Raw genomic sequence first — 451,433 nt, 5'->3', positions numbered from 1 at the left:
CACCAGTTTTCAGGCGATTTCCCTGACGGTGTTGATGCCGCTGCGGTATCAGACGGTGACCGGCTCGGGGGCGGACAGCGCCGCGCTGCACCTGCTGCCACTGGCCTTCGGACTGCCAGTGGGGGCTTATTTTGCCGGGCGCATGACCTCGGTGACCGGGCGCTATAAGCCAATGATTCTGAGCGGCGCGTTGCTGAGCCCGTTCGCGATTCTGGGCATGGCCTATAGTGCGCCGCAGGCGGTCGGGATGACGGCGATGTTCATGTTGCTGTGTGGGATTGCGGCGGGGATGCAGTTCCCGACGTCGTTGGTGGGGACGCAGAATTCGGTCGAGCAGCGCGATATTGGCGTGGCGACCAGCACCACCAACCTGTTCCGTTCCCTTGGCGGGGCCGTAGGCGTGGCCTGCATGTCGGCCTTGTTGCTGGCGCTGTTGCAGGATTCGAGCTTTGCGCATTTGGCCAGCGGCGCGCTGGTGGCCGAAGGCAGTTCCGGCAACGTCTTGCTGGACGGCTTGAACGCCGCGCCCGGCCCGGCGCAGGATGCGCTGCGCGGGGAGTTGGCGGTGACGTTCCGGCATTTGCTGATGGTGAGTGCGGCGGTGTCGTTGCTGGGGTTGGCGGCCGCGATTGCGATGCCTAACCGAGTGCTGCGTGGGCGTGAAGACAAGGCCAAGTAACTGACCCGATGAAGATCAAATTGTAGGAGCTGGCTTGCCTGCGAAAGCGGTGTATCAGTGCCGGCTATGCAAACTGACCCACCGCTTTCGCAGGCAAGCCAGCTCCCACAGTGGATTGCATTCCAAGCCTGATCAGGGGCTGTAATACCCAACCGCCACCATGAAGTGCCCGGCCTTGCGCACATACGCGTGTTTGTTCTCGACCCTGTCGGTCACCGGGTTTTTCCAGCGGTACTTGTACTCACCCTGATCCTGCTCGGCCATCAGCTTCAAAATCGGCTCGCCCACCGGCTTGCCGTCCGGGTCCCTGATCTTGGCAAAATCGGTGTCCACCAGCCGCAGGTTGGTGCCGTGGGCCACATAGCGCCCGGTATTCAGGTCGACCACGAACACATACAGGTCATCCTGCAGGAAGTCGCCCTGCAACGAATTGATCGCCTTGAGCGTGCCGGCTTCATCCTTGACCAGTGCCTTTACCGCCTTGTCGCGCAAGCCGCGAGCCTGCTCTGGCGTGGCGCGTGGCAGGTAATAGCCGACGGCCAGAATCCGCTCGCCGATGCGCTGATAAAACACATGTTTGTGTTCAACCTTGCCGTCGTTCCAGTTCTGCCAGCGATAATCGGCCTGCTGGATGCCTTGGCCTTCGGGCACCGCCAGCGCTTGTTTGAACGAGGCTTGCAAGTCAGGCCCGAGCAACTCGGACACATCGCGGCCGATCAAGGCCGAGGACGGCCCGCCACTGGCCAGCAACACGCCTTGGGTGTCGACCACAAACACATAACGGTCATGGTCGACAAACTCCCCTTGGCGACTGAACGCGGCAAACGCCTTGTCGCCATTGCTCTGGTAATAGGCCAAGGCCTTGGTCAGCAGCGCCTTGGCGGCCTGGGCGTCCTCCTCCTGAGTGGCCGCGTGCACCTGGCTGCAACACCACAGCAGCAGCCAGGTGATTCGGAGCAGTCCCTTCATTACTCATCCCTCGTTATTGTTTGATGTGAGCACAGCGTAGACCGCTGCGGCTCAGGGCGCCGCCAGCCATTGATTGACGATGGCGTCGTATGCCCCGGTGGCGACGCTTAAGTGCAACCACTGGTCGACATAGCTTTTCCACGCCACGTCATCGCGGGGCAGCAGGAAGGCCTTTTCGCTGTATTGCATCTGCTGCTGCGGGTTGACCGCGCACAGTCCGGGCTTGAGCTTTTGCTGGAAGCGCGCCTCGCTGGCGTCGGTGATCATCACGTCCGCCTTGCCCGCCAGCAACTCGTCGAAGATGGTCACGTTGTCATGCAGGCGGATCTGCGCCTGGCCCAGGTGAGCGCGGGCAAACACTTCGTTGGTGCCGCCGGCCGGCTCGATCACCCGCACCTGCGGCTGGTTGATCTGCTCGACGCTCTGGTAGCGCTGCACGTCGGCGCATCGCACCAGCGGGATTTTGCCGTCCACACCCAGTGCCTGGCTGAAGAAGGCCTTTTTCTGGCGCTCCAGCGACACCGAAATACCGCCCACGGCGATGTCACAGCGTTGAGCCAGGAAGTCCGGCATCAGGGTTTTCCAGGTGGTCGGCACCCACGTGATCGTCGCATTCAGGCTTTTGGCCAGCGACTCGGCCATGGCAATGTCGATGCCTTCATAACGGCCATCGGCGCGCAGCGACGTGTAAGGCTTGTAGTCGCCGGTGGTGCAGACGGTGAGCGTGCCGCGCTGCACCACCTCATCGAGGCGCGAGGGCGCGGCATCGGCCAGGGCGGTGGTTGCCAAACCCGCCAATACACACAGGGCCAGGGGAGCTTTCATGCGGTCGAGTCCTTGGGGCAAGATCGGGGCGGCCATTATTTCCAGGAGCGCACCGAGGTAGCAAGCGGCGCGATTGTTTAGCCAAGCTGCAACCAAACTCCGTCAACCCTGAATTTAAACCCTCTGTGCAGGCGTGTGACGCTGCCGGGCATCTACCTCACTGTGAATCCCGCATGGACGGTTCCCCCGACACTCATCCCGCGACATTGCCTGGCGCTTTAGTGCCCCGCTGTACCGCGGTTGTCGAGGCCCTTCCTTCCGAGCTGGCCTTCTGGGCCTTGTTCCACTGCCGACACGCACGCCCACCGGATACCGCTCTCCTACGTTGACCTCTCTCATAGACCCAGCGCCCCTGCGCGCGGTGCCTATGTTCCTGCCTGACGCAAACGTATGAGACTTGCCATGAGTGATTTCGCCTGCCTGCACGAAGCCCGATCTTTCCTTGAACAGCACCCGGACATCGAGATGTTCGAGCTGTTTATCCTCGACAACAACGGCGTGCCGCGCGGCAAATGGCTGCACCGCGATGAGCTGCTGGCGGTGTACGAAAGTGGCCGGCCGTTGCCCAGCACCATCCTCGGCCTGACGATTAATGGCGACGACGTGGAAAACTCCGGGCTGGTGTGGGAGGTCGGGGATATCGATTGCCGCGCCTATCCGATCAGCGCGAGCTTGCAGCGCATGCCGTGGCGCCTGATTCCCACGGCCGCCGTGCAAGTGAGCATGCACCCCACCGAGGGCATGCCCGCCACCGTGGCCGACCCGCGGCATTTGCTCGCCAAGGTCATCGACGGGCTGAAAGCCGACGGTTACTACCCGGTGATGGCGGCGGAGCTGGAGTTTTACCTGCTCGACCAGACACCCGACAGCAATGGCCGCCCACAACCGGCGCGGGATGTGGACGGCAATCGCCCGCGCTCGACCCAGGTGTACGGCCTGCGCGAGCTGGAGCAGATCGAGCCGTTCCTCGCCGATCTTTATAGTGCGTGCAAACTGCAAGGCATCCCGGCGCGCACGGCAATCTCCGAATACGCCCCGGGCCAGGTCGAAATCACCCTGGAACATCGCGCCGATGCGTTGCAGGCCATGGACGAAGCCGTGCGCTACAAGCGCCTGGTCAAGGGCGTGGCGCATAAACACGGGATGACCGCCTGCTTCATGGCCAAGCCGTTCGACGACCTCGCGGGCACCGGCATGCACATGCACGTCAGCCTGGCGGATGCACACGGCAACAACCTGTTCGCCAGTGAGGCTGCCGACGGCACGCCGCTGCTGCGTCAGGCTGTGGGTGGCATGCTCAGCACCTTGCTTGATTCGTTGCTGATGTTCTGCCCCAACGCCAACTCCTATCGCCGCTTCCAGACCAACAGCTACGCACCGCTGGCCGCCACCTGGGGCGTGGACAACCGCACCGTGAGCCTGCGTGTGCCCGGCGGGCCGGCCAATTCCCGACACATCGAGCACCGCATCTGCGGCGCTGACGCCAACCCTTACCTGGCGGCCGCCGCAATCCTGGCGGGTATCCATCGCGGCATCCGCGAGCAACGCGATCCCGGCGCCCCGGTGGAAGGCAATGGCTATGCGCAAGCCAAACAATTGCTGCCCACCGACTGGCTCACCACCTTGCGTGCGCTTGAAGGGTCAAGCTGGGCGCGGGATGCGTTCGGCAGTGAGTTCCTGGGTGTGTACCTGGCGGTCAAGCGTGCCGAATATCGCCAGTTTATGGGCGAGGTAGGCGAGCAGGACTGGCGCTGGTATCTGCACCAGGCGTAATCCACTGTGGGAGCCGGGCTTGCCCGCGACAGCGGTGTGTCAGCCAGTGATGGGTTGCCTGGCCCACCGCCATCGTAGCCTCGCTGAAGCTCGACAACTCCCACAATGGATCTTGGGTGTTTGGTGGGCGTGACGGCTTCGACCTTTTTTTCACGTTGCAGTGGGTAAGCTGCGGTTCAAGGTCGTTCACTACCGTTCCACACACATGAGCCTGTGATGCCGTCACAACCACCTTCCGCCATCGAAATTGAATTCACCGAGCGCTGTGACCGCGAGCATGCCAGGGTCTGCGGCGACACACGCCCGCCGCGCCTGCGCCAGCGCGTAGCGGCGTGGCGTGATGAGCGGTTGGTGTGCCAGGCATTGAAAGTGGCCGGCGAGCCGGGGCTGATCCTCGACCTGGCCTGCGGTTCCGGCCGGTTCTGGCCGGTGTTGGCAGAACACATCAACCGCGTGATTCTGGCCTCTGACAATTCCCAGGCGATGCTCGACCATGCGCGCACTCATCACCCGGCAGCGCTGCTCAAGCGCGTCAAAACATTCCAGGGGTCGGCGTTTTCCATCGGCTTGTCGGCCAATGCGGTGGACTGCATTTTCTGTATGGAACTGTTTCGCCATGTACCCAGCAGTGAAGGGCGTTTGGCGCTGCTGCGCGAGTTCCATCGGGTCAGCCGCGACACCGTGATCGTTTCCGTGAACGCACACACACCTGTCGAGGGCGAGTTTCGCCAGGCCGGTTTCAAAATACTTAACCATCAGGAGTTCCTGCCGGGCTCCAAGCTGTGGCGGGTTTACGTACTGCGTAAGAGAAGCTAACTCCCGTCCGTCGGACTATTCTTCCTGTCTTGTCGGAGTTTTCATGAAGGCGTGTGCACTGCGGATGCTCGCAAGCGTCTTTCGCGATATATACTGCGCGCCATTCTTCAAGGGAGAGCCGTGTGGCCATCGATATTCACTGGATCTGCGACAACGATAGCCTCGGCCAGCATTGCGCCGAATGGCAGCAGTTGCCATTCGTCGCCCTCGACACCGAATTCATGCGGGTCGATACCTTTTATCCCATTGCCGGGCTGATCCAGATCGGCGATGGCGTACGCGCTTACCTGATCGACCCTCTGACCATCGACAATTGGCAACCCTTGGCCGCCTTGCTGGAAAACCCGGCGGTGATCAAGGTGGTGCACGCCTGCAGCGAAGACCTGGAAGTGTTGCTGCGCCTGACCGGCAGCCTGCCGGTGCCGTTGTTCGACACCCAATTGGCGGCGGCTTACCTGAACCTCGGTTTCTCCATGGGCTATTCGCGCCTGGTGCAGGCCGTGCTGGATATCGAGTTGCCCAAGGGCGAAACGCGCTCGGACTGGCTGCAGCGGCCGTTGTCCGAGACCCAAGTGAGCTACGCCGCCGAAGACGCGGTGCACTTGGCCGAGGTCTACATCCGCCTGCGTCCGCAGCTCTCAGACGACAAATACGCCTGGGTGCTGGAGGACGGCGCCGAGTTGGTCGCCAACCTGCGCCGCGAAGTCGACCCGTACGAGGTGTACCGCGACGCCAAGCTGGCGTGGAAGCTGTCCCGCGCCCAGCTCGCCGTGCTGCGTGAACTGTGCGCCTGGCGCGAGCAGCAGGCCCGTGCCCGCGACCTGCCGCGCAACCGCATTATCCGCGAGCACTCGTTGTGGCCCCTGGCCAAATCCCAGCCGGACAACCTTGCCGCGCTGGGCAAAATCGAAGACATGCACCCGCGCACCGTACGTCAGGACGGCCAGTTTCTGCTGGACCTGATCAAGCGCGCCGGCAGCGTGCCCATGGACCAATGGCCGCCGGCGGTTGCCGAGCCGCTGCCGGTGGACGCCGCCACGCTGATCAAGCATCTGCGGGCCTTGGGCCAGGCCGAAGCCGAACGCCTGGACATGGCGCCGGAACTCATGCTGCGCAAGAAAACCCTCGAAGCCCTGGTCAAAAGTGGCTACCCCGATGGGCCTTATAAATTGCCAGACTCGCTGCGTGGCTGGCGCCGCGAGTTGATGGGCCAGGCGCTGCTCGACAGCCTGGCCACTGCCGGAGAACAGCCTTGAAACGTATTTGCTCCATCTACCGCAGCTTGAAAAAAGACGGGATGTACCTCTACGTGCTCAAAAGCGACGCGTTGGAGCGTGTGCCCGAACCGTTGATGGCGGCCTTCGGCAAGGCCCATCTTGCGTTCGAGATGATTCTGACGCCGGAGCGCAAGCTGTCCCGCGAGGACATCACCGTGGTCCTGGAAAACCTCGACAAGCAGGGCTACCACCTGCAAATGCCACCGGCCGAGGATGAGTACATCGAACACTTGCCCGAAGAGCTGCTGCGCCGCAACGACCCGATGTGATCGGTCAGTGCCCCAACCCGGGCACCTTCTTCAATGCAAACGTATTCGTTGGCGGTGGCCGTAAGGATGCGGGCGGCCGTCTGCAGTGTTTTTGAAAGGTTTGAACCATGCGTGTTCTGATTGCTGAACAGGATTACCCGCTCTACGCCAAGCTGCTGAGCGAAGCGGCACCGGACCTTGAGGTGCTGACCAGCGGCGACTCGGCCGAACTGTCGCGCCTGGCCGCCGATTGCCCGGTATGGCTTGGCCAGCCGGATCTGCTCGCCACCCTGTTGCGCCAAGGCCACCAGCCGCAATGGCTGCAATCGACCTGGGCGGGCATCACGCCGCTGCTGGCCGATGGCTTGCCACGCGACTATCGCCTGACCCGTGCGGTAGGCATTTTTGGCCAGGTCATGGCCGAGTTTGTGCTCACCTACATGCTCGGCCACGAGCGCGAAGTGCTCGCGCGCCTGGTCAGCCAGGTTGAGCGCAAGTGGGACAACCGCATGGGCCAGAGCCTGGCCGGGCGCAAGGCGTTGATCGTCGGCACCGGCGATATCGGCCAGAGCGTTGCCGATTTTCTGCTGCCGTTTGGCGTCAAGCTCTACGGCATCGCCAGCACCGCGCGTGAGCAGGCGCCGTTTATCGAAGTGGCCGGGCTGGATCAACTGGGCCGTCTGGTGGGCGAGGTGGATTACGTGATCAACCTGCTGCCCAACACGCCAAACACGCATGATTTGTACGATGCGGCGTTGTTCAAGCAATTCAAGCCGACCGGCTTGTTTATCAACGTTGGTCGCGGCGTGGCCGTGGTTGATGCTGACCTTGTCGAGGCGCTGAAAGAAGGGCACCTGGCCGGCGCGGTGATCGACGTGTGCCGCCAGGAACCGCTGCCGCAACGCCATCCGTTCTGGACCGCGTGGGGGCTGCTGCTGACCGGGCACAGCTCGGCGCCAACCTCGCCGGGGATGATGGTGGAGTTGTTTGTGCAGAACCTGCGGGCGTATCAAGCCAAGCAAGCGTTACGCGCAGAAGTAAGCTTCGAACGCGGTTACTGATGTGGCAGCGGGCTTGCTTGCGATAGCGGTGTGTCAGAAGGATGCCGTGACTGACCTTGCGCTATCGCGGGCAAGCCCGCTCCCACAGGGGATATAGCAAGGCTTACAGGCTGAAGTCGCCTTCGGACACCAGCTCGCTCAACGGCTTGCGTGGGCTTGGCGCTTCACGGCCCTGCAGGTACTCCGGCAGGCTCGACTTGTCGCCCAGCTTGCCCACGGCCACCGCCGCGTGCAGCGCGTAGCCTTCAGGAATCTTCAGTTCTTTGCGGGTCAATTCCTGATCGAAACCGGCCATGCCGTGGGTGTGCCAGCCGCTCAGGCTGGCTTGCAACGCCAGGTGGCCCCAGGCCGAACCGGTGTCGAAGGTGTGCCACAGCGCCGGGGTTTCTTCGCTGGCGCCGGGGGCGGTGAAGTCGGTTTTTGACGCGATGATCACCAAGGCCGACGCATGCTGCGCCCAGGCACGATTGAATTCATTCAGCAGGCCCAGGAAGCGTTCCCAATCCGGCGTGTCACGGCGCGCGTAGAGAAAACGCCAAGGTTGCGAGTTGTAGGCCGATGGCGCCCAGCGCGCGGCTTCGAAAAAGCTCAGCAGGGTGTCTTTCGGGATGCTCTCGCCGGTAAAGGCGCGAGGCGACCAGCGTTCGGTAAATTGGGTGTGGATCGGGTAGTCGGCAACGCGTGTCATGGGCAGTTCCTGAGGTGCGATTCGGCGTTCAAAGCTACTGCGCGCTTACTGCACTGACAAGTGTTGTTACACCGCCAGTCGCAAGCGCTTGGCCCCAGAGGCCTTGGGCACTAGACTGGCGGCCTTTTCACCGACCGATACTGATGTAGAGCCATGGCCGCTAAAGTCGAACCTTTCTGGATACGCAAAACCCTTGAACACCTCGACCAGGAGGAGTGGGAGTCGTTGTGCGACGGCTGTGGCCTGTGCTGCCTGCAAAAGCTTGAGGACGAGGAGGACAACAGCGTTTATTACACGCGCATTGCCTGCAAACTGCTCGACCTGAACACCTGCCAGTGCACCGATTACCCCAACCGCCGCGCTTCGGTGCCCGACTGCATCCAGCTCACGCCAGGCCAGGCCGACCAGTTCAAGTGGCTGCCGCCAACCTGCGGCTATCGCCTGGTCAGCGAGCGCAAGGACCTGCCACTGTGGCACCACCTGGTCTGCGGCGACCGCGATGCGGTGCACCACGAACGCATATCCCAGTCCGGTCGCATGCTCGCCGAAGGCAGCGTGCCCGAAGACGACTGGGAGGATTACCTGATCTTCCGCGCAGGCTGAAAAAGGAGTGTGTATGACGGTGGCAACCAAGCTGGCGGCTTCTTTTGTGTTGCTGGCGCTGAGCCTGCCCGCGTGGTGCGCGAAGAAAGTCGACCTCGACTATCACGTCAAACTGCTGCCCCAGAGTGATCAAGCCGAGGTGCGTGTGAGCCTGTCCCAAGGCTCGGCGGTGCGCAGCCTGAATTTCGACCTGGGCCGCGACGGTGATTACAGCGACTTCAAGGCCGATGGCCAGTGGACGGTCACCGGCAACCGGGGCCTGTGGCAACCCAGCGCCGACAAGGCCAGCCTGAGCTACCGGGTACGCCTGACCCACGCGCGCAAACCTGGCGTGTATGAAGCGCGGATGACGCCGAGTTGGGCGTTGTTCCGAGGCGAAGACCTGGTGCCGGCTGCACGGCTCGACCAGCAGGACGGCGTCGAGCTGGTCTCGCGCCTGGCGTTCGAGTTGCCGGCAGGCTGGAAAAGCGTCGAAACCGCCTGGCCGCGCATCGGCAAGTACAAATTCCGCATCGACAACGTTTCCCGCCTGTTCGATCGGCCTACTGGCTGGATGCTCGCCGGCACCCTCGGCAGCCGTCGTGTGCGCCTGGGCGAAACCGAGGTCACCGTAGCCTCGCCCAAAGGCCAGGCCATGCGCCGCATGGACGTGCTGACGCTACTGACCTTCGTCTGGCCTCAAGTGGAGGCCGCGTTTCCGCGTCACCCGGCCAAGCTGCTGGTGGTGGGCGCCAGCGACCCGATGCGCCGTGGCGTGTTTGCGTCGCGCGACTCGGTCTACCTCAACAGCCGCACCCCGCTGGTCAGCGAGAACGGCAGCAGCGCGTTGATCCGTGAGGTGGTGCAGGCGATCGGGCGCTTCAATGATCACGACACCAGTGACTGGATCAGCGAAGGGCTTGGCGAGTATTACGCCATCGAGCTGTTGCGCCGCGCGGGCGGGATCACCGATGAGCGGTATGCCGCGATTCAGGCGCGCTTGAGCAAAGAGGGCAAGGACGTGACCACGCTGCGTGGCGAGCACGTCAACGGCGCGACCGTCGCGCGGGCGGTGGTGGTGTTGCAGGAGCTGGACCGCGAGATTCGCGTGAAGACCCACAACAAGCGCTCGCTGGATGACCTTGCACAGGCGGTGATGCGCGCGAACAGCATTACGACGGCGGAGTTTGTGCAGTTGGCCGACAGTGTGATCGGCGAGTCGTCGGTGGTGTTGGATAGCAAATTATTGCGCTGAGCTAAGGCCATACACAAAGCCAAAATGTGGGAGCGGGCTTGCCCGCGATTACGGTGGATCAGTCAGCACACCTGTCGACTGATACACCGCCTTCGCGGGCAAGCCCGCTCCCACATTTAGCTCTCCAATAGGTTGGAGAGGGGCGTCAGCCGGTGGTTTTGGTGGCTTTTTCGGCCGCCACTTCGGCTTTAGTCTTCAGGTTTTTCAGCTCTTCGCCCGCGCGCTCGATTTTGGTACGCACGCTGTTCATTTCCTGGCGGCCCTGTTCCAGCTTGTCTTTGAGCGAGCTGCGCCCGGTCACGCCGCGCACCAGCGCCACGCCACCAATCGCCACCTGGATGAGCCCGAAGATCCCGCCACGGCGCAGGCCTTTGCCAACCATCATCACGCCGCCGGCCACCGAGCCAATGCGCTCCCAGCCGTGCACGTTTTGAGGCGGTTGGGTTTCAAGCGGCGTGTGTTCGATGATAGGTCGCAGGATTTTGCTGTCGCTCATGATCTGTCTCCAACAAGGCAAGTGATATGTAGCTGACTGCTTGCAGGCGCCGGATGTTCCCAAAAAATCAGTACTTGGGGCCCGAGCGGGTGTTGTTGCCCTTGGCCATGCGATCGTAGAGCACCACGTTGACAGTGGCGGCGAGGTTCATGCAGCCGGTGGTCGGGATGTACACCACGTCTTCACACCAGTCGCGAATCTCTTTGTCCAGCGAGCCGTCTTCGGGGCCGAAGATATACAACGCGCGATCAGGATGGGTGTATTCGGGCAGCGGGCGGGCGCCTTCGACCAGCTCCACTGCGACCGGGATGCAACCCAGCGGCAGGATTTTTTTCAGGTCGTCGATGCCGATCAGCGGAATGTCGTGATGGACCTTCTTGGTGTCGGTGATGAAATCCCGGGCGCGCTCGTAACGCACGCCGGTGTAGAACACCGAGGCCACGCCGTAGCAGCCGGCGGCACGCATCACCGAACCGACGTTTTCGGGGGATTTGGGGTTATACAGACCGATGCAGCTGTAGCGTTTATTGCCCACGGGGAAGGGTGCCTTGGAGAAAAACGGCGATTATACGGCTTGGGCTGTTGGGTTGCTTGGGCGATCGCTATCGCGGGCAAGCCCGGCTCCCACAGGGGAATGCGTTCCAAATGTGGGAGCGGGCTTGCCCGCGAAGAGGCCATAACAGGCAACGACGAACCTCAGTCGTCTTTTTTCATCAACCCGGCCAACGCCGCAAACGGGTTGTGCGTGGCCTTGGCAATCGTCGGGCTGCTGGTGGAGCCTTCGCCGAAGTACTGCTGGTCGGTGTAGCGCGAGTGTTCGTTGTCGTGGCAGTACAGGCACAGCAACTCCCAGTTGGAACCGTCCTGGGGGTTGTCATCATGGTTGTGGTTGCGATGGTGCACGGTCAGTTCGCTCAAGCGCTTGCCGGCAAATTCACGCGCGCAGCGGCCACACACGTGCGGGTACATCTTCAAGGCTTTGTCGCGATAGCCCATTTCCCGGTCACGCTGGGCATCGGCGAGGATGCGGTCCAGCTTGGCGGTGTGGGAGGGCGGGTTGGTCGAGCTCATCATGGCTCCTGGCTATTTGGGGGTTCACGGATAGCGTTGATTCTAGCCGCTTGCGGGGTAAATGACTGCTGGCTTTTTCAGCTGCGGTACAGCCTTGCAGTGGCAATCGTTTGTAGTATCGGCTCACTTCATTCTCAAGGATCTGACACCAATGCGTTTATACACATGGACCGCAGCACTGCTACTCAGCGTCCTGGCGGCCCAAGCCCAGGCATTTTCCACGCCCAAGCCTGGCCAGATCATCGAGGTGGCCCTTGAACAATTGCACCCGACCCAGGCCGTCGTGGGCTTTGACCAGATTTACTACAGCCTGGGCCTGTTTGCCGACAAGCCGGCCAAGGTCTTCGACGAATACTGCGAAACCAACGGCCAGGGCGCGGCCGACAAGGTGCCCAAAAAGGCCGACCTGCACCAACCCGCCAGCTTCAGTTGCAAGGACCCGGTGGGCACGCATCCCGATGACATGAAAACAGTCGTGGTCGGCCCTGGTGGCCAGTTGTACCTGACCGACGGTCACCACAGCTTCACCACCTTGTGGGAAGTCCAAGGCGGCGGCCCGCAGCTGAACATGTGGGTCAAGGTGACCGATGATTTCAGCAACAGCCCCGACATGGCCACCTTCTGGCAGCGTATGCAAGCAGCGCGCAAGGTCTGGCTCAAGGGCGATCACGGCCAACCGCTGTCACCGAAGCAATTGCCGGCGCACCTGGGCTTCAAGAACCTGCAGGACGACACCTTCCGCAGCCTGGTGTATTTCACCCGCAAGGCCGCCTACGGCAAGCCGGACGATGGCGCCGTCGCGCCGGAATTCCTGGAGTTTTACTGGGGCAATTGGCTGCGCACGCAGATCGACCTGGGTGCTTTCAACCTGAACAAGAAGGGCGGTTACAAGGACGCGATTGAAGCCGTCGCCCAGCGCATGGTCGGCTTGGCGCCGGGTTCACAGGTAGGCGATAGCGGCTTCACGGCCCATCAGTTGGGCGGCATGGCCTCGTTGGATCAAGCCGAGTTGAAGAAGACTGTCGAGAAAAAAGTGCCGTATGTGATCGATTACCGCAAATCCCGAAGCTGACTCAGGACAAAAATGTGGGAGCGGGCTTGCTCGCGAAGGCGGTGGTTCAGTGACTGATGCAGTGACTGATACTCCGCTTTCGCGAGCAAGCCCGCTCCCACATTAGATTTGTGGTGTTTTGGGGGATGTTGCTCAGCCCTTGAGTTTTTCGGCGATCCAAATAGTGTGCCGGGTGCCTTTGTTGCCATGGGCAAACACCTGCACTTCCTCAGCCTTGAAACCTGCCTTGCGCAGTTTGTCGCTGAACAGCTTGTCGGCACTGGCCGACCACACGGCCAGTACGCCCTTGGGGCGCAGGGCTTTGGCGCAGGCAGCCAGGCCGCCAGCCGAGTAGAGCCAGCTGTTGGCCTTTTGCGTAAGGCCTTCGGGGCCGTTGTCGACATCCAGCATGATCGCGTCAAAGCCTTGAGGCTCGGCCTGCAGCACCTTGGCCACGTCTTCCATGCGGATCACGGTGCGTGGGTCGAGCAGCGGGCGACCGGATTTTTCACCCAGGGGCCCACGGTTCCATTCCACGACGCCGGGCACCAGTTCGGCAACCACCACTTCGGCCGTCTTGCCCAGATGTTTGAGCGCCGACGCCAGGGTAAAGCCCATGCCCAGACCGCCGATCAGCACCCGCGAACCCGGGCGCCCGGCGACTTTGCGGCAGGGAATTTCCGCCAGCGCGTCTTCGGAGCCGTGCATGCGCGTGTTCATCAGCTGGCCGCCGTCACCGCCCTGGATCTTGATGACAAAATCCTCGCCGTATTCGAACAGGCACAAGGCACCGCCGTTATCGGGGATCGGGGTGGTGTCGAGCAGAACGAAACGTTTCATTGAAATCTCATTGGGAAGGGCATTCTTGCGCGGTTGGGAGTAGCCTTACGACATTCCGGTCAGGCCATGGAGCCATCGATGAAGTGCAGCATTCTAACGGTCATTGTGCTTGGCGCGCTCACATTGGGTGCGGCCCAGGCCCAGGAGGTGCAAACCGTTCCGGTCGCACCCGCGCCAACGCCCGGTGCGCCGGGTACACCGACACCAACGTTGTACCCGCAAGTCACACCGCCTGTGGCGCCCAAAGCCACCGCCAACGGTTCACCCGCGCTGGTGCCGATTGTGTTGCCAACGCCGCCCAAGGACCAGAGCGTCCCTGGCCTGCTGCAAAATGACAGCAAGCCGAAGACGCCCGGCGGTTAAAACGGTTGCGAGAGCAATTGCCCGTCGGCCATGCGCAGGCGTTTGGACAAGGCGATCGCAATCGCGCGGATGATCTTGGCCGCGACCCTGGGCGCTTCGTTGAGCATTTTTTCCAGGGAATCCTTGCCCAGGTTCAGCAGCACGCAATCACTGGCCGCCAGGCAACTGGCAGAGCGCCGCTCGCCATCGAGCACCGCCATTTCGCCAAACGCCCGCCCACTGCGCAGGGTGGCGATGGTCAGGCGCTGGCCTTCATGGTTGGTTTTCTGCACGGCCACCTGGCCGCTGTGGATGATGCACATGAACGAGCCGGCATCGCCTTCAACGAAGATCACTTCGCCCTGGGCGATGCTGCTGATGTTGAAGTAGCCGGCGGCGACGTGGAAATCTTCCGGCAGCAAAGGGTCGAACAGCCCGCAGTCCATGAGCATGTCGCGGATTTCATTGTTCAATAAAGTTGGTTGAGGCATAGCTGCAATCTTGGTCCATCAATCAAGTAGGCGGTCTGTGTGTTCAGACAGGACCGCCGTCCTAAGTTCCTTAAATCAAGCCCAGCGCCTTGAACACAAATGCGTATTCGAGCGCTACATCACGTAATCCCTGGTAACGCCCGCTCATGCCACCATGGCCGGCGCCCAGTTCGGTCTTGAGCAGCAGCAGGTTGTCGTCCGTCTTGGTGTCGCGCAGCTTGGCCACCCACTTGGCCGCCTCCCAGTACTGCACGCGGCTGTCGTTGTAGCCGGCGATCACCAGCAGGGCCGGGTAGGCCTGGGCGCTGACGTTCTCGTACGGCGCGTAGGCCTTGATGCGCTCGTACACCTCTGGTTCTTCGGGGTTGCCCCACTCGTCGTATTCGGTGATGGTCAGCGGCAGTTCCGGGTCGAGCATGGTATTGAGCACATCGACGAACGGCACTTCGGCAATCGCCGCCTGGAACAGCTCCGGGCGTTGATTGAGCACCGCGCCGATCAACAGGCCGCCGGCACTGCCGCCGCTGATGGCCAGTTGTTTGGAGGTGGTCAGGCCCTCGGCGATCAAGTGCTCGGCGCAGGCGATAAAGTCGCTGAAGGTGTTCTGCTTGTGTGCCTGCTTGCCGTTGCGGTACCAGGCTTCACCCAGTTCGCCGCCGCCGCGTACGTGCGCGATGGCAAACGCCACGCCACGGTCCAGCAGGCTTAGGCGCGCGTGCGAGAACCAGGGGTCGAGGCTGTGGCCGTAGGCGCCGTAGCCGTAGAGGTACAGCGGCACCGGTTTGCCCAGCTGGTCGCGTTTGACCACCAGGCTGATCGGCACCTGGGTGCCATCGGCAGACGTGGCCCACAGGCGTTGGCTGACGTAGTCATCGGCGTTGAACACGCCGAGTACCGGCGTTTCCTTGAGCACAGCTTGCGCGCCGCTCGCCAATTCCAGCTGGCGCACCTGGGCCGGACGGTTCAGCGCTTCATAGCGCAGACGGATCTTGTCGCTCGGGAATTCCAGGCTGTTTTGCACATAAAGGCTGTAGGCGGCGTCGGGCAATTCGACGCGATAGGCTGGTACGTCCTGAGGGTGCACTTCGATCACTGGCAGGCCGCCGATGCGCAGGCTCAAGGTCATCGCGCCGGCATTGAGGCTCACGCCGTCGAGCATCACCTCGTCGCTGTGCGGGATCAGGTTTTGCCATTGATCTTCGGTGGGCACGCTGCCGGTGTCGGCGGCGACGAACAGCGCGTAGTTGATACCGTCGCGGTTGCTGCGGATAAACCAGGTCCACTCGCCGTCGCGCTGGCCGTGGTCGACATCGTATTCGTGGTCTTCGACCCGTGGCGCCAGGCAAGTGAAGTCGAGGTGCGGCTGGTTGGCGTCCAGCGCCCAGATTTCACTGGTGGTCTTGCTGCCCAGGGCCAGCAGCAACTGGCGCTCGGAACTGGAGCGGTAGCAATTCAGGAAGAAACGTCCGTCGGGCTCGTGGAACACTTCCTGCGCCGCCGTGCCATCCAGGCGGTAGCGGTACAGTTTGTGTGGGCGATGGGTGTCGTCCAGTTCGCCGAAGAACAGGGTCAGGCTGTCATTGGCCCAGGTCATGCTGCCGTCGCAGTCCTGAAACTCCAGTTCGCTGACTTTGCCGTTAGCCAGTTCCTTCACGTACAGGGTGTAAATCTCTTCACCGCTGGTGTCCAGGCTGTAGGCCAGGCGCTGGTGGTCGGGGCTGATGCTGAACGCGCCCAGCGAGAAAAAGCCGCCGTTGGCGAGTACGTTGGGGTCGAGCAGCAGTTCTTCGCTGCTGTCGTCCACTGTGTTGCTGTCATCTGCCGGGCGGCGGCAGCGGTAGTGGCGGGCGTATTCGTCACCGGCGGTGGTGCGCGTGTAATACAGGTACGGGCCCCACGGCGAGGGCAGGGACAGGTCGGTTTCGAGAATGCGGCCCTTGATCTCGTCGAACAGGGTCTCGCGCAGCACCTGCTGATCGGCGAGTTGCGCCTCCTGCCAGGCGTTTTCGGCTTTGAGGTAATCGAGGACTTCAGCCGTGTCACGCGCTTGCAGCCAGGCGTACGGGTCCTGGCCTTCGGCCTTGCGGGCAATCGGGGCGGCAGTGATGTGGGTCGATGAAGGCATGGATCGCTCTCTGTCTGGCGGATGGTGGCAGGCATTGCAGCCGAGACACGCAAAAGCCGTTATCATAGCCGCCTGTTTGCCTACCTTGCCATGGACACCATGACCGAGAACGACTATCTGACCGCTTGGGGCCTTTACGCCTTCGCCGCTTTGGGCTGCCTGTTGGTGTGGTGGCGCATGACCCGCTGGATCTGGCGCTGGCTGCGCGAGCCGCTGCAGTTGCTGATTGCGGTGCTGCTGTTCAGCCCGACCATCGTCGATCCGGTCAAGACCCAGTTCGCGCCGGCCGTGGCGATCACGGCCCTGGACCTGGTGCTGCATGTCGGCAATAACGCCTGGCGGGCTATTTCCGATCTGTTCATGTACACGATGATCGCGTTTGGCGTGTATATCGTGTTTGTGCTGATCCGCTGGCCCATCGAGCGCGCCGCCAACGCCCGGCGTGAGCGCAAGGCCGCTGTCGATGCCGCCCTGGCCGCCGAGACGGTTGACGAGGACGACGAGCCGTTCAGTCGCCCGGCGCCTGCCAGCGGAATGCGCGTCGAACCGCGCCTTTGACGTCGTCCGCCCTGCTGCGAGAGCCCTGGCATGTGTGAATTATTGGGCATGAGTGCCAACGTACCCACCGACATCGTGTTCAGCTTTACCGGGCTGATGCAGCGGGGCGGGCGTACCGGCCCCCACCGCGACGGTTGGGGCATCGCGTTCTACGAAGGCCGTGGCCTGCGCCTGTTTCAGGACCCGGCCGCCAGCAGTGAGTCGGAAGTCGCGCTGCTGGTGCAGCGCTATCCGATCAAAAGTGAAGTGGTGATTGGCCATATCCGCCAGGCCAACGTGGGCAAGGTGAGCCTGGCCAATACCCACCCGTTCGTGCGCGAGCTGTGGGGCCGCAACTGGTGTTTTGCCCATAACGGCCAGCTGGCGGACTTCAACCCGCGCGCCACCTTCTACCGGCCGGTGGGCGATACCGACAGCGAAGCCGCGTTCTGCGACCTGCTCAACCGTGTGCGCGAAGCCTTCCCCGAGCCGGTGGACATCGAACAAGTGCTGCCGGACCTGATTGCCGCCTGCGCCGAGTACCGCAGCAAAGGCGTGTTCAACTGCCTGCTCAGCGACGGTGACTGGCTGTTTTGCTACTGCTCGACCAAGCTGGCGCAGATTACGCGGCGCGCACCGTTTGGCCCGGCGCGCTTGAAAGATGTCGACGTGATCGTCGATTTTCAGGCCGAAACCACGCCAAATGACGTGGTCACTGTGATCGCCACCGAGCCGTTGACCGATAACGAAAACTGGACCCGCTACGAACCGGGCCAATGGAGCCTGTGGCGACGCGGTGAATGCGTCAGCCAGGGCATTACCGAGTAAGGATATCGACCATGCTGCTCAGTTATCTGCGGTTGGTGCTGTTTGCCATTGGCTTGTTGGTCGGTGTGCAGGTGCCGGGTTTCATCAACGACTACGCCAAGCGCGTCGAGGCCCACCTGATCGAGGCCCAGACCGGCCTCAGCGGGTTTGAAAGCACCGCACGGCAGTTCTTCAACGGTGATTTGCAGGCGTTGGTGGCGCATTACCGCGCCAGCGATGACCCGGTGTTCCAGAGCGACGCCAACAGCCTGGGCACCCTGCTGGATCGCCAGGTGGCGTTGGACAAGCAATTCCAGGCCATGCAAGGCCCGTGGTACATCCGCGCCCTGCAGGTGGCGGTGGCGGCGGACCCGGCGATTCGCCTGGAAACCTGGAATGGCTACAGCTATCAGATCCTGCTGACGCCGGAGGCGATGGGCTGGGGCCTGGGCGGGGCGATGCTGTTGTCGTTCGGCATTGAATGCCTGTTCCGCTTGATTGACTGGGTGGTGTTGGGCGGCAAGCGCCTGCGCCAGAGCCGGCCGATTGAAGAGCGAGACCTGAAAGGCCTCTAAAATCCCAACTCGGTCAACTGTGGGAGCTGGCTTGCCTGCGATAGCGGTGTATCAGGGGCAGATGTGCAAGCTGACCCACCGCTATCGCAGGCAAGCCAGCTCCCACAGGTTTAATCCGGTTTCGTCAGAACCATATTCGCTTCGCCGACCTCTTCGGCATAGCGGGCCACCACCTTCTGGCACAGCCCGACAATCTCCTCAACCAGCTCAACACCCACCCGCCACGACACCACCACCTGCAAATTCGGCAGCTTCTGCCCCATCGGCAGCATCACCAACTCCCCGCGCGCCAGTTCCTCGCTGACCAGCACCGGCGGCAGTGCGCCAATCCCGAAGCCATCGCGCAGCAGGCGGGTAATCGCCGACACCGAATTCACGCAGTTCATGCGCGGCGCGGCGACGCCGTTGGCCTGCATCAGGCTCAGCACGTCCTGGTGCGGGTGGGAGTTTTTCGAGTAGGTGATGATGCGCTCCTGGGCCAGTTCGGCGAGGGAGGCGTAGTCGCGGTTGTAGAGGGAATGGCTGGCGACGATCCAGGCCATCGGGTGGCTGGCCAGTTCCAGGCTGCGCACGGTTTCCAGGCGCAGCAGGTCGGTTTGCAGAATCAGGTCGAGAAAGCCTTTTTGCAGCTGATCGCTGAGGTTCAATGCGGTATCGGCGACCAATTCGATTTCCACCAACGGAAAGTGGTCCATCAATTCGGCCACCAAGGGGCTGAGCCAGGTGTGAATCACCGTGTCCATCGCGCCGATGCGAATCCGCCCGACCTTGCTGCTGGTGGTTTCCAGTGACTGCTTCAAGCCCTGCATGGTCACCATCATCTGCTCGGCGTAATCGAGCACCTTCAAGCCTTCCGGGGTCAGGCTCACGCCGCGTGAGTCGCGTAGAAACAGCTTCACACCCAACTCGCTCTCGAGCACGGCAATACGGCTTGAAATCGAGGCCTGGGTAGTGAACAACTTCTCGGCGGTCAGGCGAAAGCTCTTGAGCTTGGCCACCCAGACGAAGGTTTCGAGGAACTTCAAATTCATGGGATCAACTTTTCTTATGCATGGATCGGTTTTTATTAGTTGGACGCCGCACCGGGCAAACGCCAAAAATCGAGCTATTCCACGATAAGCGTCGTTGGGGTGTGAGGACAAGTTGCCAGTTCTGTACGAAAAATCCCACACTACAAAAAATACAACGCCTGAAAAACAACGCCTGGAGGAGCACCCACCGTGAGCCGTCTGCTATTGAATTGCGACATCGGCGAAAGCTTTGGCAACTGGACCATGGGTCTGGACGCCGAGGTCATGCCGTTCATTGATTGTGCCAACGTGGCGTGTGGCTTTCATGCCGGTGACCCGAGCATCATGCGCAAGACCGTCAGCCTGGCCTTCAAGCACGGCGTGCAAGTGGGGGCGCACCCGGCGTATCAGGACCTGCAAGGTTTCGGTCGCCGCTCCATGGCCTACACACCGCAGGAAATCCAGGACCTGCTGCACTACCAGATCGGCGCCCTCGACGGCATCTGCCGTGCGCAAGGCGGGCGGGTCAGCTACGTCAAACCCCATGGCGCGATGTACAACGACATGATGGCCAACCCTGCGCAATTGCGCGCAGTGATCCAGGCCGTGGCCGCGTATGGCGACCTGCCGCTGATGCTGCTGGCCACCCGCGACAACAGCGCGGCCCAGGCCCTGGGCGATGAGTACGGGGTGACGCTTTGGTTCGAGGCCTTCGCCGACCGTGCCTACGACCACAAAGGGCATCTGGTCTCGCGTCAGTTGCCGGGCGCCGTGCACCATGACTCCGAAACCATCGTGCAGCAGGCCCTGACGATTTCCCGTGGCGACGCCCTGACCGCCAGCGATGGCAGCGCCATGGTGTTGCAGGCCAACACCTTGTGTGTGCACGGCGACAACGCCAGTTCGGTGGCCGCCGTGAAGCGTATCCGCGAGGCGCTGAAGCCAGCATGAAGCCACGCATTGAAGTGGTGGCGATCGACTGCCTGATGGTGCGTCTGTTTGATGTGATTGCCGAAGCCAACATGCCGTGGATGCTCGCTGCCACTCAACGCCTGCGCGAAGGTTTTGGCCCCGCGTTGGTGGACCTGGTGCCGTCCTACACCACGCTGATGGTGCATTACGATCTCACTGCGTTGAGCCCGGCGCAGGCGAGGGAGTTGATCGGCCAGGCGCTGGCCGACCTGCAGCCTCAGGCCCAGGGCAGCGGCCAGTGTCACGTGTTGCCAGTGTGGTACGACCTGAGTGTCGGCCCGGAACTGAGCTTGCTCAGCCAGCGCAGCGGTCTGTCGGTTGAGGACGTGATCCGCCGCCACAGCGCCCATGAATACCAGGTGTTCGCCCTCGGCTTTGCCCCCGGTTTTGCGTTTATGGGGTTGGTGGACGAAATCCTCGCGACGCCGCGCCTGAATACCCCGCGAAAGCGCGTGGCGGCTGGCAGCGTCGGCATTGCCGAGCGGCAAACCGCCGCGTACCCGGTGGTCTCGCCCGGTGGGTGGAACCTGATCGGTCGCACCCCGGCCAAGCTGTTCGACCGCGAACGCGACGGTTACAGCCTGATGCAGCCCGGCGATACGGTGCGTTTCGAGGCGGTCGGTCACGCCGAATTTATCAACCTGGGTGGCGATGACACGCCGTTGGAGGCGCAGGCATGAGCCGCTTGTTGATCGAGGCCAGCACGCCGCTGTGCCTGTTGCAGGATGCCGGTCGCTTTGGCGTGCGGCACCTGGGCGTGACCCAGGGTGGCGCGCTGGACTGGGTGTCGATGTCCTGGGCCAATTGGCTGCTGGGCAACGCGCTGGATGCGCCGGTGGTGGAAATCACCTTGGGCGGGTTCACCGTGCAGGCCGAGGCGTATTGCTTGCTGGCATTGGCCGGCGCGGATCTGGGCGCGTACATCGATGAGCGTGCGATCAGCCCGGGACGCAGCTTTATCCTGCAAAAGGGTCAGCGTTTGCGCTTTACCCAGCCGTTCAATGGCGCGCGGGCCTACCTGGCGGCGCCAAGCGGCTTTGATGCGCCGCAGGTGCTGGGCAGTTGCGCCACGGTGGTGCGAGAGGAATTGGGCGGGCTTGACGGTTTCGGCAAGGCATTGGTCGAAGGCGGGCGGTTGATGTATTCCGGAACGGGCGGTGCGATGAAGGTGTTGAGTAGCGCGGATTTGCAACCCGCTGCACCACTGGACGTGATTGTCGGCGCACAAATTGGTCAATTCAGCGGCCAGAGTTTGTTCGATGCCTTTAATACCGAATGGGCGCTGGACAGCCGCGCCGACCGCATGGGCATGCGCCTGCTGGGCACGCCGTTGCAGTATCAGGGGCCGTCGTTGATCTCCGAAGGGATTCCGTTGGGGGCCATCCAGGTGCCGCCGGATGGGCAGCCGATTGTGTTGCTCAATGATCGGCAGACCATTGGCGGCTACCCGCGTTTAGGCGCGTTGACGCCCTTGGCGCTGGCGCGGCTGGCGCAGTGTTTGCCGGGGGAGAAGGTGCGCTTGGCGCCGGTGGTGCAGGAGACGGCGCATCGCCAGCATGTGGACTTTTTGCAGCGCTTCAGCGAAGGCTAACAATGTAGGAGGGGGCTTGCCCCCGATAGCGGTCTTTGAGTGCCAGTTGCATTGACTGAGGCGCTGCTATCGGGGGCAAGCCCCCTCCCACATTGGATTTATGGTGCATGTGAGTTACTTGGAGAGAAACCGCATCCCTTCTTCCAGGCCCCGCAGCGTCAGCGGGTACATCTGATCTTCCACCAACTCCCGCACAATCCCCGTCGACGCCGTATACCCCCACGTGTCTTTCGGGTACGGGTTAATCCAGATCAGCTTCTTGTACTTGGCCATGAAGCGCTGCATCCACACGTACCCAGGCTCCTCATTCCAGTGCTCGACGCTGCCGCCGGCCTGGGTGATTTCATACGGCGCCATCGACGCATCGCCGATAAAAATCACTTTGTAATCGGCGCCGTATTTATGCAGCAAGTCCTGGGTGGAGGTGCGTTCGGAGGTGCGCCGCTGGTTGTTCTTCCACACCGACTCGTACACGAAATTATGGAAGTAGAAGTACTCCAGGTGCTTGAACTCGGTCTTGCACGCGGAGAACAGCTCTTCGCAGATCTTCACGTGGGCGTCCATTGAGCCGCCGATGTCGAACAGCAACAGCAGTTTGATGGTGTTGCGCCGCTCCGGGCGCATCTGGATATTCAGCAGCCCGGCATCGCGGGCGGTGTGGTCGATGGTGCCGTCGATGTCCAGCTCTTCGGCCGCACCCTGGCGCGCAAACTTGCGCAGGCGGCGCAGGGCGATCTTGATGTTGCGCGTGCCCAGCTCCACCTGATCGTCGAGGTTCTTGTACTCGCGCTGGTCCCAGACTTTTACCGCCTTGCCCTGGCGCTTGCCGGCGTCACCCACACGGATGCCTTCCGGGTTGTAGCCGCCGGAGCCGAACGGGCTGGTGCCGCCGGTGCCGATCCACTTGTTGCCGCCGGCATGGCGCTCTTTCTGTTCTTCCAGGCGTTTCTTGAATTCTTCGATGAGCTTGTCCAGGCCACCGAGGGACTGGATCTGCGCACGCTCTTCATCGCTCAACGAGCGTTCGAATTCCTTGCGCAGCCACTCTTCGGGAATCAGCGCCTGCAGGTGGTCGTCGAGCTTTTCCAGGCCGTTGAAATAGGCACCGAACGCGCGGTCGAACTTGTCGAAATGCCGTTCGTCCTTGACCAGAATCGCCCTGGCCAAGTAGTAAAACTCGTCCATGTCGGCGAAGACCACACGCTGTTTCAGCGCATTGATCAGGTCGAGCAGCTCGCGCACCGACACCGGCACCTTGGCGGCACGCATCTCATTGAACAGGTTGAGCAACATTATCGATTACCGCGACGGCTCATGAAGGCCAGACGTTCCAGCAACTGCACGTCTTGCTCGTTTTTCACCAGGGCACCGGCCAACGGCGGGATGGCTTTGGTGGGGTCGCGTTCGCGCAACACGGCTTCGCCGATGTTGTCGGCCATCAGCAGCTTGAGCCAGTCGACCAGTTCGGAGGTGGACGGCTTTTTCTTCAGGCCTGGCACCTTGCGCACGTCGAAGAACACGTCCAGCGCTTCGCTGACCAGGTCTTTCTTGATGTCGGGGTAGTGCACATCGACGATCTTTTGCAGGGTGGAGCGGTCGGGAAAGGCAATGTAATGGAAGAAGCAGCGGCGCAGGAACGCGTCCGGCAGCTCTTTCTCGTTGTTGGAGGTAATGATGATGATCGGGCGTTTCTTGGCCTTGATGGTCTCGTCAATTTCGTAGACGTAGAACTCCATCTTGTCGAGTTCTTGCAGCAGGTCGTTGGGGAACTCGATGTCGGCCTTGTCGATTTCATCGATCAGCAGAATCACCCGCTCCTCGGACTCGAAGGCTTCCCAGAGCTTGCCCTTCTTCAGGTAGTTGCGCACATCGTGGACCTTGTCCACGCCCAGTTGCGAGTCGCGCAGGCGGCTGACCGCGTCGTACTCGTAGAGGCCCTGATGTGCCTTGGTGGTGGATTTGATGTGCCAGGTGATCAGCTTGGCGCCAAAGGATTCGGCCAGTTGCTCGGCAAGCATAGTCTTGCCGGTGCCGGGCTCGCCCTTGACCAGCAACGGCCGTTCCAGGGTGATGGCGGCGTTGACGGCCAGTTTCAGGTCATCGGTAGCCACATAGGCCTGGGTGCCTTCGAACTTCATCGGTCATTCCTCGAATTCATCAATGCCCGGACTATACCGCGCGGCCCCGGCGACTGTGAACGCAGACGGGTTATTCAGTCTCTGAATGGCCGGTCACACGCGACCCTTGGCGGCTTTCTCCAACGCGTACGCCCGCGCGTCCGCTTTGTCCCTGAGCTTGCTGCCGCCCCACAGGGCCAGCGCAGCCAAAACCAGTGTGCCGATGCCGGCGAGGATCATCATGCCGGCGAGAGGGCCGCCGTGCATGGCGAACCCCACTATTTTCACGAAGCCTGAATAGGCCAAGAGGTAGCCAAGAATTGTCAGTATCCAGCCTGTGATGCGCATGCTCAGTGTCCTTACTCGTTGTTGTCATTGATCCGTCGGCACGCTAACCGATAGCCCGTTTCCCGGCAGGGCGTAGGACTCAGTTTGCACTGGGCTTGGGTTGTTCATACCGGGCATTGAATGCCTGGATAAAACCATTACGCAAAATCGCCAAAAATGCCGAGAACGCGCTGATATTTTGCTGGTGCACGCTGCCGCTGAGTTCCACGCGGGTGGCAAACTGGTTTTTGTTCTGGTTCTTTAATACGGTCTCGCTGGCGCCGACCACGGCTTCCCAGATCGAGCGGAAGATATTCTTGTCCTTGTTTTCGACATCCTGTTTCCAGTCGAACACCTCTACGTCACGCAGCAGCGGCTTGATATAACCGCTCAGTTGGCCTTTTTCGGCCTGGGCTTCGACCACCACATCGCCCGTGCCGGCCTTGAAGTCGAACTTGCCGTACGCCGACGCGAAGTCATTCAGGCGTTTGAGTTGAATATCTTTGGCGCGAAAGCGGAATTCGAAGTCTTCGAAGTTGCTCAGCGGGTCGAAAGCAGCGGTGGCTTCCAGTGGTGCCTGGCCGAGCAATTGCGCCTTGCCTTCAAAGGTGGCGTCCCGCTTGCCTTTGATGTCCACCACATTGGTCAGGTTGTAGAAGCTGGCGTTGACCTGGGTGGCGTAGATATTCACCGCGGGCTTGGAATTGAAGTTGTGGAAGGCAATCTTGCCGTCCTGAATGCGGACTTCGTTAAGGGTGATCGGCAACAATTTGCCCAACTGTTCACGCCAGTCGGTGCCTTTACCGGTCTGCGATGCCTGTTGGTTGCCACCGTCGACGAAGTTCAGCTCGGGCTGGAAGAACTGCACCTCGGCCACCACCGCATGGTCGTACCACAACGAATGCCAGCTCACCGACACGTCGATCACCGGCGCTTTGACGAACGGAACCGGCACTTTGCCGTCGACTTTGACGATCTGCAGGCCGTTGATTTTATAGGCCCCGCGCCACAGCGCCACGTCCACATCCGTGACCTGGCCGCGGTAGTCACCCATGTCCGCGAGCTTGTCGTTCAGGTAGTTGCGCACCAGATAGGGCAGGGCGAGGTCCAGGGCAATCAGTACTACCACCAGTATGGCGACGATCCATAGCAGCCCACTGTAGCGACGTTTCATGTGCAGGTTCTCCAACGTTATAGGCGATGGACCGCGCGCACCGGCGCAACGTTCCTCTGACTGGACGCCCACCAGCCCGAGGCATACCCTTGTGGCCTTGTTGAAATTGCCTTAAGGACCCGTCATGAGCCGTATCTTTGCAGACAACGCGCACTCCATCGGTAACACGCCCCTGGTGCAGATCAACCGCATCGCTCCACGTGGCGTGACCATCCTGGCCAAGATCGAGGGGCGTAACCCGGGTTATTCGGTGAAGTGCCGCATTGGCGCGAACATGGTCTGGGACGCCGAAAGCACCGGCAAACTCAAGCCGGGCATGACCATTGTAGAACCGACTTCCGGCAACACCGGCATCGGCCTGGCATTTGTCGCCGCCGCCCGTGGCTATAAGCTGCTGCTGACCATGCCGGCGTCGATGAGCATCGAGCGGCGTAAAGTGCTCAAGGCGCTTGGCGCCGAGCTGGTGTTGACCGAGCCGGCCAAAGGCATGAAAGGCGCGATCGACAAGGCTGGCGAGATCGTCGCCAGCGACCCGGCCACCTACTTCATGCCGGCGCAGTTCGAAAACCCGGCCAACCCGGCGATCCACGAAAAAACCACCGGCCCGGAAATCTGGAACGACACCGATGGTGCCGTGGACGTGCTGGTGGCGGGCGTCGGCACCGGCGGCACCATCACTGGCGTGTCGCGTTATATCAAGAACACGGCGGGCAAGCCGATTCTGTCGGTGGCGGTCGAGCCGATCGTTTCGCCGGTGATCACCCAGGCGTTGGCCGGTGAAGAGATCAAGCCGAGCCCGCACAAGATCCAGGGCATCGGCGCCGGGTTTGTGCCGAAAAACCTCGATCTGTCGATGGTGGACCGCGTAGAGCTGGTGACCGACGAGGAATCCAAGGCCATGGCGCTGCGCCTGATGCAGGAAGAGGGGATTTTGTGCGGTATTTCCTGTGGCGCCGCAATGGCCGTGGCCGTGCGTCTGGCCGAGAAACCGGAAATGCAGGGCAAGACCATCGTGGTGATCCTGCCCGACTCCGGTGAGCGCTACCTGTCGAGCATGTTGTTCAGCGATTTGTTCACCGACCAGGAAACCCAGGCCTGATCGGTTCTCGGTGGCAAGAAGGCTTGTTGTGGCTTGCAGGCTGTCGTGGCGAGCGGGCTTGTTGTGGCGAGCGGGCTTGCCCCGCGTTGGGCTGCGAAGCAGCCCCCAAAACCTGACGCCGCGGTTTATCAGTTGCACCGCGGCGTCTGAAGTGGGAGCGCTGCGCGCTCCAACGCGGGGCAAGCCCGCTCGCCACAACAAGCCTTCTCGCCACAACCAGCCCGCTCGCCACGACAGCCTGCAAGCCACAACCAGCCCGCAGGCCACGACAACCCCGCCAGCCACAAGGCCCCCAGGGTGTTGATTTATGTCAGCCGGTCGGCCTGGGCCTTCTGCATAATGGCCCAAGTGTTTATCATGGCCGGCTGCTACGTCTGGTTTCCCGTCGACGGGAGGCTGTTGGCCAGGCGCTTATTTCCAGGAGTTGCTGCATGACCTTTTCTTTGGCCGCCAAACTGTCGGTGTTGCTGTTGTTTATCGGCAGCACGCTGTATGTGCACCTGCGTGGCAAGGCGCGTTTGCCGATGTTGCGTCAGTTCGTCAACCATTCGGCGCTGTTCGCACCCTATAACGCCCTGATGTACCTGTTCTCGGCCGTGCCGTCCAAACCGTACTTGGACCGCAGCAAGTTCCCGGAGTTGGATGTGCTCAAGGACAATTGGGAAGTGATCCGCGAAGAGGCCATGCACCTGTTCGACGAGGGTTACATCCGCGCCGCCGAAAAGAACAACGACGCCGGTTTCGGTTCGTTCTTCAAGAAGGGCTGGAAGCGTTTCTACCTCAAGTGGTACGACAAACCGCTGCCATCGGCCGAGGCGCTGTGCCCGAAAACCGTGGCCCTGGTCAGCAGCATCCCCAACGTCAAGGGCGCGATGTTCGCGCTGTTGCCGGGCGGCAGTCACCTCAACCCGCACCGCGACCCGTTTGCCGGTTCGCTGCGCTATCACCTCGGGTTGTCCACGCCAAACTCCGACGATTGCCGCATCTTCGTCGATGGTCAGGTCTATGCCTGGCGCGACGGTGAGGACGTGATGTTCGACGAAACCTACGTGCATTGGGTGAAGAACGAAACCGACCAGACCCGCGTGATCCTGTTCTGCGACATCGAACGCCCGCTGAGCAATCGCCTCATGACCCGCGTCAACCGCTGGGTCAGCATGCAGTTGGGCCGCGCAACCGCGCCGCAGAATCTGGATGATGAACGTGTTGGCGGGATCAACCAGGCGTATGCCTGGAGCAAGACCTTCAGCGACAAGTTCAGCGGCGTGGTCAAGCAATGGAAACGCAAGCACCCCAAGGCCTACCGCATTGCGCGGCCGGTGCTGGCGGTGGTGGTGCTGGTGCTGCTGTGGAAGTGGTTGTTCAGCTGATTTGAAAGGTTAAACACAGGTTGATATGTGGGAGGGGGCTTGCCCCCGATAGCGGTGTGTCAGGTTGAGTACCTATACCTGATCCACCGCCATCGGGGGCAAGCCCCCTCCCACATTGGTTTTGCAGTGTTGCTTAAGAGGCGATCAACTGGCGCAGCACATAGTGCAAGATGCCGCCCGCCTTGAAGTATTCCACTTCATTGAGGGTGTCGATCCGGCACAGCACCTCGACCTTCTCGCTGCTGCCATCCTCGCGCGTAATCACCAACGTCAGGTTCATGCGCGGCTCAATCTCGGCATGGGTCAGCCCAAGAATGTCGATCTTCTCCTTGCCGGTGAGTTTGAGCGCCTTGCGGTTCTGATCCAGCTTGAACTGCAACGGCAGCACGCCCATGCCCACCAGGTTGGAACGGTGAATCCGCTCGAAGCTCTCGGCGATCACCGCCTTGACTCCCAGCAGGTTGGTGCCCTTGGCTGCCCAGTCGCGGCTGGAGCCGGTGCCGTATTCCTGGCCGGCGATCACCACCAGCGGTGTGCCCGACGCCTGGTATTTCATGGCCGCATCGTAGATCGGCATCTTCTCGCCGGTGGGGATGTACAGCGTGTTGCCGCCTTCTTCGCCGCCGAGCATTTCGTTGCGGATACGGATATTGGCAAACGTGCCGCGCATCATTACTTCATGGTTGCCCCGGCGTGAGCCGTAGGAGTTGAAGTCACGCGGTTCCACGCCCTGCTCGCGCAGGTAGCGCCCGGCGGGGCTGTCGGCCTTGATGTTGCCAGCAGGGGAGATGTGGTCGGTGGTTACCGAATCGCCCAGCAAGGCCAGTACATTGGCGCCTTTGACGTCCTCGATGACCGGCAGTGGCCCGGCGATGTCGTCGAAGAACGGTGGGTGCTGGATGTACGTAGAGTCTTTCTGCCATACGTAAGTCGCCGCTTGCGGCACTTCAATCGCTTGCCACTGCTCATCGCCGGCAAACACCTCGGCATATTCCTTGTGGAACATGCCGGTGCTGACTTGGGCCACGGCGTCGGCGATTTCCTGGCTGCTTGGCCAGATGTCTTTCAGGTACACCGGCTGGCCGTCTTTGCCTTCGCCCAGCGGCTCGCGGCTGATGTCGATGCGCACCGTGCCGGCCAACGCATAGGCGACCACCAGGGGCGGCGAGGCCAGCCAGTTGGTTTTCACCAGGGGGTGTACGCGGCCCTCGAAGTTACGGTTGCCGGACAGCACCGAGGCGACGGCGAGGTCGGCTTTCTGGATAGCTTTCTCGATCGGTTCAGGCAATGGCCCCGAGTTACCGATGCACGTGGTGCAGCCGTAACCCACAAGGTCGAAGCCCAGTTGGTCAAGGTATTGGGTGAGGCCCGCTGCCTTGTAATAGTCGGTGACCACTTTGGAGCCAGGCGCCAGCGAGGTTTTTACCCAGGGTTTGCTGGTCAGGCCTTTTTCCACGGCTTTTTTTGCCACCAGGCCTGCGGCCATCATCACGCTGGGGTTGGACGTGTTGGTGCACGAGGTAATCGCGGCAATCACCACGGCGCCGTTTTTCAGGCGATAGGTGTGGCCGTCGTACTCATAGTCGGTTTCGCCCACCAAGTCGGCGTTGCCCACGGCGACACCGCCGCCGCCTTCGCTTTCCAGGCGGCCTTCTTCTTTGCTGGTTGGTTTGAATTGCAGGTCGAGGAAATCGCTGAAGGCCTGGCCCACATTCGGCAGCGACACACGGTCCTGCGGGCGTTTCGGCCCGGCGAGGCTGGCTTTGACGCTGCCCATGTCCAGCGCCAGGGTGTCGGTGAACACCGGCTCCTGGCCGGCGTTGCGCCACAGGCCCTGGGCCTTGGTGTAGGCCTCCACCAGCTTGACGGTTTCGGCAGGGCGGCCGGACAGGCGCAGGTAGTCCAGCGTCACTTCATCCACCGGGAAAAAGCCGCACGTGGCGCCGTATTCCGGCGCCATGTTGGCAATAGTGGCGCGGTCGGCCAGCGGCAGGTCGGCCAAGCCGTCGCCGTAGAACTCGACGAACTTACCCACCACGCCTTTTTTACGCAGCATCTGGGTCACGGTCAGCACCAGGTCGGTGGCGGTGATGCCTTCCTTGAGTTTGCCGGTGAGCTTGAAGCCGATCACTTCCGGAATCAGCATCGACACCGGCTGGCCGAGCATCGCCGCTTCTGCTTCGATGCCGCCCACGCCCCAGCCGAGTACGCCCAGGCCGTTGATCATGGTGGTGTGCGAGTCGGTGCCTACCAGCGTGTCCGGGAAGGCGTAAGTGCGGCCGTCTTCGTCCTTGGTCCACACGGTGCGGCCCAGGTATTCAAGGTTGACCTGGTGGCAGATGCCGGTGCCCGGTGGCACCACGCTGAAGTTGTCAAAGGCGCTTTGGCCCCAACGCAGGAAGGCGTAGCGTTCGCCGTTGCGCTGCATTTCGATGTCGACGTTTTGCTCAAACGCGCTGGTACTGCCGAATTTGTCGACCATCACAGAGTGGTCGATGACCAGGTCCACGGGGGAGAGCGGGTTGATGCGCTGCGGGTCGCCACCGGCCTTGGCCACGGCGGCGCGCATGGCGGCCAGGTCGACCACGGCGGGCACGCCGGTAAAGTCTTGCATCAGCACGCGGGCCGGGCGGTATTGGATTTCGCGGTCGGACTGGCGCTCTTTGAGCCAGGCGGCGATGGCCTTGAGGTCGGTGCCGGTGACGGTTTTGCCGTCTTCCCAGCGCAGCAGGTTTTCCAGCAGAACCTTGAGGGACATCGGCAGCTTATCCAGGTCACCCAGGCTCTTGGCGGCTTCGGGCAAGCTGAAGTAGTGGTAAGTCTTGTCGTCGATTTGCAGGGTTTTAAGGGTTCTCAGGCTATCAAGGGATGACATTACATGACTCCTTATGGTCCGCACGGCTACGGACCTGACGGGACGAACAGAGCTTTCAACTTAGCCCTGTTTTCATTAGCAGGCTAATAACTGGACTCTATCGTTAAGTCCAAGGTTCCGAACTCGGCTATCATGCGCGCGTTTTCATGACAGGTAGTGCGATAGCGCAATGCCGGTTGATTCACCAGGAGAGTTGATGAACACCCTTTTTATGCACTGCCGGCCGGGTTTTGAAGGCGAAGTCTGTTCCGAGATCGCGGAACACGCCGCGCGCCTAAACGTTTCCGGCTATGCCAAGACCAAGACCGGCAGCGCCTGCGCCGAATTTGTCTGCACCGTCGAGGACGGCGCCCAGCGCCTGATGCACGGCCAGCGCTTTGCCGAGCTGATCTTCCCGAGGCAGTGGGCGCGCGGGGTGTTCATCGACCTGCCGGAAACCGACCGTATCAGCGTGATCCTCGCGCACCTGCAAGGCTTCCCGGTGTGCGGCAGCCTGTGGCTGGAGATGGTCGACACCAACGACGGCAAGGAACTGTCGAACTTCTGCAAGAAATTCGAAGTGCACCTGCGCAAAGCCTTGTTGAATGCCGGCAAGCTGGTCGATGAACCGAGCAAGCCGCGCCTGCTGCTGACCTTCAAGAGCGGCCGCGAAGTGTTCATGGGCCTGGCCGAGTCGAACAACTCGGCGATGTGGCCGATGGGCATCCCGCGCCTCAAGTTCCCGCGTGAGGCGCCCAGCCGCTCCACCCTGAAGCTGGAAGAGGCCTGGCACCACTTTATCCCCCGCGACCAGTGGGATGAGCGCCTGCACAGCGACATGACCGGCGTCGACCTCGGCGCAGCGCCTGGCGGCTGGACCTGGCAATTGGTCAACCGTGGCATGTTGGTTACGGCCATCGACAACGGCCCAATGGCCGAAAGCCTGATGGACACCGGCCTGGTTCAGCACCTGATGGCCGACGGCTTTACCTTTGTGCCCAAGCAGCCGGTGGACTGGATGGTCTGCGATATCGTCGAGAAGCCGGCGCGTAACGCGGCCCTGCTGGAAACCTGGATTGGCGAAGGCTATTGCCGTGAGGCGGTGGTGAACCTGAAATTGCCGATGAAGCAGCGTTACGCCGAGGTGAAGCGTTTGCTGGAACGCATTGAAGACGGCTTCAAGGCGCGTGGTATTCGTGTTGAGATCGGCTGCAAGCAGCTGTACCACGACCGTGAGGAAGTGACCTGCCACTTGCGTCGGCTGGTGGATGTGAAGAAGCAGAAGTCCCGCTGACACCTTGAGGTAACCACAAGACCAATGTGGGAGCGGGCTTGCTCGCGAAAGCGGTATAACAGTCGAAATTTATGTTGAATGTGCCCGCGTCTTCGCGAGCAAGCCCGCTCCCACCTGTTGAGCGGCGCCCGTTTCAGGAGTGATGTATGAATCAGCCCCTCGATTTGCCGGCAGACGCCGTGCTCGACGCCACCGGCCTCAACTGCCCCGAGCCGGTGATGATGTTGCACCAGCACATCCGCGACTTGCCGCCCGGCGGCTTGCTCAAGGTGATCGCGACCGACCCGTCGACCCGCCGCGATATTCCCAAGTTCTGCGTGTTCCTTGACCACGAACTGGTGGATCAGCAGGAACAGGCCGGTACGTACTTGTACTGGATTCGCAAGAAGGCCGATTAAACCAGGCGAATCCGCCGGCGCGCGCTGCGTGTCAGGCGGATCACCAGCATCGCCGCGGCGCAGCTCAAGCCCACGATCAGTCCCTGCCACAGGCCGCTGGGGCCACTGGCGGCGCCCAGCCAATCGGTCAGCCCCAGCGCGTAACCCACCGGCAGCCCCACGCCCCAATACGCGAACAAGGTCAGCACCATGGTCACCCGTGTGTCCTGATAACCCCGCAGCGCGCCGGCGGCCGTGACCTGGATCGCGTCCGAAAACTGGAACAGCGCCGCAAACACGATCAGCATCGACGCCACGTGGATCACCGACGGGTCAGGCGTATAGATCGTGGCAATCTGCTCGCGAAACAGCAGCATCAGGCTGCAGGACAGGCACGCGTAGGTCAGTGCCGTGCCCATGCCGACCCCAGCGGCAAAACGCGCTTCACGCGGCTCACCACGGCCAAGGGCCTGGCCGACACGCACGGTAACGGCCATGCTCAGCGAGTAAGGGATCATGAACACCAGCGAACTGAAGTTCAGCGCGATCTGGTGCCCGGCCACTACGCTGGCGCCCAGGCTGCCGATCAGCAGGGCGATCACCGCAAAGATGCTCGATTCGGCAAACACCGCAATGCCAATCGGCAGGCCGATGCTCAGCACACGCTTGATCACCGACCATTTTGGCCAGTCGAAACGTTTGAACAACTCGCTGCTCTGATAGGCCGGTGCCCAGCGGGTCCAGGCGGCCAGCCCGAGCATCATCACCCACATCACGATTGCCGTGGCCCAGCCGCAACCCACGCCGCCCATGGCCGGCACGCCGAAGTGGCCATAAATGAACACGTAGTTCAGCGGAATATTCAGCGCCAGCCCGCACAGGCCCATGACCATGCTCGGCCGCGTGCGACCCAGGCCGTCGCTGAAGCAGCGCAGCACGTAATACAGGGCGATGGCCGGCATGCCGGAGGCGATGCCGTGCAAGTAGGCCATGCACGGTTTGATCAGCTCGGGGTCGACATTCATCGCATGCAGGATCGGCTCGGCGCTGACCAGCATCAGCAGCGCGGTGAGCCCGACCACCACGGCCAGCCACAACGATTGACGCACCAGCGGGCCGATCTCGGAGTAGTGGCCGGCACCGAAGCGCTGGGCGACCTTGGGCGTGGTGGCCAGCAAAGTGCCGGTCATCAGCAGATACACCGGAATCCAGATCGAGTTGCCCAGGGCCACGGCTGCCAGGTCTCGCGGGCTCACGCGCCCGGCCATCACCGCGTCGACGAAGCCCATGGCGGTGGTCGCGAGTTGGCCGATCATGATCGGCAGGGCCAGGGTCAGCAGGCTGCGCACCTCGCGGCTGACGCGGGCGGGGCGGGAGAGGGCGGTGGTGGCAGTGTTCACGTGCGAGTGTCCAGTAAAAGTGTTGCAAAGGACGGCGCAGTCTACGCGCTGACGCACCGGTCAGGAAAAAACCTGTGTTAGCGATTTGTAAGCAATCCCAGAGCCGGCACATAACCCCTGTGGGAGTCGGGCTTGCCCGCGATAGCATCAGCTCGATGCAGCGGTTGGGCCGAGGTGTCTGCATCGCAGGCAAGCCAGCTCCCACACCAGTCTGGCTCCCACATAAGCACTGCCCACCTGGCATCTGCGGTGTTACGCAAGTCGCATCCCTGTACACTGCTGGTCCGCGAAAGGAGCCTGCCATGCTGATTGTTGCCGACGAAAATATCCCGCTGCTCGATGCATTCTTCGAAGGGTTTGGCGAGATTCGCCGGGTGCCCGGCCGGTCCATCGACCGCGCCACGGTCGAGCAGGCCGACGTGCTGCTGGTGCGCTCGGTGACCAACGTCAACCGCGCGTTGCTGGAAGGCACACAGGTACGGTTTGTCGGCACCTGCACCATCGGCACCGACCATCTGGACCTCGATTACTTCAAGCAGGCCGGCATCACTTGGTCCAGCGCGCCGGGCTGCAATGCGCGTGGCGTGGTGGACTATGTGCTGGGCAGCCTGCAGACCCTGGCCGAAATCGAAGGCGTCGACCTCAATCAGCGCACCTATGGCGTTGTCGGTGCCGGTGAAGTCGGCGGGCGGCTGGTCAAGGTGCTCAAGGGCCTGGGCTGGAACGTGCTGGTGTGCGACCCGCCGCGTCAGATCGCTGAAGACGGCGATTACGTCAGCCTCGAACAGATCATCCAGCAGTGCGACGTCATCAGTCTGCACACACCACTGAGCAAATCCGGCAACGGCTCCACCTGGCATTTGTTTGACCGCGAGCGCCTCAACCGCCTCAAGCCTGGCGCCTGGCTGATCAACGCCAGCCGTGGCCCGGTGGTGGATAACGCGGCCCTGCGCGAAGTGTTGCTGGAGCGTGAGGACCTGCAAGCGGTGTTGGACGTGTGGGAAGGCGAGCCCGAAGTGGATGTCGATTTGGCTGACCTGTGTGTGCTGGCAACCCCACATATCGCCGGTTACAGCCTCGACGGCAAGCAGCGCGGCACTGCACAGATTTATCAGGCGTTCTGCGCCCATCTGGGCCAGGCGCCGAGCATCCAGCTAAGTGATCTGCTGCCGCAGCCGTGGCTGGCCGAGGTGCACTTGAACGCTTCGACCGACCCGGCCTGGGCGTTGGCGACCTTGTGCCGCAGCGTGTACGACCCGCGCCGTGATGACGCGGATTTGCGCCGTAGCCTCGTAGGCTCTGTGGACGAACAGCGCAAGGCGTTCGACCTGCTGCGCAAGCATTACCCGCAGCGCCGTGAGATTGACGGCTTGAAGGTGCGAATCAATGGCGACTCTGCCGCGCTGTCGGCGATCGTCACCGCCCTTGGCGCCGAACTGCTCTGACGCGCGGCATAAAAAACCCGGCCACAGGGGCCGGGTTTGAAAGAGCTCGGGCGTATCAGCCTTGCTGCGCAGGCTTGACCAGGCGCTGTTCCAGTTCGCGGCACGCTTGCTGGATCATCTCTTCGGTAATCTGCACTTCGCGGCCTTGAGCGTCGATCACGGAGCAAGGCAGATGCTGCGGTTGGCGGATCACTTCAATCTTGGCATCGCTGCTGTTTTGCAAGGTCATGGCCTGTCTCCTCATCAGGTTGTGTACCTACTGTGTTTCTTACATTAAGCCCCCCGCGTGACCAAGCTATTACAACTCCTTACAAAGTCACCGGTTCGAACAACCAGTCCACCAGAAAGCGATACAAATTTCCAGCGGGGGGTTAGACCGATAACCTCTAGGGATCAGCATCGGCGGGCATAATTAAGCTGACTCATTGTTATTTACTCAAGTTCCCCCAATGTTGTGGTGTAGATACTTATCTCCCCTGCGCAGGTGATGCCCTCCATGTTCTCAGTCCGTCAACGCCGTGCGATCCGCTTGGCCAGCCGCTTTATCGCGCCCTACCGTTGGCAGGCGCTGGGTGCCTTGCTGGCGCTGATCGTCACGGCAGGCATCACCTTGTCCATGGGGCAGGGCATTCGCCTGCTGGTCGACCAGGGCTTCATGACGCAGTCGCCGCACCTGCTCAACCAGTCCATCGGTCTGTTCATGATTCTGGTGCTGGGCCTGGCCGTGGGTACGTTTGCGCGGTTTTACCTGGTGTCGTGGATCGGTGAACGGGTGGTGGCGGATATTCGCCGGCAGGTGTTCAACCATTTGATCTACCTGCACCCCGGCTTTTACGAAAACAATCGCAGCTCGGAAATCCAGTCGCGGTTGACCACCGACACCACCTTGCTGCAATCGGTGATCGGCTCCTCGCTGTCGCTGTTCCTGCGCAATGCCCTGATGGTCATCGGCGGCATCGTGCTGCTGTTTGTCACCAACCCCAAGCTCACCAGTATCGTGGTGATCGCGCTGCCACTGGTGCTGGCGCCGATCCTGATTTTCGGCCGGCGTGTGCGCAGCCTCTCGCGCCTGAGCCAGGACCGCATTGCTGACGTCGGCAGTTATGTGTCCGAGACCCTCGGCCAGATCAAGACCGTGCAGGCCTACAACCATCAGGTCCAGGACGAGCAGCGTTTTGCCGTTACCGTGGAAGAGGCCTTTGCCACCGCGCGCAAACGTATCGTGCAACGCGCCTGGCTGATTACGCTGGTGATCATGCTGGTGCTCGGCGCCGTTGGCGTGATGCTGTGGGTCGGCGGGATGGACGTGATTGGCGGCCGTATTTCCGGCGGTGAGCTGGCCGCGTTCGTGTTTTACAGCCTGATCGTGGGCAGTGCGGTCGGCACCTTGAGCGAAGTGCTTGGCGAACTGCAACGCGCCGCCGGTGCTGCCGAGCGGATTGGCGAGTTGTTGCAGTCGATCAACGAAATCCAGGCCCCCGCTGATGGCACCGTACAGTTACCGGAGCGCGTCAGCGGCCGCATGGAACTGCAAGACTTGCGCTTTTCCTACCCGTCGCGCCCGGACAGCTACGCCATCGACGGTTTGAGCCTGACCATCCATCCCGGCGAAACCCTGGCACTGGTCGGCCCATCCGGCGCCGGTAAGTCCACGATCTTCGACCTGCTGCTGCGTTTCTATGACCCCCAGCACGGCCGCATCCTGCTCGAAGGCCACGCGCTGACCGCGCTCGACCCGATGGACCTGCGCCGCCACTTCGCATTGGTGTCGCAAAGCCCGGCGCTGTTTTTCGGCAGCGTCGAAGAAAACATCCGCTACGGCAACCCGTGCGCCACCACCGCGCAGGTCGAGGCCGCGGCGCGCATCGCCCATGCCCACGACTTCATCCTGCAAATGCCCCAGGGCTATCAGACCCACCTTGGCGACGGCGGCATGGGCCTCTCCGGCGGCCAGCGCCAACGCCTGGCCATCGCCCGTGCGTTGTTGGTGGACGCGCCGATCCTGCTGCTGGACGAAGCCACCAGCGCACTGGATGCCCAGAGCGAGCATTTGATTCAGCAGGCGTTGCCGCAACTGATGCAGGGCCGCACCACCTTGGTGATTGCGCATCGGTTGGCAACGGTGAAAAACGCCGACCGCATTGCAGTGATGGACCAGGGCAAGCTGGTGGCAGTGGGCACGCATCAGCAGCTGATCGCGAGCAATCCGCTGTATGCGCGGTTGGCGGCGTTGCAGTTCAATGAGGGTGATGAGGTCGCGAAAAGCGAGGGCTAGCCGGGCTGCATTGCGCTGTTCCTGTGGCGAGCGGGCTTGTTGTGGCGAGCGGGCTTGCCCCGCGTTGGGCTGCGTAGCAGCCCCAAAACCTGTGTACTCGGTTTGAGCGGTTATACCGAGGCGCCTGAATGGGAGCGCTTCGCACTCCAGCGCAGGGCAAGCCTGCTCGCCACATCAAGCTTGCTCACCACAACGGGCCTGCTGGCTACATTTACCCTGCTGGCCACACCAAGCCCCTGCACCAGTAAACCCGCCACAGGCTCTTTGTCAGTCAGCCTTACTGATCATCAAAATACCGCTCATGCCAATCCACCAGCGGCTGCGGTGAGTTGAGTTTTTGCCCGTAGATCACCGAATAAGACAGCACGTTCTGCACGTACTGGCGGGTTTCGTCGAACGGGATGCTTTCCACCCACACATCAAAACTCAGGTGATCAGCACCACGCAGCCATTGGCGTACGCGCCCTGGGCCGGCGTTGTAGGCGGCGGAGGCAAGCACGCGGTTGCCGTTGAACTGGCTGTGCACCTGGCTCAGGTAGGCGGCGCCAAGCTGGATGTTTTTGTCCGGGTCCAGCACCTGGGCCGGGGAGGCCAGCGGGATGCTGAACTTGCGCGCGGTTTCCTTGGCGGTGCCGGGCATCAGTTGCATCAGGCCGCTGGCGCCGACGCCGGAGCGTGCGTCGTCCATAAAGGCACTTTCCTGGCGGGTGATGGCAAACACCCAGCTGGAATGCAGGCCACGCACCTTGGCTTCGCGCACCAGGGTGTCACGGTGGGCCATCGGGAAGCGGATATCCAGGTCATCCCAGTACTGGGCCTGGCTGATGGTGCGGATCGCCGGGAAGTACCACTTCATGTCGTAGGCCAGCTTGGCCTGGGCGACCATTTCATCGCGGTTGAAGTGGCGGCTCACGTGGTACCACTCGCGGCGGCCATCGACAATCTGGCCACGTGCATAGAACTCCAGCGCGCGGCGTACACCGGGCGTGTTACGGACCTTGTTGACCAGCGCCTGGCTCATCACCAGCGGCTTGTTTTTCAGCTGATACGGCGCTTTGGAGCGGTCGGCGGCGAGGAAACCGTAGAAATCCCGTTCCTGCGCGAGGTTTTTGTAGAGCACCAGCGGCTGCGGGTTTTTCGGCTCGGCCAGCTCCAGGCTGCGCGCTTGCCAGTAACGCCAGCGGTTGGTGGTCGCCAGGTCTTGTGGGAGTTTGCGGGTCAACTGGTAGGCATCTTCCCAGCGTGCCAGACGCAGCAGCAGGCGCAGGCGCCATTCGGAGACGGTGTTATCACGCAGCTCCGGGTCGTATTTGGTCATCACGTCCAGCGCGCGCGGGTCGTAGCGGCGTGCCAGGGTCAAGCCGATTTCGCGGGCGATCGACACTTTTTCGTCACGGGAGAAGTGCATGCTGCTGGCGTAGCCGTCGAGCAGCGCCATGGCCTTGTCCGGGTCCTGGCGTGCCAGGCGGCGCAGGCCCAGGCCGACGGCGTCAGACATGGCCTCGTTGGCCGGCAGGAAGCGCGACGGGTCGCTGAGCATGTCCGGCTTTTGCGCCACGTCGACCATCAGTCGGCCTTGGGCGCCGAGGGTCGGCAGGGTTTTCACCAGGCTGTTGGCCAGCGCGTAGTTGCGGGCTTCGGCGGCAAGCTTGGCGCGGTCCCAGATTTTCTGTTCAGTGAGTTGGCCATCGGCGGCCCACTGGCCGAACGTGGCATCACACGCGGCGGGTTGGGATTTGCCGGTCAGCCAGAGTTTTTCGGTGGTCTTGTAGCCTTCGGCTTTCAAGTTATGGGTGAGCTGGTACTGACCATGCAGGCAGTCCAGTTCGACGAAATTGAGTTTGGCGTCGTAGTACTTTTCAAACGTCTGCCAGTCGCCACGATCGGCCAGCCAGCGCAACCAGCGCAGCTTCATCCAGTTGGCCTGGGGCAGGTCGCCGTTTTTTGCGAGAAACTGTTCGATTTCCTCGTTGCTCGCGGTTTTCAGGCGCGCGGTCAGCTCGTCATAGGCCAGGTACGGCGTGAGCGGGTAGTCGGCCAGGGCCTGGCTGTATTGCATGTACGACCCGCTGTCGCCTTTGGCGAGGGCGCGTTTGGCTTCATCGTAATATTGACGTTGGGTGGTGAGGTCCACGGCCTGGGCGGATTGAACGGCGGTGGCGGAAAGAAGCAGACAAGATAAAAAGTTGAAAAGGCGACTGCGCATGAGACGTCCGTGCAGAGAAATCACGACTAGCACCGGCACCGCCGACACTGATTGCCCCTAGCTTAGCCTTTTGCCAGCGACCGGCGAAAGCTTTGCCGGCCGGCTGGCTGAAGTTCATCGTAAATGTCCTGCAGAACGTGTCGCCAGCGAAAATGCCGGCCGCATCCCACCTTCAAGTCAGGTAGAATGCGCGCCCAGTTTTTGGAGAAGCGTATGACCCTGCTCAAATTCAGCGATGTGTCCCTTGCTTTCGGCGCTATGCCGTTGTTGGACAAGGTGTCCTGGCAGATCGCCCGTGGTGAGCGGGTGTGCATCATCGGCCGCAACGGCACCGGCAAGTCCAGCATGATGAAGCTGGTTAAAGGCGATCAGAAGCCCGATGACGGCTCTGTTTGGCGTGCCCCGGGCCTGAAGATCGGCGAATTGCCGCAAGAATTGCCGGTGGCCGACGGACGGACAGTGTTCGACGTGGTTGCCGAAGGCCTGGACGGCGTCGGCGAGTTGCTCGCGCAATACCACCACCTGGCACAGAACTGCGTCACCGAAGAGGACCTGGACAAGCTGATGCATGTCCAGCAAGACCTCGAAGCCCGTGACGGCTGGCGCTTGCAGCAACTGGTCGACAGCACCCTGAGCCGCCTGCAACTGCCGGCCGACAAGACCCTCGCCGAGTTGTCCGGCGGCTGGCGTCGTCGCGTGCTGCTGGCTCAGGCGCTGGTGTCCGAGCCGGATTTGTTGCTGCTCGACGAACCAACCAACCACTTGGACATCGGCGCAATCGCCTGGCTGGAAGAAGCCCTCAAGGATTTCCAGGGCGCCGTGCTGTTCATCACGCACGACCGTTCCTTCCTGCAGAACCTGGCCACGCGCATCCTCGAACTGGACCGTGGCGGCCTGATCGATTGGAACGGCGACTACGCCAGCTTCCTGGTGCACAAAGAGGCCACGCTGGCCGCTGAAGAAACCGCCAACGCGCTTTTCGACAAAAAGCTGGCCCAGGAAGAAGTCTGGATTCGCCAGGGCATCAAGGCCCGTCGCACCCGTAACGAAGGCCGTGTACGCGCCTTGAAAGCTCTGCGCGTTGAGCGCAGCGAGCGCCGTGAACGCACCGGCAAGGCCAATATCCAGCTGGATACCGCCGACAAGTCGGGCAAGCAGGTGATGGTCCTGGAAAACGTCAGCTTCCATCACCCGGACGGCCCGTTCCTGATCAAAGACTTCTCGATGGTCCTGCAGCGCGGCGACCGTATCGGCCTGCTGGGCGCCAACGGCACCGGCAAGACCACCTTGCTCAAGCTGATGCTCAATGGTCTGCAACCGACCAGCGGCACGGTGGAAGAGGGCACGCGCATCGACGTGGCCTACTTCGACCAGTTGCGCCATCAGTTGGACCTGGAAAAAACCGTGATCGACAACGTCGCCGAAGGTCGCGACTTTATCGACATCGACGGCCAGAGCCGCCACGTGCTGAGCTACCTGGGCGACTTCCTGTTCAGTCCGCAACGCGCACGTACGCCGGTGAAAGCCTTGTCCGGTGGTGAGCGTGCGCGCCTGCTGCTGGCCAAGCTGTTCAGCAAGCCGGCCAACCTGCTGGTGCTCGACGAACCGACCAACGACCTCGACGTGGAAACCCTCGAACTGCTGGAAGAGGTCTTGCTGACCTTCAACGGCACCGTGCTGATGGTCAGCCACGACCGGGCATTCCTCGACAACGTGGTCACCAGCACGCTGGTCTTCGAAGGTGAAGGCAAGGTGCGTGAATACGTCGGTGGTTACCAGGACTGGCTGCGTCAGGGCGGCTCGCCGCGCCTGCTGGGCGTGACCGAGAGCAAGTCCGGCAAGGCCGACCTGACCTCCGCTGTCGTTGCGCCAGTGGCTGCCGCTGCTGCTCCGGCCCAGGACGCTGCACCGTCGACCAAGAAGAAGCTCAGCTACAAGCTGCAACGTGAGCTGGAAGCCTTGCCGGGCGATATCGACGCCAAGGAACAGCAGATTGCCGCAGTAGAAGCAGAAATGGCTGAGGCAGGTTTCTACCTGCGTCCGGCGGCGGAAACCGCCAAGGTCATTGCGTCCCTGGAAACGTTGAACCAGGAGCTGGAAGTGTTGGTTGAGCGTTGGGCCGAGCTGGATGCCTGAGTGATTCAAGCGCACTAAAAAGCCCGGCGCCCATTTGTATGAACGCCGGGCTTTTTATATGGAGTGCGATTAAAAATGTGGCACGGCTTGTGTGGGAGTCGGGCTTGCCCGCGATGCAGGCACCGCGGTGCGTCAGTTGGCCTGCGGTGATGCTATCGCAGGCAAGGCAGCTCCCACATCAGCCCGCTCCCACAGTTGTTTGGCGCCGTTCTTAAGTATTTTTTACCAGTTTTACCGCCAGCACATCACACGGCGCGCCGTGCAGTACGTCATTGGCGGTCGAGCCCAGCAGCAACGCCAGGCCATGACGGCCGTGGCTGCCGACCACGATCAGGTCGCAGCCCTGTTCCTTGGCCAGGTGGTGGATTTCCTGACGAGGCTGGCCGTAGGTGAGGTGGGAGTTTTCCTTGGTCACTTCCGGGTACTTGAGGATCAACCGGTCCAGGCGCTCTTTGGCCTGGTCAAACTGTTGTTGCTGCAACTGGGAAAGGTCCATGGGCACGTCGCCACCAAACGCCATGGCCATAGGCTCGACGATATGCACGAGTGACAGCTTGGCGCCGTTGGCGATTGCTGAAGCCTGCGCGCGCTTGATCACTGGGTCGCACTCTTCGGTCAGGTCGACAGCGACCAGGATATGTTTGTAGGAGTGTTCGTTGGACATGGCGCGTTCCTCCAGGGGACTGCAATAAGTTCAGTATGGCTGCTTTCAAGCGGATGGGGTTGCGTCAGGTCAAATCCGCTCATCTAGAAATTCGGGAGTACACATATGACGGTCTGGATAGTGGTGTCAATCCTTCTCGTGGTACTGAGCCCTCTGGCATGGTTGCGCCCCTCGCGCCATCAGAGCGGGCGCATGGCCCTGCGGATGGAGGCGCGCCGCATCGGCCTGGCCATGCAATTGGCGCCGCAGGACTGGCCGTACTGGCTCAAGCACGAGCCGCCAAGCCCTTGCGCGCAGTACTGCCGACCGCGCCGCGCAAGTGCGCCGGCCCTTTGGTGTTACTGGCAGCTGGAGCCCGGGGTTTGGGTCAATCAGTGGCGCGAAGTGTGCGTCGATGAGACGTTGTTGGCGCACTTTGCGACCCTGCCGGATAACGTCTACAAGGTCGAGGCGGACAAGCAGATGATCGCCCTGTACTGGGGCGAGAAGGGCGAGGCGAGTGTGTTGAAGGACATTGATGCGCTGCTCAAGGCCCTGGCTTGATGCCTGTCGGATAAAACCCAGGCAATAAAAAGCCCGACATCATCATCGGGCTGGAGTTGGCCAGGCAGGCCGGTAAATCTGTGATGCATGCGTCGGATGTTCATCCAGGCGCATTAAGGTTGTCGCTAGCCTAGCGGCATATCCTGTTCTGTACAGTCTTTTCCTACAAAATTTCCATTATTGATTTCGTGAATAGTTGAATATTGGCCAGGCGTAAGCCGTGGGCCTGGGTTCTGAACTGACTGGAAAGTCGCGTTTTTCCTAGCCTTTCGAGCGATTGACAATTGCCCGGAATTGGATGAAGGTGACGTACCCAAATCAAACGGGCGTATGAATTGAGCGTTTGTCTGTCAGACCGCTCATACAGAACCCCGACTAGCGCGTTGGCGGGTGTGCCTGGCGGATTGGCATGAGCATTGACCCAATAATCAATGTCCAACCAGAGGCCAGCGTCCAATGTGTACTGTTCAGCTTCCATATCGTGGAGATCAGTTGATGATTTACGAAGGTAAAGCCATCACGGTTAAGGCTCTTGAAAGTGGCATCGTCGAATTGAAATTCGACCTCAAGGGTGAGTCCGTCAACAAGTTCAACCGTCTAACCCTGAATGAATTGCGTCAGGCCGTAGACACCATCAAAGCAGATGCTTCGGTCAAGGGCGTGATCGTCTCCAGCGGCAAGGACGTGTTTATCGTCGGCGCTGACATCACCGAATTCGTCGACAACTTCAAGCTGCCCGATGCCGAGCTGGTGGCTGGCAACCTCAAAGCCAACAAGATTTTCAGCGATTTCGAAGACCTCAACGTGCCAACCGTCGCCGCGATCAATGGCATCGCGTTGGGCGGCGGTCTGGAAATGTGCCTGGCCGCAGACTTCCGTGTCATGTCGGCGACCGCCAAAATCGGTCTGCCTGAAGTCAAACTGGGCATCTACCCAGGTTTTGGCGGCACCGTGCGCCTGCCGCGCATCATCGGTGCCGACAACGCCATCGAGTGGATTGCCGCCGGCAAGGAAAACAAAGCCGAAGACGCGCTGAAAGTCGGTGCCGTCGATGCTGTGGTTGCCCCGGACAAACTGGCCGAAGCTGCACTGAACCTGATCAAAGGCGCCATCAGCGGCGAATTTGACTACAAGGCCAAGCGTCAGCCAAAGCTCGAAAAACTCAAGCTCAACGCCATCGAACAAATGATGTCGTTCGAAACCGCCAAAGGTTTCGTGGCAGGCCAGGCCGGCCCGAACTACCCGGCGCCGGTTGAAGCGATCAAGACCATCCAGAAGGCCGCGAACTTCGGTCGCGACAAAGCCCTGGAAGTGGAAGCTGCAGGCTTCGTCAAACTGGCGAAAACCTCGGCTGCCCAGAGCCTTATCGGCCTGTTCCTGAATGATCAGGAGCTGAAGAAAAAGGCCAAGGCCTACGACGAAATCGCCAAAGACGTGAAACAGGCTGCCGTACTCGGCGCCGGTATCATGGGCGGCGGTATCGCCTATCAGTCGGCCTCCAAAGGCACGCCGATCCTGATGAAAGACATCAACGAACACGGCATCGAGCAAGGCTTGGCGGAAGCCGCCAAGCTGCTGGTGGGCCGCGTTGATAAAGGTCGCATGACCGCAGCGAAGATGGCTGAAGTGCTTAACGGCATTCGTCCTACGCTGTCCTACGGCGATTTCGGCCACGTCGACCTGGTGGTCGAAGCGGTTGTCGAGAACCCGAAGGTCAAGCAAGCCGTACTGGCCGAAGTAGAAGCCCAGGTTAAAGAAGACACCATTCTGGCCTCGAACACTTCGACCATTTCCATCAGCTTGTTGGCCAAGGCCCTCAAGCGTCCGGAAAACTTCGTCGGCATGCACTTCTTCAACCCGGTGCACATGATGCCGCTGGTGGAAGTGATCCGTGGCGAGAAGTCCAGCGAGCTGGCGATTGCTACTACCGTTGCCTACGCCAAGAAAATGGGCAAGAACCCGATCGTCGTTAACGACTGCCCGGGCTTTTTGGTCAACCGCGTGCTGTTCCCGTACTTCGGCGGTTTCGCCAAGCTGGTCAGCGCCGGTGTGGACTTTGTGCGTATCGACAAGGTCATGGAAAAATTCGGCTGGCCAATGGGCCCGGCGTACCTGATGGACGTGGTCGGCATCGACACCGGCCACCACGGTCGTGACGTCATGGCCGAAGGCTTCCCGGACCGCATGAAAGACGACCGCCGTTCGGCGATCGACGCGCTCTACGAAGCCAAGCGCCTGGGCCAGAAGAACGGCAAGGGCTTCTACGCCTACGAGGCCGACAAGAAGGGCAAACAGAAGAAAGTGGCCGACCCTTCGGTGCACGAAGTACTCGCGCCGGTCATCTACGAGCAGCGTGAGGTGTCCGATGAGGACATCATCAACTGGATGATGATCGCCCTGTGCCTGGAAACCGTGCGTTGCCTGGAAGACGGCATCGTTGAAACCGCCGCCGAAGCCGATATGGGCCTGGTGTACGGTATTGGCTTCCCTCCATTCCGTGGTGGTGCGCTGCGTTACATCGATTCGATCGGTGTGGCCGAGTTCGTTGCCCTGGCTGACAAATACGCTGATCTGGGCCCGCTGTACCACCCGACCGCGAAGCTGCGTGAAATGGCCAAAAATGGCCAGAGCTTCTTCGGTTAAGCGCCCAGACGACTAGAGCGAGAATATTTATGAGCTTGAATCCAAGAGACGTGGTGATTGTCGACTTCGGTCGCACACCGATGGGCCGCTCCAAGGGCGGCATGCACCGCAACACCCGCGCCGAAGACATGTCGGCGCACCTGATCAGCAAGTTGCTGGAACGTAACGTCAAGGTTGACCCGAACGAAGTCGAAGACGTGATCTGGGGCTGCGTCAACCAGACCCTGGAGCAGGGCTGGAACATCGCGCGCATGGCGTCGTTGATGACCCAGATCCCGCACACCGCCGCTGGCCAGACCGTCAGCCGCCTGTGTGGCTCATCGATGAGCGCGCTGCACACCGCTGCCCAAGCGATCATGACCGGTAACGGCGATGTGTTCGTGGTCGGCGGCGTGGAGCACATGGGCCACGTCAGCATGATGCACGGCGTCGACCCTAACCCGCACATGTCGCTGTACGCGGCAAAAGCCTCGGGCATGATGGGCCTCACCGCAGAAATGCTCGGCAAAATGCACGGCATTACCCGCGAAGCCCAGGACGCGTTCGGCCTGCGCTCCCACCAGCTCGCCCACAAGGCGACGGTGGAAGGCAAGTTCAAGGATGAAATCATCCCGATGAACGGCTATGACGAAAACGGTTTCCTGAAACTGTTCGACTACGACGAAACCATTCGTCCGGACACCACCCTGGAGAGCCTGGCGGCCTTGAAACCTGCCTTCAATCCAAAGGGCGGCACCGTGACAGCCGGTACTTCGTCGCAAATCACCGACGGTGCTTCGTGCATGATCGTGATGTCGGCGCAGCGTGCCCAGGACCTGGGTATCCAGCCGATGGCCGTGATCCGTTCGATGGCCGTGGCGGGTGTGGACCCGGCAATCATGGGCTATGGTCCAGTACCGGCCACACAAAAAGCCTTGAAGCGCGCGGGCCTGACCATCTCCGATATCGACTTCTTCGAGCTCAACGAAGCTTTCGCCGCACAGGCCCTGCCAGTGCTGAAAGATTTGAAAGTACTCGACAAGATGAACGAGAAGGTTAACCTGCACGGCGGTGCGATTGCCCTGGGCCACCCATTCGGTTGCTCCGGTGCACGTATTTCCGGCACTTTGCTTAACGTGATGAAGCAAAATGGCGGCAACCTTGGGGTTGCAACCATGTGCATTGGTCTCGGCCAAGGCATTTCCACCGTCTTCGAACGCGTCTAAGCGTTGGGTTGACGGAAGCCGGGGCCCAGTGCCCCGGTTTTTGTTTTTTGGAATTTTTAATATTTTTTTTCAACAAATTTTACAAGAGGGCCAGAGCATGAAAGTCGAACCAGGGCTCTACCAACATTATAAGGGGCCGCAGTACCGCGTTTTTAACGTGGCGCGGCACTCCGAGACCGAAGAGGAAGTGGTGTTTTACCAAGCACTGTATGGCGATTACGGCTTTTGGGTGCGCCCATTGAGCATGTTCCTGGAGACCGTCGAAGTTGACGGCGAGCAGGTCCCGCGCTTTGCTTTGGTCCAGGCCGAACCCAGTCTTTTTTCAGGGCAATAACGGCAGGTCGCGCAGAATGCTGCGCTTGACCTCACCTTGTTGCCACTATATATAGCGTTGCCGCGACAGGCGCCAACTGCCTTTCACTTCTCGAATTCAGGAATTTTCCGATCCATGGGCAAATCGCTGGTCATTGTGGAATCCCCGGCTAAGGCCAAGACCATCAACAAGTACTTGGGCAACGAGTACGTGGTGAAGTCGAGTATCGGCCATATCCGAGACCTGCCCACCAGCGGTTCGGCTAGCGCCAGCAAGGAGCCTGCCGCCAAGCGCGGCAAGGCGGCTGCGGGCGAAGGTCCGGTGCTCACGCCTAAAGAGAAAGCGCGCAAGCAGCTGGTCTCGCGCATGGGTGTAGACCCGGAACATGGCTGGAAGGCCAAGTACGAGATCCTTCCCGGCAAGGAAAAGGTTATCGAAGAGCTGCGCCGGCTCGCCAAGGATGCTGACACCATCTATCTCGCAACCGACTTGGACCGCGAAGGGGAAGCCATTGCCTGGCACCTGCGCGAAGCCATCGGCGGTGATGACAGCCGCTACAAGCGTGTGGTGTTCAACGAAATCACCAAAAAAGCCATCCAGGAAGCCTTCTCCAAGCCGGGCGAACTGGACATCGACCGTGTAAACGCCCAGCAGGCCCGTCGTTTCCTCGACCGCGTCGTGGGCTACATGGTCTCGCCACTGCTGTGGGCCAAGATCGCCCGTGGCCTGTCGGCCGGTCGTGTGCAATCGGTGGCGGTAAAGCTGGTGGTGGAGCGTGAGCGCGAGATTCGTGCGTTCAACCCCGAAGAATACTGGGAAGTCCACGCTGACCTCGGCACCGCCAAGGGCGCCAACGTGCGCTTTGAAGTGGCCCGCGAGAAAGGCGAGGCCTTCAAGCCGCTGAACGAAGCCCAGGCCATGGCCGCGCTGGAGAAGCTCAAGGCTTCCAGCTACAGCATTGTCAAGCGTGAAGACAAGCCGACCAGCAGCAAGCCGTCGGCGCCGTTCATCACGTCCACCCTGCAACAGGCCGCGAGTAACCGCCTGGGCTTTGGTGTGAAGAAAACCATGATGATGGCTCAGCGTCTGTATGAAGCTGGCTACATCACGTATATGCGTACCGACTCCACCAACCTGTCGCAAGACGCGGTGGCGATGGCGCGTACTTATATTGAAACCGAATTCGGCAAGAAGTACCTGCCGGAGAAGCCGAACGTCTACAGCAGCAAGGAAGGCGCACAGGAGGCTCACGAAGCGATTCGTCCTTCCGATGCCAATACCGAGCCAAGCAAGCTGACCGGCATGGAGCGCGACGCTGAGCGCCTTTACGAGCTGATCTGGCGCCAGTTCCTGGCCTGCCAGATGCTGCCGGCGCAATACCTGTCCACCACCGTCAGTGTCGGTGCGGGCGACTTCGAGCTGCGTGCCAAGGGCCGTATCCTCAAGTTCGACGGCTACACCCGCGTAATGCCGCAAATCGCCAAGCCAGGCGATGACGATGTGCTGCCGGACATGGCCCAGGGCGACACGTTGAAGCTGATCAAGCTCGACCCGTCCCAGCACTTCACCAAGCCGCCGGCGCGTTATTCGGAAGCCAGCCTGGTAAAAGAGATGGAGAAACGCGGTATCGGTCGTCCTTCGACTTACGCGGCAATCATTTCGACCATCCAGGACCGTGGCTATGTCGCGCTGCACAACCGTCGCTTCTACTCGGAAAAGATGGGCGACATCGTTACCGAGCGCCTGTCCGAAAGCTTCTCCAACCTGATGGACTACGGCTTCACCGCCGGCATGGAAGAGAACCTCGATGACGTGGCCCAGGGCGAACGCGACTGGAAAAACGTACTGGATGAGTTCTACGGCGACTTCAAGAAGAAGCTCGAAGTAGCCGAAAGCCCTGAAAGTGGCATGCGTGCCAACCAGCCGGTGATGACCGACATCCCGTGCCTGACCTGCGGCCGTCCGATGCAGATTCGTACCGCGTCTACCGGCGTGTTCCTCGGTTGCTCGGGCTACAGCCTGCCGCCGAAAGAGCGCTGCAAGGCCACCGTCAACCTGGTGCCGGGCGATGAAATCGCTGCTGACGACGAGGGTGAATCCGAGTCGCTGGTATTGCGTGGCAAGCACCGCTGCCCGATCTGCAGCACGGCAATGGATGCCTACCTGCTCGATGAGAAGCACAAGTTGCACATCTGCGGTAACAACCCTGACTGCGACGGCTACGAGATCGAAGAGGGCAGCTACCGCATCAAGGGCTACGAAGGCCCGAGCCTGGAATGCGACAAGTGCGGCAGTGAGATGCAGCTCAAGACCGGCCGTTTCGGCAAGTTCTTCGGTTGCACCAACCCGACGTGCAAGAACACTCGCAAACTGCTGAAAAGCGGTGACGCGGCGCCGCCGAAGATGGACCCGGTGAAGATGCCTGAACTCAAATGCGAGAAGGTCAACGACACCTACATCCTGCGTGACGGCGCCTCGGGCTTGTTCCTGGCCGCCAGCCAGTTCCCGAAAAACCGCGAGACCCGTGCGCCGCTGGTGCTGGAAATCGTGCCGCACAAGGACGAGATCGATCCCAAGTACCACTTCCTGTGTGAAGCGCCGAAGAAGGATCCCGACGGTCGCCCGGCCGTGATCCGCTACAGCCGCAAAACCAAGGAGCAGTACGTGCAGACCGAAGTGGACGGCAAGCCTACGGGCTGGAAAGCGTTCTACGACGGCGGCAAGTGGAAGGTCGAGGACAAGCGCCAGGGCGCTTGATCGACTACGTTGCGAAATACAGAGGCCGCCTGCATAGGCGGCCTTTTTTTGCGCTTGCAGGAGTCTCGGCTGATCCGTGACACTGTTGAGCCAGCATCCGGCTTATTTCGTTGTGGAGACTGCCGTTATGGCCAACGAACTCTATACCCGTACCAATCAGAAAATTTACTTCGCGGGTTTGTCCCTGGAAGCCCTTGGTCGTGCCGAGGAAGGGAAGGAGATGAATGCCATCGCGCTGGTGCAGGCGGGACGCGAGGCTGCATTGTTCCATCTCTACGGCGCTCTGTTGGGGTTGTGCCATGAAATCGCCGGGTTCTACCGTTTGCCCCAGGCCGGTTCGCCGCGTGCAGAACTGATCATGAACCGCGAAGTGCTGGACAGCATGGCCATTCCTGAGCTGGCCGGGCTGGTGGAAATGGCCCAAAGCCCCGACAGCTGGGTCGCCCGCTTGCTCAAGGCGCATGCCGACATGTTCCAGCCGCCACGCGTGCCGCATGTGCCCAAGGGGGACGTGACGCAGCCGCTGATCGTCGCTGTTGCGGTGGAGGAGGATGAGCCCAAGCCGTTGAGCCGCGAAGAACTGGAGAGCTGGCGCCAAGAGCTGAAGAAGATGGCGTTGCGGTTTCGCGAAGGTTTGAACGAGTGCTAAGAAGCCGTCACTGACTGAGTGCGATCAAAAATGTGGGAGCGGGCTTGCTAGCGAAAGCGGTCTATCAGCCGGCCTATGCATCAACTGACAGATTGCTTTCGCGAGCAAGCCCGCTCCCACAGTTGAACCGAGTTGCACAGAAAGTCCAGCACGAGGCTCAATGAGCACCATTCATCAAGCCGTAGAGAAACCTGTTCAGATCCTCTGCGAGGCTGGGTGGATGACTGATATAATCCCGGCCTTTCGTGGAGAACAGACTTTTATGCCAACGTCCTTTCTGGAAATTGTTGAATTGCCTGACGGCCGAATCGAGCTGCGTCGGGCTGAGGACGAGGGTTCTCTGGTTATCTTGGATTTTTCCGAAGACGCAAAAGCATTCCTGCAAGGCCAGCACGTGGAAGTGGCGAAAGCCATGTTGAGCGTCGGTGTGCAGATGGCGGGTCGCCTGGCAGAAGGCGAACCGGAGAAGGACGACGGGCCGCGGGTTCTGCACTGAGTTTTGCAGTTAAGTGCACTTTTCGTTGTAGGCGGGCTTGTTGTAGTGAGCAGGCCTATGCAGCAAGCAGGCCTCTGAGGTGAGTGGGCTCGCTGTTGTGGGCGGGCTTGCTGTGGTAAGCGGGCTTGTCGTGGCGAGCGGGCTTGCCCCGCGTTGGGGCGCGAAGCGGCCCTGATGGATTAACGCGGTATATCAGGTATTCCACGGTGCTTGGTTTTGGGGCTGCTTCGCAGCCCAACGCGGGGCAAGCCCGCTCGCCACAACAAGCCCGCTCGCTACATCAGTCCGTTTTGCCACAGAAGCCCGCTCGGCACAGATACCTGTCTGTCACCTACGCAATCAGCCAGTTCCCTGTTACCCCAATCGAATATTCAAGCTCTGCGCATCGCCCGTCCGTGCAGCGCTGATCAGTTGGTGCTTGGCCGCAGTGTTCAACGGGTTCAACCAACTCACCACCGTATGGCTACGGCCCAGACGCAAGGCTTCGCAGGTCAACTGTTGAGCGCTTTGCGCGCCGCGCGGTTGCAGCAGCAGGATACGCTCACGGTTGAGGCCGGCGTCTCGCAGCCAGGCCTGGGTCAGGCTGGCAGGTGGAGCGATCAGCGTCAGCCAGCGTGCATCCTGCTCCTCGCTCAATTCACGAAGGATCGGTGCCAGCAGGCTCAGGCAGCTTCCAGCTGCACCGCGCAACGACAATTCACTGAACGCCTCAGGTTCGGAGCCCCACGGGGCCTCGACCGTTTCCTTGAGGATAGGCGCAAGGGGTTGAGCCATGAAGGCCTCGAACAGCGACAGTTGTGTGTGTTGTGGGGTGTGCACGAGCTGCATGGTGCCTCCTTTAGCGGCGAATGACGCCGACGCTCAAGCCTTCGATCACCAGATCCTGATCTTTCAGGTTCACTTCAATCGGGGCGAACTCAGGGTTTTCGGCCATCAGCCAGACCTTGCTGCCTTCGCGCTTGAAGCGTTTGACGGTGACTTCATCGCCGATACGCGCAACGACGATCTGGCCATTACGGGCTTCACGGGTGGTGTGGACGGCCAGCAGATCGCCGTCGAAAATGCCCACGTCCTTCATACTCATGCCGTGTACACGCAACAGGTAGTCGGCGCGCGGATGGAAGAAGGTCGGGTTGATGTTGCAGGATTCCTCGACGTGCTGTTGCGCCAGAATCGGCGCACCGGCGGCGACGCGGCCAATGATCGGCAGGGTCGATTCGTCGGCCTTGGCTTCAAAGCCAGGGATGCGAATACCGCGAGAAGCTCCTGGGGTCATCTCGATCGCGCCTTTGCGAGCGAGGGCCTTGAGGTGTTCTTCAGCAGCGTTTGGGGACTTGAACCCCAGCTCCAGCGCAATTTCTGCTCGTGTCGGCGGATAGCCGTTGTCATCGAGGCAGCGCTTGATAAAAGCCAGAATCTCAGCTTGGCGTGGCGTCAGTTTTAGCATGTTGATCGCTCTGTCTTTTTATACAGTGACTGGGATTATATACAGTGAACTGCGCTTGGCAATCATCCTTTTTGAGCACACCGCTGGACGGTCATTCGTCACCCGTCCTACAAGGCAGAAACAGCGCTGCCTACAGACCAGGAAGGATGTGATTAAATAGCGGTTAAATAGATGACTGCCCGGCCGGAAAACGGACTCGCAGGCTTGACAAGACACACCCTGAAACGTATGTTTCAAACAAGTGTTTGTCAGGCGGAGTAGCCATGGCCCAGTCGGAAACCGTTGAACGCATTCTCGATGCTGCCGAGCAATTGTTCGCGGAAAAAGGATTTGCTGAAACTTCATTGCGGCTGATCACCAGCAAGGCTGGGGTTAACCTTGCCGCAGTGAATTACCATTTCGGCTCAAAGAAAGCCCTGATCCAGGCGGTGTTTTCGCGCTTTCTGGGGCCGTTCTGCGCCAGCCTCGACCGTGAGCTGGAGCGCCGCCAGACCAAGCCTGATAACAAGCCGAGCCTGGAAGACCTGCTGGAAATTCTGGTTGAGCAAGCGCTGGTGGTTCAACCACGCAGCGGCAATGACCTGTCGATCTTCATGCGTTTGCTCGGCCTGGCGTTCAGCCAGAGCCAGGGCCACTTGCGGCGTTATCTGGAAGACATGTACGGCAAGGTGTTCCGTCGCTACATGTTGCTGGTCAACGAAGCCGCGCCGCGTATTCCGCCGATCGAACTGTTCTGGCGCGTGCACTTCATGCTCGGTGCTGCCGCGTTCAGCATGTCCGGGATCAAAGCCTTGCGCGCAATTGCCGAGACCGATTTCGGTGTGAACACCTCCATCGAACAAGTGATGCGCCTGATGGTGCCGTTCCTTGCCGCCGGCATGCGCGCCGAAACCGGTGTGACCGACCAGGCCATGGCGGCCGCGCAGTTGCGCCCACGCAGCAAATCCACGCCAGCCGTCGCCAAGGCGTGATTGCCCCGGGTGTGCGCGGCCGCTTGCATCCGCTAAGCTAGCCGCCATGCCGATTTCAGCTATTTACTCGCAACCCGTTGTGCTCACTGCGCTTATCGCGCCAGGTGAGGGCAACGGGTTGTGTGCGTTATTTAAGGAAGGTTTATGACTGCTGCCCTGCAAGGTTCTTTGATGGTTGATGTGGCCGGTACCTGGCTGACGGCCGAGGATCGTCACCTGTTGCGTCAGCCGGAAGTGGGCGGCCTGATCATTTTCGCGCGCAACATCGAGCACCCACGTCAGGTGCGCGAGTTGAGCGCGTCGATCCGTGCCGTGCGTCCCGACCTGCTGCTGGCCGTCGACCAGGAAGGCGGGCGCGTGCAGCGCCTGCGCCAGGGCTTTGTGCGTCTGCCGGCCATGCGCTTGTTGGCGGATAAGCCGAATGCCGAATACCTGGCCGAGCAGTGCGGCTGGATCATGGCCACTGAAGTGCTTGCGGTTGGCCTTGACCTGAGCTTCGCCCCGGTACTGGACCTGGATTACCAGCGCAGCGCCGTGGTCGGCACCCGCTCGTTTGAAGGCGACCCCGAGCGCGCCGCCGTGCTTGCCGGTGCCTTCATTCGCGGCATGAACAGCGCGGGCATGGCCGCCACCGGTAAACACTTCCCGGGTCACGGCTGGGCTGAGGCCGATTCCCACGTCGCCATTCCCAATGACGAGCGTAGCCTGGAACAGATTCGCGCAAATGACCTGGTGCCTTTCGCACGGCTGAGCAAGCAATTGGCCGCCGTCATGCCCGCACACGTCATCTATCCTCAGGTGGATGCCCAGCCGGCTGGTTTCTCGCGGCGCTGGCTGCAGGACATTCTGCGTGGCGAGTTGCAGTTTGATGGGGTGATTTTCAGTGATGACCTGTCCATGGCCGGGGCGCATGTGGTCGGTGATGCGGCCAGCCGGATCGAAGCGGCGCTGACCGCCGGTTGCGACATGGGCTTGGTGTGCAACGATCGTGCGGCCGCCGAGCTGGCGCTGACGGCGGCGCAGCGCATGAAGGTTACGCCTTCGGCGCGGATTGCGCGGATGCGTGGGCAGGCGATTGCTTCGACGGACTATAAGCAGGACCCGCGTTGGCTGGCGGCACTTACCGCGTTGCGGGATGCTCAGTTGATCGGCTGAAAACTGTGGTGCGCCTATCGCAGGCAATCCAGCTCCTACACTTGAATGTATTCACACATCAAAATGTGGGAGCGGGCTTGCCCGCGATAGCAATCTGAAGGTCAGCGCTTCTCTTGCTTATTGGGCAGCGGCGCAAACAACGCCTCGATGTCCTCGTTGCCCAACTGCCAATCTCCCGTCGTACGCCCATCCAGCACACCCGCTGCCAGGTCGGACTTTTCCTTTTGCAGGTGCTGGATTTTCTCCTCCACCGTGCCCCGCGCAATCATTTTATAGACGAACACCGGCTTCTCTTGACCGATGCGATACGCGCGGTCAGTCGCCTGGTTCTCTGTGGCCGGGTTCCACCACGGGTCATAGTGGATCACCGTATCGGCTTCTGTCAGGTTCAAGCCCACACCGCCAGCCTTCAAGCTGATCAGAAAAATTTGCAACTTGCCGCTCTGGAAGTCCTTCACCGGTGTGCGGCGGTCGCGGGTCTGGCCGGTCAGCAGTGCGTAGGCCACGCCGCGCTTTTTCAGCTCGACTTCGATCAGGCTCAGCATCGAAGTGAACTGCGAGAACAGCAGAATCCGGCGTCCTTCGGCAAACAGCTCTTCGAGCATTTCCATCAGGCTGTCGAGCTTGCCCGAGCTGCTGCCGCGCGCGGGCAGGGCGGCGTCGTTGACCAGGCGCAGGTCGCAGCACACCTGGCGCAACTTGAGCAGCGCTTCAAGAATAATGATCTGGCTACGCGCCACGCCCTTGCGGGTGATTTCGTCGCGCACCTTCTTGTCCATGGCCAGGCGCATGGTTTCGTACACATCACGCTGGGCTTCGTTGAGATCGACCCAGTGGATGATCTCGGTCTTGGGCGGCAATTCCGTGGCCACCTGTTCCTTCGTACGGCGCAGCAGGAAGGGTTTGATCCGACCGTTGAGGTGCTGCAGTCGTACATCACTGGCGCGCTTTTCAATGGGCACGCGGTAATCGCGGTTGAAGCTTTTTACGTCGCCCAGCCAGCCCGGCAGCAGGAAGTGGAACAGCGACCACAGCTCACCCAAGTGGTTTTCCAGCGGTGTGCCACTCAGGCACAGGCGCTGACGCGCATTGAGCTCGCGCGCGGCCTGAGCGGCCTTGCTGTTGGGGTTCTTGATGTACTGGGCTTCGTCGAGGATCAGCACGTGCAAGGGCAGGGCGGCGAGTTGCTCGATGTCTTTGGGCAGCAGCGCATAAGTCGTCAGCAGCAAGTCGTAGTCCTGCAGGTTGGCGAAGTGCTTTTTGCGTGTCGCGCCATACAGCGCCACTACCTTGAGTTGCGGCGTAAAGTGCGCGGCTTCGTCGAGCCAGTTCGGGATCAGGCTGGTAGGCATCACCACCATGCACGGCCGATCCAGGCGCCCGGCGATTTTTTCACTGAGGATATGTGCCAGGGTCTGTAGGGTTTTGCCCAGGCCCATGTCATCCGCAAGAATCCCGCCCACGTCGAGTTGGCGCAGCGACTGCATCCAACTCAAGCCTTCGAGTTGATACGGGCGCAGTGTCGCGTTCAAGCCTTCGGGCGCCACACAGGTGAAGTCCTTGATGTCGCGCAGGCGCTGGGCGAAATTGCGGATCTTCTCGCCGCCTTCCCATTGCAGCGGCAGGTCTTCCAGCGGGTTGAGGCGAATCGCATCGGCCTTGGCCAGGCGCAAGGTGGTGGTGCCCGATTCCTGCAGGTAAAACTCGCCAAGGGTGGCCAGCACCGGTTTCAAGCGGCCGTAGGGCAGCGCCACTTGCAGCGGCCCGTGGCCGTTGGGCAGGCCGGGGATGTTCACCAGGATCAGCTCGTCATCGCGGCGCCGGGCGAGCTTTTCCGGGTTGAGGATCTCGGTGTGCGAGCGCATCAGGTTCAACAGAATCGGCAGCAGGCTCAGGCGCTCGCCGTTGACGATGATGCCCAGCTCCAGGTCAAACCAATCGCGTTCCGGGCCTTCATCGACGGTGGCGTACCAGTCATCGACGGCGCTCAAGTCGAAACCGAAATCCTCATCGATCTGCAACTCCCAGCCCTCGGCGCGCAAGGTCGGCGAGGCGTTGAGGGTGAAGTTCAGCCAGGCGCTGTCGTTAACCATCTCGAACAATTCGCCGGCGCTTTCCGGCAATGCCTTACTCTGGCGCGTGGCGATCTTGAAGCCGAGCAGGCGCAGTTGCTCGCGGTACGGCTGCTCCAGCTCCGGATGGCGCTTGATGCGCAGGCTCTGGGTTTCCTGGCGCACCACGATGTCGGCATTTTTTTGCCCGCTGACATAGTTGCCCAGGTAGTTGAACGACAACGCCGCACGGTGCTGGATGTAACGCTGCATTTTGCCATTGCGCGGTTCAAACGCGCTGAACTCGACACTCGCCAGCCACAGGCGCGGCACCGGTCGCACATCCTCCATCACCACCTGCGGCAGCACCACGCGGTTATCCAGCACGGCCTGAAGTTTTTCCAGCAGCTCGGCATCTTGCGCAGCCGCCGGGTAAGCCAGGGTTTCCTGGACCTTGAGCAGCACCGCCGCGATATGTTTGCAGTTGGTGTGCACCGGGCACGTGCAGCGGCTGTCCACCAGAATCAGCATGCCTTTGGCCGATTCGCGCAGCGAGATGGTCTGCCGGTAAACGTTGCCGCCCGAGCCTTCGCAGCTGGCAACAATGGTGCTGTCGCCGGACTCGACGATGCGCACGCGGTTTTCCAGGGCGTAGCGGCGCCCGCGCTCAAGGCTTTGCTCTTTAAAGCGATTGGCCCACGACGGGGCCAGGGGTTTGGTCAGTGACGATGTCAGGGGCATGGCGCTGGATCAGTCCTGAGCGTCGGGCGGTGGTGCGCTGGGTGGTTTGGCGGTCAGCGAGGTGATCTTGATCAGCAGGGCCAAGTGGCCGCCGTCCAGGTAGTTGAGCTGGTTGTTCTTGGTGCGCACGCCTTGCTGGCTCAAGTGTTCGCTGGCGATGACGCTGCCGTTGGCGTCGAACTGGTTGATCCAGAAGTCTGCGTCGATATCGGTAAAGCGCCCCAGTTGCAGGTTCAGCGTGCCTTCGATGGGAAACTGGCCAAACTGCTCCTGGCCATCGCTGATGGCCAGCTTCACCGGCTGCTCGCCCAGGTTCTGGTCCCAGGCCCGGTGCAGCAGCACTGTGTAACCGGTGTCGGCACTGAGCTTGTCGACGATGTTGCCCAGCCGCGGCGGGCTGATTTTGTCCGCCGGCAGCCGTGGTGCCCCGGCGTCCCAGTTTTCCGGCGCCGCGCGGCTATTGATCACCGGCTCGGCGTTCTGGCGCACCAGAATCATCTCCACCAGATAGGGGCTGTCGGCAAACGCCGAAGGAGCAACGACCACCAACAACAAGCTCAAAATGCGGAACAGGCGCATTGGGGCGTCCTTCAAGCAGATTTCGGGATGAGGCGCTCAAACAGCGCCTCTAATGTATTAAAGCGTTCTTCGGCACGTTCCATCGGCACCATGAACTTGAACAGCGTAGCCCCTTCGAACTTGTAGCGGTTGGGCTGGCCCTGAATCAGCTTGATCAGCACCAGTGGGTCCACCGGCGTTTGCGCTTCGAACTCGATACGCCCGCCTTGCGGCCCGGCGTCGACCTTCTTGATGCCCAGTTGCTCAGCCTGCAATTTGAGCAGGGTCAGGCGCACCAGGTTTTTGGTCGGCTCCGGCAACAGGCCGAAGCGGTCGATCATCTCCACCTGCAGGTCCTTGAGACCTTCTTCGTCGGTGGCCGAGGCAATGCGCTTGTACAGAATCAGCCGCGCATGCACATCGGGCAGGTAGTCTTCGGGAATCAACGCCGGCAGGCGCAGGTTAATTTCCGGGCCGCCACCCAAGGGCTGATCGAGGTTCGGTTGTTCACCCTTGCGGATGGCTTTCACCGCGCGCTCGAGCATCTCCATATACAGGGTGAAGCCCACGGCCTGGATCTGCCCGCTCTGGCCGTCGCCGAGCAGTTCGCCGGCGCCACGGATTTCCAGGTCGTTGGTGGCCAGCACAAAACCGGCACCGAGGTCCTGGGTGTTGGCGATCGCCTCCAGGCGCTTCTCGGCGTCGGAGGTAATCTGCTGGCGCGGCGGCGTCAGCAAGTAGGCATAGGCCTGGTGGTGACTGCGCCCGACGCGGCCGCGCAACTGGTGCAGCTGCGCCAGGCCGAACTTGTCGGCGCGCTCGATGATGATGGTGTTGGCGCTCGGCACGTCGATACCGGTCTCGATGATGGTCGAGGCGATCAGCACGTTGAAGCGCTTGTGGTAGAAGTCGCTCATCACCTGTTCGAGTTCGCGTTCGCGCATCTGCCCGTGGCCAATCGCGATGCGGGCTTCGGGCACCAGTTCGGCGAGGTCGGCGGCGCATTTCTCGATGGTCTTGACGTCATTGTGCAGGTAGTACACCTGGCCGCCGCGCAGCAGTTCACGCAACAGCGCTTCCTTGACCGTGCTTTTGTTCTGTTCCATCACGAAGGTGCGCACCGACAGGCGACGTGCCGGCGGCGTGGCGATGATCGACAGGTCACGCATGCCCGACACGGCCATGTTCAGCGTGCGCGGAATCGGCGTGGCGGTGAGGGTGAGGATGTCGACTTCGCTGCGCAGGTTCTTCAGTTGTTCTTTCTGACGCACACCGAAGCGGTGCTCTTCGTCGATGATCACCAAACCAAGGTTTTTGATCTTTACATCGTCCGACAGCAGCTTGTGGGTGCCGATCACGATATCGATCTTGCCTTCGGCCAAGTCGGCGACGGCGGCATTCACTTCCTTGGCGGACTTGAAGCGGCTCATCACCTCCACGCTCACCGGCCAGTCGGCAAAGCGGTCGCGAAAGCTGTTGTAGTGTTGTTGGGCGAGCAGGGTGGTCGGCACCAGAATCGCCACCTGCTTGCCGCCATGCACGGCAATAAAGGCGGCGCGCATGGCCACTTCGGTTTTGCCGAAGCCCACGTCGCCGCACACCAGGCGGTCCATCGGCTTGGGCGCGAGCATGTCGGCGCGCACGGCTTCGATGGTGGTTTGCTGGTCCGGGGTTTCTTCAAACGCAAAGCCGGCGCTGAAGGTGGCGTAGTCAGCTTTCGGGTCGGCGAAGGCATAACCTTCGCGGGCTGCGCGGCGTGCATAGATGTCGAGCAATTCGGCGGCGACGTCGCGCACCTGTTCGGCGGCTTTGCGCTTGGCTTTCTGCCAGGTCTCGGAGCCCAGGCGGTGCAACGGCGCCAGGGCGTCGTCGCTGCCGGTGTAGCGCGCGATCAGGTGCAGGCTGGCCACCGGCACGTAAAGCTTGGCGCCCTCGGCGTATTCCATGGTGAGGAATTCGGCGGCCTGGTTGTCGATCTCCAGGGTTTGCAGCCCGAGGTAGCGGCCCACGCCGTGGTCGATATGCACCACCGGTGCGCCTTCGCGCAGCTCGGTCAGGTTCTTGATCACTGCGTCGTTGTTGATGTCGGCGCGTTTTTCACGGCGGCGGCGCTGCATCACGCGCTGGCCGAACAGCGGGCTCTCGGCGATCAGCGCCAAGGCTGGGTCATCCAGCAACAAACCTTCATCCAGCGGCGCGATGGTGATCGCCAGGCGGTCTTTGCTCTTAACAAAGTCCGGCCAGCTGTCGACGGTTTTCGGGCGCAGCTTCAGGCGTTCCAGCAGTTCCAGCAGCACTTCGCGACGGCCGGCGGATTCGGCGGTAAACAGCACGCGGCCGGGGAAGTCGCCGAGGAAGTTGGATAATGCTTCCAGTGGCTGCGTGGCTTTGGCCTGGATCGCCAGGTCCGGCAGCATGCTCGCCGGGAAGCGCTCGCGGCCGCTGCCGGCGTCCACGTCCTGTTGGCTGGCGACGACGCGCGGCCAGTTTTTCAAGCGGGCGAAGCAGTCTTCCACCGGCAGAAACAGCTCGGCTGGCGGCAATAAAGGCCGTGATGGATCGACGCGGCGCTCTTCATAGCGATTGCGCACATCGTTCCAGAAGTTTTCCGCCGCCTGCTCAATGCCTGGCAGCGAGAACACTTGAGTGTCCTGGGGCAGGTAGTCGAACAGGGTGGAGGTTTCGTCAAAGAACAGCGGCAGGTAATACTCGATACCGGCCGGTGTAATCCCGCTGCTCAGGTCCTGAAAGATCGGGCAGCGGCGGAAGTCCACGTCGAAACGTTCGCGAAAGCGGGCCTTGAAGCGTGTGACGGCGTCTTTTTGCAGCGGGAATTCCCGCGCCGGCAGCAGCTTGATCGACTCGACTTTATCAATCGAGCGCTGGTTCTCCGGGTCGAAGGTGCGCAGTGTCTCGATTTCGTCGTCGAACAGGTCGATGCGGTACGGCAGCTTGCTGCCCATCGGGAACAGGTCGATCAGCGCGCCGCGCACGGCGAACTCGCCGTGTTCGTACACCGTGTCGACGCAGCGGTAGCCGCTGGCTTCCAGGCGCGTGCGCATCTGTTCCACGTCGAGCTTCTGGCCGATATCCAGCACCAGGCTGCTGCCCAGCAGGAACTTGGTCGGCGCCAGGCGATGCAGGGCCGTGGTGATCGGCACCACCAGCACGCCGTGGGCCAGTTCCGGCAAGCGGTACAGGCTGGCGATGCGCTGGGAAATGATGTCCTGGTGCGGCGAAAACAGGTCGTAAGGCAGGGTTTCCCAGTCGGGAAAGTGCAGCACCGGCAAATCGGGGGCGAAGAAGCTCAGCTCCTGCTCCAGTCGCTCGGCGCTTTGGCTGTCGGCGGTGAGCAGCAGGGTAAAGCGCTTGGCTGCGCTGGCAGCCTCGGCGATGGCCAGGCTCAGGGCGGCACCGGGCAGGTTGCCCCAGTGCTGTTTACCTGCCGCAGCAGGGAGAATCGGTAGACGCAGAACGGGCACGGAAGGTTGAGCTCCAAGCGTTGCGACAAAGTCGGTAATTGTAACGGCCCGAGGTGCCGCCTGTCAGTTGCTGACTGAGCCTATTACGGTTTGCAGGAAATGTAGTGGCTAAGACAAACAATGGTGGGTTTTGACTCAATATGTAGTGCCAAAAAGTGCGGATGTTTCGGAGGGTTACGGACAAGTTGGCGGCGCGGCGCCATTGGTGGCCTTCTGGAACCCGCGTATTTACTGGGCTGTAGCGGGGTGGTGTTTTTTTGCAAGCGCTTTTTGTTGTGGTTGGCGCATTGCTCAACGGCCGGTCGGACGACATAATGTAGCCCCTTTTTTCTGCCCCTACATGTGGAAGGTTCCCGTGACTCAGAAGCCCGACCAGTGTCTTGGTGAATGGATCGACCGTGAAGCACTCGCTGAAGCGATGATTCCGCTTATCGGTCAGCTGTACCGCAATAACAATGTGGTGAGCTCGATCTATGGCCGCAGCCTGATCAACCAATCAGTCATCGCGATTCTCAAGGCGCATCGCTTTGCTCGCCATCGTTCCGCCGACGACAGCGAACTCTCCGTCCACGAAACATTCCCTCTGCTTAAAGCCATGAGCGAGCTCAAGCTCGGCGCGGCCTCGGTAGACCTGGGCAAGTTGGCTTACAAATTCCGCAAAGAAGGCGCTGGCCGTACCGCCGAGCAGTTCGTGCGTGAAGAAATGGCCGATGTGGTTGGCCAGCAAAACGCCGCTGCCCGCAAAGGCACCGACGTTGTGCTGTACGGCTTTGGCCGTATCGGCCGCCTGCTGGCGCGCATCCTGATCGAAAAAACCGGTGGCGGCGACGGCCTGCGCCTGCGCGCTATCGTTGTGCGCAAAGGCGCCGAGAACGACCTGACCAAACGCGCCAGCCTCCTGCGCCGCGACTCGGTACACGGTCCGTTCAACGGCACCATCGTCATCGACGAAGAAAACAACATCATCACCGCCAACGGTAACCTGATCCAGGTGATCTACGCGAAGAACCCGTCTGAGGTGGATTACACCCAGTACGGCATCAAGGACGCCCTGCTGGTAGACAACACCGGCGTATGGCGTGATGCCGAGGGCCTGGGCCAACACCTGGCCTGCCCGGGTATCGACCGCGTTGTGCTGACGGCGCCTGGCAAAGGCAAGCTGAAGAACATCGTTCACGGTATCAACCACGGTGAAATCACCGCTGACGACAAGATCGTGTCGGCCGCTTCCTGCACCACCAACGCCATCGTGCCGGTGCTGAAGGCTGTGAATGACAAGTTCGGCATCGTTAACGGTCACGTTGAAACCGTTCACTCGTACACCAACGACCAGAACCTGATCGACAACTTCCACAAAGGCGATCGCCGTGGCCGTAGCGCCGCGTTGAACATGGTCATCACCGAGACCGGTGCTGCCACCGCTGCTGCCAAGGCCCTGCCTGAGCTGGCCGGCAAGCTGACCGGTAACGCGATCCGCGTGCCGACGCCGAACGTGTCGATGGCCATTCTCAACCTGAACCTTGAGAAAGCCGCTACCCGTGAAGAAATGAACGAGTACCTGCGCTACATGGCGCTGCACTCGGACCTGCATAAGCAGATCGACTTCGTTAATTCGCAGGAAGTGGTGTCGACCGACTTCGTGGGCTCGCGCCACGCCGGTGTGGTGGATGCCGAGGCGACCATCACCCAGGACAACCGCGTTGTACTGTACGTCTGGTACGACAACGAGTTCGGTTACAGCTGCCAAGTGGTTCGCGTGATGGAAGACATGGCTGGGGTTAACCCGCCTGCGTTCCCGCGCTAAGCATTAGCGGTCAATGAAAAAGCCCCGACTGGTTCGGGGCTTTTTTATGGCTGCTGTTTTTGTGGTGAATGTTCGGGCCTCATCGCGGGCGAGCCCGGCTCCCACAGTGTTGACGTGTGAATACAGTTAACGGTGGGAGCTGGCTTGCCTGCGATAGCGGTCTATCAGGCGCCGCCAACCACCGAGGCCTGCGCAGTGCGCAGTTCATGCCGATTGCCCTTGAACAGTATCAATGTAGCGATCAAGCCGAGTATCGCCGCACCACTGAGCCAGATCCCAGGCGCGGCCTTGTTATCCAGCACATGAATCAAATAAGTGCAGGCCGCCGGAGTAAACCCACCAAAGGTCGCCGTCGCCAGGCTGTAGGCCAGGGAAAACCCGGTAGTGCGCACTTCCACCGGCATGATCTCGGTAAGCGCCACCACCATCGCACCGTTGTACGAGCCATACAGGAACGACAACCACAGCAGCACGATCAGCAGATGGCTGAAGCTCGGATTGGCCACCAGCCACGACAACGCCGGATACGCGGTAAGAATCGCCAGAATCGTCGCGCCCAGCAGCAGGGGTTTGCGTCCGATCTTGTCGGACATCGCGCCCATCACCGGCAGCCAGATGAAATTGGAGATGCCCACGCACACGGTCACCAGCAACGCGTCGAAGTCCGACAGGTGCAGCTCGGCCTTGCCGAAAGTCGGGGTGTAGGCGGTGATCAGGTAGAACGACACGGTGGTCATCACCACCAGCGCCATGCCGGCGATGACGATGCCGAAGTTCTGACCGATCGAGCGCACGATTTCCTGCAGGGTAGGGCGGTGTTTACGTGCCTGGAACTCAGGGGTTTCTTCCAGCGAGCGGCGAATCACGAAGATCACCGGCACGATCAGGCAGCCGATCAGGAACGGCACGCGCCAGCCCCAGTCGCCCATCTCCTGCGGGCTGAGCCAGTGGTTCAGGCCCACGCCGAGCAACCCGGCGAACACCACCGCGGCTTGCTGGCTGGCGGACTGCCAACTGACGAAGAAGCCTTTGCGCCCGGGTGTGGCGATTTCCGCCAGGTACACCGACACACCGCCCAGCTCGACGCCGGCGGAGAAACCTTGCAGCAAGCGACCAAACAGCACCAGCAACGGCGCCGCCACGCCCAGGGTGGCATAGCCAGGGACGCAAGCGATGAGGACGGTGCCGGCGGCCATCATGGCCAGGGTGATGACCAGGCCTTTCTTACGGCCGTGGCGGTCGATGTAGGCGCCGAGGAAGATCGCGCCCAAAGGCCGCATCAGGAAGCCGGCGCCGAAGGTCGCCAGGGACAGCATCAGCGAGGCGAAGGCGCTGTCGGTGGGAAAGAAGGTTTTGGCAATGGCCGTGGCGTAGAAGCCGTAGACCATGAAGTCGAACATCTCGAGGAAGTTGCCGCTGACAACGCGAAAAATCGCCCTGCCTTTGCCCGTGGTAGTGGACATGTCATGCACTCATTTTGGCTATCTTATTAGTGATCCCTGGTCATCACTCGTCCTTGCTGCGCTTTTGTAACCATATGTGTATTAGCCACTACCGGCAATAGAAACCGATAGCAAGCTGACTAAATGCGCAGGTGTCTTGGCGGGTAAAAATCACTGTGGGAGCTGGCAAGCCAGCTCCCACAGGATTTTGTGTTGATCAGTTGAGGAGGGAGTTGCGCAAGCTGTCGGACAAGCCCTTCGGCGCCAGCCAAATGCCGAGATAGGCTTTTGCCAATTCCTCATCGCGGCTGCTGAACACCACCTTGTCGTTGATCTCCAGATTCAACCCACGGCCAGGTCGAACGTCGAGGGCATACCGATCGCCACTGCGGATATCGCGGAAGCTCGCGTGCAGCCGATCCAGTTCGGGCTTCAAGCGGGCGAGGGTGGCGCTGCTGTGCTGGCGCTCCAGGGTCGTGGTGGCCGCCTTGATCACGTCGCTACGGTCGATGTCGCGAAAGTAATACAGCGCCAGGCGCAGATTCTTTTGCTGATCCCAGGCGGCTCTCGCACTGGTATCGGCGGGGGCATACACCGCTGCCGCATACACATCCGCCCAGAGATACACCAGCACCGCCTGGTTTTTCAGGACCAGGTCATGAGATTGCGCAGCAAAACCGGCCTGCTTTAGACGCTCCGCCTCACTGGCCTGCACTGCCACGCAGAAAATCAGCAATAAACAGAAAACGACATGCCGCATAATGGCTCTTCCTGCAAACGGTGCGTGTCAGCAGTCTAATTGCAATTTGCGGGTTCTGTAGTTAAGGCAAGACTGGCCTACGACGCGACCAAGGGTTAATGTTCGCGGCGTTGAGCCTTCTATAGACTGTGCCCCGGCTCACACACTTGAGCCAAATTGTCCTTCATGCCCGCTGGCCGCGGCATGATTTAGCCAGGCGTCCAACCGTACGCCTGGCCTGTTCTGAGGAGTACGCATGGCTGTCTACAACTACGACGTGGTGGTACTGGGTTCCGGCCCGGCTGGAGAAGGTGCGGCGATGAACGCCGCCAAAGCTGGGCGCAAGGTGGCGATGGTCGATAGCCGTCGCCAGGTCGGCGGTAACTGCACCCACCTGGGTACCATCCCGTCCAAGGCCTTGCGTCACTCGGTGCGCCAGATCATGCAGTTCAACACCAACCCGATGTTCCGGGCCATTGGTGAGCCGCGCTGGTTCTCGTTCCCGGACGTATTGAAAAGCGCCGAAAAAGTTATCTCCAAGCAAGTCGCGTCGCGCACCGGCTACTACGCCCGTAACCGCGTCGACCTGTTCTTCGGCACCGGCAGTTTTGCCGACGAGCAGACCGTCGAAGTGGTCTGCGCCAACGGCGTGGTCGAGAAGCTGGTGGCCAAGCACATCATCATCGCCACCGGTTCGCGCCCGTATCGCCCGGCCGATATCGATTTCCACCACCCGCGTATCTACGATAGCGACACCATCCTGAGCCTGGGCCACACCCCGCGCAAATTGATCATCTACGGCGCCGGCGTGATCGGCTGTGAATACGCCTCGATCTTCAGCGGCCTGGGTGTATTGGTGGAGCTGGTGGATAACCGCGACCAGTTGCTGAGCTTCCTCGACTCGGAAATTTCCCAGGCGTTGAGCTACCACTTCAGCAACAACAACATCACCGTGCGCCACAACGAAGAGTACGAGCGGGTCGAAGGCCTGGACAACGGTGTGATCCTGCACCTCAAGTCCGGCAAGAAGATCAAGGCCGACGCCTTGCTGTGGTGCAACGGCCGTACCGGCAACACCGACAAGCTGGGCATGGAAAACATCGGCGTGAAGGTCAACAGCCGTGGCCAGATCGAAGTCGACGAGAACTACCGCACCTGCGTGACCAACATCTATGGCGCCGGTGACGTGATCGGCTGGCCAAGCCTGGCCAGTGCCGCGCATGACCAGGGCCGTTCAGCGGCCGGCAGCATTGTCGACAACGGCAGCTGGCGCTATGTGAACGACGTGCCAACCGGTATCTACACGATTCCGGAGATCAGCTCGATCGGCAAGAACGAGCACGAACTGACCAAGGCCAAGGTGCCTTACGAAGTCGGCAAGGCGTTCTTCAAGAGCATGGCGCGTGCGCAGATCGCCGGTGAGCCGCAAGGCATGCTCAAGATCCTGTTCCACCGCGAGACCCTGGAAGTCCTCGGCGTGCATTGCTTCGGCTACCAGGCCTCGGAGATCGTGCACATCGGCCAGGCCATCATGAACCAGCCGGGTGAGCAAAATACCCTCAAGTACTTTGTGAACACCACGTTCAACTACCCGACCATGGCCGAAGCCTATCGGGTAGCGGCCTACGACGGCCTCAACCGGCTTTTTTGAGCGGCTCCGGCCGGTGGCCTGAGCCGGCCGGGGAGACCGATTTCAGTAATTCTCGAGGGTGGCAGTGGCCAAACCGGGAAAGTCTGTAATCAGGCTATCTACGCCGAAGTCAGCGAGCCTGCGCATCAGCGCCGGTTCGTTGACCGTCCACACGGACACGTGCAGACCCTGGCGCTGGGCTTTTTCCAGACGCTCGGGGGTGCACAACGTCCAGTTCAATGCCAGGTATTCACAGCCGTAGTTTTGCGCGACCTTCAGCGGGTCGAGCCAGGCGTATTCGGCGACCAGGCCGCGTGACAGGTCCGGGGTAAGCTCCACGGCCGCTTTCAAGACTTCCCGCGAACTTGAGGTCACGGTGACCTTGTCCATCAGGCCATGACGCACAGCCATCTCACGAATTGCCAGTACGGTCGTCGCGGCGCGGGTGCGCGAAGCGCTTTTGACTTCCAGCTGCCAGTGATCGAAGTCGCATTTTTCGAACAGCTCTTCAAGGCGTGGGATCGGGCAGGGGCTGACCCAGCCCGGGCCGCCTTTGCGCGCGTCCATCTTCACAAGGTCGGCTGCCGAATACTCGACGACTTTGCCGCGCCGGTCGGTGGTGCGTTTGAGGGTCGGGTCGTGGATGACCATCAACTCGCCGTCCATGGACAGGTGCAAATCCAGTTCGCAGCGGCGTACGCCGTGCTTGAGGCACTCCTGAAAGCTGGTCAGGGTGTTTTCCGGTGCTTCGCCTTTGGCACCGCGGTGGCCATAAATCAGGGTCACAGTTGCTCCTTTGCGCCAGATAGCCCGGCGGGGTCATACGAGATTCAGGTGTCTTGGGCGTCGCTTTGTTCCCGCGCCAGGCGTCGTTCCTGGGCTTGTTTCTGCAGGATATAGCGCGCCAGCAATTGGCGTTGGGCATCGGTCATCGATTCGAATTCCGTGCCCACGTCAAAGCCGTCGCCCTTGGCGTCGCAATGCGTCACGCGGGCACGCAGCAGCAAGCCGAGCGCCTGGGGCATCAATACCAGCTTGACCGCCAGGTGCGTGTCGGGCGCCAGCGGCGTTGGGTGCTGGAAGTCGATACCGCCTTCGGAAAGGATCACCGGCTGCGGCGCGCCCACCTCATCGAGCAGGCCGCGCGCCATGATCTGGCTGAGCAGGTCCACGCGTTTGTTCTGGACTTTGAGGAAGGCGGCCAGGCTGCGATCTTTCTCGCTGATCTGGCGCAGCAGGTGCTGGGCTTCGAATTCGCTGAGGTGCAATTCGCTGAGCAGGTTGAACAGCGGCGAATCATCCAGCAACACTTCCTTGCTCGCCGCTTCGGGGGCAGAGAGGGTGCTGATTTGAAGTGCGATCATGTCGTCGATACGGTAGTATTCGCGGCGTTCTTCTTCATCTAATGTCGACATGGCGAACCCAAAGTAGCGGTAATGGTCTGAGTGTAAAGCTGCTTACCTGACCCCGCCACCGGGACGTCTTCTTTTCCTCCGAACAAGCCCCGACATGTTCAGACCTCTCTTCGTATTTATTGGCACGCGTTATACCCGTGCAAAGCGTCGCAATCATTTTGTGTCGTTCATTTCCCTGACCTCGATGATCGGGCTCGCCTTGGGCGTGGTCGTGATGATCGTGGTGCTGTCGGTGATGAACGGCTTCGATCATGAGATGCGCACCCGCGTGCTGGGCATGGTGCCCCACGCGACCATCGAGGGCGATTCGCCCATCAGCGACTGGCCAAGCCTTGCCGACAAGGTCAAGCAGAACCCCAAGGTGGTGGCCGTTGCGCCGTTTACCCAGATGCAGGGGCTGCTGACCAACGACGGCAAGGTGCAGAAGATCCTGCTCAATGGCATCGACCCGGCCCAGGAACGTAACGTGTCGATCATCGACAAGTTCATGTTGCAGGGCAAACTCGACGACCTGGCGCCCGGCAGCTTCGGCATCGTGATCGGCGACAAGGCGGCCGCCAAGCTCGGCGTGGGCGTCGGCGATAAGCTGACGTTTGTTGCTCCGGAAGTGACCGTGACCCCGGCCGGCATGTTCCCGCGCATGAAGCGCTTCACTGTGGTCGGCACCTTCCACGTCGGTGCCGGCGAGATCGATGGCTACCTCGGCCTGACCAACCTCACCGACCTGGCGCGCCTGCATCGCTGGAAGCCGGATCAGGTGCAGGGCCTGCGCCTCAAATTCAACGATCTGTTCGACGCCCCGCGCGGCGCCTGGGAAATCGCCCAGCATCTGGGTGAATCCCAGTATTACGCCCGCGACTGGACCCGCACCCACGGCAACCTCTACCAGGCCATCCGCATGGAAAAAGCCATGATCGGCCTGCTGTTGCTGCTGATCGTCGCTGTGGCCGCGTTCAACATCATTTCCACGCTGGTGATGGTGGTGAACGACAAGAAAGGCGACATCGCCATCCTGCGTACCCTGGGCGCCACGCCGGGGCAGATCATGGCGATCTTCATGGTGCAGGGCACCGTGATCGGCGTGGTCGGCACCTTGATCGGCACCGCGGTCGGCATCCTGGCCGCGCTGAACGTCAGCGCCGCCATCGCCGCGCTGGAAAAAGTCATCGGTCACAAGTTTCTCAACGCCGACGTTTACTTCATCGACTACTTGCCGTCCCAGGTTCAGGCCCAGGACGTGTTGATGGTAGGCGGCGCCGCGTTGGTATTGAGCTTCCTTGCCACCCTGTATCCAGCCTGGCGCGCGGCACGTACCCAGCCAGCACAGGCCTTACGTTATGAGTGAATCGGGCATGAGTGAAAAAGCAATCCTGAGCTGCCGCAACCTGGGCAAATCCTACGAGGAAGGTCCGGAATCGGTGGTGGTGTTGTCCAACCTGCAACTTGAGCTGCACCCGGGCGAACGCGTGGCGATCGTCGGCAGTTCCGGCTCCGGCAAAAGTACCTTGCTCAACCTGTTGGGCGGCCTGGATACGCCGTCCCAGGGCAGCGTGTGGCTGGCTGGCGAAGAGCTGTCGGCCCTGGGTGAGAAGGCGCGTGGCCAACTGCGTAACCGCTCGTTGGGTTTTGTGTACCAGTTCCACCACCTGCTGCCGGAATTCACCGCGCTGGAAAACGTGTGCATGCCGCTGCTGATCGGCAAGACCGCGATCCCGGAAGCGCGCCAGCGCGCCAAGGCGTTGCTGGAGCGCGTCGGCCTCGGTCATCGCCTGGAGCACAAGCCGGCCGAGTTGTCCGGTGGCGAGCGCCAGCGTGTAGCGATTGCCCGTGCCCTGGTCAACAACCCAGGCCTGGTGATGCTCGATGAGCCAACCGGCAACCTCGACTCCCACACTGCCCAGGGCATCAAGGATTTGATGCTCGAACTGAGCACCCAGATGCGCACCGCGTTCCTGGTGGTGACCCATGACATGAGCATGGCCCGCCAGATGGACCGCGTGCTGCACCTGCAGGAAGGTCACTTGGTCGCCATCTGACCCGTTTCAAGCCCGGCGCCTGGCGCTGGGCTTTTTCATTTTTTTAAACGGTGCCCGCGAATGTTCAGACCGTTATCGATTTTCATCGGCACGCGCTATACCCGCGCCAAGCGCCGCAACCGTTTTGTTTCGTTTATCTCGATGACCTCGATGATCGGCCTCGCCCTGGGCGTGTTGGCGATGATCGTGGTGTTGTCGGTGATGAACGGCTTCCAGCGCGAAATGAGCTCACGCATCCTCGGCATGGTGCCCCACGCGACCATCGTCGGCGTGAACCCGATTGATGACTGGCAGCCGGTGGCCGCCGCCGCCATGAAGAACCCGCAAGTGACTGCCGCCGTACCATTCACGCAGATGGACGGGATGTTCTCCTACAAGGGCGCGATGCAGCCGATCGAGATCAGCGGCGTAGACCCGGCCCAGGAAGGCAAAGTTTCGATCGTGGCCCAGCACATCGTGCGCGGCAAACTGGACGACCTGAAGGCCGGCGAGTTCGGTGTGGTCATCGGCGACATCACTGCACGGCGCTTCCGCCTGAACGTGGGTGACAAGCTGACCCTGATCGTGCCCGAAATCAGCACGGCACCGGGTGGCATCACCCCACGCATGCAGCGGCTCAACGTGGTCGGTATCTTCAAGGTCGGCGCCGAGCTGGATGGCTCCATGGCCCTGATCAACATGGCCGACGCCGCCGAAATCCAGCATTGGCAGCCTAACCAGGTGCAAAGCGTGCGCCTGGCGGTGAAAGACCTGTACGCGGCACCGAAGGTCTCGGCGGACATCGCCGCCAGCCTCGGCGCGGCCTACAAGCCGGATGACTGGACCCACACCCAAGGCAGCCTGTTCAGCGCGATGAAGATGGAAAAGACCATGATCGGCCTGTTGCTGCTGATGATCGTCGCCGTCGCCGCGTTCAACATCATCGCCACCTTGATCATGGTGGTGAACGACAAGGGCGCCGACATCGCGATCTTGCGCACCATTGGCGCCACGCCACGGCAGATCATGGCGATCTTCATGGTGCAGGGCACCGTGATCGGCATCGTCGGCACCTTGATCGGCGGCGTGCTGGGCGTGATTGCAGCGCTCAACGTGAGCGAACTGGTGGGTTGGCTGGAGCGCGTGACCGGGCAACATATCTTCAGTTCGGACGTGTATTTCGTCAGCAACCTGCCTTCGGAACTGCAGGGTGGGGATGTACTGCTGATTTGCACGGCCGGGTTCGTGTTGAGCTTTTTGGCGACGATTTACCCGGCGTATCGGGCGGCGAAGATTGAGCCGGCGCATGCGCTCAGGTATTCGTAAGGGCTGAGACCGCTATCGCAGGCAAGCCAGCTCCCACATTTGAATGTATTCACACATCAAAAATGTGGGAGTCGGGCTTGCCCGCGATGGGGCCGGAGCAGCTTGCATCAATCCCCCTTGGGCAACTCAATCACAAACCGCGTCCACCCAGCTTCAGACTCACAATAAATCCTCCCCCCATGCGCCCGCACAATCGACTGGGTAATCGCCAGCCCCAGCCCCGCATGCTCACTGCTGCCTTCACGGCGCGCCGGGTCCGCCCGATAAAACCGATCAAACAACCGCGGTAACAACGCCGCCGGAATACCTTCGCCCATATTCTCCACGGTCAGCGTCACACCCCGCGCGGTTTCAGCCATCCGCACCCGCACCTCGCCACCGGCCGGGGTAAACCTGAGCGCGTTATCGAGCAAATTCGACAACGCCCGGCGCAACATGCCGCGATCACCCGCCGTATACGCCGTGCCCTCGCGCACCAGGCTGACGTGCGCGTCCTCGGCCAGCAACGCGAAGAACTCGATCAACGCTTCCACTTCATCGCCCAGCACCAAGGCCTCGCGCTTGGGCATGAGCAAGCCGTGGTCGGCCTTGGCCAGGTACAACATGTCATTCACCAGCTGGGCCATCCACTGCAACTCTTCCAGGTTGCTGTGCAGCGCCTCGCGGTAGTCCTCCAGCGGGCGCGGCTGGGTGAGGATGACTTGGGTGTGGGTGAGCAGGTTGGAGAGGGGCGTGCGCAGTTCGTGGGCGATATCGGCGGAGAAGGCCGAGAGGCGTTGGAAGGCGTCGTCCAGGCGCCCGAGCATGGCGTTGAAGGCCTGGGCCAGTTCAGCCAACTCCACCGGCATGTGCTGTTGCGGCAGGCGTTGGGTCAGCGAGTGCGCCGACACGCTGGCGGCCACTTCGCCCATGCGCCTTAGCGGCCGCAACCCGCTGCGCGCAGCCCAGGCGCCGAGCAGCGCGGTGGCCAGGGCCGAGAGGCCGACGGTCAGCCAGATCAGGTGCTGCATGCGTTGCAGGAAGTGCTGGTGATGGGTGATGTCGAGCATCAGCGTCAATTGCGGCGAGCCGGGTTGGCCGGCGACCAGCGGCGCGTTGTACACGCGATACTCAGTCCCGGCATTTTGCAGGCTGTGCAAGCCCGGCGCTTCAGGCAGGCTGATGCCGGGCGCGCCGTCAAACCAGCGCTGGCCTTGGGCAGTAACGCGCAGCGCCAGTTCGGGTTGGCGATTGAGCTCGGCGCGCAGTTGCGCCTCGCGTTGCGCAAATAATTGTGGCGAGTCGACCCCCTGCAAAGTGCTGCGCAGCGCCACCAGCTGGCTGTCGAGTTGTTGCTGGTCCAGCTCGATAAAGTGCGCCTCACTGGCGTGGTTGAACAGCACGCCGGCGAGCAACGAAACCACGGCGGTGCACGCCGCAAACAGCAGCGCCAGACGGCTGGCCAGGGACAGGCGCTTGATCAATTGCACCGCTCCTCCAGCACATACCCCATGCCGCGCACGGTGTGGATCAGTTTGTTGGGGAAGTGGTCGTCGACTTTCAGGCGCAAACGGCGGATCGCCACTTCGATGATGTTGGTGTCGCTGTCGAAGTTCATGTCCCACACCTGCGAGGCGATCAGCGACTTGGGCAGTACTTCGCCCTGGCGGCGCAGCAGCAGTTCCAGCAGGGAAAACTCCTTGGCGGTGAGGTCGATGCGCTGGCCGTCGCGTTCGACGCGGCGGCGGATCAGGTCCAGGCGCAGGTCGGCCAGTTGCAGCGCGGTTTCCTGTGGCGCGCTGCTGCCACGGCGTAACAGGCTGCGCACGCGGGCCAGCAGTTCGGAAAAGGCGAAAGGCTTGACCAGGTAATCGTCGGCGCCCAGTTCCAGGCCGTGCACGCGGTCTTCCACGGCATCGCGGGCAGTGAGGAAAAGCACCGGAATGTCCAGGCCGGCGCTGCGTACCGCTTGCAGAATTTGCCAGCCGTCGCGGCCCGGCAGCATCACGTCGAGGATCAGCAAGTCGTAATCACCGGTCAGTGCCAAGTGTTGCCCGGTGGTGCCGTCGGCCACCAGCTCGGTGGTAAAGCCCGCCTCGCTCAGGCCCTGGCGCAGGTAATGGCCGGTTTTCGGTTGGTCTTCGACGATCAGCAGTTTCATGGGCGACTCTTGGCAGCGGTGAGCAACGGGTTTTATACCGTGGGTGCCAGGGCAGGGGCGCAACCTGACAAAGTTGTAATTTAGCAGTCAGCTGGCTGGCAGCGGCGCCATCTTAGAGTGCTGACAGAGCTGTTCACACACTTTTGGAGAATCGAGATGGCACTGCGTACACCTCTGATATTGGCGGGTTGCCTGTTGGCATTGAGTTTTGATGCGCTGGCGGACACGGCCCACACCTTTGCGTTCGGCCAGCCGGCAGCCGCCGATAAAGCCACGCGCACGGTGGAAGTGGTGCTGCAGGACATTTCCTTTTCGCCCAAGGCGTTGGACGTAAAAGCCGGTGAGACCGTGCGCTTTGTGCTGGTGAACAAAGGCCAATTGCTTCACGAATTCAACCTGGGCGACGCGGCGATGCACGCCGAACACCAGAAAGAAATGCTCAAGATGCAAGCCAGCGGCATGCTCACCGCCACTGGCATGGGCAAGATGGACCACAGCGCGATGGGGCACGGCGATATGGCGGGCATGCAGCATGACGATCCCAACAGCGTGCTGGTCGAGCCGGGCAAGACCGCTGAGCTGACCTGGACCTTCACTAAGGCCACGGGCCTGGAGTTTGCCTGCAATATTCCGGGGCATTATCAGGCGGGCATGGTCGGCACGCTGACCGTTGAGTGAGGCGATTCTTAAGGGCGGGAGCAAAGGCTGGTAGACTGGCGCGGTTTATTTAGCCAGGTTTCCGCCATGCATCCCGCAGCCGAACATTCGCCGCTGGGCAAGTCCAGTGAATACATCTCCACTTACACCCCATCGTTGCTGTTCCCGATCCCTCGCGCCGCCAAATGGGCCGAGCTGGGCCTGAGCGCCGACACCCTGCCTTACAAGGGTGTGGATTTCTGGAACTGCTTCGAGCTGTCCTGGCTGCTGCCGTCGGGCAAGCCGGTGGTGGCCATCGGTGAGTTCAGCATCCCGGCCGACTCGCCGAACATCATCGAGTCCAAGTCTTTCAAGCTGTACCTCAATTCGCTGAACCAGACCGCGTTTGCCGACACGGCAAGCCTGGAAGCGACACTGCGCACCGACCTCAGCGCTGCCGCTGGCAAGCCGGTCAGCGTGCGCATCCGCAGCCTGGCCGAGGTTGAAGCCGAGGGCGTGCAAGCCCTGCCGGGCGTGTGCATTGACGACCTCGACATCAGCGTCAGCAACTACGAACACCCGCGCCCGGAACTGCTGCGTTGCGATGACTCGCGCATCGTCGAGGAGAGCGTGCACAGCCACCTGCTCAAATCCAACTGCCCGGTCACCAGCCAGCCGGATTGGGGCAGTGTGGTGGTCGAGTACCGTGGCCACGCGTTGGATCACGCCAGCCTGCTGGAATATATCGTCAGCTTTCGCCAGCACTCGGACTTCCATGAGCAATGTGTGGAGCGGATCTTTCTCGACCTGCAGCGCTTGCTCAAGCCGCAGAAGCTGACCGTGTATGCGCGCTATGTGCGCCGCGGCGGGTTGGATATCAACCCGTATCGCAGCACTGAGGCTGTGCAGTTCCAGAACCTGCGCCTGGCCCGCCAGTAGCCTTCACGCAAAACAAATGTGGGAGCGGGCTTGCCTGCGATAGCGGTCTTTCAGTCATACATCTGGCGACTGATACACCGTCATCGCAGGCAAGCCAGCTCCCACATTTTGGTTGTGTGTTCGGCTTGGGCTCGGGTTAGATCCCGATATTGCCCAAGGTCACCACAATATTGCGCAAGGTCCCGGCAATGCCCGGGTGGTCCAGCTCGAAGCGTTCCACCGCCAGGTTCACGCCATCGGCAATGCTGGGGTCCTGAATCGCGCCTTCCAAAGGCTCTTGAACTTCAAGTTCGGCAATCAATGCTTCGAGTTCGTCGCGTTTCTCCGCCGACATCAGCGGGTCGCTATTCAATTGCTCGCGCAATTCTCTGACTTGGTCTTTCAGCTGTTCGCGGGCAGGCATGGCGTTCTTCCTTTTATCGATAGGCACTGGCATAGACCGCGGCACGCCGGGAAAGGTCTACGGGCTGACCAGTAGATTAATCCACCGGCGCCGACCGTGCATGATCTCGATCAGGGCTTCTCGCCTTTGAGCTGGCGCAGGCTGATGTCCGCCAGGCAGGTGCCGAGCTCGCCGAGGTGATCGATCACCGAGTGCACGCCCAAGCCATACAGTGCCACCGTGGCCTTGCCGCGCTTGTGCTCGCGTTGCTGCTCGGTCAGCGCCTGCCATTGTTCGGGCGCCAGGCCGCACAGCGAGCCGCAGGATGCCAGGCCAATGGTCCACAACCCGGCATTCAGGCCCGATTGCAGCAGGCGCGGTTCGCCGCTGACCAGCACGCAGCCTTCAAGGCGTTCGATGTTCAATTCCATCAAGGCCTGCCAGCACGCATGCGGCGCCGGCCAGCGAATCGAGGAGGGCGATGCTGCTTTGAGCCAATCAGGCAGCACGGCGGCCAGAGGGGTGGTTACCGCGGCAGGGAGTTCATCCAGCCAGGCGCAGGGCACGCCCTGGTCTTTGAGGCTGCGCAGAATCTTCAGCGCGCCAGGTGTGGCGTGAGAGTCGGGGCAAGGGCTATCGGTGCGCGCCTGGGAACCAAAATCCACCAGGCAGCCACTAAGGCCAAACAGTACGGCAGTCAAGGCGGGTGCGCTGGCGACGGCAATCTCGGCGTGAGGCATTTTCAACATCCCTGAAATAGCTGTGACGCTATCGAGGCTGGATGACAAGCGCGTGACATCGGCCGTAATTGTAGGAAATTTGTGCATTTCCTATGAGAGCGATCCTACTGGATGCCTTATTCGACACTTCCGTCATATACTGACGGCCTTATTCAGGGCATAGCGCCCATGACAGACCATTCAAGGAGCAAAAGCTATGCGCTGGAGCCACTATTTCGCTCAGCTATCTGTGTGTGCCACTGTTCTTTTGGCCCCGTTCGCCGCTAACGCTGCGTCGGAAGACGATCCATGGGAAGCCGTTAACCGTCCGATCTTCACCTTCAACGACACCGTTGACACTTACGCGCTCAAGCCATTGGCCCAGGGCTATCAGTTTGTCACCCCGCAATTCGTCCAGACCGGCATTCATAACTTTTTCCGCAACATCGGTGATGTCGGCAACTTTGCCAACGACGTTTTCCAGCTCAAGCCACACGCGGCCGGTGTCGACACCGCCCGTTTGCTGATGAACACCACCTTTGGCGTGTTGGGCTTTATTGATGTCGGCACCAAAATGGGGCTGCAACGCAACGACGAAGACTTCGGCCAGACCCTCGGTTACTGGGGCGTCGGCAGCGGTCCTTACGTGATGCTGCCGCTGCTCGGCCCAAGCACCTTGCGTGATGCGCCGTCCAAGTACGTCGACAGCTACACCCAACCGTATCGCTACATGAACGACATCGGCTGGCGTAACAGCACCTTCGGCCTGAACATCGTCGATACCCGTGCCAGCCTGCTCGACAGCGAGAAGCTGATCACCGGTGACAAGTACACGTTCATCCGTAACGCTTACCTGCAAAACCGCGAGTTCAAGGTTAAAGACGGCAAGGTCGTCGACGATTTTTAAGCCGTGACGTTTTGAAATGAAAAAGGCGACCCGAGTGGTCGCCTTTTTTGTGCGCAGCTTTTAGTGCATTTTCAGGATCTTGAGGCCCAGGTGCTGGCGCTCGCCCTCGTTTTTGGCCCACACCACTTCGGTATCTGCCTCCAGGCCCGCGAGGGCGGCGTGCTCTGAGTCAATGCGCACGGTCAGCCGGTCGCCCACCTGAAACTGGCGGGGTGCCTCAACCTGCATGCCGGAGCTGGAAAGGTCCACGCAGACCCCGGCAATCTCCTGCCCAGCGTGGATCAGCGATACATCGGCATCCACTCGCATGCGGATGAAATCGCGTTTTTCGGCGTAGTCGCGCTCGTGTTCGCTCACGGGTTCCATCCTTACTTTGTGTTGTGGTCGTGGGTGTTCTTATAACTCCCGGTGATTTGCGGTGTAAAGACGCCCGGCGACCATCGGCATGAGCTTGAAACCCCTGACGGATGGGAGTACCGTCTGCGCCTTAGAAGGGCACCTCTGCTTTACCGTTGTGCATGGGCAAAATCCCAATGCTTTGTAGGACAGAGTGGCTAGAAAGCGAATCCAGTACGTGAGCCCGGCCATTGCCGAGCCGCCTACGCCAACCTAATTCTGGCGCCGTTTGCCCACATGCAAAAAACCAGTGCCACGCTGCTGATAATCGATGACGACGAAGTAGTGCGCGCGAGCCTCGCGGCCTATTTGGAAGACAGTGGCTTCAGCGTCCTGCAGGCCAGCAATGGCCAACAGGGTCTCCAGGTATTCGAGCGCGACAAGCCCGACCTTGTGATCTGCGACCTGCGCATGCCCCAGATGGGCGGCCTCGAGCTGATTCGCCAGGTGACTGAGCTCGCCCCGCAGACGCCGGTGATTGTCGTGTCCGGTGCCGGCGTGATGAACGATGCCGTCGAGGCCCTGCGCCTGGGCGCCGCCGATTACCTGATCAAGCCCCTGGAAGACCTGGCCGTGCTGGAGCACTCGGTGCGCCGCGCACTCGACCGTGCCCGCCTGCTGCTGGAAAACCAGCGCTACCGCGAAAAGCTCGAAACCGCCAACCGCGAACTCGAAGCCAGCCTCAACCTGCTTCAGGAAGACCAGAACGCCGGTCGCCAGGTGCAGATGAACATGCTGCCGGTGAGCCCCTGGACCATTGATGAGTTCAAGTTTGCACACCAGATCATCCCGTCGTTGTACCTGTCGGGTGATTTTGTCGATTATTTCCGTGTGGATGAGCGGCGTGTGGCGTTCTACCTGGCCGACGTTTCCGGCCACGGTGCATCCTCAGCTTTTGTCACCGTGTTGTTGAAGTTCATGACCACACGGCTGTTGTTCGAATCCAAGCGCAATGGCACCTTGCCGGAGTTCACCCCCTCCGAGGTGCTGGGCCACATCAACCGAGGCCTGATCAGCTGCAAGCTGGGCAAGCACGTGACGATGGTCGGCGGCGTTATAGATGAAGAAACCGGTCTTTTGACTTACAGCATCGGCGGTCACCTGCCGATGCCGGTTTTATACACTCCAGACAGTGTGCGTTACCTGGAAGGCCGTGGTCTGCCGGTGGGCTTGTTCAATGAAGCCACCTACGAAGACCACATCCTGGAACTGCCGCCGACCTTCAGCCTGACGCTGATGTCCGACGGCATCCTGGACCTTCTTCCAGAGCCTACACTCAAAGAGAAAGAAGCCGCCTTGCCCCAAAAGGTCAAGTCGGCGGGCGGCAGCCTGGATGGCCTGCGGCAGGTTTTTGGATTGGCCACGCTAGGGGAGATGCCGGATGATATCGCCCTATTGGTGTTGAGCAGGAATCTTTGATGAGTACCGGAAGAATCCAATTCGCCGAGCAAGACGGGACCTTCGTCCTGAAGTTTGTCGGTGAAGTGCGCCTGACCTTGTGTTCGGCGCTGGATGCAACGATTGAGCGGATTTTCACAGCCCTGAATTTCTCGGCGATCGTGATCGATCTGACCGAAACCCGCAGCATCGACAGCACCACCCTGGGCCTGCTGGCCAAGTTGTCCATTCTGTCTCGGCAGAAGGTCGGCCTGTTGCCGACTGTGGTCACCACCCACGAAGACATCACCCGGCTGCTGCAGTCCATGGGCTTCGACCAGGTGTTCAACATCGTTGACCGCCCGATCCCGTGCCCGGAATGCCTGACCGACCTGCCATCGCAAGACCAGTCCGAAGAAGTGGTACGGGTCAAGGTGCTCGAAGCGCACAAGATCCTGATGGGCCTGAACGAGTCCAACCGCGAAGCCTTCCACGACCTCGTGAACGCCCTGGAACGCCACTAGGCTCCCTGTTGAAACCCAATCCAAATGTGGGAGCGGGCTTGCTCGCGAAAGCGGTGTGTCAGTCAGTAAATTTTTAGCTGACCGACCGCATTCGCGAGCAAGCCCGCTCCCACAGTTGAGCTGCGCTTGGCTTGGGACCAGCGAAAGGCACAAAAAAGGGCGGCACCCGCGAGGGTGCCGCCCTTTTTGCTGCCGCCGCTTTTACAGCTTGGCAGTCAACAGCGCCTCAAGCTTCTCCTGATCCCGAGCAAACTGACGAATCCCCTCCGCCAGCTTCTCAGTCGCCATCGCATCCTCGTTGGACTCCCAACGGAACTGCGCTTCAGTCAGGTGCACGCGCGCTTCACCGGCATGGCCTGGCGCCAACTTGCGCTCCAGCTTGCCTTCATCGGCCGCCAGCTTCTCCAGCAGATCCGGGCTGATGGTCAGACGATCACAGCCGGCCAGCTCTTCAATCTGGCTCAGGTTACGGAAGCTCGCACCCATCACCACGGTCTTGTAGCCATTGGCCTTGTAGTAGTTGTAGATGCGCGTCACCGACTGCACGCCCGGATCATCGGAACCGGTATAGTCGTTGCCGTTGGCCTTCTTGTACCAATCGTAGATACGGCCCACGAACGGCGAAATCAGGAACACCCCAGCCTCGGCACAGGCCACGGCCTGGGCAAACGAGAACAGCAGCGTCAGGTTGGTTTGAATGCCTTCTTTTTCCAGCTTCTCCGCCGCGCGGATGCCTTCCCAGGTGGAGGCGATCTTGATCAGCACACGGTCACGGCTGACGCCGGCCTTGTCGTACAGGTCGATCAGACGGTGCGCACGCTTGAGAATGGCGGCTTCATCGAACGACAGACGCGCATCCACCTCAGTGGAAATACGGCCCGGCACGACTTTCAGAATCTCTTGACCTACCGCCACCGCAAAACGGTCGCTGGCCAGGCCCACGTCGCCGTTGCAGTCCTTCACGCACTCATCCAGCAGCTTGGCATAGCCGGCGATCGACGCGGCCTTGAGCAGCAGGGAAGGGTTGGTAGTGGCGTCTTGCGGCTTGAGCTTGGCGAGGGTGGAAAAGTCGCCGGTATCGGCTACAACGGTGGTGAATTGCTTGAGTTGTTCCAGCTTGGAAGTCATGGGCGTGCTCTGTCCTGTGGGTCTGATGACATTACCCGAGCGCCGGCAGGCGCTCAAGGGCGCAAATGCGTTCGATCGTTTGCGAGGGCAACAACCTGAAAACAGCCGTTTGAATCACCGGCCGTACTGCTAACTAGGAGACCAAAACCGCCGACAGGTTCAACCCAACTGCCCTACGGACAACGCGGCCCTGTGGAAGCCGCCTCCCTGTGGAGAACAAGCTTGGTGTGGAGAGCAGGCTCCCTGTGGCGAGCAGGCTTGCCCTGCGTTGGGGCGCGCAGCGGCCCCAGTAAGGCTGATGCGACTTTTCAGTTAAAACACATTCATAGGTTTAGGGCCGCTTCGCACCCCAACGCAGGGCAAGCCTGCTCGCCACAACAGCCCAGTCACCAAACATCCCCCTGACACCCATCACCCAAAACTGTGGGAGCGGGCTTGCTCGCGAAAGCGGAGTGCCAGCCACCAAATAAACCCACTAACACCCATCCCGCTAAATCACCGCCCCTCCAACAACTCCCCAGCCTGATCCAACAACGCCAGCGGATCACTCGCCTTATGAATATCCACCGACAACAACTGCCGAAACTTACGCGCCCCAGGGAAACCCGTCCCCAACCCCAACACATGCCGAGTGATGTGATGCATCACCCCACCACTGGCCAAATGCTCCGCAATATAAGGCCGCAACTGCGCCAACGCTTCCGCCCGACTAATCACCGGCGCCTCACTGCCAAACAACCGCTGATCCACCTCCGCCAACAAATACGGATTGTGATAGGCCTCCCGCCCCAACATCACCCCATCAAACACCTGCAAATGTTCCTGGCACTGCTCCAGCGTCTTAATCCCGCCGTTGAGATTAATCTCCAACTCCGGAAAATCCTGCTTCAACTGCGCCGCCACGTCATAGCGCAACGGCGGAATATCGCGATTCTCCTTCGGCGACAACCCCTCCAGAATCGCAATCCGCGCATGCACCGTAAAACTGGTGCACCCGGCATCCCTCACCGTCCCAACGAAATCACACAACTCGGCATAACTGTCGCGCCCATTGATTCCGATCCGATGCTTCACCGTCACCGGAATCGACACCGCATCCCGCATCGCCTTCACGCAATCCGCCACCAAAGCCGGGTGCGCCATCAGGATCGCGCCGATCATATTGTTCTGCACCCGATCACTCGGGCAGCCGACGTTCAAGTTCACTTCGTCGTAACCGGCAGCCTCAGCCATACGCGCGCAGGCAGCCAGGTCAGCGGGGACACTGCCGCCCAGCTGCAGCGCGAGTGGATGCTCGGCTTCGTTGTGGCGCAGAAAGCGGTCGTGGTCGCCGTGCAGGATCGCGCCGGTGGTGACCATCTCGGTGTAGAGCAGGGCGTGCTTGGAGAGCAGGCGCAGGAAGTACCGGCAGTGGCGATCGGTCCAATCCATCATGGGGGCGACGGAGAAGCGGCGGGAGAGGGATTGAGGGGCAGCTGTGATTAAGGACATTGGGGAATCTGAATGGGTGAGGCAGAGGCGGGAAGTTTATCAGGATTGGGGCTGGGATCGGGTGAGGTTGGCGGCTAAACCGTAAAGGGCGTTGAATCTTCCGCCAGCTTCAGTGGTACCCAGCCATAGCAGCCTCAATGATTGTATTTAATCGGGATCTTAAATCGCTGGTCGCTGGGTTGGTTCGATAGGCCACCTTAGGAACGCTAAGTAAATCTGTCCCCTTTCTTGTTGATGTGCTTGAGTGATTCCGGGCCTCTGGGGCGGGCTGGCAAACGCGAATGAACGCCGCTTTGGCCGATTGGTTCAAGACGCACACACCAGATGAGTTGAAGACTTAGTCGCCGAAGATCACTCTTAAGCCAATTAGCTGTCGATAGGCGGCTTTTTACTGCTTGGTGATTAGCTCTGTTTAGGCAATGATATAAATAAACTCGTTCCCTTTTTCATGTGTGCGCCATTCATAATAGATGATGCAAATTATACTAAATTTATCTTGTTTTAAAATTTTCACTTCGTATAGTTCTGATTCCCTTCGCCCCTTTATTGACGATTCCATTGTTCTCTAATTTTACAAATGCGTCGTTGATAAAACCTTGCCATTGAGGGCGCGAAAAAACTTCTAGCTCTTTATTCCATTCGTACGTTTTTTTTGAAACTTCACCAACTTTGAATTCTATGCGATTATTCCTATAGCCGATGGTGAGTTCTCTGATTACCAGTGCCATAGCCACTCTGCCTTCAAGACTTAATTGAGTAAAAGCCGTTACTAGTTCGTTTTGAGTTGTCTCATACCTACTTTTGTGAAGAGCGCCAATCGCATATATTTGGGAAGGCAGGGACTTAATAACCTCTGCTGGATATTTTTCTCTCATGATAAATATGTTTATTGTTTCAATTATTTGGTGTTCGAAATCTGAATTTCGTTCATTATCAACGTTCATGCAGGCGTTGCATGTGCTGGAAGTTAAAACTCCAATTGTATGGGGTGTTAATTCTGAACATGTGTCACAGTGTTTTAACTCTAGGTGTTGTGGGTGAGTGTTTTTTTCTGCACCTATCAGGATAATTGTGTTTCTTGAATCTGGTGCCCATGTGTAGATGTTTGGCGTATTTGAATGGATGAAAAAGGCTTCTAGCAATAACCTCGTGGGTTCGCATGTTTGAACGGGCAATATATAAGCGTGCCAGATTTCTGACCAGGCCATGAAGAAAATATCATTTTGTGGTGTGACTTCAGAAGCGGGTTGGCTCTCAATTAATGTCTGTATTAGCGATTTAGAGGCTTCTGATTCGATTTGGTCTTTTTTTTCTAAGTAAAGTATTTTTCCTAGGTTTTCATATTTGCCTTTTTTTACATCGTGTGCATCTAGAATCACGATGCAACGTGATGTGGCACGTGAGTAAGCACAAAAGAATTCCGTGTTTGACATGTCAGTAGCTGCTAATATGACGACGACAGGACTCTCCAATCCTCTAAAACGTCCTATAGATTCTACTTTCACACCCTGAGGCACTATGCTTTGGTGAACAGCCATGTTAGACGGTGTCAGCACAATCACGTGTTGAGGTAATAACCCCTGAGATAGGATTTGATCAATTATTTGACGTAATGTGTTTTTTTGGTTGCCAGTGATTATCTCTGTAAGAGTGTCTTCGTCGCTTTGTCTTGAGTTTGTGATGGAGTGAGTTGGTTGTTGGAAGGTTTTTAAGCGCTCACAGACGCGCTTTGGCATCCGAAGGCTTTCGGTAAGAAAAAATGCTTGTTGCTGAAGATAACTTTCTATCTCAATTAGGCTCACGGGCTTCTCATACGGAAACGCTTGAGCCGCATCACACATTACAATGATCTTTTTAGTAGAAAAATGTTCAATAAATATTTCCCAAAACTCTTTGCGGATTACTTGGCCTTCGTCAATAATAAGAGTTGAATACTCACTTATAAAGCCCTGTTTACAAGCTTTTTTTAGGCTTGTTGCTGCTTGTTTTTCAAACCACTCTGATGTGAAGTCTGCTTTTTCGCCATTGTATGAAGAGGCTTTTGAACAAAGTGAGTATATTGTTGTTGCTTGAGTGTTGGTATGCTGTACTAACTCTTTTGACAGTTTTTGAGCCAGAAGTGAGTTAAACGTAATGCATAGTACGGACTTTCCTGCAGTAGAAAGTCTGCGAGCGGTTTCTACTGCTATAACTGTTTTTCCCGTGCCTGGCCAACCACTAATTATAAATCTATCATTTTTCAGCGCCCACTCTATACACTCTTGCTGTTCGGGCGTCAGTCGAAGCCACAGTTTATTGTCACTGTTTATTCTTGAGTGCCAGCAAGGAGCGTAGCTTGCAGTTGGAATTAACATTCCAATGATGGTTTCAATGGTTGACTTGTTGATAGGAGTAGATTGTAGGTTTTTTTTAAAGTAGCTCATAATTGAGCATATTTTTTCGTTAACTCGGTCTAAGTCATTAATGTCTAGTATTAACTTGATGGGGGATGGATGGTAGTTGTCCACCACACTAGGAGGTAGCTCTAAAGTGTTCATTTCTGAACCAGGGAAAAAGTAAGCACGTCCTATTTGAATTCGTACGCCGTTGTTTCTTAACCATTCTTGAATGGCAAATATACCACGGTTTAACTGCGCTACCGGATCGATGCTTGTATTGCTGTAGTAAAAACCCGATGAGTTATGTCCGAGTATTCCACCTTTTACCTCAAGCGCAAGAACTCCGAGGTCAGGGTGCAATATGAGAAAGTCAATTTCTCCAACGGGGCTTTTGTTGTTGTGTAACTCATGTATGAATGAAGATAACCATGGAATGCTATGGATAATTTGGAAGTCATTATCTAACTGTTCTTTAAGTAGCCGGTAAATAATCGGTTCTGCCACGTGGCTGTCATTGTATTTTGGTCCGTGAGGGGGATGCATTATTGCCATGTGATTGTCCGTATCAATAAAATACAATGTTAAGTATGTGTGCTTTCGACTATTACGTAGGTATTATAATTTACACTAAACCCTTTCGATGTATCAGTTGCTTTTTTTGAATCGTAATCGCTCGACTCTCGTCACTGACCAGTTCGCTTGAGGAGTGATTCTATGGGGATAAGTTTTTATCGTCCAGTCAGAAGTTTTGTTATTAGCAATTGTAAATCGGATAGCTACGCTGGATTTCTGAGCTTCCGCGTATGTCCAACCCCATCATTCCCTCGATAGGCGGCAAACGCCGCTTGGCGACTACCTCGTCTCCCTACTCCGCCTCACAATACTACGGAAGAATCCGTGTCAGGCACTGAGGAATCCCTGAGTTGAATCGGCAGGTGGTCGCGAGATGTGCCTGGGAGTGAATCGTTTTGCTCCGGGTATCGTTGTCTGACTCCGGTATCCTTCGATATCCTTGCTGAATGCCTCCGGTTTGAAAGGGTCAGCTAGTTGAAAACAAACGTTTTATCCAGCTTTGATTTCTTACTAACTCGCTCCAAGGAAGCGTTGGACGTTTTTCAGGAGGGACATCAACCTGCCTGCCCTCGCGCTGAGGCAGGCTTTTAGGCCGATTAGCGCATTTCAAAGGTTGTCACGCAGGCTGGTTAGTTTGGACGATCGGAATATACCAAAGCGATAGATTGGCTCGGTCCACTTTCCGGCCAATGAATTCGTTCGACTGGCTGATCACATCAAAAACAACCAATCTAGTACGTTTGGCAAACCAGCACGATTCGATAAACAATATACCTTAATGATTGAATTTCATAATGTGAGCGTAAATTTTTGTGCATAACACTTTAACTGACTCAGGTAATACCCAGTCTATTGAATTCATCACTTCAATAGCTTCTCGGCAAAATTTAACTTTGTCATTTATAGTTCCGCTTTCGTCAGCAAAAACACGACGAGTGGATTTTCCGCTACCTTTTAAACCAAGGCATTTATCTAAGTGATAACCTATGCCATGCTTGGATGCTGATATGGAGCTGCGCAAAATTTTACTTATATCATCAACTTCAAGTCCTGCCGTGGTTTTACTCTTTTTACGCTTGAATATTGTTCTGGAAGCTTCCTCTATAATATTTAGCGGTAGTAAATTCTCTATCTCTTTGCTCGGCAATAAGTGAAATCGCTCTTTCAGTTCATTGTTCAATATTTCGGTTCGATCGCCTTTGCCTAAAATATCTCCGTCAGCAATGAGAAATGCTGCCGCGCAAAGTTTTGAAGCGTTTAACCGGTCGGTGGTTTCACTATCATCAAAGCCCCAGTGGCCAAGTGTTCCACCTTGGTACTCGACGAACGCGTAATGAAAATTTTCTAATAATCCCTCAAGTCTTACCTTGAAAACTGAATCGGTTAAATCTTCCAAATACTTCTTCATAAACACTTTCAGATAAAGCCTATCAGTTATTCCCTCAACCCAAATAGTAGAGTTCGCCAAATAAACCGACGAGGCTAATACACCAAGTTCAGCTAACAGATCTCTATCTCTCGTACACTCTTGAATCTGAAAGGCGGGACCATCCTCACCCTCACCTTTAGAAACCTTGTGTACAACCACATCTTTAATATTTTCAGCTAGGTCAAGCAAATGGTTCGAGTGGGTCGTAGCCAAATATTGATGGCCAGTATGATTTAGCAAAAAAAGCGCCAGCTTTCTCAAAAGACCAGGATGTAGACATGCCTCTGGCTCTTCAATAAAAAATACAGAGGGGTCTTGTTCTAGGTATGCCGCAGAGGTAATTATAATTACCTGCTGCAGGCCATCACCTAGATCGTATATAGAGAATTGATCGTCAGTTCCAATTTTAACTGCAACTGTGTCTTTGTTGTATTGAGGGATTAATGTTATTTCTCTTCCGCCAAAAAACTCGTTTCCTAATATTCGCTCGTATTCTCTAATAAGTTCGCGCTCTTCAGGCTGTCCCAATAAAAAACGCGCTAACAAATTATATAAATCATACCCAGTTACTATTTTTAGTGATTCTTTTTTATGTGTGGAGAAATAATCCTTGTATGTGCGTTCTAAGTAAAGATCTGAACTATCTCCCAGTGGCCTCATTCCTCGGAGTATAGGGATGTAGTATCTTTTTGTTTCTGTGGCCCTATTACTCATTTTAGTGATGTTGTTAAGTTTATTGACAGGAAATTGCATTTGAACTATACGTTGAATCTCATAAAAAGCGCTTAAATCTAATCCGCCGCTAAAAAATAAGTTGGTTTTGGCGGCTTGGTTGATTAAGCTTGAAAGGCTCTCAATGATGGACTTTATATCTTCGCTTTTTTTACATTCTCCAGCGTAAATCTCCATGAGCTTTGAACAGTTCAAGTCAACAATTTGTTTTCCTTTTGAAATTATTTTGAAAATATCACCAAGCTCAACGCAAGCATCTTGAAAGTCGCTACCAAGACCGAAACTTAGATTTTTATCTTGAGTTGAGAATAATGTTCGAAGAAGCCTGCTTTTTCCGCTGTTATTTGGTCCGATAAGAAGGTTTAGCTTCTGAAGTCTCAGGTATTTTTCATTATCTGTGTCCGTGTCATATCCTTTGATGTCACTCGACCAAATTTTATTTATAAGCATTATTGTCGCTCGCAGGGGTGGTTGATAGTGAGCTTTCAAGTTTTAATGTTGTCGCGGGTTTGGACGTCATAAGATAGTTCAATAAGATTAATAAGGTTAGTAGGTTTGCTCGAGGTCAGTAAATTGCCTTTCGGTTTAGGCGCTCCATACTCACGGCTAGCCTTAAGCTCCTGTGAGAGAGCGAAGCCGCAGCAGAAGTTAATGCTACCATTAATACTTTCTATCGATCTCAGGCGCTTCAAGGCCTGCTTCATAAAACCGGTATTCGCCAATTGGACCCAGGGCAATGCGGGCATCGTCGAAGTCTTGTCGTTCAACCTGGAGCGTCTGTTTCATGATATCTACCTCTAAGGTCAACTGATTTTCGTAGATTTTTTCAAGGACGATTGAGAGGGAGTATTCGCTGGCCATGGCTTCGATTCCGTTCGGAAAAGTTGGAAGCATAGCAGCGTATCCGGAAGGGCCATCTCAGGTCGCGCGGGGAAAGGGGTTATTTTAGTAAGGCGGTGCGGGGAAGGGGAGCCCCTAGCCTAGTGCTTCTATATAAATAGCGTTACTGTCACCTGCTTCGACTGACTCAGGCATGGATCTTAAGTATGGGGGAGGTGTGTTCCGTGCCGTTTACCACTTCGAACGGGGAGGTTGTAGTGTATGGAATATGCTTAGGGTTGAGCGCTTTTTCAAGCCACTCAACCCGCATTACTGCTCCAGCGCCTAGCACGCATCGCCGCCACCTGGTCATCGGTGGCGAAGTTGCCTTGGTCGGCTTCTTTTACTGCCAGTTCGATCTGGGCGTTTAGCGTTTTTTCGTGCTCGATGTAGTCGCGAAGAACGTCCATAGGCAGGTAGCTAGCAGTCTGGTCGTTAGTTTTGGCCAGGTCGGCGAGAGAGTTCGACAGATCTTCCGGTAGGTTTAGGGAGATTCCAGTCATGGCGCCCTCGATGGTGGGTGGTTGTTTGGCATGTTACACCGTAGAGCATCAGCTGGGATCGGCAGGTCGTCGTAAGCTGTACCTGAAGGTGATTCGTTCGCGTTGTCTCTCCGACGTTACCGCCGGAGTATCGTTGTCTTACCCCGATATTCCTAGCGGCACAGTTGTCGTTTACTAGGGGGCTTCCGTATTGTCCAAATACTCTTTGTACTCTTCTGCCTTCTTTATAAGGTTAAGTGTGTGAAATTTTTCGCTTGAAATTACGGGGTACGTAGAAGCTACCAACTTTATTAATTCAATATGTTTTTTGTTTTTTGTGGCTTCTATGACGAAGTCGAGTATTTTGATGGTTTCAGCATCAAGATGGTTTTTCTTTTCTTCAGTTTTCTCTAAAGTTGTTTGTTTTTTTCCGCTCTCAGTAAGTGTGGTGGTTATTTTGATGCTTTTTTCTTTTTCTGACTCTTTCAATATTAATGGGTTGTAGGGGCCGTTAAGGTTAAAGAACCACTCTATATTGGTTATTTGTTTTTTGTTCGTGATTGACTCTTTCCAGTCGGCTAGGTAGATTGTTTTAATTAACCTGGAAAGTGAAATTTTTTTAGAGGGCTCGTATTTTTCTATTATGTAGTTGATTATTTCAATTAGGGAGTTTTTCATATTAGAATCCTGCCTTCTTGGCGATCTCGAGACTAACCATGTGAGGCCTAAGCGCGTCTAAAAGATTGGCGATTGTCCTTGACTCATTTTTTCCGAAATCTGCATCAATTGTTTTTATATTTGGTAAGTCGCTATTGGTAGATTCAAAAACTATGATAGCCACAGAGGTGCTTTTGCTGTTCTTTATTCGAACGCAATGTAGTGAGCGGCTTTTCATGCCTATAGCGCGAAGCGTAGCGTCTGAAATTTTTCCGGTGTGGGCGTTTGCCGCGACCCAACTTTCTAGATCGAGGAGTGGATCCGGAAGGGCGGTTACAGTGGCATTTCCTAGCGTCCAAGCATGTCCAATTAAGCCTGATTCCTTAGCGTACATTTTCTTGGGGAACTCCGTGTGCTTCTCGTTATCAGAGTGTCTACCAACGCATCGGAAATGGTCAAGTTCTAATACGTATAAACTGATTCGTTCTGTGACGCCATATTTTAATTTTCTATAGGTTGAGTAGATGAATTTACTGAACAAATCGGTGCAGTCAATTATTTTGCTGTCGTGTTGACGTCTAAGAATTTCTATTTCATGTGCTAGTCTTTTGTTTTGACGCTTTAAAATTATGTCGCTTATGCTGTTAGAGCAAAGAACCCATGTCGCCATGACTATTGCAGATACGGCTAGGGTGAGCGTAATGCTATTTACGCTAAAACTTTCGATTATTATTGCTCTTACCGGCGCCGGGGTCAGTCGACGCACAGATGCTTTTATGTCGTCATTCAGTGCTAAATAACTGAATATTATTGAGCTTAGTATAGTTGGAATAAGGTTGTACTTGCTTATTTGCAAAACCTTATTGCTTATTGCTGTGCCTATTTTGTGCTTTGATCTGTTTAGAAATCTATTTGCATGTACAAGCCATTTCTCTATGTTCTTATCAGCTTCAATGTCCATAGGGGTTAGTAGGGGGCTATTTTTTATTTTGGGTTCCATGTCGATAGACATACATCAAATCCATTGAGAGTACATGGCTCTAATGATATCAATGTGATATCAATAAATAAAGTCTGGAAAATTTTAGGTCAGGCCTCGTTTTTCTAGGAAGTTTCCCACACTTTTCTCAGCTTGCCCCTCAGACCTCCCCTAGCTAACCTCCCCCAGCCGCTGACAATCCAGCGGCCGGATGTGGAAGTCCGACCAAGCTGAAGGCGTTCAATCGCCCATAAACACCTACCGACGTTTTTTTACGTCTGTATGATTGCTTATGGCGGCTGTGCGCGGGGCACTTCGGTGCGCCGGGTCCTTTAGCCCTGGTCTTCCACACCTGCGTACAGCTGCCACCCTCATGTGGAAGTGAGTTTGGTAGTTCCTGGAATTCTAAAGGAGCTTCGCCATGTACAAGGTCACACCCAATCCGCCACATGCCCCAAACGCTGAACCCACTGACGCCAAGCTTCATGCTGCCGCTCAGCGTGCTATCCATCATTACCTGCCGCCATCCGACGACACTGCCGCCGCTGACCATCCAACCACCAACCTATTCCACGTCAGCCCCAACATCGACACCGAAACCCTCCTAGCCAACGCCTCCGAAAACCTCGACTCCGCCAACCAAATGGCCGCCACCCTGGCCTTCGACCTCGAAGACCCGCACCGCGCCATCCTCCTCGGCATCCAACAACTCATCGACCTAAGCGCTCTACTCGTCGCCCGAGCCCAAGACCAAGTCGCGCTTGCCGCCATTGCCTGACCCCCAACCCCGCCGCCTCACCCCAAGGCGGCAACCTGAACCCATGCTGTCACCCAGCAAAGTTTCATAATTCCCCGCACCGTTGAGGACTACGCTCCCACTTAAGAGACGCCCCTTGCACCTCCAGCCCACAGGGAACTGAAAACATGATCTCGAACCTGGTTAAAGTCGCGCTAATTGCTGGCACGTTGCTGTTGGGCGCTTGTTCGACGGGGTCGTCGGGCGGGAGTGGTGACCCTTGTTTCTCTGGCGGATGCCAGGCGTTTGGGGACCATAGCCCGAGCAAGGCGGCCAAGATGAATTTTGGCGGCAGTGGGCTGGGGAGTAGTTATGGGGAGTATGGGGCGGGGTTGTTGCATGATGATTGAGGGGGTGGTGGGGCAGTCAGAGGTGTGTTGACTGGCCCACCGCTATCGGGGGCAAGCCCCCTCCCACCTTTAGAATGCCCACCTTAGGGGTGTGTTGGTCTGGGACGTGTCAGTGGCCGCCTTTCATGCGGCGGGCGATGAGGTAGATGCCCAGGCCGACGAGTGCGGTGGCGGCGCCGATGTAGCCGGTACTGGTCCAGCCATAACCCGCCGTAATTGCCATCCCGCCAAACCACGGCCCCAGCGCGTTCGCCAGGTTGAACGCTGCGTGGTTAGACGCCGCTGCCAAGCTCGGCGCTTCGTGGGCAATGTCCATCAAGCGAATCTGCAGCGGCGCGGCCATGGCAATCATGGTGCCGACCAAACCGATGCCCAGCAGTACGCTCCACAGCGCACTGGCGGCGAAGGTGAAGAAGATCAGCACGGCCATCGACCACACCATAATCCAGCCCACGGCGCGAAATTGCAGACGGTCGAACAGCTTGCCGCCGGCGATGTTGCCGATGATGCCGCCCACGCCAAACGCGGCGAGGCCGAAGGGGATCCATTGGGGCGAAACTTTGGTCACTTCGAGCATAGTCGGGGCGAGGTAGCTGAACACGCAGAACATGCCGGCAAAGCCAATCGCGCCGATGGACAGGGCCATCCACACCTGGGGTTTGGTGAAGGCGCGCAGTTCTTTGCGCGGGTCGCTGCGTGGTTCGTCGCGGCGGTCCGGCACGAATTGCCAGACCAGCGCGATGGTGCACAGGGCGATGGCGCTGACCAGGGCGAACGCCGAGCGCCAGCCCAGGTGTTGGCCCAGGAAGGTGGCGATGGGGTTGCCGAGCAGCATGGCCAGGGTGAGGCCCATCATCACGCGGGCCACGGCGCCGGCGCGTTTGTCGTTGGGCACCATGCTCGAGGCGACGACAGCGGCGATGCCGAAGTAGGCGCCGTGGGGCAGGCCGCTGATAAAGCGGAAGGCCACCAGCGAGCCGAAGGTCGGGGTGAAGGCGGTGGCGAGGTTGCCCAGCGCGTACAGGCCCATCAGCAATAAGAGCATGTGTTTGCGCAGCAATTTGGCGCCGAGGATGGCCAGCAGTGGCGCGCCGACCATGACGCCAAGGGCGTAGGCGCTGATGGCGTGGCCGACTTGGGGTTCGCTCAAATTCAAATTGTGGGCGATGTCGGGCATCAACCCCATGATGGCGAATTCGCCGGTGCCGATCGCGAAGGCGCCCACGGCCATGGCAGCTTCCATTTTGGCGGCGCTGCGCGCGGGCAGTACGTGCCCGGGTGTTTGCTGGATAGTCATGGGTAACTCTGTTTGGAAGGATTGCACGAAGGACAGCCGCCGATGCTACGCAAGCAGCGGCGAAGGTGTCTAGAACAGCCGTTTGCAGCAGAGTTCAGTTTCATCTAGCCACCTGTGACGCCACGTCGCGCCTGCCTGGCTTGACAGCGGCGCGTTAAAAGCCGCGATTTAGAGCTGTCAATTGGCCAAACGGCGCATAAACGCGCTTTGGCGTGATATTCTGCGCGCCGTCTTGGTCTGGTCTTTCCCGGCACGTACACCCGTATACGTCCCGGCGATTGGCTGTCGCCCAGGTAGCTGAAGCCAATAATGATAAAAAGTCAGCGCAGAAGGGACATAAACAGTGAGGTCGATACGTCGGCCTTGTGTGCCCACCCTGCGGCTCTCTCGTGAATGTGCAAACCCCGCGGCGCGCTGCCTGGCGCGGCGTGATAAAGGGTTGCCCATGCTCAGGGGCGGTAGGGCGGATGGCGTTTTATCATAGGTGCTACTGATGTTTAAAAAAGTAAACACTGCCCTGCTGGGGCTGGCTTTGTCGATGGGGATCACCTCCGTTCACGCGGAAGAGGCAAAGAAAGTCGATGTGCTGCTGATCGGCGGCGGCATCATGAGTGCGACCCTGGGTGTATGGCTCAACGAGCTGCAGCCGGACTGGTCGATGGAGATGGTCGAGCGCCTGGATGGCGTGGCCGAAGAAAGCTCCAACGGCTGGAACAACGCCGGTACCGGTCACTCGGCCCTGGCTGAGCTGAACTACACCCCGGAAAACAAGGACGGCACCGTTGAGATCCCGAAAGCGGTCGAGATCAACGAAGCGTTCCAGATCTCCCGTCAGTTCTGGTCCTGGCAGGTCCAGCAGGGCGTGTTGAAGAACCCACGTTCGTTCATCAACTCCACACCGCACATGAGCTTCGTGTGGGGCGATGACAACATCAAGTTCCTGAAAAAACGCTACGAAGCCCTGCAAGCGAGCCCGCTGTTCGCTGGCATGCAGTACTCCGAAGACCCGGCGCAAATCGCCAAGTGGGTTCCGCTGATGATGGAAGGGCGTGACCCGAACCAGAAAATCGCGGCCACCTGGACCCCGATCGGCACCGACGTGAACTTCGGCGAGATCACCCGCCAGTTCGTTGCCCACCTGCAAACCACCCCTAAGTTCGACCTGAAACTGTCGAGCGAAGTGCAGGACATCACCAAAAACGCCGACGGTTCGTGGCGTGTGAGCTACAAAAACCTGAAAGACGGCACCAAGACTGAAACCGACGCCAAGTTCGTGTTCATCGGCGCCGGCGGCGGTGCCCTGCACCTGCTGCAGAAGTCGGGCATTCCTGAAGCCAAGGAATACGCGGGCTTCCCGGTGGGCGGTTCGTTCCTGGTGACCGATAACCCAACGATTGCCGAGCAGCACCTGGCCAAGGCCTACGGTAAGGCTTCGGTTGGCGCGCCACCGATGTCGGTTCCGCACCTGGACACCCGCGTGCTGGATGGCAAGCGTGTGATTCTGTTTGGCCCATTCGCAACCTTCTCGACCAAGTTCCTGAAAGAAGGCTCGTACCTGGACCTGCTGACCAGCACCACCACCCACAACATCTGGCCAATGACCAAAGTCGGTATTCGTGAATACCCACTGGTCGAGTACCTTGCCGGCCAACTGATGCTGTCGGATGACGACCGCTACAACGCCCTGAAAGAGTACTTCCCGAACGCCAAGAAAGAAGACTGGCGCCTGTGGCAAGCCGGTCAGCGCGTGCAGATCATCAAGCGTGACGAAGAGCAGGGCGGCGTCCTGAAACTCGGTACCGAAGTGGTCAGCTCCGCCGACAACACCATCGCAGGCCTGTTGGGTGCATCGCCAGGCGCGTCGACCGCGGCTCCGATCATGCTGACCGTGCTGCAAAAAGTGTTCAAGGACAAGGTCGCGACCCCTGAGTGGCAGGCCAAACTGCACCAGATCGTGCCGAGCTACGGCACCAAGCTGAATGACAGCCCTGAGGCTGTTGCGAAGGAGTGGGCTTACACTGCCGGCATCCTGCAACTGACCCCACCGCCTGCGATTCCGCAGTTGAACGCGCCAAAGGCGACCGAAGCCACCGAGGCTGCCAAGCCTGCGGCTGAGCCGAGCAAGCCGGCGTCTGACCTGGCGCTGTAAGCCAAAGGTCAAACCGCTGTAAGAAGCCCGCTGAACCGGTCACGGTCAGCGGGCTTTTTTGTGCGCGCGTGTTCAGGCGCGCACGCGTTCGACCGGCGGCAGTTCCACCGTGCGTTCGGCAGCTGCCAGCGCCGCAGTTAAACCCGCTTGGTCCAGCGGCACGCAGTACGCAGGTTTTGCCCGCTCAAAACGCCAGCTTTCATCCAGCCCTCCTGCGTCTACGGCGTCGAAACCGAGCTCGTCGAGCAGCTTGATTACTTGCGCCTTCGCTGCGGCGTCATCGGCGGCCACCGGCAGTGCACGGCGGGCGGGCGCGCCGTGGGGGCGGGCGTCTTGCGTCAGGTCGAGGGCAAAAATCGCATTGAACACCTTGACCACGTTGGAATGCGGTAGATGCTCGGCCAGCAGCCGGCTGGTGGTGGTTTCAAAACGGTCCAGCACGGCGATATGCCCGTCGCGGTTGGGGTAGTAATTGTTGGCGTCCAGCACCGTTTTGCCTTCCAGCCATTGCGCGGGCACGCTGCGGTAGTGTTCAAACGGAATGGCCACCAGCACGACGTCGCCAAACCGGGCGGCATCCTCGGCACTGCCCACCTCAACGCCGAGTAGGCCACTGAGCACGCTGCTCATGGTCTGCGGGCCACGGGAGTTGCTTAACATCACCTCATGCCCGGCGGCCAGCGCCAGCTGTGCCACGGCTCGCCCGATGAAACCTGCTCCAATCACGCCGATCTTCATGGTCTTGCTCCTTGTAAGTCATCGAGCAGTTATGATGATTGGCAACTAGCTGGCGATAAATGAGCGTTTTGGCGTGGGTGTTGTTACTGGGAGTAGGGAATGATGGACCGTCTTTCAAGCATGCATGCCTTTGTGATGGCCGCCGAGTTGGGCTCCTACGCCCGCGCCGCCGAGCGCTTGAACATGTCCGCGCAAATGGTTGCCAAGCATGTTGCCGCCCTGGAGCAACGCCTCGGCGCGCGCTTGCTTAACCGCACCACGCGTCGGCAAAGCCTGACCGAGCTGGGGCACGCGTACTACGAACGTTGCAAACATATCCTGACGGAGGCTGAGGCTGCCGATTCGCTCGCCCAGATCATGAATGACACGCCGCGCGGCAAGCTGAGAGTCACCGCCCCGGTCACCTTCGGTTCCTACAGCCTGATGCCGCTGATTACCGCGTTTTTGCGTGACAACCCGGACGTAGAAATTGACCTGCACCTCACGGATCGTTTCGTTGACTTGGTGGAGGAAGGCTATGAGGCGGCGTTCCGTATCGGCCCTTTGGCCACCACCGGTTTAACGGCCCGGCCCTTGGCACCTTATCGCTTGGTGGTGTGCGCGGCGCCGGCGTATCTGGCGGTGCGAGGGACGCCACAGTGCCCGGCAGACCTGGCGCAACATGAATGCCTGGGCTACGCCTTTTGGTCACGCCCGGCGGACCGTGAATGGGTCTTCTACCAAGGCGCAACGCCCTACACGGTGCAGGTCGCCAGCCGCCTTCAAATCAACGAAAGCCGGGCGTTGATGTCGGCGGCACTCGATGGCTTCGGCATCGTGCTGGGCGCCGAAGACTTCCTGCACCCGGCCTTGGCCCGGGGCGAGTTGGTGCGGGTACTGCCGGCATTTGAGGCGCCCAGCCGCCCCATGCACTTGGTTTACACCGCCAACCGGCAGCGCACTGCCAAGTTGCGGCGGTTTGTCGAGACGGTGCTGGCGCGCTTCGGCCAGGCGTGAGGGCTCAAATGTGGAAGCCCTGTTTTACCTGCGCATACAGATGCAGGGCCAGTGCATTGCTGCTGTCGCACAGCAGGTACAGATGATGCACCGGCAGTGGGGGTAACTCGAACCCTGCAATCTTTTGCGTCAGCCCGCTGCCCATGCGGCTTTCTTCGATCAACCCCACCGCCACGCCGCTGCGGATACAGGCCTCGACCGCCGTGGAATTGGGGCTCTCCAGCAATACCCGGTGGTAAATCCCGTGATCCTTCAGCGCCTGCAACGCCGCCGCACGGTACGGGCAGCCGGCAACCGGCACGGTGATCGGCAGCGCCGCATTCGGCGCGCAACTGAAGCTCTCGGCCGCCACCCACAGCGGCTGCACCGGCCCCAGGCGTTCGCCCTGGGCCAGCGGTTGTGCGCTGACGGTGATGGCCAGGTCGAGCTGGTTGGCCATAAACATATTCAGCAGCTCACCGCTGGTGCGCGCTTCGATTTCCAGTTCCAGCAAGGGGTTGTCGGCGATCAAGCGCGGCAAAAACGCCTGCATGAACGCCGGCGCATAGGTATCGGGAATGCCCAGACGAATCTTGCCCTGCATGCGCTGTGGCATCAGGGCGATCAGCAGGCGGTCATGGCTCTTGAGAAACTCGGTGGTTTCGCCGAGCAGCTTCTGGCCATACAGGGTCAGCTCCACGCCCTGGTTGTTGCGGCTGAACAGGCGCTGGCCGATTTGCTCCTCAAGCTTTTGAATTTGTGTGGTCACGGTCGACGCGCTGCGGTGCACATGCTCGGCCGCCTCGTTGAAGCGCCGAAAGCGCGCCACGGCGTGAAAAGTGCGTAACAAGTCGATGTTCAGTTGCTTGGCCATGATTCCACGATTACGAATTTGTGGTGCAAGTAATTCAAATATACAGAAGCATGCGCGGCCCTTAGCCTTTCAGTCAACGTGCACTGACGGGAGGCCTCATGACGCGATCAACCTTGAAACGGCTGCTGTTGCAGGTGGCATTCGTGCTGTCCTGGAGCTCCGGCTACATCGGCGCCAAGTTGGGTACGCAAGGCAGCGGGGCATTCAACCTGCTGTTTTGGCGCTTCCTGCTGGTGTCGGTGTGCCTGGGGCTGTTTTTGAACGTGAAGCTGTTGAAGGTGACCTGGGCTCAGATTCGTCACTACGCCGTGATCGGCTTTCTGTCGCAGTTCCTCTACCTGAGTTGCCTGTATGTGGCGATCCAAAATGGTTTGCCGCCCGGCATTGCGGCCATCATCGCGGCGCTGCAGCCATTGATGACGGCGGCATTGTCGACCGGCAGCGCTGCCGAGCGCAGCGGTGGCTGGCAGTGGATCGGGTTGATGATCAGCTTTATCGGCGTCTCCATCGTGATTGCCGGGCAGTACAGCAGTGGCGGGCAGAGCGCCGGCTTTGTCATGTACTTGTTGCCACTGGCCGCAGCGCTGGGGCTGACGCTGGCGACCTTGTATGAGCGCCGTACCGCGCAGCGCCAGCACGCGGGGTTGGTGTTGCCGCTGTTCATCCAGTCGCTGCTGACGCTGATCGGCTTTTCCGGCGCCGTGCTCTATACCGGCACCTTCAGTGTTCCTCATGACTCGGAGGTGTTGATCTCAATCGTCTGGCTGACGGTGTTTTCCACATTCGTCGCCTATTTGAGCTTGTGGATGTTGTTGCGGGTAATGACAGCGACCCACGTGGCAGCGCTGGTCTATCTGGAGCCACCGGTCACCCTGGTGTGGGCGGCGTTGATGTTTGGCGATGCGATCCAGGGCTCAACCTACGCCGGTATTGCGGTGGTGGTGACGGGGTTGGTGCTGGTGCGTCTGAAACAACCGACCGTCGCCTGTGCTTCCTGAGGTCTGCAGGTTCAGCAAGCCGACAGACATCACCTGTTAAAAAGAACCCATAGCCAAGCAGGAGCGCGGCTGAAACATGGGGGCATTTTTTATTGGTGCAGGTGCTGGGCGTACGCGCCCGAGGGTTTTGTATGTTGCTACGTTATGCGGCATTGGCGGCGGTTGTCGTCGCAGCGTCCGGGTGTGTGCAAGAACGTGTGGTGCATGAGCGCGGGCCGGTACAGCGTGAGTATGTCGAAGTGGTCGCGCCGCAACCGCCGCCGGTTCAAGTGATCGAGGTGGAACCTGCGCCGCGCTACGGTTATGTCTGGTCACGCGGCTACTGGCGCTGGGCTGGCGGGCGATACGTCGCGGTGCACGGCCATTGGGAGCAAGTGCGCGAAGGCTATCGTTATGTGCATCCGCACTGGGTGCAGCGCAATGACGGTTACCACTGGCAGGGCGGTGGCTGGGTTCGCTGAACCCTGGCCGAACGCCTGGCCGCAGGCGTGAGCGGGTTCGCGCCTGCAAAAAACCGCTAGGTCGGCTTTTGGGTGCCCAGCAGCCGAACCTCCCGCAGCAACGCGGCACCGAGCTGATCGGTGCCCAATTCCTTGTAGCCCACGGCCTTGATCTCGCCGTTTTCTTCGGCCTGGATGATGATCACCGGCGTTTCCTTGCCCGTAGCTTCGTCCACATGCAGGGCGTACTGGGGAATATCCAGCTTGATCGGCGTGCCCGCCGCCTTGCCTTGTACATTGATCAGGAACGCCGCGCAGCCAGTGTCGACATCCACACTGGTGGCGGGCCGGCCGCTGACGAAGCAGGTTTTCGGCAGGTCGGGCCAGGCGATGGTGTCGGCCAGGGTAAAGGTCGGCGTCAGGGCCAAGGCTGCGAGCAAAAGCGTGCGCACGTTGGGTGTCTCTCGATCAAGGGTAGGGGCGGTTTTTACCAAAGCCCGCAATTCGCTGCAACGCTGCCGGTCAGGCCAAGCGCTTCATCCCGGTGGCCTTGGCCGCGTTGACGTCAAAGGTGGCGGTGTATTCACAGCCTGCCGCATGGGCACAGCGCTCTATCAGGTAGTCGGCGAACTCGGCTTTGCCCGCCGTGAATCGTCGCAGTGCCTGCCAGATGATCTCGGCATGTTCGACGGTCAATTCACGCGTACGCAGCAGCGTTTCCAGAACCGTCACCACATCACTCTTGGCCGATTGGTAGCAGCTTTGTAACACCCATACCAGTTCCACCACGCACACCAGGCTGACGAAACCCGGCGAAAGCGTGGTGAGCGATTCGATCAGCTCGGACGCCTTGGGGGACTGAACGGGATCATCCTGGGTGACATAACGCACCAGCACATTGGTATCCAGGCCGATCATTGCGCTTTTGCTCCCTGCGCAGCGATGGCGCGGTTCATATCGTCAATCGACACGGCTTGGGCGGGCTTGCGGATCAACCCTTTGAGGTCGTGAACGGTTTTGCTCGCGGCAATGATGGAAAACTTGCCGTCTTCCGTTTCGACAAACTCAACCCGGTCGCCGGTTTCCAGACCCAGTGCGGTCCTGACTTGGACCGGGATGGTGATTTGCCCTTTTGAAGTCAGTGTGGCGGTCGCCATAGTGAAGATCTCCATCGTAATGTTCCTTACCCTAAGGTAAGGATTGATGTAGGACAAGATCCGTTGGTCCATAGGTCGCTCGCTGGTAGACGTGGGTGGGAACAGGTAAAACCCTAGCTCGAAGTTTTCACGTTCACACGCTTTTCAGAGACCCTAAGAGATACAAGCTATGACCGACCGCCACCGCATCATCCCGCCCGCCATGCAACCCATCGTAGAGCGCGCGGGCTACGTGCCTGCCGTAAAAGTTGGCAACACTTTGTATTGCGCAGGCCAGGTCGGCCGCACGCCGGAATTGGCCGTGATAGCAGACCCCGAGGCGCAATTTATCGCCGCTTGGGAGAACCTGCGGCAGGTATTGGAGGAGGGCGGCTGCCGTTTTGAAGACGTGGTCGACATGACCACCTATCACGTTGATATGAGCCAGCACATGGCGGTTTTTCGCGAGGTGAAAAACCGCCTGTTCCCACGCGGGCATTGCGCCTGGACGACCATTGGCGTGTCAGAACTGGCGCATCCCGGGTTACTGGTGGAAATCAAATGTGTGGCGGTACAGCGCTAATTCATTGCACCACGCGATAACACGGTACATACGCGGCACCGCCCGGCAGCTTCATGCGGTGCTGGGCGACAAACGCCTGTAGCAGCTCGTCCAGCGGTTTCATGATGGCCGGGTCGCCGTGGATTTCGTACGGGCCGTGCTGCTCGATCAGGCGAATGCCCTTGTCCTTGACGTTACCGGCCACGATCCCCGAGAACGCGCGGCGCAGGTTGGCGGCCAGTTCGTGGGGCGGCAGGGCGTGGCTCAGTTGCAGGCCAGCCATGTTTTCGTGGGTCGGGTCGAACGGGCGCTGGAAGCCTTCGTCGATCTTCAGCAGCCAGTTGAAGTGGAACGCGTCATTGCGCTCGCGGCGGAACTGCTTCACGGCCTTGAGCCCGGCCGTCATTTGGCGTGCCACTTCGGCCGGGTCGTCGATGATGATCTGGTAGTGCGCCTGCGCCGCTTCGCCGAGGGTGGCACCGACGAAGGCATGCAGTTGTTGCAGGTACGGCGCCGCGTGTTTCGGCCCGGTGAGGATGACCGGGAACGGCACGTCGCGGTTGTCCGGGTGCATCAGGATGCCCAGCAGGTACAGGAACTCTTCAGCCGTACCGGCGCCGCCCGGGAAGATGATGATGCCGTGGCCGACGCGCACGAAGGCTTCCAGGCGTTTTTCGATGTCCGGCAGAATCACCAGCTCGTTAACGATCGGGTTTGGCGCTTCGGCAGCGATGATGCCCGGCTCGGTCAGGCCCAGGTAGCGGCCGCCGGTGATGCGCTGTTTGGCGTGGGAAATGGTCGCGCCTTTCATCGGACCTTTCATCACGCCGGGGCCGCAACCGGTGCATACGTCGAGGCTGCGCAGGCCCAGTTCGTGGCCGACTTTCTTGGTGTATTTGTATTCTTCGGTATTGATCGAGTGGCCGCCCCAGCACACCACGATTTTCGGCTCGACACCCGGACGCAACGTACGGGCGTTGCGCAGCAGGTGGAACACGTAGTCGGTGATGCCCTGGGAATTGCTCAGGTCGATGCGTTGACTGTCCAGCTCGTTCTCGGTGTAGACGATGTCGCGCAGGGCGCTGAACAGCATTTCGCGGGTGCTGGCGATCATTTCACCATCGACGAAGGCGTCGGCCGGCGCATTCAACAGTTCCAGGCGTACGCCGCGATCCTGTTGATGGATACGCACTTCAAAGTCTTTGTAGGCGTCGAGGATGGTCTTGGCGTTGTCGATGTGCGCGCCAGTGTTAAGGATGGCCAAAGCGCACTGGCGGAACAACGTGTAGATGCTGCCGGTACCGGCTTCGCTCAGTTGCTGGACTTCACGCTGGGACAGGGTTTCGAGGCTGCCCTTGGGGCTGACGGAGGCATTGATGACTTGACGTTGGGGCATTCTGATTCCTTGAAAGCACAGCCACCGCACCCGCCAGGGGTGGCGATGGCTGGAGAATGGTGAGCGCCGAACTCGGTCGCACGAGACGCACAGTTTGGCAGGCATGAGGCCGTGCGCAAACTCCGTCCAGCACCATCATGCCGCAGAACTTACTGAATCAGCTTCCAGTTTTTGTAGAAAACCCGACGCAGGGTAAACACCAGCCCGGCAAAGCCCGAGATCACGGCGTTGAGCACGGAGGGCAGCAAGGTCGGCCGCACGATATCGATGAACAGGCAGTAACGCTTTGCGTCGTTCTTGTTGAAGGACGCGTGCATCAGCGTGTCATCGAAGATAAACAGCGGGTCGTCGTGCCAATAATGCTTGTGTTTGCCCACCTGGATGTAAACACCCTCGTGGTGCGGCGCCGGCGCCATGTTGTAGAGCACTCGGAACATCATGCGCAGCGGGCCGAAGTGGAACGACGTCGAGCGGTTTTCGTTGAACACCGACACCCCGATGGTCTTCACGAACGGCAGTTTTTTGCGCAGCTGCGGGATGTCCAGTGTGGTTTCGATCGGGCGGCCGTACCATTGGAAAAACAACATGCCGCGCTTTTTCTCGGCCATGCGTTCGTCCAGGTAACCGATGATTTCGTCCTTGTGGGCCATGGCGTCGTCGATTACCTGTTGCAGGTCTTCACGCCAGGCGGGCGGCAGGTCGTTCATGGTGTAGACGTGGCGGTTGCGCAGGCTGAAGAGGTCGAACAGGGTATTGAACGGCGCCAATATCCAGGTGTTGCGGCCGTTGCCAACGAAGTATTTCTTGATCGTGTCGCGGTCGTACAGGCCGTTGCGCAGGAAGTCATAAATGCCGCAGAACAGCACCAGCAACAGAAATACCAGGCTGGTGCGCGGGAAGCAGTACATGAACAACAGAACGCCCAGCACCCAGGCGGCTGAGACCAGCTTTTTTTGAACAGCACTTTTACTCATGAAGCGTGGCTCCGAACCTGAAACAAAGCGAAACAATGTTGCCATGATAGTGGGTTCCGGCGGCGCTGGGCGTTTTAAATATTGCGAAATTGTGAAGGCCTGGCACAGTTTTTAACCCGCGCGCTGGTGTATCCGGCCTTTTGTGGATTGGATTTTGTAAACAGAAGATTTGCGACTATCGTGACGCTTCGGTTTTTTGGACGTCATAGACCGGTACGATTAAGTTGAATGGCCACCATTGGCCTTCGGCACCTTGGAAGAGGCAGAAATTTTATGATCATCAAACCGCGGGTTCGTGGCTTTATCTGTGTGACCGCTCACCCTGTTGGCTGTGAAGCGAACGTCAAAGAGCAGATCGACTACGTCACCCAGCATGGCGTCATCGAAGGCGGCCCGAAGAAGGTGCTGGTCCTCGGCGCCTCCACCGGTTACGGCCTGGCCGCGCGCATCAGTGCTGCGTTTGGCTGCGGCGCCGATACCTTGGGTGTGTTTTTTGAGAAAGAAGGCGAAGAAGGCAAGCTGAGCTCCGCCGGCTGGTACAACAGCGCAGCGTTCGAGAAGTTTGCCGTTGAAAAAGGCCTGTACGCCAAGAGCATCAACGGCGACGCGTTCTCCGACGAGATCAAGCGCCTGACCATCGAAACCATCAAGAAAGACCTCGGCAAAATCGACCTGGTGGTGTACAGCCTGGCCGCGCCACGCCGTACCGACCCGCAAGGCGTGGTGCACACCTCCACCCTCAAGCCGATCGGCAAGGCCGTGACCCTGCGCGGTATCAACACCGACAAAGGCGTTGTGGTCGATACCACGCTTGAGCCTGCGACCCAGGAAGAAATCGACGGCACCGTGAAAGTCATGGGCGGCGAAGACTGGCAGCTGTGGATCGACGCGCTGCGTGACGCCGACGTGCTGGCTGAAGGCGCCAAGACCACCGCCTTCACCTACCTCGGTGAAAAGCTGACCCAGGACATTTACTGGAACGGCTCCATCGGCGAAGCCAAGAAAGACCTCGACAAGAAAGTCCTGACCCTGCGCGACAACCTCGCCGCACTCAAGGGCGACGCCCGTGTGTCGGTGCTCAAGGCTGTGGTTACCCAGGCCAGTTCGGCGATCCCGATCATGCCGCTGTACCTGTCGCTGCTGTTCAAAGTGATGAAAGAGCAGGGCACCCACGAAGGCTGCATCGAGCAGGTCTACGGCCTGTTCAAGGACAGCCTGTACGGCAAAGAGCCGAAGCTGGATGCCGACGGCCGCCTGCGTGCCGACCTGGCTGAGCTGGAGCCCAAAGTCCAGGACGCCGTGGCGGCGCTGTGGAACCAGGTGACTGACGAAAACGTTAACGAAATCAGCGACTTTGCCGGTTACAAGGCTGAGTTCCTGCGTTTGTTCGGTTTTGAAATCGACGGCGTGGACTACGACGCTGACGTAAACCCGACCGTGAAGATCAAAGGCCTGATCCAGGCCTAAAACACGGTCAAAAAAGGTGGGAGCGGGCTTGCTCGCGAATGCGGTATGTCAGTATCAAATACAGTGGCTGACACACCGCTTTCGCGAGCAAGCCCGCTCCCACATTGCTTTTTGTGAATTCAAAACCCTCCTGCAAGCCATCGCGCTCCCGCCACTGCCCTTAATCTGCCAGACTCCTACGGCTATCAAGCCACGCTAACGGAGGATCTGATGACGATTCGTGCAGTAGTTTTTGATTTCGGCGGTGTCCTGTTCGACTGGAACCCGCACCACCTGTACCGCCAGCTGATTGCCGACGATCACGAGCGGCAACACTTTCTCGACACCATTTGCACTCAAGCCTGGAACACCGAGCAGGACGCCGGTCGCAGCCTGGCCGAAGGCACTCGCCACCTGATCGAGCAGTACCCGGAACACAAACCCTTGATCCAGGCCTATTACGACCGTTGGCACGAGATGCTGCGCGGCGCGTTGCCCGAAGGTGTGGCGATTCTCGAGGCGTTGCATCAAGCCGATATGCCGCTGTTCGGGCTGACCAACTGGTCGGCTGAAACCTTTCCCTATGCGCGGGCCAATTACCCGTTCCTGCAGTATTTCCGCGACATTGTGGTCTCCGGCGAGTTGAAGCAAATCAAGCCGGACGCGGCGATTTATCACGCGAGCCTCGGCCAGGTGCGCGCCCATTTGCCGGATATTCAACCGGGCGAAGTAGTGTTTATCGACGACGTGGCGGGCAATGTCGAGGCCGCCGTGGCCCTCGGTTGGCAAGGCATCCACCACGTGTCGGCCGAGCGCACGGCGGCGCGCCTGCGGGCGTTGGGCGTGGGCTTCTAGCGCGCCCACTTTTCCATGGCGAAATCCACAAAGGCGCGCAGCTTGGGCAGGCGGTAGCGATCCTGTCTGTAAAGCAGGTGCATGGGGCGGCAGGGCAGCCTGTAGGCGGTTAACAAGGCTACCAACTTGCCGCTCTCCAGGTCCGGTTGCACCAGGGCGTCGGCCAGCATGATGATGCCCATGCCGTTTACGGCCGCCTGGCGCAGGCCCTGCGAGCTGTTGATGGTCAATGACCCGGACACCGGCACCTCCACCTCGCCTTCCTCGCCGGTCAGGCGCCACAGTTTGTCGGAGTCGCGCCAGTTGTCGGTCGCCGGGTAGGCGAACGCCAGGCAGTCATGGTGCTGCAGGTCATTGGGTGTCTGCGGCGTGCCGCGGCGTGCCAGGTAATCCGGCGAAGCGCAGAGGGTGAGGGTGTAGGCCTGCATGGGCCGGGCGATCAGGCTGGAGGTTTCCAGCTCGCCAAGACGGATTGCTACGTCGAAGCCGCTGTCGACCAGGTCCATCCGCTCGTTGCTGAGCACCACGTAGAGGTTGATCAGCGGGTAGCGTTGGGAAAATTCGCTCAGGGCGGGCGTCAGGCGTTCGGTGCCGAATACCGGTGGCGCGGTGATGCGCAGGTTGCCTTTGGGCGTTTCGCTGTGGGCCTGCTCTGCCAACACTTCAGAGTCGGCTACCAGCCCCAGCACCTCCAGGCAGCGCTGGTAATACTGCCCGCCAAATTCGGTGAGGCTTTGCTTGCGCGTGGTGCGCTTGAGCAAGCTGACACCCAGGCGCTGCTCCAGGGCGCGCAAATGATTGCCGACCATGGTGGTCGACATCCCGCACTCCTGCGCGGCAGCCGTCATGCTGCCGGTCTCGACCACTTTGACGTACACCGACATTGCCTGGAACAGATCCATTATCAAGCTCTGGTTTAAAGTCATTACAGGAATGTGCAGTTTATCCAGCTCGGATGGCTAACGATACTGGTGCCATCACCATGATGCACTGGAGCTTGCCACCATGACCGCCGCCTGCCTGATGACCACCTATCAACCCTTGGCCCTGAGCTTCACCCGTGGCCTGGGCACGCGCCTGTGGGACCAGCAGGGCCGTGAATACCTCGACGCGGTGGCTGGTGTGGCGGTGACCAATGTTGGGCATTCCCACCCTCGGCTGGTGACGGCGATCAGTGAACAGGCGGGCCTGTTGCTGCACACCTCCAACCTCTACAGCATTGATTGGCAGCAACGGCTGGCCCAGCGCCTGGCACAGTTGTCTGGCCTTGACCGTGCGTTCTTCAACAACTCCGGCGCCGAAGCCAACGAAACAGCGCTGAAACTCGCACGGCTGCATGGCTGGAAAAAGGGCATCGAAGAGCCGCTGGTGGTCGTGATGGAGAATGCGTTTCACGGGCGCACCCTCGGCACCATGGCGGCCAGCGACGGGCCATCGGTGCGCCTGGGGTTTCAGCGCTTGCCGGGGGATTTTCTCAAGGTCGGGTTTGGCGACCTGGCGGCGCTGGAAGCCATCACGCAACACTTCGGCCCGCGCATTGCCGCGGTGCTGCTGGAACCGATCCAGGGCGAAAGTGGCGTGCTGCCAGCGCCGCCTGGCTACTTGAAAGCCCTGCGTGAGCATTGCACGCGCCACGGTTGGCTGATGATGCTCGATGAGATCCAGACCGGCATCGGCCGCACCGGCGCCTGGTTTGCGTTCCAGCATGAAGGCATCGTGCCGGACGTGATGACGCTGGCCAAAGGCCTTGGCAATGGCGTGCCCATCGGCGCCTGCCTGGCCCGGTCCGCGGTGGCCCGGCTGTTCACACCCGGCAGCCACGGCAGCACATTCGGCGGCAACCCGCTGGCCTGCCGCGTGGGCTGCACGGTGCTGGACATTATTGAAGAGCAAGGCTTGCTGCAGAACGCCGCGCAACAGGGCGAGCGGCTGTTGGCGCGGCTGCGTGTGGAGTTAAGCGAGCACCCGCAGGTGCTGGCGATTCGCGGGCAAGGCCTGATGGTCGGGATCGAACTGGCACAGCCTTATCGCGATCTGGCCTACCGCGCAGCGCACGAGCATGGACTTTTGATCAATGTGACGCGCGGCAAGATCATCCGCCTGCTGCCGCCGCTGACGCTGGAGGCCAAGGAGGTGGAGATGATCGTAAGGGCCATCGCCCGCCTGCTGGATTGAACCCCGATCAAAATGTGGGAGCTGGCTGGCCTGCGATAGCATCACCCCGGTCTGACATTAAGACCGAGGCGCTTGCATCGCAGGCCAGCCAGCTCCCACACAAGTCCATATCGAATCGGTGTGACTTTCACAGATCTGGGCCATTGAGCCACTCCTGATTCATGGTTTCGGTATCGCCTAGGTACTCCAGCAACCAACTCATCGCCGGCGACAATTTGCTCTGCGCCCAGGCCACGCACGACGGGCTGGCCGGGAACGGCCGGCGCAATTGCAGCGCGACCAGCTCGCCGCGTTCGATCCACGGCAACACCTGATGCGCCGGCGCCATGCCGACGCACAGGCCATCGCGCAGGCAATCAAGCGCCGAGGACCAGTTGGGCACCACCAGCCGGCGTTGGTTATCCAGGGTCCAGGTATCGCGCTTGGGCAGGTTGCGCGAGGTGTCGGTCATGCACAGCGACGCGAACGGCCGCAGTTGATCGTCACTGAGCAAGCCGTCCAGCGCCGCCAGCGGATGCTTGGCGCTGACCACACACAGCCAGTTCAGCAGGCCCATGTCGCGAAAGGTGAAGTGGCTGGCCACCGGCACCGCACTGGTGGCGCCGATCACAATGTCGGTGCGTTCATCGGCCAGGGCATCCCATACGCCGTTGTACACCTCGTACTCCAACAGCAATTCCACCTCGGGAAACTGCCGATAGAAGTCCAGCACCAGCTGCCGACAGCGCTGGGGTTTGACGATGGAATCCACCGCAACCTTCAATTGGCCGCTCCAGCCATTCGCCACCTGCTGGCACAAACGCCGTGTACCGAGCATTTTTTTCATCACGCCGCGGGCTTCGTCTATAAATAGACGGCCGGCCGGGGTCAGCTCCACGTCACGATGGCGACGCACAAACAGCGGCACCGCCAGCCATTCCTCAAGCTGACGCACCGTGTAGCTGATGGCCGAAGGCACGCGGTGCAGTTCCTGGGCGGCCGCACTGAAGCTGCCGTGGCGCGCCACGGCATCCACCACATCCAGCGAGTATTCGGACCACATGATGGTTGCCTTCAAAATATTTGATAGAGGTGTCCAATTATTATCGCTTCACACCCACACTGTCAGCTTCATAATGGGCGCCAGTCAGCAAATAGTTTGATGGCAAGATCAGCAAGGCTTCAATGAAAAATTCTTTTGGTTTCACGTGGTACCTGGCGGGGCTGAGCATGCTCGGTTATCTCGCCATGGATATGTACTTGCCGGCGTTCGGCGCCATGGGCGAGCAGTTGCACATCAGTGCGGGCGCCGTGGGCGCCAGCTTGAGTATTTTCCTCGCCGGTTTTGCGGTGGGGCAGTTGTTGTGGGGGCCGTTGTCCGACCGCCTCGGGCGCAAGCCGGTACTGCTGGCGGGCCTGAGCCTGTTTGTAGCGGGTTGCCTGGGCATGTTCTGGGTCGAGACCGCGCCGCAACTGCTGGCGTTGCGTTTTATGCAGGCGATCGGCGTGTGTTCTGCGGCGGTGAGCTGGCAGGCACTGGTGATCGACCGATACCCGGCCGACAAGGCGCATCGCGTGTTCGCCAGCATCATGCCGCTGATGTCGCTGTCACCGGCCCTGGCGCCGTTGCTGGGCGCCATGGTGTTGAATCACTTCGGCTGGCAGGCGATCTTCGGTGTACTGCTGGGCGTGTCGCTGCTGTTGCTGCTGCCGACGTTGTTCCTGCGCAAAATGCCGAAACGTCGGACAGAGGAGGGCGAGCCTTCGCGCCTCGGTTATGGGAAGTTGCTGACCTCTCGCGTGTTCACCGGCAACGTGATGATCTTTGCTGCCTGCTCGGCCAGTTTCTTTGCCTGGCTGACGGCCTCGCCCTTCATCCTGGGCAACATGGGTTACAGCCCGAATGACATCGGCCTGAGCTACGTGCTGCCGACCTTGGCGTTCCTGATTGGTGGTTACAGCTGCCGCAGCGCCTTGCAGCGCTATCAGGGCAAAACCCTGCTGCCCTGGTTGCTGGTGGCTTATTGCATCAGCATGGTGGCGTTGTACCTGGTTGCCACGTTGACCGTGCCCACCCTGACCACTTTGCTGATTCCGTTCTGCCTGATGGCGCTGGTCAACGGCGCCAGTTACCCGATCGTGGTGGCGAATGCGCTGATGCCGTTTGCGGAAAATTCCGGCAAGGCAGCGGCACTGCAAAACACCTTGCAACTGGGGCTGTGCTTTCTCAGCAGCCTGCTGGTGTCGTCGATGATTGACCAGCCGCTGTTGATTACGGTGATTGTGATGCTGGCGACTGCGCCGTTGGCGGTGTTGGGTTATTGGCTGGCGCGGCCGAAGACGGACGATTCGGAGCTGGCAAACGCCTAAAGCTGAAATGGGATCAAAAATGTGGGAGCTGGCTTGCCTGCGACAGCATCGGCATCGGTGATGCTGAAGTACCGAGGTGTCTGCATCGCAGGCAAGCCAGCTCCCACAGTTGATTGGGTTTCTTCAGTGGCTAGAAGGTGACTTCCATATTCAGCGTCGGCGTAGACGTCCGAGTACCCCGGCCGCCGTCCACGCCGAATTTGTTGTGCCAGTACTCGTAACCCACGCCGAGATACAGGTTCGGCTTCACACTTTTACCCGGCCGTACCGCGACCATCAGCGCGGTGCGCATCAGCGTTTCTGGCGCGGTGTCGCGGCCATGGTAGTCCTCGCCTTTCTCCCCGACGTAATTGATAAAACCCTGGAATTTCGCCGCATGGTTGGCGATGTCGAACGGGCGCATCCACGTCAGGTTGAGCATGTAGGTGTCGTCAAACGTATGGTTTGACTCCTGCGCGCCGGGGATGCCGGTGTGGTTCTTTTCCTTGTAGTACATCAGGCTCAGGTCCAACACACCGACCGTGTTGAACTTCAACGTCGGGCCAATCACCACTGCGCGCTTTTTGGCTGAGGCGACGTTGTTGTTGCGGTTGGCATCAAAGCCCAGCGTCAGCGCGTAATCCTTGATCAGCCCGGTGCCGAGCGGCACATCAAACACCCGCGAGGCATACAGTTGATGCCGGTAAACGGCATAGACCTCACTGCCGCCATGGTCGGTGCCCTTGCGCGGGTCGTGGCTGTCGGACAGGAACACATCCAGGTTCAGGTAGTTGCTGCCGTATTGGTAGCCACTGGCGTGGGTGAAGCTGTAGATGCGTTTGCTGAAGTCATCGGGGTTATTCGGATTGGTGAAGTGTTGGCCGTAGCGAAATCCTACGCTGTTGTTCATCCATTCCACCGCGACGGCCTCCCCACCGCCGAGAAGGGTCAATGCAACGGTTGCACCCTGTAATGCCTTTTTCATTGTTTTAGGTCCTTTGGCGTTCTGGCTCATGACGGCCGGATTGTTTTTGTAACGCCGATGGAGGGTATCTTGTTCGATTGATTGTATACAACTCTATGGACATGTAGTCCAAACATTGCATACAGTGTTCGCACAACAAAAACAGAGAACCCCTCACCATGACTATCCCGAAGGCGTCACCGCAGCGGCCAGAAGATGAGAATCTTGGCGCCGCCGCCAACATGGCTTACGGCCTGCAGCATGTGCTCACCATGTACGGCGGCATCGTTGCCGTGCCGTTGATCGTCGGCCAGGCGGCCGGTTTGTCGCCGGCGGATATCGGCCTGTTGATCGCCGCGTCGCTGTTTGCCGGTGGCCTGGCCACGCTGTTGCAGACCCTCGGCCTGCCGTTTTTCGGCTGCCAACTGCCGCTGGTGCAGGGCGTGTCCTTTGCCGGTGTGGCAACCATGGTGGCGATAGTCGGCAGTGATGGCGCCGGCGGAATACCGGCGATTCTCGGCGCGGTGATGGCCGCGTCGTTTATCGGCTTGCTGATCACGCCGGTGTTCTCACGGATCACCAAGTTTTTTCCGCCGTTGGTCACCGGCATTGTGATCACCACCATTGGCCTCACGCTGATGCCGGTGGCGGCACGCTGGGCCATGGGCGGCAACAGCCGCGCGGCGGACTTCGGCAGCATGGCCAATATCGGCCTCGCGGCGTTGACCCTGGTGCTGGTGTTGCTGCTGAGCAAGATCGGCAGCGCGACAATTTCGCGGCTGTCGATTCTGTTGGCGATGGTGATCGGCACGGTGATCGCGGTGTTTCTGGGCATGGCGGATTTCTCCGGTGTGGCCCAGGGGCCAATGTTCGGTTTCCCCACGCCGTTCCATTTCGGCATGCCGACCTTTCAGGTGGCGGCAATCATTTCCATGTGCATCGTGGTGATGGTCACCCTGGTGGAAACCTCGGCGGACATCCTCGCGGTGGGCGAGATCATCGACACCAAGGTCGATTCCAAGCGCCTGGGTAATGGCTTGCGCGCCGACATGCTGTCGAGCATGTTCGCGCCGATCTTCGGTTCATTCACCCAAAGCGCATTCGCCCAGAACGTCGGCCTGGTGGCGGTGACCGGGGTGAAGAGCCGCTTTGTGGTGGCCACGGGCGGGGTGTTTCTGGTGGTGCTGGGGCTGTTGCCGTTTATGGGCCGGGTGATCGCGGCCGTGCCGACATCGGTGCTCGGCGGCGCCGGGATCGTGCTGTTCGGCACTGTGGCGGCGAGTGGTATTCGCACGCTGTCCAAGGTGGATTACCGCAACAACATGAACCTGATCATCGTGGCCACGTCTATCGGCTTCGGCATGATCCCCATCGCCGCGCCGAACTTCTATGACCACTTCCCAAGCTGGTTCGCGACCATTTTCCACTCGGGCATCAGTTCGTCGGCGATCATGGCGATCCTGTTGAACCTGGCGTTCAACCATTTCACCGCGGGTAACTCAGACCAGCAGTCGGTGTTCGTGGCGGGGACTGAGCGCAGTTTGTGCTTCCACGATGTGGCGGCATTGCGCGACGGGGATTACTTCAGCGGCGGCAAGTTGTTTGATGCCGACGGGAGAGAGATTCCGCTGGTGCCGGATGCGCCCAGGAAGGCCGTAAAGCCTGAAACCACCGCAGTCTGAAAATGTGGGAGCGGGCTTGCTCGCGAATGCCGTGGATCAGTCGAACCCTTCATTGACTGACACCCCGCATTCGCGAGCAAGCCCGCTCCCACAGCGGAAGTTAGCCCGCCTTGAGGACGTTGTGCGGCACTGAGCACACCTCATCCAGAAACTTGACCACGGTCCCCATGCACGCCTGGCGCTCTTCCACGTGGGGCATGTGGCTGGAATCTTCAAACAGCGCCCAGCGCACGTTCGCGATCTCATCCAGGAACGGCTTGACCACCAGCGGCGTCGCCTCGTCGTGTCGGCCGGAAATCACCAGGGTCGGCACATTGATCGCCGACAGGCGGCCAATCACATTCCAGTCCTTGAGGCTGCCAATCACATGAAACTCGGTCGGGCCGCTCATGGCGTGGTACACCGTCGGGTCGGCGTCCACCGCCGCGAAGGTGCGGGCCACTTCTTCCGGCCACGGGATGACGCGGCACACGTGGTGGTCGTAAAAAATCCGTGAGGCGGCGAGGTATTCCGGGTCCTGGTAGGTGCCGGCCTGCTCGTGTTTGAGCAGGGTTTCATGCACGCCTTCAGGCAGCAGTTTGCGCAGGCGGTTGGCCTCGCTGACCCACGTGCGCATGCAGGTGGGCGAGTTGGCCGGGATAAATGCGCGCAAGCCCTTGGGCTGCAGAATCGCGTGCTCGCTGCCGAGCATGCCGCCCCAGGATTGCCCGAGGATCGCGTAGTTGTCGCTGATCTGCAGGTGGTCCAGCAGGTTGTTCAGCTCTTCAAGGAACAGGCCAATGGTCCAGAACGACGGGTCTTTGTCCGGCAAGTGGGTCGAGCGTCCATTGCCCAGTTGGTCGTAGTGAATCACCGCATGGCCGCTGGCAGCCACGTCTTTAAAGGCGTCGACATAGTCATGGGTGCAGCCGGGGCCGCCGTGGATGATCACCAACGGTGTACGGCCGGTGGTCAGGTCGCCAGTGACGCGGTACCAGGTCTGGTAGGCGCCGAATGCCGCATAACCTTCGCGCACTTTCTCGATGAAGTCCATTTCGTACCCTGCTCTGAAAAAAAAGGATCAGGGATACGATAGTCCGCACGTGAAGTTTAAGTAACTAGCAAAACAGCTAGGTTTTGCCCACGGGTCAGTCTTCCAGCAAGCGGTAATGCGTGGCGCGAACCACCGCCTGCACGCGGTTCTTGGCCCCCAACTTGTGCATCGCCGAGGCCAGGTGCAGGGTGACCACCGCCAGCGAGCGGCTCAACTGGGTGGCGATTTCGGCAGCCGTCAGGCCGTCGGCAGCCCATTTCAGGCATTCACGCTCGCGTTTGGTCAGGTGAATATGCGGGTAAGTGCGCAGCTCTTTACTGAACAGCGGGTAGGCCGCTTCCTGCAGGGCATGGGTAATCAGGCTGAAGTCCGCCAGGGTCTGCTGCGCATCCTTCAACACTGTACTGGCCTTGCCGGTGCGCAAGCCGGTGAGTGACGCGAAACCGCCGCGAGGCAGGTGGATCGGCACGCTGACGCCGCAGGTCAGTTGGCGTTCATGCAGGTAAGAGGACACGGGAGCGTGGCAGGGGTCGATGATTTTTTGCAGCGCGGTCTGGGCTTTTGCCTCGTAGGACCATACGAACGGGGACACCGTGCTCAGGGCCAGGTGTTGCACCGGGTCGATCTGGTAAAACCCTTCGCTGCACCATAACGCATGCCAGTCGGGCGGCGTGTTGCGCAGCTCCAGCACCGAAGGCGTGATCAGCGAGCCGTCCTGGTCGATGGGCACCGGCGTGTAGTCGTACACCAGCGCGTCGAAGCCCAGCTGCTGGGCAAGGATAAAGGTATTGTCCATCTGCTCATCCAGGCTCCTGCCCGGCATCAGACGATTATTGAAGGCAGTCAGCCTGGTCAGCATCCGTTCTGCTCCCGAATTCATTTGAATCTCGACTTGCGGCAAGTAGAATGCCACGCCCCGGCGAAGGACTGCCAGGCCAAACCTATAAGAAATACTAGGTTATGGACGCACGGCATCCTCGGTAGTGTTGGCCTGATTAACGGCCGCTACCTGCCAGGCCGATACAACACAAGGAATGTATGCATGTGGCGTGAAATTGCCCCCGACCAGCAGTACAACGTGCAAGTCGACGGCCATAACCTCGTGGTCTACAGCTTTGGCGCTGGCGATGAGGTGCTCTTGTGTCTCAATGGCGGCCCGGGCCTGCCATGTGACTACTTGCGCGACGCCCATGGCTGGCTCAAAGAGCATAACCTGCGAGTGGTTGCATTCGACCAGCTTGGCACTGGCGCATCAGCCAGACCGACTGATGTTTCCTTGTGGGAAATCAGCCGTTATGTCGAAGAAGTCGAAACCGTGCGCCAGGCCCTCGACCTGGGCCGCGTGCACCTGCTCGGGCATTCCTGGGGCGGCTGGCTGGGCATCGAGTACGCCATCCATTACCCCGATGCGCTGAAAAGCCTGATCCTCGAAAATACCGTCGGCGACATTCCGCACCTGTCCCAGGAACTCGAACGCCTGCGCGGCGCCCTCGGCAGCGAAACCGTGGCCATGATGCAGCGTCATGAAGCCATGGGCACTCTGGACCACCCGCAGTACCAGGCCGCCATCACCTTGCTTAATTACCGCCACGTCTGCCGCCTGGACGAATGGCCGGAGCCGGTCAAACGCTCGCTCGGCGACTGGAACATGGGCTCGTACGAAACCATGCAAGGCCCCAACGAATTCCTCTATATCGGCAACCTCAAGGACTGGAACCGCATCCCCGAGATGGCCGAGTTCAAGATGCCGATCCTGATCACCACCGGCCAGCACGATGAGCTCACGCCCGCCTGTGCCCATCGCATGAAGCTGGCCGCCAGGCATGCCGAGTTGCACGTGTTCCCCAACAGCAGCCACATGCCTTTTTATGAGGAGCCTCACGCGTACTTCCCGGTGCTGCTGGACTTCCTCGCGCGTCACCGGGGCTGACGGATGAACCTGGCGCGCTACCGTTTTGTGCTGTCCCGGCCGCTGCAATTGCTGCCGGTGCTGTTTGGCATCAGCCTGATCACCTTCGTGCTGGTGCGCTCGATCCCGGGCGACCCGGCCCGGGCCTTGCTCGGCTCGCGCAGTACGCCGGATGCCTTGCTGAAAATCCGCGCCCAATACGGCCTGGATCAGCCGTTGTGGCTGCAATACTTCTACTTCCTCAAGAACCTGCTCAAGGGCGACCTCGGCCAATCGCTGCTGTACAAAGTCGATGCCTTGAAGCTGATCGTCACCCGCATCGAGCCGACCCTGGTGCTGGTGCTTGGTAGCGTGCTGCTGGCGCTGTTGATTGCGCTGCCGCTGGCGACATGGGCGGCGCGCAATAAAGGCGGCTGGGCGGACAACCTGATCCGCGTGTTCACCACTGTCGGCCTGGGCATGCCGGCGTTCTGGCTGGGCTTGATGTTGATTCTGTTGCTGAGTGTGAAGTGGGGCCTGTTCCCGGTGTCTGGCTACGGCCGCACCTGGCTGGACAAGGCCCACCATATGCTGCTGCCGTGCTTGACCATCGCCCTGGCGCTGTCGGCGGTGCTGGTGCGCAACCTGCGCGCGAGCATGCTGATGGAATTGCAGGCCGATCACGTCACCGCCGCGCGGGCGCGTGGGCTGTCGGAGGCCGCCGTGTTCCGTCGGCATGTGTTGCCCAATTCGCTGGTGCCGGCGGTCAACCTGCTGGCGGTGAACATCGGCTGGCTGATCAGCGGCACGGTGGTGATCGAGAGCCTGTTCGCCATTCCCGGTATCGGCCAATTGCTGGTACGCGGGATTTTCACCCGTGACTACATGGTGGTGCAGGGCGTGGCCATGGTGCTGGCCTGTGCGACGGTTGTGGTCAACTTCGTCGCCGACGTGGTGACGGTGGCCCTCGACCCACGGGTGAACATGCAATGAGCAGCCGCCCACTGATCGCCCCGTGGCGTTTGCGCCTGCGTTTTGGGTTTCGCAATGGCCGGCTGACGGCGGCGTGGGGCCTGCTGATCCTGCTGGTGTGGTTGGCCCTGGCGCTGTTTGCCCCGTGGGTCGCACCCTTTGACCCGATTGCGCAGAACACTGACATCAGTTTGCTCGGGCCTAGCCTGGCGCACCCGTTCGGCACGGATAACTACGGCCGGGACATCCTTTCGCGGGTGATCTGGGGCGCGCGCATCGACCTGCAACTGGCCATTGTCGGGGTGATTTTCCCGTTCATGATCGGCACCTTCGTCGGCGCGGTTTCCGGCTACATCGGCGGGCGTTTCGACAGCTTCTGCATGCGCGTGATCGACGTGATCCTGGCATTTCCGTTTCTTGTGCTGATGCTGGCGATCATGGCGATTCTCGGCCCTGGCTTGAAAAGCTTTTATATCGCCATGGCGCTGGTGGGCTGGGTGTCGTATGCGCGGCTGATCCGCTCGCAGATCCTGGTGCTCAAGGAAAGCGAGTTTGCGCTGGCCGCCAAAAGCCTGGGCTTTGGCCATGGGCGCATTCTGTTCCGGCATTTGCTGCCCAATGCCATGTTCGGTTCGATAGTGTTTTCCATGTCTGACGCCGTGCTGGTGCTGCTCAATGGCGCCGCCGTGAGTTACCTGGGCCTGGGCGTGCAACCGCCGACCGCCGAGTGGGGCACGATGGTGGCCGAAGGGCAGGCGTTTATCACCACGGCCTGGTGGATTTGCACCTTTCCGGGCCTGGCCATCGTCACGCTGGCCATGGGCTTCAGCCTGCTCGCCGATGGCGTGGCGCAAGTGTTGGGGGACCGCGCATGAGCCTGCTGCAAGTGCGTGACCTCAGCGTGATCGCCAACAATGCCGGGCGCGATGTCACCTTGGTCGACCGCGTGTCCTTTGACTTGGCCGAGGGTGAAATCCTCGGCCTGGTGGGCGAGAGTGGCTCGGGCAAGACCCTGACCTGTCGCGGGTTGATGCGCCTGCTGCCATCGCCCAAATTGCGCGTGCAAGGCGCTGCTGTGCGCCTGGCCGGGCAGGATCTTTTGACGCTGGACGATGCCGGCATGCGCGCCGTGCGCGGCGGGCAACTGGGCATGATCTTCCAGAACCCCAGCAGCCACCTGGACCCGTTGATGCGCATCGGCGAGCAGATCGCCGAGGGCATTCGCCTGCACCAGGGCGCGTCGAAAAAAGACGCGCGACTGCAAGCCATCGACGTGCTGCGCCAGGTCGGCATTCCCGATCCCAAGGCGCGGGTCGACAACTACCCCCACGAGTTTTCCGGTGGCATGCGTCAGCGCGCGATGATCGCTGTGGCGCTGGGCTGCAACCCGAAAGTGCTGATTGCCGACGAGCCGACTACCGCCCTTGATGTCACCGTGCAGGCGCAGATCCTGCGCCTGTTACTGGAGCTGCGCGACCAGCGCGGCCTGTCGATCATCATGATCACCCACGACCTCGGTGTGGTGGCGCAAACCTGTGATTCCATCGCGGTGATGTACGCCGGGCGCCTGTGCGAGCACGGCAGCAAGTACGAGTTGCTGGCCAACCCGCAACACCCGTACACCGCCGGCCTGATTGATTGCCAGCCCGCCCACAGCAGTGGGCACGCGTTGCTGCGCACGATTCCCGGCCAGCCGCCGTTGCTGGACGCATTGCCGCAAGGGTGTCGCTTCAACCCGCGCTGCGCGCAGGCGGGCGCCTTGTGCACGCAGTTGTTGCCGGAAGGCGCGCGGGTGGCGTGTCACTATCCTTTGGGAGACCGATCATGAGCCTGTTGCAGATCAAGGACCTTGAGGTGCGTTTCGCAGCGTCCGGTACCGGTGTGTTCGGCCTTAATAAACAGTGGGTGAGGGCGGTCAATGGTGTCTCGCTGAACCTGGCCGCCGGTGAAACCCTGGGCCTGGTGGGCGAGTCCGGCAGCGGCAAGAGCACGCTCGGCCGGGCGATTCTGCACCTCAACCCGATCAGCGCTGGCCAGGTGCTGTTCGATGGCGTCGACATGGCCCACGGCAGCGCTATTGATATCGCCCGCCTGCGCCATGAAACCGCGATGATCTTCCAGGACCCGTACGCCGCGCTGAACCCGCGCCACACCATCGGCGAAACCCTTGCCGAAGTGTTGCGCGTGCAGCGCAAAGTCGCGCCGCAGCAGATACCGGCCCGCGTGAATGAACTGCTCGATCTGGTCGGCCTGCGCCCCGAATTGGCCAGCCGCAAACCCGGCTCTTTAAGCGGCGGCCAGTGCCAGCGTGTGGGTATCGCGCGGGCGCTGGCGGTGGAGCCGCGCTTGATCATCGCCGATGAATGCGTGGCGGCGCTGGATGTGTCGATCCAGGGCCAGATTATCAACCTGTTGCTGGAACTGCAGCAGCGCATGAACCTGGCGATCCTGTTTATCGCCCATGACCTGGCCATCGTGCGGCGCCTGTGCGACCGCGTGGCGGTGATGTACTTGGGCAAAATCGTCGAGGAAGGCCCGGTGGAAGCGGTGTTTACCGCACCGCGCCATCCGTACACGGCGGCGTTGATCGAGGCGATCCCCGAGATCGATCCGCACCGGCCGTTGCCTGCAGAACCTTTGCCCGGTGAGCCGCCGAGCCCGCTGAATTTGCCCACAGGCTGTGCCTTTCACCCGCGTTGCCGGTACGCCCGAACAATGTGTTCCGTGGTGTTGCCGCCGACGCATTTCCTGCACGAGCATCGATACAGTTGCGTGCTTGAAGCGCCATTAACCCTTTCTGCCGTCCTAAACAAGGAGTTATGACATGCAATCCCGCCATTTGAAGTTGCTCGCCGCTGCTACGTTGACCGCGTGGTCCCTTACTGCCGGCCTGGCCCAGGCCGCCGGTGTGCTGACCATCGGCTGCCGTGAAGACAGCACCACGTTCGACCCGATCAAAAGCGCGCAAAACCGCGACACCTGGGTGTTTGCCAACGTCTACGACACGCTGGTGCGCGTGGATAACCTGGGCACCAAGATGGAGCCGGGCCTGGCAGAAAGCTGGGACATTTCCAAGGACGGCCTGACCTACACCTTCAAGCTGCGCGAGGCGAAGTTTTCCGACGGCTCGCCGATCACCGCCGACGACGCAGCGTTCAGCCTGTTGCGTATCCGCGACAACAAGGCCTCGCTGTGGAGCGACCCGTTCAGCCTGATCAACACCGCCAAGGCGTCGGACGCCCACACCCTGGTGGTCACCCTGAAAACTCCGGCTGTGGCCTTTCTCTCGCAATTGGCGTCGCCGACGGTGTCGATCCTGTCGGAAAAAGCCATGACCAAGATGGGCGAAGACGCTTACTCGGAAAACCCGGTGACGTCCGGCGCGTTTACCGTGGACGAGTGGCGCAAGGGCGACCGGGTGATTTTGAAGAAGAACCCGAACTTCTGGCAGGCCAACAACGTGAGCCTGGATGGCGTTGAGTGGGTGTCGGTGACCGACGACAACACGCGCATGCGCATGGTGCAGAACAACGAGCTCGACACGGCGATCTTCGTACCGTTCTCCCGCGTGGAAGAGCTGAAAAAAGACAAGAACGTGGTGATCCACTCCGACCCGTCGACCCGCGAAGACCACTTGCTGATCAACCACGCCCACGGCTTGCTGGCCAAACCGCAAGTGCGCGAGGCGCTGGACATGGCCATCGACAAACAATCGCTGGTCAAGACCGCCACTTACGGTCAGGGCACCGTGGCCTATTCCTACATTCCGAAAGGCTCGCTGTACCACTACGCCAACAACCTGCAACGTCCGTATGACCCGACCGCCGCCAAGAAGCTGTTGGAAGAGGCCGGGGCCAAGGACTTGAAGCTCAACTACGTGGTCAACGCCGGCAACGAAGCCGACGAGCAGATTGCGGTGATCATCAAGGACCAGTTGGCCAAGGTCGGCGTGACCGCCAACCTGCAGAAAGTCGACCCGACCCAAAGCTGGCAGATGCTGGTGGACGGTGAGTACGATATTTCGGTGATGTACTGGACCAACGACATCCTCGACCCGGACCAGAAAACCACCTTCGTGCTCGGCCACGACACCAACCAGAACTACATGACCCGCTACAAGAACGACAAGGTCAAGGCTCTGGTGGCGGCCGCGCGGATCGAGGCTGATCCGGTCAAGCGTGAGCAGATGTACGTCGAGTTGCAGAAGCTGGCGAAACAGGATGTGAACTGGATCGACCTGTACTACAGCCCGTACATCAACATCTCACGCAAGAATGTGAGCAACTTCCTGCAGAACCCGCTGGGGCGTTTCACCCTGGAAGAAGTGGTGAAAAACTAAACTTCTAAACCCAACGCGGGGCGAAACCTGTGGCGAGCGGGCTTGCCCCGCGTTGGGCTGCGAAGCAGCCCCCGTAGAGCCAGCGCGGTCTAACACAGCGATCGTGGTGGCAGGTTTTGGGGCCGCTTCGCAGCCCAGCGCGGGGCAAGCCCGCTCGCCACAACAGCCACTTCCACAGGTTGGTTCGTGGCAGGTCAGCGGTTATTGCGCATCAAACGCCTGCCCATTAATGCCCGCACTGTCCGGCCCCATCAGGTACAGGTACACCGGCATGATCTCTTCCGGCGCCGGCCTTTCCATCGGGTTTTCCCCTGGGTATGCCTGAGCGCGCATGCTGGTGCGCGTGCCGCCTGGGTTGATGCTGTTGGAACGCACCGACGCGACATCCTCCAGCTCATCGGCCAGGGTTTGCATCAAGCCTTCAGTCGCGAACTTCGACACGCCGTACGCGCCCCAGTAGGCACGGCCCTTGCGCCCGACCCTGCTGGAGGTGAACACCACCGACGCATCCTGGGACAGTTTGAGCAGCGGCAGCAACGTGCTGGTCAGCATGAACATCGCGTTGACGTTGACGTGCATCACCCGCATGAAATTCTCACCGGACAGCTGCTCGATCGGCGTGCGCGGGCCGATGATCGAGGCATTGTGCAGCAGGCCGTCGAGGCGGCCGAACGCCTTTTCGATCATCGCGGCCAGCTCATCGTATTGATGGGGCAGGGCGGTTTCGAGGTTGAACGGGATCACCACCGGTTGCGGTTGGCCTGCCGCTTCGATTTCGTCATACACCTGAGCCAGGTTGGCTTCGGTCTTGCCCAGCAACAGCACGGTAGCGCCATGGGCGGCGTAGGTTTTTGCCGCCGCCGCGCCAATCCCGCGACCGGCGCCGGTCACCAGGATCACCCGGCCTTTGAGCAGTTCTGGACGTGCGCAGTAATCAAACATAAATAGCCTCGACAGAATTCAAGATATTGCAGCTCTTGAAGTGGAATCCATTTCAGGTGGGAGCTGGCTTGCCTGCGATAGCAGAGTGCCTGTCTCCAGATGTGCTGGCTGGCAGACCGCTATCGCAGGCAAGCCAGCTCCCACATTGATCTCAGTGTTGGCGAGATCGTCCAACAATCAGCAACTGCACAGTGCGTTATCCAGCACCTTGCGCAGTTCCAGCGGGTGGTCCACCACGACATCGGCGCCCCAGTTGCGGGGGTTGTCGTCCGGGTGGATGTAGCCGAACGTGACCGCTGCGGTACGGGTGCCAGCATCGCGGCCGGACTCGATATCGCGCAGGTCATCGCCCACGAACAGCACGCTGGCCGGGTCCAGGTCGAGCATCTTGCACGCCAGGATCAGCGGCTCCGGGTCCGGCTTGCTGTTTTTCACGTGGTCCGGGCAGATCAGCAGCGCCGACCGCTCGGCCAGGCCCAGCTGCTGCATGATCGGTTCGGCAAAGCGCAGCGGCTTGTTGGTGACCACGCCCCAGACCAGGTTGGATTTTTCGATGTCCTGCAGCAGTTCTTCCATGCCGTCGAAGAGCTTGCTGTGGATCGCGCAGCCCTTGAGGTAGCGCTCCAGAAACTCCAGGCGCAACGCTTCAAAGCCTGGGGATTCCGGGTCCATCGAGAAGGTCACGGCAACCATCGCCCGCGCGCCGCCGGAGATTTCATCGCGAATGTGCTGGTCGTTGATCGGCGCCAGGCCGCGGTCGGCGCGCATCGCCTGGCAGATCGCGATGAAGTCCGGCGCGGTGTCCAGCAATGTACCGTCCATATCGAAGAGAACCGCTCGCAACTTCACAGGCTTACTCCTCGCGCAGGGTCTGGATCATGTAGTTGACGTCAACGTCGTTGGCCAGCTTGTAGTGCTTGGTCAGCGGGTTGTAGGTCAGGCCGATGATGTCTTTGACGGTCAGCCCGGCCTGGCGGCTCCAGGCGCCCAGCTCGGAAGGGCGGATGAATTTCTTGAAGTCGTGGGTGCCGCGCGGCAGCAACTTCATGATGTATTCGGCGCCGATGATCGCGAACAGGTAGGCCTTGGGGTTGCGGTTGATGGTGGAGAAGAACACCTGGCCGCCTGGCTTGACCATGCGGAAACAGGCGCGAATCACCGAGGAGGGGTCTGGCACGTGCTCGAGCATCTCAAGGCAGGTGACCACGTCGAACTGCTCGGGCATTTCCTCGGCCAGGGCTTCGGCGGTGATCTGGCGGTATTCCACGCTTACGCCGGATTCCAGCTGGTGCAGTTGCGCGACGGCCAGCGGGGCTTCGCCCATGTCGATGCCTATCACGGTGGCGCCACGCTGGGCCATCGCTTCGCTGAGGATGCCGCCGCCGCAACCGACGTCGAGTACCTTTTTGCCGGCCAGGTTGACGCGTTCGTCAATCCAGTTGACCCGCAGCGGGTTGATGTCGTGCAGGGGTTTGAACTCGCTTTCGCGGTCCCACCAGCGGTGAGCCAGGGCTTCGAATTTGGCGATTTCGGCGTGGTCGACGTTGCTCATGGTGAATCCTCTAAATCTGATAAATCGGTTTGCAGGTGTTCAAGCGTAGGTGCAAACCCTGCGTTATTCGCTGTGCCCGCTGATGCGTTGGCCCCAGGCAATGGCCGTGGAGGTCAACTGTTGTTCATCCATGCGGGTCAATTGCCGGTCGTCGAGCAACTGCTTGCCGGCGACCCAAAGGTGTTTCACGCAATCGCGTCCGGTGGCATAGATAAGCTGTGAGACCGGATCGTAGATCGGTTGTTGCGCCAGCCCCGAAAGATCAAAGGCCACGATGTCGGCAGCCTTGCCGACCTCCAGTGAGCCAATCTCGCTTTCCAGGCCCATGGCGCGCGCGCCGTTGAGCGTGGCCATGCGCAGGGCGCGATGGGCGTCCAGGGCGGTGGCCGAACCGGCGACGGCCTTGGCCAGCATGGCGGCGGTACGGGTTTCGCCGAGCAGGTCGAGGTCATTGTTGCTGGCGGCGCCGTCGGTGCCGATCGCCACGTTGACGCCAGCCTGCCACAGACGCTCCACCGGGCAAAAGCCGCTGGCCAGTTTCAGGTTCGATTCCGGGCAATGGATGACGCTGGTGTTGCTTTCTACCAGCAAAGCCAGGTCGTCCTCGCTGATTTGGGTCATATGAACGGCCTGGAAGCGCGGGCCGAGCAGGCCGAGACGGCCCAGGCGCGCGAGTGGGCGTTCGCCGGTCTGCTCGACGGCCTGCTGCACTTCGAAGGCGGTTTCGTGCACGTGCATGTGGATCGAGGCGTCCAGCTCTTCGGCAATTATCCGGATCTTTTCCAGGTTTTCATCGCACACGGTGTACGGCGCGTGGGGCCCGAAGGTGATCCGGATGCGCGGATGGTGCTTGAGGTCGCCGAACAGCTCGATGCCCTGGCGAATCGCCTCGTCGGCCGTGCTGGCGCCGGGAATCGGGAAGTCGAGGATCGGAATCGCGATCTGCGCGCGCATGCCGCTGTTGTGCACGCAGTCGCTGGCGACCTTGGGGTAGAAGTACATGTCGCAGAAGCAGGTGATGCCGCCCTTGAGCTGCTCGGCGATGGCCAGGTCGGTGCCGTCGCGCACGAAGGCTTCATCGACCCACTTGGCTTCGGCGGGCCAGATGTGTTTTTCCAGCCAGGTCATCAACGGTAAATCGTCGGCCAGCCCGCGAAACAGGCTCATCGCCGCATGGCCGTGGGCGTTGATCAAGCCCGGGCTGAGCAGCATGCCCGGCAGCTCGCGCACCTCGGTGGCGGCCAGCTTCAATGCCGCGGCCCGTGGCCCGATAAAAGCGATGCGACCATCGCGGATGCCCAGGCCATGTTCCTTGAGCACCACGCCGGCAGGTTCGACAGGTACCAGCCAGGTCGGCAGCAGCAATAAGTCGAGCGGGGCGGCAGTGGAGGTCATCGCAGGCTTCTTCCCGGGCAGCTATAAAAGAAGGGCGAAGTATACCCGAGCGTCCTGGCTGGCGGATCGCTATAATCGGCGGCTTTTGTTCATGAGTGCGGGGTAAGGGATGCGCGACCGACTGTTAGCAGCGGAGAAAGTGAAAGCCATCGAATGGCGTGATGGCGCGCTGCACCTGCTCGATCAGCGTGCCTTGCCGTCTCGGGAAACCTGGGTTGCCTGCACCTCTGTGGCTGAAGTGGCCGATGCCATACGCACGATGGTGGTGCGCGGCGCGCCGGCCATTGGTATCAGCGCCGCCTATGGCCTGGTGCTCGCCGCGCGTGAACGCATCGCTGAAGGCGGCGACTGGCAGGCCGCGTGGGAAGAAGACTACGCGCTGTTGGCTGATAGCCGCCCGACAGCCGCGAACCTGTTCTGGGCCTTGAAGCGCATGCGCGATCGCCTGGACCGCATCAAGAAGCACACCGACCCGGTGGCGGCGCTGGAGGCGGAAGCGATTGCGATCCATGAAAGCGACCGGGAGGCCAATGTGGTCATGGCCCAGTTGGGCCTCGAACGGATTCGCAAGCACCAGGGCAACGCCCAGGCGATCCTGACCCACGGCAATGCCGGCGCACTGGCCACAGGCGGCGTCGGCACGGCCCTCGGGGTGGTTCGCGCCGCGTTTCTGGAGGGGTTGGTCGAGCATGTCTATGTCAACGAGACGCGCCCTTGGCTGCAAGGTTCGCGGCTGACGGCGTGGGAGCTGGCAGGCGAGGGTATTGCGGCGACGGTGAATGCTGACTCGGCTGGCGCGCATATCCTCAAGACCAAGGGCGTGACCTGGGTGATCGTAGGCGCCGACTGCATTGCCGCCAACGGTGATGTGATCGGCACGATCGGTACGTATCAGTTGGCCGTGTGCGCGATGCACCATGGCGTGCGCTTTATGGTGGTGGCGCCAAGCTCGACACTCGATTTGATGATGGCCACGGGTGAAGACGTCGCCCTGGAGGAGCGTGATCCCGGTGAGTTGCTGGAGGTCATGGGGCAGCGGTTGGATGTGGCTGCTTTGAATCCCGTGTTCGACGTGACCCCGGCTGATCTGATTGATGTGATCGTGACCGAAAAAGGCATCGTCGAGCGCCCGGACGCCGCCAAGCTGGCCAAGTTGATGTGCCGTAAGCGCCTGCATTGAGGGTGTTGGTGACTGTCAGGCTGCTATCGGAGCAAGCCCCCTCCCACATTTTGACTGTGTTCACTCTTCGAGTGTGGGAGGGGGCTTGCCCCCGATTGGCCTTATAAGTCAATAAAACCCTTGGATCTGCCCTCAAAAAACAGCACCACCCTACCTCTGAGCCCCTCTCGTCGCCCTCAGGCCCGTCATCCGTCAACTAACTATGCTCCATGCGCATCTGGGGGATAGGTGCGTGGCGGCGATTGTGATAACATCCGGCGGTTTCCAGGGCTGCCTCAAGGGGCTGCCCATAACGTGCAGATCCGTGTCATAACTCGTTGATTTGTCGTAAGTCGTTGTCAGGCACTCTGCCGGCAGCGGCGAGCTTCGTTCGTCCCATAGGATGTGACGAGGTTTCACCCGAAAAAGGAATCAGGCTTCTCATGGGCGAACTGGCCAAAGAAATCCTCCCGGTCAATATCGAAGACGAGCTGAAACAGTCCTACCTCGACTACGCGATGAGCGTAATTGTCGGTCGAGCACTGCCTGATGCGCGCGATGGCTTGAAGCCCGTGCACCGGCGTGTGCTGTTCGCGATGAGCGAGCTGGGTAACGACTGGAACAAGCCGTACAAGAAATCTGCCCGTGTTGTCGGTGACGTGATCGGTAAGTATCACCCTCACGGCGACACTGCGGTGTACGACACCATCGTTCGGATGGCGCAGCCGTTTTCCCTGCGCTACCTGCTGGTAGACGGCCAGGGCAACTTCGGTTCGGTCGACGGCGACAACGCTGCGGCCATGCGATACACCGAAGTGCGCATGACCAAGCTGGCGCACGAGCTGCTGGCCGACCTGCACAAAGAAACCGTGGACTGGGTGCCGAACTACGACGGCACCGAAATGATCCCGGCCGTCATGCCGACCAAGATCCCCAACCTGCTGGTCAACGGCTCCAGCGGTATCGCCGTCGGCATGGCGACCAACATCCCGCCACACAACCTCGGTGAAGTCATCGACGGTTGCCTGGCGCTTATCGACAACCCTGAGCTGACCGTCGATGAGCTGATGCAATACATCCCCGGTCCGGACTTCCCGACCGCCGCGATCATCAACGGTCGTGCCGGCATCATCGAAGCCTACCGCACCGGTCGCGGCCGCATTTACATGCGCGCCCGCTCGATCATCGAAGACATCGACAAGGTCGGTGGCCGTCAGCAGATCGTCATCACCGAACTGCCTTACCAGTTGAACAAGGCGCGTCTGATCGAGAAGATCGCCGAGCTGGTTAAAGAGAAGAAGCTGGAAGGCATCACCGAGCTGCGCGACGAGTCCGACAAAGACGGTATGCGCGTGGTGATCGAGCTGCGTCGTGGCGAAGTGCCTGAGGTGATCCTCAACAACCTCTACGCCCAGACCCAGCTGCAAAGCGTGTTTGGCATCAACGTGGTTGCACTGATCGACGGCCGTCCGCGCATCCTGAACCTCAAGGATCTGCTGGAAGCCTTCGTGCGTCACCGCCGCGAAGTGGTTACCCGCCGTACCGTGTTCGAACTGCGTAAAGCGCGCGAACGTGGTCACATCCTGGAAGGCCAGGCCGTTGCCCTGTCGAACATCGACCCGGTCATCGCCCTGATCAAGGCTTCGCCGACGCCGTCGGAAGCTAAAGAAGCGCTGATCAAGATGCCGTGGGAATCCAGCGCCGTTGTGGCGATGGTTGAGCGTGCCGGCGCCGATTCGTGCCGCCCCGAGACCCTCGACCCGCAATACGGTCTGCGTGACGGCAAGTACTTCCTGTCGCCGGAACAGGCCCAGGCCATTCTGGAACTGCGCCTGCACCGCCTGACCGGTCTGGAGCACGAGAAGCTGCTGGCCGAGTACCAGGAAATCCTCAACCAGATCGGCGAGTTGATCCGCATCCTCAGCAGCGCCGTGCGCCTGATGGAAGTGATCCGCGAAGAACTGGAAGTGATCCGCGCCGAATACGGCGATGTACGTCGCACCGAAATCCTTGATGCGCGCCTCGACCTGACCCTGGGTGACATGATCCCGGAAGAAGAGCGCGTGGTGACCATCTCCCACGGTGGCTATGCCAAAACCCAGCCGTTGGCTGCGTACCAGGCCCAGCGTCGTGGTGGTAAAGGCAAATCGGCTACCGGCGTGAAGGATGAGGACTACATTGCTCACCTGCTGGTCGCCAACAGCCACACCACGCTGCTGCTGTTCTCCAGCAAAGGCAAAGTGTACTGGCTGAAAACCTACGAAATCCCGGAAGCCTCGCGTGCCGCCCGTGGTCGCCCGTTGGTCAACCTGCTGCCGCTGGACAGTGATGAATACATCACCACCATGCTGCCGGTCGAGGAATACACCGAAGGTCACTTCATCTTCATGGCTACCGCCAAAGGCACCGTGAAGAAGACCCCGCTGGAATCCTTCAGCCGTCAGCGCAGCGTGGGCCTGATCGCCCTGGAGCTGGACGAAGGCGACGTGCTGATCTCCGCTGCCATCACCGACGGCGAGCGTGAAGTCATGCTGTTCTCCGACGGCGGCAAAGTAACGCGCTTCAAGGAATCCGACGTGCGTGCCATGGGCCGTACTGCCCGCGGTGTGCGCGGTATGCGTCTGCCAGAAGGGCAGAAGCTGATTTCGATGCTGATTCCGGAAGAAGGCAGCCAGATCCTCACCGCTTCGGCGCGTGGTTATGGCAAGCGCACGGCGATCACCGAGTTCCCGGAGTACAAGCGTGGCGGCCAGGGCGTTATCGCCATGGTCAGCAACGATCGCAACGGCCGTCTGGTCGGCGCGGTCCAGGTGCTCGATGGCGAGGAAATCATGCTGATTTCCGACCAGGGCACCCTGGTGCGTACCCGTGTGGCCGAAGTGTCGAGCCTGGGCCGTAACACCCAGGGTGTGACCCTGATCAAGCTGGCCAAGGATGAAAAACTGGTCGGCCTGGAGCGTGTGCAGGAACCGTCGGAAGTTGAAGGCGAAGAGCTGGAAGAAGGTGAAGAGTTCGACGGCGAGGTGATCGCAGCTGGCGATGACAACGTCGACGAGCCAACCCTCGATGCTGCCGCAGACGAAGAAGAACCGCAGGAATAAGCGGACACACAGGGGGCGGATGAAGATTCGCCCCCTTGTTGTTTGTCCGAACGGAAATATCGACAGCTGTGGAGATCGAGTGTGGGAGCGGGCTTGCTCGCGAAAGCGGACTGACATTCACCAGAGATGTCGCCTGTTGGATCGCTTTCGCGAGCAAGCCCGCTCCCACATTGGATTGGGTGTCGGCTGATATGTTTGTGTGACTACCACCAGATCAGAGTGAGATTGGATGTGAGCAAGAGAGCCTATAACTTCTGTGCCGGTCCCGCGGCGCTTCCTGAAGCAGTCCTGCAGCGCGCGCAGGGTGAACTCCTCGACTGGCATGGAAAAGGCCTCTCCGTGATGGAAATGAGCCATCGCAGCGATGAGTTCGTGTCCATTGCCACCAAGGCCGAGCAGGATCTGCGCGACTTGCTGCACATCCCCTCCCACTACAAGGTGCTGTTCCTGCAAGGCGGCGCCAGCCAGCAGTTTGCTCAACTGCCGCTGAACCTGCTGCCCGAAGATGGCACGGCCGACTATATCGACACCGGTATCTGGGGCCAGAAGGCCATTGAAGAGGCCTCGCGTTACGGTCACGTCAACGTGGCGGGCACTGCCAAGCCTTACGACTACTTCGCCATCCCTGGTCAGAACGAGTGGAAGCTCTCGAAAGACGCGGCCTATGTTCACTACGTAGCGAACGAAACCATCGGCGGCCTGGAGTTCGACTGGGTGCCGGAAGTGGGCGATGTGCCATTGGTGTGCGACATGTCCTCGGACATCCTCTCGCGTCCGATCGATGTGTCCAAGTACGGCATGATCTATGCCGGGGCGCAGAAGAACATCGGCCCGAGCGGCATCCTGGTCAACATCATCCGTGAAGACCTGCTGGGTCGCGCTCGTTCGGTGTGCCCGACCATGCTCAACTACAAGGTCGCGGCCGATAACGGCTCGATGTATAACACGCCGCCGGCGTTCGCCTGGTACCTGTCTGGCCTGGTGTTCGAGTGGCTCAAAGAGCAGGGCGGTGTCGCCGCCATGGGCAAGCTCAACGAAGAGAAGAAGCGCACCCTGTACGACTTCATCGACGCCAGCGGCCTGTACAGCAACCCGATCAACCTGACCGACCGCTCGTGGATGAACGTGCCGTTCCGTCTGGCTGATGATCGCCTGGACAAGCCATTCCTGGCCGGCGCCGACGAGCGCGGCCTGCTGAACCTCAAGGGCCACCGTTCGGTCGGTGGCATGCGCGCCTCCATCTACAACGCTGTCGACATCAACGCGATCCACGCGCTGGTTGCCTACATGGCAGAGTTCGAAAAGGAACACGGCTAATGTCTGAGCAAGAACTCAAGGCCCTGCGTGTACGCATTGACAGCCTGGACGAGAAAGTCCTGGAGCTGATCAGTGAGCGCGCGCGGTGCGCCCAGGAAGTGGCACGGGTAAAAATGGCATCCCTGGCTGAGGGCGAAGTACCGGTTTTCTACCGGCCTGAGCGTGAAGCGCAGGTGCTCAAGCGCGTGATGGAGCGCAACAAGGGGCCATTGGGCAACGAAGAAATGGCGCGGTTGTTCCGTGAAATCATGTCCTCGTGCCTGGCGCTGGAGCAGCCGCTCAAAGTGGCTTACCTCGGCCCTGAAGGCACCTTCACCCAAGCGGCGGCCATGAAACATTTCGGCCACGCGGTGATCAGCAAGCCAATGGCGGCGATTGACGAAGTGTTCCGTGAAGTGGCGGCCGGTGCGGTGAACTTTGGCGTGGTGCCGGTGGAAAACTCCACCGAAGGCGCGGTCAACCACACGCTGGACAGCTTCCTTGAGCACGACATGGTGATTTGCGGCGAAGTCGAGCTGCGTATCCACCACCACCTGCTGGTGGGCGAGAGCACCAAGACCGACAGCATTAGCCGCATCTACTCCCACGCCCAGTCCCTGGCCCAGTGCCGCAAGTGGCTGGACGCGCATTACCCGAATGTCGAGCGCGTGGCGGTGTCCAGCAATGCCGAAGCGGCCAAGCGGGTCAAGGGTGAGTGGAATTCGGCAGCAATCGCTGGCGATATGGCAGCGGGCCTGTATGGCCTGACGCGCCTGGCCGAGAAAATCGAGGACCGCCCGGACAACTCCACGCGCTTCTTGATGATTGGCAGCCAGGAAGTGCCGCCGACCGGCGACGACAAGACTTCGATCATTGTCTCCATGAGCAACAAGCCCGGCGCGCTGCATGAGCTGCTGGTGCCGTTCCACGACAACGGGATTGACCTGACGCGAATCGAGACACGTCCTTCGCGCAGCGGTAAATGGACTTATGTGTTCTTTATCGACTTCATCGGCCATCACCGCGACCCACTGGTCAAGGGCGTGCTGGAGAAAATCAGTCAGGAAGCCGTGGCACTCAAGGTGCTGGGCTCTTACCCGAAAGCGGTTTTGTGAGGCTTTAACATGAGTGGCAACTTCCTCGCCCTGGCTCAGCCGGGCGTGCAACAACTGTCGCCTTACGTTCCAGGCAAGCCTGTGGACGAGCTGGCGCGTGAGTTGAACCTGGATCCGTCGAAGATCGTCAAGCTGGCCAGTAACGAAAACCCGCTGGGCCCGAGCCCCAAGGTATTGGCGGCGATTCGTGACGAGTTGGCTGAGCTGACCCGCTACCCGGACGGGAATGGTTTTGCCCTCAAGTCTCTGCTGGCGCAAAACTGCCGGGTCGAGTTGAACCAGGTGACCCTGGGCAACGGCTCCAACGATATTCTTGAGCTGGTCGGCCGTGCTTACCTGGCGCCTGGACTGAATGCGGTATTCAGCGAGCACGCGTTTGCCGTCTACCCGATCGTCACTCAGGCAGTCGGCGCCGACGCGCGCGTTATTCCGGCCAAGGACTGGGGTCACGACCTGCCGGCCATGCTGGCGGCCATCGACGCCCAGACCCGCGTGGTGTTTATTGCCAACCCGAATAACCCGACCGGCACCTGGTTCGATGCGCAAGCGTTGAGCGACTTCCTGCAAGACGTGCCGGAGCACGTGCTGGTGGTGCTGGACGAGGCCTACATCGAGTACGCAGAAGGCAGCGACCTGCCGGATGGTCTGGATTTTCTCGCGGCGTACCCGAACCTGCTGGTGTCGCGCACCTTCTCCAAGGCTTACGGCCTGGCGTCGTTGCGGGTTGGCTACGGCTTGTCGACGGCGGTGGTGGCCGACGTGCTGAACCGCGTGCGCCAACCGTTCAACGTCAACAGCCTTGCCTTGGCGGCGGCGTGTGCGGCGGTGAAAGATGCCGAGTACCTGGAAGAGGGTCGTCGCATCAACGAAAGCGGCATGCTGCAACTGCAGGAAGGCTTCCGTGAGTTGGGCTTGGGCTGGATTCCGTCCAAGGGCAACTTCATTTGCGTCGATCTTGCTCAAGTCGCCGCCCCGGTTTTCCAGGGGCTGCTGCGCGAAGGCGTGATCGTGCGCCCGGTGGCCAACTACGGCATGCCGAACCACCTGCGTATCACCATCGGTTTGCCGGCGGAAAACAGCCGCTTCCTGGAGGCATTGGCCAAGGTTCTGGCTCGTGGTTGATGTCACTGCATTGCAACCCGCTGTGCCTATGATCGGTCGCCTGGTGGTGGTGGGTCTGGGATTGATCGGCGGCTCGTTTGCCAAAGGTCTGCGTGAAAGCGGACTGTGCGGCGAAGTGGTCGGTGTGGACCTGGACCCGCAATCGCGCAAGTTGGCGGTTGAGTTGGGCGTGGTGGATCGCTGTGAAGCAGACTTGGCGCTGGCTTGCCAGGGTGCGGACGTGATCCAGCTCGCGGTGCCGATTCTGGCGATGGAGAAGCTGCTGGCCTTGCTGGCCGGCATGGACTTGGGGCAGGCAATTCTCACGGATGTCGGCAGTGCCAAGGGCAATGTGGTGCGCGCGGCGCAACGGGCGTTTGGCGGCATGCCTGCGCGTTTTGTGCCGGGCCACCCGATTGCCGGTTCCGAGCAGAGTGGTGTCGAGGCGTCCAATGCGCAGTTGTTCCGTCGTCATAAAGTGATCCTGACGCCGCTTGAGCAAACCGACCCGGCAGCCTTGGCTGTGGTCGATCGCCTGTGGCGTGAACTGGGTGCGGATGTCGAGCACATGCAGGTCGAGCGTCACGACGAAGTGCTGGCGGCGACCAGCCATTTGCCGCATTTGCTGGCTTTTGGCTTGGTGGATTCGCTGGCTAAACGTAACGAGAATCTCGATATTTTCCGCTACGCCGCTGGTGGTTTCCGCGATTTCACGCGTATTGCCGGCAGTGATCCAGTGATGTGGCATGACATCTTCCTTGCCAATCGCGAGGCGGTGCTGCGCACCCTGGACACCTTCCGCAGCGACCTCGACGCCTTGCGCGACGCGGTGGATGCGGGGGACGGCCATCAATTACTGGGCGTGTTCACCCGTGCGCGGGTGGCGCGTGAGCACTTCAGCAAAATTCTGGCGCGCCGGGCCTATATGGAAACTGCTGTGAACGCCGATGAGCAGACCTTCCTCGCCAACCCGGGTGGCCGCCTGAGCGGACAGATTCGGATGCCGGGCGACAAGTCGATCTCCCATCGCTCGATCATGCTCGGCTCACTGGCTGATGGCGTGACAGAGGTTGAAGGTTTCCTTGAGGGCGAAGATGCCCTGGCGACCTTGCAGGCGTTTCGCGACATGGGCGTGGTGATTGAAGGGCCGCACCATGGGCGCGTGACCATCCATGGGGTTGGCCTGCATGGCTTGAAGCCGGCGCCGGGGCCGATCTACCTGGGCAACTCCGGAACGTCGATGCGGCTGTTGTCCGGCTTGCTGGCGGCGCAGCGCTTCGACAGTGTGTTGACCGGCGATGCTTCGCTGTCCAAGCGCCCGATGAGCCGCGTGGCCAAGCCACTGCGCGAAATGGGCGCGGTGATTGAAACCGGGCCGGAAGGGCGTCCGCCGTTGACCATTCGCGGAGGTCAGGCATTAAAAGGCCTGACCTATACGCTGCCAATGGCCAGCGCGCAGGTTAAATCCTGCCTGTTGCTGGCGGGCTTGTATGCCGAGGGCAAAACCTCGGTGACCGAGCCTGCACCGACCCGTGACCACACCGAACGAATGCTGCGCGGCTTCGGTTATCCGGTGCAGGTGCAGGGCGCTACGGCGTCGGTTGAGTCGGGCCATGCGTTGACCTCCACGCATATTGAGGTGCCGGGGGACATTTCTTCTTCTGCATTCTTTCTGGTCGCGGCGTCGATTGCCGAGGGTTCCGAGCTGTTGCTGGAGCATGTGGGGATCAATCCGACACGGACCGGTGTGATCGATATCCTGCGGCTGATGGGTGCGGACATCACGCTGGAAAACCTGCGTGAGGTCGGCGGTGAACCAGTCGCCGATTTGCGCGTGCGTGCTGCTGCGCTGAATGGCATCGAGATTCCTGAGGCGTTGGTGCCGCTGGCGATTGATGAGTTTCCGGTGTTGTTCATCGCGGCGGCCTGCGCTCAGGGCCGTACCGTGTTGCGCGGCGCTGCAGAGCTGCGCGTGAAGGAATCCGACCGTATCCAGGTAATGGCCGACGGTCTGCTGGCGTTGGGCGTGAAGTGTGAACCGACACCCGATGGGATTATCATTGACGGTGGCCTGATAGGCGGCGGCGAGGTGCATTCCCATGGCGATCACCGGATTGCTATGGCCTTTAGTGTGGCGTCCCTGCGGGCGACAGCGCCGATTCGTATCCGTGACTGTGCCAATGTGGCTACATCTTTTCCGAACTTTCTTACACTGTGTGCCCATGTCGGCATTCGTGTTGCCCAAGAGGCTCAATTGTGAATATCAAAGCACCGGTGATTACCATCGACGGGCCAAGCGGCTCGGGCAAAGGCACGATTGCCGGCATTCTGGCCAAGCGCCTGGGCTGGTGCCTGCTGGATTCCGGCGCGCTGTACCGTTTGCTGGCCTTTGCCGCGCGTAACCACGGCGTCGACCTGACCAACGAAGAATCCTTGAAGCTGCTGGCGGCGCATCTTGATGTGCAGTTCGTCGGCGCGACGGAAGGTCATCCGCAACGCATCATCCTCGAAGGCGACGATGTGACCGATGATCTGCGTAACGAACAAGTTGGCTCCTGGGCCTCCCAGGTTGCCGCGCTGCCGGCCGTGCGGGACGCGCTGCTGCAGCGCCAGCGGGCGTTTCAGGAACCGCCGGGCCTGGTCGCGGATGGTCGCGACATGGGCACCGTGGTGTTTCCAGACGCGCCGTTGAAGATTTTCCTGACCGCCAGCGCCGAAGAGCGGGCGCGCCGCCGTTACTTGCAGTTGAAGGGCAAAGTCGATGGTGTTAGTCTGTCGAGTCTGCTAGATGAGATCCGTGCACGCGATGAGCGTGATACCCAGCGTGCGGTAGCCCCGCTCAAGCCGGCGGCTGACGCCATACAGCTGGATTCCACGGAGTTATCCATCGAGCAGGTGCTGGAACGCATCTTGAGTGAAATCGCCATTCGCGATATCACCGGGTGACCAAGAAGGCTGCAGGGGACCAGTCATAGTCCTGCGGTGCTTCTTTTAATTGAAACTGACCCACACCGTCTGGGGTGTGGAGATGGGCGTATTCTTCGCCCTTATCAACAGGAATTAAAATGAGCGAAAGCTTTGCGGAACTCTTTGAAGAAAGCCTAAAAACCCTGAACCTTCAGGCAGGCTCCATCATCACCGGTGTTATCGTTGATATCGATTACCAAGCTCGCTGGGTAACCGTTCACGCTGGTCTGAAGTCTGAAGCTCTGATCCCGCTGGAACAGTTCTACAACGATGCTGGTGACCTGACTATCAATGTCGGTGACGAAGTTCACGTTGCTCTGGACTCGGTTGAAGACGGTTTCGGTGAAACCAAGCTGTCCCGTGAAAAAGCCAAGCGCGCTGAATGCTGGATTGTTCTCGAAGCAGCCTTCGCAGCTGAAGAAGTGGTCAAGGGCGTTATCAACGGTAAGGTTAAAGGCGGCTTCACTGTCGACGTTAACGGCATCCGTGCGTTCCTGCCAGGTTCTTTGGTCGACGTTCGTCCAGTGCGCGACACCACGCACCTGGAAGGCAAAGAACTCGAATTCAAGGTCATCAAACTCGACCAGAAGCGCAACAACGTTGTCGTTTCCCGTCGCAGCGTCCTGGAAGCAGAGAACTCCGCCGAGCGTGAAGCTCTGCTGGAATCCCTGCAGGAAGGCCAACAAGTCAAAGGTATCGTCAAGAACCTCACCGATTACGGCGCATTCGTCGATCTGGGTGGCGTCGATGGCCTGCTGCACATTACCGACATGGCTTGGAAGCGTATCAAGCATCCTTCTGAAATCGTCAACGTTGGCGACGAGATCGATGTCAAGGTTCTGAAGTACGATCGTGAGCGTAACCGCGTTTCCCTGGGCTTGAAGCAGCTGGGCGAAGATCCATGGGTTGCTATCAAAGCTCGTTACCCAGAAAGCACTCGCGTAACCGCGCGTGTTACCAACCTGACCGACTACGGCTGCTTCGCAGAGCTGGAAGAAGGCGTGGAAGGCCTGGTACACGTTTCCGAAATGGACTGGACCAACAAAAACATCCACCCTTCGAAAGTCGTACAAGTCGGCGACGAAGTGGAAGTTATGGTTCTGGACATCGACGAAGAGCGTCGTCGTATCTCCCTGGGCATCAAGCAGTGCAAATCTAACCCATGGGAAGATTTCTCTGGCCAGTTCAACAAGGGCGATAAAATCTCCGGCACCATCAAGTCGATCACCGATTTCGGTATCTTCATTGGTCTGGACGGCGGCATCGACGGCCTGGTTCACCTGTCCGACATCTCCTGGAACGAAGTTGGCGAAGAAGCTGTTCGTCGTTTCAAGAAGGGCGACGAGCTGGACACCGTTATCCTGTCGGTTGACCCAGAGCGCGAGCGCATCTCCCTGGGTATCAAGCAACTGGAAAGCGATCCGTTCTCCGAGTACGTTCAAGAGAACGACAAAGGCGCAATCGTTAAAGGCACTGTGAAAGAAGTTGACGCTAAAGGCGCCATCATCACTCTGGCCGACGATATCGAAGCGACTCTGAAAGCCTCCGAAATCAGCCGTGACCGCGTTGAAGACGCACGTAACGTTCTGAAAGAAGGCCAGGAAGTAGAAGCCAAGATCATCAGCGTTGACCGCAAGAGCCGTGTAATCCAGCTCTCCATCAAGTCGAAAGACGAGATCGAAGAGAAAGAAGCCATTCAGAGCCTGCGCGACAAGCCAGCCTCTTCTGAGCCTTCTGCTGGTCCTACCACTCTGGGCGACCTGCTGCGTGCACAGATGGAAAAACAGAACTAAGTTCTGTCAGACCATAGAAAAAGGGCGACTTCGGTCGCCCTTTTTTGTGCCTGAAATTCGTTGAATCAATACCGAGAACCAAGGTGCGCAGCACAGTGTCAGAACTGGCTATAGTTTTATTAAAAGCACGGTTGTCAGCGATGTTGTTTCAATAAGGATTTCGATGAACAAGTTTATTTTAATTTTCGCTGCAGTCATGCTTGCCGGCTGCTCTACCACCAGCGCCAAAACTCACGTCAAGCGCGGTGTCAGTGGTATCGAGGTCGACTGCTCGGGCCTTGGTGGCAATTGGAGCAAGTGCGAGAAGCGCGCTGCCCGCGAATGCAAGATGCAAGGCTATAAGGTCATCACCCGATCCAGCGATGCCAAGGACGAAGAGGGCGACTATCCGTTCGGCTGGAATCCCGCTGGCGCAGTAACTCGCACTATGCTGGTGATCTGTAATTGAGGCTCAAAGGCGCATGTTGCGGGTGTCCGCCTGTGCAGCAGATAAGTTGTCTAGTGGGCTGTTCAAATTCATCAAGTCATGCTAAAACCTTTGAAGCGCTTTTCCTAGCTGCTTGAAAAAGAAGGGAAAAATATGACGAAGTCGGAGTTGATCGAACGAATTGTCACCCATCAAGGGCTGCTTTCATCCAAGGATGTAGAGCTGGCTATCAAGACTATGCTTGAGCAAATGTCCCAATGTTTGGCTACTGGGGATCGGATTGAGATCCGTGGATTTGGCAGTTTCTCCTTGCATTACCGCGCACCGCGCGTCGGCCGTAACCCAAAAACCGGGCAGTCGGTCAGCCTTGATGGCAAGTTTGTACCTCACTTCAAGCCTGGAAAGGAATTGCGGGACCGGGTGAACGAAGACGAGGAAGAAGGCGTCTGACTGTTTTTGGGCAGGAGATGGTTATGCGAGGAATCAAGCGCGTGTTTTTGTTGCTGACAGTACTGGCAGCTGTACTGATAGTTTTAGGGTTTGTGCTGGAAAATCAGCAGGGCGTGTCTCTCTCGTTCTCGGGGTTGGCGACTGCGCAGATGCCGGTGTCGGTATTTGTGGTAGTTGCTTTGATTGTGGGGTTGCTGATTGGGCCTTTGCTAAGCGTCTTGTTTCGTGGGCGACGTGTTAAGTCGAGGCATGCTACCCATAATTGAGCGGTTAGGCCTCTCACTTTGCAGTGATCGGTTGGAGTGCTCCGGACACCGTTTGTCAGATAATTTCTTCGTGGCCCGTCCGCCAAGTTGTGCGCAGTTTTGTGAATCTTTGGATTTTCGTGCCGTAAAATCTACGGTGGTATTGGTGCCATATCGGTGATGCTCCATTTTTCTCTCTTCACCCCCCTGCACAGACACCTCCAGGGAACGCTTTGCTAGCATTTTAAGAAATGGCCTACAGACATTTAGAAGCTTGAAATATGTTTTGGAGGTGGCAAAATGGAATCTGTGCCTCGATAACAGGCATTTTTTGCACTCAAGACTCAGAAGCGACGCTGGGTTCTGATGAGTATCTAATTAAAATAAAACACACAATGTAGTATGCATAACGAGCCCGCAGTTTCTCCTTGACGGCAGGTTTTTGTTGTGATTAGTAGCTTCTGCTCCCCCCAGTAAGATCCTCTGACGCCATAGATTTAATAGAGCTATTAAAAGTCGTCTACCTTCAAAAAAAGCTTCTGCTTCTAGTGAGTTTAACGGTTGCGTTGATTGCACGGGTCTACGCGTTTATGGCAACCCCCCAGTACAAGGTCAGCGTGGTGCTGCGCCCTGAAGCCATCAATGAACTGGATGCGCTGAATCGCTCCGAAGCTTACCAATTACCGGCCGACGCGCTGCGCAAGGGTGGGCGAGGCGCTGGAGTCGTACGATACTCGCCTGGCTTTCTTCAAAGCCAATCAGAAGCTGTTCGCAAGCTTCGTTCGCCCTGTAGAAACACTGGAGCTGAGTTTCGAATCGTTCAACCGCAATTCGATTCAGTTGCCGTTGCCCGATCCGGATAAAAAAATTTACCGGGTGCTTATATCAAGCTCGAAATGATTTATCCCAAGGGTATTGACCGGGTTGCTATCCTGAATGGTCGGGTCGACTACGCCATCGGCACTACGCGTGAACAAATCAGTGCTGGCGTGAATGTCATCGTCCAAAACCGGCTCAGTGAGCTCAAAGGAAAAATTGACTCGGCTCGCTCGAACTACAATGTCGAGAAAGAAGCCAAAACCGGTTCGTTACGTGAGGTCGATGCTTTAAAACGTGCACAGTTGCAGGATGAGCTGAGTGCCTTGAGTGCGCAATTGAAAGTGCTACGCAGTGATCGTATCTTTCAACTGAATGAAGCGATAGGAATTGCCGGATCCTTGGGTATGCGAAAACCTGCTACGTTGTTTTCATTCGCTGAGCCCGCCAATACCCGTGCCGGCAGCGTGATTCGCAACGAAGTGAACAACCAGCAAACACCCCTTTGTTTTATGGGTGGGAGGCACTTAAGGCTGAGCTTGCCGCGCTGGGGCAGCGCAAGTCGGATGACTTCGCGGATCCTCGCGTCGCGCAGATCGCGAAGGAGTTTCAATTGCTGGCTACCAACCGCGAAATTGAAGTGCTGAACGCGCGGAAAAAATGAGGATGTTTTCCTCGCGGGTGTTCAACCGGTACGTGCAGAGATGACCCGGTTGAGTCATTTGAATGCTGATATGTCGACCCTCAAGTTGGTCGCTATCGATCAGCAGGCCCTTGAGCCGTTGGCGCCAGCTATACCAAATCGCCTACTCATAGTGGTTCTTGGTTTGATCGGCGAGGCTGTATAGGCTGTTTCATTGCGCTCATCAGGCATCAGGCTCTCGTCTGCGGCGCTTCTGCAGCGGATAGCGCTTCGACCGCTCCCGCTCGTGCGCTTATCGATGCTAAGTCAATCAGTGGTGCTCAACCCATGCTGTCCAGAAGTAGCTGAGCAGCATGGGGTGCTTGATCGAACTGTCTTTATGTTCGGATGGCTTTCATCGCCCTCGATCCTCAGAGCACCGCTGTCTGGCGTGTGCTCATTTTTCTGCGAAAGGTTGGGTAACCCTGATTCTTGAATTTATGCCCGCAGCCATAAGCGACGCTGAATCTTTCAGCTTTCGAATTGGTTTTGACGCGGTTATGGTGCTCCGAGAAAGATTTCTATACATGGTGAAAAAACTCGTCGCGGACCTTTACTGCTCGAGAGGGCGCAGGTGTTAGGATTGGCTGCGTTGATCGGGCGGTATCATCTCAAGGCTGAAGATGGTCGCTTGGGGCATCCGTCGATGGGTATGGCGCGCGTTGATAGGACGCGGAACTGCTTCATAGGCGCATAAATCTTTTGCCATGGCATTTCGGTGCCGTGTTTGAACCAACGTTCCGCGTTGAGCTCTACCAAGAGTTCGAGTGCCGAACGGAGTTTCGAAAAGTATCGAATCAAAAAACTAGAACGATATTTTTTTGTGTGAAGGAACACGTCGAGATCAGTGTTGATACAGGCTATCGTACGTAGTTTGGCGCACGTGAGGGATTCGGCGAACGTCTGTCGAACTCATAAGAGCAAAAAAGCCGTTTTTATGCGTGTGCATTTTTTGAGCCTCAGGCAAACGCGTCAAGACGGTGGGTATTTCAGGCCCTTCGAAGGGAGCTGTGTTAACGACCAAGCGAGGCAAGATTAAGCTGATCGCGAAGAGTCATCACGATACAGTGTTCCTCCTGGTTCGTTATTTTTCCAAAGTCAAGTGCGAAAGCGTAATGACGAATGAGCGCTTCTAGCGCTGTTTGAGTTTAAGGAGAGTGTTTTGAAAATATTAGTGACCGGTGGCGCTGGTTTCATTGGTTCGGCGGTTGTCCGCCATATCATTGCAAATACCAAGGATTCGGTGGTCAATCTCGATAAATTGACCTATGCCGGCAATCTGGAGTCACTGGGAGAAAGCGCCACGAGTAGCCGATATAGCTTTGAGCGCGTTGATATTTGCGATGCCGACCAACTCAAGCGGGTTTTTGAAGAACATCGCCCGGATGCCGTCATGCACCTTGCGGCGGAGTCCCATGTTGACCGTTCGATCAGTGGCCCTTCGGATTTTATTCAGACCAATATCGTAGGGACCTACACGCTCCTGGAGGCGGCACGTCATTACTGGATGGGGCTTGATCCTGAGGCCAAACAGCGCTTTCGCTTCCATCATATCTCTACTGATGAGGTATACGGTGACCTTGATGGTCCGGAAGACCTGTTTACCGAGCAGACGTCCTACCAGCCCAGCTCGCCTTATTCAGCGAGCAAAGCAAGTTCCGACCACTTGGTGCGGGCCTGGGCGCGAACCTATGGTTTACCGGCAATCGTAACGAACTGCTCGAATAACTACGGTCCCTGCCACTTCCCTGAAAAGCTGATACCCCTGGTTATCTTGAATGCACTCGAAGGCAAGCCCCTGCCTATTTATGGTAAGGGTAACCAAGTTCGTGACTGGTTGTACGTGGTAGATCATGCCCACGCTCTTTACAAAGTGGTAACTGAGGGCGAAATCGGCGAGACCTACAATATTGGCGGTCACAATGAGAAGAAGAATCTCGAGGTGGTACACACCGTTTGTACCTTGCTGGATGAGCTTTGCCCTGAATCGCCGCATCGTCCGCACGAGCAACTGATCACCTACGTTCAGGATCGTCCAGGACATGACCAGCGCTATGCGATTGACGCCAGCAAAATTCAGCGTGAGCTGGGATGGAAGCCCGAAGAGACATTCGATTCGGGTATTCGCAAAACGGTTGAGTGGTATCTGCACAACCAAGGTTGGGTAGAGAACGTGAAAAGTGGTAACTACCAGCAGTGGATCGAAAAAAACTACACCGAGCGTAAAGCCTGACATGAAAATTTTGCTGCTAGGTAAAAATGGCCAGGTGGGTTGGGAGCTTCAACGTTCGCTTGCGATGTTGGGCACTGTCGTCGCGCTCGATCGCAATCTAAGCAATGGTCTGTGCGGCGACCTTGCCAACGTCCAATCCTTGCGCGCCACGATCCAGCAAGTAGCTCCGGACATAATCGTCAATGCAGCCGCTTATACTGCAGTGGACAAGGCTGAGTCCGATAAGGATCTGGCGTTGCTAATCAATGCGACGGCGGTGGCGGCAATCGCTGAAGAGGCGAACAAGCTCGGATGCTGGTTTGTGCATTTTTCCACGGATTATGTATTTGACGGCCAAGGCGACGCGCCTTGGCAGGAGAACGACCCTGTTTCTCCAGTCAATTATTATGGCACTACCAAACTGATGGGCGAGCAGGCGATTGTGGCGTCAGGCTGCAAGTACCTTATTTTTCGTACAAGCTGGGTTTACGGCGTAAGAGGCAATAACTTTGCCAAGACGATGTTGCGACTCACTGCGGATCGCGACGAACTTAACGTCATTGCGGACCAGATAGGCGCGCCTACTGGTGCAGATCTTATCGCCGATGTATGCGCAGTCGCTGTCAGGCAAGCAATGGTAGATCCGTCGGTAGCTGGCGTTTATCATGTGGCTGCCGCTGGGTTTACCTCTTGGCACGAGTACGCCCAGTTGGTTATTGATTACGGCAGATCTCTGGCGCTGCCGATGCAGGTACAGGTTGTAAACCCTATTCCAACATCGCAGTTCCCAACGCCTGCCCGTCGACCATTGAATTCACGGCTCAATACCGAGAAACTGCGTCAGACTTTTTCCATCCACCTGCCTGAATGGCGCGGTGGTGTGACTCGGATGTTAAAGGAAGTTTTAGAGAAATGACGGTTATTAAACGCAAAGGCATCATCCTGGCAGGCGGTTCTGGTACGCGCTTGCACCCCTTGACGTTGGGCGTGTCCAAACAGATGTTGCCCATCTTTGACAAGCCGATGATTTTCTACCCGCTGTCCGTGCTGATGCTAGCTGGGATGCGCGAAATCCTGATTATCTCTACTCCAGAAGACCTGCCGTGCTTCAAAAAATTGCTGGGCGACGGTAGCCAATACGGTATCGAACTCACCTATGCAGAACAGCCGAGCCCCGACGGATTAGCGCAAGCTTTCATCATCGGCGAAGAGTTTATTGGTGATGATCCGTGCTGCCTGATCTTGGGCGACAACATTTTCTATGGCCAGCATTTCTCTGATAATCTTCGCTCTGCGATGTCTCAAAACTCCGGCGCGACTGTGTTTGGTTATCATGTTTCGGACCCTGAGCGTTTTGGGGTAGTCGAATTTGACCACACTGGCCGTGCGCTCAGCATCGAGGAGAAGCCAGCTCTGCCTAAGTCAAACTATGCAGTGACAGGTTTGTATTTCTACGATAACCGTGTTGTTGAAGTCGCAAAGAACATCAAGCCTTCGCCGCGTGGTGAACTCGAGATTACAGATGTAAACAAGGCTTACCTGGACGACAAGTCATTAACGGTGGAAATGTTAGGTCGAGGTTTCGCCTGGCTTGACACAGGTACTCACGAATCGTTACTTGAAGCGAGCCACTTTGTTCATACCATTGAGCACCGCCAGGGGCTTAAAGTAGCTTGCCTTGAAGAAATCGCCTTTAACAGTGGTTGGATTTCGGCAAAGCAACTAAGTGAGCAAGCTGAAAAGCTCAAGAAAACCGGCTACGGGCAGTATCTGCAGAAGCTACTCAAAGAGGCTTCTGATAAATGAAACTGATCCAGACCTCGATCCCGGACGTCGTCATAATTGAACCGGCTGTTTACGCAGATGCGCGTGGCTGGTTCATGGAAAGTTTCAACCAAGCAAAATTTCATGCGGCGCTGCAGGATCTTGGTTTGTCTGTCCCGAATGCATTCATTCAAGACAATCACTCCTATTCCGCTAAAGGGGTGTTGCGTGGCCTGCATTTTCAGCGTGCACCCCACGCACAGGGAAAACTGGTCCGGGTTGTGAGGGGCTCAGTCTATGATGTTGCCGTCGATATCCGTCCCGGTTCAGCCACCTATCTGCAATGGGTTGGCGTTGAACTAAACACTGATAACAACCGCATGCTGTGGATTCCGGAAGGGTTTGCGCACGGGTTTGTTTCGTTAGAAGACAATACGCACTTCTTGTACAAAACGACGGATTATTACGATAAACAATCGGAGGGTGCACTTCATTGGAGCGATCCTCAACTTTCCATTGAATGGCCGGGATTTGAAGATTACATTATCAGTGATAAAGATAATGAAGCCCCAGGCGTTGAAAGCCTGTCGGTAGTTGTGGGATGAGTTTAATTAACTTTTTAGATGTTAAGAAGTTGGGTGATCATCGCGGTCACCTTATAGCGCTTGAAAACAACAGAAGTATCCCTTTCGCTATAAAGCGTGTCTATTACCTGACCGATACGCAGGTGGACGTGCCTCGTGGATTTCACGCGCATAAAGAGCTAACTCAAGTCGCGGTCTGTGTGTCAGGACGTTGCCTGATGAAAATGGACGACGGAGTAAATAAAGAAGAAGTTTGGTTGGACGCCTCTGACAAGGCGATTGTCATCGATAAAATGATTTGGCACGAAATGCATGAGTTTAGTGCAGATTGTGTGTTGTTAGTGTTAGCCGATGATTATTACGACGAGCAAGACTACATTCGGAATTACGACGCGTTTTTGGAGCTGACAAAACATGCCTAAAATACATCCACTCGCCGATGTGAAAAGCACACGCCTCGGAAAAGACACTCGAGTGTGGCAGTTTGCAGTGATTTTCGACGGCGCGGTCATTGGTGAAAACTGCAACGTTTGTGCGCATACACTGATAGAAAACGGTGTATCGGTAGGCAACAACGTCACCATTAAGTCGGGCGTATTTCTCTGGGAAGGGACGGTTATTGCTGATGATGTTTTCATCGGACCTAACGCCACATTTACGAATGACGCTATGCCTCGTTCCAAAGTCTACCCGGAGATTTTTTCAGGGATCATTATCAAACGAGGTGCCAGCATCGGTGCCAACGCGACGATCTTGCCAGGCGTGACGATTGGTGAGGACGCAATGGTCGGTGCGGGCGCTGTAGTCGTGTCCGACATTCCTGATCGTGCAGTCGTTGTTGGTAATCCAGCTAAAGTTATTAGGTACTTGACCAAATGATAAGTTTTCTCGATTTGAAATCAATCAATCACCTGTGCCGCCAGGAACTGGTTGATGCGTGCACCCGAGTAATCGATTCCGGTTGGTACATCGGTGGGAGCGAACTGCAGCAGTTTGAACAGCGCTATGCTGAGTATTGCGGAACTAAGCATTGCATTGGCGTCGCCAACGGGCTTGACGCTCTGGTGCTGGTCATCCGCGCCTGGAAGGAATTGGGCTACTTGTGCGAAGGAGATGAAATTCTGGTTCCTTCAAATACCTATATCGCGAGTATTCTCGCCATATCGGAGAATGGGCTGACACCCGTTCTGGTAGAGCCAGATCCAGCAACGTTTAATATATGCCCCCTTAACGCTGAGGCTGCAATTACTAGCAGAACCAAAGCTATTCTGCCGGTGCATTTATATGGTCGTCTTGCGGACATGCCAGCCATCATGGCGCTCGCTGAACGATCTGGCCTGCTCGTGCTGGAAGACTCTGCTCAATCCCATGGGGCCAGCGTTGATGGAAGGAAAGCTGGTAACTGGGGCCATGCTTCCGGTTTCAGCTTCTATCCCGGAAAAAATCTTGGTGCGCTTGGCGATGCAGGTGCAATTACTACAAACGATGACGTACTGGCGTCGACGCTGAGGGCTTTACGTAATTACGGCTCTCACGAAAAGTACAAGAATCTGTACCGTGGAATGAATAGCCGACTGGACGAGATTCAGGCGGCTTGTTTGTGTGTAAAGCTAAAATATCTGGACGATCAAACGGCTCACCGCCGTCAGATTGCCGACTTGTATACCAGGACCATTAACAACCCTGCCATTGTTTTGCCTGAGTCCGAAGGTTTCGAGCCTTCGCAGAATACACGTCATGTATGGCATGTTTACACTGTTCTTTGTGAGCAAAGAGCTGCGCTCCAAGATCACTTTTTGCGAGCGGGCATTCAAACGTTGATTCACTATCCTATTCCTCCACATCACCAGCAGGCCTATGCTGAATTAGCGGGGTGCTCTTTTCCGGTCTCAGAAAAAATACACAGTCAGATCTTGAGCTTGCCTATCGGCCCAACGATGTCACTGAGCGATGCTGAAGCGGTCGTTCAGGCATGCAACAGCTTTGTGGCTAAAGAAACTAAATGAACCTCGTTAAGACCAGCTTTTTTAATGGGATAGCTGTTGTCGTTAAGATGTTGACCCTTTTGGGAATCAATAAGATCTTGGCGCTGTATGTTGGGCCGTCAGGTTATGCAGCATTGGGGCAACTACAGAACGCTCTTACAATGATAATAACGCTCTCCAGTGGTGCTGTTAATACTGGTGTTACCAAATACACAGCTGAATACGCTGAAGAGCCGAGCAAGCAGCACGCGGTTTGGAAGACTTCAACCGCTTTGGCGGTTGTAGGCTCTCTGACTGTGGGCATTGCGGTAGCGGTGTTTAGCCATAGGTTGTCGTTGTATTTTTTTAAAAAAGAAGAATATGCCAGTGTATTTTTGTGGGTCGCTTTATCTTTAGTTTTTTTTACATTAAATGCTTTATTGATGGCTATAATCAATGGGAAAAAAGATGTAAAGACATTAGTCATCGCTAACATTGCCGGCAGCGTCTTGTCTTTGATAGTTACGGGGTTACTCACCTGGTTTTTAGGGCTCTATGGGGCGTTGGTTTCTCTCGGTATCTATCAGGCGCTGGCGTTCGTTACGACTGTTTTCCTATGCAGGCATGCAGACTGGTTTCGCGTCGAATATTTTTTTGGACGGTTCGATAAACGCGTCGCTGTTGATTTAAGTAAGTATGCTGCAATGGCGTTGACGACTGCTGTGTGTCTTCCAATCGCTCAAATATTGATCCGGGACCATTTAACAAACGAGTTCGGCATCGAGTACGCTGGTTATTGGGAAGCGATGTGGCGGCTAAGTAGCGCCTATCTCTTGCTGGTGACAACGACGCTAGGCGTTTACTATCTGCCTCGTCTTTCAGAGCTTTTCGGCTATAATGCGATTCTGAAAGAAGTAATTGACGGTTATAAAATTGTGCTTCCTGTTGCCATATTAGGCTGCGCAGCTGTGTATTTTTTACGCGATTTTGTTATTTCTGTTTTGTTTAGCAAGCAATTTTTACCCATGAGGGATCTCTTCGCTTTTCAGCTCATTGGTGATGTGATGAAAGTGGGAAGCTGGATACTTGCTTATGTCATGCTCGGCAAGGCTATGTATAAGTTATATATCGTCACGGAGGTGCTGTTTTCCATGTCATGGTACTTCTTGGTTTTGCTGTTCACACGGTGGCATGGGTTTGATGGAGTGGTTGAAGCCTATGCATTCAATTATTTCCTTTATTGGATTATTATGGCTGTTTGTGTGATGTACGCACTGAGTACCCATTCCAAGGGTCAAACTGACCCGTCGATGAAGAGCGCCCAATGAAAATTTTAATCCCGATGCTCGCGTTTTCAAGCGCCGGTGGGATGAGGGTATTGTCGAGACTGTCTAGCGAGTTAATAGAGAGCGGCCACCAAGTCGATTTTTTAGGTCCGCATTTCATTAACAAGCCTTACTATCCGACGCTCGCTAATGTCAGAGTTTTTAAGAATGTTTTTAATCGGATACCGGTGCTGCGGGGGATTTTTAACCTCATAGGCATGTTCCTGTTTGTTCTAAGGCATCGGAAAGAATATGACGTTTTTCTGGCGAATTATAATTTAACTGCCTTCCCGGTCGCGCTGGGTGCCCTGGGTACAGGTAAAGGTTTTTACTATATTCAGGCTTATGAGCCCAGCTTTTATGACAGGAAAAGTTTTATAGGTTTTTTTGGCTATCTCATGGCGTCGGCTTCGTATTTCTTACCGCTCCGGCGAATTGTTAATGGCGAAATTTACCAAAGCTATAAGCTGTTAAAAGCAAAATGCGTTGTTGAACCTGGGATTGATTTAGACGTATTCAAATTTTCTCCGAGGCCGTTTCCGTCCGGAGAAATAGTTGTAGGATGCATAGGTCGGGGCCTGGCTTGGAAGGGGACGTATGAGATTGTGCAGGCCGTAAAAATTGTCAGAGCAACCACCGGTAAGAATTTGATCTTAAAAGTGGCTTTCGAGCTTCCTAAAACGGTTGATTTGAATAGTTACGACTTTATTGAAATGAGTGCGCCTCATGGTGATGAGCACTTGGCGGCGTTTTATAGAAGCGTTGACTTGTTTATCGCCACCGGGCTTCTGCAGGACAATGCCTTTCACTATCCGTGTTTAGAGTCTCTGGCGTCAGGTTGTATAGTCGTCTCAAATTACGGGCCGGCCACTGAAAGTAATTCACTGTATGTGTACCGGGTAACGATTGAGAAGATAGTTTCTCAGATACTGCAGTATCTTCAATTGGACGAGCAAGCGTTAGCCACTATGCGGGCTAATGCAGAACAAGACGTGAAAGCCTATGAATGGTCGGCGATAGCAAGAAAAATGCTTGATTCATTTGCTTCTCTACGTTAACTATTTCTTAAGAATATTAATATGAATGCTTCCGTTGCCGCAGTAGTAGTGCTTTTTAAACCTGATTTGGTCGTACTGGACAGATTGTTGCTCAGTATTCACGAGCAAGTTCAGCGTGTGTATATTATTGATAATACACCCGCATCAGGTATTGATGATTACGCGGGCAGGTTTGATGATGAAAAATTGTTTTATAAAGCCCTTGAGGATAACTACGGTATAGCTCGTGCACATAATGTCGGTGCCCAACTGGCTGAACAAGCGGGCTATTCACATGTTTTGCTGCTCGATCAAGACAGCGAATTGCTACCCGGCACCGTCGACACACTGTTGGCCGAGGAGACGAAGTTGCTTGATATGGGCGTTAAAGTTGGTGCAATAGGACCTGTTTTTGTGGATGAAAAAACAGGTGACGCTGCGCCGATACTCAGGCCGTCTTTTTTTGGCACTAAGAAGATTGATATCGATTTAAACTCGACACTGCCGGTGCTCAGTAATTACATCATCGCTTCCGGTTCCTTAATTCGCACGAGTGTTTTTAACGTCGTGGGGTTGATGCAGGAAAGTTTGTTCATTGATTGGGTGGATATAGAGTGGGGCGAGAGAGCCTCCTTAGCTGGTTATGGCTCGTACTTGACGCCACTTGTTACAATGCGTCACAGTATTGGTGATGAGTTTGTAACACTTTTAGGGAAAAGAATTACTCTGCATAGTGATTTTAGAAACTACTTTATTGTGCGCAACGCTGCTTATCTCGCTATGTGGAGTAACACGCGTATTCAGACGCGTTTTGAGTTCGCGCGCAAGGTCCCTTATTATATTGTTTGCTATACGTTGTGTTCCAGGAGGAAGTTTTATTCTGCAAAATTGTTGTGCCAAGCTTTGTATGATGGCATCGCGCGTAACATGTTCAAAGGTAGGTTTTGATGTTGTACTTTTTAGTTTTTTTTACTGCGTTATCCTGCGGATTTTTTTCGTTGGTGCGCGACCAAAAAAACATAGTAATACTTTCACGCCCTTTGTTTGCTGTTTTATTTTTATTTCTATTTCTTTTTGCAGGCCTGCGCGCGCCTGATATGGCGCCTGACTATTTAAATTATATTAGCTGGCTCTATCGGGTCGGTACGTCGCCTGAGTCAATCTTTGAAGAATTCAAAGATCCAGGGTTTTTACTGACGTTCAGCTTTATTCATTGGCTGGGTCTGCCAGATTATGTGTTTTTTTCTTTTGTTTCATTGATTTCGCTATATGCCAAATCGATTTTCTCAAACATAGCGTTGCGTGGTTGTTTTTCTTATCTGCTTTTCTTTATGATTTTTTCTCGATTCTATATCGTTCAAGATATGGTTCAGGTGCGTGTGGGCGTTGCGATAGCACTCGCCTCCTGTGGCATGATGTTTTTTTACACAGGACAGAAAACCAAGGGCCTGATTTATTATTTTTTAGCGCTTAGCTTTCACCTTTCGGTCATCACATTTCTTCCTTGTTTCGCCCTCGTTATGCTTGGCTTTAGATTTGTCGGACGCGTTAGCATTGTTGTGCTGTTGGGCTTAGCTTTTGCGTTGAGTACTCTCATTTCAGGATTTGCTGATCGTTTGAGTGGGTTCAGTCGCCTGGCGCCTTATATTAACGGCGAGTACCATACGAGCGCACTGTCATTATTTTCGTTCTATTTTATTACGCGTATGACATTGGTTACAGGGATTTTGATTGTACTGTATCAACGACTCACAGAAGCTGAGCGTTTTATTTTAAGTCTGTCGGCCATCGGTTTGGCCCTGCAGATTTCCCTCTCATGGAACGATTCTTTTTCATTGAGAGCTGCCGAGATTTTTGGCTTTTTTGATATGGCTTGCTTCGTTATGTTGATGCGATTATTTGACTATCGAAGCAGGTTTCTCTATGGGTTAATGCTGGTTGGGATGGCCGCCGTTTTCTACGTTTCATCTTTGAAGATGGTCGAAGATTATCGCTCGGTCTTTTCTTGATTTTATTCAGGTATAGTTGTGGAACCTAAGTTTCTTGTTCTTCTCGCTGCTTATAATGGTATGCAATGGATCTCCGATCAGGTCCATTCAATACTCAATCAGCACGGTGTTTCGGTGACATTGCTCATCAGCGTCGACAGCTCAAGTGATGGGACTGAGGAGTGGGTCAGTGCGTTGTCTGAGCGTAATCCGAATGTCATTATCCTTGAGCACGGGAAAAAGTTCGGGGGCGCTGCACCTAATTTTTTTAGGCTGATCAACGATGCGCCACTCAACGACTGTAATTACTTTTCCTTTGCCGATCAAGACGATATCTGGCTGCCCAACAAGTTGATTGAGGCTGTTGGAGCCATGTCTTTGGCGGGTGCTCAGGGTTATTCAAGTAACGTCACGGCATTTTGGCCTGATGGCAAAGAAACACTTATCGTTAAGTCTCAACCCCAAGTGCAGTTCGATCATCTGTTCGAAGCCGCTGGCCCAGGGTGTACGTACGTGTTCTCAAAAGAATTATTTGCCGATCTACAGCAGCATATTGCTGATCGGTTTTCGGCTGTGCAGAAAGTGACCCTTCACGATTGGTACTGCTATGCCTTTAGTCGTACTCACGGGTATCAGTGGATCATAGACGCTCACTCATATATGCGTTATCGGCAACATGGTAACAACCAGGTTGGAGTGAACAGCGGTTTAAAAGCTTTCAAAGCTCGACTGTCACAAGTTTTCAATGGATGGTGGCTGAATCAGGCAGCTTTGATTTCGAGGTTGACGGGTGTTGAAAATACGCCATTCGTCCAGCAGTGGATTAGTTTGCGTCGGTTCGGCCTAATTCGTTTAGCCTTCTCCGGTTATAAGTGTCGTAGACGTTTTCGCGATAAAATCGTATTCACAGCATTGTGCGCTGTATTGGCAATTTTGAGACAGAAGAAATGACCAACCTATTGGTTACCGGTGGCAGTGGTTTTGTAGGACGACGTTTAATTGAGACGTTGATAAGCGTTGCGGATTATCAGGTAAGTGCGATAGTTCGTCGCATGCCCGCGCAGCCCGCCCAAGATGTTACTTATCACCACGTGCCCGATTTCTCCGTTATCGATACTGATCTCGACGCGCTGAGAGGCGCTGAGGTCGTGATCCATCTCGCGTCACGTGTCCACGTCATGAACGATACAGAGGCTGATCCTCTGGCTGCTTTTCGTCTGGTTAATGTCGGGCACACGCTCAATCTGGCGCGCAGCGCAGCAATGGCTGGGGCTAAGCGTTTCATTTTCGTCAGTTCGGTAAAAGTGAATGGGGAGGGCACCGTACCTGGTCATCCATACCGGGAAACTGATGTGCCAGCGCCCGTTGATCCGTATGGCATTTCCAAAATGGAGGCCGAAGCAGGCTTACGTCTGATCGCTGCCGAGACAGGCCTGGAAGTTGTCATTATTCGCCCAGTACTCGTTTATGGTCCGGGCGTGACCGCCAATTTCGAAAGCATGATGAAGTGGTTGCAAAGGGGTGTACCGTTGCCATTCGGAGCGATACGGAATCAGCGCAGTCTGGTGGCCTTGGATAATCTGGTGGACTTTATCCTCACGTGCGTGAATCACCCCGCCGCTTGCAATCAGACATTTTTGGTGAGTGATGGTGAGGATGTTTCTACTACGCAACTATTACAAAAACTCGCAAATGTTTTGAACAGTCCCGCACGCCTGCTGTCTGTGCCTGAAGGGGTGCTGAAAGCAGGCGCTAAGCTATTGGGTAAGGCTGCACTTTCTCAACGGCTGTGTGGTTCTCTGCAAGTCGACATTACCAAAGCTCGCTGCTTGTTGGAGTGGAGCCCGTTGATCACTGTGGATCAAGGGTTACGTAAGACAGCAGAACATTTTCTGAACGAGCAAACTAAATGAAGTACTGGTATATTTTTCCGATAGTTGCGTTTTTATCTTTAGCGTTGACGGCGCTGTTGCGACGCTATGCATTGCATCGAAGCATTATGGACATCCCCAACGAACGGAGTTCCCATTCAATTCCTACTCCGCGTGGCGGCGGGGTTGCAATTGTCGTGATGTTTTTGATTTCGTTAGTGTTGCTCGGATGCCTGCAATTACAACCTTATGCCTGGTTAACTGGGTTGCTCGGCGCCGGGAGTTTGGTCGCGGTGATCGGTTTTATGGACGACCATGGGCATATCGCGGCGCGATGGCGGTTGTTAGGTCATTTCGCAGCGGCGCTATGGGCACTGTTTTGGCTCGGTGGATTACCCCCCCTCAGTCTTTCAGGATTCGTTATAGACTTGGGTTGGGTAGGTCATGTGCTGGCAGTGTTTTATCTTGTATGGATGCTCAACCTTTATAATTTCATGGACGGTATCGACGGCCTAGCCAGCGTTGAAGCAATCACTGCCTGTTTAGGCATGTGCGTCATTTACTTTCTTTTCGGCGCTGGTGATCTGATTTGGGCACCGGCGATACTCGCAATGGCGGTAGCCGGATTCCTTTTTTGGAATTTACCTCCGGCTAAAATATTCATGGGTGACGCAGGTAGCGGTTTCCTGGGGATCACGTTGGGTATTTTGTCGCTACAAGCTGCGCGGGCTGAGCCGGGCTTTATCTGGGCTTGGCTGATTATCCTCGGCGTGTTTATTTGCGATGCGACCTTTACGTTGGTTCGCAGATTGCTTCGAGGGGATAAGGTGTATGAGGCCCACCGAAGCCACGGCTACCAGTTCGCATCGCGTAAGTTTGCTGGTCATTTACCCGTTACTGTCGCTGTGCTGTGTATCAATATTTTTTGGTTATTGCCCATTGCTTTTTTAGTCATGAAATTCCCAGCGCAAGGGTTTTTGGGATTGGTAGTTGCTTATATGCCGCTTATTTTTCTCGCCGTTAAATTTAACGCGGGTGCAGTTGAACAATCTAACTTAAAATAAATGGACAATTTTGGTCTTCACAGTGTGCCGAGGGCATACGATGCGCGTCTCAGGACGTTCAGGGGCAGCTAGTAAAGAACGGCGGGGATTTTATGGATAAAGTTAGATTGTTTCTATTGGCGCTGTCGCGCCGGCAAAAACGTTTCATTCAGGTTGGAACGGACGTCGTGTTGGTCTGGCTTTCGTTGTGGGCGGCGTTTCTCGTTCGCCTTGGCATCGACGAAATGATAAATCCTGTCAGCAGACATCTCTGGCTATTCCTCGCCGCCCCGCTGGTGGCCATCCCTCTGTTCATTCGTTTCGGGATGTACCGAGCGGTGATGCGTTATTTTGGCAACGACGCATTAATAGCAATCATCAAGGCCGTCAGCCTGTCAGCGCTTATCCTTGGTGTGGTTGTGTATTGGTACAGCAATCATGAAAATGTGGTCCCGCGCTCGATCATTTTCAACTATTGGTGGCTCAGCCTGATCATGATTGGTGGGCTGCGCCTGGCGATGCGCCAGTATTTCTTGGGTGACTGGTTTGCAGCGGTTCAACACGTACCATTCACTAGCAGGGATAACGGGTTACCCAGGGTTGCCATCTATGGTGCGGGGGCTGCAGGTAATCAGCTAGTTGCTGCGCTGCGCATGGGCCGAGTAATGCGCCCTGTGGCATTCATTGATGATGATAACGGAATCTCTGGCCGCGTTATCTCCGGGTTGCAGGTCTATAAGCCCAAGCGTATTCAGCAGATGATTGAGGAAACGGGGGCGCAAGAAATTCTACTGGCCATTCCCTCCTCGAACCGAGGTCGCCGCCGGGAAATTCTCGGGTTCCTTGAAGGGTTCCCTCTTCATGTACGAAGCGTCCCCGGATTCATGGACTTGGCCAGTGGACGGGTCAAAGTAGATGATATTCAGGAAGTTGACATCGCCGACTTATTGGGGCGGGATGCAGTACCTGTTCAGGCTGAGCTGCTGGAGCACTGTATCAAGGGGCAAAGCGTCTTGGTAACAGGGGCGGGCGGTTCCATTGGCTCTGAGCTCTGCCGGCAGATTCTCGCTCTGCAGCCGACCACGTTGTTGTTGTTTGAGCACAGTGAATTCAACCTCTACAGCATTCTTTCGGAACTTGAGCAACGTATTACTCGAGAATCGCTATTGGTTAAGGTGTTGCCGATCCTGGGCTCTGTACGTAATGAGTCAAAACTGCTGGACGTGATGAAAACCTGGCACGTTGACACTGTCTATCATGCGGCGGCTTACAAGCATGTGCCTATGGTTGAACACAATATTGCAGAGGGCGTGTTGAACAACGTTCTCGGCACGCTGAACACTGCGCAGGCAGCGCTTCAGGCAGGAGTGTCGAATTTTGTACTGATTTCCACAGACAAAGCCGTGCGGCCGACCAATGTGATGGGCAGCACCAAACGTCTGGCTGAGCTCACCCTGCAAGCTTTAAGCCTTGAGCTGGCACCCGTATTATTCGGTGATAAGTCTAACGTCTCTCGGGTTAACAAAACGCGCTTTACCATGGTGCGTTTCGGTAATGTGCTGGGCTCTTCCGGCTCGGTGATCCCGCTCTTTCACAAACAGATCAAGTCTGGGGGACCGCTAACGGTTACTCATCCGAAAATCACCCGCTACTTCATGACGATCCCCGAAGCGGCTCAACTGGTCATCCAGGCAGGCTCTATGGGGTTGGGGGGGGATGTGTTTGTTCTGGACATGGGCGAGCCGGTAAAAATCGTCGAGCTGGCTGAAAAGATGATTCACTTATCGGGCTTGAGCGTTCGTTCGGAAAAAAATCCGCACGGTGATATTGCTATCGAGTTCTCCGGTTTACGCCCTGGTGAGAAGCTTTATGAAGAGTTGCTAATTGGTGACGACGTTCTTGCTACTCGGCACCCGATGATCATGAGTGCTAATGAAGATCACCTTTCTTGGGATGTGCTCAAGCTCAAGCTGACCGAGTTGCTCGCAGCCGTGGAACAGGACGATTACACGCGCGTCCGACAACTCCTGCGCGACACCGTCAGCGGCTATTCCCCGGATGGCGAAATCGTCGACTGGATCTACCAACAGCGCCGTCTCGACCCTTAATTAAACACCTTGTAACTCAAGCGTTTTTGACGAATTACCAACACCATCTAAGGTTGAAGAGCAGCTTCGGAAAAGCTGCTTCTCTTAGCAATGTCATGGAGCGTCAAAATGCAAAACACCTATTTCACCTCGCTGATCTTCGCTTTCCTCACCACTCTCTCTGTCACCGCCATCGCAGCCCCTTCCGCTAAGCCTGAAGTGACAGCCCCCATCACCGCCCAAATGGCAGCAGCCGAGCAATCCGCCAAGGTCAACTTGAATGCTGCCGACGCTGAGACCTTGCGCCGTGACCTCTTCGGCATTGGTTCGGCTAAGGCGAAGGCGATTGTCGCTTACCGTGAAACTAATGGTCCCTTTACGGCAGTGGATGAGTTGCTGGAGGTAAAGGGTATCGGCAAGGCGCTGCTGGAAAAGAATCGCGATAGGGTGGTAATCAACTAAGTCAATAAAGGAAGCTGAATATTGATCCCAACGCTGTTCACATAGGGTTTGTTGGCTAATCTTCAAGCTGCTGAAAAATCCGGAGTCTGATGAGGGCTCCGGTTTTTTTATGCACGCGTCTCCTTCCTTCAGTACGCGACGCTATCATTCATCAAGACCTGCTACTCCTTGGCACGAAACGTGATTATCTCTCCATAAAAGATTGTTCAACAATCACGAGGTAGCAATGTATCCCCTCAGTCTTCAGCCGACCAGGTTGCCTTGGAGTTGCGTGCCGACATTATCGGCGGGCGGCTGTTGCCTAGGATGGCGTTGGTCGAGGGCGAGTTGGTGAAGGCCTATAACACATCGCGCAATACGATTCGCAAAACATTGCACCGTTTGGGGCAAGAAGGGTTGACCCGCTACTTGCGTAATAAGGGGGTGATGGTTCGCCGATTGGAGCGTGAGGAAGTGCGCGATTTGTTCGTCGTTCGGCGCACTCTTGAGTTGGAGGCTCTCGCCCAGAGCGGTTCGCTCACCGGGCATCAGTCCGAGCGCATGCAGAACGCCATCGATGTCACCACCTTGGCCCGTGAGCGTGAGGATTGGCGCGCGGTGGCCATCCACAGCCTGGTGTTCCATCAGCAGATTGTCGGGCTGATGCGCAGCCCTTTGTTCGATGAGTTTTTCGCCCAGGTTATCGCGCAGCTGCGCCTAGTGTTTTGTGCAGCGCCCGATGAGCAACGTTTTCAGTCTCCTTGGCCCGAGCGCGATCGCGAGACTTACCAACTCCTACTAAACAATGATAAGCCGGCAGCGGGGAGGCAATGAGCCTGTATCTCGATGATTCGGAACGCCTGTCGTTGGCCTTGTTTGATCACCCCTGATGGAGGATTGCCCCATGTATAAAGACTATCCGGCCGCGTACCAGGTCAGTAAAGGTTCTGCGCTGCAGGTTGATATCGCGTTCTATGAGCGCATTCGTGATCGTGCGGACCAACGCACATTGATCGAGCAGTTCGAAGTGCCGATTCGCACGGGCAGGGCGTGGAAGGTGCCGGCCGGGCATGTGTTCCGGGTTACCACGCCGGTTGGGCCACAAGTGGGTGACTTCAACGTGTGGAATGCCAACGATCCTCGCGAACGTCTTTGGGCCGCACGCACCCGCCAGTTACAAGGCGCACATGTCAGCACTCATGATCGACTGTGGTCGAACCTGCCGTTTCTGCGGCCGCTGGTGACCATCACCGATGACAGCCTGGCGAGTTATGGCATCGATGAGCATGGCGGGCGCCTGCACGACTTGCTTGGCACGCGCTGCGATCCGTATGTGAATCGCATGCTCACCGGCGAAGACTTTCATCACCATTGCCACTCAAACCTGACACGCGCGGTGCTGCCCCACGGTCTGACGGAATTCGACGTGCATGACGTGTTGAATATTTTCCAGTGCACCGGCCTCAATCACGATGACATGTACTTCATGAAAGCCTGCCCGGCGCAGAAGGGCGACTACCTGGAGTTTTTTGCCGAGATTGATTTGCTCTGCGCGCTGTCGACGTGCCCGGGCGGGGATTTGTCGCTGCCGATGTGGGGGCCTGACGCGCAGGATCCGTTGACGGTGTGTCGCCCTTTGGGTGTGGAGATTTATCGTCTGGAGGAGGAGTTGCTCAATGGCTGGAGCCAGCCCGAACGTGCGGCCTATAAAGGCCAGCACGGGTTGCATATCGCCAAGGCGGCGTGGGAGTAGCGCCAGGTTCAGCGGTCCTGGGCGTCCTTTGAGTCTGCCTGGGCGTTGCGCTCGGCCACGCGTTTGCGTTGTTCGTCGGTGAGTTCCACCTTGTTGGCGCTGTCACGCAGCATCAATAAACCACCGACGATCGAACCGATCGCGACCACTAAAATCAACCAGGCATACCACGGCATAGGGCTCTCCTTGAGGCAGCAAACCGTGGGGAAATTTCCCACGGTAATAGCTGCTTTGAGTCACGGGCTTTCTTAGTAGTTCATTGTAGGCCCGTTCTGCCCCAGTAGCCTCACAGCCCCGTCAACATCGCATCGGCCGGTGCGTCGGCGCGGTCCTGCGCGGTCAGTTGGAAGTACACAAAACCCACCACCATGAAGCCCAGGAAAATCAGCCCGATCAGCGCGTTGAACCAGGCCATGGCCACCAGGCAGACCACCGCCAGCACCAGCGCTATGCCGGGCACGATCGGATAGCCCGGCGCACGAAAGGTGCGCTCCAGCAGCGGCTCGGTCTTACGCAGTTTGAACAGGCTGAGCATGCTCATGATGTACATCACGATGGCACCGAACACCGCCATGGTGATCATCGCGGCGGTCAGCGTCATGCCGCCCAGGTTGATCAGGCCGTCGCTGTAGATGGCGGCGATGCCGACCACACCGCCGGCAATGATTGCCCGGTGCGGCGTCTGAAAACGCGACAGTTTGGCGAGGAAAGAGGGCAGGTAGCCGGCGCGCGCGAGGGCGAAGAACTGGCGCGAGTAGCCGAGGATGATGCCGTGAAAACTCGCCACCAGTCCGAACAGACCGATCCACACCAACATGTGCAGCCAGCCGGAGCTGTCGCCCACCACGGTTTTCATCGCTTGCGGCAACGGGTCATTGATATTCGACAGCGTGCGCCAGTCGCCCACGCCGCCGGCAAAGAACATCACGCCCATGGCCAGCACCACCAGCGTCAGGATCCCGCTGATGTAGGCTTTTGGGATGGTGCGCTTGGGATCCTTCGCTTCCTCGGCAGCCATCGCTGCACCCTCGATGGCAAGGAAGAACCAGATGGCGAAAGGAATGGCCGCAAACATCCCGGCTATCGCCGGCGCGCCGAAGGTGTCGGACCCGGCCCAGCCATTGAGGGCGAAGTTGCTGAAGCTGAACGCCGGCGCTACCACGCCCATGAACACCAACAGTTCGGCGACGGCGAGCACGCACACCACCAGCTCGAAGGTGGCCGCGAGTTTCACCCCGAGAATATTCAGGCCCATGAAGACGATATAGGCACCGACGGCCGCGTGTTTGGGGTCGAGTGCCGGAAACTGCACATTCAGATAAGCGCCGATGGCCAAGGCTATCGCAGGCGGGGCAAAGACAAACTCGATCAACGTTGCCAGGCCGGCGATCAAGCCGCCTTTCTCACCAAAGGCGCGACGGCTGTAGGCAAATGGGCCACCCGCGTGAGGAATCGCCGTAGTCAGTTCGGTGAAGCTGAATATAAAGCAGGTGTACATGGCGGCGACCATCAGCGAGGTCACCAGAAAGCCCAGCGTGCCTGCGACGCCCCAGCCGTAGCTCCAGCCGAAGTACTCGCCGGAAATCACCAAGCCGACGGCAATGCCCCACAGATGCAGGGTGCCCAAGGTGGGTTTGAGTTGTGTGTTCATCGTGTTGCGCTCCCTGAACGGTTTGGAATATTTCAGGGTGTTGCAGCGGCCATGCCAGTGCGCCATTCATTGTCGTAAAGACGCCGAACTGTCGTCGAGGAGACGGTTTGGCGTTTGAAATCTTCTGTCATTGCACCAGTTGAGTGCAGGGGCGTTTGAGCTGCCGTCATCGCGGGCAAGCCCGGCTCCCACAGGGGATTGCGGTTACCTGTGGGAGCCGGGCTTGCCCGCGATGAGGCCCCAACAGCCACCACCGACCTCTGTAAACCCCGCATAAATCCACTCTTTACGCCGTCTTTACGCCCGGCCCCCAGCGTCGCTCTCGTTCCTTTACGCCACTCCTGCGGACAATTGCCTCACACGCGGCAATCGCCGCAAAACGGAGAGACTTCCATGAGCGTTCTGGACGGGGTGTCACTGCTATTGGCCGTGGCGCTGTTCATTTATCTGCTGGTTGCGCTGTTACGCGCGGATCGGAACTAGGAGCAGGCTATGCACAGTTATGACTATTGGCTGATCATCGCCTTCTTTGCCGTGGTGCTGGTGCCGGCACCGTTCCTGGGAAGGTTCTATTACAAGGTGATGGAAGGCCAGCGCACCTGGCTCACGCCGGTGCTCGGCCCGGTTGAGCGCGCGTGTTATCGCCTGTCTGGCGTGGACGAACACCAGGAACAGAGCTGGCAGAAGTACACGCTGGCGCTATTGGCGTTCAATCTGGCCGGTTTCGTGTTGCTGTTCGCTGTGCTGTTGTTCCAGGAATATCTGCCACTCAACCCGCAGAAATTGCCAGGTCAGGAATGGACGCTGGCCTTCAACACCGCGGTCAGTTTCATGACCAACACCAATTGGCAGAACTACAGCGGTGAAGCCTCCCTGAGCTACCTCAGCCAGATGATCGGCCTCACCGTGCAGAACTTCGTCAGCGCCGCCACCGGCCTGGCTGTGCTGGTCGCGCTGTGCCGTGGTATCGGGCGTAAGTCCACCAAGACCCTGGGCAATTTCTGGGTCGACATGACCCGCGCTACCCTCTACGGCTTGTTGCCGTTGTGCCTGGTATTCGCGCTGTTCCTGGTGTGGCAGGGCGTGCCGCAAACCTTCGCGCACTACGTGAATGCCGTGACGATGCAGGGCGTGGACCAGGTGATCCCACTCGGCCCGGCAGCCAGCCAGATTGCGATCAAGCAACTGGGCACCAATGGCGGCGGCTTCTTTGGCGTCAACTCGGCGCACCCGTTTGAGGACCCGACGGCCTGGGCCAACCTGTTCGAGCTGTCGGCAATCATCCTGATCCCGGTGGCGTTGGTGTTCACCTTCGGTCACTACGTGAAAGACCTGCGTCAGAGCCGCGCGATTCTCGGCTGCATGCTGGCGCTGTTCCTGATCGGCGGCGCGACGTCGCTGTGGGCCGAGTACCAACCCAACCCGACCCTGAACAACCCGGCCGTTGAGCAAACCGCACCGCTGGAAGGCAAAGAAGCGCGCTTCGGCACCACCGGCACGGTGTTGTGGTCGGTCACCACCACGGCGGCGTCCAACGGTTCGGTCAACGGCATGCACGACAGCCTCAACCCGCTGAGCGGCATGGTGGCGCTGGTCAACATGATGGTCGGTGAAGTGATCTTCGGCGGCGTCGGTGCCGGTATGTACGGCATGTTGCTCAACGTGTTGATCGCGGTGTTCCTCGCCGGCTTGATGATCGGCCGCACCCCGGAATACCTGGGCAAGAAGCTGCAGGCCAAGGAAGTGCAATTGCTGGTGGTGACCTTGCTGGTGATGCCGGTGGGCACGCTGGTACTGGGCGCCATTGCCGCCAGCCTGCCAGGCCCGGCAGGTGCCATCAGCAACCCTGGGCCGCACGGTTTCAGCCAGTTGTTGTACGCCTACACCTCGGCCAGTGCCAACAACGGTTCGGCGTTCGGCGGCTTCAGTGGCAACACCGCGTTCCACAACCTGATGTTGGGCCTGGGTATGTTGATCGGCCGCTTCGGCTACATCCTCCCGGTACTGGCTCTGGCTGGCAGCCTGGCAATGAAAAAGACCGCTCCGATTGGCCAGAACAGCTTCCCCACGCATGGCCCGCTGTTCGTGACCCTGTTGACCGTGACCATTTTGCTGGTGGGCGGCCTGACTTTCCTGCCGACACTGGCACTGGGCCCAATCGCTGAACACCTGAGCATGGGCTTCTAAGAGGGGATATGAAAATGAATATGCCTGCAAAAAACGCCGCCCCTGTGACAACTCAGGAGTCGCCAAAAACCGCCATCTCTGCGCTATGGCGCCCGGCGCTGGGCCAGGCGTTCGTCAAGCTGGACCCGCGCCAGCTGCAACGTTCGCCGGTGATGCTGGTGGTCGAACTGACCGCCATCCTCACCACCGTGTTGTGCTTTGTGCCCGATACCAACGTGCCGACGTTCGTCGCCGTGCAGATCGCCGTGTGGCTGTGGTTCACCGTGCTGTTCGCCAACTTCGCCGAGGCCTTGGCCGAAGGTCGCGGCAAGGCCCGCGCCGACAGTCTCAAGGCTGGCAGTGAAGGCCTCAGCGCACGCCGCAAGGAGGCTGACGGCAGCTTCAAGGTCGTGCCGGCCACCAGCCTGCGCAAAGGCGACGTCGTGCGCGTCGCCGCCGGAGAAATGATCCCCGGTGACGGCGAGGTCATCGAAGGCATCGCGGCAGTCAACGAAGCGGCGATCACCGGCGAATCCGCACCGGTGATCCGTGAGTCCGGCGGCGACCGTTCGGCCGTCACCGGCAACACGCGGCTGGTGTCGGACTGGTTGCTGATCCGCATCACCGTCAACGCGGGCGAGTCCACGCTGGACCGCATGATCGCCCTGGTGGAAGGCGCCAAACGCCAGAAAACCCCCAACGAAGTCGCGCTGGATATCCTGCTGATCGGCCTGACCCTGATCTTCCTGCTGGTGGTGGTCACCCTGCAGCCGTTCGCGCACTTCGCCAATGGCAGCTTGCCGCTCGTGTTCCTGGTCGCACTGTTGGTGACGCTGATTCCTACGACCATCGGCGGCTTGTTGTCGGCCATCGGTATCGCCGGCATGGACCGTCTGGTGCGCCTCAATGTGATCGCCAAATCCGGGCGCGCGGTGGAAGCGGCGGGTGACGTGCATGTGTTGCTGCTGGATAAAACCGGCACCATCACCTTTGGTAACCGTCGCTGCGCGGCGGTGATCGCCGCGCCTGGCGTCAGTGGTCGGGATTTGGCCGAGGGTGCGCTGCTCGCATCGCTGGCAGACGACACCGCAGAGGGCAAATCCATCGTCGAATACCTGCGCACCTTGCACCCGCAGGCTGAGCCGACCCTGGACCAACTGACCTCGGTGCCCTTCAGTGCGGAAACGCGTTTGTCCGGTGTCGACTACGAAGGCCGTGTGTTCCGCAAGGGCGCGGTGGATTCGCTGCTGGCGTTTATCGGCCAACAACGCCGCGACCTGCAACCGGCACTGTCGCGGGAAATCGACAAGATCGCCCAAAGCGGCGGCACACCCTTGCTGGTGTGCGCCGACGGCAAATTGCTCGGTGCGATCCACCTCAAGGACGTGGTCAAGCCTGGCATCCGCGAACGGTTTGCCGAGCTGCGCAAACTGGGAATTCGCACCGTGATGGTGACGGGCGATAACCCGCTGACCGCTGCGGCGATTGCTGCCGAAGCCGGCGTGGACGATGTGCTGGCCGAAGCCACGCCGGAGAAAAAACTCGCGCGCATTCGCCACGAACAGAACGACGGTCGTCTGGTTGCCATGTGTGGCGACGGTGCCAACGACGCCCCGGCACTGGCCCAGGCCGACGTCGGCATGGCGATGAACGACGGTACCCAGGCGGCTCGCGAAGCGGCCAACATGGTCGACCTCGACAGCGACCCGACCAAGCTGCTGGACGTGGTGCAGATCGGCAAGGAATTGCTGGTGACCCGCGGCGCGCTGACCACGTTTTCCATCGCCAACGACGTGGCCAAGTACTTCGCAATCCTGCCGGCGCTGTTCGCCTCGATCTACCCGCAATTGGGCGTGCTCAACGTGATGCACTTGCAGAGCCCGCAGAGCGCGATTCTCTCGGCCATTGTGTTTAACGCGTTGATCATTGTGGTGCTGATCCCGCTGGCGCTGCGCGGTGTGCGCGTGCAGGCGGCGAGCGCGGCGGCGTTGCTGCGTCGCAACCTGCTGATCTACGGGCTGGGCGGGATCGTGGTGCCGTTCGTGGGCATCAAGGCGATCGACATGCTGCTGACCGCGCTGCACCTGGTTTGACCCGATTCCTGTGGGCGCCACGTCGGCGCCCACAGGTTGCAATGACTCACGTGAGGAATCTGAAATGTCCACCATGATCCGCCCGGCCTTGAGCCTGCTGGTACTCATGACCCTGATCACCGGCGTCGCCTACCCATTGGTGGTGACCGGTGTCGCGCAAGTCGCTTTTCCTGACCAGGCCAACGGCAGTCTGGTGCGCGATGCCGACGGCAAAGTGCGCGGTTCCAGCCTGATCGCCCAGGATTTTACCGGCGATCAGTGGTTCCATCCGCGCCCGTCGGCCGGCGCATTTGCGACGGTTTCCAGCAGCGCGAGTAACCTGGGCCCAAGCAACCCGGCGTTGGCCACGCGCGTCTTCGATGATGCCAATAAACAACTGGTGCCAGGCCAGGGGCCGGTGCCGTTGGCCTCGCTGACTACCTCTGGCAGCGGTCTTGATCCACACTTGCCTCCACCGGCGATTGCCTATCAACTGGCGCGGGTGGCAGCCGCACGAAATGTGCCGGTGGCAACCCTGCAGCGCTTGCTGGATGAGCACATCGAAAGCCCGCTGGTGGGGCCGCCGGTGGTGAACGTGTTGGCGCTGAACATGGCGCTGGAAAAGTTGTAAGCGTGGTGCCGCCATCGTGGGCAAGCCCGGCCCCCACAGGTGAATGCATTCCAACTGTGGGGGCGGGCTTGCCCGCGATGGCGGCCTGAAGGACTCCAAATAAACACCTGAAGGAACCGCAACGCATGAGCGACTCCGGCCGCGCCGACGCCCTGTTAGCCGATCTGCCCCGGGACGGCCGTGGCCGGCTCAAAGTTTTTCTCGGCGCCGCGCCGGGCGTGGGCAAGACCTACGCCATGCTCCAGGCCGCCCACACCCAGCTGCGCCAGGGCGTGCGGCTGATCGCCGGGGTGGTCGAAACCCACGGCCGCGCCGAGACCGAGGCCTTGCTCAGCGGCTTGCCGCAGCAACCGTTGGTGCGCACCGAATACCGCGGCGTGATGCTCGAAGAAATGGACCTGGACGGCCTGCTCGCCGCCAAGCCCAAGCTGGTGCTGGTCGACGAACTGGCCCACAGCAACGCCCCCGGCAGCCGGCATGAAAAACGCTGGCAGGACATTCAGGAACTGCTCGCCGCCGGCATCAACGTGTTCACCACGGTCAACGTCCAGCACCTGGAAAGCCTCAACGATCAAGTGCGCGGGATCACCGGCGTGCAAGTGCGCGAAACCCTGCCGGACTGGGTGCTGCAAGAGGCAGACGAGTTGCTGCTGATCGACCTGCCATCGCGCGAACTGCTGGAGCGTCTGCGCGAGGGCAAGGTGTACGTGCCGGAGCAGGCCCGTGCGGCCATCGACGCGTTTTTCACCCAGACCAACCTGATGGCCCTGCGCGAACTGGCGATGCAGACCGCCGCCGCCCACGTCGATGACGACCTGGCCCAGGGCTATCGGCAACTGGGCCAGGCTGCGCCGGCGGTGCGCGGCCGCTTGTTGGTGGGCGTGGATGGCGATGCGCAGGCCGAACGCCTGGTGCGTCATGCCAGCCGCGTCGCTCAACGCCGACATTTGCCCTGGAGCCTGGTGCATATCGACAACGGCCGCGCGCGCGATGAGCAAGCGCGCCTGCGCCTGCAAAACGCCCAGCAACTGGCCGAGCGCCTTGGCGGCGAAGTGGTGTTGCTGCGGGCGGGCGAGGTGGCGAAGACGCTGATCCAGCATGCCGCCGAACGCCGCGCGAGCCTGCTGCTGGTCGGGCAGTCGCGCATGCGTTGGCGGCGTCGGTTGTTCGGCGGTGGGCTGGCGGCGCGCTTGCTGCGCAATGCGCGCGGTCTGGAAATCAACGTCCTCGACAGCGACGACGTGCCCGCACCGCCGCGACTGCCGGATGTGCGCGGGTTGGTGTGGTTCGATTATGGCCTGGCAGTCGTCGCGACGATCGTGGCGGCGGCGCTGGCTTGGGCTGTGGCCAGCGTGTTGCCGCTGCCGAATATCTCGCTGGTGTTTCTCGCGGCGGTATTGCTGGTGGGCGTGCGCAGCAGCCTGGGGCCGTCGCTGGTGTGTGCGGCGCTGTCGTTTCTGACCTACGATTTTCTGTTTATTCCGCCGAATTTCTCCTTCGCCATCCAGCGTGAAGAGGACGTGTTGACGCTGCTGTTCTTTCTGCTGATGGCGGCACTGACCGGCAACCTGGCCGCGCGTCAGCGTCGGCAACTGCAGGCCTTGCGCGATACTCAGGAAGAGACCAGCGAACTGCTCGACCTGTCGCGCAAACTCACCGCCGCCACTGATCGCCAGGCGGTGATCAGTGCGGCGGCCCATCATCTGGAAGGCTGGAGCGATCTGGAGCTTTGCCTGGTCAATCGGGACGCGCATGGCGATTGGCAGGTCGAGACCGGTTCACCGCTGAACCTCACAGAAGCCGAACGCGCCGCCGCCGATTGGGCCTGGCAGCACGATCAGCCGGCCGGCATGGGCACCGGCACGTTGCCGTTCGGGCGCTGGTGGTGGTGGCCGCTGTCGGGCGAGGAGGGGCCGCTGGGGTTGCTTGGCGTGAGCCCCAAACCGGGCCTGGAGCTGAGCGGGCAGCGTCGTCGCCTGCTCACCGCATTGAGCCAGCCGCTGGCCCAGGCCTTGGCGCGGGCGCAATTGGCGCAGGAACTCGAATCCGCGCGTCTGCATGGCGAAACCGAGCAACTGCGCAGCGCCTTGCTGGCCTCTGTGTCCCACGACCTGCGTACGCCGTTGACGTCCATGCGCGGCAGCATCGACAGCCTGTTGGCGCTCGGCGAGGCGATTCCTCTGGAGGATCGCCGCGAATTGCTTGAGGGCACCCGCGATGAAGCCGAGCGCCTGGACCGCTATATCCAGAACTTGCTGGACATGACGCGCCTGGGCCACGGTGCGCTGAAACTGGCGCGTGATTGGGTTTCGCCCGGCGATATCGTCGGCAGCGCCCTTGGCCGTTTGCGCGCGGTGCTGGCGCCGCTGCAGGTCAAGACCGACGTGCCGGCCGAGTTGCCGTTGCTGTATGTGCACGCCGCCTTGATCGAACAGGCGCTGGTCAACGTGCTGGAAAACGCCGCGCGTTTCTCACCCGCCCAAGGCCGTTTGGAGGTGAGCGCGGGCGTGGCGGATGACCAATTGTTTTTTGCGGTGGCCGATGAAGGGCCGGGGATTCCCGAAGACGAGCGCGCGAAGATTTTCGATATGTTCTACACCGCCGCCCGCGGTGATCGCGGCGGGCAGGGCACGGGCCTGGGCCTGGCAATTTGCCAGGGCATGGTTGGCGCACACGGTGGGCGTATCAGCGTCGCCGAGGGCATTGAAGGGCGGGGCACGTGCATCACCTTGTTCCTGCCGTTGCCGACTCAGCCTGGCCTGGAACGCGAGGCTTGAGCTACCCTCTTTTTTCCACGGATTTTGATTGGACACCATGAGCCAGACCGCGACGATTTTAGTCATTGATGACGAACCGCAGATTCGCAAATTCCTGCGCATCAGCCTGGCCTCCCAGGGCTACAAGGTGATCGAGGCCGGCACCGGTAACGAGGGCCTGGCCCAAGCGGCATTGAGCAAACCGGATTTGCTGGTGCTCGACCTCGGCCTGCCCGACATGGACGGCCAACACGTGCTGCGCGAGTTTCGCGAGTGGTCGACGGTGCCGGTGCTGGTGCTGTCGGTGCGCGCCAGTGAAGTGCAGAAGGTCGAGGCCCTGGATGGCGGCGCGAATGATTACGTGACCAAGCCTTTTGGCATCCAGGAATTTCTCGCCCGCGTGCGCGCATTACTGCGCCAGGCCCCGGCGGGGGAGGCTCAGGAAGCGGCCTTGAGTTTTGGTCCGCTGACGGTGGACCTGGCCTATCGCCGCGTGCTGCTGGACGGTGCCGAAGTGGCGCTGACCCGCAAGGAGTACGCGGTACTGGCGCAACTGGCGCGGCATCCGGGGCGGGTAATTACCCAGCAACAACTGCTCAAGGATATCTGGGGGCCGACCCACACTGAAGACAGTCACTACCTGCGCATTGTGGTGGGGCATTTGCGGCAGAAGTTGGCGGATGACCCGACTCAGCCGAGGTTTATCGTGACCGAGGCGGGGGTGGGGTATCGGTTGTTGAATGCCTGAGTTTGGCGGCGCCCGCGCAGGCCTCATCGCAGGCAAGCCAGCTCCCACCATTGAATGTGTTCACAGATCAGAATGTGGGAGCGGGCTTGCCCGCGATAGGGCCATCAGCCACAGCACACATTTCAGCCCTGCTCACTCTCATACTTGTCCAACGTATCCCTGGCAATTTCCCGCCCCAAAGCGATCAACTCCGGCGCTTTGTAAAACTCGAAAAACCGGCACACGCGCTTTGGCACGTTGATCAGCACATCCGGCGGGTAACCGGCGATCTTGTACTGCGCCAGCGATGTCTGCATCACCTCGAAACTCTGGTTGATCAGGTCCAGCAGGGACGCCGGGCCGACGTTGTCGATGATGAACGAACCGGTCGCCGACTTTGGCGCCCCGGCTTTCTCCGGCGCCGCCGCGGGTTGCTGGGATTCTGGTTCGGCCGATTCCAGCCATGGGTTGATCTCAGCTGTCTGAGCGTGCAAAGCCTCCTGCTCAAGCTTCATTAACTGTTCAGCTTGTTTGCGGCGAAACGGCAGGTGTGAACCCAACGACTTGGCCAAGCTGTTGAAGCGACTCTTGAACGCCGGCGGACGCTGGATCACGGGCAGTTGGTAATGTTTTTGGTTGGTGGCGTTGAGGTTGACCGCGATGATCAAGTCGCAGTGGCTCGACACCACCGGCACGATCGGCAGTGGGTTGAGCAGGCCGCCGTCCACCAGCATACGGTTGCCCTGCATCACGGGTGTGAACAGGCTTGGAATCGCCGCGGAGGCGCGCATGGCCTGGTGCAGGCAACCTTCCTGAAACCAGATTTCCTGCTGGTTGGTCAGGTCGGTCGCTACGGCGGTGTAGGGAATGCGCAGTTCTTCGATGTTGATCTCGCCGACGATCTTGCGGATCTGGCCGAAGACTTTTTCGCCACGAATCGCACCCAGGCGGAAGCTTACGTCGACCAGGCGCAGTACATCGAGGTAGTCGAGGCTTTCGATCCAGTTGCGGTACTCGTCAAGCTTGCCGGCTGCATAGATCCCACCCACCACGGCGCCCATGGAGCAACCGGCGATACAGGCAATGTCGTAGCCGCGCCGTTCGATCTCCTCGATCACGCCGATATGGGCATAACCGCGGGCTCCACCGGAGCCCAGCACCAAGGCAACACGTTTCTTCATGGTCCATGTCCTTCACAAAGCAGGTGCCCACAATGCACCCATTGAGGGGCCAGCTTCAATCTTCGCCGGGGGCTGTAATATTTTTCCAGGATCAGCGCAGTGCTCGGGTATGCTCTGACGATAGGCGCTCTGATTTCAGGCTGCGAACAAGGCACTTTTCCTTGTAGGCAACGTCTACACCCTACGACTGTTTTTCTTTATTTGAGGTGTCATCGATGAAAGCCTGGATGTGTGTGCCTGTGATTGTGTTGGCCCTGGCCGGCTGTGCCGGGAAAACCGCATACCGCGACAGCTGTGGCACGCAACTGGATGCCGCGTGGCATGAGCTGGACCTGGCCAAGGCTGAAGGTTTTGCCGGCACCGTGAGCTACTCCAAGGCATTGTCCTTGTTGACTGGCGCCAAGACCCAGCAGCAATTCGAAGCGTTTGAAGGCTGCTCCAACAAGGCCGAAAAGGCGCGGTTCTATATTCGTGAGTCGCGCGCCGGACGTTAATTTCTAGCGTCAAACAGGATTCTCATCGTCAAGGGAGGAAGGCATGTCAGCTTTGGTCGATCAGTTAGTCGCTCAGGTCATTGGCCTGGAAGTAGGGTTACTGAGCTGCCAGGCTCGCCTCGCCGCCGTCACCGACGATGAAGCCCTGCATGACCTGCGCACCACCGTGCGGCGCCTGCGCAGTTTGTTGCGCCCGTTGCGCGGGTTGCCGGGAGTCGAACAACTCGAATTGGCCGCCAGCACAGTCGGCCAAATGACTACGCCGCTACGCGACCGCGAGGTCCTGGCGGCGTATCTGCATCAGCACGGCTATCACCAGGCCGCTGAACGGCGCCTGCGCCTGCAACCCGACGCCTATCGCCAGGTGGCGCAGAGCCCGGAAGTGGCGCACCTGTTGCAAATTCTCGATGCGTTCCCACGCTTTATCCGGGCTTCGCAGCATCAGAAACTGCTCAAGGGCCTGCGCCCGCGCATCGAGAAGCGCTTGGGCAAGCAATGGCACAAACTCGGTGATGCCCTCAAAGACCCAACCCATGATCGCCACCGCCTGCGGTTGCTGATCAAGCGTGTGCGCTACGCCGCCGAGGCCTACCCCGAACTGGACAAACTGCCTGCCAAAGCCATGTCGCGCCTCAAACAAGCCCAAGGCGCTCTGGGCGATTGGCACGACTGCTGGCAATGGCTGGCGCAGGCCGGGCACCAAGCGGATTTGCAACCGTGCGTGCCGGTCTGGCATCGCACCATGAGCAAGGCAGAAGGCCAGGCGGATCGGGTGCTGGACAAACTCAGCGCGGATTGTTTCTAGGTCGGTCCGGTTTTTGGCCGGAATGGGCGCTGTACCTCACCGGCTCGATGGTTAAGATCCCTCATCTGTTTTCTTGATGTGAGGTCGCCATGCGCTTTAGTGATTTGCTCGACGCAGCCCGTAACAACCCGTTGGACGTGACCATCCCCGCCGAATGGGCTCAGGGCCGCGCGACCTTTGGTGGCCTGGTTGCAGCGTTGCAGTACGAAGCCCTGCGCGCCCAAGTGCCGGCAGATCGACCCCTGCGATCTTTGGCCATCACCTTTGTCGGCCCCGTTGCGCCGGATGTGCCGGCCAGTTATCAAGTCGAAGTGTTGCGCGAAGGCAAGGCCGTCAGCCAGTTGCTTGGCCGCGTGGTGCAAAACGGTGAAGTGGCGACGCTGGTGCAGGCCAGCTTTGGCGCGCCGCGTGAGTCAGTGATAGATGTCGCAAGCGAGGCGCCGCCTAGGTTCAAACACTGGGATGAATGCCAGGAGCTGCCCTACATCAAGGGCGTGACACCCGAGTTCATGCGCCACTTGGCGATGCGCTGGAGCGTCGGTGGGTTGCCGTTCACCGGTAACAAATCGCGCGACATGGGCGGTTGGGTGCGCCTGCGCGGTGATGTAAAGGAAGAGCCGCTGACCGAGTCGCACATCCTCGCCCTGGTCGACGCATGGCCCCCGGCCTTGCTTCCGCACCTGACCCAGCCGGCGCCGGGCAGCACGCTGACCTGGACCATTGAATTTATCCAGCCGCTGCAAGACCTGACCACCCTCGACTGGTGCCAGTACTCCGTCAACATCGAACATGCCCGCGACGGCTACGGCCATGCCGCGGCCGCGCTCTGGAGCCCGGCCGGCGAGTTGATCGCCATCAGCCGCCAGACCGTGGTGGTTTTCGCCTGAACCTCAGAACCGCTGGCTGCCTTGCGCTTCCAGTTTGCGACCGTGGCGCTGAAGCGCCACGCCTGCCAACACGCCGATAACGCCGACGGCAAAACTGGCCAGGCTCAGGCTGAACACGCCGGATGCCATCAGCAGAAAACCGATGATCAGCAGGGGTACGGCAATTAATTGCAGCCCCAGGTTGGTCGGGTGCTGATGAGTTTCTGGGTGAATGCGCCATTGCCAGGCGGGGAAGTTAGGATGACGTTTGCCCATGATGGTGAATCCTCTGTCCGTTGAAACAACTTGAACAAAGTTTAGATCGCGGGCGGGCGGGGCGGCGAATCAAGGCTGGCTATGGGGGCTATAGCCAACCTTGTTTGGTTTACAACTTCAACTGCCCAATCGCCTTGCTCAATTCCCCGGCCAACGTCGCCAGCTCATTGCTGGTGGTCGCTGAATCCACGGTCTGCTGCACCGTGTTTTCGGTCACATCACGAATGCTCACCACGGCGCGGTTCATCTCTTCGGCGACATGGCTTTGCTGTTCGGCCGCCACGGCGATCTGGGTGTTGCTTTCGCGCATCTGCGCCACGGCGCCGGTGATTTCGGCGAGAGCCGCGCCGGCTTCCTGGGCTTGCTGTACGCAGTCGTCGGCCTTGAACGAGCTTTCCTGCATGAAGTCCACCGCGTCGCGGGTGCCGGCCTGCAGCGCCGAGACCATGTGGGTGATTTCGTCGGTGGAGCTTTGCACGCGTTTGGCCAGGTTGCGCACTTCGTCGGCGACCACGGCGAAACCACGGCCCATTTCGCCGGCGCGGGCGGCCTCGATGGCGGCGTTGAGGGCGAGCAGGTTGGTCTGTTCGGCGATGCTGTGGATCACGCCGACCACGCCGTTGATTTTCTGGCTGTCCTCGGCGAGCTTCTGAATCATCTCGGCAGTCTGTTGCACGCCGGTGGAAAGCCCGGCAATCGAACGCTGTACCCGGCTGACCACTTCCTGGCCGCTGCCGGCGAGGGTGTCGGCGGTTTGGGACAGGTCGCGAGTGGCGCCGGCGTGCTGGGCGATGTGGTAGACGGTGGCGGTCATCTCATTGATCGCGGTAGCGGCCTGATCGGTTTCGCTTTGCTGGCCGAGCATGCCGTGTTGCACCTCGTTCATGCTGCTGGCCAGGCGCGCGGCGCCATCGTCCAATTGCTGCGCGGTGTGTGCCACGGTGCTGACCACCCGCTGGTAGCCGGCTTGCATGGCGTTGAAGGCGCTGGCCATCTGGCCGACTTCGTCCTTGCAGGCCAGGGGTACGCGGGCCGACAGGTCGCCGGTTTTTTCGACGTGCAGCATCACGTCCTTGAGGGTGTTGAGTTGGCTGAGCAAAAAGCGGATCAGCAGTTGCGAGGCACCGAGCATCGCCAGCATCAGGATCAACACCGCCACCGCGTAGTTGGCGAAGCGTTCGCCGAACACTTGGCTCAGGCTGCGTCCGTAGGCCAGCACGGCGACCTGCTGGCCGTCGGCACGCGCGATCACGTCGGCACCGATCAGCGGGTTTTCACCGAATAACGGCATGTGATTGAGCTCGACCCAACCGCTGGCGTTGCCCAGGGCTGACAGATCCTGATCGGCCAGCTGTGGGACTTGTCCACGGGTAAACGTCAGCCAATGCTCGCCCTTGGGCAATGGCTTGTCGGCGGGCCAGGCACTCAGCAACCGCGCCTGCGCCTGTGCCGAAGCCTGGGAGGCATCGCTGCGCGCCTGTTGCTCGAGTTGCACGGCGTAGAGCACGAGCAACAAGGTGGTGATGAAGGCGACCGCGTTGACGGCCCAGAATTTGTATTTCAGCGAGATATTGCTAAGCCAGGCACCCATGGAAGGTTTTCTCTGATAGCGGAAACAGCATTGGCAAGGTGCCATTATTGTGCCGCTACTCAGGAAGCCGGTTTTGACATGGGTCAATGCGCCGCATTAATCCACTTGAGGCAAACCAAAAAACGCCCGCGAACAGGCGGTGCTGTGTGCAGCCAAGTCTTCCAGGGTTTCGTTGCGGTGCAGGGCGACTTCGCGCAGTACTTCCGGCAAGTAGGCCGGTTCATTGCGGCCGTTTTTCGGCTTGGGCCGCAGCGTGCGCGGCAGCAGGTAGGGCGCGTCGCTTTCCAGCATCAGACGGCCACGTGGGATTTCCCTGACCAGCGGGTGCAGGTGCGTCCCACGGCGTTCGTCGCAGATCCAGCCGGTGATGCCGATATGCAAGTCGAGGTCGAGGTAGCTGAACAGCGCCGATTGTTCGCCGGTGAAGCAATGCACCACGGCGGCGCTCAGGTGGTCGCGGTAATCCTTGAGGATCTCCAGCAAGCGCTGGTTGGCGTCGCGCTCGTGAAGAAACACTGGCAGTTTCAGCTCGACGGCCAGTGCCAGGTGTTCTTCGAGGACTTTTTCCTGTTGTGGGCGCGGGGAAAAATCGCGGTTGAAATCCAACCCGCATTCGCCCACTGCACGCACGCGGCTTTCGCTGAGCAAACCCCGCAATTGCCGCGCGCTGTCGCCGTTCCAATCGCTGGCGGAGTGGGGATGAATGCCGGCGGTGCTGAACAGGCGCTGGCCGCTGTCATCGAGTTTTATGCAAAGCTCCAAAGCCTGCTCGCTGCCTTCGACACTGGTGCCGGTGAGCACCAATTGCTGCACGCCGGCGGCATAGGCACGGTCGAGAACGGCCTGGTGCCTCTCGTCGAAACTGGGGTTGGTCAGGTTGACGCCGATATCAATGAGTTGCATGGTGCTATCTCCGCCTGCGGCCGGAAAGCATATCAGAGCTGTAGATTTATAAGAAAAACGAAGAACTACAACAAGTTATAGCTGTCTTTGAACGTCGCAAGTGACATTGTGGTCGGTCGTACGCCTTCCTCCATGCCACCGTTGCGCGCCTTGCCAGCGCATAAAGCGCTCTGTTTCTGACCTCCAGCCCTTCGCCTTTCGCGAGGGTGCTGGCCAGTATTCTTTCCGGAGAGCGGATGATCCGACCCTCGGCGTTGCTTGTGTTGTGCCTGACGTTACTGCTGCCCATGGCGGCGGTCGCACGTCTGGATGGGCCGCTGGAAGTGACCAAGCCCGGCAAGGTACGCGACCTGGCGCAGATTCGCTCCAGTCGCACGCTGCGTGTGCTGGTCAACCAGAGCCGTAACAGTTCCGGTGAGGTTCAGGGCCAGGCCATCGGTGTTGAGTACCATCGCCTGCGCGCCTTCGAGCAATACCTGAACGGCCACGCCCGTGACGGGGAAGAAATCACTCTCAAAATTATCCCGAAAGCCAAGGACCAACTGCTCGGCGCGTTGGCCCGTGGTGAAGGCGACCTGGTGGCTCCCGGTGAATTGCTTGATGTGAAGGCTGCGCACAAGATCAGCACCAGCGACCCGATTGCCAGTGATGTACCGTTGTGGCTGGTTGGCGTGAAGGGCGAGCGACGCTTTACCAAGCTGGAGCAGTTGTCCGGGCGCACGCTGGCCCTGACTACCGGCAGTGCAGCGGCGGATGCGATCAATCAGGTCAACCAGCAACTGGCCCTGCACAAGCGACCGCCGGTGAAGGTGGAATGGGTCGATCCGACCTTGGCGGTGGAAGATGTATTGGAGATGGTCCAGGCCGGGATCTTCCACCTCACCATTGTCGAGAAACCCATTGCCGAACGCTGGTCGAAAATCCTGCCCAAGCTGCGCTTTGATCGGCAAGTGGCAATCAGCGAGCCGGGCGATGAGTACTGGTTTGTGCGCCAGGATGCCTCAATGCTGCGGGCCAGTATTGACCGTTTCCTCAAGACCTACCGAACCCCGGCCGACCAGGACGTGGCATTCCAGCGTATCTACCGACGCCTTTATCAAGTGCGCAATCCACTGGCTCGCGCCGACCGTCAGCGCCTGGAGAAACTGCGCCCGGTGCTGCAAAAGCATGCGCGAGAGCAGGGCATGGACTGGCTGAACCTGGCGGCGCTGGCGTTCAAGGAGTCGGCGCTGGACCCCGGCGCGCGCAACGGTGGCGGCCCGACCGGGCTGATGCAGATCACGCCTTCGGCGGCGCAGCGAGTGGGCGTCAACAATATCGAGAGTCTGGACAGTAATGTGCAAGCGGGCGCCCGGTATCTGGCGATGATCCGTCGCAAGTTTTTTGCCAGCCCCAAGCTTAACGAGCGCGAGCGTATGGCCTTCGTGCTGGCGGCTTACAACATGGGGCCGGAGCGGGTGCAAGGCATGCGGGCCGAGGCTCGGCGCCGCGGTCTGAACCCCAACCAATGGTTCTTCCAGGTCGAGCGTATTGCCATGGAGCAAGTGGGCATGGCTGGCGTCAGCTATGTTAATAGCGTGAACAAGTACTACTTGGCGTTTGATCGGGAGCGGGAGTCTCTGGAACCGTCAACGCCAAAACTTGCCTCGCGTAAATAATCGGATTTATAGATGATTATTAAGCGATTTTTGCGCTTTTATCATTGCCTTATCCGATTAATATAGCGGCCAACCCACCCCTACCTGGAAAAGGATTAGCACCATGAGCCCACTGATCAACCGTATCCTGTCTACCCGCGCTGGTTATGGCCTGACCATCCTGCGAATTTTTGTCGGCATCATCTTCGCTGCCCATGGTTCGCAAAAACTCTTTGGCTGGTTTGGTGGCTACGGCCTGGCGGGCACTGCGCAGTATATGGAAAGCCTTGGGCTGACTCCGGGCACCTTGATGGCGGTATTGTCGGGCGGCACGGAATTCTTCGCCGGCCTGGCGTTGATCATCGGTTTGCTGGCGCGCCCGGCGGCCTTGGGCCTGACCTTCCTGTCGCTGGTGGCAATCTTCTCGGTGCATATTCATAACGGGTTGTTCATGGCCAACAACGGTTATGAATTTGCCCTCGCCTTGCTCGGCGGCTCTTTGGCGGTGCTGCTGGAAGGGGCGGGCAAATTGTCTGCCGACCGCGCCATTGCCCGCTGATACTCAGATAAAACCCGGAAAAAGCCCGCCCTGTGCGGGCTTTTTCGTTGCTCGGGATTCTTGACACTGCCCCACCGGCTTCTCTAGGATGCTGCTCATGCGCCGATTTAAACAGCTAATTGCGGGGCGCCACTGGGCTCGATACAGCCCGACAGAAGCACGCACTCATCGAGAGGCAGGCTTCGAAATACCGCTAAAGCGCTGGTTCGGTGTTGCCTCTCACCTGCCCGCAGACTTTTGAGGCAGAGACACGACACGATGAATGCACTTCGCCCCCTCATACGCCTGGCCCCGATCACCGCGGACCTGACGCAACGCAATCCGAAAATCCTCCTGGGTGGTAAGCACCAGCCTACGCTGCTGCGTTACCTCGATGGCTGGCCGCGTCGCACCGGGAGACCTTCGGCGTTCCTGATCCAGTTTGTGGAAGATGGCGACTCCCTGGCCCGCTTTGCCGCCAACAGTTTCGACCTTGCAGTGATTCAGGCGCCCAGCGCCGCTGATGCCGATGAAGTCATCCGTCAGCTGACGCGCATTGCCCGCCAGGGACTGATCGCTCGTCGTTGAGTGCTTAAAGCAGGTTGGCGGTCACGGCTGATCGACGTCGCCGGTTGTAAAACGACACTGTCCACGCGATAAAGCACAACAGCAGCGGTACGGCGCTGATCAGCAGCAGTTTCAGGGTTAGCTCCACTTGATGCACCGCTGCGTAAGCCTCGACCTTGAGCGCCTGTAACTCCATGGGCAGTCGCAGGCGTTCCTTGTTCAGTGCTTGCAACTGGGTATTGGTATTCACCGCTTGGGTGCCGAAGCCGGTGTCCGGCGGTTTCAAGCGTTGCCATTCGTGCTCGGTTCGCTCAAGCCGTCGTTCAAGTTCCCCTGCCTTTTGGGCGTAGGCCTGTGCAGCGGCTTCGCGCCTGTCTGAAAGCGGGGTGGGTGATTGGCTGGCCATTGCACGGGGCCGAATGTTCGCGAGAACATCAGGAACTGTCAGGTTATCCAGGGTATTCAAGACAAACGTAACGTTGCCGTTGGCGGCTGAGCTGATGACAGAGTCCATGAGTAAATCAGTGTCGGCGACCACCACCACCTGAATGTCTGCAGCCTTTTGCAAACCAGCGGGCTGCCCGTCGACACCGTCTGGAAATGCCGAATAGGCGGGGCCGCTGAGGCGAGCCGCTATCACCTGGCGTTGGCCGACAGCAGACGGTTGATCGATTTGTGAGTCGAGTGCGCTGGCTGATGCAAAGCGCGCAGCGTCCAATAGCGCAGACTGCGTGGAGCTTTGCAGCAGCGGGGTGAGCAGCGTGCGGCTTTTCCTGAGGCGAGAAAGTGCGCCACTGCTCGAGACAATCACCGTATTCAGTTTCCACGCGCTGACGTCGTCCGCCGTCATCGCCTGGCGTGGCAGGCTCAATCTGGCCGGATGGAAGACGGTCGGCTCGCCAGCGCCGGAAGACGCGGACGACGCAAAGAGATTATCCACCAGCAGCTTGTCCGTCGGCATCTGCAGGCCCCACGCGGCAAGCAGGCCGTCCAGCGTGGAGTTTGCCGGCGCGGCGTCTGCCGCGCTCTCGCTCAGAGGGTCGAGAAAGATCATCAACTTTCCGCCCCTCAGTACAAACTGTTCGATCGCGTACAGGGTTCGCTCGGGCAGTGCACGCGGGTGGACGACCATCAGTGTCCCGATCGATTCAGGCACCTGTGGAATGTTCGATGCCAGGCTTTCGAGGGTGAAGTGCTGACGCATTTTCGTCAGTAACTGCCCGGCGGACTCGTTCAACGCCAGCCCTGTCAGCACGCCAACAGTGGGTGGCGCTGGGTGCCCCAGTGTGTAGATCAAGTGGCTTATTTCATATTCGAGCACCGGCTGGTCATCCAGGCTGAATGCGTCGATACGTTGTGCGGCCTGGCCTGCACGCACGCCTATCAGACCGAGAAACCCGTGGGTGTCGTCCAGCCCGAACAGGCCCGCTTTATAGGCCTCTTCTGAATAAGGCGCCGGATCAATAACGTGCAAGTTAATCCTGCCCTTGGCGGCTTTTTCGAACTCTTCAAGCAAGTCTTCCACACGCTCGCCATAGCGTTTCAACGCATGGCTTTTTCGCGGGTCATGGCGTGAGTTGAAGTAATACAAATCCACGGGGGCCTCAAGTGAGGCGAGCAGATGCCGTGCCTGCGGCGACAACGTATGGATTTTGTGTTGTGAAAAGTCCCAACGGATATCGGGAAGGTTGTTTACCCAGACCAGATTAAAGGCCAGAAAGAGTAATGATATGACCGTAAGTGTCATACCCGTGCGAATAGCGGATCGCATGCGGTGCTTTCCTTCTCAACGGGCTTTGTAATTGAGTGTGACTGCTGTTGCCGCAAGAAAGGCAAGGATCACGCTGACGAAGTACAGGCAGTCATGGAGTGTCAGTTTGCCGTTGTCCAGAGCGCCAAAGCGTAAGATCGGGTCAAGCGCGATCAAACTGTCTACCACCCAAATAGGCGCCTGGTGCTCAAGGGCATCCAGTGCTGAAGAAAGCATGCTGACGGTAAGCAGCAAACCGAGCGTTAGTAGGAAAATAACGATGCGCCGGTGGGTCAGCGCGCAGATAAAGCATCCCACCGATAGATAACTTCCCGCGAGCAACCCGCTTGCCAGAAATTGTGACGTGATAACGGCGTTGTCCGCGGCGCCCAGGTAGTTGGCGATAACCACCAGAGGAAAGGTCAGGGCCAAGGCAATGCCACACACGACCCATGCGGCCAGAAATTTTCCCAGCACGCGCTCGATGGTCGTGATGGGCAGCGTTTTCATCATGTCGCGCATGCCAGGGTGATGTTCGTCCGACCACAGCTGCGTTGACAAGGTTGGAATCAGCAGCAGGTAGAGCCAAGGGTGTAGCTGGAAAAACACTTGTAAGTCAGCACCAGCTTCTTCGAGCCACGGGCTCGCATTCAGCCCCAGTGCCGCGCACAGCAGCACAAACGCGGCAACACTCAAGTACGTGCCTGGCGTACGGGCATAGCTGACGAGTTGACGCTTGAAAATCACCGGCAGCAGTTTCACAGAGATACCTCATGACTCAAATGGCGAACGACTTCGTTCAGGCGCCCTGTTTCCAGTTTCAATGACGTTATGTTCCAGCCGCGGTTGGCGATCAGTGCGTTGATAGGGGGATAGATGCTGTGCCCAGGCAGGGCCAGAACGGTCACGGTGCCGGGTGTATGCCGGTCTTCTTCTATGCCTGCGACGCCGGGCAAGACGGCCAGTGCGAGTAAATCCAGAGGGGTTTCTGCGGCCAGGGTGACTGCCCGGTAGTATCGGGATTTGCGCTGAAACTCGGACAGCGGCGTGTCAGCCACCAACTGGCCGCGCGCGATAACCAGCGCCCGCGTGCAAAGGCTGGCCAGTTCGTCGCAATGACGCGAGGCGATAATCACCGCCATTTCTTCGGTCAGGGACTGGACCAGTGTTCTGAATTTGAGCCGTTGATTCGGCGCCAGTCCGTCGCTCGGTTCATCCAGCAGAAGCAGGCTGGGTGTATGCAGGATGGCTTGGGCGATGGCTACCTTGCGCTTCAAACCTACGCAAAGCGCACTGATAGGAACGTTGAGCACACGCGACAACTCCAGGCGCATGGCCGCTCGATCCACCCTGCTGCGTTTTTCAGCCCCGCTGAACCCTCGCACGTCGGCAATGAAATTGAGAAAGCCTTTAACGGACATCGTCTGATGGCTGAGCCCGGCCTGGAGTTGATAACCGAGGACTTTGCGTGCTTGAAGTGGATGGGTCTGGGTGTTGAACCCATGGACGGTGATGGACCCGGAGGAGGGGTTAGCGATGCCGGAGATCAAGTTCAGCAAGGTTGTTTTGCCGGCGCCGTCTTCCCCGAACAGACCGATACACTCCTGGCGCTGAGCAAACAATGAGAAATTGTTGATTACATTACTTTTGCCCAAGTGCTTAGTCAGGCTGCTTATCTCGAGCATGTTGTTACCGATTAAGTTTGGCTGAGCGAAGGAGAACGTGCGTGTTGTGGATGGATGAACTTTAAAAAGGTTACGGTTAATCAATGCGCTTGGGAACGCGCGGGCGAAGTTATAAGAAAACTCCTACGTCAAGCCGGATAACTTACTGAAACAATTGCGCTGTTTCGAGAATGGTTAACGGTCGGATTTTTTTATCTGGCGTTTATGTAAGGTTTACTCTTTTGTAACGAGACCTGATTATCATGATGCTTCTACGTACCCTTGTTCTTGAACGCAGTGGCCAGGACGCCCCGGTTAACGGTGCGCTGCTCTGCGGGTTTGCTGTTGCCCAGATCGACTGCAACTTTCTCGTCTATAGCCTTGATGAAGAGACTGAGCCGGGCAACTCCAGGGTTTATATCGCCGCGTTGCGTAAAAAACTCGACCGGCATTTTCTGGGCAGTATCGAGTCCAAAGAAGACCTGCAAGTGGCCATGCAAGTCTTCAAGCAAATCCTGATGGCCGCGGCAGCCTCCGGCACTAAAGCCAGCGCAGTGAACGACAGTTCGATTGCATTCCATTTTATTGATTTGAAAGGCTGCAAATTACCGCCCGCCAGGCCCGAGGATCATCATTCGATGATCATCAAGAAGGCATTGGTAATGAAGGTGATTACCCTGGGCATGTCTGCGCCTGTCTTGCCTGCGATCGAAAGTGCTTCCTTGATCGTGCCGTCCATTCGCTTCTCATCACAAATGATCCCGCCCGCCAGAACTTCAAACCCACCCATGCCCGTCGAGCCGCCGGTGCTTGAGCCTGTGGTTGCTGAGGCGTTGGATATTCCCGTCGCAACTGCACAGAAGGTAGCGCTGGCAGAGCCCGTTGCACAGCCGGCTCAATTGACACCCAGTGAACCCGCGCCATTGCAGCGCCCCGTTGAAATGGAACATGCATTGATGCCTGAACTGGACAGTACGCTGACCAATCTTGCCAAGGTCGCCCAGGACCTGACGCAACAAAAAAACGCGGTCATTGAGCGAGAAAAAGTGCTTGAGCAATGGCAGGCGCGGCTGCAACAAAAGCAGGGCGAACTGGATGAAAAGGATCGTCAGTTGGAGCAGCACGCGACGCAACTCCAGGAGCAGCAAGCATACGTCAGCCAAAAAGCCCAGAAGCTGGCGCTGGCGATGTCGCAGGTGTCGGGTATGCGACAACGTTTGCAGGGTGTGCTGCTTGAGTTGGATCAAACCCTGGAAGGCTAGAGTGAAGCAATGTGCTTGCCGATCTGGCTACTTTTCATAGTTCATTTATCATCACCCCCGCCAGTCGACGCCAAGGCATGATGCTGTGGCGTTTCGGCACCATTGGACATTGTCTGGGGATGCAAGCGTTTGAGTACCAAGCTGATTACCAAAGAAGGTCATGAGGCGCTAAAAAAAGAGCTGGATTATCTGTGGCGTGAAAAACGTCCGGACACCACGCGTAAAGTGACCTGGGCAGCGTCTCTGGGGGATCGCAGCGAAAACGCGGACTACCAGTACAACAAGAAGCTGCTGCGCGAAATTGACCGGCGGGTGCGTTATTTGCGCAAGCGGCTGGAAGATATGCGCGTGGTGGAATACATGCCTGAGCAGGAAGGCAAGGTGTTCTTCGGCGCCTGGGTTGATATCGAAAACGAGCAGGGCGAGACCAAGCGTTTTCGTATCGTTGGCTATGACGAGATTTATGAGCGCATGGACTACATCTCCATCGACTCACCGATGGCCCGGGCGTTGCTCCGTAAGGAGGTCGACGATGAGGCCATTGTGCAAACCCCGACCGGCGAGGTGTGCTGGTGGATTACCGGTATCGAGTATGTGAAATAAACGCTGCTGGCCCGTACTCCGAATAGCGTACGGGCCATCAATGTTTCAACCTTCGCGCAATACCGTCAGTGGGCTGGCATTTAACGCACGGCGCGTGCCGAATACGCCGGCACCGCCGATCAGCACGGCACCGATCACCGGCAGCAGCAACAGCCACGGGTGAGGGTGCCAGGCCAGGTCGAACGCGTAGCGGTACAACACCCATGTCACCAATTCCGTACCCAGCGCTGCCAGCAGGCCGCTGACTGCGCCGAGCAAGCCGAACTCGATGCGGCGTGCCTTGACCAGCAACTTGCGCTCTGCACCCAGTGCACGCAGCAGCGCCCCCTGGCGAATGCGCTCATCCAGGGTGGCCTGCAAGCCGGAAAACAGCACCGCCATGCCGGCCGCCAGTACAAACAACAGTACGTATTCCACCGCCAGGGTCACTTGGGCGAGGATGCTGCGCAACTGCTCCAGCAAGGCCTCGACCTGCAGGATAGTGACGGCCGGGAACGCCCGGGACAGGTCAACGATCTGCTGATCATGGCCTGGCGCCAGGTAGAAGCTGGTCAAGTAGGTCGCGGGCAGGTCCTTCAAGGTGCCCGGTTGGAAGATCATGAAGAAGTTGGGCTGGAAGTTATCCCAGTTGATGGTCCGCAGGCTGGTGACGCGCGCTTCACGATTTTCTCCGCCGACGGTAAAGATCAGATGATCGTTGAGTTTGAGCTTCAGGCTTGCAGCGACCTTGGCTTCCACCGAAACCCCGGGGACTTCATCGCCCGGTTGCTGAGACCACCAGGAGCCGGCTGTCAGCACATTGCCCGGTGGCAGGTCGGCGGCCCAGGTCAGGCTCAAGTCACGCTGCACCGCTCGGTCGCCGCTCGAGTCTTTGCTGACAATTTCCTGCACCGCTTCGCCATTGATGCTGATCAGCCGGCCCGGCACCACGGGGTACAACGGCGCCGATTGTGCCTGTACCTCCAGGAGTCGGGCGCTGAAGGCGTCCTTGTCGGCCGGCAGGATGTTCAGGGCGAAATAGTTGGGGGCATCCTTGGGCAACTGGTTTTGCCAGGTGTCCAGTAACTCGCCACGCAGCAGGGCGATCAAGCCCATGGACAGCAGGATAAGGCCAAACGCCAGCGACTGCCCGGCCGCCGCCAACGGATGACGCAGCAACTGTCCCAGGCCCAGACGCCAGGGCAGCGTGGCGCGAGCCAACAAGCGCCGCAAGCTTTGCAGCAACAGCAGCAGCAAGCCGCCGAGGATCAGCGCAGCCACTACACCGCCGCCCAGCAAGGCGAAGGTCAGCACCAGGTCGAGGCTAAGGCGCCACATAATCAGGCCGAGCGCCAACAGCGCCGCGCCATACACCATCCAGGTACTGGACGGGATCGGCAGCAGGTCACGGCGCAATACCCGCAGCGGTGGTACACGCCCCAGTGCCGCCAGGGGCGGCAAGGCGAAGCCGGCGAGGGCGACCAGCCCGGTGCCGATGCCTGCGACCGCCGGCAGCAGCCCGCCGGGCGGCACGTCCGCCGGCAGCAGGTCGTGCAGGAAATAGAACAGGCCAAACTGCGCCAGCCAGCCAAGCAGGGCGCCGGCCAGGCTTGCCGCCACGCCCAGCACGCTCAGTTGCAGGGTGAACAGCAACATCGCTTCGCGGCGCGACAGCCCAAGACAGCGCAACAGTGCGCTGGCATCGAAACGTCGACTGGCGAAGCGGTTGGCCGACAATGCCACCGCCACGCCGGCCAGCAAGACCGCCACCAGGCTGGCCATGTTCAGGTAGCGCTCGGCCTTGCCCAGCGCGCCGCCGATCTGCTGGTTGCCGTCTCGCGAATCCTGCAGGCGCTGGTTGGCGGCGAGGCCCGGCTTGACCAGGTCGCGATAGGTTTGCAGTGCCGTGCTGCCTTGAGGCGCGCGCCACAGTTCACGGTAACTCACGCGGCTGCCGGGCTGCACCACGCCGGTGGCATCGAGGTCGGCAAGGTTGATCATGACGCGGGGTGTAAGGCTGTAGAAGTTACCGGCGCGGTCTGGCTCGTAGGTCAGTATGCGCGTCAGTCGCAGGGTCTTCATGCCGACATCGATGCTGTCGCCGACTTTCAGGTCCAGCGCCGTCAGCAGCCTTGCTTCCACCCAGGCCTCACCGGGCTTGGGGCCACCGCCAGGAGTTTCAGTGCCGAACGGTTCTGCCGCACTTTTGAGCTCGCCACGCAGCGGGTACTGCTCGTTGACCGCCTTGATGCTGGAAAGCTGAATGCCATTATCCGTGGCGATGACGCTGGAAAACTCAACGATGCGGGCATGATCCAGGCCCAGTTCAATCCCGGACTTGATTTGTTCGGGACGGGCTGGCGAGCTGCCTTCAAGCACCAGGTCGGCGCCGAGGAACTCGGTGGCACGCAACAGCATGGCGCCATTGAGACGCGCACCGAAGTAACCGATGGCAGTGCTGGCCGCCACGGCTACCACCAGCGCGAAGAACAATACGCGCAACTCGCCGGCGCGGGCATCGCGCAGCAATTGACGCATGGCAAGGCTGAACAGGCGCAACAGCGGCAAACGGGCCATCAAGGCTCCAGGGGCGCGACCATCAGGCCGGCTTCAAGGCGGATCAGGCGTCGGCAACGGTGGGCCAGGCGCTCGTCGTGGGTGACGAGTACCAGGGTCGTGCCGCTTTCTTTATTAAGTTCGAACAGCAGGTCGCTGATGCGTTCGCCGGTGTGGCTGTCGAGGTTGCCGGTGGGTTCGTCAGCAAACAGCACATCCGGTTCGGCGGCGAAGGCTCGGGCGATGGCAACCCGTTGTTGCTCGCCACCGGAAAGCTGGCGTGGCGAGTGGGTCAGCCGCTGGCCCAGGCCGACGCGCTCGAGCAGGTGTTTGGCGCGCTCGCGGGCGTCCTTGCGGCCGTCCAGTTCCAGCGGCAGCATGACGTTTTCCAGGGCATTGAGACTGTCGAGCAGCTGGAATGACTGGAAGACGAAGCCGACGTGCTCGGCGCGGATGCGTGCGCGTTGGTCTTCATCCAGGGAGCTCAAGGCTTGGCCTGCCAGTGTGACTTCGCCACTGCTGGGCAGATCGAGGCCGGCCAACAGGCCCAGGAGGGTGGATTTGCCGGAGCCGGAGCTGCCGACGATAGCCAGGCTATCGCCCTTGTTCAGTTCCAGGCTAAGTTCGTGCAGGATAGTCAGTTCACCTTCCGCGCTGGGAACCACTTTGCTAAGGTTTCGCGCGGTGAGAATGCTTGCGCCCATGGAGAATCCGATGCGAATGTGGTTTTTGAGTGCTGGCCTGGCCTTGATGTGCATGGCCCAGAACGCAGCGGCGGGTACAGTCCTGATCGTTGGCGATAGTATCAGTGCCGGTTTCGGCCTGGATACCAGCAAAGGGTGGGTGGCCTTGCTGCAGCAGCGGCTCAAGCAGGAAGGTTTTGACGACAAAGTGGTCAATGCGTCCATCAGCGGCGACACCAGCGCAGGTGGCCTCGCGCGGCTGCCGGCGGCGCTTGCAGAGCATAAGCCGGACCTGGTGATTCTCGAGCTGGGCGGTAACGACGGCCTGCGCGGTCAGCCGCCAGCGCAATTGAAACAAAATCTTGCGTCGATGATTGACCAGTCCAAGGCCGGCGGCGCCAAGGTGCTGCTGCTGGGCATGCAACTGCCGCCCAACTACGGTCCCAAATACACCACGGCGTTTGCCGAAGTGTATGGCGCCTTGGCCAAGGAAAAAAGTATCCCGCTGGTGCCGTTTTTCCTTGAAGGTGTGGGCGGCCATCCGGAGTTGATGCAGGCCGATCAGCTGCACCCGGCGGTCGGTGCCCAGGGCAAGTTGCTGGAAAATGTCTGGCCAACGCTAAAACCGCTGCTATGACGCTTTTATACCGGCAGGCTTTCGGCTAAGGTGGCGCCCCCCCGATCTGGAGCCCCCGATGTCGCGCCCTGCCTGGTCCCTGTTCAATTACCAACTGATCGAGCCTGACGAGCAGCTGGACCTGTTCGCCTGCCAGGAAGTTCGGGTGCATCTGGTCGCGCGGCAATTGGAGCTGGGCGGCTCGATCGATCGCACGCTTTGCGGGACTTTATTGCCCGCACAACCGCGTTGGTCATCTGTCGACCGCTCGATCTTTCAAGACCAGCGACTGTGCCCCCTGTGCCGAGCCATCCTCGAATCGCAGAAGCGTGGCACACCGCCGATCTGGCCGGAGCTGCGTTTCGAGCTGTAAAGGCTTGCGCACGGTCGCAGGCCCTCTGCCTTCCCCTCTGACACCCGTGTACAATCAGTTTTTTCCTACCCGTCGTTCTGCGAAGGATTTTCCGGATGTTGTCGCGCCTTTCCGTCGTTTCCTGCTGCCTGTCCCTCGCTGCGCTCTGTGCAGCCGGTTCGGCATCAGCGCTGCAGTTGCCCTTGCCGCCGCCAGGTGAAGACATTGTCGGTCAGGTTCAGGTGATCAAGGCCAAGTACGAAGACACCTTCGCCGACCTTGGCACCACCTACGACCTGGGTTATTCGGAAATGGTCGCGGCCAACCCTGGCGTCGACGCCTGGTTGCCGGGGGCCGGTACCGAGATCGTGCTGCCGACGCGTTTCATCCTGCCGCCGGGTCCTCGCGAAGGCATTGTGATCAACCTGGCGGAATACCGGCTTTACTATTACCCCAAGGGCCAGAATGTGGTTTACACGTTCCCCTTGGGCATCGGCCGTGAAGGCTGGGGTTCGCCGGTCGCGCACACCACCATCACTGGCAAGATCCCCAACCCGACTTGGACGCCGCCCGCGTCGATCAAGGCCGAGCACGCTGCCAATGGTGACCCGCTGCCTAACGTGGTGCCTGCCGGACCGGACAACCCACTGGGCCCGTTCAAGTTCACCTTGGGCACGCCGGGTTACTTGATTCACGGCTCCAACATGAAATTTGGTATCGGCACGCGTACAAGCCACGGCTGCTTCCGCATGTTCAACAACAATGTGCTGGAGATGGCCGACATGGTGCCGGTCGGCACATCGGTGCGCATCATCAATGATGCCTACAAGTTCGGCAGCAGTGGCGGCAAGGTCTACCTTGAGGCGCATACACCGCTGAACGATGACGGCACGCCGTCCGTGGTCGACAAGCACACGGCGGTCATCAATGCTTTGCTCAAGCGCGAAGACCTGGCCAATAACCTGCGGGTGAACTGGGATCAGGTGCGCGATGTGGTGGCGGCCGAAGACGGTCTGCCAACGGAGATTGGTGTACCAGGCGCCACTGCGCCGGTGGCGTCCAGCACGCCGGTCGATCTGCAGCAGTAAGCCTGCTCGATCCCTGGCCCGCCTCAGCCTTGCGCTGCGGCGGGCTTTTTATTGCGCGGGCTTCAGGGCCGAATCCCGGGCAATAAAAAGCCGACCCAAGAATGGATCGGCTTGATAACAACCCCGAAGGATTATTACTTGCGGCTTGCTTTTTCAAGCATGCGCAGAGCGCGCTCGTTAGCTTCGTCAGCAGTCTGTTGTGCTTTTTGAGCAGCAGCCAGAGCTTCATCAGCTTTACGGTAGGCTTCGTCTGCACGAGCCTGGGAGCGAGCTGCTGCGTCTTCAGTTGCAGTCAGACGAGCTTCGGTTTCTTTGGAGACGCTGCTGCAACCGGTAGCCAGAACTGCGGCCAGAGCCAGAGCAGAGAATTTCAGAACGTTGTTCATCGTGTTCCCCTTCAAGGACTTTCTATTAAATGGCTACTTTCTCAGAGTGAGCGGATAGCCGGCGTACATACTACTCATTACTTGTAGTAAGTAAACTGACGTAGCGCAAGAAGCAAAAAAAATTCTTGCGCCGAATCTGTTTTGGCTAATCTTCAGGAGGTTTGTATAAAAACCCTCCAGATTTTTTCATTTCCCTGGGAACTCGATCCAGGCTGAGAGGTCCGGCCCGCATGTGCCGGGTCCGGTAAACAGGTAAAGATTTATATATCGAGGTTGACACTTTTTTTCAGTGGGCCGTTACCGCCTCGCGCATCTTTTGCGTATGTAGAGGTGACTTTAAGAGCGGCAGTTCGTCTCAAGATTCAACTGCCGGCAATGTTCAGGCTATCGATCACTGATTGATCGAGGCCCTTTCTGTAACCGCCAGCGGCAAGGGATGACGAGTGCGCCTTGAGCTATTGCAGCATTGGTGACTACTATTCCCTACGTGCTGGTTGTGAGCGCTATAGGTTTTCTCGTTGTCGAAACCGGCACGGGGTGGCGTAGATGTTCCTTCGCCGGAAAAACATCGGTAAGGTAGGGGTCAAAATCCAAGACCCGCGAGGAGTAGTGATGAGCGAGGCGTTGTCCATCCACCATGACCAGGCAGGTCATCAGTTCGAGACCAATGTGGACGGTCATCGTGCCTATCTGACCTATATGGACCTCGGTAAACAGACCCTGGATATCTATCGCACCTTCGTGCCCAACGCGTTGCGGGGCCGTGGCATTGCTGCGGCGTTGACCGAAGAAGCGTTGAAGTTCGCCGAAGAGGCCGGCTACACGGTGATCCCCTCGTGCTCTTATGTAGAGCGCTACATGGAGCGCCACCAGCGCCATGCCGCGAAGCTGTAACTGAGCGACCGCACCACGAAAAACGCCGGGCTAAGCCCGGCGTTTTTGTGTGCGCGATTCAGCGGTTCAAGTGCGTTTGCGTTTCGGCAATACGTCCTTGAGCTTGGCGTGCATGCTGCGCAGGGTGGTTTCGGTGGCGGACCAGTCGATGCACGCATCGGTGATCGACACGCCGTACTGCAAGTCGGCCAGGTCTTTTGGAATGGCCTGGCAACCCCAGTTCAGATGGCTCTCGACCATCAGGCCGATAATCGACTGGTTGCCTTCGAGGATCTGGTTGGCGACGTTTTCCATTACCAGTGGCTGCAGGGCCGGGTCCTTGTTGGAGTTGGCGTGGCTGCAGTCGACCATGATGTTCGGCTTGATGTTGGCCTTGTTCAGCGCCTGCTCGCACAGCGCAACGCTGACCGAATCATAGTTGGGTTTGCCGTTGCCGCCGCGCAAGACCACGTGACCATAGGCGTTGCCCTTGGTGGTGACGATGGACACGCCACCTTCCTGGTTGATACCCAGGAAGCGGTGCGGGCTGGACACCGATTGCAGCGCGTTGATCGCGACGGTCAGGCCGCCATCGGTGCCGTTTTTGAAACCCACGGCCGAAGACAGGCCGGACGCCATTTCGCGGTGAGTCTGGGATTCGGTGGTGCGCGCGCCGATGGCCGACCAGCTGATCAGGTCCTGCAGGTACTGCGGGGAGATCGGGTCGAGGGCTTCGGTGGCGGTGGGCAGGCCCATTTCGGCCAGGTCCAGCAGCAATTGACGACCGATGTGCAAGCCGTCCTGAATCTTGAACGAGTCGTCCAGGTACGGGTCGTTGATCAAACCTTTCCAGCCGACGGTAGTGCGCGGTTTCTCGAAGTAGACGCGCATCACCAGGTACAAGGTGTCGGACACTTCAGCCGCGAGCACTTTGAGGCGCTCGGCGTATTCGTGGGCAGCCTTGAGGTCGTGGATCGAGCAAGGGCCGATCACCACAAAGAGGCGGTGGTCGGTGCCGTCGAGAATGTCACGGATGACTTCGCGGCCCTTGGTGACGGTCTGCAGGGCAGCGTCGCTCAAAGGGATTTCGCGCTTGAGCTGATCGGGCGTGATCAGGGTCTCGTTGGATTCGACGTTAAGGTCATTGATCGGTAAATCAGCCATCGTGTTACTCGTCAGGGTCACGGGTGCCGGCCGCCAGCCATCCCCGTGCGGCGGAGCACAGCATGATTTGAATGCAGGGGGGAGGAACCTTAGCGCGTAACACGGGCCCGCGACAATGGGCAAAACCGGCTTTAATCCAGCGCCGGCGCCACAAAAGTCTCGCGGGAGAACTCACCGGCATGGCGCGAGACCCACTCGCGAGCCATGGCTTCGAGTTGCGCAGGCGTCGGCTCGGCGTCTTCATGCAAGCGGCAGTAGCGTTCGATCTGGCACACTTGCTCGCCCATTCGCGCACCGAACAAGGCGTGCTCATCGGTAAAAGAGATGCCGATGCGATAGCCTTTTTCAAGCTTGCGACACCAGGCAACATAGCCCGGATAACGGGCGCTGGCGCCCAGGGAGGGGATGCGCAGATCAACCGCCGTACCCTGGCGCCAGGCACGCGGGCAATTGCAGGCGACGCCGCCCAGGCCGATAGTGTGCAGGCGTTGGCGGGGAATGGCAGGAGCGGGGCGTTGGATTAACTCGACAGCGACATCATCAGGGTGAGGTAAAAAACGACCCATGTACACGGACTCCGAGCACCGTCCAGTTGACGGCGGTGGCAGCAGTATAGTGAAGGAACTGGAATTGACCGACCTGGATATTGACCAGCAACTGCTGGGATTGCCAGGTATTTCGCTGGTGGTATTTACCAGTGTCGGTTGTTCCAGTTGCCGCTGGGCACGCCAGCAGCTGCCCGGCTGGCGTTTGCCGGTCGACCGCGTGTGCTGGGTGGATGCCGGGCACAACGGCGGTGCGGTCGAGCGCTACCAGATCTTTCATTTGCCCGCGTTGTTCCTCGTGTGCGAGGGTCAATTTCTTGGGCAGTTGCACACCCGTCTTGCACTGGCCGACCTCATCGAGGCAGTGAATCAAGCACTTACCCGCACACCAGAGGATTTGCCATGACCGCAGTTGCATCCCCGTCGCCACGCATTGGCATTATCGGCACCGGTGCTATCGGTGGGTTCTACGGCGTGATGCTGGCGCGTGCCGGGTTCGACGTGCACTTCCTGTTGCGCAGCGAATACGCGGCGGTCAGCGAGCACGGCCTGCACCTCAACAGTACGCTGCATGGCAAGTTGCACCTGCACCCGGTGCAGGCCTACGCCCGCGCTGCGGACATGCCGGCGTGCGACTGGCTGCTGGTGGGCACCAAATCCACCGGTAACGTGGACCTCGCGCCGACCATTGCCCAGGTCGCCGCCCCGGACGCCAAGGTGGTGCTGTTGCAAAACGGCCTCGACGTCGAGGACAGCCTGCGCGAACACCTGCCGCCGTCGCTGCACTTGCTGGGTGGCCTGTGCTACATCGGCGTGCACCGCTCTGCGCCGGGCGTCGTCGAGCATCAGGCCTTGGGCCGGGTCAATCTTGGTTACCACAGCGGCACAGCGGCCAACGATGAATCGCGCCAGCAGGCGATTGTCGAAGAGGGCGCCGCGCTGTTTCACCAGGCCGGTATCGAGTCCCAGGCCATGGCCAACGTGCACCTGGCCCGCTGGCATAAGCTGGTGTGGAATGTGCCGTATAACGGCCTCTCCGTGTTGCTGGGCACTGGCACCACCGCGTTGATGGCTGATGAATCGAGCCGCGAGTTGATCCAGGCATTGATGGCTGAAGTGGTCAAAGGCGCGCACGCCTGCGGCCATGAAATCCCTGCCAGTTACGCCGAGCAGATGTTCGCCATGACCGAAACCATGGACGACTACCTGCCCAGCATGTATCACGACCATGTGCACAAACGTCCGCTGGAACTGGCGGCGATCTACGCCCGGCCATTGGCCGCGGCAAAAGCGGCGGGTTGCGAATTGCCACGCATGCAGGCGCTTTACCAGGCCTTGAGTTTTATTGATCGGCACAACCGCTGATTCGGGGGAAACACCATGGCGAAGGGATTGGGCGACAAACTGGTGCTGGCGATTTCGTCGCGTGCACTGTTCGACCTGAGCGACAGTCACAAGGTCTACTTGGCCGAAGGGGTAGAGGCTTACCGCAAGTACCAGATCGAGCACGAGGAAGAAACCCTCGAGCCCGGCGACGCCTTCCCTTTGGTCAAGAAGCTCTTGAGCCTTAACGCCAGCCTGGGCCGGGCCCGCGTCGAAGTGGTGCTGGTGTCGCGCAACAGTGCCGACACCGGCTTGCGCGTGTTCAATTCGATCCAGCATTACGGCCTGGATATCTCCCGTGCCGCGTTCGTCGGCGGGCGCAGTCCCTATCCTTACCTGGCCGCATTTGGCTGCCACCTGTTTCTGTCGACCCATGCCGAAGATGTGCGCAGTGCACTGGATGCCGGGTTTGCCGCGGCGACGATTCTGTCGGGCGGCCCGCATCGGGCCTCGAGTGAGGAATTGCGGATTGCGTTCGACGGTGATGCGGTGCTGTTTTCCGATGAGTCCGAGCGTGTCTATCAATCAGGCGGGCTGGAGGCGTTTCTGGCCAACGAGCGCGAGTCGGCGCGCCAGCCGTTGCACGGTGGTCCGTTCAAGGGGTTTCTGGCGGCGCTTAACGTGTTGCAGAGCGAGTTCGCAGACGAGGCGTGCCCGATTCGCACAGCGTTGGTCACCGCGCGTTCGGCGCCGTCCCACGAGCGGGTGATTCGTACCCTGCGCGAATGGGATATCCGTCTGGACGAGTCGTTGTTCCTCGGTGGTCTGGAGAAATCCGCGTTTCTGGAGGCGTTCGCCGCCGATGTGTTTTTCGATGACCAGGCCGGTCATTGCGAGAAGGCCAGGGAAGTGGTGGCCACCGGGCATGTGCCCCATGGCATCAGCAATGAGTTGAAAATCCACACCGAGAGCTGAGCCCCAGTCCCGCAGGCGCTGCTAAGCTCATTCAATCCCCGCCATCCTGGCCGTCCAGGAGGTTCTATGATTCGTTCGATGCTGTACGCCACGGACCTCGGTCTGTATGCGCCCTATGTCATGCAGCATGCGCTGGCACTGGCCCGAACGTTCAAGGCGGATTTGTATGTGATTCATGTGGTCGAGCCGCTCGGGCTGTTCGCCGAATCGGTGTTGCAAAGCTACCTTGATGAGAAAGCCCTGAACGAATGGCAGAGCCAGGGGCTGACCACGGTGATGGCAACCATCGAGCGGCGGGTGCTGGACAGTTTTCGCGAGGAGCTGGGGGAAGGGGAGCAGGACCTGAAATTGATTCGCTCGGTGCGCGTGATCCAGGGCGACCCGTGCGAGGTGATTCTCGACCAGCTGCGAAAACTTTCCGTCGACTTGTTGATCGTAGGAAGTCACAGCCACGCAACGGCCGCTGCCACGCCGCTGGGGCGCACGGCCGCCAGGGTGCTGCAGTTGGCGACAGTGCCGGTTTATATGGTGCCCTCGCTGCAGCGCCGGCGCAGTGACGATGCCTGATCGGTAAAAACGATAAAAAGTTCTAGATTTATCCGTCTAACCTTTAATATAGTTATATACCGTCGCTGATACCCGTGGCGTCTATCTGCTTTGAGGGACACATATGAAGCTTCAACAACTGCGCTACATCTGGGAAGTGGCGCACCACGACCTCAACGTTTCCGCTACCGCTCAAAGCCTTTACACCTCGCAACCCGGTATCAGCAAGCAGATCCGCCTGCTCGAAGACGAGCTGGGCGTCGAAGTGTTCGCGCGCAGCGGCAAGCACTTGACCCGCGTCACCCCGGCCGGCGAGCGCATCATCACCACCGCCGGCGAGATCCTGCGCAAAGTCGAAAGCATCAAGCAGATTGCCCAGGAATTCTCCAACGAGAAAAAAGGCACCCTGTCGATCGCCACCACGCACACCCAGGCGCGTTATGCCTTGCCGCCGGTGATCCGCGATTTCATCAAGCAATACCCGGACGTCGCCCTGCACATGCACCAGGGATCGCCGATGCAGATCGCCGAGATGGCCGCTGACGGCACTGTCGATTTCGCCATCGCCACCGAAGCCCTCGAGCTGTTCGGCGACCTGGTGATGATGCCGTGCTACCGCTGGAACCGTTGCGTGGTCGTGCCCCAGGGTCACCCGTTGGCCAAGCTGCCGAAGTTGACCCTCGAAGCCCTGGCCGAATACCCGATCGTGACTTACGTGTTCGGTTTCACCGGCCGCTCCAAGCTCGACGAAGCCTTCAGCCATCGCGGCCTTACGCCGAAAGTGGTGTTTACCGCAGCCGACGCCGACGTGATCAAGACTTACGTCCGACTGGGCCTGGGCGTGGGTATCGTGGCCAAGATGGCGGTCGATACCAACCTCGACAAAGACCTGGTGGTGCTCGACGCCAGCGAGCTGTTCGAGTCCAGCGTGACCAAGATCGGTTTCCGTCGTGGCACGTTCCTGCGTGGCTTCATGTGCGACTTCATCGAGAAATTCGCGCCGCACCTGACCCGCGAAGTCATGGCCAAGGCGATCCAGTGCCACAACAAGCAAGAACTGGAAGAGCTGTTTGACGGCGTAGAACTGCCCGTCCACTGAGTGGCTTATCGGGCCTCGGTAACCGTAAAGTGTTGCCGGGCGCCCGCCACCAGAATCTCCACCTCATCACCCTCGAACTTGCCCAGCAGGCTTTTGCCCAGCGGCGAGCGCGGGGTGATGACGGTCACCGGTTGCCCCACTACGTCGACTTTCAAGCCCGCCGCATCCGGCGCCAGGAACAGCCACTGCTGGCGACCGTTCTCGTCTTCCAAACCCAGTAGCGCGCCGACTTCTATGCCGCGCTGATCGTCGTAAGCACGCAACTGCAGGTTCTGGCACAGCGCCAGCGATTGCTTGATTTCTTCGACGCGCTTGGCTTGCCCGGCCGCGAGGTAAGACGCCTCCAGCCCCAGCGTGTCGTATTTGTTCTCGGCGATATTCTCTTCGTGGGTCGCGGTCTCGTAGGCGGTCTGCGCGGCGCGCTGGGCAATGTCGAGGTCGACGGTGAGTTTTTCCAGGATCAACTGGAGGACGGCGTGCTTATTCATGGGCATCAATCGCAGAATTGCAGGACATTCGCCTTGCTCTTTTCATTGGGCGCGTTCTGGTCCTGTTGCAGCCAGAACTGGCATTTGGGATTGGACAGGTTGCGCGCGTTGTTGCGCGCCTGGTCCAGGGTTTGCTGTTGTTCCTGCTTGCGAAGGTTTTCCTGGTACTGCTCGAACATACGGTTCGGCGGCTCTGGCGCAACAACGCTGGCGGGCTTGCCCAGTTGCTGGACGGCCTGCGCCACCGGCGCCAGGCTTTGCGGGAACACGTAGCGCGACGCCAACCACGTGGTCAGCACAATGGCGATAAACCCCAGCCACAGGCCGAACGCCACTGCGATACTGAGCTTGAACAGCGACAACGAACGATCAGACATAGTGGCCTCCTGGTGGGCATTTGCGGCGTGGCGGCGATTGTCGCACAGCCACTGTGCAGAATAATCGCGATCAAGCCTTCTGCATCGGCGCATTTATGCGGACAATCGAGCCTTTGAGTGTTGGAGCCCGGAATGAAAGCCCGCTGGGATATTTTTTGCAGCGTCGTCGACAACTACGGCGACATCGGCGTGACCTGGCGCCTGGCCCGGCAATTGGTGGTGGAGCACGCCTGCGACGTGCGCTTGTGGGTCGATGACTTGCGTGCTTTTGAACGCATGTGCCCAGAGATTGATGTGCAACTGAACCAGCAATGGCAGGAGGGCGTAGAGGTGTGCCATTGGCCGGCACAATGGCGCGACACGCCTTGCGCCGATGTAGTGATCGCAGCCTTTGCCTGCCAGTTGCCACCTGAGTACATGGAAGCCATGGCCGCTCGCGACCGCACGCCATTGTGGATGAACCTGGACTACCTCAGCGCCGAAGACTGGGTGGTGGGTTGCCATCGCCTGCCGTCGGTGAAGTTCAAGGGCGTACAGAAGTATTTCTTCTTTCCTGGCTTTCGGCCGGGCACTGGCGGGCTTTTACGCGAAGGCGGCTTGCTGGAGCAGCGTCAGGCTTTTCAAGAGGATCGCGCCGCACAGCGACAATTCCTGCAAGCGCTGGGCGTATTTCCGGCAGATGGCGCGCGTTTGATGTCGCTGTTCGCCTACGAAAACGCCGGGCTCGCCCGTTGGCTGGACGTGCTGGCGACGGACGGGCGTGCCACTCATCTGTTGGTGCCGGAAGGCCGCATCCTTGGCGATGTGCAGCGCTGGCTCGGCGTGGAAGGGCTTGCGGTGGGGGCGGTGCATCAGCGCGATGCCCTGACGGTGCAGGTGTTGCCGTTCGTACGCCAGGAGCAATATGACCGCCTGCTGTGGTGCTGCGACTTCAACGCCGTGCGCGGCGAAGACTCGTTCGTACGGGCCCAATGGGCCGGGCGGCCGATGCTGTGGCACATCTATCGCCAGGACGAAGACATCCATCTGGACAAGCTCGATGCCTTCCTGCAGCTGTACACCGGCGCCTTATCGCCCGCCGCCAAGGCAGCGGTGGTTGCCCTTTGGCAAGCCTGGAACGCTGATGGCGATATGGCACAACCGTGGAAAATGCTGCTGGAGCACTGGCCAGAGGTGTGTCAGAACGCCCAGGCGTGGTGTCTGGAACAAGGCTTGCAGGCTGATCTTGCGACGGCGCTGGTACAGTTTTATGAAAGTTGGATATGATACGCGACCTTGATTTTTGTAAATCCCATCCAAATTTCGGATATACGCAATGAAAACTGGTAAAGAACTGAAACCCGGTACAGTGATCCGTCTCGAAAACGACCCTTGGCTGGTTCAGAAAGCTGAGTTCACCAAGTCTGGTCGTAACAGCGCAATCATGAAGACCAAGCTGAAGAACCTGCTGACCGGTTACAAGACCGAGATCGTTTACAGCGCCGACGACAAACTGGACGACGTGATCCTCGACCGCAAAGAAGCGACCCTGTCCTTCATCAGCGGCGACACCTACACGTTCATGGACACCACCGACTACACCATGTACGAGCTGAACGCTGAAGATATCGAAGCTGTTCTGCCGTTCGTTGAAGAAGGCATGGAAGACGTCTGCGAAGCGATCTTCTTCGAAGACCGCCTGGTTTCCGTAGAGCTGCCTACCACTATCGTGCGTAAAGTTGCCTACACCGAAGGTTCCGCTCGCGGCGACACTTCGGGCAAGGTCATGAAGCCTGCCAAACTGGCTAACGGTACCGAGCTGCAAGTGGCTGATTTCATCGAAATCGACGACCTGATCGAGATCGACACCCGTGAAGGTGGTTCGTACAAAGGTCGCGCCAAGAAGTAATTCTGGCCCCGCCGATACGAAAAAAAGCCCGACCTTGAGTCGGGCTTTTTCATGGGTGCCTGTTTAGTTCAGGTGTTGCTTGAGCGCTTGCGAGGCCTGCTGCAAGGCTGAACGGACTTCCGGCACCTTGGGTCGCGCCTTAGGCCTGGTTGATCGCCACCGGGTAATGCGCTTGCGGCGAACGCGGTGTTGATCGACAGCGCGAGCAGGGTGCCGAGGGCTTTACCCATTGTGTTCATGGTCTTCTCCAGTGGCGGCAAAGGGCATCAGACAGTCACGTGCAGGCGCACATCGACGTTGCCACGGGTGGCGTTGGAGTACGGGCAGACTTGGTGAGCCGCGTCGACCAGGCTTTGCGCATCATCCTGCGCCAGGCCCGGCAGGCTCACGTGCAAGTCGATGTCCAGGCCGAAACCGCCGGGGATTTGACCGATGCCGACGTGGGCAGTGATCGAAGCGTCATCCGGGATTTTGCGTTTGGTCTGGCTGGCGACGAACTTCAGCGCGCCGATGAAGCAGGCCGAGTAGCCGGCCGCGAACAGCTGCTCAGGGTTGGTGGCTTGGCCGCCGGCGCCGCCCAGCTCTTTGGGGGTGGAGAGTTTGACGTCGAGGATGTTGTCGCTGGAAACAGCACGACCATCACGGCCGCCGGTGGCGGTGGCTACTGCGGTATAGAGCGTTTGCATGGTGTCGTCCTCTTGGTTTTTAGCGCTAAATGTTTGCGCGCTAAGTAGTTGGTGAGGGCGAATGTATAGCGCTAATGTTTAGTGCGCAAGGTAAATTTACAAAAATCTTTTCCGGACGTTATTTTCTGGCACACACCCAAACAAATGTGGGAGCTGGCTTGCCTGCGATTGCGCAGTGTCAGCCAATGTATTCATGACTGATGTACCGCGATCGCAGGCAAGCCAGCTCCCACCTTTTTACTGCGTGAATGCCTTTAAATGGCGTCTTGCAGATTTCCCCGCAAGGCAATCAAATCACTTTGCAACTTGCGCAACTGCTCCAGCTGTAACCCGCTGGCGCCGAGGATGCACTGCGGGATGCCCATGGCTTTTTCCTGCAACGCACGGCCTGCCTGGGTCAATTCCACCACCACCACACGTTCATCTTCGCGGCTGCGGGTCCGGCTGAGCAGGCCTTCGGCCTCCAACCGCTTGAGCAGCGGCGTCAGCGAACCCGGATCGGTCAGCAGGCGAGTGCTGATTTCGCCAACGGTCAGACCATCCTCTTCCCACAGCACCATCATCGCCAGGTACTGCGGATAGGTCAGGCCGAGGGCTTGCAGTAGCGGCTTGTAGACCTTGGTCATCAGCAACGAAGTGGAGTGCAGGGCGAAACACAGCTGGTTATCCAGCATGAGGGATTCGCAAGGGTCGGGATTTTTGCGCATGACAGTGCCTCGAAAAAGCGTATATGGGCTGGAATCTAGCGATCAAACCTTTAATGCGCCAGATAATTCTGGCTATTGGGTCAGACCATGCCGCTTTGTAATGCCAGATCCCAGGGCGGTACCGGGCTGAAGCGGGACTTGAGGTATTCCAGCAGCAGGCGGCTGCGTGCATTGGCCTGCTGTTCCAGACGCAGCGCGTAAATGCCGGTGGTTTCCGGGCTGGGCAGACCGTTTTCGCAAAACAGCGGTAATAACTCACCACGCACCAGGTATTCACTGGCCAGCCACGTCGGCAAATGCGCGATGCCCAGCCCGGCGAGCGCGCCGCACAGCAGTGCTTCGGCATTATTGGCACTCAGGCGAATGCGTTGCGGGCGATAGGTGGCGCGGCGCCCGTCCAGCTCGAAGCGCCAGGCGAACATCGGCGCCAGGCCGTCCCAGTCGAGGCCATCATGCTCGCTCAGGTCCCGAGGATGGGTCGGCGTGCCACGGTTTTTGAGGTAAGCGGGGCTGGCGCAGGCGATGCGCACGATGCTGGCCAATGGCGTGGCAATCAAGCGGGTGTCGACGATGTGCCCGGCGCGCAGCACCAGGTCGACCTTGCCCAAGTGTGCGCCCTGCATGTCGACAAAGCTGTCGATCAAATGCAGGTGCACATCCAGCCCCGGATACACGTTCAGAAAGTCGGCAATCACCGGCGCCAAGTGCCGTCGGCCGAAGGCTGCCGGCGCGTCCACGCGGATCAGGCCCTCCGGCGCGTGGCTCAACGATACCGCCTCGGCCCGGGCCAGTTGCAACTCGCTGACAATCCGTCGCGCCCGTTCGGCAAACGCCAGGCCTGCCGGTGTTGGTACCACGGCATGGGTGCTGCGCTGAAACAAGCGGCTGCCGACCGAGCTTTCCAGGCTGTCAATGCGCCGAGCCACCGCTGAAGGGGTCAGCGGATGGCGCCGGGCAGCGGCGGAAAAACTGCCGGTTTCCAGCACATCAAGAAACAGGCTCAGTTGGTCGGTCAAGGTATTGGGATTCATGAGGAGGCGCTTATGCGAGTTCGGCACAGCCATTGTGCGTTGCTGTGCGTTTCCACGCCACAGGCGACTGCGTAGCATGCTTCGCCTGGGCTTTTGGAGTGATGCGCGGTGTTGGATTTAGCGATTTACCTGGTATTGGGCGCAGCCCTGGGCACGGTCGGCGGCCTGTTCGGCATTGGCGGCGGGCTGATTGCCATCCCGGTGCTGGGCGTGTTGTTTGGGCTGGATCAACAGCTTGCCCAAGGTACTGCGCTGGTGATGGTGGTGCCCAATGTGATGCTGGCGCTTTGGCGTTATCACCAGCGTAACCGTATCGAATTGCGCCACGCGTTGCCGTTGGGCGTCATGGGTTTCTGCTTTGCCTGGCTGGGCTCGATCTGGGCGGTGGGCCTGGACGCCGGCGCGATGCGCATCGGTTTTATTGCATTCCTGCTGACGCTCTCTGCTTACAACTTGCTGCGCATGTTCACTCGCAATGCGCCGCCGACCGCGCAGATGCGTTATTCCTGGCCTTGGCTCGGCGTGCTCGGCGCCGCCTCGGGTTCCATGGGCGGCTTGTTTGGCGTGGGTGGCGCAGTGGTGGCGACGCCGGTGCTGACCAGTCTTTTCGGTACCACCCAAGTGGTCGCTCAAGGCCTGTCGCTGGCGTTGGCGCTGCCCAGTACCAGCGTGACCCTGGTCACCTACGCCTGGCACCAGGAGGTGGATTGGATGATCGGCGTGCCATTGGCGGTCGGTGGCCTGCTCAGTATCAGTTGGGGGGTAAAAGTTGCCCACGCGCTGCCGGAACGGGTATTGCGCGGCCTGTTCTGCGGCTTTCTGGCGGTGTGCGCGGTGATGCTGACGTTTAAAGTCTGAAGCCTTCGAGGATGTATTCGGCCAGGCATTCGGTGATGGGCGAGGCCATCGCCGGGTTGCGTAGCAGGCGCAGGCTCATCGACGGCAGAGGCGGAAAGCCTTCATCGCTGCCCAGGATTCGTAAGTCGTCGGTCACCAGGCCTTCCATGCTGACCATCACCGCCAGCCCCGAGCCGACCACGGCCTGAATCGCCGCGACGTTGGAACTGTGGTACGCCAGGCGATAATCGATGCCGGCAGCATCCAGCGCGGTGCGGGTCCATTGGGTGCAAAAGCTGTCGACGCCGGAAATGGCCAGGGGCAGGGTCTCGTGCTCATCCACGCAGAAGCACGGCGCCGCCACCCAGACCATGCGCTCACTGCGCAGCAATTCGCCGATTTCATTGCCGGGCTCGCGGCTGATCACGGTCAGCGCCAGGTCGCGCCGCTGCATCAACACCGCCGACGACTCGCAGTGCATTTCGATCTGGATCAGCGGGTAGGCCTTGGAAAACCGTTTGAGAATCCCCGGCAGGAAACGCATCACGTAATCATCCGGCGTGCCGATGCGCACCAGCCCGACCATGTGAGGTTCGCGCAGGGTGTTGAACACCTCACTGTGCAGTTTCAGGATGCGCCGTGCATAACCCAGCAATACCTGGCCTTCGGCCGTCAGCCGCACTTGACGACCGTCGCGCTCGAACAGCTTGCGCTGCAGCACGTCTTCTTCGAGGCGCTTCATTTGCATGCTCACCGCCGACTGTGTGCGGTTGACCAGTTCACCGGCGCGAGTAAAGCCGCCCTGATCGGCGATGGCGACGAAGGTGCGCAGCACTTCAGTGTCGATGCTTGGGTAGCCGGACAATTGATCAATCTCCGAGATGTATTACATAAGAAACATTCGTTGGATTGATCATAGTGCCAGGCACACACTCTCGTCATCCCCATTGGAGGGCGAGAAGATGAAAGGTCAGAAAGGTTTTGTGTTGATGACGAAACGTCCGTTTTCCGGATTTTTTCAGCGGGTTGCCCGGTGGCAGTCGCTGCACCATGAGCGCCAGGCGCTGGCGAGTTTGAGCGACGATGCGCTCAAGGACATCGGGCTTAATCGGGGCGATGTGGAGCAGGACAGTCACCTGCATTTCTGGCAAGACCCGCTGCGAAAGTAACCTGGAATGCAGTAGGGTTGTCGGCGAGCCCACACGGAGAGACTCATGCCCGCCGACCTGTCTTTTTCACTCAAGCACGCTCGACGCATGGCGCTGGCGGCCCAGGGTTTTTCCGGGCGCCAGGCGCCGGCACTGATCAAGGCCACGCACCTCAATCGTTTGATCGAGCGCTTGGGTGTGCTGCAGATCGATTCGGTCAACGCCGTGGTGCGCTCGCATTACTTGCCGCTGTTTTCCCGCCTTGGCCAGTACTCCCCGCTGATCCTCGAACAAGCTGCCTGGAGCCAGGGGCGGCGGCGCTCGCTCTTTGAGTATTGGGGCCATGAGGCCTCGTTGCTGCCCATGGCGCTGTACCCGTTGATGCGCTGGCGCATGGAGCGGGCCAAGCAGGGGCAGGGGATTTATGCGCAAATGGCGCGGTTCGGGCGCGAGCAGCAGGCCACCATCCAGCGCGTGCTGCAGACCGTCGAGCAACAGGGCGCGGTGGGTGCTGGCAGCTTGTCGACCCGCGAGGAGCGCGCCGGCCCGTGGTGGGATTGGAGTGATGAAAAGCACGCACTGGAATGGTTGTTTGCCGCAGGGTTGGTCACGGTGGCGGGGCGTCGCGGGTTTGAGCGGCTCTATGATTTGCCCGAGCGCGTCATCCCCGCCAACCTCCTTCTGGCCACGGTGAGCGAGGCCGAGGCCCAGCGCGGTTTGTTGCTGCACAGCGCGACTGCCTTGGGCGTCGGTACCGAAAAGGATCTGCGCGATTATTTCCGCCTGGACCCTGCCGACAGCCGTGGCCGCTTGGCCGAGTTGGTCGAGGATGGGCAACTGCGGGTGTGTCAGGTGCAGGGCTGGAAGCAACCGGCGTACTGCCTGCCAGAACCGAAGGTACCGCGCAAAGTACCGGCCAGTGCCTTGTTGTCGCCGTTCGACTCACTGATCTGGGAACGCAGCCGCACCGAGCGATTGTTTGATTTTCGCTACCGGCTGGAGATCTACACCCCCCAAGACAAGCGGGTGTACGGCTATTACGTGCTGCCGTTTTTGCACAATGAGCGGATCGCCGCGCGTGTCGACCTGCGCGCCGAACGCGCCCATGGGCGGCTGGCCGTGCATGCGGTGCACGAAGAAGAGCCGGGGCTGGACGAGGAGGGGATGCAGGCGTTGGCCTTGAACCTGCGGCAGATGGCTGATTGGCTGGGGCTGGAACAGGTCCAGCTCAACTGCCAGCGGCCAAGTGCTGCCCGCTTAAGGGTGGCGATGCTGCAAACCTGAGCTGCAGCTGTTTTTTGTGGCGAGCGGGCTTGCCCCGCGTTGGGTGGCGAAGCCCCCCAAAACCATCCACCTCATTCTTCCAGACACACCGCAGTGGTTGTAGTGGGGCGGCTGCGCCACCCAACGCGGGGCAAGCCCGCTCGCCACAACAACCCCACTCACCCAAATTTCAGCGTTTGACTTGCTTCAAGGTCTCGGCAATCAAAAACGCCAATTCCAGCGACTGATCGGCATTCATCCGTGGGTCGCAGTGGGTGTGATAGCGGTCCGACAGGCCATCTTCGGTGATCGGTCGCGCGCCGCCGATGCATTCGGTGACGTTCTGCCCGGTCATTTCGATGTGAATCCCGCCGGCATACGAACCTTCGGCTTGATGCACCTGGAAGAACTCTTTCACCTCGCCAAGAATCTGCGCAAAGTCGCGGGTCTTGTAGCCGCTGCTGGCCTTGATGGTGTTGCCATGCATCGGGTCGGAGCTCCACAGCACCTGCTTGCCCTCGCGCTGCACGGCGCGGATCAGGTTGGGCAGGTGGTCGCCCACCTTGCCGGCGCCCATGCGTGCGATCAGGTTGAGGCGGCCGGGGTCGTTGTCCGGGTTGAGAATGTCGATCAAGCGGATCAAATCGTCGGGGTTCATGCTCGGGCCGACCTTGACGCCGATCGGGTTGTTCACCCCGCGCAGGAATTCGACGTGGGCACCGTCCAGCTGACGGGTGCGGTCGCCGATCCAGAGCATGTGCGCCGAGCAGTCGTAGTAATCGTTGGTCAGGCTGTCGCGGCGCACAAAAGCTTGCTCGTAGTTGAGCAGCAGCGCTTCGTGGGCGGTGAAGAAGCTGGTTTCGCGCAGTTGCGGCGAGCTGTCCATGCCGCAGGCGCGCATGAAGGCCAGGGTTTCGTCGATACGGTCGGCCAGCTGGCTGTATTTTTCGGCCAGTGCGGAGTTGGCAATGAAGTCCAGGTTCCACTTGTGCACTTGATGCAGGTCGGCAAATCCGCCTTGGGCAAACGCGCGCAGTAGGTTAAGCGTGGCGGTGGACTGGTGGTAAGACTGCAGCAGGCGATCCGGGTCCGGAACGCGGCTTTTCTCGTCGAAACCGATGCCGTTGACGATGTCGCCACGGTAGGCGGGCAGGGTGACGCCGTCGATGGTTTCATCGTTGGCCGAGCGCGGCTTGGCGAACTGGCCGGCCATGCGCCCGACTTTGACCACCGGGCAGCCGGCGGCGAAGGTCATCACGATTGCCATCTGCAGCAGCACCTTGAAGGTGTCGCGGATTTTTGCCGCGGAGAACTCGGCAAAGCTTTCGGCGCAGTCACCGCCCTGCAGCAGGAACGCGCGGCCCTGGGTCACTTCGGCGAACTGACGGCGCAACTCGCGGGCTTCCCCGGCAAACACCAGTGGCGGGTAGCTGGCCAGGTTCTGCTCCACTTGCAGCAAGTGTGCAGCGTCCGGGTACTGGGGTTGTTGCTGGATCGGCAGGGCGCGCCAGCTGTCGGGGCTCCAGGGTTGGCTCATCGTGAACTCGATTGGTTGATTGACGGTGGGGCGCCAATGTTATCAGCAATTAGTGCGTGACCTGTTGCTGCCGGTTGGCCGACAATCGCGCCTTTGCCGTGCGGTAAACCCTTTAGGAGTAGTGATGACCGAGGAGCGTGTCGAGCGCCTGCTGGCCGAAGTCCATGATGATTTCGGCATGATCCGCGTGCTTGAAGTGGCCGATTACCGCTTTCTCGAGTTTGGCGACGCCATCGAGCAAAGCTGCGTATTCACCGCCGACCCGAGTTGGCTGGAGTACGACTACACCCGCGCGATGCTGATTGGCGCGTTGTGCCACGAGCAACCGGAGAGTGCGCTGTTCCTCGGGCTGGGCGCCGGCACGCTGACCCAGGCGTGCCTCAAGTTTCTGCCGCTGGAAGACGTCGAAGCCATTGAGCTGCGCCCGGACGTGCCGCGCCTGGCCATTGAGTACCTGGGGCTGGATGACGATCCGCGCCTGTACATCCGTATTGGCGACGCGCTGCAGTTGCTCGACACCGCCGAATCGGCCGACCTGATTTTCGTCGACCTGTATACCGACGTCGGCCCGGGCGTGGGGCACCTGGCCTGGACCTTCCTGGAAAACTGCCAGAAAAAACTCAACCCTGGCGGCTGGCTGGTGATCAACCAGTGGGCAACCGATGATGGCAAGCCACTGGGTGCGGCGTTGTTGCGTGGGTTGTATCACCGGCATTACTGGGAGCTGCCGGTGAAGGAGGGCAATGTGATTTTGCTGGTGCCTTCGGAGTTGGATCAGGCACTGGACCTGGGTGCGCTGACGGCGCGTGCCGAAGCTTTGGCGCCGCGGTTGGGGTACTCGTTGCAGGCGTTGATCAAGGCGATTCGGCCGGCGACTTAGTTGCCGGTACTGGCGCCATCGCGGGCAAGCCCGGCTCCCACAGTTGAAGTATGTTCACCTGTTGAAATGCATTCCCCTGTGGGAGCGGGCTTGCCCGCGATGAGGCCGACACTGTTCACTCAAATCCCCTTGAACACCCCCGGCCGCTTCTCAACCATCGCCCGCACACCCTCTTTGGCATCTTCACTGTTGAGCAGCTTCTCCACCACCACCTGCAACCCGGCGGCGGCAACGGTTTCGCCTTCCATCCGTGCCTGTCGCGCCGACATCAGCGTCGCTTGCACACCCAGCGGCGCCTGGCGGGCAATACGGCTGGCTAGCTCAATGGCGCGCGGCAGCAAATCTTCGCTGGCCATCACTTCCTGCACCAAGCCCAGCCTGAGCGCCTCGTGCGCATCAAATTCATCGCCGGTGAGCAACCAGCGCATGGCGTTGCCCCAGCCGGCCACCTGATGAAAACGTAAGGTCGCGCCGCCAAAAGGAAAGATCCCACGCTTTACTTCCATTTGCGCAAAGCGCGTATTGCTCGCGCAAATATTGATATCGGCTGCCAGCATCAACTCGATGCCGATGGTCAGGCAGTAGCCCTGGGCCGCGACGATCACCGGTTTATTGACCCTCGGCCCGGCGAACACACCCCATGGATCGCAGCCGCCCAGTGGCGGTTGCCAGCCTCCGGACATCACGCCGCTGACATTGGCCAGGTCCAGCCCGGCGGTGAAGTGGTCGCCGTGGGCAAACACCACGGCCACCCGGGCCTCGTCGTTTCGATCAAATTCGCCATAGGCCAGGCTCAGCTCATTGAGCAGATCCAGGTCAAAGGCATTGCGCTTGGCCACTCGGTCCAGACCCAACAGCAGGACATGGCCCTGCAACTCACGGCTGACGCGACTGCTGCTGGCTTGATTCATCGGGTGTGCCCTCAGGGCTTGGGTGGGTTTCAGACCAAAGGTCTTGATGGGCAGGTGAACCGTTTAAGCGTTATGACCAACAGGGCCGGGCCTTTGAAAAATAGACCCTGACGCGGCTATCCGCAAAGGCTTTGATGCAGCGCGGTTTATCGGCGCTTTGCGATAAAAAAAGCTCCCTTTTTCAGCTATTTCCGGTATAGTGCGCGCCGGCCTTTAACCGGGCCGCGTTTAGGTAGCGCAATTCCCCGAAGTCAGCTTCGGCTGCACGTCCGCACAGCGGACTCTTCCTTGACGAATCTTTTTCATTCATTCGTTTTCGCAAATCCCCGCCGACAAAGCAGCCAGGGCGACTCTTGAGTCTCAACACGGCATGCGCAGCTTTGGAGCATGGGTCTTTGCGGATGCACTTAGAGGCAGACCCATGACCCAGGAAACCGGCGGCTTCGCCGCTTTTAATCTTAACCCGAACATTCTTGCAGCCGTCATCGCGACCGGCTACGAAGAACCTTCGGCTATTCAGCAGCAATCGATCCCGATCATCATGGCCGGCCAAGACATGATTGGCCAAGCGCAAACCGGTACCGGTAAAACCGCCGCGTTCGCCCTGCCAATCCTGCACTGCATCGATCCTGCCAAGCGCGAGCCGCAAGCCCTGATCCTGGCGCCAACCCGTGAGTTGGCGCTGCAAGTAGCAACCGCTTTTGAAACCTACGCCAAGCAAATGCCAGGCGTAACCGTTGTGGCCGTTTACGGCGGCGCGCCTATGGGCCCACAACTGAAAGCAATCCGTAACGGCGCACAGATCGTTGTCGCCACTCCGGGCCGTCTGTGCGACCACCTGCGTCGTGACGAAAAAGTCCTGTCGACCGTGAACCACCTGGTTCTGGACGAAGCTGACGAAATGTTGAAGCTGGGCTTCATGGATGACCTGGAAGTCATCTTCAAGGCGCTGCCACCGACCCGTCAGACCGTATTGTTCTCGGCCACCCTGCCACAGTCGATCCGTGCCATTGCCGAACGCCACCTGCGCGATCCGCAACACGTGAAGATCCAGACCAAGACTCAGACCGTTACCGCGATCGAACAGGCTCACCTGTTGGTTCACGCTGACCAGAAGACCTCGGCTGTATTGAGCCTGCTGGAAGTCGAAGACTTCGACGCCCTGATCATGTTCGTGCGCACCAAGCAAGCGACCCTGGACCTGGCCAGTGCCCTGGAAGCCAAAGGCTACAAAGCCGCTGCGCTGAACGGTGACATTGCCCAGAACCAACGTGAGCGCGTGATCGACTCCCTCAAGGATGGCCGTCTGGACATCGTTGTGGCGACCGACGTTGCTGCCCGTGGTCTCGACGTTCCACGTATCACCCACGTGTTCAACGTTGACATGCCGTACGACCCAGAGTCTTACGTTCACCGTATCGGCCGTACCGGCCGTGCCGGTCGCGAAGGTCGTGCACTGCTGCTGGTGACTCCGCGTGAGCGCCGCATGCTGCAAGTGATCGAGCGTGTAACCGGTCAGAAAGTTGCCGAAGTCCGCCTGCCGGATGCTCAGGCCGTTCTCGATGCTCGCATCAAGAAACTGACCAACAGCCTGTCGCCGCTGGTGGCTGACGCTGAATCGACCCACGGCGAACTGCTGGACCGCCTGACGGCCGATATCGGTTGCACCCCGCGTGCCCTGGCTGCAGCCCTGCTGCGCAAGGCTACCAACGGTCAAGCGCTGACCCTGGCTGCGATCGAGAAAGAACGTCCACTGGTGCCGAACAACGCTCCGCGCGGTGATCGTCCAGAGCGTACTGGCGACCGTCCAGACCGTGGTGATCGTGAGCGTCGTGCTCCGGTTCCATTGGCTGAAGGCCGTGCTCGTTGCCGTACCGCGCTGGGCGCGCGTGATGGCATCGCGGCCAAGAACCTGCTGGGCGCTATCCTCAACGAGGGTGGCCTGGCACGTGAAGCGATCGGTCGTATCCAGGTTCGTGACAGCTTCTCCCTGGTGGAGCTGCCGGAAGACGGTCTGGAAAAACTGCTGGCCAAGCTCAAAGACACTCGCGTTGCCGGTAAGCAGCTGAAGCTGCGTCGCTACCGCGAAGATTGATCCGCCTTTGGGCTGATTGATCGCACATAAAAAATCCCCGACTGGTTCGGGGATTTTTTTTGCCTGGATTTCAGGTTTGGATCAGCACTCGATCCCACATTTAGATCTGCGTTAGCCGAAGCGGTAGATGTCCATCCCGAGCGCACCCATGGTGAAACCTTGATGCGTCGTGCTGAACTCGCCGCCGGCGCCCCGGGCGAAATACAGCGGCAGCAAATGCTCGTCGCTGGGATGGCTGCGCACGGCATGTGGTGCCTGGCGGCGATAGTCGTGCAGGGCGGCTTCGTCGTTGGCCGCCAGTTTGCTGACCATCCAATCACGAAATTCCCGTGCCCAGGGCTCGATGCTTTCCGGCCCGGCATGCCAGTCCAGTTCGCCCAGGTTGTGGGTGATGCTGCCCGAACCGATCAACAGCACGCCGTGCTCACGCAAACTGGCCAGGGCATGCCCGACGCGGGTTTGCAGGGCAGGGCCCATACGGCTTGGCAGCGACACCTGCACCACTGGAATATCGGCGGCCGGGTACATCAGTGACAGGGGCACCCAGGTGCCATGGTCGAACGGGCGCTGGTCATCGACGCGCGCCTCAAGGCCATCAGCCTTGAGCAGTTCGACTATCTGGGCTGCCAACTGCGGGTCACCGGGGGCGGGGTACTGCACGGCGAACAAATCCCGTGGGAAGCCGCCGAAATCGTGCCAGGTCTCGGGTGCGGCGCTGCCGGTAACAAGCAGGCCCTGGCTTTCCCAGTGCGCTGAGACCACCACAATGGCCTTGGGCCGTGGCAACTCGGCCGCCAGGCGCTTGAGTGCCGGGCCGCTGGCACCGGGTTGCAGGGCGAGCATGGGCGAACCGTGGGAGATAAACAGGCTGGGGAACATAAGTAGGGTCCTGAGCGTTAACATGGGCCCATCTTCAATCAGATCATTGATCTAAATCTAATATAAGTTTTAGCGCCTTTTGATCGAATTTTCAGGGTGATTCCATGGAGCCTAAGTTTTGGCAAGAGCGTTGGGCACGCAACCAGATCGGTTTTCATCTGCCCGAGGTCAACCCCTACCTGCTACGGCACTGGCCAAAACTGGCCTTGGCTGAAGGGGCAAAGGTGTTGGTGCCGCTGTGCGGCAAAAGCCTGGATCTGATGTGGCTGGCAAGCTTGGGGTATCGCGTGCTGGGTGTGGAGTTGTCCGAGCAGGCGGTGGAGGCGTTCTTCAGTGAGCAAGGGCTGATGCCCAAGATCAGCCAGCGTGGCGTGTTCAAGGTGTACCAGGCGGATCTGATCGAGGTGTGGTGCGGCGATTTCTTTGCCTTGGACGCCGAAGCGCTGGCCGATTGCTCCGCGCTTTACGATCGCGCGGCATTGATCGCGTTGCCGCCGTTGATGCGGGCGCAGTACGCCGAGCATCTGAATGCCTTGTTGCGCCCGGGCTGTCAGGGTTTGCTGATCACCCTCGACTACGATCAGACACAAAAGGCCGGGCCGCCGTTTGCCGTCGCTGATGAAGAGGTGAGGCTGTTGCTGGGGGCGCGCTGGTCTGTGCAGGTGGTGGAAGAGCAGGACGTCCTGGGCGAGAGTTGGAGGTTTGTGCAGGAAGGTGTCACGCGGCTGGAAGAGCGCGTGTACCAACTGACAAGGTACTGACCCTGCTATCGCCATCGCGGGTAAGCCCGGCTCCCACATTGACCGCTTCGCTCACCGTGTATGTGAACCTGAGCAGATCCTTGTGGGAGTCGGGCTTGCCCGCGATGGCGATTCAAGCACTCACAAAAAAGGGGCGATCAGATCGCCCCTTTTTTGTGTTACCGCGCAGCTATCAGCCCCGGCGACGCAGTGCGTCGATCCGCTCTTCCAGCGGCGGGTGGCTCATGAACATGCGTGCAAAACCTTGCTTGATGCCACCGTTGATACCAAACGCGGTCAGGCTGTCCGGCATGTGCACAGGCAGGCCTTGTTCGGAGCGCAAGTGTTGCAGTGCCGCAATCATCGCCCCGGTACCGGCCAGGCGGGCACCGGCTTCGTCCGCGCGGAACTCGCGTTTGCGCGAGAACCACATGGTGATCGCGCTGGCCAGGAAGCCCAGCACCACCTCGGCAAAGAGGGTCGCCACGAAGTAGGCAATGCCGCGGCCTTCTTCGTTCTTGAAGATCACCTTGTCGACGAAGTTGCCGATGATCCGTGCAAAGAACATCACGAAGGTGTTCACCACGCCTTGTACCAGCGCCAGGGTGACCATGTCGCCGTTGGCCACGTGGCCGATCTCGTGGGCCAGTACCGCTTTCACTTCGTCGTAGGAGAAGCGTTCGAGCATGCCCTGGCTCACCGCAACAAGGGCGTCGTTCTTGTTCCAGCCGGTGGCAAAGGCGTTGGCCTCATACGCCGGGAAAATCCCGACCTCAGGCATCTTGATGCCAGCCTCGCGGGACAACTGCTCAACGGTCTGCAGCAACCATTGCTCATGGCGGGTGCGTGGCTGGGTGATGACCTGGGTGCTAGTGCTCATCTTCGCCATCCACTTGGATATGAACAGCGAGAAGATCGAGCCGGCAAAACCAAAGACTGCACAGAAGACCAGCAGCTGATTGAGGTTCAGATCAACCCCGTTGGCCGCCATGAACCCGTTGAAGCCGAACAGGCTCAGGGTGATGCTGGCAATCAGCACGACCGCCAGGTTAGTGGCCAAGAACAGCAGGATGCGCATCATGGTTGTAGAATTCTCCTCATGCTTAATATGTCGCGTACTGCGGGGTATATAAGGTGCGGCCTGGGGCTATTCAACCGAGCGACTATTTCAAACTGTGTCCTACAGCCTGAATGTAGAGCCTTGAAAGGATTTTCCGAGCCGAAAAGCCAGCCGCGATCACCCCATTCAAGCCTTCGCGCCCTGCAATTATAGGAGGCTGACCGGTCCGTGGCGTGCAGCGGCAGGGAGGAGGGGACGGCGGGTAGAGAAGTGTTGCCAGATACTCGCCGTACGACCGAATGTCGGTCGTACGGCGGCATGTGCGTTATTGGCGATAGGACTTGAGGAAGTTGCCGATGCGACCAATGGCCATGTCCAGGTCGTCCACTCGCGGCAATGTCACCACGCGGAAGTGATCCGGCCACGGCCAGTTGAACGCCGTTCCCTGCACCACCAACAGCTTTTCCGACAGCAGCAGGTCGAGCACGAATTTCTCGTCGTTGAGGATCGGGCAGACCTTCGGGTCGATCCGCGGGAACGCATACAGCGCGCCCATGGGTTTCACGCAGCTCACGCCGGGGATCGCGTTGAGCAACTCCCACGTACGGTTGCGCTGCTCCAGCAGGCGGCCCTGAGGCAGTACCAGGTCGTTGATGCTCTGGTAGCCGCCGAGGGCGGTCTGGATTGCATGCTGGCTCGGCACGTTGGCACACAGGCGCATATTGGCCAGCATGTCGATGCCTTCGATGTAGCTCTGGGCGTTGTGCTTGGGCCCGGAGATGGCGATCCAGCCAGAGCGGAAACCCGCCACGCGGTAGGATTTGGACAGGCCATTGAAGGTCAGGCACAGCAGGTCCGGCGCCAGGGAGCCGGTGCAGATGTGCACGGCGTCGTCGTAAAGGATCTTGTCGTAGATCTCGTCGGAGAACACCACCAGGTTGTGCTGGCGTGCCAGCTCGAGCATGCCCAGCAACACCTCCCTGGAGTACACGGCGCCGGTCGGGTTGTTCGGGTTGATGATCACCAGGGCCTTGGTGTTCGGCGTGATCTTGGCCTTGATGTCGGCCAGGTCCGGGAACCAGTCGGCGCCTTCATCGCACAGGTAGTGCACCGGGTGGCCGCCAGCCAGGGTCACGGCAGCGGTCCACAGCGGGTAGTCGGGCGCCGGCACCAGCACTTCGTCGCCGTTGTTGAGCAAAGCCTGCATGGACATCACGATCAGCTCGGACACGCCGTTGCCCAGGTAGATGTCTTCGATGCCGACACCTTCCACCTGCTTCTGCTGGTAGTACTGCATCACGGCTTTACGCGCGCTGAACAGGCCCTTGGAGTCGCTGTAGCCCTGGGCGGTCGGCAGGTTGCGGATCACGTCCTGGAGGATTTCGTCCGGCGCTTCGAAACCAAATGGCGCCGGGTTGCCAATGTTCAGCTTGAGGATGCGATGGCCTTCCTCTTCCAGGCGTTTGGCGTGCTTGAGCACTGGGCCGCGAATGTCGTAGCAGACGTTGGCGAGCTTGTTCGATTTGCTGACCTGCATGGCGATGTGATCCTGAAAATGAACGATCCAGACGGCGTGGACACTACCGTACTGCGAATCCTGCGAGGCCTGCACCCATAAATACGTTTGAATGCCGGTAGCGCGGGTGCCAGACTGGCGTTTTTAAGAGGCGCAATCATACGTGCCGCCTGTTCCGTGGAAAAGATACAGATCAGGCTTTTTCAGTTGCCGAGGTGGATTGATGGATAAGTTGCAGAAAACCCTGGATGAGTGGCGGGACATGCTCGACCCCGCGCAGTATCAGGTGTGTCGTCTCAAGGGCACCGAGCGCCCGTTCAGCGGCAAGTACAACGAAACCAAAACCGACGGTGTGTATCACTGCATCTGTTGCAATGAGCCGCTGTTCGATTCCAGCACCAAGTTCGACTCCGGCTGCGGCTGGCCGAGCTTCTACGCGCCGATCGCCGACAGCGCGATGATCGAGATCCGCGATGTCAGCCACGGCATGATCCGCACCGAAGTCACCTGCGCCAAGTGCGATGCGCACCTGGGGCATGTGTTCCCGGATGGTCCGCCGCCGACTGGTTTGCGCTACTGCATCAACTCGGTGTGCCTGGACCTCGTCCCGCGCTAGGGCAGGCAGCACCTTCCAAGTGTGGGAGCGGGCTTGCTCGCGAATGCGGTGGGTCAGTTACCAATGAGCTGGCTGACACACCGCATTCGCGAGCAAGCCCGCTCCCACTTTTGTATCGGACGTGAATGAAGGAATTGATGTGAGCAAATAGAGCCTCATCAATGCGGTCAATTAAATTGCACACAATTGAATTGCCTACTATCGTTCCAGGTCTTTCCCCTGTTTGAGGCACTGCCATGAGCAACAACCTGCTGAGCATCCCGTGCACCACCATCAAAGGTGAGCAAAAGACCTTGGCCGACTTCGCCGGCAAGGCCATTTTGGTGGTCAACACCGCCAGCAAATGTGGCTTCACCCCGCAGTACAAGGGGCTCGAACAACTCTGGCAGCAATACAAGGACCAGGGCCTGGTGGTGCTGGGGTTCCCCTGCAATCAATTCGGCAAGCAGGAGCCCGGCAACGAAGGCGCGATTTCCGAGTTTTGCGAGTTGAATTTCGGTGTCAGTTTCCCGTTGTTCAAGAAGATCGACGTCAACGGCAGCGAGGCCCATCCGCTGTTCGTGCAGCTTAAAAAACAAGCGCCGGGCTTGCTGGGTTCCAAGGGCATCAAGTGGAACTTCACCAAGTTCCTGATCGGTCGTGACGGTCAGGTGGTCAAGCGTTTTGCCCCGACCACCAAGCCTCAGGACCTGACCCAAGAGATTGAAGCCCTGCTCAAATGATCGATGTATCCGCCGTGTCCCTGGCACTGGACGACCAGCTGTGTTTCAAGCTCTACGCTGCCTCACGGGCGGTGACGCGTGCTTATAAGCCAATGCTTGACCAGCTGGGCCTGACCTACCCGCAGTACGTGGTCATGCTGGTGCTGTGGGAGTGGCACGAGGCAACGGCGCCGCAGCCGACCGTCAAGGCCTTGGGCGAGCGGCTGATGCTCGATTCGGGCACATTGACGCCGCTGCTCAAGCGTCTTGAGCAGCTCGACCTGGTGAGCCGCCAACGCAGCGCACGGGATGAGCGGGAAGTGCACCTGGGGCTGACTCAGGCCGGTGTGCAGTTACGCCACCAGACTCACCGCCTGAAAACCCGCTTGCTGTGTGACAGCGGCATCGACCTGAACCAGGCCGATGCCTTGCGCGAAGGCCTGGACCAGTTGCTGGCGCAGATCAAAGGGTTGTCGTCTGCGGCACCCACAGGTCCAGCAGAGCCTTGAGTTCTTCGCGGCGGAACGGTTTGGCCAGGTAGTCATCCATGCCCGCGGCCCGGCAACGCTCGCGCTCTTCCGAGAGTGCGTTGGCCGTCAAGGCGACAATGGGCAAGTCGGGCCAGCGCCCGCTGCGGCGAATCTGCCGGCTGGCTTCGTACCCATCCATTACCGGCATGTTGCAGTCCATCAGCACCATGTCAAAGCGCTGCTCTTCAAGGAACTTGAGCGCTTCGCCACCGTGCGCGGCCACCACCACTTCGCAGCCGAGCTTGCTGAGCATGCCCTTGGCCACCAGTTGATTGACCGGGTTGTCCTCCACCAGCAGGATGCGCGCCCGGTGCGTAAACGGCGCGGCTTCCATCTGGATCGGGTCGAGGATCAGTGGTGCGTCGCTGCGCAAATTGCGTTGCAGGATCTGATACAGCGCGTTGCGGCTCAAAGGGCGCGCCTGTTGCTGCAGCGGCGCCAGGGCTGCCACTTCCTCACTGGGCATAAAGTTGCCGTAGGCGGTGACCAGCAGAATGGGCGCCTTGATGGCTGGGCGCAGGCGGAACAGGCACTCCGGGCAATCGGTGATCAACAGGTCGGGATTTTGCCCGCTCAGGTCGTCGTCTTGAGAATAAACGCGCGGCGCCAGCCCCCAGTGAGGCAACAGGGTGGTGAGCAATTCCGTCAGGCCGCTGCCGGCGTTGGTGATGGCAATGACTTCGCCTGCCAGTGGCGCGTAACGCGTCGCGGGCAAATGCGTGGGCAGTGGCAGGTCGGCGCAGAACTGGCTGCCAAACCCGACTTCCGAGCTGATGCTCAGCCGGCCCTTCATCGCTTCACACAGATTGTGCGTCAACGCCAGCCCCAGCCCCGTGCCACCAAACTGGCGGGTGATGCCTGCGCCGGCCTGGGTGAACGGCTGGAATATTTTTACCTGCGCATCCTGAGCGATGCCGATTCCGGTATCACACACTTCAATGTTCACCCGGCCCTCACTGGCGCTCAGGCGCACGTCGACTCGGCCAAAGCGCGTGAACTTCAAGGCGTTGGAGAGCAAGTTGCTGACGATTTGCCGCACGCGTGTCGGGTCGCCAATCACTTGGGCGGGAAACAGTGGGTCGATCAAGCACGTCAGTTCAACGCTCGGTGCTGCGTTCTGCGACAGCAGGTTGGCGGTGTCTTCCACCAGCGAGCTAAGATCGAACGGGATACGCTCCAGCTCCAGCTGGCCGGCATCGAACTTGGACAGGTCGAGGATATCGTTGAGCAATTCCACCAGCACTTTGCCGGAGTCATGGGCAATCGACAGTTGCTGGCGCTGCTCGGCATTCAACGGGCTGTCCAGCGAGAGGGCGATCATGCCCAACAGGCCATTGAGCGGCGTGCGAATCTCGTGGCTCATGTTGGCCAGGAACGCCGCCCGTGCCTGGGCCATGCCCAGCGCCGTCATCTTCGCAGCCTCCAACTCATCATTGGACTGGCTCAGGCGTTGGTTGCTGGCCTTGAGCTCCAGCGTGCGTGCGGAGACGATATCTTCCAGTTGGCCCAGGTACTCGGTGAGTCGGTCCTCGGCGTGGCGGCGCTGCTGGATTTCGGTCTCCATGTTTTCGAATTGCTGGTTGGCGACACTGACCAGCACGCCGATTTCGTCGTTTTCGTGCCCTGGCGGGCAATCCAGGTGCGCCTGCTTGCTGGTGCTCAGCGCGCGAATAATGCGCACCAGCGGCTGGGTCAGCATCACGTAAAACAGGCCCAGCAGGATGCCGGTCAGCAGCAGGCTGCGGGCAAAGCCGTTAAGCAGTGTGATCTCGGCGCGGTGCAGGAAACGGCTGCCGAAGGCGTAAGTGTCGACGTCCAGGCGCAACACGCCCAAAGAATCATTAGGCATGTGGCTGAGGAACAACCGATCCTCAAACTGGCGGTTGGCGCCAAACAGAAAATCGCTGATGGGCCGGTACGTGCTTTCCTTGCGCGGGCGATCAACGTCGGCCAGGACCACACCATTGTTGTCGACCAATTGCGCACGGGTGATCGCCGGGGAGTGCAGCAGGCCCAGCGTCAGTTCCTGGGCGAGTTCGGCGTCGATGTTGTAGGCGATACGGGAGGCGGGGTTATGGCTGATTTCGATCAGCGAGCGGATTTCACGGTTGATGGATGCGTCTTCGCTGGCATAATCAATGCCGATTTGGATCAGACTGAGCAAGGTTCCCAAGACGAAACCGACCAGCACAGTCAATCGAGCTTGTTTATAAGACAAGCGGTGGGCGAACTTGATATCCATCGGGTGTTGAACCACTTCACGTTTCCCTTCGCCCGGCAAGCATAGCTGAACATCCACCGGCTTTGGCTTGCTCGGCATAATCATTGATTTTTTTACAGGTGCAGCCCTGTCGCGGTCTGCCGCAGGGTTGCCAATACGCCATCTTTTGCAAGAACTTGCCAGAGGAATAGTCGTGGATAATCGATTGAATGCCTTTCTTGAGCGTGCCGACGCGGTACTTGCACGCCTGGAACCGTTGTTGCCGGCGCCCCGCCAAGCCATCGACTGGGACCAGTGCCTCGCCGCCCGCTGGCAGCGCGAAGGCCGCAGTGGCTTTTTGCTGCCCCTGGAAGTCAGCCTGGACATGCGCCTCAGCGACCTGATCGGTGTGGACAAGCAACGCGAACAACTGGCCCGCAACACCCAACAGTTTCTCGATGGCTTGCCCGCCAACCACGCGCTGCTGTGGGGTTCGCGCGGCACGGGCAAATCGTCCATGGTGCGCGCCTTGCTCGCCCAGCACGCCAAGGCCGGCTTGCGGTTGATTGAAATCGAGCGCGATCACTTGGCCGACTTGCCGCGCGTGGTCGAGCAACTGCTCAAGCTGCCGCAGCGGTTCATCCTGTTCTGCGACGACTTGTCGTTCGAGGCCGGCGAGGGCGACTACCGCGTGCTCAAGAGTGTGCTGGACGGCTCGCTGGAGCAGGCGCCAGAAAACGTGCTGTTGTATGCCACGTCCAACCGCCGTCACTTGGTGCCGGAAAACCAGAGCGACAATGACAACTGGAAACGCGTGGACGGCGAGCTGCACCCCAGCGAGGCCGTCGAAGATAAAATCGCCTTGTCCGACCGGTTTGGCCTGTGGTTGTCGTTCTACCCGTTCTCTCAGGAACATTTCCTGAACGTGGTCGAGCACTGGATTGGCGAACTGGCCAGCAAGGCCGGTTTGCAATGGCAGCGCGATGAAGCGCTGGATATTTTGGCCGTACGTTGGGCCACCGGGCGCGGCAACCGCAATGGCCGGTGCGCGTATCAATTCGCCCGTTACTGGGTGGGTCTCAAGTTGTTGGAGCGTCAACCATGATCGATTTGCAACAGGCCGGCACGGGCCTGGATGGCTATGCAATGCTGTGTGCGCAGCTGGAGTCGCTGCTGGCCGATGAACGCGACTTCATCGCCAACAGCGCGCAGTTCTCTGCGTTTCTGTTCAACCAGCTGGATGACCTTAACTGGGCCGGCTTCTACCTCAACCGTGACGAAGAGCTGGTGCTTGGCCCGTTCCAGGGCCAGATTGCCTGCGTGCGCATTCCGTTCGGTCGTGGGGTGTGCGGCGCGGCGGCGGCATCGCGGCAAACCCAGCGGGTGGAGGACGTTCACGCGTTCCCTGGGCATATCGCCTGTGACAGCGCTTCGAACAGCGAACTGGTGGTGCCGCTGATCAAGGACGGCCAACTGATTGGCGTCCTTGATCTGGACAGCCCGTCGCTGGCGCGCTTTACCGCGCAGGACCAGGCGGGCATCGAACAGCTGGCAGCGATTTTCCTGCGTCTGACCGACTGCTGACCGGTGGCGGCAGGGGGAGTGCAAACACTCGCCCTGCCTATTGCACGTCCAGTTCATTAAGGCGCATCTGCAGCATCCTCTCCAATTCAAGCATGCATTTTTCCAGGCTCTTGATGCCGGTTTCGATCTTCGGCCGATCCTCACCCTGGGCGCAGGCGTGCTCCAGCGCTTCACATTCGCCGGCCAGCGCAGCGGCCTGCACGATGCGCGCAGCTCCCTTGATCTTGTGGGCCTGGTCAATGATGGCCTGGGGCGATGCCTGTTGCGCCAACATGGCGGTCAGTTCCTGACGGTCATGACGGCTGCTGTTAAGCAATTCTTCAAGCAGGCGGCGACTCAGCTGTGGGTCGCCGCCCGTCAGCGCCTCCAGGCTGCTGAGGTCGAGCCTCACACCGCCGGGTGGCTGGCCGATCTGCGCCAGTTGCCGCTCCAGCACCGTCAGGCTGATTGGCTTGAACAGGCAGTCGTTCATGCCCGCTTGCGCGCAACGCAGTTTCTCTTCCGGCTGGGCATTGGCGGTGAAGCCCAGCACGACGCAGGCCGGCAGCTGTTCGCGCTGTTCATACTCACGGATCGAGCGGGTCAATTCGTAGCCGTTCATGATCGGCATGTTGCAGTCGGCGATGACCAGGTCGAAGCGTTCCTGACGCCATGCCTTGAAGCCGGCGGCACCGTGCTGGGCTGCGGTGAACTGATGGCCCAGATAACCCAGTTGCTGACACATCAGCAGGCGGTTCGCGGGATGGTCATCCACCACCAGTACGTTGAGCACCGGCGCAAGCGCCGGGGGCGCGGGTTTGAGTTCGCCCGCGGGCTGGACCGGCTGCAGGCGGGGCATTTTCAAGTTGACATGCACTTGGGTGCCCACCATCGGCACACTGCTCAGGCTCAGTTGCCCGCCCATCATTGCGCACAGGCTTCGGCAGATCACCAGCCCCAGGCCGGCACCGCTCCTGGCCAGGTGCCCGGAGTTGTCGGCCTGGGCAAACGGCTCGAACAGGCGCAGCTGGTCGTCGCGACTGATACCAATGCCGGTGTCCTCGACCACCAGTTTCATCTCGACCTGCTGCGGTTGATCGGTGGGTTGCACGTCCACTTTGATGTGCACCCGCCCGCGCTCGGTGAACTTGATCGCATTACTCACCAGGTTGGACAGCACCTGTTTGAAGCGTAACGGGTCGATCAGCACCTCGGTGTCATCCAGCTCGGGCTTGAACTCCAGCAGCAGGCTGAGGGTTTTCTGCCGTGCCAGGCCATCGAACACGCGCACCACCGACTCGATGACTTCGCGCAGGTTCACACGCTCCGGCGCCAGGCTCAAACGGCCGGACTCGATGCGCGCGATGTCCAGAATATCGCCGATCAATTCCAGCAGGTCTTTGGCCGAGTTGTAGGCCACTTCAATGGCCGGGCGGTCGAGATGGCCCTGGTCAGCCCGCTTGAGGGTCAACTCCAGCATGCCAATCACGGCGTTCATCGGCGTGCGGATTTCATGACTCATGGTGGCGAGGAAAGTACTTTTGGCCCGGTTCGCTTCATCGGCGCGTTCCTTGGCGGCGCGCAACTCGTCGAACAGCTGGCGCCGCTCACTGATGTCGATCCAGCCCCCAATGATGCCCTGGACTTCACCAACGGAGTCACGGTAGGGAAGAATCCAGTGATAGATCGTCAGTTTTTTTCCATGCAGGTGCAGGGTGCGGTCGAGAATCAGCGTGTTGCCTTGCGCCACGACTTGCTGGTAGTCCGCGTGGTATTGCGCCGCCTCCGATTCCCGGGCCATGTCCATCTGGATCACGCTCTTGCCGATCACGTCTTCACGCTTGACGCCGAAGACCTGCAAGTAACTGTCATTACAGGTTTGCAACAGGCCGTTTCGATCACGCACATAGATCGGGTGCGGGGTTTCGTTGACCAGTGCGCGCATGAACTCGAACTGATCGTTGAGGGCGCGCTCGGCCATTTTCCGATGCTTGATCTGGCGGCGCATGTGGGCGTTCCAGGTCAGTGAAATCAGCAGCAACAGCCCGGTGCCAACGATGATTTGCGCGATCAACTGGTGGTAGTTGCGCCAGTAACTGTCGGAGGCGGCGGTGTAGCCGCGCCAGCGACTGTTGATCACGCCCATTTCGTCCGGAGCAATGCTCAGCAGGGCCTTGTCCAGGATTGAACTCAGTTCGACGGCGCGGCGTGGCGTCGCCAGGGCGAACGTGGCGGGAAGGGTGCCGATACTGGTGCTGATCTGCAGTTTGTCCTGGAAAACCTGCGAGGACAGGAAGTAGTTGGCGATCACCAGCGAGTTGACGGCACCTTCCACATTGCCTTGGGCCAGCATTTCGGATGCTTTGAAAGTGTCGCCGACCTCCACCAGGCGAATCTGCGGGAAGTCCTGCGTGAGGATTTTTTCCAGTGGGTTGCCCACGGTGATAGCCAGGCGCTTGCCTGTCATCTGCTCCAGGTTCGAGGGCGCGCCGGGCTCTTTGCGGGTCAGCAGGACGTAGGAGTTTTCCAGGTAAGGGCGACTGAAACTCAGCGAAGCCTCCCGTTCAACGCTGGGGACAATGGCCCCGATGATATCGGCTTTCCCGGTGGTGACCTGTTCGATCATCGCGTTGACTTCGCGACTGCGCAGGATCTTGAAACGTAACCCGGTGCGCAGGCGTATCAGTTCCAGCAAGTCTGCGGTGATGCCGCGAAAATTGCCTTCGGCGTCGAAAAACGTCAGCGGTGCGAAGGTCTCATTGACGACGACTGTTACCACCGGATGGTCTTTGAGCCAACGCTCTTCGCGCTGAGTCAGTTGCAGCTTCTTGTCGGTCAGCAAGATATCGCTGCCGGCGCTCCAGCGCTTGGCGATGCTGTCGCGTTCATTGATGGGGATGGCGGCCAGCACCGAGTCGACGATGCTCAGCAAAGTGCGCTGTTCCTGGCGCAGCGCAAAGCTGAAGCCATAGGCTTCATGCTTGCCGAAGTTGGCCATGCGGATGTTTTTCAGGTAGCCCTTGTTGATCATGTAATGGGTGGAAATGGTATCGCCCAAAAACACGTCGGCCTGGTCGAACGCCACCGCATTCAAGGCGTTTTGGTACGAGGGATAGGCGCGGATGTTGGCCTTTGGGTACAGCTTCTGCACTTCATTCAACGGCAGGTAGTGGTAGACCAGGCTCAAGCGCAGTCCGGCCAGCCCATTGCCCAGATTGTAGTTTTCCCCCTCACGGGTCACGAGTACGGGTTGGTCCACCGCGTATGGCTGCGACAGGATGAGATTCGGGTTGGCGGCTTCAAAGCCGTTGGAGGAGCCCAACAGGTCGATTTCGCCTGTTTCAAGCGCGTGGATCGATGCTTCTCGGGTGGGGTAGCGCACCACCTTCACGGGCAATGCCAGGGCTTGGGCCAACAGCCCTGCGTAATCGGCGGTCAGGCCCTCGTAGTCGCGGCCGCTGGAGGTCAGGTCGAAGGGCGGGTAGTCCGGTGCCGAAGTGCCGAGCACCAGCTCGCGTTTGTTCTGTAACCACTGGCGCTGGGCCTTGTCCAGTTGAACATCCAGTTGTACCGCACTTGCACGGCTCAACAGCGTGAAGTGTTCCGGGCCGGGAGCGGGGTCCGCAGGCACCGTCGTGCTGAAACACACACCGGCGATTAATATAATCAAATAGTCCTTTATACGGCTGGGCATCCGCTTTCTCACACTAGCGCGTTTCGTTTTGCCATCTCGATAAGTTCTACCAAGGACTTGGCTTTAAGTTTTTGCATTAGCCTTTTTTTGTAAGTGCTTACTGTTTTGTTACTTAGAAACATCCCTTTGGCGATTTCCTTATTGGTGCGACCTTGTGCGAAAAGTTGTAATACCATCAGTTCCCGGTCGTTCACGGTTTTAAACAGTTCAAGTTCCAGCGTGTCTGTGCCGTCTGCATTACCATTGAGGGCCTGGCTGGGAAAATAGTTATAACCCGACAGCACGGCGCGGATGGCACTCAGCAGTTCGCTGAGGTCGCCTTCCTTGCACACATAGCCATCCGCGCCCGAGCGCATGCAGCGGGTGGCAAACAGCGTCGGGCTCTGAGCGGTCAGAATCAGGGTTTTCATCGATGTGTTCATGGCGTTGAACCGGCACAGCACTTCGAGGCCGTCAAGTTTGGGAATGCTGATATCCAGAATGATCAAGTCCGGCAGGCATTCGCGAACCATTTGTATCGCATCACAACCGTTGTCCGTTTCACCGACGACTTTATAACCCTCATGTTCCAGCAACATGCGGATCGCCAGCCTGATAACGGGGTGGTCATCAATGATAAAAACCGTGTTCATAATCACATTCCATGCAAGTGCAAATAAAGCGGGCACATTAGCTCAGAAGAAGAGGGAGGAGCATGAACCATGGTGGGAACAGGTATAAAACAGGAGAATTCCTACATGAAAAAAGGTAGTTACCTACCAGTTGTTAAGGCTTTGTGACGCTGGATGTAAGCAAGTTTTAAATCGGTGCGGTCATTGGCAGTGCCAGCGATTCAGCGATTGGCTCAGGTATATTTTCGTAGGTGGACGAAGTTTAAAGTCCTACATTTACAATCGGATCAGGGGCGCAATCAACTTTGCAAGTTCGTCTTTATTCAGCGGTTTGGATAAATAACCAAGCAGCGGCAAACCACGCTGCAGGGCTTGGGTGGTCAGGTTGAAGAGTTCCGAGGAAGGCAGCCCGCTCAGCAGGATGGCGCCGGTTATAAAGTGTTGGCGACTGGCAATTTCCACCAGCTCCAGGCCGAGTAAATCAGGCAGGCATTGGTCGCACAGCATCAGGTCAAACGGCCTTTTGGATTCAGACATCGCGCGGATCGCCTGTTCGGCATTTTCTGCCAGCGTCAGGTGGTCGAAACCGAAGGTGTTAAGCAGGCACTGAGTGGCCAGAAGCTGAAAGGGGTGATCCTCCACCAATAGGATTCGAAGAGGGTGTCTGGGCATAGGGGCACACGGGTCAGTCAAGCGTCGATGGGGTGGCGCGTAGGAATTGCTCGCCAGGTCCGCCAGAAGCGGGCGTGATTATTCCTTGAATGAGTGTACGAATTCGATCAGGCAGCTCTGTTCCCGTCGTAGGCAGATTCTGTTCGGGGAACAGGCGGCGTGATCGCAAGCGTCATTGTGGGCTTGAACGCCCGGTCATCTCCCGCGCCATCTCGGTGGCGTAGCTGTCGGTCATGCCGGCAATAAAGTCGACCATGCGCATGAACGAGGCGTGCAACGGCCACGCCGGGTCCGGTGCGCTGTTGCCGAGCAGGTCGAGGATGCGCCGGTTCTTGAACGACGGCGTGCGCCCGCCATGCTGCTCCAGCGCGGCACCGCAAAACGCATTCAAGAGGATTTCCAGGGTGGTGTAGGCGCCGATTTCATGCAGGGTCTTGCGCTTGTCCTGGAAGATTTTCTTGCGGGCCATGTCCTTGGCATCCAGCACGCAACGCTTGGCGGGGCCATGCATGTGCTCCACCAGATCGCCCGGCAGTGTGCCGGCGAGTAAGGCATCCTGCTGTTCCACGAAAGCCCGGGCGGCGGCATTGGTCAGGTGCTCGATGGCCTTGCCGCGCAAAATCGCCAGCTTGCGCCGGCGCGAGTCCTGTGCGCCCAGTTGCCGGTAAGTCTGGGGCAGGTCGTCACCGACCAGGTCGAGCAGCAGCGACTCGACCTCGGCGTATTCGAGCAACTCCATTTCCAGGCCGTCTTCGAGGTCGATCAAGGCGTAGCAGATATCGTCTGCCGCCTCCATCAGGTACACCAGCGGGTGACGGGCCCAGCGTTGTTCTTCCAGTTGCGGCAGGCCAAGCCTGTGGGCGATCTGCTCAAGGATCGGCAGCTCGCTCTGGTAACAGCCGAACTTATGCTTCTTGTAGCCCAGCGAATCGGCGTGGCGGGCGGTCCAGGGGTATTTCAGGTAGGTGCCCAGGGTGGCATAGGTCAGGCGAGTGCCGCCGTCGAACTGGTGGTACTCAAGCTGGGTCAGCACCCGAAAACCCTGGGCGTTGCCTTCGAAATTGAGGAAATCATTGCGCTCGGCGCTGCTCATGTCGTCCAGCCAGCCGCGCCCGGCCGCCTGTTGGAACCAGTGGCGGATGGCATCTTCGCCGGAATGCCCGAACGGCGGGTTGCCGATGTCATGGGCCAGGCAAGCCGATTGCACGACCATGCCCAGATCGCTGGGGTCGCACCAGTCGGGCAGGGCGCTGCGCAGGGTTTCGCCCACGCGCATGCCGAGCGAACGGCCGACGCAACTGACTTCCAGCGAGTGGGTCAGGCGCGTATGAATATGATCGTTGCTGGACACCGGGTGCACTTGGGTCTTGCGGCCCAGGCGGCGGAAGGCGCCGGAGAAAATAATGCGGTCATGGTCTTTGTGAAACGGGCTGCGGCCGAGTTCTTCCGGGCTGTGCAGAGGCTTTCCAAGACGTTCGCGGGTAAGCAGGGTGGGCCAATCCAAGGCGGGTACTCTCCGTGCGGTGAATGACCCTCCCAGCTTCCCGGTTCAGCTGCACCGGGGCAAGCGAAAATCTACAAGCCGACCGCGTCTATATCGATTAACAGCAAACGCTGACCGTTATCGAAGAATTGTCCGGCGGTCAGGCAATACTGATTGGTGGTGGCGTCGCGGTAAGTCGAAGAGAGGGTCAGACGCCGCTCCTCCCAGCCTTCGGCCAGCAGGTGATAGAAGTAGGGGCGCCACGACCAGTTGTGCCCCAGGTAGCGGCTGTCGGCCTGCCAGGCGTCCTGGCGCCATTCGAAGTTGGGCGTCAGCTGGGTGCCATGCCGGTCGCACTGATAAAAGCGCAGCAGCCAGGGGAAATCCGGCAATTGAGGTAACTGGTCCAGCGGCGCCTGGCCCTGCGCCCAGTTCTGCAGGATCTTCATCAGTTCGGCCAGTTGCAGGCGCAACTGCATGATGCGGCCGCGTTCAGCCAGTTTCTGCTGCACGTAAACCGTACGCAGGCGGGCAAACTGCGGCACGAAGGCATCGGTGGCGAACCAGTCGAGTTGCGCCTGGGCAAACAGGTAACCCTGCACATACCGCGCGCCGCATTCCAGGGCGAAGCTCAGCTGCGCCTCGGTTTCCACGCCCTCGGCGATGATCCAGCAGCCAGTCTTCTCGGCCATTTGCGCCAGCGCACGCACGATCTCACTGCTCGGTCCGCCCTTGGCGGCTTCCTGGAACAGGCGCATGTCCAGCTTGAGGATATCCGGCTGCAGCGCGAGTACGCGGTCAAGCTGGGAGTAGCCGGCACCGAAGTCATCGATGGCAATGCGTGCACCGGCCTCACGATAGCGCGCCACCACCTCGGCCAGACGCTGGATGTCTCCGCCCAGTTCGGTGATCTCGAACACAATGCGCTGCGGATCGACGCCATGCGCATGCACCTGCTTCAGGCTGGGCAAGGCTTGGCCGGGGCGCAGACGGTTGATCCAGCGGGGTGAGATGTTCAAGCTCAAAAACCAGTCTGCAGGCGCTTCATGCAGGCGGCTCAAGGCATTGTCGCGGATCTGTCGGTCGAGGCAGCGCAAGGCCACGCCCGGTGTGCGCGGGTCGGCAAACAGCGGGCCGACTGACAGCAAGCGCCCATCAGCCTGGCGCAGACGGCCGAGTGCCTCGACGCCGGCGATGCGCCCAGTGGCAGTGTCGATAAATGGCTGGAAGCAGGCGAGCGGTTGCCCGTCGATCACGGGGCCTCCTTAAGAGAGCTGGCGAAAAAAGGCCCGGCCCTCAGTAACGAGGGCCGGGCCAATTCTGTTTGCAAGAATGCAGCCAGTCGCGCTTAACCCTTGCGCCCTGCCATGGCCAATTTGATCAACGGGATCAAACCGGCCCCCAGCCGCACCAGGCGCGTCACACTGCTGATACTGCCGCCCTTGGCGCCCTTGCCGGTAAAAAAGCCCATCAGCGTCACCGCGGCCACGCCCCACAGCGGCGCGTGCTTGATGCCCAGGCTGTCCTGCCAGTTGTGGCGCAGGTCACGCACTTTGTTCAGCGGGACCATCAGTTGATGGGATTCATGGCGGATTTCCTGACGGTGCATTTCCATGCGCAGGCGGATCAACGCCTTGCGCATTTCCCGACGGGAGGTGTTTTGCGGGATTTCAGTCATGCTCATGGCAGCAGGCGCTCCCGATCATTGGCCAGCTCTTCGAGGGTGGCGTGGAAGGGCGTGGATTCATCGAATATCGCCGCTTTCAAGCGCACTCCGCAAAACGCTGCGGCCAGGCTGTAGAACACGCAGAGGCTGATAATCCCAGTGAGACGGTAGGTGTCCCAGACCAGAATCATCACCAGCGCCGATAACCCCACCAGTAACAGCAGGGCAAATACCAGCGCCAGGCCTGCAAACAGCAGCAAGCTAACCGTGCGGGATTTCTGCTCCTGCAACTCGATGCCAAACAATTCGACGTGGCTGTGCAGCAAGCCCAGAACGGCCGCGCCCAGGCGTCGGGAAGTGGAGCTTGAGCTCGTGGACGAGCCGGATTCGCCGATAGACATGGTATTAGCGCCTTGTAGCCAGCAGACCGATCAGAAAGCCAACGCCGGCGGCAATGCCGACTGACTGCCAAGGATTGGCTTGCACGTAATCTTCGGTGGCGGTGACAGCCGCCTGGCCGCGTTCACGCAGGGAATCTTCGGTCAGTTGCAGGGTTTCGCGGGCCTTGAGCAGGCTGTCGTGGATCTTGGTGCGCAGCTCGTCGGCCTGGTCGCCGGCCAATACCGCGGTGTCGTCCAGCAACCTTTCAGTGTCACTGACCAGGGTTTGAAAATCCGCCATCAGTATTTCTTGAGCAGTCTTTGCAGTTCTTCGGGCCATGGTTATCTCCGTGATTGGCTGATCTGTGCGTCTGGTGCGTTACGTTTGTTTTCGAGTCACCGCTAACGGTGAAGGTTCACTGCAATTGTCTGGTACAGCTTTTGCTTTGCCTTGGTGCGCCTGCCCCAGGGTATGCGCTGAATCCGGGCGACCCGAGGCTAATGCCTTGAAAAACCTTACCCTAAATAAATAAAACCCGCGGAAAAACCCTGTCGGCAACGGCCTTTTGTGTTGATCGCTGCGCTAAAGCGGTTCACACCTTCTGCACAGAGGTGGGGCTGGTGGCGCCAATTTAGTGCGCGACACCCTGGCTTGAACCGCTTTGGTGCTTTTTGCCTTTAATGCAGGCCTGCCAACCTCCATGGAAAATTTGCAAAGTGCAGTGGACACACTTGTTCACAGCTCCAACACCCTGTTCATCCTGATCGGTGCGGTCATGGTTTTGGCCATGCACGCCGGCTTCGCGTTCCTGGAAGTCGGCACCGTGCGCCAGAAAAACCAGGTGAATGCCTTGTCGAAGATCCTCAGCGACTTCGCCATCTCGACCCTGGCCTATTTCTTTATAGGCTATTGGATCTCCTACGGCGTGAGCTTCATGCAACCGGCGGCCGTGATCAGCGCGGATCATGGCTACGGCCTGGTGAAGTTTTTCTTCCTGCTGACGTTTGCAGCGGCGATTCCGGCGATTATTTCCGGGGGCATTGCCGAGCGCGCCAAGTTCGCTCCGCAGCTGTGTGCCACCGCGCTGATCGTGGCGTTTATCTACCCGTTTTTCGAAGGCATGGTGTGGAACGGCAACTTCGGCCTGCAAGCCTGGCTGCTCGCAACCTTTGGTGCCAGCTTCCATGATTTCGCCGGTTCCGTGGTGGTGCATGCCATGGGCGGCTGGCTGGCGCTGGCGGCGGTGCTGCTGCTGGGACCGCGCAATGGTCGATACCGGGAAGGGCGCTTGGTGGCCTTTGCGCCGTCGAGCATTCCGTTCCTGGCGCTGGGCTCGTGGATCCTGATTGTCGGCTGGTTCGGCTTCAACGTGATGAGCGCGCAGACCCTCAATGGCGTCAGCGGCCTAGTCGCCGTGAACTCGTTGATGGCCATGGTCGGCGGCACCGTTGCCGCGTTGGTGATCGGCCGCAATGACCCAGGCTTCCTGCATAACGGCCCGTTGGCCGGGCTGGTGGCGATCTGCGCCGGTTCCGACCTGATGCACCCGGTGGGCGCGCTGGTCACCGGTGCGGTGGCAGGTGGTTTGTTTGTGTGGTTCTTCATCGCGGCGCAGGATCGCTGGAAGATCGACGACGTGCTGGGTGTATGGCCGCTGCACGGCTTGTGCGGTGTGTGGGGCGGCATTGCGTGCGGCATCTTTGGCCAGACGGCCCTTGGCGGCCTGGGCGGCGTGAGCCTGATCAGCCAGTTGATCGGCACGGCATTGGGCGTGGCGGTGGCGCTGGTCGGCGGGCTGGTGGTGTACGGCGTGATCAAGCGCGTACACGGGCTGCGCCTGAGCCAGGAGCAGGAGTACTACGGCGCGGACCTGTCGATTCACAAGATTGGAGCGGTCAGTCAGGACTGAGCGGTTTTTCGGTCTGCGCATCAAAGCCGTGCAATAGGCGATAACGGTTCTGGCGCACCTCATCCACCCGCGCCTGCACCTGGTGGTCCGGCAGGCCCAACAGGATCAAGGCGTGGGAAGCGAGCATCAGGCTCGATTCCAGTAGCTCGGGCACCACTTCGCTGGCGCCCGCCGCTTTCAACTCGGCCAGTTGGCTGTCATCGCGCGTACGCACCAGCACGGGGACGTGCGGGTTGATCCTTCTGGCCTCTTTCAGGACCGTGAGGGCCACATCGCTGTTGTCCACGGCAATCACCACCAGCCGCGCGCGCTCCAGGCCGACCGCACTGAGCAACGCCCCACGGCGGCAGTCGCCGTAATGCACGCTGCTGTCTTCGGTGGCGGCCTGCGTCACGCGCTCGGGGTCGTCATCCAGGGCGATGAATGCCTGATGTTCTCGACGCAGAAAGCGCCCGATGGATTGCCCGACGCGGCCATACCCGCAAATCACCGCGTGGCCACGTAACTCGGCATTGAGCGCGGTGATTTCCTCCAGTTGCACCTGTTGGTTGGGCTTGCGGTGCAGGCGCAGGGCGATGCCCGGTGCGGCGCGCAGCAACAGCGGGGTCAGCAGCATCGAGCAGAAGGTGGCGGCCAGCAGCAAACCGTTGAACTCGTCCGGGATCAGCCGGCTCTGTTGCATCTGCGCCATCAACGCGAAGCAGAATTCGCCGCCTTGCGCCAGGGCAAGGCCGCTTCGCCACGCGGTTTCACTGTCGCTGCCGCGCAGCTTGACCAGCGCTGCCACCACGCAGCCCTTGATCAGCATCAGCGCGAGGGTCAGGCCGAGGATCAGCAGGCTGTGGCTGACAAACAGTTGCAGGTCGATAAGCATGCCGATGCTGACGAAAAACAGCCCGAGCAGGATGTCGCGAAATGGCCGTATGTCCGCTTCAATCTGATGCCGGTAATGGCTTTCGCCCAACAACATGCCCGCCAGAAAAGCCCCGAGGGCAGGGGACAGGCCGAGCAAATGCGTGAGCCAGGCGGTGAGCAAGACGATCACCAGCGCCAACAGCACAAACAGCTCAGCCGAATGGGACGCGGCAACTTCGTGGAACAGGCGGGGCAGCAACCAGCGACTGGCAAACAGCAGGCCGACGAACAGCAGCACGGTTTTGCCCAGCGTCAGCGGCAGCGCCCAATACCAGGCGTGTTCGCTGCTGCCGGCAAACACCGGCACCAACGTGAGCAGCATTACCGCCACCACATCCTGGAACAGCAACACGCCAATCGCATTCTGGCCGTGGCTGCTGAAGATTTCCCCAAGGCTGCTCAGCTCCTTGCTGACAATCGCGGTGGAGGACAATGCCAGCCCCGCGCCGAGCAACAGCGCGACGCTTGGCGACAGACCGAAGCCCATCAACAGGCCTCCCAGCAAGACTGCGCACCCCAGCACCTGCAAACTGCCCAAGCCAAACACCACGCTGCGCAGGGCAAGCATCTTGGTCAGGGAAAACTCCAATCCCAAAGAAAACAGCAGGAACACCACCCCCAGTTCGGCAAGGTCGGGCAGCTCTTCGCTGTCATTCACCCAGTCCAGAGCGGTGGGCCCCACCGCCAGGCCGACGCACAGGTAACCCAGCACGGGCGGCAATTGCAGGCGTCGAAACAGCGCTATCACCACCAGGGATGAGGCCAGAATGATCAGCAAATTGGCAAACACGGGCAGCTTCCTTGCAGGTTGAGCGGACAAAAAGGCGCGAGAATCGCTGAATCAGTTATAGGCCATGGTGATCTGGGTCAGGCTTTCAATGCCCAGCAGGCGAGTTGTAGCGAGCGGGCCTGTCGTGGCGAGCGGGCTTGCTGTGGCGAGCGGGCTTGCCCCGCGTTGGGGCGCGAAGCGCCCCTAAAATCTGCCAGCCACGTTCACCCGAACAAACACACCCGCCGCCTGAGCCCTTTCGCCAATCAACCCGGATCACCCCGCTCGCCACCGGTATTTGGCAGGCTTAGAATGATTGCCTGTTTCCTGATCAGGCCCATTCGCCATGCTTCCTGAATGCCAGTTATTCGGCACCCTGGGTTGCCATCTTTGTGAGATTGCCGAAGTCGAAATCATGCCGCTCGTCGAACACGGGTTGCTGGTGGAACTGGTGGACATCACCGACCCCGATGACCTGACCGACGCCTACAGCCTGCGGATTCCGGTGCTTCGCCGGGTGGATACCGGGGCAGAGCTGGACTGGCCATTCGACACCGGACAGGTTGTTGCCTTCCTGTCCTAGGCTTTCTCCGATGGCGAGTTTCCAAATATTAAGTTACTGTATGTTTGTACAGCGATTGAATAGAGGGAACGCCCGTGGTGAATGTTGAACAACTGAAAAGCAGCGTCAATCGCATGTCCGCCGACGTCGTGCGCGACGCGGTGAACGAGCTGCGCCTCGATGGCCTGGTCACGGAAGGCAAGACGCCGTTTAACAAAGTGCACTTCAATACCTGCTTTGCCGAGATCGAAGCGTTGTTCCAGCGCGCCGGTTATCACAAGCAGTTGGATGTGGTGGGTTACCAAGGGTTGTTGTACGCGCTTTATGATCCGGGTCGCTGGGAAGCGGTGGACGTACTGCGTTGGCTCAAGGAGTTCACCGAGGCGGCCAGCGCTTCGCCGATCCTGCGCGCGCAATTGGCCAAGGCCTGAGATCCGCCCTAGGCTCCATCGCGCTCCATGCGGGATAATGCCCGCCTGATTTTCCAGGCTTCGAGCATTGTCATGTCATCTTCCGGTTTTTCCGCGTCGCAACACCAAGCCAGCACGTTGTATTTGCCACCTGGCAATTGGGCGACGGTGCTGGAGTGTCTGTGCGAGCATTTCCCTGCAATTGGCCGCGAGCACTGGCTGGACCGCATCGCCCGTGGCCGCGTACTCGACATCAACGGCACGCCGATCAGAATGGATTTGGCCTACAAGCAAGGCCTGTGCATTTACTACTTCCGTGAAGTGCCGAATGAAAAGGTCATTCCGGTTGAGGAAACCATCCTGTATGCCGACGAGCACCTGGTGGTCGCCGACAAACCGCATTTTCTCCCGGTGACCCCGGCGGGCGAGTACGTTGAACAGACCCTGTTGCGCCGCTTGATCCGGCGCCTGGATAACCCTGCTCTGGTGCCCTTGCACCGCATCGACCGGCACACCGCAGGGCTGGCGCTGTTCTCGGCCAACCCGCAGAGCCGTTCAGCTTACCAACAGCTGTTTCCAACACGGCGCATCGACAAATTCTACGAAGCCATCGCTCCAGCGTTGCCTGATTTGACCTTCCCCATGGTTCACAAAAGCCGTCTGGTGGAGGGCGAACCGTTCTTTCGCATGCAGGAGGGTCCCGGCGTCAGCAACACCGAGACGGCGGTGGAAGTCCGTGAGAAAAACGCCGACCTGTGGCGCTACGGCCTGTTCCCCGTGACCGGCAAGAAGCACCAGCTGCGCGTTCACATGACCGCGCTGGGGGCGAGTATCTGCAATGACCCGTTCTACCCCGACGTGATCAAGGACGCCGAGGACGACTACGCCAACCCGCTCAAGCTGCTGGCCCAGGGCGTGCGGTTTATCGACCCGGTCACCGGTGAGCAACGCGATTTCCGCAGCCGGATCACCCTCGACTGGTAAACCCCGCAAACGACAAGGCCCGCGCGAGGCGGGCCTTGTGGGTCCAGCGTTAAGACTTACAGGTCTTTAACGGTGCGAACCTGATCCTTGTTGATGCGGGTCTGCTTGCCGTCAAGTTGTTCGAACTCGTAGAAGCCCGAAGCCTTATCGAATTTAGGGGTGTCGACGGCCTGGATTTCGCGACCGTCATTCAGGGTGATCACTGTAGGCGAGGCGCAACCGGCGAGAGTAGCGAGGCCCAGTGCAAGCATGAGAGCGGCGATGGTCCGTTGAGTCATGAGTGTGTCTCCGAGAGAATGCTTTTAAATTGCTGACCTTGTGACGCGCGGCGCGTCGACAAAGTTCCTTGTGCGAGGTTCATTCTGACACGCCGAAGGCTGCGTGCAACAGTTCAGGTGTATTCAGGTTGGCCAGGCGCGGGTCATTCGCCGGGCACTCCAGGCCCACGCCGCCCAGTTGCAGCAGAATCTTGCGCGGGCTGCGTTCACCGGCTTCCCAGGCCCGTTCTACCTCGGTTTGCAGGTGGGTCGGGATGATGCAGATCAAGGGTTCCCAGAATTCGCCCTGACGCACCATCACCGGCACCAGCGGTGTGCGGCGTGCAGTTTCACGCAGGTCGGCGAGCAGCGCCGCGTCAATGTTTGGCACGTCGCAGGGCAGGATCAGCAGCTGTGCGTGGCGCGCGGCGGCCAGCCCGGCGCGAATGCCTGCCAACGGGCCGGGAAAGTCCGGGCTGTCGTCGCTCACCAACTGGTCGGCGTAGGGCGCGTACAGGTCATGGTTGCGATTGCACGAGATAATCAGGTCATCCGTCAGCGGCCGGGTCAGGCGCTGCAGGTGGGCAATCAACGGCTGGCCATGCCAGGGCAGCAGGCCCTTGTCCTGACCACCCATGCGCTGGCCGCGGCCACCGGCCAGCAGCAGAATCGAACAGGGCAGGGGCGAAGAATCGAGAGACATGGCGGTTCCGCTGCGGCAGGTAAATAGGGCCCTGTGATATAACATCGGGCTGTTCCTTCGACAACCGGACCGAGCCATGAAAGCCAAGGCTGATGCGCCCTTCGTACCCCTGAATATTGCTGTGCTGACTGTCAGCGACACCCGCACCCTGGACACCGACACTTCAGGCCAGGTCTTCGTCGACCGCCTGACCGCCGCCGGCCACAACCTGGCCGAGCGCGCGCTGCTCAAGGACGACCTCTACAAAATCCGCGCGAAAGTCGCCCACTGGATCGCCGAAGACGTGGTGCAAGTGGTGCTGATCACCGGCGGCACCGGCTTCACCGGCCGCGACAGCACGCCCGAAGCGGTGAGCTGCCTGTTGGATAAACAGGTCGACGGCTTTGGCGAGCTGTTCCGCCAGATATCCGTGGCCGATATCGGCACCTCCACCGTGCAATCGCGCGCCCTGGCCGGCCTGGCCAATGGCACGCTGGTGTGTTGCCTGCCGGGTTCGACCAACGCGGTGCGTACCGGCTGGGACGGCATCCTCGCCGAGCAACTGGACAACCGTCATCGCCCGTGCAACTTCGTTCCTCACTTGAAGCAGGCCGAACCCTGCGAATCCCGTGGATAAGCCCGGCAAAACTGGCGCCCTGATGCCAGTGGAAGACGCGCTGCGCCAACTGCTGGACATGGCCGAAGCCGCGCCGATCCGTGAGCCGCACGTGGTGCCGCTGGCCGACTGCGACGGCCGCGTGCTCGCGCACGACCTGATCTCTACCCTCGACTTGCCGCCCTGGCCCAACAGCGCCATGGACGGTTACGCCCTGCGCCAGGCGGACTGGACCGGCGAGCCCTTGCCCGTCAGCCAGCGCATCTTCGCCGGCCAGGCACCGCAGCCGTTGGCCGCCGGCACCTGCGCGCGCATCTTTACCGGTGCGCCAGTGCCGGAAGGCGCCGATTGTGTAGAGATGCAGGAAAATGCCGTGGTCCACGCCGATGAGCGCGTGAGTTTCAGCGAACCCTTGCAGGTGGGCCAGAACATCCGCCCGCAAGGCCAGGAAACCACCGTCGGCGAGTTGGTGTTGAGCGCCGGCACCCGCCTGGGCCCGATCGAGCTGGGCCTGGCCGCCTCCCTGGGGCACGACCGCTTGAACGTGGTGCGCCGCGTGCGCGTGGCCGTGTTGTCCACTGGCGACGAGTTGATCGAGCCCGGTTTGCCGCTCGGCCCGGGGCAGATCTACAACAGCAACCGACGTGTGCTGTGCAGTTGGCTGGCACGCATGGGCTGCGAGGTGATCGACGCCGGGATTCTGCCGGATGACCTGGAAAAAACCCGCAAACGCCTGGCGGACCTGGGCAGTGTCGACCTGATTCTGTCGACCGGTGGAGTGTCGGTGGGCGAGGCTGACTTTCTCGGCATCGCCCTGCGTGAAGAGGGCGAGTTGGCCCTGTGGAAGCTGGCGATCAAACCAGGCAAACCGCTGACCTTCGGGCATTTTCGCGGTGTGCCGGTGATCGGCCTGCCCGGCAACCCGGCGTCGACCCTGGTGACCTTTGCGTTGCTGGCGCGGCCTTATCTGCTGCGCCGCCAAGGCGTGCAAGAGGTGGAGCCGTTGCGTTTCGAAGTGCCGGTGGGTTTCGCCTGGCCCAAGCCGGGCAACCGCCGCGAATACCTGCGCGGGCGGATCGAGCAGGGCAAGGCGATCATCTACCGCAACCAGAGCTCCGGCGTGCTGCGCAGCGCCGCTTGGGCGGAAGGGTTTGTGGAAGTGCTGGAAGGCACCACGCTGGCTATCGGCGACAACGTCAATTTCATTCCGCTGAGCGAAGTGCTGAACTGACAGTAGCGATCTAAATGTGGAAGGGTTCCCTGTGGTGAGCGGGTTCGTTGTGGCGAGCGGGCTTGCCCCGCGTTGGGGCGCGAAGCGGCCCTGATACAGACGCCACGGTTTTTCAGAAAGATGTAATCGGTGAGGTTTTGGGGCTGCTGCGCAGCCCCAACGCGGGGCAAGCCCGCTCGCCACGACAAGCCCGCTCGCCACAACATGTCCGCTTACCGCAAGGGGCATGAGGTCTGCGTCTAGTAATCATCCCCGCGCTCAGTCACATCCCTTTCCACCGGCTCGGCGTTCGGGTCGTACCCCGCCGGAAACTTGCCCTTCAGCGTCCACGCAAAGGCAATGATCTCCGCCACCGTGCGGTACAACTCTTCCGGAATGCTGTCGCCCAGCTCCATGCGCGCCAGCAGCTTGACCAGCTCGGCGTTCTCATAGATCGGCACTTCATTTTCCCGCGCCAGCTTCAAAATGGCTTCGGCCAGGGCATCGTCGCCCTTGGCCGTCAGGGTCGGCGCTTGCTGGCCGTCGTACTTGAGGGCAATCGCCTGGCGTGGTGGGGCCGGATTTTTCATGCGGTTTCATCCACCCAGCGTTGTTCCAGGCCGGTTCTTGGGCCGCGCGGTGGGGTGCCGAGGTGGCAATCCAGGTCGCCGACGTTGAGGCCCGAGGTCACCAGGCGCTCGCGCAAATGGCCCAAATGGCTTTCGATCAAACTGGCGGTAAAGGGCCGGGTTGCCCACAGCTGGCTGGACAGTTTGCCCTGGGTCAGTTGCGCCTGAACCTGCAATGGCCCCAGCGGCTCCATGTCGAACGCCAACTCGACGCGCCAGAGCATCTGCTTGGGGTCTTTCTTGTCTTTGCGTTCGGGTTGATCCTTGTCCGGCGTCGGTTCCTCGCGCTGGAACTTGACCTGCAACGGCACGATGTCCTGCAAGGTGCGCATGGGAATTTCCAGTTGCCAGGTGCTTTGCAAGCGGCCATCGGCGGTGGTGCCGGTTTGCTCCAGGCTCGACAACTGATGGCTCTGCAAGCGCGAAATCGCACCGGCGGCCAGGCGCAGCAGGTTTTCCAGGTCACTTTCGCCTTCCAGGCGCTGCATCAGCCGATCCGGCAGCGGAAAGCCGGCGGGTGCCTGGCGCGCGCCGATCTGGCCGAGCGTATTCAGCGGGTTACGCACAAAATTGGGCAATACCTGGGCCAGGGTATTGGCGGCGAGGATGGCGTTGAGATTGGTGGCACTGGGCAGCGCCGGCAGCAAGTCGGCGACCAGGCGCAGCAACGCGCCTTTCATGTCCAGCGGCGGGATTTGCGGGTTTTGCCCGGCGAGCAACTTGGCTTCAAGAAACGCGCCGCTGTTCTGTACCAGTTGCGCCAACACCTTGGGGTTGCTCACTTGTGCCAGGTCGGGCAACGCCGCCAGCAACCGCGCGGCCGCGGCGCGCAGGTCGGTGGACGTGCTGTCGTCGGTGGGCAGGTTTTGCAGGGCGGTGAAAACCACGTCCAGCGAGCCTTGGCGACTTTGCTGAGTAGAAAGCTGTTGGGCCACGGCCAATTGATCCTTGAGCCCGCTCAACGGCACGAAGTTCAAGGTCTGCGCATTTTGCACCACGGCGCTGAGCAAGCTGCCCACCCGCAGTGGCTGCGGGCTTTCCAGCGTCAGCGTGGTGCCGGCGAGGGCGTTGTTGAGCACCGTCACCAGCGAGCGGTAGATCGCCGGTTGCGTGGTGCCTTGCGGCAACATCTGGGTGGTCAGCACCTTGGCTTGCAACAGCGTCCCCACCGGCATTTGCGTGGTGTCGATACGGGTGAGGGCAGCCACGTTGGCGCTCAAGGCCTGCTGCAACGAGAGTGTCAGGTTGCCGGCTGGCGTCTGGCTCACCGCTACATTGCTGCCCAACGGCAAAGGCTGGGCGCTGCTGGCTTGCACCAGGGTCTGACGGCCGCCTTCAAGGGTCAATTTGAGCAGCAGCTGAAACGCATCGCCGCCTTGTTTAAGCGCGATCACCTCGGCGTTGGCGGTTTTCCCAGGGTCGATCAGTCCGGCCTGCGGCTCCAGCAGTTTGAGCAGCTCGCCGGTTGGCGGCAGCGGGGCGGGCCCGGGCGCCGGGGCAGGAGGCAGCGTAGGAAGGTTGATCTCACCGGTCATCGTGCGCATCGTCTCTGGGGAAATTGCCCTCTTTAGAGTAGGGCATCACATGTATAATGCCGCCCGTCTGCAAAGAGAGCGGTAAAAACCTCACAACTATTTGATCCAGCTCTCTAAAATCGGTCGCCAAAGCCGTTATTGTGCATCTCTCTATAACGGCCGCTGCACCGCCGACTTGAACCGTAAAGGCCCGCGATCTCTTGACCAGCCCTCTTCTTGAAGCCGTAGCGCTCGCCTGTGAACGCGACCTGCGGATGCTGTTCGAACACCTCGAACTGCGTCTGACGGCCGGCGACATGGTGCAAATCAGCGGCCCCAACGGTAGCGGCAAGACCAGTTTGCTGCGCCTGCTGGCCGGTTTGATGCAGCCGACGGCAGGGGGTGTGCGGCTCAACGGCCAGCCGCTCAACGAACAACGCAGCGAACTGGCCCGTAACCTGATCTGGATCGGCCACGCCGCCGGCATCAAGGACGTGCTCACGCCGGAAGAGAACCTCAGTTGGCTCAGCGCCCTGCATCACCCGGCCTCCCGTGATGCCATTTGGCAAGCCCTGGCGGCCGTCGGCCTCAAAGGCTTTGAAGATGTTCCCTGCCATACCCTGTCCGCCGGCCAGCAGCGCCGCGTCGCCCTGGCGCGTTTGTACCTGCCGGGCCCGCCGCTGTGGATTCTCGACGAACCGTTCACTGCCCTCGACAAACAAGGCGTCGCCCAGCTCGAAGAACACCTGGCCCGGCACTGCGAGCAGGGCGGTTCAGTGGTGCTTACCACTCACCACACGCTGACGCGCATGCCCGCCGGTTACCGTGATCTGGATTTGGGCCGGTGGTCGCTATGAGTGTGTTCGCGCTGCTGGTCGCCCGTGAAGCACGGCTGTTGTGCCGTCGCCCGGCTGAATTGGCCAATCCGCTGGTGTTCTTTGCCATCGTCATCGCCTTGTTCCCGTTGGCGGTCGGTCCCGAGACTAAACTGTTGCAAACCTTGTCCCCAGGATTAGTGTGGGTCGCGGCGCTTTTATCGGTGCTGCTCTCGCTGGACGGGCTGTTTCGCAGCGATTTCGAAGACGGTTCCCTCGAACAGTGGGTCCTTTCGTCGCACCCGCTGCCACTTCTGGTTCTGGCCAAGGTACTGGCACACTGGGCTTTTTCCGGCTTGGCGCTAGTCTTGCTCTCACCGTTGCTGGCGATGATGCTGGGCTTGCCCGTCGAATGCCTGCCGGTATTGTTGCTGTCCTTGTTGCTCGGTACGCCGGTGCTCAGCCTGTTGGGGGCGGTGGGCGCAGCGTTGACCGTCGGTTTGAAGCGGGGCGGCCTGTTGCTGGCCCTGCTGATTCTGCCTTTGTATATCCCGGTGTTGATCCTGGGCAGCGGCGCCTTGCAGGCCGCGCTCATGGGCATGCCGGCGACCGGTTACCTCCTGTGGCTTGGCAGCCTGACCGCCCTGGCGGTAACCCTGACACCCTTTGCTATAGCGGCTGGCCTGAAGATCAGCGTCGGCGAATAATGAGGTCTGGTTAAGCGTTATTAACCAGTAAAGACCCTGAGTTTCTCGCCAAGACGAGAAACCACCGTGATGGAAACAGCAATGAACTGGACCTGGTTTCACAAGCTCGGCTCGCCCAAATGGTTTTACGGCATCAGCGCCAAGCTGCTGCCGTGGTTGAGCATTGCCGCCGTGTTGCTGATCGGCATCGGCCTGGTCTGGGGCCTGGCCTTCGCACCGCCGGACTACCAGCAAGGCAACAGCTTTCGCATCATCTATATCCACGTGCCCGCCGCGATGCTGGCGCAGTCCTGCTACGTGATGCTGGCCGTGTGCGGCGTGGTCGGGCTGGTGTGGAAGATGAAACTGGCCGACGTCGCCCTGCAATGCGCCGCGCCCATCGGCGCGTGGATGACCGCCGTGGCGCTGGTCACCGGCGCCATCTGGGGCAAGCCGACCTGGGGTTCATGGTGGGTGTGGGACGCGCGCCTGACCTCGATGCTGATCCTGCTGTTTCTGTACTTCGGCCTGATCGCCCTGGGCAATGCCATCAGCAACCGCGACAGCGCCGCGAAGGCCTGCGCGGTGCTGGCGATTGTCGGCGTGATCAACATCCCGATCATCAAATACTCGGTGCAGTGGTGGAACACCCTGCACCAGGGCGCCACGTTCACCCTTACCGAAAAACCGGCGATGCCCGTGGAAATGTGGGCGCCGCTGCTGCTGATGGTGCTGGGGTTCTACTGCTTCTTCGGCGCCGTGCTGCTGATGCGCATGCGTCTGGAAGTGCTCAAGCGTGAAGCCCGCACCAGCTGGGTCAAGGCCGAAGTGCAAAACAGCCTGGGAGCGCGGGGATGAGTTTCAACTCTTTCAGTGATTTTCTCGCCATGGGCCACCACGGCCTGTACGTCTGGACGGCCTATGGCATCTGCCTGGCGGTGCTGGCCCTCAACGTCGCCGCGCCGATCCTGGCCCGCAAGCGTTACCTGCAACAAGAGGCGCGTCGTTTGCGCCGGGAGACCGATAAGTGAATCCGCTGCGTAGAAAGCGTCTGTTGATCATCCTGGCCATCCTGGTCGGTGTGAGTGTTGCCGTGGGCCTGGCGATGAGCGCCCTGCGGGAGAACATCAACCTGTTCTACACCCCGACCCAGATCGCCAACGGCGAAGCGCCGGTAGACACGCGCATTCGCGCGGGCGGCATGGTGGAGAAGGGCTCGCTCAAGCGTTCCGGCGATTCCCTCGACGTCACCTTCGTGGTCACCGACTTCAACAAGGCTGTGACCATTACCTATCGCGGCATCCTCCCGGACCTGTTCCGCGAAGGCCAGGGCATCGTCGCCCTCGGCAAGCTCAATGCCGACGGCGTGGTGGTCGCCGATGAAGTGCTGGCCAAGCACGATGAGAAATACATGCCGCCGGAAGTCACCAAGGCCCTGAAAGACAGCGGCCAACCCGCTCCAACCCCGGCAAAGGAGGGCTAAGTTGATGACGTCCGCACTGTTTATTCCCGAGCTGGGCCAGTTGGCGATGATCCTCGCCTTGTGCTTTGCCGTCGTCCAGGCCGTGGTGCCCTTGCTTGGCGCCTGGCGCGGCGACCGCCTGTGGATGAGCCTGGCCCAGCCGGCCGCCTGGGGCCAGTTTGCCTTTTTGCTGTTCGCGTTTGGTTGCCTGACCTACGCCTTCATGACTGATGACTTTTCTGTCGCCTACGTCGCCAACAACTCCAACAGCGCGCTGCCCTGGTACTACAAATTCAGCGCCGTGTGGGGCGCCCACGAAGGTTCGTTGCTGTTGTGGGCCTTGATTCTTGGCGGCTGGACCTTCGCCGTGTCGGTGTTCTCGCGCCAACTGCCGCAAGTCATGCTGGCGCGGGTGCTGGCGGTGATGGGCATGATCAGCATCGGCTTTCTGCTGTTCCTGATCATGACCTCCAACCCATTCAGCCGCATCCTGCCGCAGATCCCGGTGGACGGGCATGACCTCAACCCCTTGTTGCAAGACATCGGCCTGATCGTGCACCCGCCGATGCTCTACATGGGTTACGTGGGTTTCTCGGTGGCCTTTGCCTTCGCCATCGCCGCCTTGCTCGGCGGGCGCCTCGATGCGGCGTGGGCGCGCTGGTCGCGGCCGTGGACCATCGTCGCCTGGGCCTTTCTCGGTATCGGCATCACCTTGGGCTCGTGGTGGGCCTATTACGAACTCGGCTGGGGCGGCTGGTGGTTCTGGGACCCGGTCGAAAACGCCTCGTTCATGCCGTGGCTGGTGGGCACCGCGCTGATTCACTCGCTGGCTGTCACCGAAAAACGCGGTGTGTTCAAGAGCTGGACCGTGTTGCTGGCCATCGCCGCGTTTTCCCTCAGTTTGCTTGGCACGTTCCTGGTGCGTTCGGGCGTGCTGACGTCGGTGCATGCGTTTGCGTCCGACCCGGCGCGCGGGGTGTTCATCCTGATCTTCCTGCTGTTTGTGGTCGGTGGCTCGCTCACCCTGTTTGCGTTGCGCGCGCCGGTGGTCAAGAGCCAGGTCGGCTTCAACCTGTGGTCGCGTGAAACCCTGTTGCTGGGCAATAACCTGGTGCTGGTGGTGGCCGCGTCGATGATCCTGCTCGGTACCTTGTACCCGCTGGTGCTGGACGCGCTGAGCGGCGCCAAGCTGTCGGTGGGCCCGCCATACTTCAACGCGTTGTTTATCCCGCTGATGGGCCTGCTGATGGTGGTGATGGCAGTCGGCGTATTGGTGCGCTGGAAAGACACCCCGGTGAAATGGCTGGCGGGCATGCTGATGCCGGTGCTGCTGGGCAGTGTGGCCTTGGCGGTGATCGCAGGCTTTGCCTACGGCGACTTCAACTGGGCGGTGCTCGCGACCTTCCTGCTCGCCGCCTGGGTGTTGCTGGCCGGCGTGCGCGACATTGTCGACAAAACCCGCCACAAAGGCCTGATCAAAGGCTTGCCGACATTGACCCGCAGCTATTGGGGCATGCAGGTCGCGCACCTCGGCATCGCGGTGTGCGCCCTCGGCGTGGTGCTCTCCAGCCAGAACAGCGCCGAGCGCGACCTGCGCCTGGCACCCGGTGAGTCCATGGACCTGGCCGGTTACCACTTCATCTTTGAAGGCGCCAAGCACTTTGAAGGTCCGAACTTCACGTCGGACAAAGGCACCATCCGCGTGGTGCGCAATGGCAAGGAAGTGGCCGTGCTGCACCCGGAGAAACGCCTGTACACCGTGCAAAGCTCAATGATGACCGAAGCGGGCATCGACGCCGGTTTCACCCGCGACCTGTATGTGGCGCTCGGTGAACCCCTGGGCGACGGCGCCTGGGCGGTGCGCGTGCACGTCAAACCGTTTGTGCGCTGGATCTGGTTCGGTGGGTTGCTCACCGGCGTTGGTGGTTTGCTGGCCGCGCTGGACCGGCGTTATCGGGTCAAAGTAAAAAGCCGCGTGCGTGAAGCCCTCGGCCTGCAAGGAGCGCCGGCATGAAGCGTTGGTTGATGGTGTTACCGCTGGCGGCCTTTCTGGTGGTGGCGGTGTTTTTGTATCGCGGCTTGTACCTGGACCCGGCCGAGCTGCCTTCAGCGATGATCGGCAAGCCATTCCCGGCGTTCAGCCTGAAAACCGTGCAGGGCGACAAGACCCTGACCCAGGCCGACCTGCTGGGCAAGCCGGCGCTGGTCAACGTGTGGGCGACCTGGTGCATCTCGTGCCGCGTCGAGCACCCGGTGCTGAACAAACTCGCCGAGAAGGGCGTGGTGATCTACGGCATCAACTACAAGGACGACAATGCGGCGGCCTTGAAGTGGCTGGCGGAGTTCCACAACCCCTACCTGATGGATATCCGCGATGAAGACGGCAACCTCGGTTTGAACCTCGGCGTGTACGGCGCCCCGGAAACCTTCTTCATTGATGCCAAAGGTGTGATCCGCGACAAATACGTCGGCGTGATCGACGAAGTAGTGTGGCGCGAGCAACTGGCCGCCAAGTACCAGGCGCTGGTCGATGAGGCCAAGCCATGAAGCGTCTGTTAGCCGCTGCTGTTCTCGCTCTCGGATTGGCCGACGTAGCCCACGCTGCCATCGACACCTACGAATTCGCCAAGGACGGTGATCGTGAGCGTTTTCGCGAACTGACCAAGGAACTGCGTTGCCCCAAGTGCCAGAACCAGGACATCGCCGATTCCAACGCGCCGATTGCCGCCGACCTGCGCAAAGAGATTTTCCGCATGCTGGGGGAGGGCAAGGACAACCAGCAGATCATCGACTTCATGGTCGACCGCTACGGTGATTTCGTGCGCTACAAACCGGCCCTCACCGGCAAGACCGCGCTGCTCTGGTTCGGCCCAGCCGGGCTGTTGCTGGCCGGTGTGGTGGTCATGGCCGTGATCGTCCGCCGCCGCCGCGCCGCGCCTACCGATGGCTCCGACGCGTTATCCCCTGAAGAGCGCAAACGCCTCGACCAATTGCTGGACACCAAGACTGATGATTGATTTTTGGCTCGCAGCAGGGTTGCTGCTCCTGATTGCCCTGAGTTTCCTGTTGATCCCTGTATTGCGCGGCCGCCGCGCCCAGCGTGAAGAGGACCGCACCGCGCTCAACGTGGCGCTTTACCAGGAACGCGTCGCCGAGCTGCAAGTGCAGCAGGACGAAGGCGTGCTGAATGCCGCGCAACTCGACACCGGCCGCGCCGAAGCGGCCCGTGAACTGCTGGCCGATACCGAAGGCGTGGAAAAGCCTCGCGAATCGCGCCTGGGCAAACCGTTGCCGTTTTTGGCGGCGTTTCTGGTGCCGGTCCTGGGCGTTACGCTGTACCTGCATTACGGGGCCAGTGACAAGGTCGAGCTGACCCGCGAATTCTCCCAGCCGCCGGTGTCCATGCAAGACATGACCCAGCGCCTGGAACGCGCCGCCGCTGCCCAGCCGGATTCGCCGGAAGGCTTGTACTTCCTCGGTCGCGCCTACATGGCCCAGGACCGTTCCGCCGATGCGGCGAAAGTCTTCGAGCGCACCGTGGCTTTGGCCGGCCGCCAGCCGGAACTGCTCGGCCAGTGGGCGCAGGCGCAGTACTTTGCCGACAACAAGCAGTGGTCGCCCAAGGTGCAGGCGCTGACCGATGAAGCCTTGAAGCTGGACCCCAAGGAAGTCACCAGCCTTGGCCTGTTGGGTATTGCCGCCTTTGAAGGCCAGCGTTATCAGGACGCCATCGACTATTGGAACCGTCTGTTGGCGCAGCTGCCACCGGAAGACAATTCCCGGGTCGCGCTGCAAGGTGGTATCGACCGAGCGGCGGAAAAGCTCAGGGAGAGCGGTGGTACTGTCGCTCAAGCGCCCAAGGCTGTTCTGAAAGTCCGTGTGGATTTGTCCGCCGAGGTGAAGGCCAGAGCCCTGCCCACCGACAGCGTGTTCATTTTTGCCCGCGCCGTCTCCGGCCCGCCTGCACCGCTGGCGGCCAAACGCGTGACCGTCGCCGAACTGCCAGTCACCGTCGAACTGGGCGATGCGGACGCGATGATGCCGCAGTTGAAACTGTCGAACTTCCCCGAAGTCCAACTGGTTGCGCGCATATCCCGGGCAGGTCTTCCGACCGCTGGCGAGTGGATCGGCCGCAGCCAACCCTTGGCCAGCACTGCCACTGCGCTGCAGCAGCTGACCATCGACAGTCCGGACAAGTAAATCGAGGAAAACGCCTATGCCCGCATTTGCACGCATCACCTTGCTCAGCCTGGTACTCGGCCTGAGCGCTTGTGCGGTCCACCGGCCACCTCCGGCACCCACCGGCCCGACCATCCCACCGTCGGGCCCTTCGACCCAGCCGAGCACCCAACCGTCCGGCCCGGTGACCCCGCCGCCGAAACCGCTGCCAAGCAAATCGCCAACCTTCGCCCCACCCCCGGGCGCCGCCAGCCACTGGGACGGCAAGATGCAGGTGTACGTGCTGGAAGAACAGCCCGACACCTTCTACCGCCAGCGCACCTACTACCGCTGGAGCAACGGCTGGAGCCGCTCCATCAGCCCGAACGGGCCGTGGGAAGAAACCGATGTGCACGGCGTACCGCCGGGGTTGAGCAAGCAATACGCGCAATGAAAAAAGGCGACCTTCGGGTCGCCTTTTTCATACGCGCTAAATGCAGTCTTGCATCCACTGAAGACCAACTGTGGGAGCGGGCTTGCTCGCGAAGGCGGAGTGTCAGCCAGCCTATCAATCACTGACCCACCGCCTTCGCGAGCAAGCCCGCTCCCACAGTTTTGAACTCTACCTGATCTGAGTTCTAGGCCTGTTTCGCCATCGTGCGAGAAATCCCCTGATGTACACCACACTCAGTGTGGGATCACCGCGCTATCAAGCTACGGGACACTCCCGATTCAGCGCTTGATCCACCAACAACTGCGCAATCTCAATCATCTGCATCACCGCCAGCACCTGCTTGCGGCCTGTGCCCTTCAAGTGCTCGGCACAGTCGTACGCACACACGGTCGCCGATTCGAGCATCTCACTGGCATTGCTCAAGGCAACTTCGGTGCTGAGGCCGGGGCGCACGGTGAATATGGGTTGGGCGGGAGTTGTGGGGTGTCATCCGAATGGGATGGCGGGGGGTTAGGCGTGACTTTTTTCATGGGGAAGCTCCTATGAATGAGCACCTCCATCTCGCTACCACACGATGTAAGGAGGCGACTGTACACGGGGTGGTAGACCGGTCATAGAAACCCGGCAGGCCGAAGCCTCCCGTGCACAGCCGCCACAAAGCAGCCCGCACAAAAAAACGCCCTGGAGCGTTTTTGGGGATCTATGAAAGAACCGGGCTACCACACCCGTTCGCTGATTTTGCAGCGACCCGCGAAGGTTAGCGGCGAGGTTACTCGGACGCAACCCGAAAACTGTGTAGGGCAGGTCCTAAAGGTCGAATGATTATATAGAGGCGAACCCTTGTGGCGAGCAGGCTTGCCCTGCGTTGGGCTGCGAAGCGGCCCCAAAACCTAACGGCGCGTTCTGCCTGAATTCGTGGGTTGTCGGTGGCCAACCATGACGACGCAACGTTGGCGCATGTTGAAGAGTCGGCGCGCTACGGCATGACCATCGCCGAATTCCCCACTACGCTTGAAGCAGCCCAGGGCTGCCAGGCGCTGAACATGAAAGTGTTGATGGGCGCGCCGAACGTGGTGCGCGGCGGGTCACACTCGGGTAATGTGGCCGCCGCCGGCCTGGCCCGCGCGGTCAAGATGATCAGCCTGGCGCGCGCGCGGCGGGCCTGACTGATCGCGGTGAAATTGCGGTGGGCCTGCGCGCCGACCTGGTCCAGGCCAAACGCCGTGAAGGGCTGCCCGTGGTGCAACAAGTGTGGCGACAAGCGAAGAGGGTGTTTTGATGGCAGGCAGGTTGATCTATCTCATCGGGCCATCGGGTTCGGGCAAGGACAGCCTGCTGGATGCCGCCCGCCCGCGCTTGGCCGAGCGCGGCTGCCGCATTGTGCGGCGGGTGATCACCCGTTCGGCCGAAGCCGTGGGCGAGGCGGCTCAAGGTGTGAGCCCGCAGCAGTTCGCCGCGATGCAGGCCGAGGGCGCGTTTGCCCTCAGCTGGCACGCCAATGGGTTGTCGTACGGCATCCCGCGTGTGATCGACGATTGGCTGGCGGCGGGGGAAGACGTGCTGGTCAATGGGTCCCGCGCGCACCTGGCGCAAACCCGCGAACGGTATCCCTCGTTGCTGGTGCTGTTGCTGACGGTCGATCAAACCGTGTTGCGTCAGCGCCTGATCGCGCGGGGGCGTGAGTCGCTCGCCGATATCGAGGAGCGCCTGGCACGCAATGCGCGGTTCACCGCAGACCTGATCGCCGGCAATGGTGCGGGGCTGTTGGTGCTGGATAACTCCGGCCCGCTGGTGCATACCGTCGAGCGCTTGCTGTGCTGCCTGGATCACGGGCACTCGGCATGCGCCTGACCTTGCTTGGCACCGGTGACGCGCGGCAGGTTCCGGTGTACGGCTGCGAATGCGCTGCCTGCGCCCTGGCGCGCAGCGATGAAGGGTTACGCCGCCGACCTTGCAGCGCGTTGATCGAATGCGGCGACCAGCGCTGGTTGATCGACAGCGGTTTGCCGGACCTGACCGAACGCTTCCCGCCGCGCAGTTTCAACGGGATTTTCCAGACCCACTACCACGCTGACCATGCGCAAGGTTTGCTGCATTTGCGTTGGGGCCAGGGGCTGGTGATTCCGGTGCATGGCCCGGCGGATCCGCAGGGGTTGTCCGACCTTTACAAACACCCGGGGATCCTGGATTTCAGCCAGCCGTTTGGCGCATTCGAAACCCGCGAATTTGGCGAGTTGTGCGTGACGGCGCTGCCGTTGCAGCACTCCAAACCCACCTTCGGTTATCTGCTGGAAGGCGAAGGTCGGCGCATCGCCTACCTCACCGACACGGTCGGCCTGCCGCCTGCCACCCTGGCCTGGCTGCAGCGCGCGCCGCTGGAAGTGTTGGTGCTCGATTGCTCCATGCCACCGCAGCCGCAGGCACCGCGCAATCACAATGACGTGACGCTGGCATTGCGCAGCATTGAGGAATCGGGTGCGCAATTGGGCGTGCTGACGCACGTGGGGCATACGCTGGATGCGTGGTTGCTGGAACATCGGCGCGAGTTGCCCAGGCATGTGACAGTGGCGTGGGATGGCCGGATTCTTTGAACGGCGCAGCACTCATGTGGGAGCGGGCTTGCTCGCGAATGCGGTGTGTCAGTTGAGGGATTCTTCACTGACCCAGCGCATTCGCGAGCAAGCCCGCTCCCACTTTGTGATCTTTATTGTTTGCACGTCTCCATTCCAAATCGGCTTGCCAGCTCCCTGCGTCCTTTGGCCGTTAACCCCAACGCACGACTGTCCAGGTCCTGGGTCACCCATTCACGGCGGATAACACTTTGCAGCAATGCCGCGCCCAAAGCACCGGCCAGGTGCGGGCGGCGCATGCTCCAGTCCAGGCACGAACAGGCGAAGCGTCGCCGCTGCGTGCGCAGTGCGGGCACATCGATGCCCAACTCGTTCATGGCTTGTTCACCCGCCGCGCTGAGTTGGTAAGCGCCGTCGCCGACCAACCAGCCGGATGCGATGAAATGGTCGTGCAGGTGCACCGCCAGGGTACCGGCCATGTGGTCGTAGCAGGTGCGCGCAAACTGCAAACGCGTGGGCGTGGTCGGGACGAAACCCTTGCTGGTGTTGCGGCTGATCACCATCAGGCCCTCGATGGCCTGGGCCACGTGCGGCCCAGCCAGGCTGTAATAGCGATGACGCCCCTGGGTGTGCAGCGTAAGCAGGCCATCGTTCTTGAGCCTGGCCAAATGGGCACTGGCGGTCGACGCGCTGACCTGGGCAATCGCCGCCATCTCGGTGCTGGTACGCGCGTGGCCATCCATCAGCGAACAGAGCATTTTCGTGCGCGCGGGCTCCGCAATCGCCCCCGCCACGTGTGAAAGCGCCGTGTCCTCGTCCTGAGCGTGCATATTTCGTTCCTGAGCGAATCGTTGCCGTGTGAGAGGGCAGATAGTAACGCTTCTTTTGCAAACAGGACGTGCCCGATGACACCGCTGCAAGCCGCTACCCATGCCGACCCTTACGCCTATTACGCGGCCCTTCGGCGTAACGATGGGCTGTCGTTCGATGCTGAACTGGGACTGTGGATCGCCAGCAGCGCCAGGACTGTCGAGGCCGTGCTGACGCACCCTGACTGCCGGGTACGCCCCTCACACGAGCCGGTGCCTGCGGCGATCGCGGACGGTGCAGCGGGGCAGGTGTTCGCCAAGTTGATGCGCATGAACGAAGGCGCGGCCCACCAGTGCCCCAGGGCGGTGGTCGAACCTGCTCTGGCCAGGTTGGACGCAGGGCATATCGCCAACGTGGTGAGGCAAGTCAGCACGCGCCTGCAGAGCCTCGATGAGTGGATGTTCACGTTGCCGGTCGCTGTGGTCGGCTCGCTGCTGGGTGTGCCTGGCGAGCGGTTGCACCGGGTTGCCGCGCTGACCCGGGATTTTGTCGCGTGTCTTTCGCCGCTGAGCAGCCAGGCTCACTTGCGCGCCGCCGATGCTGGCGCTGTGCAACTGGGGCAGATGTTCAGTGCGGTGCTCGAGCAGACCGGGTTGCTCAAGCAACTTCTCCACGGCGAGTGGGGTGACCCGGATGCACTGACGCCTAACCTGATCGGCTTGCTCTCCCAGACGTGTGAAGCGAGTGCCGGTCTGATTGGCAATACGCTGGTCACACTCGCCCGACGGCCTGATCTGCTGGCGCACATCCAGCGCGTGCCGGCCCTGGTGCCAGCGCTGGTGGAGGAGGTGGCCCGCTATGACTCGCCGGTACAGAACACGCGGCGATTTGCGGCCGGGCCCTGCTCGATTGGCAGTAGCCTTCTAGAGACGGGCGATACCGTTCTCGTGCTGCTGGCCGCCGCGAACCGGGACCCCGAAACGAACCCTGACCCGGACAGCATTCTGCTTGAGCGACCCCATCGACGCTTGTTCAGCTTTGGTGTTGGCAGGCACCAATGCCCGGGCCAAACGCTTGCGTTGAACATCGCATCGCAAGCGCTGCGCGAATTATTGCGCCAGCCGAGCGCCTGGGCCGATGCTCGCCAGTGCGGTTACTGGCCGTCGCTGAATGGGCGCATCCCGCGGTTTGAATCTGCAGGGATATATCAGTGATGCGAGCCACTTCCAGACTATTAAGTGTGTAGGGTTTTGTTTCCATGCTGAGTTTAAAATGTGAGGTAATTCTAAACTTTATATGTTTATAGTGTTTTAAAGTGCCTGTTTTCGGGCGAGGGTTTGATTGTGCAGTGCGCGTAAATGAATATTCTTGTGTGTGGATGTTAAGTTTATGTATCCAGTTGTTATATGTTTGGGTGTGAAACATTGTCAGGGCTGGCGCTCGGTTTTTTGAGGTGGGAGGTTAGTTTGGCGGTTAAGTAAGTTGCCGCGTCTTGGGCCCTGTTTCGGGTCGACTTAACGTTTTCAAAGGATGTTATATGCGCGTCGCCACTTCATTTGTTGGTCATCATCCACATCACCCGCCATTAGCTGCGTCCAGTGCACCTGCTTTCACACACCCTGCGCAGGTTGCCACGGCGCCGGCCCAGAAACCTGCTTTCGGCACGGACGAGGCTGCCAAACAGATCCTGCGACGAGGCTATCGCCATTACGATCGCGATGGCGACGGTAAAATCGAGTTGTCTTTTACCCTTGACGAAAAGTTCTCTGCACAACAAAAAGTGTCCATTCGCCAGGCACTTCAAATGTGGCAAGACGTGACTACTGTCATATTCAAAGAGAATTCAACCTGCGCAGACGGCTCAATAACCATTGCAGCCGATCCTCGTACCAGTGGTGGCGTGTCACAGTTACCCAATCAGTATTACGGTGACATGAACGCCACCATTGGAACGCAGGGTGCTCGCGAAGTCCCCGCGCACGGCGATTACTTTTTATTTACCGCAGTTCATGAGTTGGGTCACGCCCTGGGCCTTGGTCACCCTGGCGAATATGGCAAGCAAGTGCACAACTATGCCCAAACCCCCTACGAGCAAGACACCAAGGCCTGCAGCGTAATGAGTTATTGGGATGAAACCAATCAACCGGGCCATGACTTCCACCGGCGTCATCCGTGCGTGCCGATGAAAGATGACATTGCCGCGATACAAAAACTCTACGGCGCCAATTTCAATACGCGACCGGCCGATACGACCTACGGGTTCAACTCCAACACAGGCCGTGATCACTTGAGCCTTGAGTCCGCGAACGATGCGCCGATCTTTTGCATTTGGGATGGGGGCGGCCATGACACGCTGGACGTTTCCGGGTTTTCCCAGGATCAGACCATCAACCTGCACGCTGAGTCGTTTTCCAGTGTGGGCGGCTTGAAGGGCAATGTATCCATCGCCAAGGGCGTTACGCTGGAAAACGCTGTCGGCGGTTCGGGCGACGACCAAATCAACGGAAACGAGGTGGGCAACAGGCTTCGCGGTGGGGCGGGTGCGGACAGGTTGCGCGGCGGTGGCGGCGCGGATGTCTTTGTGTACGACAGGGCGAGCGACTCTACCCTGGGTCAGCCAGACGAGATTCTGGATTTCACCAGCGGTACCGACAAAATCGATCTTTCCGGCCTGTTGAGAAATACCTCCATCAGGCATTTTTACGTGGTTGAGCAGTTCACGGGACGGCCCGGCGAGATCGTCCTCAGCCATGACCAGAGCAGTGGCGCTGGCAGTTTGAGCCTTGACCTGACGGGCCAGGGCAAAGCCGATTTGTTTCTCAAAAGTGCAGGGAGGATTCGCGCCAGTGACATTGTCACGGGTGCCGGCGCCGTGCGTGGGCTGACGGGCCTCAAACGCCAACGCAGCTCCACGTCGGGGTTTGTATCTGGCCTCAAGGCGCACGATACGGTTTATGGCTTCAACGCCAACAGCGGTGATCGCGCAAGCAGCCTGCATGCCGGCAGCGGCGCGCGGCGCTTCCTGGTACAGGACGCGGGCGGCAACGATACCCTGGATTTTTCCGGTTTCGAGCATCACCAAACCATCGATTTGCGCCATAACTCCGCCTCCAGTGTGGGCGGTCTGCGCAACAACGTCGCCATTGCCAGAGACGTTGTCGTGGAGAATGCGATTGGCGGCTCCGGCCAGGACACGCTCATCGGCAACGCGGTGGACAACGTCCTCACTGGCGGTGCTGGCGGCGATGTGCTCTGGGGCGTGGGCGGTAGAAACACGTTCAAATATGACCAGGCCAATGACTCGACCTGTCACGATGCCGATGTGCTCATGGATTTCGCCAGTGGCGAGGACACTATCGATCTGAGGGCACTGGCCAAGCAGTACGCGACCCCCTTGCGCCTGGTGCAAGACTACACGGGGCGCGTTGGCGACACCGTGGTCAAATACCACCCACAGAGCGGCCGCTACTTTGTCGGCATCGACCTATTGGGCGACCGCCAGTCTGACTTCCTGATTAAGAGCCCGCGTTTGATCAAGCCCCAGGATGTACTTGGCCTGACTGCGCATCGGCGCTGATCAGGGTTTGCACGTACTCCACAAACGCGCGTGTCTTGGCACTCGCCATCCTGCCGGTGGGGAACACCGCCCATAAATCAATCGGCGGCAGTTGCCAGTCGGTCAGCACGGGCTTGACCTCACCACTGGCCAGTTCCGGGGCAAACATCCAGGTCGATGCCATGGTCAGGCCCAAATGGTTCAGCACCGCGGCGCGCACGCCCTCTGCGGCGGTGACGCGGATGCGGCCGCGGGCGACGACCGGGTAGTGACTGTCGCCCTGGCTGAACGTCCAGTTTGAGCCGCCGCCCAGGCTGTAGATGATTGCCTGGTGTTGCAGCAAATCCGCTGGCGTGGCCGGCTCGCCACAGCGTTCGAAGTAGGCCGGGGTGGCGAGGATTTGCCGCGGGGATTGGCCGATCTTGCGTGCGGTAAGGCCCGAGTCGCTCAAGTTGCCCATACGCAGGGCGACGTCGATGCCTTCTTCCACCAGGTTGAGGCTGTGGTCGTTGAGCACCACTTCGACGTTCAAGGCGGGGTATTGAGCCAGGAACGAGCCCAGGTGAGGAATGATGTGCAACCGCGCGAAGGTGGTTGCAGCGCTGATGCGCAAGTTGCCCGACAGCCCGGCGCCTGCACCGCGTGCGGCGTCATCGGCCTCGTTGGCTTCGTCGATGGCGCGCTTGGCCTTTTCGAAAAACGCCAGGCCCGCCTCGGTCGGTGTCAGGCCGCGCGTGGAGCGCAACACCAACCGCACCGCCAGGCGCGCCTCCAATTGCGCGATGCTTTTGGAGACAGCGGGCTGGCCTATCCCCAAGCGTTTGGCGGCAGCTGAGAACGAGCCGGTTTCGACCACGTTCACGAAGGTTTCCATGGCGGTGAGGCGGTCCATCGGGTGTCCTTGGGTTATTGGGTGAGGGCGTCGAGCATCGCCGACGGTTCTGGGCGTTGAGTGTAATCCGGGTTGACCTCGGCGTAACGAATCACGCTGTCCTGGCCGATCACGTAGCGCGCTGGCATCGGCAGGGTCCAGGCTGGGTCGTCATTGATCAGCGGCAAGTTGTTGCCCAGGGCCTTGTAGAGTTCGATCAGGTAGTCCGGCAGCTGAAAGCGCAGACCGAATGCATCGGCAACGTCGTTGTGGGTATCGCTGAGGATCGGGAAACCCAACTCGGTGATGCGTTCGGATTTACGGCTGTTGGCGGCAGTCTGCGGCGACAGGGCCAGCAGGCTCGCGCCGTGGCCTTTCAACGTCGGCAAAAAGGTTTGCAGCGCTTGCAGCTCCATATTGCAATACGGGCACCACACGCCGCGGTAGAACGTCAGCACCAAGGGGCCGTTGGCCAACAGATCGGCTGAGGACACCAACGTACCGTTGGCATCCTTGAGACTGAACAACGGCGCCTTGTCACCCACCTTCAACGCACGCTGTGCGGCGCCGGACGCGATCAGCTCGGCTGTGGCGCGTTCCATGATCGGATGGATATGCGCTGGCGCGTTGTAGGGAGGCTTGCCTGCTTTGAAGTCAGCACGGAAGGCATCAAGTGTGGCTTGAAGTGTCATGGTGATATTCCCTCAGGAGATGAGCCGAGTTGGCTGGAGGGATAATGGGCGCAGCAGAGCGGGCGAAGAAGCAGGGTAAGGCGCATATGAGTTATGCCCTGCTGGAATAAACACCGTTTATTTCCAATATTTAGACATACAGCCGTCACTCCTGTTGAAGCAATCTGTGCTTGAGTAAATATAACTCTAGGGTTACTTTTATCAAGCCAGGCCAAGGAGGCTGAGGTGCAAAGCAGGTTATTGATCAAGGAGCTGCAAGAGGCGGGTTGGGTGCTGGATCGGGTTACGGGCAGTCATCACATTTTCACTCACCGCTATAACCCGTACACGATCCCGGTGCCGCACCCCAAGAAAGACTTGCCCCTGGGCACCGTCAGAAGCATCAGGAAACGCGCCGGGCTGTCTCAGTTTTAAGGAGAGCACTCATGCAATACCCAATGTGTATCGAATGGGGCGATGACTTTACCGCCACCGGTATTCAGATCCCCGATATTCCAGGCGCGGTCACCGCCGGGGACAGCTTCGAAGAGGCCTACAACGCCGCCGTGGAAGTCGCGCACATCATGCTGCAAGAGATCGCCGCCGAAGGCGGGCCGATTCCGATGCCCACCTCGGTGGCCAACCACCACGCGAACGAAGACTACGCCGGGATGGGCTGGGGGATGTTGGAGTTGGACATCTCGCCCTATCTGGGCAAGACCGAGAAGGTCAATGTGACCTTGCCCGGTTATGTCATCCAGCGAATCGACCGCTATGTGCGCGAGCACAAGGTCAAAAGCCGCTCGTCATTTCTGGCGGATGCGGCCTTGGAGAAGTTGGTGCGCTCCTAGTTGCGATCAGGCTGTGGCAACGGCCACCGTGCGCGAAGCACTCAGGAACCGCAACAACGCCACCAGCGGGAACGCACTGCCCACCAGCATCACGCCCAGCCAGCCGCCGTGTTCATACACACTGCTGGCAATCGCCGAGCCGAAGGCGCCGCCGATGAAGATGCTGGTCATGTACAGCGCGTTCAGGCGGCTGCGGCTGTTGGCGTCGAGGGCGTAGATGGCGCGTTGGCCGAGGACCATGTTCATCTGCACGCAGAAGTCCAGCACCACACCGGTGACGGCCAGGCCGATCACGCTGTACAGCGGGTGCACGAAGGCGGGCAAAAAGCTCAAGGCGGCAAACAGCATCGCCAGCAGTGAAGTGCGGTGCGTGTGGCCGGCGTCGGCCAGGCGGCCGGCGATGGGCGCGGCGATGGCGCCCAAGGCACCGACCAGGGCGAACAGCGCGATCTCGCTTTGGCTCAGGCCGTGGTTGCGCGCCAGCTCAAGCGGCGCGGCAGTCCAGAACAGGCTGAACGTGGCAAACATGCAGCCTTGGTAGAACGCCCGCTGGCGCAATACCGGTTGCTTGCGCAGCAGCGTGCCCAGGGAGCGCAGCAGTTGGCCGTAGCTGGCGCTGTGGTCGGGCTGGCGCTTGGGAATGGTCATCAGCAAGACCACGCTGATGAAGGCCATCAAGGCCGCGGCGGCCATGAACATCGCGCGCCAGCCGAAGTGGTCGGCCACCACGCTGGACACCGGCCGTGCCAGCAGAATGCCAAGCAACAGGCCGCCCATGATGCTGCCAACCACGCGGCCACGGGATTCGGCGGGCGCCAGGTGCGCCGCCAGCGGGATCAGGATCTGCACCGAGACGGAACTGAATCCGATCAACAACGACACAAGCAGGAACAAATTCGGCTGCTCGGTGAAGGCGGCACCCAGTAGGCTGGCGATGGCCAACACGGTGGTGGCGATCATCAGCTTGCGGTTTTCCAGCAAGTCACCCAGCGGCACCAGGAAGAACAGGCCCAAGGCGTAGCCGATTTGTGTCAGCGACACGATCAGGCTGGCCATCGCCGGAGTCAGGCCAATGTCGGGTGCAATCAGTTCGATGATCGGTTGGGCGTAGTAGATGTTGGCAACAATGGCGCCGCAACAGAACGCAAACAGCATCACCATGCCTCGGGTCATGGTGCTTGAAGCGTGTGGGGTAGCGTTCATGGTGTTCTCGTTAAAGCGAAGGAAGATGGCGTGCGAGAGTAAAGACAACCGCACGGCCGGAGTAGGGCGCTATGGGTGATAACACTCATGCCGCAAATTAATGACTGAATCGTTAACTGTTGAGTCGAACGGCAATGATACATTCAGTCACAACTGCCGAAACAGGAAATCCACTTTCATGAAAATTTCGCTGAACAAGATGATCCTGGCTTCAACCCTGGCCGCCGCCATGGCCATCGGGTTGGCCAATGCCGCCGACGCTCCGCGGGTCGGTGTGCGCGGCGCTATTACGGCAATCGATGGCGACGCAATGCACGTCAAGGTCAACAGCGGTGAAGACGTCACCGTGCACCTGACCAAAGACACCCAGGTCCGCGCCGTTACCCTGGCCAAAATTGATGAAATCAAGCCCGGCAGCTACATCGGGTCGGCCGCCATGCCGAATGCCGACGGCACCCTGACTGCCCTAGAAGTTCACGTGTTTCCACCGGCCATGGCCGGCACGGGCGATGGGCACCGCGCGTTCGACTTGAAAGAAGGCAGCAGCATGACCAACGGCACCGTCGGCGACCTGGTGGTCAGCAACGGGCGCACCTTGACCGTGAAGTACAAAGGCGGCGAGCAGAAGATTGTAGTGCCGGATGATGTGCCGATCGTCAACCTGGAGCCAGGGGATCGCAGTTTGTTGAAGCCCGGCGTGAAGGTGGTGATGTTTGCATCGCAGGCGGCGGATGGGACGGTTACCGCTCAGGCGATTTCGGCCGGTAAGGACGGCGTGACACCGCCGATGTAACGGCCAAACACTCAACCAGATGTGGGAGCTGGCTTGCCTGCGATGCAAGCACCTCGGTGTTTCAGGCATTGCGAGGTGATGCTATCGCAGGCAAGCCAGCTCCCACACTTGACTGCATTTCTTCAGTTAAAGCGGTTTACTGACCGCTGTAGATCTGATCAAAAATCCCACCATCATTGAAGTGGGTTTTCTGCACGGTTCGCCAGTCTCCAAAGGTCTTCTCCACCGACAGGAAGTCGACTTTCGGGAAGCGGTCGGTGTACTTGGCCAACACCTTCGGGTCGCGGGGACGCAGGTAGTTGTTGGCTGCGATTTCCTGACCTTCAGGCGACCACAGGTACTTCAAGTAATCTTCGGCCGCCACGCGGGTGCCTTTCTTTTCGACGACTTTGTCGACCACCGACACCGGTGGTTCCGCCTCGGCAGAGACGCTTGGGTAGATCACTTCGAACTGATCACGGCCAAATTCACGCGCGATCATTTCTGCCTCGTTTTCAAAGGTCACCAGCACGTCGCCAATCTGGTTGGTCATGAACGTGGTGGTGGCTGCACGGCCGCCGGTGTCCAGCACTGGCGCGTGTTTGAACAGTTCGCCAACGAACTTCTTCGCCTTGTCTTCATCGCCGCCGTTCTTGAGCACATAACCCCAGGCCGACAGGTAGGTGTAACGGCCGTTGCCCGAGGTTTTCGGGTTGGGCACGATCACTTGCACGCCATCTTTGAGCAGGTCTGGCCAGTCTTTGAGGGCCTTGGGGTTGCCCTTGCGCACGATAAACACGGTGGCGGAGGTGAACGGCGCGCTGTTGTTCGGCAGGCGGGTGACCCAGTTGTCCGGCACCAGCTTGCCGTTGTCCGCCAGGGCATTGATGTCGGTGGCCATGTTCATGGTGATCACGTCAGCCGGCAGGCCGTCGATCACCGAGCGCGCCTGTTTGCTGGAGCCGCCGAAGGACATCTGCAAGGTCAGCTTGTCGTTCGGGTGCTCGGCTTCCCAGTGCTTTTGGAAGGCGGCGTTATAGTCCTTGTAGAAGTCGCGCATCACGTCATAGGAGACGTTGAGCAGTGTGACGGGGGCAGCCTGGACGGCGCCCGCCAGGGCTAGGCCGGCGGCCAGTAAGGAGGCGCTAACGAGTTTTTTCACTGCTCATTCCTTGTTGTTCGAGAAGGTTGTCGATTGAGTGGGGGCATTTTGCCACCGACTATAGCCGCGCCCGTATAGACGTTTAAAGATTAAAACGAACTTTGCTTATTCCACTTTACGAAACAGGTTGCTGCCACAGCGCGAGCAAAACGCTGCGTTGGGCTCGTGGTTGTCTTTCTTGCACACCGGGCAATCGTGCTGCAGTTGTTCACCGCGCATGGCACTGGCCAACTCGGCGGTAAAAATCCCGGTGGGCACGGCGATGATCGAGTAACCGGTGATCATCACCAGCGACGAAATGACCTGGCCCAGCGGGGTCTTCGGCACGATGTCGCCAAAGCCCACGGTGGTCAGCGTCACGATCGCCCAGTAGATGCCTTTGGGAATACTGGTAAACCCGTGTTCCGGGCCTTCGATCACGTACATCAGCGTGCCGAATACGGTCACCAGGGTGCACACGCTGACCAGAAACACCACGATCTTCTGCTTGCTGCCACGCAGCGCGGCCATCAAGTAGTTGGCTTGCTTGAGGTACGGGCTGAGCTTGAGCACGCGGAAAATCCGCAGCATCCGGATGATGCGGATGATCAGCAGGTACTGCGCGTCGCTGTAATACAGCGCGAGGATGCCGGGCACGATGGCAAGTAAATCCACCAGCCCATAAAAGCTGAACGCATAACGCAACGGCTTGGGCGAGCAATACAGCCGCAGGCTGTATTCGATGGCGAAGATGACGGTAAAGCCCCACTCGATGTAGGCCAGCACGTCGGCGTAGTTGTCGTGGACGGTCTGGATACTGTCGAGGATCACGATCACAAGGCTGGCGAGGATGATCAGCAACAGGGTGCTGTCGAAGCGCCGGCCGGCCACGGTGTCGCTTTGGAACACCATTACATAGAGGCGCTGACGCCAGTCGTTGTTGCTGTGCATAAATCCCGCCCGAATCGAATATCGGGCAAGCCTAGGGGGATTCGAACGGGCTGTCCACGCGGGCTTTGAACATCCGCTGGCTGGCGTGTACCAGCCAGCAGGCGAGGATAAACGGCGCCGTCAATGCGGGCAGGTGCAGGGCGGCGAAACCGGGCGTGAGCATGACCGCCAGAAGGATGCCGAGCAGCGGCTGCCAGGGGCGGCGTGACTGGCTTAACGCCAGCGCGGCCAGCGCCGGGTTATAGCTGTGCAGGCCGAGGAGGGCGCTGGCGGGTTCGTCCAGCCACAGGGCGATCAACACGCCGGTAGCGGCGCCCGTGAGTGCCCACAGCGCGGCGCGGCGGTTGGCCAGCAACAGGCCAAGCGCAATCAGAGCGCCCGCCAATGGCTGGTCCAGCAACATGATTTGTGCGAGCCCGGTGAAGGGCGCGGTGAGCACGTCCAGGGTGTCGGGTTCGGTCAGCGTGAATGTGCTGTCAGGCACTGCGCCGATCAGCAACCAGCCGAGGCCGACAAAGGGCGCGGTGTAGGCGGGCAAGTCATCTGGTGCAGGGGCGTGTTTCAACCATTGCCGCGTGAGCATCGCACTCAGGCCGCCGCACGCCAGGATCAGCGGCGGCAACAAGGCCGACCAGGCGAAGTGCTGGCTGATCAGCAAGCCCAGCAGCACGCCGTTGTAGCTGTAAAGGCCCGCTTGGCGTTCGGCCTTGGGATAACCCCGGCGCTGGGCCGTGAGCAAACCGGCGACGCCACCCAATAATGCGCCGCCGAATAAGGCCGGGGCGCCGATCAGGATGGCCAGCAGGCACAGCAAGCCACACAGTGGCTGGCGTTGCAGGAAGATCTGGCTGAAGCCATTGAGCAGGGCTTCGGCCCAGTCGGGGCAGGTTGGGTTGTGCATGGTGGTTTAGTCAGTGAGACCGAGTCGTCCCCAATCGCAGGCAAGCCAGCTCCCACACTTGATCGGGTTCACAACAATCAAATGTGGGAGCGGGCTTGCCCGCGATGAGGCACTTACAGACGCTAAATCAACGTCTCGATGCGCAACGAGTTGGTCGACCCCGGCTGCCCGAACGGCACCCCCGCCGTAATCACCAAGGTATCCCCGCGCTGCGCCATGCCTTGCGCCTGAGCAATCTCCAGCGCGGTGGAACACACCTCATCCACCTGGCGCAGTCGATCGTTGACCACCGAATGCACGCCCCACGCCACGCTCAAACGCCGCGCCGTAGAGAGGTTCGGCGTAAGGTTGAGGATTGGCGCCACCGGCCGCTCCCGCGCCGCGCGCAGGCTGGAGCTGCCGGACTCGCTGTAGTTGACCAGCACCGCCACCGGCAGAATGCTGCTGATACGCCGGATCGCGCAGCTGATCGCATCCGACACCGTGGCGTCCGCCTTGGGCCGGCTGACGTCCAGCTGCGTCTGGTAGTCCGGGCCGTTTTCCACCTGGCGGATGATCTTGCTCATCATCTGCACGGCCTCCAGCGGGTATTCACCCGAAGCGGTTTCCGCCGACAGCATCACCGCGTCTGCGCCTTCGGCCACCGCGTTGGCCACATCCGTCACTTCGGCGCGGGTCGGCGCCGGCGAAAAGCGCATGGATTCGAGCATCTGCGTGGCCACCACCACCGGTTTGCCCAGCTGGCGGCAGGTGCTGATGATGTCTTTCTGGATTTGCGGCACGCTCTCGGCGGGCACTTCCACGCCCAGGTCGCCTCTGGCCACCATGATTGCGTCACTCAGCTCAGCGATTTCCTGCAAGCGTTGGACGGCGGACGGCTTTTCGATCTTGGCCATCAAAAACGCCTTGTCGCCGATCAACTCGCGGGCCTCGCGGATGTCTTCCGGGCGCTGCACGAATGACAGCGCCACCCAGTCCACGCCCAGCTCCAGACCAAAGCTCAGGTCGCGGCGGTCCTTGGCGGTCAGTGGGCTGAGTTCCAGCAAGGCTTGTGGCACATTCACGCCTTTGCGGTCCGACAGTTCGCCGCCATTGAGCACGGTGGTGTCGATGGCATCGGCATGCTTGGTGATCACGCGCAGGCGCAATTTGCCGTCATCGAGCAGCAGGTCCATGCCCGGCTCCAGCGCCGCGATGATTTCCGGGTGGGGCAGGTTGACCCGGCACTGATCGCCCGGCGTTGGGTCCAGGTCCAGGCGCAACGCCTGGCCGCGCACCAGTTGCACCTTGCCCTCGGCAAACGTGCCGACGCGCAGCTTCGGCCCTTGCAGGTCCATCAGGATGCCCAGCGGGTAATTGAGCTGGCGCTCCACCTGGCGGATCCACTGGTAGCGTTGGGCATGATCGGCGTGGTCGCCATGGCTGAAGTTGAGGCGAAAGATATTCACCCCGGCCTCCACCAGCTCGCGGATGTCATCGATGCCGTCGGTGGCCGGGCCGAGGGTGGCGAGGATTTTGACCTTCTTGTCAGGCGTCATGTTTGGCAGTCTCAAAAATCAGGATGGCGCGGAAGTCATTGACGTTGGTGCGGGTCGGCTCGGTGATGATCAAACCGTCGAGGGCGGCGAAATAGCCGTAGCCATTGTTGTTGTCCAGCTCGTCGCTGGCCGACAGGCCCAGGGCTTCGGCGCGGGCGTAGCTGGTAGGGGTCATGATCGCGCCGGCGTTGTCTTCCGAACCGTCGATGCCGTCGGTGTCGCCGGCCAGGGCGTACACGCCGGGCAGGCCCTTGAGGCTGTCGGTGAGGCTGAGCAGGAACTCGGCATTGCGCCCACCGCGGCCATCGCCGCGCACGGTGACGGAGGTTTCACCGCCGGAGAGGATCACGCACGGTGCCGCCAGCGGCTGGCCGTGCTGCACGATCTGCCGGGCAATGCCGGCGTGTACCTTGGCCACGTCCCGCGCTTCGCCCTCGAGGTCGCCGAGGATCAACGGGCTGAAACCGGCCTGGCGCACTTTCACCGCCACGGCTTCCAGCGACTGCTGCGGGCGGGCGATCAGTTGGAAGTGGCTGCGTGCGAGCACCGGGTCGCCGGGTTTGACGGTTTCCGACGCTGGGTCTTGCAACCAGCTGCGCACCGAAGCGGGCGCGTCGATGCTGTAACGCTTGAGGATCGCCAGGGCTTGCTGCGAGGTGCTTGGGTCGCCGACGGTGGGGCCGGACGCGATGACGGTGGCCTGATCGCCCGGCACGTCGGAGATCGCGTAGGTGTAGACCGTCGCCGGCCAAGCGGCCTTGGCCAGGCGCCCGCCCTTGATCGCCGAGAGGTGCTTGCGCACGCAATTCATCTCGCCAATGGTCGCGCCGGATTTGAGCAGGGCTTTGTTGATGGTCTGCTTGTCCGCCAGGGTGATGCCTTCGGCGGGCAAGGCCAGCAAGGCAGAACCGCCACCGGACAGCAGGAAGATCACGCGGTCGTCTTCGGTGAGGTTGCCGATCAGTGCCAGCACGCGCTTGGCCACCGCCAGGCCGGCGGCATCGGGCACCGGGTGTGCGGCTTCGACCACTTCGATTTTTTTGCACGGCGCGCCGTGGCCGTAGCGGGTGACCACCAGGCCCGAGACGTCGCCTTGCCAGCACTCCTCGACCACGAGTGCCATGGCCGCCGCGGCTTTGCCGGCGCCGATTACGATCACACGGCCGCTGCGGTCGGCGGGCAGATAAGGTTCAAGCACTTGCCGGGGGTGGGCGGCGTCGATGGCTGTGGCAAACAGCTCGCGAAGCAGGTGTTGCGGATCGACCGACATAAGCGGGCTCCCGGGGATTTTTTGTTATTAGATATGCATCAATTTCAGACTTGGAATGCGATCAACTGTGGGAGCGGGCTTGCTCGCGAATGCGGTCTTTCATTCAACATCCATGCTGACTGACCTACCGCTTTCGCGAGCAAGCCCGCTCCCACATTCGACCGCATTTCAAAGGGGGAACGGTGTTTCTTACTTATCGCGAATCGAAAAATTCGCCATATGCTCCAGGCCCTTGATCAGCGCCGAATGGTCCCAATTGCCGCCGCCAATCGCCGTGCAGGTACTGAACACCTGCTGCGTACCGGCGGTGTTCGGCAGGTTGATGCCCAGCTCCTTGGCACCGGCCAGTGCCAGGTTCAAATCCTTCTGGTGCAGGTTGATGCGAAAGCCCGGATCGAAGGTGCCCTTGATCATGCGCTCGCCATGCACTTCGAGAATCTTCGAGGAAGCAAAGCCGCCCATCAGCGCTTCACGCACCTTGGCCGGGTCGGCGCCGTTTTTCGAGGCGAACAGCAGCGCTTCGGCCACCGCCTGAATATTCAGCGCGACGATGATCTGGTTGGCGACCTTGGCGGTCTGGCCATCGCCGTTGCCGCCGACCAGGGTGATGTTCTTGCCCATGCTCTGGAACAGTGGCAAAGCGCGTTCGAAGGTCTGCGGCTCGCCACCGACCATGATGCTCAAGGTGCCGGCCTTGGCGCCAACTTCGCCACCGGACACCGGCGCGTCGAGGTACTGCGCGCCGGTTTCGTTGATCTTCGCCGCGAACGCCTTGGTGGCGGTGGGGGAGATCGAACTCATGTCGATCACTACCTTGTTCGGCGACAGGCCGGCCGCGACGCCATCCTTGCGGAACAGCACGTCATCGACCTGCGGGGTGTCGGGCACCATGACGATGATGAACTCGGCTTCCTGCGCCACTTGCTGGGGGTTGGCCAGGGCCACGGCGCCGGCGTCGATCAGGGCTTGCGGAGCCTTGCCGTGGTGTTCGGAGAGAAACAGTTGGTGACCTGCTTTCTGCAGGTTCGCAGCCATGGGTTCGCCCATGATGCCGGTGCCGATAAATCCGATTTTAGCCATGATCAAAATCCTCTTTTTATTAGGTGTATGGGCCTGGCACGGCCTTCTAAACACAGGAGATCCAATGTGGGAGCGGGCTTGCTCGCGAATGCAGTCTGACACTCAACATTGATGTCGACTGATACACCGCTTTCGCGAGCAAGCCCGCTCCCACATTTGGTCCGTGTTTATTCAATCAGATAGCGTTGTGGCTCTTGAGCCAGCCAAGACCCGCCTCGGTCGTGGTCAACGGCTTGTACTCACAGCCAACCCAACCCGCATAACCAATGCGATCCAGATGCTCGAACAGGAAGCGATAGTTGATCTCCCCGGTTCCCGGCTCGTTGCGCCCCGGGTTGTCCGCCAGCTGGATGTGGTTGATCTCACCCAGGTGCGCGGCCATGGTCCGGGCGAGGTCACCTTCCATGATTTGCATGTGATAGATGTCGTATTGCAGGAACAGGTTGGCGCTGCCCACCTGCTCGCGAATCGACAGGGCCTGCGCGGTGTTGTTGAGGTAGAAGCCCGGGATGTCACGGGTGTTGATCATCTCCATGACCAGCTTGATGCCCGCTGCTTGCAGCTTGTCGGCGGCGTATTTGAGGTTGGCGACAAAGGTTTTTTCCACGGTTTGGTCGTCAACGCCTTGCGGCCGGATGCCGGCCAGGCAGTTGATCTGGGTATTGCCCAGCACCTGGGCGTAGGCGATGGCCAGCTTGACCCCGGCGCGGAATTCCTCGACCCGGTCCGGGTGGCACGCCACGCCACGCTCGCCCTTGGCCCAGTCCCCGGCCGGCAAGTTGAACAGCACTTGGGTCAGGCCGTTGGCGTCCAGTTGCGCCTTGATCTCGGCGGAGCTGAACTCGTACGGGAACAGGTACTCGACCCCCTGGAAGCCGGCATCGGCAGCCGCTTTGAAACGGGCGAGAAAGTCCTGCTCGGTAAACAGCATGGACAGGTTGGCGGCAAAACGCGGCATAGGGTTCTCCTTAATCGAGCAGGGAAATGGCAGTCGGTGCATCGTTGCCGACCAGGGCCAGATCTTCGAATTCGTTGACGGCGTTGATCTCGGTGCCCATGGAAATATTGGTCACGCGCTCCAGAATAATCTCAACAATCACCGGAACCTTGAATTCTTCGATCATTTCCTTGGCCTTGCGCAGCGCCGGGGCGATCTGGCCCGGTTCGAACACACGCAGCGCCTTGCACCCCAGGCCTTCGGCGACGGCCACGTGATCGACGCCATAACCATTGAGTTCCGGGGCGTTGAGGTTGTCGAAGGACAGCTGCACGCAGTAGTCCATTTCAAACCCGCGCTGGGCCTGGCGAATCAACCCCAGGTAGGAGTTGTTCACCACCACGTGGATGTACGGCAGCTTGAACTGCGCGCCCACGGCCAGTTCTTCGATCATGAACTGGAAGTCATAGTCGCCCGACAGTGCTACCACTTTGCGGCTCGGGTCAGCCTTGACCACACCCAGCGCGGCCGGAATGGTCCAGCCCAAGGGACCGGCCTGGCCGCAGTTGATCCAGTGACGAGGCTTGTAGACGTGCAGGAACTGCGCGCCGGCAATCTGCGACAGGCCAATGGTGCTGACGTAGCAGGTGTCTTTGCCGAACACCTGGTTCATCTCTTCGTACACGCGTTGCGGCTTGACCGGCACGTTGTCGAAGTGGGTCTTGCGGTGCAGGGTGGCCTTGCGCTCCTGGCAGTCGTGCAGCCAGGCGCTGCGGTCCTTGAGTTTGCCGGCGGCTTTCCACTCGCGGGCCACTTCAATGAACATCGTCAGGGCGGAGCCGGCATCGGAAACGATGCCCAGGTCCGGGGTGAACACGCGGCCAATCTGCGTCGGCTCGATGTCGACGTGGATGAATTTGCGCCCCTCGGTGTACACCTCCACCGAACCGGTGTGGCGGTTGGCCCAGCGGTTGCCGATGCCCAGCACCACGTCCGATTTGAGCAGCGTTGCGTTGCCATAACGGTGCGAGGTTTGCAGGCCGACCATGCCGACCATCTGCGGGTGATCGTCCGGGATCGTGCCCCAGCCCATCAAGGTTGGGATTACCGGGATGCCGGTCAATTCGGCGAACTCCACCAGCAATTCGCTGGCGTCGGCGTTGATCACGCCGCCACCGCTGACCAGCAATGGGCGCTCGGCCTGGTCCAGCAGCGCCAAGGCTTTTTCGACCTGGATGCGCGTGGCCAAGGGCTTGGCCAGGGGCAGCGGCTGGTAGGCGTCGATGTCGAATTCGATCTCGGCCATCTGCACGTCAAATGGCAGGTCGATCAGCACCGGGCCTGGGCGGCCGGAGCGCATTTCATAGAAGGCTTTCTGGAACGCGTAAGGCACTTGGCCGGGTTCCAGGACGGTGGTCGCCCACTTGGTCACCGGCTTGACGATGCTGGTGATGTCGACGGCCTGGAAATCCTCTTTGTGCATGCGTGCACGCGGGGCTTGGCCGGTGATGCACAGAATCGGGATCGAGTCGGCCGAGGCGCTGTACAGGCCGGTGACCATGTCGGTGCCCGCCGGGCCCGAGGTACCGATGCACACACCGATATTGCCGGCCTTGGTGCGGGTGTAGCCCTCGGCCATGTGCGAGGCGCCTTCAACGTGGCGAGCAAGGACGTGATCGATGCCACCGACCTTCTGCAAGGCCGAATACAGCGGGTTGATGGCGGCGCCTGGAATGCCGAAGGCGGTGTCTACGCCTTCACGGCGCATCACCAGGACGGCGGCTTCGATTGCTCTCATTTTGCTCATGGTTTTGGTGCCTCTTGCGTTTTGTAATTGTATACAAGTGGTTTCTGGTCGAAGTGTATTCACGGCGAGCGGGGCAGGTCAATGCATTTTATAAACTGGCCTTTACGCGGGTCTGGATCGCTTTTTTCGACGTATGGAGCCTTTGTTCGCAAATATTGTATACAAAAAATAATTTCATTGTGTTCTATTTGTTTGATCGAGCTTCTCATCAAACAGACTTCAACCCTTTCCCAATAACAAAAGAAGGACGGCACCTATGAGCGCTTTAACCTTGAAACTCGCCACCCAACTGGCCAGCCAGGCCCTCACCGCAGGCCGCACCATTTGCGCCGCGCCGCTGACCATTGCGGTGCTCGACAGCGGCGGCCACCTGGTCACCCTGCAACGCGAAGACGGCGCCAGCCTGCTGCGCCCGCAAATCGCCATCGGCAAGGCCTGGGGCGCGATTGCACTGGGCAAGGGCTCGCGTTTGCTGGCGTTGGATGCGCAGCAGCGCCCGGCATTTATCGCGGCGTTGAACAGCCTCGGGCAGGGCAGCGTGGTGCCGGCGCCGGGCGGCGTGTTGATTCGGGATCAGGCGGGGGCTGTGCTGGGGGCGATCGGGATCAGTGGGGATACGTCGGATATTGATGAGCAGTGCGCGATTACGGCGATTGAGGGCGTGGGGTTGTTGGCGGATGCGGGGGTGTCTGCTTGATTTGAGGTGACTGGGCTGGCCCCTTCGCGAGCAAGCCCGCTCCCACAGTTTTGACCGTGTTCACAGATCAAATGTGGGTGCGGGCTTGCTCGCGAAGGCGACGACTCGATCCCGGCTCTATACCCAAACCGCATCCCACAGCGGATAGTCGCCAATCCGTTTCACCAAACCGGCCCGCAGAGGGTTGGCGACAACATACCTGGCCATTTTCACCAGGTCGTCTTCCTTGCGCAGCGCACGATCATGAAAGCTGGTCTGCCACAGCCGCCCCTTGCGGCCCGTGGCACCGTTCACAGTCCGAGTGCTTTTGGATTTCACCTGGCACAGCAGATCCCCCAGCGAGCCTTTCTTCAGTTCGATCAGCCAGTGAAAGTGGTCAGGCATCACCACCCAGGCCAGGGAGTTAGCCAGCCCTTGGTACTGGGCCAATCTGAACTGCCAGACCACCAGTCGACCGAGGTGAAAGTCGTTGAATATCGGTATGCGTTCGTGAGTGTTGGTGGTGATCAGGTAGGTGCGATTTGATTCGCTGAGCCGGCCGATGCGCAGGCGGTGTGAGGTCGCGTGATCAGGCATTCCATGGCCTCTCTTCAGATGGTGTTCTGAGAGGCTAGATCCTGGTGATGGATGCTGATCGACAGGCTGTTGGCAGGATGTGTCTGGGAGGGCGCTTTCGCGAGCAAGCCCGCTCCCACATAGGCTCTGCGGCGTTCATACACTGTGTGTCTAGCGCAAAACCCGTGTGGGAGCGGGCTTGCTCGCGAATGGCACAGGCGCCGCGGTCCCTCAGTCCGGCTCACACCCCTTAAGCACCAACCGAATAATCGTCTGCGCCGCCGCTTCATAATCGGCCTCATCCAGCTTGGCCTTGCCGGTCACGGCCGATATCTGCCAATCAAAGTCGGCATAGGTCTGCGTCGCCGCCCAGATGCTGAACATCAGGTGATGGGGGTCAATGGCGGCGATCAGGCCGCGATCCACCCAGCTTTGGATGCAGTCGATGTTGTGCTTGGCCTGGGCGTTCAGTTGCTCGACCTGCTGGCTGCTCAGGTGCGGTGCGCCGTGCATGATTTCGCTGGCGAATACCTTGGAGGCGAACGGCAGGTCGCGGGAGATGCGGATCTTGGAGCGGATGTAATTGCTCAGCACCACCGCGGGCTCGCCGTCTGGATTGAACGGCGTGGACGCGGCCAGGATCGGCTCGATAATGCTTTCGAGCACCTCGCGGTAGAGGTTGTCCTTGGACTTGAAGTAGTAATAGACGTTGGGCTTGGGCAGCCCGGCCTTGGCGGCGATGTCGCTGGTTTTGGTCGCGGCGAAGCCCTTGTCGGCAAACTCCTCGCTGGCCGCCCGCAGGATCATTTCTTTATTGCGCTCGCGAATGGTGCTCATAAACCAGGATTTTCCTTGCCAGGACAGGCGGTCGAGCATGGTAGCACCGGCTTGACGCAGCGCTCAAGAATGCCGGCGCAGCCCTTGTACGCCGGGCGTTGCAGCTGACTTTATCTGTCTTGATGCTGAACGTATTCACGGTAGTACAGGCACAGGCTGGCCGCGCTGCTAGAGTTCAGAGCAAGGACGCGGCCATCTGGGCCGGCGTTCAGTCCTGTAGTCGGCGTTCGAGTGAGAAACCGTGGAGAAAAGCAGACGACGTACGTTCGCCTGGGTGGTTGGCGCGTTATTGGTGGTGGCGCTGTTGATTGGCCTGGGCATGCATTTGTTTGGCGGCGCCCATAAAGGCAAGCCCGTGTCCCCCGGCGAACCGGTAGCAGCAGTGCCGGTGGCCTTGCAGGATGTGCCGGTGTACATCGACGCCCTCGGCACCGTCACACCCACCCGCAGTGTCACGGTGGTGACCCAGGTCGATGGCATCCTCAGCAGCGTGGAGTTCAAGGAAGGCCAGCACGTCAGCAAAGGCCAGGTCATCGCCCGTATCGACGACCGCGCGCTCAAGGCGCAACTGGCCGTGGCCAAGGGCACCCTGGCTCACGACCAGGCGGTGTTGAGCAATGCCCAGCGCGACCTGGCCCGTTACCGCGACCTGGTCAAAGCCGGCTCCACCAGCCAGCAAACCCTCGATACCCAGGCCTCGCTGGTGCAGCAACAACAAGGCACTGTGGCCGCCGACCAAGGCAACGTACAAAACCTCGATGTGCAATTAAGCTACTGCACCATCACCTCCCCGGTGGATGGTGTGGTCGGCCTGCGCCTGGTCGATCCCGGCAACTACGTGACCACCGCCAGCACCACCGGCATCGTGGTCATCACCCAGATGAACCCGGCCACCGTGGTGTTCGCCGTGCCCGAAGATGACCTGGGCGCCATCAACCAGGCTCTGGCGCGCGGCAGCGTCACGGTGCTGGCCTACGACCGCAACAAGCAATCGTTGCTCGCCACCGGCAGCCTGCTGGCGCTGGATAACCAGGTGGACACCAGCACCGGCACGATCAAGGTCAAGGCACAGTTCGATGACTCGGGCAATGCGCTGTTTCCCAATCAGTTCGTCAACGCCCGGCTCAAGGCCGACACCTTGAGCCAGATCGCCGTGGTCCCGACCCGTGCGATCCAGCACGGCAGCAAGGGCGACTTCGTGTTTGTGGTCAACGGCAACAAGGCCAGCCTGCGCACGATCAAGACCGGCCCGTCCACCGGCGATGTCTCGGCGGTGCTCGACAATGGCGTCAAGGCCGGTGAGCAGGTGATCACCGAAGGCGCCGACAAGCTCGATGACGGCTCGGCGGTGAAGGTCGTCGCCCAGTGAGGAGCCGCCGAGCATGAATATTTCGCGGCCCTTTATCGAACGCCCGGTGGCCACCACGCTGATGATGGTCGCGGTGTTGCTGCTCGGCCTGTTGGGTTACCACTTGCTGTCGGTGTCGGCGCTGCCAGAGGTGGATTACCCGACCATCCAGGTGTTCACCCAATACCCCGGTGCCAGCCCGGACGTGGTCAGCTCGTCGATTACCGCGCCGCTGGAGCGCCAGCTCGGCGAAATGCCGGGGCTCAAGTCGATGAACTCGACCAGCTCGGACGGCGCTTCGGTGGTGACCCTGCAATTCGATTTGTCGCTGTCGCTGGACGTGGCCGAACAGGAAGTGCAGGCGGCGATCAACGCGGCGGGCACCTTCCTGCCGGCCAACCTGCCGTACCCGCCGGTGTACAGCAAGGTCAACCCGGCGGATGCGCCGGTGCTGACCCTGTCGTTGACCTCCGACGTGTTGCCGCTGACCAAGGTCGAAGACCTGGCCGACACGCGCCTGGCACAGAAAATCTCGCAGATCACCGGCGTCGGCCTGGTCACCATCAGTGGCGGCCAGCGCCCGGCGGTGCGGGTCGAGGCCAACACCTCGGCGCTGAATAGCCTCGGCCTGTCACTGGATGACCTGCGCACCTCGCTCGGTACGGCCAACGTCAACCAGGCCAAGGGCAATATCGATGGCAAGTTCCAGGCCTATTCCATTGGCGCCAACGACCAACTGCAGTCGGCCGAGGAATACCGCGACCTGGTGATTGCCTACAAAAATGGCGCGCCGATTCGCCTGTCGCAGATCGCCAGTTCCACCCAGGGCGCGGAAAACCCCCGCCAGGCGGCGTGGACCAATGACACGCCGTCTATCGTGCTGAATATCCAGCGCCAGCCCGGCGCCAACGTGATCGAAGTGGTCGACCGCGTGCAGCAATTGCTGCCCAAATTACGCGCCAGCCTGCCGGGCACCTTGAAGGTCGCGGTGCTCACCGACCGCACCCAGACCATCCGCGCTTCGGTCACCGATGTGCAGTACGAGCTGGGGCTGGCGATTTTGCTGGTGGTGATCGTGATCTTCATCTTCCTGCGCAATATCCCGGCCACGATCATTCCGGCCGTGACCATCCCGCTGACGCTGATCGGCACCCTGGCGGTGGCCTACGCGCTGGGCTTTTCGCTGAACAACCTGACGTTGATGGCGTTGACCATCGCCATCGGTTTTGTGGTCGATGACGCCATCGTCATGATCGAAAACATCACGCGCTACCTGGAGGCCGGCGACACGCCGTTGCAAGCGGCGCTCAAGGGCGCGGAGCAGATCGGTTTTACCATCATCTCGCTGTCCATCGCGCTGATTGCGGTGATGATCCCGCTGCTGTTCATGGGCGATGTGGTCGGGCGGTTGTTCCGCGAATTCGCCATGACCGTGGCGGTGACCATCGTGATTTCGGCGGTGATTTCACTGACGCTGACGCCAATGATGTGCGCGCGAATGCTCAAGTCCAAGCATGAAGAGCGCCGCCCGGACTTCTTCGACCGCATCAACAACCATTATGTACGCGGTCTGGATTGGGTGTTGGCGCACCGCACCTTGACCCTGATCTCGGTGGTGCTCACCGCCGCGCTGACCTTGTTCACCTTGGTGATCATGCCCAAGGGCTTTTTTCCCGATCAGGACACCGGCCTGATCCAGGGCATTTCCCAGGCCTCGCCGACCATCTCGTTCCAGCAGATGCAGGTTGAACAGCAACGCCTGGCCGCACGTATCCTCAAAGACCCGGCGGTGCAAAGCCTGTCGTCGTTCGTCGGTATCGACCAGACCAACCCGACCATCAACCAGGGCAACTTGCTGATCAACCTTAAGGCGCGTGGCGAGCGAGACAGCGCCACCGAAGTGATCCGCCGTTTGGCCGATGCGAATGCCGACGACGCCGGCATCCGCCTCTACCTGCACTCGGTGCAGGACCTGACCCTGGACGCCACGGTGTCCACCACCAGTTACCGCCTGGGCCTGCAAGCCACCGACCCGGATGAACTGGAGCAGTGGACCACCAAGTTGCTCGCCGCGATCAAGCAAGACCCGATGTTCACCGACGTGCAAAGCCAGGCCATGCAGTTCGGCAACCAGATCAAGCTGACCTTCGACCGCGCCACCGCCTCGCGCCTGGGGATTACCCCGCAGGCCATCGACGATGTGCTCTACGACGCGTTTGGCCAGCGCCAGGTCTCGACCATTTACACCCAGCTCAACCAGTACCACGTGGTGATCGCCACCGACCACCCGCCGCGCAATTTGCCGGATTTGCTCACCGGTTTGTACGTGGACATTCCCGGCGGTGGCGTGGCGCCGCTGTCGAGCATGGCGACCCTGGAGGTGGTGCGTTCGCCGGTCACCATCAACCGCCTGGGGCAGTTTCCCTATGCGGATGTGTCGTTCAACCTCGCGCCCGGCCAGACGCTGGGCGCGGCGGTGACGCGGCTGCAGGACATTGAAGCCAAAGTCGGCCTGCCATTGTCGGTGCAAGCCAATCTTGAAGGTGCGGCGGCGACGTTCCAGGCATCGCTGTCCAACCAGGTGTTTCTGGTGTTGGCGGCCATCGTGGTGGTGTACCTGATGCTGGGCATTCTGTACGAGAGCTTCGTGCACCCGGTGACCATCCTCTCGACCCTGTTGTCGGCGGCCCTCGGCGCGTTGCTGGCGTTGCTGGTGACGGGCACGCAGTTCGACATCATCGGCCTGATCGGCATTGTGTTGCTGATCGGCATCGTCATGAAAAACGGCATCATGATGGTCGACTTCGCGCTGGAGCTGCTACGTGAGGGCGGCTTGAGCCCGGTGGAAGCGATTCGCCAGGCGGCGGAGCTGCGCTTTCGGCCGATCCTGATGACCAGCATGGCCTCGCTGTTCGGCGCGGTGCCGTTGGCACTGGGCACCGGCATCGGCTCGGAGCTGCGCCACCCGCTGGGCATCGCGATCATCGGCGGGTTGCTGCTTAGCCAGTTGCTCACGCTGTTTTCCACGCCGGTGATCTTCCTCGCCATGCACGGCCTGGGGCAGCGTTTCAGCCGTCGCCCGGTGGCGCTGGAATGATGCGATGAACCTCAGCGCGCCGTTTATCCATCGCCCGATTGCCACCACGCTGCTGGCGGCCGGGCTGGCGTTGTTTGGTGTACTGGCCTTCAACCTGTTGCCGGTGGCGCCGTTGCCGGAAGTGGATTTCCCCACCATCAGCGTCAGCGCCTCATTACCTGGCGCCGACCCGACCACCGTCGCCAGCTCCGTGGCCACGCCGCTGGAGCGCCAGTTCGGGCAGATCGCCGGGGTCACGCAAATGACCTCCGCCAGCAGCCTCGGCTCGACGCGCATCACTATGCAGTTTGATCTGAGCCGCGACATCGACGGCGCCGCGCGGGACGTGCAGGCGGCGATCAACGCCGCGCGCAGCAACTTGCCCAGCGACCTGTCCGGCAACCCGACCTACCGCAAGGTCAACCCGGCCGATTCGCCGATCCTGATCATCAGCCTGACCTCCGACAGCGCCACGCCGGGGCAGATGTACGACGCGGCCTCGACGGTGCTCGAACAGCGCCTGTTGCAGACCACTGGCGTCGGCGACGTGACGGTGGGCGGCGGTGCATTGCCGGCGGTGCGCATCGAGCTGAACCCGGACCGGCTGAACAGGTACGGCGTCAGCCTGGAGCAGGTGCGTCAGGTCATCGGCGCGTCCAACGCCAACTTGCCCAAGGGCAATGTGGCGGTGGGCGATCGCTCGTATGGCATCGGCGCCAACGATCAGTTGCTCGACAGCAACGATTACGGGCCGCTAGTGGTCAAGGCCAAAAACGGCGACCTGATCCACATTGCCGACCTCGGTTACGTGCGCGAAGACGTGCAGGACCTGCGCAACTTCGGCCTGTCCAACGGCAAGCCGGCGGTGCTGCTGGTGGTGTTCAAGCAGCCGGGCGCCAACGTGATCGACACGGTGGACGCGGTGAAAGCGTCGCTGCCGTTTTTGCAAAGCTCGATCCCGGCGTCGATCAAGCTCAACCTGTTGATGGACCGCACCACCACTATTCGCGCGTCGTTGCATGACGTGGAAGTGACGTTGCTGGCCTCGATCCTGCTGGTGACGCTGGTGACCTTCGGCTTCTTCCGCGACTGGCGCAGCACTCTGGTGCCGGCTGTGGTGGTGCCGTTGTCGTTGCTCGGCACCTTTGGCGCGATGTACTTCCTCGGCTACAGCCTGAATAACCTGTCGTTGATGGCGCTGACCATTTCCACCGGCTTTGTGGTCGACGATGCGATCGTGGTGGTGGAAAACATCATGCGTCACCTGGAGCGCGGCAAGACGCGGGTGGAGGCGGCGCTGGCCGGGGCGCAGGAAGTCGGCTTTACGGTGCTGACCATCAGCGTGTCGCTGGTGGCGGTGTTTATTCCGTTGCTGCTGATGGGCGGGATTGTCGGGCGGCTGTTTCGCGAGTTCTCGGTGTCGTTGTCGGTGGCCATCGTCATCTCGATGGTGATTTCGCTGACGGTGACGCCGATGCTTGCCAGCGTGTTGTTGCGCGCACCCAAGGAAATCCGCGAAGGCAACGAGCACCCGGACTCACGCTTTCACCGCTTCTACGACCGCACGCTGGGCTGGGTGATCGAGCACTCGATCCTGATGGGCGTGGTGACGGTGCTGGTGATCGTGCTCGCGGGCGTGCTGTACGTGCTGGTGCCCAAGGGCTTCTTTCCCCAGGAAGACACCGGCCGCCTGCAGGGCAGCATCATCGCGGCGCAGAGTATTTCCTACGGGGCGATGCAAAAGGACTTTACCCAGATCAACCACAAGGTCATGCAAAACCCCAATGTGGAAACTGCTGCCGGGTTTGTCGGCGGCGGTGGCGGTGGCGGCGGGGCGGTCAACAGTGCGCAGCTGTTTGTGCTGCTCAAGCCGATTGATCAGCGCAAGGACAGTGCCGTCGATGTGATCGGCCAGATCCGCCGCAGCCTCGGCGATCTGCCTGGCACCAAGCTGTTTTTGCAGGCCGCCCAGGACATCACCGTGGGCGGCCGACAAAGCGGCGCGCAGTACCAATACACGCTGACTGCCGACGACCAGCAATCCCTGGATGAATGGGTGCCCAAGGTGGTGGAAGTGCTGCATAAGTTGCCGCAACTCACCGACTTGAACACCGACCAGCAAGACAACAGTCTATTGGCCAATTTGAGCATCAACCGCGACACCGCCGCGCGGCTCGGCGTGGGCATGTCGGCGGTGGACCAGACGCTGTACGACGCGTTCGGCCAGCGTCAGGTCTCGACCCTTTACCGCGCCGCCAACCAGTACCACGTGGTGATGGAAATCGCCCCGCAGTACTGGACCGACCCTCAAGCGCTCAAGGGGATTTACGTGCCGGCCGGCAACACCGCAGTGGCGGCCAAAGGCACCACCGCCGCGCCGAACCTGACCACGCCCACGACGTTGGTGCCGCTGTCTGCGCTGGCCGATAACAGCATCTCGCGCACGGCGATTTCGATCAGCCACCAAGGCACTTTTCCGGCCGTGACCGTCTCGTTCAACCTCGCTCCCGGCACCTCGATCGGCCAGGCCACCGCGCTGGTGGAGGACGCGGTGAAACAGCTGCGCATGCCGGCCAGCGTCACCGGCCAGTTTGCCGGCACGGCCCAGGTGTTCCAGTCGTCGGTGGCCAGCGAGCCGCTGCTGATCGTCGCCGCGTTGCTCTCGGTGTACATCGTGCTGGGCATCTTGTATGAAAACCTGATGCACCCGCTGACCATCCTCTCCACCTTGCCCTCGGCGGGCGTCGGCGCGTTGATTGCCTTGCTGCTGACCGGCACCGAACTGTCGATCATTGCGCTGGTGGGCGTGATCCTGTTGATCGGCATCGTGAAGAAGAACGCAATCATGATGATCGACTTCGCGATCACCGAACGGCGGGAGTTAGGCCTCACGGCCAAGGAAGCGATCCGGCGCGCCTGCCTGATCCGCTTCCGGCCGATCATGATGACAACGCTGGCGGCGATTCTCGGCGCGCTGCCGCTGGTGCTCGGCTCAGGTTATGGCTCGGAACTGCGCCGGCCGTTGGGGATTTCGATTATTGGTGGGCTGTTGTTCAGCCAGGTGCTGACGCTCTACACCACTCCGGTGATTTACCTCTGGCTCGACCGGGCGTCTCAGCGCCTGGGGCGGCACAAGGAAGCAAGGTCATGAAACTCAGATATAGCGTGCTGTTGGCCAGCCTGGTGCTGGGGGGCTGCATGGTCGGGCCGGATTATCAGAAACCGGCGATGGAACTGCCGCAGTCGTTCAAGGAGGGCGCGCAGTGGCAGCGCGCGGTCTCCAACCCCCAAGGGGCGTTGGACAGCCAGTGGTGGCTGGCCTATCAGGACCCGGTGCTCAATGACTTGGTGGCGCGTTCGGCCAAGGCCAACCAGTCGATCATTGCGGCTGAGGCGGCGTATCGGTTGGCCCAGGCGCAGGTGGCGTCGAGCCGCGCCGGGTTGTGGCCGACGGTGGGCGTGGGCTTGTCCGGTTCGCGTGGCGAGGGCGGCGACGGCAGCACGTCCAGCAGCACCACGGCATCGACCGGGGTGAAGAACAGTGTCAGCGCCACCTTGACCGCAAGCTGGGAGCCGGATTTGTGGGGTGAAGTGCGCCGGGGCATCGAATCGAGCCAGGCCACAGCCCAGCAATCGGATGCGCTGCTGGCCGGAGTGCGGTTGTCGATCAGTTCCAGCGTGGCGAGCAATTACCTGGCGTTGCGGCAGATGGATATCGATGTGCGCCTGTTGCAACAGCAGCAGACCATCAATCAGCAATTGCTCGACATGATCCAGGCGCAGTTCACCCAGGGCGTGGCCACTAATGACCAGTTGCTGGTGGCTCAGGATCAATTGACCACCTCGATAGCCGACTTGCAGACCTCGCTGCGTGATCGCGAGCAGTACGAGCATGCCTTGGCGGTGCTGGTGGGCGTGGCGCCGAGTGAGTTCAGCATTGCGCCACGGACTGATTTTGCATTCGTGGTGCCACGGCCACCGTTGACCTTGGCCTCGACCTTGTTGCAGCGCCGGCCTGATGTGGTTGCGGCCGAGCGCTCGGCGGCGGCGGCGAATGCCAAGATCGGCGTGGCTGAGGCGGCGTTCTTTCCCACGCTGGACCTGACTGCTCAGCTGGGGTATCGCGGCAGTGCCTTGGGTGGGTTGTTCTCCCTGCCCAATCGCATCTGGACGTTGGGCCCGGCGTTGGCGGAGACGATTTTTGATGGCGGCGCGCGCGAGGCGGCGGTCAAGCAGGCTGAGGCGAGTTATGACCAGATTGCAGCGAATTACCGGGGCACGGTGCTGAGTGCCTTGCAGAATGTCGAGGACAATTTGTCGGCGATCAACCATCTGCAAACTCAGGCGGATGCCTTCCAGCAGGTGTACCAGCGCAATCAGCAGTTGTTCGGCAGTCAGCAAGCGCAGTTGCGTGCGGGCACTGTCAGTCGGGAGACAGTGTTGACCCAACAACTGGTGTTGCTGCAGGCGGAGCAGAATTTGCGTGATACGCAGGGGCAGTTGAGCCAGGGCAGTGTGGCGCTGATCCAGAGCCTGGGCGGTGGTTGGCAGGCGCCCTGATGAGTTGATTCACCGCAATCAAACTGTGGGAGCTGGCTTGCCTGCGATAGCGACCTCCGAGCTGCCCAGTATCTTGCTGACCTAGCACATTCCAATTGTGGGAGCGGGCTTGCTCGCGAAGGCGGCGTGCCGGTTGGCTGGGATGTCTAGTCGGAGTACATATCCATTTCTGCGGTAACGGCCACTTAAGGTTCCGCTCTTACAGCGGCTCACTTTTTGAAGGACCGGAATGCCGGCCCAGCCAAAAGTAAGCAAAAAGTCCTCGCCCCACCACTCGGCACCTCGCCTAGGCTCGGAGTGCGGCCAGCGTGGTTGACGGGGCGACTTAGATCAAGATCAAGATCAAAAGCAGAGCAAAAGCCAGATCAACAGCAATCCTTCACGCAGTGGAAACCTATATTCCCTCACGGTCGCCGCGTTATATTCGCGGCACTTTACTTACAGGATGACCGCGTCATGGCAGGAAGCAGCTTACTGGTACTGATCGACGACATCGCCGCCGTCCTCGACGATGTGGCGTTGATGACCAAAATGGCCGCCAAGAAGACTGCCGGGGTGCTCGGCGATGACTTGGCGTTGAATGCCCAGCAGGTTTCCGGGGTGCGGGCCGAGCGGGAGATCCCGGTGGTGTGGGCGGTGGCCAAGGGCTCGTTTCTCAACAAGTTGATTCTGGTGCCTGCGGCGCTGCTAATCAGCGCGTTTGCGCCGTGGGCGGTCACGCCGTTGTTGATGCTGGGCGGGGCTTATCTGTGTTTCGAGGGCTTTGAGAAGCTCGCGCATAGCTTCATACACAAGCGCACTGAGGAACAGGCGCACTTGGTCGAAGCGGTGGCGGACCCGGCGACTGACTTGGTTGCGTTTGAGAAGGACAAGATCAAGGGCGCGATCCGTACCGACTTCATTCTGTCGGCGGAAATCATCGCCATCACCCTCGGCACGGTCGCCGATGCGCCGCTGATGCAGCAGGTAATCGTGCTGTCCGGCATCGCCATTGTGATGACCATCGGCGTTTACGGCCTGGTCGCCGGTATCGTCAAGCTCGATGACCTCGGCCTGTGGCTGACCCAAAAGCCCGGCCAGGCCGCGCGCAGCATCGGCGGGGCGATTCTGCGCGCCGCGCCTTACATGATGAAAAGCCTGTCGGTGATCGGCACGGCGGCGATGTTCATGGTCGGTGGCGGGATTCTCACCCACGGCGTGCCGGTAGTGCATCACTGGATTGAGACGGTGAGCCAGAACGTCGGCGCCATGGCGTGGCTGATGCCGACGCTGCTCAATGCGGTGGCCGGGATTATTGCGGGGGCGGTAGCGTTGGTGGTGGTTCAAATCTTCGAGAAAATTTGGCACGCAGTAAGACATTGACAGGTGTTTGCCAGGGCGTGTGAGTCAGTCTAGTCGCAGCGCTTTAGGCTTTTCCCTACAGAGGACCAATTCAATCCTTCCTAAGATCTGCGGCTCTGTTTGGCCTATCCAGGCGTTTTACAGAGTCTGTTAATCAGGGAGTTTTAAATGAATTGGTATCTGGACGCACTGAAGAAATCATTTGTATTCGAGGGGCGGTCGAGCAGGAGAGCTTTCTGGTATTTTCAGTTGGTTGATAAGGTAATTGAAGGGGCATACATAGCTATTTGCTGGTGGTTTTTTGAAGATTGGATAAAAACTACCTTGGGTATTGGCTTGGGTTATTTGCTGCTGACGCTGCCTGCCAGGGTCACTCTGTTATGCCGAAGGCTCACCGATAACGGCATCAGCCAGGTCAACTCGTTCTGGACGTTGTTGCCTTTTGTCGGGTCGCTCTTCTGGGTTGGTTTTGGGTTATGGCCGGGCGCTAAAGAACAATCTGCCAATCGCTCTGTGGATACGTCACGTACTGCTGCGTGATGTTGGAGCACAAACAAAAAAGCCACTCATTTAGGTGAGTGGCTTTTTTGTATCTGCAGGGCGTTTACTCGGCAATCTGCAACTTGCGCGATTCGGTGTAGATGTAACGCACCTTTTCATACTCGAACGGCGAGTTCATCTGACCGTAGCGGAAGCTGGTCTGGTAGCGCTTGTCGACGGCGCGCAGGGCCCAGATTTCCGGGTGGTTTTCGCTGACCTTGGACACGTTGAGGAAGTTGATCTCGGTTTCCGCGCCATAGTCGACGATCAGGCCGGTGGTATCGCGCAGGTTCGACGGGCCGAAGATCGGCAGCACCAGGTAGGCGCCGCCAGGCACGCCGTAGAAGCCCAAGGTTTGACCGAAGTCTTCGCTCTGACGCGGCAGGCCCATGGCGGTGGCTGGGTCCCACAGGCCGGCGACGCCAATGGTGGTGTTGAGCAGCAGGCGCCCGGTGGTTTCCAGGGAGCGATGGCCCTTGAGCTGCAGCAGGCTGTTCAACAGGTTGGGCACATCGCCCAGGTTGTTGAAGAAGTTGCTCACGCCGGTGCGCAGGAAGCTCGGGGTGACATAGCGGTAGCCGTCAACCACCGGCAGGAACACCCACTGGTCGAAGCGATAGTTGAAGTGGTACACGCGGCGGTTCCACGACTCCAGCGGGTCATACACGTTGAGCGCGGTCAGCGATGAACGCTCGAACTCGCGCTGGTCCAGGCCCGGGTTGAACTTGAGCTTGGTCAGCGGCTCCTTGAAGCCATCGGCGTCGACCTTGACCGGTTCATGCGCCTTGCTGTTGTCGGCATTGGCGACGCCCGCGCACATCAGGGCGGCGAGCAGCAGAAGATATTTAGCCACGGAAGAACTCCAGCATGGCGTCGGCGTTGACGCGGTAATTAAGGTTGCCGCAGTGGCCGCCCAGCGGGTAGACGGTCAAGCGATCGCCGAAGGTTTTACGCAGGAAACCGAGGTCGCCAGGGCCGAGGATCACGTCGTCGGCGTTGTGCATCACCGCGATTTTCGGGCTGCTGTGCAGGTAGTCCTTGAGCGCGTACAGGCTCACCTGGTCAACCAGTTGCAGCAGGCTGCCGCCGTCGGAACGCGCGCGCCACATGGGGATCACTTGTTCGGTGAGGTAGCAGTCGAAGTCGCATTGCAGCGCACGCTTGAGGAACGGCGTGAGGCTGGTGCCTTCGGTGATCGGGTACTTAGGCGGAATGATCAGACCGCGGCGGTTGATCAGGTCCGAGGTAAAGGCAATGTCGGCCGCCGAGAAGCGGAACGAGGTGCCGATCAGCATCGCCATTTGTTCGTTGGTCAGGTGCTGCTTGGAGTTCTGGAAGTCGTAGAGCAGGGCGTCATTGAGGTCGATGTAGCCCTTTTGCTGGAAGTAGCGGGTCAGCTTGCTCAGCACCAGCTCATAGAAGGTGGTGGTGTTATTGATGCCTTTGACCTCGGTCTGTACCAGCTTGTCGAGGTTGGTGATCGAGGTGTAGAGGTTGACCGGCGGGTTGAGCAGCAGCACCTTTTTGAAGTTGAAGCTGCGACGGGTCTCGTCGAGCTTGCTGACAAACGCCGCATCCAGGGCACCGAGGCTGTAGCCGGTGAGGTAGAAGTCGGTCACCGGCAGCGAGGCGTTCTGCGCGCGCACGGCTTGCATCACGCGGTACATGTCCTCGGCGTCTCCCTGGGTGATCCCCGGGGTGGCGAAGCGCGAGGCGGCGCTGATGAAATCGAAGCTGGTTGGCGACGACAGCTGCACCACGTGGTAGCCGGCCTGGTAATAGAGTTTTTTCAGGTATTCGTTGATGCTGCTGTCAAATCGCGCGCCGGTGCCTGCGATCAGGAAGATCAGCGGCGCGGCGTGGTCTTGTTTGGCGATGCGATAGGTGAGTTTCTTCACCGCCCAGAAGTTGTCCGGCAGGCTGAACTCGCGCTCGGGGCGCATGTTCAGCGTGTAGTCGGACTGGTTGATCTCGTCGTCGGTCGGCAATTTAGGCCGAAGGTCAGGCGGGGTGGTCGCAATGGTCGCTTCGAACGGGTTGGTCAAAGGGTAGCCATAGCTGGCTTGGTCGATGTCGACGGCCAGTGCTGACGCACTCAAAAATAGGCTGCCCAGCAAGGCAGCACAGCGCAAGGAACGGAGCATGACTTAATCCCTAAGAGGAAACGTGCTGAATGAAGTTCGCAGGCTATGACCACCGCGTTGCCACCGAAGTGCCAGCTCTCGGCACTAAAAGTCGGAAAAAAGCCACGGAATCGGGGTAATAGTAGCCAGAAGATACACTTTGCGAGGCATGGATGAATACTTATCTGTGCACACCGCTTGCTAACGGCCGCCGTGGGATTAAGCTGAGCGCCGTTTTTGTCTATCGGAGTGCCCCATGTCCCGTCGTTTGCCGCTGATCCTGCTGCTTATTGCCTTGCCTTTATGGCTGGCCGCCAGTTATGGCGCACGTTACGGTTTTATGGAGGATGGCCAGTGGGTCGGCATCTGCGCCGATGAGGCCAGCCGTTGGGAATGCCAGTTGCGTTCGAACCTGGGGTTGATGATTCACTTCAAGGTCTTGGGCTGGGCGGCGTTGGTTACATCGGTGCTGGGATTTTTTGTGCCGGGCCGTGCCGGATGGGGCGTGGCTGTGTTGGGGATGGTGTTCGGCTTGCCGGCCCTGGCGTTGTACAACACCACGTTTGCGGTGTTTGCGGTGGTGATTGCAGGGCTGCGGTTGGTCAGGAAACCGCGGGCTGCCTGACAGGGTCTCTTCGCGAGCAAGCCCGCTCCCACATTTTGACCGCGTGAATCCGGCCTTAATGTGAAAGCTGGCTTGCCTGCGATGGCGGTCTTAGGCCTTGCGCACGCGCAAGCAACGCCACAAGGCTACAACCATCAGCACACTCACGATTGCCCAACCCCACGCCTGCTGGTTCTGCAACCCTTCGCGATACAGCTGTGGCGCAATGCCTGCGCCGATGATGAAGGCCAGCAGCGCAATCTCCCGACGCGGGCCGGTTACCGGGCGAACCAGGTAAACCAGCGCCGGCAGCACCAGCGCCGCACTCGGGAAGCTGCGATAACGCGGGTCAAACACCAGCGCGAGCATCATTACCGCACCGGCGAACCCGGCGATTGCCACCAGCCAGCCCGCGCGTTGCTCCAGCCAGTTAAAGGCCCGCTCACGCCAACCGTCGCGCGCGCTCAGGGCCAGGGCGGCGTGGGCCAGCACCAGCAGGTTCAACACCACCAGCAAGCCTGCCCACACCCATTCATCGTTGAAGCGCGCGGTAACGCGGTTCAGCTCGGCCCAGGTGCCGATGGAACAGGCCGCTACGGCACCGAGCAATGGCAGCATGAGTGCTGCGCGCGTGCTGCGAACGCGCCCGCCAAGTACCAAGGTGCCCAGCAGGATAATCCCGCCCACGCTCAGCCACAGCGGCCAGTACGGCACATTGCTGACCGGCCCGGCGAGGATGCCCTTGTCCTGGCGATCAGCATCAAACAGCCCCCAGTAACCCCCGACCGCGCCCTCGCTGGCGCGTTTCCATGGCTGGTCAAAGGCTTCGATCAGGTTGTAATGCCAGCCATTGGCCTCGGCCATGGCCACAAAGCCGCGCATGAACTTGGCCTCATTGACCCGGCTCGGCACGGCGGTTTCGCGTTGGCGGCCTTCGCTGGGCCAGCCGGTCTCGCCGATCAGCACATCCTTGGGAGCGAACGTGTTGCCGAAAGTCTGACGTACATCACCCACGTGCTTGAGCGCCTGGTCGATGCCCGACGGGTCATCTTCCCAGTACGGCAGCAGGTGAATGGTCAGGAAGTCCACCGCCGGAGCGATTTCCGGGTGCTTGAGCCAGAACTCCCACACGTCGGCATAAGTCACCGGCTGCTTGATCTGGCTTTTGACCTTATGGATCAGCGTCACCAACTGCTTGGCGGTGACTTCCTTGCGCAGCAGCGCTTCGTTGCCGACGATCACCGAGGTGACCACGTCAGGGTTGGCGTTGGCCGCAGCGATCAACTCGGCGACTTCTTTTTCGGTGGCAACCGGGTCACTGCTGACCCAGGCGCCGGCCATCAACTTCAGCCCATGCTTGCGCGCCAGGTCCGGCAAGGCTTCCAGGCCCGTCATGGAGTAGGTGCGAATGCATTCAAAGCGGGTGGCCAGCAGGGCCAGGTCGGCGTCCATGCGCTCGGGGCGCAGCTTGAAGGGCTGGTCGAACGGCGACTGGTCCTTGTCGAACGGCGTGTACGAGGCGCATTGCATTTTGTGGCTGGCGCTGGCCACGTCCGGCAACACCACGGGCCGGCCGAGGCCGTACCAATAGCCGACAAGGGCAAGTACGCCGAGGATCAGGGCGAAAATATAGGGCAGGGCAGGGAAGCGGGCAGTCGCGGGCATGGTCGGCTTATCTGGGGAGCAAAGGCGCGCATCTTACCCGGATTTAGCCCTTCCCAGTGGGGCCGCATAATTTAGACATGCAAAGTTCGGGCGGGATTTTGCTGCGATGTCCTACAAATCGTCCTGCTGGCGATGTGATGTCGTTTCTTGCTTACCTGAGGTCGCAGTCAGAGCAGGTCCAAGGTCCCGGCAGGTTGATGATCGAAGTGTCAGCACTCCACTGATGTCTGGGCCGCCGGATCGATGCGCGTGACGGGGGCGCGGTGCACCACATAACAACAGGTTGACGTCGCTCGGCATCCGCCGGGCGCAGCACTTTCGGGGAAGTACTATGAAGATGCGACGACTCTTGGGCGCAGCTGCCACTCTGGTAGTTGCGATGAGCTCCACACTGGCCAGCGCCGACAGCAAAACCCTGAGCATCGGTTACGTAGATGGCTGGTCTGACAGCGTTGCCACCACCCACGTGGCGGCAGAGGTGATCAAGGAAAAGCTCGGTTATGACGTGAAACTGCAGGCCGTCGCTACCGGGATCATGTGGCAGGGCGTGGCCACCGGCAAGCTCGACGCCATGCTCTCCGCCTGGCTGCCCGTGACCCACGGTGAGTACTGGGCCAAGAACAAGGACAAGGTGGTCGACTACGGCCCCAACTTCAAGGATGCAAAAATTGGCCTGATCGTGCCGGAGTACGTCAAGGCCAAATCGATTGAAGACCTCAAGACCGACACCACCTTCAAGAACAAGATTGTCGGCATCGACGCCGGTTCAGGCGTGATGCTCAAGACCGACGAAGCGATCAAGGCCTATGGCCTGGACTACAAGCTGCAAGCCAGCTCGGGCGCCGCGATGATCGCCGAACTGACCCGTGCCGAAGACAAACAGGAGTCCATTGCGGTCACCGGTTGGGTGCCACACTGGATGTTCGCCAAGTGGAAACTGCGTTTCCTGGACGATCCAAAAGGAATTTATGGGGCTGCTGAAACCGTCAACAGCATCGGCAGCAAGGGCCTGGAGAAGAAAGCGCCGGAAGTCGCGGCCTTTTTGAAGAAATTCCAGTGGGCCTCCAAGGACGAAATCGGCGAAGTCATGCTCGCAATCCAGGAAGGCGCCAAGCCTGATGCCGCGGCCAAGGATTGGGTCGCCAAACACCCTGAGCGTGTGGCCGAGTGGACTGCCAAATAAAGCACTAACTCTTTAGAAGCCCCACCACAACCCTAATGTGGGAGCGGGCTTGCCCGCGAAGGCGGTGTGTCAGTCAGCCCATGTATTGACTGATGCACCGCCTTCGCGAGCAAGCCCGCTCCCACATTTTTTTGCCTGCATTCAGGCTGTCGTTTATTTGTTGGCTTAAAAACTTGCGAAGTTGCTATCTCGTTCTACTACTAAGGTCGTCTGGAACCTGTTCCGCAGCCGCATACAGTGGATATGTTCCAAAATAATAAAAAGCTGTGCTGCGAGGATAAAAACAATGAACGACAGCATTTACCTCTCGATTCAAAACAGCCCGCGTTTCAAGGAGCTGGTGAGAAAAAGGGAAAGGTTCGCCTGGATTCTCTCGGCGATCATGCTAGGGCTTTACTCCGCTTTCATCCTGTTGATTGCCTACGGGCCACAAGTGCTGGGCGCCAAGCTCAGCCCCGGTTCCTCGATTACCTGGGGAATCCCGATCGGGGTCGGGCTGATTGTGTCGGCCTTCATTCTTACCGGCATCTACGTACGACGCGCCAACGGCGAATTCGACGACCTGAACAATGCGATTCTCAAGGAGGCTGCGCAATGATCCGGCGTCTATTGGCTGTATGTGGCGCTTCGATCTTCGCGCCCGCCGTTTGGGCGGCGGATGCCTTGACCGGTGAAGTGCACAAGCAACCGCTGAATATCGCCGCGATCCTGATGTTCGTGGCGTTTGTCGGTGCAACCCTGTGCATCACCTACTGGGCGTCCAAGCGCAACAAATCGGCGGCTGACTACTATGCGGCCGGCGGCAAGATTACCGGCTTCCAGAACGGCCTGGCGATTGCTGGCGACTATATGTCGGCAGCGTCTTTCCTGGGTATTTCCGCGCTGGTGTTCACCTCCGGTTACGACGGCCTGATCTATTCGATCGGCTTCCTGGTGGGTTGGCCGATCATCCTGTTCCTGATCGCCGAGCGCCTGCGTAACCTGGGCAAGTACACCTTTGCCGACGTGGCGTCCTATCGCCTCGGGCAAACCCAGATCCGCAGCCTGTCGGCCTGTGGCTCGCTGGTGGTGGTGGCGTTCTACCTGATCGCGCAGATGGTCGGCGCGGGCAAGCTGATCCAACTGCTGTTCGGCCTGGATTACCACGTTGCGGTGATTCTGGTGGGCATCCTGATGTGCCTGTATGTGTTGTTCGGCGGCATGCTGGCGACCACCTGGGTACAGATCATCAAGGCTGTGCTGTTGCTGTCCGGTGCCTCGTTCATGGCGCTGATGGTGATGAAGCACGTCAACTTCGACTTCAACACGCTGTTTGCCGAGGCGATCAAGGTTCACCCTAAAGGTGAAGCGATCATGAGCCCGGGCGGCCTGGTGAAAGACCCGATCTCGGCGTTCTCCCTGGGGCTGGCGCTGATGTTCGGTACTGCTGGCCTGCCGCACATCCTGATGCGCTTCTTCACCGTAAGCGACGCCAAGGAAGCGCGTAAGAGCGTGCTGTATGCCACCGGCTTCATCGGTTACTTCTACATCCTGACCTTTATCATCGGCTTTGGCGCAATCCTGCTGGTCAGCACCAACCCGGCGTTCAAGGATGCGGCAGGTGCCTTGCTCGGCGGCAACAACATGGCGGCGGTGCACCTGGCCAACGCGGTGGGCGGCAGTATTTTCCTGGGCTTCATCTCGGCCGTGGCGTTTGCCACCATTCTGGCAGTGGTTGCCGGCCTGACCCTGGCGGGTGCTTCGGCGGTGTCCCATGACCTGTATGCCAGCGTGATCAAGAAAGGCAAGGCCAACGAGAAGGATGAGATTCGCGTGTCGAAGATCACCACCATCGCTCTGGCGGTGCTGGCAATCGGCTTGGGTATCCTGTTCGAAAGCCAGAACATTGCGTTCATGGTCGGCCTGGCGTTCTCCATTGCCGCCAGCTGTAACTTCCCGGTGCTGCTGCTTTCCATGTACTGGAAAAACCTCACCACCCGCGGCGCGATGATTGGCGGCTGGCTGGGCTTGATCAGTGCCGTTGGCCTGATGATCCTCGGCCCGACCATCTGGGTGTCGATCCTGCACCACGAGAAAGCCATCTTCCCGTACGAATACCCGGCGCTGTTCTCGATGATCATTGCGTTCATCGGCATCTGGTTCTTCTCCATCACCGACAAGTCGGCGGCGGCAGAGAAAGAGCGTGCGCTGTACTTCCCGCAGTTTGTGCGTTCACAAACGGGCCTGGGGGCGAGTGGGGCGGTTAACCACTAAGTCTCGTAACGGTTACAAAAAAAGCCCCGGTCGCGAGATCGGGGCTTTTTTTTTGCATTTATTGGTCACGGATACGACAAAACTGTTTCTTAAATCCTGCATCAATAAAAGTGGTTTTCAGCGGGTGAGGGGGGTGGGAGTGATCGGTGCCGACGCGCGTTCGACAGAAACAAATAAGGCCCCCAGAGGAGGCCTTATTCGGTGCAACTAAGCGGTTGGCTTACTTGCGGTCTTCCAGCTTGGTGATGTCACGCGACTCGTAGCCGGTGTACAGCTGGCGCGGGCGGCCAATCTTGTACGGGCTGGAGAGCATTTCTTTCCAGTGGGAGATCCAGCCCACGGTCCGCGCCAGGGCGAAGATCACGGTGAACATGCTGGTTGGAATGCCGATCGCCTTGAGGATGATCCCCGAGTAGAAGTCGACGTTCGGGTACAGCGAGCGCTCGATGAAGTACGGATCGGTCAGCGCGATCTCTTCCAGGCGCATGGCCAGTTCGAGTTGCGGATCGTTCTTGATGCCCAGTTCCTTCAACACTTCGTCGCAGGTCTGCTTCATCACGGTGGCGCGCGGGTCACGGTTCTTGTAGACGCGGTGACCGAAGCCCATCAGCTTGAACGGATCGTTCTTGTCCTTGGCCTTGGCGATGAACTTGTCGATGTTCGAGACATCGCCGATTTCATCGAGCATGGTCAATACGGCTTCGTTCGCACCGCCGTGGGCAGGGCCCCACAGTGCGGCGATACCGGCGGCGATACAGGCGAACGGGTTGGCACCCGAAGAGCCTGCCAGGCGTACGGTCGAGGTGGAGGCGTTCTGCTCGTGGTCGGCGTGGAGGATGAAGATCCGGTCCATGGCCTTGGCGAGCGTCGGGCTGATCGGTTTGATCTCGCACGGGGTGTTGAACATCATGTGCAGGAAGTTTTCCGCGTACGTCAGGTCGTTGCGCGGGTACATCATGGGTTGCCCCATGGAGTACTTGTAAACCATTGCGGCCAGGGTTGGCATCTTGGCAACCAGGCGGATCGCGGAGATTTCGCGATGCTGCGGGTTATTGATGTCCAGGGAGTCGTGATAGAAGGCCGACAGGGCGCCAACCACGCCGCACATCACGGCCATCGGGTGGGCGTCGCGACGGAAGCCGTTAAAGAAGGTCTTCAACTGCTCGTGAACCATGGTGTGGTTCTTCACGGTGCTGACGAACTGGGCTTTTTGCTCGGCTGTTGGCAATTCGCCATTTAGCAGCAGGTAGCAGGTTTCGAGGTAGTCCGATTGCTCGGCCAACTGCTCGATCGGGTAGCCCCGGTGCAGCAGAATGCCATTGTCGCCGTCGATATAGGTGATCTTCGACTCGCAAGAGGCGGTCGACATGAAGCCTGGGTCGAAAGTGAAACGGCCCGTGGCCGTCAGGCCCCGTACGTCGATAACATCGGGACCAACGGTGCCGGTTAAAATGGGCAGCTCGACGGGGGCTGCGCCCTCGATGATCAACTGCGCTTTTTTGTCAGCCATGTGGCCTCCTATTTATGCTTCAAATCATCAGACAGACCCCCCACGCAGGGCCCGCACCACTATAGTGAGATAAATTCAGATGTCAATTTGCCTAAAGTCTTGCTCCAGAAGGCTTTAACCGTACTTTTTCGTCGAAATTGACTGCCATTTACGCCTTTTATCCCGCCAGCGCAATCAGCTATTAGGGTGAGGAGCGCGCGTTGTCATTAGTAACCTAACTGTCTATACTCGGCCACCGACCGCCAAGGGCTTTTGGGCTTGCTTTCATTGGGGGTCGCACTCCCTGGGTGGTGCTTACCTGACCAGTCGCACTCCCCAACAACTTTGCCCTGATTGTTAGGGGCTCTTCAGTGTGAAAAAAAGCCGTGAATAGCCAACGACCTGTAAACCTAGACCTAAGGACCATCAAACTCCCCATCACCGGCGTTACGTCGTTCCTGCACCGTGTTTCCGGCATCATCCTGTTCCTGGGCTTGGGCATCATGCTTTATGCATTGAGCAAATCCCTGGGTTCCGAGGAAGGTTTTGCCGAGGTGAAGGCATGCTTGACCAGCCCGCTGGCCAAGTTCGTAGCATGGGGCCTCCTGTCCGCTCTGCTTTATCATCTGGTAGCCGGCGTGCGCCACTTGATCATGGATATGGGCATCGGTGAGACGCTGGAAGGCGGCCGCCTGGGCTCGAAAATCATCATCGCCATTTCCGTGGTGCTGATCGTTCTGGCAGGAGTTTGGATATGGTAACCAGCGTTACGAACCTTTCGCGTTCGGGCCTCTATGACTGGATGGCACAGCGTGTGTCTGCGGTCGTTCTCGCGGCTTATTTCATTTTCCTGATCGGATACCTCGTCGCAAACCCGGGCATCGGCTATGAGCAATGGCACGGCCTGTTTTCCCACAATGCGATGCGAATCTTCAGTCTGCTGGCACTTGTAGCTCTGGGCGCTCACGCCTGGGTCGGCATGTGGACCATCGCGACTGACTACCTGACGCCAATGGCGCTGGGCAAGTCCGCGACTGCAGTCCGTTTCCTCTTCCAGGCAGTATGCGGCGTCGCGATGTTCGCTTACTTCGTCTGGGGTGTGCAGATTCTTTGGGGTATCTGATTCATGGCTAACATTCCAACTATTTCCTTCGACGCCATCATTATTGGTGGCGGCGGTGCTGGCATGCGCGCAGCGCTGCAGCTGGCCCAGGGCGGTCACAAGACTGCCGTGATCACCAAAGTGTTCCCAACGCGTTCCCACACCGTATCGGCCCAGGGTGGCATCACCTGCGCCATCGCGTCCGCCGACCCGAACGATGACTGGCGCTGGCACATGTACGACACCGTCAAGGGTTCCGATTACATCGGTGACCAGGACGCTATCGAATATATGTGTCAGGAAGGCCCGGCCGCCGTGTTCGAGCTGGACCATATGGGTCTGCCGTTCTCGCGTACCGAGCAGGGTCGTATCTACCAGCGTCCATTCGGCGGTCAGTCGAAGGATTACGGTAAAGGCGGCCAGGCTGCCCGTACGTGCGCCGCTTCCGACCGTACCGGTCACGCGCTGCTGCACACCCTGTATCAGGGCAACCTGAAAGCCGGCACCACGTTCCTGAACGAATACTACGCGGTTGACCTGGTGAAAAACGCTGACGGCGCATTCGTCGGCGTGATCGCCATCTGCATCGAAACCGGTGAAACGTCCTACATCCGCGCCAAGGCTACCGTTCTGGCGACTGGCGGTGCAGGCCGTATCTACGCATCGACCACCAATGCCCTGATCAACACCGGTGACGGCGTCGGCATGGCACTGCGTGCAGGCGTACCGGTGCAAGACATCGAAATGTGGCAGTTCCACCCAACCGGCATTGCCGGCGCTGGCGTACTGGTAACCGAAGGTTGCCGTGGTGAAGGCGGCTACCTGATCAACAAGAACGGCGAGCGCTTCATGGAGCGTTATGCTCCGAACGCGAAAGACCTTGCCGGTCGTGACGTTGTAGCCCGTTCGATGGTCAAGGAAATCATTGCCGGTAACGGCTGTGGCCCTAATGGCGACCACGTACTGCTCAAGCTCGATCACCTGGGCGAAGAAGTACTGCACAGCCGCCTGCCGGGTATCTGTGAGCTGTCCAAGACCTTTGCTCACGTTGACCCGGTGGTTGCTCCGGTTCCGGTTGTTCCGACTTGCCACTACATGATGGGCGGCGTGCCGACCAACATTCATGGTCAGGCGATCACTCAGAACGCCGACGGCGTGGACGAGATCATTCACGGCCTGTTCGCGGTAGGCGAAGTGGCATGCGTATCGGTTCACGGCGCCAACCGCCTGGGCGGCAACTCGCTGCTCGACCTGGTGGTATTCGGTCGCGCTGCCGGCCTGCACCTCGAGAAGGCACTGTCCGACGGCATCGAATACGATGACGCGACCGACGCCAACATCGAAACTGCCCTGGCGCGCCTGAACGCTCTGAACGAGCGTACCGATGGCGAAGACGTGGCAACCCTGCGTCGCGAGCTGCAAAACTGCATGCAGAACTACTTCGGTGTATTCCGTACCGGCGAATACATGCAGAAGGGTATTGCCCAGCTGGCCGATCTGCGCAAGCGCATTGCCAACGTCAAGATCAACGATAAGAGCCAGGCGTTCAACACCGCTCGTATCGAAGCCCTTGAGCTGCAAAACCTGTTGGAAGTGGCTGAAGCGACTGCGATCGCCGCCGAGGTTCGTAAAGAATCCCGTGGTGCTCACGCTCGTGAAGACTTTGAAGACCGCGACGACGAGAACTGGTTGTGCCACACCCTGTACTTCCCGGGTGACAAGCGCGTGACCAAGCGTGCCGTGAACTTCTCGCCGAAGACGGTTCCGACGTTTGAACCGAAGATTCGGACTTACTAAGGGTGGCTGCCATGTTGAAAGTCAGTGTTTATCGCTACAACCCTGATCAGGACGCTGCGCCGTTCATGCAGGAATTCCAGGTTGATACCGGTGGTAAAGACCTGATGGTGCTGGACGTGCTGGCCCTGATCAAAGAGCAGGACGAGGGTTTCTCCTATCGTCGCTCTTGCCGTGAAGGTGTGTGCGGTTCCGACGGCATGAACATCAACGGCAAAAACGGCCTGGCGTGCATCACGCCGCTGTCTGCCGTGGTTAAAGGCAACAAGCTGATCGTTCGTCCTCTGCCAGGTCTGCCGGTTATCCGTGACCTGGTCGTCGATATGAGCATCTTCTACAAGCAATACGAGAAAGTTAAGCCGTTCCTGCAGAACGACACGCCGGCTCCGGCCATCGAGCGTCTGCAGTCCCCGGAAGAGCGTGAAAAGCTCGACGGTCTGTACGAGTGCATCCTGTGCGCTTGCTGCTCGACTTCGTGCCCGTCCTTCTGGTGGAACCCGGACAAGTTCCTGGGTCCAGCTGCACTGCTGCAAGCGTATCGCTTCCTGGCAGACAGCCGTGACACCAAGACGTCCGAGCGTCTGGCCTCACTGGATGACCCGTTCAGCGTATTCCGCTGCCGCGGGATTATGAACTGCGTCAACGTATGTCCCAAAGGCCTGAACCCGACTAAGGCCATTGGTCACATCCGTAACATGCTGCTGCAAAGCGGCGTGTAACCGACGTTGTAATAAAGCAGGACCGTTGTGCCCGTAAATGCTACGGCGCAGGCTTCAACCGGCGCCGTAGTTTTAACTTGAGCAGCGACTTACAAAGCCGCGGCTCTTATTTTGAAGAAATGAGACAAGCAGGGGCATTCGGGTTGGTACCCGAACTATCAGCGTGATCCTAAGTGGCTTGTTTTGGTCGCTGCACTTGGCCTTTTGCAAGCAAACTCGGTGTTTTCGCCGGTGGTGTCCCCAAATCGAGGGTGACCAAGCATGCAAGAAAGCGTGATGCAGCGCATGTGGAACAGCGGCTATCTTTCAGGTGGTAACGCTGCCTATGTGGAAGAGCTTTATGAGCTCTACCTGCACGACCCTAACGCTGTGCCAGAAGAATGGCGCACCAAATTTCAGACGTTGTCTTCAGACGGCAACGCTGCCACCGATGTATCGCACGCAACAATTCGCGATCAGTTTGTGCTGCTGGCAAAGAACCAGCGCCGCGCTCAGCCGGTTTCCGCCGGGAGCGTGAGCAGCGAGCACGAGAAGAAGCAAGTTGAAGTACTGCGACTGATCCAGGCTTACCGGATGCGTGGCCACCAGGCAGCCCAGCTTGACCCGCTGGGGCTCTGGAAGCGTCCTGCACCTGCTGACCTGTCGATCAATCATTACGGCTTGACCAATGCCGATCTTGATACGACCTTCCGTGCCGGCGACCTGTTCATCGGCAAAGAGGAAGCGAGCCTACGCGAAATTCACGAAGCGTTGCAGCAGACATATTGCCGCACCATCGGCGCTGAATTTACGCACATCACCGATTCCGAGCAGCGCCACTGGTTCCAGCATCGTCTGGAAGGTGTGCGTGGCCGTCCGGTTTTGTCTGCCGACGTACGCAGCCATTTGCTGGAGCGCGTGACCGCAGCCGAAGGTCTCGAGAAATACCTGGGTACCAAATACCCGGGCACCAAACGTTTCGGCCTGGAAGGCGGCGAGAGCCTGATTCCAATGCTCGACGAGCTGATCCAGCGTTCCGGTTCCTACGGCACCAAGGAAATCGTGATCGGCATGGCTCACCGAGGTCGCCTGAACGTGTTGGTCAACACCTTCGGCAAGAACCCGCGCGAGCTGTTCGACGAGTTCGAAGGCAAGAAGAAGGTCGAGCTGGGTTCCGGTGACGTTAAATACCACCAGGGCTTCTCGTCCAACGTGATGACCACCGGCGGTGAAGTTCACCTGGCCATGGCCTTCAACCCATCCCACCTGGAAATCGTTTCTCCAGTGGTCGAGGGTTCGGTACGTGCTCGCCAGGATCGTCGCAACGATTCCACCGGTGAAAAGGTTCTGCCGATTTCCATCCACGGTGACGCGGCATTCGCCGGTCAAGGCGTGGTTCTGGAAACCTTCCAGATGTCGCAGACGCGCGGCTTCAAGACCGGCGGTACGGTTCACATCGTCATCAACAACCAGGTGGGTTTCACCATCAGCAACCCGCTGGACGCGCGCTCTACCGAGTACGCCACCGACGTTGCCAAGATGATCCAGGCGCCGATCCTCCATGTGAATGGTGATGATCCGGAAGCCGTGCTGTTCGTGACCCAACTGGCCATTGACTACCGCATGCAGTTCAAGCGTGACGTGGTGATCGACCTGGTCTGCTACCGTCGTCGCGGTCACAACGAAGCGGATGAGCCTAGCGGCACCCAACCGTTGATGTACCAGCAGATCACCAAGCAGCGCACCACCCGTGAGCTGTACGCCGACAGCCTGATCAAGGCCGGCGTGGTTGACGATGCGCGTGTTCAGGCGAAGATCGATGAATACCGCAACGCGCTGGACAACGGTCTGCACGTAGTAAAAAGCCTGGTTAAAGAGCCGAACAAAGAGCTGTTCGTGGACTGGCGTCCGTACCTGGGCCACGCCTGGACTGCGCGTCACGACACCTCGTTCGATCTGAAAACCCTGCAGGAACTGTCCGCCAAGCTGCTGGAAATTCCAGATGGCTTCGTGGTGCAGCGCCAGGTTGCGAAGATCTACGAAGACCGTCAGAAGATGCAAGCCGGCGGCCTGCCGATCAACTGGGGTTACGCTGAAACCATGGCGTACGCGACCCTGGCGTTCGAAGGTCACCCGATCCGCATGACCGGCCAGGACATTGGCCGCGGTACGTTCTCGCACCGCCATGCGGTATTGCACAACCAGAAAGACGCGGGCACCTACATCCCGTTGCAGAACCTGTACGAAGGCCAGCCACGTTTCGACCTGTACGATTCGTTCCTGTCCGAAGAAGCCGTACTGGCGTTCGAATACGGTTACTCGACCACCACGCCAAACGCGCTGGTGATCTGGGAAGCCCAGTTCGGCGACTTCGCCAACGGTGCCCAGGTGGTTATCGACCAGTTCATCACCAGCGGCGAGCACAAGTGGGGCCGTCTGTGCGGTCTGACCATGCTGCTGCCACACGGTTATGAAGGTCAGGGCCCGGAGCACTCTTCGGCCCGTCTGGAGCGTTACCTGCAGCTGTGCGCCGAGCACAACATCCAGGTGTGCGTGCCGACTACTCCGGCCCAGATCTACCACTTGCTGCGTCGCCAGGTGATCCGCCCGCTGCGCAAGCCGCTGGTAGTGCTGACCCCGAAATCGCTGTTGCGTCACAAATTGGCCATCTCGACCCTGGAAGATCTGGCCGACGGTTCGTTCCAGACCGTGATTCCAGAAATCGACACCCTGGACGCGGCCAAGGTCACTCGCCTGATCCTGTGCAGCGGCAAGGTTTACTACGACTTGCTGGAAAAACGCCGTGCCGAAGGCCGCGAAGACATCGCCATCGTGCGGATCGAGCAGCTTTACCCGTTCCCGGAAGACGACCTGATGGAGGCCATCGCGCCTTACACCAACCTCACCAACGTGGTGTGGTGTCAGGAAGAACCGATGAACCAGGGCGCGTGGTACAGCAGTCAGCATCACTTGCGTCGCAGCATCGGTAACCACAAAACAGGCCTTGGCCTTGAGTATGCCGGTCGTGATGCTTCTGCTGCACCTGCGTGTGGTTATGCGTCGATGCACGCCGAGCAGCAGGAAAAACTGCTGCAAGATGCTTTCACTGTTTAACGCCTTCGCGCTGACTGAAACCGAATTTTAAGGACCCACAGATAATGGCTATCGAAATCAAAGCCCCGTCATTCCCGGAATCGGTTGCCGATGGCACCGTTGCCACCTGGCACAAGAAACCAGGCGACGCCGTCAAGCGTGACGACCTGATCGTTGACATCGAGACCGACAAAGTCGTTCTGGAAGTGTTGGCTGAGGCTGACGGCGTACTGGGCGCAATCGTTGCCGAAGAAGGCGCTACCGTTCTGTCGAACCAGATCCTGGGCTCGATCGAAGAGGGCGGCGCTGCTGCTCCTGCTCCAGCCGCTGCCCCGGCCGCCGCTGCTGCACCGGCTGCTTCGGCGCCAGCTGCACCGGCTGCTGCTGGCGAAGATCCAATCGCTGCACCGGCTGCGCGTCAGCTGGCCGAAGAAAACGGCATCAACCTGGCGTCCATCAAAGGCACCGGCAAAGACGGCCGTGTCACCAAGGAAGACGTGGTAGCTGCAGTTGAAGCCAAGAAAAACGCTCCAGCTGCCGCGCCTGCCAAGGCCGCTGCTCCGGCTGCCGCTGCGCCTGTGTTCGCCGCTGGCGACCGCACCGAGAAGCGTGTACCGATGACTCGCGTACGTGCCACCGTGGCCAAGCGCCTGGTCGAAGCACAGTCGAACATGGCGATGCTGACTACCTTCAACGAAGTCGACATGACCGAAGTCATGGCCCTGCGTTCGAAGTACAAGGACCTGTTCGAGAAGTCCCACAATGGCGTGCGCCTGGGCTTCATGTCGTTCTTCGTGAAAGCGGCCACCGAAGCGCTGAAACGCTTCCCGGCAGTCAACGCTTCCATCGACGGCAGCGACATCGTTTACCACGGCTATGCAGACATCGGCGTTGCCGTGTCCAGCGACCGTGGCCTGGTGGTACCGGTTCTGCGTAACGCCGAACTGATGAGCCTGGCTGAAATCGAAGGCGGCATCGCCGGCTTCGGCAAGAAAGCCCGTGACGGCAAGCTGACCATCGACGAGATGACCGGTGGTACCTTCACCATCACCAACGGTGGTACCTTCGGTTCGATGATGTCGACCCCGATCGTCAACCCGCCACAAGCTGCGATCCTGGGCATGCACAACATCATCCAGCGTCCGATGGCCATCAACGGCCAAGTCGTGATCCGCCCAATGATGTACCTGGCACTGTCTTACGATCACCGCCTGATCGATGGTAAAGAAGCCGTGACTTTCCTGGTGACCATCAAGAACCTGCTGGAAGACCCGGCTCGTCTGCTGCTGGACATCTAAAGACGCAGCGGCAAGTTGCGAGCTACAAGCTGTAGGAAAAAGCAGCTTGGCTTGCGGCTTGTCGCTTGAAGCTTGTCGCTGAATAGAGGAACTATTTTCATGTCGCAGAAATTTGACGTTGTTGTGATTGGTGCAGGTCCTGGCGGCTACGTTGCCGCTATCAAGGCCGCACAACTGGGCCTCTCGACTGCTTGCATCGAAAAATACACCGACAAGGAAGGCAAACTGGCGCTGGGTGGTACTTGCCTGAACGTAGGTTGCATTCCTTCCAAGGCGCTGCTGGACAGCTCCTGGAAATTCCACGAAGCCCAAAGCGGTTTCGCGATCCACGGCATCAACCATGCTGGCGTGACCATGGACGTGCCAGCAATGGTCGGCCGTAAAGCCAACATCGTTAAAGGCCTGACTTCCGGCGTTGCCACCCTGTTCAAGGCCAACGGCGTTACTTCCCTGCAAGGTCACGGCAAACTGCTGGCCGGCAAGAAAGTTGAAATCACCAAGCCGGACGGTTCGGTAGAAGTCATCGAAGCCGAGAACGTGATCCTGGCTCCAGGCTCGCGTCCAATCGACATTCCACCGGCTCCCGTTGACCAGAACGTGATCGTTGATTCGACCGGCGCCCTGGAATTCCAAACCGTGCCTAAGCGTCTGGGCGTGATCGGCGCTGGCGTCATCGGTCTGGAGCTGGGTTCGGTATGGTCCCGCCTGGGTTCGGAAGTGACCGTTCTGGAAGCCCTGGACACGTTCCTGCTGGCTGCCGACACCGCGGTGTCCAAAGAAGCGCTGAAAACCCTGACCAAACAAGGTCTGGACATCAAGCTGGGCGCCCGTGTTACCGGTTCCAAGGTCAACGGCGAAGAAGTCGTGGTGACCTACACCGATAAAGAAGGCGAGCAGACCATCACCTTCGACAAGCTGATCGTAGCCGTGGGTCGCCGTCCAGTGACCACCGACCTGTTGGCTTCCGACAGCGGCGTGAACATCGACGAGCGTGGTTTCATCCACGTTGACGATCACTGCGCTACCACTGTGCCTGGCGTGTACGCCATCGGCGACGTGGTGCGCGGCATGATGCTGGCGCACAAGGCGTCCGAAGAAGGCATCATGGTTGTCGAGCGCATCAAGGGTCACAAAACCCAGATGAACTACGACCTGATCCCGTCCGTTATCTACACCCACCCGGAAATTGCATGGGTCGGCAAGAACGAACAGCAGTTGAAAGCTGAAGGCGTTGAAGTTAACGTCGGCACCTTCCCGTTTGCCGCTTCTGGCCGTGCCATGGCAGCCAACGACACCGGTGGTTTTGTCAAAGTCATCGCTGATGCCAAGACTGACCGCGTATTGGGCGTCCACGTGATTGGCCCAAGCGCTGCAGAACTGGTTCAGCAAGGCGCGATCGGTATGGAATTCGGCACCAGCGCCGAGGACCTGGGCATGATGGTCTTCTCCCATCCGACCCTGTCTGAAGCGTTGCATGAAGCCGCGTTGGCTGTGAATGGCGGCGCCATCCACATCGCCAACAAGAAGAAACGCTAAGCGAGATAATAAGAAACCACGGCGGTTGCCCGTCGTGAGCCTTGCGCGCAAGACTCACCGCGGAATATCCGCTGGACGCAGTCTTGCGCAGCTTTACGGGCGTTAAGCCCTGCAAGTTGTGCAAGCAGCAGTCACAGGTGGCGCGGCACTCATAATGAGCGCAGCGCCGAATGCGCAGTACCTAACGAAGACGGTAAAAAGCATGAATCTTCACGAGTATCAGGGTAAGCAGCTGTTCGCTGAATACGGCCTGCCAGTATCCAAGGGTTACGCAGTAGACACCCCGGAAGCAGCAGCGGAAGCTTGCGACAAAATCGGTGGTACCGAGTGGGTTGTCAAAGCCCAGGTCCACGCTGGTGGTCGCGGTAAAGCGGGCGGCGTTAAGCTGGTTCGCAGCAAAGAAGACGCCAAGGCCTTCGCACAGCAGTGGCTGGGCAAGCGTCTGGTGACTTACCAGACTGATGCCAATGGCCAACCAGTCACCAAGATCCTGGTTGAATCGTGCACTGATATCGCTAAAGAGCTGTACCTGGGCGCTGTCGTTGACCGTTCGAGCCGTCGCATCGTGTTCATGGCTTCCACCGAAGGTGGCGTGGACATCGAGAAGATCGCTCACGAAACCCCAGAAAAAATTCTGAAAGCCACTATCGATCCACTGGTTGGCGCTCAGCCATTCCAGGGTCGCGAGCTGGCTTTCCAGCTGGGCCTGGAAGGCAAGCAAGTTGCCCAGTTCGCCAAGATCTTCGTAGGTCTGGCCAAACTGTTCCAGGATCACGATCTGGCCCTGCTGGAAGTGAACCCGCTGGTGATCAAGGCTGACGGCGATCTGCACTGCCTCGACGCCAAGATCAACATCGACGCCAACGCCATGTACCGTCAGCCTAAGCTGAAGACTTTCCACGATCCGTCGCAAGACGATCCGCGCGAAGCGCACGCTGCCAAGTTCGAACTGAACTACGTAGCGCTGGAAGGTAACATCGGTTGCATGGTCAACGGTGCTGGCCTGGCCATGGGTACCATGGACATCGTCAACCTGCATGGCGGCAAACCAGCCAACTTCCTCGACGTGGGCGGCGGTGCTACCAAAGAGCGCGTAACCGAAGCGTTCAAGATCATCCTGTCCGACTCCAACGTCGCTGCAGTATTGGTCAACATCTTCGGCGGCATCGTTCGTTGCGACATGATTGCCGAAGGCATCATCGGTGCAGTGAAAGAAGTCGGCGTTAAAATCCCGGTTGTTGTACGCCTTGAAGGTAACAACGCTGAACTGGGCGCTAAAGTACTGGCAGAAAGCGGTTTGAACATCATCGCGGCTACCAGCCTGACCGACGCTGCTCAACAAGTTGTCAAAGCTGCGGAGGGCAAATAATGAGCGTCCTGATCAATAAAGACACCAAAGTTATCTGCCAGGGTATTACCGGTTCGCAAGGTAGTTTCCACACCCAGCAAGCCATCGAGTACGGCACCAAGATGGTTGGCGGCGTAACTCCGGGCAAAGGCGGCACCGAGCACCTGGGTCTGCCAGTGTTCAACACCGTGAAAGACGCTGTAGCTGCCACTGGCGCCACCGCCAGCGTGATCTACGTTCCAGCACCTTTCTGCAAGGATTCCATCCTGGAAGCAGCATTCGGCGGCATCAAGCTGATCGTGTGCATCACCGAAGGCATTCCTACCCTGGACATGCTGGACGCTAAAGTTAAGTGCGACGAGCTGGGCGTAGTCCTGATCGGCCCTAACTGCCCAGGCGTGATCACCCCAGGCGAATGCAAGATCGGCATCATGCCAGGTCACATTCACTTGCCAGGCAAAGTCGGTATCGTTTCGCGTTCCGGCACCCTGACCTACGAAGCTGTGAAGCAAACCACTGACGCCGGTTTCGGTCAGTCGACTTGCGTCGGCATCGGCGGTGACCCGATCCCAGGCTCGAACTTCATCGACATCCTGAAGCTGTTCCAGGAAGACCCGAAGACCGAAGCGATCGTGATGATCGGTGAGATCGGCGGTTCGGCTGAAGAAGAAGCGGCTGCCTACATCAAGGCACACGTGACCAAGCCGGTTGTTTCCTACATCGCTGGTGTGACTGCCCCTGCGGGCAAGCGCATGGGCCATGCTGGCGCAATCATCTCTGGCGGCAAAGGCACTGCAGACGAGAAATTCGCTGCACTGCAAGACGCAGGCGTTAAAACCGTGCGTTCGCTGGCAGACATCGGCAAAGCCTTGGCTGAGCTGACGGGTTGGGCTGTCAAGTAAGCCTCGCGCTTAGCTGACGCTTCACCCACACAAAGGCCACCTTCGGGTGGCCTTTGTGCGTTCTGGAGATTGTTGAAGATCAAAATGTGGGAGCGGGCTTGCTCGCGAATGCGCAGGATCAGTCGGTAAATTTGGTACTGACAGACCGCATTCGCGAGCAAGCCCGCTCCCACATTGTTCTGTATTAACAACGTTAAGTATGAAAACGCGACATTTGGATGTCGCTTATCGGACAGTTCGCCCCGCAACAGTGCGTTTGTCAGCCCAATTCTGTACTCTAGCCGCCTCTTTATGCGTCCGCATCCCAAAAGGAAGCCGCGCGCCAGATCGGTCGGTCCCCATAAGGACCGGCAGCAGTTCCCTCATCCACAGGGAATCCCTCTCTAAATTCCGATTCAGTAGTGTGGTATTTCCTGAAATGAAAGTGTTGAAAAGCCAGGATATCCTGGCGTTAGGCTTTATGACTTTTGCCCTGTTCGTGGGCGCCGGCAACATCATCTTCCCGCCTATCGTTGGTTTGCAGTCCGGGCCTCACGTCTGGATGGCAGCGCTGGGCTTCCTGATCACCGCGGTCGGTCTGCCGGTGGTCACCGTCATCGCCCTGGCCAAGGTTGGCGGCGGTATGGACGCGTTGAGCAGCCCGATCGGCAAGATCGCCGGCGGCCTGCTCGCGGCGGCGGCGTACCTGGCGGTAGGGCCGCTGTTCGCCACCCCGCGTACCGCGACCGTTTCGTTTGAAGTGGGCTTGGCGCCGCTGACCGGCGAAAGCCCGCTGGCGCTGTTCCTCTACAGCTCGGTGTATTTCCTCGTGGTGTTCTTCGTGTCCCTGTACCCGGGCCGCCTGCTGGACACTGTCGGTCGCTTCCTGGCGCCACTGAAAATCATCGCCCTGGCCATTCTCGGCATCGCTGCATTTGCCTTGCCGGCCGGTGATGTGGGCGTGGCGACACCGGAATACGTGGCCGCACCGTTCTCCCAAGGGTTCATCAATGGTTACCTGACCATGGATACCCTGGGCGCGCTGGTGTTCGGGATCGTCATCGTCAATGCCATCCGTTCCCGTGGCGTCGAATCGCCACAGCTGATCACCCGCTACGCAATCATTGCCGGGTTGATTGCCGGCGTGGGCCTGGCGCTGGTGTACGTCAGCCTGTTCCGCCTGGGTTCGGGCAGCCATGCCGTGGCGGCCGGTGCGAGCAACGGTGCGGCCGTGCTGCACGCTTACGTGCAACACACGTTCGGCTCCCTGGGCAGCGGCTTCCTCGCCGTGTTGATCTCCCTGGCATGCCTGGTCACCGCTGTGGGCCTGACCTGCGCGTGCGCCGAGTACTTCAGCAAAATCCTGCCACTGTCCTACAAGACGCTGGTCGTGATCCTGGCGCTGTTCTCGCTGTTTGTGTCCAACCTGGGCCTGACCAAGCTGATCGCCTTCTCGATTCCGGTGCTTACCGCGATCTACCCGCCGTGCATCGTGCTGGTGGCCCTGAGCTTCTGCAAAGACTTCTGGCTGGAGCAGGGCCGTATCGTTGGCCCGGTGATGCTTGTGTCGTTCATCTTTGGTTGCATCGATGCGCTCAAGGGCGCGGGCCTGGCCGATTGGTTACCTGCCCAGCTGGCGCACCTGCCGCTGAGCGAGCAAGGCCTGGCATGGCTGGTGCCGTCGGTGATGACGCTGGTCGTTGCATTTGTGGTTGATCGCATGCTCGGCAAGCGTAGCGAAGCCATCGCGTAACGAGCGGTTTCACGCGGCATCGAAATGCCCCGTATCAATCGATACGGGGCATTTTTTATGCCTGTGAGACGACTACCCTCTAAAGTTGAAACGCGGTCGGTGTGGGAGCTGGTTGCCTGCGATTGCTGTATCGCCCGATCCAGCGCTATCGCAGGCAAGCCAGCTTCCACATTTTGAACCGCGTTCGTCTCCATCCATTGTGCATAAGGCCCCGCATGTCGTTCATCGAAACCAATCAGGTCCACCTGCTTGCCGCCCTCTGGTTCGTCCTGTGCTGGGGGGGTTACACCCGATACGCCACTTGGAAAGCCCGCGACACCGCCTGCCTGGCCAGCGTGCTGCATTTGTATCGCGAAGACTGGATGCGCCGCATGTTGCTGCGCGACAACCGCATCGCCGACGCCAGCGTGATCGGCAACCTGGAGCGCAACGCTTCGTTCTTCGCCTCCAGCACGTTGATCATCCTCGCCGGCATTCTTACCGTGCTCGGTGCGTCCGAGCGGGCGGTGTCGTTGCTGGCGGACATCCCCATGGTGCAGCAGGCGTCCCAGGGCATGTCGGAAATCAAGCTGCTGTGCCTGGCGCTGGTGTTCGTCTACGCGTTTTTCACCTTCAGTTGGTGCATGCGCCAATACAACTTTGCCGCGGTGCTGGTGGGGTCGGCGCCGATGATCGGTGAGCGGCATGTGTCGGAGCAGGAGCGCAAAGCGTTTGCGCTGCGAGCAGCCAGGGTGATCTCGATGGCCGCCAACCAATTCAACTTTGGCCTGCGCGCTTATTATTTTGGCATGACCATGCTCGCCTGGTTTGTCAGCCCCTGGTTGTTCATGTTGATGAGCGGCGGGGTCGTGGTGGTGTTGTACCGTCGGGAGTTTCATTCCGACGTACTGCAGGTGATGGTCTATACCCCGACTGATACGCCGGCATCCGAAGTGGCTAAAGACGCAGTGTCTTAACTAGGGCGTCCGGTTAGTCCAACTTTTAACCCACGGCTAAACAGCAGACAAAGAAAAGCCCGCTATGTAAGCGGGCTTTCTTTCGCAGCAATTGCCAGGCTATTAAGGCTTGGCAGGTGCTACTGGAGTAGCGGTACCATCTTCTTTCGCTTTTTCAGCGTTTGCATCAGCCTGAGCTTTGGCAGCATCGGCGTTTTCTTTTGCAGCGTCGTTCACTTTATCCTGTGCTTTCGCCATGTCCTTCTGAGCTTGCTCAGAATGCGACTGTGCATCTTGGGCTTTGTCTTCGGATTTTTTATCGCAGGCAGCGAGGCCGAGGGCAGCGGCGAGCATCATGGAAATAGCTAAAGTCTTGCGCATGGGGTGTTTCTCCTTATTGAAGATATCTACTGGCCTTTCGAGCCTGGGGGGTCAGCATTAGTTCCTTTTATTCCCCAGATATATAAACACCGGTGATCAAGGAACTTTCAACCGCACGACATACTCCGCGGATCAACACTAATAAGAGTCTAGACCACATGACCGAAAATCCCCTGTTAGCCCGTGCCACGCGCTTTGTTTCGGCGCTGCGCCATTGCCAGGTGCTGGGCATCACCGTCCATGCTGCCAGCGACGAAGGCATGACGCTGTGCCTGCCTTACGGCCCGCATATCGTTGGGGATCCCCAGACCGGCGTGATTCACGGCGGCGCATTGACCTCCTTGATGGACACGGCCTGCGGCATGGCAACCCTGTGTGTATTGCCCGAGTTCGAGGTGTGCCCAACCCTGGACCTGCGCGTTGACTACATGCACCCCGCCGAACCGCACAAACCTGTTTATGGCTTTGCGCACTGTTACCGGGTGACCACTGACGTGATCTTCACCCGTGGTTTCGCTTATCAGGATGACCCGCAACAGCCGATCGCCCATGTGGTGGGCACATTCATGCGCATGGGCAAGCGCCTCAAGGGCACCCAAGGGCTGGGCAGCGCCATAAAGGGAGAGCGGGCATGACACACCGATTCAAAACCCGCCTCGAACAGGCCCATGAGCGCGGTAACTATGAGGCGCTGCTCGACCTGATTCCCTACGCCAAGCTGATCGGCATTGAGTGCACGCGTCTGGGAGATGAATTGCTGTTTCGTATGCCGGCCAACAAGGACAACATTGGTAACCCGATATTGCCGGCGCTGCACGGTGGCGTGATTGCCGGGTTTATGGAACTGTCGGCGGCGCTGCACCTGCTGGTGTTTACCGGTTCGCCCGGCATTCCGAAAATCATCGACTTTTCCCTCGATTACCTGCGCGCCGGCCAGTTTCGCGACACTTACGCCAAATGCCAGGTATGGCGCCAGGGCCGCCGAGTTGCCAATGTGGCGATCACCGCCTGGCAAAGTACCCCGGCCGAACCGATTGCCACCGCCCGCGCACATTTCAAGATTGAGGAATCGGCGCGCCCTTGAAATCCTGGTCTTAGCCCCCAACTTTGATGACAACCCGCCGCCAACCCTCAAGGGCGCGGCCACTGCCATCCAATTGGAGTTTGATGACCATGAGTGTGGAAACTCAAAAGGAAACCCTGGGCTTCCAGACCGAGGTGAAGCAGCTGCTGCACCTCATGATCCATTCGCTGTATTCCAACAAGGAAATCTTCCTTCGCGAATTGATCTCGAACGCCTCAGACGCTGTCGACAAATTACGTTTCGAAGCCCTGTCCAAGCCTGAGTTGCTGGAAGGTGGCGCCGAACTGAAAATCCGCGTGAGCTTCGACAAAGACGCCAAGACCGTCACCCTCGAAGACAACGGCATCGGCATGAGCCGCGAAGACGCGATCACCCATTTGGGCACCATCGCCAAATCCGGCACCGCCGATTTCATGAAAAACCTGTCGGGCGACCAGAAAAAAGATTCGCACCTGATCGGTCAGTTCGGTGTGGGCTTCTACTCGGCCTTCATCGTCGCCGACAAGGTTGAAGTGTTCAGCCGTCGCGCCGGCCTCGACGCCAGCGAAGGCGTGCACTGGTCCTCCAAAGGTGAGGGCGAGTTCGAAATCGCCACCATCGACAAGGCTGACCGTGGCACGCGCATCGTGCTGCACCTCAAATCCGGTGAAGATGAATTCGCCGACGGTTACCGTCTGCGCAACATCATCAAGAAGTACTCCGACCATATTGCTTTGCCGATCGAACTGCCTAAAGAACAGGCGGCTGTCGAGGGCGAAGAGAAACCTGCCCAGGAATGGGAAGTGGTCAACCGTGCCAGCGCCCTGTGGACCCGTCCTCGCACTGAGGTAAAGGACGAGGAATACCAGGAGTTCTACAAGCACATCGCTCACGACTACGAAAACCCGCTGAGCTGGAGCCACAACAAGGTCGAAGGCAAGCTGGAATACAGCTCGCTGCTTTACGTGCCGGCCCGTGCTCCGTTCGACCTGTACCAGCGTGAAGCGCCAAAAGGCCTGAAGCTGTACGTGCAGCGCGTGTTCGTGATGGACCAGGCGGAATCCTTCCTGCCGTTGTACCTGCGCTTCATCAAAGGTGTGGTCGACTCCAACGACCTGTCGTTGAACGTGTCGCGCGAAATCCTGCAGAAAGACCCGATCATCGACTCCATGAAGTCGGCGCTGACCAAGCGCGTGCTCGACATGCTGGAGAAACTGGCGAAGAACGAGCCTGAGCAATACAAGAGCTTCTGGAAAAACTTCGGCCAGGTCATGAAAGAAGGCCCGGCGGAAGATTTTGCCAACAAGGAAAAAATCGCCGGCCTGCTGCGCTTCGCGTCCACCCTGGGTGATGACGGTGAGCAGGTTGTGTCGCTGGCCGAGTACCTGGCGCGCGCCAAGGAAGGTCAGGACAAGATCTACTACCTGACCGGTGAAACCTACGCGCAGGTCAAAAACAGCCCGCACCTGGAAGTCTTCCGCAAGAAAGGCATCGAAGTGCTGCTGTTGACCGACCGTATCGATGAGTGGCTGATGAGCTACCTCAGCGAGTTCGACGGCAAAACCTTCGTCGACGTGGCCCGTGGTGACCTGGACCTGGGTAACCTGGACTCCGAAGAAGAGAAAAAAGAAGCCGAAGAAGTCGCCAAGGCCAAAGAAGGCCTGGTTGAACGAATCAAGTCCGCCTTGGGCGATGCCGTCAGCGAAGTGCGGGTTTCCCACCGTCTGACCGACTCTCCGGCGATTCTGGCCATCGGCGAGCAGGACCTGGGCATGCAGATGCGTCAGATCCTTGAAGCCAGCGGTCAGAAGGTTCCGGATTCCAAGCCGATCTTCGAATTCAACCCGGCTCACCCGCTGATCGAGAAACTCGATGGCGAGCAAAGCGAAGAGCGTTTTGGCGACCTGTCGCACATCCTCTTCGACCAGGCGGCGCTCGCCGCTGGTGACAGCCTGAAAGACCCGGCCGCCTACGTGCGCCGACTGAACAAGCTGTTGGTTGAACTGTCGGTTTAACACCGTTGTAGAAAAACCCGCTTCGGCGGGTTTTTTCGTTCTACGCATCTCAACTGGAGTAAATGATGAGCCAAGTCACTGTGCGTTCCGTGGTCTATCAGATTGATGGCCAGTCTTATGAAAGCCGCCTGGCGTTCGATGCCAGCCATAAGGGCCCGCTGCCGGGTCTGCTGATGGCGCCGAACTGGATGGGTGTGAGTGCCGGTGCTGAAGAGATCGCCAAAAGCGTGGCTGCCAAGGGCTACGTGGTGCTGATCGCCGACCTGTACGGCCAAACCGTGCGGCCCTCCAATGGCGATGAAGCTGGCGCGGCCATGATGCCGTTGAAAAATGATCGCCCGCTGCTGAACAAGCGCATGCAGGCGGCCTTCGAGCAACTGCAAGGCCAGAGCGAGGCGGCGGTGGATACCTCCAGGCTTGCGACCTTTGGTTTCTGCTTCGGCGGTTGCTGCTCCCTTGAGCTGGCGCGTACCGGCGCCCCGTTGAAGGCCGCCGTGTCGTTCCACGGCACCCTCGACACGCCGAACCCTGCGGATGCGAAGAACATCAAAGGCGCGGTGTTGGTGCTGCACGGTGCGTCCGATCCCTTGGTGCCGAAAGAGCAACTGCCGGCGTTTGAAGATGAAATGAACGCGGCCGGTGTGGATTGGCAACTGCTGAGCTACGGCGGCGCCGTGCATTCCTTCACCGACCCGCACGCCAATGTGCCGGGCAAGATGATGTATGACGCGAAGACCGCTGCGCGGGCGTTCCAGTCGATGCATAACTTGCTGGATGAAGTGTTCAAGGGCTGAATCTTCGGCGCCTGTTAGGGCTTCATCGGGGGCAAGCCCCCTCCCACATTTTGAATGTATTCACAGTTCAAGTGCGGGAGGGGGCTTGCCCCCGATGGCTATCTCCCAGGCAACTCAATTCTTTCAGTTTCCCCCGGCACCGTCGGCCAATCCCCGGCCGCCCATCGTTGCCGCGCCTGTTCGATCATCGCCGGGTCGCTCGTGACAAAATTCCAGTTGATCCGCCGTGGCCCGTCCAGCGGCGCGCCGCCAAACACCACCAGGTGGCAATCACTTTCAGCGAACAGCGTCATTTCCTGCCCGGCAGGCAGGACAACCAGGCTATGCACCGCCAAGGCCTCACCGTCCAACTGCGCTTCACCCTCCAGCACATACACCGCCCGTTCCTCGTATTCATCCGGGATCAGCAGCGTCGTGGCCGTCTGCATCTGCACTTCGGCATACACGGTGGGCGAGAGCACCGGTACTGGCGATTTAAGGCAGAAGCCGGCGCCTGCGATCAGGCGAACCTGCACGCCCAGGTTGTCACTGACCGGTAAGCTCGCTGCCGCGTGATGGCTGTAATGCCCGGGTCCGGTTTCATGGTCCTTGGGGGAGGCCAGCCACACTTGCAGCCCATGCAGGCTGAAACCGTCGGCCTTGAGTGCCTCGGGCGTGCGTTCGACGTGGGCAATCGCGCTGCCGGCGGTCATCCAACTGACGTCGCCGGCCTGCACCACCTGGTCCGAGCCGAGGCTGTCCTTGTGCTGCAGCGCGCCCTCAAACAAATAGGTCAGCGTGGACAACCCGATATGCGGGTGCTGGCGGATGTTCATGCCGGTACCCGGCGCATAGCGCGTGAGCAGCATGTGATCGAAAAACACGAAAGGCCCGACGCTACGGCATTCGCGCGACGGCAGCGGGCGCAGGATTGGCTGGCCCTCGACCTCTTCGGCGCGCGGGCGGATCACGGTGAGGATGGGCATGGTGCGTCCCTGTCTGAGCGGGTTGGATGACCAAGAGCATAACCCGCTCGACGGGAGGTTGGCGCTATTGGCTGAAAGCGCCTTCGGACAATGTGGTCTCGATGGTGACGTCGGCGGTGGTCATCAGTTTGTGTACCGGGCAGCGATCGGCGACGTGGTGCAGCTCATCGCGCTGTGCGTCGGTGAGCACGCCTTTGAGGGTCAGCTTGACGTTGAGTTTGTATTTGCCTTTTTGCTCCTCGGTGCTGTCGTGGGTGACTTCCACGGTCACGCCGGTCAGCGGGATGTCTTTCTTCTGGGCGTAGAGCTTGACGGTCAAGGCCTTACACGAGGCCAGGGCAGCATCGAAATAGTCGTGGGGGGAGGGCGCCGAGTCGTCGCCGCCCAGGCTCTTGGGCAGGTCGGTGAACAGTTCGTGGTTATTGATATTCACACTGTGGCGAAAATTGTCGTGGTTCAGGGTGTTGACGGTAACAGGCATGGTGAACCTCACAAGGTTGGCAGGATGAAGGTCATGCAGTTATAGAACATGCTGGCACTTAGGTGTTCCGCGTTTTTGGCCGATGAACCGTGGTGCTGTGCACACGGTCTACCCGTATTAGCCGATACCGAGGTTCTACCGTGCCCCTGACCCGCCTGAGTCTCGCCCTGCTGTTCGCCGCCGCCAGCGTTGCGGTGCAGGCGCGCGACTATGCCTACAGCGACGCGCACCTGCACTACGTGGATTTTTTCCAGGAAACGGCGGGCATGGATGCATTGCTCAAGGCGATGGCCGACGCCCACATCGAACACGTGATGATTTCCGGTATTCCCGTCGCTAAAAAATGGCACGAAGACGAACCCAAGCGCCCGCGTTACTACGCCGGGGACGATGCCGATGCCTATTGGTACAGCGCCACTGACGTGATCGTTGCGGCTGCGGTGAACAAACTCACACCTGAGCAGCGTCGGTACTTTCACCCGTTTTTATCCGGCTTCAACCCTAACGACAAAAATTCCGCGGCCCATATCCAGCGCATGCTGGATCTCAACCCCGGGCTTTGGCAGGGCATCGGTGAGGTGTTCACGCGCCATGATGACCTCACGGCCTTGACCGCCGGCGACACCCCGCGCGCCAACAACGAAGCCATGAGGCGCATCTATCACCTCGCCGCCGAAAACGATCTGCCGGTGATGCTGCACGCCAACATTACCTCCAAGCGCGAGCGCAACCCGCTGTACCTGCCGGAGGTGGAAGAATCGCTGCGCAACCACCCGCACACCCGCTTTATCTGGGCCCATGCCGGCACCAGCAAAGAGATTCACCGTCATCAGGTGCAGATGGACTTTCTTCTGCCGACCTTGAACCGCCTGCTTGAGGCGTACCCCAATCTCTACATTGACCTGTCCTGGAGCATGCTCACGCCTTACTTGCTCGATGAAGCGGGCAAGCCTCGGCCCGAGTGGGTAAAGCTGGTAGAGCGCTTCCCGGAGCGTTTTATGCTGGGTTCGGATGTTGTAGGGCGCTTCAACAAGCTCGGTAAGGAAATGCATCGCTTTGCACCCTTTCTCGACGCTCTGCCCGAGGAGGTAGCCCGCAAGGTAGCGCGAGACAACTTTCTGGCAGTTCTGCCGAAATCAGCTCGCGATGAGCAAGCACATTGATATCGCCTTTTCGTCTTACGCAATATTGAACACGGGCCGATACCTTTCAGGAGACCCGCTGCAGGTGGATGCAGCGCATTTGGAAGGAATCCAGGCAATGAGTATGCGTAGTCTGAATATCGCCCCCCGCGCCAGTTTGGGCTTTGGCGTGCTGGCATTGATGGTGTTCGCCTTGGGCGGCTTTGCCCTGTTGCAGATGGCCAATATGCGCCAGCAGTCGGATCAGGTCGAAAACAACTGGTTGCCCAGCGTGATGGCGGTGGGGGAGATGAGCCAGGACCTGTTGCGGGTTCGTGCGCTGACCCTGCGCTTGCTGGTCAATCGAGACCCACAGGCGCTGGCGCAGAACGAGCAGAAACTCACCGAGCTCAAAAGTGGCCTGCACCATGCGCAAACCCTCTATGAAGCGCTGATTGTGCTGCCCGAAGAGCGCACGCTGTTTGATCGCTTCAAGGCCGGGGAGCAGCAATACCTGCAGCGCCAGGAACAGGTCATGACGCTCTCCAAGGCCAATCGATTGGAAGACGCAATCAAGGTGGTCAACGGCGAGATGAATCAACTTGCCGATGAGATGGCCGGGACGCTGCACGACCTGGTGGCCTTGAACAAGGCCAGTGCCAATCAGGCTGCGAGCCTGGCGCAACGAGTGTTTGCTCAATCTCGCACTTGGGTGGTCGGCATGATCGTGGTCACCGCGCTGATCACCATCGGGCTGGCGGTGTGGCTGACTCGCAGTATCGTGCTGCCGCTGGCACAGTCGTTGAAAATCGCCCAGGGCGTGGCCAGTGGCGACTTGACGGGTGAGATCAGCGTGACGGGCAGCGACGAGCCGGCGCGTTTGCAGCAGGCGCTCAAAGGCATGCAGGAGAACCTGCGCGACACCATTCGGCGTATTGCCGAATCGTCCAACCAATTGGCCTCGGCGTCCGAAGAGCTCAGTTGCGTCACCGAAGACGCTACCCGCGGCTTGCACCAGCAGAATCAGGAAATTGAACAGGCGGCGACGGCGGTTAACCAGATGACGGCGGCGGTGGAAGAGGTGGCGAGCAACGCCGTGGCGACGTCACAAGCCTCGCGTGAGTCCGACCGCATTGCCCAGCACGGGCGTGAACAGGTGCACCAGACGGTCGAGTCGATCGAGGCCCTGGCCACGGATGTGACCGCCAATGCGACCCAGGTCGAGGAGCTGGCGCAAAAGGTGTATGGCATCAGCAAAGTGCTGGATGTGATTCGCTCAATTGCCGAGCAGACAAATTTGCTGGCCTTGAATGCGGCGATTGAAGCGGCCCGCGCCGGGGACGCCGGGCGTGGGTTTGCGGTGGTGGCGGATGAAGTGCGGGCCTTGGCCCATCGCACGCAACAGTCGACCCAGGAAATCGAGCAGATGATCAGCGCAATTCAACAGGGCACCGATCAGGCCGTGAGTTCGATGCAGCAGAGCAATACGCGGGCACGGTCCACGTTGGGCATCGCCAAGTCGGCGGGCACGGCGCTGGAAGAGATTGCGTCGGCGTTTACCCTGATCAACGAGCGCAACCTGGTGATTGCCAGCGCGTCGGAGCAGCAGGCCGCGGTGGCGCGCGAGGTGGATCGCAACTTGATGAATATTCGCGATTTGGCGCATCAGACGTCGACCGGGGCGAATCAGACCAGTGCGGCGAGCCAGGAGTTGTCGCGGTTGGCGGTGGATCTGAACACGATGGTGGCGCGGTTTTCGGTGTAGTGCCGTAAACCGAGTGGACGCTATCGCAGGCAAGCCAGCTCCCACACTTTGATGTGTGAACACAGTCAAATGTGGGAGCTGGCTTGCCTGCGATGCGGCGACTCGGTCTCAAATCCAGCCACGCATAAAAAAGCCCCGAACCAGTCGGGGCTTTTTCACATGCTCAGCCTACAGGTCTTACTTACCCTGCCAGCGTTTCAGCACCAGAGTGGCGTTAGTGCCACCGAAGCCGAAGCTGTTGCTCATCACGGTGTCGATTTTTGCGTTCTCGACGGTCTTGGTCAGGATCGGCATATCGGCGACGACCGGGTCGATCTCTTCGATGTTGGCCGAACCGGCCATGAAGTTGCCTTCCATCATCAGCAGGCAGTAGATCGCTTCGTGAACGCCAGCGGCGCCCAGGGAGTGACCGGACAGGCTCTTGGTGGAGCTGATGGCCGGAGCCTTGTCGCCGAATACCGCACGCACGCCTTCCATTTCCTTGGCATCGCCGACCGGGGTCGAAGTGCCGTGGGTGTTCAGGTAGTCGATTGGGGTATCCACGGTGGACATGGCCATCTGCATGCAACGGATAGCGCCTTCGCCGCTTGGCGCAACCATGTCGTAGCCGTCGGACGTGGCGCCGTAACCGACGATTTCCGCGTAGATCTTCGCACCGCGGGCCAGAGCGTGTTCCAGCTCCTCGACCACGACCATGCCGCCACCGCCGGCGATGACGAAACCGTCACGCTTGGCGTCGTAGGCGCGGGAGGCCTTTTCCGGGGTTTCGTTGTACTGGGTGGACAGTGCGCCCATGGCGTCGAACAGGAACGACTGGCTCCAATGCTCTTCTTCACCACCGCCGGCGAAAACGATGTCTTGCTTGCCCAGCTGGATCTGCTCGACCGCAGTGCCGATGCAGTGAGCACTGGTGGCGCACGCGGAGGAGATCGAGTAGTTCACGCCCTTGATCTGGAACGGCGTGGCCAGGCAGGCCGAAACGGTGCTGCCCATGGTCCGCGTTACACGGTACGGGCCAACGCGTTTCACGCCTTTTTCGCGCAGGATGTCCAACGCTTCCATCTGGTTGAGGGTCGATGCGCCGCCGGAGCCGGCGATCAGGCCAGTGCGTACGTTCGATACCTGGTCTTCGCTCAGGCCGGAATCAGCGATGGCGTCTTTCATGGCCAGGTAGGCGTAAGCGGCAGCGTGGCCGACGAAGCGATAGATCTTGCGATCGATCAGTTCTTCGAGGGGCAGGTCGATGGAGCCGGAAACCTGGCTACGCAGACCCATTTCGGCATATTCCGGGTTGAAGCGGATGCCAGGGCGACTTGCACGCAGGTTAGCGGTGACGGTCTCTTTGTCATTGCCCAGGCAAGAAACAATGCCCAGACCAGTGATAACGACGCGGCGCATGCGGATAACCCTTAAAAGTTGTCAGTGGAAGTGAATACGCCGACCCGAAGGCCTTCGGCAGTATAGATCTCGCGACCGTCGACAGTGACCGAACCATCGGCGATTGCGAGGTTCAGCTTGCCCTTGAGGACGCGCTTGATTTGAATGTTGTAGGTGACTTTCTTGGCGGTCGGCAGGACCTGGCCGAAGAACTTCACTTCGCCCGAACCCAGTGCCCGGCCGCGGCCCGGCAGGCCTTGCCAGCCCAGGTAGAAGCCGACCAGTTGCCACATGGCGTCGAGGCCCAGGCAACCTGGCATGACAGGGTCGCCTTCGAAATGGCAGGCAAAGAACCACAGGTCAGGGGTGATATCCAGCTCGGCGACCAATTCACCTTTGCCGTACTTGCCACCCTCTTCGCTGATATGGGTGATGCGATCCACCATCAGCATGTTCGGGGCGGGCAGTTGCGCGTTACCTGGGCCGAACAGCTCACCGCGACTGCAGCGCAGCAGGTCTTCCCGAGTAAAGGCGTTTTGTTTGGTCATGCGAGCTCCTCAATAATCCCATGCGGCAGGGTAGGGCAAATCTTCCCGAACCGAATGAAGCGTTCATGCCTCATGTCGGCAGCCTACACATAGACTATTGCGTTGTAGTGAAAGTCACAGCGGCAAGGCACTGAATGTACACTTGTTCACTGAAATTTTAAACCGAGCCTGTTTATAGGCCCGTTCGGGTGCCTAAGACTGCCGCACTTTCGTGTTTCACGCCAGTCGCAGTTGGTTGATGGCGCAGCGCTATTGCACCCAACGTTGCAGTATTTGCTGCAAATCCGTGCGTTTGAACGGCTTGGCCAGGTAATCGTTCATTCCGGCTGCCAAACAGGCCTCGCGATCGCCCTGCAACGCGTTGGCGGTGAGCGCGATAATCGGCAGATTGGCGCAGCCGGGCAGTTGGCGAATCTGGCGGGTGGCTTCATAGCCATCGATCAGCGGCAAGCGGCAATCCATCAGAATGGCGGTAAATATCAGGCTCTCGGCACTGCGGATCGCCTCGGCTCCGTCGGTGGCCAGGCTCACTTCAAAGCCCAGGCTGCGCAACATGGCTTCAACCACGGTGCGGTTGACCGGGTTGTCTTCCACCAGCAACACGTGGCGGCCGTTACCGGCGCTGGTTTTGCCTTCGGCGTGCAGGGCAATGGTCGGCAGGCTTTGCTGGTCGATGGCCAGCGGAATTTCCAGGGTAAACACCGAGCCACGGCCTTCTTCGCTCTTGGCGCGCAGCGTGCCGCCCATGCGTTCGGCGAGGGTGCGGGCGATCGGCAGGCCCAGCCCGGTGCCGCCGTAACGTCTTGAAATGGAACTGTCGGCCTGCTGGAACGCATCGAACATCAGTTCTAGACGCTCGGCGGAAATGCCGATGCCGCTGTCGCGCACGGTGCAGGTGAACCACACCAATTCATGGTCGAGGGTTTGCCAGTGAGGCTCGACGGTGACCGTGCCATGCTCGGTGAACTTCAGCGCGTTGCCGATCAGGTTCACCAGGATCTGCCGGATCCGCGTCGGATCGCCCTGCACCCGCAAGGACTCCATGCCCGCCGGAATCGGCAACGCCAGCGCCAGGCCGCGTTGCTGGGCGCTGTGCTGGAACGCCTGGGCACAGCTGCTGATCAGGTCCGCCAGATTGAACGGGATATGCTCCAGCTCCAGCGCGGCGCGCTCGATGCGCGAGAAGTCGAGGATGTCGTTGATCACTTTGAGCAAGTGTTCGGTGGACTCGGAGGCCAGCGCCGCGTACTCGGTCTGCTCCTCGGTCATCTCGGTGGTTTCCAGCAGTTGCAACATGCCCAGCACGCCGTTCATGGGCGTGCGCAGCTCGTGGCTCATCATCGCCAGGAAGTCCGACTTGGCATTGTTCGCGCGCTCGGCTTCTTCGCGGGTCTGGATCAACTGGGCCATGGCCTGGTGCTGCTCGCGGCTGGCCTGGTTGAGGCCCTCGGCGAGGTTGTTGATATGGCGCGACAGGTCACCGAGCTCCGAGTCGTCGACGATCGGCAGCGGCGTCTTGTAGTCGCCTTGCTGGATCGCTTTGACCGCGTGGCCCATGGCGCTGATCGGCTGCGACAGGCTGGCGGCCAGACGCCGTGCGAGCAGGAAGGTAAACAGCAGGGCGAACAGGGCGAGAATCCCGGCCTTGAACAGAATCTCCTGTTGGCGCTGGCTGAACGCGTCATTGGACATGCCGACAATTACCCGTCCCAGGTAATCCGCCCGCGGCGCCTTGGGTTCGTTGAGGTTGTCCTGGAAAAAGTCATTACCCAGCTGGATATGTTGCAGACGGATCGGTGCCTGGAACACTTTCACCGACAGCGAATGGTCGTGCTTCTCCGACGGCTGTTCGACGTACAAGAGGATTTTCTCGGTGCTGTCCTGAATCTCCAGGAAGCGCACGTGCGGCGTGGCCAGTGTCGCGCGCAGCAAGCTGTCGAGCACATCGATGTTGCCGGAAATCACGCCGTATTCGGTGGCGGGGGCCAGTTGGTTGGCGATCAACTGACCGGTATGGTCCAGCTCCTGGCGCAAATCCTGAATACGCACGAAGGTAAAGAAGCTGATCAGCAGCAGGGTCAGCAACAGCGCCGGGCCCAAGGTGATGAGCTGGGTGCGGGTATTGATGTCCCAACGACGACGCAAGGTCATGGGCGTTTTTCTCCTTCGGCCAGTCCGGCGGCGACGGCGACTTCGTCAACCTGTTCGATGCCCAGTGAGCGCGCGACTTGCGGGTTGCCCACGACTTTGAAGTGTTCCGGGTACAACGTGCGTGGCCAACTGGACGGCGGGTGGTTCAGCAGTCGGTCGAGCACGTCGAGCCAGTCAGCCTGGTCGCTGTAGGTGCTGGCCAGGCTGCCGGCCTTGACGAACCCGGCGTTGGGGCCCACCAACGGCAGTTGCTGGGCATAGCTGCTGAGCAACAGGTTCTTCACGGTCTTGGGGTTGTACAGCTGCGGGTCGTCAAGGCCGAGCAACACATCGCTGTTCTTGAACAGGTTCAGCAAGGGACGACTGTCATTAATGTTGTCCCAGCGCTGCGGCACAATTTCCAGCCCCATGGGCGCCGCATACTGACGCAGCTCCTGCAGCAGGAATTCACTGTCGATGCCGTAAAGCACGCCGATGCGTCGGTATTGGGGCAGGATGCTGGCGATCAGCCTCAACTGGCGTTCCAGCGGCGGGTCGCTCCACAACAGGCTGATTCTGGCCGGATGTGTGCTGCCCAGCCGCTGGCGAGCTTGCAGGCGGCTGATGCGCAGCACCAGGGTCGACGGGCCTTGGGCATCCTGCAGGCGCCAGTCAAGACCGGGCAGGTCCAACAGGATCAGGCGGGTGCTGGCTGGCAACTGGCTCGGCGCCGGCAAGTCTTTGAGCGGGGTGAAGGTCACATGGTCGTCGGGGCGGCGCTGGGCAAGGGCCTGGGCGAAGGCCTGGACGCCGGCACCGTCTTCGGCGGCGGTCAGCAGGATGTCGGCGCTCCACACCGGCGCACTCAGCAGCAGGCACGCCAACAGCACGCCTCGCCGCCAGAGCCGGGGAAAAAATCGCAGGGTCATCCGTGACTGATCGCCCATGTCAGAACTCTAACTCCGCGCTGAAGTAGAGCACGTGGCGACTGTCGTAATTGTTGTCGGCCCAGGTGGTGGGCTGGTTATCGAGGCGTTGTTGCAACATGCCGGCCAGCTCCACATTGGCGTTGCCCAAGGCAATGCGCTTGGCCACCCGCAGGTCGACCCGTTCGAAGCGATACCTGTTGAGCGCGTCGTCGCCATAGTAGAACAACGCACTGGACCAGCCCTGGCCCCATTCACGCAGCCAGCCGGCAGAGCCGCTGTTGCGTGCGGTTTGTGCCTTGTCCAGCGGGTTGCTTGAAGCGGCGTCGACGTAAGCATAGGTCAGCCGCAGGCGGTCGGCGTTGCTCATGCGCCAGTCGAACTGCGACTCGGCGCCGGTAAACCGTGCGCTGTTGGCGTTGCTGGCAATGTATTGGTTGTTGCGCAGTGGCGAGCTGATCATGTCGGTGATTTCGTCGTAGAACAGTTTCACGTCGACATTCAGCCCAAGGTCGGCAAAGAAGCCGTTGTAGCCCAGCTCGCGCGAGCGCATCAACTCTTTATCGAGGTTGCCGGGGCCGCGAGTTACCACAAAATATTGCCCGGAGTTTTGCCCATAGGCCGGGGAGCTGAGATTGGTGACGCGATAGCTCCAGTTGACGTTGTTCTCGAACATGTCCGGCGAGCGAATCGCCTCGGAATACACCGCGCGCAGGCCGTGGCGCGGGTTGATCAGGTAATTGACCGCCACCCGCGGCGTCAGCGAGTTGCCGCTCAAGTGGGTGTCTTCGTACATCGCGCCACCTTGCAGCAGCCAGTGTTCGCTGGCGCGCCATTCCAGGTGGCCGAACAGGCGCCAGGTGGTGTCGTCGAGGGTGCCGTTGAAGTAAGTGTCGGAATCGGCGCGGTCGTAGCGGTAATTCATGCCGCTGACCAGGCGCAGGCTGTCGGACAGGCTCAGGGTGTCCTGAAGCTCAATGTCATAGCGGCTTTCGCGGGTGCTTTGGTCGATATTGCCGCACACGCTCTGGCTGGCACCCTGGCGCCACTGGTCCAGCACCTGGTTGCCGAGTGCTTGTTCGGCGGCGGTGCCGGACGGGGCCGTGCCCTTGCTGTAGATGTCCATGTGGCGGGCCAACTGCTCGGCGTAGTTGGGGTTGAGCTGCCACAGTTGGGTCAGTTCCGGGCTGAACGACACCTTGGCGTCACAGGCTTTCCAGACCTGCTGGCGGTCCCATTGCTGGGCTGAGCCCTGGATATACAGGCTGTGTTCGGGGTTGAACTCGACGTTCCAGCGCACGGAGCCGGCATAGTCCTTGGCTGTTACGTCGGAATTGGTGCCACCTTCGGTAATCCCGGCGAATACCGGGGTGTAGGTGTAGGGGCGCTGGTTGCTGCCTTCCTTGGCGTCGAGTTGCAAATCGATGCTCTGCTGCGCGTTCAGGGTCTGGCTCACCGCCAGGCTGAAACGGCTGAGGCGGCGGCCGTCACGGCGGTCGGCGCCGACGGCATCGCTGTCAAAACCATCGTCCTGTTGCCCGGACATCGACAGGCGCAAGTCACCGGTTTCCCAGCCCATGCCCTGGCTGGCATAGAAGTCGTTGATCCCACGTTCGCCACGGATCACTTTGACCCGCGAGCCGTGGCTGTTGGACGGCGAGCGCGTGAGGATATTGACCACCGCCATCAGCGCATTGGCGCCATAGCTGACTGTGTTGGGGCCGCGAAACACCTCGATACGCTCGATGTCTTCCATCGCCACCGGAATATCGCTCCAGTCCACCGTGGCCAGGCCCGCGCGGTACACCGAACGCCCGTCGATCAACACCTGCATGCGCCGCGCATCGCTGGCGCTGGTGCCGTGGTAGTTCACCGCCGCCTGGTTGCCGGTGGTGTAGCCGACCATCATCCCCGGCACCAGCCGCAGCAACTCGGCGATGTCCCGGGCGCCGCTGGCCTTGATCAGTTCGCTGTCGATCACGGTCATGCTGCCGGGCACGGCGGCCGCCGATTGCTTGAGACGCGTGGCCGTCAGCACCTGTGGCAGCGGCTGACTGTCCAGAAACAGGTCATCCGCCACGGCAGGCACACTGCACAACAGCATCAACAATAGAGGTGAGCGAGGAGGAGGGCCCAGATACACGGCACGGCCTTGATAATTACGGATAGCCGCCCATGTTAACTGAGGTGGGGCCATTTGCCAGTCGTGGCCCGCGCAATTACTTCACACAGCGGTGGCATTTTCCGACAAGCGCGGGAATTGATACGGGGGCTGGCCGCAAGCGGGTCGCCCCGTATAATGCCGCCATCGCCACTGGTATGGATTAACGGATTGCATATGACTGAACAGCGCCCTATTGCGGTCCTGGGAGGCGGAAGTTTTGGTACCGCCGTGGCAAACCTGCTGGCCGAGAACGGCCACGCGGTGCGCCAATGGATGCGCGATCCCGAGCAGGCCGAGGCCATCCGCGTTCATCGGGAAAACCCCCGTTACCTTAAAGGCATCAAGATTCATGCGGCGGTCGAACCGGTGACCGATCTGCTGGCCACGCTGACGGAATGTGACCTGTGCTTTGTCGCACTGCCTTCGAGCGCCTTGCGCTCAGTGCTGGCGCCTCACGCCGAACGCCTGGCGGGCAAGCTGCTGGTCAGCCTGACCAAGGGCATCGAGGCGCACACCTTCAAGCTGATGAGCGAAATCCTCGAAGAGATCGCCCCTCAGGCGCGCATTGGCGTGCTGTCCGGGCCGAACCTGGCGCGGGAAGTCGCCGAGCATGCGCTGACGGCCACCGTGGTCGCCAGTGAAGATGAAGCGTTATGTGAACGCGTCCAGGCGGTGTTGCATGGCCGCACGTTTCGCGTCTACGCCAGCGGCGACCGCTTTGGTGTCGAACTGGGCGGGGCGCTGAAGAACGTCTACGCGATCATCGCCGGCATGGCCGTGGCCCTGGGCATGGGCGAGAACACCAAGAGCATGCTGATCACTCGCGCGCTGGCGGAGATGACCCGCTTTGCGGTGAATCAGGGCGCCAACCCGATGACTTTCCTGGGCCTGGCGGGCGTGGGTGATTTGATCGTGACCTGCTCGTCGCCGAAAAGCCGCAACTACCAGGTCGGTTTCGCCCTGGGCCAGGGTTTGAGCCTGGAAGACGCGGTCACGCGCCTGGGCGAAGTGGCTGAAGGCGTCAACACGCTTAAAGTGCTGAAGGCCAAGGCTCAGGAGGTCGGGGTATATATGCCGCTGGTCGCCGGGCTGCACGCGATCCTGTTTGAAGGGCGCACCTTGAACCAAGTCATCGAGTTGCTGATGCGCGCCGAGCCCAAGACCGATGTCGACTTTATTTCCACCAGTGGTTTCAACTGAGGAACGCGCCATGAACGATCCCAAAGCGGCCCCGAAATACGAGTCCATTCTCCTGCGTATCCTGTGGATGCTGGTGTTTGCCCTGGTGTGGCAAGTTGCCCAGTTCCTGCTGGGCGCGTTGGTGGTGGTGCAGTTGGTGTATCGCCTGGTCTACGGCGCGCCGAACCTGGGCCTGATGAATTTTGGCGACAGCCTCAGCCAGTTCCTTGCGCAGATCGGCCGTTTCGGCAGCTTCCACACCGAGCAGAAACCCTGGCCCTTCGCCGATTGGCCCACCCCGCGTGCTCCTGAAGGTGAGGCCGCCCACAGCGTGCCGCCAGCGCCGCACCCGGTGCGTGATGAAGAGCCAAAACTGTGAAGCTGTGGATTTTGCGTCACGGTGAAGCCCAAGGGCATGCGCGCACCGACGCCGAGCGCAACCTCACCGAGCATGGCCGTGGCGAAGTGTTGCGCAGTGCCGCGCACCTGATCGGCCAGCCGATCAGCGCCATCCTCGCCAGTCCGTATGTGCGTGCGCAGCAAACTGCCCACTTGGTTCGTGACGCCTTGGGGTTTGAGCCGCAGATTCGTACCGTGCCGTGGTTGACGCCTGACAGCAGTCCGTTGCAGGTCTTGGAAAAGCTCGACACCGATGACAACGTGCTGCTGGTCAGCCATCAGCCGTTGGTGGGCAGCTTGATCAGCTTTTTGCAGCATGGTCATCTGCGTCAGCCGCAACCGATGCACACTGCCAGCCTTGCGGAGCTTGAGGGGGATTTTCCGTTGGCGGGGTTGATGAGTCTGGTTGGTGTGAATAACCCGTAGGGTCGGGGTGCATGTCCGTTGCTGCGGTAACGGCTTCTTAGGGTTCCGCTCTTACTGCGGGTCACTTTTGGCAAACGCCCGGAATGCCGGCCCAGCCAAAAGCAACCAAAAGGTCTGTGCCCCACCCCTGGGCACCTCGCCTGAGCTCGGCCAGCGTGTATCTGATGCTGAGATCCAAATGTGGGAGCGGGCTTGCTCGCGAAGGCGGGGTGTCAGTGACACATAAGCTGACTGACCCACCGCCTTCGCGAGCAAGCCCGCTCCCACAAATTGACCGAGTGCATCTGCCGGCACCGCACTGCTTTGCCTTTCTGTAGGAGCTGGCTTGCCTGCGATGCAGGCACCTCGGTGTATCAGTGACACCCAGTAGATGCCATCGCAGGCAAGCCAGCTCCCACATTTGATTGAGTTCAGCTTCCAAGATCAGGTCGGCTGTCAGACCGCCTCGCTTCCGCTTTTGATCTAACCACTCAGGTCGGCTACCAGGCCGCCGTGCTTTTGCTTTTGATTTTGATCTTAGGCGCCCCGTTAAACCACGCTCCAAAGCCTGCGTGAGGGCACACCGAGCCTAAGCGAGGTGCCGAGTGGTGGGGCAAGAGCCTTTTGGTTACTTTTGGGCTCTTTTCAAAAGTGACCCGCCGTAAGGGCGGAACCCATCTCAGCCATCACCTAAATAGCGGATATACCCCCAGCAACCCCGTAACAACCCCAAAAACATGCGTAACCCCCAAAGGCTCCAAGGATAAATCACCCCCCAGTGTGTGCTATACAGTCAACCAAGCAAGTGCTTGGTTGGCTATGGCCGGATCACAAAGGAGCGCGTCCCATGCCCGTCGCTTTTCGTTTGCCGTTGCAGGTCTTCTTCGAACGTGAAGCGCGACACCCGCGCAAAACCTTTCTGGTGCAACCCATCGGCGCTGGCGAGGTGCAGACCCTCACCTGGGGCGAGGTCGGCCACCAGGCCCGTTGCGCCGCGCATTGGCTGCGTGCCCGCGAGCTGCCGCAAGGCTCGCACATCGCGCTGATCTCAAAAAACTGCGCACACTGGATCATCGCCGACCTCGCGATCTGGATGGCCGGGCACGTCTCGGTGCCGCTGTACCCCAACCTCACCGCCGACTCCGTCGCCCATGTGCTGACCCATTCCGAGGCGGCGCTGGTACTGATCGGCAAGCTGGATGACTGGCCTGCGATGGCGCCGGGTATCCCCGCCGGGCTGCCGACCATCAGCCTGCCCCTGTGCCCGGCCGGCGACTTCGATTACCGCTGGGCCGACCTGCAAGCCTGCTCGCCGATCCAGGACAACCCCGAACCTGGCGCCTCAAGCCTGGCCACCATCGTCTACACCTCCGGCACCACCGGCTTGCCCAAGGGCGTGATGCAAACCTTTGGCGCCTTGGGTTTTGCCGCCACCCGTGGCACCGAGTTGTTCGGCCTGGGGGAGGGCGACCGGTTGCTGTCCTACCTGCCGCTGTGCCATGTGGCCGAGCGCATGTTCGTGGAATTGGCCTCGATCTACACCGGGCAAACCGTGTATTTCGCCGAGAGCCTCGATACCTTTCTGGCGGATCTGCGTCGGGCCCGGCCAACGGCGCTGTTCGGCGTGCCGAGGATCTGGACCAAGTTCCAGATGGGCGTCTACAGCAAGATCCCGCAAAAGCGCCTCGACAGCCTGCTGCGGCTGCCATTTATCGGCAAGCGCGTCGGCCATAAGGTCCTTGCGGGGTTGGGCCTGGATGCCCTGCGCATTGCGTTGTCCGGGGCGGCGCCCGTGCCCGAAGCGTTGCTGCGTTGGTATCAGCGCCTGGGGCTGGATGTGCTGGAGGTGTATGGCATGACCGAAAGCTGCGGCTATTCCCATGTGTGTCGCCCCGGCCAGCAGACGCTCGGCTGGATCGGCCTGCCGTGCCCTGGCGTTGAAGTGCGCATCGACGCGTCGGGCGAAGTGCAGGTGCGCAGCGGCGCGACCATGCTCGGCTACTTCAAGGACCCGCAGAAAACCGCCGAGACCCTGACCGATGATGGCTTTCTGCGTACCGGCGACAAAGGCGAACAGGACGCCGACGGCCGCCTGCGCCTGACCGGGCGGCTCAAGGAAATCTTCAAGACCAGCAAGGGCAAATACGTGGCCCCGGCACCGATTGAAAACCGCCTGGCCGAACATGCACGCATTGAGCAAGTGTGCGTGGTGGGCGATGGCCTGACTGCGCCGATCGGCCTGTGCGTGTTGTCCGCCGGGCCTCAGGACCGAAACGCCTTGGGCAGCAGCCTCGAACGCTGGCTGGAACAGGTCAACCAGGCACTGGATAAACACGAACGCTTGCGCCAGCTGGTGGTGGTGAAAGACAGTTGGGCGGTGGAAAACGGCTTTCTCACGCCGACCCTGAAAATCAAACGCACGGTGATCGAGTCGACCTACGGTGCCGAGCTTGCAGTTTGGAGCGCGCGCAACGAAGCCATTGTGTGGCAGGATTAGGGTCGTAATAAAACCAATAAGGACACCTTCATGAGTTTGTGGCGCACCCAACCGAATATCGAGCAACTCAACGCGAGCCAGAAAAACACCATTGGTGAGCTGCTGGACATCCGCTTCGAAAGCTTCGACGACGAGTCCCTGACCGCCAGCATGGTGGTCGACCATCGCACCCATCAACCCTACGGCCTGCTGCACGGCGGTGCGTCGGTGGTGCTGGCTGAAAGCGTCGGTTCCATGGCGGCTTACCTGTGCATCGATGCCAGCAAGTTTTATTGCGTGGGCCTGGAGGTCAATGCCAACCACCTGCGCGGTGTGCGCAGCGGGCGGGTCACGGCGGTGGCCCGGGCGATCCATATCGGCCGTACCACTCAAGTGTGGGACATTCGCTTGACCAGCGATGAGGGCAAATCCAGCTGCGTGTCGCGCCTGACCATGGCCGTGGTACCGCTGGGAGAGAACCCGCCGGCGCGATAGGCGTGGCGTGAGTGTCATCATTCCTGGCGGTTACAGTCATTGCTGTAACGGCCGGGCATGGTGACAATCAACTTCTGTTTTTGCAGATGGATCCGGTATGTCGCAGCACGTGTTTTTTGCCCACGCCAATGGCTTCCCTTCGGCTACTTACGGCAAGTTGTTTGCCGCCCTGGCCCCGGAATATGCCGTGGCTCACCTGCCGCAACACGGTCACGACCCCAGGTTTCCGGTGGACGACAACTGGCAGAACCTGGTGGACGAGTTGATCCACCATTTGCAGTTGCAGCCGGAACCGGTGTGGGGTGTGGGCCATTCCCTGGGCGGTGTGCTGCATTTGCACGCGGCCATGCGCTGTCCGCAGCTGTACCGCGGCGTGGTGATGCTCGATTCGCCGGTGCTGACCCGCGCTGACCGCTGGGTGATCCGTGCCGCCAAGCGTTTCGGCTTTATCGACCGCCTGACCCCGGCCGGGCGTACGCTGGGCCGCCGTGAAGAATTTGCCGACCTGGAGGCCGCGCGCAGCTACTTTGCCGGCAAGACGCTGTTTCGCGGGTTCGATCCGGAATGCTTTGACGCGTACCTGCAACATGGCTTGCAACAGGTGGGCGATCGCCTGCGTCTGCGCTTTGATCCGGCCACTGAAATCAGCATCTACCGCGGCGTGCCTCACACCAGCCCTGGCCAGGTTCGTCAGTTGAAGGTGCCGTTGGCGGTGGTGCGCGGCCGTCAAAGCCGCGTGGTGATGCGTCACCATGCCAGCGGCGTCGACCGCCTGCCGATGGGCGAAATGCTCACCATGCCCGGCGGTCATATGTTTCCCCTCGAACGCCCGCAGGACACCGCGACCTTGATCAAGAACCTGTTTTCCCGCTGGGCAGCCCGCGAGCGCAGTTGCGCATGAGCACGCCCGTCGAAGAAGTCCGCCTGAGCCTGCCGCACATCGAGTTGGCGGCGCATCTGTTTGGTCCCGAAGACGGTTTGCCGGTGATCGCCCTGCATGGCTGGCTCGACAACGCCAACAGCTTTGCGCGGCTGGCGCCGAAGCTGCACGGTTTGCGTATCGTCGCGTTGGACATGGCCGGTCATGGGCACTCGGCGCACCGTCCTGCCGGCGCCGGTTATGCCCTGTGGGATTACGTCTTTGATGTGTTGCAAGTTGCCGAACAGCTGGGCTGGAAACGTTTTGCATTACTTGGCCACTCCCTCGGCGCCATCGTCTCGCTGGTGTTGGCCGGTGCCTTGCCGGAGCGAGTCACGCACCTGGGGTTGATCGACGGCGTGGTCCCGCCCACCGCCGCGGGCGAGAGCGCCGCCGAGCGGCTGGGCATGGCGCTGCAGGCGCAACTGAACCTGCAGGACAAGCGCAAACCGGTCTACACCTCGCTGGATCGCGCCGTGGAAGCACGCATGAAAGGCGTGGTGGCGGTCAGTCGCGAAGCCGCCGAGCTGTTGGCCCAGCGCGGTTTGATGCCGGTGCCGGGCGGTTACACCTGGCGTACGGACAGCCGCCTGACGCTCGCCTCGCCGATGCGCCTGACCGATGAGCAGGCGATGGCTTTCGTGCGGCGCGTGGGTTGCCCTACACAGCTGGTGGTCGCGGCTGATGGCATGCTGGCGAAACATCCAGAATTGCTTTCTCAGCTACCTTTTACAGTGAACACGCTGCCCGGCGGCCATCATTTACACCTTAATGATGAGCCCGGCGCGCTGCTTGTTGCAGACTGTTTCAATCGGTTCTTCCACGCGCCTTGACTTGACGCGGGCAACTGCCGAGGCTGGGCGGATTGAAAGGGAGTCAACCATGAACGCTATGAACACTGCTGCGACCTCTAATGGCCAGGGCTCACCGATCCGATGAGCCTGCGCAAAGGATGTATCCGTGCCCTCGGGCTGTGCTGTTTCAGCCCCTTGGTGTTCGCCGCCGACCTGCCGGGAAGCCAGGATTTACCGGCCGTGGCCCGTCAGACCGATGCGCAAATCGTCGATTACCGCCCCGCTGAAGAAAAGGAACGCATCTACCCGATGGGCGCGATCCGCAAGATCAGCGGCCAACTGCGTTACGAAGGCCAAGCCACAGCGCGTGGCCAGACCACCGCCATCACCTATGAGCTGCCCGCCGAGCACACTTCCAGTGCCGCGTTTACCGCGACGCGCGAAGCGTTGCAGGCCAAGGGCGCGCAGCTGTTGTTCTGGTGCCAGGCTCGCGATTGCGGCGAAAGCAGCCTGTGGGCCAACGAAGTGTTCGGCAACGCCAAACTGGTCGGCGCCGATGGGCAGCAGGAATACCTGCTGCTGCGTCTGGCGGCGCCGCAGGACAATTCCCTGGTAGCGCTGTACGGCATCACCCGCGGCAACCGTCGCGCCTATCTGCATGTTGAACAGCTCGACGCCAGCGCGCCGCTGGGGGACTTGCTGCCCACCTCGGCCACCTTGCTGCGTGAGTTGAAAAGCACCGGCGAACTGGACTTCCCGGCGTTGGGCGCCGAACCCGACGCCACCTGGCTGACCCTGATTTCCCGTGGCTTGAACCTCGACGCCACCTTGCGCGTCAGCTTGACCGGGCCGACCGCCGAAGCCTGGCGCCAGGGCCTGATCGACAGCGGCGTGCGCGCCGCGCGCATGGAAACCGGCAGCGGTGACGCTAAGGGTTTGCACCTGCATCTGATACGCTGACCCGCAACAGGGCGAACGGACCCGTGCCGTTCGCCTAAGCTCTCTTCCTACAGCCTTATTCTCGAGATACCCGATGCTCAATAACGATCGCCTACTGGTGCAAATCCTGCTGCTGGTGTTGTTTGGTGCCAGCTTCTGGGTGATGGCGCCGTTCTGGTCGGCGCTGTTCTGGGGCGCGGTGCTGGCGTTTGCCAGCTGGCCGCTGATGCGTTTGCTGACCCGCTGGCTGGGCGGCCGGGAATCCCTGGCGGCGGGCATTCTGACCCTGGGCTGGATGCTGCTGGTGGCGGTGCCACTGGTGTGGCTGGGGTTCAACCTGGCCGACCATGTACGCGACGCGGTGGGCCTGATCAAGGATATCCAGGTTGACGGTCTGCCGGCCGCGCCAACGTGGCTGGGTTCGATTCCATTGGTTGGTGAGCGCCTGGTGGCCACCTGGGACAGCATCGACCAGCAGGGCGCGGCGTTGATGGTCAGCATCAAGCCGTACCTGGGCCAGGTCGGCAACTGGTTGCTGGCGCGCAGCGCGCAGATCGGCGGCGGTATCCTCGAATTGACCCTGAGCCTGGTGTTCGTGTTTTTCTTCTACCGCGACGGGCCGCGCCTGGCGACGTTCGTGCATCGCCTGCTGGAACGCTTGATCGGCGACCGTGCCGGTTACTACATCGAGTTGGTGGCCGGCACTGTGCAACGCGTGGTCAACGGCGTGATTGGTACCGCCGCCGCTCAGGCGTTGCTGGCGCTGATCGGCTTCCTGATCGCCGGCGTGCCGGGCGCATTGGTGCTGGGCATCGTCACCTTCCTGCTCAGCCTGATCCCCATGGGGCCGCCGCTGGTTTGGATCCCGGCCACGGCCTGGCTGGCCTGGAAGGGCGATTACACCTATGCGGTGTTTCTCGGTGTGTGGGGCACGTTCATCATCAGCGGCGTCGACAACGTGCTCAAGCCGTACCTGATCAGCCGCGGCGGCAACCTGCCGCTGGTGATTGTGCTGCTGGGCGTGTTTGGCGGGTTGATCGCCTTTGGCTTTATCGGTCTGTTTATCGGCCCGACCTTGCTGGCGGTGGCCTACAGCCTGCTGACGGATTGGAGCGCGACCCAGGCGCAAGTGCGTCGCGAAGACAAACCCCTTTAAGCCCTCGGCAACCGCATCACGGCGGTCAGGCCGCCGCCTGGGGTTTCCTCCAGGCTCAGGCTGCCGCCGAGGCGTTCCACCGCCTCCTTGGAAATCGTCATGCCCAGGCCGACGCCGCCGGAGTTGCGGTTGCGTGAGCCTTCCAGGCGAAAGAACGGTTCGAATACGGCCTCACGTTTATCCGCCGCAATCCCCGGCCCGTGGTCGATCACACGGATGACCAAGGCTTCGCGGCTGTCGCTCAGTTCCACCCGCGCCGTACCGGCATAACGCAGTGCATTGTCGATCAGGTTGTTGAGGCACGAGCGCAGTGCCATCGGCTGCACCTGCAAAGGCGCGCAATTGCCCGCGAACTGCACATCAGAGCCCTGGTCCTGGGCGTTTTCGCTGAGGGATTCGACCAGCGCCTGCACGTCGAGCCAGTGCCGGGTTTCGCTGGTGCGCTGTTCGTGCAAGTAGCTCAGGGTGGAGTCGAGCATGTCGATCATGTCGTCCAGGTCCTGGCGCATCTGACCTTGCAGCTTGGTGTCTTCGATCTGCTCCAGACGCAGCTTGAGGCGTGACAGCGGGGTGCGCAGGTCGTGAGAAACGGCGCCGAGCATGCGTGCGCGCTGGCTGACTTGCTCGCGAATGCGTTTTTGCATCAGGTTGAAGGTCGATGCAGCCTGCCGCGCCTCGCGAGGCCCGGACTCATTGAGGGGTGGGCTGTCGAGGTCGAGGCTCAAGCGTTCGGCGGCTGCGCTCAGGCGCTGGATCGGCCGGCTCAGCAGTTTGGCGCCATACCAGGCGGCAATGATCAGCGAAATAAACTGAAACGTCAGTGGCACCATCGGGCCACCGAACCAGGGGCGATGGTGCTTGGGCAGCGGCTTCATCGTTCCATCCGGCTGCTCGACAAAGGTTTCCTGAGGCGGCGGCGGTGGCGAGCCATAGTGGTGAAACCAAAAGAACGCCAGCACGTGGGCCAGCACAATGGCCACCAGCAATACGCCGAACAGCCTGCCGAACAGCGTATTGAAGGTGGCGCGCATCAGCCGATATCCCGCGCGTCAAACAGGTAGCCTTCGCCGCGGACAGTCTTGATCAACTGCGGTGCCTTGGGGTCATCGCCCAGCTTCTGGCGCAGGCGCGAGACCAGCAAGTCGATGCTGCGATCAAACGCCTCGATGGAACGGCCACGCGCGGCATCGAGCAATTGTTCACGGCTTAGCACGCGGCGCGGGCGTTCGATAAACACCCACAGCAGACGAAACTCGGCGTTGGACAGCGGCACCACAAGGCCGTCGTCGGCCACCAGCTGGCGCAGTACGCTGTTGAGGCGCCAGTTGTCGAAACGGATGTTGGCGCGCTGCTCGGTACGGTCATCGCGTACCCGGCGCAGGATGGTCTGGATGCGTGCCACCAGCTCGCGCGGTTCGAAGGGCTTGGACATGTAGTCATCGGCGCCCAGTTCCAGGCCGATAATGCGGTCGGTAGGTTCGCAGCGCGCGGTGAGCATCAGGATCGGGATGTCCGATTCGGTGCGCAGCCAACGGCACAGTGACAGGCCGTCTTCGCCCGGCAGCATCAGGTCGAGCACCACCACATCAAAGGTTTCAGCTTGCATGGCCGTGCGCATGGCGGTGCCGTCGGTGACGCCGACGGCGAGAATATTGAAGCGCGCCAGGTAGTCGATCAGCAGTTCACGAATCGGTAGATCGTCATCGACGATCAGCGCACGGGTATTCCAGCGCTTGTCTTCGGCGATCACCGCGCCTTTTTGCTCTTCGTTTACAGAGACGGTAGGGGTATGCATAGTGCGATCATCTGCCTGGGTTGTTGCTGTCAGCATAGGCGCCCAGCTCCATGGCTGGAAGTGCTGGACGGGCGGTCATGTGCGCGAGGCTAGACGTGGTGCGTGTTGAGGGCATGTCGTGAATGTATCAGTCTTGACACAATTGCGCTAAATGCCGGGTTATGGGCGCTCGATCAGTATTTTACCGATCATCGGATCCCGCAACGGCGCCGCTTGCGCTACAATCCGCGCCGATTTCGACTTGCCTGAGAGCCCATTCCAATGTCCGTCTGCCAGACTCCTATCATCGTCGCCCTGGATTACCCCACTCGTGACGCCGCACTGAAGCTGGCTGACCAGTTGGACCCCAAGCTTTGCCGGGTCAAGGTCGGCAAGGAATTGTTCACCAGTTGCGCCGCCGAAATTGTCGGCACCCTGCGTGACAAAGGCTTCGAAGTGTTCCTCGACCTGAAATTCCATGACATCCCCAACACCACCGCCATGGCAGTCAAGGCCGCGGCTGAAATGGGCGTGTGGATGGTCAATGTGCACTGCTCCGGCGGCCTGCGCATGATGACGGCCTGCCGTGAAGTGCTGGAACAGCGCAGCGGCCCGAAACCGCTGCTCATTGGTGTGACCGTGCTGACCAGCATGGAGCGCGAGGACCTGGCCGGCATCGGCCTGGATATCGAGCCTCAGGAGCAGGTATTGCGCTTGGCGGCGCTGGCGCAGAAGGCAGGTCTTGATGGTCTGGTGTGCTCGGCGCTGGAAGCCCAGGCCCTGAAGACCGCTCACCCGTCGCTGCAACTGGTCACTCCAGGCATTCGCCCGGCGGGCAGTGCCCAGGATGACCAGCGGCGCATTCTGACGCCGCGCCAGGCACTGGATGCGGGTTCGGACTACCTGGTAATCGGTCGCCCGATCAGCCAGGCGGCGGACCCGGCGAAAGCCTTGGCGGCAGTTGTCGCCGAAATCGCCTGAATATCGCTGAGCTAAAATGTAGGAGCGGGCTTGCTCGCGAAAGCGGAGTGTCAGTCACCGGATGTGTGTCTGATACACCGTATTCGCGAGCAAGCCCGCTCCCACATTTCGATCCACAGTGGTCAGCTGACTTTCAGCACCAACTTCCCGAAGTTCTCGCCGTTGAACAGCTTCATCAGTGTTTCTGGGAACGTCTCCAGCCCCTCGACAATATCCTCCTTGCTCTTGAGCTTGCCCTGCGCCATCCAGCCGGCCATCTCCTGCCCGGCCGCGGCAAAGTTCGCCGCATGGTCCATCACCACAAAGCCTTCCATCCGCGCACGGTTGACCAGCAACGACAAGTAGTTGGCCGGGCCTTTCACGGCTTCTTTATTGTTGTACTGGCTGATGGCACCGCAAATCACCACCCGCGCCTTTAACGCGAGGCGGCTGAGTACGGCGTCGAGGATGTCGCCGCCGACGTTATCGAAATACACGTCCACGCCTTTAGGGCATTCGCGCTTGAGGGCGGCTGGCACGTCTTCGCTTTTGTAGTCGATGGCTGCGTCGAAGCCCAATTCATCCACGAGGAATTTGCACTTGTCGGCGCCGCCGGCGATGCCGACCACGCGGCAGCCTTTGATCTTGGCAATTTGCCCGGCAATGCTGCCCACCGCCCCGGCGGCGCCGGAGATCACCACGGTTTCGCCGGCCTTGGGCGCGCCCGTGTCGAGCAGGGCGAAGTAGGCGGTCATGCCCGTCATGCCGAGGGCGGACAGGTAGCGCGGCAGCGGCGCGAGCTTGGGGTCCACCTTGTAGAAGCCGCGCGGTTCGCCGAGGAAGTAATCCTGCACGCCCAGCGCGCCATTGACGTAGTCACCCACTGCAAATTTCGGGTTGTTCGACGCAATCACCTTGCCCACGCCCAGCGCGCGCATCACTTCACCAATGCCGACGGGCGGAATGTAGGACTTGCCCTCGTTCATCCAGCCACGCATGGCCGGGTCCAGGGACAGGTATTCGTTGTGCACCAGCACTTGCCCATCCCCTGGCGTGCCCACCGGCACTTCCTGATAGGTGAAGGTCTCCCGTGTCGCCGCGCCGACCGGGCGTTTGGCGAGCAGGAACTGGCGGTTGGTCTGGGCAGTCATGGCAAAGGACTCTTTAGAAATGAACCCCAAGTGATAGACCCCTAACGGCCTGAGAGCAAGGTTGCGAGAGAAGCGCGAATGCCCGCCGATAGGCCTGGTTGATAGTGATGCTGGTGGCCTTATCACTGCGATTCATACACAGCTAACCGGCCTTCTGATAGTGCTGACGCGCCCGTCCTGCGGTTGGCTAGACTCGGCCCACGGCTATTTTCCCCACAGGACATCCCCATGAGCATGACGTTTTCCGGCCAGGTCGCCCTGGTCACCGGCGCCGCCGCCGGTATTGGCCGCGCCACCGCGCTGGCATTTGCCGCCGAAGGCTTGAAAGTGGTGGTTGCCGACCTGGACGTGGCGGGCGGCGAGAGCACCGTTGCGCTGATTCGACAGGCGGGCGGCGAGGCGTTGTTCGTGCGCTGCAACGTCACGCTGGAAGCCGATGTGCAGCAGTTGATGGCGCAGACTGTCGCCGCCTATGGTCGGCTGGACTACGCCTTCAACAATGCCGGGATCGAGATCGAGAAGGGCAAGCTGGCCGACGGCAGCCTGGATGAGTTCGACGCGATCATGGGCGTTAACGTCAAGGGCGTGTGGCTGTGCATGAAGCACCAATTGCCGCTGCTGCTGGCCCAAGGCGGCGGAGCGATCGTCAACACCGCTTCGGTGGCGGGTTTGGGGGCAGCGCCGAAGATGAGCATTTATGCGGCGTCCAAACATGCCGTGATCGGCCTGACCAAATCGGCGGCCATCGAATACGCGAAAAAGAAAATCCGCGTGAATGCGGTGTGCCCTGCGGTGATCGACACCGACATGTTCCGGCGTGCCTATGAAGCCGACCCGCGCAAGGCTGAGTTTGCCGCCGCCATGCACCCGGTCGGGCGCATCGGCAAAGTCGAGGAAATCGCCAGTGCGGTGCTGTACCTGTGCAGCGACGGTGCCGCGTTCACCACGGGCCAGGCATTGGCGGTGGATGGTGGCGCGACGGCCATCTAGGACTCGGCGCCACTGCATATTCGAAAAGGCCAGGGGCGCTGTGGGGCGTTTCCAGGGCTGGCACAAGGCCTCGTCAGAATGTGTATCAGTAGGTAAATAATTCAATAAAATCAATACTTTAATAAATTTCGGCGACAGGTCGAACCCGGCTTCTGTGCTTAACTGTTTGGGGTTGAATAACAGACAGTTGAAGTGAGTGGCTCATGGATTTAGGCATCGATCGACAGGCCCTTGTACCGGTGGTGCAGCAAATCGTCAGCGCGGTGGCGCAATGGATTCGCACGAGCGGGGCAAGCCCGGGCACGCGCTTGCCGTCCATCCGGCAATTGGCCCTCGACAACCTGCTCAGTCAATCCAGCGTCATCGAAGCCTTTGAGCGAATGGTGGCGCAGGGGGTGTTGGTGGCAAAACAGGGCGCGGGGTTTGTAGTGGCCCAGCCGCCGGTTTCCCTTGAAAGCCACTGGTATGAAGGCGCCGAGCTGGGCTGGGGCGCCTACGTCGATGGCCCGTTGGGCGAGTTGAAACTGGGCTGCGGCTGGCTGCCGGACGCCTGGCGTGAAAGCGATGACATTTGTTACGCCATACGCGAAGTCAGCCGCACCGACACCGCCGGGTTGTTCAACTACAGCACGCCGCTGGGGTTGCCGGCACTGCGTGAGCAACTGCTCAAGCGCCTGACACAGATGAAAGTGCCCAGCAGCCTCGACTGCATCCTCACCACCCATGGCGCCAGCCATGCACAGGACCTGCTCATACGGACGTTGCTCAAGGCCGGCGATACGGTGGTGGTCGAGACGCCCGGGTATGCCAACCTCTACCGTCAGTTGGAGCGCCACGGCGTCACGCTGCTGCACGTCCCGCGCACGCTGGGCGGCCCGGATATCCCGGTGTTGGAGACGTTGCTGAAAAGCCATCGCCCCAAGTGCCTGTTCATCAACTGCCTGTATCACAACCCGACCGGTACCAGCCTGTGCCGCGTCGTGGCCGAGCGCCTGCTGCAATTGGCGAGCAGCGAAGACTTCCTGATTGTCGAAGAGGACGTCTACGGCGACTTGCAGCACGCCAGTTGCACACGGCTGTCGGCGCTGCCCCATGACGGTCGGGTGATTTATATCTCGAGTTTCTCCAAGACCCTCAGCAGTGCCCTGCGCGTGGGGTATCTGAGCGCCAGCGCAGCGATTATTGCGCCAATGGTGACGCTCAAAACGCTGACAGGCATCGGCACGTCGCGGTTTGCCGAGGCGGTGCTGGCCACGCTGCTGGCCAATGGCACCTACCGTAAGTGGGTGCAGCGCCTGCGCAAGCGCTTGAACACACAAATGGCCGCGACCCTGCAGGTGCTGGAGGACGAGGAGTGGGAGGTGTTCGCCGTGCCCGCCGGGGGCCTGTTTGTGTGGACCCGGCCTGGCAGGGGCGATCATTCACGCTTGCTGGCCTGCGCCCGACGGAACGGTGTGTTGTTGTCGCCAGGGGCGCTGTTCAATCCCAAGGGCGAACACAGCGACTGGCTGCGCATCAACGTGGCCTATGCTGCTGATCAGCGGGCGCTGGCGTTGTTCCGTGCCATGGGGCCTGCCAGATCGACCTCGACCATTCTGAAAACGACGGGCATGTAGCTTTTTGCCATTATTGTGGCGCCAACGTCTTGTGCCGCTGGCTCGTCGTTGCGAATCTCGCTGCATGGAAACCGGGCTCGATGGCATCTGCCATTGCAAGAGGATTCAAGTGCAATGATTTCAGGCGTGCAACGACGTTTCGCCAACCTCGGTATGGCGAAGAAACTGGGCTTGGGTTTCGCTCTGGTGCTGCTGTTGACGGCGCTGGTGGCGGCCATTGGCGTGTGGTCCCTGCAAACCGTTGGCCAGCGTTTTGAAGGCCTCAAGGCCATGTCATCGCTCAACAGCGGCTTGCTCAAAGTGCGCCTGATCGAGCAGGACTATGCGCTGCACGCCGACCCCAAGTCTGTCGATGCCATGCATGAAAGTGTCGATGCACTGGCGGCGATGGCCGCCAGCCTCAAGGCTCGGTCAGCCACGAATGTGCCAGTGATGGGCGATGTCGAGCAGGCGTTGGCGGCGTATCGCAAGGCATTCGACGAGTTTGTCGAACTGACCCAGACCAAGGACCTGGCGCTGGAAATGGCCAGTTGGTCGGTGTCCAGTGTGGCCAATAACCTCGATGTGTTGCAGGCCGGCCTGGCCGACGATGGCGCCTATGGCCTCAAGGAAAGCCAGGGCAAGGACGGCGCCGAGTTTATCGAGCAGGCCGGGCAGGTCAGCCAGGTCTCGCGGCTGATGTTGCAAGCCATGAATGAGGCGCACGTGCGCCTGGATCAGAGCCGCAAGGCCGATGCCGACAACGCCGAGCAAGGCAAGATCGAACAGGCCGACCAGGCCCTGGCGCAAGTCGAGCAGTTGAAAACCTCGGTCAAGGATGCGGGTTACCAGACCGTACTCAATGAAGTCTCCGGGCATATCGCGGCATTCAGCGAAAAACTCGGCGAGTACACCGGGCTGCTGGCCCAGGAAAAAGTCGTCTACAAGCAGTTGCATGATCGCGCCGACCAAGTGGTCAGCCGGGTCAACCAGGCGTACGACGCCGAAGACCAGTCCATGCAGGCGCAATTGAAGAAAAGCGCGTTGTTGATCATCGGCTCCTCAGCCCTGGCGCTGCTGGTGGGCTTGATCGCGGCGTGGGTGATTACCCGGTTGATCGTGGCGCCGCTGCGCACGGTGATCGCCGTGGCCCAGCAGATTGCGTCCGGCGACCTGAGCGGGCGGATGGAAGTCAGCCGCCGCGATGAAATCGGCCAGTTGATGCAGGCGATGCAGCAGATGGGCAGCGGCCTGAGCCAGATGGTCAGTGGGCTGCAAGCGGGCATCGAGCAGTTGGCCAGTTCGGCACATTCACTGTCCAGCGTCACTGAGCAGACCAATGTTGAAGTCAGCAGCCAGAAGGAGGAGACCGAACAGGTTGCCACGGCAATGAACCAGATGACCGCCACGGTGCACGACGTGGCGCGTAACGCCGAAGAGGCCGCGCAAGCCGCGCAGACCGCCGATGACAAGGTCGACAGCGGTCAGCAAGTGGTACGCCAGAGCCTGCAACGGATTGAATTGCTCGCGTCCTCCAGCACCAGTGCCTGCGCAAGTATCGAAAGCCTGAGCGCGGAAATCCAGAATATCGGCACGGTACTGGGCGTGATCAAAAGCGTGGCCGAGCAAACCAATCTGCTGGCCCTTAACGCCGCCATTGAAGCTGCCCGCGCCGGCGAGCAGGGCCGAGGGTTTGCAGTGGTGGCCGATGAAGTGCGGGCGTTGGCCAAGCGCACGCAGCAATCGACCGAGGAAATCGAGCGTCTGGTCAGTACGTTGCGCAGCGCAACGCAGTCGTCGGTGCAGCAAATCCAGCAGAGCGGCGAGCTGGTGAAGTTGGCGGTCAGCGATGCGCTGGAAACGGAGAGCGCGTTGGGCAGCATTGCCGCGGCGGTGTCATTGATCCAGCAAATGAACCAGCAGATTGCGGCGGCGGCCGAGGAGCAAAGCTCGGTAGCCGAAGAGATCAATCGCAGCGTGACCAGCATTCGTGCGAGCGCCGATCAGTCGGCGTTGAGCATGCAGGGCAATGCCGCGTCGAGTATCCAGCTGGCGCAGTTGGGCGCGGAGCTCAAGGGCATGGTGGGGCACTTCCGCCTTTGATCGCAGCGGGTGAGCTGCGAGCAAAGGGCAGGGCGCCAATCAGGCGTGGTTGGCGAGGAAGGTCAGCAGCGCTTCATTGACGAAGTCCGGGTTTTCCCGGGCCGAGATATGCCCCGCGTCGGGAATCAGCGTGAGGCTGCAGCCAATCAGTTCAGCCATTTCCTGTGATTCTGCGGGCGGCCGCGGTTTGTCCTGCTCGCCGCACATCACCAGCGTGGTGTCCGAGTCCAGACGGGGCAGCTGGTCCAAAATGGTCTCGCGGCTGAAGATCAGGCGACCCAGCGGCACGATGCTGTTCAGCAGGCGCTCTTTGGGAAAGGCCTGCAACGCCTTGCGAAAATCCTGGTACAGGGCCGACTCGCGGTCGATGCCCGGGCGGAAGAAAATCGGTGCAACCACATCCAGCAACGGCTCGGGGATGGCGCCGGCGTCTTCGATCATCTTGAACAGCGAGAAGTAATACTGGCGCGTGGCGTCGGGCTCGGCGCCCAGGTAGGTGTCCATCAGCACCACGCTGTTGATGCGCGCCGGTGCCAGCAACGCCAGGCGCGCGCCCCACATGCCGCCGACCGACAGGCCGACCAGATTGATTTGCGCGATATCCAGCTGATCCAGCAGCGCCAGGGCCTGGCGCGCGAGGTCGTCCAGAGAGCGGGTTTGTGTCGGCAGCGGGCCGGACTCACCGTGGCCCCACAGTTCGGGCACGATCACGCGGTACTGTTGCGACAGGGCTTCAATTTGCGGGGCCCACATGTCGTGGTCCCACAGGTAACTTGAACCCAGCAGGACGGCCGGGCCGTTACCCTGGTCGACATAGTGCAGCGGTTGTCCATCAATCACGGCAACAGGCATAGCAGGCCTCTAACTTCACGGAGTGAGGGGCACTTTTTTACGCTAGTCGGGGGCGGGCGGATAGGTGCAAAGTGATGGCATGTGGCGACCTGAGGTCGCCACATGGGGCAGGTGATCAGTCGTAGATGGCTTTCTTCTTCCATTCGGCGTCGGCGTCGACGACTTTCAGGCCTTCGGTCAGTTCGTTGACTTCGTCTTCGGCCGGCTTGCTGTTGGTCAGCACCGTGGAGTTGGCGCGGGCCAGTTGCGACTCCAGCAATTGCAGTTGTGCACTGTAGAGCACCGGCTCCGGCTGTTTGCGCAAGTACTGCACGCCACGCTCGAACGCCAGGCGTGCCTGGCCAGGCTGGCCTTGTTGCAGGGCGTGCTGGCCCAGGTTGTTGAAGAACTCAATGTGCAGCAACACCAGGATATGGCGAATTTCCTTGATCCAGTGCTTGGCTTCGTTGGCCGGCAGAAAACCGTCCTGGGCGGCACGGGTAACTTGACCGTGCAGTGCCTCGAGCAGGAAACGCACGTCCTTGGCCTTGGCTTCGGTCTGGATCGGCGCGGGCGGGTTGGCCACCGGGATCGATTCGCCCTGGCCGATCAGCGCGTTCAGCTCAGCAATACGTGCCTTGAGCGGCGCGCTGGATTTTCTGAGGTTCAACAGGCGCTGGGTGACGTTGAGTTCCAGGCGAGTCAGCAACAGTTTGAGTTTCGGGGTCATCAACTGGCCGGGGAACGTCTCGGTGATCTCACCGCAACGACGCAGCCGATCGTTAAGCTCGATTTCGGTGCGCTGCTTTTCCAGTTTGTTGTTTTCCACCACGTGGTTCATGTAGCCAATGGCGACCAGTATTGCGATCCCGGCTATTACCAGCAGGGTGATCATGAGTGGTGTCACCGGTGTGACCTCTTTATAGGGTTTGCTGTGGAGTGTAGTGACTGGGCCTTGCGACGGATAGGATTGTTCGACCAGTTGCCCAGGTAGTTTCTTCTATATAGGTAAGTGTTCCCTGCGTGGATGCACATTGCCATCATTTGCCTGGGTGAACTATAGCGCCTTGTCGGGCGCCAGAATATAGGCGCCAATGCCCGGACGGGCACAATGCCCGCAAAGGCCTGGAAAGCAGGGCGAAGTCATTGATTTAAATAAATTTATCCTTGGGGGTTGACGACCTTTCAATCCATCCATAGAATGCGCGCCACTTACAGCGTAAAGCACACAGCGAAACGCGGTAGGGAGTGAATGTTGTACGTGTGTCCCCTTCGTCTAGTGGCCTAGGACACCGCCCTTTCACGGCGGTAACAGGGGTTCGAGTCCCCTAGGGGACGCCATATGCGGGAATAGCTCAGTTGGTAGAGCACGACCTTGCCAAGGTCGGGGTCGCGAGTTCGAGTCTCGTTTCCCGCTCCAAATTTAAGCAGTGTGGCCTTCGGGCGACACTGAGTGAAACCAGGGCATAATCTTAGGATTTAATCTCTGGGCACTGAAATACACACCATGTGTTTCAGTAGCGTGTCCCCTTCGTCTAGTGGCCTAGGACACCGCCCTTTCACGGCGGTAACAGGGGTTCGAGTCCCCTAGGGGACGCCATTTGCGGGAATAGCTCAGTTGGTAGAGCACGACCTTGCCAAGGTCGGGGTCGCGAGTTCGAGTCTCGTTTCCCGCTCCATATTCAACGAAAACGCCGATCAGTGATGATCGGCGTTTTTGTTCGTGTCGCTTTTTTGCCGACAAAACGCACCGCGCGTGTAGGCCATGTGCTGATGTACGTAGGAATGGTCTGTAATCAATGTCGGGTAGCTGTGTACCTGTTCCGCTGTCTCTACTCTGGCCAGCCCATTTTCCTTGTTTACTTCAAAGGACTGTCCAGATGCTTCAGCTCGATTTCTATTCAACCCTGGTCGCTGCCTCCCTGGTGCTTTTATTGGGCCGTTGGCTGGTGGCCCGGATCGGCTTTCTACGCGCCTACAGCATTCCGGAGCCGGTAGCCGGCGGCCTGTTGGTTGCCGCATTGCTGCTGGCGTTGCGTGCGCTGGCGGATGTCGAGGTTCGCTTCGACACATCCTTACAAACCCCATTGATGCTGGCGTTTTTTGCCACGATTGGCCTGAACGCAGATTTCGCCAGCCTGAAGCGAGGCGGGCGCGTGCTGGGTATTTTCCTGCTGGTGGTGACGGCCCTGCTGGTGGTGCAAAACGCCATGGGCATCGCGTTGGCCAAGGCGCTGGGGCTTGATCCATTGATGGGCTTGCTGGCGGGCTCCATCACCCTGTCGGGTGGGCATGGCACGGGCGCCGCATGGGGCGCGGTGTTCAGTGAGAAGTACGGCGTGGCTTCCGCGTCTGAACTGGCGATTGCTTCGGCGACCTTTGGTTTGGTGCTGGGCGGCTTGATTGGTGGCCCGGTCGCGCGCCTGCTGATCAAGCGCGTCCAGGTGCCTGGCGTTGAACACTCGCAGCCGCGGCGGCCCAAAGGCTTTGAGCGCCCCGATCAGGAACGCATGATCACCTCGTTTTCATTTATCGAAACCCTGGCCCTGTTGGCGATCAGCTTGCAGGTTGGCACGTTCCTGAGTGGTGTTATCCAAGGCACCGCCTTCGAGCTGCCCACCTTTGTGTGCGTGCTGTTCGTCGGCGTGGTGCTGCGCAATGGCTTGTCGGCGCTGGGTTGGCATCAGGTGTTTGAGCGCGAAGTGTCGCTGCTGGGTAACGTCAGCCTGTCGTTGTTCCTCGCGATTGCCTTGATGTCGCTCAAGCTCTGGGACCTGGCGGCGCTGGCGTTGCCGATCGTCATCCTGCTGGCGGCACAGGCGCTGTTGATGGCCCTGTTCGCGATTTTCGTGACGTTTCGGGTCATGGGCAGCAACTACGATGCGGCGGTGCTGGCGGCCGGGCATTGCGGTTTCGGATTGGGCGCGACACCCACCGCCATTGCCAATATGCAGGCGGTGACACAACGCTTCGGCCCCTCGCAGATTGCCTTTCTGGTGGTGCCGATGGTGGGGGCGTTTTTCATCGACATCACCAATGCGGTGGTGATCAAGCTGTTCCTTGCGCTGCCGTTTCTCGGCGCGGCGGGCTGAGCGCTGCGCCTTCAGTTCACCGCGTAGACGTCCTGTTTTGGCATGAAGAAACGCGCAAAGAGTTCGGACTGGGACTTGATGTTCAGCTTGGTGTAAATGTTGCGCCGGTGCACTTTCACCGTTTCTGTCGACAGGGACAGTTTGCCGGCGATTTCTTTGTTGGAGAACCCGCTCAACAGCAACTTGAGCACGTCCTTTTCACGCGTTGTGATCTGGCTGCCCAGTTGAACAATTGCCTGCGACCAGGGCGGTGTCTCATTGAGGTTTTTTTCAACGTCGATCTCAAAGCACATACGCTGGTGCATCAATGCCAGCACCCAAGGCTTGATGATATCCAGTGTGGTGATCTGTTCCGGGCTGTAGCGCACGTTACTGCCGAATGAAATACACAGCGTCCTGTCCTCATCGAGCTGAACGTTGTACTGCACCTCATCCACCGAGACGTACTGGGCGAAATACTGACGGTAATACTCGGTGGTCAGAAAGTGCTCGGGCGCTATGTCTGACAAGTGAAAAAAGCCACTCTGCGGGTTTTCACGGTTGGCAATGTAGAACGGGTCCAGCAGGTACAGCCCTTTGAGGTAGCGCTGAGTCAGGGCATCCACCTCCTCGGCATCGGCCACTTCAGTAAAGCTGATGACGTTGACTTGTTGATCGCTGAAAACCAGGACAACCCAGTTGTCGATCTGCACATATTCATTCAACACGCGAACCAGCGAGCTCCAGAAAGCCGGGCGATTGAGCTCCATGATCAGCTTGCCGGCCGATCGGTGCCAGGCCAGGTTATGAAGGTCGAGTGACATGTTCTACCCCTTTAGGGTTAGGCGTTCATAGGCGCGAGCTAAGTACTTGTAGGTATTTACTATTCGACGACGCCGGGTATATTCACCTCCCAGCGGATGCAGGCCATGAAGGCCTGTCGTTTTTGACAAGGATAGTTATATGAGTCAATCACATTTGCGAGCCATTTTTTTGGCCTCGCTTGTCTGTGTAGGTATCAGCGCGCCTGCAGCGGCGGCGCAACCTCAGGTGAATCTGTACAACTGGTTCGGGTTGATCGCGCCAGAGACGCCCAAGGAATTCGAGCAAAAAACCGGCGCGCGCATGCACGTGGATGCCTTCGACAGCGCCGAGATCATGCAGAGCAAGGTCATGGCCGGGCGCACGGGCTATGACGTGGTTGTCGCCACCTCCAATGTCCTGCCAGGCCTGATCAAGGCGGGCGTGCTTGCACCGCTGGACCGCAACCAACTGAGCAACTTCTCCCATATCGACCCAGAGATGTTGGCGCTGCTTTCGGTGAATGATCCGGGCAACCGCTATGCCGTGCCTTACCTGTGGGGCACCACCGGGATTGGCTATGACATTGATAAAGTCAAAGCCGCGCTGGGTGACAACGCCCCGGTGGACAGCTGGGACCTGATCTTTAAAGAAGAAAACATCAGCAAGCTCAAGTCCTGCGGCGTGGCGATGCTCGACTCGCCCAGCGAGGTCATTTCGATCGCGTTGAATTACCTCGGCCTGCCGAGCAACAGCCAGAACCCTGAGGATTACCAGAAGGCCCAGGCGCTGCTGTTGAAAATCCGTCCCTATATCCTCTACTTCGACTCATCCAGAACCGACGCCGACTTTGCCGATGGCAATATTTGTGTGGTCGTGGGCTGGGCGAGCGGGGCGCTGACGGCGCAGGCCATCAATGAGAAAAACAACACCGGGCGCAAAATTGCCTACAGCCTGCCGCGTGAGGGTGGGTTGGTGTGGTCGGAAAACTTTGTGCTGCTCAAAGATGCGCCCCATGCCAAGGAAGGTCTGGCGTTCATCAATTACATGCTTGAACCGCAAGTGATTGCCAAGAGCTCGAACCACACGCTTTACCCGAACGCTAACAAGGACGCCACTGAGTTCGTCGAGCAGAAGCTGCGCGACAACCCTTGGATATATCCTGACAAGCATACGGTTGCCACCCTTGTTCCGCTTGAACCACTACCGTTGAAGTTGGAACGAATCCGCACGCGCGTGTGGACCAAGGTCAAGAGCGGTACGTAACCCCGCTGGGCATTCATCTTTATTGGCAGAGGGCTTACATGGCTATTTGCAAAAAAATCAAAGCCGACACTTATCAATTAGTGACGCTGATAAAGATGGTTGAGGCCTATGAGGCGCAAAGCACCCACGGCCTCACGTCACTGGGTAATGAACAACAACTGCTGAACCGCATCGAGGCATTGCTCCATAAACAGGGTGGGGGAGTCGCTCGACGAAAGTCGATCAGCGCCGGCGTATGCATGGGGCCATAGCGTCCCAGCGTTAGCCGTCGGCAGACCAAGGGGCTGTCGCAGCGTTTTCAGGGAGGAGAAAAATCATGCGCCAAGCGGCTAACCCATACGTTTTGAAGCCGGACGATTACCAGGCCTACAAGGACATCGAAGAACAGATCGGCCATTGCACGCCCGAGCAAGCCTGGGCGATGTATTACGTCTCGAGCGGGATGGTGCGCGAGTTCATCACGCGGGCGGTGATGGAGCATATCGGTCGCGGCAATCGGGCGCTGTTGCTCGAGTTTCCCGACCTGGCCCGGCTTCAAAACAGCGGCCATGGCGCGCTCTAGGTGGTGTCGATGCGTGCGTGTGATCAACGCCTGCTCATCACCTTTGCCAACCGCAGTGTGGCTTCCCGCAGCTCATCCCGATCAAGCGAGGCAAACCCCAGGCGCAGGGCATTTTCCGGCACATTCAGCGGTGAAAACTGACGCGCACTGCGCACCACCACGCCCTGGCCCCGGGCTGTGGCGAGCAACTGATCGACGTCGGTTTCATCCTGGAAGCGAACCCAGAGGGCCAGGCCGCCTTCTGGCTCGCGCACCTGGATTCGATCGCCGAATGCGCTGTGCAAACAGCTGTGCAGCACCTCTCGACGCGCCACGTATTCTTTCGAAACACGGCGCAGGTGCTTCTTCAATTCCCCCTGATTGATCAGGTCCGCGAGCATTTTTTGTGCAACCGCGTCGGTGTCGCCTACCATCAGTGCCGCACTGTTCTGCAGCACCTCAATCACGCTGGCCGGAGCCACCACATAACTGCAACGAAACGTCGACCCCAACGCCTTGGATAACGAGCCGATGTAGATCACATGGCGTTGCGCGCCATCACTGGCCAGCGGCAAGTAGGGCCGCCCGTTGAAGTGATATTCGTGGTCGTAGTCTTCTTCGATCACGCAGAAATTGTGCTGCGCCGCCAACGCCAGCAGGTGTTGCCGACGGGCCGCATGCAGGCTCACCGTGGTGGGAAACTGATGGTGCGGCGTGAGGTAAATCATCCTTACATCATGTGCATGGCATAACTGCTCGATGTGGTCCGTGCGACAGCCTTCATCGTCCATATCGACGGTGATCAATTGCGCGCCGAGCTTGCGGAAAATTTCCCACGCCGGCGGGTAACTCAGGCGTTCCACCAACACCACATCACCGGGTTTGATCAGCAGGCTGGCCGTCAGGTACAGCGACACCTGAGTGCCGGGCGTGAGGCAGATATTCTCGGCGCTGACGGTCAGCCCGCGATTGTTGCGCAGCATCTCTGCCAGCGCGCAACGCAACTCATAGCCGGTGCCCTCGCTGCCGTAGCGCACCGAGTTGGAGGCAAAACTGCTGCGCAGGGCATTGCGGTAATAGCGGTGTAAAACGGCCTGGGGCAGTAAGCGGTGGTCGCAGGCACCGTTATCGAAAAACAGTGCGTCATGCCGATGCTGCAGCGCGATGACTTGGGCATTCTGCTCGAAATACGGCACCACTGGCTGCGCCAGCAGTGGTGGCGCAAAGGAGTGCTGCGCGCGGCTGGACGCGGGCGTTGGCGCCAATTGCGCATTGACGAACGTGCCCCGGCGCGGCTCGCTGATCAGCCAGCCTTTGGTCGACGCTTCCTCGTAAGCCAGGATCACCGTCTTGCGGTTGACGTCGAGTATCTGCGCCATTTCCCGTGTGCCCGGCAGCAGTGTGCCGGGCGGCAGCCGTCCTTCGAGGATGGCCTGCACCAGGCCTTCGGCAATCTTGCGATAGGACGCCTGGGGAGTGCTCTCGTCGAGCTTGAGCAGCGGGCGCCATTTACGCATCTGGACCATATGAAGTATCCAAAACTGGAGGTTTTAATGGGCCTAGTCTAGCGCAACAATCCAACCTCACTGACCCCGAGGTGCTTATGAACACACGCCATGTCATCGAACTCTCCCCCTCGGGGAAAACCTTTGAAGCCGGCGATGAGCTGTTGCTGGACGCGATGCTCGCCAGCGGCCTGTCTGTGCCGTTCTCGTGCCGGCGCGGCGCGTGTGGTTCGTGCAAGGTGGTGGTCACGCAAGGCCATTACCGCGCCAAGCAGCTGGCGCCGGGCGCACCCGCGCCGTGCTACCCGTTGGCCGCCAATGAAATGCTCTTGTGCCAAAGCCACGCCTGCGCCGACATGCGCCTGGAGATTCCCGGGTGGTCGCTGGACACCCCTGCGCTGGTGGTCGAGGCGACGGTGCTGAGCAAGCGTGCCCTGAGCCCCGACATCATTGAGTTGGTGGTGATGCCGGACAGGCCGTTGGCCGTGCGGCCGGGCCAGTACCTCAAGTTCCGCCTGGTCGATGGCGACTCGCGCTGTTTCTCGATCGCCAACCTGCCGGCCGACGGCGATGGGCGCCTGGTGTTTCAGATTCGCCGGGTGCGCGGCGGGCTGTTTTCCGAGACCCTCCTGGACAGCCTTGAGGCTGGCGATCTGTTGACGCTGGAGGGGCCTTTTGGTGCCTGCACCTGGCAGGACGATGACGATGCGCCTGTGGTGTTGTTCGCCACAGGCACTGGCTACGCGGGTATCAAGCCGATCCTGCTGAGCGCGTTGAAGCAGGATGTGGAGGTGACGTTTTACTGGGGCGGCGCGCAGGCGGCAGACTTTTACGACCGCGTATTTCTGGACCAGGCAGTCATCGACCACCCGCGTTTTCACTGGCACCCGGTATTGGCGGCGCAGGGCAGGGTGCAGGAAGTGGCGCTGAGCCATGGGCACCGTTGGGAGGCGGTTCAGGTGTATGCCTGCGGCAACGGCGGCATGATCAGCCAGGCGCGTGCCGATTGCCTGGAAGCGGGTTTGCCGAGCCATCGTTTTGTCGCCGAAGCGTTTGTGCCCAGTGGTCAGTCGAGCGCCGACACGCTGCTCAATGGACTGGATGAAACCTGGGAAAAAGTCGGCCCTCGGTACTCGCTGGACGGCATGCTCGCCGCCCGTGAAAAAACCATCCGCGCCCTGGCAGCGATTGCCAGCCAGCTCAAAGTCGGCATGACCACCGGGCAAGCCCTCGACATGGCTGCCGCGCAATTGCAGGCCATGGGTGCCTCCCACACCTGGCACCCGACGTACATTCGTTTTGGCGACGACACGGTTCGCCCGCCCAGGGAAGGCATTGACCCACTGCGCACGCTGCGTGCCACCGATATCGTGGTGGTCGACCTCGGCCCGGTGTGGGACGGCTATGAGGGCGACTATGGCGACACCTTCGTCTTCGGCGAGTCAGCGCTGCACCGCGATTGCTTCAAGGTCTTGCATGAAGTGTTCGATGAAACCCGCGAGGCCTGGATACGCGGCCTGACCGGCTGTGAACTCTATGACTTTGCCGAGGAACGGGCCGTTTCCAAGGGCTGGCGGTTGTCGCGCAACCTGGCCGGCCACCGTATTGCGGATTTCCCCCACGCCTTGTTCGGCAACCAGGAATTGGCCGCGCTTGAGATCACGCCGAGTGAAATGGTGTGGGTGCTGGAGATCCAGCTCTGCCACCCCACCGAGCCGGTCGGCGGGTTCTTTGAAGATATCCTGATGCTTGAGGCTTGAAGGGCTACAGCGCAGCCCGCCATGGCCGCGGGTTGCAAAGCCTGGTAGGCCATTTCCCTGTTTTGCATGAACTTTGTGAGCGTTGTCCGCTCATACAGCCATTGGCCATCAAGGCGATTCTTGCTGCTCAAGTGCCGTTCTGGTGCTTGATGCGCCGGCAGGAAAATTTCACAAAGACGCGAAATGGAAGTGTTTTTCCGGCCAAGGGAGTCTCTGGCCCGTTTTGGCACGTTGTACTCAATACGATAGGGACATCACCTGTGAAATATGCAATCTGCGCCACCTTGCTGCTGTTACTGAGCGGCTGTCTGACCATGTCGGGTGAATACACCGTGACGGCTCAGGACGCCTCCGGCGCCCCGTTAACCAAGCTCGGCACGTTCACCGCCGAGGGCCATAACATTTACCCCATACGCAATGCGTTCTGCCTCAATGCGCCGGGGGCGACGGTGATCATTCGCGATGCCCGGACCGGCGAAGAACTGCGCAGCGAAAGCCCTTATCACTGCCGTTAGGCCTCAAAAAAAGGATTTCCATGAGAGCGTTTCTGATAGCCGGCCTGGCCGTGGCCGTGAGTGGCTGCGGCAATATTTCCAATATCCGTGCTTACAACACGCCCTATGTTGAACCCACAGCAGGGGATACCGCACGCTTGCGCGTGATCACCAATGGCATGGCGCGTGGTGTGCCGGGCCGTGATTGCATCGACTGGCGTGTGCCTGGCGCCGGGGTGATGGCCGTGTCCGAATCCGGCTTTGCGGGTCAGAATAATGGCCACAGCCTGGGCATGCCCGAGAGCAACCGCTGGGTGGAGGCGCAAGGCTCGGCGCGTAGCGAACTGAAGGTGCCGGCAAACAAGCCTTTTGCCATGAACTTCCAGAGTGAAGGCTATGTGTCTGGCGGCAATGCCTATAACTGCAGGCAAAGCTTTTACTTCACCCCCAAGGGCGGGGAGGATTACGAGCTGATCCTGCTGGACGGTGGCCAGTGCCTGATTGCGTTGCAGCGCCTGAACCCGACGGGGAAACCAGAGAACGTGCCGGTGGAGAAGGCCAAGCTGTGCAATGCGATGGATATGTTTTAGGCCGCAAGCCCGACCTGTTTAACCACAACGCCGATCAATCTTGATCGGCGTTGTGGTGTTTACCTTCGCGTATCAGAGCTTCGGCAGTTGCCCTACACGGCCCATCATTTCCGTGACGATCTGCAGGTCCAGCAAGAACTGCTCGACGGTCTTGAACTCACCGTCGGTGTGCCCGGTGTACTTCACGTCCGGCTTCGCCAGGCCGAATTGCACGCCATTGGGCAGTTCGTGTACAGAGGTAGCGCCGGCCGACGTGCCGAACTTGTGCTCCATGCCGAGGTTTTCGCTGGCCACCGCCAACAGGGCTTTCACCCACTCACCTTCAGGGTTGCGGTACATCGGCTCGGCCACCGAGTAGGTGACGTTCATCGCCACGTTGGTGTGCTTGTCCCAGGTGCTGATTTTCTCTTCGATTTCTGTCTTGAGCACCTCCGGCGATTTGCCTTTGGGGATGCGCAGGTTCACCGCCAGCTTGAAGGCTTTGTCATCCTGGCCGACAAACGTCAGCGAGGTGGTCAATGGCCCCATGAACGCATCGGAGAAGCCCACACCCAACTTACCGCCCAGGTAATCCAGGCCCCAGTTGTCAGCCGCATAGTGTGCAGCGTCGGTGATGTGGTTGTGCTTCAGCGCGATCTTGCCGTCAATGCTGTGGATCAGCTCCAGCATGCGTGCGACCGGGTTGACGCCCGCTTCCGGCTCGGAGGAGTGAGCCGACACACCGGTGAGCGTCAACTTGACCTCTTTGCCGACCACCTTGGCCGTTACGTCGAAATTGCCGCCATTTTGCTTGACGTAGTCAGCACCGGCTTTTTGCAGGCTGGCGGCCAGTTCAGCAGGCTTGTCGCTGAGCAGGGTGGCGACCGAGGCCGACGGAATCTGGTTGGTGGCCATGCCGCCGGTCATCGAGATAATTTCCGCGCCTTTGCCAGTGCCTTTGCGCACCGGGAAGCTCGCCATGACGGTGCCGTAGCCTTTCTCGGCAATCACGACCGGGTAGCCGCCATCCAGCGCCAGGTTGTATTGCGGCACCGGGTTGTGTTCGAAGTAATAGGGGATCGCGTCGCCCATGGTTTCTTCAGTGGTGTCCACCAACAGCTTGAAGTTGCGCGCCAGCGGCAGCTTCTCTTCCTTGATCACCTTCATGGCATACAGGGCGACCACGATGCCGTTTTTGTCATCCTCGGTGCCGCGACCATACATGCGATCGCCAATCAGCGTGACCTTGAACGGGTCGAGCTTGGTACCGTCCTTGAGCACCCAGTTTTCCGGGGTCACCGGCACCACGTCGGCGTGGGCGTGAATGCCGACGACTTCATCGCCGCTGCCTTCCAGCGAAATTTCGTACACGCGGTTGTCGATGTTGCGGAAGTTCAGGTTGAAGGCTTTGGCCAGGCTCTGGATCTTGTCGGCGATCTTGAGGAATTCCGGGTTTTTGTACTGCGGCAGGCCGTCGACGTTGAAGGTCGGAATTTCGACCAGCTCGCGCAGGGTTTCAAGCGCGGCTTTGCCGTATTTAACGCGGGTGTAAATACCCAGCAGGCGGTTGATTTCGTTCTGCTGGTCGGCGGTCAGGGTTTTGTTGGCCAGGAAAGCGTCAATGGCCGGGCCGACATCATCGGTTTTCGCCAGGTCGCTCTTGGCCAGGGTGCCGAGGAAACCACGGAAATCGGTGGCTGGGGTTTCGCTGAAATGTTTGATAATGGTCGCGCTTTGTTCCGCGCTGATGTTGGCGAATGCGGGTGTGGCAATGGCCGAGAAGCTGGCCGCGAACAGGGTGGCAGCCACCAGTTTTTTCAGTGGGAAGTGCATGACTAGAGGCATTCCTTTGCAAAAGAGGAGTGGGAAAATTTCTGATCGAAATGTCAGAAACAATTTCACACACTACCATCACCAAGGAGTGGTAGGGGAGACCCGGATCAGGGAAATGTCCTACCTCGGTAGTTGAGCCACCAAGCATCAAATGTGGGAGCGGGCTTGACCGCGAAGGCGGTGTGTCAGCCAGCGCCTACGTTGACTGACACGCCGCTATCGCGGGCAAGCCCGCTCCCACATTGTTTTTTTGCGTAGGAAAAACCGAGTTCAGCTCAAGGCTTGCCAGGATGCGGGTCCGGGTACTGCGCCGCTACAGCCAGTGCCTTGGCATACGGCCCATCCCACAATTGCGCATGCATCACCACTTCCAATTTGAGCCACAAAAATTCAAATGTGGGAGCGGGCTTGCCCGCGAAGGCGGTGTGTCAGCCAGCGTCTATGTTGACTGACACGCCGCTATCGCGGGCAAGCCCGCTCCCACATTGTTTTTTTGCGCAGGAAAAACCGAGTTCAGCTCACGGCTTGCCAGGATGCGGGTCCGGGTACTGCGCCGCGACATCCAGTGCCTTGGCATACGGGCCATCCCACAATTGCGCATGCAGCTCGCCCACCCGCTTGGCCATCGATGCGTCATGCATCACCACTTCCAGGTTGCGCGAGTTATCCAGGTACCCGCCCAGCCAGTTGCTGGTGCCGACCCATGCTACTTGCCCGTCAATTTCCATGGTCTTGCTGTGGATCACTCGCGCGTAAGGGATAAACCCTTGCTTGGCCTGCGGCAGGGTGACGATTTTGACCTCTACGTTGGGCAGCACGGCCAGGCTTTTGAGGTAGGGCAGTTCCAGCGAGTCGGTGTTCCAGTTGGACACCATCAGCTTGATCGACACCCCACGCGCGGCGGCGGCGCGCACGGCGTTGTCGATCACCGCGTAGTACGGCCGGGTTCGGTCCGGCCCGTAGGACAGCGGCGCGTAGTCGAGCAGTTGCACGCGCACTTCTTTCTTGGCCTCGCTCAACAGGCGCGGCAGTTCCCGCTGTGAATCGCCTACGCCGGGCGGGTTGTAGCGTTGTGGGCTGGCCACCAGATAGTTGCCGGTGCGTGCCGGCTCCTGGCCCGCAGCCGGCAGCGGCACGGCTTGCTTATCTGCAAGCGCGGCCTGGGCCTGCCAGTCCTGATTGAAGATCGCCTGCACCTGGCTGACCACGGTGGCATCACTGATGCGCAAGCCGGTTTCATGGATATGCTCCAGCGAGCGCCAATCGAAATTCTGGCTACCGATAAACGCCTGCTTGCCGTCCACCACCATGTACTTGGCGTGGATAATCCCGCCGCTCAGTTGCCCGTACGAGAGCACGCGAAAGGTCAGGTTGGGAATCGCGCGCAGGCGTTCCAGGGTAGAAGCCTCCGACAGCCGAAGGCCTTTTTCCTCAAGCAAAAAGCGAATCTTCACACCACGTTTACCAGCGGCTTCCAGGTGCTCAATCACCTTGTCCATCACCGAGCCGGGATGGTCGGCGGCGTAGAACTGGCCGATATCAATGCTGTTTTTTGCGCCATCAAACAACGCGATCCACACCGGCCCCGGCTGGCGCAAATCGGCCGTGCTCAGCGTGGTATCCACCGGCACGGTGTGCACCAGTTCAAAGCCTGGAATTGAAAAGTCCGCCTGGGCCAGCGGACTGAGGAGCAAGCCAGTGAGGCCTGCGATACGCAACTTCATCGATAGGGACATACGCGTCTCACCGGACAAAAAGAATGGCGGGCGCATTGCGCGCCCGCCCAATGGTCACGCCGTGCGGCTGTGCAGTGGCGTGGGTACCAGGTGCGGCACTTCATTGTGTACGCGGGCACCGGTGGCGGCGCGGATCAGCAGGATTTTCAGCTGGTCGTTGATGCGCTCCAGGCTGTCCTGGAAGAAGTTGTGGAACACCACGCAGAACAGCGCGATGGCGATACCCAAGCCGGTGGCGAACAACGCCGTCCCGATGCCACCGGAGATCTGGCCTGGGTCGGATACGCCGGCACTGGCCAGCGCCTTGAAGGTGTCGATGATGCCCAGGATGGTGCCCAACAGGCCGAGAAGCGGCGCGGCGGTGGTGATGGTCTCGATGATCCACAGGCTGCGCGACAGCGGCGCGCGGGTCTTCAGGTACTGGGTTTCGATTTCGTCGTCCAGGTCCTTGCGCGAACCCTGAGAAGCCTTTTGCGCCAGCACCGACAGCACCATGTTCAGTGGCAGGCTGTCGCGACGGGTCAGGCTTTGCGGCAAGTCGCGCTCGCTGTGCACATTGGCGCCCAGCACCTCGGTCAAGGCCCGCGCCTGGCGGCGCACGTAGGCGAAGTAAATGCCGCGTTCGATGGTGATGAAAATCGCAATCGCCATGGCGGCGTACATCACATAAAAGGTGATGTCGTGAAGCAGGTTCATGTCCATGATCTATAGCCTCGCAGTTAGAAATTCGCTTCCAGGGAAACAGTGACGGTACGGTCCAGGCCAACGATGTAGGCAGGGTCGCCATCGCGGAAACCGCTGTAGCTCGCCGCGTTGGTTTTGGTGGTGTACACGCCGTCCAGGTACTTCTTGTCGAACAGGTTGTCGACGTTCAGGCGCAGGGTCGCGTCCTTGACGACTTTCTTGTCCACGGGCAGGTAGATACCGGCGCCGAGGTTGAAAATAGTGCGCGCCGAGATGGCTTCGTCGTTGGTCAGGTCACCGTAGAGCTTGCTGGTGAACTTGCCGCCGAAGGTGCCGTAGAAGCGCCCGTCGTCATAGCCGATGTTGGCCGCCAGCATGTTGGCCGGCACGTTGGCGAACTGCTTACCGCTGGTGGGCAGCACAATCGGTTTGCCGGCGCTGAACACGGTCAGGTCGTCCTGCTGCTTGGAGCTGGTGTAGGTGTAGGAGGTGTAGTAATTGAAGTTGTGCGCCAGCTTGCCGCTCCACTCCAGTTCCAGGCCTTTGTTGATCACGGTGCCGGCGTTGATGTCGGCCGAGTCCCCGTTGCTGTCCAGCGAGGTCAGCTGGCGGTTCTTGAACTGCATGTAGAACAAGGTGGCGGCGAGGGTCATGTCTTCGCCGGTGTAGCGCCAGCCCAGTTCCTGGTTCCAGCTCAGTTCCGGCTTGGAGTCCAGTGAGCCGACGCCTTTGTCGTACAGCACGTAGTTCTGCGGAATCCGCATGTTGCGCGACAGGCTGTAGAACAGCTGATCACGCTCGTCGAGCTGGTATTTCAGGCCGGCATTGGGCAGCAACTTGTTGTAGGTCTGGTCAGCTTTGCCCGGTTGCTCGGTGAGGCTGCCGTGGTTGGTGCCTTCGCGCTCGACGTTCATGTAGGCAAGGCCGGCGATCAGGGTCCAGTCCGAATTGATGTACCAGGTGTCCTGGGCCCAGACTTTTTGCGCCGGCGTCACGGTGTAGCGGTCGCGGCCCTGTACGGTATTGCCGTTGGCATCGACCACCGAGTCGCCATCCGGCCAGGTGTCGCTCGGCTTGCCGCTGTTTTTGAGGGCAATGAACGGCTGGGTCTGGCTTTGGCGCGCGCGTTCGTACCAGTAGCCGAATTGCAGGCTGTGATCACCCAGGTCCCAGTTGAGTTTGGTGGTGATGCCAGGGCGCCAGGTCTGTGTGCGCGAAGGGCGGTAGTAAACGCCCGTGGTGGACGAACCGTCGGCGTTGTACTGGGCCTGCGTCGGCAGGTTGCCGAGGTCGAAAACGCCGCCCTTGTTCGAGCCGCTGTTGAGCGCATAAGCGGAGGAGCCCACGCCGCTGCCGTTGCCGTAGTAGTAATACGGGATCACCGACAGCGCCAGATTGTCGCTCAGCTTGTACTGGGTGTTGAGCACGGCGGTAAAGGTCTGGAACGGGTTCTGCGCCAGGTCGTAGTAGCTGCTGATCTTGCCGTTGGCGCCCAGCGCCGGCTTGGCCGGGTACGGGTCATATTTGCGGCCGAACTGCTGGAACTGCGCCTTGGTCAGCTGGCTGTAACTGTTGTTGTCCTGCTCGTGGTACTTGAGGATCAGGTTGGCGGTGTTGCCGTTGCCGGCGTCGAAAAAGCTGTTCCACTCCACCTTGTCCGCCCGCACGGCGCCCGAGCCACGCCACATCTGGCCTTCGGTATGCGAGGCCGACAGCCAGTTGCTCAGGCCGTTGACCTCACCGGTGTTGAGGCGCGCAAAGGTCTTGCGCGTGGCATTGCTGCCCACCACTTGTTTGACGAAGGCCCCGGTTTCCTTGGTCGGGCGGATGGTCACAATGCCGATGTTGCCGCCGCTGGAACCGATATGCGGGCCATCCGCTTCCGACGAGCCCTGGGTGACGAAGATCTGGTCGATGTTTTCCGGATCGCCCAGCAGGTTGGAATACAGCGCGTAGTTGCCGGAGTCGTTGATCGGCATGCCGTCGACCGACATGCCGACCTGGTCGGAGTTCATGCCGCGCATGGTGAAGCGAAAGCCCGAGAGACCGGTGTTGTCCTCGCTGGAAATGTTCAGGCCCGGCGTGTACTTGAGCTTGTCGATGGCGTTGCCGGTGGCGGTTTGCTTGTCCAGCGCTTCCTTGGTGATGGTCGAGCGGCCCTTGGCGCTCTCTTCCTGGACCATGTAACCGCCCCCCGCGGTTGCCTTGCCCCCCTGTATTCCAATCGTGCCGACGTCACTGTCATTGGTATCGGCCATGACCACTGCGTGGCTCATGCTAGTCGCGGCAACGAGTGCCAGATGAATACGGGTGAACCTCATCACTGTCGTCCTGGTGTCGGGTGCTTATTGCACGCTGTAGTTGAAGGTGGCGGTGAAGCGTTGCTCGTTACGTCCACCGAAGGCTTGTTCGGGGAACGGCTTGACCTGCTTGATGCGACGCAGGCTATTGGTGGCGGCTCGGTTGAGCAGCATGCTCGGCGCCGGGGTCTGGATTCCGGCATCGAGCACGCGGCCTTGTCGGTCCACCATCAACCAGACCACCACCTCGCCACTGGGGCGTTCGAGAGACGCCTGGCGCCCGGTGGGGTATTGCTTATACGTGTCCAGCTCGTTGCGCAGGCCTTTGAGGTAGCCGCCTTCCAGTGCCTGGCCATCTACTTTGGGCGGCGCCGGCGGGGCAGGTGGCGCAGGTGTCGGCGCAACGGCGGCCTGTACCGGCTTAGCAGCAACCGGCGCCACTGGCGCTGGCGTTGGCGTCGGTTTGGCGGCGACCACCGGCTTGGGTTTGGGCACCGGCTTGGGTTTGGGTTCAGGTTTTGGCAAGGGTTTGGGCGGTGGTGGCGGCGGGGCCGGTTCGGCCTCTTCATCCTCAATCACCGGCGGCGGTGGCTCCTGCTCCACGACGGGCTCGGGGACCACTTCGGGCTCGGGCTCGACCAGGGCAAGTTCAACCGCCGACTCGTCATACTGCGGCTGGATTTTCAGGGGTTGGGACTGGATACCCAGTGCAATCAGCACCAGGGCGATCAGGGCCGGGACACTGCCCAGCAGCCGACGCGCACGAAACAGGGCATACATGATCAGGACTTACGCGTGGCGATGGACACGGAGGTAAAGCCACCCAGGCGCAGGGTGTCCATGACTTCCACCAGGCGCGCAACTTCCACGCCTTTGTCGCTGTTGACGATGATGGTCGACTTGGTATCGGGCTTTTCAGCGGCTTTCAGCGCAGGGACCAGGGCGTCGACTGTGAGGTCCTTGCCATCGAGTTGCAGCTGGCCTTGCAGGCCCAGGGTGAGGATGAATTTGTTCTGCGGCTTGAGTTGCTGCGAGCTGCTGGCGCTGGGCAGTTGAGTCTTCATGCCGAGTGCCGGAATCACGTTCAAACTCACCAGTACGAAAAACACCAGGAGGAACATCATCACGTCGATCATCGGGATCAGCTCGATGTGCGCCTTGCGTTTCTTGGGTTCATCCCAGGTTCTCATTCTGTTGCCCCGTCATTGAATTAGGGGCGACACGCTAACAACCAAAAATGACCGAATGGTTAACTTTAATTGACGTTTTGAAGGCTCTAGGACGAGTCTTTCAGGCGTTTTGCCTTGCGGTTTCATGACGTAATGAAACTGACACGAAGGGCGTACATTCTGAAAGAATTTACCTCGAGGGCTGCCCCGTATGCCGACTGCACTGCCTCAAATATCCACACCACGACTTCTATTGCAGGCGCTGGAAATGAGCCAGGCCGAGATACTTTTCAGCCTCGTCAACGAGCCCACCATTGCCGACAACACCGCGAACATTCCGTCGCCCTACACCTTGGAAGTCGCGCAGACGTTTATCGCGCAGATGCAGGAAAAATACCGTGCGGGCGGACTGCTGGGCCTGGGCATGCACCTGCGCGAAACCGGTGAATTGATCGGCATGGTCAGCCTGCGGATCAACGCCCGTCATCACTATGGTCACCTTGGCTACTGGGTGGCGGCCCATCGTCGGAACGCGGGCTACGCCGCAGAAGCGGCGCGTGCAGTGATGGACTTCGGCTTCACCGAACTGGGGTTGCAGCGCGTCGGCAGCCAGTGTTTTGGTCGCAACCAGGAATCGGCGCGGGTCATGCAGAAAATCGGCTTGCGCTACGAGGGCTGCATGCGCGAAGCGTTTCTCAAATATGGCGTGTATGAGGACTTGCTGGGATTCGCCAGCGTGCGTGACGACTGGGAGCGTGCGTTGTGAAGGGCGGCGTGGACGCTGATCGGCGCCGCGTACTGAGCGGGCTGGCGGTTGCCACCGCGTTTTCGATCTTAAGCCCATTTGCGCGCAGTGCCGGGGTTGATTACCCGTTCACCCTCGGCGTGGCCTCCGGCGACCCGTTGCCCGATGGCTTTGTGATCTGGACGCGCCTGGCGCCGTTGTTCAATGCTGCGGACGGGCGCGGCGGGTTGAGCCGCGCCGTGCCGGTGCGTTGGCGCGTGGCCAGTGATGCGGCGATGACGCGTATCGTCAAGCAAGGCGATGTCATGGCGACTGAGCGGTTTGCCCATTCGGTGCATGTCGAGGTTGCCGGGTTGGAAGCGGGCAGGCCGTATTGGTATCAGTTCGACGGCCTCGGCGCACAGAGCCCGGTGGGCCAGGCACGTACCGCGCCGCCGCTGCACGCCATGGCGGCGGCCACCGTGGGGTTTGTCTCCTGCTCGCACTGGGAGCGCGGCTACTTCAGCGCCTACCGTCACCTGGCGGCGGAGCAACCCGATCTGGTGTTTTTTCTCGGCGATTACATCTACGACAGCTCGTACGCAGCGGACTCAGGCAAGATCATCCGCCCGCACGGCAGCGGCAATGCCGTGAGCCTGAGTGACTACCGCAACCGCTACGCGCTGTATAAAACCGACCCGGACCTGCAGGCTTTGCACGCGGCAGCACCCAGCGTGGCCACGTGGGACGACCATGAGGTGCAGAATGACTACGCCAACCGCTGGTCCCAGGACCCGAAGATTCCGGTTGAGCAGTTTTTAAGGCAACGGGCGGTGGCGTACCAGGCGTTTTACGAACATATGCCACTGCGTGTCAGCAGTGTGCCGAAAGGGCCGGACATGCGTATTTACCGGCGTCTCGATTATGGTCGGCTGGCGCGTTTTCATGTGCTTGATGGCCGCCAATACCGCTCCGAGCAGCCGTGTATTCAGGCTAACGGCAGTCACCAGGGGCGTATCGCCGCCAACACCTGCAAGGACCTGCGCGACCCCGGCCGCACGATGCTTGGCTGGCAACAGGAAGCCTGGCTCGACCAGGGTTTTGCCCAGTCGAAAGCGCAGTGGAATGTGATCGCCCAGGACTTGCTGGTGGCGCCGCTGATCCAGCGTGACCTGACCAGCCATCAGGTCGGGCATTGGACGGATGGCTGGGACGGCTACATGGCCAACCGCTCACGCATGCTGGCGTCCATCGCGCGCAATCAGGTCAAGAACCCGGTGTTCTGGGGCGGTGATATCCATTCGTTCTGGACCACCGACCTGCATGCCGACGGCAACAATCCGGACTCGCCCATCGTTGCCACCGAGTTCGTTGGCAGCTCGGTCACCTCCGATGGCCCGCCCTTTGAAGCCTTCAGCCAGATCTTGCCGCTCAATCCGCACGTGAAGTTCTTCGACAGTCGCCAGCGTGGGTACGTGTCGGTGAAGCTTGAGGCGTCGAAGATGCTGACGAACTTCCGGGTGATCACTGACCCACGTGACCCGGCGGCGACGGTGTCGACGCTCAAGTCATTTGTGGTGGAGCCGGGGAGGGCGGGGGCGATTGCGGTTTGATGCACAGTGGGGTGTGTGCAGGTTGGGTGTGGCGAGCGGGCTTGCTGTGGCGAGCGGGCTTGCCCCGCGTTGGGCTGCGAAGCAGCCCCAAAACCTGACAATTACCTCTTTCTGAAAAAGTGCGGTGACTGTATTGGGGCCGCTTCGCGCCCCAACGCGGGGCAAGCCCGCTCGCCACAGGAGGCCCTGTCGCTGGGATTTTAGTCGAGGCTGTAACGCACCGACAGCGCGCCCTTTTTCTCCGACAGGGCCAGGATCGTGACGTGGCCCAGTTCGCTCAAGGCTTGCACATGGGTGCCGCCACACGCATAAGCGGGTAATTTGCCGAAGCTGACTTTGCGGGTGCCATCTTCCAGCGTCATCTGGCGCGCGTGGTCCTCGGCGATCCATTGGTTGATCTGCGTTTGAATCGCCTCGGCATCGATGGCTTGCGCCGCTTGCCCGCGGATAAAGGTGATTTTGCATTCGCCCGGCCAGTGATGGGCTTTGATCGGCATCCAGCCCAAGCTTTCCCCGGCATTGCCGATCAGATGCCCGGCCGAATGCAGGCGTGTGTACAGGGCGCGGCGCTGTTCATCGACCCGTGCGGTGATCGGGCCGGGCGCCACAGGGCGGTCAACATAGTGCACGACGCGATCGGCTTCCTGGGTGACGCGCACCACCTGGCTGTCGCCGAGCCAGCCGGTGTCGAACGGTTGCCCGCCGCCCTGCGGGTGGAAGAGGGTTGACTGCAGCGTGACGGCAAACTGGTCCTCGTGCGGCGTACAGGCCAGCACTTCAATCTCGGCGGTCAGGTGGTCATGGGTAAAAAACAGGCGCTCGGTCATCATCTACATCCGCATCAGGGTTCTACGGGCAGTATAAATAGTGCGTGGATGGGTGATAATCCGCTCAATTATCAATGGACCTGTGCGTCATGAGCATCAATCTTCCTCTGCCCCTGCTGGGTGAAATGGCGATTTTCGTCAAAGTCGTGGAAACCGGCAGCTTCTCTGAAGCCGCGCGGCAACTGAGCGTTTCACCCTCGGCGGTGAGCCGCAGTATTTCGCGTCTCGAACAGGCCCTGGCCACGCGGTTGCTGCAACGCACTACGCGCAAATTGCGCCTGAGCGAGGGGGGCGAAGAGGTGTTCAAGCGTTGCCAGGAAATGGTCAACGCGGCGCGTTCGGTGATGGAAATCAGCGGCCAGTTTACCCATGAAGCCGAAGGGCTGGTGCGGGTCAGCGTGCCCAAGGCGGTCGGGCGGTTCGTGGTGCATCCGCATATGCCGGAGTTCTTGCGCCGCTATCCCAAAGTCGATGTGCAGTTGATTCTTGAGGACCGGCATGTGGACTTGATCGATGACAATGTCGACCTGAGTATCCGCATCACCGACAGCCCACCGCCCGGGTTGGTCGGCCGACAATTGTTGCCCATCGAACATTTGCTGTGCGCGACGCCGCAGTACCTGGCCGAGCACGGCACGCCGGGCCATCCGCATGATTTGCTCGAACACAGTTGCATTTACCTGGGCGAAACCCCGGGCGATTCGCGCTGGAAATTCCGCCAGGGCGGCAAAGCGGTGACGGTTGGCGTGCGCGGACGGTATGCGGCGAATCACACCGGGGTCCGACTGGATGCGGTGTTGCAGCATGTGGGCATTGGCAGCTTGCCGTACTTCACTGCGCGGCATGCGTTGGAGGAGGGGCGTTTGGTGCAGGTGCTGCCGGCGTGGGATTTTATTGCCTCTTATCATGGCGAGGCGTGGTTGCTGCATTCGCCGACGCGGTATCTGCCGCCGAAGTTGCGGGTGTTTATTGATTATCTGGTCGAGTGTATGGCACGCGAACCGACACTGCGTCGAAGGTAGGGAACGCGGTTAAAAGGTGGGAGCGGGCTTGCTCGTGAATGCGGTGTGTCAGTCGCCAAACATGTTGACTGATCCGCCGTATTCGCGAGCAAGCCCGCTCCCACATTTAGTTCGGTTGTGGCCTGCAGATCAGTGCTTGCTCTGGTCTTGCGGCATGGCCAGCAGCTGCTTTTCCTGGTTCCAGTCGAACGGTTCGTCGTTCTGTTCGGCCTCGAAGCGACGCTCTTCCAGGGCTTGGTACAGGTCCAGTTCTTCATCCGGCATGAAGTGCAGGCAATCACCGCCAAAAAACCACAGCAGGTCGCGTGGCACCAGGTGGGCGATCTGCGGGTAGCGCAGGATGACTTGGCTCATCAGGTCCTGGCCCAGGTACTGGCTCTCGATCGGGTCGATCGGCAGCAGGGCGCGCAATTCGTCGAAGCGCTCCAGAAACAGGGTGTGGCTTTCCTCGGGCACCTGTTCGGCTTCGCCGACGGCAACCAGGATGCTGCGCAAGTGGTCGAGCAAGACGAGATGATCGGCAACGACGTTGGACACGGGATAAGTCCTCTAAAGCAAAAACGGGCGCGAGAGTATATAGCTCAAGCGCCCGTTTTTATATGACCGCTGGTATCAGCGGACTTTACCCTCAGCCTGAGTCAGCTCTTCCTTGCTGAAATCATCCACGTCGATCACCTTGCGCCGTGCAGCTTCGGCGTCGCGCAGGGTTTGCGCTTCGCCCGGTTGCAGCACGCCGGCGTGCAGGGCGGCGTCGATGACGTGTTCGCCAGCGGTGGGTTTGACCTGACCGCTTTTGAGCGCCGCGTGGAGTTTTTTCTGCAGCGGGTGGCTGGCACCGAGCAGGTCGTAGGCGTGTTGCAGGGCGCCGACCGGGTCTTCTGCCGATTGCGGGCGGTAGCAGCCCGCCAGCAGCTCTTCGAGGGTCGGGTCGCCTTTGGCGCGCCCAATCACCGCGGCCACCTCGGCGTCCAGTGCATCGGACGGTCCGGTGTGGCGGCGCCCGAACGGGAACACGATGACCCGCAGCAGGCAACCGAGCACCCTGTTAGGGAAGTTGCTCAGCAGCTCATCCAGCGCACGCTCCGACTCGCCAAGGCTTTCTTCCATGGCCCAGGCGAACAGCGGTTCCAGGTGGTCCGGCGAATCCAGGTCGTGGTAACGCTTGAGCGCCGCCGACGCCAGGTACATGTGGCTCAGCACATCGCCCAGGCGTGCCGACAGGCGTTCGCGACGTTTCAACTCGCCGCCCAGCAGCATCATGCTCAAGTCAGCGAGCAGGGCGAACGCAGCAGCCTGACGGTTCAGTGCGCGGAAGTAACCCTGGCTCAGGCGGTTGCCCGGCGCTTTCTCGAAGTGACCCACGCCCAGGTTCAGCACCAGCGTACTGGCGGCGTTGCTCACGGCGAAACCGATGTGTTGCATCAGCAGGCCGTCGAATTCCTTCAACGCCTGATCACGGTCTTCGCGGCCGGCCAGGGCCATTTCCTTGAGCACGAACGGATGGCAGCGAATCGCACCCTGGCCAAAGATCATCAGGTTGCGCGAAAGAATATTCGCGCCTTCCACGGTGATGAAGATCGGTGCGCCTTGCCAGTTACGGCCCAGGTAGTTGTTCGGGCCCATGATGATGCCCTTGCCGCCATGCACGTCCATGGCGTGGCTGATGCATTCGCGGCCGCGCTCGGTGAGGTGGTACTTGAGAATGGCCGACAGCACCGAGGGTTTCTCCCCCAGGTCGACTGCATTGGCGGTGAGCATGCGTGCGCTGTCCATCAGCCAGGCGTTGCCGCCGATGCGCGCCAGGGCTTCCTGGATACCTTCGAACGCCGACAGCGGCACGTTGAACTGCTCACGCACCTGGGCATATTGGCCCGTTACCAGGCTGGTGAACTTGGCCGCACCGGTACCGACCGCAGGCAGGGAGATCGAACGGCCCACCGACAGGCAGTTCATCAGCATCATCCAGCCCTTGCCGAGCATTTCCTGGCCGCCGATGAGGAATTCCAGGGGGATGAACACGTCTTTGCCGGAGTTGGGGCCGTTCATGAACGCAGCGCCCAGCGGCAAGTGACGACGGCCGATTTCGACGCCGGGGGTGTCGGTGGGGATCAGCGCCAGGCTGATGCCCAAGTCTTCTTTATCGCCCAGCAGGTGGTCCGGGTCATGCGCCTTGAACGCCAGCCCCAGCAGGGTCGCGACCGGGCCGAGGGTGATGTAGCGTTTTTCCCAGTTCAGGCGCAGGCCAAGGGTTTCCTTGCCTTCCCATTCACCGTTGCAGATCACGCCGGTGTCGGGCATGGCGCCGGCGTCGGAGCCGGCCAGTGGGCCCGTCAGCGCAAAGCATGGGATGTCATCGCCACGCGCCAGGCGCGGCAGGTAGTGGTTGCGTTGCTCGTCGGTGCCGTAATGCAGCAGCAGCTCGGCCGGGCCAAGGGAGTTGGGCACCATCACGGTGGATGCCAGGTCGCCGCTGCGGGTGGCGAGTTTCATCGCGACCTGCGAGTGGGCATAGGCCGAGAAGCCCTTGCCGCCGTATTCCTTGGGAATGATCAGGGCGAAGAAGCCGTGGGTCTTGATGTGCTCCCAGGCGGCGGGCGGCAGGTCCATGGCCTGGCCGATTTCCCAGTCGCTGACCATCGCGCAGAGTTCTTCGGTGGGGCCGTCGATGAAGGCCTGTTCTTCTTCGGTCAGTTGCGCCTTGGGGTAGGCCAGCAACTTGTCCCAATCGGGGCGGCCGCTGAACAGTTCGCCATCCCACCACACGGTGCCGGCATCAATCGCGTCGCGCTCAGTCTCGGACATCGGCGGCAGGACTTTCTGGAACCAGCTGAACAGCGGCTTGGTGAAGTATTGACGACGCAGGTCGGGCAGCAGCAAGGGCAGGGCCACGGCGGCGATCAATACCCAGAAGATCAGCAGCAGCCAACCCGGTGCGTGGCTCCAGGCACCCATCGCCAGCAGGTAAACGGCGACCACGCCCAGGGCGGGCAGGGGCGCGGTGCGGCGGTGTGCCAAGTAGGCAATGCCGACCACCAGAACCAGTATCCACAACAACAGCATATTCAATCCTCCGTGAAACCAGGGGCGAAACCACCATGGAGCTTAGTCGGCATCCGAATAAGCGCGGTGATCAGGGTGTAACGAGTTGTACGCGAAGCACCGACCACCAGGCGCCGACATTTGGCCGAATCGTCGTTATCTCTGCGCCAGACCAGTCGTTAGACTCAAGGCTTCCTTCGGAGATAACGCGCATGGATACGTACCTGAGTCCCAGCCGCTTCATCGATAGTGACCACCCTGCGGTGGTGGAGTTCGCCGAAAAACATCGCGGCCCGAGCGCGGATTTACGTGACCAGGCAGTCAGTCTTTATTACGCCGTGCGTGAGGCGATTCGCTACAACCCTTACACCTTCAGCCGCGACCCAGGCACCTTGAGCGCCAGCTTTGCCCTCGCCGCCGGTGAGAGCTATTGCGTGCCCAAGGCCACCCTGCTGGCCGCCTGTGCCCGCCACTGCGGCATCCCGGCACGCATCGGCCTGGCGGATGTGCGCAATCACCTCTCGACACCGCGCCTGATCGCGCTGCTCAAAAGCGATGTGTTCGCCATGCACGGCTACACCGAGTTGTACCTGCGTGGCCGTTGGGTCAAGGCCACGCCGGCGTTCAACCAGCAGCTGTGCGAGGTGTTTGATGTACCGCCGCTGGAATTCGATGGGATCAACGACAGCGTGTTTCACGCCTTCAACCGCCAGGGCCAGCGCTCGATGGAGTACGTGCGGGACCACGGGCAGTTTTCCGACGTGCCGGAGGGGTTTTTCTTCGCGCATATTCAGCAGTGTTACCCGCACCTGTTTGCCGAGGACATGCCGACCCTGCTGGGGGACATGCAGAGCGATTTAAGCCGCGCCTGAACCGGCGTATGCTGCTGCGTTCATCAAGCCATGTTCATCAACGATAAGGCGCGGTCATGCTGAAAATCTGGGGTCGTAAAAATTCATCAAACGTCAGAAAAGCACTGTGGTGCGCCGAGGAACTCGGCCTGGACTATGAAGCAATTGATGCGGGCGGGGCATTTGGTGTGGTCGATACACCGCAATACCGCGCGCTGAACCCCAATGGCCGGGTGCCGATGATCGAAGATGGCGACTTTGTGCTGTGGGAGTCCAACACCATCGTGCGTTATCTCTGCGCCAGGCAGGCGTCGAGCTGGTACCCAAGCGACCTGCAAGCCCGGGCCAATGCCGAGAAGTGGATGGACTGGACCACCTCGACCCTCGCCGAACCGTTCAAGGCGGTGTTCTGGGGCATCCTGCGCACCCCGCCGGAAAAACAGAACTGGGACAGCATCAATGCCGGGCGCCAGGCCTGTATCGACGCATTGAGCACCGTGGATAAAGCCCTGGCAGAGCAGCCTTACCTGTCGGGCAACGACATCGGCATGGGCGATATCCCGCTCGGCAGCTTTATTTATGCCTGGTTCGAAATGCCCATCGAACGGCCTTCGATGCCCCATCTAGAGGCCTGGTATCACCGTCTGCAGCAACGGCCGGCGTACCGTAAAGCGGTGATGACCGCGTTGACTTAATACCCACTATTAATACGGGTGACTGTACTTGTGCGGCGCGGGCAAGCACCATGCCTGTCATGCGCCGCCGTTGAACTACCTGGGCTGCGCCCTCATCTACTGTTTCTATTCCCTTCTTTGGTGCGTATTCCGATATGAGTTCCGCTCTGTCCATCCGGCAGCTAACCAAAACCTACGGCAACGGTTTCCAGGCCCTGAGTGGTATCGATCTGGATGTTGCTGAAGGTGACTTCTTCGCTTTGCTCGGCCCTAACGGCGCCGGCAAATCCACCACCATCGGTATCCTCTCCACCTTGGTCAACAAGACCAGCGGCACGGTGAATATCTTTGGTCATGACCTGGACAAATCCCCGGCGGCGCTCAAGCGTTCCATCGGCGTAGTGCCCCAGGAATTCAACTTCAACCAGTTTGAAAAGACGTTCGACATCGTCGTGACCCAGGCTGGCTACTACGGCATCCCGGCGAAAGTCGCCAAGGAGCGCGCCGAGCAGTACCTGACCCAGCTGGGCTTGTGGGACAAGCGCGACGTGCCTTCGCGTTCGCTGTCCGGCGGCATGAAGCGCCGCCTGATGATCGCCCGTGCGCTGGTGCACGAACCGCGCCTGCTGATCCTCGACGAGCCCACCGCAGGTGTGGACATTGAGTTGCGTCGCTCGATGTGGACCTTCCTCACCGAGCTGAACGAGAAGGGCATCACCATCATCCTCACCACCCATTACCTGGAAGAGGCTGAGCAGCTGTGCCGCAACATCGGCATCATCGACCACGGCACCATCGTCGAGAACACCAGCATGCGTAACCTGCTGGGCCAACTGCATGTGGAAACCTTCCTGCTCGACCTGAAAAACAACCTGTCGGTGGCGCCGCAGCTGCTTGGCTACCCAAGCCGACTGGTCGATGGTCATACCCTGGAAGTCCAGGTGGACAAAGCCATGGGTATCACGGCGTTGTTCACCCAATTGGCCGCGCAGAACATCGAAGTGCTGAGCCTGCGTAATAAAACCAATCGCCTTGAGGAGTTGTTCGTGTCCCTGGTGGAGAAAAATCTGGCGAAGGTGGCGGTATGAGTTCCGAACTGCAACCCAACCTTGTCGCGCTGCAGACCATCGTCTACCGCGAAGTGAAGCGCTTTACCCGGATCTGGCCGCAGACGCTGCTGCCGCCGGCGATCACCATGGTCCTGTACTTCGTGATCTTCGGTAACCTGATCGGCCGCCAGATCGGCGACATGGGTGGCTTCACTTACATGGAGTACATCGTGCCGGGCCTGATCATGATGTCGGTGATCACCAACTCCTACGGCAACGTGGTCTCCAGCTTTTTCGGCAGCAAATTCCAGCGTTCCATCGAAGAACTGATGGTGTCGCCGGTGTCGCCGCACACCATCCTGATCGGCTACACCCTGGGCGGTGTGCTGCGTGGCTTGATGGTGGGCGTGATCGTGACCTTGCTGTCGCTGTTCTTCACTCACCTGCAAGTGCATCACCTGGGCGTCACCATTTTGGTGGTGGTGCTGACGGCGACGATCTTTTCGCTGCTGGGCTTTATCAACGCGGTGTTCGCGCGCAATTTCGATGATATTTCGATCATCCCGACCTTCGTGCTGACACCACTGACCTACCTGGGCGGGGTGTTCTACTCCATCACTTTGCTGCCGCCGTTTTGGCAGACTGTGTCGCTGGCCAACCCGGTGTTGCACATGGTCAATGCCTTCCGCTACGGCATCCTGGGCGTGTCGGATATCAAGATCAGCGTGGCGATCACCTTCATGCTGGTGGCCACCGTGGTGCTGTATGTCGGCTGCGCGCGGTTGCTGGTGAGCGGGCGCGGGATGCGTACGTAAGCAGTCAGTTGGAATAAAAAAGGCCTCTTTATGAGGCCTTTTTTATGGAATGCACGAAAACCGTGTGGGGGCTGGCTTGCCTGCGATGGCGGTCTTTAGGTGCTTGTTTAGGTGGATATGAGTACATATCCGTTGCTGCGGTAATGGCGGCTGGCGGTTCCGCTCTTACAGCGGGTCACTTTTGGCAAACGCCCCAAAAGTAACCAAAAGGTCTTTGCCCCACCACTCGGCACCTCGCCTAGGCTCGGTGTGCCCTCACGCAGGCTTGAATCCGTGGGCCGCCGCGACGGGCCATCCATGGCCCAACGCGGCTAACCCGGCGTCCTGCCGGGTTACCCACGGATTCAAACCTGCGTTCGGCCAGCGTGGTTGACGGGGCCTGTCAGATCAAGAGCAAGATCAAAAGCAGAGCACGGCGGCCTGGTAGCCGACCTGAGTGGTAGAAGCAAAAGCAGGGCAACAGCAGATCAACACACCTCTACCTGATGCACTGAGCTCCAAATGTGGGAGCGGGCTTGCCCGCGAAAGCGGTGTGTCAGCTACACATGAGTTGACTGACCCACCGCCTTCGCGAGCAAGCCCGCTCCCACAAGTTGATCGAGTTTAGCTCTCAAGATCTGGTGGTCTGTCAGACTGCCAAGCGCTGCTTTTCTGCAGGCGCTGGGCCCTTAGCCTTTCAGTGCCAGCTCGATCAGTTCATGCAGTTCTTCAACCGGCAGCGGCGCACTGGCAAACAGGCTGCGGTACACCGTGGGCGCGGCGATCAGGTTGAGCAACCGGTCCAGGCTCGGCAGTACGTCGTGGGTGCTCTGGTAGCGGTCGAGAATGACCTGCATCTGGCCCATCAGGATGTTGCTGCAGTAGTCCCGGGGATGGCTGCACTGCACGTCGCGCATCATGTTGCGCCCAAGCTCGGAACTCATTTCGTCCAGGTATTGCTCGCCCCACGCACGCAAATCGCCGCGCAGGCTGCCGGTGTTGGCGGGTTCACTGTCTGGGCGCAGGCGTTCCAGCGCCACGTCGGCGAGCAGCGCAGACAAGTCGCCCCAGCGGCGGTAGATGGTCGACGGCGTGACGCCCGCACGCGCAGCGATCATCGGCACGGTAACGCTGGAACGCTCATGGGCTTCCAGCAATTCGCGCGCGGCGTTATGCACTGATTCTTGAACCCGGGCACTGCGGCCCCCCGGGCGAAGGCCTTCTTTAATCGCCATGCGTAAAACCTTAACACAAAGAATTTGCTTTAAGCGCTTGCGAGTAGCACACTCTGCAAAAGCAAAATATTAGCTTTAGCGGAGTGTGCACATGTCTAGCGTCATTTCTCAACGTTCCAGCCTGGCGTTCCTGGTCATCACGATGTTGACGTTCCTGGCTGCGTCCAGCGCGCCGACGCCGTTGTATCAGGTGTATCAGGACAACCTGCATTTCTCCGCAGCAATGCTGACGGTGATCTTCGGGGTATATGCCGTGAGCTTGCTGGCGGCGCTGTTGACCGTCGGTTCGCTGTCGGACCACGTGGGGCGCAAGCCGGTGATTTTCGCCGCGCTGTTGCTGAATATTGTGGCGATGCTGCTGTTTATCAATGCTGACAGCACCGCCTACCTGATTGCCGCCCGGGCGCTGCAAGGTTTCGCCACGGGCACGGCTACCGCGGTGCTGGCGGCGACGCTGTTGGACACCGACCGCCTGCGCGGGCCGATGCTCAATAGCCTCGCGCCGCTGTTGGGCATGGCCTGCGGTGCCTTGGGCAGTGGCTTGCTGGTGGAATACGCGCCACGCCCGACCCAATTGATCTACTTCACGCTGCTGGGCCTGATGGTGCTGCAGGCGCTTTATGTGTGGCGCTTGCCTGAAACCGTCAGCCGCCTGCCGGGTGCCTTGAGGTCGCTGGCGCCCACCCTGCATGTCCCCGCGCAGGCGCGTCGGGCCTTGTGGCTGGCGATGCCGCTGAATGTGGCGGTGTGGGCGCTGGGCGGGTTCTTTTCATCCCTGGCGCCTTCGCTGGTGCGGGCGGCGACCGGTTCGACCTCGCACTTGATCGGCGGCGGCCTGGTTGCAGTCGTGACCTTGAGCGGTGCGGTGATGATTTACAGCCTGCGCGAGCACCCGGCAGACAAGGTCATGCGTCTCTCCGCGGTCCTGCTGGCGTTGGGCGTGGCGTTGTTGCTGGTTGCGGTGCAGAGCGCCAGCCTGTGGCTGTTCTTTGTTGCCAGTGTGATTGCAGGCTTCGGTTTCGGCGGAGGGTTCATGGGCAGTGTGCGCAGCATCGTCAGCCTGGCGTTGCCCCATGAGCGGGCCGGGTTGATGTCGGCTTTTTATGCGCTGAGCTACCTGGCGTTCTGCGTGCCGGCCCTGCTGGCGGGCAACCTGAGCCGCGTGTTTGGCCTGATCGCCACCACCGATGGTTATGGCGCAGTGCTCATCGTATTGGCGCTCGGCGCGCTGGCAGGCTTGCTGATCCAGAGGGCGGCGCGAGCCAAGGCAACGGTTTAGCTAGAGTGTCTATATTGGCAAAGTAGATAACAGATAGAGATATTACCCGTTATATAGATATTCAATCCGGTTCTATGATGGTCTCAACCTCATGCGAGGAAGAGGATTGCCAACATGACCTGCTCAACTGCCATTACCTACAAACCCTTCAGTCACCTGGCCCGTCCACGGGAAGTGATTCGTCAGTTCACGCCCAACTGGTTTGCCGCCACCATGGGCACCGGCGTCCTGGCCCTTGCGCTGGCCCAAGTGCCGACCCGCTTGCCCGGCTTGCACACCATTGCCGAAGGGCTGTGGATGTTCACCGTCGGCCTGTTCGTGCTGTTCAGCGTGTTGTACGCGGCCCGCTGGCTGATGTTTTTCCACGAGGCGCGGCGGATTTTCGGGCACTCCACCGTCTCGATGTTCTTTGGCACCATCCCCATGGGCCTGGCGACGATTATCAATGGCTTGCTGCTGTTTGGGCTGCCGCGATGGGGTGCCGATGTGGTGCCGTTGGCCGAAGCCTTGTGGTGGCTGGACGTGGCGATGGCCCTGGCCTGCGGCGTGCTGATCCCATTCATGATGTTCACGCGTCAGCAGCACAGCATCGATCAGATGACCGCCGTGTGGCTGTTGCCGGTGGTCGCCGCTGAAGTCGCTGCCGCCAGCGGTGGCCTGCTGGCGCCGCACCTGGCCGACGCCCACTCGCAACTGGTGATGCTGGTGACCAGCTATGTGCTGTGGGCGTTTTCCCTGCCGGTAGCCTTCAGCATCCTGACCATCCTGATGCTGCGCATGGCCTTGCACAAACTGCCTCACGCCAACATGGCCGCGTCCAGCTGGCTGGCCCTCGGCCCTATCGGCACCGGTGCATTGGGCATGTTGTTGCTGGGCGGCGACGCACCGGCGATCTTCGCGGCCAACGGTTTGCCAGGCGCAGGGGAGATGGCCAACGGCCTCGGCCTGGTGGCCGGCATTACCCTGTGGGGCTTTGGCCTGTGGTGGATGCTGATCGCCGTGTTGATCACCCTGCGTTACCTGCGCGCCGGCATTCCGTTCAACCTGGGCTGGTGGGGTTTTACCTTCCCGCTGGGAGTTTATGCCTTGGCCACACTGAAGCTTGCGAGCCTGCTGCACCTGGGGTTCTTCAGTGTGTTCGGGTGCGTGCTGGTGGTGGCGTTGGCGCTGATGTGGCTGATCGTTGCCACGCGCACTGTGCAGGGCGCCTACAAAGGTGAGCTTTTTGTATCGCCATGCATTGCAGGACTAGGGAATAAGTAAGCGGGATTAGGTAAAGTCGTGGCCTGTCTTTTTATAAAAAACCGGCAATCAAGCCTACCAGGCCACGCAGGAACACGGACGATGAGCCACCCCTCACAATTTACCTTGCTGCGCACACGGCGTTTCCTGCCGTTTTTCATCACCCAGTTGCTGGGCGCCTTCAACGACAACATCTTCAAGCAATCGCTGATCCTGGCCATTCTCTACAAGCTCACCATCGACGGTGACCGCTCGATCTGGGTCAACCTGTGCGCGTTGTTGTTTATCCTGCCGTTCTTCCTGTTCTCGGCGCTGGCCGGGCAATTCGGCGAGAAATTCAACAAGGACGCATTGATCCGCGCGATCAAGATCGGTGAGATCGTGATCATGAGCGTCGGCGCCACCGGTTTCCTGTTCAATCACCTGGAGCTGATGCTGCTGGCGCTGTTTGCCATGGGCACGCACTCGGCGCTGTTCGGGCCGGTGAAGTATTCGATCATGCCCCAGGCCCTGCACGATGATGAATTGGTGGGCGGTAATGGTCTTGTGGAAATGGGCACGTTTCTGGCGATCCTGGCCGGCACCATTGGCGCCGGGATCATGATGTCTTCGACCCATTACGCACCGATCGTGGCCGTGGCAATTATCGGTGTGGCAGTGCTGGGTTATTTGGCCAGCCGCAGCATTCCGCGCGCGGCGGCGTCTACCCCAGGGCTGCGCCTGAACTGGAACATATTCAGCGAATCGTGGGCCACCCTGCGCCTGGGCCTGGGGCAGACCCCGGCGGTGTCACGTTCGATAGTCGGCAACTCGTGGTTCTGGTTTGTCGGCGCGATCTACCTGACGCAAATCCCGGCCTACGCCAAGGAGTGGTTGTACGGCGACGAAACTGTGGTGACCTTGATCCTCACGGTGTTCTCGGTCGGTATCGCTCTGGGCTCGATGCTCTGTGAAAAGCTCTCCGGGCGTAAGGTGGAAATCGGCCTGGTGCCCTTTGGCTCATTTGGCCTGACAGTGTTCGGGCTGCTGCTGTGGTGGCACTCCGGCGGCTTCCCGCAGAGTGCTCAGGAGCATGACTGGCTCGGCGTACTCGGCTACGGCCAGGCCTGGTGGGTGCTGTTCGATATCCTCGGCCTGGGCGTGTTCGGCGGCTTTTATATCGTGCCGCTGTATGCGCTGATCCAGTCGCGCACCGCCGAAAACGAGCGTGCGCGGGTGATCGCGGCCAACAACATTCTCAATGCGCTGTTCATGGTGGTGTCGGCCATCGTGTCGATCCTGCTGTTGAGCGTGGCCAAGCTGTCGATTCCCGAATTGTTCCTGGTGGTGTCGCTGCTCAATATCGCGGTCAACACCTACATCTTCAGGATCGTCCCCGAGTTCACCATGCGTTTCATGATCTGGCTGCTCAGCCATTCCATGTACCGCGTGGAGCACCGCAACCTCGAGCTGATTCCGGATGAGGGCGCGGCGTTGCTGGTGTGCAACCACGTGTCGTTTGTCGATGCGCTGTTGATCGGCGGTGCAGTGCGTCGGCCGATTCGCTTTGTCATGTACTACAAGATCTACCGTTTGCCGGTGCTCAATTTTATCTTTCGCACTGCGGGGGCGATTCCGATTGCCGGGCGTCACGAGGATATCCAGATCTACGAAAAGGCCTTCGCGCGGATTGCTCAGTACTTGAAGGAGGGCGAGTTGGTGTGCATTTTTCCGGAAGGCAAGCTCACCGGGGACGGTGAGATGAATGAGTTCCGCGGGGGCGTGACGCGCATTCTGGAAGAGACGCCGGTGCCGGTGATTCCCATGGCGTTGCAGGGCTTGTGGGGGAGTTTTTTCAGTCGCGATCCGAACAAGGGGTTCTTTCACCGGATCTGGTCGCGGGTGGTGCTGGTGGCGGGTGAGCCGGTGACGGTCGAGGCGGCGACGCCTGCGCAGTTGCAGGAACGGGTGGGGGTGTTGCGCGGGAGTGTCAGGTAGTTTTTTACTGACTGTTCGGGCCTCTTCGCGGGCAAGCCCGCTCCCACAGTTGACCGAGTTGTTCAAGCGAACGCGGTTTAATGTGGGAGCTGGCTTGCCTGCGATAGCGACAGTGAATTAGGCGCTAATCTTAAGGCCAATCAGCCCGCAGATAATCAACGCCACACTGGCCAACCGGAACAGCGCCATGGACTCGCCAAACAGGATGATCCCGGCGATCACCGTGCCCACCGCGCCGACACCGGTCCAGATGGCATAGGCGGTGCCCAGCGGCAGTTCTTTCATGGCAAGGCCCAGCAGGCCGAGGCTGATGGCCATGGCGGCAATCGTCAGGGCGGTGGGCAATGGCTTGCTGAAACCATCGGCGTACTTCAAACCGACCGCCCAGCCCACTTCAAACAGCCCGGCAAAAAACAGGATGATCCAGGACATGATGACCTCTCTTCTAAAAGTGGGGTCGTCCCCTGGAATAGCGCTCGACAGCGTCGCGGGGTCGTCCCCGCGAAGCTCGGTAGAGTGCCCAATATCGATCAGGTGATCAAGTTTGCGGCGTGTTTTCCAGTACGCGGCGGTCTTCCTTTTCGCTCATGCGGCGGAAGTAAGTCGACAGCAACGCCCCGGAAATATTGTGCCAGACGCTGAACAGCGCACTGGGTACCGCCGCCAATGGCGAAAAATGCGCACTGGCCAACGCGGCGCCCAGCCCGGAGTTCTGCATGCCGACTTCCAGTGCCAGCGACTTGCGCTGGGCCAGTGGCAGTTTGAATAACCGGCCGGTGAAGTAACCCAGCAAGTAGCCGAAGCTGTTGTGCAGCATCACCACGGCCATGATCAACAGGCCTGATTCAGCGATCTTGGCCTGACTCGCCGCCACCACGGCCGCAACGATGATCACGATGCTCACCACCGACACCAATGGCAGCACGTCCACCGCATGGCGCACGCGCTCGCCGAGCACACGCTGTGCGACCACGCCGAGCACGATCGGCAGCAGCACCACTTGCAGGATCGACCAGAACAACTCCATGAACGACACCGGCAGCCAGGCTGATGCCAGCAGCCAGATCAGCGCCGGCGTGAGCAGTGGGGCGAGAAGGGTGGTGACTGCAGCAATCGCCACCGACAACGCCAGGTCACCACGGGCCAGCCAGGTCATCACGTTGGACGAGGTGCCGCTTGGGCAGCACCCGACGAGGATCACGCCGACGGCAATTTCCGCCGGCAGGTGGAAGGCCTGGCACAGCAACCACGCCACGCCCGGCATGATCACAAAGTGCGCGACCACGCCCAGGGCCACACGCCACGGGTGGCGGGCAACCTCGGCGAAATCTTCAAGTTTCAAGGTCAGCCCCATGCCAAACATCACCAGGCCCAGCAGCGGCACAATGGCGCCTTTCAGGCCAATGAACCAGCCGGGCTCGAGGAAGGCGAGCACCGCGAAAATCAACACCCAGTAGGCGAAGGTATTGCCGACGAAGCGGCTCAAGGCGGCGAGTGCGCGCATGAGGATGTCCTTGTTATTAGAGTGTTCGGGAGAGCAACGCGATCAAATGTGGGAGCTGGCTTGCCTGGGATGCAGGCACCTCGGTTTGTCAGTAACACCCAGGTGATGCTATCGCAGGCAAGCCAGCTCCCACATTGACCGTGTCCGTAAAGGCCTGTGTTGCGTTTAGATGCCTTGTGGGGTTTCTTCGCCGCCCAGTGCCTCAACCAGCGCCGGCAGGAACTCGCCGAACGTCAGCATCATCAGGGTAAAGCTGGCGTCCAGTTGGCCCAGGGCTTCGTCGCCGCCGTCCTGTTCGGCCTGGTCTTGCAGCAGGTCTTCGAACTTCAGGCGCTTGACGGTCATCTTGTCGTCGAGCATGAAGGACAACTTGTCCTGCCAGGCCAGTGACAGTTGGGTCACGACTTTGCCGGTGGTCAAGTGCAGCTGGATTTCTTCACCGGTCAGGTCCTGGCGCTTGCAGCGCACAATGCCGCCGTCTTCATGGGTGTCGCGCAGTTCGCATTCGTCGAGGACGAAGAAGTCATCGGCCGGTTTCTGCGTGGTGACCCAGTCGGTCATGATCGCGGTTGGCGCGGTTTTTACCGTGAGCGGGCGAACGGGCAGGGTGCCGATCACTTCACGCAGGGTCGACAGCAGGTCTTCAGCGCGCTTGGGGCTCGCTGAGTTGACCAGGATCAGGCCTTGCTTCGGCGCGATGGCGGCGAAGGTCGACGAGCGACGGATAAAGGCGCGCGGCAGGAAGGCCTGGATGATTTCATCCTTGATCTGGTCGCGCTCCTTCTTGTAGACCTTGCGCATTTGCTCGGCTTCGATCTCTTCGACTTTCTCTTTGACTGCGTCGCGCACCACGCTACCCGGCAGGATGCGTTCTTCCTTGCGCGCGGCGATCAGCAGGAAGTCACCGCTGACGTGAACCAGGGGAGCGTCTTCACCTTTACCAAAAGGGGCGACGAAACCGTAAGTGGTCAACTCCTGGCTTGCACAAGGGCGCGCCAGTTTGGTGGCCATGGCCGCTTCCAACGCCTCGGCATCAACAGGCAGATCTTGGGTCAGGCGATAGATAAGCAGGTTCTTGAACCACATGGGGTGAGTCTCTCCTTTATACAAAGGGGGGCATTATTCTCTTGATAGCGCTCGAGGCCAACCCTGCCTAAGCCATTGGAAGGGCTGAAAAAAAAGATTTAAGAAAGTGCTTGCCAGACCTAGGGTCGCTCCGTAGAATGCGCGCCACACCGAAACGAAGGGTGATTAGCTCAGCTGGGAGAGCATCTGCCTTACAAGCAGAGGGTCGGCGGTTCGATCCCGTCATCACCCACCATTCGCTTCATGTGTTACGCGCAGCGGTAGTTCAGTCGGTTAGAATACCGGCCTGTCACGCCGGGGGTCGCGGGTTCGAGTCCCGTCCGCTGCGCCATATTCGGTAACCTGGAACGCTGAACGCCAGGTAACCACGGAAAGCCCGCTCATTGAGCGGGCTTTTTGCTGTCTGGGGTGTGCGAAACCTCAAAAAACGCCGCCGATCATTTCCGATGATCGGCGGCGTTTTTTATTGGCCGGTTAGAAATCCCAGCGCACGCCACCGCCGACGGTCAACTTGTCCAGGTTGCCCTTGAGTTTGTAGGTGGAGATTTTTGCGTCCTGGTCATCACGCACGATCTTGTGGGTATAGCCGGCCTGCAGCTGCCAGCCGGCGCCAGTGCGCCGGCCATTTCCAGTTCATAACCTTGGTCACCGCCTTGGTGCCTTTGAAGGCATAGTGGGTCGGCGTCTGGTTGTTGTAATCGTCGTCGGACACCGAGCGATTGTTTTCGTGGATTTCGAAATAGGCCGCGCTGGCGTTCAGGCGCTCATTGAAGAAATCTGCCTTGGGGCCCAACTCGCAAGACTCGCGTTTGCGGGCCAGAAGCCCGGTTTTCCGGGGGCGTGCGCTGCGCTTGAGAAAATATTTCAAATAAAGTGCATTTAAATCAAGATATTGCGAATTTTTGGTGTATGATGCTGCCCACACCGAAAGTGAAGGGTGATTAGCTCAGCTGGGAGAGCATCTGCCTTACAAGCAGAGGGTCGGCGGTTCGATCCCGTCATCACCCACCATTCGCTTCAAAGTGTTACGCGCAGCGGTAGTTCAGTCGGTTAGAATACCGGCCTGTCACGCCGGGGGTCGCGGGTTCGAGTCCCGTCCGCTGCGCCATATTTGCTTCCACTAAGGCCCATTGAGCGCCTGGAAGCCACGGAAATAGCGGCCTTGAGCCGCTTTTTTCGTTTTCTGAATTCCACTGAATTCCACTGGAATCCATCCCCAGCCACGGTTTTTAAGTACACATTTAAGTACACCGCTGGCACAGCCTTTTAAGATTCCTTGCGCATCAATTTTCGTATTGGTCCGTCTACCGCTGAGTTGTATTCCCCTCCTTGATGCAAAAGGAGGTGTCTGATAGCGCGGACAGATACAGCGATCAAGCAAGCCAAGCCCGCCAGCCTTATACGTTAACCGATGGAGATGGCTTATCTATGCAAGTGCCACCGACGGGTTCGAAGCGCTGGCATTTCCGTTTCTATTGGTATGACAAGCAATTGCGTATTTCCCTCGGCATCTATCCAGGCGTCAGTCTCAAGGAGGCTCGCCAGCGGAGGGAGGCGGCAAGTGCGCTGGTGGCCAACAATATCGATCCCCGCTCAACATCGTCGTGCCGAGCGGCAGAAAGCCTCTCACGCCGCCAACAACACGTTTGAAGCGGTTGCCTATCGCTGGCATGAGTTCCGAAGTAAAAAGTTGACGAAAAGTAAGGCTTCTTTATGTGTCTTCTTTGGCCGAGGGTCGACAGCTGACCTGCTATTGGATGCGGACATCACGTCGCTCTTTGATGGGCGCTGATATTTCTGGGGCACCGGATTGCTGACCGACGGCTGCTCGGGCTAATTTGAACCTCAAAGGGGGATGTGGGTTGTCGACAAGACCTGGCGCAACCCCATGAACGAGCGAATCTGGCGAACCCCGGGCAGGTAAAGCAATTGCTCCGCATGGAGCCGGTTGAAACTGTTGCTGTCCTTGGTGCGCAGCAACATGAAGTAGTCGAACTCCCCTGTCACCACATGGCACTCCATGCAGCCGGACACTTTTTGTGCCGCCGCCTCGAATGCAGCGAAGGATTCCGGTGTGGAGCGGTCCAGTACCACGCCGATCAAGACCACCATCCCCGCATCCAGCGCTTCATTGTCCAGCAGGGCGACGATGCCCTTGATCAGGCCGGCCTGTTTGAGCCGTTCGACGCGCCTGAGGCAAGCCGGTGCACTCAATTTCACCTTCTCTGCAAGCGCCACGTTGGAGATGGAAGCATCTCGCTGCAGGGTCTTGAGAATGGCGCGGTCGGTTCGATCCAGCGGCTGCGGCAACGGGACTGTTTTGCCCTGCTTCACTTGAGTATTTGTTGCGTTCATATGGATTTATACGCAATTAAAGTATATTTAGTGTTTCTTATGAAAAATTATGTTTCTTTATCTAATAGAAATTTGCAACACATATTTTTCGAACTCTTCTTAATATTGAACTCATCGAAGCCCCTCTGAAAGAGCCTGGAACGCAGCTTCTTTTGCCTTTCGGTCTGGCGCTTGGATACTCAATAAACAAGGAGCAGAGTCATGAACCTGAATCGTTTTAAACGTTATCCGCTGACCTTCGGTCCTTCTCCCATCACGCCCTTGAAACGCCTCAGCGAACACCTGGGCGGCAAGGTCGAGTTGTATGCCAAACGTGAAGACTGCAACAGTGGCCTGGCCTTTGGCGGCAACAAGACGCGCAAGCTCGAATACCTGATTCCCGAAGCACTCGAACAGGGCTGCGACACCCTGGTGTCCATCGGCGGGATACAGTCGAACCAGACCCGTCAGGTCGCCGCCGTCGCTGCCCATCTGGGCATGAAGTGTGTGCTGGTCCAGGAAAACTGGGTGAACTACTCCGATGCGGTGTATGACCGCGTCGGCAATATCGAGATGTCGCGCATCATGGGTGCGGATGTACGGCTGGACGCCGCCGGGTTCGACATTGGCATCCGGCCCAGCTGGGAGAAGGCCATGAACGATGTGGTGGAGCGGGGCGGCAAACCCTTTCCGATCCCTGCGGGGTGTTCCGAACATCCCTACGGCGGCCTTGGGTTTGTCGGCTTTGCCGAGGAGGTACGGGAGCAGGAAAAACAACTGGGGTTCAAGTTCGACTACATCGTGGTCTGCTCCGTGACCGGCAGTACCCAGGCCGGTATGGTCGTCGGTTTCGCCGCGGACGGCCGTTCGAAGAACGTTATCGGCATTGATGCCTCGGCCAAGCCAGAGAAAACCAAGGCACAGATCCTGCGTATCGCCCGGCACACCGCAGAACTGGTGGAATTGGGCCGCGAGATCACCGAAGAGGATGTGGTGCTCGACACACGCTTCGCCTATCCGGAATACGGTTTGCCTAACGACGGTACGCTGGAAGCCATTCGCCTGTGCGGGAGCCTGGAAGGTGTGCTGACCGATCCGGTGTACGAGGGCAAATCCATGCACGGGATGATTGAAATGGTCCGCCGTGGCGAGTTCCCCGAAGGTTCGAAAGTGCTTTACGCGCACCTGGGTGGGGCGCCTGCGCTGAATGCCTATAGCTTCCTGTTCCGCAACGGCTGATTAACGCCAATCACCTGTAGGAGCGAGCTTGTTCACGAAGCGGTGGGTCAGTCGGCATCAATATTGAATGTCACGACCTCATCGTCAGATCGCCGTCCGGAGCAAGTGGCTCCTACCAAACCGCCGGGAGTACCGCCATGCATGCGATATCGCAATCTGCAGTCTGGATCAAGCAACCTTCGGCGGATGCCGGAGTGGTCATCGTTACCAGCACCGCGTTGCCCCAATACATGATCGACAAGCTGCACGTAGCGATAGATGACTGGGACCAGGTGGCTTATCTAGCCATCAAGGAATCCGAGGCGTTGAGGGTCGACTGGTTACGGGCGGGGTCTAGCCCGGAGAACTCTGCCGGGGGCGATGCGTGTTTCGTCAGCCAACTGTTGTGCTCCGTCTCCCACGGAAGCTTTTTACTGGATGTCGAAGTTGGCATGGTGTCTGGCCTGACCTGGCTGGGATCCGTCTGCGGCCACCCGCTGCGCGTCGTCGAACTTGGAAAAATAGCTTCATCCACGGCGGCGATGGATCAACAGGTTGAAGAGGTGTTATCGGCGGCCCGCAGCCTGGCGAAAAGCCTGCTGCAGGCGCGGGGCGTGATTTAACCAATGCCCTCGTCAACCCGCCTGTTGCAACAAGAAAGGCAACGCATATGAGCCAAGCTACCGATTGTCGTAGCCACGCAATGAAGTGGGTGCGCGAGCCTTCAAGTTGCACGCGTATCGTGGTCATCGTGTGCGGACTTGATAGCGACCATATTGATTTGATCCATCAGGGTTTCAGCTGTTTTGACAATGTTGCGCTGATCCATGTCGATACGGTGAACACCGCGCCTGGCAAACGCGTCGAAGTGCGAGTGGCCAAGAGTGACTACTGCTTTGTGGTACTCGGTGAACTTGATGAGCGTTTATTGCACGACCTTTCCATTGGTCAGTCATGCATCTACCCGATAGCACCCGACGAGGCGGCTGAACGTTCCGTCATTGCGGCAGTAGAACAGGTTAAAAGCCTCGCCCGAGTGAGCCATTCGCACCACCTTGAAGTGGTACCCGACACCAGCAGAAGTTGCCTACGGGCCTGTCTGATACCCTGACCCCGGCGATTCGTAGAGACCCATTACCTCAAACGCTGTCGCCGACAGCCAGAATGGTCGCCACCAACGCCAGGGCGCGAGGCACCAGCGTGTCCAGTTCCAGGTATTCACGATCAGTGTGGACCTTGCCACCCACTGGGCCCAGGCCACACAGGGTTGGAATGCCCAGGCTGGCGGTGAATCCGGAGTCGGCGCAACCGCCGGTGAACTCGCCTTCGACGCTGAAACCCAGCGCCAGCGCTTTTTGCTGGTAGATGTGCAGCAGGCGTTCGCTGTGATGTGCTTCCATCGGTAGAAAGGTCGTCGCTTCCTTGAGGACGGCGCTGGTACCGATCAGTTCTTCTTCTGCAACGATGGACTGGATTGCGGTGAAGATCTGGTCCCAGTGCTTGAGTTCGATGAAGCGCACGTCCAGCCGGGCGCAGGCGCTAGGCGCGACGGTGTTGCTGGAGGTGCCACCGGATATCAGGCCTACGTTCGTGGTGATGCCTGCCGGGTAATCGGTCAAGGCATGGAGCTTGACGATCTTGCGCGCCAGGGCCTCTATGGCGCTGGCTCCGTCGGCATGGTTGACCCCCGAATGTGCCGCGCGGCCGCTGACTTCGATGATCAGCGTGGCACCGCCCTTGCGTGCGCTGACCACGTTACCGCTGGCCCGGCCGGGCTCGGTATTGAGCACGGCGCGGGCGGCTCGGGCGGCCTTTTCGATATGGGTTCTGGCGCTGCCGGAGCCGATTTCTTCGTCACCGGTGTACAGAACCTGCACCGGATAGGGCAACCGACCGGCGCGCTTGAGTGCCTTGAGAGCGAAGCAATTGAGCACCAGGCCACCTTTCATATCGGCGACACCAGGGCCATAGGCGAAATGGGTGTCGCGGCTGTAGCCGCGAGTCGTGGTGGTACCTTTGGGGAAAACCGTGTCGCGATGGCCCAGCAGCAACACCGGCTTTCCAGATTCGCCTGGCACTTCGGCGAGCATCACGTCGCCAAAACCATCGACCGGTATGCGCTTGAGCAGGATGCCGTCGGCTTCCAGTTCAGCCGCGAGCAGCGCGCCCACAGCGTCGACGCCCGCCTTGTCATAGCTGTTGGAGTCGGTGTCGACGATGCGCTGCAGCAGCGTTTCCATGGCTTGGCGCTGGTCAGCCAGCCAGCCCAGCGCCTGTTGTGGGGTGGCGCTCATTGCGCTTGCTCCCGTAACTGATGTTCCTGGGTCAGGCGTGCCGCGTCGTTGCCCAGGTCCCAGAACAGCCCGGCCATGATTTGCAGGCTTTCCTTGACCACCGGTGCCAGCAAGTGCTCGTTCGGCGCATGTTGCGAGCATGCAGGGTACGAGTGCGGCACCCACAATGTTGGCAGGCCGAGCACGTCCGCAAACACGTCGTTGGGCAGCGAGCCGCCGAGGTTTGGCAGCAGCGCAGGCTTTTTGCCGGTGGTCTGTGCCAGGGAGCTGAGCGCCCAACTGACCCACGGGCTTTGCGGATCCAGCCGAGTGGCATGCATCACATCGATGCGGCTTTGCTTGACCTCGACATTGCTGAAACCATGAGCATCCAGGTGGGCACGTACAGCCGGGATAAAGGTCGTGTAGTCGCTGTTTACCACGAAGCGGATATGGCAGTGGGCGTTGGCCTTGCCAGGGATCGCATGTACAGGGGCGTCCGGGTTGCCGGTCTTGAAGGCGATGACGTCGAGGGTGTTCCAGCCGAACACCTTTTCGCTCAGCGAGAGCTGCGGGTTACCCCAGTTGGCGTCGATTTCCGGATCGCCCGGTCCGCCACCGACGTCAATATCGGCCAGTGCCTGCCGAACCGGCTCCGGCAGTGTCTCGGGCATCAGGCCCGCAACTTTCACCCGACCGTGTTCATCGACCATGCTCGCGATGGCATTGGCCAGAATAATGCCGGGGTTGGCCAGCAACCCGCCCCAGTTGCCGGAGTGATGAGCGCCTTCGCGCAAATTGACCACCAGCTCGAAGTTGAATACACCGCGTGAGCCGAGAAAAATCGTCGGGCGTGATGCCGCCAGGCGCGGGCCGTCCGAGGCGATGAAAACATCCGCCGCGAGCTCTTTACTGTGTGCGGCACAGAACGCATTCAAGCCCGGCGAGCCTTCTTCTTCGCCCATTTCCAACAGCAGCTTGACATTGAAACCCAGCTTGCCGTCGCGAGCCTTGAGCGTTTGCTCCAGCGCGGTCAGGTTGATCAGGTGCTGGCCTTTGTTATCCGCCGTGCCGCGGCCGTACCAGCGATCGCCTTCGACCGTGACTTGCCACGGCGACAAGCCTTCACGCCATTGCGCTTCATAGCCGCGCACCACATCACCGTGGCCGTAGCTCAGCACGGTCGGCAGTTCTGGATGTTCAATGCGTGTGGCGATCAGGAAGGGGCCGCGTTCTGCCACCGGGTTGTTATAGACCATGACGCTGAAGCCCATCGCCTCGACATGCGGGGTGATGAAATCATTGAGGTAGCGATACAGCTCGGGCTGGCTGTCCGCTGCCTGGCTTTCGGTGTGCAAGGCGACGCTACGTTCGAGCAGATTAAAAAAATCGCCGTTGTCGAATTGCTCTGTGGTGTTGCTGATGGCCAGTGAACGACTCATGAGTGGATAAGCTCCAGTGTTTGGGCAGAATTGTCGTGAAGGTGGCAACGCACGTTGCCGCCGATAAGCGGACCATTGGCCGGATAGGCCGTTGTGCAGGGGGCGAAGCAGCTCGGGCAGCGCGGATGAAAGGCGCAACCGGACGGCGGTGACATGGGGTTGGGGAAGGCGCCGTGCAGGCCGATTTCAGGAATGCCCAGGCGCGGATCGGGCGTGAGCACCGAATCCAGCAAGGCGCGGGTATAAGGGTGGCCGGGGTTGGCGAACAACGATTCGCGAGTGCGTTCTTCGACGATGCGCCCCAGATACATCACTGCGACCCGGTCTGCGAGGTGTTCGATGACCGCCAGGTTATGGCTGATCAGCAGATAGGTCAGGCCGAATTCGCGCTTGAGGTCTTGCAGCAGATTGAGGATCTGCGCCTGCACCGACACATCCAGCGCTGATGTGGGCTCGTCGCAGATCAATACATCAGGGCGCATGATCAGCGCCCGTGCAATCGCCACCCGCTGGCGTTGCCCGCCAGACAGCTGGCTCGGGTAGCTGTCGATCACCCGCTTGGGCAGGCCGACCACATCAAGCATCTCTTCGGTCTTCTTGCGTCGCTCGGCGGTGCTGCCGATGTCGTGCACGATCAGCGGAAGGGTGACGATTTCGCGCAGGGTCTTGCGTGGGTTCAGCGAGGAGTACGGGTCCTGGAAAATCGGCTGGATATGCCGGGACATTTCCTTGCGATCAGTCGCCGCCAGATGTTTGCCATTGACCAGCACATCGCCGCTGGTAGGCGGCAACAGACCGAGCAGCATCTTGGCCAGGGTACTTTTGCCGCAACCGGACTCGCCTACCAGACCCAGGGTCTCGCCACGCATCAGGCGCAGGGAAACGCCGTCCACGGCCTTCAGGGTGGCGGCGGGTTTGAAAAAGCCCTTGTTGATCCGAAACTCGCGGCGGATGTCACACAGCTCTAAAGCGATGTCTTTTTTCATGACCTTGCACGCTCCTGAAGGCGAATCGGTGCCGGGTTCGGTGCGGCGAGCAGGCAGCGCGCCATGTGTCCGTCCTGTTCGACTTCGGGGATGTTTTGCGCGCAGTCCTGTGTCGCCTGGCTGCAACGATTGCGGAACGCACAACCTTGCTGTTCGCCTACCAGACTCGGCACAAGGCCCGGAATCGAACCCAGCGCCTCACCCGGTTTAGTCCGGCCAGGGATTGGAATACTCGCCAGCAGACCGCGGGTGTAAGGATGCTGCGGGTTCTCGAACAGTTGCAGGGCAGGGGCGGTTTCGACGATTTCCCCGGCATACATCACTGCGACCCGATCGGCGATCCGTGCCACCAACCCAAGGTCGTGGGTGATAAAGATCACCGCCAGGCCCAGTTCTTTCTGAATGTCGCGAATCAAGCGCAGGATCTGCGCTTGAATAGTCACGTCCAGTGCCGTGGTTGGCTCATCTGCGATGATCAGGTCCGGTTCGCACATCAACGCCATGGCGATGATTACCCGCTGGCGCAAACCGCCAGACAATTGATGCGGATACTGACGCAAGCGCTCGGTCGCATTGCTGATACCGACTTTCTCCAGCATCTGCGCGGCGCGAGCCAGGGCATCCTTGCGCGACACCTTGCGATGCTGAGTCAGTACTTCGCTGAGCTGATCGCCAATGCTGTAGGCGGGGTTCAGCGAGGTCATCGGTTCCTGGAAGATCATCGCCAGACGGTTGCCGCGCAGGTCGCACATGCGCCGCTCGCTCTGGTTTAGCATGTCGATACCGTCCAGCGTCAGCCGTGACGCGGTGCGTTTGGCCTTGCGTGGCAACAGGTCCATCAGCGCCAGTGAGGTCAGGGATTTGCCGCAGCCGGATTCGCCGACGATGCACAGCATTTCACCGCGCTCGACTTCAAAATTCAGACCGCGCACGGCATGCAGCATGTCATCCGGTGTCGGGCTGTTGCCCATTGGAATGTCCACGCGCAGGTTTTCCACATGGAGTAGTGCCATGTTCGGTACCCTCTTTAGTTACGGCCGTCTATCAGTTACGGCCGTCGGGCAGGATCAGATCGCGCAGGCCGTCGCCGACCAGGTTGATGCCCAGCACCAGAATCATCAGGGCGACGCCGGGAATGGCGATGACCCACGGGGAAAAGAACATGTAGGGTTTGCCTTCAGCGATCATCAAACCCCAGGACGGCGTCGGCGGCTGCACACCAACCCCGAGGAACGACAGTGCCGACTCCAGCAGGATCGCGTGGGCCATTTCCAGCGTCGCGACGACGATCAGTGCACCGACCAGATTGGGCAGAATTTCACTGACCAGAATGCGCAGGGTCGAGCAGCCAAGCGCCTGGGCCGACGCCACATATTCAGCATCGCGAATCTGTTGCACCGAAGCCCTGACCACCACCGCGAAGCGATCCCATAACAGGCAGCCGAGCAGCACGATGACCACTTTCAGTGAGCCACCCATCAGCGAGGCCGAGGCCAGTGCGACCATCACGACCGGCATCGCCAGCCGGGTGGTGATCAGGTAGCTGATAAACGCATCGACCTTGCCGCCGTAGTAACCCGCCAACAGCCCCATGACGGTGCCGATAAAGCCGGAAATCAGCGCCGCCGCAATCCCGATGAACAGCGAAATACGTGCGCCGTAGAGCAGTCGCGACAGGTAATCACGGCCCAGCTTGTCGGTGCCAAGGACGTATTCCCAGGTGCCGTGGGCCATCCATACCGGCGGTTTCATGCGCAGCATCACGTCTTGCGCGTAAGGGTCGTAAGGGGCCAACCACGGCGCGAACAGTGCGCCAGCGAAGATGATCAGCAACAACACCGCGCCGATGGCGAAACCACGATGACGAAAGCTCTTGCCAAGTACTCGGCTCAGGCTGCTCGGTGGTGGCAGGTAGTCATTGATCGTGAGGATAGTGGGGGTGCTCATGTAAGCCTCCTAGCGCACGCGAATGCGCGGGTCGAGCAGTGCGTTGAGCACATCGGCCAGCAAGGTGAGGATGATGTAGATCACCGCAATCAGCAGGACCACGGCCTGTACCACCGGGAAGTCGTCACGGGCGATGGCGTCCCAGGCGAGTTGCCCGATGCCTTGCAGGGAAAACACGGTTTCGATCACCACCGAACCGCCGAGCATGAAGCCGAACTCCACCGCGGCCAGCGCGACTACCGGAATCAAGGCGTTGCGCAGTGCGTGCTTGAACAACACGCGGGCAGGGCGCAGGCCCTTGGCGCGGGCGGTGCGGATGTAATCGGAACTGAGCACATCAAGCATGCCGGCGCGGGTCAGCCGCATGATTGCCGGAGTCGCGTAGTAGCCCAGGGCAATGGCCGGCATGACGAAGTGCAGCAGGGTCGAGTTGCCGGACACCGGCAGCCACTTGAGCGTCACCGCGAACACCACGATCAACATCAGCGCAAACCAGAAACTTGGCATTGCCTGACCCAGCACCGCAATGCTCAAGGCCAGTCGGTCAACCCAGGTGTCGCGTTTGACCGCGGCCAGCACGCCCAGGGGAATTGCCACCAGCAAGGCGATGCCCAACGCCATGGCGCCCAACCCGAGGGTAATCGGCAAGCGGCTGGCGACGAGGTTGTAGACCGACTCCTGAAAGAAAAATGAATTGCCCAGGTCCAGCCGTAGCAAATCGCCCAGCCAGTTGAAGTACTGGGTCGGTAGCGGTTTGTTCAAACCGTACTGCACGCGGATCTGTTCGATCTGTTCGCTAGTGGCTTCCGGTCCGCCAATGGCAGTGGCCAGGTCGCCGGACAGATGCAAAAGAGAAAAGCTGATCACCGACACGGTAATGGCAACGCAAATAGCGATGCCCAGACGGCGCAGAAGGAATCCAAGCATGGCGAGTTTCCTCATATCTATTGGGTGACATGTGTGAGGACGTGTCTGTGGCAGGGACGAGTCCAGGCGCTACGGCACCTTTGGATCAGTCCGCCAGCTTGCGCATTACTTCCACGTGGACTCGACGAAACGCGGCAGCTCATCCGGGTACGGGGTGAACGCGAGTTCGGAGGTGTAGGCGTAGTTCATCGAGTAGTTGAACAGCGGTGCCCAATAGGCCTGCTCGCTGATGCGCTGCAACGCCTTGCGGTAGTTGTCCTTGCGCACTTGCGGGTCGAGGGCATTGTCGGCGGTCTGCAACCAGCCCTGGACTTGTGGGTCCTTGATGTTGTCGTCCGGGTTGCCCTTGAACCAGGTACCGGCCGACGCCGAGGTGTCGAGGATCGAGAACGAGCCCCAGGCCTGAAACGACATGGGTACCTTGCCACCACGTTGCTGATCGCGCAGGGCGGCGTACTTCAAGTAGCGCAGCTTGGCGTTGATGCCCACGGCGCGCAGGTTGCCGATGATGGCTTCGACGTAATCACGGTCGCGATAAGCGAAGATTTCTGTCTCGAAGCCATTTGGGTAACCGGCTTCGGCGAGCAGCGCCTTGGCCTTGGCCGGGTCATAGTTGTAGACCGTGGCTGCGGTAGTATCGCAGCCGAACTGGCCTGGATAACAGGCAACCTGCAGGGGTTTGGCTTCGCCACCCACCAATTGCGTGGCCAGTGCATTGCGGTTGATCGCATGGTTGATGGCCTGACGCACCTTGAGGTTCTTCATCGGCGAGTTTTCAGTGGAGGTGCCCCGAGCATCAAGAATCAGGAAGCCGATGCGCATGGTTTCGCCGCTGGTCACGGTCAGGTTCGGCATGCCTTTGAGGTCGACTGCCTGATCCGGGGTGACACGCCAGGTCCAGTCGACACCATCGGTCATCAGCTCGGCCAGGCGGGTTTCCGCATCCGGGATCACCCGGAACTTGAGGTGGCTGATATGTGGCTGGCCTTGTGGGCTGTCCGGGAAGTAGTCCTTGTTGATCTCCATGGTCACGCCTTCGCCGGCCACCACCGACACGGCTTTATACGGCCCGGTGCCAATGGGCTTGCGACTGAATTCGGCCAGGCCGACCTTCTCGAAATACTGCTTGGGAAACATCGGAACGGCGTTGGACAGGTATTCCAGTGCGGGAGGGAAAGGCTTCTTCAAATGCAGGCGAACGCTGTAGTCACCGGTTTTTTCGGCGCTCTTGATCCAGTCTACGTTTTGCACGGTAACGACTTTCGCTTCGGGCGACACCACGTAGTTGAGGGTGAACACCACGTCGTCGGCGGTGAACGCGTCACCGTTGTGAAATTTGACGCCTTTGCGCAGCTCGAAGTCGATGGTGGTGTCGTCGACCTGTTTCCAGCTGGTGGCCAGCATGGGTTTGTATTCGCCGCTTTTGGGATCGCGGTAGATCAGGTTGTCCCAGATCAGCCGGCCGAGAATCACACCTTCGCGTAAATCGTTGTGATAGGGACTGATGTTTTCAGGCTCGCTGTCGGAAGCGTAAACCAAGGTGTCGTTGGCTTTACCGGCATGAGCCGGAAAACTGATGATGATGCCCATCAGCGCAATACTGCAGGCGAAACCTTTGATGCCCATGCCGTCGTCTCCGTTGGCGAGTGTGGTTGAATCAAAGGGCAGCGGGTCGCAAATGCGTAAGGAGGATGAAAGCTCAGGCAAGGTTTTTTTGGTCTGGACACGAATGTAGGGAAAGGCTATCAATGCCACAAGAATAATATTTCGATACTTCCTTTGCCGAAAAGGCAACCCTTGGAGGCGCCGATGCAACTGTATGGCGTGCAGTCCACAGCACTGCGCTATTTTCTCGAAGTCGCGCGATGCGGGTCGATCAGCGAAGCCTCATTGCGGCTGAATGTAGCGGCATCAGCGGTGAGCCGACAAATTTCCAAGCTTGAGGTGGCTCTGGATGCCAGCCTGTTTGAGCGTCGTGCCCGGGGCATGGTGCTCAGCGAGGCGGGGGCGCGATTGGCGGCATATGCGCGCAAGTCGCAGCTTGAGGCCGAGCAGGTGGTGCTGGAAATTACCGAGCTGCATGGCTTGCGGCGGGGCCATGTGCATGTTGCTTGCTCGGAAGGATTTGCACTGGAATACATGCCCAGGAGCATCAGCGCGTTCAGGCGTGAGTATCAGGGCATTCATTTCACATTGGAGGTCTGTGCGCCTGCGCAAGCAACTGAGAAAGTTCGTTCCGGCGAAGCCGATCTGGCGATGACCTTCAGCCTGACGCCGCAAAAGGAAATCAAGGTTGAACATGTCCTGAGCGGGGCGATTTTCGCCGTGGTCTCCAATTCTCATCCCTTGGCCGGGCGTGAAGCGGTCACCCTCGCCGAGTTGCAACCCTGGCCCATTGCGTTACCCAAGGCTGACACCACCATACGGCAGCTGTTTGACATCTGTTGCGGCGTACAGGGGTTGTTGTTCGACCCGGTGTTGACCACCAATTACGTTGCCGCGCTCTACAGCTTCGTCCGCGAAGAAGGCGTTATCAGCCTGGCCAGCGAAATGACCTTGCACAAGCAGGTGGAGGACAAGGCGCTGCAATGCGTGCCGATCCTTGATGAAGGCATGCAGGCACGCCGCATCGAACTGCAGAGCATGGCTGGGCGCAATTTGCCGGCAGCGGTTTCAGCGTTCAGGGATTTTTTGATTGCTGAGCTGGTGAAAGCCAAACGTCGCTGAACACCATCAGTAGGGCGTTGCCGCCGAGTTCAAGGGCAACGCGATTGATGGGTTTGCCGACCGTGGCGATGCGTCCGGTGTTACGTCCCTCATCCGTAGATGACCTGCGCACAGGTCAGTCCAGAAGTTCTGCTCTGTGCGCCAGTGCGGTCATGAGTTGTGAAAGATTGTCGGCAAGGGTGAGGATCTGCTGGCCTTGCACTTCATCCTGTTCGCTGTCGCGTTGCGAGGTCGGGCGCACGCAACTGATGCTACCCACGACTTTGCCGTCGCCATCGAATATGGGCGCCGCCAGGCCGAAGACGTCAGCATCCACTTCGCTGATGCTCAGCACATATCCCTGGCGGCGCAGGCGCTGCAGCGAGCGTCGGAATTGCTCCCACGTCTTACCCAGGTTGCTGGATTCGACATCACTCGGGTTTTCCAGAAATATCCGGCTTTGGTGTCGCGAGCCCATATTGGCCAGAATGACTTTGGAAGTGGCGCCCATGAACAACGGTCTTGGCGAGCCTCGTGAATAGCTCACCTGATTGGACAGATTGCCGGTTTGATGGACGCAGACCACTTGATCCTTGAACGATCGGCACACCAGCCATGCTTGCTCAGCGCCCCACTTTGGAAAGCTGGGCTCGAGTGCATGTGCGGCACGAACCAGCGGATCACTGACGCGCAGTTGGCGATCCCAAGTGATGATTCTCGCGCCCAGAGCGTAGCGCCCGGCCTCTACCTGAAACAGCAAATTGGCCTCGGCCAGTTCACGTACGTAACGGTAGGCGGTGGAGCGTGTGAACCCCAGCGCATTTCCCATCCCATCGACCGTCCAGATTGGATGGCGCTCGGTAAACAGGTCCAGGATTCGCAACATCCGCTCCAGGCTGGAGCCTTTGCTGTCAGCCAGGTGCTCGGTGTTGTCTTCGCAATCAAACGGTTTTTGCATGTCAGCGCTCGTCTACATTACTGGTGCGCAGGATACCAATTCGCTCGATTTCGATTTTGACGATATCACTCGGCTTCATCCAGGCCGGGGCGGCCGGCCGGAATGAACTGGAGGGGAGCACTTTGCCAGGGCTGGCAATAACCGGCAGAAAGCCGATTTCACTCAACCCCAGGCGGGCAGGTCTTTGAGCGCATCAGCGCCCGTTCGCTTTGTGAGCGTGTTGGTTGTTGCTTGCTTGCGGGGTCCAGTCGCAGCAAGGTAATCGCCGTCAGCGCGATGGCGCCCGGGATCAACGCTGCGATGAGGATCTCTGTCAAAACCCAGCCGGCCGCCAGCATCAAGCCTCCGCAAACAGGCCCTGTAATGGAACCCACGCGCCCGACGCCTAATGCCCAGCCGATACCTGTGGAGCGTATTTCCTGTGGGTACAACTCGGCGGCTAAAGCGTTAAGACCGGCCTGCGCGCCCTGTACCAGAATGCCCAGCGCCAGCATCGCGGGGAAAAGCGAATAAAGCGAAACCGGCAATTGGCTGAGCGCCAGCACGACCGCCAGGTAGCCCATGAACTCGAGGGTCAGCACATTGACCGAGCCCCAACGGTTCATCAGCCAGCCTTGTATCACTGAGCCGATCACACCTCCCAGGCTGAACAGAATAATCGCGCGGATCCCCATGCTTAGCGGTGCATGGGCTGCCACCAGCAGTGTCGGGATCCAGCTCATGATGAAGTACAAAATCAGCAGGTTCATGGCGTACGGCAGCCAGAGTAACAGTGTGCGACGCCACATGCCGGCGGTGAAAAGACGGCTCAGGGAAGTAGAGGAGGTTGCCTGTTGACGCGGACGGCCAAGGCTGGCGGGCAGTTCAGCGAGATCGGGTGCGAGCCGCTTGATGATAGCGCTCAGGGCAGGGCGACTGCCGGGCTTGCGACTGAGGAACTCAACCGACTCCGGAAGCCGCCGTGCCACGACGCCGGCGACCAGCAAGGGCAGCGCGCCACCAATCAGGAAAAGGTTTTCCCATCCCCAGGTGGCGAGGAGTTGGTCGACCGTCAAACCTGCCAGCATCGCGCCCAGTGGCATGCCACAGAACAGCAGTGTGACGGCACTGCGCGCATAACGCCGTGGGCTGTATTCAGAGATCAGCGCCACCAGGTTGGGGATCGCGCCGCCAAGACCTATACCGGTCAGGAAGCGCACGACCAGCAATTGCGGAACGCTGTTAACAAAAGCGGTCAGTAACGCGAATGTGCCGAACAACAGGATCGACAGCACTAGAATCTTCTTGCGCCCCAGGCGGTCCGCCATAGGGGCAAGTAGCAGGGCGCCGAGCATCAAACCCAATAAACCTGCCGCGAACACCGGGGCCAGGGCTTGGGGCGTCACGTTCAAGGTCGAAGCCATGGCCGTTACCAGGAATCCGACGATCTGGGTATCGAACCCGTCAAGCACTGCAACCAGTACGCAGAGGGCGAGCAGCTCCCATTGCAAGCGAGTGACAGGCCGGGCGTCCACTACGTCGCAGAGGATATTGCTGGGGGTAGGTGTGTGCATGAACGTACCTCTTATTGTTTTTATTGTCTGGGGCAGGCAGGTGTCCTCGACTACGGCCAAATCTATTACTAAGCAAAAATCCTGTAAAGATAAAATATTACAAAATCCCAAATAGCAGGAAATATGTAGTTTTTTCATTTGATGGCTCGACCGCGGGAGCCGTTTTTGGCGTGATCTGCCGCATCGGGCTGTTGCCCGAAGAGGGAACGGTGTGGGAGCTGGCCCTGGTTATCGCACTCTATAAATGCGAGCCAAAATCTTCACTCGGTTTTGAGGCGCGTTGAGGAACAGTGCATTCCTTCGCCCACCCTTTGGGCACTCCATGATGTGGACGAACTTTCTGGGTATGTCCATGGACGCGTAGCTCTGATTGGCGATGCTGCTCACGCCATGCTCCCCCATCAAGGGTGCCGGCGCAGGGCAGGGACTTGAAGATGCTTGGTTTCTCGCACGCTTACTGGCTGATCCGCAGGTTCAAAGCAGGTCACGAGGGGCGCTGGTGCGGTAACCCAACGACACCAACACGCCAAAAATGAGTGGAATGAACGTAGATCGTGATACCGCGGTTTTCTTCGTTTACACCCAATCTATTTAAGTACCATCTCGTGGTTCGGACCTGCTGGAGTTTGCATTTCCCAGGCCGCAAAAGCGTTCTCATCCGCGCCCGTACTTTTTCTTGTACAAAGTCGTCCTCGATATGCCCAACTGTCGAGCTGTGGCACTTATGTTGCCGCCATTAACCTGCAAAGCACTTTCAATTGCGCGTTGCTGCGTCTGCCTCAGATCCATCGGCGCTTTTGTAGGCGGTGGCGCAACCGACAGTGATAGGCCCTCAAGCATGATCATCATGTCATTGCCTGCAAGGGCACTCGCCAATCGAAGGGTTTGCTCTAACTGACGAATATTCCCCGGCCAGGCCTGTTCTTGCAGTGCCAGCAACGCATCTGGATGCAGTGGTGGGGCGTCGAAACGCTGGCGCAGCCGTTCCACTAATACGGCGAAATCAGTGCGCTCACGCAGCGCCGGTAGGGTAATAGCCAGGCCATTGAGGCGGTAATACAAATCTTCGCGAAACGCCTTGTGAGCGATGCGCTCAGCCAGATTACAGTGGGTGGCGCTGATCAGTCTGACGTCCAAGGGGGTGCGCACGGCGCTACCCAGACGTGATATTTCTCGCTCTTGAAGCACCCGTAGCAAGCGGGTTTGAAGGGCGAACGGCATGTCGCCGATCTCGTCCAGCAGCAAAGTGCCGCCGTTGGCGGCGGCAAGTTGCCCAGCGTAGCCGCCTTTGCGCGCACCGGTGAAGGTGCCTTCGGCATAGCCGAAGAGTTCGGACTCAATCAGGCTTTCCGGAATTGCGGAGCAATTGATCGCAACGAAGGGCGCTTCAGGATGCAAATGCTCGTGCAGCGCACGAGCGAAGACTTCCTTGCCGGTGCCGGTTTCACCCTGCAGCATAATCGGCACGCCAGCGGCGAACGCCTTGTGTGCTTGTGCCAGTTGCCGGTTAACAGTGGGGTCTGTGCCCATAGGGGTCGACAATTGCGGACTTGAGACGATGATCTTGGATTCCGGTAACAGCATCTTGGCGTATAAACGCGAGCCATCCGTGAGGGTTAGCTGTTGGGCGTGCTCCGCGCTGGCGACGGTTCGGGTTTCAAACAACTGCTCGATGTGGCACTCGATTGGGGCGAATTGCTCTAGCCCCAACAGGCGTTGTGCGGCGCGATTGGCGTTACAAATACGCCCTCTGGAGTCGATCGCGATCAGTCCTTGCAACGGGGTGCCCAGCAGACGCCGATCATGCTGGAGAGACAGGATCTGGCAGTTCTTTAGCGTGCCAAATAGCAGATTTTCAGCTGCCATAGCGGCATGGCTCAGTTGCTCCAGGACCGCTGCAATCTGCCGTTCGCCAGTGCCCGTGATATCAAGCCCGCCGATGAAATCCCCGTTCAAGCCGCGAATGGGGACACTTGCGCAGAATATGTTGCCGAAGTCGTTGAGATAATGCTGGTTGCCAATCAGCACAGTCGGGGCACAGGTGGCAATGGTGCAACTGGGTGCCGTAGTTCCGAGATCCGCCTCCTGGATTCGCCGACCGACCTGCAGCTCGCGTAGAGGTCCATATAACTCAGGCGCCTGCCTGGCGTGGACGATAACCCCCTGCGGGTTGACGCAGAACAATGTCCACGAGGCCCCACCTATTTGCTGCCATAACCGATCGATCTGAGGCCCGACATACTCAGCCAGTGAACGATCGTTGTCGTTCAGCGGGATCAGGCTCTCAGGGCCTGCTCGCCAATGGTCTGACGGCAGCAGGCCGCTTGCACGTGAGCGAAACCACGATTCGGCTACGACGGGGGGAACCAGACCGACAGGCAAGTCTGCGCCTTCACTGAAACGCCTACGGGCATGGAAAAGGCGTTGCTGGTCGACCAAGGCGTGGGCATCCATTAAAGACACCTCTAATAATTATAGGGATTACTGCTCGGACCACACAGCATAGGCAGGGCCCGCGATAGCCACTGATTTATACCCAACGACCAGCAAGGTCAATATCTGCATAACAATCAGAACACCAACAGCGCACGCAAATTAATACCAACGTCCTCCTGAAAGCCACCGACAGCTCGCACGTCGTGGGTCAATTGCGCGCTAAGTTGGACGGTGCGTCCGACCATCTGTTGAAACTCCATTCGTACCTGCTGAACCTCGGTCTTCTGCCCTGTGTAATCACCGTCCAGATATTGCTTACCGCCGATGCTGGCGCTGTAGCCGAGGGCCATGCGCTGCGTCGGATTAAAGTCATAGCGCAGATTGCTCTGCACCTGGTAGGTGGGGTCCTGTTTGAGGGTCTGATTTCCAGTGCCTGCATTAGCGTTGTGACCATAGGCTACGACATCGCCGTACAGCTCCATGCCCAGTTTGCCCCACAGCGGTTCGACCCAGCCCAGCTGCAGGTCGCCTTTGTAACGGTTTTCGCCCAGGTTCAGCGCGTCGTGACGATCGTAGTTGCCCCAAGGCAGGTAGAGCAAAGGTGTAATGCCGAAGTAGCGACCGCTGACGCCGGCCTCTGGCTGGTTAACCAACCAGAAGGTCGCGCCCAAAATAGGGTCGGCCAAGCCACTGGCACTGCCCAGCGCATGCCCACCGATACGCGCGTCGTAGACATGTCCAAACGGCAGGAGAATCTGTGGGTCGACCGTGATTCCGCCAATCTCGGTGAAGTGGATCAGACGCAGGATGCTGATATTGGATTTCAGGCTGGTCTGACGACGGCTGTCTCCGGCCCCGTCCGTATCGTAGCGGTCGGAATGACTGTATTGCTGATACCAGGCCGCGACACTGGTGCCAGCGGGAAGGGCTGTATAATCGCCAACATTGACGTCGACTGCCCAGGCGGGGGGGGAACCCAGGGCGAGCGCCATGGCGCCCACGTAAACGCGAGATATAAGTCGCATGTTCGACTACCTTTCTTGTTTTTATTTGCGTGATATGGCCCGGAGCATCACTGCTCCGGGTCAAAAGGTTATGGCGCGATGCGAATGATCGGCTTGAGCGTTATGCCTTTCTCGCTGTCCTCAGCGGCCTGGTTGATCTCGTCGAAGCGGTAGAATTTCACCAACTTGTCGAAGGGAAAGCGCCCCTGCAGATAGAGGTTCACCAGTTCCGGGATGAACTTCTTCGGCACGCTATCGCCTTCGACGATGCCGCGAATGGTCTTGCCGCCCAGCAGCAGATCATTGACGTCGAACTCGGCGGTGGTGCCTAGCGCGGGTGCGCCAACGACGCCGAGGCTGCCGCGACTGCCGAGCGCATCGACGGCTAGACGCAGCACCGCCGGACGCCCCGTAGACTCCAGGGCAAAATTGACACCGCCGCCTGTGATCTCGCGGATGGCCGCTACCGGGTCAGTGTCCTTGCTATTGATGACATGGGTCGCACCCAACTCCGTGGCCAAGGTCAACCGTGACGGCACCACATCCACGGCAATGATGGTGGTGGCGCCCGCGACCCGTGCAGCGAGTACTGCGCTCAGGCCCACTGCCCCCCCGCCAAACGCGGCGAAGCTGCTGCCGGGGGTGACCTTCAGCGAGTTGATTACCGCCCCGGCCCCGGTCTGGATCCCGCAACCGAGCGGGCCGAGCAATTCAAGCGGTGCTTGGCGACTGACTTTGATCGCGTTGTTTTCACGACTCAGTGCAAAGCTGGCAAACGACGATTGGGCGAAAAAGTGATCGTTCAGACGGGATCCCGCCTCATCCTGCAACGCGCTGCCGCCCTCCGGATCGCCGCCACTGAAGTTACGGCCAAAAAACTCCTGGCAGTAGGACATGTGCCCGGCACCGCAAGACAGGCATTGGCCGCAATAGCCGTAGGTGAGCACCACATGGTCGCCCACTTGCAGGCCCTGGACAAGCGGGCCCACGGCCTCGACGATGCCTGAGCCTTCGTGGCCCAGTACCGCCGGTAACGGCACGGGGTAGTACTGGTCGCGGACGATCATATCGGTGTGACACATGCCGGTGGCAACGATACGTACGAGTACTTCATCGCCCCGCGGTTCTCGAATCCGCGCATTTTCCAGCACGAAAGGCGCACCTTTACCTCGGGTAATAGCAGCAGTTATGGGGCGGTAGACTTGGGTGCTCATTATTTTTGTTCTCCTGGTTTTAAAGCGGATAAGCCGGTGCTTCACCTTTAACGGTGAGCCACTGCCATTGTGTGAATTCTTCCCAATTGGCTGGCCCGCCAATACTGGTCCCGTTGCCGGAGGCGCCCACGCCACCGAACGGATTAACCACTTCGTCGTTTACTGTCTGGTCGTTGATGTGCAGGAGGCCGACTCTAAGCTGCTCGCCTAGCTTCAGCGCACGGCCAACGTTCTGAGAAAGAATGGCGGCCGACAGTCCATACTCGGTGTCATTGGCCAATTCGATGGCCTCGGCATCAGTGTCAAACGGCACGACCACGGCCACAGGGCCGAAAATCTCTTCGTGAAACGCCGGGTTGTCGCGGGTCACACCGCTGAGTACGGTGGGTTTGAAGAACAGTCCCTCCGATGTGCCTCCTGCCGCCAGCGTCGCACCTGCCTGCACGGAGGCATTGACGACATGCAGCGCATGGTCACGTTGCTGGCGATTGATCAAAGGCCCCAGATGTACCTGTCCACTGGCGGGGTCGCCAACCACAAGGCTGTTGGCCTTGGCCACCAACTTTTCCAGCAGGCGCTCGTAAATGCCCCGTTGCACCAGCAGGCGGCCAGTCGACATGCAGATTTGCCCCTGATGCAGATAGACGCCCCAGGTGGCATTGGCCAGGGCCAGCTCCAGGTCGGCGTCGTCCAGCACAATAAGGGCGTTTTTTCCGCCCAGTTCCAAGGAGACTTTTTTCAGGTTACGGCCCGCGGCCTCACCGACCTTGCGACCGGCACCGGTGGAGCCGGTGAACTGAATCATCGCCACGTGCGGATCGCTGGTGAGCGCGGCGCCGGCTTCCGCTCCTCCTGGTAAAACGTGCAACAGGCCCATCGGAAGACCTGCCAATTCGAAGATCCGGGCGATGACAAAACCGCCGCATACCGCCGTACGTAAGTCGGGCTTTAGCACCACACCGTTGCCTGTCGCCAGGGCTGGGGCGACCGCGCGGATGGCCAAGTACAAAGGGAAGTTGAACGGCGAAATAACCCCGACCACGCCTAGCGGTCGACGGCGAGCAATGCTTAAACGCCCAGCGCTTGAGGGCAACACCTCGCCTTGGCTTCGAGACGGCATGGCCGCGCTCTCATGGAGCACCTTGATGCTAAGGCTAGTTTCAAACTCCGCCTTGGGTCGCGTGGAACCACTTTCCTGAATCAGCCATTGCACGATGGCCTCAAAATTGTCCTCTGCGGTTTTTGCAGCCCGGCGTAGTACGGCCGAGCGCTCGTCGTAGTGCAATTGGAACCATGCGCTTTGCGCGAGGCTGGCCGCCTGGGCTGATTGCGCCACTTGGCGGGCATCAGCGCAGGCCAGGCTACCGAGCGTGTGGCCCGTCGCCGGTTCCAGCACATCTGCAGAGCTGGCCGTCGTCGTCCAAGTGCCCGTGAACAGCCTGTTATTCCACAGCGCCGCAGGGAGGAAATCACTTTGTAATTCGCTGCTCATATCGAGGGTGCCCTTGTCAGACCTGATTCGTGGGTGTGTGGTCATCTGACAGCAGGGGACGTGCCAAAACGATAATTAAATCACAACTTATTGTTTTAAAAGGAAATTATTAAAATAAGTTTTACGTCTTACCGATCCACTGTTCAGAATCTGGACGCTTCGCTATGGGCAGGCGTCCATTTTCTGAACACTCAAGCCAACTCAGAAATTCCAAGCAATTCCAGGCACGCCTTCAATACGGTCGATTTATCGCCTGCCCGATAACTGACGACGATTGGGGAGCTCACGCTGGCATCCAGCAGCGGTGTGTAGCCGATGTCGTCTCGGTGCAGGCGCTGCACCGAGGCAGGCACCAGCGTGATCCCCATGCCCGCAGCCACCAACCCAATTGCAGTCTGCAGTTCGTTGGCCATTTGAGCCAAATGGATGCTTAAGCCGCGCAGGGCAAATACCCCCAGCACATGGTCGGCATAACTTGGACGGGGGCTGCCGGGATAGAGAATGAAAGGTTCAGCGGCCAATTGCTGAAGGCTCACCGGCGCGCCCAACAGCGCATGCCCGGCGGGCAATGCTGCAACCAGCGGGTCTTCGTGAACCATTTGCTGAGTAATGGACGGAGCATCGAACAGTAAGCGAGCGAAGCCGATCCCTAGCCACCGCTTGTTGCCCGATGCGACACGGCGGGTGTCCTCGCACACGCGATCGAGTTGAGCAAGCAACAAGTTGGAGTGCTCCTGAAAAAAACGCCCTGCCTCGGTCAATCGCAGGGGCCTGCTGCGGTCGAGTAACGGCACGCCAATCTCGCATTCCAGTTGCTGGATCTGCTGACTCAACGGCGGCTGGGCGATGTGCAGTTCTTCAGCCGCGCGGGTGAAATTCAGGGTGCAGGCCAGCACCCTGAAGTAACGCAAATGGCGCAGTTCTATGATACCTCCAAGGTATGGCGAGAGACTTATTCAATATTGGACGGGCCATTTAGCGGAGGTCAATCTTTGATGAAGAACAAATAGAATGCACACGGAACGCTCATGACTGCTATCACCATCGAACGCTTCGATACCCATATTGTGGTTCGCACCGCTGCTGACCGGCCAGGATGCCAGCGCCAGCGTGCGCGTCGATATCAATCAGGCCTGGAGTGAAGCGGTGGCAGTACGCGCTTGCCATTTGCTGGCCGATGCCGGGGGCGAGATTGTCGCGCCATGACCGGGCTGGCAGGGTGCGTCTGAGTGCCCATAGTCCTATTCCGTTGATGGCGGATGAGGCGATTGAGTCAGTGCCCGACAGCTTTGCCTTGGCCCAGATGGGCGCCGCCTCGATCTTTGCCCTGAAGATTGCCACGTATGGCGCGCTTTGCCCGCCGCTGATCATCTTCAAATAAACAGGAATCCACGCCATGCTTTTTCAGGTACGCATGACCGTCAAGCTACCTACCGACATGCCAGTCGAGAAGGTGAATAAGCTCAAGGCGGATGAAAAGCAATTGGCCCAGCACCTGCAACGAAAGGGCATCTGGCGCCATCTCTGGCGCATTGCTGGGCTTTACGCCAACGTCAGCATCTTCGACGTTCCGGATAATCAAGCGCTGCACGATACCCTGATGCAGTTGCCGCTTTACCCGTTCATGGAGGTCGACGTCACAGCCCTGTGCCGACACCCATCTTCGATCCACACCGACGACCGCTGAGTTCATCCAGTCAGCAACACGTAAATCGACAAAAACAATGAATTGATGAGGGTAAGCACCATGACCGTACGTATTTCCCAAACCGCTGAAGTGCAGCAATTTTTCGAAGGCGCAGCGGGCTTTGATCAACCGGCTGGCAGTCAGCGAATGAAGAACGTGGTGCATCGCGTGCTGAATGACACCATCAGGATCATCGAAGACCTACAGATCACCCCCGAAGAGTTCTGGAAGGCCGTCAATTACCTCAACGATCTTGGCAACCGTCAGGAAGCCGGGTTACTGGTCGCAGGCCTGGGGCTTGAGCATTACCTTGACCTGCTGATGGACGCCGAAGACGCGCAGGCCGGGCATGTCGGCGGCACCCCACGCACCATCGAAGGTCCGCTTTACGTGGCTGGCGCTCCCCTGTCGAAGCACTACGCGCGGCTGGACGATGGCCAGGACCCCGGCACGGTATTGTTCATGACCGGTCAGGTTCGCGGCACCGATGGCGCGCCGCTGAGCAACTCCACCGTCGACGTTTGGCACGCCAACACCGGGGGCACGTACTCATACTTCGACCCCTCGCAATCGGAGTTCAACCTGCGCCGTCGCATCCAGACTGACGCCGAAGGCCGCTACCGCTTCCAGAGCATCGTGCCGTCCGGCTACGGTTGCCCGCCAGATGGCCCGACCCAGCAATTGCTTGACCAACTGGGGCGCCATGGTCAGCGTCCGGCGCATATTCATTTCTTTATCTCGGCGCCTGGCCATCGTCACCTGACGACGCAGATCAATCTGGCTGGGGACAAATATCTGCACGACGACTTCGCCTACGCGACCCGAGACGAGCTGATCGCCGAGATTCGTTTCACCGAGGATGCCAACGGTCCGCGTGCAGATATCGAATTTGACTTTGTTTTGCAGCCGACCGCCGCGGCGGAAGATGAACGTCGGCATGAACGGGTAAGGGCATTGGAAGTCTGATCAGTCATTGCCGCCCGAGCCTGCGTAGCGTTTGCTGGCGGGGGCTTTGTGGCTTCTATCAGGCCTTGCATAAAAGAATAAGAGAGGCGCAGACATGACCGTGTTTTTGACTGAGCGCAGTCAGATTTTCGACCGCGCAGATGCCTATGCAGTGTCCGACTACGTTAACCAGCATGTGGGCAGTCACCATATTCGGCTGCCGCCCAAAGGCCACCCCCGGGCGAGCATCAGCCATCGCAACTTTTCGAGTCTGGACTTGTGTCGCATCAGTTATGGAGCCCCGGTGCAGGTCATCTCTGAGGCGCTGGAGACGATCTATCACTTGCAGATCCTACTTCACGGTCATTGTCGATCGGTGGCCTGGGGAAGGGAGCAGATTTTCCGTGCGGGCGAGGTCTTGCTGATCAATCCGGATGACCCGGTCGATCTGACCTATTCTGCCGACTGCGAGAAATTCATCGTCAAATTGCCTGTCAGGCTGCTCGAAAACGCCTGCCTGGAGCAGCACTGGGTGCTTCCCCAGCAGGGCATTCGTTTTGTTGCCGAGCGCCATCAACTCAGTGCCATGAGTGGCCTTTTACAACTGCTGGGTTTGATTTGCCACGAGGCCGAGAACACAACGCAAGGTGAGGTTCAGGCGCTGTACGAACGGATTGTCGCGAACAAACTGCTGGCGCTATTGGGCAGCAACGTTTTGCGGGTTGTCCCCCGAACTGAAGGCGGCGGCGGATTTGATCGGGTGCGACAGTTCATCGAAGAGCATCTGACCGAGGACATCAGCATCGAACAGCTCATGGTCGTGGCGCGGGTCAGCGAGCGTTCGCTGTATAAATTGTTCGAGCGTCAGGTCGGCCTGTCCCCCAGGGACTACATGCGCCAGTGCAAGCTGGAACGGGTGCATACAGAGCTGCAAATGGCAGCCGCGCGAAGCGTCACTGAAGTTGCGCTTGATTATGGTTTTCTGCATTTGGGGCGCTTCTCTGAAGCCTATCGCAAGCGTTTTGGCGAACTGCCTTCGCAGACCTGGCGGCGCCAGCGTCAGCAGGTTGCGCCAGGCGGATAGTGATTTGCAGTCATCGGATATTGTTGGGGTAGGCGAGCACGTAGGGTGAGGGGGCCTGATACAAGAATAACCGAGGGCCTACCCCATGATCAGCACTCTCGACAGACTCGCCCGTCAACTCAGCGAATCCGTTCAGGAAGATCCCGCTACCGGGGTTTTCCGTTGCCGCCGTGACATCTTCACCGACACCGAACTGTTTGCGTTGGAGATGAAGCATATTTTTGAAAGTGGTTGGGTGTACCTGGCGCATGAAAGCCAGGTGCCAGAAATCAACGACTACTTCACCACCTACATCGGTCGTCAGCCCGTCGTTGTCACTCGCGACAAGCAAGGGGCACTGCACGGGCTGGTCAACGCCTGCGCCCACCGCGGCGCTATGCTGTGCCGCCGCAAGCAGGGCAACAAGGGTTCGTTCACCTGCCCGTTCCACGGATGGACCTTCAGCAACGCCGGCAAGCTGCTCAAAGTAAAAGACGCCAAGACCGGTGCCTACCCCGACAGCTTCGATTGCGACGGCTCTCACGACCTCAAACGTCTGGGCCGTTTCGAAAACTATCGCGGCTTTTTGTTTGGCAGCCTCAACGAAGCGGTTCCGGAACTGAGTGATTACTTGGGCGAAACCCGGGTCATCATCGACCAAATGGTCGACCAGGCACCGCAGGGGCTGGAGGTCCTGCGTGGTAGCTCGTCTTATGTATACGACGGTAACTGGAAGCTGCAGATCGAAAACGGTGCAGACGGTTATCACGTCAGCTCAGTGCACTGGAATTACTCGGCAACCATGGGGCGGCGTAATTATGAGGCCCAAGGCACGCGTGCCGTCGATGCCAATGGCTGGTCGAAAAGTCTTGGTGGCGTGTATGCGTTCGAGCATGGCCACATCCTGCTGTGGACCCGCCTGCTTAACCCCGAAGTCCGACCGGTGCATGCCCATCGTGCAGCGCTCGCCGAGCGCCTCGGGCAAGAACGTGCGGATTTCATTGTCGATCAGACCCGCAATCTTTGCCTGTACCCCAATGTTTACCTGATGGATCAGTTCTCCACGCAGATCCGTGTGGTGCGGCCAATCGCTGTAGATAAGACTGAAGTGACGATCTACTGCATGGCGCCCAAGGGCGAGAGCGCTCAGGAGCGCACAACCAGAATTCGCCAGTACGAAGATTTTTTCAACGTCAGTGGCATGGGCACGCCCGATGATCTCGAGGAATTTCGTGCGTGTCAGACCGGCTATCAAGGCGCGACGACCCTGTGGAACGACCTCAGTCGCGGTGCCAAGCAATGGATTGAAGGCGCTGACGACAATGCCCTGGCCATGGGCATGAACCCTCAGCTCAGCGGCGTGAAAACTGAGGACGAAGGCTTATTTGTGCGTCAGCACGCGTACTGGGTGACCAGCCTGCAACGAGCGATCGAACTGGAAAAACAGGGCCTGATTGCGACTGACAAGGAGGCACTGTCATGAGCATTTCCCGTGAGAGCCTGCTGGCTTTTCTCTACCGCGAAGCGCGTTTGCTGGATGACCGCCAGTGGGACGAATGGCTGGAATGCTACTCGCCAAAGGCCGAGTTCTGGATGCCTGCGTGGGACGATCACGATACGCTAACGGAGGACCCGCAGAGCGAAATCTCGTTGATTTATTACCCCAGCCGCGACGGCCTGGAAGACCGGGTGTTTCGCATCAAGACCGAACGTTCCAGTGCCAGCACCCCAGAGCCGCGCACTGCACATTTCATCACCAACCTCGAAGTGCTCGCCGAAGACGCCGGGCATGTGGAACTGCGCTTTAACTGGCAAACCCTCAGCCATCGCTACAAGACCACGGATACGTATTTCGGCACCTCGTTCTATCACCTGGATATCAGTGCGCAACAGCCGCTGATCACGCGCAAGAAGGTGGTACTGAAAAACGATTACATCCATCAGGTCATCGACATCTATCACGTCTGAGGACAGACCCATGAAGTATTCCATAGCGCTCAATTTTGAGGACGGGGTGACCCGTTTCATCGACTGCAACGTAGGTGAAAAGGTGCTGGACGCGGCCTTTCGGCAGCGCATCAATCTGCCCATGGACTGCTCGGACGGGGTTTGCGGCACCTGCAAATGCCGGTGCGAGACCGGCGCCTATGACCTAGGTGACGACTACATCGAGGACGCGCTGAGTGAGGATGAAGCGCAAGAGCGGCAAGTGTTGACCTGCCAGATGGTGCCTCAATCAGACTGCGTTCTCGCCGTGCCGGTCCCTTCCAGCACGTGCAAGACCGGCACCGGCCGTTTCTCTGCCAGTATCACCCGCATTACTCGCCATGCCGATGCAGCGCTGGAAGTCAGTTTTGAACTGGATCAGGCGCCGGTTTTCCTACCCGGCCAATATGTCAACATTGACGTGCCGGGCAGTGGACAGACGCGCTCGTATTCATTCAGCAGTCGCCCGGGAGAAAAACACGCGAGCTTTCTGATCAAGCAAGTGCCCAACGGGCTGATGAGTAGCTGGCTGGAGCGCGCTCGGGAATCCGAGGAAGTCTCAATGACTGGACCATTGGGTAGTTTCTATCTTCGTGAGGTCACTCGACCGCTGCTGTTCCTGGCCGGCGGAACCGGGCTTGCGCCGTTTCTGTCAATGCTCGAAGTGCTCGCCGAACGTGATGAAACTCAGAAGGTATCGCTGATCTATGGCGTGACCCGGGATCAGGATCTGGTGATGGTCGAGGCCCTGAAAGCTCTCACTGAGCGCTTGCCCAATTTCAGCTTCGTCACCTGCGTTGCCGACCCTCAGACCTTCCATCCTCAGCAAGGCTATGTCACCCAGCACATGACCGCTGACATGCTCAACGGTGGCAACGTTGACGCGTATCTCTGCGGACCACCACCGATGGTCGACGCGGTGCGACAGTACTTCAAAGATCAGGGCGTCGTCCCAGCCAACTTCCATTATGAGAAGTTTACGCCCAATGCAATTGTTAGCGGCGACGCCGACCGAGGGCAGTGAAATGAACCCACGTTTCAAAGCAAAAGTTGCGCTAGTGACCGGCGCAGCCCAGGGCATTGGTCGGCGTGTCGCCGAGCGTTTGTTGGAGGAGGGCGCGTTCCTGGTCGCCGTCGACCGTTCTGAACTCGTTCATGAATTGCAGCATGACCGTGCGCTGACCTTGACCGCTGACCTGGAGCGGCACGCAGAATGCGCGCAGGTGATGGCCACGACCAAAGCGCGTTTTGGGCGCATTGATATCCTGATCAACAACGTCGGCGGAACGATCTGGGCCAAACCCTTCGAGCACTACGCCGAGAATGAAATCGAATCCGAAGTGCGCCGCTCTCTGTTCCCCACGTTGTGGTGCTGCCACAGCGCGCTGCCCTACATGCTCGAACAGGGCACCGGCGCCATCGTCAATGTCTCATCGATCGCCACACGGGGCGTGAATCGGGTGCCGTATGGCGCAGCCAAGGGCGGCGTTAACGCACTGACTGCCTGCCTGGCGCTGGAAACTGCCGGCAGTGGCATCCGCGTCAATGCTACCGCGCCAGGCGGAACTGAGGCTCCACCGCGCCGTATCCCGCGTAACAACCAACCGCAAAGCGAACAGGAGCGGATCTGGTACCAGCAAATCGTCAATCAAACCATCGACAGCAGTTTGATGAAGCGCTACGGGACCATTGATGAGCAAGCGGGCGCAATTCTTTTCCTGGCCTCGGACGAGGCTTCCTACATTACGGGCGTGACGTTGCCGGTGGGAGGCGGCGACCTAGGCTGACTCAGCGGTAACATCTGCGGATCTCAGATATACAACAAAAATAATGAGACTAACGCCATGAAAACTTATCTACGTACCTGGTTTTGCCGTAATTAAACTTTGCTATGGTTTTTTGGTGTTGTTCTATGCGCGTCACAGGATGTATTTGCTAATAATGGCGTGATGTTGCCCGGCTACGGTTCACTCCCTAGAAGTTTTCAGCGCGGATGAGGGCGTAGCCCAGGTAAGCGAACAGGCCCACGGCACATAAGCCGCTGACGACATAAATGAAGGTCAGTGTGAGCACGGTGTAACTCCCCTTGTTGAAGAAGCGGGGGAGGTTATGCGCTTGGGTATCAAGCCCGGGCACTGATTACGAGGGGCGGTATTAAGACGGTATATAGATGGGTTTTGGCTGGACGAACGAAAACAAGGGATAGCCCGGGGGTGGGGTATCCCTTGAAAAACTGGGGTTCTGCTGATTTCAGGGATCAGCTTATTTGGCTTTCTTTTTCTTTTCGCCGCGGGTGGCGAGGTGCTCGAAGCAAAACGCGGCGGTGCCGAAGAGCGCAATCATTGACAGGACGACCATGCCTAAAGTTGAACTTTCCACGATGACTTCCTACGGGTTTTGGGGGTAGGAATTGACGGTAGAGGGTGGGGGGGTAGTTGCTCAATAGGGACGACGAAATCGTTATGGGGAAGTTGGGATTTATACGGGTTCTTTACGGGCCGGGGGGGGAGGGTACATATCCGTTGCTGCGGTAACGGCGGCTGGCGGTTCCGCTCTTACAGCGGGTCACTTTTGGCAAACGCCCGGGATGCCGGCCCAGCCAAAAGTAACCAAAAGGTCTTTGCCCCACCACTCGGTGCCTCGCTTCGGCCAGCGTGGTTGACGGGGCCTGTCAGATCACAAGCAAGATCAAAAGCAAAAGCACGGCGGCCTGGTAGCCGACCTGAGTGGTAGAAGCAAAAGCACAGCAACACACTTCTACCTGATGCACAGAGCTCCAAATGTGGGAGCGGGCTTGCTCGCGAATGCTGTGTGTCAGTCAGCTCATGTGTAACTGACCCACCGCCTTCGCGAGCAAGCCCGCTCCCACAATTTCACCGAGTGCAGCCCGCCAGCACCGCACTGCTTTTGCTTTTCTGTGGGAGCTGGCTTGCCTGCGATGCAGACACCTCGGTGTATCAGGCACAACCAGTTGATGCCTTCGCAGGCAAGCCAGCTCCCACATTTGATGAGTTCAGCTTTCAAGATCAGGTCGGCTGTCAGGCCGCCTCGGCTCAGCTTCTACCACTCAGGTCGGCTACCAGGCCGCCGTGCTCTGCTTTTGATCTCAGGCACACCGAAGCCTAAGCGAGGTGCCGAGTGGTGGGGCAAGAGCCCTTCGGTCACTTTGGGGCTTTTCCAACGTGACCCGCCGTAAGGGCGCAACCCATACCCGACACCTCACAAATTACGACTATGCCGATAGTCGCTCACAGCCTCATACACCGCCTTACGCAACCGATTAATCCCTCCAATCGGCCGGTGCGCCTCCAGCCCAAACCACGGATTAAACGACTGGTTGTCACAAGCAAGATTCAACGCCGGGGTATCAAAATCCTGCGCCTCAACCCGCACGGTCGCCACGGTCTCATACGGCGCATCGCTCTCCTTCCATTCAATGCTGGTGTCTTCAATCGGCATGAATTTCTGTGGATTCTGCCGCTGAACCTGCAACACAAAACACGCCGGCACACGGTCGGTCGACAGCTGCTGGCTCAAGGCACTGCGCAGAAAGTTCGGCAGGTCCTGGTTCTGCTTGGGCAATACATACTCAGGGCAACTGAGCGGGTCAGGCGCTACGCGAAACTTGGCATTGGCTGCGCCGAACTTGTAGGGCGACACCGAAAAGTAAGTCGTCTGCGTCGGGCTGGCCGGGGCAGGCGACAGTGTGGCCAGCGCGATAAACAAATGGCGCACCTGCCAGCTGCGCGGGTCTGCCTTGGGAAAGAACGCCAGGACCTTCTTGCCGTCGGCCTGGGCGCCGATGTTTTGCGCGTACTCCGCCACATCGCTGACAAAGAAATTCGGATGGCTGAACATCACGAAATCCTGTTCGGTGCGCGCCTGCTGATCCGCCATCAACTGTTTGCCCGGAACATCCAGCAACTTGATCGCCATGCCCCGCGCATCGCGGATGCTGTCGAATTGCGGATAAGCATTGCCATTGGACAGGCGCATCAGTGCCTGCCAGGTTTTGCCCGGCTCGGCGAACACGCCTTGGCGCAATGCCGGGTCAAGATCCGCCACTACGCTGACTTGCGCCTTCACGCAGCCGTGAGCCTTGGCATGCGCATCGCGCAGGTAGCGCGTGCCTTCGCGGTGTTGATCGACGATGCGCACGGCCGTCTGAATGATGCCCTGGGTCATGGCCGCTTCACCGGGCGGGATCTGCTCGTCCGGCGACACCGGGCCGCTGTGCTGCCAGGCGAACCAGGCGGCAGCGATCAACCAGCCCAGCAGCCCCAGGCCCACCAGCCATAACAGGGTTTTACCCAGAAACGCGCCGAGGCGCAGCCACAGACGCGCGAGCATCGAAGATTCCTTGTAGTCAGATCGGATATTCATGGCAACTGTTGCTCCAGCGGGCCGCCCAGTACTTTGAGGTATTCCAGCAGCGCCCAGCGTTCCTGCGGTTGCAGGCCGCGGCCGATCACGCCATTGCCACGTTGGCCGGCGCGAAACTCGTGGCCGCTGTTGTGATTGCCGGTGATCTTGGTATCGAACAGGAAGCCATTCTTGAACGCCTGCGTTTCAAAGCCCAGGTGGCGCGGGTCGTAGGCGAACGTGCCTTTATAGAAAGTGGTGCTGCGCTCGTCCTGAGGCGAGAGCAATTGGTAGATCGTCGGCACCGAGCCGTTATGCAGGAAGGGCGGCGTGGCCCATACGCCGGCCAGTGGCCGCGCTTTGTAGGCGCGCACCTCGCGCACACCGATAGGCAGGCCGAAACCGTCCAGGCCTGGCCGCTCGGCCGGGGTCACGCCGGCGGCGCGGTAGGCGTGGTCTTCGACAAAGGCGGTGACGTAGGCCAGGCCTTGCGCCACCGACATATTGTGCAGGTCCAGCGGCGCGGTTGGCGTGGGGTGCAGTTCGACGTTGAGCTTGGCCAGTTCCGCCGGGTCCCATTGCAGCGCGCTGAGGTCGTAGCGCTGGTCGGCGATGTTGCTGGCGGTGCCGGGGTCGGTGCCGATGTATTCAACGGGGAGCATTTTCAACTGCTGCACCGGGCGGCCATTGACCTGGCTGACGGCGGGCACATGGCAACCGGCGCAGTTCTCGGCGAACAACGCGCGGCCCTGGGCGGCGAGGGGTTTGTCGATGGCGCCGAACAAGTCTTCCGGCCAGGTGGGCGGCTTGAGGCGTTGCAGGGTTTCTTCGATCAGGTTGAGGTCACGCACGCGCACGCTGGAAGGGTAGCGCGCTTCGCCTTGAAGGGGCTGGCCGGCGCTGTCGAAGAAGTCCAGCGTCGCACCGACGCCGAGGGCTTCGCCGATGTTGCGCGCCATGGGTTGCTGGGCCGAACCGTTCCATTGCACCCAGTCGAAGGTCCAGATATCCCACAGGTGGGGGTAGTCCACCGGGGCATTGGCAACGCGGTAATTGTCCGGCGAGATAGCGTCGCCAAAGCTGGCGTTGGCGATGCGGCCAAACGCGTCGGTACGGCCCGGGCCTTCTTCGGTGGGGTAGAGGCCGCGGTGGGTGTCATTCCAGGCGACTTTGAGGAACTGGTTGAGTGACCGTTTGAACTCCTGACGCAGCTGGCCATGTTCGGCGTCGTATCGTTCCCCCAGCACTTGGCGGGCAAAGCGCTCGAATTTCCACGGGTTGTAATAGGTGGCGGCCAGGCTGGCCACCAGTGCCTGGCCGAAGCTGCCGCCGCGCAAGGTGGGGACGCTGGAGGGCAGCACGTGCTGGGCCGAGCCGCCATCAATGCGCAGAGCCTGGCCTTTGAAGTGCAGCTCGCCGGTGTGGCAGGCGGCGCAGGTGATATCCAGGTATTCAACTGTGCTGCCGGCATTCTGATGGCGGGCAAAACCGACTGGCAGATTGCCGGGGTTCTGCGCGGTGGCGACCTGCTTGGGGTCTACCAGAAAACCAAAGCGCGCCAGGTACTCGGGCGTGGCAAAACGCTGTTCGGAGAACGGCAGCTCCAGGGCGGTGAACCAGTCGTAGTGCAGGCCCTTTACCTGGGTGCCCTGAGGCGTGAAGTAGTAGGTCTGGCGATCGGCCGCACTCCATTGATCCTGGTAGCGCACCTGCTGCACGGGCACGTAGTCGGGCAGCTTGGGGTTGATGGTGCAATAGAGCACGACGGCCAGCAGCAGGCCGAGTGCGAGCAATATCAGAAGCAAAACACGGGAAAAAATGCGCAAGATAACTATCCTTGTCGAGTTGTCGCGTTGTTATGCCACTACGCCATAGGTGCGGCAAGTGGCCATGAGCCTGGTTGCAGGTAGTCCCGCGATCCGTCGCGGGCCTCCATCATGAATGAAAATGCTTTTAAACACGTGAACTTATCGGAAGTTTCCTGCTCACATGCCGGTAGCCATTGGTCGTGGCCGCCTGATAAGCTCGCGACTTTACTCGAATGCCCTTTTGGCGCACGAACAAGGAAATAGCATGAAACAGCATCGGTTGGCGGCGGCGGTGGCCCTGGTTAGCCTGGTACTTGCGGGTTGTGATTCGCAGACCAGCGTAGAGCTGAAAACCCCGGCGCAGAAAGCTTCCTACGGTATCGGTCTGAACATGGGCAAAAGTCTTGCCCAGGAAGGCATGGATGACCTGGACTCCAAAGCGGTAGCCCAAGGCATCGAAGATGCCGTCGGCAAGAAAGAACAGAAGCTGAAAGACGACGAACTGGTTGAAGCGTTTGCCGCACTGCAAAAGCGTGCAGAAGAACGTATGACCAAAATGAGCGAAGAGTCGGCAGCCGCCGGCAAGAAATTCCTCGAAGAAAACGCCAAGAAAGACGGCGTAGTGACCACTGCTTCCGGTCTGCAGTACAAGATCGTGAAGAAGGCCGACGGCGCTCAGCCTAAGCCGACCGACGTGGTGACTGTGCACTACACCGGCAAGCTCACCAACGGCACGACCTTTGACAGCTCCGTTGATCGCGGTAGCCCGATTGACCTGCCGGTCAGCGGCGTGATCCCGGGTTGGGTCGAAGGCCTGCAACTGATGCACGTTGGCGAGAAGGTCGAGTTGTACATCCCGTCTGACCTGGCCTACGGCGCTCAGAGCCCGAGCCCGGCGATTCCAGCCAACTCCGTGCTGGTATTTGACCTGGAACTGCTGGGCATCAAGGACCCAGCCAAGGCTGAAGCCCCTGACGCACCTGCTGCTCCAGCCGCCAAGAAGTAATCGGCGCCTGAACAGACAACGCCCCGTTTCGACGGGGCGTTGTCGTATCTGCGGCCCGGCAAATCCGCGTGATTCACACCCGACGTAAATTCAAACGAACCCCCGCAAACTGAAACAGTCTGATATAAGACTCGAGCACGGGTAGCCGCACATCAACGCCAAGTCAATGAAATCTTGGGTTTTTTTTATGTGCGCAAAAAACGCCCGATCTGACTGCAAGCCTTGTAGTCCGTGGCTTTCAGCCGATAAAACAGGCTCTGTTCACAAGGTTATCCACAATTTGTGTGGATAACCTTTTATGTCGCCTGGAACTGGAGTGACAGATGAAACCACCGTTCAATTTCACCCGTTTTTTGCCCATGGCCGCGCGTCTGCTTGGCCGTGGGCGTTTGCCAACCCTGCTGTTTGCCGTCGCCGCAAAAGGCTCAAGTCAGGGCAACCGCCTGGGTAAGCTCAAGGATGATCTCAAATTGCTTCAGGCCCTGTGCCTGGCCTACTGGCGCGGCGAATACCGGGCAATCAGCCCCAAGGCGCTGATTTCGGTGGTGGCGGGCTTGATGTACTTCCTCAGTCCGATTGACGCGATCCCGGACTTTATCCCGGTATTTGGCATGCTCGATGACATCGCGGTGCTGGCATGGGTCATGAAGACCCTGGACGGCGAACTGAGCGCCTTTCGCGCCTGGCGTGACGCCCAGCGCCCGGAAAAGCTCGCAGTGGTTGAGCGCCTGCCTGCGACGCCTGCGCTGCTGGCTGAGGAAAACCCGCAAAAAAACTGATCACACGGCTATCCCCCTGCGACCTTTGTGGCTGTTAGGATTACACTCCTAAGGAAAGAGCTTACTTAGTAAGTGTTGTTATCCTACGGGGCAGTCATGGATATTCAGATAATTTCACGCAATGGCGAACCCGAGTACGCGGTGTTGCCATGGGACCAGTACCAGGCGCTACTAAAAGCCGCCGGTCAGCAACAACCAGCACTCCCTCCTTCTTCTGACGCTCAGGTCGCTCCCGATCAGGCTTTGCGCCCGCTCGCGGACCTGCGCGGCCTGCGTGAAACCCGGGGACTGGCCATCGAAACCCTGGCCCGCACCGTGGGTATCAGCCCCTCGTATCTCGGATTGATTGAAAGTGGTGAACGCCAGCCGGATGCCGCCATTCGCCGCAGCCTGGCCTGGGAATTGGGCGTTGCAGGTTGGAGGGATGAATCTTGAGCCTACGTATCAGCCGTCAACACTGGGATGGACTACTCAACGAACTGGATCAGGCGCGCCGCCAGCGCCACCTGCTGACCTACCGCGCGCTGCTGGAGCGTCTGCAATTTCCCACGCCGGCCATGCAGACCCTGGCCGCCGCCCTGGAGCACCTGGCCGCGCTGGACGCCAAGGCTGAGCAGCCGTTGCGCAGCTCACTGGTGATCAGCCAGGGTGCCAGCCGCCTGCCGCGTACCGGTTTCTTCGAATGCGTGGAGCGCCTGGGGCGTTTCAGCGGGCCGTCCGATGGCGTGGCCGCCGCCTCCTGGCACGCCTCGGAAGTGGTGCGCGTGTTCGAATACGATTACCCGGAATCTGCCGAGGCTTAAAGCGCCTGGGCCAGCATGTCCATGCTGTCGATCACATGAATGCTGTAGCCCGCCACATCCTTGGCGTGGTGCTTGGCCTGCGAGGCCAGCTCCGCCAACTGGCTGGCATCGAGTTGCCCACAGGCCTGTGGATATAAGTGAACCACGCCGATCGACAGCGACAGCAAGGCGAATTCCTGACGCGCGCCCTGGCGGTTCAATGCCACAAAGCAGCCGGCGTCGAGGTGTTCAGCGCGGTAGAAGCGTCGGCACTGGGTGTGAAAATCATCCAGCAACTGGTTGAGACGCTTGCGCCAATCCTGTGGGCCCAGCACCAGCAAAAAATCATCGCCGCCGATATGCCCGACAAAGTCGCGGCTGGGGTCAACCCGGTCGTTGAGGCATTGCGCCAGGCAGAGCAAGACCTCATCCCCGCGCCCGTAGCCGTAGATATCGTTGAACGGCTTGAAGCTGTCGATATCCACGTAGCAGATCACTGACTCTCTTTGTTGCTGCAACAGCCGCGTCAGGCATTGCTGGATCGGCACGTTGCCCGGCAGCAGCGTCAGCGGGTTGGCGTAACGCGCCTGCTGGATCTTCAGCTCGGTGATCAGCTTGAGCACATCGATCACCCGCCCCAGGCCCAGGTAATCGCCATTGAGCGTGATGATGAAATCCTCTTCAATCCGTTGCCGTGCGCGGCTGGTCAGCAGGCGGCTGACTTGCTGCAGCGATTGGCTCAACTCAACCGCCAAAAAGTCATCGCTCATCAAACGGCTGATGGGCTTGCGTGCGAACAGATCGGTGGCGAAGGGCTTGAGCAGTGCGTCCGATAACGAATGCCGGTGCACGATGCCGACCGGGTGGCCACGCCCGTCCAGTACCGCCAGCGAATTGAGATTGGCCTGACGGCGGAACGACTCCAGCACCTGGGCGGTGGCCGTGTCCTGATCCACCGCCGGTTGCTCGTTCAGCAGGGCACTGAGGTCGCTGCCTTCTTCGCTCAGGGCGAGGTTGGCGTTGTCCTGCTTGGGCAGCATCAGGCGTGCTTCCTGGGGCGGCTGTTCCTGCGGGCGGCAGAGCAGGTAGCCCTGGACCAGGTCCACGCCCATCTCGGTCAACACCGCCAATTCTTCGGGTAACTCAATACCTTCGGCAATGACCTGTGCCCGCGACGCCCTGGCGATTTGCAGGATGGAGCCGACGAACTCACGCTTGAGCGCGTCCTGATGGATGCCGTCGATAAAATGCCGGTCAATCTTCACGTAGTCCGGGCGCAGCTCCGACCACAACCGCAGGCTGGAATAGCCGGCGCCCAGGTCATCCAGGGCGATGGCGAAGCCCATGTCGCGGTAATGGTGCAGTGCGGTTTGCAGCAGATCGAAGTCGTCGGTAGGGGTCTGCTCGGTGAGTTCGATCACCACTTGGCTTGGGGGAATGCCGACGTCGCGCAGCAGTTGCAAGGTGCGCCCCGGTTGATGCGCGGTCTCCATCAAGGATTCCGGCGAGATATTCAGGAACAGCTTGCCTGGCAGTTTCTGTTCGCTGAACCGTCGACACGCGCTTTCGCGGCAGGCCATCTCCAGTTCACTGAGGCGCCCGATATGCCTGGCCACGGAAAACAGCGCGACCGGGGAGTGCAATGGGCTATTGGAGGGGCCACGGCTGAGGGCTTCGTAGCCGAGGATGCGCCGTTCGGACAGGCAAATGATCGGTTGGAACAGGCTGTGCAAACTGCCTTGAGCCAGGATAGAGCCCAATGCATTCAGCTGTTCGGTCATGGTCATGGCGATCTCGATCGAAAAAAAAGGACCGCGGGCTTGGCGCCTGCGGTCCTTCATTTCACGACAGAATGATGTCTATATGATGACACTCCGAGGAGCATTCACATTAAACTGCCATCATTTACTGCTTGGCCACCTGCTTGCTGATCTTCAGGTAGTCGAGCAGAATCCGGCCTGTTTCAGACAGGTAGGCGTCGTCTTCCGGCTTGGTTTTTTCCGGCTCGGTCGGCAGCGCATCTTCATCTTCTTTCTTCAGTTCCTTGAGCGGGTCTTCGCCTTTGGCCTTGCGGCGGGCGTTTTCCAATACCAGTTGCTGATTTTCGATGCTGGTGTGCTGCGCACGGCGATCGGCTTCGTTGAGGCTGACGGTTTTCTCTTCCATCAGCTTCTTGGCCAGGGCCAGTTTGTCGCGGATGAACACAAACTCGGCATCCTTGGCGGAGCGCGCGTCATGGTCAGCCTTCAACTGCGTCAGGAACGGTTTGAACGGGTCCGACGCCGGCTTGATCGCAGGGCGGATGGTGTCCCACGGCATGGCTTCAGGCAGGGCGCTCTCGCCGATTTCCTTGGTGTCGATGATCGACGGGAAGTCGACATCCGGCAGCACGCCCTGATGCTGGGTGCTCTGCCCGGAAACCCGGTAGAACTTGGCCAGGGTCAGTTTCAGTTCGCCATGGTTGAGCGGCTGAATGGTCTGCACGGTGCCTTTACCGAAGGTCTGGCCGCCGATGATCAGCGCACGGTGGTAGTCCTGCATCGCACCGGCGAAAATCTCCGAGGCCGAAGCCGAGAGGCGGTTGACCAGCAGCGCCATCGGCCCTTTGTAGAAGGCACCTGGGTTCTCGTCTTCAAGCACGTCGACACGGCCGTCAGCGTTGCGTACCAACACGGTCGGGCCTTTGTCGATAAACAGGCTGGTCAGCTCGGTGGCTTCCTGCAGGGAACCGCCGCCGTTGTTGCGCAGATCGATCACTACGCCGTCGACTTTGTCCTTCTGCAGCTCGGTCAGGATTTTCTTCACGTCGCGGGTGGTGGACTTGTAGTCCGGATCACCGGCACGGAACGCTTTGAAGTCCAGGTAGAAGGCCGGGATCACAATCACGCCGAGCTTGTAATCCTTGCCATCCTGCTTGAGGTTCAGGATCTGCTTCTGCACGGCCTGGTCTTCAAGCTTCACCGCTTCACGGGTGATGGACACGATCTTGCTGGTCTGGTCGTTCGGCGCATTGGTGTGCGGAATCACTTCCAGGCGCACCACGCTGCCTTTCGGCCCGCGGATCAGCTTGACCACTTCGTCCAGACGCCAGCCGACCACGTCGACCATCTCTTTGTCGGCCTGGGCCACGCCGATGATCTTGTCGGCCGGAGCAACCTGCTTGGTCTTGTCTGCCGGACCTGCCGGCACCAGACGCACGATTTTGACCTGGTCATTGTCGCTTTGCAGGACGGCACCGATGCCCTCCAGCGACAGACTCATGTTGATATCAAAGTTTTCCGCGTTATCTGGCGACAGATAATTGGTGTGCGGGTCGTAGGACATTGCGAAGGTGTTGATGTAGGCCTGGAAGATATCTTCGGCACGGGTCTGGTCCAGACGTGCCAGCTGATTCTTGTAGCGCTTGGTCAACAGCTCTTGAATGGCCTTGGGCTCTTTGCCGGCGATCTTCAAGCGCAGCACTTCGTCCTTGACGCGTTTGCGCCACAGGTCGTCAAGGGCGGCGCTGCTGGTCAGCCAAGGCGCGTCCTTGCGATCCACCAGAAGGGTTTCCTTCTGGGTGAAGTCGAGCTTGTCGACGCCTTTGTCCAGCTCAGCCAGGGCGAAGTCCAGACGCGCTTTTACGCGGTCCAGGTAACGCTTGTAGATGGTGAAGCCGGGCTGCAGGTCGCCGCTTTTGAGGAAGTCGTCGAACTGGGTCTTCCACTTGTCGAACTCAGCGATATCGCTGGCCAGGAAGTAGCTGCGCGACGGATCCAGCAGCTTGAGGTAGCTGTCGTAGATGATCACCGAGCGCGCGTCGTCCAGCGGCGGCTTGCTGTAGTGATGACGCTTGAGCAACTCGACGACGTTAAGGCTTGCAATCACCTCATCGCGATCAGGCTGAAGGTTGTCCCAGCTGTTGGCTGCGAACGTATTGGTCGACATCGACGCGAAGCCGAGACCAATGAAAAAAGCGAGGGCGGTGCTGGGGAACAGATGCTTCATGCTGATTCGACGCGGGGGCAATTGATAACGCATATTAGGCCGTCTTTGAGGGAGCCGGTTCCATATGATCCGGTCGCATAATGCAAAAAGCCCGGCGCTACAGCTACGGGCTCAGTCCAGACTCACTATGGAGGCACTGTGAAAGCATTGCAAGGCGTTGAAGGTCATGTGGAGTGGCTGACAGAACCCAGCCCTATCTGCGATGTAGGCCAAGTTCGCATTCGTGTGGCGGCTGCGGGCCTTAATCGCGCCGATTTATTACAGCGCGCCGGGCTCTATCCGCCGCCGCCTGGTGCCAGCCACGTGCTGGGTCTTGAGTGCTCCGGGGTCATCAGTGAGGTCGGGCCGGGGTCGTCCTGGCAGGTCGGTGACCGCGTTTGCGCATTGCTCGCCGGGGGCGGCATGGCCGAAGAAGTGGTGGTGGATGCGCGCCACGTCCTGCCGGTGCCGGAAGGCTTGTCGCTGACCGAAGCGGCGGCATTGCCTGAGGTGTACAGCACCGCGTGGCTGAATCTGTTCCAGCTGGCGGGCCTCAAGCCCGGCGAAAAAGTCTTGCTGCATGCCGGCGCCAGTGGCGTGGGCTCGGCGGCGATCCAGCTGTGCAAAGCGTTTGGAAGCCCGTGCTGGGTCAGCGTCGGCTCGGCGCAGCGCCTGGCGTACTGCGAAGCACTCGGTGCCCAGGGCGGCGTGGTACGTACTGACGGCATTGAAGGGCTAAGCGATTTCGGGCCGTTCGATGTGATCCTCGACCCGGTGGGTGGCAACTACGCCGCGCTGGACCTCAAGCTGCTGGCCCTGGACGGCCGTTGGGTATTGATCGGCTTGATGGGCGGGCGCGATGCGCAGCTCGACCTGGCGCAGGTGCTGGGCAAGCGCATTCAGTTGCTCGGCTCGACTCTGCGCAGCCGCAGCGATCAGTTCAAGGCAGATTTGTTCAGCGATTTGAGCCAGCATGTATGGCCGCTGTTTGCCGAGGGACGCTTGAGCCCGCAACTGGCCAAGACCTTCCCGATCAAGGATGCCGAGGCGGCGTTTGCTGAGTTGGCGAGCAATCAGATTTCGGGGAAATTGGTGTTGGTGATTGACGAGACGTTGGCCTGATCTCAAGTTGAAATGCAGTGAGTGTGGGAGCTGGCTTGCCTGCGATAGCGGTGCCTCAGTGAAGAATGTTTCATCTGGTACACCGCTATCGCAGGCAAGCCAGCTCCCACCGTTGATTGCATTTCAATTAAATAGAGTCACACCCAGTGATGAATCGGCCAACCGGCCTTTTCTGCATGCTCACGCAACACCGGATCCGGATTCACCACCTGCGGGTGATCCACTTTCAGCAGCAACGGCAAATCATTGCGTGAATCCGAGTAGAAATACGCGCCGTCCAATGTCTCGCCTTCCTGCTCCAGCCATTCCAGCAACCGCGTGATCTTGCCTTCACGGTACGTCAGCACGCCCACGGTATGGCCGCTGTACACGCCATGGCTGACATCCAGGTCGATGCCCAGCACTTCATCAATACCGATACGTGCCGCAATGGGTTTGACCAAGTGAGTGCCCGACGCGGAAATCACCAGAATCCGGTCGCCATTCGCGCGGTGGCGGGCGATGGTCTTGGTGGCGTCGCTGTAGATCAGCGGCTCGATGACGTCCTCGACCCATGGCTCTACCAGGTGCTCGATCTCTTCCGGCGTGCGGCCGATCATTGGCTCCAGGCTGAAGTCCATGAAGTCTTCCATGCGCAGCTTGCCCTGGCCGTAGGCGTCCATCAGTTCGTTGTTCTTGCGCATGAATGACTCAGGGTCGACCCAGCCCAGGCGGCCCATCTGCTCGCTCCACAGCGTGGCGCAGTCGCCGTGGATCAAGGTGTCGTCCAAATCAAAAATTACCAATGCCATCCGTCATGCTCTCTGAAATAAATCGTGGCGTCAGGCTACTTCACACAACGCACTGGGGTCGATGGAAAGTGCCAGGCGCTGGCCATCCGGGTGCAGGTCGTCGGCGGAACGGTTGAGCACATCCACCACCAATTCCACGCCGCGCGCCTCGATGCGGTAGCGAATCACGTTGCCCAGCAGGCTGTGGCTGCGCACCAGAGCGTCCAGTTCGCCGCTGCGGCTCAGTTCGATGGCCTCCGGGCGAATCGCAATGCGCCCACTGATCGGGCGCTGCAGCAATTGGCTGGCCTTGTCGGCGTCGAGCAGGTTGTAGTTGCCGATGAAACCGGCGGCGAACACATCCACCGGCGCGGTGTAGAGCGTTTCGGCATCGCCGCTCTGCACGATCTTGCCCTGGTTCATCAGGAAGATGCGGTCGGACATGGTCAGGGCCTCTTCCTGATCATGGGTGACGAAAATCGTGGTCAGCCCCAATTCGCGCTGAATCTGCCGGATCTGCTCGCGCAGGTGCTTGCGGATCCGCGCGTCCAGCGCCGACAGGGGCTCATCGAGCAGCAACAGGCGTGGGCGGGTCACCAGCGAGCGGGCGAGGGCCACGCGCTGGCACTGGCCACCGGACATCTGATGCGGGTAGCGGCCGGCGAGCTCCTTGAGCTCCACCAGTTGCAGCACTTCCTGCACGCGCTTGTGGCTGTCGTCGGCGTTGACCTTTTGCATGCGCAGGCCGAAGGCAACGTTCTGCTCCACGGTCATGTTGGGGAACAGCGCATAGCTTTGGAACACCATGCCGATGTGGCGTTTCTGCGGGCTGAGGGGAACGATGTCCTGGCCATCCAGCAGAATTTTGCCACTGTCTACCGACGTGAGGCCGGCGATGCAACGCAGCAAAGTCGACTTGCCGCAACCGGACGGGCCGAGCAGGGTGACGAATTCGCCCTTGGCGATCTCGCAGTTGATGTCACTGAACACCGGGGTGCCGGCGTAGCCTTTTTGCAGGTGTTGGACGCTGACGAAGCTCATTGGCTTTTGTCCTTGTTCAAGATATTGGCGGCCCAGGTCAGCACCAGCACAAAGAAGAAATAGGAAATGACGACAGCACTGGTGAAGTGGCCGCTGCTGTTGCGCATGTTGTTGAGGTACACCTGCAGGGTTTCGTAGCGGGTGCCCACCAGGATGTTGGCGAACACGAACTCACCGAACAGGAACGAGAACGACAGCAGCAGCGCCACCATCAAGCCCTTGCGCAGGTTCGGCAGCACCACCAGGATTGCCGCCTGCCAAGTGCTCGCGCCGAGCAATTGCGAGGCGTCCATCAAGTCGCGCAGGTTGATCGCTTGCAGGTTGTTGGTGATCGCGCGGTACATGAACGGCAGGGCCACGGTGAAGTAGCAGCCGATCAAAATCCACGGTGTGCCCACCATCGCCAGCGGCCCGGAACCGTAGAGTTGCAGCAGGCCCACCGACGACACCACCGGCGGCACCGCGAAGGGCAGCAGAATGAGGATGTTCATCAGCGCATCGAGCCGAGGGAAGTGGTAATGCACCACGAACAGCAGCGGCAGAATCAGCACCACCGACAGGATCAGCGCACCCACGCACACCAGCAGCGATTGGCCAAAGGCGGCCAGAAAGCGTGGGTCGCTCCACAGTTGCACATACCATTTCACCGTGAAGCCGGCGGGCAGGATCGTCGCTGACCAACTGCTGGCAATGGAGTAGACAAAGGTGCCCACCAGCGGCAACACCAAAATCGCAAACAACAGGTACACCACTACGCGATGGTAGAGGGAGGCCGAGCCGGCTTCAGCGCGAGACATGGTAGCTCCTCTTGAGCAGCAGTTGATGAACCACGGTGACCACGGTCATCAGCGCCACCAGCACCACGGCCAGGGCACTGGCCATGTTCGGGTCCAGGGAAATATCACCGGAGACCATCGCCGCAATGCGAATCGGCAGCACGTTGAAGTTGCCGGTGGTCAGCGCGTACACCGTGGCATAGGCGCCGAGCGCATTGGCCAGCAGGATCACGAAAGTGCCGAGCAGCGCAGGGGTCAGCACCGGCAAGCCGATGTGCCGCCAGAACTGCCAGCCGCTGGCGCCCAGCAGCGAGGCCGACTCGCGCCAGTCTTCACGCAACGCATCGAAGGCCGGGTAGAGCAGCAGCACGCCCAATGGAATCTGAAAATAGGTGTACAGAATGATCAGGCCGGTTTTGGAATACAGGTTGAAGTCCTGAATGATCCCGGCCTGCTTGAGCATGATCGTGATGCTGCCGTTGAAGCCCAGCAGGATGATGAAGGCGAAGGCCAGCGGCACGCCGGCAAAGTTGCTGGTCATGTTGGCGAAGGCGGTGACGAAATTGCGCAACGGCCCGTCGACGCGGCGCAACGAATAGCTGCCGAGCACCGAGATGATGATGCCGAACACGCTGGAGTAGAAGCTGATCTCCAGGCTGTATTGGATGGCCTGCAGGTAGAACTTCGAACTGAAGATCTTGATGAAGTTGGCCACGCCCCAGCCGGACTCTTCCGATTGCAGGCTGTTGATCAACACCCACACCAGCGGGGCGATTTCAAACACGATAAAGAACAGCGCAAAGGGCACCAGGCACAGGATCGCCAGCCATTTGCCACGGGTTAGGGAATTCACTTCAACAGCTCCCGGCATACAGGTTTGTCGTGGGGCACACCGAGCAGTTCGCAGACAGTGCCGCACAGTTCGGTTTGCTTGGGGGTAGCGGCAGGGTCGAAGTTGAAGGCCGAGCCCAGCACGAACAGCGGCACTTCACGCTCCTCGGGCAGCAGGCCGTTGTGCGAGCGATCGTTGTTCATGCCGTGGTCGGCGGTCACCAGCACCTGGTAGCCGGCGTCGAGCCAGCCTTGCAGGTAATTGGCGAGGATGATGTCGGCCGAGCGTGCGCTGTTGCGGTATTGCGAGGTATCGAGGCCATGCTTGTGGCCGGCGTCATCGATGTTCATCGGGTGCACCACGAGGAAGTTCGGCGCGTGTTTGCGGCGCAGGCTTTCGGCGTCGGCGAACAGGTGCGAATCCGGGTAGTGGTCATTCCAGTAGAAATGCCCGTGCTGGATCGCCAGCGCCGTGTCGTCGGTATGGCGATCACGCGCGGCAATAAAGGGCGTGCGGTTATACAACTCGCTGACCCAGTGGTAAGCCGCCGCCGCTGTGGTGAGGCCGGCGTCGGTGGCGTAATGGAAAATGCTGCGCTGGTTGGACAGGCGCGAGACATGGTTGTGGACGATGCCGCTGTCGATCGGTGGCACGCCGGTGAGGATGCATTCATACAACGGCCGGGACAGGGCCGGCAGTTCACAGTCCAGTTTGTAAAGCGCTGCGCGTCCTGCGCCGATATAGGCCTGGAGATGCCCCATGGCATGTCGGGCAACCTCGTAGTTCAGGCCGTCGAGCACCACAAGGATGACGTTGTGCTTCATAGGGGCTGGGGCTCCGCGACGGATTAATCTTGGCTCGGTTTTCTTGGAGGAACCGGGTAAAAATGTGGGAGCGGGCTTGCTCGCGAAAGCAGTGTGTCAGGCAGCACTTCTTTCACTGAACCACCGCTTTCGCGAGCAAGCACGCTCCCACACAAGCCCGCTTCCACATTGGATCTCCAGTGGAGAGCCAATGCGGGTTGAAGCCTTACTGCATATTAATGATGACTTCTTCCTGCCACTTCTGCGGCAGTGCCTTGGAGGTCTTCTCCCAAGCATCGGCATCCTTGATCGGCGTGACTTTCTTGTATTGCTCGTTCGGCAGCAGCTTGGCCTGCACGTCAGCCGGCAAGGTCAAGTGCTCGGCACGGATCGGACGGGCGTTGCCGCGCGCCAGGTTGGTCTGGCCGGCGTCGCTGAAGATGTACTCACGGGTCAGCTTGGCGGCGTTCGGGTGCTTGGCGTATTTGTTGATGATGGTGGTGTAGCCGGAAATCACCGAGCCGTCCGATGGGATCAGCACCACGTAGTCATCCGGGTTGGCCATCTTGGCTTTGTAGCTCAGGCCGTTGAAGTCCCAAACCACGCCCACTTCGACTTCGCCTTTTTCCATGGTGGCGATGGTCGGGTTGGCCAGCGACAGGCGGCCTTGCTTGGCGATGTCGGCAAACATCAGCAGCGCAGGCTGGATGTTCTTCTCGTCGCCACCGTTGGCCAGGGCTGCCGCGAGCACGCCGTTGGCGGCCTGGGCGGCGGTGCTCACGTCACCGATGGAAACCTTGTATTTGCCGGTTTTCAAGTCAGCCCAGCTTGTTGGAGCTTCGGAGCCGTGCAGCAGCTTTTTATTGACGATAAAGGCGATGGTGCCGGTGTAGGCCAGGGCCCAGTTGCCGTCTTTATCTTTTGCCCAGTCCGGCACTTGCGCCCAGGTGCTCGGCTTGTACGGTTGGGCCACGCCCTGTTTCACCGCAATCGGGCCGAAGGCGGCGCCGACGTCACCGATATCGGCGCTGGCGTTGTCTTTCTCGGCGGCGAACTTGGCGATTTCCTGGGCCGAGCTCATGTCGGTGTCGATGTGCTTGAGGCCGTAGGTCTTGGCCAGGTCTTCCCAAGTGCCTTTCCAGTTGGCCCAGTCATCGGGCATGCCGACGCTGTTGACGGCGCCTTCGGCTTTCGCGGCAGCTTCCAGAGTCTTTAGATCGGTATCAGCAGCCATGGCGGCGGTGCACATGGCAATGGTCGAGCCTAACAGTGATGCCAGGAAAAGCTTTTTCATCCGAAGCTCCTTTGGGCGTTTTCAACGCGGCGTTTTTATGAACGTTTGCGGTGGTGTTGGTCTAGGTCAGAGCAATACCTGAGCCAATCTAGGCTCGGTGCATGACAGTTTCATGTCGATGTCGTTTTTAAATCGCTTTTATCGCGCAGTGCAGGCTTAGCGTAGACCATGCTCAAGTGCCCGCAGGACCTGGACTTGGCCGATGTATTGCAGGGTGTGGTGCAGGGCGCGGACAGGGACTGTCATCTGTCGGTCATCTGTAATGCCTAGGCTGGCAAGCAGAAGCAAAAGCCCATTTACGGAGCGGTATGTGCACCTGAACGGTGCTGGTCTAGTCCAGATAGGTAACGTTGATGCGTGATGAGGCAATCAAGGCGGTGACATCCATCGGCCTGGCGCTGCAAGAGCAGATCGACCACGGCCTGTTGCCGCCTGCGAGTAAATTGCCCGCCGAGCGCAAGCTCAGCGAGTTGTTTGGTACCACTCGCATTACCGTGCGGGAAGCCTTGTTACAGCTGGAAGCCCAAGGGCAGATTTACCGTGAGGAGCGCCGTGGCTGGTTTGTCTCGCCGCCACGGCTGGCCTACAACCTGATGCAACGCAGCCACTTCCACGCGATGGTTGGGGATCAGGGCCGGGTGGCGTCCACCGAAGTGATTTCTGCGCGGCTGCAACCGGCGTCGGCGGCGGTGTGTGCGTGGTTGCAGTTGCCGGCGCTGTCGAGTGTGATCCAGATCTGCCGAGGCCGGCGGATTGATGGGCGCCTGGTGTTGTATGTGGAGCACTACCTGAACCCGCAGTATTTTCCGGGGATTCTGGCGTGTGATCTGAATCAGTCGATGACCGAACTGTATGCGCGCAAGTACGACCTGCACTATGGCCGTGTGCGCTTTGAAATCGTGCCGACGTCACTGCCGGTGGAAGCCGCCGCCGCGTTGCGCGTGTCGGTGGGCAGCCCGGGGTTGCGCATTGCTCGGGTCAACTATGACCAGCACCAGCGGTTGATCGACTGCGACCTGGAGTTCTGGCGCCATGATGCGATTCATGTGGGCGTGGATGTGGTGTAACCCGGTGGCTGGCAGGTTGGGTGTGGCGAGCAGGCTTGCCCTGCGTTGGGCTGCGAAGCAGGCCCACAGGCTGCGACGGGGATTTGTCTGAAAGGAACGCGGTGGCTTTATTGGGGCTGCTCCGCAGCCCAACGCGGGGCAAGCCCGCTCGCCACAACACGCGCGCGGTCAGTCCGGCATCAGCGTCTTGGGCGGCATGATGCGATTCATGTGGGGGGGATGTGGTGTGACTTGGTGGCTGGTGGGTTGGGTGTGGCGAGCAGGCTTGCCCTGCGTTGGGCTGCGACGGGGATTTGTCTGAAAGGAACGCGGTGGCTTTATTGGGGCTGCTTCGCAGCCCAACGCGGGGCAAGCCCGCTCGCCACACAAGCATGCTCGCCACAACATGCCCGCTGTCAGTCAGGCATCAGTGTCTTGATCACCTGATCCACGTTGCCTTCCAACTCCGCCACCGGGTCGGTACCGTCGACGTTCAACACCAATAGCTGCGCACCGGATGCCGTCACTGCTGCTTTCACCGCTTCGCTCGGTTGACGATGGTGCAGCACCACGGCCACGTCGCTGTCTTTCAAACTGGCGGTTAACCCCTGTAGCGCTTCGGGTGTCCAGTCCGCGTCCGGCCGTGCATCGGTGCTGACCACTTCCAGGTTCAAACTGCTGACCAGGTACGCAAAGTGATCGCTCAGGCTGACCACGCTCAGGTTATCGGCCTGCGCCAGTCGCGCTTCGCTGTCGGCGTTGAGTTTGAGCAGGCGTTGCTTGAGGGCGGCGAGGTTGGCATCAATCGTCGGTTTGGCATTCGGCGCCAGCCGGCTCAGGTCGGCGGCCATCACATCGGCCATGCGCCCCATATTGTTGCTTGACTGCCAGGGCTGGCTGTTCAGCCCGTCGGTGCTGCCTGGTTGCACGGCAATGCCCGGCAGGCCGCCGTCCACCGGGCGCGCAGCGTCGATTTCGACGATGCGGATATTGCTGCGCCGCGCCACCGGATACAGCGGGTCATCCGACCACAACGAGCGCAGGCCGATGGCGGCGTCGGCGTCCAGTGCCAGGCTGTTCAACGCGGGTGCGCCACGGCCGGTGAAATAAGACACTTGCCGCGAGCCGGGCAAATTGGCGGGGGCGGCGCGTTCCAGTTTCACCCCGGTGCCTTTGAGCAGCACCTCGGCCAAGCCGTAAGTGATGGGCAACGAGGCCAGGACTTTGACCGGCTTCTTTGCTTTGGTCAGGGCGGCATGGCCGAGACCTTGGTTGACTTTGAAGTCGTTGGGATTAAAACCATCGACGGCGGCCAGCGCCGAAGTGCCGACCAAACAAGCGATGGCCAAGGTCAGTGGGCGAAAAAAAGGGCGCATTATCCAAGATTCCCTTTGAGGCTGGGCACGGTGCCGCGCGCGATGGCGGCGAAGGCGAAAGCGATACCGGCGACCAGAATGATCGCGGCGCCGGACGGGATAGGCAGGTCGAAGATGATCGGCAGCAAGATGCCGCACAGCGTGCTCACGGTGGCGATCACGACCGACACCCAGAAAAAACCTTTGAGCGACTGGCTCAGCAGGCGCGCCGCCGCGGCTGGAATCACCAGCAGGGCGCCCACCAGGATCGCGCCGATGACCTTGACCGCCGCCACGGTGATCAGCGTCACCAGAATCACGAACAGGTAGTCCAGGGTCTTCACCGCCACGCCGCGCACGGCAGCCAGTTGCGGGTTGAAGCTGGCCAGCATGATGCGGTTGTACAGCGGCAACGCCAGCGCCATCACCAGCGAACCCACCACGGCCAGTACCAGCAAATCATTGCCGTTGACCGTCAGCACCGAACCAAACAGCACGTTTTCCAGAATGTGCACGTTGATCTTGCCCGCCAGAATCAGCAACAGGCTCGCGCCCAACGCCAGCGACACGGAGAGGAACACGCCGATCAAGGTGTCCGGCGCCAGGCCGGTGCGGTTGCGCAGGTAATTGAGCAGGATGCCGAACAGCAGGCAGTAGCCGAACAGTGCGCCATACGGCCCGGTGTAGGGCTCACCGAGCAAAATGCCCACGGCTACGCCGGTCAGCGCGGCATGCCCGACCGCTTCGGAGAAAAACGCAAAACGCTTGACCACCACCAGCGTGCCCAGGCCACCCAGTACCGGGCCGATCAGCAAGCCGGCGAGCAAGGCATTGACCACAAACCCATAGGCCAGCGCTTGCGGCAGATAGCCGGAAGAGGCCCAGCCCTGGACCATCAGACGAAACGCTTCATAACTCATGGTGCCGGGCTCCGGGGGTGAGTGGAGAACAGGGTCAGCAGGCGATCGGGCGTCAGTGCCGCTTTCGGCGCGGCGTCGAACAGCACGCGACGGTTCAGGCCAGTCACACGGTCGGCCAGGCGGCCCACGGCTTCGAGGTCGTGCTCGATCCACAGCACGGTGATTCCGGCCAGGCGCCAGTCATTCAGCAGGCGTTCGAAAACCTGGATGCCGGCTTCATCGAGCGCCGACATCGGTTCATCCAGCACCAGCAGGTGCGGAGCCGGAATCAGGCCCTGGGCCAGCAACACACGCTGACGCTCACCACCCGACAACGCGCCCATGCGGCGTTTACGTTTGTCCTGCATGCCCACCCGCTCCAGTGCCTCGCCGATTGCCCCGGCGTAGTGCCTGGACAGGCCGAGAAACGCCGGGCGCCGTTGACACATGGCGGCCATGAAATCGTCGACGGTCATCGGCAAACCACGGTCGAACTCCAGCGCCTGGGGGACATACCCGATGGTGCCGGGCGTGGCCTGCCAGTGCAGGCGCAAGTGGCCCTGGTGCGGCATTTGCCCCAGCAGGGTCTTGATCAGCGAGCTTTTACCGCCGCCGTTCGGGCCCACCAAAGCATGGATGCTGCCCGGTTCTACCTGGAAGCTCACACCGTCAAGAATGGTCGTGCGGCCCAGGGTCAGCGACACCGAGTCGAACTCGATTGTCGGGCCAATGCTGGCCACCTTCAGTTGTTCCGCCGCCGTCATGCCCCGGACTCCTGAATCGCCCGCACCACGGTGTTGAGGTTGCCGGTCATTTCCACTTCGTACTTCTCAGGCGTGTATTGGCCATAGGAAATATGCGACAGCGGGTAAAGTTTCACGCCGGATTCGCGCTGGATGGTCTCGACATAGGTGGACGGGAAATCCATCTCCGAGAAGATCACCTTCACATCCAGCGCGCGCAGTTCGTCGATGGTCTTTTTCAACTGGCTGGGGCTTGGTTCGATGCCGTGGGCGGGCTCGACCACAGCCGTGACTTCCAGGCCGAATTCGCGCAGCAGGTAGTCGTAGGCCGCATGCACGGTGGCCACGCGCAGGTCGGGGTTGGGCGCGCTGGTCAGCTTGGCCAGGGCGTCGGCGCGCATCTGGCGCAGGCGCTTGCCGTAGGCGCGGGCGTTCTGGGTGTAAGCCCTGGCGTTGTCCGGGTCGAGTTTGCCCAGCTCGCGGGCGATGTTGTTGACCTGGGCAATGGATGCGCTGATCGACAGGAAGGTGTGCGGGTTGACCACCTTGCCTGCACCGCGCGCGGCATTGCCGGTGGCAGCCAGCAGTGGCACGTTGGCGTTGGCCTCGATCACCGGGATGTCCGGGCGCTCGCTGGTGGCGATCATGCGGTCGGCGAAATCGTCATGGCCGACGCCGTTGAGCACGATCACGTCGAGGGTGCCGATGCGCTTGATGTCTTCGGCGCGCGGCTCGTAGGCATGCGGGTTGAAACCGGCCGGAATCAACGGCACCACCTCGGCCTTGTCGCCGACGATGTTGGTCACGTAGCTGTAATAAGGGTGCAGGGTGATGCCGATGCGCAGGCGTTTGGCCGCCTCGGCGTTCGCCAAAGGCGCCAGCAGCAAGCTGAACAGGCTGACCAGCAACAGGCGCAACAGGGGAGATGAAATAGACATGGGCACTCGGTCTTCTCGGGTCAGTGACGGTGCTGGCGCGTGACGCCGGCATCGAATTGCGCGACCACCTGCTGCCAGCCGGCCGCGATCAGCGCCTGGTCAGAGAGGTCGGAAGGGGCGGCGAGGTTGGCCTGGCGGTTGAGCCAGATATCCGGCTCGGTGCCGTGCACGCGCATAAGCAGCGAGCCGCTGGTGCTTGGCGTCTGGCTCACGCCCAAGTAGGCCGAAGGCTCCAGCAATTGCCAGCGATGGTCGCCACGGCTGACCGAACTGGCGTCCTGAGCAAACGGCGCAAACCCTTCTTCGGCCAATTGTTCAGGCGTCGGCAGGGCGCCTTGCTCCTGTTGCAGCAACTGGATTTCATCCAGGGTCACCCGCAGGTCGGCGTAGATGCCTTGCTCGGAGGCACTGAGGTCGCGGCGTGCATCCAGCTGGTGGCTGGGCAGCGCTGCAACTTCCTGGGTTTCACCGTGCAGGGCGATCACTGAGCCTGCCACCGCCAGGATGATCAGGCACAGCAATAGCACGTAGAGGGTTTCGTGGCCGGCACCGGCGGGGCGTACAACCTGTGTGGTGCTCATTGAGGTTGGATATCCGCTTGGTCGATTTCCACCACGTGACCGGGGCCGGCATCAAACAGCACATAGAACTCGGCCGAGGGCTTCTTGAAGGTCAGCGTCGAGTCCTGGCCGAGCTTGCCGGGCAGCAGGATGGTTTCGTCGTAGCCGATCACGTCCAGGGTCACGCCCGGGGCGCCGCTGCCGTCGGAGAAACCGCCGGTGCACTGGATCTGCTCGCCGGGGATTTCCTTGCATTCGCACATCGGGTTGTGGGCGAAGGCGGTGGTACTGAAGCCGGCGCACAGCAACAGCGCTGCACCGGCGCGGGTCAGGCGCATCAACGTCATGGTTTGACTCCTTGCTTGTTCAGCCAGGCAATAGTGGCAGTCGAGGCCTGGCTCAGCGGAATGGAACCCTGGTGCATCGTGCCGTCCCAGCCTTCCATGGTGATCCACAGTTCGGCGTCGGCCGGCGTGCGTTCCGGCACCGGCAGGGCGGCGCCCATGCGGTACGGCGTGCCGAAGAAGATCACTCCGGCGGCGCGCAGGCTGCGCGGCTTGCCGATACGCAGGTAAGTGGCCTTGACCTGCTCGGCGCAGGTGTCGCACAGGGCGGCATTGAAAAATTTCATCGGGCCGGCCGGGTCCGGGCGCGGGCCTTCATTGCGGAATTCGGCGAGTTTCAGGCTCCAAGGCCCGACCTGCACGTCACCGACCACTCGCTCACCAATGCCGGTGTCGCCGCGAAACAACGCGGCATCGGCAAAGTACTTGGGCATGAACCCCAGCGGCACCAGCAACAGCAGGATGTTGATATGGAACCGCCATTTCAGCCAAAAGGCGCGCAGCGGCGAAGGCGGTGTTGCAGCACTGACCTTGCTCATTATTTGGCCTCCGAGGTTTCAGCCTGCAGGGCTGCAGCGGCAGCAGGCGCCCGTTGGGTCTTGGCTTCGCGCTTGAGCGCATTGAGGGTCGCCAGCGCGGTGCGTTTGGTCCAGATCAGCAGGCCGCTCAACACCATCATGCTCAGCACCAGGCCGAAAAACGCCCAGATCAGCTTGATCCACAGCCCGCCAAAGTCGCCGGTGTGCAGCGGGCGCATGGATTCGGTGACGAACTCCAGCGTCGAGCGATCGGAGAGCAGGTGCGACACCGCGATTTCACCGCTGTAGGGGTTGAGTTGAGCGGTCTGGAACATCAACGGGTACCAGCCGCGCCCGCCGATTTGCAGGTGGCTGTAGGCGTTGAGCGGCAGGAACACGAATGTGGCGTCCAGCCCGGGAATGCGTTGGGTGGCGATTTCGATGGCTTCGTCCAGCGCGATCATCGGTGCCGGCACGCCGGGCGCCGACATCGGCACTTTCTCGCGGGCAATCACTGGGACGATCGGTTCGCTGGAGATGGAAATCTGGTTGTCGCCCAAAATCGCCTGGATCAAGAACCAGGTGCCGGTGATGGAAATCACCGCGATAAACCAGATCGACCAGATACCGCTGAGGCGATGGAAGTCGCCCCAGAAGATTCGCGCGCCGTGGCGGATGCGCAGGGTAGGGCGCAGAAACCCTTTCCAGAAGCGTTTGTAGACGACCAGCCCGGTTACCAGCGACGCCAGCAACGGCAGGCCGAGCGCCGAGACCAGGTACCAGCCCCAGCTGAAGCCGTTGGTGAACGGTACGAGCCACCAGCCATGCAGAGCGCGGGTAAATTGCTTGAAATCGAACGACGGGCTGATGCCTTGGATCGCCCCGGTGTACGGGTTGACGTAGACCTCCACGGAACGCCCGTCCGGGTAGCTGAGGTCGACACTCAGCGCAAAGTGCGTTTCGTCCGGACGGATGATCGATTGCACGATTACCTGGGGTTCTTCGCGCTTGATGGCGGCGATCACCTGGTCAAAGCTCAGCATTTGGGCATCATCCGACGGCTTGCTCGCGCGGATATCCGGGTTGGCCAGCCAGACGATTTCCTGGCTGACCACCGCCAGGGTGCCGGTGACGCAGACGATCAGTACAAAAAACCAGATGGGCAATGCCAGCCAGCTGTGTACGAGAAACCAGAGTTTTGAGCGTGACTTCTTCGACATGTGAATGCGGGTCTTGATCGGAGAGGGGCGAAGGAGGCCCGGAAAAGGCCGGTCGTAGCTTTTGCTGACGCGTCGGGCTGTATCTAAGTTAAGACGGATGAGGTCTGGAAATCCCTAACCCGGATATGAAAGAAAATGTTTCAGGTTTCCATTCAAAGCGCTGACAGGGCCTTCATCGAACACGAAACATGTTCCAAGCCATCACCCGGTCGCCATTGATAGGGCCCAAGGGCTGCGTAGGATGGATTTATACCGTTGAGCCCGCCTCCAGAAACGTGAGCCCTGAGAAAAATGACTGCCAGAACCCTCTACGACAAACACATCGATTCCCACACGGTGTGCCCCCTGGATGACCAGGGCCATGTCCTGCTTTACATAGACCGCCAGGTGATCAACGAATACACCAGCCCCCAGGCCTTCAGCGGCCTGCGCGATGCCGGGCGTGAGGTGTGGCGCCCCGGCACGGCGCTGGCGGTGGTCGACCATGTAAACCCCACCACGCCCAAGCGCATCGCGGCGATGCCCGACGCCGGCGGGGCGCGGCAAGTTTCGTACCTGGCCGAAAACTGCCGCGATTTCGGCATCGAGCTGCTGGATATCCTCGACAAACGCCAAGGCATCGAGCACGTGATTGCCCCAGAGCAGGGCTTCATCCTGCCGGGCATGGTGATCGCCGCCGGCGACAGCCACACCACCACCTACGGTGCGCTCGGCGCGTTCGGTTTTGGCATCGGCACTTCGGAAATCGAGCACCTTCTGGCCTCGCAGACGCTGGTCTACAAACGCCTGAAAAGCATGCGCGTGACGGTTGAAGGCGACCTGGCGCCAGGCCTCACGTCCAAGGACGTCATCATGGCCTTGATCGGCAAGATCGGCGCATCCGGTGCCACCGGCTACGCCATCGAATTTCGCGGTTCCACCATCGACGCGTTGAGCGTCGAGGCACGCATGACCGTCTGCAACATGGCGGTCGAAGCCGGCGCGCGCGGCGCCTTCATGGCGCCGGACGAAAAAGTCTTCAGCTACCTCAAGGGCAAGCCCCGTGCGCCCAAGGGCGAGTTATGGGAGCAGGCGCTGGTGGGCTGGCGCCAATTGCATTCGGACGCCGACGCCGTGTTCGACCAGGAAGTGCACCTGGATGCCCGCACCCTGGAACCCATGGTCACCTGGGGCACCAGCCCAGACCAGGCTGCGCCGATTGGCGCCCGCGTGCCCGACCCGCAGGACGTCAGCGACCTGATCCTGCGCCAGGACATGCGCCGTGCCCTCAACTACATGGGCCTGGAAGCCGGCATGCCGCTGAGCGACATCGTCATCAGCCATGCGTTTATCGGCTCCTGCACCAATGCCCGCATCGAAGACCTGCGCGACGCCGCCAGCGTGGTGCGCGGCAAACACGTGGCCGAGCACGTACGGGCGATGATCGTGCCCGGCTCCACCGAGGTGCGCGACCAGGCCGAGGCCGAAGGGTTGGCGGCGATCTTTATCGACGCCGGCTTCGAATGGCGCCAGTCCGGCTGCTCGATGTGTCTGGCGATGAACGACGATGTGCTGGCCCCCGGCGACCGCTGTGCCTCCAGCACCAACCGCAACTTTGAAGGTCGCCAGGGCGCTGGCGCGCGCACGCACCTGATGAGCCCGGCAATGGTCGCCGCTGCCGCGATCACCGGCCGCCTCACTGATATTCGCCACTTTGGAGACCGTGCATGAGCCTGCAACCTTTTACTGTGGTCACCGGCAAGGCCGTGCCGATGCTGGCGGCCAATATCGACACCGACGTGATCATGCCCAAACAGTTTCTCAAAGGCATCGACCGCAGCGGCCTGGACCGGGGGCTGTTCTTCGATCTGCGCTTTCTGGCGTCCGGCGAGCCCAACCCGGCGTTCGTGTTGAACCAGCCGGGCTGGCAGGGCGCATGCTTCATGGTCGTCGGGCCCAACTTCGGCTGCGGGTCCAGCCGCGAGCACGCGGTGTGGGGCTTGAAACAAATGGGCATTCGCGCGCTGATCGGCAGCAGTTTTGCCGGGATCTTTTATGACAACTGCCAGCGCAATGGAGTGTTGCTGATCACCCTGGACGAAGCGCTGCTGCACACACTCGCACAGGCTGTCAGCCAGGCGGACCAGGCGCAGATCAGTGTCGACCTGGAGGCTCAGCAGATTCGTCTGGCGGATGGCCAGGTCATTGCGTTCCAGATCGACACCTTGCGCAAGACCGCACTGCTGCTGGGCCTGGATGCCATTGGCAGCACGTTGCAGCGCAGTGAACACATCAAAGCATTTGAACGCGAGCATTTGGCTGCCAACCCTTGGCTCAGTTGATAAACACGTAGTTATATAAGTAGCCAACACAGCGCCCTCTTTAATAAGAGGGCGTTTTTGTGTGCTATTTACTTTTCAAATAACAGTCATTAAATGCCGGCTTCGCCCATTATTGCGGGGGGTGTGGCCAGTTGAAAGAATAATCCCGGAAAACCCACAAGGGTATTGGGTTGACACCCCGCAGACCATCGGCTTAAGTGGGGGCTGGCTTGGAAAGTCAGCACATTATAAGAAAGGGAAGTTAATACTATGACCGTTGAGTTAGTGAGTGGTTATGTCTCTTGGGTGTCGGTGATCACGTTAATAACCTGATTGCGCGCGCGCGCCTGTAAACGATTGTCTTTGTTGCAGATAGTAATGTTGTTCCGGTCCAGGAATGGCAGGCATTTATCTGCCCTTAACATAAGTTAAAACACAGAGAGTACATACTCATGTCGATTTTTGATCAGGCCACCCATCGCTCGGTGCAATGGCAAGATTGGCGCTGGCAGCAAAAGAACGCCCTGCGCGATGAACCGGCCTTGCGCATTGCCTGCGGCGGGTGGAGTGAGGAAATAACGGCGCATATCGAGCACAACTTGCAAGACCGCAAAATGCAGATCACGCCTTATTACATTGACCTGATCAAGCGCTCACTCACCAGCGGCCCGATAACCGACCATCCGCTGTGGCGCCAGGTAGTGCCGTACTGGAGCGAGCAGGTGGCGGGCGATTACGACGGGACGTCGGAGAACTGGGAACTCGGGCATGAGATGAAAACGCCCATCTGCCAGCACAAGTACGACAACCGCGTGATCCTGCGCATGACCAACACCTGCAATGCCTATTGCCAGTTCTGCTTTGAGGCACTGCGCACCTTGCAGGTCGGCACGGACAAGCCCAACGCCAGCACCGACTCATTCAAGGATTCGGTGGCGTACATCCGCAGCAATCCGGCCATTGAAGAAGTGATCCTCAGCGGCGGTGACCCGTTGATGCTGGCCGACCGCAGGCTGGAAGAAAACCTCGCGGCGTTGCGTTCGATCCGCGACGACCTGCTGATTCGAATCCATTCACGGGCGTTGAGTTTCAACCCGTTCCGGGTAACCGATGAATTGGTGGCCATGCTCGAGAAGTACAACGTCAATGCATTTGGGGTGCACGTTTGCCACCCGCTTGAACTGACGACTGATTTTGCGGCGGCGGTTAAACGTATTCAGAGTGCCGTGCCGATAGTGTTCTCCAACATGCCATTGTTGCGCGGCGTCAATGATGATGAAGCCACCTTGCATAAACTCTTTATTGATCTTTATCGTCTGGGCGTAAAACCGTATTACTTGTATCACTTCATGCCGTTTTCGCCGGGGGCGTCCGAATATAAAGCCTCGATCAGCCAGGCGATCGCTATTATGGATCGTCTCAAACGGCGCGTGTCGAACATTGCCCTGCCCGAATATGTACTGCCGCACGCACAAGGCAAGTTTACGGTGCCGTTGCTGGACTTTGAAAAGCCTGAAGACTTGCCCCATTTTGAAGTGCACGACGGGCAGCGCCATTATCGTTTCCGTAATTGGGAAGGGCACTGGTGCAGTTGGCAGGATGCCTGAATCAACTCACGGAAGAGGCAACGATGGTCATGAAGCAAGAGGCGGTTCTTTTTATTGATGTCGATGACAGTGCCACGGTGCGTTACAACTACCGCGAGCCGCACTTTGCGGTCGCCCGCGCACAAGGCCTGGCCTGTTTAACCGCCGGGGTCGCGGGGCGTCATCACCTGCAGCGACTGCGCGGCGACAGTGATGAAGTGTTCCTGCTCGACGCCTTAAGCGAACAATCGATTCTGGACCTGGTGGGCCGGCTGGACGGGCGTTACCAGATTCGCGCGATTTTCTGCCAGGCCGGGCACCCGTCTGCATTGGGCGAAGTGGGTTGCATCGTTGCAACCACCTGCAAGCGCCTGGGGCTGGTGTACAGCCGTGCCGAGGCGATTGCCGCGTGCAATAACAAGTACCTGATGCGCAGTGTGTTGCAAAAACACGGGCTGCGTTCGGTGCCGTTTGCGCTGTGCAATAACGAGCAGGCGCTTCAAGCCGGCGCCGAGCGGGTGGGCTATCCGCTCATTGCCAAACCGCCTTTTGGCGGTGCGTCGGCCTTTATCAAGAAGTGCTCCAACTGGGCCCAGTTGCGCAGCCATTACGCGCAGTTCGTGAGCGGCCACGGCGCGGCGGCTTACGCGGATTTCTACGGTTGCGCGCACCGTTTGCCGGCAGTCGACGGGCAGGCGTGCGAGTACATTCCGGGGCGTAGCATCCTGCTCGAAGGCTACATCCCGGGCATTGAAGGCAGCGTGGAGTGCGTGGTTGTCGGCGAGCGCATCCACGCGCTGCTGATCAACGAGAAACTCATGCTGACCGAGCGCAGCGGCACCGTGTTGGAGAACCTGCTGATTTCTCCGCCGACCTCTTTCACGGCCGAGCAGTGCGAGCAGATCCGCACGTACGCCACGGCATGCCTGCGCGCGGTCGGGCTGACCAACGCGGTGGTGCATTTTGAATTTCGCATGACCGATCAAGGCCCCGTGGTTATTGAGATCAACCCGCGCGTGGGCGGGCTGTATGTCAACGCGGCGTTCCGAGACCTGGCCGCGATCAATCCGTACCAGCTGTATCTGTCGCTGCTGCTGGGCGAACCGGGCGTTAACGCGCAACTGGAGGCCGGCGCGCACAAAGTCGCCAACGGCAACCAGCACTACGCGATGCTGGCGATTTACCCGGAGCACAGTGGCCGCTTCAAGGGGATCGAGGGCGTGCAGTTTCTCGATCATCACGCCGCGGTGCTGGAGTACGCGCAACTGGACGCCGGCCACTGCCTCGACGCCGATATCGAGGAGCACTATTTGCTCAAGTGCTGGGCCAAGGTCGACGGTGCCGCCGACGCTCACGCCGTGCATGACGCGATCAGGCACAACCTGCACGTGGTCATCGAGGATAAGGTTTAGCGCTATGGACATCCCACAGATCTCTGCGCATTTGCGCGACCATCACTACTGCCATCGCCGCGACTATGGCGGGTTGATCGGTATTGAGCCCGGGCAGGAGCAGAGCTTTCGAGCCTACTGGGCCAACCTGGTGCGGGACGAGGCATTCAAGGCATACACCCACCGCGAGCGCCGCATCCTGCGCTATCGTTTATTGCCTTCGCGGCAGTTGCAGCTCGACCGCAACACCGCGTTTACGTCGCCGGTCACCTACGCCGTCAATTATCGGCAGGGCGTGAACCATTTGAGCTATTGCGAGGACGGTTTTATCGAGCACCCGCTGATGCAGAAGCTGTTGGCCACCGACCTTGCAGTGATTGCCCCGCACTTGGGCGAGCAGGCGTATACGATCGATATTCACCAGTTCCGCCTCCGCGCGGATGGGCAATCGAGCAGTCCGACGACCTCGGGGATTCACCAGGATGGCCTGGACTGGGTGTTCATGCACTTCATTGGCCAGAGCAATACGGTGCCGGTGGTTTCGGAAGTATTTACCTCGCCGGCCGAGCAAAGCCGGGTGTTCAACCTGGCGATGGAGGCGTTTCTGGAAACCATCGTGATCAACGACCGTGGGCTCTACCATCGCGCCAGCGATGTGCGGCCCCATGCCGATGCGGCGCCGGCCTGGCGCGACGTGCTGCTGGTGAGCCTGCGCGGCGTGCCGACCGACCAAGAGGCGCAACCTGCATGAGCCATGATCCGCAGCTGATCCTGTCGACCCGCAATGCCCGCTTGATCATCTTTGCCCGCGGCGTGTCGGATTTTGGCGCGTTTCTCAACCTGGTGGCGCTGTCCACTTACGTTTACTGGCTGAGCCAGAGCGTGGTGTTTGTCAGTGTGTTTCTAGCGTGCCGTGTCACCGGCGGGATAGTCGCCAGCCTGTTCGGCATTCCGTTTTTTCGGCGTTTTCCCGGACGCAGCACACTGGCCGGGCTGGACCTGGCCAGGGCATTGCTGCTGTTGCCGCTGCTGGTGCTGATACCGGCGCATCAGCTGCACGTGCTGCCCTTTATCGCGTTTGGCATCGGCTTGTGCAACTCGCTGTTTGCCATTGGCCTGAACAGCCAGCTGCCCACCTGGGTCGCGCTTGAGCAGCGGGTGAGCACCAATGCGTGGATCACGTCGGCGGCGGCGACCGGCGCGGTGTTCGGCAGCCTGCTCTCCGGGCTGTTGATTGCTACGGGAGGCTTCGAGGCGGTGTTTGCCGTCAACATTGGCACCTACGTTTTGGCGGCCTGCCTGATCCTGCCGTTGCGCGCGTTGTTCTCGGTCGCCGTTGCCGTGCACCGCGGGCTCGCGGCTGAATGGCGCGAGCTGACCCAAGGCCTGCGCGGCGCGCCCGTGCTGGCGGCGATGTTGTTGATCAGCATGCTCGACACCCTCGGCAGCGCTGCGCATAACGTCGGCTGGCCGGTGTTGTCGCAGTACATTTCGCCAGACACGGCCAAGACCGTCATGGGCTATCTGCTGGCGGTGTGGGCGTGCGGCAAGTTTGTCGGTGCGCGCATTGCCAGTGCGCTGTTGAAAGGGCGTGGCACTCAGGCCATGGAGCGCCTGTTCATGCTGGGCGTGGCGCTGATGTCCAGTGGCTTTATCCTGACCTTCCAGCAAACCGAGCTGTGGCTGGCGCTGCTGTTGGTGGTGTGGGCCGGGCTGGGCGATGGTGTGTCCGAGGTCGCGTTGGTCTCCCGCGCGCAAAGCGAACCGGATAGCCTGCGCTTGCCGCTGTTCAGCCTGTTGACGCTGATTCAGATGGCCGGCTTCGGGGTGGGCATGCTGGTGGTGGGGCCGTTCTACCTGACGTGGACGCCGGCCCAGGTGATCGTGTTGTTCCATGGCCTGCCGCTGACCGCGTTGCTGGTCATGACGGTGTGGCTGGGTTACAGCGCCCACCGGAGCGTCAGATCGACAAGCCCTTGAAGTGCTCCTGCAAGAACTCCACGCAGGCTCTTAATTTTCCGGAGTAGGCCAGCCGTGTAGGGTACACCGCCCACACGTTGGCACTCTGGGTGCAGTCGTGCAGCACCTGCACCAGCTTGCCTTGTTCCAGCAGTGGCTTCACGTCCCACATCGAGCGCAGCAATACGCCGCGCCCATCCAGCGCCCATTGCAACACGATCTCGCCGTTGTTGGAGGACAGCGGCCCGCGCACGCGCACGCTTTCGGCGGCGCCATCGCGCTCCAGGTTCCAGATGCCGAAGGCGTTGTCGCGCTCCTTGAGCACCAGGCAGTCGTGCTGCTCAAGGTCACTCAACTGCTGCGGTGTGCCGCGCCGCTTGAGGTAGGACGGTGCGGCGCACAGCACGCGGCGATTGCTCACCAGACGTCGGCCGATATGCTGGCCGGGGATGTCATCACCTACGCGAATTTCCAGGTCAAAGCCCTCGCTGACGATATCCACCACGCGGTCGAACAGGTCCAGGCGGATTTCCAGGTCCGGGTATTGCTCGGCCAACAAGGACAGGGCAGGCGCCACATGGTTACGACCAAAACCGAAGCTGCTGCACAGGTGCAGGTGGCCGCGCGGGCTGTCGTGGGCGTCAGACAGCTCATCGGCCAGTTGCTGGAAATCTTCGAGGATGCGCACGGCCCAGCGCTGCACCCGCTCACCGTCTTCGGTCAAGGCGATGCGGCGGCTGGTACGGTGCAGCAGGCGCGTGGCCAGGGTGGTTTCGAGGATCTGGATGCGCTTGCTGACGTACGCAGGCGACAGCCCCAGTTCATCGGCGGCGGCAGCAAAGCCTGCCTTGCGGATCACGGTCAGGAACACCCGCAGGTCTTCGGGTAGGGGCACGGTATCTTTCTTAAGGGTCATCAGAAACAGACGTGGCGGCATGAGCCGCCAGAATAGCACCGGATCGGCGCGCCTTCCGGCACGCCCAGGCGTTATTGCTTATTCGGCAGCGATCTTCGCCTGTGCCGCCTGGGCAGCCCGCGCATGGCGGCCGCGCTTGAGGGCGATGGGCGCCATTTTTTCGCGATCCAGCTCACCTTCCCACGCCGCCACCACCAGGGCTGCGACGGCGTTGCCGATGATATTGGTCAGCGAGCGGCATTCAGCCATGAAGCGGTCAACGCCCAGGATCAGTACCATCGCCGCCACCGGCACCGTCGGCACCACCGCCAGGCTGGCGGCCAATGCCACGAAGCCGGCGCCGACCACGGCACCGGCGCCCTTGGAGGTGAGCATGGCCACCGCCAGCAAGGTCAGTTGTTGTTCCAGCGGCAGGGGTGTATTGGTCGCCTGGGCCAGGAACAGCACGGCCAGGGTCATATAGATGTTGGTGCCGTCGAGGTTGAAGGTGTAGCCGGTAGGCACCACGATGCCCACCACGCCTTTGGAGGCACCCAGGCTTTCAAGTTTCTGGATCAGTTGCGGCAGCGCAGATTCCGACGAGCTGGTGCCGAGTACGATCAACAGCTCCGACTTGATATAGCCCATCAGTTTGAAAATGCTGAAACCGGCGTAACGCGCGATGCTGCCCAGCACCACTGCGACAAAGAAGAACGCGGTGAGGTAGAAGGTGCCGACCAGCTTCAGCAGCGGCAGCAGCGAGCCCACGCCGTACTTGCCGATGGTGAAGGCAATGGCGCCGAAGGCGCCGATCGGGGCGACGCGGCTGATCATGCCGACGATGCGGAAAAACACCTCGCTGGCCTGGTTGATCACTCCTACCAGCGGTCGTGCCTTTTCGCCGACCATCACCAGGCCCAGGCCGAACAAGACGGAAATAAACAGTACCGGCAGGATCTCGCCCTTGGCGAAAGCATCGAAAAACGTGCCCGGGATAACGTTCAGCAGAAAACCGGTGACGCCTTCACCGTGCTGCGCCTGGCCGACGAAACCGGCGATGGCCGAACCGTCCAGGGTCTTCACATCGATGTTGAAGCCCACGCCGGGGTGCAGCAGGTGAGCAGAGAGAATGCCGATCAGCAAGGCAATGCTGGAGACGATTTCAAAGTACAACAGCGCCTTGCCGCCGACCCGACCGACCTGTTTCACATCGTGCATGCTGGTGATGCCGGAGACCACCGTGCAGAAGATGATCGGGCCGATGATCATCTTGATCAGCTTGATAAACCCGTCGCCCAAGGGCTTGAGGTCGATGCCGACTTGCGGCCATTGATGGCCGATCAACACACCCAGTGCAATAGCGATGAGCACCTGCACATACAGGGTTCCCAGCAGTTTTTTGATTGTCATTGTTATTATCTCAATCGTTTTTTGGGCAAGCAGAACCCGTCGCAGGCCATCAGCAGCCTGCGAGGCGGGTCTTTCAGGTCACGGAGCTACAGCGTTCAGAGCTGGTTCAGCGAAGGAAGGTCAGGACTTCGCCGAGCAATAATTCAGGCACTTCTTCGGCAATGTAATGGCCGGCCGGCAGGGCCTTGCCACGCACGTCGGTGGCGACTTTCTGCCACTCCTTGAGTGGCTCGAAACAGCGGCCGACAGTGCCTTCGGCGCCCCACATCACCAGCAAGGGCAGGTTCAGGTGATGGCCGGCGTCGATATCCGCCTGGTCGTGCTCAAGGTCGATGCCGGCGGCGGCACGGTAGTCTTCGCAGATGCCACGCGCAGTGCCCGGCAGTTGCAGGCAACGCAGGTATTCGGCGAGGGCTTCTTCGGTAAACGGTTTGAGGCCCGCGCTGCGGCTGCCGATGACGCTACGCAGGTAGAGCTCGGGGTTGGACTCGATGAAGGTTTCCGGGAGCGGCGCCGGGCGTATCAGGAAGAACCAATGCCAGTAGGCGCGGGCAAACGCTTCGTTGGTCTGGGCATACATGGTCAGCGTCGGCGCGATATCCAGCAGCACCATGCGCTGCACGGCGTCGGGATGGTCGAGTGCCAGGCGATGCGCGACGCGGGCGCCTCGGTCGTGGGCGAGTACCGAGAACTGCGCGAAGCCGAGCGCCTGCATCAGTTCGACGCCATCGCGGGCCATTTCGCGTTTTGAGTAGTGTGTGTGCTGGTCATTGGCCGGCGGCTTGCTGCTGTCGCCATAACCGCGCAGGTCAGCAGCCACCACGGTGAAATGCTCGGCCAGTTGCTCGGCAACTTTGTGCCAGATGACGTGGGTTTGCGGGTGGCCGTGCAGCAGGAGCAGACCGGGACCTGTACCGCCTTTGCGGTAGCTGATGTCCACGCCGTTGACGTGGCACTGGTCTTTTTGGAATCCGGCGAACATGGAATGACTCCTTGTGATGATTGCCTGCATCCTGGAATCACGCGGCGTGCGGGGCAAGGGGGAAAGCGTGGAGGGGTTGTTCATGAAGTGTGTAGGAGCCTCAACCGTTCAAACACTGAGGACTCCTGTGGGCGCTGGCTTGCCTGCGATGCAGACACCTCGGTATGCCTGTCACACCGCGGCGATGCCATCGCAGGCAAGCCAGCTCCCACATTGAGCAAGTTTGCAGGTCAGGAGGGGGGCGTCGGTTCCAGCAACTGGGCGCCCGGCCCGCGCTCGCCGAGCTGGTCATCCTGATTGCGCAACGGACACGCCTCCAGCGACAAACACCCACAGCCGATACACCCGCTGAGCTTGTCGCGCAGCAGCAACAATTTGTTGATGCGAGCGTCCAGGTCCTCTCGCCACAGCGCCGACAAGCGTTCCCAGTCTTCAGTGGTGGGCGTGCGCCCATCCGGCAAGGTTTGCAGCGCCTCGCCAATCGTCGCCAGCGGAATGCCCAAGCGCTGGGCGATCTTGATGACCACCACCCGGCGCAACACATCCCGTGGGTAGCGCCGTTGGTTGCCGGCATTGCGCTGGCTCTTGATCAGTCCCTTGGACTCATAAAAATGCAGGGCCGTGACCGCCACGCCACTGCGGGCGGCCAACTGGCCGACGGTGAGTGCTTTGTTGAGCATGAAAACTCCGAAACAATGCTTGACCTTGACTTAACTAGAGGTTTTACCCTGCGTGGCATCGAATCGCAAGATTTTGCCTACGCCGAAAGGGGAGTGTTCATGCAGGTATCAGAGAAGAATCGCAGCTTCACTCAATTGATCGAATTTCAGATCGAGCCCCGGCAGCAACGTGCGCTGGTGGCGGCCTTGTCCACTCAAAGCGAGCGCCTGGCCCAGGGCCATGGCGGCTTTATCAATGCGAGTGTGCAGGTCAGCGACGACGGCCGGCGGGTGCTCAACTACCTGCAATGGCGCTCGCGCGAGGAGGGCGAGGCAGCCTTCAAATGCTTTGAGCATGGCGAGGAAGATTTCTGGACGCTGATCCGCGCCCACCAGGCCACGGCGGTGACCTTCGACTCGTTCCAGGTACTGCGCAGCTTTGAGCGCAGCCATGACAACGCGTTGCACTGTCGCCTAAATGGATAGGTGCAACATGCGCTCGCCTTGCACGTTTTCACCGGGCCTGCGCTTGTTTACCGCCAGCTCACCGATCTTGATCAGGCGTGTGCGCGTGACGTTGCGGCTCAGGCCCAGCAGGTTGGCGGTGTGCACCTGGTTGTAATGGCTGAAGCGGTAGGCGGCGCGCAATAACGCGTCCTCGACCTTCTCATGCAGGGCGCCGGCCTGTTCCTCGAAGAGCTTTTGAAACGCGCGCGCCAGCAGGGCTTCGGCGCTGTTGTCGGTGCCGTGCTGGCTGTCGTCCTGGCGCTCGATGCGCATGTTGGACAAGCGCAGATCATCGCGCTCGATCACGCCATTGCGGCAGATCAGCAGGGTGTGGTGAATCACGTTCTCCAGCTCGCGAATATTGCCCGGCCAGCTGTAGCTTTTGAGTTTGTGCTCGGCCTCGCGGCTGATGGTGATCGGGCCGTAACCCAGGCGCTGGCTGTAGGCTTCGATGAAGTGCCGGGTCAGCGGCAGGATGTCGCCGGGGCGCTCGCGCAATGGGCTGAGTTCCAGGCTGACCACGTCGAGGCGGTAGTAGAGGTCTTCGCGGAAATGCCCGGCGTTGATGGCCTTTTCCAGTTGCACGTTGGTGGCGGCCAGTACACGCACATCAATAGGAATGCTCTTGCGTGAGCCCAGGCGCACCACTTCGCGCTCCTGCAACACGCGCAGCAACTTGACCTGGATCGCCATCGGCAAGTCGCCGATCTCATCGAGGAACAAGGTGCCGCCGTCGGCCTCCTCGAACCAGCCGGCCTTGGCGCTGAGGGCGCCGGTAAACGCGCCTTTTTCATGGCCGAACAGTTCGGCTTCCACCAGCGACTCGGAGAATGCGCCACAGTTGACCGCCACGAACGGCCGGTTGCGGCGCGCGCTCAGGTTATGGATGTGGCGTGCCACCAGCTCTTTACCAGTGCCGGTCTCGCCGATGATCAGCACGCTCGCTTCGCTGGGCGCCACTTGCTGGATGTGGTCGAGCAGCGCCTGGGATTTGGGGTCTTCGAAGACCTGGGCCGTGGCGCGGATCGAGGTCGCAAGGGCGGGCGAGGGCGGTAAGGTTAAAAGCTGCATGGGCACCTCTCTTAGGAATAGAACGTGGGAATCGGCAGGGACTGGTTCAACGCCCAGTCCCCCAGCTCGTGAAGTTTGTAGTCCACCGGGTCGTGCAAGGTTTGTGTGCGCAGGTTGCGCCAGTGGCGGTCCAGGCGCAGTGAGGCGTGGGTGGAGCGCGCGCCGGTGACTTCAAATAGGCGGCTGCACAGCTCCAGGCCCTGGCGGGTGGCGGCAACCTTGGCGGTGGCAATCGCAATGGCCAGCTGGCCGCGTTCGTGCTCGCTGAGCTTGGCGCCTTTGGCCCAGGCCTGGTCAAGCAGATCGGTGGCGCGCTCGACCAGCAGGCGCACGCCTTCCAGCGCCACCCAGAACTCGCCGTAGTGGTGCAGCACGTAAGGGTCCTGGCGCACGTCGTCGGCCGAGGATTTGTGCCACGAACGGGTTTCGGTCAGGGTGTAATTGCGCGCTTCTTCAAACGCGCCTTCGGCAATCCCGAGAAACATGTGCGTGAACGTCAGTTGCGCGATCAGCGGGCGCAGGCAGGCGAAGGGCGTGCTCAGTGGGCCTGGATCGAGGAGCAGTTCCGATTCTTCAACACGCACCCGTTCAAAGCTGGCGCTGCCGCTGTCGGTCTGGCGCTGGCCGATGTTGTTCCAGTCATTGTGCAAGGTGATGCCGCTGCGCCCGCTGGGGATGGCCGCGATCAACAGTTTGCCGCCGGCACTTTCATCCACCGCCGAGGCGATGAGCATTTCCGAGTCGCTGGCGCCGGAACAGAAGCTTTTTTTACCCGAGAATTCGCGCCAGCCGCCGAAATCCTTGACCACCGTGCGGGTGTCCAGCGGGTTGAGGGCATTGCCCCAGAACCAGTTCTTGCGCGCGGTCTGTTCGAACCAGGGTTGCCATTGGTCCGGGCGTGCAAACAGGCGCACGGTGGCGAGCATCAAGTGGTGGAAGCCAAAGACATGGGCGATGGAGCTGTCGACCTTGGCGAATTCGCGCACGATGCCCAGGGTTTCGCTCCAGCGCGCGCCGAGGCCGCCGTACTGCGTGGGTATGCTCAGGGCCAGCAGGCCGCTGTGGCGCAGGGCGTCACGTTCGGCTTTCGGTGTACCGCCACGCTCGTCGCGCTCGACGGCCGTGAGGGCGAATTCGGCGGCCAGCAGTTTGGCGGTTTGCAGCGGCGATGGCAGGACGCTGTGGGGGTTGGCTGTCACGGGGTTTCCTCAATTGGCTCAGAAGCCGTGCGCTGTAGGTCTGGCAATGCAGCTCAAGTGTGGGCGCTGGCTTGTCGAGTCGTCGCACCGCTGCGATGGCATCAACCGGGGTTCACTGAAACACCGAGTCGCCTGTATCGCGGGCAAGCCCGGCTCCCACAGAAAAGCAGCTGCCCTATCAGGCCGATTTCAGCGTGCTCAGGCCTTTGTTTTGGGCAGCACATCATTGGCAATCATTTCGCCAAACGGGCCGGTGAGGTTGGTGATGCCGCGCCCGGCGAGGCTGGCGTAGGGTTCCGGCAACAGCGGGAACACCAGCTCAGCAAAACGATAGGCCTCTTCCAGGTGCGGGTAGCCGGAGAAAATAAAGCTCTCGATGCCCAGGTCGGCGTATTCCTTGATGCGCTCGGCCACCTGCTGCGGGTTACCGACCAGTGCCGTACCGGCACCGCCTCGGACCAGGCCGACGCCGGCCCACAGGTTGGGGGCGATTTCCAGGTTGTCGCGGCGCCCATCGTGCAAGGCGGCCATGCGGCGCTGCCCTTCGGAGTCAAAGCGCGAGAAGGATTTTTGCGCGGCCGCGATGGTTTCGTCGCTGATGTGCTCGATCAGTTTGTCGGCGGCTTTCCAGGCGTCTTCTTCGGTTTCGCGCACGATCACGTGCAGGCGAATGCCGAACTTCACGGTGCGGCCGTGGCGTGCGGCGCGTTCACGCACATCCGCGAGTTTTTCCGCGACGGCGGCGGGCGGCTCGCCCCAGGTCAGGTACACGTCCACCTGTTCGGCGGCCAGGTCGTGGGCCGCGTCTGAAGAACCGCCGAAGTACAGCGGCGGATAGGGCTTCTGCACCGGTGGGTAAAGGGCCTTGGCATTCTGTACGCGCAGGTGTTTGCCTTCGAAATCCACCGATTCGCCCTGCAACACACGGCGCCAGATCTGCAGGAATTCGTCGGAGACTTCGTAGCGTTCGCTGTGGTCCAGGAAACTGCCGTCTCCGCGGTTTTCGTCGGGGTCGCCGCCAGTCACCACATTGATCAGCAAGCGGCCGTTGGACAGCCGATCCAGTGTGGCGGCCATGCGCGCCGAGACGGTGGGCGAGATGATGCCCGGACGAATTGCCACCAGATACCGCAGGCGTTCGGTCAACGGCACCAGCGCCGAGGCGATGACCCAGGAGTCTTCGCACGAACGGCCGGTAGGAATCAGCACGCCGTAATAGCCCAGGTTGTCAGCCGCTTGCGCCACTTGTTTCAGATAATTGAGGGTGACCGGCCGTGCACCTTGGGTGGTGCCCAGGTAGTGACCGTCGCCATGCGTCGGCAGAAACCAGAAAACATCCATGACAAATCCTTAAGCGATTTTCAGCAGAGAGGGGGAGTGCGCGGCAAACAAAGGTGCTGCGCGTTCTGCGGCAAGGCGTATGCGGCCCTTCAAGGGCTCGCTGGTTATTTGGTAGTCGGTGAAGTCGGCTTCGGTGGCGTACACACCGATCGGCAAGGTCAGTGCCTGGAAGAAGCTGAACAGCGGGCGCAGCTGATGATCGAGCACCAGCGCGTGACGTTCGCTGCCGCCGGTGGCAGCGAGCAATACCGGCGTGTTGATCAGTGAATTGAGGCCGACCAGATCGAACAAGTGCTTGAGCAGGCCGGGGTAGGAGCCGCGGTACACCGGTGCGGCGACGATCAGCAGGTCGGCCTGTTCGATGGCCAACAGTTGCGATTCAACCTCGCCCGGCAGTTCGTCACGCGACAAGGCGCCGCCCAATGGCCGGGCGATGTCGCCCAGTTCGATCAGCGTGGTCTGGATCGGCAGCAACGTCGCCAGCTCGGCCAACACGGCCTGGGTCAGCACCAGGGTGCGCGAGGGGCGCCACGTTCCGCCGGAGAGGGCAACGACATTCAGGGGACGGGTCATGAACAGTTCCTTTATCAACAGGGGTACATAGCGGGTGAAGTGGAGCGTGTTGAGCAAGAGCTGTACCAACGGCTGGAAGCCTTGATTGGCGTGGGCTTCAGGCTCACTGCTGAACGGTGAAGCTGTTGGCTGACTGGTGTTTTGTTGAATGACTGTTGCTGGCGCAACAGTTGCGTGGCGAACAGTGTTGATTCGATATGGGCTATTTATAGAGGGTTAGGTTTATTCCGTAAATGAACGTATTTCCATATTTATAGATCTTAAATGAATATGCATGGCTGGCTATTGCAGGTGTCTGAACGGTTGATAGCGACTATCACGGCGGGTGATTTTTCACCGTGCAGGGGCGGGAGTAGCCTGTGTTCATTGACTCGAAACCTCCTTCGCAGGGCCTCCACCATGAACCATTTTCTGGCTGTTTCCTTACTCGTTGTCAGCGCCGTCCTTGCTGGCTGTGCGACTCATCCATCACCTGAATCACGCCCTTACACGGCTGAAGAAACCAAGCAATTGGCCCTGGAAGCGCTGAGCCGTCGCGGCTTGTCGTTTGATGAATACCAACAGCAGCGCGCCGCACTGACCGCCCAGCCACAGAAGCCGTTCGGCTTTGATCACCAAGGCGAAATGAACGCCGAACGCAGCGTGGTGCTGCATGGTCGTCCCAGTTGAGCCGGCGCTCAGCAGCAAAAAGCCCGAGGATTCCCCTAAGGAACCTCGGGCTTTTTGTTTGCCATTGGGCTACTTCAGCCTGTTAAGCTGAATTTCAGGAGCGTTCCTACGCACATTTGCATAAAGTTGTTCTTCTTTAATGGCATTCGATCGGTTAAACCTGACGACCTCTGTTCCGGTTGATGCCCCTGAGACGTTGCTCTCGGGAATACGCTCTGCGAGTCTTGAACGTCATGAATAAACGTCCGTTGTATTTCGACTACGCCGCCACCACGCCGGTGGATGAGCGGGTCATCCAGGTGATGGTCGAGTGTCTGGGCTTCAATGCCAATTTCGGTAACCCTGCGTCCAGTTCCCATGCGTACGGCCAGGCGGCCCGGCAAACGGTTGAACAGGCGCGGCGCCAGGTCGCCGAGCTGGTAGGTGCCAGCCCTGAGCAGATCGTCTGGACCTCCGGTGCGACTGAATCCAACAACCTCGCGATCAAAGGCGTGGCCCAGGCGCGCGGCGTCGCGGGCGGGCACATCATTACCAGCCAGATCGAACACAAGGCCACGCTGGACACCGCGCGTCAGTTGCAGGAAGCCGGGGTGGCCGTCACTTATCTGGTGCCGGACGCCGACGGGCTGATCAGCGCCACCGCGGTGAGTGAGGCGTTACGTGACGACACCTTTCTGGTGTCGCTGATGCTGGTCAATAACGAATTGGGCACCTTGAACGACATCCCTGCCATCGGCGCACGGGTGCGTGAACACGGCGCGCTGCTGCATGTGGATGCCGCGCAAGGTGCCGGCAAAGTCGCGATCGACCTGGCTGAATGGCCGGTGGACTTGATGTCGTTTTCTGCGCACAAGCTGTACGGCCCCAAGGGCATCGGCGCGTTGTATGTCGGCCCGCGAGCGCAGCAAAAGGTGTTGGCGCAGATTCACGGCGGTGGTCACGAAGGCGGCCTGCGCTCCGGCACCCTGGCGACACATCAGATTGCGGGCATGGGCACCGCGTTTGCCTTGGCGGCGCAGTCCTTTGCCGAGGAAAAGGCCAGCATCGTCGCCTTGCGCCAGCGCCTGCTCGACCAGTTGGAAACAGTGACGGGCGTGCGCCTGAACGGCAGCGCCACACAGCGCATTCCCCATACGCTCAGCCTGACGTTCAGTGAAGGTGAGTTCAATTCCGCCGCACTCAGTGCCGGCATGGCGTTCTCGGCGACTTCGGCGTGTAACTCGGCGAGCAACGCGCCGTCCCACGTGCTTCTGGCCCTGGGCCATGACGCGCGCAGCGCTGGTCGTACCATTCGCCTGAGCCTGGGCCGGTTTACCACCGAACAGGACATCGATCAGGCCGTGCAGTTGATCAAAGCCGCACTCGCCAGTGCCCCGGCCTTCTGGGCGGTCTGATTTTTCATTCGCAACACATAACAATTATTAGTGGTTAGCAGGAGACACAATGAGTACGCAGCCTTTGACCCATGGAACGGTTCCCCAGCGCCTGGCGCACACCCGTGAACTGATGCGCCGCGAGGGCATCCACGCCCTGTTGGTACCGTCGGCCGACCCGCACTTGTCCGAGTACTTGCCGGGTTACTGGCAGGGGCGGCAATGGCTGTCGGGGTTTCATGGTTCGGTGGGCACGCTGATTGTCACTGCAGATTTCGCCGGTGTCTGGGCCGATAGCCGTTACTGGGAACAGGCGACCAAGGAACTCAAGGGCAGCGGTATCGAGCTGGTGAAGTTGCAGCCCGGCCAACCCGGCCCGCTGGAATGGCTGGCCGAGCAAACCCCCGAAGGTGGTGTGGTGGCGGTGGATGGCGCGGTCATGGCCGTGGCCTCGGCGCGTACCCTGGGCGGCAAGCTGGCAGAGCGCGGCGCGCGCCTGCGTACCGATATCGATGTGCTCAACGACGTCTGGCAAGACCGCCCGGCATTGCCGAACCAGCCGATCTATCAACACCTGCCGCCGCAGGCGACAGTCAGCCGCGGCGAGAAGCTCGCCGCGCTGCGTGCCAGCCTGAAAGAGAAGGGGGCCGACTGGCACTTCATCGCCACCCTGGATGACATCGCCTGGCTGTTCAACCTGCGTGGCGGCGATGTGTCGTTCAACCCGGTGTTTGTGTCGTTTGCCTTGATCAATCAGCAGCAGGCCACCTTGTTTGTGGCGCTGAGCAAGGTCGATGCCGAGTTACGCGCGGTGCTGGAGCACGAGGGTGTGACCCTGCGCGACTACAGCGAAGTGGCGGATGCACTGCGCGCTGTGCCGTCGGGCGCGAGCTTGCATGTTGACCCGGCGCGGGTGACGGCCGGTTTGCTGGAAAACCTCGATGCCGGCGTCAGGCTGGTCGAAGGGCTGAACCCGACCACTCTGGCCAAGTCGCGCAAGAGCCTGGCGGACGCCGAGCATATCCGCCAAGCCATGGAGCAGGACGGCGCGGCGTTGTGCGAATTCTTCGCCTGGCTGGACAGTGCGCTGGGCCGTGAGCGCATTACCGAACTGACTATTGATGAACACCTGACGGCGGCGCGTACCCGTCGCCCCGGTTATGTGTCGTTGAGTTTCAACACCATCGCGGCCTTCAACGCCAATGGCGCGATGCCGCACTACCACGCCACTGAAGAAGAACACGCGCTGATCGAAGGCGATGGCTTGCTGCTGATCGATTCGGGCGGCCAGTACCTGGGCGGCACCACGGACATCACGCGGATGGTGCCGATCGGCACGCCGAGCGAAGAGCAGAAGCGTGACTGCACGCGGGTGCTCAAGGGCGTGATTGCCTTGTCGCGTGCGCAGTTTCCCAAGGGCATTCTGTCGCCGCTGCTGGACGCCATTGCGCGTGCGCCGATCTGGGCCGAAGGCGTGGACTACGGCCACGGCACGGGTCACGGTGTAGGCTATTTCCTGAATGTGCATGAGGGCCCGCAAGTGATTGCCTACCAGGCCGCCACTGCGCCGCAAACGGCGATGCAGCCGGGGATGATCACCTCGATTGAGCCGGGCACTTATCGCCCAGGCCGTTGGGGCGTGCGCATCGAGAACTTGGTGCTGAACCGTGAAGCGGGCAAGACCGAGTTCGGTGAGTTTCTCAAGTTCGAAACCCTGACCCTGTGCCCGATCGACACCCGTTGCCTGGTGCCGTCGCTGCTGACGGCGGACGAGCGCGAGTGGTTCAACGCCTACCACACCGAGGTGCGCGAGCGGCTTAGCCCGCTGCTCAGCGGCGCTGCGCTGGAATGGTTGCAGGTGCGCACAGCGGCGATTTGATCGGTTGCAGTTCGGGCGCCTGGGCCAGGGCGTCGGCCATATAGTCGACGAACGCCTTGACCCGGGCCGACTGGCGGTGATTGGGCGCCGAGACCGCGTAGATGGGCAGTGACAGCGGGGTGTAGTCCTGCACACCGATACTGGCTGAGGCGGCCAGGTTGATCGATGCGGGCAAGCTCAAGCCGATCATGGACCCGCATCAATTCGACCTGCAGAGGGCAAACGCCGCTTACGATTTGCTCGCAAGCGGCGCTCAGGGGCGATTGGTGATAGCGATTAGCTGAGGGCTTCGCGCACAAATTCCAGACGGTCCTGACCGAAGAACAGCTGGTTGCCTACAAACATGCTGGGGGCACCGAACACGCCGCGCTGAACGGCCTGTTCCGTGTTGTCCTTGAGGGCGGCTTTCACGCTTTCGTCATTGGCCAGGGCCAGCACTTCTTCCGGGTTGAAACCGGCTTCGGTCAACACCGCGGCCACGACAGCGGGATCGCTCATATTCCGACCTTCGACCCAGAGGGCGTGGAACAGGCAGTCGATGAAGCCTTGGAAGCGCTCGGGCTGGTGACGCTGCATGCCGGTCACTGCGCGCATCAGCATCAGGGTATTGATGGGGAAGTGCGGGTTGAACTTGAGCGTCACGTTGTAGCGTTGGGCATACCGCGCCAGGTCATTAAACATGTACCGGCCCTTGGCCGGGACGCTGATGGGGGATGCATTGCCGGTGGCTTTGAACACGCCTCCGAGCAGCATCGGCTGGTACACCAGGGTCGCGCCGGTTGCGGCGCACAGGGCAGGCAGTTGGGTGTAGGCCAGGTACGTGGCGGGACTGCCTAGGTCAAAGAAGAATTCCAGGGTTTTACTCATGGTCGATGCTCGCTGCTTATTGTTGTGGAGGCGTGCTTACCAGGGTTCATTCCAGGGGCGCAGGTCCAGTTCGAAGGTCCAGGCGTCGCGTGGTTGGCTGTGCAGGTACCAATAGTTGTCGGCGATGTGTTCGGGGTTGAGGATGCCGTCCTGATCCTTCAGGGCGTATTTTTGCGGGAAGTTGTCGCGAATGAAGTCGGTGTCGATGGCGCCGTCGACCACTACGTGAGCCACATGGATGTTCCTGGGGCCCAGCTCTCGCGCCATGCTTTGTGCGAGTGCGCGGATGCCGTGCTTGGCGCCGGCAAACGCAGCGAAACCCGCCGCGCCGCGCAAGCCTGCGGTAGCGCCGGTGAACAGGATGGTGCCGCGGTTGCGGGTGACCATGCGCTTGGCCACTTCGCGTGCATTCAGGAAGCCGGAGAAGCAGGCCATCTCCCAGATCTTGAAGTACTTGCGCGCGGTTTCTTCAAGGATGCTGCAAGGCACGTTGGCGCCGATATTGAAGACGAACGCTTCGATCGGGCCCAACTCGCTTTCGATCTGTTCGATCAGCGCGATGACCTCGTCTTCCTTGCGTGCATCACAGGCAAAGCCGTGGGCTTGGCCACCGGCCGCCTGGATGCTGTCGACCAAGGGCTGCAGTTTGTCTGCGCTGCGGCGGGTGACGCAGGCCACGTAGCCTTCGCGCGCGAAGCGCTTGGCAATGGCGCCGCCGGTGGCATCACCGGCACCCACTACCAATACGATTTTGTTGTTTTCTGTCATGGGAACTCCGTTGCTCGATAGTCGAGCAGGAGTGTAGCCGCAGCGTCGCAAAGGGCCGGGTCGAGATCAGATTTTCAGAAAAGAGGAGCAGTCGGATGAAGACTGCTCGGGTGCTCACTTACAGATGACGATCATGCTGCGACTGGTGTAGCCGGCAGGGTTGAGGCCGAAGGGGTAGTCTCCAGGCTCCTCGGAGTTGTCACCGGACTTGGCGATAACCCGGTAGCCCTTGGCTCCGCATGAATTGGCTGCGCTGGTGTAGCACTGGTCCCAGGAGGAGGACAGCCCCGAACAGTTGATATGCAGCCCTTTTTTGCCCCGTTTCACTTCTGTCTTGGTGGTCGCAGCACAGCCCGCAATGCCCACGACCATGAACAGTATCAATATTCTTTTCATCACTATCCTTAATAGCCGCTTCGCAAAAAGGCTCGATGCAGGCTTCACTCGCTCTCGATTGTAGCGTTCAGCTGTCCTTGTCGAAATTCTCCATGAAAGACATTCATTTACGGCCTAAACATGGCCTAAATAAGCGGCAAATACCAGAGCTACCTTAGATAGCGATCAATCGGCCGGCACCAGCGGTTTGGATTCATTGCGCATCGTCAGCGTAGCGCCTACAGAGGCCAGGATAATGCAGGTGATGGCCAGCCACTGTGCCAGCGACAAGTGCTCTTGCAGGAAGAACAGCCCGGAAAGCGCGCCGAATGCAGGCTCGATGCTCATCAGGGTGCCGAAGGTGCGGGCAGGAAGGCGGGTGAGTGCGACCATTTCCAGGGTATAGGGCAGGGCCGTGGACAAGATGGCGACAGCCAGGGCGACGGGGATCAGTGCTGGGGTCAGCAGCGCGGCGCCTGCGTGGACGATGCCAATCGGCGCGACAAATAAGGCAGCAATCATTACGCCGAGTGCTGCGGTCTGGACGCCATTGTCGTTGCCGGCCTTTTGGCCGAACAGAATATAGAGCGCCCAGCAGACACCCGCGCCGAGGGCATAGGCTGCGCCCGTCAGATCGATACCGCTGCTGGCTTCGCCTATGGGTATGAGCAGTAGAAGGCCGGCGATCGCGAGGCCGATCCATAGAAAGTCCACCGCCCGGCGCGAAGCGTAGATCGCAACGGCGAGCGGGCCTGTGAATTCCAGCGCTACAGCGATGCCCAGGGGCACTGTGCGCAAGGACATATAGAAGAGGAAATTCATGCCACCCAGCGCCATGCCATAAATGACAACGGTACGCAGGGACTTGGCCGTGAGCTTGGCGCGCCATGGGCGTAATAGAAGCAGCATGATCACACTGGCAAATATCAGCCGCAGGGTGGTCGTGCCCTGGGCGCCGACAATGGGAAACATGCTTTTGGCCAGCGAGGCGCCGGACTGGATGGACGCCATGGCTATTAATAGCAGGCCGACCGGGAACAACGCCGATGCCAGGCTGCGGGGTGGGGTGGTCATTGGGGGTGTTTGTCCAAAGTCGTGGTGGAGAGGCAGGGGGCATATGATGCTCAACTGGTGAGCTTTGAGCAATATATTGCTCAGTTGCTGGATTTTGGCCCTCTATATAGAAGGTGTCGTTAGGTTTTCGGGCAGTTTGATAGAAAATCCAAATTAAGGGTTGACGGCAGATTCTGGAAGTCTATAATTCGCCCCACTTCCGGCGCAGTCGAAACGGAAAACTCCTTGGTAAACAAAGAGTTACGCGAGATTCGACAGCGAGTTGCTTCAGTTCATCGAAGCCCAGAAGGAGTTGGTA

The 451,433-nt window shown here is 59.9% G+C and carries 424 protein-coding genes, 8 tRNA genes and 11 pseudogenes (1 of these 443 running past the window's edge); 251 read left to right on the top strand and 192 right to left on the bottom strand.

The features are described from left to right. Window positions 1-679: the 3' end of an MDR family MFS transporter gene (locus ACP7B3_RS14660; RefSeq protein ID WP_416364176.1), read on the top strand. The gene continues 839 nt to the left of window position 1, outside the view; the window shows 679 of its 1,518 coding nt (coding positions 840-1,518); its start codon lies off the left edge, out of view; it ends in the stop codon at window positions 677-679. A 132-nt stretch (window positions 680-811) separates the two neighbouring features. Here ACP7B3_RS14660 and ACP7B3_RS14655 read toward each other — a convergent pair whose 3' ends face one another. Both ACP7B3_RS14655 and ACP7B3_RS14650 read right to left on the bottom strand, forming a co-directional pair. Next, entirely contained in the window at window positions 812-1,648 is an 837-nt protein-coding gene (locus tag ACP7B3_RS14655) for a cache domain-containing protein (RefSeq protein WP_426179354.1), read from the bottom strand. Window positions 1,649-1,699: 51 nt separating this feature from the next. Further along, entirely contained in the window at window positions 1,700-2,473 is a 774-nt protein-coding gene (locus ACP7B3_RS14650) for a transporter substrate-binding domain-containing protein (RefSeq protein WP_145162973.1), read from the bottom strand. A 402-nt stretch (window positions 2,474-2,875) separates the two neighbouring features. Between ACP7B3_RS14650 and ACP7B3_RS14645 the strand changes: the two genes are divergently transcribed. From ACP7B3_RS14645 to ACP7B3_RS14625, 5 genes are all read left to right on the top strand, one after another. Continuing rightward, a complete protein-coding gene (locus tag ACP7B3_RS14645; protein ID WP_242194008.1) occupies window positions 2,876-4,246 on the top strand; it encodes a glutamine synthetase family protein in 1,371 nt (456 codons plus the stop codon). Window positions 4,247-4,462: 216 nt separating this feature from the next. Continuing rightward, window positions 4,463-5,062, top strand: coding sequence for a class I SAM-dependent methyltransferase (locus tag ACP7B3_RS14640; RefSeq protein ID WP_426179350.1), 600 nt, complete (start codon window positions 4,463-4,465; stop codon window positions 5,060-5,062). Between the two features lie 122 nt (window positions 5,063-5,184). Next, on the top strand, window positions 5,185-6,318 hold the full coding sequence (gene rnd / locus ACP7B3_RS14635) for a ribonuclease D (RefSeq protein ID WP_145162979.1): 1,134 nt from the start codon (window positions 5,185-5,187) through the stop codon (window positions 6,316-6,318). Continuing rightward, a complete protein-coding gene (locus ACP7B3_RS14630; protein ID WP_056857316.1) occupies window positions 6,315-6,608 on the top strand; it encodes a YcgL domain-containing protein in 294 nt (97 codons plus the stop codon). Before rnd ends, ACP7B3_RS14630 begins: the two co-directional genes overlap by 4 nt. A 107-nt stretch (window positions 6,609-6,715) precedes the next feature. After that, window positions 6,716-7,648: a D-2-hydroxyacid dehydrogenase gene (locus ACP7B3_RS14625; RefSeq protein WP_145162983.1), complete on the top strand. Its 933-nt coding sequence runs from the start codon at window positions 6,716-6,718 to the stop codon at window positions 7,646-7,648. Between the two features lie 103 nt (window positions 7,649-7,751). Here ACP7B3_RS14625 and ACP7B3_RS14620 read toward each other — a convergent pair whose 3' ends face one another. Continuing rightward, entirely contained in the window at window positions 7,752-8,336 is a 585-nt protein-coding gene (locus tag ACP7B3_RS14620) for a nitroreductase family protein (RefSeq protein WP_404487359.1), read from the bottom strand. A gap of 153 nt (window positions 8,337-8,489) precedes the next feature. Here ACP7B3_RS14620 and ACP7B3_RS14615 point away from each other — a divergent pair, with 153 nt between their 5' ends. Together ACP7B3_RS14615 and ACP7B3_RS14610 are read left to right on the top strand one after the other, a co-directional pair. Next, window positions 8,490-8,939 (top strand): YcgN family cysteine cluster protein, encoded by a 450-nt coding sequence (locus tag ACP7B3_RS14615; protein ID WP_106576966.1) that lies wholly within the window; start codon window positions 8,490-8,492, stop codon window positions 8,937-8,939. A gap of 13 nt (window positions 8,940-8,952) precedes the next feature. Next, window positions 8,953-10,173 (top strand): hypothetical protein, encoded by a 1,221-nt coding sequence (locus ACP7B3_RS14610; protein WP_262206367.1) that lies wholly within the window; start codon window positions 8,953-8,955, stop codon window positions 10,171-10,173. A gap of 145 nt (window positions 10,174-10,318) precedes the next feature. Here the strand turns inward: ACP7B3_RS14610 and ACP7B3_RS14605 are convergent, their stop codons facing one another. The 3 genes from ACP7B3_RS14605 to ACP7B3_RS14595 all read right to left on the bottom strand — a co-directional run bounded on the left by ACP7B3_RS14605 (window position 10,319) and on the right by ACP7B3_RS14595 (window position 11,740). Next, window positions 10,319-10,669 (bottom strand): YgaP family membrane protein, encoded by a 351-nt coding sequence (locus tag ACP7B3_RS14605; RefSeq protein WP_145162989.1) that lies wholly within the window; start codon window positions 10,667-10,669, stop codon window positions 10,319-10,321. A 67-nt stretch (window positions 10,670-10,736) separates the two neighbouring features. Next, a complete protein-coding gene (locus tag ACP7B3_RS14600) occupies window positions 10,737-11,204 on the bottom strand; it encodes an RNA methyltransferase (RefSeq protein WP_017526685.1) in 468 nt (155 codons plus the stop codon). Window positions 11,205-11,365: 161 nt separating this feature from the next. Next, complete coding sequence (locus tag ACP7B3_RS14595; protein ID WP_003210675.1) at window positions 11,366-11,740, bottom strand: YajD family HNH nuclease; 375 nt, start codon at window positions 11,738-11,740, stop codon at window positions 11,366-11,368. A 151-nt stretch (window positions 11,741-11,891) separates the two neighbouring features. On the opposite strand from ACP7B3_RS14595, the gene ACP7B3_RS14590 reads away from it, so the two are divergent. Next, on the top strand, window positions 11,892-12,812 hold the full coding sequence (locus tag ACP7B3_RS14590; RefSeq protein ID WP_426179346.1) for a ParB/Srx family N-terminal domain-containing protein: 921 nt from the start codon (window positions 11,892-11,894) through the stop codon (window positions 12,810-12,812). A gap of 132 nt (window positions 12,813-12,944) precedes the next feature. On the opposite strand, the gene ACP7B3_RS14585 is transcribed toward ACP7B3_RS14590, so the two are convergent. After that, window positions 12,945-13,631 (bottom strand): spermidine synthase, encoded by a 687-nt coding sequence (locus ACP7B3_RS14585; protein ID WP_058411058.1) that lies wholly within the window; start codon window positions 13,629-13,631, stop codon window positions 12,945-12,947. Window positions 13,632-13,709: 78 nt separating this feature from the next. Between ACP7B3_RS14585 and ACP7B3_RS14580 the strand changes: the two genes are divergently transcribed. Next, the gene (locus tag ACP7B3_RS14580) at window positions 13,710-13,994 is read left to right on the top strand and encodes a hypothetical protein (RefSeq protein WP_106576962.1); all 285 of its coding nucleotides are present in this window, start codon (window positions 13,710-13,712) and stop codon (window positions 13,992-13,994) included. Here the strand turns inward: ACP7B3_RS14580 and ACP7B3_RS14575 are convergent. Beyond that, on the bottom strand, window positions 13,991-14,464 hold the full coding sequence (locus ACP7B3_RS14575) for a cyclic nucleotide-binding domain-containing protein (protein ID WP_145162995.1): 474 nt from the start codon (window positions 14,462-14,464) through the stop codon (window positions 13,991-13,993). The genes ACP7B3_RS14580 and ACP7B3_RS14575 overlap by 4 nt on opposite strands. Before the next feature lie 70 nt (window positions 14,465-14,534). Continuing rightward, complete coding sequence (locus ACP7B3_RS14570) at window positions 14,535-16,589, bottom strand: S9 family peptidase (protein ID WP_426179343.1); 2,055 nt, start codon at window positions 16,587-16,589, stop codon at window positions 14,535-14,537. A 21-nt stretch (window positions 16,590-16,610) separates the two neighbouring features. On the opposite strand from ACP7B3_RS14570, the gene ACP7B3_RS14565 reads away from it, so the two are divergent. The 3 genes from ACP7B3_RS14565 to ACP7B3_RS14555 are packed head-to-tail and all read left to right on the top strand — an operon-like array spanning window position 16,611 to window position 18,508. Continuing rightward, window positions 16,611-17,147: an MFS transporter gene (locus ACP7B3_RS14565; protein WP_426179341.1), complete on the top strand. Its 537-nt coding sequence runs from the start codon at window positions 16,611-16,613 to the stop codon at window positions 17,145-17,147. A 30-nt stretch (window positions 17,148-17,177) separates the two neighbouring features. After that, window positions 17,178-17,954: a class II glutamine amidotransferase gene (locus ACP7B3_RS14560; protein WP_064451362.1), complete on the top strand. Its 777-nt coding sequence runs from the start codon at window positions 17,178-17,180 to the stop codon at window positions 17,952-17,954. An 11-nt stretch (window positions 17,955-17,965) separates the two neighbouring features. Further along, a complete protein-coding gene (locus ACP7B3_RS14555; RefSeq protein WP_145163001.1) occupies window positions 17,966-18,508 on the top strand; it encodes a DUF2937 family protein in 543 nt (180 codons plus the stop codon). A 110-nt stretch (window positions 18,509-18,618) separates the two neighbouring features. Here ACP7B3_RS14555 and ACP7B3_RS14550 read toward each other — a convergent pair whose 3' ends face one another. Next, a complete protein-coding gene (locus ACP7B3_RS14550) occupies window positions 18,619-19,539 on the bottom strand; it encodes a LysR family transcriptional regulator (protein WP_426179338.1) in 921 nt (306 codons plus the stop codon). 189 nt (window positions 19,540-19,728) lie between these two features. Between ACP7B3_RS14550 and ACP7B3_RS14545 the strand changes: the two genes are divergently transcribed. The 3 genes from ACP7B3_RS14545 to ACP7B3_RS14535 are packed head-to-tail and all read left to right on the top strand — an operon-like array spanning window position 19,729 to window position 22,081. Then, window positions 19,729-20,469: a 5-oxoprolinase subunit PxpA gene (locus ACP7B3_RS14545; protein ID WP_426179336.1), complete on the top strand. Its 741-nt coding sequence runs from the start codon at window positions 19,729-19,731 to the stop codon at window positions 20,467-20,469. Beyond that, on the top strand, window positions 20,466-21,170 hold the full coding sequence (gene pxpB / locus ACP7B3_RS14540) for a 5-oxoprolinase subunit PxpB (RefSeq protein WP_416364169.1): 705 nt from the start codon (window positions 20,466-20,468) through the stop codon (window positions 21,168-21,170). Before ACP7B3_RS14545 ends, pxpB begins: the two co-directional genes overlap by 4 nt. Beyond that, window positions 21,167-22,081: a biotin-dependent carboxyltransferase family protein gene (locus tag ACP7B3_RS14535; RefSeq protein WP_242193973.1), complete on the top strand. Its 915-nt coding sequence runs from the start codon at window positions 21,167-21,169 to the stop codon at window positions 22,079-22,081. The genes pxpB and ACP7B3_RS14535 overlap by 4 nt, the downstream gene beginning before the upstream one ends. Window positions 22,082-22,195: 114 nt before the next feature. Here the strand turns inward: ACP7B3_RS14535 and ACP7B3_RS14530 are convergent, their stop codons facing one another. From ACP7B3_RS14530 to ACP7B3_RS14515, 4 genes are all read right to left on the bottom strand, one after another. Continuing rightward, a complete protein-coding gene (locus tag ACP7B3_RS14530; RefSeq protein WP_017137401.1) occupies window positions 22,196-23,374 on the bottom strand; it encodes a vWA domain-containing protein in 1,179 nt (392 codons plus the stop codon). After that, window positions 23,374-24,219, bottom strand: a complete 846-nt coding sequence (locus tag ACP7B3_RS14525) for an AAA family ATPase (RefSeq protein ID WP_058411046.1) — start codon at window positions 24,217-24,219, stop codon at window positions 23,374-23,376. Before ACP7B3_RS14525 ends, ACP7B3_RS14530 begins: the two co-directional genes overlap by 1 nt. 93 nt (window positions 24,220-24,312) lie before the next feature. Further along, window positions 24,313-24,546 (bottom strand): hypothetical protein, encoded by a 234-nt coding sequence (locus ACP7B3_RS14520; protein WP_262206382.1) that lies wholly within the window; start codon window positions 24,544-24,546, stop codon window positions 24,313-24,315. Window positions 24,547-24,625: 79 nt separating this feature from the next. Next, a complete protein-coding gene (locus ACP7B3_RS14515; RefSeq protein WP_145163014.1) occupies window positions 24,626-25,699 on the bottom strand; it encodes a DUF748 domain-containing protein in 1,074 nt (357 codons plus the stop codon). 124 nt (window positions 25,700-25,823) lie between these two features. On the opposite strand from ACP7B3_RS14515, the gene cysK reads away from it, so the two are divergent. Both cysK and ACP7B3_RS14505 read left to right on the top strand, forming a co-directional pair. Further along, window positions 25,824-26,798, top strand: coding sequence for a cysteine synthase A (cysK, locus tag ACP7B3_RS14510; RefSeq protein ID WP_426179332.1), 975 nt, complete (start codon window positions 25,824-25,826; stop codon window positions 26,796-26,798). A 431-nt stretch (window positions 26,799-27,229) separates the two neighbouring features. Then, window positions 27,230-28,168, top strand: coding sequence for an aspartyl/asparaginyl beta-hydroxylase domain-containing protein (locus tag ACP7B3_RS14505; RefSeq protein ID WP_145163021.1), 939 nt, complete (start codon window positions 27,230-27,232; stop codon window positions 28,166-28,168). 133 nt (window positions 28,169-28,301) lie between these two features. Here ACP7B3_RS14505 and acnA read toward each other — a convergent pair whose 3' ends face one another. Further along, complete coding sequence (acnA, locus tag ACP7B3_RS14500) at window positions 28,302-31,043, bottom strand: aconitate hydratase AcnA (protein ID WP_426179329.1); 2,742 nt, start codon at window positions 31,041-31,043, stop codon at window positions 28,302-28,304. A 196-nt stretch (window positions 31,044-31,239) separates the two neighbouring features. On the opposite strand from acnA, the gene rlmM reads away from it, so the two are divergent. Both rlmM and tusA read left to right on the top strand, forming a co-directional pair. Further along, window positions 31,240-32,316, top strand: coding sequence for a 23S rRNA (cytidine(2498)-2'-O)-methyltransferase RlmM (gene rlmM / locus ACP7B3_RS14495; RefSeq protein WP_369300631.1), 1,077 nt, complete (start codon window positions 31,240-31,242; stop codon window positions 32,314-32,316). Window positions 32,317-32,462: 146 nt separating this feature from the next. Further along, entirely contained in the window at window positions 32,463-32,714 is a 252-nt protein-coding gene (gene tusA, locus ACP7B3_RS14490; RefSeq protein WP_145163027.1) for a sulfurtransferase TusA, read from the top strand. Here tusA and ACP7B3_RS14485 read toward each other — a convergent pair. Next, entirely contained in the window at window positions 32,711-34,093 is a 1,383-nt protein-coding gene (locus tag ACP7B3_RS14485; protein WP_145163029.1) for an MATE family efflux transporter, read from the bottom strand. The two genes, tusA and ACP7B3_RS14485, sit on opposite strands and share 4 nt — an antisense overlap. Before the next feature lie 302 nt (window positions 34,094-34,395). On the opposite strand from ACP7B3_RS14485, the gene pdxB reads away from it, so the two are divergent. Next, on the top strand, window positions 34,396-35,538 hold the full coding sequence (pdxB, locus tag ACP7B3_RS14480; RefSeq protein ID WP_426179326.1) for a 4-phosphoerythronate dehydrogenase PdxB: 1,143 nt from the start codon (window positions 34,396-34,398) through the stop codon (window positions 35,536-35,538). Window positions 35,539-35,593: 55 nt separating this feature from the next. Here the strand turns inward: pdxB and ACP7B3_RS14475 are convergent, their stop codons facing one another. Beyond that, window positions 35,594-35,767, bottom strand: coding sequence for a PA1571 family protein (locus tag ACP7B3_RS14475; protein ID WP_027604248.1), 174 nt, complete (start codon window positions 35,765-35,767; stop codon window positions 35,594-35,596). A gap of 258 nt (window positions 35,768-36,025) precedes the next feature. Between ACP7B3_RS14475 and ACP7B3_RS14470 the strand changes: the two genes are divergently transcribed. Then, complete coding sequence (locus ACP7B3_RS14470) at window positions 36,026-37,813, top strand: ABC transporter transmembrane domain-containing protein (protein ID WP_426179324.1); 1,788 nt, start codon at window positions 36,026-36,028, stop codon at window positions 37,811-37,813. 277 nt (window positions 37,814-38,090) lie between these two features. Here ACP7B3_RS14470 and ACP7B3_RS14465 read toward each other — a convergent pair whose 3' ends face one another. Then, window positions 38,091-40,019, bottom strand: coding sequence for a transglycosylase SLT domain-containing protein (locus ACP7B3_RS14465; protein ID WP_426179322.1), 1,929 nt, complete (start codon window positions 40,017-40,019; stop codon window positions 38,091-38,093). A 213-nt stretch (window positions 40,020-40,232) separates the two neighbouring features. Between ACP7B3_RS14465 and ACP7B3_RS14460 the strand changes: the two genes are divergently transcribed. Then, window positions 40,233-42,155, top strand: coding sequence for an ATP-binding cassette domain-containing protein (locus ACP7B3_RS14460; RefSeq protein ID WP_426179320.1), 1,923 nt, complete (start codon window positions 40,233-40,235; stop codon window positions 42,153-42,155). A 211-nt stretch (window positions 42,156-42,366) separates the two neighbouring features. Here the strand turns inward: ACP7B3_RS14460 and ACP7B3_RS14455 are convergent, their stop codons facing one another. Further along, window positions 42,367-42,819 carry a universal stress protein gene (locus ACP7B3_RS14455; RefSeq protein WP_145163038.1) on the bottom strand — a complete coding sequence of 151 codons (453 nt, stop codon included), beginning with the start codon at window positions 42,817-42,819 and terminating at the stop codon, window positions 42,367-42,369. Window positions 42,820-42,924: 105 nt separating this feature from the next. On the opposite strand from ACP7B3_RS14455, the gene ACP7B3_RS14450 reads away from it, so the two are divergent. From ACP7B3_RS14450 to ACP7B3_RS14420, 7 genes are all read left to right on the top strand, one after another. Continuing rightward, window positions 42,925-43,362 carry a hypothetical protein gene (locus tag ACP7B3_RS14450; RefSeq protein WP_106576938.1) on the top strand — a complete coding sequence of 146 codons (438 nt, stop codon included), beginning with the start codon at window positions 42,925-42,927 and terminating at the stop codon, window positions 43,360-43,362. Between the two features lie 495 nt (window positions 43,363-43,857). Continuing rightward, on the top strand, window positions 43,858-46,005 hold the full coding sequence (fadB, locus tag ACP7B3_RS14445; protein ID WP_426179317.1) for a fatty acid oxidation complex subunit alpha FadB: 2,148 nt from the start codon (window positions 43,858-43,860) through the stop codon (window positions 46,003-46,005). Window positions 46,006-46,034: 29 nt separating this feature from the next. Next, entirely contained in the window at window positions 46,035-47,210 is a 1,176-nt protein-coding gene (gene fadA, locus ACP7B3_RS14440; protein WP_106576936.1) for an acetyl-CoA C-acyltransferase FadA, read from the top strand. A 97-nt stretch (window positions 47,211-47,307) separates the two neighbouring features. After that, a complete protein-coding gene (locus tag ACP7B3_RS14435; RefSeq protein ID WP_021490990.1) occupies window positions 47,308-47,544 on the top strand; it encodes a DUF1653 domain-containing protein in 237 nt (78 codons plus the stop codon). Window positions 47,545-47,658: 114 nt separating this feature from the next. Beyond that, window positions 47,659-50,280 (top strand): type I DNA topoisomerase, encoded by a 2,622-nt coding sequence (gene topA / locus ACP7B3_RS14430; protein ID WP_119739192.1) that lies wholly within the window; start codon window positions 47,659-47,661, stop codon window positions 50,278-50,280. A 127-nt stretch (window positions 50,281-50,407) separates the two neighbouring features. Continuing rightward, window positions 50,408-50,929 (top strand): DUF6586 family protein, encoded by a 522-nt coding sequence (locus tag ACP7B3_RS14425; protein ID WP_426179314.1) that lies wholly within the window; start codon window positions 50,408-50,410, stop codon window positions 50,927-50,929. A 262-nt stretch (window positions 50,930-51,191) separates the two neighbouring features. Further along, entirely contained in the window at window positions 51,192-51,425 is a 234-nt protein-coding gene (locus ACP7B3_RS14420; protein ID WP_053255041.1) for a hypothetical protein, read from the top strand. 354 nt (window positions 51,426-51,779) lie between these two features. Here the strand turns inward: ACP7B3_RS14420 and sulA are convergent, their stop codons facing one another. Further along, window positions 51,780-52,253, bottom strand: coding sequence for an SOS-induced cell division inhibitor SulA (gene sulA / locus ACP7B3_RS14415; RefSeq protein ID WP_426179312.1), 474 nt, complete (start codon window positions 52,251-52,253; stop codon window positions 51,780-51,782). Between the two features lie 10 nt (window positions 52,254-52,263). Next, window positions 52,264-52,872 carry a transcriptional repressor LexA gene (lexA, locus tag ACP7B3_RS14410; protein WP_017137423.1) on the bottom strand — a complete coding sequence of 203 codons (609 nt, stop codon included), beginning with the start codon at window positions 52,870-52,872 and terminating at the stop codon, window positions 52,264-52,266. 263 nt (window positions 52,873-53,135) lie between these two features. Between lexA and ACP7B3_RS14405 the strand changes: the two genes are divergently transcribed. Together ACP7B3_RS14405 and nagZ are read left to right on the top strand one after the other, a co-directional pair. Further along, window positions 53,136-53,843, top strand: a complete 708-nt coding sequence (locus tag ACP7B3_RS14405; protein WP_106576932.1) for a TetR/AcrR family transcriptional regulator — start codon at window positions 53,136-53,138, stop codon at window positions 53,841-53,843. Window positions 53,844-53,987: 144 nt separating this feature from the next. After that, entirely contained in the window at window positions 53,988-54,998 is a 1,011-nt protein-coding gene (nagZ, locus tag ACP7B3_RS14400; protein WP_145163042.1) for a beta-N-acetylhexosaminidase, read from the top strand. Between the two features lie 101 nt (window positions 54,999-55,099). Here the strand turns inward: nagZ and ACP7B3_RS14395 are convergent, their stop codons facing one another. Genes ACP7B3_RS14395 through mfd form a run of 3 tightly spaced genes read right to left on the bottom strand, consistent with a single transcriptional unit; the run spans window position 55,100 to window position 61,830 of the window. After that, window positions 55,100-57,790 carry a DEAD/DEAH box helicase gene (locus ACP7B3_RS14395; RefSeq protein ID WP_145163044.1) on the bottom strand — a complete coding sequence of 897 codons (2,691 nt, stop codon included), beginning with the start codon at window positions 57,788-57,790 and terminating at the stop codon, window positions 55,100-55,102. A 9-nt stretch (window positions 57,791-57,799) separates the two neighbouring features. After that, window positions 57,800-58,369 carry a CsiV family protein gene (locus ACP7B3_RS14390; RefSeq protein WP_124416717.1) on the bottom strand — a complete coding sequence of 190 codons (570 nt, stop codon included), beginning with the start codon at window positions 58,367-58,369 and terminating at the stop codon, window positions 57,800-57,802. Window positions 58,370-58,380: 11 nt separating this feature from the next. Beyond that, a complete protein-coding gene (mfd, locus tag ACP7B3_RS14385) occupies window positions 58,381-61,830 on the bottom strand; it encodes a transcription-repair coupling factor (RefSeq protein ID WP_426179308.1) in 3,450 nt (1,149 codons plus the stop codon). Between the two features lie 340 nt (window positions 61,831-62,170). Between mfd and ACP7B3_RS14380 the strand changes: the two genes are divergently transcribed. After that, window positions 62,171-63,634 (top strand): glyceraldehyde-3-phosphate dehydrogenase, encoded by a 1,464-nt coding sequence (locus ACP7B3_RS14380; RefSeq protein WP_426179306.1) that lies wholly within the window; start codon window positions 62,171-62,173, stop codon window positions 63,632-63,634. Window positions 63,635-63,798: 164 nt separating this feature from the next. On the opposite strand, the gene ACP7B3_RS14375 is transcribed toward ACP7B3_RS14380, so the two are convergent. Continuing rightward, window positions 63,799-65,097, bottom strand: a complete 1,299-nt coding sequence (locus ACP7B3_RS14375) for an MFS transporter (RefSeq protein WP_426179303.1) — start codon at window positions 65,095-65,097, stop codon at window positions 63,799-63,801. Between the two features lie 196 nt (window positions 65,098-65,293). Beyond that, the gene (locus ACP7B3_RS14370; RefSeq protein ID WP_426179301.1) at window positions 65,294-65,836 is read right to left on the bottom strand and encodes a chalcone isomerase family protein; all 543 of its coding nucleotides are present in this window, start codon (window positions 65,834-65,836) and stop codon (window positions 65,294-65,296) included. A gap of 235 nt (window positions 65,837-66,071) precedes the next feature. Here ACP7B3_RS14370 and sthA point away from each other — a divergent pair, with 235 nt between their 5' ends. Beyond that, window positions 66,072-67,466, top strand: coding sequence for a Si-specific NAD(P)(+) transhydrogenase (sthA, locus tag ACP7B3_RS14365; protein ID WP_005786183.1), 1,395 nt, complete (start codon window positions 66,072-66,074; stop codon window positions 67,464-67,466). 42 nt (window positions 67,467-67,508) lie between these two features. Here sthA and ACP7B3_RS14360 read toward each other — a convergent pair whose 3' ends face one another. Continuing rightward, entirely contained in the window at window positions 67,509-68,231 is a 723-nt protein-coding gene (locus ACP7B3_RS14360; RefSeq protein ID WP_106576925.1) for a glycerophosphodiester phosphodiesterase, read from the bottom strand. Between the two features lie 44 nt (window positions 68,232-68,275). Continuing rightward, on the bottom strand, window positions 68,276-68,860 hold the full coding sequence (locus ACP7B3_RS14355) for a PilZ domain-containing protein (RefSeq protein WP_242193941.1): 585 nt from the start codon (window positions 68,858-68,860) through the stop codon (window positions 68,276-68,278). A 94-nt stretch (window positions 68,861-68,954) separates the two neighbouring features. On the opposite strand from ACP7B3_RS14355, the gene ACP7B3_RS14350 reads away from it, so the two are divergent. From ACP7B3_RS14350 to ACP7B3_RS14340, 3 genes are read left to right on the top strand one after another with little or no spacing between them, the layout of a single operon-like run. Continuing rightward, complete coding sequence (locus ACP7B3_RS14350) at window positions 68,955-70,205, top strand: lipoprotein-releasing ABC transporter permease subunit (protein ID WP_119739210.1); 1,251 nt, start codon at window positions 68,955-68,957, stop codon at window positions 70,203-70,205. 7 nt (window positions 70,206-70,212) lie between these two features. Then, entirely contained in the window at window positions 70,213-70,896 is a 684-nt protein-coding gene (gene lolD, locus ACP7B3_RS14345) for a lipoprotein-releasing ABC transporter ATP-binding protein LolD (protein WP_017477213.1), read from the top strand. 60 nt (window positions 70,897-70,956) lie between these two features. Continuing rightward, window positions 70,957-72,201 (top strand): lipoprotein-releasing ABC transporter permease subunit, encoded by a 1,245-nt coding sequence (locus ACP7B3_RS14340; protein ID WP_106576921.1) that lies wholly within the window; start codon window positions 70,957-70,959, stop codon window positions 72,199-72,201. A 107-nt stretch (window positions 72,202-72,308) separates the two neighbouring features. On the opposite strand, the gene ACP7B3_RS14335 is transcribed toward ACP7B3_RS14340, so the two are convergent. Next, entirely contained in the window at window positions 72,309-73,664 is a 1,356-nt protein-coding gene (locus ACP7B3_RS14335; RefSeq protein WP_426179514.1) for a heavy metal sensor histidine kinase, read from the bottom strand. Further along, window positions 73,661-74,341 (bottom strand): heavy metal response regulator transcription factor, encoded by a 681-nt coding sequence (locus ACP7B3_RS14330; RefSeq protein WP_145163057.1) that lies wholly within the window; start codon window positions 74,339-74,341, stop codon window positions 73,661-73,663. The genes ACP7B3_RS14335 and ACP7B3_RS14330 overlap by 4 nt, the downstream gene beginning before the upstream one ends. A gap of 156 nt (window positions 74,342-74,497) precedes the next feature. On the opposite strand from ACP7B3_RS14330, the gene ACP7B3_RS14325 reads away from it, so the two are divergent. Beyond that, window positions 74,498-75,019 carry a cupredoxin domain-containing protein gene (locus ACP7B3_RS14325; protein ID WP_426179297.1) on the top strand — a complete coding sequence of 174 codons (522 nt, stop codon included), beginning with the start codon at window positions 74,498-74,500 and terminating at the stop codon, window positions 75,017-75,019. Between the two features lie 66 nt (window positions 75,020-75,085). Then, window positions 75,086-75,916: an NADPH-dependent 7-cyano-7-deazaguanine reductase QueF gene (gene queF / locus ACP7B3_RS14320; RefSeq protein WP_426179295.1), complete on the top strand. Its 831-nt coding sequence runs from the start codon at window positions 75,086-75,088 to the stop codon at window positions 75,914-75,916. Between the two features lie 136 nt (window positions 75,917-76,052). On the opposite strand, the gene ACP7B3_RS14315 is transcribed toward queF, so the two are convergent. Together ACP7B3_RS14315 and ACP7B3_RS14310 are read right to left on the bottom strand one after the other, a co-directional pair. Continuing rightward, complete coding sequence (locus tag ACP7B3_RS14315) at window positions 76,053-76,319, bottom strand: DUF4404 family protein (protein WP_106576917.1); 267 nt, start codon at window positions 76,317-76,319, stop codon at window positions 76,053-76,055. 110 nt (window positions 76,320-76,429) lie between these two features. Further along, the gene (locus ACP7B3_RS14310; protein ID WP_145163061.1) at window positions 76,430-77,038 is read right to left on the bottom strand and encodes an HAD family phosphatase; all 609 of its coding nucleotides are present in this window, start codon (window positions 77,036-77,038) and stop codon (window positions 76,430-76,432) included. 196 nt (window positions 77,039-77,234) lie between these two features. Here ACP7B3_RS14310 and ACP7B3_RS14305 point away from each other — a divergent pair, with 196 nt between their 5' ends. Then, on the top strand, window positions 77,235-77,924 hold the full coding sequence (locus ACP7B3_RS14305; protein WP_106576915.1) for an MlaA family lipoprotein: 690 nt from the start codon (window positions 77,235-77,237) through the stop codon (window positions 77,922-77,924). A gap of 60 nt (window positions 77,925-77,984) precedes the next feature. Here ACP7B3_RS14305 and ACP7B3_RS14300 read toward each other — a convergent pair whose 3' ends face one another. Then, window positions 77,985-78,281: a PilZ domain-containing protein gene (locus ACP7B3_RS14300; protein WP_145163063.1), complete on the bottom strand. Its 297-nt coding sequence runs from the start codon at window positions 78,279-78,281 to the stop codon at window positions 77,985-77,987. A 276-nt stretch (window positions 78,282-78,557) separates the two neighbouring features. Here ACP7B3_RS14300 and rssB point away from each other — a divergent pair, with 276 nt between their 5' ends. After that, on the top strand, window positions 78,558-79,739 hold the full coding sequence (gene rssB, locus ACP7B3_RS14295) for a two-component system response regulator RssB (protein ID WP_159954928.1): 1,182 nt from the start codon (window positions 78,558-78,560) through the stop codon (window positions 79,737-79,739). Beyond that, window positions 79,739-80,221, top strand: a complete 483-nt coding sequence (gene rssC, locus ACP7B3_RS14290; RefSeq protein WP_003172602.1) for an anti-sigma factor antagonist RssC — start codon at window positions 79,739-79,741, stop codon at window positions 80,219-80,221. The genes rssB and rssC overlap by 1 nt, the downstream gene beginning before the upstream one ends. A gap of 201 nt (window positions 80,222-80,422) precedes the next feature. On the opposite strand, the gene tal is transcribed toward rssC, so the two are convergent. Together tal and dusA are read right to left on the bottom strand one after the other, a co-directional pair. Beyond that, window positions 80,423-81,349 carry a transaldolase gene (tal, locus tag ACP7B3_RS14285; RefSeq protein WP_145163069.1) on the bottom strand — a complete coding sequence of 309 codons (927 nt, stop codon included), beginning with the start codon at window positions 81,347-81,349 and terminating at the stop codon, window positions 80,423-80,425. 495 nt (window positions 81,350-81,844) lie between these two features. Next, window positions 81,845-82,840: a tRNA dihydrouridine(20/20a) synthase DusA gene (gene dusA / locus ACP7B3_RS14280; protein ID WP_426179291.1), complete on the bottom strand. Its 996-nt coding sequence runs from the start codon at window positions 82,838-82,840 to the stop codon at window positions 81,845-81,847. A 251-nt stretch (window positions 82,841-83,091) separates the two neighbouring features. Between dusA and ACP7B3_RS14275 the strand changes: the two are divergent. Then, a pseudogene (locus ACP7B3_RS14275) lies at window positions 83,092-83,181 on the top strand (BrnA antitoxin family protein); the annotation flags it as partial. Window positions 83,182-83,331: 150 nt separating this feature from the next. On the opposite strand, the gene ACP7B3_RS14270 reads toward ACP7B3_RS14275, so the two are convergent. The 6 genes from ACP7B3_RS14270 to ACP7B3_RS14245 all read right to left on the bottom strand — a co-directional run bounded on the left by ACP7B3_RS14270 (window position 83,332) and on the right by ACP7B3_RS14245 (window position 90,982). Further along, the gene (locus ACP7B3_RS14270) at window positions 83,332-85,770 is read right to left on the bottom strand and encodes an AAA family ATPase (RefSeq protein WP_426179289.1); all 2,439 of its coding nucleotides are present in this window, start codon (window positions 85,768-85,770) and stop codon (window positions 83,332-83,334) included. Window positions 85,771-86,566: 796 nt separating this feature from the next. Further along, entirely contained in the window at window positions 86,567-88,402 is a 1,836-nt protein-coding gene (locus tag ACP7B3_RS14265; RefSeq protein ID WP_426179287.1) for an AAA family ATPase, read from the bottom strand. A gap of 210 nt (window positions 88,403-88,612) precedes the next feature. After that, window positions 88,613-88,813: a hypothetical protein gene (locus ACP7B3_RS14260; protein ID WP_426179285.1), complete on the bottom strand. Its 201-nt coding sequence runs from the start codon at window positions 88,811-88,813 to the stop codon at window positions 88,613-88,615. A gap of 278 nt (window positions 88,814-89,091) precedes the next feature. Next, on the bottom strand, window positions 89,092-89,334 hold the full coding sequence (locus tag ACP7B3_RS14255) for a CopG family ribbon-helix-helix protein (RefSeq protein ID WP_426179283.1): 243 nt from the start codon (window positions 89,332-89,334) through the stop codon (window positions 89,092-89,094). 174 nt (window positions 89,335-89,508) lie between these two features. Next, window positions 89,509-89,991 carry a type II toxin-antitoxin system antitoxin SocA domain-containing protein gene (locus ACP7B3_RS14250; RefSeq protein WP_426179281.1) on the bottom strand — a complete coding sequence of 161 codons (483 nt, stop codon included), beginning with the start codon at window positions 89,989-89,991 and terminating at the stop codon, window positions 89,509-89,511. Window position 89,992: 1 nt separating this feature from the next. After that, window positions 89,993-90,982 carry a hypothetical protein gene (locus tag ACP7B3_RS14245; RefSeq protein ID WP_426179279.1) on the bottom strand — a complete coding sequence of 330 codons (990 nt, stop codon included), beginning with the start codon at window positions 90,980-90,982 and terminating at the stop codon, window positions 89,993-89,995. Between the two features lie 388 nt (window positions 90,983-91,370). On the opposite strand from ACP7B3_RS14245, the gene ACP7B3_RS14240 reads away from it, so the two are divergent. Both ACP7B3_RS14240 and ACP7B3_RS14235 read left to right on the top strand, forming a co-directional pair. Then, window positions 91,371-91,727: a DUF6124 family protein gene (locus tag ACP7B3_RS14240; RefSeq protein WP_426179277.1), complete on the top strand. Its 357-nt coding sequence runs from the start codon at window positions 91,371-91,373 to the stop codon at window positions 91,725-91,727. A 146-nt stretch (window positions 91,728-91,873) separates the two neighbouring features. Further along, the gene (locus ACP7B3_RS14235; RefSeq protein WP_426179275.1) at window positions 91,874-92,095 is read left to right on the top strand and encodes a hypothetical protein; all 222 of its coding nucleotides are present in this window, start codon (window positions 91,874-91,876) and stop codon (window positions 92,093-92,095) included. Window positions 92,096-92,204: 109 nt separating this feature from the next. Here ACP7B3_RS14235 and ACP7B3_RS14230 read toward each other — a convergent pair whose 3' ends face one another. Next, on the bottom strand, window positions 92,205-93,392 hold the full coding sequence (locus ACP7B3_RS14230; protein ID WP_179606869.1) for an MFS transporter: 1,188 nt from the start codon (window positions 93,390-93,392) through the stop codon (window positions 92,205-92,207). Between the two features lie 493 nt (window positions 93,393-93,885). Here ACP7B3_RS14230 and mqo point away from each other — a divergent pair, with 493 nt between their 5' ends. Continuing rightward, window positions 93,886-95,541, top strand: coding sequence for a malate dehydrogenase (quinone) (mqo, locus tag ACP7B3_RS14225; RefSeq protein ID WP_124416773.1), 1,656 nt, complete (start codon window positions 93,886-93,888; stop codon window positions 95,539-95,541). Window positions 95,542-95,613: 72 nt separating this feature from the next. Here the strand turns inward: mqo and ACP7B3_RS14220 are convergent, their stop codons facing one another. Further along, window positions 95,614-96,279 (bottom strand): NADPH-dependent F420 reductase, encoded by a 666-nt coding sequence (locus tag ACP7B3_RS14220; RefSeq protein ID WP_426179271.1) that lies wholly within the window; start codon window positions 96,277-96,279, stop codon window positions 95,614-95,616. A gap of 99 nt (window positions 96,280-96,378) precedes the next feature. Here ACP7B3_RS14220 and ACP7B3_RS14215 point away from each other — a divergent pair, with 99 nt between their 5' ends. Beyond that, the gene (locus ACP7B3_RS14215; RefSeq protein ID WP_426179269.1) at window positions 96,379-97,275 is read left to right on the top strand and encodes a LysR family transcriptional regulator; all 897 of its coding nucleotides are present in this window, start codon (window positions 96,379-96,381) and stop codon (window positions 97,273-97,275) included. Window positions 97,276-97,279: 4 nt separating this feature from the next. Here the strand turns inward: ACP7B3_RS14215 and ACP7B3_RS14210 are convergent, their stop codons facing one another. Then, window positions 97,280-98,128 carry a LysR substrate-binding domain-containing protein gene (locus ACP7B3_RS14210; protein WP_426179267.1) on the bottom strand — a complete coding sequence of 283 codons (849 nt, stop codon included), beginning with the start codon at window positions 98,126-98,128 and terminating at the stop codon, window positions 97,280-97,282. A gap of 98 nt (window positions 98,129-98,226) precedes the next feature. On the opposite strand from ACP7B3_RS14210, the gene ACP7B3_RS14205 reads away from it, so the two are divergent. Beyond that, window positions 98,227-99,126 carry a DMT family transporter gene (locus ACP7B3_RS14205; protein WP_426179265.1) on the top strand — a complete coding sequence of 300 codons (900 nt, stop codon included), beginning with the start codon at window positions 98,227-98,229 and terminating at the stop codon, window positions 99,124-99,126. 131 nt (window positions 99,127-99,257) lie between these two features. Next, window positions 99,258-99,587 carry a YXWGXW repeat-containing protein gene (locus tag ACP7B3_RS14200; RefSeq protein WP_106576901.1) on the top strand — a complete coding sequence of 110 codons (330 nt, stop codon included), beginning with the start codon at window positions 99,258-99,260 and terminating at the stop codon, window positions 99,585-99,587. A 56-nt stretch (window positions 99,588-99,643) separates the two neighbouring features. Here ACP7B3_RS14200 and ACP7B3_RS14195 read toward each other — a convergent pair whose 3' ends face one another. The 3 genes from ACP7B3_RS14195 to ACP7B3_RS14185 form a co-directional block, all read right to left on the bottom strand. Then, the gene (locus tag ACP7B3_RS14195; RefSeq protein WP_145163093.1) at window positions 99,644-100,018 is read right to left on the bottom strand and encodes a hypothetical protein; all 375 of its coding nucleotides are present in this window, start codon (window positions 100,016-100,018) and stop codon (window positions 99,644-99,646) included. 70 nt (window positions 100,019-100,088) lie between these two features. Continuing rightward, a complete protein-coding gene (locus tag ACP7B3_RS14190; RefSeq protein WP_242193902.1) occupies window positions 100,089-100,484 on the bottom strand; it encodes a PIN domain-containing protein in 396 nt (131 codons plus the stop codon). Continuing rightward, the gene (locus ACP7B3_RS14185; protein ID WP_426179262.1) at window positions 100,481-100,738 is read right to left on the bottom strand and encodes an AbrB/MazE/SpoVT family DNA-binding domain-containing protein; all 258 of its coding nucleotides are present in this window, start codon (window positions 100,736-100,738) and stop codon (window positions 100,481-100,483) included. Before ACP7B3_RS14185 ends, ACP7B3_RS14190 begins: the two co-directional genes overlap by 4 nt. A 154-nt stretch (window positions 100,739-100,892) precedes the next feature. Here ACP7B3_RS14185 and ACP7B3_RS14180 point away from each other — a divergent pair, with 154 nt between their 5' ends. Beyond that, window positions 100,893-101,285: a RidA family protein gene (locus tag ACP7B3_RS14180; RefSeq protein WP_426179259.1), complete on the top strand. Its 393-nt coding sequence runs from the start codon at window positions 100,893-100,895 to the stop codon at window positions 101,283-101,285. Between the two features lies 1 nt (window position 101,286). Here ACP7B3_RS14180 and ppnN read toward each other — a convergent pair whose 3' ends face one another. Continuing rightward, window positions 101,287-102,660 carry a nucleotide 5'-monophosphate nucleosidase PpnN gene (ppnN, locus tag ACP7B3_RS14175; protein WP_145163099.1) on the bottom strand — a complete coding sequence of 458 codons (1,374 nt, stop codon included), beginning with the start codon at window positions 102,658-102,660 and terminating at the stop codon, window positions 101,287-101,289. A 149-nt stretch (window positions 102,661-102,809) separates the two neighbouring features. Continuing rightward, complete coding sequence (locus ACP7B3_RS14170) at window positions 102,810-103,634, bottom strand: aspartyl/asparaginyl beta-hydroxylase domain-containing protein (protein ID WP_145163100.1); 825 nt, start codon at window positions 103,632-103,634, stop codon at window positions 102,810-102,812. 273 nt (window positions 103,635-103,907) lie between these two features. On the opposite strand from ACP7B3_RS14170, the gene fabV reads away from it, so the two are divergent. Both fabV and ACP7B3_RS14160 read left to right on the top strand, forming a co-directional pair. Continuing rightward, window positions 103,908-105,101 carry an enoyl-ACP reductase FabV gene (gene fabV / locus ACP7B3_RS14165; RefSeq protein WP_426179255.1) on the top strand — a complete coding sequence of 398 codons (1,194 nt, stop codon included), beginning with the start codon at window positions 103,908-103,910 and terminating at the stop codon, window positions 105,099-105,101. Between the two features lie 210 nt (window positions 105,102-105,311). Then, window positions 105,312-105,935: an HAD family hydrolase gene (locus tag ACP7B3_RS14160; RefSeq protein ID WP_426179253.1), complete on the top strand. Its 624-nt coding sequence runs from the start codon at window positions 105,312-105,314 to the stop codon at window positions 105,933-105,935. Here ACP7B3_RS14160 and ACP7B3_RS14155 read toward each other — a convergent pair. Continuing rightward, window positions 105,932-106,837, bottom strand: a complete 906-nt coding sequence (locus tag ACP7B3_RS14155) for a LysR family transcriptional regulator (RefSeq protein ID WP_145163107.1) — start codon at window positions 106,835-106,837, stop codon at window positions 105,932-105,934. The two genes, ACP7B3_RS14160 and ACP7B3_RS14155, sit on opposite strands and share 4 nt — an antisense overlap. Before the next feature lie 103 nt (window positions 106,838-106,940). On the opposite strand from ACP7B3_RS14155, the gene ACP7B3_RS14150 reads away from it, so the two are divergent. Then, on the top strand, window positions 106,941-108,110 hold the full coding sequence (locus ACP7B3_RS14150; RefSeq protein ID WP_242193891.1) for an aspartate aminotransferase family protein: 1,170 nt from the start codon (window positions 106,941-106,943) through the stop codon (window positions 108,108-108,110). Window positions 108,111-108,237: 127 nt separating this feature from the next. Here the strand turns inward: ACP7B3_RS14150 and punR are convergent, their stop codons facing one another. Beyond that, window positions 108,238-109,152 (bottom strand): DNA-binding transcriptional activator PunR, encoded by a 915-nt coding sequence (punR, locus tag ACP7B3_RS14145; protein WP_145163111.1) that lies wholly within the window; start codon window positions 109,150-109,152, stop codon window positions 108,238-108,240. Window positions 109,153-109,274: 122 nt separating this feature from the next. On the opposite strand from punR, the gene punC reads away from it, so the two are divergent. Next, entirely contained in the window at window positions 109,275-110,459 is a 1,185-nt protein-coding gene (punC, locus tag ACP7B3_RS14140; protein ID WP_426179250.1) for a purine nucleoside transporter PunC, read from the top strand. A 130-nt stretch (window positions 110,460-110,589) separates the two neighbouring features. Here the strand turns inward: punC and ACP7B3_RS14135 are convergent, their stop codons facing one another. Next, the gene (locus tag ACP7B3_RS14135) at window positions 110,590-111,423 is read right to left on the bottom strand and encodes a nucleoside-binding protein (RefSeq protein ID WP_426179248.1); all 834 of its coding nucleotides are present in this window, start codon (window positions 111,421-111,423) and stop codon (window positions 110,590-110,592) included. Between the two features lie 158 nt (window positions 111,424-111,581). Here ACP7B3_RS14135 and ACP7B3_RS14130 point away from each other — a divergent pair, with 158 nt between their 5' ends. After that, a complete protein-coding gene (locus ACP7B3_RS14130; protein ID WP_426179246.1) occupies window positions 111,582-113,084 on the top strand; it encodes a nucleobase:cation symporter-2 family protein in 1,503 nt (500 codons plus the stop codon). Window positions 113,085-113,184: 100 nt separating this feature from the next. Here ACP7B3_RS14130 and ACP7B3_RS14125 read toward each other — a convergent pair whose 3' ends face one another. Together ACP7B3_RS14125 and ACP7B3_RS14120 are read right to left on the bottom strand one after the other, a co-directional pair. Beyond that, on the bottom strand, window positions 113,185-114,117 hold the full coding sequence (locus tag ACP7B3_RS14125; RefSeq protein ID WP_369300587.1) for a proline iminopeptidase-family hydrolase: 933 nt from the start codon (window positions 114,115-114,117) through the stop codon (window positions 113,185-113,187). 94 nt (window positions 114,118-114,211) lie between these two features. Continuing rightward, window positions 114,212-114,976 carry a LuxR family transcriptional regulator gene (locus tag ACP7B3_RS14120; RefSeq protein ID WP_119739256.1) on the bottom strand — a complete coding sequence of 255 codons (765 nt, stop codon included), beginning with the start codon at window positions 114,974-114,976 and terminating at the stop codon, window positions 114,212-114,214. Between the two features lie 183 nt (window positions 114,977-115,159). Here ACP7B3_RS14120 and ACP7B3_RS14115 point away from each other — a divergent pair, with 183 nt between their 5' ends. Genes ACP7B3_RS14115 through ACP7B3_RS14090 form a run of 6 tightly spaced genes read left to right on the top strand, consistent with a single transcriptional unit; the run spans window position 115,160 to window position 121,316 of the window. Continuing rightward, the gene (locus tag ACP7B3_RS14115; protein WP_426179243.1) at window positions 115,160-116,047 is read left to right on the top strand and encodes a proline iminopeptidase-family hydrolase; all 888 of its coding nucleotides are present in this window, start codon (window positions 115,160-115,162) and stop codon (window positions 116,045-116,047) included. A gap of 3 nt (window positions 116,048-116,050) precedes the next feature. Next, window positions 116,051-116,998, top strand: coding sequence for an ABC transporter permease (locus ACP7B3_RS14110; RefSeq protein WP_145163125.1), 948 nt, complete (start codon window positions 116,051-116,053; stop codon window positions 116,996-116,998). Beyond that, on the top strand, window positions 116,995-117,852 hold the full coding sequence (locus ACP7B3_RS14105; RefSeq protein ID WP_106576881.1) for an ABC transporter permease: 858 nt from the start codon (window positions 116,995-116,997) through the stop codon (window positions 117,850-117,852). The genes ACP7B3_RS14110 and ACP7B3_RS14105 overlap by 4 nt, the downstream gene beginning before the upstream one ends. Then, on the top strand, window positions 117,849-118,805 hold the full coding sequence (locus tag ACP7B3_RS14100; protein WP_426179240.1) for an ABC transporter ATP-binding protein: 957 nt from the start codon (window positions 117,849-117,851) through the stop codon (window positions 118,803-118,805). The genes ACP7B3_RS14105 and ACP7B3_RS14100 overlap by 4 nt, the downstream gene beginning before the upstream one ends. Further along, window positions 118,802-119,800, top strand: coding sequence for an ABC transporter ATP-binding protein (locus ACP7B3_RS14095; RefSeq protein WP_262207572.1), 999 nt, complete (start codon window positions 118,802-118,804; stop codon window positions 119,798-119,800). Before ACP7B3_RS14100 ends, ACP7B3_RS14095 begins: the two co-directional genes overlap by 4 nt. A gap of 1 nt (window position 119,801) precedes the next feature. After that, window positions 119,802-121,316, top strand: a complete 1,515-nt coding sequence (locus ACP7B3_RS14090) for an ABC transporter substrate-binding protein (RefSeq protein WP_426179238.1) — start codon at window positions 119,802-119,804, stop codon at window positions 121,314-121,316. 201 nt (window positions 121,317-121,517) lie between these two features. Here the strand turns inward: ACP7B3_RS14090 and ACP7B3_RS14085 are convergent, their stop codons facing one another. The 4 genes from ACP7B3_RS14085 to ACP7B3_RS14070 form a co-directional block, all read right to left on the bottom strand. Continuing rightward, complete coding sequence (locus ACP7B3_RS14085) at window positions 121,518-122,258, bottom strand: YciK family oxidoreductase (RefSeq protein ID WP_426179236.1); 741 nt, start codon at window positions 122,256-122,258, stop codon at window positions 121,518-121,520. A gap of 177 nt (window positions 122,259-122,435) precedes the next feature. Beyond that, on the bottom strand, window positions 122,436-123,107 hold the full coding sequence (gene mupP / locus ACP7B3_RS14080; protein WP_106576876.1) for an N-acetylmuramic acid 6-phosphate phosphatase MupP: 672 nt from the start codon (window positions 123,105-123,107) through the stop codon (window positions 122,436-122,438). Window positions 123,108-123,111: 4 nt separating this feature from the next. Further along, window positions 123,112-123,810 (bottom strand): bifunctional 2-polyprenyl-6-hydroxyphenol methylase/3-demethylubiquinol 3-O-methyltransferase UbiG, encoded by a 699-nt coding sequence (ubiG, locus tag ACP7B3_RS14075; RefSeq protein WP_426179234.1) that lies wholly within the window; start codon window positions 123,808-123,810, stop codon window positions 123,112-123,114. A gap of 63 nt (window positions 123,811-123,873) precedes the next feature. Beyond that, window positions 123,874-125,205, bottom strand: coding sequence for a TRZ/ATZ family hydrolase (locus tag ACP7B3_RS14070; RefSeq protein WP_426179232.1), 1,332 nt, complete (start codon window positions 125,203-125,205; stop codon window positions 123,874-123,876). A 109-nt stretch (window positions 125,206-125,314) separates the two neighbouring features. Here ACP7B3_RS14070 and mtnA point away from each other — a divergent pair, with 109 nt between their 5' ends. The 31 genes and pseudogenes from mtnA (at window position 125,315) to ACP7B3_RS13915 (ending at window position 158,426) form a co-directional block, all read left to right on the top strand. Then, complete coding sequence (mtnA, locus tag ACP7B3_RS14065; protein WP_426179230.1) at window positions 125,315-126,385, top strand: S-methyl-5-thioribose-1-phosphate isomerase; 1,071 nt, start codon at window positions 125,315-125,317, stop codon at window positions 126,383-126,385. A gap of 422 nt (window positions 126,386-126,807) precedes the next feature. Then, window positions 126,808-129,465 (top strand): DNA gyrase subunit A, encoded by a 2,658-nt coding sequence (gyrA, locus tag ACP7B3_RS14060; RefSeq protein ID WP_145163138.1) that lies wholly within the window; start codon window positions 126,808-126,810, stop codon window positions 129,463-129,465. A 231-nt stretch (window positions 129,466-129,696) separates the two neighbouring features. Beyond that, on the top strand, window positions 129,697-130,782 hold the full coding sequence (serC, locus tag ACP7B3_RS14055) for a 3-phosphoserine/phosphohydroxythreonine transaminase (protein WP_426179227.1): 1,086 nt from the start codon (window positions 129,697-129,699) through the stop codon (window positions 130,780-130,782). Beyond that, complete coding sequence (gene pheA, locus ACP7B3_RS14050) at window positions 130,782-131,876, top strand: prephenate dehydratase (RefSeq protein WP_053132458.1); 1,095 nt, start codon at window positions 130,782-130,784, stop codon at window positions 131,874-131,876. The genes serC and pheA overlap by 1 nt, the downstream gene beginning before the upstream one ends. Before the next feature lie 9 nt (window positions 131,877-131,885). Continuing rightward, a complete protein-coding gene (gene hisC / locus ACP7B3_RS14045; RefSeq protein ID WP_426179225.1) occupies window positions 131,886-132,998 on the top strand; it encodes a histidinol-phosphate transaminase in 1,113 nt (370 codons plus the stop codon). 28 nt (window positions 132,999-133,026) lie between these two features. Then, entirely contained in the window at window positions 133,027-135,237 is a 2,211-nt protein-coding gene (locus tag ACP7B3_RS14040) for a bifunctional prephenate dehydrogenase/3-phosphoshikimate 1-carboxyvinyltransferase (protein WP_426179512.1), read from the top strand. Then, window positions 135,234-135,923 (top strand): (d)CMP kinase, encoded by a 690-nt coding sequence (gene cmk / locus ACP7B3_RS14035; RefSeq protein ID WP_145163144.1) that lies wholly within the window; start codon window positions 135,234-135,236, stop codon window positions 135,921-135,923. The genes ACP7B3_RS14040 and cmk overlap by 4 nt, the downstream gene beginning before the upstream one ends. Window positions 135,924-136,042: 119 nt before the next feature. After that, the gene (rpsA, locus tag ACP7B3_RS14030; protein WP_064451489.1) at window positions 136,043-137,737 is read left to right on the top strand and encodes a 30S ribosomal protein S1; all 1,695 of its coding nucleotides are present in this window, start codon (window positions 136,043-136,045) and stop codon (window positions 137,735-137,737) included. A 163-nt stretch (window positions 137,738-137,900) separates the two neighbouring features. After that, the gene (locus ACP7B3_RS14025) at window positions 137,901-138,185 is read left to right on the top strand and encodes a hypothetical protein (RefSeq protein ID WP_242193867.1); all 285 of its coding nucleotides are present in this window, start codon (window positions 137,901-137,903) and stop codon (window positions 138,183-138,185) included. A 132-nt stretch (window positions 138,186-138,317) separates the two neighbouring features. Further along, window positions 138,318-138,614 (top strand): integration host factor subunit beta, encoded by a 297-nt coding sequence (gene ihfB / locus ACP7B3_RS14020; RefSeq protein ID WP_003218804.1) that lies wholly within the window; start codon window positions 138,318-138,320, stop codon window positions 138,612-138,614. Window positions 138,615-138,637: 23 nt separating this feature from the next. Then, on the top strand, window positions 138,638-138,880 hold the full coding sequence (locus ACP7B3_RS14015; protein ID WP_426179222.1) for a LapA family protein: 243 nt from the start codon (window positions 138,638-138,640) through the stop codon (window positions 138,878-138,880). A gap of 527 nt (window positions 138,881-139,407) precedes the next feature. Beyond that, window positions 139,408-139,722: a hypothetical protein gene (locus ACP7B3_RS14010; protein ID WP_426179220.1), complete on the top strand. Its 315-nt coding sequence runs from the start codon at window positions 139,408-139,410 to the stop codon at window positions 139,720-139,722. A gap of 33 nt (window positions 139,723-139,755) precedes the next feature. Continuing rightward, window positions 139,756-140,322, top strand: coding sequence for a hypothetical protein (locus ACP7B3_RS14005; protein ID WP_426179218.1), 567 nt, complete (start codon window positions 139,756-139,758; stop codon window positions 140,320-140,322). Between the two features lie 1,197 nt (window positions 140,323-141,519). Then, window positions 141,520-142,590, top strand: coding sequence for a dTDP-glucose 4,6-dehydratase (rfbB, locus tag ACP7B3_RS14000; protein ID WP_426179216.1), 1,071 nt, complete (start codon window positions 141,520-141,522; stop codon window positions 142,588-142,590). A gap of 1 nt (window position 142,591) precedes the next feature. Further along, window positions 142,592-143,485 (top strand): dTDP-4-dehydrorhamnose reductase, encoded by an 894-nt coding sequence (rfbD, locus tag ACP7B3_RS13995; protein WP_145163153.1) that lies wholly within the window; start codon window positions 142,592-142,594, stop codon window positions 143,483-143,485. Beyond that, window positions 143,482-144,375 (top strand): glucose-1-phosphate thymidylyltransferase RfbA, encoded by an 894-nt coding sequence (gene rfbA, locus ACP7B3_RS13990; RefSeq protein ID WP_145163155.1) that lies wholly within the window; start codon window positions 143,482-143,484, stop codon window positions 144,373-144,375. The genes rfbD and rfbA overlap by 4 nt, the downstream gene beginning before the upstream one ends. After that, complete coding sequence (gene rfbC, locus ACP7B3_RS13985; RefSeq protein ID WP_145163157.1) at window positions 144,372-144,938, top strand: dTDP-4-dehydrorhamnose 3,5-epimerase; 567 nt, start codon at window positions 144,372-144,374, stop codon at window positions 144,936-144,938. Before rfbA ends, rfbC begins: the two co-directional genes overlap by 4 nt. Further along, entirely contained in the window at window positions 144,935-145,339 is a 405-nt protein-coding gene (locus ACP7B3_RS13980) for a sugar 3,4-ketoisomerase (RefSeq protein WP_145163159.1), read from the top strand. Before rfbC ends, ACP7B3_RS13980 begins: the two co-directional genes overlap by 4 nt. Beyond that, window positions 145,332-145,796 (top strand): acyltransferase, encoded by a 465-nt coding sequence (locus ACP7B3_RS13975; RefSeq protein WP_145163161.1) that lies wholly within the window; start codon window positions 145,332-145,334, stop codon window positions 145,794-145,796. The genes ACP7B3_RS13980 and ACP7B3_RS13975 overlap by 8 nt, the downstream gene beginning before the upstream one ends. Continuing rightward, window positions 145,793-146,923, top strand: a complete 1,131-nt coding sequence (locus ACP7B3_RS13970; RefSeq protein WP_145163163.1) for a DegT/DnrJ/EryC1/StrS family aminotransferase — start codon at window positions 145,793-145,795, stop codon at window positions 146,921-146,923. Before ACP7B3_RS13975 ends, ACP7B3_RS13970 begins: the two co-directional genes overlap by 4 nt. Next, window positions 146,920-148,209 (top strand): O-antigen translocase, encoded by a 1,290-nt coding sequence (locus tag ACP7B3_RS13965; RefSeq protein ID WP_145163165.1) that lies wholly within the window; start codon window positions 146,920-146,922, stop codon window positions 148,207-148,209. The genes ACP7B3_RS13970 and ACP7B3_RS13965 overlap by 4 nt, the downstream gene beginning before the upstream one ends. After that, window positions 148,206-149,264: a glycosyltransferase family 4 protein gene (locus ACP7B3_RS13960; RefSeq protein WP_145163167.1), complete on the top strand. Its 1,059-nt coding sequence runs from the start codon at window positions 148,206-148,208 to the stop codon at window positions 149,262-149,264. The genes ACP7B3_RS13965 and ACP7B3_RS13960 overlap by 4 nt, the downstream gene beginning before the upstream one ends. Window positions 149,265-149,285: 21 nt before the next feature. Beyond that, on the top strand, window positions 149,286-150,191 hold the full coding sequence (locus ACP7B3_RS13955) for a glycosyltransferase family 2 protein (protein WP_145163169.1): 906 nt from the start codon (window positions 149,286-149,288) through the stop codon (window positions 150,189-150,191). Continuing rightward, window positions 150,191-151,252 (top strand): EpsG family protein, encoded by a 1,062-nt coding sequence (locus tag ACP7B3_RS13950; protein ID WP_145163171.1) that lies wholly within the window; start codon window positions 150,191-150,193, stop codon window positions 151,250-151,252. Before ACP7B3_RS13955 ends, ACP7B3_RS13950 begins: the two co-directional genes overlap by 1 nt. An 18-nt stretch (window positions 151,253-151,270) precedes the next feature. After that, on the top strand, window positions 151,271-152,182 hold the full coding sequence (locus ACP7B3_RS13945) for a glycosyltransferase (RefSeq protein WP_256676488.1): 912 nt from the start codon (window positions 151,271-151,273) through the stop codon (window positions 152,180-152,182). Continuing rightward, on the top strand, window positions 152,179-153,144 hold the full coding sequence (locus tag ACP7B3_RS13940) for a UDP-glucose 4-epimerase family protein (RefSeq protein ID WP_145163173.1): 966 nt from the start codon (window positions 152,179-152,181) through the stop codon (window positions 153,142-153,144). The genes ACP7B3_RS13945 and ACP7B3_RS13940 overlap by 4 nt, the downstream gene beginning before the upstream one ends. Further along, a complete protein-coding gene (locus tag ACP7B3_RS13935) occupies window positions 153,141-154,166 on the top strand; it encodes an MraY family glycosyltransferase (RefSeq protein ID WP_145163175.1) in 1,026 nt (341 codons plus the stop codon). The genes ACP7B3_RS13940 and ACP7B3_RS13935 overlap by 4 nt, the downstream gene beginning before the upstream one ends. 92 nt (window positions 154,167-154,258) lie before the next feature. Then, window positions 154,259-156,253, top strand: coding sequence for a polysaccharide biosynthesis protein (locus tag ACP7B3_RS13930; protein WP_145163177.1), 1,995 nt, complete (start codon window positions 154,259-154,261; stop codon window positions 156,251-156,253). 108 nt (window positions 156,254-156,361) lie between these two features. Next, a complete protein-coding gene (locus ACP7B3_RS13925; RefSeq protein WP_145163179.1) occupies window positions 156,362-156,694 on the top strand; it encodes a ComEA family DNA-binding protein in 333 nt (110 codons plus the stop codon). A 226-nt stretch (window positions 156,695-156,920) separates the two neighbouring features. Beyond that, window positions 156,921-157,563: pseudogene (locus ACP7B3_RS13920) on the top strand (GntR family transcriptional regulator). A gap of 14 nt (window positions 157,564-157,577) precedes the next feature. Next, window positions 157,578-158,426, top strand: a complete 849-nt coding sequence (locus tag ACP7B3_RS13915) for an urea carboxylase-associated family protein (protein WP_426179209.1) — start codon at window positions 157,578-157,580, stop codon at window positions 158,424-158,426. 8 nt (window positions 158,427-158,434) lie between these two features. Here ACP7B3_RS13915 and ACP7B3_RS13910 read toward each other — a convergent pair whose 3' ends face one another. Further along, window positions 158,435-158,602, bottom strand: coding sequence for a DUF2897 family protein (locus tag ACP7B3_RS13910; protein WP_083359476.1), 168 nt, complete (start codon window positions 158,600-158,602; stop codon window positions 158,435-158,437). 110 nt (window positions 158,603-158,712) lie between these two features. Then, entirely contained in the window at window positions 158,713-160,077 is a 1,365-nt protein-coding gene (gene eat, locus ACP7B3_RS13905; protein WP_145163183.1) for an ethanolamine permease, read from the bottom strand. Window positions 160,078-160,470: 393 nt separating this feature from the next. Between eat and kdpF (ACP7B3_RS13900) the strand changes: the two genes are divergently transcribed. The 6 genes from kdpF (ACP7B3_RS13900) to ACP7B3_RS13875 all read left to right on the top strand — a co-directional run bounded on the left by kdpF (ACP7B3_RS13900) (window position 160,471) and on the right by ACP7B3_RS13875 (window position 168,450). Continuing rightward, complete coding sequence (gene kdpF, locus ACP7B3_RS13900) at window positions 160,471-160,560, top strand: K(+)-transporting ATPase subunit F (protein ID WP_003218754.1); 90 nt, start codon at window positions 160,471-160,473, stop codon at window positions 160,558-160,560. A 9-nt stretch (window positions 160,561-160,569) separates the two neighbouring features. Further along, window positions 160,570-162,264, top strand: a complete 1,695-nt coding sequence (gene kdpA / locus ACP7B3_RS13895) for a potassium-transporting ATPase subunit KdpA (protein WP_145163185.1) — start codon at window positions 160,570-160,572, stop codon at window positions 162,262-162,264. Between the two features lie 14 nt (window positions 162,265-162,278). Then, a complete protein-coding gene (gene kdpB, locus ACP7B3_RS13890; protein ID WP_426179206.1) occupies window positions 162,279-164,336 on the top strand; it encodes a potassium-transporting ATPase subunit KdpB in 2,058 nt (685 codons plus the stop codon). 64 nt (window positions 164,337-164,400) lie between these two features. Then, window positions 164,401-164,946, top strand: coding sequence for a potassium-transporting ATPase subunit KdpC (kdpC, locus tag ACP7B3_RS13885; RefSeq protein ID WP_106576850.1), 546 nt, complete (start codon window positions 164,401-164,403; stop codon window positions 164,944-164,946). Window positions 164,947-165,071: 125 nt separating this feature from the next. Continuing rightward, window positions 165,072-167,723: a DUF4118 domain-containing protein gene (locus ACP7B3_RS13880; RefSeq protein WP_426179204.1), complete on the top strand. Its 2,652-nt coding sequence runs from the start codon at window positions 165,072-165,074 to the stop codon at window positions 167,721-167,723. A gap of 37 nt (window positions 167,724-167,760) precedes the next feature. Further along, the gene (locus ACP7B3_RS13875) at window positions 167,761-168,450 is read left to right on the top strand and encodes a response regulator (protein ID WP_242193825.1); all 690 of its coding nucleotides are present in this window, start codon (window positions 167,761-167,763) and stop codon (window positions 168,448-168,450) included. Between the two features lie 122 nt (window positions 168,451-168,572). Here the strand turns inward: ACP7B3_RS13875 and ACP7B3_RS13870 are convergent, their stop codons facing one another. Continuing rightward, complete coding sequence (locus tag ACP7B3_RS13870) at window positions 168,573-169,610, bottom strand: patatin-like phospholipase family protein (RefSeq protein ID WP_262207617.1); 1,038 nt, start codon at window positions 169,608-169,610, stop codon at window positions 168,573-168,575. A gap of 215 nt (window positions 169,611-169,825) precedes the next feature. Between ACP7B3_RS13870 and ACP7B3_RS13865 the strand changes: the two genes are divergently transcribed. From ACP7B3_RS13865 to ACP7B3_RS13855, 3 genes are all read left to right on the top strand, one after another. After that, entirely contained in the window at window positions 169,826-170,104 is a 279-nt protein-coding gene (locus tag ACP7B3_RS13865; RefSeq protein WP_010176194.1) for a hypothetical protein, read from the top strand. A 43-nt stretch (window positions 170,105-170,147) separates the two neighbouring features. Beyond that, window positions 170,148-170,909 (top strand): CHAD domain-containing protein, encoded by a 762-nt coding sequence (locus ACP7B3_RS13860; protein ID WP_145163194.1) that lies wholly within the window; start codon window positions 170,148-170,150, stop codon window positions 170,907-170,909. Between the two features lie 89 nt (window positions 170,910-170,998). Continuing rightward, window positions 170,999-171,796 (top strand): acyl-CoA thioesterase, encoded by a 798-nt coding sequence (locus ACP7B3_RS13855; RefSeq protein ID WP_426179201.1) that lies wholly within the window; start codon window positions 170,999-171,001, stop codon window positions 171,794-171,796. Between the two features lie 6 nt (window positions 171,797-171,802). Here ACP7B3_RS13855 and ACP7B3_RS13850 read toward each other — a convergent pair. The 3 genes and pseudogenes from ACP7B3_RS13850 to ACP7B3_RS13840 form a co-directional block, all read right to left on the bottom strand. Continuing rightward, a pseudogene (locus ACP7B3_RS13850) lies at window positions 171,803-172,051 on the bottom strand (terminase); the annotation flags it as partial. Window positions 172,052-172,160: 109 nt separating this feature from the next. Then, on the bottom strand, window positions 172,161-173,642 hold the full coding sequence (locus ACP7B3_RS13845) for a methyl-accepting chemotaxis protein (protein ID WP_262207623.1): 1,482 nt from the start codon (window positions 173,640-173,642) through the stop codon (window positions 172,161-172,163). Window positions 173,643-173,738: 96 nt separating this feature from the next. Next, window positions 173,739-174,545, bottom strand: a complete 807-nt coding sequence (locus ACP7B3_RS13840) for a TatD family hydrolase (RefSeq protein ID WP_262207624.1) — start codon at window positions 174,543-174,545, stop codon at window positions 173,739-173,741. 236 nt (window positions 174,546-174,781) lie between these two features. Between ACP7B3_RS13840 and ACP7B3_RS13835 the strand changes: the two genes are divergently transcribed. The 3 genes from ACP7B3_RS13835 (at window position 174,782) to ACP7B3_RS13825 (ending at window position 177,308) form a co-directional block, all read left to right on the top strand. Then, complete coding sequence (locus ACP7B3_RS13835) at window positions 174,782-176,203, top strand: transglycosylase SLT domain-containing protein (RefSeq protein ID WP_426179198.1); 1,422 nt, start codon at window positions 174,782-174,784, stop codon at window positions 176,201-176,203. A 103-nt stretch (window positions 176,204-176,306) separates the two neighbouring features. Next, a complete protein-coding gene (locus tag ACP7B3_RS13830; RefSeq protein WP_145163204.1) occupies window positions 176,307-176,741 on the top strand; it encodes a DoxX family protein in 435 nt (144 codons plus the stop codon). A 258-nt stretch (window positions 176,742-176,999) separates the two neighbouring features. Continuing rightward, complete coding sequence (locus tag ACP7B3_RS13825) at window positions 177,000-177,308, top strand: class I SAM-dependent methyltransferase (protein WP_262207631.1); 309 nt, start codon at window positions 177,000-177,002, stop codon at window positions 177,306-177,308. Between the two features lie 4 nt (window positions 177,309-177,312). Here ACP7B3_RS13825 and ACP7B3_RS13820 read toward each other — a convergent pair whose 3' ends face one another. Genes ACP7B3_RS13820 through ACP7B3_RS13810 form a run of 3 tightly spaced genes read right to left on the bottom strand, consistent with a single transcriptional unit; the run spans window position 177,313 to window position 180,722 of the window. Then, window positions 177,313-179,058 (bottom strand): Gldg family protein, encoded by a 1,746-nt coding sequence (locus ACP7B3_RS13820; RefSeq protein ID WP_426179195.1) that lies wholly within the window; start codon window positions 179,056-179,058, stop codon window positions 177,313-177,315. A 15-nt stretch (window positions 179,059-179,073) separates the two neighbouring features. Continuing rightward, complete coding sequence (locus ACP7B3_RS13815) at window positions 179,074-179,799, bottom strand: ABC transporter permease (RefSeq protein WP_426179193.1); 726 nt, start codon at window positions 179,797-179,799, stop codon at window positions 179,074-179,076. Then, entirely contained in the window at window positions 179,796-180,722 is a 927-nt protein-coding gene (locus ACP7B3_RS13810) for an ABC transporter ATP-binding protein (RefSeq protein WP_426179191.1), read from the bottom strand. Before ACP7B3_RS13810 ends, ACP7B3_RS13815 begins: the two co-directional genes overlap by 4 nt. 242 nt (window positions 180,723-180,964) lie before the next feature. Between ACP7B3_RS13810 and ACP7B3_RS13805 the strand changes: the two genes are divergently transcribed. Beyond that, window positions 180,965-181,963 carry a hypothetical protein gene (locus ACP7B3_RS13805; RefSeq protein ID WP_426179189.1) on the top strand — a complete coding sequence of 333 codons (999 nt, stop codon included), beginning with the start codon at window positions 180,965-180,967 and terminating at the stop codon, window positions 181,961-181,963. A 129-nt stretch (window positions 181,964-182,092) separates the two neighbouring features. Further along, the gene (gene greB, locus ACP7B3_RS13800; protein WP_083360479.1) at window positions 182,093-182,566 is read left to right on the top strand and encodes a transcription elongation factor GreB; all 474 of its coding nucleotides are present in this window, start codon (window positions 182,093-182,095) and stop codon (window positions 182,564-182,566) included. Between the two features lie 45 nt (window positions 182,567-182,611). On the opposite strand, the gene ACP7B3_RS13795 is transcribed toward greB, so the two are convergent. Both ACP7B3_RS13795 and ACP7B3_RS13790 read right to left on the bottom strand, forming a co-directional pair. Beyond that, window positions 182,612-185,122, bottom strand: coding sequence for an ABC transporter permease (locus ACP7B3_RS13795; RefSeq protein WP_426179187.1), 2,511 nt, complete (start codon window positions 185,120-185,122; stop codon window positions 182,612-182,614). Continuing rightward, on the bottom strand, window positions 185,122-185,805 hold the full coding sequence (locus ACP7B3_RS13790) for an ABC transporter ATP-binding protein (protein WP_426179185.1): 684 nt from the start codon (window positions 185,803-185,805) through the stop codon (window positions 185,122-185,124). The genes ACP7B3_RS13795 and ACP7B3_RS13790 overlap by 1 nt, the downstream gene beginning before the upstream one ends. Window positions 185,806-185,815: 10 nt before the next feature. On the opposite strand from ACP7B3_RS13790, the gene ACP7B3_RS13785 reads away from it, so the two are divergent. From ACP7B3_RS13785 to ACP7B3_RS13775, 3 genes are all read left to right on the top strand, one after another. Then, a complete protein-coding gene (locus tag ACP7B3_RS13785) occupies window positions 185,816-186,421 on the top strand; it encodes an arylesterase (protein WP_178119709.1) in 606 nt (201 codons plus the stop codon). Between the two features lie 58 nt (window positions 186,422-186,479). Next, window positions 186,480-186,773, top strand: coding sequence for a hypothetical protein (locus ACP7B3_RS13780; RefSeq protein ID WP_016972348.1), 294 nt, complete (start codon window positions 186,480-186,482; stop codon window positions 186,771-186,773). 95 nt (window positions 186,774-186,868) lie between these two features. After that, window positions 186,869-187,840, top strand: coding sequence for a L,D-transpeptidase family protein (locus ACP7B3_RS13775; RefSeq protein WP_145163219.1), 972 nt, complete (start codon window positions 186,869-186,871; stop codon window positions 187,838-187,840). Between the two features lie 134 nt (window positions 187,841-187,974). Here ACP7B3_RS13775 and oprI read toward each other — a convergent pair whose 3' ends face one another. After that, window positions 187,975-188,226: an outer membrane lipoprotei OprI gene (gene oprI, locus ACP7B3_RS13770; RefSeq protein ID WP_003172710.1), complete on the bottom strand. Its 252-nt coding sequence runs from the start codon at window positions 188,224-188,226 to the stop codon at window positions 187,975-187,977. 612 nt (window positions 188,227-188,838) lie between these two features. Between oprI and ACP7B3_RS13765 the strand changes: the two genes are divergently transcribed. Beyond that, complete coding sequence (locus ACP7B3_RS13765) at window positions 188,839-189,120, top strand: GNAT family N-acetyltransferase (RefSeq protein WP_003189869.1); 282 nt, start codon at window positions 188,839-188,841, stop codon at window positions 189,118-189,120. A gap of 66 nt (window positions 189,121-189,186) precedes the next feature. Here ACP7B3_RS13765 and ACP7B3_RS13760 read toward each other — a convergent pair whose 3' ends face one another. Next, window positions 189,187-190,263 (bottom strand): 3-deoxy-7-phosphoheptulonate synthase, encoded by a 1,077-nt coding sequence (locus ACP7B3_RS13760; RefSeq protein WP_145163221.1) that lies wholly within the window; start codon window positions 190,261-190,263, stop codon window positions 189,187-189,189. Between the two features lie 131 nt (window positions 190,264-190,394). Beyond that, the gene (locus ACP7B3_RS13755) at window positions 190,395-190,829 is read right to left on the bottom strand and encodes a PilZ domain-containing protein (protein WP_106576830.1); all 435 of its coding nucleotides are present in this window, start codon (window positions 190,827-190,829) and stop codon (window positions 190,395-190,397) included. Here ACP7B3_RS13755 and ACP7B3_RS13750 point away from each other — a divergent pair. From ACP7B3_RS13750 to cysB, 5 genes are all read left to right on the top strand, one after another. Then, complete coding sequence (locus ACP7B3_RS13750) at window positions 190,828-191,214, top strand: thioredoxin (RefSeq protein ID WP_426179181.1); 387 nt, start codon at window positions 190,828-190,830, stop codon at window positions 191,212-191,214. The two genes, ACP7B3_RS13755 and ACP7B3_RS13750, sit on opposite strands and share 2 nt — an antisense overlap. Then, complete coding sequence (locus ACP7B3_RS13745) at window positions 191,211-192,173, top strand: putative 2-dehydropantoate 2-reductase (protein WP_426179179.1); 963 nt, start codon at window positions 191,211-191,213, stop codon at window positions 192,171-192,173. The genes ACP7B3_RS13750 and ACP7B3_RS13745 overlap by 4 nt, the downstream gene beginning before the upstream one ends. A gap of 15 nt (window positions 192,174-192,188) precedes the next feature. Then, window positions 192,189-193,106 (top strand): 5'-nucleotidase, encoded by a 918-nt coding sequence (locus tag ACP7B3_RS13740; RefSeq protein ID WP_145163225.1) that lies wholly within the window; start codon window positions 192,189-192,191, stop codon window positions 193,104-193,106. 66 nt (window positions 193,107-193,172) lie between these two features. Further along, complete coding sequence (locus ACP7B3_RS13735) at window positions 193,173-193,673, top strand: universal stress protein (RefSeq protein ID WP_426179177.1); 501 nt, start codon at window positions 193,173-193,175, stop codon at window positions 193,671-193,673. A 103-nt stretch (window positions 193,674-193,776) separates the two neighbouring features. Next, entirely contained in the window at window positions 193,777-194,751 is a 975-nt protein-coding gene (gene cysB, locus ACP7B3_RS13730; protein WP_003189876.1) for an HTH-type transcriptional regulator CysB, read from the top strand. Window positions 194,752-194,756: 5 nt separating this feature from the next. Here cysB and ACP7B3_RS13725 read toward each other — a convergent pair whose 3' ends face one another. Both ACP7B3_RS13725 and ACP7B3_RS13720 read right to left on the bottom strand, forming a co-directional pair. Beyond that, the gene (locus ACP7B3_RS13725) at window positions 194,757-195,239 is read right to left on the bottom strand and encodes a GreA/GreB family elongation factor (RefSeq protein WP_200623094.1); all 483 of its coding nucleotides are present in this window, start codon (window positions 195,237-195,239) and stop codon (window positions 194,757-194,759) included. A gap of 5 nt (window positions 195,240-195,244) precedes the next feature. Then, complete coding sequence (locus tag ACP7B3_RS13720; RefSeq protein ID WP_145163230.1) at window positions 195,245-195,616, bottom strand: hypothetical protein; 372 nt, start codon at window positions 195,614-195,616, stop codon at window positions 195,245-195,247. Between the two features lie 132 nt (window positions 195,617-195,748). Between ACP7B3_RS13720 and earP the strand changes: the two genes are divergently transcribed. Together earP and ACP7B3_RS13710 are read left to right on the top strand one after the other, a co-directional pair. Beyond that, window positions 195,749-196,882: an elongation factor P maturation arginine rhamnosyltransferase EarP gene (gene earP / locus ACP7B3_RS13715; protein WP_426179174.1), complete on the top strand. Its 1,134-nt coding sequence runs from the start codon at window positions 195,749-195,751 to the stop codon at window positions 196,880-196,882. A gap of 49 nt (window positions 196,883-196,931) precedes the next feature. Next, window positions 196,932-197,504 (top strand): elongation factor P, encoded by a 573-nt coding sequence (locus ACP7B3_RS13710; protein ID WP_003218698.1) that lies wholly within the window; start codon window positions 196,932-196,934, stop codon window positions 197,502-197,504. Window positions 197,505-197,770: 266 nt separating this feature from the next. Here the strand turns inward: ACP7B3_RS13710 and ACP7B3_RS13705 are convergent, their stop codons facing one another. The 3 genes from ACP7B3_RS13705 to ACP7B3_RS13695 form a co-directional block, all read right to left on the bottom strand. Continuing rightward, window positions 197,771-198,190, bottom strand: a complete 420-nt coding sequence (locus ACP7B3_RS13705) for an organic hydroperoxide resistance protein (protein ID WP_034126737.1) — start codon at window positions 198,188-198,190, stop codon at window positions 197,771-197,773. A 254-nt stretch (window positions 198,191-198,444) separates the two neighbouring features. Then, complete coding sequence (locus ACP7B3_RS13700; protein WP_179606946.1) at window positions 198,445-198,897, bottom strand: MarR family winged helix-turn-helix transcriptional regulator; 453 nt, start codon at window positions 198,895-198,897, stop codon at window positions 198,445-198,447. Window positions 198,898-198,977: 80 nt separating this feature from the next. Continuing rightward, window positions 198,978-199,928 (bottom strand): LysR family transcriptional regulator, encoded by a 951-nt coding sequence (locus ACP7B3_RS13695; RefSeq protein WP_426179171.1) that lies wholly within the window; start codon window positions 199,926-199,928, stop codon window positions 198,978-198,980. A gap of 108 nt (window positions 199,929-200,036) precedes the next feature. Between ACP7B3_RS13695 and ACP7B3_RS13690 the strand changes: the two genes are divergently transcribed. Continuing rightward, window positions 200,037-200,786: a sulfite exporter TauE/SafE family protein gene (locus ACP7B3_RS13690; protein ID WP_145165129.1), complete on the top strand. Its 750-nt coding sequence runs from the start codon at window positions 200,037-200,039 to the stop codon at window positions 200,784-200,786. Here ACP7B3_RS13690 and ACP7B3_RS13685 read toward each other — a convergent pair. Continuing rightward, window positions 200,776-201,630 (bottom strand): LysR family transcriptional regulator, encoded by an 855-nt coding sequence (locus ACP7B3_RS13685; RefSeq protein WP_145165127.1) that lies wholly within the window; start codon window positions 201,628-201,630, stop codon window positions 200,776-200,778. The two genes, ACP7B3_RS13690 and ACP7B3_RS13685, sit on opposite strands and share 11 nt — an antisense overlap. Before the next feature lie 97 nt (window positions 201,631-201,727). On the opposite strand from ACP7B3_RS13685, the gene ACP7B3_RS13680 reads away from it, so the two are divergent. Continuing rightward, entirely contained in the window at window positions 201,728-201,934 is a 207-nt protein-coding gene (locus ACP7B3_RS13680) for a DUF1127 domain-containing protein (protein ID WP_426179168.1), read from the top strand. Between the two features lie 45 nt (window positions 201,935-201,979). Beyond that, on the top strand, window positions 201,980-203,197 hold the full coding sequence (locus ACP7B3_RS13675) for a winged helix-turn-helix domain-containing protein (RefSeq protein ID WP_426179166.1): 1,218 nt from the start codon (window positions 201,980-201,982) through the stop codon (window positions 203,195-203,197). 169 nt (window positions 203,198-203,366) lie between these two features. Here the strand turns inward: ACP7B3_RS13675 and ACP7B3_RS13670 are convergent, their stop codons facing one another. Continuing rightward, complete coding sequence (locus ACP7B3_RS13670; RefSeq protein WP_078047560.1) at window positions 203,367-204,713, bottom strand: class II 3-deoxy-7-phosphoheptulonate synthase; 1,347 nt, start codon at window positions 204,711-204,713, stop codon at window positions 203,367-203,369. Between the two features lie 124 nt (window positions 204,714-204,837). On the opposite strand from ACP7B3_RS13670, the gene ACP7B3_RS13665 reads away from it, so the two are divergent. Then, window positions 204,838-205,593, top strand: a complete 756-nt coding sequence (locus ACP7B3_RS13665; RefSeq protein WP_369300532.1) for a spermidine synthase — start codon at window positions 204,838-204,840, stop codon at window positions 205,591-205,593. A 119-nt stretch (window positions 205,594-205,712) separates the two neighbouring features. Here ACP7B3_RS13665 and ACP7B3_RS13660 read toward each other — a convergent pair whose 3' ends face one another. Further along, window positions 205,713-206,504 carry a crotonase/enoyl-CoA hydratase family protein gene (locus ACP7B3_RS13660; RefSeq protein WP_145165117.1) on the bottom strand — a complete coding sequence of 264 codons (792 nt, stop codon included), beginning with the start codon at window positions 206,502-206,504 and terminating at the stop codon, window positions 205,713-205,715. Window positions 206,505-206,925: 421 nt separating this feature from the next. Here ACP7B3_RS13660 and ACP7B3_RS13655 point away from each other — a divergent pair, with 421 nt between their 5' ends. Next, window positions 206,926-208,599 (top strand): DEAD/DEAH box helicase, encoded by a 1,674-nt coding sequence (locus ACP7B3_RS13655; RefSeq protein WP_053255160.1) that lies wholly within the window; start codon window positions 206,926-206,928, stop codon window positions 208,597-208,599. A 111-nt stretch (window positions 208,600-208,710) separates the two neighbouring features. On the opposite strand, the gene ACP7B3_RS13650 is transcribed toward ACP7B3_RS13655, so the two are convergent. Continuing rightward, complete coding sequence (locus tag ACP7B3_RS13650) at window positions 208,711-209,478, bottom strand: DODA-type extradiol aromatic ring-opening family dioxygenase (RefSeq protein WP_426179163.1); 768 nt, start codon at window positions 209,476-209,478, stop codon at window positions 208,711-208,713. A gap of 104 nt (window positions 209,479-209,582) precedes the next feature. Here ACP7B3_RS13650 and ACP7B3_RS13645 point away from each other — a divergent pair, with 104 nt between their 5' ends. Then, window positions 209,583-210,239, top strand: a complete 657-nt coding sequence (locus tag ACP7B3_RS13645; RefSeq protein WP_426179161.1) for a thiopurine S-methyltransferase — start codon at window positions 209,583-209,585, stop codon at window positions 210,237-210,239. 172 nt (window positions 210,240-210,411) lie between these two features. On the opposite strand, the gene htpX is transcribed toward ACP7B3_RS13645, so the two are convergent. Both htpX and ACP7B3_RS13635 read right to left on the bottom strand, forming a co-directional pair. Beyond that, entirely contained in the window at window positions 210,412-211,299 is an 888-nt protein-coding gene (gene htpX, locus ACP7B3_RS13640; protein ID WP_145165111.1) for a protease HtpX, read from the bottom strand. A gap of 304 nt (window positions 211,300-211,603) precedes the next feature. Next, complete coding sequence (locus ACP7B3_RS13635) at window positions 211,604-212,815, bottom strand: pyridoxal phosphate-dependent aminotransferase (protein WP_027607001.1); 1,212 nt, start codon at window positions 212,813-212,815, stop codon at window positions 211,604-211,606. Between the two features lie 202 nt (window positions 212,816-213,017). Here ACP7B3_RS13635 and msrB point away from each other — a divergent pair, with 202 nt between their 5' ends. The 3 genes from msrB to ACP7B3_RS13620 all read left to right on the top strand — a co-directional run bounded on the left by msrB (window position 213,018) and on the right by ACP7B3_RS13620 (window position 214,620). Continuing rightward, window positions 213,018-213,410, top strand: coding sequence for a peptide-methionine (R)-S-oxide reductase MsrB (gene msrB / locus ACP7B3_RS13630; RefSeq protein WP_214246443.1), 393 nt, complete (start codon window positions 213,018-213,020; stop codon window positions 213,408-213,410). A gap of 236 nt (window positions 213,411-213,646) precedes the next feature. Beyond that, a complete protein-coding gene (locus ACP7B3_RS13625; protein ID WP_176998239.1) occupies window positions 213,647-214,132 on the top strand; it encodes a glutathione peroxidase in 486 nt (161 codons plus the stop codon). Continuing rightward, window positions 214,129-214,620 (top strand): MarR family winged helix-turn-helix transcriptional regulator, encoded by a 492-nt coding sequence (locus ACP7B3_RS13620; RefSeq protein ID WP_426179157.1) that lies wholly within the window; start codon window positions 214,129-214,131, stop codon window positions 214,618-214,620. The genes ACP7B3_RS13625 and ACP7B3_RS13620 overlap by 4 nt, the downstream gene beginning before the upstream one ends. Here ACP7B3_RS13620 and ACP7B3_RS13615 read toward each other — a convergent pair. Then, window positions 214,574-216,883 (bottom strand): response regulator, encoded by a 2,310-nt coding sequence (locus ACP7B3_RS13615; RefSeq protein WP_426179155.1) that lies wholly within the window; start codon window positions 216,881-216,883, stop codon window positions 214,574-214,576. The two genes, ACP7B3_RS13620 and ACP7B3_RS13615, sit on opposite strands and share 47 nt — an antisense overlap. 172 nt (window positions 216,884-217,055) lie before the next feature. Between ACP7B3_RS13615 and ACP7B3_RS13610 the strand changes: the two genes are divergently transcribed. Continuing rightward, the gene (locus ACP7B3_RS13610) at window positions 217,056-217,946 is read left to right on the top strand and encodes an ATP-binding protein (RefSeq protein WP_145165100.1); all 891 of its coding nucleotides are present in this window, start codon (window positions 217,056-217,058) and stop codon (window positions 217,944-217,946) included. Continuing rightward, entirely contained in the window at window positions 217,943-218,425 is a 483-nt protein-coding gene (locus ACP7B3_RS13605) for a GAF domain-containing protein (RefSeq protein ID WP_145165098.1), read from the top strand. The genes ACP7B3_RS13610 and ACP7B3_RS13605 overlap by 4 nt, the downstream gene beginning before the upstream one ends. Before the next feature lie 37 nt (window positions 218,426-218,462). On the opposite strand, the gene ACP7B3_RS13600 is transcribed toward ACP7B3_RS13605, so the two are convergent. From ACP7B3_RS13600 to ACP7B3_RS13565, 8 genes are all read right to left on the bottom strand, one after another. After that, window positions 218,463-222,098, bottom strand: coding sequence for a transporter substrate-binding domain-containing protein (locus tag ACP7B3_RS13600; protein WP_426179152.1), 3,636 nt, complete (start codon window positions 222,096-222,098; stop codon window positions 218,463-218,465). A gap of 8 nt (window positions 222,099-222,106) precedes the next feature. After that, window positions 222,107-222,730 (bottom strand): response regulator transcription factor, encoded by a 624-nt coding sequence (locus tag ACP7B3_RS13595; RefSeq protein ID WP_106576804.1) that lies wholly within the window; start codon window positions 222,728-222,730, stop codon window positions 222,107-222,109. A gap of 255 nt (window positions 222,731-222,985) precedes the next feature. Beyond that, on the bottom strand, window positions 222,986-223,381 hold the full coding sequence (locus ACP7B3_RS13590) for a response regulator (protein ID WP_145165094.1): 396 nt from the start codon (window positions 223,379-223,381) through the stop codon (window positions 222,986-222,988). A 172-nt stretch (window positions 223,382-223,553) separates the two neighbouring features. Continuing rightward, window positions 223,554-224,885: a deoxyguanosinetriphosphate triphosphohydrolase gene (locus ACP7B3_RS13585; RefSeq protein WP_426179149.1), complete on the bottom strand. Its 1,332-nt coding sequence runs from the start codon at window positions 224,883-224,885 to the stop codon at window positions 223,554-223,556. A 71-nt stretch (window positions 224,886-224,956) separates the two neighbouring features. Next, window positions 224,957-226,120, bottom strand: coding sequence for an EAL domain-containing protein (locus ACP7B3_RS13580; protein ID WP_145165092.1), 1,164 nt, complete (start codon window positions 226,118-226,120; stop codon window positions 224,957-224,959). Window positions 226,121-226,212: 92 nt separating this feature from the next. Then, complete coding sequence (locus tag ACP7B3_RS13575; RefSeq protein WP_145165090.1) at window positions 226,213-226,548, bottom strand: hypothetical protein; 336 nt, start codon at window positions 226,546-226,548, stop codon at window positions 226,213-226,215. Next, window positions 226,545-226,931 (bottom strand): phage holin family protein, encoded by a 387-nt coding sequence (locus tag ACP7B3_RS13570; protein WP_064451560.1) that lies wholly within the window; start codon window positions 226,929-226,931, stop codon window positions 226,545-226,547. Before ACP7B3_RS13570 ends, ACP7B3_RS13575 begins: the two co-directional genes overlap by 4 nt. Window positions 226,932-226,935: 4 nt before the next feature. Beyond that, window positions 226,936-227,250 carry a DUF883 family protein gene (locus ACP7B3_RS13565; protein ID WP_106576799.1) on the bottom strand — a complete coding sequence of 105 codons (315 nt, stop codon included), beginning with the start codon at window positions 227,248-227,250 and terminating at the stop codon, window positions 226,936-226,938. Window positions 227,251-227,611: 361 nt separating this feature from the next. Between ACP7B3_RS13565 and ACP7B3_RS13560 the strand changes: the two genes are divergently transcribed. Then, window positions 227,612-228,820 (top strand): ammonium transporter, encoded by a 1,209-nt coding sequence (locus tag ACP7B3_RS13560; RefSeq protein ID WP_145165088.1) that lies wholly within the window; start codon window positions 227,612-227,614, stop codon window positions 228,818-228,820. On the opposite strand, the gene ACP7B3_RS13555 is transcribed toward ACP7B3_RS13560, so the two are convergent. Then, window positions 228,807-230,525, bottom strand: a complete 1,719-nt coding sequence (locus tag ACP7B3_RS13555; protein WP_426179145.1) for a cation:proton antiporter — start codon at window positions 230,523-230,525, stop codon at window positions 228,807-228,809. The genes ACP7B3_RS13560 and ACP7B3_RS13555 overlap by 14 nt on opposite strands. Before the next feature lie 325 nt (window positions 230,526-230,850). Here ACP7B3_RS13555 and ACP7B3_RS13550 point away from each other — a divergent pair, with 325 nt between their 5' ends. From ACP7B3_RS13550 to ACP7B3_RS13540, 3 genes are all read left to right on the top strand, one after another. After that, window positions 230,851-231,087, top strand: coding sequence for a glutaredoxin family protein (locus tag ACP7B3_RS13550; protein WP_145165084.1), 237 nt, complete (start codon window positions 230,851-230,853; stop codon window positions 231,085-231,087). A gap of 74 nt (window positions 231,088-231,161) precedes the next feature. Continuing rightward, a complete protein-coding gene (locus ACP7B3_RS13545) occupies window positions 231,162-231,497 on the top strand; it encodes a hypothetical protein (RefSeq protein ID WP_017529348.1) in 336 nt (111 codons plus the stop codon). Between the two features lie 72 nt (window positions 231,498-231,569). Beyond that, a complete protein-coding gene (locus ACP7B3_RS13540; protein ID WP_426179143.1) occupies window positions 231,570-232,460 on the top strand; it encodes a pseudouridine synthase in 891 nt (296 codons plus the stop codon). A 56-nt stretch (window positions 232,461-232,516) separates the two neighbouring features. Here the strand turns inward: ACP7B3_RS13540 and ACP7B3_RS13535 are convergent, their stop codons facing one another. Together ACP7B3_RS13535 and mobA are read right to left on the bottom strand one after the other, a co-directional pair. Next, the gene (locus tag ACP7B3_RS13535; protein WP_065901933.1) at window positions 232,517-232,738 is read right to left on the bottom strand and encodes a YgdI/YgdR family lipoprotein; all 222 of its coding nucleotides are present in this window, start codon (window positions 232,736-232,738) and stop codon (window positions 232,517-232,519) included. A gap of 79 nt (window positions 232,739-232,817) precedes the next feature. Continuing rightward, window positions 232,818-233,420, bottom strand: a complete 603-nt coding sequence (gene mobA, locus ACP7B3_RS13530) for a molybdenum cofactor guanylyltransferase MobA (RefSeq protein ID WP_426179141.1) — start codon at window positions 233,418-233,420, stop codon at window positions 232,818-232,820. A gap of 76 nt (window positions 233,421-233,496) precedes the next feature. Between mobA and moaB the strand changes: the two genes are divergently transcribed. After that, on the top strand, window positions 233,497-234,036 hold the full coding sequence (gene moaB, locus ACP7B3_RS13525; RefSeq protein WP_242193761.1) for a molybdenum cofactor biosynthesis protein B: 540 nt from the start codon (window positions 233,497-233,499) through the stop codon (window positions 234,034-234,036). 22 nt (window positions 234,037-234,058) lie between these two features. Next, on the top strand, window positions 234,059-235,246 hold the full coding sequence (gene glp, locus ACP7B3_RS13520) for a gephyrin-like molybdotransferase Glp (RefSeq protein WP_426179138.1): 1,188 nt from the start codon (window positions 234,059-234,061) through the stop codon (window positions 235,244-235,246). Between the two features lie 239 nt (window positions 235,247-235,485). Here the strand turns inward: glp and ACP7B3_RS13515 are convergent, their stop codons facing one another. Beyond that, window positions 235,486-235,815 (bottom strand): EscU/YscU/HrcU family type III secretion system export apparatus switch protein, encoded by a 330-nt coding sequence (locus ACP7B3_RS13515; protein ID WP_242193754.1) that lies wholly within the window; start codon window positions 235,813-235,815, stop codon window positions 235,486-235,488. Beyond that, the gene (locus ACP7B3_RS13510) at window positions 235,812-237,389 is read right to left on the bottom strand and encodes a flagellar hook-length control protein FliK (protein ID WP_426179136.1); all 1,578 of its coding nucleotides are present in this window, start codon (window positions 237,387-237,389) and stop codon (window positions 235,812-235,814) included. Before ACP7B3_RS13510 ends, ACP7B3_RS13515 begins: the two co-directional genes overlap by 4 nt. Window positions 237,390-237,589: 200 nt before the next feature. Here ACP7B3_RS13510 and ccmA point away from each other — a divergent pair, with 200 nt between their 5' ends. From ccmA to ACP7B3_RS13460, 10 genes are all read left to right on the top strand, one after another. After that, entirely contained in the window at window positions 237,590-238,225 is a 636-nt protein-coding gene (gene ccmA, locus ACP7B3_RS13505) for a cytochrome c biogenesis heme-transporting ATPase CcmA (RefSeq protein ID WP_426179134.1), read from the top strand. Then, on the top strand, window positions 238,222-238,890 hold the full coding sequence (gene ccmB, locus ACP7B3_RS13500) for a heme exporter protein CcmB (RefSeq protein WP_003189951.1): 669 nt from the start codon (window positions 238,222-238,224) through the stop codon (window positions 238,888-238,890). Before ccmA ends, ccmB begins: the two co-directional genes overlap by 4 nt. 81 nt (window positions 238,891-238,971) lie before the next feature. Further along, the gene (locus ACP7B3_RS13495) at window positions 238,972-239,727 is read left to right on the top strand and encodes a heme ABC transporter permease (protein ID WP_145165067.1); all 756 of its coding nucleotides are present in this window, start codon (window positions 238,972-238,974) and stop codon (window positions 239,725-239,727) included. Beyond that, window positions 239,724-239,900 (top strand): heme exporter protein CcmD, encoded by a 177-nt coding sequence (gene ccmD / locus ACP7B3_RS13490; protein ID WP_106576792.1) that lies wholly within the window; start codon window positions 239,724-239,726, stop codon window positions 239,898-239,900. The genes ACP7B3_RS13495 and ccmD overlap by 4 nt, the downstream gene beginning before the upstream one ends. Continuing rightward, a complete protein-coding gene (ccmE, locus tag ACP7B3_RS13485; RefSeq protein ID WP_106576791.1) occupies window positions 239,897-240,352 on the top strand; it encodes a cytochrome c maturation protein CcmE in 456 nt (151 codons plus the stop codon). The genes ccmD and ccmE overlap by 4 nt, the downstream gene beginning before the upstream one ends. A gap of 4 nt (window positions 240,353-240,356) precedes the next feature. Continuing rightward, entirely contained in the window at window positions 240,357-242,345 is a 1,989-nt protein-coding gene (locus ACP7B3_RS13480) for a heme lyase CcmF/NrfE family subunit (protein ID WP_169368564.1), read from the top strand. Beyond that, entirely contained in the window at window positions 242,342-242,878 is a 537-nt protein-coding gene (locus ACP7B3_RS13475; protein ID WP_119739509.1) for a DsbE family thiol:disulfide interchange protein, read from the top strand. Before ACP7B3_RS13480 ends, ACP7B3_RS13475 begins: the two co-directional genes overlap by 4 nt. Then, window positions 242,875-243,348, top strand: a complete 474-nt coding sequence (locus tag ACP7B3_RS13470; protein WP_426179130.1) for a cytochrome c-type biogenesis protein — start codon at window positions 242,875-242,877, stop codon at window positions 243,346-243,348. The genes ACP7B3_RS13475 and ACP7B3_RS13470 overlap by 4 nt, the downstream gene beginning before the upstream one ends. Beyond that, a complete protein-coding gene (ccmI, locus tag ACP7B3_RS13465) occupies window positions 243,341-244,531 on the top strand; it encodes a c-type cytochrome biogenesis protein CcmI (protein ID WP_426179129.1) in 1,191 nt (396 codons plus the stop codon). The genes ACP7B3_RS13470 and ccmI overlap by 8 nt, the downstream gene beginning before the upstream one ends. Window positions 244,532-244,547: 16 nt before the next feature. After that, a complete protein-coding gene (locus ACP7B3_RS13460; protein WP_145165056.1) occupies window positions 244,548-244,943 on the top strand; it encodes a hypothetical protein in 396 nt (131 codons plus the stop codon). Window positions 244,944-245,198: 255 nt separating this feature from the next. Here the strand turns inward: ACP7B3_RS13460 and ACP7B3_RS13455 are convergent, their stop codons facing one another. Beyond that, window positions 245,199-245,366: a DUF6124 family protein gene (locus tag ACP7B3_RS13455; RefSeq protein ID WP_426179126.1), complete on the bottom strand. Its 168-nt coding sequence runs from the start codon at window positions 245,364-245,366 to the stop codon at window positions 245,199-245,201. Between the two features lie 491 nt (window positions 245,367-245,857). Between ACP7B3_RS13455 and ACP7B3_RS13450 the strand changes: the two are divergent. From ACP7B3_RS13450 to phnP, 3 genes and pseudogenes are all read left to right on the top strand, one after another. After that, window positions 245,858-246,222 (top strand): annotated as a pseudogene (locus ACP7B3_RS13450) (alpha-D-ribose 1-methylphosphonate 5-triphosphate diphosphatase); the annotation flags it as partial. Continuing rightward, window positions 246,222-246,794: a phosphonate metabolism protein/1,5-bisphosphokinase (PRPP-forming) PhnN gene (gene phnN / locus ACP7B3_RS13445; protein ID WP_242193740.1), complete on the top strand. Its 573-nt coding sequence runs from the start codon at window positions 246,222-246,224 to the stop codon at window positions 246,792-246,794. The pseudogene ACP7B3_RS13450 and the gene phnN, both read left to right, overlap by 1 nt. Further along, window positions 246,785-247,534, top strand: coding sequence for a phosphonate metabolism protein PhnP (gene phnP, locus ACP7B3_RS13440; protein ID WP_426179124.1), 750 nt, complete (start codon window positions 246,785-246,787; stop codon window positions 247,532-247,534). The genes phnN and phnP overlap by 10 nt, the downstream gene beginning before the upstream one ends. A gap of 113 nt (window positions 247,535-247,647) precedes the next feature. Here phnP and ACP7B3_RS13435 read toward each other — a convergent pair whose 3' ends face one another. After that, a complete protein-coding gene (locus ACP7B3_RS13435) occupies window positions 247,648-248,343 on the bottom strand; it encodes an ArsR/SmtB family transcription factor (protein ID WP_262206095.1) in 696 nt (231 codons plus the stop codon). 75 nt (window positions 248,344-248,418) lie between these two features. Here ACP7B3_RS13435 and ACP7B3_RS13430 point away from each other — a divergent pair, with 75 nt between their 5' ends. Then, the gene (locus tag ACP7B3_RS13430) at window positions 248,419-249,537 is read left to right on the top strand and encodes a cytochrome P450 (RefSeq protein WP_426179121.1); all 1,119 of its coding nucleotides are present in this window, start codon (window positions 248,419-248,421) and stop codon (window positions 249,535-249,537) included. A 323-nt stretch (window positions 249,538-249,860) separates the two neighbouring features. Beyond that, a complete protein-coding gene (locus tag ACP7B3_RS13425; RefSeq protein WP_426179119.1) occupies window positions 249,861-251,900 on the top strand; it encodes a M10 family metallopeptidase C-terminal domain-containing protein in 2,040 nt (679 codons plus the stop codon). Here the strand turns inward: ACP7B3_RS13425 and ACP7B3_RS13420 are convergent. Together ACP7B3_RS13420 and ACP7B3_RS13415 are read right to left on the bottom strand one after the other, a co-directional pair. Then, the gene (locus tag ACP7B3_RS13420; protein WP_369300496.1) at window positions 251,857-252,771 is read right to left on the bottom strand and encodes a LysR family transcriptional regulator; all 915 of its coding nucleotides are present in this window, start codon (window positions 252,769-252,771) and stop codon (window positions 251,857-251,859) included. The genes ACP7B3_RS13425 and ACP7B3_RS13420 overlap by 44 nt on opposite strands. A 14-nt stretch (window positions 252,772-252,785) precedes the next feature. Next, window positions 252,786-253,442 (bottom strand): peroxiredoxin-like family protein, encoded by a 657-nt coding sequence (locus ACP7B3_RS13415; protein WP_262206091.1) that lies wholly within the window; start codon window positions 253,440-253,442, stop codon window positions 252,786-252,788. 225 nt (window positions 253,443-253,667) lie between these two features. Between ACP7B3_RS13415 and ACP7B3_RS13410 the strand changes: the two genes are divergently transcribed. Beyond that, a complete protein-coding gene (locus tag ACP7B3_RS13410; RefSeq protein WP_426179116.1) occupies window positions 253,668-253,856 on the top strand; it encodes a type II toxin-antitoxin system HicA family toxin in 189 nt (62 codons plus the stop codon). Between the two features lie 11 nt (window positions 253,857-253,867). Next, window positions 253,868-254,272, top strand: a complete 405-nt coding sequence (locus tag ACP7B3_RS13405) for a type II toxin-antitoxin system HicB family antitoxin (RefSeq protein ID WP_159955072.1) — start codon at window positions 253,868-253,870, stop codon at window positions 254,270-254,272. Between the two features lie 6 nt (window positions 254,273-254,278). Here ACP7B3_RS13405 and ACP7B3_RS13400 read toward each other — a convergent pair whose 3' ends face one another. After that, a complete protein-coding gene (locus ACP7B3_RS13400) occupies window positions 254,279-255,475 on the bottom strand; it encodes an MFS transporter (protein WP_426179114.1) in 1,197 nt (398 codons plus the stop codon). 178 nt (window positions 255,476-255,653) lie between these two features. Between ACP7B3_RS13400 and ACP7B3_RS13395 the strand changes: the two genes are divergently transcribed. Continuing rightward, window positions 255,654-256,268 carry a DUF5666 domain-containing protein gene (locus ACP7B3_RS13395; RefSeq protein ID WP_145165032.1) on the top strand — a complete coding sequence of 205 codons (615 nt, stop codon included), beginning with the start codon at window positions 255,654-255,656 and terminating at the stop codon, window positions 256,266-256,268. A 136-nt stretch (window positions 256,269-256,404) separates the two neighbouring features. Here ACP7B3_RS13395 and ACP7B3_RS13390 read toward each other — a convergent pair whose 3' ends face one another. From ACP7B3_RS13390 to gcl, 8 genes are all read right to left on the bottom strand, one after another. After that, window positions 256,405-257,409 (bottom strand): sulfate ABC transporter substrate-binding protein, encoded by a 1,005-nt coding sequence (locus ACP7B3_RS13390; protein WP_106576766.1) that lies wholly within the window; start codon window positions 257,407-257,409, stop codon window positions 256,405-256,407. 105 nt (window positions 257,410-257,514) lie between these two features. After that, the gene (locus ACP7B3_RS13385; protein ID WP_416364078.1) at window positions 257,515-258,339 is read right to left on the bottom strand and encodes an ion transporter; all 825 of its coding nucleotides are present in this window, start codon (window positions 258,337-258,339) and stop codon (window positions 257,515-257,517) included. 31 nt (window positions 258,340-258,370) lie between these two features. Continuing rightward, complete coding sequence (locus tag ACP7B3_RS13380; RefSeq protein ID WP_416364077.1) at window positions 258,371-259,240, bottom strand: urea transporter; 870 nt, start codon at window positions 259,238-259,240, stop codon at window positions 258,371-258,373. Window positions 259,241-259,362: 122 nt separating this feature from the next. Further along, entirely contained in the window at window positions 259,363-260,778 is a 1,416-nt protein-coding gene (gene pyk, locus ACP7B3_RS13375) for a pyruvate kinase (RefSeq protein WP_262206085.1), read from the bottom strand. Then, a complete protein-coding gene (locus ACP7B3_RS13370; RefSeq protein ID WP_426179110.1) occupies window positions 260,768-262,048 on the bottom strand; it encodes a glycerate kinase type-2 family protein in 1,281 nt (426 codons plus the stop codon). Before ACP7B3_RS13370 ends, pyk begins: the two co-directional genes overlap by 11 nt. Before the next feature lie 189 nt (window positions 262,049-262,237). Then, entirely contained in the window at window positions 262,238-263,128 is an 891-nt protein-coding gene (locus ACP7B3_RS13365; protein WP_145165023.1) for a 2-hydroxy-3-oxopropionate reductase, read from the bottom strand. Window positions 263,129-263,303: 175 nt separating this feature from the next. Further along, window positions 263,304-264,086: a hydroxypyruvate isomerase gene (hyi, locus tag ACP7B3_RS13360; RefSeq protein ID WP_145165021.1), complete on the bottom strand. Its 783-nt coding sequence runs from the start codon at window positions 264,084-264,086 to the stop codon at window positions 263,304-263,306. Window positions 264,087-264,096: 10 nt separating this feature from the next. Then, the gene (gene gcl / locus ACP7B3_RS13355; protein WP_179607024.1) at window positions 264,097-265,872 is read right to left on the bottom strand and encodes a glyoxylate carboligase; all 1,776 of its coding nucleotides are present in this window, start codon (window positions 265,870-265,872) and stop codon (window positions 264,097-264,099) included. Window positions 265,873-266,128: 256 nt separating this feature from the next. Between gcl and ACP7B3_RS13350 the strand changes: the two genes are divergently transcribed. Beyond that, entirely contained in the window at window positions 266,129-266,569 is a 441-nt protein-coding gene (locus tag ACP7B3_RS13350; RefSeq protein ID WP_106576758.1) for a GlcG/HbpS family heme-binding protein, read from the top strand. Window positions 266,570-266,686: 117 nt separating this feature from the next. Here ACP7B3_RS13350 and ACP7B3_RS13345 read toward each other — a convergent pair whose 3' ends face one another. Both ACP7B3_RS13345 and ACP7B3_RS13340 read right to left on the bottom strand, forming a co-directional pair. Further along, window positions 266,687-267,145, bottom strand: a complete 459-nt coding sequence (locus ACP7B3_RS13345; protein WP_426179107.1) for an REP-associated tyrosine transposase — start codon at window positions 267,143-267,145, stop codon at window positions 266,687-266,689. 210 nt (window positions 267,146-267,355) lie between these two features. Further along, the gene (locus ACP7B3_RS13340; RefSeq protein WP_145165015.1) at window positions 267,356-267,961 is read right to left on the bottom strand and encodes a TetR/AcrR family transcriptional regulator; all 606 of its coding nucleotides are present in this window, start codon (window positions 267,959-267,961) and stop codon (window positions 267,356-267,358) included. 241 nt (window positions 267,962-268,202) lie between these two features. Between ACP7B3_RS13340 and ACP7B3_RS13335 the strand changes: the two genes are divergently transcribed. From ACP7B3_RS13335 to ACP7B3_RS13310, 6 genes are all read left to right on the top strand, one after another. Next, entirely contained in the window at window positions 268,203-269,330 is a 1,128-nt protein-coding gene (locus tag ACP7B3_RS13335) for an efflux RND transporter periplasmic adaptor subunit (protein WP_145165013.1), read from the top strand. Window positions 269,331-269,343: 13 nt separating this feature from the next. After that, window positions 269,344-272,406 (top strand): efflux RND transporter permease subunit, encoded by a 3,063-nt coding sequence (locus ACP7B3_RS13330; RefSeq protein WP_369300487.1) that lies wholly within the window; start codon window positions 269,344-269,346, stop codon window positions 272,404-272,406. 4 nt (window positions 272,407-272,410) lie between these two features. Then, on the top strand, window positions 272,411-275,536 hold the full coding sequence (locus ACP7B3_RS13325; RefSeq protein ID WP_426179104.1) for an efflux RND transporter permease subunit: 3,126 nt from the start codon (window positions 272,411-272,413) through the stop codon (window positions 275,534-275,536). Beyond that, the gene (locus ACP7B3_RS13320; protein WP_426179102.1) at window positions 275,533-276,945 is read left to right on the top strand and encodes an efflux transporter outer membrane subunit; all 1,413 of its coding nucleotides are present in this window, start codon (window positions 275,533-275,535) and stop codon (window positions 276,943-276,945) included. The genes ACP7B3_RS13325 and ACP7B3_RS13320 overlap by 4 nt, the downstream gene beginning before the upstream one ends. Window positions 276,946-277,401: 456 nt before the next feature. Next, window positions 277,402-278,307 (top strand): DUF808 domain-containing protein, encoded by a 906-nt coding sequence (locus ACP7B3_RS13315; protein ID WP_426179100.1) that lies wholly within the window; start codon window positions 277,402-277,404, stop codon window positions 278,305-278,307. A gap of 147 nt (window positions 278,308-278,454) precedes the next feature. Continuing rightward, the gene (locus ACP7B3_RS13310; protein ID WP_242193706.1) at window positions 278,455-278,826 is read left to right on the top strand and encodes a DUF805 domain-containing protein; all 372 of its coding nucleotides are present in this window, start codon (window positions 278,455-278,457) and stop codon (window positions 278,824-278,826) included. Window positions 278,827-278,890: 64 nt separating this feature from the next. On the opposite strand, the gene ACP7B3_RS13305 is transcribed toward ACP7B3_RS13310, so the two are convergent. Beyond that, window positions 278,891-279,679: an MlaA family lipoprotein gene (locus ACP7B3_RS13305; protein WP_145164999.1), complete on the bottom strand. Its 789-nt coding sequence runs from the start codon at window positions 279,677-279,679 to the stop codon at window positions 278,891-278,893. After that, window positions 279,672-280,970, bottom strand: a complete 1,299-nt coding sequence (locus tag ACP7B3_RS13300; protein ID WP_426179098.1) for a serine/threonine protein kinase — start codon at window positions 280,968-280,970, stop codon at window positions 279,672-279,674. The genes ACP7B3_RS13305 and ACP7B3_RS13300 overlap by 8 nt, the downstream gene beginning before the upstream one ends. A gap of 235 nt (window positions 280,971-281,205) precedes the next feature. On the opposite strand from ACP7B3_RS13300, the gene ACP7B3_RS13295 reads away from it, so the two are divergent. Further along, window positions 281,206-281,574 (top strand): hypothetical protein, encoded by a 369-nt coding sequence (locus ACP7B3_RS13295; protein WP_426179096.1) that lies wholly within the window; start codon window positions 281,206-281,208, stop codon window positions 281,572-281,574. Window positions 281,575-281,664: 90 nt separating this feature from the next. On the opposite strand, the gene ACP7B3_RS13290 is transcribed toward ACP7B3_RS13295, so the two are convergent. Further along, window positions 281,665-283,218: a glycosyl hydrolase family 17 protein gene (locus ACP7B3_RS13290; protein ID WP_242193703.1), complete on the bottom strand. Its 1,554-nt coding sequence runs from the start codon at window positions 283,216-283,218 to the stop codon at window positions 281,665-281,667. A gap of 331 nt (window positions 283,219-283,549) precedes the next feature. Between ACP7B3_RS13290 and ACP7B3_RS13285 the strand changes: the two genes are divergently transcribed. The 3 genes from ACP7B3_RS13285 to ACP7B3_RS13275 all read left to right on the top strand — a co-directional run bounded on the left by ACP7B3_RS13285 (window position 283,550) and on the right by ACP7B3_RS13275 (window position 286,654). Further along, a complete protein-coding gene (locus ACP7B3_RS13285; RefSeq protein ID WP_145164995.1) occupies window positions 283,550-284,401 on the top strand; it encodes a glycine betaine ABC transporter substrate-binding protein in 852 nt (283 codons plus the stop codon). Between the two features lie 286 nt (window positions 284,402-284,687). Further along, a complete protein-coding gene (locus ACP7B3_RS13280) occupies window positions 284,688-284,999 on the top strand; it encodes a DUF485 domain-containing protein (RefSeq protein WP_106576745.1) in 312 nt (103 codons plus the stop codon). Beyond that, window positions 284,996-286,654, top strand: a complete 1,659-nt coding sequence (locus tag ACP7B3_RS13275) for a cation acetate symporter (RefSeq protein ID WP_145164993.1) — start codon at window positions 284,996-284,998, stop codon at window positions 286,652-286,654. The genes ACP7B3_RS13280 and ACP7B3_RS13275 overlap by 4 nt, the downstream gene beginning before the upstream one ends. Window positions 286,655-286,874: 220 nt before the next feature. Here the strand turns inward: ACP7B3_RS13275 and gltA are convergent, their stop codons facing one another. Then, entirely contained in the window at window positions 286,875-288,164 is a 1,290-nt protein-coding gene (gene gltA / locus ACP7B3_RS13270; RefSeq protein ID WP_078047629.1) for a citrate synthase, read from the bottom strand. Between the two features lie 365 nt (window positions 288,165-288,529). Here gltA and sdhC point away from each other — a divergent pair, with 365 nt between their 5' ends. The 11 genes from sdhC to ACP7B3_RS13215 all read left to right on the top strand — a co-directional run bounded on the left by sdhC (window position 288,530) and on the right by ACP7B3_RS13215 (window position 302,602). After that, the gene (sdhC, locus tag ACP7B3_RS13265) at window positions 288,530-288,904 is read left to right on the top strand and encodes a succinate dehydrogenase, cytochrome b556 subunit (protein ID WP_106576743.1); all 375 of its coding nucleotides are present in this window, start codon (window positions 288,530-288,532) and stop codon (window positions 288,902-288,904) included. Next, window positions 288,898-289,266, top strand: coding sequence for a succinate dehydrogenase, hydrophobic membrane anchor protein (gene sdhD / locus ACP7B3_RS13260; RefSeq protein WP_003172805.1), 369 nt, complete (start codon window positions 288,898-288,900; stop codon window positions 289,264-289,266). The genes sdhC and sdhD overlap by 7 nt, the downstream gene beginning before the upstream one ends. A 3-nt stretch (window positions 289,267-289,269) precedes the next feature. Then, window positions 289,270-291,042, top strand: coding sequence for a succinate dehydrogenase flavoprotein subunit (sdhA, locus tag ACP7B3_RS13255; protein ID WP_145164991.1), 1,773 nt, complete (start codon window positions 289,270-289,272; stop codon window positions 291,040-291,042). A gap of 11 nt (window positions 291,043-291,053) precedes the next feature. Beyond that, window positions 291,054-291,758, top strand: a complete 705-nt coding sequence (locus ACP7B3_RS13250) for a succinate dehydrogenase iron-sulfur subunit (protein ID WP_003172807.1) — start codon at window positions 291,054-291,056, stop codon at window positions 291,756-291,758. A 261-nt stretch (window positions 291,759-292,019) separates the two neighbouring features. Continuing rightward, complete coding sequence (locus ACP7B3_RS13245; protein ID WP_145164989.1) at window positions 292,020-294,851, top strand: 2-oxoglutarate dehydrogenase E1 component; 2,832 nt, start codon at window positions 292,020-292,022, stop codon at window positions 294,849-294,851. A gap of 44 nt (window positions 294,852-294,895) precedes the next feature. Then, on the top strand, window positions 294,896-296,128 hold the full coding sequence (odhB, locus tag ACP7B3_RS13240) for a 2-oxoglutarate dehydrogenase complex dihydrolipoyllysine-residue succinyltransferase (protein ID WP_106576740.1): 1,233 nt from the start codon (window positions 294,896-294,898) through the stop codon (window positions 296,126-296,128). A 99-nt stretch (window positions 296,129-296,227) separates the two neighbouring features. After that, entirely contained in the window at window positions 296,228-297,664 is a 1,437-nt protein-coding gene (gene lpdA / locus ACP7B3_RS13235; protein ID WP_106576739.1) for a dihydrolipoyl dehydrogenase, read from the top strand. Between the two features lie 202 nt (window positions 297,665-297,866). Next, the gene (sucC, locus tag ACP7B3_RS13230) at window positions 297,867-299,033 is read left to right on the top strand and encodes an ADP-forming succinate--CoA ligase subunit beta (protein ID WP_003233235.1); all 1,167 of its coding nucleotides are present in this window, start codon (window positions 297,867-297,869) and stop codon (window positions 299,031-299,033) included. Continuing rightward, complete coding sequence (sucD, locus tag ACP7B3_RS13225) at window positions 299,033-299,914, top strand: succinate--CoA ligase subunit alpha (RefSeq protein ID WP_003172813.1); 882 nt, start codon at window positions 299,033-299,035, stop codon at window positions 299,912-299,914. Before sucC ends, sucD begins: the two co-directional genes overlap by 1 nt. 418 nt (window positions 299,915-300,332) lie before the next feature. Further along, window positions 300,333-301,646: a branched-chain amino acid transport system II carrier protein gene (brnQ, locus tag ACP7B3_RS13220; protein ID WP_106576738.1), complete on the top strand. Its 1,314-nt coding sequence runs from the start codon at window positions 300,333-300,335 to the stop codon at window positions 301,644-301,646. 215 nt (window positions 301,647-301,861) lie between these two features. Continuing rightward, window positions 301,862-302,602 carry a DUF599 domain-containing protein gene (locus tag ACP7B3_RS13215; RefSeq protein ID WP_145164982.1) on the top strand — a complete coding sequence of 247 codons (741 nt, stop codon included), beginning with the start codon at window positions 301,862-301,864 and terminating at the stop codon, window positions 302,600-302,602. Between the two features lie 102 nt (window positions 302,603-302,704). On the opposite strand, the gene ACP7B3_RS13210 is transcribed toward ACP7B3_RS13215, so the two are convergent. Continuing rightward, window positions 302,705-302,962 carry a hypothetical protein gene (locus tag ACP7B3_RS13210; RefSeq protein WP_106576736.1) on the bottom strand — a complete coding sequence of 86 codons (258 nt, stop codon included), beginning with the start codon at window positions 302,960-302,962 and terminating at the stop codon, window positions 302,705-302,707. Between the two features lie 158 nt (window positions 302,963-303,120). On the opposite strand from ACP7B3_RS13210, the gene ACP7B3_RS13205 reads away from it, so the two are divergent. The 4 genes from ACP7B3_RS13205 to ACP7B3_RS13190 all read left to right on the top strand — a co-directional run bounded on the left by ACP7B3_RS13205 (window position 303,121) and on the right by ACP7B3_RS13190 (window position 306,834). Continuing rightward, window positions 303,121-303,597 carry a PaaI family thioesterase gene (locus tag ACP7B3_RS13205; protein ID WP_426179090.1) on the top strand — a complete coding sequence of 159 codons (477 nt, stop codon included), beginning with the start codon at window positions 303,121-303,123 and terminating at the stop codon, window positions 303,595-303,597. Further along, window positions 303,594-304,046, top strand: a complete 453-nt coding sequence (locus ACP7B3_RS13200; RefSeq protein WP_106576734.1) for a PaaI family thioesterase — start codon at window positions 303,594-303,596, stop codon at window positions 304,044-304,046. The genes ACP7B3_RS13205 and ACP7B3_RS13200 overlap by 4 nt, the downstream gene beginning before the upstream one ends. A gap of 89 nt (window positions 304,047-304,135) precedes the next feature. Beyond that, window positions 304,136-306,040, top strand: a complete 1,905-nt coding sequence (htpG, locus tag ACP7B3_RS13195; RefSeq protein WP_369300470.1) for a molecular chaperone HtpG — start codon at window positions 304,136-304,138, stop codon at window positions 306,038-306,040. A 65-nt stretch (window positions 306,041-306,105) separates the two neighbouring features. Beyond that, window positions 306,106-306,834 carry a dienelactone hydrolase family protein gene (locus ACP7B3_RS13190; protein WP_145164974.1) on the top strand — a complete coding sequence of 243 codons (729 nt, stop codon included), beginning with the start codon at window positions 306,106-306,108 and terminating at the stop codon, window positions 306,832-306,834. Between the two features lie 98 nt (window positions 306,835-306,932). Here the strand turns inward: ACP7B3_RS13190 and ACP7B3_RS13185 are convergent, their stop codons facing one another. Both ACP7B3_RS13185 and ACP7B3_RS13180 read right to left on the bottom strand, forming a co-directional pair. After that, on the bottom strand, window positions 306,933-307,799 hold the full coding sequence (locus ACP7B3_RS13185) for a pirin family protein (RefSeq protein ID WP_426179087.1): 867 nt from the start codon (window positions 307,797-307,799) through the stop codon (window positions 306,933-306,935). 64 nt (window positions 307,800-307,863) lie between these two features. Then, the gene (locus ACP7B3_RS13180) at window positions 307,864-308,280 is read right to left on the bottom strand and encodes an OsmC family protein (protein WP_145164970.1); all 417 of its coding nucleotides are present in this window, start codon (window positions 308,278-308,280) and stop codon (window positions 307,864-307,866) included. A gap of 140 nt (window positions 308,281-308,420) precedes the next feature. Between ACP7B3_RS13180 and ACP7B3_RS13175 the strand changes: the two genes are divergently transcribed. The 3 genes and pseudogenes from ACP7B3_RS13175 to ACP7B3_RS13165 all read left to right on the top strand — a co-directional run bounded on the left by ACP7B3_RS13175 (window position 308,421) and on the right by ACP7B3_RS13165 (window position 311,166). Continuing rightward, entirely contained in the window at window positions 308,421-309,443 is a 1,023-nt protein-coding gene (locus tag ACP7B3_RS13175; protein ID WP_426179085.1) for an amidohydrolase family protein, read from the top strand. Further along, window positions 309,427-310,311 (top strand): annotated as a pseudogene (locus ACP7B3_RS13170) (MCP four helix bundle domain-containing protein); the annotation flags it as partial. The gene ACP7B3_RS13175 and the pseudogene ACP7B3_RS13170, both read left to right, overlap by 17 nt. Beyond that, entirely contained in the window at window positions 310,303-311,166 is an 864-nt protein-coding gene (locus tag ACP7B3_RS13165) for a methyl-accepting chemotaxis protein (protein WP_371924121.1), read from the top strand. The pseudogene ACP7B3_RS13170 and the gene ACP7B3_RS13165, both read left to right, overlap by 9 nt. A 177-nt stretch (window positions 311,167-311,343) precedes the next feature. Here ACP7B3_RS13165 and fabB read toward each other — a convergent pair whose 3' ends face one another. The 5 genes from fabB to ACP7B3_RS13140 all read right to left on the bottom strand — a co-directional run bounded on the left by fabB (window position 311,344) and on the right by ACP7B3_RS13140 (window position 318,290). After that, on the bottom strand, window positions 311,344-312,564 hold the full coding sequence (gene fabB, locus ACP7B3_RS13160; protein WP_106576728.1) for a beta-ketoacyl-ACP synthase I: 1,221 nt from the start codon (window positions 312,562-312,564) through the stop codon (window positions 311,344-311,346). 11 nt (window positions 312,565-312,575) lie between these two features. After that, the gene (gene fabA / locus ACP7B3_RS13155) at window positions 312,576-313,091 is read right to left on the bottom strand and encodes a 3-hydroxyacyl-[acyl-carrier-protein] dehydratase FabA (RefSeq protein WP_003210552.1); all 516 of its coding nucleotides are present in this window, start codon (window positions 313,089-313,091) and stop codon (window positions 312,576-312,578) included. A 249-nt stretch (window positions 313,092-313,340) separates the two neighbouring features. After that, complete coding sequence (locus ACP7B3_RS13150; protein WP_426179083.1) at window positions 313,341-315,242, bottom strand: ATP-binding protein; 1,902 nt, start codon at window positions 315,240-315,242, stop codon at window positions 313,341-313,343. Further along, window positions 315,239-316,168 carry an ABC transporter substrate-binding protein gene (locus tag ACP7B3_RS13145; RefSeq protein WP_426179081.1) on the bottom strand — a complete coding sequence of 310 codons (930 nt, stop codon included), beginning with the start codon at window positions 316,166-316,168 and terminating at the stop codon, window positions 315,239-315,241. Before ACP7B3_RS13145 ends, ACP7B3_RS13150 begins: the two co-directional genes overlap by 4 nt. A gap of 1 nt (window position 316,169) precedes the next feature. After that, entirely contained in the window at window positions 316,170-318,290 is a 2,121-nt protein-coding gene (locus ACP7B3_RS13140) for a TonB-dependent receptor plug domain-containing protein (RefSeq protein WP_426179079.1), read from the bottom strand. A 195-nt stretch (window positions 318,291-318,485) separates the two neighbouring features. Here ACP7B3_RS13140 and ACP7B3_RS13135 point away from each other — a divergent pair, with 195 nt between their 5' ends. The 9 genes from ACP7B3_RS13135 (at window position 318,486) to ACP7B3_RS13095 (ending at window position 327,073) form a co-directional block, all read left to right on the top strand. Then, window positions 318,486-319,511 (top strand): NAD(P)H-dependent glycerol-3-phosphate dehydrogenase, encoded by a 1,026-nt coding sequence (locus tag ACP7B3_RS13135; protein ID WP_106576724.1) that lies wholly within the window; start codon window positions 318,486-318,488, stop codon window positions 319,509-319,511. Between the two features lie 10 nt (window positions 319,512-319,521). After that, window positions 319,522-319,869 carry a DUF4389 domain-containing protein gene (locus ACP7B3_RS13130; protein WP_119739584.1) on the top strand — a complete coding sequence of 116 codons (348 nt, stop codon included), beginning with the start codon at window positions 319,522-319,524 and terminating at the stop codon, window positions 319,867-319,869. Then, on the top strand, window positions 319,866-320,315 hold the full coding sequence (gene sixA / locus ACP7B3_RS13125) for a phosphohistidine phosphatase SixA (protein ID WP_426179076.1): 450 nt from the start codon (window positions 319,866-319,868) through the stop codon (window positions 320,313-320,315). The genes ACP7B3_RS13130 and sixA overlap by 4 nt, the downstream gene beginning before the upstream one ends. A gap of 826 nt (window positions 320,316-321,141) precedes the next feature. Continuing rightward, window positions 321,142-322,791, top strand: a complete 1,650-nt coding sequence (locus ACP7B3_RS13120) for an AMP-binding protein (protein WP_262206913.1) — start codon at window positions 321,142-321,144, stop codon at window positions 322,789-322,791. Window positions 322,792-322,821: 30 nt separating this feature from the next. Further along, window positions 322,822-323,265: a hotdog fold thioesterase gene (locus tag ACP7B3_RS13115; protein ID WP_145164952.1), complete on the top strand. Its 444-nt coding sequence runs from the start codon at window positions 322,822-322,824 to the stop codon at window positions 323,263-323,265. Between the two features lie 97 nt (window positions 323,266-323,362). Further along, window positions 323,363-324,166, top strand: coding sequence for an alpha/beta fold hydrolase (locus ACP7B3_RS13110; protein ID WP_145164950.1), 804 nt, complete (start codon window positions 323,363-323,365; stop codon window positions 324,164-324,166). Next, window positions 324,163-325,017 (top strand): alpha/beta hydrolase, encoded by an 855-nt coding sequence (locus tag ACP7B3_RS13105; RefSeq protein ID WP_369303426.1) that lies wholly within the window; start codon window positions 324,163-324,165, stop codon window positions 325,015-325,017. The genes ACP7B3_RS13110 and ACP7B3_RS13105 overlap by 4 nt, the downstream gene beginning before the upstream one ends. A 102-nt stretch (window positions 325,018-325,119) precedes the next feature. Then, a complete protein-coding gene (locus ACP7B3_RS13100) occupies window positions 325,120-325,938 on the top strand; it encodes a DUF4892 domain-containing protein (protein WP_242193681.1) in 819 nt (272 codons plus the stop codon). Between the two features lie 73 nt (window positions 325,939-326,011). After that, window positions 326,012-327,073, top strand: coding sequence for an AI-2E family transporter (locus tag ACP7B3_RS13095; RefSeq protein ID WP_145164944.1), 1,062 nt, complete (start codon window positions 326,012-326,014; stop codon window positions 327,071-327,073). Here the strand turns inward: ACP7B3_RS13095 and ACP7B3_RS13090 are convergent. Continuing rightward, a complete protein-coding gene (locus tag ACP7B3_RS13090) occupies window positions 327,070-328,104 on the bottom strand; it encodes a sensor histidine kinase (RefSeq protein WP_145164942.1) in 1,035 nt (344 codons plus the stop codon). The two genes, ACP7B3_RS13095 and ACP7B3_RS13090, sit on opposite strands and share 4 nt — an antisense overlap. Continuing rightward, window positions 328,104-328,868, bottom strand: a complete 765-nt coding sequence (locus tag ACP7B3_RS13085; RefSeq protein WP_106580678.1) for a response regulator — start codon at window positions 328,866-328,868, stop codon at window positions 328,104-328,106. The genes ACP7B3_RS13090 and ACP7B3_RS13085 overlap by 1 nt, the downstream gene beginning before the upstream one ends. Window positions 328,869-329,129: 261 nt before the next feature. Between ACP7B3_RS13085 and pyrF the strand changes: the two genes are divergently transcribed. Further along, window positions 329,130-329,828, top strand: coding sequence for an orotidine-5'-phosphate decarboxylase (gene pyrF, locus ACP7B3_RS13080; RefSeq protein WP_017734306.1), 699 nt, complete (start codon window positions 329,130-329,132; stop codon window positions 329,826-329,828). Window positions 329,829-329,950: 122 nt separating this feature from the next. Here pyrF and ACP7B3_RS13075 read toward each other — a convergent pair whose 3' ends face one another. Next, window positions 329,951-330,958 (bottom strand): NADP-dependent oxidoreductase, encoded by a 1,008-nt coding sequence (locus ACP7B3_RS13075; RefSeq protein ID WP_262206904.1) that lies wholly within the window; start codon window positions 330,956-330,958, stop codon window positions 329,951-329,953. Window positions 330,959-331,186: 228 nt separating this feature from the next. Here ACP7B3_RS13075 and ACP7B3_RS13070 point away from each other — a divergent pair, with 228 nt between their 5' ends. From ACP7B3_RS13070 to ACP7B3_RS13055, 4 genes and pseudogenes are all read left to right on the top strand, one after another. After that, window positions 331,187-331,948: an SDR family oxidoreductase gene (locus tag ACP7B3_RS13070; protein ID WP_426179070.1), complete on the top strand. Its 762-nt coding sequence runs from the start codon at window positions 331,187-331,189 to the stop codon at window positions 331,946-331,948. Window positions 331,949-332,151: 203 nt separating this feature from the next. After that, window positions 332,152-333,564, top strand: coding sequence for a PLP-dependent aminotransferase family protein (locus tag ACP7B3_RS13065; RefSeq protein ID WP_426179068.1), 1,413 nt, complete (start codon window positions 332,152-332,154; stop codon window positions 333,562-333,564). A 114-nt stretch (window positions 333,565-333,678) separates the two neighbouring features. After that, a pseudogene (locus tag ACP7B3_RS13060) lies at window positions 333,679-334,785 on the top strand (HAMP domain-containing protein); the annotation flags it as partial. Further along, window positions 334,765-335,646, top strand: a complete 882-nt coding sequence (locus ACP7B3_RS13055; RefSeq protein ID WP_426179509.1) for a methyl-accepting chemotaxis protein — start codon at window positions 334,765-334,767, stop codon at window positions 335,644-335,646. The pseudogene ACP7B3_RS13060 and the gene ACP7B3_RS13055, both read left to right, overlap by 21 nt. A gap of 39 nt (window positions 335,647-335,685) precedes the next feature. On the opposite strand, the gene ACP7B3_RS13050 is transcribed toward ACP7B3_RS13055, so the two are convergent. Then, complete coding sequence (locus tag ACP7B3_RS13050; RefSeq protein ID WP_426179066.1) at window positions 335,686-336,498, bottom strand: alpha/beta fold hydrolase; 813 nt, start codon at window positions 336,496-336,498, stop codon at window positions 335,686-335,688. Window positions 336,499-336,613: 115 nt separating this feature from the next. Further along, window positions 336,614-337,372: a hypothetical protein gene (locus ACP7B3_RS13045; RefSeq protein ID WP_426179064.1), complete on the bottom strand. Its 759-nt coding sequence runs from the start codon at window positions 337,370-337,372 to the stop codon at window positions 336,614-336,616. A gap of 370 nt (window positions 337,373-337,742) precedes the next feature. Here ACP7B3_RS13045 and ACP7B3_RS13040 point away from each other — a divergent pair. The 5 genes from ACP7B3_RS13040 (at window position 337,743) to gltS (ending at window position 339,569) form a co-directional block, all read left to right on the top strand. Further along, a tRNA-Glu gene (locus tag ACP7B3_RS13040) sits at window positions 337,743-337,818 on the top strand. A gap of 3 nt (window positions 337,819-337,821) precedes the next feature. Further along, window positions 337,822-337,897 (top strand) — tRNA-Gly (locus ACP7B3_RS13035). A 104-nt stretch (window positions 337,898-338,001) separates the two neighbouring features. Then, window positions 338,002-338,077, top strand: a tRNA-Glu gene (locus tag ACP7B3_RS13030). 3 nt (window positions 338,078-338,080) lie between these two features. Further along, window positions 338,081-338,156 (top strand) — tRNA-Gly (locus tag ACP7B3_RS13025). A gap of 201 nt (window positions 338,157-338,357) precedes the next feature. After that, entirely contained in the window at window positions 338,358-339,569 is a 1,212-nt protein-coding gene (gltS, locus tag ACP7B3_RS13020) for a sodium/glutamate symporter (protein WP_426179062.1), read from the top strand. Between the two features lie 11 nt (window positions 339,570-339,580). On the opposite strand, the gene ACP7B3_RS13015 is transcribed toward gltS, so the two are convergent. Beyond that, entirely contained in the window at window positions 339,581-340,372 is a 792-nt protein-coding gene (locus tag ACP7B3_RS13015; RefSeq protein ID WP_106580670.1) for a helix-turn-helix domain-containing protein, read from the bottom strand. A 139-nt stretch (window positions 340,373-340,511) separates the two neighbouring features. Between ACP7B3_RS13015 and ACP7B3_RS13010 the strand changes: the two genes are divergently transcribed. From ACP7B3_RS13010 to ACP7B3_RS13000, 3 genes are all read left to right on the top strand, one after another. Then, window positions 340,512-341,615 carry a polyamine ABC transporter substrate-binding protein gene (locus ACP7B3_RS13010; protein WP_426179060.1) on the top strand — a complete coding sequence of 368 codons (1,104 nt, stop codon included), beginning with the start codon at window positions 340,512-340,514 and terminating at the stop codon, window positions 341,613-341,615. A 38-nt stretch (window positions 341,616-341,653) separates the two neighbouring features. After that, complete coding sequence (locus tag ACP7B3_RS13005; protein WP_426179058.1) at window positions 341,654-341,866, top strand: hypothetical protein; 213 nt, start codon at window positions 341,654-341,656, stop codon at window positions 341,864-341,866. A 65-nt stretch (window positions 341,867-341,931) separates the two neighbouring features. Continuing rightward, window positions 341,932-342,177, top strand: coding sequence for a hypothetical protein (locus ACP7B3_RS13000; protein WP_426179056.1), 246 nt, complete (start codon window positions 341,932-341,934; stop codon window positions 342,175-342,177). Between the two features lie 23 nt (window positions 342,178-342,200). Here the strand turns inward: ACP7B3_RS13000 and ACP7B3_RS12995 are convergent, their stop codons facing one another. Further along, window positions 342,201-343,682 (bottom strand): PLP-dependent aminotransferase family protein, encoded by a 1,482-nt coding sequence (locus ACP7B3_RS12995; protein WP_426179054.1) that lies wholly within the window; start codon window positions 343,680-343,682, stop codon window positions 342,201-342,203. Between the two features lie 77 nt (window positions 343,683-343,759). Here ACP7B3_RS12995 and ACP7B3_RS12990 point away from each other — a divergent pair, with 77 nt between their 5' ends. The 3 genes from ACP7B3_RS12990 (at window position 343,760) to ACP7B3_RS12980 (ending at window position 346,505) form a co-directional block, all read left to right on the top strand. Next, window positions 343,760-345,421 carry a M24 family metallopeptidase gene (locus ACP7B3_RS12990; protein ID WP_426179052.1) on the top strand — a complete coding sequence of 554 codons (1,662 nt, stop codon included), beginning with the start codon at window positions 343,760-343,762 and terminating at the stop codon, window positions 345,419-345,421. Between the two features lie 260 nt (window positions 345,422-345,681). Continuing rightward, complete coding sequence (locus tag ACP7B3_RS12985; protein WP_145166075.1) at window positions 345,682-345,936, top strand: hypothetical protein; 255 nt, start codon at window positions 345,682-345,684, stop codon at window positions 345,934-345,936. A 20-nt stretch (window positions 345,937-345,956) separates the two neighbouring features. Next, window positions 345,957-346,505, top strand: a complete 549-nt coding sequence (locus ACP7B3_RS12980) for a hypothetical protein (RefSeq protein WP_426179050.1) — start codon at window positions 345,957-345,959, stop codon at window positions 346,503-346,505. A 72-nt stretch (window positions 346,506-346,577) separates the two neighbouring features. On the opposite strand, the gene ACP7B3_RS12975 is transcribed toward ACP7B3_RS12980, so the two are convergent. The 6 genes from ACP7B3_RS12975 to ACP7B3_RS12950 form a co-directional block, all read right to left on the bottom strand. Continuing rightward, window positions 346,578-348,317: a dipeptidase gene (locus ACP7B3_RS12975; protein WP_426179048.1), complete on the bottom strand. Its 1,740-nt coding sequence runs from the start codon at window positions 348,315-348,317 to the stop codon at window positions 346,578-346,580. A gap of 518 nt (window positions 348,318-348,835) precedes the next feature. After that, window positions 348,836-350,053, bottom strand: coding sequence for a phospholipase D-like domain-containing protein (locus tag ACP7B3_RS12970; RefSeq protein ID WP_426179046.1), 1,218 nt, complete (start codon window positions 350,051-350,053; stop codon window positions 348,836-348,838). Window positions 350,054-350,107: 54 nt separating this feature from the next. Further along, a complete protein-coding gene (locus ACP7B3_RS12965) occupies window positions 350,108-350,755 on the bottom strand; it encodes a MotA/TolQ/ExbB proton channel family protein (RefSeq protein ID WP_404487465.1) in 648 nt (215 codons plus the stop codon). A 17-nt stretch (window positions 350,756-350,772) separates the two neighbouring features. Beyond that, complete coding sequence (locus tag ACP7B3_RS12960; protein ID WP_426179043.1) at window positions 350,773-353,058, bottom strand: TonB-dependent receptor; 2,286 nt, start codon at window positions 353,056-353,058, stop codon at window positions 350,773-350,775. Between the two features lie 24 nt (window positions 353,059-353,082). Beyond that, a complete protein-coding gene (locus ACP7B3_RS12955) occupies window positions 353,083-353,817 on the bottom strand; it encodes an energy transducer TonB family protein (protein ID WP_119735549.1) in 735 nt (244 codons plus the stop codon). A gap of 2 nt (window positions 353,818-353,819) precedes the next feature. Next, entirely contained in the window at window positions 353,820-354,227 is a 408-nt protein-coding gene (locus ACP7B3_RS12950; RefSeq protein WP_145166068.1) for an ExbD/TolR family protein, read from the bottom strand. A 190-nt stretch (window positions 354,228-354,417) separates the two neighbouring features. Here ACP7B3_RS12950 and ACP7B3_RS12945 point away from each other — a divergent pair, with 190 nt between their 5' ends. Further along, window positions 354,418-354,972 carry a GNAT family N-acetyltransferase gene (locus tag ACP7B3_RS12945; protein WP_426179040.1) on the top strand — a complete coding sequence of 185 codons (555 nt, stop codon included), beginning with the start codon at window positions 354,418-354,420 and terminating at the stop codon, window positions 354,970-354,972. Next, entirely contained in the window at window positions 354,969-356,543 is a 1,575-nt protein-coding gene (locus tag ACP7B3_RS12940) for an alkaline phosphatase D family protein (protein WP_426179038.1), read from the top strand. Before ACP7B3_RS12945 ends, ACP7B3_RS12940 begins: the two co-directional genes overlap by 4 nt. Before the next feature lie 200 nt (window positions 356,544-356,743). Here the strand turns inward: ACP7B3_RS12940 and ACP7B3_RS12935 are convergent, their stop codons facing one another. After that, the gene (locus ACP7B3_RS12935) at window positions 356,744-357,370 is read right to left on the bottom strand and encodes an alanyl-tRNA editing protein (RefSeq protein WP_426179036.1); all 627 of its coding nucleotides are present in this window, start codon (window positions 357,368-357,370) and stop codon (window positions 356,744-356,746) included. A gap of 89 nt (window positions 357,371-357,459) precedes the next feature. Here ACP7B3_RS12935 and ACP7B3_RS12930 point away from each other — a divergent pair, with 89 nt between their 5' ends. Beyond that, the gene (locus ACP7B3_RS12930) at window positions 357,460-358,392 is read left to right on the top strand and encodes a LysR family transcriptional regulator (RefSeq protein WP_262206861.1); all 933 of its coding nucleotides are present in this window, start codon (window positions 357,460-357,462) and stop codon (window positions 358,390-358,392) included. A 129-nt stretch (window positions 358,393-358,521) separates the two neighbouring features. On the opposite strand, the gene ACP7B3_RS12925 is transcribed toward ACP7B3_RS12930, so the two are convergent. Both ACP7B3_RS12925 and ACP7B3_RS12920 read right to left on the bottom strand, forming a co-directional pair. Continuing rightward, the gene (locus tag ACP7B3_RS12925; RefSeq protein WP_010567536.1) at window positions 358,522-358,929 is read right to left on the bottom strand and encodes a PA2817 family protein; all 408 of its coding nucleotides are present in this window, start codon (window positions 358,927-358,929) and stop codon (window positions 358,522-358,524) included. 75 nt (window positions 358,930-359,004) lie between these two features. Beyond that, window positions 359,005-361,452, bottom strand: a complete 2,448-nt coding sequence (locus ACP7B3_RS12920) for an acyl-CoA dehydrogenase (RefSeq protein WP_426179034.1) — start codon at window positions 361,450-361,452, stop codon at window positions 359,005-359,007. A 191-nt stretch (window positions 361,453-361,643) separates the two neighbouring features. On the opposite strand from ACP7B3_RS12920, the gene ACP7B3_RS12915 reads away from it, so the two are divergent. From ACP7B3_RS12915 to ACP7B3_RS12900, 4 genes are all read left to right on the top strand, one after another. Further along, window positions 361,644-362,303, top strand: coding sequence for a transglutaminase-like domain-containing protein (locus ACP7B3_RS12915; RefSeq protein ID WP_404487471.1), 660 nt, complete (start codon window positions 361,644-361,646; stop codon window positions 362,301-362,303). 56 nt (window positions 362,304-362,359) lie between these two features. After that, complete coding sequence (locus ACP7B3_RS12910; protein WP_145166061.1) at window positions 362,360-362,977, top strand: glutathione S-transferase; 618 nt, start codon at window positions 362,360-362,362, stop codon at window positions 362,975-362,977. A gap of 134 nt (window positions 362,978-363,111) precedes the next feature. Next, window positions 363,112-364,044 (top strand): ABC transporter ATP-binding protein, encoded by a 933-nt coding sequence (locus ACP7B3_RS12905; protein ID WP_145166060.1) that lies wholly within the window; start codon window positions 363,112-363,114, stop codon window positions 364,042-364,044. Beyond that, entirely contained in the window at window positions 364,041-364,820 is a 780-nt protein-coding gene (locus ACP7B3_RS12900) for an ABC transporter permease (protein WP_058420148.1), read from the top strand. The genes ACP7B3_RS12905 and ACP7B3_RS12900 overlap by 4 nt, the downstream gene beginning before the upstream one ends. 668 nt (window positions 364,821-365,488) lie before the next feature. Here the strand turns inward: ACP7B3_RS12900 and ACP7B3_RS12895 are convergent. After that, window positions 365,489-366,034, bottom strand: a complete 546-nt coding sequence (locus ACP7B3_RS12895) for a TetR/AcrR family transcriptional regulator (RefSeq protein WP_145166059.1) — start codon at window positions 366,032-366,034, stop codon at window positions 365,489-365,491. A 91-nt stretch (window positions 366,035-366,125) separates the two neighbouring features. Here ACP7B3_RS12895 and ACP7B3_RS12890 point away from each other — a divergent pair, with 91 nt between their 5' ends. From ACP7B3_RS12890 to ACP7B3_RS12880, 3 genes are all read left to right on the top strand, one after another. Then, the gene (locus tag ACP7B3_RS12890; RefSeq protein ID WP_426179030.1) at window positions 366,126-367,313 is read left to right on the top strand and encodes an MFS transporter; all 1,188 of its coding nucleotides are present in this window, start codon (window positions 366,126-366,128) and stop codon (window positions 367,311-367,313) included. A 114-nt stretch (window positions 367,314-367,427) separates the two neighbouring features. Beyond that, window positions 367,428-368,576: a TDT family transporter gene (locus ACP7B3_RS12885; protein ID WP_145166057.1), complete on the top strand. Its 1,149-nt coding sequence runs from the start codon at window positions 367,428-367,430 to the stop codon at window positions 368,574-368,576. 81 nt (window positions 368,577-368,657) lie between these two features. Further along, window positions 368,658-370,532 carry an MFS transporter gene (locus ACP7B3_RS12880; RefSeq protein ID WP_426179028.1) on the top strand — a complete coding sequence of 625 codons (1,875 nt, stop codon included), beginning with the start codon at window positions 368,658-368,660 and terminating at the stop codon, window positions 370,530-370,532. A 117-nt stretch (window positions 370,533-370,649) separates the two neighbouring features. Here ACP7B3_RS12880 and sugE read toward each other — a convergent pair whose 3' ends face one another. The 3 genes from sugE to rdgC all read right to left on the bottom strand — a co-directional run bounded on the left by sugE (window position 370,650) and on the right by rdgC (window position 373,122). Then, complete coding sequence (sugE, locus tag ACP7B3_RS12875; RefSeq protein WP_426179026.1) at window positions 370,650-370,964, bottom strand: quaternary ammonium compound efflux SMR transporter SugE; 315 nt, start codon at window positions 370,962-370,964, stop codon at window positions 370,650-370,652. A gap of 106 nt (window positions 370,965-371,070) precedes the next feature. After that, on the bottom strand, window positions 371,071-372,036 hold the full coding sequence (locus ACP7B3_RS12870) for a bile acid:sodium symporter family protein (RefSeq protein ID WP_145166055.1): 966 nt from the start codon (window positions 372,034-372,036) through the stop codon (window positions 371,071-371,073). A gap of 165 nt (window positions 372,037-372,201) precedes the next feature. Further along, window positions 372,202-373,122: a recombination-associated protein RdgC gene (gene rdgC / locus ACP7B3_RS12865; RefSeq protein ID WP_119735561.1), complete on the bottom strand. Its 921-nt coding sequence runs from the start codon at window positions 373,120-373,122 to the stop codon at window positions 372,202-372,204. A gap of 159 nt (window positions 373,123-373,281) precedes the next feature. Here rdgC and ACP7B3_RS12860 point away from each other — a divergent pair. Next, window positions 373,282-373,357: transfer RNA gene (locus ACP7B3_RS12860), tRNA-Val, on the top strand. A 19-nt stretch (window positions 373,358-373,376) separates the two neighbouring features. Further along, window positions 373,377-373,453 (top strand) — tRNA-Asp (locus tag ACP7B3_RS12855). 152 nt (window positions 373,454-373,605) lie between these two features. Here the strand turns inward: ACP7B3_RS12855 and ACP7B3_RS12850 are convergent. Beyond that, window positions 373,606-373,927: pseudogene (locus ACP7B3_RS12850) on the bottom strand (TonB-dependent receptor domain-containing protein); the annotation flags it as partial. 130 nt (window positions 373,928-374,057) lie between these two features. Here ACP7B3_RS12850 and ACP7B3_RS12845 point away from each other — a divergent pair. The 3 genes from ACP7B3_RS12845 to ACP7B3_RS12835 all read left to right on the top strand — a co-directional run bounded on the left by ACP7B3_RS12845 (window position 374,058) and on the right by ACP7B3_RS12835 (window position 374,772). Next, window positions 374,058-374,133, top strand: a tRNA-Val gene (locus ACP7B3_RS12845). A gap of 20 nt (window positions 374,134-374,153) precedes the next feature. Continuing rightward, a tRNA-Asp gene (locus ACP7B3_RS12840) sits at window positions 374,154-374,230 on the top strand. A gap of 224 nt (window positions 374,231-374,454) precedes the next feature. Then, window positions 374,455-374,772 (top strand): Arm DNA-binding domain-containing protein, encoded by a 318-nt coding sequence (locus ACP7B3_RS12835; protein WP_426179024.1) that lies wholly within the window; start codon window positions 374,455-374,457, stop codon window positions 374,770-374,772. A 195-nt stretch (window positions 374,773-374,967) separates the two neighbouring features. Here the strand turns inward: ACP7B3_RS12835 and ACP7B3_RS12830 are convergent, their stop codons facing one another. Then, window positions 374,968-375,477: an Lrp/AsnC family transcriptional regulator gene (locus tag ACP7B3_RS12830; RefSeq protein ID WP_145166149.1), complete on the bottom strand. Its 510-nt coding sequence runs from the start codon at window positions 375,475-375,477 to the stop codon at window positions 374,968-374,970. Window positions 375,478-375,678: 201 nt separating this feature from the next. On the opposite strand from ACP7B3_RS12830, the gene ACP7B3_RS12825 reads away from it, so the two are divergent. From ACP7B3_RS12825 to ACP7B3_RS12815, 3 genes are all read left to right on the top strand, one after another. After that, the gene (locus ACP7B3_RS12825; RefSeq protein WP_145166150.1) at window positions 375,679-376,695 is read left to right on the top strand and encodes a 1-aminocyclopropane-1-carboxylate deaminase; all 1,017 of its coding nucleotides are present in this window, start codon (window positions 375,679-375,681) and stop codon (window positions 376,693-376,695) included. Window positions 376,696-376,832: 137 nt separating this feature from the next. After that, on the top strand, window positions 376,833-377,297 hold the full coding sequence (locus tag ACP7B3_RS12820; RefSeq protein ID WP_426179021.1) for a transketolase: 465 nt from the start codon (window positions 376,833-376,835) through the stop codon (window positions 377,295-377,297). A 47-nt stretch (window positions 377,298-377,344) separates the two neighbouring features. Beyond that, on the top strand, window positions 377,345-377,785 hold the full coding sequence (locus tag ACP7B3_RS12815; RefSeq protein ID WP_426179019.1) for a hypothetical protein: 441 nt from the start codon (window positions 377,345-377,347) through the stop codon (window positions 377,783-377,785). Between the two features lie 28 nt (window positions 377,786-377,813). Here ACP7B3_RS12815 and ACP7B3_RS12810 read toward each other — a convergent pair whose 3' ends face one another. The 7 genes from ACP7B3_RS12810 to ACP7B3_RS12780 all read right to left on the bottom strand — a co-directional run bounded on the left by ACP7B3_RS12810 (window position 377,814) and on the right by ACP7B3_RS12780 (window position 385,875). Then, window positions 377,814-378,968, bottom strand: coding sequence for a M20 family metallopeptidase (locus ACP7B3_RS12810; RefSeq protein WP_426179017.1), 1,155 nt, complete (start codon window positions 378,966-378,968; stop codon window positions 377,814-377,816). Beyond that, entirely contained in the window at window positions 378,965-380,389 is a 1,425-nt protein-coding gene (locus ACP7B3_RS12805) for a M20 family metallopeptidase (protein WP_262210711.1), read from the bottom strand. Before ACP7B3_RS12805 ends, ACP7B3_RS12810 begins: the two co-directional genes overlap by 4 nt. Next, complete coding sequence (locus ACP7B3_RS12800; protein ID WP_426179015.1) at window positions 380,386-381,375, bottom strand: ABC transporter ATP-binding protein; 990 nt, start codon at window positions 381,373-381,375, stop codon at window positions 380,386-380,388. The genes ACP7B3_RS12805 and ACP7B3_RS12800 overlap by 4 nt, the downstream gene beginning before the upstream one ends. Beyond that, window positions 381,372-382,388 carry an ABC transporter ATP-binding protein gene (locus tag ACP7B3_RS12795; protein ID WP_426179013.1) on the bottom strand — a complete coding sequence of 339 codons (1,017 nt, stop codon included), beginning with the start codon at window positions 382,386-382,388 and terminating at the stop codon, window positions 381,372-381,374. The genes ACP7B3_RS12800 and ACP7B3_RS12795 overlap by 4 nt, the downstream gene beginning before the upstream one ends. 31 nt (window positions 382,389-382,419) lie before the next feature. After that, entirely contained in the window at window positions 382,420-383,322 is a 903-nt protein-coding gene (locus tag ACP7B3_RS12790) for an ABC transporter permease (RefSeq protein ID WP_426179011.1), read from the bottom strand. Between the two features lie 9 nt (window positions 383,323-383,331). Then, window positions 383,332-384,249, bottom strand: a complete 918-nt coding sequence (locus ACP7B3_RS12785; RefSeq protein ID WP_024077467.1) for an ABC transporter permease — start codon at window positions 384,247-384,249, stop codon at window positions 383,332-383,334. A gap of 105 nt (window positions 384,250-384,354) precedes the next feature. Continuing rightward, window positions 384,355-385,875, bottom strand: a complete 1,521-nt coding sequence (locus tag ACP7B3_RS12780) for an ABC transporter substrate-binding protein (RefSeq protein WP_145166158.1) — start codon at window positions 385,873-385,875, stop codon at window positions 384,355-384,357. A gap of 183 nt (window positions 385,876-386,058) precedes the next feature. Between ACP7B3_RS12780 and ACP7B3_RS12775 the strand changes: the two genes are divergently transcribed. Further along, complete coding sequence (locus tag ACP7B3_RS12775) at window positions 386,059-386,976, top strand: LysR substrate-binding domain-containing protein (RefSeq protein WP_426179009.1); 918 nt, start codon at window positions 386,059-386,061, stop codon at window positions 386,974-386,976. Window positions 386,977-387,091: 115 nt separating this feature from the next. On the opposite strand, the gene ACP7B3_RS12770 is transcribed toward ACP7B3_RS12775, so the two are convergent. After that, on the bottom strand, window positions 387,092-387,913 hold the full coding sequence (locus ACP7B3_RS12770) for an IclR family transcriptional regulator (RefSeq protein ID WP_242193620.1): 822 nt from the start codon (window positions 387,911-387,913) through the stop codon (window positions 387,092-387,094). 158 nt (window positions 387,914-388,071) lie between these two features. Further along, window positions 388,072-389,604 carry an MFS transporter gene (locus ACP7B3_RS12765; protein WP_426179006.1) on the bottom strand — a complete coding sequence of 511 codons (1,533 nt, stop codon included), beginning with the start codon at window positions 389,602-389,604 and terminating at the stop codon, window positions 388,072-388,074. 150 nt (window positions 389,605-389,754) lie between these two features. On the opposite strand from ACP7B3_RS12765, the pseudogene ACP7B3_RS12760 reads away from it, so the two are divergent. Then, a pseudogene (locus tag ACP7B3_RS12760) lies at window positions 389,755-389,947 on the top strand (FAD-dependent monooxygenase); the annotation flags it as partial. A 173-nt stretch (window positions 389,948-390,120) separates the two neighbouring features. On the opposite strand, the gene ACP7B3_RS12755 reads toward ACP7B3_RS12760, so the two are convergent. From ACP7B3_RS12755 to ACP7B3_RS12735, 5 genes are all read right to left on the bottom strand, one after another. After that, complete coding sequence (locus ACP7B3_RS12755) at window positions 390,121-391,920, bottom strand: sigma-54-dependent Fis family transcriptional regulator (RefSeq protein WP_145166163.1); 1,800 nt, start codon at window positions 391,918-391,920, stop codon at window positions 390,121-390,123. 116 nt (window positions 391,921-392,036) lie between these two features. Continuing rightward, a complete protein-coding gene (locus ACP7B3_RS12750) occupies window positions 392,037-392,894 on the bottom strand; it encodes a transporter (protein ID WP_426179004.1) in 858 nt (285 codons plus the stop codon). Window positions 392,895-392,995: 101 nt separating this feature from the next. After that, window positions 392,996-394,120 (bottom strand): NAD(P)-dependent alcohol dehydrogenase, encoded by a 1,125-nt coding sequence (locus tag ACP7B3_RS12745; RefSeq protein ID WP_369302640.1) that lies wholly within the window; start codon window positions 394,118-394,120, stop codon window positions 392,996-392,998. A gap of 19 nt (window positions 394,121-394,139) precedes the next feature. Beyond that, window positions 394,140-395,612 (bottom strand): benzaldehyde dehydrogenase, encoded by a 1,473-nt coding sequence (locus ACP7B3_RS12740; protein WP_426179002.1) that lies wholly within the window; start codon window positions 395,610-395,612, stop codon window positions 394,140-394,142. A 191-nt stretch (window positions 395,613-395,803) separates the two neighbouring features. Continuing rightward, window positions 395,804-396,538, bottom strand: a complete 735-nt coding sequence (locus ACP7B3_RS12735) for a LysR family transcriptional regulator (RefSeq protein ID WP_426179507.1) — start codon at window positions 396,536-396,538, stop codon at window positions 395,804-395,806. A 178-nt stretch (window positions 396,539-396,716) separates the two neighbouring features. Between ACP7B3_RS12735 and ACP7B3_RS12730 the strand changes: the two are divergent. The 8 genes and pseudogenes from ACP7B3_RS12730 to ACP7B3_RS12695 form a co-directional block, all read left to right on the top strand. Continuing rightward, window positions 396,717-396,960, top strand: a pseudogene (locus tag ACP7B3_RS12730) (enolase C-terminal domain-like protein); the annotation flags it as partial. A 48-nt stretch (window positions 396,961-397,008) separates the two neighbouring features. Then, the gene (gene catC / locus ACP7B3_RS12725) at window positions 397,009-397,299 is read left to right on the top strand and encodes a muconolactone Delta-isomerase (protein WP_426179000.1); all 291 of its coding nucleotides are present in this window, start codon (window positions 397,009-397,011) and stop codon (window positions 397,297-397,299) included. A 60-nt stretch (window positions 397,300-397,359) separates the two neighbouring features. Next, entirely contained in the window at window positions 397,360-398,265 is a 906-nt protein-coding gene (gene catA / locus ACP7B3_RS12720) for a catechol 1,2-dioxygenase (protein WP_426178998.1), read from the top strand. Window positions 398,266-398,359: 94 nt separating this feature from the next. Then, window positions 398,360-399,328 carry an AraC family transcriptional regulator gene (locus ACP7B3_RS12715; RefSeq protein WP_416364026.1) on the top strand — a complete coding sequence of 323 codons (969 nt, stop codon included), beginning with the start codon at window positions 398,360-398,362 and terminating at the stop codon, window positions 399,326-399,328. Between the two features lie 85 nt (window positions 399,329-399,413). Further along, complete coding sequence (locus ACP7B3_RS12710) at window positions 399,414-400,790, top strand: Rieske 2Fe-2S domain-containing protein (RefSeq protein ID WP_369302636.1); 1,377 nt, start codon at window positions 399,414-399,416, stop codon at window positions 400,788-400,790. Next, complete coding sequence (benB, locus tag ACP7B3_RS12705; RefSeq protein WP_145166171.1) at window positions 400,787-401,275, top strand: benzoate 1,2-dioxygenase small subunit; 489 nt, start codon at window positions 400,787-400,789, stop codon at window positions 401,273-401,275. The genes ACP7B3_RS12710 and benB overlap by 4 nt, the downstream gene beginning before the upstream one ends. 10 nt (window positions 401,276-401,285) lie before the next feature. After that, on the top strand, window positions 401,286-402,317 hold the full coding sequence (gene benC, locus ACP7B3_RS12700; protein ID WP_426178995.1) for a benzoate 1,2-dioxygenase electron transfer component BenC: 1,032 nt from the start codon (window positions 401,286-401,288) through the stop codon (window positions 402,315-402,317). A gap of 1 nt (window position 402,318) precedes the next feature. After that, entirely contained in the window at window positions 402,319-403,080 is a 762-nt protein-coding gene (locus ACP7B3_RS12695; RefSeq protein ID WP_426178993.1) for a 1,6-dihydroxycyclohexa-2,4-diene-1-carboxylate dehydrogenase, read from the top strand. Between the two features lie 187 nt (window positions 403,081-403,267). On the opposite strand, the gene kdpF (ACP7B3_RS12690) is transcribed toward ACP7B3_RS12695, so the two are convergent. The 3 genes from kdpF (ACP7B3_RS12690) to ACP7B3_RS12680 all read right to left on the bottom strand — a co-directional run bounded on the left by kdpF (ACP7B3_RS12690) (window position 403,268) and on the right by ACP7B3_RS12680 (window position 407,481). Next, window positions 403,268-403,366, bottom strand: a complete 99-nt coding sequence (gene kdpF / locus ACP7B3_RS12690; protein WP_404487491.1) for a K(+)-transporting ATPase subunit F — start codon at window positions 403,364-403,366, stop codon at window positions 403,268-403,270. Between the two features lie 1,146 nt (window positions 403,367-404,512). Further along, window positions 404,513-405,676, bottom strand: coding sequence for a catalase family protein (locus ACP7B3_RS12685; RefSeq protein ID WP_178119759.1), 1,164 nt, complete (start codon window positions 405,674-405,676; stop codon window positions 404,513-404,515). Further along, a complete protein-coding gene (locus ACP7B3_RS12680) occupies window positions 405,673-407,481 on the bottom strand; it encodes a di-heme-cytochrome C peroxidase (protein WP_426178990.1) in 1,809 nt (602 codons plus the stop codon). Before ACP7B3_RS12680 ends, ACP7B3_RS12685 begins: the two co-directional genes overlap by 4 nt. Before the next feature lie 247 nt (window positions 407,482-407,728). Between ACP7B3_RS12680 and ACP7B3_RS12675 the strand changes: the two genes are divergently transcribed. The 4 genes from ACP7B3_RS12675 to ACP7B3_RS12660 all read left to right on the top strand — a co-directional run bounded on the left by ACP7B3_RS12675 (window position 407,729) and on the right by ACP7B3_RS12660 (window position 410,051). After that, window positions 407,729-408,469: an FKBP-type peptidyl-prolyl cis-trans isomerase gene (locus ACP7B3_RS12675; RefSeq protein ID WP_053255296.1), complete on the top strand. Its 741-nt coding sequence runs from the start codon at window positions 407,729-407,731 to the stop codon at window positions 408,467-408,469. A gap of 323 nt (window positions 408,470-408,792) precedes the next feature. After that, window positions 408,793-409,248, top strand: coding sequence for a YkvA family protein (locus ACP7B3_RS12670; protein ID WP_058420139.1), 456 nt, complete (start codon window positions 408,793-408,795; stop codon window positions 409,246-409,248). Between the two features lie 96 nt (window positions 409,249-409,344). Continuing rightward, window positions 409,345-409,683, top strand: a complete 339-nt coding sequence (locus ACP7B3_RS12665) for a helix-turn-helix domain-containing protein (RefSeq protein WP_119735601.1) — start codon at window positions 409,345-409,347, stop codon at window positions 409,681-409,683. Then, window positions 409,680-410,051: a hypothetical protein gene (locus ACP7B3_RS12660; RefSeq protein ID WP_010565198.1), complete on the top strand. Its 372-nt coding sequence runs from the start codon at window positions 409,680-409,682 to the stop codon at window positions 410,049-410,051. Before ACP7B3_RS12665 ends, ACP7B3_RS12660 begins: the two co-directional genes overlap by 4 nt. Here the strand turns inward: ACP7B3_RS12660 and ACP7B3_RS12655 are convergent. Together ACP7B3_RS12655 and ACP7B3_RS12650 are read right to left on the bottom strand one after the other, a co-directional pair. Next, a complete protein-coding gene (locus ACP7B3_RS12655) occupies window positions 410,048-411,817 on the bottom strand; it encodes a bifunctional diguanylate cyclase/phosphodiesterase (RefSeq protein WP_242193609.1) in 1,770 nt (589 codons plus the stop codon). The two genes, ACP7B3_RS12660 and ACP7B3_RS12655, sit on opposite strands and share 4 nt — an antisense overlap. A 118-nt stretch (window positions 411,818-411,935) precedes the next feature. Then, window positions 411,936-414,017 (bottom strand): carboxy terminal-processing peptidase, encoded by a 2,082-nt coding sequence (locus tag ACP7B3_RS12650; protein WP_242193608.1) that lies wholly within the window; start codon window positions 414,015-414,017, stop codon window positions 411,936-411,938. A gap of 138 nt (window positions 414,018-414,155) precedes the next feature. On the opposite strand from ACP7B3_RS12650, the gene ACP7B3_RS12645 reads away from it, so the two are divergent. Next, a complete protein-coding gene (locus tag ACP7B3_RS12645; RefSeq protein ID WP_426178986.1) occupies window positions 414,156-415,118 on the top strand; it encodes a zinc-binding dehydrogenase in 963 nt (320 codons plus the stop codon). A 137-nt stretch (window positions 415,119-415,255) separates the two neighbouring features. Here ACP7B3_RS12645 and ACP7B3_RS12640 read toward each other — a convergent pair whose 3' ends face one another. From ACP7B3_RS12640 to ACP7B3_RS12615, 6 genes are all read right to left on the bottom strand, one after another. Continuing rightward, window positions 415,256-415,909 carry an HAD family hydrolase gene (locus tag ACP7B3_RS12640; protein ID WP_426178984.1) on the bottom strand — a complete coding sequence of 218 codons (654 nt, stop codon included), beginning with the start codon at window positions 415,907-415,909 and terminating at the stop codon, window positions 415,256-415,258. A 30-nt stretch (window positions 415,910-415,939) separates the two neighbouring features. Continuing rightward, window positions 415,940-416,929 (bottom strand): ABC transporter ATP-binding protein, encoded by a 990-nt coding sequence (locus tag ACP7B3_RS12635; protein ID WP_010565203.1) that lies wholly within the window; start codon window positions 416,927-416,929, stop codon window positions 415,940-415,942. Further along, complete coding sequence (locus tag ACP7B3_RS12630; protein WP_106580568.1) at window positions 416,926-417,726, bottom strand: ABC transporter permease; 801 nt, start codon at window positions 417,724-417,726, stop codon at window positions 416,926-416,928. The genes ACP7B3_RS12635 and ACP7B3_RS12630 overlap by 4 nt, the downstream gene beginning before the upstream one ends. Continuing rightward, window positions 417,713-418,576 (bottom strand): ABC transporter permease, encoded by an 864-nt coding sequence (locus ACP7B3_RS12625; protein ID WP_277933486.1) that lies wholly within the window; start codon window positions 418,574-418,576, stop codon window positions 417,713-417,715. Before ACP7B3_RS12625 ends, ACP7B3_RS12630 begins: the two co-directional genes overlap by 14 nt. After that, complete coding sequence (locus tag ACP7B3_RS12620; RefSeq protein WP_426178981.1) at window positions 418,555-419,361, bottom strand: alkaline phosphatase family protein; 807 nt, start codon at window positions 419,359-419,361, stop codon at window positions 418,555-418,557. The genes ACP7B3_RS12625 and ACP7B3_RS12620 overlap by 22 nt, the downstream gene beginning before the upstream one ends. 205 nt (window positions 419,362-419,566) lie before the next feature. Beyond that, complete coding sequence (locus ACP7B3_RS12615; protein WP_106580571.1) at window positions 419,567-420,634, bottom strand: ABC transporter substrate-binding protein; 1,068 nt, start codon at window positions 420,632-420,634, stop codon at window positions 419,567-419,569. A 353-nt stretch (window positions 420,635-420,987) separates the two neighbouring features. Between ACP7B3_RS12615 and ACP7B3_RS12610 the strand changes: the two genes are divergently transcribed. Next, window positions 420,988-421,701 carry a UTRA domain-containing protein gene (locus ACP7B3_RS12610; protein WP_145165952.1) on the top strand — a complete coding sequence of 238 codons (714 nt, stop codon included), beginning with the start codon at window positions 420,988-420,990 and terminating at the stop codon, window positions 421,699-421,701. Window positions 421,702-422,096: 395 nt separating this feature from the next. Here ACP7B3_RS12610 and ACP7B3_RS12605 read toward each other — a convergent pair whose 3' ends face one another. The 8 genes from ACP7B3_RS12605 to ACP7B3_RS12570 are packed head-to-tail and all read right to left on the bottom strand — an operon-like array spanning window position 422,097 to window position 428,257. After that, on the bottom strand, window positions 422,097-423,056 hold the full coding sequence (locus tag ACP7B3_RS12605; RefSeq protein WP_416364020.1) for a metal ABC transporter solute-binding protein, Zn/Mn family: 960 nt from the start codon (window positions 423,054-423,056) through the stop codon (window positions 422,097-422,099). After that, the gene (locus ACP7B3_RS12600; RefSeq protein ID WP_242193598.1) at window positions 423,056-423,955 is read right to left on the bottom strand and encodes a metal ABC transporter permease; all 900 of its coding nucleotides are present in this window, start codon (window positions 423,953-423,955) and stop codon (window positions 423,056-423,058) included. The genes ACP7B3_RS12605 and ACP7B3_RS12600 overlap by 1 nt, the downstream gene beginning before the upstream one ends. Continuing rightward, on the bottom strand, window positions 423,952-424,698 hold the full coding sequence (locus tag ACP7B3_RS12595; protein ID WP_145165949.1) for a metal ABC transporter ATP-binding protein: 747 nt from the start codon (window positions 424,696-424,698) through the stop codon (window positions 423,952-423,954). Before ACP7B3_RS12595 ends, ACP7B3_RS12600 begins: the two co-directional genes overlap by 4 nt. Continuing rightward, window positions 424,695-425,615, bottom strand: a complete 921-nt coding sequence (locus ACP7B3_RS12590; protein ID WP_262206510.1) for a metal ABC transporter substrate-binding protein — start codon at window positions 425,613-425,615, stop codon at window positions 424,695-424,697. Before ACP7B3_RS12590 ends, ACP7B3_RS12595 begins: the two co-directional genes overlap by 4 nt. Before the next feature lie 20 nt (window positions 425,616-425,635). Further along, window positions 425,636-426,196, bottom strand: coding sequence for a DUF6162 family protein (locus ACP7B3_RS12585; RefSeq protein WP_426178977.1), 561 nt, complete (start codon window positions 426,194-426,196; stop codon window positions 425,636-425,638). Further along, a complete protein-coding gene (locus ACP7B3_RS12580) occupies window positions 426,193-426,522 on the bottom strand; it encodes a hypothetical protein (protein WP_426178975.1) in 330 nt (109 codons plus the stop codon). The genes ACP7B3_RS12585 and ACP7B3_RS12580 overlap by 4 nt, the downstream gene beginning before the upstream one ends. Beyond that, the gene (locus ACP7B3_RS12575; RefSeq protein WP_426178973.1) at window positions 426,519-427,058 is read right to left on the bottom strand and encodes a thiamine pyrophosphate-binding protein; all 540 of its coding nucleotides are present in this window, start codon (window positions 427,056-427,058) and stop codon (window positions 426,519-426,521) included. The genes ACP7B3_RS12580 and ACP7B3_RS12575 overlap by 4 nt, the downstream gene beginning before the upstream one ends. After that, complete coding sequence (locus ACP7B3_RS12570) at window positions 427,058-428,257, bottom strand: PepSY-associated TM helix domain-containing protein (RefSeq protein WP_404487499.1); 1,200 nt, start codon at window positions 428,255-428,257, stop codon at window positions 427,058-427,060. Before ACP7B3_RS12570 ends, ACP7B3_RS12575 begins: the two co-directional genes overlap by 1 nt. 291 nt (window positions 428,258-428,548) lie before the next feature. Between ACP7B3_RS12570 and leuC the strand changes: the two genes are divergently transcribed. From leuC to ACP7B3_RS12540, 6 genes are all read left to right on the top strand, one after another. After that, on the top strand, window positions 428,549-429,967 hold the full coding sequence (gene leuC, locus ACP7B3_RS12565; RefSeq protein ID WP_426178970.1) for a 3-isopropylmalate dehydratase large subunit: 1,419 nt from the start codon (window positions 428,549-428,551) through the stop codon (window positions 429,965-429,967). After that, a complete protein-coding gene (gene leuD, locus ACP7B3_RS12560; protein WP_426178968.1) occupies window positions 429,964-430,578 on the top strand; it encodes a 3-isopropylmalate dehydratase small subunit in 615 nt (204 codons plus the stop codon). The genes leuC and leuD overlap by 4 nt, the downstream gene beginning before the upstream one ends. A gap of 431 nt (window positions 430,579-431,009) precedes the next feature. Next, window positions 431,010-432,164: a KamA family radical SAM protein gene (locus ACP7B3_RS12555; RefSeq protein ID WP_426178966.1), complete on the top strand. Its 1,155-nt coding sequence runs from the start codon at window positions 431,010-431,012 to the stop codon at window positions 432,162-432,164. 23 nt (window positions 432,165-432,187) lie between these two features. Continuing rightward, on the top strand, window positions 432,188-433,555 hold the full coding sequence (locus tag ACP7B3_RS12550; protein ID WP_426178964.1) for an ATP-grasp domain-containing protein: 1,368 nt from the start codon (window positions 432,188-432,190) through the stop codon (window positions 433,553-433,555). A gap of 4 nt (window positions 433,556-433,559) precedes the next feature. Continuing rightward, a complete protein-coding gene (locus ACP7B3_RS12545; RefSeq protein ID WP_426178962.1) occupies window positions 433,560-434,285 on the top strand; it encodes a 2OG-Fe dioxygenase family protein in 726 nt (241 codons plus the stop codon). Further along, a complete protein-coding gene (locus ACP7B3_RS12540) occupies window positions 434,282-435,514 on the top strand; it encodes an MFS transporter (protein ID WP_426178960.1) in 1,233 nt (410 codons plus the stop codon). The genes ACP7B3_RS12545 and ACP7B3_RS12540 overlap by 4 nt, the downstream gene beginning before the upstream one ends. Here the strand turns inward: ACP7B3_RS12540 and ACP7B3_RS12535 are convergent. The 4 genes from ACP7B3_RS12535 to soxR form a co-directional block, all read right to left on the bottom strand. Next, window positions 435,495-436,409: a LysR substrate-binding domain-containing protein gene (locus ACP7B3_RS12535; RefSeq protein ID WP_426178958.1), complete on the bottom strand. Its 915-nt coding sequence runs from the start codon at window positions 436,407-436,409 to the stop codon at window positions 435,495-435,497. The two genes, ACP7B3_RS12540 and ACP7B3_RS12535, sit on opposite strands and share 20 nt — an antisense overlap. A 78-nt stretch (window positions 436,410-436,487) precedes the next feature. Further along, the gene (locus tag ACP7B3_RS12530; protein WP_426178956.1) at window positions 436,488-437,798 is read right to left on the bottom strand and encodes a dicarboxylate/amino acid:cation symporter; all 1,311 of its coding nucleotides are present in this window, start codon (window positions 437,796-437,798) and stop codon (window positions 436,488-436,490) included. A 106-nt stretch (window positions 437,799-437,904) separates the two neighbouring features. Continuing rightward, window positions 437,905-438,780: an alpha/beta fold hydrolase gene (locus tag ACP7B3_RS12525; protein ID WP_426178954.1), complete on the bottom strand. Its 876-nt coding sequence runs from the start codon at window positions 438,778-438,780 to the stop codon at window positions 437,905-437,907. A gap of 230 nt (window positions 438,781-439,010) precedes the next feature. Next, the gene (gene soxR / locus ACP7B3_RS12520) at window positions 439,011-439,460 is read right to left on the bottom strand and encodes a redox-sensitive transcriptional activator SoxR (protein WP_145165933.1); all 450 of its coding nucleotides are present in this window, start codon (window positions 439,458-439,460) and stop codon (window positions 439,011-439,013) included. A gap of 99 nt (window positions 439,461-439,559) precedes the next feature. On the opposite strand from soxR, the gene ACP7B3_RS12515 reads away from it, so the two are divergent. Further along, the gene (locus tag ACP7B3_RS12515) at window positions 439,560-439,925 is read left to right on the top strand and encodes an antibiotic biosynthesis monooxygenase (protein ID WP_145165932.1); all 366 of its coding nucleotides are present in this window, start codon (window positions 439,560-439,562) and stop codon (window positions 439,923-439,925) included. Here ACP7B3_RS12515 and ACP7B3_RS12510 read toward each other — a convergent pair. The 4 genes from ACP7B3_RS12510 to msuE form a co-directional block, all read right to left on the bottom strand. Continuing rightward, the gene (locus ACP7B3_RS12510) at window positions 439,914-441,017 is read right to left on the bottom strand and encodes a sigma-54 interaction domain-containing protein (protein ID WP_106580595.1); all 1,104 of its coding nucleotides are present in this window, start codon (window positions 441,015-441,017) and stop codon (window positions 439,914-439,916) included. The two genes, ACP7B3_RS12515 and ACP7B3_RS12510, sit on opposite strands and share 12 nt — an antisense overlap. Before the next feature lie 11 nt (window positions 441,018-441,028). Next, on the bottom strand, window positions 441,029-442,216 hold the full coding sequence (locus tag ACP7B3_RS12505; protein WP_369302616.1) for an acyl-CoA dehydrogenase family protein: 1,188 nt from the start codon (window positions 442,214-442,216) through the stop codon (window positions 441,029-441,031). Window positions 442,217-442,414: 198 nt separating this feature from the next. Further along, the gene (ssuD, locus tag ACP7B3_RS12500) at window positions 442,415-443,557 is read right to left on the bottom strand and encodes an FMNH2-dependent alkanesulfonate monooxygenase (RefSeq protein ID WP_119735593.1); all 1,143 of its coding nucleotides are present in this window, start codon (window positions 443,555-443,557) and stop codon (window positions 442,415-442,417) included. A 9-nt stretch (window positions 443,558-443,566) separates the two neighbouring features. Next, a complete protein-coding gene (gene msuE, locus ACP7B3_RS12495; protein ID WP_145165929.1) occupies window positions 443,567-444,130 on the bottom strand; it encodes an FMN reductase in 564 nt (187 codons plus the stop codon). A gap of 399 nt (window positions 444,131-444,529) precedes the next feature. Between msuE and ACP7B3_RS12490 the strand changes: the two genes are divergently transcribed. The 3 genes from ACP7B3_RS12490 to ACP7B3_RS12480 all read left to right on the top strand — a co-directional run bounded on the left by ACP7B3_RS12490 (window position 444,530) and on the right by ACP7B3_RS12480 (window position 448,051). Continuing rightward, window positions 444,530-444,799 (top strand): hypothetical protein, encoded by a 270-nt coding sequence (locus ACP7B3_RS12490; RefSeq protein WP_145165928.1) that lies wholly within the window; start codon window positions 444,530-444,532, stop codon window positions 444,797-444,799. Window positions 444,800-445,032: 233 nt separating this feature from the next. After that, a complete protein-coding gene (locus tag ACP7B3_RS12485) occupies window positions 445,033-446,193 on the top strand; it encodes a cysteine desulfurase family protein (protein ID WP_426178949.1) in 1,161 nt (386 codons plus the stop codon). Between the two features lie 49 nt (window positions 446,194-446,242). Continuing rightward, window positions 446,243-448,051 (top strand): aminopeptidase P family protein, encoded by a 1,809-nt coding sequence (locus ACP7B3_RS12480; protein ID WP_426178947.1) that lies wholly within the window; start codon window positions 446,243-446,245, stop codon window positions 448,049-448,051. Here the strand turns inward: ACP7B3_RS12480 and ACP7B3_RS12475 are convergent. Continuing rightward, window positions 448,002-448,184, bottom strand: a pseudogene (locus ACP7B3_RS12475) (hypothetical protein); the annotation flags it as partial. The gene ACP7B3_RS12480 and the pseudogene ACP7B3_RS12475 sit on opposite strands and share 50 nt — an antisense overlap. Before the next feature lie 4 nt (window positions 448,185-448,188). Between ACP7B3_RS12475 and ACP7B3_RS12470 the strand changes: the two are divergent. Further along, window positions 448,189-448,335: pseudogene (locus ACP7B3_RS12470) on the top strand (zinc-binding dehydrogenase); the annotation flags it as partial. Here the strand turns inward: ACP7B3_RS12470 and ACP7B3_RS12465 are convergent. From ACP7B3_RS12465 to rhtA, 4 genes are all read right to left on the bottom strand, one after another. Continuing rightward, window positions 448,328-448,918, bottom strand: coding sequence for a 2-hydroxychromene-2-carboxylate isomerase (locus ACP7B3_RS12465; protein ID WP_369302613.1), 591 nt, complete (start codon window positions 448,916-448,918; stop codon window positions 448,328-448,330). The pseudogene ACP7B3_RS12470 and the gene ACP7B3_RS12465 overlap by 8 nt on opposite strands. Window positions 448,919-448,954: 36 nt before the next feature. Beyond that, window positions 448,955-449,686, bottom strand: coding sequence for an SDR family oxidoreductase (locus tag ACP7B3_RS12460; RefSeq protein WP_145165924.1), 732 nt, complete (start codon window positions 449,684-449,686; stop codon window positions 448,955-448,957). Between the two features lie 114 nt (window positions 449,687-449,800). Beyond that, entirely contained in the window at window positions 449,801-450,082 is a 282-nt protein-coding gene (locus ACP7B3_RS12455; protein ID WP_145165923.1) for a hypothetical protein, read from the bottom strand. A gap of 165 nt (window positions 450,083-450,247) precedes the next feature. Then, a complete protein-coding gene (rhtA, locus tag ACP7B3_RS12450) occupies window positions 450,248-451,135 on the bottom strand; it encodes a threonine/homoserine exporter RhtA (RefSeq protein ID WP_145165922.1) in 888 nt (295 codons plus the stop codon). Window positions 451,136-451,433 lie beyond the last annotated feature (298 nt).

The sequence above is a fragment of the Pseudomonas sp. TWRC1-2 genome, assembly GCF_049896685.1.
Taxonomy (GTDB): Bacteria; Pseudomonadota; Gammaproteobacteria; order Pseudomonadales; family Pseudomonadaceae; genus Aquipseudomonas.
Note: the sequence above shows the minus strand (reverse complement) of the source record. Positions and strands in the feature narration are given on the sequence as shown.

Coding starts and splice junctions, on each gene's coding strand:
- ACP7B3_RS13325 (WP_426179104.1), top strand. CDS start 272,411: ATGAACCTCAGCGCGCCGTTTATCCATCGCCCGATTGCCACCACGCTG.
- ACP7B3_RS13635 (WP_027607001.1), bottom strand. CDS start 212,815: ATGCAGGTCAGCAAATCGAACAAGCTCGCCAACGTCTGCTACGACATT.
- ACP7B3_RS14120 (WP_119739256.1), bottom strand. CDS start 114,976: ATGCTGACCAGGCTGACTGCCTTCAATAATCGTCTGATGCCGGGCAGG.
- ACP7B3_RS13370 (WP_426179110.1), bottom strand. CDS start 262,048: ATGTCGGTCGATCCGCAACACCTGCTTCGCGAGCTGTTTGCCACAGCC.
- ACP7B3_RS12895 (WP_145166059.1), bottom strand. CDS start 366,034: ATGGCGATTAAAGAAGGCCTTCGCCCGGGGGGCCGCAGTGCCCGGGTT.
- ACP7B3_RS13245 (WP_145164989.1), top strand. CDS start 292,020: ATGCAAGAAAGCGTGATGCAGCGCATGTGGAACAGCGGCTATCTTTCA.
- ACP7B3_RS13285 (WP_145164995.1), top strand. CDS start 283,550: ATGAAGATGCGACGACTCTTGGGCGCAGCTGCCACTCTGGTAGTTGCG.
- ACP7B3_RS14530 (WP_017137401.1), bottom strand. CDS start 23,374: ATGTTGCTCAACCTGTTCAATGAGATGCGTGCCGCCAAGGTGCCGGTG.
- ACP7B3_RS13745 (WP_426179179.1), top strand. CDS start 191,211: ATGACCGCAGTTGCATCCCCGTCGCCACGCATTGGCATTATCGGCACC.
- ACP7B3_RS13300 (WP_426179098.1), bottom strand. CDS start 280,970: ATGCTCCGTTCCTTGCGCTGTGCTGCCTTGCTGGGCAGCCTATTTTTG.
- kdpB (WP_426179206.1), top strand. CDS start 162,279: ATGAATATGCCTGCAAAAAACGCCGCCCCTGTGACAACTCAGGAGTCG.
- ACP7B3_RS13805 (WP_426179189.1), top strand. CDS start 180,965: ATGATGCTTCTACGTACCCTTGTTCTTGAACGCAGTGGCCAGGACGCC.
- ACP7B3_RS14590 (WP_426179346.1), top strand. CDS start 11,892: ATGCGTTTATACACATGGACCGCAGCACTGCTACTCAGCGTCCTGGCG.
- fabB (WP_106576728.1), bottom strand. CDS start 312,564: ATGCGCCGCGTCGTTATCACTGGTCTGGGCATTGTTTCTTGCCTGGGC.
- htpX (WP_145165111.1), bottom strand. CDS start 211,299: ATGATGCGCATCCTGCTGTTCTTGGCCACTAACCTGGCGGTCGTGCTG.
- ACP7B3_RS13425 (WP_426179119.1), top strand. CDS start 249,861: ATGCGCGTCGCCACTTCATTTGTTGGTCATCATCCACATCACCCGCCA.
- ACP7B3_RS14100 (WP_426179240.1), top strand. CDS start 117,849: ATGAGCCTGCTGCAAGTGCGTGACCTCAGCGTGATCGCCAACAATGCC.
- ccmB (WP_003189951.1), top strand. CDS start 238,222: ATGAGTGTGTTCGCGCTGCTGGTCGCCCGTGAAGCACGGCTGTTGTGC.
- oprI (WP_003172710.1), bottom strand. CDS start 188,226: ATGAACAACGTTCTGAAATTCTCTGCTCTGGCTCTGGCCGCAGTTCTG.
- ACP7B3_RS13560 (WP_145165088.1), top strand. CDS start 227,612: ATGGAAAATTTGCAAAGTGCAGTGGACACACTTGTTCACAGCTCCAAC.
- ACP7B3_RS14505 (WP_145163021.1), top strand. CDS start 27,230: ATGACCTTTTCTTTGGCCGCCAAACTGTCGGTGTTGCTGTTGTTTATC.
- ACP7B3_RS14395 (WP_145163044.1), bottom strand. CDS start 57,790: ATGCCCCTGACATCGTCACTGACCAAACCCCTGGCCCCGTCGTGGGCC.
- sdhD (WP_003172805.1), top strand. CDS start 288,898: ATGGTAACCAGCGTTACGAACCTTTCGCGTTCGGGCCTCTATGACTGG.
- ACP7B3_RS13830 (WP_145163204.1), top strand. CDS start 176,307: ATGAGCCCACTGATCAACCGTATCCTGTCTACCCGCGCTGGTTATGGC.
- sugE (WP_426179026.1), bottom strand. CDS start 370,964: ATGTCCTGGATCATCCTGTTTTTTGCCGGGCTGTTTGAAGTGGGCTGG.
- ACP7B3_RS13970 (WP_145163163.1), top strand. CDS start 145,793: ATGATAAGTTTTCTCGATTTGAAATCAATCAATCACCTGTGCCGCCAG.
- ACP7B3_RS12490 (WP_145165928.1), top strand. CDS start 444,530: ATGAACCATTTTCTGGCTGTTTCCTTACTCGTTGTCAGCGCCGTCCTT.
- ACP7B3_RS13735 (WP_426179177.1), top strand. CDS start 193,173: ATGATTCGTTCGATGCTGTACGCCACGGACCTCGGTCTGTATGCGCCC.
- ACP7B3_RS13420 (WP_369300496.1), bottom strand. CDS start 252,771: ATGGACCGCCTCACCGCCATGGAAACCTTCGTGAACGTGGTCGAAACC.
- ACP7B3_RS12885 (WP_145166057.1), top strand. CDS start 367,428: ATGACCTGCTCAACTGCCATTACCTACAAACCCTTCAGTCACCTGGCC.
- ACP7B3_RS12880 (WP_426179028.1), top strand. CDS start 368,658: ATGAGCCACCCCTCACAATTTACCTTGCTGCGCACACGGCGTTTCCTG.
- sulA (WP_426179312.1), bottom strand. CDS start 52,253: ATGCAGCTCGTGCACACCCCACAACACACACAACTGTCGCTGTTCGAG.
- ACP7B3_RS13105 (WP_369303426.1), top strand. CDS start 324,163: ATGAGCACGCCCGTCGAAGAAGTCCGCCTGAGCCTGCCGCACATCGAG.
- catA (WP_426178998.1), top strand. CDS start 397,360: ATGACCGTACGTATTTCCCAAACCGCTGAAGTGCAGCAATTTTTCGAA.
- ACP7B3_RS12600 (WP_242193598.1), bottom strand. CDS start 423,955: ATGAGTTATGAAGCGTTTCGTCTGATGGTCCAGGGCTGGGCCTCTTCC.
- ACP7B3_RS12770 (WP_242193620.1), bottom strand. CDS start 387,913: ATGCAAAAACCGTTTGATTGCGAAGACAACACCGAGCACCTGGCTGAC.
- ACP7B3_RS13250 (WP_003172807.1), top strand. CDS start 291,054: ATGTTGAAAGTCAGTGTTTATCGCTACAACCCTGATCAGGACGCTGCG.
- mobA (WP_426179141.1), bottom strand. CDS start 233,420: ATGTCTCTCGATTCTTCGCCCCTGCCCTGTTCGATTCTGCTGCTGGCC.
- ACP7B3_RS12615 (WP_106580571.1), bottom strand. CDS start 420,634: ATGAAAAAGCTTTTCCTGGCATCACTGTTAGGCTCGACCATTGCCATG.
- ACP7B3_RS14625 (WP_145162983.1), top strand. CDS start 6,716: ATGCGTGTTCTGATTGCTGAACAGGATTACCCGCTCTACGCCAAGCTG.
- kdpA (WP_145163185.1), top strand. CDS start 160,570: ATGCACAGTTATGACTATTGGCTGATCATCGCCTTCTTTGCCGTGGTG.
- ACP7B3_RS12975 (WP_426179048.1), bottom strand. CDS start 348,317: ATGCACTTCCCACTGAAAAAACTGGTGGCTGCCACCCTGTTCGCGGCC.
- ACP7B3_RS14355 (WP_242193941.1), bottom strand. CDS start 68,860: ATGTCGACATTAGATGAAGAAGAACGCCGCGAATACTACCGTATCGAC.
- ACP7B3_RS13950 (WP_145163171.1), top strand. CDS start 150,191: ATGTTGTACTTTTTAGTTTTTTTTACTGCGTTATCCTGCGGATTTTTT.
- ACP7B3_RS13310 (WP_242193706.1), top strand. CDS start 278,455: ATGAATTGGTATCTGGACGCACTGAAGAAATCATTTGTATTCGAGGGG.
- ACP7B3_RS13605 (WP_145165098.1), top strand. CDS start 217,943: ATGATCGATTTGCAACAGGCCGGCACGGGCCTGGATGGCTATGCAATG.
- ACP7B3_RS13275 (WP_145164993.1), top strand. CDS start 284,996: ATGATCCGGCGTCTATTGGCTGTATGTGGCGCTTCGATCTTCGCGCCC.
- punC (WP_426179250.1), top strand. CDS start 109,275: ATGAAAAATTCTTTTGGTTTCACGTGGTACCTGGCGGGGCTGAGCATG.
- ACP7B3_RS13400 (WP_426179114.1), bottom strand. CDS start 255,475: ATGAACGCTACCCCACACGCTTCAAGCACCATGACCCGAGGCATGGTG.
- ACP7B3_RS14525 (WP_058411046.1), bottom strand. CDS start 24,219: ATGAAGTTCGAAGGCACCCAGGCCTATGTGGCTACCGATGACCTGAAA.
- ACP7B3_RS13925 (WP_145163179.1), top strand. CDS start 156,362: ATGCAAAACACCTATTTCACCTCGCTGATCTTCGCTTTCCTCACCACT.
- leuD (WP_426178968.1), top strand. CDS start 429,964: ATGAGCCTGCAACCTTTTACTGTGGTCACCGGCAAGGCCGTGCCGATG.
- acnA (WP_426179329.1), bottom strand. CDS start 31,043: ATGTCATCCCTTGATAGCCTGAGAACCCTTAAAACCCTGCAAATCGAC.
- ACP7B3_RS12555 (WP_426178966.1), top strand. CDS start 431,010: ATGTCGATTTTTGATCAGGCCACCCATCGCTCGGTGCAATGGCAAGAT.
- ACP7B3_RS12530 (WP_426178956.1), bottom strand. CDS start 437,798: ATGACAATCAAAAAACTGCTGGGAACCCTGTATGTGCAGGTGCTCATC.
- ACP7B3_RS14235 (WP_426179275.1), top strand. CDS start 91,874: ATGATCTCGAACCTGGTTAAAGTCGCGCTAATTGCTGGCACGTTGCTG.
- ACP7B3_RS14180 (WP_426179259.1), top strand. CDS start 100,893: ATGACCGACCGCCACCGCATCATCCCGCCCGCCATGCAACCCATCGTA.
- dusA (WP_426179291.1), bottom strand. CDS start 82,840: ATGTCCTTAATCACAGCTGCCCCTCAATCCCTCTCCCGCCGCTTCTCC.
- ACP7B3_RS13150 (WP_426179083.1), bottom strand. CDS start 315,242: ATGACCTTGCGTCGTCGTTGGGACATCAATACCCGCACCCAGCTCATC.
- ACP7B3_RS12695 (WP_426178993.1), top strand. CDS start 402,319: ATGAACCCACGTTTCAAAGCAAAAGTTGCGCTAGTGACCGGCGCAGCC.
- ACP7B3_RS14560 (WP_064451362.1), top strand. CDS start 17,178: ATGTGTGAATTATTGGGCATGAGTGCCAACGTACCCACCGACATCGTG.
- ACP7B3_RS13785 (WP_178119709.1), top strand. CDS start 185,816: ATGCGAATGTGGTTTTTGAGTGCTGGCCTGGCCTTGATGTGCATGGCC.
- rdgC (WP_119735561.1), bottom strand. CDS start 373,122: ATGTGGTTCAAGAACCTGCTTATCTATCGCCTGACCCAAGATCTGCCT.
- ACP7B3_RS13700 (WP_179606946.1), bottom strand. CDS start 198,897: ATGCGCAAAAATCCCGACCCTTGCGAATCCCTCATGCTGGATAACCAG.
- ACP7B3_RS13115 (WP_145164952.1), top strand. CDS start 322,822: ATGAGTTTGTGGCGCACCCAACCGAATATCGAGCAACTCAACGCGAGC.
- hisC (WP_426179225.1), top strand. CDS start 131,886: ATGAGTGGCAACTTCCTCGCCCTGGCTCAGCCGGGCGTGCAACAACTG.
- ACP7B3_RS13855 (WP_426179201.1), top strand. CDS start 170,999: ATGCGCTTTAGTGATTTGCTCGACGCAGCCCGTAACAACCCGTTGGAC.
- ACP7B3_RS12755 (WP_145166163.1), bottom strand. CDS start 391,920: ATGGATGCCCACGCCTTGGTCGACCAGCAACGCCTTTTCCATGCCCGT.
- ACP7B3_RS13205 (WP_426179090.1), top strand. CDS start 303,121: ATGACCGAAAATCCCCTGTTAGCCCGTGCCACGCGCTTTGTTTCGGCG.
- ACP7B3_RS14215 (WP_426179269.1), top strand. CDS start 96,379: ATGATGGACCGTCTTTCAAGCATGCATGCCTTTGTGATGGCCGCCGAG.
- ACP7B3_RS13430 (WP_426179121.1), top strand. CDS start 248,419: ATGACACCGCTGCAAGCCGCTACCCATGCCGACCCTTACGCCTATTAC.
- ACP7B3_RS14160 (WP_426179253.1), top strand. CDS start 105,312: ATGACGATTCGTGCAGTAGTTTTTGATTTCGGCGGTGTCCTGTTCGAC.
- ACP7B3_RS13875 (WP_242193825.1), top strand. CDS start 167,761: ATGAGCCAGACCGCGACGATTTTAGTCATTGATGACGAACCGCAGATT.
- ACP7B3_RS12805 (WP_262210711.1), bottom strand. CDS start 380,389: ATGAGTCGTTCACTGGCCATCAGCAACACCACAGAGCAATTCGACAAC.
- ACP7B3_RS12830 (WP_145166149.1), bottom strand. CDS start 375,477: ATGAACGCAACAAATACTCAAGTGAAGCAGGGCAAAACAGTCCCGTTG.
- ACP7B3_RS14310 (WP_145163061.1), bottom strand. CDS start 77,038: ATGCCTCACGCCGAGATTGCCGTCGCCAGCGCACCCGCCTTGACTGCC.
- ACP7B3_RS12820 (WP_426179021.1), top strand. CDS start 376,833: ATGCATGCGATATCGCAATCTGCAGTCTGGATCAAGCAACCTTCGGCG.
- ACP7B3_RS12585 (WP_426178977.1), bottom strand. CDS start 426,196: ATGAGCACCACACAGGTTGTACGCCCCGCCGGTGCCGGCCACGAAACC.
- ACP7B3_RS13095 (WP_145164944.1), top strand. CDS start 326,012: ATGCTCAATAACGATCGCCTACTGGTGCAAATCCTGCTGCTGGTGTTG.
- benB (WP_145166171.1), top strand. CDS start 400,787: ATGAGCATTTCCCGTGAGAGCCTGCTGGCTTTTCTCTACCGCGAAGCG.
- ACP7B3_RS13435 (WP_262206095.1), bottom strand. CDS start 248,343: ATGCACGCTCAGGACGAGGACACGGCGCTTTCACACGTGGCGGGGGCG.
- ACP7B3_RS13935 (WP_145163175.1), top strand. CDS start 153,141: ATGAAGTACTGGTATATTTTTCCGATAGTTGCGTTTTTATCTTTAGCG.
- ACP7B3_RS14580 (WP_106576962.1), top strand. CDS start 13,710: ATGAAGTGCAGCATTCTAACGGTCATTGTGCTTGGCGCGCTCACATTG.
- ACP7B3_RS13290 (WP_242193703.1), bottom strand. CDS start 283,218: ATGCCCGCGACTGCCCGCTTCCCTGCCCTGCCCTATATTTTCGCCCTG.
- ACP7B3_RS12575 (WP_426178973.1), bottom strand. CDS start 427,058: ATGAGCAAGGTCAGTGCTGCAACACCGCCTTCGCCGCTGCGCGCCTTT.
- ACP7B3_RS12920 (WP_426179034.1), bottom strand. CDS start 361,452: ATGCTGTTGTTGTGGATACTGGTTCTGGTGGTCGGCATTGCCTACTTG.
- ACP7B3_RS12775 (WP_426179009.1), top strand. CDS start 386,059: ATGCAACTGTATGGCGTGCAGTCCACAGCACTGCGCTATTTTCTCGAA.
- ACP7B3_RS13680 (WP_426179168.1), top strand. CDS start 201,728: ATGAAAGGTCAGAAAGGTTTTGTGTTGATGACGAAACGTCCGTTTTCC.
- ACP7B3_RS13870 (WP_262207617.1), bottom strand. CDS start 169,610: ATGAAGAAACGTGTTGCCTTGGTGCTGGGCTCCGGTGGAGCCCGCGGT.
- ACP7B3_RS12485 (WP_426178949.1), top strand. CDS start 445,033: ATGAATAAACGTCCGTTGTATTTCGACTACGCCGCCACCACGCCGGTG.
- ACP7B3_RS13595 (WP_106576804.1), bottom strand. CDS start 222,730: ATGAACACGGTTTTTATCATTGATGACCACCCCGTTATCAGGCTGGCG.
- ACP7B3_RS13575 (WP_145165090.1), bottom strand. CDS start 226,548: ATGAGCATGACTGAAATCCCGCAAAACACCTCCCGTCGGGAAATGCGC.
- ACP7B3_RS12750 (WP_426179004.1), bottom strand. CDS start 392,894: ATGGCGCTCGCCCTGGGTTCCCCCCCCGCCTGGGCAGTCGACGTCAAT.
- ACP7B3_RS13755 (WP_106576830.1), bottom strand. CDS start 190,829: ATGGGTCGTTTTTTACCTCACCCTGATGATGTCGCTGTCGAGTTAATC.
- leuC (WP_426178970.1), top strand. CDS start 428,549: ATGACTGCCAGAACCCTCTACGACAAACACATCGATTCCCACACGGTG.
- ACP7B3_RS14305 (WP_106576915.1), top strand. CDS start 77,235: ATGCGCTGGAGCCACTATTTCGCTCAGCTATCTGTGTGTGCCACTGTT.
- topA (WP_119739192.1), top strand. CDS start 47,659: ATGGGCAAATCGCTGGTCATTGTGGAATCCCCGGCTAAGGCCAAGACC.
- ACP7B3_RS14640 (WP_426179350.1), top strand. CDS start 4,463: ATGCCGTCACAACCACCTTCCGCCATCGAAATTGAATTCACCGAGCGC.
- ACP7B3_RS12740 (WP_426179002.1), bottom strand. CDS start 395,612: ATGAGCAGCGAATTACAAAGTGATTTCCTCCCTGCGGCGCTGTGGAAT.
- ACP7B3_RS12630 (WP_106580568.1), bottom strand. CDS start 417,726: ATGTCTCGCGCTGAAGCCGGCTCGGCCTCCCTCTACCATCGCGTAGTG.
- ACP7B3_RS12460 (WP_145165924.1), bottom strand. CDS start 449,686: ATGACAGAAAACAACAAAATCGTATTGGTAGTGGGTGCCGGTGATGCC.
- ACP7B3_RS12795 (WP_426179013.1), bottom strand. CDS start 382,388: ATGGCACTACTCCATGTGGAAAACCTGCGCGTGGACATTCCAATGGGC.
- ACP7B3_RS12825 (WP_145166150.1), top strand. CDS start 375,679: ATGAACCTGAATCGTTTTAAACGTTATCCGCTGACCTTCGGTCCTTCT.
- ACP7B3_RS13965 (WP_145163165.1), top strand. CDS start 146,920: ATGAACCTCGTTAAGACCAGCTTTTTTAATGGGATAGCTGTTGTCGTT.
- ACP7B3_RS13670 (WP_078047560.1), bottom strand. CDS start 204,713: ATGAGCCAACCCTGGAGCCCCGACAGCTGGCGCGCCCTGCCGATCCAG.
- sthA (WP_005786183.1), top strand. CDS start 66,072: ATGGCTGTCTACAACTACGACGTGGTGGTACTGGGTTCCGGCCCGGCT.
- ACP7B3_RS13015 (WP_106580670.1), bottom strand. CDS start 340,372: ATGTCACTCGACCTTCATAACCTGGCCTGGCACCGATCGGCCGGCAAG.
- ACP7B3_RS14380 (WP_426179306.1), top strand. CDS start 62,171: ATGTGGAAGGTTCCCGTGACTCAGAAGCCCGACCAGTGTCTTGGTGAA.
- ACP7B3_RS13645 (WP_426179161.1), top strand. CDS start 209,583: ATGGAGCCTAAGTTTTGGCAAGAGCGTTGGGCACGCAACCAGATCGGT.
- ACP7B3_RS12935 (WP_426179036.1), bottom strand. CDS start 357,370: ATGACCGAGCGCCTGTTTTTTACCCATGACCACCTGACCGCCGAGATT.
- ACP7B3_RS14370 (WP_426179301.1), bottom strand. CDS start 65,836: ATGCGGCATGTCGTTTTCTGTTTATTGCTGATTTTCTGCGTGGCAGTG.
- glp (WP_426179138.1), top strand. CDS start 234,059: ATGCCAGTGGAAGACGCGCTGCGCCAACTGCTGGACATGGCCGAAGCC.
- ACP7B3_RS13810 (WP_426179191.1), bottom strand. CDS start 180,722: ATGCTCGAGATAAGCAGCCTGACTAAGCACTTGGGCAAAAGTAATGTA.
- mqo (WP_124416773.1), top strand. CDS start 93,886: ATGTTTAAAAAAGTAAACACTGCCCTGCTGGGGCTGGCTTTGTCGATG.
- ACP7B3_RS14090 (WP_426179238.1), top strand. CDS start 119,802: ATGCAATCCCGCCATTTGAAGTTGCTCGCCGCTGCTACGTTGACCGCG.
- ACP7B3_RS13660 (WP_145165117.1), bottom strand. CDS start 206,504: ATGAATCAAGCCAGCAGCAGTCGCGTCAGCCGTGAGTTGCAGGGCCAT.
- ACP7B3_RS14190 (WP_242193902.1), bottom strand. CDS start 100,484: ATGATCGGCCTGGATACCAATGTGCTGGTGCGTTATGTCACCCAGGAT.
- ACP7B3_RS14125 (WP_369300587.1), bottom strand. CDS start 114,117: ATGGACTTCATCGAGAAAGTGCGCGAAGGTTATGCGGCATTCGGCGCC.
- ACP7B3_RS13460 (WP_145165056.1), top strand. CDS start 244,548: ATGCCCGCATTTGCACGCATCACCTTGCTCAGCCTGGTACTCGGCCTG.
- ACP7B3_RS12910 (WP_145166061.1), top strand. CDS start 362,360: ATGCTGAAAATCTGGGGTCGTAAAAATTCATCAAACGTCAGAAAAGCA.
- ACP7B3_RS13100 (WP_242193681.1), top strand. CDS start 325,120: ATGAGCCTGCGCAAAGGATGTATCCGTGCCCTCGGGCTGTGCTGTTTC.
- tal (WP_145163069.1), bottom strand. CDS start 81,349: ATGACTTCCAAGCTGGAACAACTCAAGCAATTCACCACCGTTGTAGCC.
- ACP7B3_RS14515 (WP_145163014.1), bottom strand. CDS start 25,699: ATGAAACGTCGCTACAGTGGGCTGCTATGGATCGTCGCCATACTGGTG.
- ACP7B3_RS13535 (WP_065901933.1), bottom strand. CDS start 232,738: ATGACTCAACGGACCATCGCCGCTCTCATGCTTGCACTGGGCCTCGCT.
- ACP7B3_RS12605 (WP_416364020.1), bottom strand. CDS start 423,056: ATGCGCCCTTTTTTTCGCCCACTGACCTTGGCCATCGCTTGTTTGGTC.
- ACP7B3_RS13190 (WP_145164974.1), top strand. CDS start 306,106: ATGAGCCAAGTCACTGTGCGTTCCGTGGTCTATCAGATTGATGGCCAG.
- ACP7B3_RS12545 (WP_426178962.1), top strand. CDS start 433,560: ATGGACATCCCACAGATCTCTGCGCATTTGCGCGACCATCACTACTGC.
- ACP7B3_RS14110 (WP_145163125.1), top strand. CDS start 116,051: ATGAACCTGGCGCGCTACCGTTTTGTGCTGTCCCGGCCGCTGCAATTG.
- ACP7B3_RS13380 (WP_416364077.1), bottom strand. CDS start 259,240: ATGCACAACCCAACCTGCCCCGACTGGGCCGAAGCCCTGCTCAATGGC.
- ACP7B3_RS13860 (WP_145163194.1), top strand. CDS start 170,148: ATGTCAGCTTTGGTCGATCAGTTAGTCGCTCAGGTCATTGGCCTGGAA.
- ACP7B3_RS12995 (WP_426179054.1), bottom strand. CDS start 343,682: ATGGTCCAGATGCGTAAATGGCGCCCGCTGCTCAAGCTCGACGAGAGC.
- ACP7B3_RS13320 (WP_426179102.1), top strand. CDS start 275,533: ATGAAACTCAGATATAGCGTGCTGTTGGCCAGCCTGGTGCTGGGGGGC.
- ACP7B3_RS13570 (WP_064451560.1), bottom strand. CDS start 226,931: ATGTCTATCGGCGAATCCGGCTCGTCCACGAGCTCAAGCTCCACTTCC.
- eat (WP_145163183.1), bottom strand. CDS start 160,077: ATGAACACACAACTCAAACCCACCTTGGGCACCCTGCATCTGTGGGGC.
- sdhA (WP_145164991.1), top strand. CDS start 289,270: ATGGCTAACATTCCAACTATTTCCTTCGACGCCATCATTATTGGTGGC.
- ACP7B3_RS12595 (WP_145165949.1), bottom strand. CDS start 424,698: ATGACGGCGGCGGAACAACTGAAGGTGGCCAGCATTGGCCCGACAATC.
- ACP7B3_RS13475 (WP_119739509.1), top strand. CDS start 242,342: ATGAAGCGTTGGTTGATGGTGTTACCGCTGGCGGCCTTTCTGGTGGTG.
- ACP7B3_RS14070 (WP_426179232.1), bottom strand. CDS start 125,205: ATGACCTCCACTGCCGCCCCGCTCGACTTATTGCTGCTGCCGACCTGG.
- ACP7B3_RS14605 (WP_145162989.1), bottom strand. CDS start 10,669: ATGAGCGACAGCAAAATCCTGCGACCTATCATCGAACACACGCCGCTT.
- ACP7B3_RS13790 (WP_426179185.1), bottom strand. CDS start 185,805: ATGGGCGCAAGCATTCTCACCGCGCGAAACCTTAGCAAAGTGGTTCCC.
- ACP7B3_RS13625 (WP_176998239.1), top strand. CDS start 213,647: ATGAGCAACAACCTGCTGAGCATCCCGTGCACCACCATCAAAGGTGAG.
- ACP7B3_RS14435 (WP_021490990.1), top strand. CDS start 47,308: ATGAAAGTCGAACCAGGGCTCTACCAACATTATAAGGGGCCGCAGTAC.
- rssC (WP_003172602.1), top strand. CDS start 79,739: ATGAGTACCGGAAGAATCCAATTCGCCGAGCAAGACGGGACCTTCGTC.
- ACP7B3_RS13090 (WP_145164942.1), bottom strand. CDS start 328,104: ATGCGCGCCACCTTCAATACGCTGTTCGGCAGGCTGTTCGGCGTATTG.
- ACP7B3_RS14240 (WP_426179277.1), top strand. CDS start 91,371: ATGTACAAGGTCACACCCAATCCGCCACATGCCCCAAACGCTGAACCC.
- ACP7B3_RS13135 (WP_106576724.1), top strand. CDS start 318,486: ATGACTGAACAGCGCCCTATTGCGGTCCTGGGAGGCGGAAGTTTTGGT.
- ACP7B3_RS14520 (WP_262206382.1), bottom strand. CDS start 24,546: ATGCGCATCACAGGCTGGATACTGACAATTCTTGGCTACCTCTTGGCC.
- ACP7B3_RS12800 (WP_426179015.1), bottom strand. CDS start 381,375: ATGAAAAAAGACATCGCTTTAGAGCTGTGTGACATCCGCCGCGAGTTT.
- kdpF (WP_003218754.1), top strand. CDS start 160,471: ATGAGCGTTCTGGACGGGGTGTCACTGCTATTGGCCGTGGCGCTGTTC.
- ACP7B3_RS13385 (WP_416364078.1), bottom strand. CDS start 258,339: ATGCACAGCAACAACGACTGGCGTCAGCGCCTCTATGTAATGGTGTTC.
- ACP7B3_RS12510 (WP_106580595.1), bottom strand. CDS start 441,017: ATGCAGCTTTTAACCTTACCGCCCTCGCCCGCCCTTGCGACCTCGATC.
- ACP7B3_RS12905 (WP_145166060.1), top strand. CDS start 363,112: ATGAGTTCCGCTCTGTCCATCCGGCAGCTAACCAAAACCTACGGCAAC.
- ACP7B3_RS13795 (WP_426179187.1), bottom strand. CDS start 185,122: ATGGCCCGTTTGCCGCTGTTGCGCCTGTTCAGCCTTGCCATGCGTCAA.
- ACP7B3_RS13350 (WP_106576758.1), top strand. CDS start 266,129: ATGAGCGCTTTAACCTTGAAACTCGCCACCCAACTGGCCAGCCAGGCC.
- gltS (WP_426179062.1), top strand. CDS start 338,358: ATGCTTCAGCTCGATTTCTATTCAACCCTGGTCGCTGCCTCCCTGGTG.
- ACP7B3_RS14610 (WP_262206367.1), top strand. CDS start 8,953: ATGACGGTGGCAACCAAGCTGGCGGCTTCTTTTGTGTTGCTGGCGCTG.
- ACP7B3_RS14245 (WP_426179279.1), bottom strand. CDS start 90,982: ATGTCTATCGACATGGAACCCAAAATAAAAAATAGCCCCCTACTAACC.
- ACP7B3_RS12515 (WP_145165932.1), top strand. CDS start 439,560: ATGCAGGTATCAGAGAAGAATCGCAGCTTCACTCAATTGATCGAATTT.
- ACP7B3_RS12540 (WP_426178960.1), top strand. CDS start 434,282: ATGAGCCATGATCCGCAGCTGATCCTGTCGACCCGCAATGCCCGCTTG.
- brnQ (WP_106576738.1), top strand. CDS start 300,333: ATGAAAGTGTTGAAAAGCCAGGATATCCTGGCGTTAGGCTTTATGACT.
- ACP7B3_RS13960 (WP_145163167.1), top strand. CDS start 148,206: ATGAAAATTTTAATCCCGATGCTCGCGTTTTCAAGCGCCGGTGGGATG.
- ACP7B3_RS13725 (WP_200623094.1), bottom strand. CDS start 195,239: ATGAATAAGCACGCCGTCCTCCAGTTGATCCTGGAAAAACTCACCGTC.
- ACP7B3_RS13495 (WP_145165067.1), top strand. CDS start 238,972: ATGAACTGGACCTGGTTTCACAAGCTCGGCTCGCCCAAATGGTTTTAC.
- ACP7B3_RS13065 (WP_426179068.1), top strand. CDS start 332,152: ATGGATTTAGGCATCGATCGACAGGCCCTTGTACCGGTGGTGCAGCAA.
- ACP7B3_RS12900 (WP_058420148.1), top strand. CDS start 364,041: ATGAGTTCCGAACTGCAACCCAACCTTGTCGCGCTGCAGACCATCGTC.
- msuE (WP_145165929.1), bottom strand. CDS start 444,130: ATGACCCGTCCCCTGAATGTCGTTGCCCTCTCCGGCGGAACGTGGCGC.
- ACP7B3_RS13550 (WP_145165084.1), top strand. CDS start 230,851: ATGCTTCCTGAATGCCAGTTATTCGGCACCCTGGGTTGCCATCTTTGT.
- ACP7B3_RS14255 (WP_426179283.1), bottom strand. CDS start 89,334: ATGACTGGAATCTCCCTAAACCTACCGGAAGATCTGTCGAACTCTCTC.
- ACP7B3_RS14200 (WP_106576901.1), top strand. CDS start 99,258: ATGTTGCTACGTTATGCGGCATTGGCGGCGGTTGTCGTCGCAGCGTCC.
- ACP7B3_RS14455 (WP_145163038.1), bottom strand. CDS start 42,819: ATGTCCAACGAACACTCCTACAAACATATCCTGGTCGCTGTCGACCTG.
- ACP7B3_RS12990 (WP_426179052.1), top strand. CDS start 343,760: ATGAACACACGCCATGTCATCGAACTCTCCCCCTCGGGGAAAACCTTT.
- ihfB (WP_003218804.1), top strand. CDS start 138,318: ATGACGAAGTCGGAGTTGATCGAACGAATTGTCACCCATCAAGGGCTG.
- ACP7B3_RS13590 (WP_145165094.1), bottom strand. CDS start 223,381: ATGCCCAGACACCCTCTTCGAATCCTATTGGTGGAGGATCACCCCTTT.
- ACP7B3_RS13600 (WP_426179152.1), bottom strand. CDS start 222,098: ATGCCCAGCCGTATAAAGGACTATTTGATTATATTAATCGCCGGTGTG.
- ACP7B3_RS12980 (WP_426179050.1), top strand. CDS start 345,957: ATGAGAGCGTTTCTGATAGCCGGCCTGGCCGTGGCCGTGAGTGGCTGC.
- sucC (WP_003233235.1), top strand. CDS start 297,867: ATGAATCTTCACGAGTATCAGGGTAAGCAGCTGTTCGCTGAATACGGC.
- sucD (WP_003172813.1), top strand. CDS start 299,033: ATGAGCGTCCTGATCAATAAAGACACCAAAGTTATCTGCCAGGGTATT.
- rhtA (WP_145165922.1), bottom strand. CDS start 451,135: ATGACCACCCCACCCCGCAGCCTGGCATCGGCGTTGTTCCCGGTCGGC.
- rssB (WP_159954928.1), top strand. CDS start 78,558: ATGCAAAAAACCAGTGCCACGCTGCTGATAATCGATGACGACGAAGTA.
- ACP7B3_RS13010 (WP_426179060.1), top strand. CDS start 340,512: ATGAGTCAATCACATTTGCGAGCCATTTTTTTGGCCTCGCTTGTCTGT.
- pdxB (WP_426179326.1), top strand. CDS start 34,396: ATGCTGATTGTTGCCGACGAAAATATCCCGCTGCTCGATGCATTCTTC.
- cysB (WP_003189876.1), top strand. CDS start 193,777: ATGAAGCTTCAACAACTGCGCTACATCTGGGAAGTGGCGCACCACGAC.
- ACP7B3_RS14450 (WP_106576938.1), top strand. CDS start 42,925: ATGACGGTCTGGATAGTGGTGTCAATCCTTCTCGTGGTACTGAGCCCT.
- ACP7B3_RS13075 (WP_262206904.1), bottom strand. CDS start 330,958: ATGACTGCCCAGACCAACCGCCAGTTCCTGCTCGCCAAACGCCCGGTC.
- ACP7B3_RS14325 (WP_426179297.1), top strand. CDS start 74,498: ATGGCACTGCGTACACCTCTGATATTGGCGGGTTGCCTGTTGGCATTG.
- ACP7B3_RS12715 (WP_416364026.1), top strand. CDS start 398,360: ATGACCGTGTTTTTGACTGAGCGCAGTCAGATTTTCGACCGCGCAGAT.
- ACP7B3_RS13740 (WP_145163225.1), top strand. CDS start 192,189: ATGGCGAAGGGATTGGGCGACAAACTGGTGCTGGCGATTTCGTCGCGT.
- ACP7B3_RS13665 (WP_369300532.1), top strand. CDS start 204,838: ATGACCGAGGAGCGTGTCGAGCGCCTGCTGGCCGAAGTCCATGATGAT.
- ACP7B3_RS13980 (WP_145163159.1), top strand. CDS start 144,935: ATGAGTTTAATTAACTTTTTAGATGTTAAGAAGTTGGGTGATCATCGC.
- ACP7B3_RS13880 (WP_426179204.1), top strand. CDS start 165,072: ATGAGCGACTCCGGCCGCGCCGACGCCCTGTTAGCCGATCTGCCCCGG.
- ACP7B3_RS13340 (WP_145165015.1), bottom strand. CDS start 267,961: ATGAGCACCATTCGCGAGCGCAATAAAGAAATGATCCTGCGGGCGGCC.
- ACP7B3_RS12620 (WP_426178981.1), bottom strand. CDS start 419,361: ATGAAGCACAACGTCATCCTTGTGGTGCTCGACGGCCTGAACTACGAG.
- kdpC (WP_106576850.1), top strand. CDS start 164,401: ATGTCCACCATGATCCGCCCGGCCTTGAGCCTGCTGGTACTCATGACC.
- rfbA (WP_145163155.1), top strand. CDS start 143,482: ATGACGGTTATTAAACGCAAAGGCATCATCCTGGCAGGCGGTTCTGGT.
- ACP7B3_RS13655 (WP_053255160.1), top strand. CDS start 206,926: ATGACCCAGGAAACCGGCGGCTTCGCCGCTTTTAATCTTAACCCGAAC.
- ACP7B3_RS12815 (WP_426179019.1), top strand. CDS start 377,345: ATGAGCCAAGCTACCGATTGTCGTAGCCACGCAATGAAGTGGGTGCGC.
- ACP7B3_RS12835 (WP_426179024.1), top strand. CDS start 374,455: ATGCAAAAGGAGGTGTCTGATAGCGCGGACAGATACAGCGATCAAGCA.
- ACP7B3_RS13510 (WP_426179136.1), bottom strand. CDS start 237,389: ATGACCGGTGAGATCAACCTTCCTACGCTGCCTCCTGCCCCGGCGCCC.
- ACP7B3_RS14230 (WP_179606869.1), bottom strand. CDS start 93,392: ATGACTATCCAGCAAACACCCGGGCACGTACTGCCCGCGCGCAGCGCC.
- ACP7B3_RS14025 (WP_242193867.1), top strand. CDS start 137,901: ATGAACAAGTTTATTTTAATTTTCGCTGCAGTCATGCTTGCCGGCTGC.
- ACP7B3_RS13820 (WP_426179195.1), bottom strand. CDS start 179,058: ATGCGATCCGCTATTCGCACGGGTATGACACTTACGGTCATATCATTA.
- ACP7B3_RS12670 (WP_058420139.1), top strand. CDS start 408,793: ATGAAACCACCGTTCAATTTCACCCGTTTTTTGCCCATGGCCGCGCGT.
- ACP7B3_RS13280 (WP_106576745.1), top strand. CDS start 284,688: ATGAACGACAGCATTTACCTCTCGATTCAAAACAGCCCGCGTTTCAAG.
- ACP7B3_RS14270 (WP_426179289.1), bottom strand. CDS start 85,770: ATGGCAATAATGCATCCCCCTCACGGACCAAAATACAATGACAGCCAC.
- ACP7B3_RS13120 (WP_262206913.1), top strand. CDS start 321,142: ATGCCCGTCGCTTTTCGTTTGCCGTTGCAGGTCTTCTTCGAACGTGAA.
- ACP7B3_RS13780 (WP_016972348.1), top strand. CDS start 186,480: ATGTCGCGCCCTGCCTGGTCCCTGTTCAATTACCAACTGATCGAGCCT.
- ACP7B3_RS12960 (WP_426179043.1), bottom strand. CDS start 353,058: ATGAGGTTCACCCGTATTCATCTGGCACTCGTTGCCGCGACTAGCATG.
- ACP7B3_RS14535 (WP_242193973.1), top strand. CDS start 21,167: ATGAGCCGCTTGTTGATCGAGGCCAGCACGCCGCTGTGCCTGTTGCAG.
- fabA (WP_003210552.1), bottom strand. CDS start 313,091: ATGACCAAACAAAACGCCTTTACTCGGGAAGACCTGCTGCGCTGCAGT.
- ACP7B3_RS13000 (WP_426179056.1), top strand. CDS start 341,932: ATGCGCCAAGCGGCTAACCCATACGTTTTGAAGCCGGACGATTACCAG.
- ACP7B3_RS14620 (WP_404487359.1), bottom strand. CDS start 8,336: ATGACACGCGTTGCCGACTACCCGATCCACACCCAATTTACCGAACGC.
- ACP7B3_RS14005 (WP_426179218.1), top strand. CDS start 139,756: ATGATTTATCCCAAGGGTATTGACCGGGTTGCTATCCTGAATGGTCGG.
- ACP7B3_RS12525 (WP_426178954.1), bottom strand. CDS start 438,780: ATGTTCGCCGGATTCCAAAAAGACCAGTGCCACGTCAACGGCGTGGAC.
- ACP7B3_RS14470 (WP_426179324.1), top strand. CDS start 36,026: ATGCCCTCCATGTTCTCAGTCCGTCAACGCCGTGCGATCCGCTTGGCC.
- ACP7B3_RS13070 (WP_426179070.1), top strand. CDS start 331,187: ATGAGCATGACGTTTTCCGGCCAGGTCGCCCTGGTCACCGGCGCCGCC.
- ACP7B3_RS13650 (WP_426179163.1), bottom strand. CDS start 209,478: ATGTTCCCCAGCCTGTTTATCTCCCACGGTTCGCCCATGCTCGCCCTG.
- ACP7B3_RS12590 (WP_262206510.1), bottom strand. CDS start 425,615: ATGTCTATTTCATCTCCCCTGTTGCGCCTGTTGCTGGTCAGCCTGTTC.
- ACP7B3_RS13415 (WP_262206091.1), bottom strand. CDS start 253,442: ATGACACTTCAAGCCACACTTGATGCCTTCCGTGCTGACTTCAAAGCA.
- ACP7B3_RS14595 (WP_003210675.1), bottom strand. CDS start 11,740: ATGAGCTCGACCAACCCGCCCTCCCACACCGCCAAGCTGGACCGCATC.
- ACP7B3_RS14575 (WP_145162995.1), bottom strand. CDS start 14,464: ATGCCTCAACCAACTTTATTGAACAATGAAATCCGCGACATGCTCATG.
- ACP7B3_RS14130 (WP_426179246.1), top strand. CDS start 111,582: ATGACTATCCCGAAGGCGTCACCGCAGCGGCCAGAAGATGAGAATCTT.
- ACP7B3_RS14405 (WP_106576932.1), top strand. CDS start 53,136: ATGGCCCAGTCGGAAACCGTTGAACGCATTCTCGATGCTGCCGAGCAA.
- ACP7B3_RS14040 (WP_426179512.1), top strand. CDS start 133,027: ATGATCGGTCGCCTGGTGGTGGTGGGTCTGGGATTGATCGGCGGCTCG.
- ACP7B3_RS14425 (WP_426179314.1), top strand. CDS start 50,408: ATGGCCAACGAACTCTATACCCGTACCAATCAGAAAATTTACTTCGCG.
- ACP7B3_RS12790 (WP_426179011.1), bottom strand. CDS start 383,322: ATGAGCACCCCCACTATCCTCACGATCAATGACTACCTGCCACCACCG.
- ACP7B3_RS14550 (WP_426179338.1), bottom strand. CDS start 19,539: ATGAATTTGAAGTTCCTCGAAACCTTCGTCTGGGTGGCCAAGCTCAAG.
- ACP7B3_RS13330 (WP_369300487.1), top strand. CDS start 269,344: ATGAATATTTCGCGGCCCTTTATCGAACGCCCGGTGGCCACCACGCTG.
- fadB (WP_426179317.1), top strand. CDS start 43,858: ATGATTTACGAAGGTAAAGCCATCACGGTTAAGGCTCTTGAAAGTGGC.
- ACP7B3_RS13835 (WP_426179198.1), top strand. CDS start 174,782: ATGATCCGACCCTCGGCGTTGCTTGTGTTGTGCCTGACGTTACTGCTG.
- ACP7B3_RS12965 (WP_404487465.1), bottom strand. CDS start 350,755: ATGGACATGAACCTGCTTCACGACATCACCTTTTATGTGATGTACGCC.
- rfbD (WP_145163153.1), top strand. CDS start 142,592: ATGAAAATTTTGCTGCTAGGTAAAAATGGCCAGGTGGGTTGGGAGCTT.
- ACP7B3_RS14585 (WP_058411058.1), bottom strand. CDS start 13,631: ATGAAACGTTTCGTTCTGCTCGACACCACCCCGATCCCCGATAACGGC.
- ACP7B3_RS14260 (WP_426179285.1), bottom strand. CDS start 88,813: ATGGCCAGCGAATACTCCCTCTCAATCGTCCTTGAAAAAATCTACGAA.
- htpG (WP_369300470.1), top strand. CDS start 304,136: ATGAGTGTGGAAACTCAAAAGGAAACCCTGGGCTTCCAGACCGAGGTG.
- mtnA (WP_426179230.1), top strand. CDS start 125,315: ATGCGCGACCGACTGTTAGCAGCGGAGAAAGTGAAAGCCATCGAATGG.
- pheA (WP_053132458.1), top strand. CDS start 130,782: ATGTCTGAGCAAGAACTCAAGGCCCTGCGTGTACGCATTGACAGCCTG.
- ccmI (WP_426179129.1), top strand. CDS start 243,341: ATGATTGATTTTTGGCTCGCAGCAGGGTTGCTGCTCCTGATTGCCCTG.
- ACP7B3_RS13185 (WP_426179087.1), bottom strand. CDS start 307,799: ATGCCCATCCTCACCGTGATCCGCCCGCGCGCCGAAGAGGTCGAGGGC.
- ACP7B3_RS12635 (WP_010565203.1), bottom strand. CDS start 416,929: ATGAGCTTCGTCAGCGTCCAACACCTGCAAAAAGGCTACGCCGGCACC.
- ACP7B3_RS13145 (WP_426179081.1), bottom strand. CDS start 316,168: ATGGGCGATCAGTCACGGATGACCCTGCGATTTTTTCCCCGGCTCTGG.
- ACP7B3_RS14350 (WP_119739210.1), top strand. CDS start 68,955: ATGTTCAGACCTCTCTTCGTATTTATTGGCACGCGTTATACCCGTGCA.
- phnP (WP_426179124.1), top strand. CDS start 246,785: ATGCGCCTGACCTTGCTTGGCACCGGTGACGCGCGGCAGGTTCCGGTG.
- ACP7B3_RS13695 (WP_426179171.1), bottom strand. CDS start 199,928: ATGAATCCCAATACCTTGACCGACCAACTGAGCCTGTTTCTTGATGTG.
- ACP7B3_RS13480 (WP_169368564.1), top strand. CDS start 240,357: ATGACGTCCGCACTGTTTATTCCCGAGCTGGGCCAGTTGGCGATGATC.
- ACP7B3_RS13865 (WP_010176194.1), top strand. CDS start 169,826: ATGAAAGCCTGGATGTGTGTGCCTGTGATTGTGTTGGCCCTGGCCGGC.
- rpsA (WP_064451489.1), top strand. CDS start 136,043: ATGAGCGAAAGCTTTGCGGAACTCTTTGAAGAAAGCCTAAAAACCCTG.
- ACP7B3_RS12480 (WP_426178947.1), top strand. CDS start 446,243: ATGAGTACGCAGCCTTTGACCCATGGAACGGTTCCCCAGCGCCTGGCG.
- ACP7B3_RS12710 (WP_369302636.1), top strand. CDS start 399,414: ATGATCAGCACTCTCGACAGACTCGCCCGTCAACTCAGCGAATCCGTT.
- ACP7B3_RS13825 (WP_262207631.1), top strand. CDS start 177,000: ATGAATGCACTTCGCCCCCTCATACGCCTGGCCCCGATCACCGCGGAC.
- ACP7B3_RS14475 (WP_027604248.1), bottom strand. CDS start 35,767: ATGACCTTGCAAAACAGCAGCGATGCCAAGATTGAAGTGATCCGCCAA.
- ACP7B3_RS14570 (WP_426179343.1), bottom strand. CDS start 16,589: ATGCCTTCATCGACCCACATCACTGCCGCCCCGATTGCCCGCAAGGCC.
- rlmM (WP_369300631.1), top strand. CDS start 31,240: ATGAACACCCTTTTTATGCACTGCCGGCCGGGTTTTGAAGGCGAAGTC.
- ACP7B3_RS14650 (WP_145162973.1), bottom strand. CDS start 2,473: ATGAAAGCTCCCCTGGCCCTGTGTGTATTGGCGGGTTTGGCAACCACC.
- ACP7B3_RS13395 (WP_145165032.1), top strand. CDS start 255,654: ATGAAAATTTCGCTGAACAAGATGATCCTGGCTTCAACCCTGGCCGCC.
- ACP7B3_RS12465 (WP_369302613.1), bottom strand. CDS start 448,918: ATGAGTAAAACCCTGGAATTCTTCTTTGACCTAGGCAGTCCCGCCACG.
- ACP7B3_RS13760 (WP_145163221.1), bottom strand. CDS start 190,263: ATGGCTGATTTACCGATCAATGACCTTAACGTCGAATCCAACGAGACC.
- ACP7B3_RS13720 (WP_145163230.1), bottom strand. CDS start 195,616: ATGTCTGATCGTTCGTTGTCGCTGTTCAAGCTCAGTATCGCAGTGGCG.
- ACP7B3_RS13845 (WP_262207623.1), bottom strand. CDS start 173,642: ATGGGTGCCTGGCTTAGCAATATCTCGCTGAAATACAAATTCTGGGCC.
- rfbC (WP_145163157.1), top strand. CDS start 144,372: ATGAAACTGATCCAGACCTCGATCCCGGACGTCGTCATAATTGAACCG.
- ACP7B3_RS14135 (WP_426179248.1), bottom strand. CDS start 111,423: ATGAAAAAGGCATTACAGGGTGCAACCGTTGCATTGACCCTTCTCGGC.
- pxpB (WP_416364169.1), top strand. CDS start 20,466: ATGAAGCCACGCATTGAAGTGGTGGCGATCGACTGCCTGATGGTGCGT.
- lpdA (WP_106576739.1), top strand. CDS start 296,228: ATGTCGCAGAAATTTGACGTTGTTGTGATTGGTGCAGGTCCTGGCGGC.
- benC (WP_426178995.1), top strand. CDS start 401,286: ATGAAGTATTCCATAGCGCTCAATTTTGAGGACGGGGTGACCCGTTTC.
- ACP7B3_RS13930 (WP_145163177.1), top strand. CDS start 154,259: ATGGATAAAGTTAGATTGTTTCTATTGGCGCTGTCGCGCCGGCAAAAA.
- ACP7B3_RS12915 (WP_404487471.1), top strand. CDS start 361,644: ATGGATACGTACCTGAGTCCCAGCCGCTTCATCGATAGTGACCACCCT.
- ACP7B3_RS13345 (WP_426179107.1), bottom strand. CDS start 267,145: ATGCCTGATCACGCGACCTCACACCGCCTGCGCATCGGCCGGCTCAGC.
- fadA (WP_106576936.1), top strand. CDS start 46,035: ATGAGCTTGAATCCAAGAGACGTGGTGATTGTCGACTTCGGTCGCACA.
- ccmD (WP_106576792.1), top strand. CDS start 239,724: ATGAGTTTCAACTCTTTCAGTGATTTTCTCGCCATGGGCCACCACGGC.
- ACP7B3_RS13005 (WP_426179058.1), top strand. CDS start 341,654: ATGGCTATTTGCAAAAAAATCAAAGCCGACACTTATCAATTAGTGACG.
- phnN (WP_242193740.1), top strand. CDS start 246,222: ATGGCAGGCAGGTTGATCTATCTCATCGGGCCATCGGGTTCGGGCAAG.
- ACP7B3_RS13840 (WP_262207624.1), bottom strand. CDS start 174,545: ATGCAACTCATTGATATCGGCGTCAACCTGACCAACCCCAGTTTCGAC.
- ACP7B3_RS14115 (WP_426179243.1), top strand. CDS start 115,160: ATGTGGCGTGAAATTGCCCCCGACCAGCAGTACAACGTGCAAGTCGAC.
- ACP7B3_RS14250 (WP_426179281.1), bottom strand. CDS start 89,991: ATGAAAAACTCCCTAATTGAAATAATCAACTACATAATAGAAAAATAC.
- ACP7B3_RS14105 (WP_106576881.1), top strand. CDS start 116,995: ATGAGCAGCCGCCCACTGATCGCCCCGTGGCGTTTGCGCCTGCGTTTT.
- ACP7B3_RS13130 (WP_119739584.1), top strand. CDS start 319,522: ATGAACGATCCCAAAGCGGCCCCGAAATACGAGTCCATTCTCCTGCGT.
- gcl (WP_179607024.1), bottom strand. CDS start 265,872: ATGAGCAAAATGAGAGCAATCGAAGCCGCCGTCCTGGTGATGCGCCGT.
- ACP7B3_RS14095 (WP_262207572.1), top strand. CDS start 118,802: ATGAGCCTGTTGCAGATCAAGGACCTTGAGGTGCGTTTCGCAGCGTCC.
- ACP7B3_RS14615 (WP_106576966.1), top strand. CDS start 8,490: ATGGCCGCTAAAGTCGAACCTTTCTGGATACGCAAAACCCTTGAACAC.
- ACP7B3_RS12655 (WP_242193609.1), bottom strand. CDS start 411,817: ATGACCATGACCGAACAGCTGAATGCATTGGGCTCTATCCTGGCTCAA.
- punR (WP_145163111.1), bottom strand. CDS start 109,152: ATGTGGTCCGAATACTCGCTGGATGTGGTGGATGCCGTGGCGCGCCAC.
- ACP7B3_RS12665 (WP_119735601.1), top strand. CDS start 409,345: ATGGATATTCAGATAATTTCACGCAATGGCGAACCCGAGTACGCGGTG.
- ACP7B3_RS12535 (WP_426178958.1), bottom strand. CDS start 436,409: ATGACCCTTAAGAAAGATACCGTGCCCCTACCCGAAGACCTGCGGGTG.
- ACP7B3_RS13765 (WP_003189869.1), top strand. CDS start 188,839: ATGAGCGAGGCGTTGTCCATCCACCATGACCAGGCAGGTCATCAGTTC.
- ACP7B3_RS13085 (WP_106580678.1), bottom strand. CDS start 328,868: ATGCATACCCCTACCGTCTCTGTAAACGAAGAGCAAAAAGGCGCGGTG.
- ACP7B3_RS13515 (WP_242193754.1), bottom strand. CDS start 235,815: ATGAAAAATCCGGCCCCACCACGCCAGGCGATTGCCCTCAAGTACGAC.
- ACP7B3_RS14555 (WP_145163001.1), top strand. CDS start 17,966: ATGCTGCTCAGTTATCTGCGGTTGGTGCTGTTTGCCATTGGCTTGTTG.
- ACP7B3_RS13110 (WP_145164950.1), top strand. CDS start 323,363: ATGTCGCAGCACGTGTTTTTTGCCCACGCCAATGGCTTCCCTTCGGCT.
- nagZ (WP_145163042.1), top strand. CDS start 53,988: ATGACTGCTGCCCTGCAAGGTTCTTTGATGGTTGATGTGGCCGGTACC.
- ACP7B3_RS12780 (WP_145166158.1), bottom strand. CDS start 385,875: ATGGGCATCAAAGGTTTCGCCTGCAGTATTGCGCTGATGGGCATCATC.
- ACP7B3_RS14655 (WP_426179354.1), bottom strand. CDS start 1,648: ATGAAGGGACTGCTCCGAATCACCTGGCTGCTGCTGTGGTGTTGCAGC.
- msrB (WP_214246443.1), top strand. CDS start 213,018: ATGGATAAGTTGCAGAAAACCCTGGATGAGTGGCGGGACATGCTCGAC.
- ACP7B3_RS13200 (WP_106576734.1), top strand. CDS start 303,594: ATGACACACCGATTCAAAACCCGCCTCGAACAGGCCCATGAGCGCGGT.
- ACP7B3_RS13050 (WP_426179066.1), bottom strand. CDS start 336,498: ATGCCTGTTGCCGTGATTGATGGACAACCGCTGCACTATGTCGACCAG.
- gyrA (WP_145163138.1), top strand. CDS start 126,808: ATGGGCGAACTGGCCAAAGAAATCCTCCCGGTCAATATCGAAGACGAG.
- pyk (WP_262206085.1), bottom strand. CDS start 260,778: ATGACGCCTGACAAGAAGGTCAAAATCCTCGCCACCCTCGGCCCGGCC.
- earP (WP_426179174.1), top strand. CDS start 195,749: ATGAAAGCCCGCTGGGATATTTTTTGCAGCGTCGTCGACAACTACGGC.
- ACP7B3_RS13955 (WP_145163169.1), top strand. CDS start 149,286: ATGAATGCTTCCGTTGCCGCAGTAGTAGTGCTTTTTAAACCTGATTTG.
- ACP7B3_RS13975 (WP_145163161.1), top strand. CDS start 145,332: ATGCCTAAAATACATCCACTCGCCGATGTGAAAAGCACACGCCTCGGA.
- ACP7B3_RS13615 (WP_426179155.1), bottom strand. CDS start 216,883: ATGGATATCAAGTTCGCCCACCGCTTGTCTTATAAACAAGCTCGATTG.
- ACP7B3_RS12625 (WP_277933486.1), bottom strand. CDS start 418,576: ATGCCGGGAGCTGTTGAAGTGAATTCCCTAACCCGTGGCAAATGGCTG.
- ACP7B3_RS12640 (WP_426178984.1), bottom strand. CDS start 415,909: ATGGCATTGGTAATTTTTGATTTGGACGACACCTTGATCCACGGCGAC.
- ACP7B3_RS13180 (WP_145164970.1), bottom strand. CDS start 308,280: ATGCCTGTTACCGTCAACACCCTGAACCACGACAATTTTCGCCACAGT.
- gltA (WP_078047629.1), bottom strand. CDS start 288,164: ATGGCTGACAAAAAAGCGCAGTTGATCATCGAGGGCGCAGCCCCCGTC.
- ACP7B3_RS14375 (WP_426179303.1), bottom strand. CDS start 65,097: ATGTCCACTACCACGGGCAAAGGCAGGGCGATTTTTCGCGTTGTCAGC.
- ACP7B3_RS14220 (WP_426179271.1), bottom strand. CDS start 96,279: ATGAAGATCGGCGTGATTGGAGCAGGTTTCATCGGGCGAGCCGTGGCA.
- ACP7B3_RS12675 (WP_053255296.1), top strand. CDS start 407,729: ATGAAACAGCATCGGTTGGCGGCGGCGGTGGCCCTGGTTAGCCTGGTA.
- hyi (WP_145165021.1), bottom strand. CDS start 264,086: ATGCCGCGTTTTGCCGCCAACCTGTCCATGCTGTTTACCGAGCAGGAC.
- odhB (WP_106576740.1), top strand. CDS start 294,896: ATGGCTATCGAAATCAAAGCCCCGTCATTCCCGGAATCGGTTGCCGAT.
- ACP7B3_RS14170 (WP_145163100.1), bottom strand. CDS start 103,634: ATGAGTAAAAGTGCTGTTCAAAAAAAGCTGGTCTCAGCCGCCTGGGTG.
- ACP7B3_RS13470 (WP_426179130.1), top strand. CDS start 242,875: ATGAAGCGTCTGTTAGCCGCTGCTGTTCTCGCTCTCGGATTGGCCGAC.
- ubiG (WP_426179234.1), bottom strand. CDS start 123,810: ATGAGCAACGTCGACCACGCCGAAATCGCCAAATTCGAAGCCCTGGCT.
- ACP7B3_RS12810 (WP_426179017.1), bottom strand. CDS start 378,968: ATGAGCGCCACCCCACAACAGGCGCTGGGCTGGCTGGCTGACCAGCGC.
- ACP7B3_RS14460 (WP_426179320.1), top strand. CDS start 40,233: ATGACCCTGCTCAAATTCAGCGATGTGTCCCTTGCTTTCGGCGCTATG.
- ACP7B3_RS12950 (WP_145166068.1), bottom strand. CDS start 354,227: ATGAGAACCTGGGATGAACCCAAGAAACGCAAGGCGCACATCGAGCTG.
- ACP7B3_RS14015 (WP_426179222.1), top strand. CDS start 138,638: ATGCGAGGAATCAAGCGCGTGTTTTTGTTGCTGACAGTACTGGCAGCT.
- ACP7B3_RS13675 (WP_426179166.1), top strand. CDS start 201,980: ATGCCCGCCGACCTGTCTTTTTCACTCAAGCACGCTCGACGCATGGCG.
- ACP7B3_RS12870 (WP_145166055.1), bottom strand. CDS start 372,036: ATGCGCGCACTCGCCGCCTTGAGCCGCTTCGTCGGCAATACCTTCGCC.
- ACP7B3_RS14645 (WP_242194008.1), top strand. CDS start 2,876: ATGAGTGATTTCGCCTGCCTGCACGAAGCCCGATCTTTCCTTGAACAG.
- queF (WP_426179295.1), top strand. CDS start 75,086: ATGCATCCCGCAGCCGAACATTCGCCGCTGGGCAAGTCCAGTGAATAC.
- ACP7B3_RS14340 (WP_106576921.1), top strand. CDS start 70,957: ATGTTCAGACCGTTATCGATTTTCATCGGCACGCGCTATACCCGCGCC.
- ACP7B3_RS12955 (WP_119735549.1), bottom strand. CDS start 353,817: ATGTATGCCCTGTTTCGTGCGCGTCGGCTGCTGGGCAGTGTCCCGGCC.
- ACP7B3_RS12685 (WP_178119759.1), bottom strand. CDS start 405,676: ATGAATATCCGATCTGACTACAAGGAATCTTCGATGCTCGCGCGTCTG.
- ACP7B3_RS12945 (WP_426179040.1), top strand. CDS start 354,418: ATGCCGACTGCACTGCCTCAAATATCCACACCACGACTTCTATTGCAG.
- tusA (WP_145163027.1), top strand. CDS start 32,463: ATGAATCAGCCCCTCGATTTGCCGGCAGACGCCGTGCTCGACGCCACC.
- soxR (WP_145165933.1), bottom strand. CDS start 439,460: ATGCTCAACAAAGCACTCACCGTCGGCCAGTTGGCCGCCCGCAGTGGC.
- ACP7B3_RS13315 (WP_426179100.1), top strand. CDS start 277,402: ATGGCAGGAAGCAGCTTACTGGTACTGATCGACGACATCGCCGCCGTC.
- ACP7B3_RS12765 (WP_426179006.1), bottom strand. CDS start 389,604: ATGAAAAAACTACATATTTCCTGCTATTTGGGATTTTGTAATATTTTA.
- ACP7B3_RS14565 (WP_426179341.1), top strand. CDS start 16,611: ATGGTGGCAGGCATTGCAGCCGAGACACGCAAAAGCCGTTATCATAGC.
- ACP7B3_RS13775 (WP_145163219.1), top strand. CDS start 186,869: ATGTTGTCGCGCCTTTCCGTCGTTTCCTGCTGCCTGTCCCTCGCTGCG.
- lolD (WP_017477213.1), top strand. CDS start 70,213: ATGAGTGAAAAAGCAATCCTGAGCTGCCGCAACCTGGGCAAATCCTAC.
- ACP7B3_RS13915 (WP_426179209.1), top strand. CDS start 157,578: ATGTATAAAGACTATCCGGCCGCGTACCAGGTCAGTAAAGGTTCTGCG.
- ACP7B3_RS14150 (WP_242193891.1), top strand. CDS start 106,941: ATGACCGCCGCCTGCCTGATGACCACCTATCAACCCTTGGCCCTGAGC.
- ACP7B3_RS12970 (WP_426179046.1), bottom strand. CDS start 350,053: ATGTCCCTATCGATGAAGTTGCGTATCGCAGGCCTCACTGGCTTGCTC.
- ACP7B3_RS14205 (WP_426179265.1), top strand. CDS start 98,227: ATGACGCGATCAACCTTGAAACGGCTGCTGTTGCAGGTGGCATTCGTG.
- ACP7B3_RS12550 (WP_426178964.1), top strand. CDS start 432,188: ATGGTCATGAAGCAAGAGGCGGTTCTTTTTATTGATGTCGATGACAGT.
- moaB (WP_242193761.1), top strand. CDS start 233,497: ATGAAAGCCAAGGCTGATGCGCCCTTCGTACCCCTGAATATTGCTGTG.
- ACP7B3_RS12745 (WP_369302640.1), bottom strand. CDS start 394,120: ATGAGCACCCAAGTCTACCGCCCCATAACTGCTGCTATTACCCGAGGT.
- ACP7B3_RS12890 (WP_426179030.1), top strand. CDS start 366,126: ATGTCTAGCGTCATTTCTCAACGTTCCAGCCTGGCGTTCCTGGTCATC.
- ACP7B3_RS14315 (WP_106576917.1), bottom strand. CDS start 76,319: ATGCCTGCCCGCGAACAGCTGAAAGACCAAGTCAGAGAATTGCGCGAG.
- ACP7B3_RS13365 (WP_145165023.1), bottom strand. CDS start 263,128: ATGGCTAAAATCGGATTTATCGGCACCGGCATCATGGGCGAACCCATG.
- ACP7B3_RS13295 (WP_426179096.1), top strand. CDS start 281,206: ATGTCCCGTCGTTTGCCGCTGATCCTGCTGCTTATTGCCTTGCCTTTA.
- ACP7B3_RS12610 (WP_145165952.1), top strand. CDS start 420,988: ATGCGTGATGAGGCAATCAAGGCGGTGACATCCATCGGCCTGGCGCTG.
- ACP7B3_RS14185 (WP_426179262.1), bottom strand. CDS start 100,738: ATGGAGATCTTCACTATGGCGACCGCCACACTGACTTCAAAAGGGCAA.
- ACP7B3_RS12580 (WP_426178975.1), bottom strand. CDS start 426,522: ATGACGTTGATGCGCCTGACCCGCGCCGGTGCAGCGCTGTTGCTGTGC.
- cysK (WP_426179332.1), top strand. CDS start 25,824: ATGAGCCGTATCTTTGCAGACAACGCGCACTCCATCGGTAACACGCCC.
- ACP7B3_RS13710 (WP_003218698.1), top strand. CDS start 196,932: ATGAAAACTGGTAAAGAACTGAAACCCGGTACAGTGATCCGTCTCGAA.
- ssuD (WP_119735593.1), bottom strand. CDS start 443,557: ATGGATGTTTTCTGGTTTCTGCCGACGCATGGCGACGGTCACTACCTG.
- catC (WP_426179000.1), top strand. CDS start 397,009: ATGCTTTTTCAGGTACGCATGACCGTCAAGCTACCTACCGACATGCCA.
- ACP7B3_RS12930 (WP_262206861.1), top strand. CDS start 357,460: ATGAGCATCAATCTTCCTCTGCCCCTGCTGGGTGAAATGGCGATTTTC.
- ACP7B3_RS13910 (WP_083359476.1), bottom strand. CDS start 158,602: ATGCCGTGGTATGCCTGGTTGATTTTAGTGGTCGCGATCGGTTCGATC.
- ACP7B3_RS13940 (WP_145163173.1), top strand. CDS start 152,179: ATGACCAACCTATTGGTTACCGGTGGCAGTGGTTTTGTAGGACGACGT.
- ACP7B3_RS12650 (WP_242193608.1), bottom strand. CDS start 414,017: ATGAAGCATCTGTTCCCCAGCACCGCCCTCGCTTTTTTCATTGGTCTC.
- fabV (WP_426179255.1), top strand. CDS start 103,908: ATGATCATCAAACCGCGGGTTCGTGGCTTTATCTGTGTGACCGCTCAC.
- ACP7B3_RS14265 (WP_426179287.1), bottom strand. CDS start 88,402: ATGCTTATAAATAAAATTTGGTCGAGTGACATCAAAGGATATGACACG.
- ACP7B3_RS13405 (WP_159955072.1), top strand. CDS start 253,868: ATGCAATACCCAATGTGTATCGAATGGGGCGATGACTTTACCGCCACC.
- ACP7B3_RS13705 (WP_034126737.1), bottom strand. CDS start 198,190: ATGCAAACGCTCTATACCGCAGTAGCCACCGCCACCGGCGGCCGTGAT.
- ACP7B3_RS13045 (WP_426179064.1), bottom strand. CDS start 337,372: ATGATCACCCTGCTGGTAATAGCCGGGATCGCAATACTGGTCGCCATT.
- ACP7B3_RS13165 (WP_371924121.1), top strand. CDS start 310,303: ATGCAGGAGAACCTGCGCGACACCATTCGGCGTATTGCCGAATCGTCC.
- ppnN (WP_145163099.1), bottom strand. CDS start 102,660: ATGCCCCAACGTCAAGTCATCAATGCCTCCGTCAGCCCCAAGGGCAGC.
- pyrF (WP_017734306.1), top strand. CDS start 329,130: ATGTCCGTCTGCCAGACTCCTATCATCGTCGCCCTGGATTACCCCACT.
- ACP7B3_RS14210 (WP_426179267.1), bottom strand. CDS start 98,128: ATGGCCAAGCAACTGAACATCGACTTGTTACGCACTTTTCACGCCGTG.
- ACP7B3_RS14390 (WP_124416717.1), bottom strand. CDS start 58,369: ATGCGCCTGTTCCGCATTTTGAGCTTGTTGTTGGTGGTCGTTGCTCCT.
- ACP7B3_RS13620 (WP_426179157.1), top strand. CDS start 214,129: ATGATCGATGTATCCGCCGTGTCCCTGGCACTGGACGACCAGCTGTGT.
- ACP7B3_RS13750 (WP_426179181.1), top strand. CDS start 190,828: ATGTACACGGACTCCGAGCACCGTCCAGTTGACGGCGGTGGCAGCAGT.
- ACP7B3_RS14330 (WP_145163057.1), bottom strand. CDS start 74,341: ATGAAACTGCTGATCGTCGAAGACCAACCGAAAACCGGCCATTACCTG.
- ACP7B3_RS13055 (WP_426179509.1), top strand. CDS start 334,765: ATGCAGGCGATGCAGCAGATGGGCAGCGGCCTGAGCCAGATGGTCAGT.
- ACP7B3_RS13565 (WP_106576799.1), bottom strand. CDS start 227,250: ATGGCCCGAAGAACTGCAAAGACTGCTCAAGAAATACTGATGGCGGAT.
- lexA (WP_017137423.1), bottom strand. CDS start 52,872: ATGCTAAAACTGACGCCACGCCAAGCTGAGATTCTGGCTTTTATCAAG.
- ACP7B3_RS12785 (WP_024077467.1), bottom strand. CDS start 384,249: ATGCTTGGATTCCTTCTGCGCCGTCTGGGCATCGCTATTTGCGTTGCC.
- ACP7B3_RS13210 (WP_106576736.1), bottom strand. CDS start 302,962: ATGCGCAAGACTTTAGCTATTTCCATGATGCTCGCCGCTGCCCTCGGC.
- ACP7B3_RS12455 (WP_145165923.1), bottom strand. CDS start 450,082: ATGAAAAGAATATTGATACTGTTCATGGTCGTGGGCATTGCGGGCTGT.
- ACP7B3_RS14085 (WP_426179236.1), bottom strand. CDS start 122,258: ATGTTTGATTACTGCGCACGTCCAGAACTGCTCAAAGGCCGGGTGATC.
- ACP7B3_RS12570 (WP_404487499.1), bottom strand. CDS start 428,257: ATGTCGAAGAAGTCACGCTCAAAACTCTGGTTTCTCGTACACAGCTGG.
- ACP7B3_RS14155 (WP_145163107.1), bottom strand. CDS start 106,837: ATGGATCTGTTCCAGGCAATGTCGGTGTACGTCAAAGTGGTCGAGACC.
- ACP7B3_RS13215 (WP_145164982.1), top strand. CDS start 301,862: ATGTCGTTCATCGAAACCAATCAGGTCCACCTGCTTGCCGCCCTCTGG.
- ACP7B3_RS13540 (WP_426179143.1), top strand. CDS start 231,570: ATGTCATCTTCCGGTTTTTCCGCGTCGCAACACCAAGCCAGCACGTTG.
- ACP7B3_RS14420 (WP_053255041.1), top strand. CDS start 51,192: ATGCCAACGTCCTTTCTGGAAATTGTTGAATTGCCTGACGGCCGAATC.
- ACP7B3_RS14465 (WP_426179322.1), bottom strand. CDS start 40,019: ATGCGCAGTCGCCTTTTCAACTTTTTATCTTGTCTGCTTCTTTCCGCC.